At 63.3% G+C, this 461,373-nt stretch carries 403 protein-coding genes, 2 tRNA genes, 4 pseudogenes and 2 riboswitches (1 of these 411 only partly in view); of the genes and pseudogenes, 187 read left to right on the top strand and 222 right to left on the bottom strand.

The features are described from left to right. The 3 genes from thiE to GIB19_RS02015 form a co-directional block, all read left to right on the top strand. On the top strand, nt 1-490 hold the 3' portion of the coding sequence (thiE, locus tag GIB19_RS02025; RefSeq protein ID WP_027592630.1) for a thiamine phosphate synthase. The gene continues 134 nt to the left of window position 1, outside the view; only the last 490 of its 624 coding nucleotides appear in the window; its start codon lies beyond the left edge, outside the window; it ends in the stop codon at nt 488-490. Between the two features lie 17 nt (nt 491-507). Beyond that, complete coding sequence (gene hemL, locus GIB19_RS02020) at nt 508-1,791, top strand: glutamate-1-semialdehyde 2,1-aminomutase (RefSeq protein ID WP_085272346.1); 1,284 nt, start codon at nt 508-510, stop codon at nt 1,789-1,791. A 188-nt stretch (nt 1,792-1,979) separates the two neighbouring features. Further along, nucleotides 1,980-2,525 (top strand): tetratricopeptide repeat protein, encoded by a 546-nt coding sequence (locus GIB19_RS02015; RefSeq protein WP_027592628.1) that lies wholly within the window; start codon nt 1,980-1,982, stop codon nt 2,523-2,525. A 6-nt stretch (nt 2,526-2,531) separates the two neighbouring features. Here GIB19_RS02015 and GIB19_RS02010 read toward each other — a convergent pair whose 3' ends face one another. Beyond that, nucleotides 2,532-2,858: a DUF1820 family protein gene (locus tag GIB19_RS02010; protein WP_027592627.1), complete on the bottom strand. Its 327-nt coding sequence runs from the start codon at nt 2,856-2,858 to the stop codon at nt 2,532-2,534. A gap of 250 nt (nt 2,859-3,108) precedes the next feature. On the opposite strand from GIB19_RS02010, the gene GIB19_RS02005 reads away from it, so the two are divergent. The 4 genes from GIB19_RS02005 to lnt are packed head-to-tail and all read left to right on the top strand — an operon-like array spanning nt 3,109 to nt 6,964. After that, nucleotides 3,109-4,107 carry a PhoH family protein gene (locus tag GIB19_RS02005; protein ID WP_027592626.1) on the top strand — a complete coding sequence of 333 codons (999 nt, stop codon included), beginning with the start codon at nt 3,109-3,111 and terminating at the stop codon, nt 4,105-4,107. After that, the gene (gene ybeY, locus GIB19_RS02000) at nt 4,100-4,573 is read left to right on the top strand and encodes an rRNA maturation RNase YbeY (RefSeq protein ID WP_027592625.1); all 474 of its coding nucleotides are present in this window, start codon (nt 4,100-4,102) and stop codon (nt 4,571-4,573) included. Before GIB19_RS02005 ends, ybeY begins: the two co-directional genes overlap by 8 nt. Nucleotides 4,574-4,598: 25 nt before the next feature. After that, a complete protein-coding gene (locus GIB19_RS01995; protein ID WP_027592624.1) occupies nt 4,599-5,438 on the top strand; it encodes an HlyC/CorC family transporter in 840 nt (279 codons plus the stop codon). 8 nt (nt 5,439-5,446) lie between these two features. Then, nucleotides 5,447-6,964 carry an apolipoprotein N-acyltransferase gene (gene lnt, locus GIB19_RS01990; protein WP_274883153.1) on the top strand — a complete coding sequence of 506 codons (1,518 nt, stop codon included), beginning with the start codon at nt 5,447-5,449 and terminating at the stop codon, nt 6,962-6,964. A 126-nt stretch (nt 6,965-7,090) separates the two neighbouring features. Here lnt and GIB19_RS01985 read toward each other — a convergent pair whose 3' ends face one another. Further along, nucleotides 7,091-7,852 carry a YdcF family protein gene (locus tag GIB19_RS01985; RefSeq protein WP_027592622.1) on the bottom strand — a complete coding sequence of 254 codons (762 nt, stop codon included), beginning with the start codon at nt 7,850-7,852 and terminating at the stop codon, nt 7,091-7,093. A gap of 132 nt (nt 7,853-7,984) precedes the next feature. Then, entirely contained in the window at nt 7,985-8,299 is a 315-nt protein-coding gene (locus GIB19_RS01980) for a hypothetical protein (protein ID WP_027592621.1), read from the bottom strand. Between the two features lie 227 nt (nt 8,300-8,526). Between GIB19_RS01980 and leuS the strand changes: the two genes are divergently transcribed. From leuS to GIB19_RS01955, 5 genes are all read left to right on the top strand, one after another. After that, nucleotides 8,527-11,133 (top strand): leucine--tRNA ligase, encoded by a 2,607-nt coding sequence (gene leuS, locus GIB19_RS01975; protein WP_027592620.1) that lies wholly within the window; start codon nt 8,527-8,529, stop codon nt 11,131-11,133. A 60-nt stretch (nt 11,134-11,193) separates the two neighbouring features. Next, a complete protein-coding gene (locus GIB19_RS01970) occupies nt 11,194-11,799 on the top strand; it encodes an LPS-assembly lipoprotein LptE (protein WP_027592619.1) in 606 nt (201 codons plus the stop codon). A gap of 38 nt (nt 11,800-11,837) precedes the next feature. Then, on the top strand, nt 11,838-12,875 hold the full coding sequence (holA, locus tag GIB19_RS01965) for a DNA polymerase III subunit delta (protein WP_027592618.1): 1,038 nt from the start codon (nt 11,838-11,840) through the stop codon (nt 12,873-12,875). 193 nt (nt 12,876-13,068) lie between these two features. Beyond that, entirely contained in the window at nt 13,069-13,233 is a 165-nt protein-coding gene (gene arfA / locus GIB19_RS01960; RefSeq protein WP_016501800.1) for an alternative ribosome rescue factor ArfA, read from the top strand. 60 nt (nt 13,234-13,293) lie between these two features. Beyond that, nucleotides 13,294-14,613: a lytic murein transglycosylase gene (locus GIB19_RS01955; RefSeq protein ID WP_027592617.1), complete on the top strand. Its 1,320-nt coding sequence runs from the start codon at nt 13,294-13,296 to the stop codon at nt 14,611-14,613. Nucleotides 14,614-14,696: 83 nt separating this feature from the next. Here GIB19_RS01955 and GIB19_RS01950 read toward each other — a convergent pair whose 3' ends face one another. From GIB19_RS01950 to GIB19_RS01890, 13 genes are all read right to left on the bottom strand, one after another. After that, the gene (locus GIB19_RS01950) at nt 14,697-15,635 is read right to left on the bottom strand and encodes a S66 peptidase family protein (protein WP_274883141.1); all 939 of its coding nucleotides are present in this window, start codon (nt 15,633-15,635) and stop codon (nt 14,697-14,699) included. A gap of 86 nt (nt 15,636-15,721) precedes the next feature. After that, nucleotides 15,722-16,738, bottom strand: coding sequence for a lipoyl synthase (gene lipA / locus GIB19_RS01945; protein WP_027592615.1), 1,017 nt, complete (start codon nt 16,736-16,738; stop codon nt 15,722-15,724). A 2-nt stretch (nt 16,739-16,740) separates the two neighbouring features. Further along, the gene (gene lipB / locus GIB19_RS01940; protein ID WP_027592614.1) at nt 16,741-17,388 is read right to left on the bottom strand and encodes a lipoyl(octanoyl) transferase LipB; all 648 of its coding nucleotides are present in this window, start codon (nt 17,386-17,388) and stop codon (nt 16,741-16,743) included. Beyond that, a complete protein-coding gene (locus GIB19_RS01935; protein ID WP_012312556.1) occupies nt 17,388-17,663 on the bottom strand; it encodes a DUF493 domain-containing protein in 276 nt (91 codons plus the stop codon). Before GIB19_RS01935 ends, lipB begins: the two co-directional genes overlap by 1 nt. 75 nt (nt 17,664-17,738) lie before the next feature. Further along, nucleotides 17,739-18,899 carry a D-alanyl-D-alanine carboxypeptidase family protein gene (locus GIB19_RS01930; RefSeq protein ID WP_027592613.1) on the bottom strand — a complete coding sequence of 387 codons (1,161 nt, stop codon included), beginning with the start codon at nt 18,897-18,899 and terminating at the stop codon, nt 17,739-17,741. Nucleotides 18,900-19,093: 194 nt separating this feature from the next. After that, nucleotides 19,094-20,098 carry a septal ring lytic transglycosylase RlpA family protein gene (locus GIB19_RS01925; RefSeq protein ID WP_027592612.1) on the bottom strand — a complete coding sequence of 335 codons (1,005 nt, stop codon included), beginning with the start codon at nt 20,096-20,098 and terminating at the stop codon, nt 19,094-19,096. Beyond that, on the bottom strand, nt 20,098-21,108 hold the full coding sequence (gene mltB / locus GIB19_RS01920; RefSeq protein WP_085272343.1) for a lytic murein transglycosylase B: 1,011 nt from the start codon (nt 21,106-21,108) through the stop codon (nt 20,098-20,100). The genes GIB19_RS01925 and mltB overlap by 1 nt, the downstream gene beginning before the upstream one ends. 17 nt (nt 21,109-21,125) lie before the next feature. After that, complete coding sequence (gene rodA, locus GIB19_RS01915) at nt 21,126-22,229, bottom strand: rod shape-determining protein RodA (RefSeq protein ID WP_050580719.1); 1,104 nt, start codon at nt 22,227-22,229, stop codon at nt 21,126-21,128. A 38-nt stretch (nt 22,230-22,267) separates the two neighbouring features. Further along, nucleotides 22,268-24,157, bottom strand: a complete 1,890-nt coding sequence (gene mrdA / locus GIB19_RS01910; protein WP_027592609.1) for a penicillin-binding protein 2 — start codon at nt 24,155-24,157, stop codon at nt 22,268-22,270. A gap of 16 nt (nt 24,158-24,173) precedes the next feature. Continuing rightward, entirely contained in the window at nt 24,174-24,641 is a 468-nt protein-coding gene (rlmH, locus tag GIB19_RS01905) for a 23S rRNA (pseudouridine(1915)-N(3))-methyltransferase RlmH (protein WP_023382530.1), read from the bottom strand. Nucleotides 24,642-24,650: 9 nt separating this feature from the next. Next, nucleotides 24,651-25,070 (bottom strand): ribosome silencing factor, encoded by a 420-nt coding sequence (rsfS, locus tag GIB19_RS01900; RefSeq protein WP_274883124.1) that lies wholly within the window; start codon nt 25,068-25,070, stop codon nt 24,651-24,653. A gap of 42 nt (nt 25,071-25,112) precedes the next feature. Then, complete coding sequence (nadD, locus tag GIB19_RS01895) at nt 25,113-25,772, bottom strand: nicotinate-nucleotide adenylyltransferase (RefSeq protein WP_274883123.1); 660 nt, start codon at nt 25,770-25,772, stop codon at nt 25,113-25,115. Between the two features lies 1 nt (nt 25,773). Next, the gene (locus tag GIB19_RS01890) at nt 25,774-27,045 is read right to left on the bottom strand and encodes a glutamate-5-semialdehyde dehydrogenase (protein ID WP_085272342.1); all 1,272 of its coding nucleotides are present in this window, start codon (nt 27,043-27,045) and stop codon (nt 25,774-25,776) included. A gap of 296 nt (nt 27,046-27,341) precedes the next feature. Between GIB19_RS01890 and GIB19_RS01885 the strand changes: the two genes are divergently transcribed. Next, nucleotides 27,342-28,010, top strand: coding sequence for a DNA-3-methyladenine glycosylase (locus GIB19_RS01885; RefSeq protein WP_274883120.1), 669 nt, complete (start codon nt 27,342-27,344; stop codon nt 28,008-28,010). 3 nt (nt 28,011-28,013) lie between these two features. Next, complete coding sequence (locus GIB19_RS01880) at nt 28,014-29,330, top strand: bifunctional DedA family/phosphatase PAP2 family protein (RefSeq protein ID WP_099430540.1); 1,317 nt, start codon at nt 28,014-28,016, stop codon at nt 29,328-29,330. Nucleotides 29,331-29,449: 119 nt separating this feature from the next. Here the strand turns inward: GIB19_RS01880 and GIB19_RS01875 are convergent, their stop codons facing one another. From GIB19_RS01875 to GIB19_RS01865, 3 genes are read right to left on the bottom strand one after another with little or no spacing between them, the layout of a single operon-like run. After that, nucleotides 29,450-30,040 carry an LON peptidase substrate-binding domain-containing protein gene (locus GIB19_RS01875; protein WP_274883118.1) on the bottom strand — a complete coding sequence of 197 codons (591 nt, stop codon included), beginning with the start codon at nt 30,038-30,040 and terminating at the stop codon, nt 29,450-29,452. A gap of 9 nt (nt 30,041-30,049) precedes the next feature. Next, a complete protein-coding gene (locus GIB19_RS01870) occupies nt 30,050-30,766 on the bottom strand; it encodes an LrgB family protein (RefSeq protein ID WP_274883116.1) in 717 nt (238 codons plus the stop codon). Next, nucleotides 30,763-31,125, bottom strand: a complete 363-nt coding sequence (locus tag GIB19_RS01865; protein WP_027592601.1) for a CidA/LrgA family protein — start codon at nt 31,123-31,125, stop codon at nt 30,763-30,765. The genes GIB19_RS01870 and GIB19_RS01865 overlap by 4 nt, the downstream gene beginning before the upstream one ends. A 143-nt stretch (nt 31,126-31,268) precedes the next feature. On the opposite strand from GIB19_RS01865, the gene GIB19_RS01860 reads away from it, so the two are divergent. The 9 genes from GIB19_RS01860 (at nt 31,269) to GIB19_RS01820 (ending at nt 42,370) form a co-directional block, all read left to right on the top strand. After that, on the top strand, nt 31,269-31,724 hold the full coding sequence (locus GIB19_RS01860; RefSeq protein ID WP_027592600.1) for a MaoC family dehydratase: 456 nt from the start codon (nt 31,269-31,271) through the stop codon (nt 31,722-31,724). A gap of 134 nt (nt 31,725-31,858) precedes the next feature. After that, nucleotides 31,859-32,737 (top strand): 50S ribosomal protein L11 methyltransferase, encoded by an 879-nt coding sequence (gene prmA, locus GIB19_RS01855; RefSeq protein ID WP_027592599.1) that lies wholly within the window; start codon nt 31,859-31,861, stop codon nt 32,735-32,737. Nucleotides 32,738-32,776: 39 nt separating this feature from the next. Continuing rightward, on the top strand, nt 32,777-34,189 hold the full coding sequence (locus tag GIB19_RS01850; protein WP_274883112.1) for a DUF3426 domain-containing protein: 1,413 nt from the start codon (nt 32,777-32,779) through the stop codon (nt 34,187-34,189). A 174-nt stretch (nt 34,190-34,363) separates the two neighbouring features. Further along, nucleotides 34,364-35,377 (top strand): tRNA dihydrouridine synthase DusB, encoded by a 1,014-nt coding sequence (gene dusB, locus GIB19_RS01845; protein ID WP_027592597.1) that lies wholly within the window; start codon nt 34,364-34,366, stop codon nt 35,375-35,377. Then, entirely contained in the window at nt 35,374-35,694 is a 321-nt protein-coding gene (gene fis / locus GIB19_RS01840) for a DNA-binding transcriptional regulator Fis (RefSeq protein ID WP_012274390.1), read from the top strand. The genes dusB and fis overlap by 4 nt, the downstream gene beginning before the upstream one ends. An 80-nt stretch (nt 35,695-35,774) precedes the next feature. Continuing rightward, nucleotides 35,775-37,382 (top strand): bifunctional phosphoribosylaminoimidazolecarboxamide formyltransferase/IMP cyclohydrolase, encoded by a 1,608-nt coding sequence (gene purH, locus GIB19_RS01835; protein ID WP_085272339.1) that lies wholly within the window; start codon nt 35,775-35,777, stop codon nt 37,380-37,382. A gap of 135 nt (nt 37,383-37,517) precedes the next feature. Beyond that, nucleotides 37,518-38,813 carry a phosphoribosylamine--glycine ligase gene (purD, locus tag GIB19_RS01830; protein ID WP_186677431.1) on the top strand — a complete coding sequence of 432 codons (1,296 nt, stop codon included), beginning with the start codon at nt 37,518-37,520 and terminating at the stop codon, nt 38,811-38,813. Nucleotides 38,814-38,948: 135 nt separating this feature from the next. Next, nucleotides 38,949-41,720, top strand: coding sequence for a hybrid sensor histidine kinase/response regulator (locus GIB19_RS01825; RefSeq protein WP_274883096.1), 2,772 nt, complete (start codon nt 38,949-38,951; stop codon nt 41,718-41,720). Nucleotides 41,721-41,773: 53 nt separating this feature from the next. Beyond that, nucleotides 41,774-42,370 carry a MarC family protein gene (locus tag GIB19_RS01820; protein WP_099430545.1) on the top strand — a complete coding sequence of 199 codons (597 nt, stop codon included), beginning with the start codon at nt 41,774-41,776 and terminating at the stop codon, nt 42,368-42,370. On the opposite strand, the gene GIB19_RS01815 is transcribed toward GIB19_RS01820, so the two are convergent. From GIB19_RS01815 to cobG, 7 genes are all read right to left on the bottom strand, one after another. Beyond that, nucleotides 42,348-43,025, bottom strand: coding sequence for a hypothetical protein (locus tag GIB19_RS01815; protein WP_274883092.1), 678 nt, complete (start codon nt 43,023-43,025; stop codon nt 42,348-42,350). The genes GIB19_RS01820 and GIB19_RS01815 overlap by 23 nt on opposite strands. A gap of 15 nt (nt 43,026-43,040) precedes the next feature. Continuing rightward, nucleotides 43,041-43,703 (bottom strand): hypothetical protein, encoded by a 663-nt coding sequence (locus tag GIB19_RS01810; RefSeq protein WP_099430547.1) that lies wholly within the window; start codon nt 43,701-43,703, stop codon nt 43,041-43,043. Between the two features lie 49 nt (nt 43,704-43,752). Beyond that, nucleotides 43,753-44,451, bottom strand: coding sequence for a hypothetical protein (locus GIB19_RS01805; protein WP_099430548.1), 699 nt, complete (start codon nt 44,449-44,451; stop codon nt 43,753-43,755). 99 nt (nt 44,452-44,550) lie between these two features. Beyond that, nucleotides 44,551-46,248: a precorrin-3B C(17)-methyltransferase gene (cobJ, locus tag GIB19_RS01800; protein ID WP_274883087.1), complete on the bottom strand. Its 1,698-nt coding sequence runs from the start codon at nt 46,246-46,248 to the stop codon at nt 44,551-44,553. Then, nucleotides 46,236-46,970, bottom strand: coding sequence for a precorrin-2 C(20)-methyltransferase (locus GIB19_RS01795; RefSeq protein WP_446731366.1), 735 nt, complete (start codon nt 46,968-46,970; stop codon nt 46,236-46,238). Before GIB19_RS01795 ends, cobJ begins: the two co-directional genes overlap by 13 nt. Next, entirely contained in the window at nt 46,967-47,593 is a 627-nt protein-coding gene (locus tag GIB19_RS01790; protein WP_027592587.1) for a precorrin-8X methylmutase, read from the bottom strand. Before GIB19_RS01790 ends, GIB19_RS01795 begins: the two co-directional genes overlap by 4 nt. Continuing rightward, the gene (gene cobG, locus GIB19_RS01785; protein ID WP_027592586.1) at nt 47,586-48,917 is read right to left on the bottom strand and encodes a precorrin-3B synthase; all 1,332 of its coding nucleotides are present in this window, start codon (nt 48,915-48,917) and stop codon (nt 47,586-47,588) included. Before cobG ends, GIB19_RS01790 begins: the two co-directional genes overlap by 8 nt. Before the next feature lie 214 nt (nt 48,918-49,131). On the opposite strand from cobG, the gene cbiE reads away from it, so the two are divergent. The 19 genes from cbiE (at nt 49,132) to GIB19_RS01690 (ending at nt 67,495) form a co-directional block, all read left to right on the top strand. Further along, entirely contained in the window at nt 49,132-50,343 is a 1,212-nt protein-coding gene (gene cbiE / locus GIB19_RS01780; protein ID WP_274883083.1) for a precorrin-6y C5,15-methyltransferase (decarboxylating) subunit CbiE, read from the top strand. Beyond that, on the top strand, nt 50,336-51,430 hold the full coding sequence (locus tag GIB19_RS01775) for a cobalt-precorrin-5B (C(1))-methyltransferase (protein WP_099430552.1): 1,095 nt from the start codon (nt 50,336-50,338) through the stop codon (nt 51,428-51,430). Before cbiE ends, GIB19_RS01775 begins: the two co-directional genes overlap by 8 nt. Further along, the gene (locus GIB19_RS01770; RefSeq protein ID WP_274883080.1) at nt 51,427-52,146 is read left to right on the top strand and encodes a cobalt-precorrin-6A reductase; all 720 of its coding nucleotides are present in this window, start codon (nt 51,427-51,429) and stop codon (nt 52,144-52,146) included. Before GIB19_RS01775 ends, GIB19_RS01770 begins: the two co-directional genes overlap by 4 nt. Before the next feature lie 92 nt (nt 52,147-52,238). Then, the gene (vapB, locus tag GIB19_RS01765; RefSeq protein WP_085272331.1) at nt 52,239-52,469 is read left to right on the top strand and encodes a type II toxin-antitoxin system VapB family antitoxin; all 231 of its coding nucleotides are present in this window, start codon (nt 52,239-52,241) and stop codon (nt 52,467-52,469) included. Beyond that, nucleotides 52,469-52,876 carry a type II toxin-antitoxin system tRNA(fMet)-specific endonuclease VapC gene (gene vapC / locus GIB19_RS01760; protein WP_274883077.1) on the top strand — a complete coding sequence of 136 codons (408 nt, stop codon included), beginning with the start codon at nt 52,469-52,471 and terminating at the stop codon, nt 52,874-52,876. Before vapB ends, vapC begins: the two co-directional genes overlap by 1 nt. Nucleotides 52,877-53,010: 134 nt before the next feature. After that, nucleotides 53,011-53,448 (top strand): NfeD family protein, encoded by a 438-nt coding sequence (locus GIB19_RS01755; protein ID WP_274883076.1) that lies wholly within the window; start codon nt 53,011-53,013, stop codon nt 53,446-53,448. Nucleotides 53,449-53,474: 26 nt separating this feature from the next. After that, nucleotides 53,475-54,329, top strand: coding sequence for an SPFH domain-containing protein (locus GIB19_RS01750; protein WP_027592579.1), 855 nt, complete (start codon nt 53,475-53,477; stop codon nt 54,327-54,329). Nucleotides 54,330-54,524: 195 nt separating this feature from the next. Continuing rightward, a complete protein-coding gene (locus tag GIB19_RS01745) occupies nt 54,525-54,914 on the top strand; it encodes a DUF2946 domain-containing protein (RefSeq protein WP_085272329.1) in 390 nt (129 codons plus the stop codon). 46 nt (nt 54,915-54,960) lie between these two features. Continuing rightward, nucleotides 54,961-55,446 (top strand): copper chaperone PCu(A)C, encoded by a 486-nt coding sequence (locus GIB19_RS01740; RefSeq protein ID WP_027592577.1) that lies wholly within the window; start codon nt 54,961-54,963, stop codon nt 55,444-55,446. Between the two features lie 23 nt (nt 55,447-55,469). After that, on the top strand, nt 55,470-55,901 hold the full coding sequence (locus GIB19_RS01735) for a DUF2946 domain-containing protein (protein ID WP_274883073.1): 432 nt from the start codon (nt 55,470-55,472) through the stop codon (nt 55,899-55,901). 66 nt (nt 55,902-55,967) lie between these two features. After that, complete coding sequence (locus tag GIB19_RS01730; RefSeq protein ID WP_274883071.1) at nt 55,968-58,034, top strand: TonB-dependent copper receptor; 2,067 nt, start codon at nt 55,968-55,970, stop codon at nt 58,032-58,034. A 58-nt stretch (nt 58,035-58,092) separates the two neighbouring features. After that, nucleotides 58,093-59,460: a PepSY-associated TM helix domain-containing protein gene (locus GIB19_RS01725; protein WP_274883070.1), complete on the top strand. Its 1,368-nt coding sequence runs from the start codon at nt 58,093-58,095 to the stop codon at nt 59,458-59,460. A gap of 232 nt (nt 59,461-59,692) precedes the next feature. Beyond that, nucleotides 59,693-61,099, top strand: coding sequence for a D-serine/D-alanine/glycine transporter (gene cycA, locus GIB19_RS01720; RefSeq protein WP_027592573.1), 1,407 nt, complete (start codon nt 59,693-59,695; stop codon nt 61,097-61,099). Between the two features lie 187 nt (nt 61,100-61,286). Next, the gene (urtA, locus tag GIB19_RS01715) at nt 61,287-62,552 is read left to right on the top strand and encodes an urea ABC transporter substrate-binding protein (RefSeq protein WP_274883068.1); all 1,266 of its coding nucleotides are present in this window, start codon (nt 61,287-61,289) and stop codon (nt 62,550-62,552) included. Nucleotides 62,553-62,681: 129 nt separating this feature from the next. Further along, nucleotides 62,682-64,169, top strand: coding sequence for an urea ABC transporter permease subunit UrtB (gene urtB, locus GIB19_RS01710; RefSeq protein WP_274883067.1), 1,488 nt, complete (start codon nt 62,682-62,684; stop codon nt 64,167-64,169). Continuing rightward, the gene (gene urtC / locus GIB19_RS01705; RefSeq protein WP_027592570.1) at nt 64,169-65,248 is read left to right on the top strand and encodes an urea ABC transporter permease subunit UrtC; all 1,080 of its coding nucleotides are present in this window, start codon (nt 64,169-64,171) and stop codon (nt 65,246-65,248) included. The genes urtB and urtC overlap by 1 nt, the downstream gene beginning before the upstream one ends. Next, nucleotides 65,245-66,102: an urea ABC transporter ATP-binding protein UrtD gene (urtD, locus tag GIB19_RS01700; RefSeq protein WP_274883064.1), complete on the top strand. Its 858-nt coding sequence runs from the start codon at nt 65,245-65,247 to the stop codon at nt 66,100-66,102. The genes urtC and urtD overlap by 4 nt, the downstream gene beginning before the upstream one ends. A gap of 147 nt (nt 66,103-66,249) precedes the next feature. Beyond that, nucleotides 66,250-66,948, top strand: coding sequence for an urea ABC transporter ATP-binding subunit UrtE (gene urtE / locus GIB19_RS01695; protein ID WP_027592568.1), 699 nt, complete (start codon nt 66,250-66,252; stop codon nt 66,946-66,948). 31 nt (nt 66,949-66,979) lie between these two features. Beyond that, a complete protein-coding gene (locus tag GIB19_RS01690; protein ID WP_099430561.1) occupies nt 66,980-67,495 on the top strand; it encodes a GNAT family N-acetyltransferase in 516 nt (171 codons plus the stop codon). 126 nt (nt 67,496-67,621) lie between these two features. On the opposite strand, the gene GIB19_RS01685 is transcribed toward GIB19_RS01690, so the two are convergent. Next, nucleotides 67,622-67,927 carry a chaperone modulator CbpM gene (locus GIB19_RS01685; protein WP_027592566.1) on the bottom strand — a complete coding sequence of 102 codons (306 nt, stop codon included), beginning with the start codon at nt 67,925-67,927 and terminating at the stop codon, nt 67,622-67,624. A gap of 2 nt (nt 67,928-67,929) precedes the next feature. Then, nucleotides 67,930-68,886 carry a curved DNA-binding protein gene (cbpA, locus tag GIB19_RS01680; protein ID WP_099430563.1) on the bottom strand — a complete coding sequence of 319 codons (957 nt, stop codon included), beginning with the start codon at nt 68,884-68,886 and terminating at the stop codon, nt 67,930-67,932. A gap of 164 nt (nt 68,887-69,050) precedes the next feature. Between cbpA and GIB19_RS01675 the strand changes: the two genes are divergently transcribed. Continuing rightward, nucleotides 69,051-70,322, top strand: a complete 1,272-nt coding sequence (locus tag GIB19_RS01675; protein WP_085272321.1) for an Hsp70 family protein — start codon at nt 69,051-69,053, stop codon at nt 70,320-70,322. Nucleotides 70,323-70,446: 124 nt separating this feature from the next. Here GIB19_RS01675 and GIB19_RS01670 read toward each other — a convergent pair whose 3' ends face one another. The 3 genes from GIB19_RS01670 to GIB19_RS01660 form a co-directional block, all read right to left on the bottom strand. Continuing rightward, complete coding sequence (locus tag GIB19_RS01670; RefSeq protein WP_027592563.1) at nt 70,447-71,454, bottom strand: AI-2E family transporter; 1,008 nt, start codon at nt 71,452-71,454, stop codon at nt 70,447-70,449. Between the two features lie 71 nt (nt 71,455-71,525). Continuing rightward, nucleotides 71,526-71,810, bottom strand: a complete 285-nt coding sequence (locus GIB19_RS01665) for a PsiF family protein (protein ID WP_027592562.1) — start codon at nt 71,808-71,810, stop codon at nt 71,526-71,528. Between the two features lie 63 nt (nt 71,811-71,873). Further along, nucleotides 71,874-72,662 carry an AraC family transcriptional regulator gene (locus GIB19_RS01660; RefSeq protein ID WP_274883059.1) on the bottom strand — a complete coding sequence of 263 codons (789 nt, stop codon included), beginning with the start codon at nt 72,660-72,662 and terminating at the stop codon, nt 71,874-71,876. A gap of 189 nt (nt 72,663-72,851) precedes the next feature. Between GIB19_RS01660 and GIB19_RS01655 the strand changes: the two genes are divergently transcribed. Continuing rightward, a complete protein-coding gene (locus GIB19_RS01655; protein WP_274883057.1) occupies nt 72,852-73,745 on the top strand; it encodes a DMT family transporter in 894 nt (297 codons plus the stop codon). Here the strand turns inward: GIB19_RS01655 and GIB19_RS01650 are convergent. After that, a complete protein-coding gene (locus GIB19_RS01650; protein WP_274883056.1) occupies nt 73,726-74,616 on the bottom strand; it encodes an esterase/lipase family protein in 891 nt (296 codons plus the stop codon). The two genes, GIB19_RS01655 and GIB19_RS01650, sit on opposite strands and share 20 nt — an antisense overlap. Nucleotides 74,617-74,739: 123 nt before the next feature. On the opposite strand from GIB19_RS01650, the gene osmE reads away from it, so the two are divergent. Both osmE and GIB19_RS01640 read left to right on the top strand, forming a co-directional pair. Continuing rightward, nucleotides 74,740-75,081 (top strand): osmotically-inducible lipoprotein OsmE, encoded by a 342-nt coding sequence (osmE, locus tag GIB19_RS01645; RefSeq protein WP_027592558.1) that lies wholly within the window; start codon nt 74,740-74,742, stop codon nt 75,079-75,081. Nucleotides 75,082-75,129: 48 nt separating this feature from the next. Beyond that, the gene (locus GIB19_RS01640; protein ID WP_027592557.1) at nt 75,130-75,660 is read left to right on the top strand and encodes a ferritin-like domain-containing protein; all 531 of its coding nucleotides are present in this window, start codon (nt 75,130-75,132) and stop codon (nt 75,658-75,660) included. A 133-nt stretch (nt 75,661-75,793) separates the two neighbouring features. Here the strand turns inward: GIB19_RS01640 and GIB19_RS01635 are convergent, their stop codons facing one another. Further along, a complete protein-coding gene (locus GIB19_RS01635; RefSeq protein WP_265970196.1) occupies nt 75,794-77,860 on the bottom strand; it encodes an AsmA family protein in 2,067 nt (688 codons plus the stop codon). A 339-nt stretch (nt 77,861-78,199) separates the two neighbouring features. On the opposite strand from GIB19_RS01635, the gene GIB19_RS01630 reads away from it, so the two are divergent. From GIB19_RS01630 to GIB19_RS01615, 4 genes are all read left to right on the top strand, one after another. After that, on the top strand, nt 78,200-78,562 hold the full coding sequence (locus GIB19_RS01630; RefSeq protein ID WP_274883052.1) for a hypothetical protein: 363 nt from the start codon (nt 78,200-78,202) through the stop codon (nt 78,560-78,562). Nucleotides 78,563-78,686: 124 nt separating this feature from the next. Next, entirely contained in the window at nt 78,687-79,319 is a 633-nt protein-coding gene (locus GIB19_RS01625) for a TetR family transcriptional regulator (protein ID WP_027592554.1), read from the top strand. Nucleotides 79,320-79,449: 130 nt separating this feature from the next. Then, complete coding sequence (locus GIB19_RS01620) at nt 79,450-80,547, top strand: AGE family epimerase/isomerase (RefSeq protein WP_274883047.1); 1,098 nt, start codon at nt 79,450-79,452, stop codon at nt 80,545-80,547. Between the two features lie 73 nt (nt 80,548-80,620). After that, nucleotides 80,621-80,875 (top strand): hypothetical protein, encoded by a 255-nt coding sequence (locus GIB19_RS01615; RefSeq protein ID WP_274883045.1) that lies wholly within the window; start codon nt 80,621-80,623, stop codon nt 80,873-80,875. Between the two features lie 39 nt (nt 80,876-80,914). Here the strand turns inward: GIB19_RS01615 and GIB19_RS01610 are convergent, their stop codons facing one another. The 6 genes from GIB19_RS01610 to GIB19_RS01585 form a co-directional block, all read right to left on the bottom strand. Then, nucleotides 80,915-81,682, bottom strand: coding sequence for an SDR family oxidoreductase (locus GIB19_RS01610; RefSeq protein WP_099430977.1), 768 nt, complete (start codon nt 81,680-81,682; stop codon nt 80,915-80,917). A gap of 604 nt (nt 81,683-82,286) precedes the next feature. Then, a complete protein-coding gene (locus GIB19_RS01605; RefSeq protein ID WP_027592551.1) occupies nt 82,287-83,003 on the bottom strand; it encodes an ABC transporter ATP-binding protein in 717 nt (238 codons plus the stop codon). Then, nucleotides 83,000-83,875 carry an ABC transporter ATP-binding protein gene (locus GIB19_RS01600; RefSeq protein ID WP_027592550.1) on the bottom strand — a complete coding sequence of 292 codons (876 nt, stop codon included), beginning with the start codon at nt 83,873-83,875 and terminating at the stop codon, nt 83,000-83,002. Before GIB19_RS01600 ends, GIB19_RS01605 begins: the two co-directional genes overlap by 4 nt. After that, a complete protein-coding gene (livM, locus tag GIB19_RS01595; protein ID WP_027592549.1) occupies nt 83,872-85,173 on the bottom strand; it encodes a high-affinity branched-chain amino acid ABC transporter permease LivM in 1,302 nt (433 codons plus the stop codon). The genes GIB19_RS01600 and livM overlap by 4 nt, the downstream gene beginning before the upstream one ends. Before the next feature lie 2 nt (nt 85,174-85,175). Continuing rightward, nucleotides 85,176-86,090 (bottom strand): ABC transporter permease subunit, encoded by a 915-nt coding sequence (locus GIB19_RS01590; protein ID WP_016489422.1) that lies wholly within the window; start codon nt 86,088-86,090, stop codon nt 85,176-85,178. 157 nt (nt 86,091-86,247) lie between these two features. Next, nucleotides 86,248-87,384, bottom strand: a complete 1,137-nt coding sequence (locus tag GIB19_RS01585) for a branched-chain amino acid ABC transporter substrate-binding protein (protein ID WP_265970192.1) — start codon at nt 87,382-87,384, stop codon at nt 86,248-86,250. Between the two features lie 471 nt (nt 87,385-87,855). On the opposite strand from GIB19_RS01585, the gene pncB reads away from it, so the two are divergent. Next, nucleotides 87,856-89,061 carry a nicotinate phosphoribosyltransferase gene (gene pncB / locus GIB19_RS01580; protein ID WP_085272316.1) on the top strand — a complete coding sequence of 402 codons (1,206 nt, stop codon included), beginning with the start codon at nt 87,856-87,858 and terminating at the stop codon, nt 89,059-89,061. A gap of 3 nt (nt 89,062-89,064) precedes the next feature. Next, the gene (nadE, locus tag GIB19_RS01575; RefSeq protein ID WP_274883035.1) at nt 89,065-89,892 is read left to right on the top strand and encodes an ammonia-dependent NAD(+) synthetase; all 828 of its coding nucleotides are present in this window, start codon (nt 89,065-89,067) and stop codon (nt 89,890-89,892) included. A 119-nt stretch (nt 89,893-90,011) separates the two neighbouring features. On the opposite strand, the gene azu is transcribed toward nadE, so the two are convergent. Continuing rightward, complete coding sequence (azu, locus tag GIB19_RS01570) at nt 90,012-90,461, bottom strand: azurin (RefSeq protein WP_043198099.1); 450 nt, start codon at nt 90,459-90,461, stop codon at nt 90,012-90,014. 349 nt (nt 90,462-90,810) lie between these two features. On the opposite strand from azu, the gene GIB19_RS01565 reads away from it, so the two are divergent. Continuing rightward, nucleotides 90,811-91,398, top strand: a complete 588-nt coding sequence (locus tag GIB19_RS01565; protein ID WP_274883034.1) for an LOG family protein — start codon at nt 90,811-90,813, stop codon at nt 91,396-91,398. 134 nt (nt 91,399-91,532) lie between these two features. Here GIB19_RS01565 and GIB19_RS01560 read toward each other — a convergent pair whose 3' ends face one another. The 8 genes from GIB19_RS01560 to rnr form a co-directional block, all read right to left on the bottom strand. After that, complete coding sequence (locus GIB19_RS01560; protein WP_099430576.1) at nt 91,533-93,833, bottom strand: YgiQ family radical SAM protein; 2,301 nt, start codon at nt 93,831-93,833, stop codon at nt 91,533-91,535. 112 nt (nt 93,834-93,945) lie between these two features. Next, a complete protein-coding gene (gene dnaB / locus GIB19_RS01555) occupies nt 93,946-95,343 on the bottom strand; it encodes a replicative DNA helicase (RefSeq protein WP_027592542.1) in 1,398 nt (465 codons plus the stop codon). Nucleotides 95,344-95,456: 113 nt separating this feature from the next. Further along, a complete protein-coding gene (gene rplI / locus GIB19_RS01550; protein ID WP_012316464.1) occupies nt 95,457-95,903 on the bottom strand; it encodes a 50S ribosomal protein L9 in 447 nt (148 codons plus the stop codon). Between the two features lie 20 nt (nt 95,904-95,923). After that, on the bottom strand, nt 95,924-96,787 hold the full coding sequence (locus GIB19_RS01545) for a hypothetical protein (RefSeq protein ID WP_027592541.1): 864 nt from the start codon (nt 96,785-96,787) through the stop codon (nt 95,924-95,926). Nucleotides 96,788-96,820: 33 nt separating this feature from the next. After that, a complete protein-coding gene (gene rpsR / locus GIB19_RS01540; RefSeq protein ID WP_003249563.1) occupies nt 96,821-97,051 on the bottom strand; it encodes a 30S ribosomal protein S18 in 231 nt (76 codons plus the stop codon). 28 nt (nt 97,052-97,079) lie between these two features. Continuing rightward, a complete protein-coding gene (gene rpsF / locus GIB19_RS01535; protein ID WP_003249557.1) occupies nt 97,080-97,505 on the bottom strand; it encodes a 30S ribosomal protein S6 in 426 nt (141 codons plus the stop codon). Nucleotides 97,506-97,793: 288 nt separating this feature from the next. Continuing rightward, nucleotides 97,794-98,540: a 23S rRNA (guanosine(2251)-2'-O)-methyltransferase RlmB gene (rlmB, locus tag GIB19_RS01530; RefSeq protein ID WP_027592540.1), complete on the bottom strand. Its 747-nt coding sequence runs from the start codon at nt 98,538-98,540 to the stop codon at nt 97,794-97,796. Beyond that, a complete protein-coding gene (gene rnr / locus GIB19_RS01525) occupies nt 98,537-101,116 on the bottom strand; it encodes a ribonuclease R (protein WP_274883024.1) in 2,580 nt (859 codons plus the stop codon). Before rnr ends, rlmB begins: the two co-directional genes overlap by 4 nt. 275 nt (nt 101,117-101,391) lie before the next feature. Between rnr and GIB19_RS01520 the strand changes: the two genes are divergently transcribed. The 4 genes from GIB19_RS01520 (at nt 101,392) to GIB19_RS01505 (ending at nt 104,429) form a co-directional block, all read left to right on the top strand. Beyond that, a tRNA-Leu gene (locus GIB19_RS01520) sits at nt 101,392-101,478 on the top strand. An 88-nt stretch (nt 101,479-101,566) separates the two neighbouring features. Continuing rightward, nucleotides 101,567-101,653, top strand: a tRNA-Leu gene (locus GIB19_RS01515). Nucleotides 101,654-101,850: 197 nt separating this feature from the next. Next, the gene (locus GIB19_RS01510; protein WP_085272310.1) at nt 101,851-102,864 is read left to right on the top strand and encodes an extracellular solute-binding protein; all 1,014 of its coding nucleotides are present in this window, start codon (nt 101,851-101,853) and stop codon (nt 102,862-102,864) included. Then, on the top strand, nt 102,864-104,429 hold the full coding sequence (locus tag GIB19_RS01505; protein ID WP_274883021.1) for an ABC transporter permease: 1,566 nt from the start codon (nt 102,864-102,866) through the stop codon (nt 104,427-104,429). The genes GIB19_RS01510 and GIB19_RS01505 overlap by 1 nt, the downstream gene beginning before the upstream one ends. Before the next feature lie 33 nt (nt 104,430-104,462). On the opposite strand, the gene GIB19_RS28330 is transcribed toward GIB19_RS01505, so the two are convergent. The 13 genes and pseudogenes from GIB19_RS28330 to GIB19_RS01445 form a co-directional block, all read right to left on the bottom strand. Continuing rightward, nucleotides 104,463-105,167: a methyl-accepting chemotaxis protein gene (locus tag GIB19_RS28330; protein WP_371097102.1), complete on the bottom strand. Its 705-nt coding sequence runs from the start codon at nt 105,165-105,167 to the stop codon at nt 104,463-104,465. A 201-nt stretch (nt 105,168-105,368) separates the two neighbouring features. Next, nucleotides 105,369-105,581 (bottom strand): annotated as a pseudogene (locus GIB19_RS28325) (methyl-accepting chemotaxis protein); the annotation flags it as partial. Between the two features lie 1,106 nt (nt 105,582-106,687). Next, nucleotides 106,688-107,980 (bottom strand): adenylosuccinate synthase, encoded by a 1,293-nt coding sequence (locus tag GIB19_RS01495; protein ID WP_027592535.1) that lies wholly within the window; start codon nt 107,978-107,980, stop codon nt 106,688-106,690. A 56-nt stretch (nt 107,981-108,036) separates the two neighbouring features. Then, nucleotides 108,037-109,224 carry an ATP phosphoribosyltransferase regulatory subunit gene (locus tag GIB19_RS01490; RefSeq protein ID WP_027592534.1) on the bottom strand — a complete coding sequence of 396 codons (1,188 nt, stop codon included), beginning with the start codon at nt 109,222-109,224 and terminating at the stop codon, nt 108,037-108,039. Between the two features lie 300 nt (nt 109,225-109,524). After that, a complete protein-coding gene (gene hflC, locus GIB19_RS01485) occupies nt 109,525-110,394 on the bottom strand; it encodes a protease modulator HflC (protein ID WP_027592533.1) in 870 nt (289 codons plus the stop codon). Next, nucleotides 110,394-111,575, bottom strand: a complete 1,182-nt coding sequence (hflK, locus tag GIB19_RS01480) for an FtsH protease activity modulator HflK (protein WP_027592532.1) — start codon at nt 111,573-111,575, stop codon at nt 110,394-110,396. Before hflK ends, hflC begins: the two co-directional genes overlap by 1 nt. A gap of 96 nt (nt 111,576-111,671) precedes the next feature. Beyond that, on the bottom strand, nt 111,672-112,973 hold the full coding sequence (gene hflX, locus GIB19_RS01475) for a ribosome rescue GTPase HflX (RefSeq protein WP_265968228.1): 1,302 nt from the start codon (nt 112,971-112,973) through the stop codon (nt 111,672-111,674). 12 nt (nt 112,974-112,985) lie between these two features. Continuing rightward, nucleotides 112,986-113,246, bottom strand: coding sequence for an RNA chaperone Hfq (hfq, locus tag GIB19_RS01470; RefSeq protein WP_003258160.1), 261 nt, complete (start codon nt 113,244-113,246; stop codon nt 112,986-112,988). A gap of 94 nt (nt 113,247-113,340) precedes the next feature. Next, complete coding sequence (gene miaA, locus GIB19_RS01465) at nt 113,341-114,312, bottom strand: tRNA (adenosine(37)-N6)-dimethylallyltransferase MiaA (protein ID WP_099430581.1); 972 nt, start codon at nt 114,310-114,312, stop codon at nt 113,341-113,343. A 1-nt stretch (nt 114,313) separates the two neighbouring features. After that, nucleotides 114,314-116,212, bottom strand: coding sequence for a DNA mismatch repair endonuclease MutL (mutL, locus tag GIB19_RS01460; protein ID WP_027592529.1), 1,899 nt, complete (start codon nt 116,210-116,212; stop codon nt 114,314-114,316). Then, nucleotides 116,209-117,642 (bottom strand): N-acetylmuramoyl-L-alanine amidase, encoded by a 1,434-nt coding sequence (locus GIB19_RS01455; RefSeq protein WP_274883001.1) that lies wholly within the window; start codon nt 117,640-117,642, stop codon nt 116,209-116,211. Before GIB19_RS01455 ends, mutL begins: the two co-directional genes overlap by 4 nt. 19 nt (nt 117,643-117,661) lie before the next feature. Next, nucleotides 117,662-118,126, bottom strand: coding sequence for a tRNA (adenosine(37)-N6)-threonylcarbamoyltransferase complex ATPase subunit type 1 TsaE (gene tsaE / locus GIB19_RS01450; protein WP_265968230.1), 465 nt, complete (start codon nt 118,124-118,126; stop codon nt 117,662-117,664). Next, on the bottom strand, nt 118,114-118,974 hold the full coding sequence (locus GIB19_RS01445) for an NAD(P)H-hydrate dehydratase (RefSeq protein ID WP_027592526.1): 861 nt from the start codon (nt 118,972-118,974) through the stop codon (nt 118,114-118,116). The genes tsaE and GIB19_RS01445 overlap by 13 nt, the downstream gene beginning before the upstream one ends. Nucleotides 118,975-119,038: 64 nt before the next feature. Here GIB19_RS01445 and queG point away from each other — a divergent pair, with 64 nt between their 5' ends. Continuing rightward, on the top strand, nt 119,039-120,103 hold the full coding sequence (gene queG, locus GIB19_RS01440) for a tRNA epoxyqueuosine(34) reductase QueG (protein WP_274882998.1): 1,065 nt from the start codon (nt 119,039-119,041) through the stop codon (nt 120,101-120,103). 265 nt (nt 120,104-120,368) lie between these two features. Here queG and GIB19_RS01435 read toward each other — a convergent pair whose 3' ends face one another. Beyond that, nucleotides 120,369-120,980, bottom strand: coding sequence for a trimeric intracellular cation channel family protein (locus tag GIB19_RS01435; protein WP_027592524.1), 612 nt, complete (start codon nt 120,978-120,980; stop codon nt 120,369-120,371). 91 nt (nt 120,981-121,071) lie between these two features. Then, nucleotides 121,072-121,614: an oligoribonuclease gene (gene orn, locus GIB19_RS01430; RefSeq protein WP_085272301.1), complete on the bottom strand. Its 543-nt coding sequence runs from the start codon at nt 121,612-121,614 to the stop codon at nt 121,072-121,074. Nucleotides 121,615-121,762: 148 nt separating this feature from the next. Between orn and rsgA the strand changes: the two genes are divergently transcribed. Next, a complete protein-coding gene (gene rsgA, locus GIB19_RS01425; protein ID WP_099430585.1) occupies nt 121,763-122,794 on the top strand; it encodes a small ribosomal subunit biogenesis GTPase RsgA in 1,032 nt (343 codons plus the stop codon). A gap of 122 nt (nt 122,795-122,916) precedes the next feature. Beyond that, entirely contained in the window at nt 122,917-123,396 is a 480-nt protein-coding gene (locus GIB19_RS01420) for a molecular chaperone Tir (protein ID WP_085272300.1), read from the top strand. A 32-nt stretch (nt 123,397-123,428) separates the two neighbouring features. On the opposite strand, the gene motB is transcribed toward GIB19_RS01420, so the two are convergent. Both motB and motA read right to left on the bottom strand, forming a co-directional pair. Then, nucleotides 123,429-124,457, bottom strand: coding sequence for a flagellar motor protein MotB (gene motB / locus GIB19_RS01415; protein WP_027592520.1), 1,029 nt, complete (start codon nt 124,455-124,457; stop codon nt 123,429-123,431). Nucleotides 124,458-124,460: 3 nt separating this feature from the next. Next, nucleotides 124,461-125,312, bottom strand: a complete 852-nt coding sequence (motA, locus tag GIB19_RS01410; RefSeq protein WP_027592519.1) for a flagellar motor stator protein MotA — start codon at nt 125,310-125,312, stop codon at nt 124,461-124,463. Nucleotides 125,313-125,443: 131 nt separating this feature from the next. Here motA and GIB19_RS01405 point away from each other — a divergent pair, with 131 nt between their 5' ends. The 3 genes from GIB19_RS01405 to asd are packed head-to-tail and all read left to right on the top strand — an operon-like array spanning nt 125,444 to nt 128,706. Next, nucleotides 125,444-126,979, top strand: a complete 1,536-nt coding sequence (locus tag GIB19_RS01405; RefSeq protein ID WP_274882996.1) for an HDOD domain-containing protein — start codon at nt 125,444-125,446, stop codon at nt 126,977-126,979. 44 nt (nt 126,980-127,023) lie between these two features. Continuing rightward, the gene (locus tag GIB19_RS01400) at nt 127,024-127,833 is read left to right on the top strand and encodes a rhodanese-like domain-containing protein (RefSeq protein ID WP_027592517.1); all 810 of its coding nucleotides are present in this window, start codon (nt 127,024-127,026) and stop codon (nt 127,831-127,833) included. A gap of 9 nt (nt 127,834-127,842) precedes the next feature. After that, nucleotides 127,843-128,706, top strand: coding sequence for an archaetidylserine decarboxylase (gene asd, locus GIB19_RS01395; RefSeq protein WP_099430587.1), 864 nt, complete (start codon nt 127,843-127,845; stop codon nt 128,704-128,706). Nucleotides 128,707-128,858: 152 nt separating this feature from the next. Here the strand turns inward: asd and serB are convergent, their stop codons facing one another. Continuing rightward, complete coding sequence (gene serB, locus GIB19_RS01390) at nt 128,859-130,073, bottom strand: phosphoserine phosphatase SerB (RefSeq protein WP_027592515.1); 1,215 nt, start codon at nt 130,071-130,073, stop codon at nt 128,859-128,861. 135 nt (nt 130,074-130,208) lie between these two features. Here serB and GIB19_RS01385 point away from each other — a divergent pair, with 135 nt between their 5' ends. Further along, complete coding sequence (locus tag GIB19_RS01385) at nt 130,209-131,678, top strand: AhpA/YtjB family protein (protein WP_265968234.1); 1,470 nt, start codon at nt 130,209-130,211, stop codon at nt 131,676-131,678. 296 nt (nt 131,679-131,974) lie between these two features. On the opposite strand, the gene GIB19_RS01380 is transcribed toward GIB19_RS01385, so the two are convergent. From GIB19_RS01380 to GIB19_RS01340, 9 genes are all read right to left on the bottom strand, one after another. Then, nucleotides 131,975-132,685, bottom strand: coding sequence for a PqiC family protein (locus tag GIB19_RS01380; RefSeq protein WP_099430589.1), 711 nt, complete (start codon nt 132,683-132,685; stop codon nt 131,975-131,977). Between the two features lie 173 nt (nt 132,686-132,858). Further along, nucleotides 132,859-135,117 (bottom strand): DNA topoisomerase IV subunit A, encoded by a 2,259-nt coding sequence (parC, locus tag GIB19_RS01375; RefSeq protein ID WP_027592512.1) that lies wholly within the window; start codon nt 135,115-135,117, stop codon nt 132,859-132,861. Between the two features lie 10 nt (nt 135,118-135,127). After that, the gene (locus tag GIB19_RS01370; RefSeq protein WP_027592511.1) at nt 135,128-135,646 is read right to left on the bottom strand and encodes a retropepsin-like aspartic protease family protein; all 519 of its coding nucleotides are present in this window, start codon (nt 135,644-135,646) and stop codon (nt 135,128-135,130) included. Continuing rightward, on the bottom strand, nt 135,643-136,629 hold the full coding sequence (locus tag GIB19_RS01365; protein ID WP_099430590.1) for an esterase-like activity of phytase family protein: 987 nt from the start codon (nt 136,627-136,629) through the stop codon (nt 135,643-135,645). Before GIB19_RS01365 ends, GIB19_RS01370 begins: the two co-directional genes overlap by 4 nt. Then, nucleotides 136,626-138,530, bottom strand: coding sequence for a DNA topoisomerase IV subunit B (gene parE, locus GIB19_RS01360; RefSeq protein WP_027592509.1), 1,905 nt, complete (start codon nt 138,528-138,530; stop codon nt 136,626-136,628). Before parE ends, GIB19_RS01365 begins: the two co-directional genes overlap by 4 nt. 48 nt (nt 138,531-138,578) lie before the next feature. Then, nucleotides 138,579-139,187 carry a YqiA/YcfP family alpha/beta fold hydrolase gene (locus GIB19_RS01355; protein ID WP_027592508.1) on the bottom strand — a complete coding sequence of 203 codons (609 nt, stop codon included), beginning with the start codon at nt 139,185-139,187 and terminating at the stop codon, nt 138,579-138,581. Between the two features lie 262 nt (nt 139,188-139,449). Continuing rightward, entirely contained in the window at nt 139,450-140,250 is an 801-nt protein-coding gene (gene cpdA, locus GIB19_RS01350; RefSeq protein ID WP_274882994.1) for a 3',5'-cyclic-AMP phosphodiesterase, read from the bottom strand. Between the two features lie 85 nt (nt 140,251-140,335). After that, nucleotides 140,336-140,788 (bottom strand): DUF1249 domain-containing protein, encoded by a 453-nt coding sequence (locus GIB19_RS01345; RefSeq protein ID WP_027592506.1) that lies wholly within the window; start codon nt 140,786-140,788, stop codon nt 140,336-140,338. Further along, the gene (locus GIB19_RS01340) at nt 140,779-141,396 is read right to left on the bottom strand and encodes an NUDIX domain-containing protein (protein WP_274882990.1); all 618 of its coding nucleotides are present in this window, start codon (nt 141,394-141,396) and stop codon (nt 140,779-140,781) included. The genes GIB19_RS01345 and GIB19_RS01340 overlap by 10 nt, the downstream gene beginning before the upstream one ends. Before the next feature lie 185 nt (nt 141,397-141,581). Between GIB19_RS01340 and GIB19_RS01335 the strand changes: the two genes are divergently transcribed. Next, a complete protein-coding gene (locus GIB19_RS01335; RefSeq protein ID WP_099430592.1) occupies nt 141,582-142,328 on the top strand; it encodes an RsiV family protein in 747 nt (248 codons plus the stop codon). Here the strand turns inward: GIB19_RS01335 and cytX are convergent. Then, nucleotides 142,297-143,580, bottom strand: coding sequence for a putative hydroxymethylpyrimidine transporter CytX (cytX, locus tag GIB19_RS01330; RefSeq protein ID WP_027592503.1), 1,284 nt, complete (start codon nt 143,578-143,580; stop codon nt 142,297-142,299). The two genes, GIB19_RS01335 and cytX, sit on opposite strands and share 32 nt — an antisense overlap. 147 nt (nt 143,581-143,727) lie before the next feature. After that, on the bottom strand, nt 143,728-145,608 hold the full coding sequence (gene thiC / locus GIB19_RS01325) for a phosphomethylpyrimidine synthase ThiC (RefSeq protein ID WP_027592502.1): 1,881 nt from the start codon (nt 145,606-145,608) through the stop codon (nt 143,728-143,730). Nucleotides 145,609-145,768: 160 nt separating this feature from the next. Further along, a riboswitch (TPP riboswitch) is annotated at nt 145,769-145,875 on the bottom strand. Between the two features lie 161 nt (nt 145,876-146,036). Here thiC and GIB19_RS01320 point away from each other — a divergent pair. Further along, nucleotides 146,037-147,473 (top strand): TolC family outer membrane protein, encoded by a 1,437-nt coding sequence (locus tag GIB19_RS01320; RefSeq protein WP_274882988.1) that lies wholly within the window; start codon nt 146,037-146,039, stop codon nt 147,471-147,473. Nucleotides 147,474-147,587: 114 nt separating this feature from the next. On the opposite strand, the gene waaA is transcribed toward GIB19_RS01320, so the two are convergent. Both waaA and GIB19_RS01310 read right to left on the bottom strand, forming a co-directional pair. Then, complete coding sequence (waaA, locus tag GIB19_RS01315) at nt 147,588-148,859, bottom strand: lipid IV(A) 3-deoxy-D-manno-octulosonic acid transferase (protein ID WP_274882987.1); 1,272 nt, start codon at nt 148,857-148,859, stop codon at nt 147,588-147,590. An 11-nt stretch (nt 148,860-148,870) separates the two neighbouring features. Continuing rightward, complete coding sequence (locus GIB19_RS01310) at nt 148,871-149,761, bottom strand: LysR family transcriptional regulator (RefSeq protein WP_085272295.1); 891 nt, start codon at nt 149,759-149,761, stop codon at nt 148,871-148,873. Between the two features lie 85 nt (nt 149,762-149,846). Between GIB19_RS01310 and GIB19_RS01305 the strand changes: the two genes are divergently transcribed. The 4 genes from GIB19_RS01305 to GIB19_RS01290 are packed head-to-tail and all read left to right on the top strand — an operon-like array spanning nt 149,847 to nt 153,216. Continuing rightward, the gene (locus GIB19_RS01305; RefSeq protein ID WP_008095055.1) at nt 149,847-150,179 is read left to right on the top strand and encodes a DMT family transporter; all 333 of its coding nucleotides are present in this window, start codon (nt 149,847-149,849) and stop codon (nt 150,177-150,179) included. A gap of 46 nt (nt 150,180-150,225) precedes the next feature. After that, nucleotides 150,226-151,401 carry an NAD(P)/FAD-dependent oxidoreductase gene (locus GIB19_RS01300; RefSeq protein ID WP_027592498.1) on the top strand — a complete coding sequence of 392 codons (1,176 nt, stop codon included), beginning with the start codon at nt 150,226-150,228 and terminating at the stop codon, nt 151,399-151,401. After that, a complete protein-coding gene (locus tag GIB19_RS01295; protein ID WP_085272294.1) occupies nt 151,398-152,210 on the top strand; it encodes an aldo/keto reductase in 813 nt (270 codons plus the stop codon). The genes GIB19_RS01300 and GIB19_RS01295 overlap by 4 nt, the downstream gene beginning before the upstream one ends. A 37-nt stretch (nt 152,211-152,247) precedes the next feature. Beyond that, nucleotides 152,248-153,216, top strand: a complete 969-nt coding sequence (locus GIB19_RS01290; protein ID WP_027592496.1) for a hypothetical protein — start codon at nt 152,248-152,250, stop codon at nt 153,214-153,216. 107 nt (nt 153,217-153,323) lie between these two features. On the opposite strand, the gene GIB19_RS01285 is transcribed toward GIB19_RS01290, so the two are convergent. The 4 genes from GIB19_RS01285 to GIB19_RS01270 all read right to left on the bottom strand — a co-directional run bounded on the left by GIB19_RS01285 (nt 153,324) and on the right by GIB19_RS01270 (nt 158,072). Beyond that, nucleotides 153,324-153,521 (bottom strand): hypothetical protein, encoded by a 198-nt coding sequence (locus GIB19_RS01285; protein ID WP_099430598.1) that lies wholly within the window; start codon nt 153,519-153,521, stop codon nt 153,324-153,326. Beyond that, nucleotides 153,521-154,942: a bifunctional D-glycero-beta-D-manno-heptose-7-phosphate kinase/D-glycero-beta-D-manno-heptose 1-phosphate adenylyltransferase HldE gene (gene hldE / locus GIB19_RS01280; RefSeq protein WP_027592495.1), complete on the bottom strand. Its 1,422-nt coding sequence runs from the start codon at nt 154,940-154,942 to the stop codon at nt 153,521-153,523. Before hldE ends, GIB19_RS01285 begins: the two co-directional genes overlap by 1 nt. A 130-nt stretch (nt 154,943-155,072) precedes the next feature. Continuing rightward, entirely contained in the window at nt 155,073-156,881 is a 1,809-nt protein-coding gene (msbA, locus tag GIB19_RS01275) for a lipid A export permease/ATP-binding protein MsbA (protein ID WP_027592494.1), read from the bottom strand. Between the two features lie 15 nt (nt 156,882-156,896). Next, the gene (locus tag GIB19_RS01270; RefSeq protein ID WP_265969829.1) at nt 156,897-158,072 is read right to left on the bottom strand and encodes an O-antigen ligase family protein; all 1,176 of its coding nucleotides are present in this window, start codon (nt 158,070-158,072) and stop codon (nt 156,897-156,899) included. 100 nt (nt 158,073-158,172) lie between these two features. Here GIB19_RS01270 and GIB19_RS01265 point away from each other — a divergent pair, with 100 nt between their 5' ends. Next, the gene (locus GIB19_RS01265; protein WP_027592492.1) at nt 158,173-158,778 is read left to right on the top strand and encodes a hypothetical protein; all 606 of its coding nucleotides are present in this window, start codon (nt 158,173-158,175) and stop codon (nt 158,776-158,778) included. Between the two features lie 3 nt (nt 158,779-158,781). Here GIB19_RS01265 and GIB19_RS01260 read toward each other — a convergent pair whose 3' ends face one another. The 9 genes from GIB19_RS01260 to putP all read right to left on the bottom strand — a co-directional run bounded on the left by GIB19_RS01260 (nt 158,782) and on the right by putP (nt 169,587). After that, nucleotides 158,782-159,873, bottom strand: coding sequence for a glycosyltransferase (locus tag GIB19_RS01260; protein WP_265969828.1), 1,092 nt, complete (start codon nt 159,871-159,873; stop codon nt 158,782-158,784). Nucleotides 159,874-159,918: 45 nt separating this feature from the next. Next, nucleotides 159,919-160,692 carry a glycosyltransferase family 2 protein gene (locus tag GIB19_RS01255; RefSeq protein ID WP_027592490.1) on the bottom strand — a complete coding sequence of 258 codons (774 nt, stop codon included), beginning with the start codon at nt 160,690-160,692 and terminating at the stop codon, nt 159,919-159,921. Nucleotides 160,693-160,756: 64 nt separating this feature from the next. After that, nucleotides 160,757-161,713 carry a glycosyltransferase family protein gene (locus tag GIB19_RS01250; RefSeq protein WP_274882976.1) on the bottom strand — a complete coding sequence of 319 codons (957 nt, stop codon included), beginning with the start codon at nt 161,711-161,713 and terminating at the stop codon, nt 160,757-160,759. A 48-nt stretch (nt 161,714-161,761) separates the two neighbouring features. Continuing rightward, nucleotides 161,762-163,165: a PIG-L deacetylase family protein gene (locus GIB19_RS01245; RefSeq protein WP_274883343.1), complete on the bottom strand. Its 1,404-nt coding sequence runs from the start codon at nt 163,163-163,165 to the stop codon at nt 161,762-161,764. Further along, complete coding sequence (locus GIB19_RS01240) at nt 163,162-164,058, bottom strand: antimicrobial resistance protein Mig-14 (RefSeq protein WP_027592487.1); 897 nt, start codon at nt 164,056-164,058, stop codon at nt 163,162-163,164. The genes GIB19_RS01245 and GIB19_RS01240 overlap by 4 nt, the downstream gene beginning before the upstream one ends. Then, nucleotides 164,058-165,188, bottom strand: a complete 1,131-nt coding sequence (locus tag GIB19_RS01235) for a glycosyltransferase (RefSeq protein WP_085272290.1) — start codon at nt 165,186-165,188, stop codon at nt 164,058-164,060. The genes GIB19_RS01240 and GIB19_RS01235 overlap by 1 nt, the downstream gene beginning before the upstream one ends. Further along, nucleotides 165,172-166,929, bottom strand: a complete 1,758-nt coding sequence (locus GIB19_RS01230; protein WP_027592485.1) for a carbamoyltransferase family protein — start codon at nt 166,927-166,929, stop codon at nt 165,172-165,174. The genes GIB19_RS01235 and GIB19_RS01230 overlap by 17 nt, the downstream gene beginning before the upstream one ends. Nucleotides 166,930-167,165: 236 nt before the next feature. Beyond that, complete coding sequence (locus tag GIB19_RS01225; protein ID WP_027592484.1) at nt 167,166-168,002, bottom strand: 23S rRNA (adenine(2030)-N(6))-methyltransferase RlmJ; 837 nt, start codon at nt 168,000-168,002, stop codon at nt 167,166-167,168. Nucleotides 168,003-168,108: 106 nt separating this feature from the next. After that, a complete protein-coding gene (gene putP, locus GIB19_RS01220; RefSeq protein WP_099430603.1) occupies nt 168,109-169,587 on the bottom strand; it encodes a sodium/proline symporter PutP in 1,479 nt (492 codons plus the stop codon). A 356-nt stretch (nt 169,588-169,943) separates the two neighbouring features. Here putP and putA point away from each other — a divergent pair, with 356 nt between their 5' ends. From putA to GIB19_RS01200, 4 genes are all read left to right on the top strand, one after another. Beyond that, entirely contained in the window at nt 169,944-173,897 is a 3,954-nt protein-coding gene (putA, locus tag GIB19_RS01215) for a trifunctional transcriptional regulator/proline dehydrogenase/L-glutamate gamma-semialdehyde dehydrogenase (protein WP_274882975.1), read from the top strand. A 237-nt stretch (nt 173,898-174,134) separates the two neighbouring features. Further along, the gene (locus tag GIB19_RS01210) at nt 174,135-174,308 is read left to right on the top strand and encodes a hypothetical protein (protein ID WP_238215717.1); all 174 of its coding nucleotides are present in this window, start codon (nt 174,135-174,137) and stop codon (nt 174,306-174,308) included. Continuing rightward, nucleotides 174,309-174,911, top strand: coding sequence for a hypothetical protein (locus GIB19_RS01205; protein WP_274882973.1), 603 nt, complete (start codon nt 174,309-174,311; stop codon nt 174,909-174,911). Nucleotides 174,912-175,082: 171 nt separating this feature from the next. Continuing rightward, entirely contained in the window at nt 175,083-176,885 is a 1,803-nt protein-coding gene (locus tag GIB19_RS01200) for an acyl-CoA dehydrogenase (RefSeq protein ID WP_274882970.1), read from the top strand. Between the two features lie 30 nt (nt 176,886-176,915). Here the strand turns inward: GIB19_RS01200 and GIB19_RS01195 are convergent, their stop codons facing one another. The 3 genes from GIB19_RS01195 to GIB19_RS01185 are packed head-to-tail and all read right to left on the bottom strand — an operon-like array spanning nt 176,916 to nt 179,818. Continuing rightward, nucleotides 176,916-177,851 (bottom strand): DMT family transporter, encoded by a 936-nt coding sequence (locus GIB19_RS01195; protein WP_274882969.1) that lies wholly within the window; start codon nt 177,849-177,851, stop codon nt 176,916-176,918. A gap of 2 nt (nt 177,852-177,853) precedes the next feature. After that, nucleotides 177,854-178,813 (bottom strand): 2OG-Fe(II) oxygenase, encoded by a 960-nt coding sequence (locus GIB19_RS01190; protein WP_265969820.1) that lies wholly within the window; start codon nt 178,811-178,813, stop codon nt 177,854-177,856. A gap of 24 nt (nt 178,814-178,837) precedes the next feature. Next, the gene (locus GIB19_RS01185; RefSeq protein WP_238215707.1) at nt 178,838-179,818 is read right to left on the bottom strand and encodes a hypothetical protein; all 981 of its coding nucleotides are present in this window, start codon (nt 179,816-179,818) and stop codon (nt 178,838-178,840) included. 124 nt (nt 179,819-179,942) lie between these two features. Here GIB19_RS01185 and GIB19_RS01180 point away from each other — a divergent pair, with 124 nt between their 5' ends. The 8 genes and pseudogenes from GIB19_RS01180 to yccS all read left to right on the top strand — a co-directional run bounded on the left by GIB19_RS01180 (nt 179,943) and on the right by yccS (nt 190,339). After that, a complete protein-coding gene (locus tag GIB19_RS01180) occupies nt 179,943-180,833 on the top strand; it encodes a LysR substrate-binding domain-containing protein (protein ID WP_085272286.1) in 891 nt (296 codons plus the stop codon). Then, a pseudogene (locus GIB19_RS28320) lies at nt 180,830-180,943 on the top strand (hypothetical protein); the annotation flags it as partial. The gene GIB19_RS01180 and the pseudogene GIB19_RS28320, both read left to right, overlap by 4 nt. Before the next feature lie 31 nt (nt 180,944-180,974). After that, nucleotides 180,975-182,417, top strand: a complete 1,443-nt coding sequence (locus GIB19_RS01175) for a TldD/PmbA family protein (protein ID WP_099430609.1) — start codon at nt 180,975-180,977, stop codon at nt 182,415-182,417. Continuing rightward, entirely contained in the window at nt 182,417-183,748 is a 1,332-nt protein-coding gene (locus GIB19_RS01170; RefSeq protein WP_274882957.1) for a TldD/PmbA family protein, read from the top strand. The genes GIB19_RS01175 and GIB19_RS01170 overlap by 1 nt, the downstream gene beginning before the upstream one ends. A 129-nt stretch (nt 183,749-183,877) precedes the next feature. After that, a complete protein-coding gene (mdtD, locus tag GIB19_RS01165; RefSeq protein WP_274882955.1) occupies nt 183,878-185,305 on the top strand; it encodes a multidrug transporter subunit MdtD in 1,428 nt (475 codons plus the stop codon). Between the two features lie 112 nt (nt 185,306-185,417). Beyond that, nucleotides 185,418-186,755, top strand: coding sequence for an ATP-dependent RNA helicase DbpA (gene dbpA, locus GIB19_RS01160; protein ID WP_238348789.1), 1,338 nt, complete (start codon nt 185,418-185,420; stop codon nt 186,753-186,755). A 136-nt stretch (nt 186,756-186,891) separates the two neighbouring features. Continuing rightward, complete coding sequence (locus GIB19_RS01155; protein WP_274882954.1) at nt 186,892-188,073, top strand: NAD(P)/FAD-dependent oxidoreductase; 1,182 nt, start codon at nt 186,892-186,894, stop codon at nt 188,071-188,073. Nucleotides 188,074-188,155: 82 nt separating this feature from the next. After that, nucleotides 188,156-190,339, top strand: coding sequence for a YccS family putative transporter (gene yccS, locus GIB19_RS01150; protein WP_027592471.1), 2,184 nt, complete (start codon nt 188,156-188,158; stop codon nt 190,337-190,339). Between the two features lie 114 nt (nt 190,340-190,453). On the opposite strand, the gene GIB19_RS01145 is transcribed toward yccS, so the two are convergent. Then, a complete protein-coding gene (locus GIB19_RS01145; protein WP_274882949.1) occupies nt 190,454-191,191 on the bottom strand; it encodes a substrate-binding periplasmic protein in 738 nt (245 codons plus the stop codon). Between the two features lie 220 nt (nt 191,192-191,411). On the opposite strand from GIB19_RS01145, the gene GIB19_RS01140 reads away from it, so the two are divergent. Next, nucleotides 191,412-191,864: a GNAT family N-acetyltransferase gene (locus GIB19_RS01140; RefSeq protein WP_027592469.1), complete on the top strand. Its 453-nt coding sequence runs from the start codon at nt 191,412-191,414 to the stop codon at nt 191,862-191,864. A gap of 194 nt (nt 191,865-192,058) precedes the next feature. On the opposite strand, the gene GIB19_RS01135 is transcribed toward GIB19_RS01140, so the two are convergent. From GIB19_RS01135 to tkt, 9 genes are all read right to left on the bottom strand, one after another. Beyond that, nucleotides 192,059-192,355, bottom strand: coding sequence for a winged helix-turn-helix domain-containing protein (locus GIB19_RS01135; protein ID WP_003249396.1), 297 nt, complete (start codon nt 192,353-192,355; stop codon nt 192,059-192,061). Nucleotides 192,356-192,367: 12 nt separating this feature from the next. Beyond that, the gene (locus GIB19_RS01130) at nt 192,368-192,868 is read right to left on the bottom strand and encodes a M48 metallopeptidase family protein (protein ID WP_027592468.1); all 501 of its coding nucleotides are present in this window, start codon (nt 192,866-192,868) and stop codon (nt 192,368-192,370) included. A 39-nt stretch (nt 192,869-192,907) separates the two neighbouring features. Beyond that, nucleotides 192,908-195,037 (bottom strand): putative bifunctional diguanylate cyclase/phosphodiesterase, encoded by a 2,130-nt coding sequence (locus GIB19_RS01125; protein ID WP_265970337.1) that lies wholly within the window; start codon nt 195,035-195,037, stop codon nt 192,908-192,910. A 209-nt stretch (nt 195,038-195,246) separates the two neighbouring features. Beyond that, complete coding sequence (gene fba, locus GIB19_RS01120) at nt 195,247-196,311, bottom strand: class II fructose-bisphosphate aldolase (RefSeq protein WP_008093958.1); 1,065 nt, start codon at nt 196,309-196,311, stop codon at nt 195,247-195,249. Between the two features lie 100 nt (nt 196,312-196,411). Beyond that, nucleotides 196,412-196,741, bottom strand: a complete 330-nt coding sequence (locus GIB19_RS01115; RefSeq protein WP_027592466.1) for an MliC family protein — start codon at nt 196,739-196,741, stop codon at nt 196,412-196,414. A gap of 177 nt (nt 196,742-196,918) precedes the next feature. After that, nucleotides 196,919-197,170 (bottom strand): hypothetical protein, encoded by a 252-nt coding sequence (locus GIB19_RS01110; protein ID WP_099430618.1) that lies wholly within the window; start codon nt 197,168-197,170, stop codon nt 196,919-196,921. Continuing rightward, nucleotides 197,170-198,333, bottom strand: a complete 1,164-nt coding sequence (locus tag GIB19_RS01105) for a phosphoglycerate kinase (RefSeq protein WP_027592464.1) — start codon at nt 198,331-198,333, stop codon at nt 197,170-197,172. The genes GIB19_RS01110 and GIB19_RS01105 overlap by 1 nt, the downstream gene beginning before the upstream one ends. A gap of 12 nt (nt 198,334-198,345) precedes the next feature. Beyond that, nucleotides 198,346-199,407: an erythrose-4-phosphate dehydrogenase gene (gene epd / locus GIB19_RS01100; RefSeq protein ID WP_027592463.1), complete on the bottom strand. Its 1,062-nt coding sequence runs from the start codon at nt 199,405-199,407 to the stop codon at nt 198,346-198,348. 152 nt (nt 199,408-199,559) lie between these two features. Further along, complete coding sequence (gene tkt / locus GIB19_RS01095; protein ID WP_085272280.1) at nt 199,560-201,557, bottom strand: transketolase; 1,998 nt, start codon at nt 201,555-201,557, stop codon at nt 199,560-199,562. A 225-nt stretch (nt 201,558-201,782) separates the two neighbouring features. On the opposite strand from tkt, the gene GIB19_RS01090 reads away from it, so the two are divergent. From GIB19_RS01090 to GIB19_RS01075, 4 genes are all read left to right on the top strand, one after another. After that, nucleotides 201,783-202,775, top strand: a complete 993-nt coding sequence (locus tag GIB19_RS01090) for an ArsR/SmtB family transcription factor (RefSeq protein ID WP_027592461.1) — start codon at nt 201,783-201,785, stop codon at nt 202,773-202,775. 19 nt (nt 202,776-202,794) lie between these two features. After that, nucleotides 202,795-203,985: a methionine adenosyltransferase gene (metK, locus tag GIB19_RS01085; RefSeq protein ID WP_027592460.1), complete on the top strand. Its 1,191-nt coding sequence runs from the start codon at nt 202,795-202,797 to the stop codon at nt 203,983-203,985. Nucleotides 203,986-204,129: 144 nt separating this feature from the next. Next, nucleotides 204,130-205,830 (top strand): NAD-dependent DNA ligase LigB, encoded by a 1,701-nt coding sequence (gene ligB, locus GIB19_RS01080; protein ID WP_274882919.1) that lies wholly within the window; start codon nt 204,130-204,132, stop codon nt 205,828-205,830. Nucleotides 205,831-205,961: 131 nt separating this feature from the next. Further along, nucleotides 205,962-206,354, top strand: coding sequence for a DUF1090 domain-containing protein (locus GIB19_RS01075; RefSeq protein ID WP_099430622.1), 393 nt, complete (start codon nt 205,962-205,964; stop codon nt 206,352-206,354). A 122-nt stretch (nt 206,355-206,476) separates the two neighbouring features. Here the strand turns inward: GIB19_RS01075 and GIB19_RS01070 are convergent, their stop codons facing one another. After that, nucleotides 206,477-206,923, bottom strand: a complete 447-nt coding sequence (locus GIB19_RS01070) for a c-type cytochrome (RefSeq protein WP_099430623.1) — start codon at nt 206,921-206,923, stop codon at nt 206,477-206,479. 118 nt (nt 206,924-207,041) lie between these two features. On the opposite strand from GIB19_RS01070, the gene mltA reads away from it, so the two are divergent. Then, nucleotides 207,042-208,193 (top strand): murein transglycosylase A, encoded by a 1,152-nt coding sequence (gene mltA / locus GIB19_RS01065; protein WP_274882916.1) that lies wholly within the window; start codon nt 207,042-207,044, stop codon nt 208,191-208,193. Between the two features lie 113 nt (nt 208,194-208,306). Here the strand turns inward: mltA and GIB19_RS01060 are convergent, their stop codons facing one another. Then, nucleotides 208,307-208,693, bottom strand: coding sequence for an MAPEG family protein (locus tag GIB19_RS01060; RefSeq protein ID WP_099455537.1), 387 nt, complete (start codon nt 208,691-208,693; stop codon nt 208,307-208,309). A 28-nt stretch (nt 208,694-208,721) separates the two neighbouring features. Beyond that, complete coding sequence (locus tag GIB19_RS01055) at nt 208,722-209,555, bottom strand: EamA family transporter (RefSeq protein ID WP_274882913.1); 834 nt, start codon at nt 209,553-209,555, stop codon at nt 208,722-208,724. Between the two features lie 261 nt (nt 209,556-209,816). On the opposite strand from GIB19_RS01055, the gene GIB19_RS01050 reads away from it, so the two are divergent. After that, on the top strand, nt 209,817-211,052 hold the full coding sequence (locus tag GIB19_RS01050) for a cation:proton antiporter (RefSeq protein WP_027592454.1): 1,236 nt from the start codon (nt 209,817-209,819) through the stop codon (nt 211,050-211,052). Nucleotides 211,053-211,169: 117 nt separating this feature from the next. Here the strand turns inward: GIB19_RS01050 and GIB19_RS01045 are convergent, their stop codons facing one another. Next, entirely contained in the window at nt 211,170-211,571 is a 402-nt protein-coding gene (locus GIB19_RS01045) for an acyl-CoA thioesterase (RefSeq protein ID WP_027592453.1), read from the bottom strand. 179 nt (nt 211,572-211,750) lie between these two features. Then, a riboswitch (S-adenosyl-L-homocysteine riboswitch) is annotated at nt 211,751-211,847 on the top strand. A gap of 20 nt (nt 211,848-211,867) precedes the next feature. Between GIB19_RS01045 and ahcY the strand changes: the two genes are divergently transcribed. The 5 genes from ahcY (at nt 211,868) to GIB19_RS01020 (ending at nt 218,376) form a co-directional block, all read left to right on the top strand. Then, nucleotides 211,868-213,277 (top strand): adenosylhomocysteinase, encoded by a 1,410-nt coding sequence (gene ahcY, locus GIB19_RS01040; protein WP_027592452.1) that lies wholly within the window; start codon nt 211,868-211,870, stop codon nt 213,275-213,277. 137 nt (nt 213,278-213,414) lie between these two features. Next, a complete protein-coding gene (gene metF, locus GIB19_RS01035) occupies nt 213,415-214,260 on the top strand; it encodes a methylenetetrahydrofolate reductase [NAD(P)H] (RefSeq protein WP_027592451.1) in 846 nt (281 codons plus the stop codon). 93 nt (nt 214,261-214,353) lie between these two features. After that, nucleotides 214,354-215,430, top strand: a complete 1,077-nt coding sequence (locus GIB19_RS01030; RefSeq protein WP_274882910.1) for a hypothetical protein — start codon at nt 214,354-214,356, stop codon at nt 215,428-215,430. Between the two features lie 52 nt (nt 215,431-215,482). Continuing rightward, complete coding sequence (locus GIB19_RS01025) at nt 215,483-216,271, top strand: substrate-binding periplasmic protein (protein WP_274882909.1); 789 nt, start codon at nt 215,483-215,485, stop codon at nt 216,269-216,271. A 218-nt stretch (nt 216,272-216,489) separates the two neighbouring features. After that, nucleotides 216,490-218,376, top strand: a complete 1,887-nt coding sequence (locus tag GIB19_RS01020) for a DEAD/DEAH box helicase (protein ID WP_274882908.1) — start codon at nt 216,490-216,492, stop codon at nt 218,374-218,376. 138 nt (nt 218,377-218,514) lie between these two features. On the opposite strand, the gene GIB19_RS01015 is transcribed toward GIB19_RS01020, so the two are convergent. From GIB19_RS01015 to GIB19_RS01005, 3 genes are all read right to left on the bottom strand, one after another. Further along, the gene (locus GIB19_RS01015) at nt 218,515-219,093 is read right to left on the bottom strand and encodes a YceI family protein (RefSeq protein WP_027592446.1); all 579 of its coding nucleotides are present in this window, start codon (nt 219,091-219,093) and stop codon (nt 218,515-218,517) included. A gap of 31 nt (nt 219,094-219,124) precedes the next feature. Continuing rightward, on the bottom strand, nt 219,125-219,676 hold the full coding sequence (locus tag GIB19_RS01010; protein WP_099430628.1) for a cytochrome b: 552 nt from the start codon (nt 219,674-219,676) through the stop codon (nt 219,125-219,127). Between the two features lie 223 nt (nt 219,677-219,899). Beyond that, nucleotides 219,900-221,780, bottom strand: coding sequence for a flavin monoamine oxidase family protein (locus GIB19_RS01005; protein ID WP_099430629.1), 1,881 nt, complete (start codon nt 221,778-221,780; stop codon nt 219,900-219,902). Nucleotides 221,781-221,989: 209 nt separating this feature from the next. On the opposite strand from GIB19_RS01005, the gene GIB19_RS01000 reads away from it, so the two are divergent. From GIB19_RS01000 to GIB19_RS00990, 3 genes are all read left to right on the top strand, one after another. Next, the gene (locus tag GIB19_RS01000) at nt 221,990-222,481 is read left to right on the top strand and encodes a hypothetical protein (RefSeq protein WP_099430630.1); all 492 of its coding nucleotides are present in this window, start codon (nt 221,990-221,992) and stop codon (nt 222,479-222,481) included. A 79-nt stretch (nt 222,482-222,560) separates the two neighbouring features. After that, a complete protein-coding gene (locus GIB19_RS00995; RefSeq protein WP_027592442.1) occupies nt 222,561-223,967 on the top strand; it encodes an adenosylmethionine--8-amino-7-oxononanoate transaminase in 1,407 nt (468 codons plus the stop codon). 129 nt (nt 223,968-224,096) lie between these two features. After that, nucleotides 224,097-224,816 (top strand): 16S rRNA (uracil(1498)-N(3))-methyltransferase, encoded by a 720-nt coding sequence (locus GIB19_RS00990; RefSeq protein ID WP_274882903.1) that lies wholly within the window; start codon nt 224,097-224,099, stop codon nt 224,814-224,816. A gap of 8 nt (nt 224,817-224,824) precedes the next feature. On the opposite strand, the gene trhA is transcribed toward GIB19_RS00990, so the two are convergent. The 7 genes from trhA to GIB19_RS00955 form a co-directional block, all read right to left on the bottom strand. Further along, nucleotides 224,825-225,442 carry a PAQR family membrane homeostasis protein TrhA gene (gene trhA, locus GIB19_RS00985; RefSeq protein ID WP_027592440.1) on the bottom strand — a complete coding sequence of 206 codons (618 nt, stop codon included), beginning with the start codon at nt 225,440-225,442 and terminating at the stop codon, nt 224,825-224,827. A gap of 185 nt (nt 225,443-225,627) precedes the next feature. Next, a complete protein-coding gene (locus GIB19_RS00980) occupies nt 225,628-226,101 on the bottom strand; it encodes a chemotaxis protein CheW (RefSeq protein WP_274882900.1) in 474 nt (157 codons plus the stop codon). Further along, nucleotides 226,094-231,037, bottom strand: a complete 4,944-nt coding sequence (locus tag GIB19_RS00975) for a hybrid sensor histidine kinase/response regulator (protein ID WP_274882898.1) — start codon at nt 231,035-231,037, stop codon at nt 226,094-226,096. The genes GIB19_RS00980 and GIB19_RS00975 overlap by 8 nt, the downstream gene beginning before the upstream one ends. A gap of 9 nt (nt 231,038-231,046) precedes the next feature. Further along, nucleotides 231,047-233,071 (bottom strand): methyl-accepting chemotaxis protein, encoded by a 2,025-nt coding sequence (locus tag GIB19_RS00970; protein WP_189662490.1) that lies wholly within the window; start codon nt 233,069-233,071, stop codon nt 231,047-231,049. Between the two features lie 47 nt (nt 233,072-233,118). Beyond that, nucleotides 233,119-233,673: a chemotaxis protein CheW gene (locus GIB19_RS00965; protein WP_027592436.1), complete on the bottom strand. Its 555-nt coding sequence runs from the start codon at nt 233,671-233,673 to the stop codon at nt 233,119-233,121. Further along, entirely contained in the window at nt 233,670-234,035 is a 366-nt protein-coding gene (pilH, locus tag GIB19_RS00960; protein WP_099430634.1) for a twitching motility response regulator PilH, read from the bottom strand. Before pilH ends, GIB19_RS00965 begins: the two co-directional genes overlap by 4 nt. A gap of 46 nt (nt 234,036-234,081) precedes the next feature. Next, entirely contained in the window at nt 234,082-234,483 is a 402-nt protein-coding gene (locus GIB19_RS00955) for a response regulator (protein ID WP_027592434.1), read from the bottom strand. Nucleotides 234,484-234,715: 232 nt separating this feature from the next. Between GIB19_RS00955 and gshB the strand changes: the two genes are divergently transcribed. The 14 genes from gshB to GIB19_RS00885 all read left to right on the top strand — a co-directional run bounded on the left by gshB (nt 234,716) and on the right by GIB19_RS00885 (nt 248,835). Continuing rightward, complete coding sequence (gene gshB, locus GIB19_RS00950) at nt 234,716-235,669, top strand: glutathione synthase (RefSeq protein WP_027592433.1); 954 nt, start codon at nt 234,716-234,718, stop codon at nt 235,667-235,669. A 91-nt stretch (nt 235,670-235,760) separates the two neighbouring features. Beyond that, nucleotides 235,761-236,666 (top strand): energy transducer TonB, encoded by a 906-nt coding sequence (locus GIB19_RS00945; RefSeq protein ID WP_265968812.1) that lies wholly within the window; start codon nt 235,761-235,763, stop codon nt 236,664-236,666. A gap of 171 nt (nt 236,667-236,837) precedes the next feature. Then, nucleotides 236,838-237,407, top strand: a complete 570-nt coding sequence (locus GIB19_RS00940; RefSeq protein ID WP_027592431.1) for a YqgE/AlgH family protein — start codon at nt 236,838-236,840, stop codon at nt 237,405-237,407. Further along, complete coding sequence (gene ruvX, locus GIB19_RS00935) at nt 237,407-237,832, top strand: Holliday junction resolvase RuvX (protein ID WP_027592430.1); 426 nt, start codon at nt 237,407-237,409, stop codon at nt 237,830-237,832. Before GIB19_RS00940 ends, ruvX begins: the two co-directional genes overlap by 1 nt. Nucleotides 237,833-237,878: 46 nt before the next feature. Then, on the top strand, nt 237,879-238,397 hold the full coding sequence (gene pyrR / locus GIB19_RS00930) for a bifunctional pyr operon transcriptional regulator/uracil phosphoribosyltransferase PyrR (protein WP_027592429.1): 519 nt from the start codon (nt 237,879-237,881) through the stop codon (nt 238,395-238,397). 12 nt (nt 238,398-238,409) lie between these two features. Continuing rightward, a complete protein-coding gene (locus GIB19_RS00925) occupies nt 238,410-239,414 on the top strand; it encodes an aspartate carbamoyltransferase catalytic subunit (RefSeq protein WP_027592428.1) in 1,005 nt (334 codons plus the stop codon). Beyond that, nucleotides 239,411-240,682, top strand: coding sequence for a dihydroorotase (locus GIB19_RS00920; protein WP_099430636.1), 1,272 nt, complete (start codon nt 239,411-239,413; stop codon nt 240,680-240,682). Before GIB19_RS00925 ends, GIB19_RS00920 begins: the two co-directional genes overlap by 4 nt. Nucleotides 240,683-241,007: 325 nt before the next feature. Continuing rightward, on the top strand, nt 241,008-241,538 hold the full coding sequence (gene hslV, locus GIB19_RS00915) for an ATP-dependent protease subunit HslV (RefSeq protein ID WP_003249309.1): 531 nt from the start codon (nt 241,008-241,010) through the stop codon (nt 241,536-241,538). 73 nt (nt 241,539-241,611) lie between these two features. Beyond that, nucleotides 241,612-242,955, top strand: a complete 1,344-nt coding sequence (gene hslU, locus GIB19_RS00910) for an ATP-dependent protease ATPase subunit HslU (RefSeq protein WP_099430637.1) — start codon at nt 241,612-241,614, stop codon at nt 242,953-242,955. 182 nt (nt 242,956-243,137) lie between these two features. Beyond that, nucleotides 243,138-243,515, top strand: coding sequence for a gamma-butyrobetaine hydroxylase-like domain-containing protein (locus GIB19_RS00905; protein WP_099430638.1), 378 nt, complete (start codon nt 243,138-243,140; stop codon nt 243,513-243,515). A 353-nt stretch (nt 243,516-243,868) separates the two neighbouring features. Then, nucleotides 243,869-245,548 (top strand): class II poly(R)-hydroxyalkanoic acid synthase, encoded by a 1,680-nt coding sequence (phaC, locus tag GIB19_RS00900; protein WP_099430639.1) that lies wholly within the window; start codon nt 243,869-243,871, stop codon nt 245,546-245,548. A 63-nt stretch (nt 245,549-245,611) separates the two neighbouring features. Then, nucleotides 245,612-246,463, top strand: a complete 852-nt coding sequence (gene phaZ / locus GIB19_RS00895; protein WP_099430640.1) for a poly(3-hydroxyalkanoate) depolymerase — start codon at nt 245,612-245,614, stop codon at nt 246,461-246,463. A gap of 61 nt (nt 246,464-246,524) precedes the next feature. Continuing rightward, on the top strand, nt 246,525-248,207 hold the full coding sequence (gene phaC / locus GIB19_RS00890; protein ID WP_099430641.1) for a class II poly(R)-hydroxyalkanoic acid synthase: 1,683 nt from the start codon (nt 246,525-246,527) through the stop codon (nt 248,205-248,207). 13 nt (nt 248,208-248,220) lie between these two features. Further along, nucleotides 248,221-248,835 carry a TetR/AcrR family transcriptional regulator gene (locus tag GIB19_RS00885; protein WP_027592421.1) on the top strand — a complete coding sequence of 205 codons (615 nt, stop codon included), beginning with the start codon at nt 248,221-248,223 and terminating at the stop codon, nt 248,833-248,835. 120 nt (nt 248,836-248,955) lie between these two features. Here the strand turns inward: GIB19_RS00885 and GIB19_RS00880 are convergent, their stop codons facing one another. Both GIB19_RS00880 and GIB19_RS00875 read right to left on the bottom strand, forming a co-directional pair. Beyond that, entirely contained in the window at nt 248,956-249,759 is an 804-nt protein-coding gene (locus GIB19_RS00880; protein WP_274882871.1) for a phasin family protein, read from the bottom strand. 10 nt (nt 249,760-249,769) lie between these two features. Beyond that, nucleotides 249,770-250,189, bottom strand: coding sequence for a phasin family protein (locus GIB19_RS00875; RefSeq protein WP_027592419.1), 420 nt, complete (start codon nt 250,187-250,189; stop codon nt 249,770-249,772). 188 nt (nt 250,190-250,377) lie between these two features. On the opposite strand from GIB19_RS00875, the gene GIB19_RS00870 reads away from it, so the two are divergent. After that, nucleotides 250,378-255,135 carry a dermonecrotic toxin domain-containing protein gene (locus tag GIB19_RS00870; RefSeq protein WP_274882867.1) on the top strand — a complete coding sequence of 1,586 codons (4,758 nt, stop codon included), beginning with the start codon at nt 250,378-250,380 and terminating at the stop codon, nt 255,133-255,135. Between the two features lie 28 nt (nt 255,136-255,163). Here GIB19_RS00870 and GIB19_RS00865 read toward each other — a convergent pair whose 3' ends face one another. Next, nucleotides 255,164-255,439: a polyhydroxyalkanoic acid system family protein gene (locus GIB19_RS00865; protein ID WP_027592417.1), complete on the bottom strand. Its 276-nt coding sequence runs from the start codon at nt 255,437-255,439 to the stop codon at nt 255,164-255,166. Nucleotides 255,440-255,563: 124 nt separating this feature from the next. Here GIB19_RS00865 and ubiE point away from each other — a divergent pair, with 124 nt between their 5' ends. From ubiE to GIB19_RS28300, 13 genes and pseudogenes are all read left to right on the top strand, one after another. After that, nucleotides 255,564-256,334 (top strand): bifunctional demethylmenaquinone methyltransferase/2-methoxy-6-polyprenyl-1,4-benzoquinol methylase UbiE, encoded by a 771-nt coding sequence (gene ubiE, locus GIB19_RS00860; RefSeq protein ID WP_274882863.1) that lies wholly within the window; start codon nt 255,564-255,566, stop codon nt 256,332-256,334. Beyond that, entirely contained in the window at nt 256,334-256,957 is a 624-nt protein-coding gene (locus tag GIB19_RS00855; protein ID WP_274882862.1) for a ubiquinone biosynthesis accessory factor UbiJ, read from the top strand. Before ubiE ends, GIB19_RS00855 begins: the two co-directional genes overlap by 1 nt. After that, a complete protein-coding gene (gene ubiB, locus GIB19_RS00850; RefSeq protein ID WP_099430646.1) occupies nt 256,954-258,573 on the top strand; it encodes a ubiquinone biosynthesis regulatory protein kinase UbiB in 1,620 nt (539 codons plus the stop codon). The genes GIB19_RS00855 and ubiB overlap by 4 nt, the downstream gene beginning before the upstream one ends. Before the next feature lie 72 nt (nt 258,574-258,645). Then, a complete protein-coding gene (gene hisI, locus GIB19_RS00845) occupies nt 258,646-259,038 on the top strand; it encodes a phosphoribosyl-AMP cyclohydrolase (RefSeq protein WP_027592414.1) in 393 nt (130 codons plus the stop codon). Between the two features lies 1 nt (nt 259,039). Continuing rightward, nucleotides 259,040-259,375 (top strand): phosphoribosyl-ATP diphosphatase, encoded by a 336-nt coding sequence (locus GIB19_RS00840; RefSeq protein ID WP_274882851.1) that lies wholly within the window; start codon nt 259,040-259,042, stop codon nt 259,373-259,375. A 25-nt stretch (nt 259,376-259,400) separates the two neighbouring features. Beyond that, on the top strand, nt 259,401-259,673 hold the full coding sequence (locus GIB19_RS00835) for a twin-arginine translocase TatA/TatE family subunit (RefSeq protein WP_099430648.1): 273 nt from the start codon (nt 259,401-259,403) through the stop codon (nt 259,671-259,673). A gap of 3 nt (nt 259,674-259,676) precedes the next feature. Next, nucleotides 259,677-260,063 (top strand): Sec-independent protein translocase protein TatB, encoded by a 387-nt coding sequence (tatB, locus tag GIB19_RS00830; RefSeq protein WP_027592412.1) that lies wholly within the window; start codon nt 259,677-259,679, stop codon nt 260,061-260,063. Continuing rightward, nucleotides 260,060-260,848, top strand: a complete 789-nt coding sequence (gene tatC / locus GIB19_RS00825) for a twin-arginine translocase subunit TatC (protein WP_027592411.1) — start codon at nt 260,060-260,062, stop codon at nt 260,846-260,848. The genes tatB and tatC overlap by 4 nt, the downstream gene beginning before the upstream one ends. Next, complete coding sequence (locus GIB19_RS00820) at nt 260,845-261,552, top strand: 16S rRNA (uracil(1498)-N(3))-methyltransferase (protein WP_274882847.1); 708 nt, start codon at nt 260,845-260,847, stop codon at nt 261,550-261,552. The genes tatC and GIB19_RS00820 overlap by 4 nt, the downstream gene beginning before the upstream one ends. 48 nt (nt 261,553-261,600) lie before the next feature. After that, nucleotides 261,601-262,716: pseudogene (locus tag GIB19_RS28315) on the top strand (methyl-accepting chemotaxis protein); the annotation flags it as partial. Then, on the top strand, nt 262,699-263,571 hold the full coding sequence (locus GIB19_RS28310) for a methyl-accepting chemotaxis protein (RefSeq protein ID WP_446731368.1): 873 nt from the start codon (nt 262,699-262,701) through the stop codon (nt 263,569-263,571). The pseudogene GIB19_RS28315 and the gene GIB19_RS28310, both read left to right, overlap by 18 nt. 245 nt (nt 263,572-263,816) lie before the next feature. Then, nucleotides 263,817-264,857: pseudogene (locus GIB19_RS28305) on the top strand (methyl-accepting chemotaxis protein); the annotation flags it as partial. Nucleotides 264,858-264,866: 9 nt separating this feature from the next. Next, a complete protein-coding gene (locus tag GIB19_RS28300) occupies nt 264,867-265,760 on the top strand; it encodes a methyl-accepting chemotaxis protein (RefSeq protein WP_371097099.1) in 894 nt (297 codons plus the stop codon). Nucleotides 265,761-265,889: 129 nt separating this feature from the next. Here GIB19_RS28300 and GIB19_RS00805 read toward each other — a convergent pair whose 3' ends face one another. The 7 genes from GIB19_RS00805 to pip all read right to left on the bottom strand — a co-directional run bounded on the left by GIB19_RS00805 (nt 265,890) and on the right by pip (nt 274,688). Continuing rightward, entirely contained in the window at nt 265,890-266,624 is a 735-nt protein-coding gene (locus GIB19_RS00805; RefSeq protein ID WP_027592407.1) for an amino acid ABC transporter ATP-binding protein, read from the bottom strand. Next, a complete protein-coding gene (locus GIB19_RS00800) occupies nt 266,617-267,579 on the bottom strand; it encodes an amino acid ABC transporter permease (RefSeq protein WP_027592406.1) in 963 nt (320 codons plus the stop codon). Before GIB19_RS00800 ends, GIB19_RS00805 begins: the two co-directional genes overlap by 8 nt. A 78-nt stretch (nt 267,580-267,657) precedes the next feature. Beyond that, nucleotides 267,658-268,455 (bottom strand): transporter substrate-binding domain-containing protein, encoded by a 798-nt coding sequence (locus GIB19_RS00795; RefSeq protein ID WP_027592405.1) that lies wholly within the window; start codon nt 268,453-268,455, stop codon nt 267,658-267,660. 274 nt (nt 268,456-268,729) lie between these two features. Next, nucleotides 268,730-271,303, bottom strand: a complete 2,574-nt coding sequence (gene mdoH / locus GIB19_RS00790) for a glucans biosynthesis glucosyltransferase MdoH (protein WP_274882840.1) — start codon at nt 271,301-271,303, stop codon at nt 268,730-268,732. Next, nucleotides 271,296-273,020, bottom strand: a complete 1,725-nt coding sequence (locus GIB19_RS00785) for a glucan biosynthesis protein G (protein ID WP_216642083.1) — start codon at nt 273,018-273,020, stop codon at nt 271,296-271,298. Before GIB19_RS00785 ends, mdoH begins: the two co-directional genes overlap by 8 nt. A 262-nt stretch (nt 273,021-273,282) precedes the next feature. Then, a complete protein-coding gene (gene dtd / locus GIB19_RS00780; RefSeq protein WP_186677192.1) occupies nt 273,283-273,720 on the bottom strand; it encodes a D-aminoacyl-tRNA deacylase in 438 nt (145 codons plus the stop codon). Then, a complete protein-coding gene (gene pip / locus GIB19_RS00775) occupies nt 273,717-274,688 on the bottom strand; it encodes a prolyl aminopeptidase (RefSeq protein WP_099430655.1) in 972 nt (323 codons plus the stop codon). Before pip ends, dtd begins: the two co-directional genes overlap by 4 nt. Before the next feature lie 206 nt (nt 274,689-274,894). On the opposite strand from pip, the gene GIB19_RS00770 reads away from it, so the two are divergent. Together GIB19_RS00770 and GIB19_RS00765 are read left to right on the top strand one after the other, a co-directional pair. Then, nucleotides 274,895-280,459, top strand: coding sequence for a dermonecrotic toxin domain-containing protein (locus tag GIB19_RS00770; protein ID WP_274882834.1), 5,565 nt, complete (start codon nt 274,895-274,897; stop codon nt 280,457-280,459). Between the two features lie 83 nt (nt 280,460-280,542). Continuing rightward, a complete protein-coding gene (locus tag GIB19_RS00765) occupies nt 280,543-286,200 on the top strand; it encodes an NEL-type E3 ubiquitin ligase domain-containing protein (RefSeq protein ID WP_274882832.1) in 5,658 nt (1,885 codons plus the stop codon). Between the two features lie 39 nt (nt 286,201-286,239). Here the strand turns inward: GIB19_RS00765 and hutG are convergent, their stop codons facing one another. The 7 genes from hutG to hutC all read right to left on the bottom strand — a co-directional run bounded on the left by hutG (nt 286,240) and on the right by hutC (nt 294,796). Next, a complete protein-coding gene (gene hutG, locus GIB19_RS00760) occupies nt 286,240-287,043 on the bottom strand; it encodes an N-formylglutamate deformylase (RefSeq protein ID WP_099430658.1) in 804 nt (267 codons plus the stop codon). Between the two features lie 10 nt (nt 287,044-287,053). Beyond that, a complete protein-coding gene (hutI, locus tag GIB19_RS00755) occupies nt 287,054-288,259 on the bottom strand; it encodes an imidazolonepropionase (RefSeq protein ID WP_027592398.1) in 1,206 nt (401 codons plus the stop codon). 16 nt (nt 288,260-288,275) lie between these two features. Beyond that, nucleotides 288,276-289,679 (bottom strand): amino acid permease, encoded by a 1,404-nt coding sequence (locus GIB19_RS00750; RefSeq protein ID WP_027592397.1) that lies wholly within the window; start codon nt 289,677-289,679, stop codon nt 288,276-288,278. Between the two features lie 167 nt (nt 289,680-289,846). Further along, complete coding sequence (gene hutH / locus GIB19_RS00745; RefSeq protein WP_027592396.1) at nt 289,847-291,379, bottom strand: histidine ammonia-lyase; 1,533 nt, start codon at nt 291,377-291,379, stop codon at nt 289,847-289,849. Nucleotides 291,380-291,448: 69 nt separating this feature from the next. Beyond that, a complete protein-coding gene (gene hutU / locus GIB19_RS00740; RefSeq protein WP_027592395.1) occupies nt 291,449-293,122 on the bottom strand; it encodes a urocanate hydratase in 1,674 nt (557 codons plus the stop codon). 394 nt (nt 293,123-293,516) lie between these two features. Further along, nucleotides 293,517-294,089: a HutD/Ves family protein gene (locus GIB19_RS00735; RefSeq protein WP_099430660.1), complete on the bottom strand. Its 573-nt coding sequence runs from the start codon at nt 294,087-294,089 to the stop codon at nt 293,517-293,519. After that, nucleotides 294,086-294,796 (bottom strand): histidine utilization repressor, encoded by a 711-nt coding sequence (hutC, locus tag GIB19_RS00730; protein WP_172960436.1) that lies wholly within the window; start codon nt 294,794-294,796, stop codon nt 294,086-294,088. The genes GIB19_RS00735 and hutC overlap by 4 nt, the downstream gene beginning before the upstream one ends. A 143-nt stretch (nt 294,797-294,939) precedes the next feature. Between hutC and GIB19_RS00725 the strand changes: the two genes are divergently transcribed. Then, nucleotides 294,940-296,304, top strand: coding sequence for a formimidoylglutamate deiminase (locus tag GIB19_RS00725; protein WP_274882821.1), 1,365 nt, complete (start codon nt 294,940-294,942; stop codon nt 296,302-296,304). A 113-nt stretch (nt 296,305-296,417) separates the two neighbouring features. Here GIB19_RS00725 and GIB19_RS00720 read toward each other — a convergent pair whose 3' ends face one another. The 5 genes from GIB19_RS00720 to GIB19_RS00700 form a co-directional block, all read right to left on the bottom strand. Further along, nucleotides 296,418-296,990 carry a lipocalin family protein gene (locus GIB19_RS00720; protein WP_099430662.1) on the bottom strand — a complete coding sequence of 191 codons (573 nt, stop codon included), beginning with the start codon at nt 296,988-296,990 and terminating at the stop codon, nt 296,418-296,420. Continuing rightward, nucleotides 296,987-297,241, bottom strand: coding sequence for an outer membrane protein assembly factor BamE domain-containing protein (gene bamE / locus GIB19_RS00715; protein WP_079230016.1), 255 nt, complete (start codon nt 297,239-297,241; stop codon nt 296,987-296,989). Before bamE ends, GIB19_RS00720 begins: the two co-directional genes overlap by 4 nt. Before the next feature lie 203 nt (nt 297,242-297,444). Next, complete coding sequence (locus GIB19_RS00710; RefSeq protein ID WP_274882815.1) at nt 297,445-298,041, bottom strand: DUF924 family protein; 597 nt, start codon at nt 298,039-298,041, stop codon at nt 297,445-297,447. A gap of 3 nt (nt 298,042-298,044) precedes the next feature. Then, entirely contained in the window at nt 298,045-299,055 is a 1,011-nt protein-coding gene (locus tag GIB19_RS00705; protein ID WP_027592388.1) for a class 1 fructose-bisphosphatase, read from the bottom strand. 267 nt (nt 299,056-299,322) lie between these two features. Further along, nucleotides 299,323-301,773, bottom strand: a complete 2,451-nt coding sequence (locus GIB19_RS00700) for a glycogen/starch/alpha-glucan phosphorylase (protein ID WP_027592387.1) — start codon at nt 301,771-301,773, stop codon at nt 299,323-299,325. A 198-nt stretch (nt 301,774-301,971) separates the two neighbouring features. On the opposite strand from GIB19_RS00700, the gene GIB19_RS00695 reads away from it, so the two are divergent. Continuing rightward, nucleotides 301,972-302,376: a YkgJ family cysteine cluster protein gene (locus tag GIB19_RS00695; RefSeq protein WP_016712459.1), complete on the top strand. Its 405-nt coding sequence runs from the start codon at nt 301,972-301,974 to the stop codon at nt 302,374-302,376. A gap of 193 nt (nt 302,377-302,569) precedes the next feature. Here GIB19_RS00695 and typA read toward each other — a convergent pair whose 3' ends face one another. Further along, complete coding sequence (gene typA / locus GIB19_RS00690; protein ID WP_027592386.1) at nt 302,570-304,393, bottom strand: translational GTPase TypA; 1,824 nt, start codon at nt 304,391-304,393, stop codon at nt 302,570-302,572. Between the two features lie 128 nt (nt 304,394-304,521). Further along, nucleotides 304,522-305,976, bottom strand: a complete 1,455-nt coding sequence (gene thiI / locus GIB19_RS00685) for a tRNA uracil 4-sulfurtransferase ThiI (protein ID WP_027592385.1) — start codon at nt 305,974-305,976, stop codon at nt 304,522-304,524. A 491-nt stretch (nt 305,977-306,467) separates the two neighbouring features. Between thiI and glnA the strand changes: the two genes are divergently transcribed. From glnA to ntrC, 3 genes are all read left to right on the top strand, one after another. After that, on the top strand, nt 306,468-307,874 hold the full coding sequence (glnA, locus tag GIB19_RS00680; protein ID WP_008095432.1) for a type I glutamate--ammonia ligase: 1,407 nt from the start codon (nt 306,468-306,470) through the stop codon (nt 307,872-307,874). 342 nt (nt 307,875-308,216) lie between these two features. Continuing rightward, nucleotides 308,217-309,302: a nitrogen regulation protein NR(II) gene (gene glnL, locus GIB19_RS00675; protein ID WP_027592384.1), complete on the top strand. Its 1,086-nt coding sequence runs from the start codon at nt 308,217-308,219 to the stop codon at nt 309,300-309,302. After that, nucleotides 309,299-310,735, top strand: coding sequence for a nitrogen regulation protein NR(I) (ntrC, locus tag GIB19_RS00670; protein WP_027592383.1), 1,437 nt, complete (start codon nt 309,299-309,301; stop codon nt 310,733-310,735). Before glnL ends, ntrC begins: the two co-directional genes overlap by 4 nt. 398 nt (nt 310,736-311,133) lie before the next feature. Here ntrC and GIB19_RS00665 read toward each other — a convergent pair whose 3' ends face one another. Next, nucleotides 311,134-311,571, bottom strand: coding sequence for a hypothetical protein (locus tag GIB19_RS00665; protein WP_027592382.1), 438 nt, complete (start codon nt 311,569-311,571; stop codon nt 311,134-311,136). On the opposite strand from GIB19_RS00665, the gene trmL reads away from it, so the two are divergent. After that, nucleotides 311,570-312,031, top strand: coding sequence for a tRNA (uridine(34)/cytosine(34)/5-carboxymethylaminomethyluridine(34)-2'-O)-methyltransferase TrmL (gene trmL, locus GIB19_RS00660; RefSeq protein WP_027592381.1), 462 nt, complete (start codon nt 311,570-311,572; stop codon nt 312,029-312,031). The two genes, GIB19_RS00665 and trmL, sit on opposite strands and share 2 nt — an antisense overlap. Before the next feature lie 156 nt (nt 312,032-312,187). Here trmL and secB read toward each other — a convergent pair whose 3' ends face one another. The 3 genes from secB to GIB19_RS00645 are packed head-to-tail and all read right to left on the bottom strand — an operon-like array spanning nt 312,188 to nt 313,382. Next, complete coding sequence (gene secB / locus GIB19_RS00655; protein WP_027592380.1) at nt 312,188-312,673, bottom strand: protein-export chaperone SecB; 486 nt, start codon at nt 312,671-312,673, stop codon at nt 312,188-312,190. Nucleotides 312,674-312,712: 39 nt separating this feature from the next. After that, nucleotides 312,713-312,967 carry a glutaredoxin 3 gene (grxC, locus tag GIB19_RS00650; protein ID WP_003249204.1) on the bottom strand — a complete coding sequence of 85 codons (255 nt, stop codon included), beginning with the start codon at nt 312,965-312,967 and terminating at the stop codon, nt 312,713-312,715. A gap of 1 nt (nt 312,968) precedes the next feature. Then, a complete protein-coding gene (locus GIB19_RS00645; RefSeq protein WP_027592379.1) occupies nt 312,969-313,382 on the bottom strand; it encodes a rhodanese-like domain-containing protein in 414 nt (137 codons plus the stop codon). A gap of 206 nt (nt 313,383-313,588) precedes the next feature. Between GIB19_RS00645 and gpmI the strand changes: the two genes are divergently transcribed. The 4 genes from gpmI to GIB19_RS00625 all read left to right on the top strand — a co-directional run bounded on the left by gpmI (nt 313,589) and on the right by GIB19_RS00625 (nt 318,830). Then, nucleotides 313,589-315,124, top strand: a complete 1,536-nt coding sequence (gene gpmI / locus GIB19_RS00640) for a 2,3-bisphosphoglycerate-independent phosphoglycerate mutase (protein WP_274882781.1) — start codon at nt 313,589-313,591, stop codon at nt 315,122-315,124. A 206-nt stretch (nt 315,125-315,330) separates the two neighbouring features. Beyond that, nucleotides 315,331-316,635 (top strand): murein hydrolase activator EnvC family protein, encoded by a 1,305-nt coding sequence (locus GIB19_RS00635; RefSeq protein ID WP_027592377.1) that lies wholly within the window; start codon nt 315,331-315,333, stop codon nt 316,633-316,635. 102 nt (nt 316,636-316,737) lie between these two features. Then, on the top strand, nt 316,738-318,054 hold the full coding sequence (locus tag GIB19_RS00630) for a S41 family peptidase (RefSeq protein WP_027592376.1): 1,317 nt from the start codon (nt 316,738-316,740) through the stop codon (nt 318,052-318,054). A gap of 8 nt (nt 318,055-318,062) precedes the next feature. Beyond that, nucleotides 318,063-318,830 carry a divergent polysaccharide deacetylase family protein gene (locus GIB19_RS00625; protein ID WP_274882780.1) on the top strand — a complete coding sequence of 256 codons (768 nt, stop codon included), beginning with the start codon at nt 318,063-318,065 and terminating at the stop codon, nt 318,828-318,830. Between the two features lie 5 nt (nt 318,831-318,835). Here GIB19_RS00625 and GIB19_RS00620 read toward each other — a convergent pair whose 3' ends face one another. Next, nucleotides 318,836-322,759, bottom strand: coding sequence for a dermonecrotic toxin domain-containing protein (locus GIB19_RS00620; RefSeq protein ID WP_274882779.1), 3,924 nt, complete (start codon nt 322,757-322,759; stop codon nt 318,836-318,838). Nucleotides 322,760-322,897: 138 nt separating this feature from the next. On the opposite strand from GIB19_RS00620, the gene GIB19_RS00615 reads away from it, so the two are divergent. Beyond that, a complete protein-coding gene (locus GIB19_RS00615; protein ID WP_274882778.1) occupies nt 322,898-323,212 on the top strand; it encodes a hypothetical protein in 315 nt (104 codons plus the stop codon). Between the two features lie 745 nt (nt 323,213-323,957). On the opposite strand, the gene GIB19_RS00610 is transcribed toward GIB19_RS00615, so the two are convergent. Next, nucleotides 323,958-325,961: a BCCT family transporter gene (locus GIB19_RS00610; protein ID WP_446731365.1), complete on the bottom strand. Its 2,004-nt coding sequence runs from the start codon at nt 325,959-325,961 to the stop codon at nt 323,958-323,960. Nucleotides 325,962-326,439: 478 nt separating this feature from the next. Between GIB19_RS00610 and betI the strand changes: the two genes are divergently transcribed. The 6 genes from betI (at nt 326,440) to selO (ending at nt 337,325) form a co-directional block, all read left to right on the top strand. Continuing rightward, the gene (gene betI, locus GIB19_RS00605; protein WP_027592372.1) at nt 326,440-327,096 is read left to right on the top strand and encodes a transcriptional regulator BetI; all 657 of its coding nucleotides are present in this window, start codon (nt 326,440-326,442) and stop codon (nt 327,094-327,096) included. A 38-nt stretch (nt 327,097-327,134) separates the two neighbouring features. Next, a complete protein-coding gene (gene betB, locus GIB19_RS00600) occupies nt 327,135-328,607 on the top strand; it encodes a betaine-aldehyde dehydrogenase (protein ID WP_027592371.1) in 1,473 nt (490 codons plus the stop codon). Nucleotides 328,608-328,683: 76 nt separating this feature from the next. Then, entirely contained in the window at nt 328,684-330,381 is a 1,698-nt protein-coding gene (gene betA, locus GIB19_RS00595; protein ID WP_099430670.1) for a choline dehydrogenase, read from the top strand. Between the two features lie 239 nt (nt 330,382-330,620). After that, complete coding sequence (locus GIB19_RS00590; protein ID WP_027592369.1) at nt 330,621-332,363, top strand: potassium/proton antiporter; 1,743 nt, start codon at nt 330,621-330,623, stop codon at nt 332,361-332,363. A 36-nt stretch (nt 332,364-332,399) separates the two neighbouring features. After that, on the top strand, nt 332,400-335,717 hold the full coding sequence (gene mscK, locus GIB19_RS00585) for a mechanosensitive channel MscK (RefSeq protein WP_099430671.1): 3,318 nt from the start codon (nt 332,400-332,402) through the stop codon (nt 335,715-335,717). Nucleotides 335,718-335,864: 147 nt separating this feature from the next. Then, on the top strand, nt 335,865-337,325 hold the full coding sequence (selO, locus tag GIB19_RS00580) for a protein adenylyltransferase SelO (RefSeq protein ID WP_274882774.1): 1,461 nt from the start codon (nt 335,865-335,867) through the stop codon (nt 337,323-337,325). A 300-nt stretch (nt 337,326-337,625) separates the two neighbouring features. On the opposite strand, the gene GIB19_RS00575 is transcribed toward selO, so the two are convergent. Both GIB19_RS00575 and GIB19_RS00570 read right to left on the bottom strand, forming a co-directional pair. After that, on the bottom strand, nt 337,626-338,399 hold the full coding sequence (locus tag GIB19_RS00575; RefSeq protein ID WP_027592366.1) for a ParA family protein: 774 nt from the start codon (nt 338,397-338,399) through the stop codon (nt 337,626-337,628). 110 nt (nt 338,400-338,509) lie between these two features. Beyond that, on the bottom strand, nt 338,510-339,409 hold the full coding sequence (locus tag GIB19_RS00570) for a LysR family transcriptional regulator (RefSeq protein ID WP_027592365.1): 900 nt from the start codon (nt 339,407-339,409) through the stop codon (nt 338,510-338,512). Between the two features lie 165 nt (nt 339,410-339,574). On the opposite strand from GIB19_RS00570, the gene GIB19_RS00565 reads away from it, so the two are divergent. After that, the gene (locus tag GIB19_RS00565; protein ID WP_274883339.1) at nt 339,575-340,762 is read left to right on the top strand and encodes an MFS transporter; all 1,188 of its coding nucleotides are present in this window, start codon (nt 339,575-339,577) and stop codon (nt 340,760-340,762) included. A 99-nt stretch (nt 340,763-340,861) separates the two neighbouring features. On the opposite strand, the gene GIB19_RS00560 is transcribed toward GIB19_RS00565, so the two are convergent. The 11 genes from GIB19_RS00560 to pilM all read right to left on the bottom strand — a co-directional run bounded on the left by GIB19_RS00560 (nt 340,862) and on the right by pilM (nt 355,960). Continuing rightward, nucleotides 340,862-341,209, bottom strand: coding sequence for a YgiW/YdeI family stress tolerance OB fold protein (locus GIB19_RS00560; RefSeq protein ID WP_099430675.1), 348 nt, complete (start codon nt 341,207-341,209; stop codon nt 340,862-340,864). 115 nt (nt 341,210-341,324) lie between these two features. After that, a complete protein-coding gene (hemE, locus tag GIB19_RS00555) occupies nt 341,325-342,389 on the bottom strand; it encodes a uroporphyrinogen decarboxylase (protein ID WP_027592362.1) in 1,065 nt (354 codons plus the stop codon). Nucleotides 342,390-342,640: 251 nt separating this feature from the next. After that, complete coding sequence (locus tag GIB19_RS00550; protein WP_027592361.1) at nt 342,641-344,059, bottom strand: FAD-dependent oxidoreductase; 1,419 nt, start codon at nt 344,057-344,059, stop codon at nt 342,641-342,643. A 123-nt stretch (nt 344,060-344,182) separates the two neighbouring features. Beyond that, the gene (gltB, locus tag GIB19_RS00545; protein WP_099430677.1) at nt 344,183-348,628 is read right to left on the bottom strand and encodes a glutamate synthase large subunit; all 4,446 of its coding nucleotides are present in this window, start codon (nt 348,626-348,628) and stop codon (nt 344,183-344,185) included. Nucleotides 348,629-349,000: 372 nt separating this feature from the next. Beyond that, entirely contained in the window at nt 349,001-350,626 is a 1,626-nt protein-coding gene (locus GIB19_RS00540) for an SPOR domain-containing protein (RefSeq protein ID WP_274882766.1), read from the bottom strand. Nucleotides 350,627-350,641: 15 nt separating this feature from the next. After that, nucleotides 350,642-351,739: a 3-dehydroquinate synthase gene (gene aroB / locus GIB19_RS00535; RefSeq protein WP_027592358.1), complete on the bottom strand. Its 1,098-nt coding sequence runs from the start codon at nt 351,737-351,739 to the stop codon at nt 350,642-350,644. A 96-nt stretch (nt 351,740-351,835) separates the two neighbouring features. Further along, nucleotides 351,836-352,354, bottom strand: coding sequence for a shikimate kinase AroK (gene aroK, locus GIB19_RS00530; protein WP_027592357.1), 519 nt, complete (start codon nt 352,352-352,354; stop codon nt 351,836-351,838). A gap of 4 nt (nt 352,355-352,358) precedes the next feature. Continuing rightward, nucleotides 352,359-353,627: a type IV pilus secretin PilQ gene (locus GIB19_RS00525; protein ID WP_172960390.1), complete on the bottom strand. Its 1,269-nt coding sequence runs from the start codon at nt 353,625-353,627 to the stop codon at nt 352,359-352,361. Then, nucleotides 353,551-354,534, bottom strand: coding sequence for a pilus assembly protein PilP (locus GIB19_RS00520; protein WP_274882759.1), 984 nt, complete (start codon nt 354,532-354,534; stop codon nt 353,551-353,553). The genes GIB19_RS00525 and GIB19_RS00520 overlap by 77 nt, the downstream gene beginning before the upstream one ends. Before the next feature lie 29 nt (nt 354,535-354,563). Continuing rightward, entirely contained in the window at nt 354,564-355,100 is a 537-nt protein-coding gene (locus tag GIB19_RS00515) for a PilN domain-containing protein (RefSeq protein ID WP_274882757.1), read from the bottom strand. Then, nucleotides 355,097-355,960: a type IV pilus biogenesis protein PilM gene (gene pilM / locus GIB19_RS00510; protein WP_274882756.1), complete on the bottom strand. Its 864-nt coding sequence runs from the start codon at nt 355,958-355,960 to the stop codon at nt 355,097-355,099. The genes GIB19_RS00515 and pilM overlap by 4 nt, the downstream gene beginning before the upstream one ends. A gap of 181 nt (nt 355,961-356,141) precedes the next feature. On the opposite strand from pilM, the gene GIB19_RS00505 reads away from it, so the two are divergent. Next, entirely contained in the window at nt 356,142-358,592 is a 2,451-nt protein-coding gene (locus GIB19_RS00505) for a penicillin-binding protein 1A (protein ID WP_446731367.1), read from the top strand. Nucleotides 358,593-358,810: 218 nt separating this feature from the next. Here GIB19_RS00505 and GIB19_RS00500 read toward each other — a convergent pair whose 3' ends face one another. From GIB19_RS00500 to rpmE, 3 genes are all read right to left on the bottom strand, one after another. Continuing rightward, nucleotides 358,811-360,079, bottom strand: coding sequence for a malic enzyme-like NAD(P)-binding protein (locus tag GIB19_RS00500; RefSeq protein ID WP_027592351.1), 1,269 nt, complete (start codon nt 360,077-360,079; stop codon nt 358,811-358,813). A 178-nt stretch (nt 360,080-360,257) separates the two neighbouring features. Continuing rightward, nucleotides 360,258-361,079 carry a thermonuclease family protein gene (locus tag GIB19_RS00495; protein WP_274882752.1) on the bottom strand — a complete coding sequence of 274 codons (822 nt, stop codon included), beginning with the start codon at nt 361,077-361,079 and terminating at the stop codon, nt 360,258-360,260. Nucleotides 361,080-361,081: 2 nt separating this feature from the next. After that, nucleotides 361,082-361,297, bottom strand: coding sequence for a 50S ribosomal protein L31 (rpmE, locus tag GIB19_RS00490; protein WP_027592349.1), 216 nt, complete (start codon nt 361,295-361,297; stop codon nt 361,082-361,084). A gap of 168 nt (nt 361,298-361,465) precedes the next feature. Between rpmE and GIB19_RS00485 the strand changes: the two genes are divergently transcribed. From GIB19_RS00485 to GIB19_RS00475, 3 genes are all read left to right on the top strand, one after another. Continuing rightward, nucleotides 361,466-363,685 (top strand): primosomal protein N', encoded by a 2,220-nt coding sequence (locus GIB19_RS00485; RefSeq protein WP_274882749.1) that lies wholly within the window; start codon nt 361,466-361,468, stop codon nt 363,683-363,685. 113 nt (nt 363,686-363,798) lie between these two features. Further along, nucleotides 363,799-365,535, top strand: coding sequence for an arginine--tRNA ligase (argS, locus tag GIB19_RS00480; RefSeq protein WP_099430684.1), 1,737 nt, complete (start codon nt 363,799-363,801; stop codon nt 365,533-365,535). A gap of 1 nt (nt 365,536) precedes the next feature. Next, a complete protein-coding gene (locus GIB19_RS00475; RefSeq protein ID WP_027592346.1) occupies nt 365,537-366,235 on the top strand; it encodes an SPOR domain-containing protein in 699 nt (232 codons plus the stop codon). Between the two features lie 44 nt (nt 366,236-366,279). Here GIB19_RS00475 and GIB19_RS00470 read toward each other — a convergent pair whose 3' ends face one another. Further along, the gene (locus GIB19_RS00470; protein WP_085272247.1) at nt 366,280-366,699 is read right to left on the bottom strand and encodes an NINE protein; all 420 of its coding nucleotides are present in this window, start codon (nt 366,697-366,699) and stop codon (nt 366,280-366,282) included. Between the two features lie 167 nt (nt 366,700-366,866). Between GIB19_RS00470 and GIB19_RS00465 the strand changes: the two genes are divergently transcribed. Further along, nucleotides 366,867-367,493 carry a C40 family peptidase gene (locus GIB19_RS00465; protein WP_027592344.1) on the top strand — a complete coding sequence of 209 codons (627 nt, stop codon included), beginning with the start codon at nt 366,867-366,869 and terminating at the stop codon, nt 367,491-367,493. A gap of 112 nt (nt 367,494-367,605) precedes the next feature. Here the strand turns inward: GIB19_RS00465 and GIB19_RS00460 are convergent, their stop codons facing one another. Further along, nucleotides 367,606-368,595 carry a type IV pilus twitching motility protein PilT gene (locus GIB19_RS00460; protein ID WP_274882740.1) on the bottom strand — a complete coding sequence of 330 codons (990 nt, stop codon included), beginning with the start codon at nt 368,593-368,595 and terminating at the stop codon, nt 367,606-367,608. 65 nt (nt 368,596-368,660) lie between these two features. Here GIB19_RS00460 and GIB19_RS00455 point away from each other — a divergent pair, with 65 nt between their 5' ends. The 9 genes from GIB19_RS00455 to GIB19_RS00415 all read left to right on the top strand — a co-directional run bounded on the left by GIB19_RS00455 (nt 368,661) and on the right by GIB19_RS00415 (nt 375,245). Next, nucleotides 368,661-369,347, top strand: coding sequence for a YggS family pyridoxal phosphate-dependent enzyme (locus GIB19_RS00455; RefSeq protein ID WP_238215592.1), 687 nt, complete (start codon nt 368,661-368,663; stop codon nt 369,345-369,347). A 38-nt stretch (nt 369,348-369,385) separates the two neighbouring features. After that, entirely contained in the window at nt 369,386-370,204 is an 819-nt protein-coding gene (proC, locus tag GIB19_RS00450; RefSeq protein ID WP_274882736.1) for a pyrroline-5-carboxylate reductase, read from the top strand. Between the two features lie 10 nt (nt 370,205-370,214). Continuing rightward, complete coding sequence (locus GIB19_RS00445) at nt 370,215-370,805, top strand: YggT family protein (protein ID WP_027592340.1); 591 nt, start codon at nt 370,215-370,217, stop codon at nt 370,803-370,805. Between the two features lie 102 nt (nt 370,806-370,907). Continuing rightward, nucleotides 370,908-372,047: a homoserine O-succinyltransferase MetX gene (metX, locus tag GIB19_RS00440; RefSeq protein WP_274882734.1), complete on the top strand. Its 1,140-nt coding sequence runs from the start codon at nt 370,908-370,910 to the stop codon at nt 372,045-372,047. 7 nt (nt 372,048-372,054) lie between these two features. Continuing rightward, nucleotides 372,055-372,675 carry a methionine biosynthesis protein MetW gene (gene metW, locus GIB19_RS00435; RefSeq protein ID WP_008092977.1) on the top strand — a complete coding sequence of 207 codons (621 nt, stop codon included), beginning with the start codon at nt 372,055-372,057 and terminating at the stop codon, nt 372,673-372,675. 22 nt (nt 372,676-372,697) lie between these two features. Next, nucleotides 372,698-373,132 (top strand): DUF4426 domain-containing protein, encoded by a 435-nt coding sequence (locus GIB19_RS00430; protein ID WP_274882729.1) that lies wholly within the window; start codon nt 372,698-372,700, stop codon nt 373,130-373,132. Further along, nucleotides 373,129-373,725 carry an RdgB/HAM1 family non-canonical purine NTP pyrophosphatase gene (gene rdgB / locus GIB19_RS00425; protein ID WP_099430691.1) on the top strand — a complete coding sequence of 199 codons (597 nt, stop codon included), beginning with the start codon at nt 373,129-373,131 and terminating at the stop codon, nt 373,723-373,725. The genes GIB19_RS00430 and rdgB overlap by 4 nt, the downstream gene beginning before the upstream one ends. Then, a complete protein-coding gene (hemW, locus tag GIB19_RS00420; RefSeq protein ID WP_099430692.1) occupies nt 373,722-374,909 on the top strand; it encodes a radical SAM family heme chaperone HemW in 1,188 nt (395 codons plus the stop codon). The genes rdgB and hemW overlap by 4 nt, the downstream gene beginning before the upstream one ends. Before the next feature lie 9 nt (nt 374,910-374,918). Continuing rightward, nucleotides 374,919-375,245 carry a DUF3392 family protein gene (locus GIB19_RS00415; RefSeq protein ID WP_027592335.1) on the top strand — a complete coding sequence of 109 codons (327 nt, stop codon included), beginning with the start codon at nt 374,919-374,921 and terminating at the stop codon, nt 375,243-375,245. A 286-nt stretch (nt 375,246-375,531) separates the two neighbouring features. On the opposite strand, the gene trmB is transcribed toward GIB19_RS00415, so the two are convergent. From trmB to GIB19_RS00395, 4 genes are all read right to left on the bottom strand, one after another. Next, complete coding sequence (trmB, locus tag GIB19_RS00410; RefSeq protein ID WP_027592334.1) at nt 375,532-376,254, bottom strand: tRNA (guanosine(46)-N7)-methyltransferase TrmB; 723 nt, start codon at nt 376,252-376,254, stop codon at nt 375,532-375,534. Nucleotides 376,255-376,263: 9 nt separating this feature from the next. Beyond that, nucleotides 376,264-377,058, bottom strand: a complete 795-nt coding sequence (locus GIB19_RS00405) for a thiazole synthase (RefSeq protein WP_027592333.1) — start codon at nt 377,056-377,058, stop codon at nt 376,264-376,266. A 54-nt stretch (nt 377,059-377,112) separates the two neighbouring features. Continuing rightward, on the bottom strand, nt 377,113-377,313 hold the full coding sequence (thiS, locus tag GIB19_RS00400) for a sulfur carrier protein ThiS (protein WP_033693942.1): 201 nt from the start codon (nt 377,311-377,313) through the stop codon (nt 377,113-377,115). A 102-nt stretch (nt 377,314-377,415) separates the two neighbouring features. Next, nucleotides 377,416-377,787, bottom strand: coding sequence for a DUF423 domain-containing protein (locus tag GIB19_RS00395; RefSeq protein ID WP_027592331.1), 372 nt, complete (start codon nt 377,785-377,787; stop codon nt 377,416-377,418). 64 nt (nt 377,788-377,851) lie between these two features. Between GIB19_RS00395 and mtgA the strand changes: the two genes are divergently transcribed. Next, on the top strand, nt 377,852-378,562 hold the full coding sequence (gene mtgA, locus GIB19_RS00390) for a monofunctional biosynthetic peptidoglycan transglycosylase (RefSeq protein ID WP_027592330.1): 711 nt from the start codon (nt 377,852-377,854) through the stop codon (nt 378,560-378,562). Between the two features lie 171 nt (nt 378,563-378,733). Here the strand turns inward: mtgA and rpoH are convergent, their stop codons facing one another. The 4 genes from rpoH to ftsY form a co-directional block, all read right to left on the bottom strand. Continuing rightward, complete coding sequence (gene rpoH, locus GIB19_RS00385) at nt 378,734-379,588, bottom strand: RNA polymerase sigma factor RpoH (protein WP_023378197.1); 855 nt, start codon at nt 379,586-379,588, stop codon at nt 378,734-378,736. A 113-nt stretch (nt 379,589-379,701) separates the two neighbouring features. Then, nucleotides 379,702-380,724, bottom strand: a complete 1,023-nt coding sequence (gene ftsX / locus GIB19_RS00380; RefSeq protein ID WP_085272240.1) for a permease-like cell division protein FtsX — start codon at nt 380,722-380,724, stop codon at nt 379,702-379,704. Next, nucleotides 380,721-381,392 carry a cell division ATP-binding protein FtsE gene (ftsE, locus tag GIB19_RS00375; protein ID WP_027592328.1) on the bottom strand — a complete coding sequence of 224 codons (672 nt, stop codon included), beginning with the start codon at nt 381,390-381,392 and terminating at the stop codon, nt 380,721-380,723. The genes ftsX and ftsE overlap by 4 nt, the downstream gene beginning before the upstream one ends. Beyond that, nucleotides 381,389-382,987, bottom strand: coding sequence for a signal recognition particle-docking protein FtsY (gene ftsY, locus GIB19_RS00370; protein WP_274882708.1), 1,599 nt, complete (start codon nt 382,985-382,987; stop codon nt 381,389-381,391). Before ftsY ends, ftsE begins: the two co-directional genes overlap by 4 nt. Nucleotides 382,988-383,218: 231 nt before the next feature. Here ftsY and GIB19_RS00365 point away from each other — a divergent pair, with 231 nt between their 5' ends. The 6 genes from GIB19_RS00365 to GIB19_RS00340 all read left to right on the top strand — a co-directional run bounded on the left by GIB19_RS00365 (nt 383,219) and on the right by GIB19_RS00340 (nt 390,479). Continuing rightward, nucleotides 383,219-384,574, top strand: coding sequence for a M16 family metallopeptidase (locus tag GIB19_RS00365; protein ID WP_027592326.1), 1,356 nt, complete (start codon nt 383,219-383,221; stop codon nt 384,572-384,574). Then, complete coding sequence (locus tag GIB19_RS00360) at nt 384,567-386,057, top strand: M16 family metallopeptidase (RefSeq protein ID WP_099430695.1); 1,491 nt, start codon at nt 384,567-384,569, stop codon at nt 386,055-386,057. Before GIB19_RS00365 ends, GIB19_RS00360 begins: the two co-directional genes overlap by 8 nt. After that, nucleotides 386,057-386,659: a 16S rRNA (guanine(966)-N(2))-methyltransferase RsmD gene (rsmD, locus tag GIB19_RS00355; protein ID WP_027592324.1), complete on the top strand. Its 603-nt coding sequence runs from the start codon at nt 386,057-386,059 to the stop codon at nt 386,657-386,659. Before GIB19_RS00360 ends, rsmD begins: the two co-directional genes overlap by 1 nt. Nucleotides 386,660-386,779: 120 nt before the next feature. Further along, nucleotides 386,780-388,072, top strand: coding sequence for a M16 family metallopeptidase (locus GIB19_RS00350; protein WP_099430696.1), 1,293 nt, complete (start codon nt 386,780-386,782; stop codon nt 388,070-388,072). Further along, on the top strand, nt 388,065-389,426 hold the full coding sequence (locus GIB19_RS00345) for a M16 family metallopeptidase (RefSeq protein ID WP_274882705.1): 1,362 nt from the start codon (nt 388,065-388,067) through the stop codon (nt 389,424-389,426). Before GIB19_RS00350 ends, GIB19_RS00345 begins: the two co-directional genes overlap by 8 nt. 60 nt (nt 389,427-389,486) lie before the next feature. Beyond that, entirely contained in the window at nt 389,487-390,479 is a 993-nt protein-coding gene (locus GIB19_RS00340) for a hydrolase (protein ID WP_027592321.1), read from the top strand. A 12-nt stretch (nt 390,480-390,491) separates the two neighbouring features. Here GIB19_RS00340 and GIB19_RS00335 read toward each other — a convergent pair whose 3' ends face one another. After that, entirely contained in the window at nt 390,492-391,346 is an 855-nt protein-coding gene (locus GIB19_RS00335; RefSeq protein ID WP_274882701.1) for a sulfurtransferase, read from the bottom strand. A gap of 35 nt (nt 391,347-391,381) precedes the next feature. Next, nucleotides 391,382-392,047 (bottom strand): TetR/AcrR family transcriptional regulator, encoded by a 666-nt coding sequence (locus tag GIB19_RS00330; protein ID WP_027592319.1) that lies wholly within the window; start codon nt 392,045-392,047, stop codon nt 391,382-391,384. Nucleotides 392,048-392,197: 150 nt separating this feature from the next. On the opposite strand from GIB19_RS00330, the gene GIB19_RS00325 reads away from it, so the two are divergent. The 5 genes from GIB19_RS00325 to GIB19_RS00305 all read left to right on the top strand — a co-directional run bounded on the left by GIB19_RS00325 (nt 392,198) and on the right by GIB19_RS00305 (nt 396,694). Then, the gene (locus GIB19_RS00325) at nt 392,198-393,628 is read left to right on the top strand and encodes a coniferyl aldehyde dehydrogenase (RefSeq protein WP_274882698.1); all 1,431 of its coding nucleotides are present in this window, start codon (nt 392,198-392,200) and stop codon (nt 393,626-393,628) included. Between the two features lie 10 nt (nt 393,629-393,638). Then, nucleotides 393,639-394,124, top strand: coding sequence for a twin-arginine translocation pathway signal protein (locus tag GIB19_RS00320; protein WP_274882695.1), 486 nt, complete (start codon nt 393,639-393,641; stop codon nt 394,122-394,124). Nucleotides 394,125-394,144: 20 nt separating this feature from the next. Then, entirely contained in the window at nt 394,145-395,743 is a 1,599-nt protein-coding gene (locus GIB19_RS00315; RefSeq protein ID WP_274882693.1) for a GMC family oxidoreductase, read from the top strand. 111 nt (nt 395,744-395,854) lie between these two features. Next, nucleotides 395,855-396,334 carry a pantetheine-phosphate adenylyltransferase gene (gene coaD / locus GIB19_RS00310; RefSeq protein ID WP_016393341.1) on the top strand — a complete coding sequence of 160 codons (480 nt, stop codon included), beginning with the start codon at nt 395,855-395,857 and terminating at the stop codon, nt 396,332-396,334. Between the two features lie 108 nt (nt 396,335-396,442). Next, on the top strand, nt 396,443-396,694 hold the full coding sequence (locus tag GIB19_RS00305; protein ID WP_027592315.1) for a YfhL family 4Fe-4S dicluster ferredoxin: 252 nt from the start codon (nt 396,443-396,445) through the stop codon (nt 396,692-396,694). A 153-nt stretch (nt 396,695-396,847) separates the two neighbouring features. Here the strand turns inward: GIB19_RS00305 and mutM are convergent, their stop codons facing one another. After that, a complete protein-coding gene (mutM, locus tag GIB19_RS00300; RefSeq protein WP_027592314.1) occupies nt 396,848-397,660 on the bottom strand; it encodes a bifunctional DNA-formamidopyrimidine glycosylase/DNA-(apurinic or apyrimidinic site) lyase in 813 nt (270 codons plus the stop codon). A gap of 3 nt (nt 397,661-397,663) precedes the next feature. Beyond that, a complete protein-coding gene (locus GIB19_RS00295; protein ID WP_172960437.1) occupies nt 397,664-398,482 on the bottom strand; it encodes an HDOD domain-containing protein in 819 nt (272 codons plus the stop codon). A 191-nt stretch (nt 398,483-398,673) separates the two neighbouring features. Here GIB19_RS00295 and GIB19_RS00290 point away from each other — a divergent pair, with 191 nt between their 5' ends. Next, entirely contained in the window at nt 398,674-399,870 is a 1,197-nt protein-coding gene (locus GIB19_RS00290; RefSeq protein WP_027592312.1) for a class I SAM-dependent rRNA methyltransferase, read from the top strand. 143 nt (nt 399,871-400,013) lie between these two features. Here GIB19_RS00290 and mgtE read toward each other — a convergent pair whose 3' ends face one another. Continuing rightward, nucleotides 400,014-401,069 carry a magnesium transporter gene (gene mgtE / locus GIB19_RS00285; protein ID WP_274882685.1) on the bottom strand — a complete coding sequence of 352 codons (1,056 nt, stop codon included), beginning with the start codon at nt 401,067-401,069 and terminating at the stop codon, nt 400,014-400,016. Between the two features lie 478 nt (nt 401,070-401,547). Between mgtE and ilvD the strand changes: the two genes are divergently transcribed. Next, nucleotides 401,548-403,389 carry a dihydroxy-acid dehydratase gene (gene ilvD / locus GIB19_RS00280; protein WP_238217633.1) on the top strand — a complete coding sequence of 614 codons (1,842 nt, stop codon included), beginning with the start codon at nt 401,548-401,550 and terminating at the stop codon, nt 403,387-403,389. Between the two features lie 68 nt (nt 403,390-403,457). On the opposite strand, the gene GIB19_RS00275 is transcribed toward ilvD, so the two are convergent. Continuing rightward, the gene (locus tag GIB19_RS00275) at nt 403,458-404,312 is read right to left on the bottom strand and encodes a LysR family transcriptional regulator (RefSeq protein WP_274882680.1); all 855 of its coding nucleotides are present in this window, start codon (nt 404,310-404,312) and stop codon (nt 403,458-403,460) included. A 135-nt stretch (nt 404,313-404,447) separates the two neighbouring features. Between GIB19_RS00275 and GIB19_RS00270 the strand changes: the two genes are divergently transcribed. Further along, complete coding sequence (locus tag GIB19_RS00270) at nt 404,448-405,116, top strand: FMN-dependent NADH-azoreductase (RefSeq protein WP_274882678.1); 669 nt, start codon at nt 404,448-404,450, stop codon at nt 405,114-405,116. A gap of 11 nt (nt 405,117-405,127) precedes the next feature. On the opposite strand, the gene GIB19_RS00265 is transcribed toward GIB19_RS00270, so the two are convergent. Then, complete coding sequence (locus GIB19_RS00265; protein ID WP_252826155.1) at nt 405,128-406,183, bottom strand: haloacid dehalogenase-like hydrolase; 1,056 nt, start codon at nt 406,181-406,183, stop codon at nt 405,128-405,130. Between the two features lie 241 nt (nt 406,184-406,424). On the opposite strand from GIB19_RS00265, the gene GIB19_RS00260 reads away from it, so the two are divergent. Then, nucleotides 406,425-407,816, top strand: coding sequence for an L-cystine transporter (locus tag GIB19_RS00260; RefSeq protein WP_027592307.1), 1,392 nt, complete (start codon nt 406,425-406,427; stop codon nt 407,814-407,816). 90 nt (nt 407,817-407,906) lie between these two features. Here GIB19_RS00260 and GIB19_RS00255 read toward each other — a convergent pair whose 3' ends face one another. Further along, nucleotides 407,907-408,425: a dihydrofolate reductase gene (locus tag GIB19_RS00255; protein ID WP_027592306.1), complete on the bottom strand. Its 519-nt coding sequence runs from the start codon at nt 408,423-408,425 to the stop codon at nt 407,907-407,909. Between the two features lie 54 nt (nt 408,426-408,479). On the opposite strand from GIB19_RS00255, the gene GIB19_RS00250 reads away from it, so the two are divergent. After that, nucleotides 408,480-409,871 carry a DUF2868 domain-containing protein gene (locus GIB19_RS00250; protein WP_274882672.1) on the top strand — a complete coding sequence of 464 codons (1,392 nt, stop codon included), beginning with the start codon at nt 408,480-408,482 and terminating at the stop codon, nt 409,869-409,871. Next, the gene (locus GIB19_RS00245) at nt 409,864-411,228 is read left to right on the top strand and encodes a GTPase/DUF3482 domain-containing protein (RefSeq protein ID WP_099430711.1); all 1,365 of its coding nucleotides are present in this window, start codon (nt 409,864-409,866) and stop codon (nt 411,226-411,228) included. Before GIB19_RS00250 ends, GIB19_RS00245 begins: the two co-directional genes overlap by 8 nt. A 285-nt stretch (nt 411,229-411,513) precedes the next feature. On the opposite strand, the gene GIB19_RS00240 is transcribed toward GIB19_RS00245, so the two are convergent. The 5 genes from GIB19_RS00240 to GIB19_RS00220 form a co-directional block, all read right to left on the bottom strand. Beyond that, nucleotides 411,514-412,539, bottom strand: coding sequence for a putative 2-aminoethylphosphonate ABC transporter substrate-binding protein (locus GIB19_RS00240; protein ID WP_274882671.1), 1,026 nt, complete (start codon nt 412,537-412,539; stop codon nt 411,514-411,516). Nucleotides 412,540-412,557: 18 nt separating this feature from the next. Next, a complete protein-coding gene (locus tag GIB19_RS00235; protein ID WP_274882670.1) occupies nt 412,558-414,282 on the bottom strand; it encodes a putative 2-aminoethylphosphonate ABC transporter permease subunit in 1,725 nt (574 codons plus the stop codon). A 1-nt stretch (nt 414,283) separates the two neighbouring features. Next, nucleotides 414,284-415,342 carry a putative 2-aminoethylphosphonate ABC transporter ATP-binding protein gene (locus tag GIB19_RS00230; protein ID WP_085272221.1) on the bottom strand — a complete coding sequence of 353 codons (1,059 nt, stop codon included), beginning with the start codon at nt 415,340-415,342 and terminating at the stop codon, nt 414,284-414,286. Nucleotides 415,343-415,574: 232 nt separating this feature from the next. Continuing rightward, the gene (locus tag GIB19_RS00225; RefSeq protein ID WP_027592300.1) at nt 415,575-416,444 is read right to left on the bottom strand and encodes a LysR family transcriptional regulator; all 870 of its coding nucleotides are present in this window, start codon (nt 416,442-416,444) and stop codon (nt 415,575-415,577) included. A gap of 9 nt (nt 416,445-416,453) precedes the next feature. Further along, nucleotides 416,454-418,667 (bottom strand): heavy metal translocating P-type ATPase, encoded by a 2,214-nt coding sequence (locus GIB19_RS00220; protein WP_274882662.1) that lies wholly within the window; start codon nt 418,665-418,667, stop codon nt 416,454-416,456. Between the two features lie 82 nt (nt 418,668-418,749). On the opposite strand from GIB19_RS00220, the gene cadR reads away from it, so the two are divergent. Next, the gene (cadR, locus tag GIB19_RS00215; protein WP_099430714.1) at nt 418,750-419,193 is read left to right on the top strand and encodes a cadmium resistance transcriptional regulator CadR; all 444 of its coding nucleotides are present in this window, start codon (nt 418,750-418,752) and stop codon (nt 419,191-419,193) included. Nucleotides 419,194-419,235: 42 nt separating this feature from the next. On the opposite strand, the gene GIB19_RS00210 is transcribed toward cadR, so the two are convergent. The 3 genes from GIB19_RS00210 to GIB19_RS00200 are packed head-to-tail and all read right to left on the bottom strand — an operon-like array spanning nt 419,236 to nt 421,878. Beyond that, nucleotides 419,236-420,207, bottom strand: coding sequence for a thymidylate synthase (locus GIB19_RS00210; RefSeq protein ID WP_027592297.1), 972 nt, complete (start codon nt 420,205-420,207; stop codon nt 419,236-419,238). Nucleotides 420,208-420,256: 49 nt separating this feature from the next. Further along, a complete protein-coding gene (lgt, locus tag GIB19_RS00205) occupies nt 420,257-421,066 on the bottom strand; it encodes a prolipoprotein diacylglyceryl transferase (protein WP_027592296.1) in 810 nt (269 codons plus the stop codon). A 29-nt stretch (nt 421,067-421,095) separates the two neighbouring features. Beyond that, entirely contained in the window at nt 421,096-421,878 is a 783-nt protein-coding gene (locus GIB19_RS00200; protein ID WP_099430715.1) for a sulfite exporter TauE/SafE family protein, read from the bottom strand. A 130-nt stretch (nt 421,879-422,008) separates the two neighbouring features. Here GIB19_RS00200 and GIB19_RS00195 point away from each other — a divergent pair, with 130 nt between their 5' ends. Further along, nucleotides 422,009-422,755, top strand: a complete 747-nt coding sequence (locus GIB19_RS00195) for an NRDE family protein (RefSeq protein WP_274882657.1) — start codon at nt 422,009-422,011, stop codon at nt 422,753-422,755. A 107-nt stretch (nt 422,756-422,862) separates the two neighbouring features. Here the strand turns inward: GIB19_RS00195 and ptsP are convergent, their stop codons facing one another. Both ptsP and GIB19_RS00185 read right to left on the bottom strand, forming a co-directional pair. Then, nucleotides 422,863-425,142 (bottom strand): phosphoenolpyruvate--protein phosphotransferase, encoded by a 2,280-nt coding sequence (ptsP, locus tag GIB19_RS00190; RefSeq protein ID WP_099455649.1) that lies wholly within the window; start codon nt 425,140-425,142, stop codon nt 422,863-422,865. A 22-nt stretch (nt 425,143-425,164) separates the two neighbouring features. After that, nucleotides 425,165-425,644 carry an RNA pyrophosphohydrolase gene (locus GIB19_RS00185; RefSeq protein ID WP_003249017.1) on the bottom strand — a complete coding sequence of 160 codons (480 nt, stop codon included), beginning with the start codon at nt 425,642-425,644 and terminating at the stop codon, nt 425,165-425,167. A 141-nt stretch (nt 425,645-425,785) separates the two neighbouring features. Here GIB19_RS00185 and GIB19_RS00180 point away from each other — a divergent pair, with 141 nt between their 5' ends. Beyond that, nucleotides 425,786-426,442, top strand: a complete 657-nt coding sequence (locus GIB19_RS00180; RefSeq protein WP_027592292.1) for a histidinol-phosphatase — start codon at nt 425,786-425,788, stop codon at nt 426,440-426,442. Nucleotides 426,443-426,571: 129 nt separating this feature from the next. On the opposite strand, the gene GIB19_RS00175 is transcribed toward GIB19_RS00180, so the two are convergent. Together GIB19_RS00175 and ilvA are read right to left on the bottom strand one after the other, a co-directional pair. Next, on the bottom strand, nt 426,572-426,997 hold the full coding sequence (locus tag GIB19_RS00175; RefSeq protein ID WP_274882630.1) for a DUF2269 family protein: 426 nt from the start codon (nt 426,995-426,997) through the stop codon (nt 426,572-426,574). Nucleotides 426,998-427,035: 38 nt separating this feature from the next. Then, the gene (gene ilvA / locus GIB19_RS00170; RefSeq protein WP_027592290.1) at nt 427,036-428,550 is read right to left on the bottom strand and encodes a threonine ammonia-lyase, biosynthetic; all 1,515 of its coding nucleotides are present in this window, start codon (nt 428,548-428,550) and stop codon (nt 427,036-427,038) included. A gap of 149 nt (nt 428,551-428,699) precedes the next feature. Between ilvA and rpiA the strand changes: the two genes are divergently transcribed. Further along, nucleotides 428,700-429,374, top strand: coding sequence for a ribose-5-phosphate isomerase RpiA (gene rpiA, locus GIB19_RS00165; RefSeq protein WP_027592289.1), 675 nt, complete (start codon nt 428,700-428,702; stop codon nt 429,372-429,374). 155 nt (nt 429,375-429,529) lie between these two features. On the opposite strand, the gene GIB19_RS00160 is transcribed toward rpiA, so the two are convergent. The 4 genes from GIB19_RS00160 to GIB19_RS00145 all read right to left on the bottom strand — a co-directional run bounded on the left by GIB19_RS00160 (nt 429,530) and on the right by GIB19_RS00145 (nt 433,688). Further along, entirely contained in the window at nt 429,530-430,432 is a 903-nt protein-coding gene (locus GIB19_RS00160; RefSeq protein WP_099430718.1) for an SdiA-regulated domain-containing protein, read from the bottom strand. Nucleotides 430,433-430,524: 92 nt separating this feature from the next. Continuing rightward, nucleotides 430,525-431,445, bottom strand: coding sequence for an SdiA-regulated domain-containing protein (locus GIB19_RS00155; protein ID WP_099430719.1), 921 nt, complete (start codon nt 431,443-431,445; stop codon nt 430,525-430,527). A gap of 154 nt (nt 431,446-431,599) precedes the next feature. Beyond that, nucleotides 431,600-432,265 carry a fumarylacetoacetate hydrolase family protein gene (locus tag GIB19_RS00150; RefSeq protein WP_274882629.1) on the bottom strand — a complete coding sequence of 222 codons (666 nt, stop codon included), beginning with the start codon at nt 432,263-432,265 and terminating at the stop codon, nt 431,600-431,602. Nucleotides 432,266-432,290: 25 nt separating this feature from the next. After that, nucleotides 432,291-433,688, bottom strand: coding sequence for an FAD-binding oxidoreductase (locus GIB19_RS00145; protein ID WP_274882628.1), 1,398 nt, complete (start codon nt 433,686-433,688; stop codon nt 432,291-432,293). Nucleotides 433,689-433,859: 171 nt separating this feature from the next. Between GIB19_RS00145 and serA the strand changes: the two genes are divergently transcribed. Next, nucleotides 433,860-435,089: a phosphoglycerate dehydrogenase gene (gene serA / locus GIB19_RS00140; protein ID WP_027592284.1), complete on the top strand. Its 1,230-nt coding sequence runs from the start codon at nt 433,860-433,862 to the stop codon at nt 435,087-435,089. A gap of 53 nt (nt 435,090-435,142) precedes the next feature. Here the strand turns inward: serA and GIB19_RS00135 are convergent, their stop codons facing one another. Then, nucleotides 435,143-435,619: a DUF4399 domain-containing protein gene (locus GIB19_RS00135; RefSeq protein ID WP_099430722.1), complete on the bottom strand. Its 477-nt coding sequence runs from the start codon at nt 435,617-435,619 to the stop codon at nt 435,143-435,145. A 199-nt stretch (nt 435,620-435,818) separates the two neighbouring features. On the opposite strand from GIB19_RS00135, the gene GIB19_RS00130 reads away from it, so the two are divergent. Continuing rightward, on the top strand, nt 435,819-436,295 hold the full coding sequence (locus tag GIB19_RS00130) for a transporter substrate-binding domain-containing protein (protein WP_099430723.1): 477 nt from the start codon (nt 435,819-435,821) through the stop codon (nt 436,293-436,295). 99 nt (nt 436,296-436,394) lie between these two features. Here the strand turns inward: GIB19_RS00130 and GIB19_RS00125 are convergent, their stop codons facing one another. Next, entirely contained in the window at nt 436,395-436,892 is a 498-nt protein-coding gene (locus GIB19_RS00125) for a DUF523 domain-containing protein (protein ID WP_274882626.1), read from the bottom strand. Further along, nucleotides 436,879-437,511, bottom strand: a complete 633-nt coding sequence (locus tag GIB19_RS00120) for a 2OG-Fe(II) oxygenase (RefSeq protein WP_274883338.1) — start codon at nt 437,509-437,511, stop codon at nt 436,879-436,881. Before GIB19_RS00120 ends, GIB19_RS00125 begins: the two co-directional genes overlap by 14 nt. Before the next feature lie 113 nt (nt 437,512-437,624). Here GIB19_RS00120 and GIB19_RS00115 point away from each other — a divergent pair, with 113 nt between their 5' ends. Further along, the gene (locus GIB19_RS00115; protein WP_027592279.1) at nt 437,625-438,377 is read left to right on the top strand and encodes a DUF2059 domain-containing protein; all 753 of its coding nucleotides are present in this window, start codon (nt 437,625-437,627) and stop codon (nt 438,375-438,377) included. On the opposite strand, the gene GIB19_RS00110 is transcribed toward GIB19_RS00115, so the two are convergent. Beyond that, the gene (locus GIB19_RS00110; RefSeq protein WP_099430725.1) at nt 438,378-439,304 is read right to left on the bottom strand and encodes an alpha/beta hydrolase; all 927 of its coding nucleotides are present in this window, start codon (nt 439,302-439,304) and stop codon (nt 438,378-438,380) included. It abuts the gene before it with no gap. 252 nt (nt 439,305-439,556) lie between these two features. On the opposite strand from GIB19_RS00110, the gene GIB19_RS00105 reads away from it, so the two are divergent. Further along, nucleotides 439,557-440,126, top strand: coding sequence for a DUF6436 domain-containing protein (locus tag GIB19_RS00105; protein ID WP_274882624.1), 570 nt, complete (start codon nt 439,557-439,559; stop codon nt 440,124-440,126). Here GIB19_RS00105 and GIB19_RS00100 read toward each other — a convergent pair. Further along, nucleotides 440,105-440,671 (bottom strand): sugar O-acetyltransferase, encoded by a 567-nt coding sequence (locus GIB19_RS00100; protein ID WP_027592276.1) that lies wholly within the window; start codon nt 440,669-440,671, stop codon nt 440,105-440,107. The genes GIB19_RS00105 and GIB19_RS00100 overlap by 22 nt on opposite strands. An 86-nt stretch (nt 440,672-440,757) precedes the next feature. Between GIB19_RS00100 and GIB19_RS00095 the strand changes: the two genes are divergently transcribed. Further along, nucleotides 440,758-443,121, top strand: a complete 2,364-nt coding sequence (locus GIB19_RS00095) for a penicillin acylase family protein (protein WP_274882623.1) — start codon at nt 440,758-440,760, stop codon at nt 443,119-443,121. A gap of 139 nt (nt 443,122-443,260) precedes the next feature. Here GIB19_RS00095 and GIB19_RS00090 read toward each other — a convergent pair whose 3' ends face one another. From GIB19_RS00090 to GIB19_RS00005, 18 genes are all read right to left on the bottom strand, one after another. Then, entirely contained in the window at nt 443,261-444,133 is an 873-nt protein-coding gene (locus GIB19_RS00090) for a transporter substrate-binding domain-containing protein (RefSeq protein WP_274882621.1), read from the bottom strand. Continuing rightward, nucleotides 444,130-444,903: an amino acid ABC transporter ATP-binding protein gene (locus GIB19_RS00085; protein ID WP_274882620.1), complete on the bottom strand. Its 774-nt coding sequence runs from the start codon at nt 444,901-444,903 to the stop codon at nt 444,130-444,132. The genes GIB19_RS00090 and GIB19_RS00085 overlap by 4 nt, the downstream gene beginning before the upstream one ends. Continuing rightward, nucleotides 444,900-445,559 (bottom strand): amino acid ABC transporter permease, encoded by a 660-nt coding sequence (locus tag GIB19_RS00080; RefSeq protein WP_085272210.1) that lies wholly within the window; start codon nt 445,557-445,559, stop codon nt 444,900-444,902. Before GIB19_RS00080 ends, GIB19_RS00085 begins: the two co-directional genes overlap by 4 nt. Further along, on the bottom strand, nt 445,540-446,205 hold the full coding sequence (locus tag GIB19_RS00075) for an amino acid ABC transporter permease (RefSeq protein WP_027592271.1): 666 nt from the start codon (nt 446,203-446,205) through the stop codon (nt 445,540-445,542). The genes GIB19_RS00080 and GIB19_RS00075 overlap by 20 nt, the downstream gene beginning before the upstream one ends. Nucleotides 446,206-446,371: 166 nt before the next feature. Then, a complete protein-coding gene (locus GIB19_RS00070; RefSeq protein ID WP_099430729.1) occupies nt 446,372-447,157 on the bottom strand; it encodes a MetQ/NlpA family ABC transporter substrate-binding protein in 786 nt (261 codons plus the stop codon). A gap of 176 nt (nt 447,158-447,333) precedes the next feature. Next, nucleotides 447,334-448,164, bottom strand: coding sequence for a sigma 54-interacting transcriptional regulator (locus GIB19_RS00065; RefSeq protein ID WP_085272209.1), 831 nt, complete (start codon nt 448,162-448,164; stop codon nt 447,334-447,336). Between the two features lie 62 nt (nt 448,165-448,226). Next, a complete protein-coding gene (locus GIB19_RS00060) occupies nt 448,227-448,808 on the bottom strand; it encodes an alpha/beta hydrolase (protein ID WP_027592268.1) in 582 nt (193 codons plus the stop codon). Nucleotides 448,809-449,355: 547 nt separating this feature from the next. Beyond that, complete coding sequence (locus GIB19_RS00055; RefSeq protein ID WP_027592267.1) at nt 449,356-449,757, bottom strand: ExbD/TolR family protein; 402 nt, start codon at nt 449,755-449,757, stop codon at nt 449,356-449,358. A 1-nt stretch (nt 449,758) separates the two neighbouring features. Next, on the bottom strand, nt 449,759-450,481 hold the full coding sequence (locus GIB19_RS00050) for a MotA/TolQ/ExbB proton channel family protein (protein WP_099430730.1): 723 nt from the start codon (nt 450,479-450,481) through the stop codon (nt 449,759-449,761). A gap of 40 nt (nt 450,482-450,521) precedes the next feature. Further along, nucleotides 450,522-451,322 carry an energy transducer TonB gene (locus GIB19_RS00045; RefSeq protein ID WP_099430731.1) on the bottom strand — a complete coding sequence of 267 codons (801 nt, stop codon included), beginning with the start codon at nt 451,320-451,322 and terminating at the stop codon, nt 450,522-450,524. Nucleotides 451,323-451,692: 370 nt separating this feature from the next. Then, on the bottom strand, nt 451,693-452,682 hold the full coding sequence (locus GIB19_RS00040; RefSeq protein WP_027592264.1) for a sulfate/molybdate ABC transporter ATP-binding protein: 990 nt from the start codon (nt 452,680-452,682) through the stop codon (nt 451,693-451,695). A 3-nt stretch (nt 452,683-452,685) separates the two neighbouring features. Next, complete coding sequence (gene cysW, locus GIB19_RS00035; protein ID WP_027592263.1) at nt 452,686-453,558, bottom strand: sulfate ABC transporter permease subunit CysW; 873 nt, start codon at nt 453,556-453,558, stop codon at nt 452,686-452,688. A gap of 12 nt (nt 453,559-453,570) precedes the next feature. Beyond that, nucleotides 453,571-454,389 carry a sulfate ABC transporter permease subunit CysT gene (gene cysT, locus GIB19_RS00030; RefSeq protein WP_012274724.1) on the bottom strand — a complete coding sequence of 273 codons (819 nt, stop codon included), beginning with the start codon at nt 454,387-454,389 and terminating at the stop codon, nt 453,571-453,573. Nucleotides 454,390-454,575: 186 nt separating this feature from the next. Continuing rightward, a complete protein-coding gene (locus tag GIB19_RS00025; RefSeq protein ID WP_033702118.1) occupies nt 454,576-455,583 on the bottom strand; it encodes a sulfate ABC transporter substrate-binding protein in 1,008 nt (335 codons plus the stop codon). A gap of 48 nt (nt 455,584-455,631) precedes the next feature. Beyond that, entirely contained in the window at nt 455,632-455,814 is a 183-nt protein-coding gene (oscA, locus tag GIB19_RS00020; RefSeq protein WP_003258557.1) for a sulfur starvation response protein OscA, read from the bottom strand. Nucleotides 455,815-456,072: 258 nt separating this feature from the next. Beyond that, complete coding sequence (locus tag GIB19_RS00015; protein WP_099430732.1) at nt 456,073-459,126, bottom strand: efflux RND transporter permease subunit; 3,054 nt, start codon at nt 459,124-459,126, stop codon at nt 456,073-456,075. Beyond that, a complete protein-coding gene (locus GIB19_RS00010; RefSeq protein ID WP_085272205.1) occupies nt 459,123-460,190 on the bottom strand; it encodes an efflux RND transporter periplasmic adaptor subunit in 1,068 nt (355 codons plus the stop codon). The genes GIB19_RS00015 and GIB19_RS00010 overlap by 4 nt, the downstream gene beginning before the upstream one ends. Beyond that, nucleotides 460,187-461,275 (bottom strand): efflux RND transporter periplasmic adaptor subunit, encoded by a 1,089-nt coding sequence (locus GIB19_RS00005; protein ID WP_027592259.1) that lies wholly within the window; start codon nt 461,273-461,275, stop codon nt 460,187-460,189. Before GIB19_RS00005 ends, GIB19_RS00010 begins: the two co-directional genes overlap by 4 nt. Between the last annotated feature and the right edge of the window lie 98 nt (nt 461,276-461,373).

Below are 461,373 nucleotides of genomic sequence, written 5' to 3'. Positions count from 1 at the left end.
TCGCCTGCGCGAAGCCGAAGCCTTGAAGCAACTGTGCGAGCGCTACGACACCCAGCTGATCATCAACGACGACGCCGAACTGGCCGCACGCCTGGGTGTCGGCGTGCACCTGGGCCAGACCGACGGCCCGCTGACCCCGGCCCGTGCGTTGCTGGGCCGCGAGGCCATCATCGGCTCGACCTGCCACGCGCAGCTCGACCTGGCCCGCCAGGCCGCCAGCGAAGGCGCCAGCTACGTGGCCTTCGGTCGCTTTTTCAACTCCGTGACAAAGCCGGGCGCACCGGCCGCCAGCCTCGACCTGCTGGAACAGGCCCGCGCCCAGGTCAAGCTGCCGATCGCCGTGATCGGCGGCGTCACCCTCGACAACGCTGCCCCGTTGGTCGCCCATGGCGCCGACCTGCTGGCGGTGATCCACGGCCTGTTTGGTACCGATAGCGCGCAGGAAGTCACCCGCCGCGCCCGTGCCTTCAACGCCCTGTTCGCTTCCTGATTTCGAGAGAAGATCCCATGTCCCGTTCCGAAACCCTGTTCGCCCAAGCCCAGAAGCACATCCCGGGTGGCGTCAACTCGCCCGTCCGCGCGTTCAAGAGCGTTGGCGGCACGCCGTTGTTCTTCAAGCACGCCGAAGGCGCCTATGTCGTTGACGAAGACGACAAGCGCTACGTCGACTACGTGGGTTCCTGGGGCCCGATGATCCTCGGCCACGGCCACCCTGAAGTGCTCGATGCGGTGCGCAACCAACTGCAACACGGCCTGTCCTACGGCGCCCCGACCGCCATGGAAACCGAGATGGCCGACCTGGTCTGCTCGCTCGTGCCGTCGATGGAAATGGTCCGCATGGTCAGCTCGGGCACGGAAGCCACCATGAGCGCCATCCGCCTGGCCCGTGGCTACACCGGCCGCGACGCCATCATCAAGTTCGAAGGCTGCTACCACGGCCACTCCGACAGCCTGCTGGTGAAAGCCGGCTCGGGCCTTCTGACGCAAGGCGTGCCAAGCTCGGCGGGCGTGCCGGCTGACTTCGCCAAACACACCCTGACCCTGCCGTTCAACGACATTGCCGCGGTCGAAAAAACCCTGGCTGACGTCGGCCAGACCGTGGCGTGCATCATTGTCGAGCCGGTCGCCGGCAACATGAACTGCGTACCGCCAGCCCCGGGCTTCCTCGAAGGCCTGCGCGAGCAGTGCGACAAGCACGGCGTGGTGTTGATCTTCGACGAAGTGATGACCGGCTTCCGCGTCTCGCTGGGCGGCGCCCAAGGCTACTATGGCATCACCCCTGACCTGTCGACCTTCGGCAAGATCGTCGGCGGCGGCATGCCGGTCGGCTGCTTCGGCGGCAAGCGCGAGATCATGGGCTGCATCGCCCCGCTGGGCCCGGTCTACCAGGCCGGTACCCTGTCGGGCAACCCGCTGGCCATGGCCGCCGGCCTGACCACGCTGAAACTGATCAGCCGCCCAGGCTTCCACGCCGAACTGACCGATTTCACCAGCCGCATGCTCGACGGCCTGCAACAGCGTGCCGATGCCGCTGGCGTACCGTTCGTCACCACACAGGCGGGCGCCATGTTCGGCCTGTACTTCAGCGGCGCCGATGACATCGTCACCTTCGACGACGTGATGGCCAGCGATGCGGATCGCTTCAAGCGCTTCTTCCACCTGATGCTCGACGGTGGCGTGTACCTGGCGCCAAGCGCGTTCGAGGCGGGCTTCACCTCCATCGCCCATGGCGACAAGGAGCTGCAGATCACCCTGGATGCCGCTGAAAAGGCCTTTGCTGCACTGAAGTAAACCGCCACATCTGCCCCTGTAGGAGCGCCCTTACAGCCCTTTCGCGACGTAAGGCCGCTCCTACACAATCAGCTGACTTCCCCAACCCGACAGAATTTCGCGTAAAACTTTGTAAGGTTGGCGCTGCTTATCCCATAATGTGCCACCAGAGACATTGGCCGCAGCTTTGCAGAGGTAAGTCGATCCCCATGAACCGCACCGGCCGCGCCCTGACCCTGGGCTGCCTGTTGCTTCTTCAGCCCCTGCTGGCCCTGGCGGAGGGTGGTAACTCATTGCTGATTCCAGCGACGAGCCGCTGCACCCTGAATGTTCAGCCAGAAGACCTCGCCAATGCCCTCAAGGCCTGCGAGCAGACGGCGACGACGGGGGATGCCCAGGCGCAGTTCGAACTGGGCGAGTACTACTACACCCAGACGCCCAAAGACCTGAACAAGGCCCTGAACTGGTTTCAGCAGGCCTCGTTGCAAGGCCACGCCCAGGCCCAATACCGGCTTGGCGCCATGTTCTTCCGCGGCGAAGGGGTCAAGGCCAATAACGTGCAGGCCTACATTCTGCTGAAGATGGCGGCGGTCAACGGCGCCGAAGATGCGCTGGACATGGCCGACGAAGTGACCGAGCAGATGCCCCGCGACGAGCTGGAACACGCGACCCAGGTGCTCGGCCAGATCTTCCGCAAGTACCTGCTTGAACTGCAGAACGCCGAAGGGCGCTCGCCGTTCTCGCCACTTCCCTGAAACGCCCTACTTCTCTGGCATCGGCATGGGGAACGGCATCACATTGCCGCCGCCCTTGGCCTCGCTGATCTTCGCCGTGCCCAAGCGCTCGACCTCGTCGATGCGCACGATCGAATGCATCGGCACGAAGCTGCGGATCACGCCCTCGAACTGGCTCTTGAGCTTCTCTTCGCTGGGGTCGACCACCACCTGGGTGCGCTCGCCGAAGACGAACTCCTCGATTTCCAGGAAGCCCCACAGGTCGCTCTGGTAGATCTGCTTGGCATACATCTCGAAGACCTGCCCCTGGTTGAGGAAGATCACTTTATAGATGGCGGGTTCGCGTTTGCTCATGGTTGGCGGGATAACACATGCGTAAGAAAAGGTGCGCATCATAGCAGTGCCGGCCTCTTCGCGGGTAAACCCGCTCCCACAGGCGCTCCACCGGCCTTGAAACCTGCGCAGTACCTGTGGGAGCGGGTTCACCCGCGAAGAGGCCAGAACAGGCCCTACATACCGTTGAACGTTTCAGTGCTTTCGCCACTGCCATTCAAGGGTTATTCTTGAGCTCACACCCATTGCCGTCGGGCGGCTAAAAACGACCTTGAACGCACCCATAGAACCTCATCGTTTCATCCTCGAACCTTTCGAGGCCCACCGTTTCGCCAACTTGTGCGGCCAGTTCGACGAGCACCTGCGCCTCATCGAGCAACGCCTGGCCATCGAGATCCGCAACCGCGGCAATCAGTTCGAACTGATCGGCGAACCCAAGACCACCTCCGCTGCCGAGCAACTGCTGCGCCGCCTCTACCGCGAGGCCAAGGCCACCGACTTGTCGCCAGAAACGGTCCACCTGTACCTGCAGGAATCGACCGTCGAGAACATCGACAACCCGGCGGTCAACGAGGTCAGCGTCTCGTTGCGCACGCGCAAGGGCAACATTCGCCCGCGCGGTGTCAACCAGCAGCGGTACGTCAAGGAAATCCTGGCCAACGACATCAACTTCGGCATCGGCCCGGCCGGTACCGGCAAGACGTACCTGGCCGTGGCCTGTGCCGTAGATGCCCTGGAGCGCGAGCAAGTGCGCCGCATCCTGCTGGTACGCCCGGCAGTCGAAGCGGGCGAAAAGCTCGGCTTCCTGCCCGGTGACCTGGCACAGAAGATCGACCCGTACCTGCGCCCGCTGTACGACGCCCTGTACGAAATGCTGGGCTTCGAACACGTAGCCAAGCTGATCGAGCGCCAGGTGATCGAGATCGCCCCGCTGGCCTACATGCGTGGCCGTACCCTGAACAACAGCTTCATCATCCTCGACGAAAGCCAGAACACCACGCTCGAGCAGATGAAGATGTTCCTCACCCGCATCGGCTTCGGCTCGACGGCGGTGATCACCGGTGACATCACCCAGGTCGACCTGCCCCGTGGCACGAAGTCGGGCCTGGCGCACGTGATCGAGGTGCTCCGGGACGTTCCGGGTATCAGCTTTACCCATTTCCAACCCAAAGATGTGGTTCGTCACCCACTGGTGCAACGCATCGTCGAGGCCTACGACCGCTTCGAAGGCCGTCAGGCCAAGCCAGAGGCCCCCGGCAAAGATGCTTGAACTTGACTTGCAACGGGCCACGGACGCCGCCGCCCCTGACGATGCTGCCTTCCGCCGCTGGTGCGAGCTGGCCCTGCGCCAGCGCAGCGCCGACTCGGAGATGACCATCCGCCTGGTCGACGAAGCCGAAGGCCGCGAGCTGAACCACACCTACCGGCACAAGGACTACGCGACCAATGTGCTGTCGTTCCCGGCCGACGTGCCTGATGACCTGCTCGATATCCCCCTGCTAGGCGACCTGGTGATCTGCGTGGCGGTGGTCGAGCGCGAGGCCGCCGAACAGGGCAAAACCCTGGAAGCCCATTGGGCGCACCTGGTCATCCACGGCTGCCTGCACTTGCTCGGCTACGACCACATCGACGATGACGAAGCCGAGGAAATGGAAGCCCTGGAACGAGAATTGCTGGCAGAACTGGGTCACCCTGACCCGTATGCCGACGATGAAGACGAAACCATCACACACTGATACTGCAAGGATCACGAGAACCGCCATGAGCGAAGATCGATCGAGCAACGGGCAAAAGTCCTGGCTGGGTAAACTGACCCAGGCTTTTGCCCATGAGCCGAAAAACCGCCAGGAGCTCCTTGAGCTGCTGCGCGAAGCCCATCAGAACAAGCTGCTCGACAGCGAAGCGCTGACCATTGTCGAAGGCGCCATCCAGGTTGCTGACCTGCAGGTACGCGACATCATGGTGCCGCGCTCGCAAATGATCAGCATCAAGGCCAGCCAATCGCCTCGCGAGTTCCTGCCGGCGGTGATCGACGCCGCGCACTCGCGCTACCCGGTGATCGGCGAAAGCCACGATGATGTGCTGGGCATCCTGCTCGCCAAGGACCTGCTGCCGCTGATCCTCAAAGAGAACGGCGACAGCTTCAACATCAAGGACCTGCTGCGCCCGGCCACCTTCGTGCCGGAGTCCAAGCGCCTGAACGTGCTGCTGCGCGAGTTCCGCGCCAACCATAACCACATGGCCGTCGTCATCGACGAGTACGGCGGTGTGGCAGGCCTGGTGACCATCGAGGACGTGCTCGAACAGATCGTCGGTGACATCGAGGACGAACACGACGTCGAGGAAGACAGCTACATCAAGCCGCTGCCCAGCGGCGACTTCCTGGTCAAGGCGCTGACCCCGATCGAGAACTTTAACGAGTTCTTCGACAGCACCTTCTCCGATGACGAATTCGACACCGTGGGCGGCCTGGTGATGAGCGCGTTCGGGCACCTGCCCAAGCGCAACGAAACCACCGAGATCGGTGCCTACAAGTTCCGCATTCTCAATGCCGACAGCCGGCGGATTCACCTGCTGCGCCTGACACCGATCACCCGCTAAGGACAATCATGCGTTGGATCACCCGCCCCGGCTGGCCCGGTAACCTGCTGGCCATGGCGGCCGGCGCTTCCACCCTCCTGGCCCTGGCGCCGTTCAACATCTGGCCGCTGGCCCTGTTGTCCATCGCCCTGCTTTACCTTGGCCTGCGCGAGCTCAGCCCGCGCCAGGCCATGGGCCGCGGCTGGTGTTTCGGCTTTGGCCTGTACGGCGCCGGCACCTGGTGGATCTACGTCAGCATGAACACCTACGGCGGCGCTTCGCCGCTGCTGGCGATCCTGCTGCTGCTGGCGTTCTTCGCCGCCCTTGCCTGGTTCTTCGCCCTGCCCACGTGGCTGTGGGCGCGCTGGCTGCGGCGCAACGAGGCGCCGCTGGCCGATGCCTTGTGCTTCGCTGCCCTGTGGCTGTTGCAAGAGGCCTTCCGGGGCTGGTTCCTGACCGGCTTCCCCTGGCTTTATGCGGGCTACAGCCAGCTCGATGGCCCCTTGGCGGGCTTGGCGCCGCTAGGCGGCGTGTGGCTGATTTCCTTCACCCTGGCGCTTAGCGCTGCCTTGCTGTGCAACCTGCATCGGCTACGCGCCCGGCCCTCGTTCCTGGCCGTCGCCGGCGTGCTGTTGCTGGGCCCCTGGGTACTGGGCATGGCCCTCAAGGGGCACGCCTGGACCAAGCCTGCGGGTGATCCGCTCAAGGTGGCCGCCATCCAAGGCAACGTCGAGCAAGAGGTGAAATGGGACCCCGCGCACATCGACGCGCAGCTGGCGTTGTACCGCGACATGACCTTCACCTCGAAGCCCGTAGACCTGCTGATCTGGCCCGAAACCGCGGTGCCGGTGCTCAAGGACCAGGCCCAGGGCTATATCGACGTGATGGGCCGCTTTGCCGCCGAGCGGCATTCGGCGCTGATCACCGGCGTCCCCGTACGTGAGGTGGTGCACCACCAACGCCGCTATTACAACGGCATCACCGTGACCGGCGAAGGCGACGGCACCTACCTCAAGCAGAAACTGGTGCCGTTTGGCGAGTATGTGCCGCTGCAAGACATGCTGCGTGGCGCGATCGAGTTCTTCAACCTGCCCATGTCGGACTTTGCCCGGGGCCCCGAAGACCAGCCGCTGTTGCAGGCCAAGGGTTACCAGATCGCGCCGTACATCTGCTACGAAGTGGTCTACCCCGAGTTCGCGGCGAGCCTGGCGGCGCGTAGCGACCTGCTGCTGACCATCAGCAACGACACCTGGTTCGGCACCTCCATCGGCCCCCTGCAACACCTGCAGATGGCGCAGATGCGGGCACTGGAAGCCGGCCGCTGGATGATCCGCGCCACCAACAACGGCATAACCGCGCTGATCGACCCGTTCGGGCGCATTACCACGCAAATTCCGCAGTTCCAGCAGGCGGTGCTGTATGGCGAGGTGGTGCCGATGCAGCAATTGACGCCTTACCTGCAGTGGCGCTCGTGGCCGCTGGCGATCCTCTGTGTGCTGTTGCTGGGCTGGGCGTTGCTGGCCGGGCGCATCGCCAAGACCGTTTGAGTTCTCCTGCACCGGCCTCTTCGCGGGTAAACCCGCTCCCACAGGATCTCCACTGGCCTCGACGACAGTGGAGACCCTGTGGGAGCGGGTTTACCCGCGAAGAGGCCAGCACAAGCAATACAAGGCTCAATAGAACAACCGATACCCCAACAACCCAACGGCTTCATTGAGCAACTGCCCGCTTTGCCACATGGCCCGGCTCTCTGGCAGCAACCCACCGAACGGCCGTGCATGATCACGCCCGAGGAATCCCACCGGCGCCGGCACCACCTCGAACCCGGCCTGCTCGAAGCTCCAGCGCGAGCGCTGCATGTGCCACGCCTGGGTCACCACCACCACCCGGCGGATACCCAACGGCTGCAACACCTTGGCGCTCATCTGGGCATTTTCCCAGGTCGTGCGGCTGTCCTCTTCCTTCCACTTCACCTGCACCGCGAAATCCTCATGCAGGCGGTCCGCCATCAACCGCGCCTCGCTCGGCGGCGTACCGTAGTGCAAGCCACCGCTGGTCAGCACCGGCAACCCCGACGCCTTGGCCAGCCGCGCAGCAAAGCGCATGCGCTCAAGGGCCGTTGCCGTAGGCTGGTCATCCCCACCCCAAGCCGGGTCGCCGCGCTCACGCCCGGCACCTAGCACGACGATGGCATCCGCCCTGCCGGCAAGGCCCGCCCACTCGCTGACCTGCAAAGGCGGTTCGGTTTCCAGCAACCGTGCCGACTCCTGCACCACCAGGGGCAAACTCATCAGCCACAGGCCACCCAGCCCCACTGCAAAGCACAGCCCCGCCAGCCGCGGGCGGCGGGTACGCAGCCACCAGGCGGCCAGCAGCAGCAGGAACAGGACGCCCGGCGGCATCAGCCATTGCTTGATGAAGAATCGAATGGGCATCGGCTACACCTCCATGGAAGGCGTGCAGCCTAAGAGGATCGACGCCGGGCAACAAGTGTGCGGCCGGCGACGATCGTGAGAAGTGTATTGAAGAACCGGCGCGCGATGGCCTGCGCCTGGCGTCCTGAACGGCTAACGATGCGGCAGCGTCCTGGATCTCGCCGTGCTGGCGGGGCGTTTCTTGTCCTTGAGCCAGATGATCTTGGCCGATGTCGGCTCCGCTTGCGGGTAACTGCCGGCACAGGCATTTTGGCGCTCCGGAAGGGATTCCAGGTAGGCCTTGATCACTTCGAACTCTGCGTGGCTAAGGCCGCGCAACTCCAGCTCGGCTGGACTCTCGTCGCGCAATCGTACCGACGTCCGGGCAACTTCCAATGCCAGGCCAAGGCGGTCGATCAGGCGTTCGTAAAGCTCCGGTTTGATTGCGGGTAGCTGCGTCTCTCCCATCCGTTCACCTCATTGAAGATAAAAATATCTCCCCCCACACCTGAGCTTAGCGTCACTCTAAAAAGCAGCCGTTTGCCGCGACCAGCGGGCATTCGCAATCAAGGTTTCCCACGATGCGCAGCGCTGCTGTATGCTACGGCGTTCACTCTAAACGACACCGGAGTACCGGTTGCAGCGAGGTTCCGCTGCCTGGAACAAGGTCTCTTCTCTCTCAGCCAAAAGTAGCCATGCACGAACAATACACGCCCCGTGATATCGAAGCCGCCGCCCAGAACTTCTGGGACGAGCAACAATCGTTCGCTGTTACCGAACAGCCAGGCAAAGACACCTACTATTGCCTATCGATGTTCCCGTACCCGAGCGGCAAGCTACACATGGGCCACGTGCGCAACTACACCATCGGTGACGTGATTGCCCGCTACCAGCGCATGCTGGGCAAAAACGTCCTGCAGCCGATGGGCTGGGACGCTTTCGGCATGCCCGCGGAAAACGCGGCGATGAAAAACAACGTCGCCCCGGCCAAGTGGACGTACGAAAACATCGACTACATGAAGACCCAGCTCAAGAGCCTGGGCCTGGCCATCGATTGGGCACGTGAAGTCACCACCTGCAAGCCGGACTACTACCGCTGGGAACAGTGGCTGTTCACCCGCCTGTTCGAAAAGGGCGTCATCTACCGCAAGAACGGTACCGTGAACTGGGACCCGGCCGACCAGACCGTGCTCGCCAACGAGCAGGTCATCGACGGCCGTGGCTGGCGTTCGGGCGCGCTGATTGAGAAGCGCGAAATCCCGATGTACTACTTCCGCATCACCGACTACGCCGACGAGCTGCTCGAGAGCCTCGACGAGCTGCCGGGCTGGCCTGAACAGGTCAAGACCATGCAGCGCAACTGGATCGGCAAATCGCGTGGCATGGAAGTCCAGTTCCCGTTCGACCAGGCCAGCATCGGCCACGAAGGCGCCCTCAAGGTCTTCACCACCCGTCCTGACACGCTGATGGGCGCCACCTACGTCGCCGTCGCCGCCGAACACCCGCTGGCCACCCAGGCTGCCCAAGGCAACCCGGCGCTGCAGGCGTTCATTGACGAGTGCAAGAGCGGCAGCGTCGCCGAGGCCGATATGGCCACCCAGGAGAAGAAGGGCATGCCCACTTCCCTGCTGGTCGAACACCCGCTGACCGGCGAGAAGCTGCCGGTTTGGGTCGCCAACTACGTGCTGATGCACTACGGCGATGGCGCCGTGATGGCCGTGCCGGCCCACGACGAGCGCGACTTCGAGTTCGCCCACAAGTACAACCTGCCGGTCAAAGCCGTGGTGCGCACCAGCGCTGGCGATGAAGTCGGCAACGAGTGGCAGGCTGCCTACGGCGAGCATGGCCAACTGATCAATTCCGGCGAGTTCGACGGCCTGGACTTCGCCGGCGCTTTCGACGCCATCGAAGCCGCCCTGATCCGCAAGGAACTCGGCAAGTCGCGCACCCAGTTCCGCCTGCGCGACTGGGGCATCAGCCGTCAGCGTTACTGGGGCTGCCCGATCCCGATCATCCACTGCCCGTCCTGCGGCGACGTGCCGGTGCCGGAAGACCAGCTGCCGGTCACCCTGCCAGAAAACGTGGTACCGGACGGTGCCGGCTCGCCGCTGGCGCGCATGCCCGAGTTCTACGAATGCACCTGCCCGAAATGCGGCACGGCGGCCAAGCGCGAAACCGACACCATGGACACCTTCGTCGAGTCGTCCTGGTACTTCGCCCGCTACGCCTCGCCAAACTACGACCAAGGCCTGGTCGACCCTAAAGCCGCCAACCACTGGCTGCCGGTCGACCAGTACATCGGCGGTATCGAGCACGCGATCCTGCACCTGCTGTACGCGCGCTTCTTCCACAAGCTGATGCGTGACGAAGGCCTGGTCACCTCGAACGAGCCGTTCAAGAACCTGCTGACCCAGGGCATGGTAGTCGCCGAGACCTACTACCGCGTTGCCAGCAACGGCGGCAAGGACTGGTTCAACCCGGCCGATGTCGAGATCGAACGTGACGCCAAGGCCAAGATCATTGGCGCCCGCCTGAAGACCGACGGCCTGCCAGTGGAAATCGGCGGCACCGAGAAGATGTCGAAGTCGAAGAACAACGGCGTCGACCCGCAATCGATGATCGAAGCCTACGGCGCCGATACCTGCCGCCTGTTCATGATGTTCGCATCGCCGCCCGACATGAGCCTGGAGTGGTCCGATTCCGGCGTCGAAGGTGCCAGCCGCTTCCTGCGCCGTGTCTGGCGTCTGGCCCAAGGCCACGTCAGCCAGGGCCTGCCGGGCAAGCTGGATGTCGCCACGCTGGACGACGCGCAAAAGGTCATCCGCCGCGCCATCCACGCCGCGATCAAGCAGGCCAGCACCGACGTGGGCCAGTACCACAAGTTCAACACCGCCATCGCCCAGGTGATGACCGTGATGAACGTCCTGGAAAAGGCCCCGCAAGCCACCGAACAGGACCGTGCCCTGCTGCAGGAAGGCCTTGAAGCCGTCACCCTGCTGCTGGCGCCGATCACCCCGCACATCTCCCACGAACTGTGGAAGGCGCTGGGCCACGACCAGGCGGTCATCGATGCTGGCTGGCCAGCCGTCGACGAGAGCGCACTGGTACAGGACAGCATCGTCCTGGTGGTGCAGGTCAACGGCAAGCTGCGTGGCCAGGTCGAAATGCCGGCCGCCGCCAGCCGCGAGGAAATCGAAGCCGCCGCCCGCAGCAACGAGAATGTCCTGCGCTTCATCGATGGCCTGACCATCCGCAAGGTCATCGTGGTACCGGGCAAGCTGGTCAACATCGTCGCCAATTGATGGCACGCCCGCCCGCAGGTTCTGCGGGCGGGCGGTACAGGCCCAAGAGGGAGCAACAACATGATCAAACGCAATCTGCTGGTAATCGGCCTGGCCGTCGTGCTCAGCGCCTGCGGTTTCCAGCTGCGTGGCACCGGCACCACCGAGCTGAGCGTCAAAGAGATGGACGTCAGCGCGCGCAATGCCTATGGCGAAACCGTGACCCAGCTGCGTCAGGTTCTGGAGCGTAACGGCGTCAACGTGCACGCGGGCGCGCCTTACCGCCTGGTGCTGACCAACGAGCAGGAAAACGAACGCGCCGCGACCTACACCGGTGGCAGCCGCTCGGCCGAGTACGAGCTGACCACGGTACTGAACTACAGCATTCAGGGCCTGAACAACCTGGAACTGCTCAGCGACAAACTGGAAATGCGCAAGGTCTACGTGCGTGACGGTTCCAACATCACCGGTTCCGAGCAGGAAGCCAAACGGGCACGTGACGAAATGCGCCGCGACCTGGTCAACGCCATGGTCGTACGCCTGCAGATGCTGACCCCGACGCAACTCGACGAGCTGCAGCGTAAAGCCGACGAACGCGCCCAGGCTGAAGCCGCCGCGCTGGAAGCGGCACGCCGTCAGCAGGCGGAAACGCCTCAGCAGTCGCCAATGGAAGTTCCGGGCAACTGAGCCCGTGCGGGGCACCTTAGGTGCCCCGCCTGTTTCCGATGAAACTCGCCCCCGCCCAACTCAACAAGCACCTGCAAGGCGCCCTGGCACCGGTTTACGTGGTCAGCGGCGACGACCCATTGCTGTGCCAGGAAGCCGCTGACGCCATCCGCGGCGCCGCACGCCAGCAAGGTTTCGACGAACGCCAGGTGTTCAGCGCCGACGCCAATTTCGACTGGGGCACCTTGCTCCAGGCGGGCGCCAGCCTGTCGCTGTTCGCCCAGCGCCGCCTGCTGGAACTGCGCTTGCCCTCCGGCAAGCCCGGTGACAAGGGTGCTGCCGCCTTGATGGAATACTGCGCCAGGCCGGCCGAAGACACGCTGCTGCTGATCAGCCTGCCCAAGCTCGACGGCAGCGCGCAGAAGACCAAGTGGGGCAAGGCCCTGATCGAAGGCGCCCATTGCCAGTTCATCCAGATCTGGCCGGTGGATGCGCACCAGTTGCCGCAGTGGATCAACCAGCGGCTGTCGCAGGCAGGCCTTTCGGCTCAACGCGATGCCGTGGACCTGATCGCCGCCCGGGTCGAAGGCAACCTGCTGGCTGCCGCCCAGGAAATCGAAAAACTCAAGCTGCTGGCCGACGGCAACCAGATCACCGTCGAGACCGTACAGGCGGCGGTCGCCGACAGCGCCCGCTTCGATGTCTTCGGCCTGGTCGATGCCATTCTCAATGGCGAAGCCGCGCACGCCCTGCGCATGCTTGAAGGCCTGCGCGGCGAAGGCGTGGAGCCGCCGGTGATTCTGTGGGCACTGGCGCGCGAACTGCGCCAACTGGCCGGGCTCGCCCAACAGTTCAGCCAGGGCGTGCCGCTGGACAAGGCCTTCAGCCAGGCGCGACCACCGGTGTGGGATAAACGCCGCCCACTGGTCAGCAAAGCCCTGCAGCGCCTCTCGGCGCAACGCTGGGCCCAGCTGTTGCAAGATGCCCAGCGGATCGATGCGCAGATCAAGGGCCAGGCCGAGGGTTCGCCCTGGACCGGGCTGGCACGGCTGTCGCTGCTGATGGCCGGGCAGCGGCTAGCGCTCCCTTCCGAATAGCCGGGGCCGCTTCGCGCCCCATCGCGACACAAGGCCGCTCCTACAGCAATCGCGTACCCCTGTAGGAGCGGCCTTGTGTCGCGATGGGCTGCATAGCAGCCCTAAGTCCCCAACCATATACACAATCAATTGGCCCTCCCCCGCCCTGCGGCCTACAGTGCGCCCCGAAAGCCACCCATCGGGAATCCGCACCATGAGCAAAAAACCGAAGAAGCACGGCCCCAACAAGGCCAAGTCGATCGTCGCCCAGCCACTGTTCCGCTGCCGCCAGGAACAACCGGACAAGGGCAAAGGCAGCTACCGCCGCGAAGCCTTCCAATCGAGAGATTGGGAGGCTTCTTACTTTTTGGCGGCATGAAAGCATCGAAAGCGCAGGCATGGTATGGTCGTCACCTGACCTGAAATTCTGGATCTGTGCATGCTCCTCAGCCTTCTCCCCCGTTGGAAATCCCGCCAGCTGATCGCGGCCTCCAGCTTCATCCTGCTCGTCGCCTGCGCGGAAAAACCCACCGCCGCCGATGCCTTGCCGCTGGCACCTGCCCAGCCCGCCCCGGTGGTGAACGTGCCTGGTGCAACGCCCGACGCCAGCGCTACAGAGATCCAGCCCCTGCAAACCTTCGCGCAATGGCAGGCGGGCTTCCGCCAACAAGCCTTGCAGGCTGGCATTTCGCCAAACACCTTCGACCGTGCGTTCCTCGGTGTCACCCCCGACATGGACGTGATCAAGGCCGACCGCAGCCAGCCAGAATTCACCCGCCCGGTGTGGGAATACCTGGAAGGTGCACTGTCGCCACTGCGCGTGCGCAACGGCAAGAAGCTGATGGAGCAGAATGCAGAACTGTTGACCCGCATCGAGCAACGTTATGGCGTAGACCGCCAAGTGCTGGTTTCGGTCTGGGGCATGGAGAGCAACTTCGGCCAGTTCCAGGGCAGCAAGTCGGTCATTCGCTCACTGGCGACATTGGCCTACGAAGGCCGCCGCCCCCAATTCGCCCAAGACCAGCTGATTGCCGCCCTGCAAATCCTGCAGAACGGTGATATCCAGCCAGAGGCCATGCGTGGCTCGTGGGCTGGCGCCATGGGCCAGACCCAGTTCATCCCGACCACTTACAACACCCATGCAGTGGATTTCGACGGTGATGGCCGCCGGGATATCTGGAACAGCACCCCCGATGCTCTGGCCTCCACAGCGCACTACCTGCAGAGCTCTGGCTGGAAACGCGGCCAGCCTTGGGGCTTTGAAGTGCAAGTGCCGGCCGGTTTCGACTTCTGGCTGGCCGACGGGTCGCTGCGCAAGCCGGTGAGCGAGTGGCTGCAACTGGGCGTGAAGCTGCCAGCCGGTACCCAGCTGCCCGCCAACAGCAATCAGCTGTCTGCCGCCCTGCTGCTGCCTGCAGGTGCGCGCGGCCCGGCGTTCCTGGTGCTGGACAACTTCCGCGCCATCCTCAAGTACAACAACTCGTCGTCCTACGCACTGGCCGTAAGCCTGTTGGGTGACCGGTTCTCGGGCTGGGGCTTCATTGCCGGCAGCTGGCCGAAAGAGGACCTGCCTTTGAGCCGCAGCGAGCGCATGGAGCTGCAACACCTGCTCAACGCCAGCGGGCATGACGCGGGCAACGCCGATGGCATCATAGGCGCCAACACCCGCAAAGCCATTCGCAATGCCCAGCAGGGGTTGGGATGGCCGGCGGATGGGTATCCAACCCATAAGCTGCTCGAGAGCTTGCGCCAGCAGTAATACCCTTGCGGCCATTCGCGGGTGAACCCGCTCCTGTAGGAGCTGGCTTGCCTGCGATGGGCCGCAAAGCGGCCCCGACGCCCTCAGCCTCTGAACAAGTCCTGCTGCAACACCAGCCTCATCTCCCCACTGTCCAGCACCACCTCAGCCCCCAGCGGCAAGCACACGTTCGGATCACAATGCCCACTGCGCCACCCGGCCAGCACCGGCACGCCCAGGGGCCCGAAAATGTCCTGCAGCAGCGGCGTCAACGCCGCCACGGTGATCCCGGCAAAATCCCCCACCAGCACCCCCTTCACCCCCGCAAGCTTGCCCGCCAGGCGCAACTGGGTCAGCAAACGATCCACCCTGAACAACGGCTCGTTGACGTCTTCGATAAACAGAATGCAGCCCTGCGTATCGATCTCTGCCACCGTTCCCAGGGTCGCCCCCAGCATCGACAGGTTGCCCCCCAGCAAACGCCCGCGGGCAACCCCCGGCACCACGCAGCTCAACGCAAAGTCGGCCGGGTGCGCGATCGCATCGCCTGCACCCACCTGCCCAATCAGTTGCGCCAGCAGCGACGACTCGGTCGGCTCGAGTTTGGCGCCCAACAGGTCGGCATTCAGCATCGCCCCATGGAAGGTCAGTAACCCGGCTTTGCGCTGGATAGCAGTGTGCAGCGCCGTGATGTCGCTGTAGCCGATCAGCGGCTTGGGGTTGCAACGGATCAGGTCAAAGTCGAGGCTGTCGAGCAGGCGCATGCTGCCATAGCCGCCGCGCATACACAGAATGGCGTCGATGGCCGGGTCAGCAAAAGCATCGTGCAGGTCCTGCAGCCGCTGCTGATCGGACCCCGCCAGGTAGCCCTGCGCCTGTTCAACGCCCGGGTAGATACGGCAGCGGTAGCCACGCTCGGTGAACCACTGGCTGGCCTTTTGCGCATCCAGCCGCGCCGGCCCGGCCGGGGCGACGATGGCAAAGCAGGCATTCTCCCCCAGGGCAGCGGGCAGTCGGGATTCAACGGTTTCAGCGCAATTCATCGCAACTCCTTGCAGTGCAGGGCACACAAACAAAAATGCCGATGCCGCCTTTCGGCGCGCATCGGCACGGGTGCTTCAGACCAGGCTCAGAGCTTGATCTTGGCTTCGTGAGCCTGCTGGTCAGCGTGGTACGAAGAACGCACCAGCGGGCCGGAAGCCACGTTCTTGAAGCCCATCTTGTAGCCTTCTTCGGCGAACCAGGCGAAGGTGTCCGGGTGCACGAAACGCTGTACCGGCAAGTGGCTGCGCGACGGCTGCAGGTACTGGCCGAGGGTCAGCATGTCGATGTCATGCTCGCGCATGCGGTGCATCACTTCGATGACTTCTTCGTCGGTCTCGCCCAGGCCGAGCATCAGGCCCGATTTGGTCGGTACGTGCGGGACCATCTGCTTGAACTTCTGCAGCAGGTCCAGCGACCAGTCGTAGTCCGACCCGGGACGCGCGGCCTTGTACAGGCGCGGTACGGTTTCCAGGTTGTGGTTGAAGACATCCGGCGGCTCTTGCGCGGTAATCTCCAGGGCCACGTCCATACGGCCACGGTAGTCCGGGACCAGGGTTTCCAGCTGCACACCCGGCGACAAGGCGCGGATCTCGCGGATGCAGTCGGCAAAGTGCTGGGCACCGCCATCACGCAGGTCGTCGCGGTCCACCGAGGTAATCACCACGTACTTCAGGCGCAGGTCGGCGATGGCGACGGCGAGGTTCTTCGGCTCATCGAGGTCCAGTGGCTTCGGTCGGCCGTGGCCAACGTCGCAGAATGGGCAACGACGGGTGCAGATGTCACCCATGATCATGAAGGTCGCAGTACCGCCCGAGAAGCACTCGCCCAGGTTCGGGCAGGAGGCCTCTTCGCAGACGCTGTGCAGCTTGTGCTTGCGCAGCAGTTGCTTGATGCGGTCTACCTCGGGCGAGACCGGGATGCGCACGCGGATCCAGTCAGGCTTTTTCGGCAGTTCATCAGTAGGGATGATTTTTACCGGGATGCGCGCGACCTTGTCGGCACCACGCAGTTTGACCCCAGCTTCCACCTTCTTCGGCGCTGGGCGCGGGGTGGCATCCTGGGTAGGTATCAGGTTCGGCACGGCTTCTTGCACAGTTGTCATATTCAGTCGATTCCGCCCGTGAGGGTCGTCTGCTCAGCGTAGTCGAGGTGCTTGACCAGCTGTCCGCGCAGCCTTGTCCTGACCTCGTTGAGTTCGATCGGGCCTGCCAGATCGCGTAGCTGGGTCATGGCCAGCCCCGCATAACCGCAGGGGTTGATTCGGCGGAATGGCGCAAGGTCCATGTCCACGTTCAGGGCAAGGCCGTGGAACGAACGGCCGTTGCGGATTCGCAGGCCGAGGGAGGCGATTTTCGCTCCATCGACATAGACACCCGGGGCGTCGGGCTTGGCCGCCGCCTGGACATCGTAACTGGCAAGCAGGTCGATCAGGGTCTGCTCGATGCGGCTGACCAGCTCACGTACCCCAAAACCCAGCCGCCGCACATCCAGCAGCAGGTAGGCCACCAGTTGCCCGGGGCCATGGTAGGTCACCTGGCCACCGCGGTCGGTCTGCACCACCGGGATATCACCCGGAATCAGCAGGTGCTCGGCCTTGCCGGCCTGGCCCTGGGTGAAAACCGAAGGGTGTTCGACCAGCCAGATTTCATCCTGGCTGTCGGGCCCTCGCTGCTCGGTAAAGCGACGCATGGCTTCCAGCACCGGTTCATAGGGCTGCAGGCCAAGATCGCGAAAACCGAGACAGGCGGACATCAGAGCACCATTTTCACGATGCCGGTAGCGCGCAGGGCGCTGTTGATATCGTGCAGCTGGTTCTCGCTCTCGGCAACGATGTGCAGTTGCACAGTGGTGTACTTGCCTTCCTTGCTCTGGCGCTCGGCCAGCGTGGCGAGGTCGACCTTGGCGTGTTTGCTGAGGACTTCGATGACCATGTCCTTGAAACCGACAACGGTATCGCCGATGACCTTGATCGGGTAGTCGGCGCAGGGGAATTCGATTTTGTGCGACTTGACGTCAGGTTCGCTCATAGCGGAAACGGCCTCGTAAGCCGTGGCAACAACAACGCCCCCGCCTGAACAGCGGGAGCGTGGCAGGTCACGTTATCAGTTGAACAACCCGTAGAAGAATAGACGGATGCTATCCCACATACGGCGGAAGAAACCACCTTCCTCGACGCCATCGAGGGCGATCAGGTCGGCGCTGTGAACCACGTTCTCGTCCAGTTTGACTTCCACTTTGCCGATCACGTCACCTTTGGCGATCGGTGCGGTGAGCTGCGGGTTCATGGTCATCGAAGCCTGAAGGCGCTTCAATTGGCCTTTAGGCATAGTCATGGTCAGGTCGTTGGCCAGGCCAGCTTTAACCTGGCTGGTGGCGCCCTTCCAGACTGGAGCCTGGGTCAGCTCGGTGCCTTTCTGATAGAAGGTCTGAGTTTCGAAGAAGCGGAAGCCGTAGGTCAGCAGCTTCTGGGTCTCGGCAGCACGGGACTGCTCGCTGTTGGTGCCGAACACCACGGCGATCAGGCGCTGGCCGTCACGTACGGCCGAAGCCACCATGCAGTAACCGGCTTCGTCGGTGTGGCCAGTTTTCAGGCCGTCGACGGTCTTGTCACGCCACAGCAGCAGGTTGCGGTTCGGCTGCTTGATGTTGTTCCAGAAGAACTCTTTCTGCGAGTAAATCGCATAGTGGGCCGGGTCGACGTCGATGATCGCGCGCGCCAGCAGGGCCATGTCGTGCGCCGAGGAGTAGTGCTCGGGGTTCGGCAGGCCGGTCGGGTTCATGAAGTGGCTGTTGGACATGCCCAGGTCAGCGGCCGTCTTGTTCATCATGTCGGCGAAGGCGTCTTCGCTGCCGGCAATGTGCTCGGCCAGCGCAACGGACGCATCGTTACCCGACTGGATGATGATGCCGTGCAGCAGGTCGCTGACAGTCACCTGGCTGCCAACCTTGATGAACATGCGCGAACCACCGGTACGCCAGGCGTTTTCGCTGACGGTGACCGGGTCGTTTTCACCGATCTGGCCGCGGCGAATGTCCAGGGTGGCGATATAGGCAGTCATCAGCTTGGTCAAGCTGGCTGGCGGCAGGCGCTCGTCACCGTTGTTCTCGACCAGCACATTGCCGCTGGACGCGTCCATGAGTACGTAGGACTTGGCTGCCAGTTGCGGTGGTGCCGGCATCATTTGCTCTGCCGCGAAAGCAGCAGGCGTGATCATCAGCAGTACGGGCAGGCAAAGTCGTTTGGCAAGGTTGGTGATGTTCATCCGTCTCTCGAAAATCGCTAATGGTCTGAGATGTTGCCTGGGCCACATCGTGTGCCCAGCGCCAGTCAGTCTAGTTTTTAAGGCCTTGGGCCGAGCCCGCACACTGCGGCTTTATGTCGCTGCGGGCAAAAGCGGACATTGTACATGCCCGCGCCCGTCAATTCATGACAAAACCGACAGTTTGGCCGGTGCGGTCAGTCAGCTGTGACCAGCTTGGCCTGCCCCAAGTTCGCCAGGCGAATGCTGTTCTGCGCCTGCTGAATCTCGCCCTGGCTGCTGATCGGCCCCAAACGCACGCGGTGCAGGGTTTGCTGGTTACGCACGATGGAGCTGATGAACACCGGCGCGCTGACCATGGTGCTCAGTTTCGAACGCAGCAGTTCGGCGGCGTCCGGGTTGGCGAAGGCGCCCACCTGCAAGAAGCTGCCGCCGTTGCCTGCCGGCACATTGTTGCCGCCGACTTGAACGGGCACTACGGGTGCAGCGTGTTGCTGGGGTGGCGGCGTCCACTGCTCGACTCGGCCGGTGCTGGCCGGGATCGACTGGGTCTGGGCAACCTGGGGTTCCTTCAGCACCAACGGTGGCTGCTGGCCACGCTGGGCCCACCATTGTTGCGGGTCGATACCTTCGACGCGCACATGCGCGGTGCCGATTTCGGCGTAGCCGAGCTTCTTCGCCGCCGCGTAGGACAGGTCGATGATACGGTCGGAGTAGAACGGGCCACGGTCGTTGACCCGCAGGACCACGCTGCGGCCGTTGGCCAGGTTGGTCACCCGCACATAGGCCGGCAGCGGCAAGGTCTTGTGCGCCGCGCTCATGCCGTACAGGTCATAAAGCTCGCCGTTGGCCGTGTTCTGCCCGTGAAACTTGGTGCCATACCACGACGCGGTACCCTCGGCGCGGTAGTTGCGCGAGTCCTGCATCGGGTAGTAGGTCTTGCCCAGTACCGTGTAAGGGTTGGCCTTGTAGTTGCCGGTGTGCACGGTCGGCGTGGCGTCGGGGATCTTGTTCACGTCCACGTCCCACCACGGCGCACCGTCCTTATGGGCACGGTTGATGTCCAGGCCGGGCTGGGCGCGGACTGTATTACCGCTTTTCTGGGTGGTGGTCGGGCGGCTGGAAGAGCAGCTGACCAACAGCATGCCGACAGTCATGCAGGTCAGCAGCTTGAAGGTAGTGGCAGAGATGATTGCGCGCATTACTTGACGCCCCGTGCTTGGACCAGCTGTTCCGAAAGCTGATGCACCGCCATGGCGTACATCACGCTGCGGTTGTAGCGAGTGATCGCGTAGAAGTTCTTCAGGCCCATCCAGTACTCGGGGCCGTTTTCGCCCTCCAGGCGGAAGGCGGTGACCGGCAGATCATCGCGCAGCGCATCATGACTCGACCAGCCCAGCGCCCGCAACTCCCCGACAGTCTTCACCGGCTCGATACCCGTGGTCAGGCCTTCATCAACCCGCTCGCCCTGCACCCTGGCGCGGCTGACCACGCCTTCGCCGGCCACCCAGCCATGGCGCTTGAAGTAGCTGGCTACGCTGCCGATGGCATCGTCCGGGTTGTTCCAGATATTGATGTGGCCATCGCCGTCGAAGTCCACGGCATAGTTGCGGAAGCTGCTCGGCATGAACTGCGGCAAGCCCATGGCGCCTGCATAGGAGCCTTTGAGCGTGAGCGGGTCAAGCTGCTCGGCACGGGCCAGCAGCAGGAACTCGCGCAACTCCTTGCGGAAGAATTCGGCCCGCGGCGGGTAGTCGAAGCCCAGCGTAGAGAGGGCGTCGATGACCCGGTAATTGCCGGTATTGCGGCCGAAAAAGGTCTCTACGCCGATGATCGCGACGATGACTTGCGCCGGCACCCCGTATTCCTGCTCGGCCCGCGCCAACACCGCTTCGTGCTGGCGCCAGAAGTCCACACCGCGGGCGATGCGCGCGTCGGTGATGAACATCGGCCGGTAGTCCTTCCACGGCTTGACCCGTTCGGCCGGCCGCGAGATGGCATCGAGAATTGACTGTTTACGCTGGACCTCACGGAACACGCCCATCAGCTGCTCGCTGGCAAAGCCGTAGTCGCGGGTCATTTCGCCAACGAACTCGGCCACTTGGGGCGAGCCTTCGTAGTCGCCGGCATGGGCCAGCTGGACAGCGCCGAACAGGCCCACCGCGCCGATCCACGGCGCACAACGGGCAGCCCAGTTACGCACTGCTTGCATGAAATTCTTCACCTTATTCAAACCTGTGCGATCCATTTGCGGTGCGTATGGATCGACATCAGAACGCCAAACGCTGACAGCAGCGTCACCAACGAAGTTCCGCCATAGCTGATGAAGGGCAGCGGCACGCCCACCACGGGCAGAAGGCCGCTGACCATACCGATATTGACGAACACGTATACAAAGAAGGTCATCGTCAAGCTGCCCGCCAGCAGCTTGCCGAACAGGGTCTGCGCCTGGGCCGTGATCATCAGGCCGCGACCAATCAGCAGCAGGTAGACGATCAGCAGCAGGCAGATGCCGACCAGGCCGAACTCCTCACCGAGCACGGCGATGATGAAGTCGGTGTGGCTCTCGGGCAAAAAGTCAAGGTGCGACTGGGTGCCCAGCAGCCAGCCCTTACCAAATACCCCGCCCGAACCGATCGCAGCCTTGGACTGGATGATGTTCCAGCCGGTGCCCAAGGGGTCGCTTTCCGGGTCGAGGAAGGTCAGCACGCGCTGCTTCTGGTAGTCGTGCATGACGAAGAACCACATGGCCACCGCCACCGGCACCGCCGCCGCCACCACACTGACAATCCAGCGCCAGCGCAGCCCGCCCATGAACAGCACGAACGCACCGGAAGCCAGAATCAACAGCGCCGTGCCCAGGTCGGGCTGGCGAACGATGAGGATGAACGGCACGCCGATCAGCACCAGGCTGATCGCCACATGCTTGAGGTGTGGCGGCAAGGTGCGCTTGGACAGGTACCAGGCGATGGTCGCCGGCATGATGATCTTGAGAAATTCCGAGGGCTGGAAGCGAATCACCCCGGGGATGTTGATCCACCGGGTGGCGCCCATGGCGTTGTGGCCCATCACGTCCACCACCACCAGCAACAGTACCCCGGTGACGTAGGCCAATGGCACCCAGCGCGCCATGAACCGCGGCTCCAGTTGGGCGATGACGAACATCGACACCAGGCCGATGCCGAACGAAGTCGCCTGCTTGAGCAGCAGGTCCCAGTTCTTGCCACTGGCCGAATACAGCACGAACAGGCTGCCAGCCGCGAGGGTCAGGAGGATGACCAGCAACGGGCCATCGATATGGATGCGCTGCAGGAAGCTGGCGCGCCGACGCATCACATCCTCGCTGGAGAGCATGCGATCGAAATTATTCATCACAGGGCCGATTCCTGGGTAACGGTGGCGGGAGCGAACTCGGACTTGAGCCGGCCGTGCTCGTCGAGCAACCAGGCGTCCATGATCTGGCGCACCACGGGTGCGGCGACGCCAGAGCCGGATTCGCCGTTCTCGACCATCACCGACACCACGATCTTCGGGTCGTCGGCCGGGGCGAAGGCGACGAACAGGGCGTGGTCGCGGTGGCGTTCCTGAAGTTTGTTACGGTCGTATTTTTCGCCTTGCTTGATCGCCACCACCTGGGCAGTACCGCTCTTGCCGGCGATGCGGTACTGGGCGCCGGCAGCAGCCTTGCGCGCGGTACCACGGGCGTTGTGCATCACCTGCTCCATGCCGTGGGTCACCTTGGCCCAGTCCGACTTGTCACGCAGGATGATGTTTTCCATCGGGTTCTCGTCCACCGGCGGTTGGCCTTCGATGGTCTTGGCCAGGTGCGGGCGGTTCCACACGCCTTTGTTGGCGATCAACGCGGTGGCCTGGGCCAACTGCAGCGGCGTGGCCTGCATGTAGCCCTGGCCGATCCCGAGAATCAGGGTTTCGCCGGGGAACCAGGCCTGACGGCGGGTGGCACGCTTCCATTCGCGAGACGGCATCAGGCCGGCGGACTCTTCGAACATGTCGAGCGAAACCCGCTGGCCGATGCCGAACTTGTTCATGTAGCTGGACAAACGATCGATGCCCATCTTGTGGGCAAGGTCGTAAAAGTAGGTGTCGTTGGAGCGCATGATCGCGGTATCCAGGTCGACCCAGCCATCGCCAGAGCGGTTCCAGTTACGGTATTTGTGATCGTAGTTGGGCAGCTGGTAATAGCCTGGGTCGAACACCCGGCTGCCGGCATTGACCACGCCACTGTCCAAACCGGCGATGGCCACCGCAGGCTTGATGGTCGAGCCAGGTGGGTACAGCCCGCGCAGTACGCGGTTGAACAACGGCCGGTCGATCGAATCCCGCAGCTCGGCATAGGCCTTGAAGCTGATGCCGGTGACGAACAGGTTAGGGTCGAAGCTTGGCTGGCTGACCATCGCCAGCACTTCGCCGGTACGCGGGTCGAGCGCCACCACCGCGCCACGACGGCCACCCAAGGCGGCCTCGGCGGCTTCCTGCAGCTTGATGTCGAGGCTCAGGACGATGTCCTTGCCAGGCTTGGGGTCGGTACGCTTGAGCACCCGCAGCACGCGGCCTCGGGCGTTGGTCTCGACTTCCTCGTAACCGACCTGGCCGTGCAACGCATCTTCGTAGAAACGCTCGATACCGGTCTTACCGATATGGTGCGTACCGCTGTAGTTCACAGGGTCGAGGGTTTTCAGCTCTTTCTCGTTGATACGCCCGACATACCCCACCGAGTGCGCAAAATGCGCACCTTGCGGGTAATGCCGCACCAACTGCGCGACCACTTCCACGCCGGGCAGGCGGAACTGGTTCACCGCCACCCGGGCGATCTGCTCTTCGCTCAGCTCGAACAGGATGGGCACCGGCTCGAACGGCCGACGGCCCTGGCGCATGCGCTTCTCGAAGAGGGCGCGGTCGTCGTCAGTCAGTTCCAGCACTTCGACGATATTGTCCAGCACTTCCTGCCAGTTACCCGCACGTTCACGGGTCATGGACAGGCTGAAGCTGGGCCGGTTATCGGCGATGATCACCCCATTGCGGTCGAAGATCAGCCCACGGGTCGGCGGAATCGGCTGCACATGCACCCGGTTGTTCTCCGACAGCGTCGAGTGATAGTCGTACTGGATGATCTGCAGGTAATACAGCCGCGCGATCAAAACGCAGATAAGCAGCATGATCGCCACCGCGCCGACCACGACGCGGTTACGCACCAGGCGGGCGTCTTTCTCGTGGTCCTTGAGACGGATCGGCTGCGACATCGGACTGCTTACAGGCTCATTTGTGGTAAGGGTGCCCGGACAACACGGTCCAGGCGCGATAGATCTGCTCGCCGATGAGTATCCTTACCAACGGGTGCGGCAACGTCAGCGGCGACAGCGACCAGCGTTGCTCAGCGCGTGCGCAAACCTCAGGCGCCAGCCCTTCCGGGCCGCCCACCATCAAATTCACCGTGCGCGCATCCAGGCGCCAGCGGTCCAGCTCGGTCGCCAGCTGCTCGGTACTCCAGGGCTTGCCATGGACCTCGAGGGTAACGATGCGTTCCCCAGGCTGAACCTTGCTCAGCATGGCTTCGCCCTCCTGACGGATCAGGCGAGCGACGTCGGCATTCTTGCCACGGGTATTCAGCGGGATTTCCACCAGCTCAAGCGACAGCTCCGGGGGCAGGCGCTTGGCATATTCATGCCAACCGTCCTCGACCCACTTGGGCATGCGCGAGCCGACCGCGATCAGGCGCAGACGCACGACGCTTCCTTATTCCCGGTCTTTGAGCTTGTCGGAGTACTCGTGGGCGTGGTCCGGGCTGTGGTGCTTGCCGTCGGCGGCACGGCTTTGCTCGGCACCCTGCCACAGGCGCTCCAGGTCGTAGAACTGGCGGGCAGCGGCGGTCATCATGTGCACGATGACATCGTTCAGGTCCAGCAGCACCCAGTCGCTGTCGCCCTTGCCTTCTTCACCCAAGGGTTGGGCACCCTGCGCCTTGACGGCTTCACGGACCTTTTCGGCCATCGCGTTGATCTGGCGGTTGGACGTACCGGTGGCAATGATCATGTAGTCGGTCAGGCTGTGCTTTTCACGCACGTCGATGACCTGGATATCCTGGGCCTTGACGTCTTCCAGCGCTGCCTTGGTCACTTGGACCAGTTCTTCGCCGTAAATTTTCTGCTTGGTCATATAAAACTCGTTCAACTTGTTGGATGAGGTGCCGGAGCACCGTCAGTTAGGCACACGATACAGTTCGTGTGCCTCGATGTAGGCCAGTACGGCGTCCGGCACCAGGAACCTCACCGATTTGCCGCTGGCCAGCAGCTGTCGGATCTGTGTAGCCGACACCGCAAGCGGTGTCTGCCAGACGAACGAAATATTTCCCGCCGGGCCGGACATGGCGGTGGGATCGCTCTCGGAGCGCGCAGCCAACAGGTTGCGCAGCTCGTCAGGGGGTTCAACGTCGGCATCCGGGCGTTGCAGCACCAGGATGTGACAGTGTTGCAGCAGCTCTTCCCAGCGGTGCCAGGCGGGCAGGCCACAAAAGGCATCCCAACCCAACACCAGGAACAGCTGGTCGTCAGCGCCCAGTTCGGCGCGGATCGACTCCAGGGTGTCGATGGTGTACGACGGCTTGTCGCGGGCAAGCTCGCGGGCATCCACGCTCAGGCAAGCGACGCCCCGCACGGCGCTGCGCACCATGGCCAGGCGATCTTGCGCGGCCACTTGCGGGGTGTCGCGGTGCGGCGGCCGGGCATTGGGCAACAGGCGCAACTCGTCCAACGCCATCAACTCGGCCACTTCCAGCGCGCTGCGCAGGTGGCCGATGTGAACGGGGTCGAAGGTGCCGCCTAGAATGCCGATGCGCCGGACTGCCTGGGCCTTGCTCAACTCAGCAAGACTCCTGACCGCGTAGCTGGCCGTCGCCGATCACCACGTACTTCTCGCAGGTCAGGCCTTCCAGGCCAACCGGGCCGCGGGCATGCAACTTGTCGGTGGAGATACCGATCTCCGCGCCCAAGCCGTACTCGAAACCGTCGGCGAAGCAGGTTGGGGTATTGAGCATCACCGACGCCGAGTCGACCTCTGCCATGAACTGGCGGGCCTGGCCCTGGTGCTCGGTGATGATCGAATCGGTGTGGTGCGAGCCATAGTGGTTGATGTGTTCGATGGCCTGGTCCAGGTCATCGACTACACGAATCGACAGGATCGCATCCAGGTATTCGGTGTGCCAGTCGTCTTCGCTGGCCGGCTTGGCCTCGATGAGCGCACGCGTGCGCTCGCAGCCACGCAGCTCGACGCCCTTTTCCTGGAAACGGCGGGCCATTTCCGGCAGGAAGCGCTCGGCTACACGCTGGTCGACCAGCAGGGTTTCCATGGCGCCACAGATGCCGTAGCGGTAGGTCTTGGCGTTGAAAGCGACGCGCCAGGCCTTGTCCAGGTCGGCATGTTCGCTGACGTAGACATGGCAGATGCCGTCCAGGTGCTTGATGACCGGCACCCGCGCATCGCGGCTGATACGTTCGATCAGGCCACGGCCACCGCGCGGCACGATCACATCGACGTACTCGGGCATGCTGATCAGCGCGCCCACGGCTTCGCGATCAGTGGTCTCGACCACTTGCACTACCGCCGCCGGCAGGCCGGCCTCGGCCAGGCCACGCTGGATGCAGGTGGCGATGGCACGGTTGGAGTGAATGGCCTCGGAGCCGCCACGCAAGATGGTCGCATTGCCGGACTTCAGGCACAGGCTGGCGGCATCGATGGTCACGTTCGGGCGCGATTCGTAGATGATCCCGATCACCCCCAGGGGTGCACGCATCTTGCCGACCTGAATACCCGATGGGCGGTAGCTCATGTCGCGGATGGCACCGACCGGGTCCGGCAGGCTGGCCACCTGGCGCAGGCCCGTGATCATGCCGTCGATACGCGCCGGGGTCAGCGCCAGGCGGTCGAGCAGTGCGGGCTCCAGGCCATTGGCACGGCCTGCGGCGAGGTCCAGCGCGTTGGCGGCGGTCAACTCGGCGCGGGCAGCGTCCAGTGCATCGGCAGCCGCTTGCAGGGCGCGGTTCTTCTGCGCGGTGCTGGCACGGCCGATCACCCGGGAAGCCTGGCGAGCAGCGCGACCCAAACGGGTCATGTAGTCAAGAACGGACTCAGTCATGGGTTCGGTGTCTTGGCGAAGGGGAAATCGGCTGATTATAACTGTCGCGCAGGTATACGCCCAGCGGCGGGTGGCGGATGGTACAAAATGGCGGGCTTGGGTGGTTTTTTTTGGGGCTAAGGAGATCGGGCGCCGCGCGGGCGGTGCTCTATCTTCCAGGCACCAAATCCCCCAAGACGAACACCTCTCAACTCCCCAAAGAAACATGCAGATACCATTCAACCACCCACCCGGTTCAGCCTCGATTAAGCCATTCATTGCTATCATCCAGCCCATTGAAGCCACGAACCGCCAGCATGCCAGCCCTGCCCGACCGCTTTTTCGACCGTGACGCCCAGACCTTGGCCAAGGACTTGCTGGGCAAGGTCATCCGCCATCGCCAGGGCGACCTGTGGTTGGCCGCGCGCATCATCGAGACCGAGGCCTACTACCTGACCGACAAAGGCAGCCATGCCTCGCTCGGGTATACGGAAAAGCGCAAGGCCCTGTTCCTCGACGGCGGGCACATCTACATGTATTACGCCCGCGGTGGCGACTCGTTGAACTTCAGCGCCCATGGCCCGGGCAATGCGGTGCTGATCAAGTCCGCCTACCCTTGGCAGGATGACCTCTCGGACGCCAACAGCCTGGCGCAGATGCAACTGAACAACCCCGACGCCAGCGGCAACCTGCGCCCGGCCGAGCGGCTGTGCGCAGGCCAGACCCTGCTATGCCGTGCACTGGACCTGAAAGTGCCGCGCTGGGACGCGCAGCGGTTCGACCCTGAGCACTTGTACGTCGACGACTGCGGCATCGCCGTTCCGCGGGTGATCCAGGCTGCGCGCCTGGGTATCCCGCAGGGCCGCGACGAGCACCTGCCGTACCGCTTCGTCGACGCCGAATACGCCCGCTTCTGTACACGGAACCCGTTGCGACGCGGCCAAGTCGAAGGCCGAGACTTCTTCATTCATCAACAAGGAAACTGACACATGGGCCAATGGCTCGACAGCCTGACCGGCTGGCTAAGCGCCAACCCCCAGTGGCTTGGCCTGGCGATTTTCCTGGTGGCCTGCATCGAATGCCTGGCCATTGCCGGCATCATCGTGCCTGGCACCGTGCTGCTGTTCGCGGTCGCCGTGCTGGCCGGCAGCGGTACCTTCAGCCTGGGCGAAACGCTGTTGCTGGGTTTTCTCGGTGGCTTGCTGGGTGACGCACTGTCGTACACCGTCGGCAAGTATTTCCACCAGAACATCCGCCGCCTGCCACTGCTGCGCAATCACCCGGAATGGATCGGCAGCGCCGAAACCTACTTCCAGCGTTATGGCATCGCCAGCCTGCTGGTCGGGCGCTTCATCGGGCCGCTGCGGCCAATGCTGCCGATGGTCGCCGGCATGTTCGACATGCCACTGCCACGCTTCATCGCCGTCAGCCTGGTGGCAGGCGCCGGCTGGTCGGTTGCCTACCTGCTGCCTGGCTGGGCCACGGGCGCCGCCATGCGCCTGCCTTTACCGGAAGGCTTCTGGCTGGATGCGGGCATCCTTGCCGGTGCGTTGGCGGTGCTCATCGGACTGAGCCTGAACAGCAGCATCCGCGATCAACGCCACGGCACTCGGCTGATCGCCGCGTTGAGCTTCGCGGCCTTGGCCGGGGTATTCCTGGGCTGGCCGTACCTGCACGAATTCGATCAGGGCGTGATGACACTGGTGCAGGAACACCGCAGCCAAGTCATCGACGGTACCGTGGTACTCGTGACACGGCTGGGTGATTTTCGCACGCAGTTTTTCCTCGGCGGGCTACTGACCGGCCTGCTGCTGCTCGCCCAACAATGGCGCCATGCACTGTTTGCGGGCGGGGCATTGATGGGTACGGCGATTGCCAATGGCACGCTCAAGTGGCTGTTCGCCCGCGCGCGGCCCGAGGTGCTGACCGACCCACTGACCAGCTACAGCATGCCCAGCGGCCACAGCTCGGCGTCGTTTGCGTTCTTCTTGGTAATGGCGGTGTTGGCAGGGCGTGGTCAGCCGCCGCGGATGCGCCTGACCTGGGTGTTGCTGGGGTGCATTCCTGCCTTGGCGATTGCGTTGTCGCGGGTTTACCTGGGGGCGCACTGGCCGACCGATATTCTGGCCGGGGCCTTGCTGGCGTGCTGCGTCTGCGCGGTTAGCCTGACCGTGGTGCAGCATCGCCAGCCGCTTCCAGCGTTGCCGCTGCGGGTGTGGTGGTTGGTGCTGCCGGCGTGTGTCGCGCTGCTGGCGTTCTTTGCCATGCACGCGCTGCCGCAGGCTTTGGAACGGTATCAGTATTGATGTTGCCTGATGTGGCCTCTTCGCGGGGCAAGCCCGCTCCCACAGGCAGCCTGCAATGCACCACACCTGTGGGAGCGGGCTTGCCCCGCGAAGAGGCCACAACAAGCCACAGTGATCAGTCAGGCAAACAGCTCACCCTGAATCCGCTCCAACAGCCTTTGAATCTCTTCCAGCCGCAACTGCGGCGAGTCGATGCTCAGCAGGTCCAGCTTGTCCTCTTCCATGAACGGCAGCAGATACGCCAGCTGATTGGCCAACGCCTGCTGCCCATCCACCGGCCGCGGCATGTCCAGCGCCTCGACCATCGGGTGCTCACCCAGGGCAACCAGCAACGCCAGCAGGTCGTCGTCCGCCTCGCCCAGCTGGCTATCAGGAAGCTCCGGCAACCACTGCACCTGCCCGACCAGTAACTGGTCCTTCTGCACCTCGGTCTGCTCCAGGTTGAAACGCCGCACCCCTTCGACACGGATACCCAGCAAGCCGTTATCCTGCTGCACGAAGTCGCGGATCATCGCCTCGCAACCGATCGAAGCAACCGTCGGTGGCGCCTTGCCAACCTGCTCCCCTTCCAGGATGCACACCACCCCAAAGCCCTCGCCCTGCTTCATGCAGCGGCCAATCATGTCCAGGTAGCGCGCCTCGAAAATCTGCAAATCGAGGAAGCACCCCGGAAACAGCACGGTATTGAGGGGAAACAGCGGTAGCGTCATCACAACTCCTCAAGCCACCAGGCTGACCGCCAGCGGTAGGAACACCGCCGTGGCCACCCCCATCAGGCTCATCGCCAGCGCGGCGAAAGCGCCGCATTCATCACTTTCCTGCAGGGCCACCGAAGTGCCCACCGCATGCGCGGTCACGCCCAGCGACATGCCGCGTGCCTCAGGGCTGTACACACCAAGGCGGGTCAACAGCGCCGGGCCGAAGATCGCGCCGATGACCCCAGTGATCAGCACGAACACCGCGGCCAGCGCCGCCACACCACCAATCTGCTCGGCCACCAGCATGGCGATCGGCGATGTCACCGACTTCGGCGCCATGGTCATCAGGATCATGTGTTCGGCGCCGAACCACCAGCCCAGCAGCAGGCAGCAGACCGTAGCGAACAGGCCTCCGATTACCAGCGTAGTAAATGTCGGCCAGAACAGTTGGCGAATACGCCGCAGGTTGAGGTAGAGCGGCACGGCCAGGGCCACAGTGGCAGGCCCCAGGAGCGTGTTCATGATCTCGGTACGCTGGCGGTACTCGCTGTAGTCGATGCCGCACACCAGCAGCACGCCAATTACCAGCAGCATCGACACCAGCACCGGCTGCAGGAAGATCCATCGGGTCTTCTCATAGCCCGCAAGCACGACCTGATAGGCCCCCAGGGTAATGCCGATGCCAAACAAAGGATGGTGGATGACTGCATCGAGCGCGCCTTGCCAGTCGAGCATCATGGCTGCTCCTCGTGCTTGCCTTGGCGGTGGATGAGCTTCTGCATCAACACGCCGACGAACACCAGGGTCAGCAGGCATGAAATGAACAGTGCACCGGCAATCGCCCAGAAGTCGGCGGCGATGTCCTTGGCATACACCATCACCCCCACCGCCGGCGGCACCAGCAGCAGTGGCAGGTAGCGCAGCAAGCTGCTGGCAGCTTCATTGAGCGGCTTGCCGACCTCCCCCCTGGCCATCAGGAAGCACAGCAGCAGCAACAGGCCGATGATCGGCCCCGGCAAAAACGGCACAAACAGGTGATTGATCGCCGTACCCAGCAGTTGAAACAACACCAGCCAGGTCAAACCACGCAACAGCATAAGCACCTCCCTCGGGCATGGCGGCCATTATAAGCACGCTAAGGGTATAAGCCGATAATCGCCGAAAAACGCGCAACTTGACTGAAACGGTGGGGCGTGCTGATCTTGCACCTTCGTACCAACTCACAACCTGGAGAGTCGCGATGCCCTATGTACCGGTTACAGAGCTTTCGCAGTACGTTGGCAAGGAACTGGGCCGTTCTGCCTGGCTGAAAATCGACCAACAGCGCATCAACCTGTTTGCCGAAGCCACAGGCGATTTTCAGTTCATCCATGTCGACCCGGAGAAAGCGGCGAAAACACCGTTTGGCTGCACGATCGCCCATGGTTTCCTGACGCTGTCGCTGATCCCTACGCTGATGGAGGACATCCTGGTCCTGCCGCAAGGGTTGAAGATGGTCGTGAACTACGGGCTGGACAGCGTGCGGTTCATTCAACCGGTCAAGGTCGACAGCCAGGTGCGGCTTAAGATCGATCTCGCCGAAGTGCTCGAGAAAAAACCCGGCCAGTGGCTGCTCAAGGCAATCGCCACGCTGGAAATCGAAGGGGAAGAGAAGCCTGCTTATATAGCGGAGTCCCTGTCGCTCTGTTTTGTCTGAGTGATCGCCGGGGCGCTGTGCGCCCCATTCGCGACAGGCCCCCGATACAATCCACAAACTCCGCGCACTCGCGTAAACTGCGAGCCTTCGCGCAGCCTCGGGCTGCCCCTGTCGATTTACCAAAGGTGCCCGCCATGCCCTGGCTGCAAGTACGCCTGGCCATCAGCCCGGAACAAGCCGAAACCTACGAAGACGCCCTGCTTGAAGTAGGCGCTGTCTCGGTCACGTTCGTGGACGCAGAAGATCAGCCGATCTTCGAACCCGACCTCAACACCACCCCGCTGTGGTCGCACACTCACCTGCTGGCCCTGTTCGAGGCCGATGCCGAGCCCGAGCAGGTGTTCGCCCACGTCCGCCTGCTGACCGGCGCCGAACTGCCCGAGCACCAGGCTGAAGTGATCGAAGACCAGGACTGGGAGCGCAGCTGGATGGACAACTTCCAGCCGATGCGCTTCGGCCGCCGCCTGTGGATCGTGCCAAGCTGGCACGAAGCGCCGGACAAGGACGCGGTAAACCTGCTGCTCGACCCGGGCCTTGCGTTCGGCACCGGCACCCACCCGACCACCGCCCTGTGCCTGGAATGGCTCGACGGCCAGCAACTCGAAGGCACCCAGGTGCTGGACTTTGGCTGCGGCTCGGGGATTCTGGCCATCGCCGCCCTGCTGCTGGGCGCGCGCGAAGCGGTCGGTACCGACATCGACGTGCAGGCCATTGAAGCCTCGCGCGACAATGCCCAGCGCAATGGCATCGCCGACGAGAAGCTGGCGCTGTACCTGCCCGAGCACATGCCGGCCATGCAGGCTGACGTACTGGTCGCCAACATCCTGGCCGGCCCGCTGGTCTCGCTGGCGCCACAGTTGTCTGGCCTGGTCCGCCCTGGTGGCCTGCTGGCACTGTCGGGCATCCTTGCCGAACAAGGCGATGAAGTGGCTGCTGCCTACGCCGCCGACTTCGAGCTGGACCCGATCGCCGTACGCGATGGTTGGGTGCGCATCAGTGGTCGCCGCCGTTAAGCGCGCTAGAATAACTTTTGTACAACCCCGGATCGCCGCATGACCGACAGTTTCGTCACCCAGTGCCCGCATTGCCAGACCAGCTTTCGCGTCACCCATCACCAGTTGAGTGTGGCGCGCGGCGTGGTGCGGTGCGGCCATTGCCTGCAGGTGTTCAACGCCGCAAAGCAACTGCTGGAGCAGAACCGCGCCGGTGATGCCAGCGTGCCTGTGGAACCTAGGGTGCCCGTGGCGCCAGTGGTACCCGCCGCACCCGCAGCACCTGCCGAGCCGATTGCCGAGCCTGCGGTCACGCCCGATCCCCCCGCCAGCGAACGCCCAGCGCCCCCTGAGGACGACTGGGCACTCACGGCCCAGGCCCTGGATGAACTGGACCTGGACCAAGAGCTGGCCCGCCTTGAACGTCGTGGCGAACCTGCCGCCGCTCGCCCGCCCAGCGCGGACAACGGTTTGCAGGCCCGCCGTGAAGAACATCAGCCAGACGCTCATACCGATGAGCTGTTTGGCAACGCCACCGACGACCGCTTCGAGCCTGAACAGGCGCCTGAACCTGCACCCACGCTACTGACACAGCACGCGCTGGAACAGGAAGCGTTCGAGCAGGAGTCACTGGACCTGGAGCCCGCCCCAGGCGATCGCACCGAGCCGACCCTGGGCGGCCACCTGGACCTGGACATCGACGACGAGCCCCCCGTACGGCGCGACATCGAGGCCGACGAGCACCATGCGTTCGTCAGCGAGCACTTCGCTGCCAGCCACGACCCTGCCCCGGAAAAGGGCCTCAGCGCGCGCGACGATGACGAACTGGACCTGCACTTGTCGGCCCACGACGACGACCCTGTAGAGCCGTTGCCCGGTGAACGCCTGGAGCCTGGCCTGTCCAGCAAACCCGAGCGTGCGCCGCGCAAGGAACCGCTGGTCGACGTGGTCGACGACCCGCTGCAACTGGGCTGGGAAAAGCCCCAGCCCAACTGGGGCAAGCGCTTGCTGTGGGGCTTCCTGACGCTGCTGGCTGCAGGCCTGCTGGCGTTCCAGTACGTGTGGTTCCATTTCGATGAAATGGCCCGCCAGGACCAGTACCGGCCGATCTTCCAGCAGGTATGCCCGCTGTTCGGCTGCGAAGTGCCGACCCGCGTCGACATCGCCCGCATCAAGAGCAGCAACCTGGTGGTGCGCAGCCACCCTGACTTCAAGGGTGCGCTGATCGTCGATGCGATCATCTACAACCGCGCCCCCTTCGCCCAGCCGTTCCCGCTGCTCGAGCTGCGTTTCGCCGACCTCAATGGCCAACTGATCGCCAGCCGGCGCTTCAAGCCCAGCGAGTACCTTTCCGGCGAACTGGCCGGGCGCGGCGAGATGCCCAGCCAGACCCCGATCCACATCGCCCTGGACATCCTCGACCCAGGCCCCAAAGCCGTGAACTACAGCCTGAGCTTCCGCTCGCCGGAGTAATCGGCTGATCCTGGGGGCACTTTGTGCCCCCAGCCTCGCCTACCCACACCAAAAGTCATAAGCCGACAACTGTTCAGATTTTATCCAAATCCATCTTTATCCGGTCACCGAGAGCGGGTATCATGCCCACCCTTTTTCGAACTCCAAGATTCGGCCCCACAACAGGGATCACCTATGTCGGCGGTACGCATCGGCCCATACACACTGCGAAACAACCTGATCCTCGCCCCCATGGCCGGGGTCACGGACCAGCCTTTCCGAACACTTTGCAAGCGCCTGGGCGCAGGCATGGTGGTGTCGGAGATGGTGTCCAGCGACATGAGCCTGTGGAACAGCCGCAAGTCGAGCCTGCGCCGCATTCACGAAGGCGATCCCGAGCCGCGCTCGGTGCAGATCGCCGGCGGGGATGCCCAGATGATGGCAGCGGCGGCAAAGGCCAACGTCGAAGCGGGCGCCCAGATCATCGACATCAACATGGGCTGCCCGGCAAAAAAAGTCTGCAACAAAGCTGCAGGCTCTGCTTTATTGAGAGATGAAGCCTTGGTCAGCGAGATTCTCCACGCCGTGGTAGGCGCCGTGGACGTCCCGGTGACGCTGAAGATCCGCACGGGGTGGGATCGGGCGAACAAGAACGGCCTGAATGTGGCGAAGATCGCTGAACAGGCCGGCATCCAGGCGCTAGCGGTGCATGGCCGCACACGCGCCGACCTGTACACAGGCGAAGCCGAATACGACACCATCGCTGCCATCAAGCAGGCGGTGTCTATCCCGGTATTTGCCAACGGCGATATCACCTCGCCAGAAAAGGCCCGGGCGGTACTGGACGCCACCGGGGTCGATGGCCTGTTGATCGGCCGCGCTGCCCAAGGGCGGCCCTGGATCTTTCGCGAGATCGAGCATTACCTGCGGACCGGCGAACAGTTGCCGGCCCCGCAGCTGGACGAAGTGGAACGCATCCTGCTAGAGCACCTGGCCGCGCTGCATGCCTTCTATGGCGATGTGATGGGCGTACGTATCGCCCGCAAGCACGTTGGCTGGTACCTGGCAACACGACCCGGCGGCAAGGAGTTTCGCTCCCGGTTCAATGCTTTGGAAGACACACAAGCGCAGTGCGCCAACGTTCGCGCGTTTTTCAGTGAACGTCGACAGAGCCTTGAGACAGAGGACGGACAAGGGGTGGCCGCATGACGATGATGACCGAGACATTTGTGAGTGGAACAACGCCCGTGAGCGACAACGCCAACCTGAAACAGCACCTCAACACGCCGAGCGAAGAGGGCCAGACCCTTCGCGACAGCGTCGAGAAGGCGCTGCACAACTACTTCGCCCACCTGGAAGGCGCGACCGTCACGGACGTGTACAACCTGGTGCTCTCCGAAGTCGAGGCGCCCCTGCTTGAAAGCGTGATGAACTACGTGAAGGGCAACCAGACCAAGGCCAGCGAGATGCTCGGGCTCAACCGAGGCACCCTGCGCAAGAAGCTCAAGCAGTACGACTTGTTGTAAGCCAGAATCCCAATCAGAAAAGGCGGCTCCCTGAACAGAGGCGCCTTTTTTGCTGACTCCACCGCGTTATGGAATCCGAAATGACCGACCAGACTACCCGCCTGCCGATCCGCCGCGCCCTGATCAGCGTCTCCGACAAGACCGGTATCCTCGAATTCGCCCGTGAGCTGCAGCAGCTCGGTGTCGAGATCCTGTCCACTGGCGGCACCTACAAGCTGCTCAAGGATAACGGCGTGAACGCGGTGGAAGTGGCCGACTACACCGGCTTCGCCGAAATGATGGATGGCCGGGTCAAGACCCTGCACCCGAAAATCCACGGTGGCATTCTGGGCCGTCGCGGCATCGACGACGCCATCATGAACGAGCACGGCATCAAGCCGATCGACCTGGTCGCCGTCAACCTGTACCCCTTCGAAGCCACCATCTCCAAGCCAGGCTGTGACCTGCCGACCGCCATCGAGAACATCGACATCGGTGGCCCGACCATGGTCCGCTCCGCTGCCAAAAACCACAAAGACGTTGCCATCGTGGTCAATGCCAGCGACTACGCCAGCGTCCTCGACGGCCTGAAAGCCGGCGGCCTGACCTACGCCCAGCGCTTCGACCTGATGCTCAAGGCGTTCGAACACACCGCCGCCTACGACGGCATGATCGCCAACTACATGGGCACCATCGACCAGGCCAAGGACACCCTGAGCACTGAAGCACGCAGCGAATTCCCGCGCACCTTCAACAGCCAGTTCGTCAAAGCCCAGGAAATGCGCTACGGCGAGAACCCGCACCAGAGCGCGGCGTTCTACGTCGAAGCCAAGAAGGGTGAAGCCAGCATCTCCACCGCCATCCAGCTGCAAGGCAAGGAGCTGTCGTTCAACAACGTGGCGGACACTGACGCCGCGCTGGAGTGCGTGAAGAGCTTCGTCAAGCCTGCCTGCGTCATCGTCAAGCACGCCAACCCGTGCGGCGTGGCCGTGGTACCGGAAGACGAAGGCGGCATCCGCAAGGCCTACGACCTGGCCTACGCCACCGACACCGAGTCGGCCTTCGGCGGCATCATCGCCTTCAACCGCGAGCTCGATGGCGAAACCGCCAAGGCCATCGTCGAGCGCCAGTTCGTCGAAGTGATCATTGCCCCGAAAATCTCCCAGGCCGCCCGCGACGTGGTCGCCGCCAAGCAGAACGTTCGCCTGCTGGAATGCGGCGAATGGCCAGCTGAGCGTGCTGCCGGCTGGGACTTCAAGCGCGTCAACGGTGGTTTGCTGGTGCAGAGCCGCGATATCGGCATGATCACCGCCGATGACCTGAAAATCGTCACCAAGCGTGCCCCGACCGAGCAAGAAATCCACGACCTGGTGTTTGCCTGGAAAGTGGCCAAGTTCGTCAAGTCCAACGCCATCGTCTACGCCAAGCAGCGCCAGACCATCGGCGTCGGCGCCGGCCAGATGAGCCGCGTCAACTCCGCTCGCATTGCTGCAATCAAGGCCGAGCATGCTGGCCTGCAGGTTCAAGGTGCGGTCATGGCGTCGGATGCGTTCTTCCCGTTCCGTGACGGCATCGACAATGCGGCTAAAGTGGGTATCAGCGCCGTGATCCAGCCAGGTGGTTCGATGCGTGATGCCGAAGTCATCGCCGCAGCCGACGAAGCCGGCATCGCGATGGTGTTCACCGGTATGCGCCACTTCCGCCACTAATCAAGATGGCCGGCCGTACCTCGGCCCCTGTGGGAGCGGGTTCACCCGCGAATGCGGCGGTAAGCCCAGCATCGCATTCGCGGGTGAACCCGCTCCCACAGCGGGCGAAGTACGCCGCCAAACAGAGGTTTTGACATGAAAGTTTTGATCATCGGCAGCGGCGGCCGTGAGCACGCCCTGGCCTGGAAAGTCGCCCAAGACCCACGCGTCGAGAAAGTTTTCGTTGCCCCGGGCAACGCCGGCACCGCCACTGAAGCCAAGTGCGAAAACGTCGCCATCGACGTCAACGCCCTGGAGCAACTGGCCGACTTCGCCGAACAGAACGTACAACTGACCATCGTCGGCCCAGAAGCGCCGCTGGTCGCAGGTGTCGTCGACCTGTTCCGCAGCCGCAACCTGGACTGCTTCGGCCCCACCAAAGGCGCCGCACAGCTCGAAGGCTCCAAGGCTTTCACCAAGGATTTCCTGGCACGTCACAAGATCCCGACCGCCGACTACCAGAACTTCACCGAAATCGAGCCAGCCCTGGCCTACCTGCAGGAAAAGGGTGCGCCGATCGTGATCAAGGCCGACGGCCTGGCTGCGGGCAAAGGCGTGATCGTCGCCATGACCCTGCAAGAAGCCGAAGACGCCGTGCGTGACATGCTGGCCGGCAACGCCTTTGGCGATGCGGGTTCGCGTGTGGTCATCGAAGAGTTCCTGGACGGCGAAGAAGCCAGCTTCATCGTCATGGTCGACGGCCACAACGTGCTGCCAATGGCCACCAGCCAGGACCACAAGCGCGTCGGCGACGCCGACACCGGCCCGAACACCGGTGGCATGGGCGCCTACTCGCCTGCCCCAGTCGTGACCGCCGACGTGCACCAGCGCGTGATGGACCAAGTCATCTGGCCGACCGTGCGCGGCATGGCCGAGGAAGGCAACGTCTACACCGGCTTCCTTTATGCCGGCCTGATGATCGACAAAGCGGGCAACCCCAAGGTCATCGAGTTCAACTGCCGCTTCGGCGACCCGGAAACCCAACCGGTCATGCTGCGCCTGGAGTCGAGCCTGGTGCTGCTGATCGAAGCCGCCTTCGCCAAGGCGCTGGACAAGGTTGAAGCCCAGTGGGACCCACGGCCGAGCCTGGGCGTCGTGCTGGCTGCCGGTGGCTACCCGGGCGACTACGCCAAGGGTGACGCGATCAGCGGCCTGGACGCTGCCGCCAAGCTCGAAGGCAAGGTGTTCCATGCCGGTACCACCCTGAAAGACGGCCAAGTGGTTACCGCCGGCGGCCGTGTGCTCTGCGCCACCGCCCTGGGCCAAACCGTCGAAGCCGCTCAGCAGCAGGCCTACCGCCTGGCAGAGCAGGTCAAGTGGGACGGCAGCTTCTACCGTACCGACATCGGCTACCGGGCCATTGCCCGCGAGCGCGGTGAACACCAGCAGTAACCTTTACCGAAGCGCCGTGACGCCTTGCGCCCACGGCCTTCGGCTCGTCGACAGGGCCCTTTCTGGGCCTTGCCTTCGACTTGGCGCGCCGCGCATAGTTAGTATCCGGCACATCGGCTAAGAAGGGATTTCGTAGTGCGTCGGCTTCGGATTGCCACAGCTCTGATCGTCAGCTTGCTGACCCTGCTCTGCCTGCTCCCGGCCTCGGCCGAAGAAGGCGGAGGCTGGTCCGTTCTGCTCGACGAACAGGCCAACCTGCAATTAAGCGACGTGCGCTCCGATCGCTACCGCAACCAGTTCAGCCCGCTGCTGCTCAGCGACCTGGATGCCGCCCCTGCCGAACAAGCCCTGTGGCTGCACTATCGCCTGGAACCTGGCGATCAGGAGCAACTGCTACGGGTGTTTGCCCCAGACCTTTCAGGCCTGGACCTCTACGCCCTCGAGGGCGACAAATTACTGCGTCAGCTGCACCACGGGCGCCAGGCCGGCAATGCCAGCCCGACCCTGCGCGGCAGCGACCATGTGCTGCCATTGCCCAACAGCCGGCAGCCGCTGGACATCTACCTGCGCCTGGTGTCCGAGCACCAACTGCGCCCGGCCATCAGCCTTGAGCCCGCGGCCGTGGCCGCTTCCGACCAGACCCAACCGCTGCTGTTCGGCATGCTGTTCGGCGGCCTGGTGATGCTGATCCTGCACAACCTGATCCGCTTCCTCTATGGCCGCTCCACCACCACGTTGATTTTGGCGCTCTACCACGGCCTGATGCTGCTCAGCGGGTTGATCCTGCTCAACCTCAGCGGCCCCTGGTGGCACGTGTGGCACAGTGCGCAAACGCCAGCGGCCTACCTCACCCTGGTCCTTGCAGGCCTGGCTGGCCTGTATTTCACCCTGCATTTCTTCTCGCCATGCCATTCGCCGCGGCTCAACCGCCTGTTGCAGGGCGAGATGCTGGTGGCTGCGGTCAGCGGCCTGGTGCTGCTGTTCGTCGACACCTTGCCACTCAACCTGATGACCTATGCCCTGCTGGCCCTGGGCAGCGTCAGCATGCTGCTGGTCAGTGCCTATCACTCGTACAAGGGCTACGCACCCGCACGCCTGTTCACCCTCGCCATGGGGGTCTACAACCTTGGCGGCCTGGTGCTGTTGCCCGCGCTTCTGGGCCTGACCCGCACGTCGACGCCGTGGCTGCTGTGCGTGCTCATGGGCTTGACCGTCATTTGCGGCCTTTTGCTTAACCTGGCGGTCAGCGAACGCCTGCGACGCATGAGCGAAGAGCGCTTCAGCGCCAGCCGCGCCCTGGCCGCCAGCGATGCCGAGATCAACGCCAAGGCCGAGTTCCTGGCCAAGATCAGCCACGAAATCCGCACGCCCATGAACGGCGTGCTGGGCATGACCGAGCTGCTGCTCGGCACGCCGCTGTCGGTCAAGCAGCGCGACTACGTGCAGACCATCCACAGCGCCGGCAACGAGCTGCTGACGCTGATCAACGAGATTCTCGACATCTCGAAGCTTGAGTCCCGGCAGATCGAACTGGACGATGTGCAGTTCGACCTCAATGCATTGATCGAGGACTGCCTGAACATCTTCCGGGCCAAGGCCGAACAGCAGAACATCGAGCTGATCAGCTTCACCCAGCCTCAAGTGCCTCGCGTGATCAGTGGCGACCCAACGCGCCTGCGCCAGGCACTGTCGAGCCTGCTGGAAAATGCCCTGAAAAACACCGACCAGGGGGAGATCCTGCTGGTGGTGGCACTCGACCAACGTGGCGAAGCGCCGCGTTTGCGCATTGCCGTGCAGGACAGCGGCGAACCGTTGCCCGCCGCCGAGCGCGAAGCCTTGTTGCAAGCCGAGCTGCACAGCCATCACTTCCTCTCCAGCAACAAGCTCGGCGGCCACCTCGGGTTAGTCATCGCCAAGCAGTTGATCGGCCTGATGCAGGGTGAATTCGGCATCAAGAGCAGCAGCGGCATGGGCAACACCCTGTGGCTGACCCTGCCGCTGGACCCTTCGCGCCTGGAACAACCGCCCGCCGACCTCGATGGCCCATTGCGCGATGCGCGGGTACTGGTGGTGGACGACAACGACACCTGCCGCAAGGTGCTGGTGCAGCAGTGCAGCGCCTGGGGCATGAATGTCAGCGCGGTGCCTTCCGGCAAGGAAGCGCTGGCATTGCTGCGCACCAAGGCGCACCTGCGCGACTACTTCGATGCCGTGCTGTTGGACCAGAACATGCCCGGCATGACCGGCATGCAACTGGCGGCCAAGATCAAGGAAGACCCTAGCCTTAACCACGACATCCTGGTGGTAATGCTCACGGGCATCAGCAACGCGCCGAGCAAAGTCATCGCACGCAATGCCGGGGTCAAGCGGATACTCGCCAAACCGGTGGCAGGCTATACGCTGAAGACCACACTGGCCGAAGAGCTGGCCCAACGTGGCCGTGAGCAAGCGGTGCCGGCCACCCCTCCCGGTGTGCCGCAAGCACTGGACCTGCCCCGCGACTTCCGCGTGCTGGTCGCCGAGGACAACAGCATCTCGACCAAAGTGATCCGCGGCATGCTGGGCAAGCTCAACCTCGAGCCAGACACGGCATGCAATGGTGAAGAAGCGTTGCAAGCCATGAAGGCGCAGCGCTATGACCTGGTACTGATGGATTGCGAAATGCCAGTGCTGGATGGCTTCTCGGCCACCCAGCAACTGCGCGCATGGGAAGCCGCGCACCAGCGCCCACGTACGCCCGTGGTGGCGCTGACCGCGCACATCCTTGCCGAGCACAAGGAGCGCGCCAAGTTGGCGGGCATGGATGGGCACATGGCCAAGCCGGTGGAGCTGTCGCAATTGCGCGAGCTGATCCAATATTGGGCGAATCACCGGGAAGCCAAGACGGATCCGGCGCCTATCCCGTAAGCAATGCCGACGATGCATCGACAGGCACCCATCGCAGCCGAGGATCCCAACCCATGCTCCATGAGTTGTTCAGTGTCTACCTGAAGATGCTCGTGCTCTACAGCCCATTCTTTGTGCTGTCGTGCTTCATCAGCCTGACCCGCGGCCATTCCAGCAAGGAGCGCAAGCAACTGGCCTGGAAGGTTGCCTTCGCCGCCCTGGTCGCCAGCGTGCTGTTGTACCTGTTCGGCCGGGCGATCTTCGGCATTTTCGGCATCACCGCCGACGCCTTCCGCATCGGTGCCGGCAGCGTGCTGTTCATCTCGGCGTTGGGCATGGCGCAGGGCAAACCGGCGGTGCAGGCCGACAACGTTCAGCAGGACGTGACCATCGTGCCATTGACCATCCCCCTGACCGTCGGCCCCGGCACCATCGGTGCCCTGTTGGTGATGGGCGTGGGCCAGCCGCATTGGGACGACAAGTTGCTGGCCATCGCCAGTATCGCGCTGGCCAGCTTCACCGTGGGCCTGGTGCTGTACCTCTCGCACGGCATTGAGCGGATTCTCGGCGACCAAGGCCTGCAGATCGTCAGCCGTTTGATGGGATTGTTCGTCTGTGCCCTGGCGGCGCAGATCATCTTTACCGGGATCAAAGGCTATCTGAGCGCCTGAGTGGAATATTGTGTATCAGTGCCCGATTGTTTTTCTTCACGTTGGCCAGTTTCGCTTTGAACTCATTGCGAAATAGCCTGAGATTGAAACGAATCAACTCGGCGCTTTGTACTGCATTCTTGAACTGCAAGCCAAAAGGTAGAAAAAGAAAGCCATCTATTTTGAATTCCAGTGGCATGTCGAATTCCGAGTGAAATACCACCATGTCATAGAAATCACCTGAGTGACGAATGCACGGCAGCATCTGAAAGTGCAGCCGGTTCCCACTTATCGCATTCAGTTCAAATGCTTTCAAGGCATAATCATTACTCCTTAACACTTCCGAGGACTCCTGAGCGACCTCCGCAAGTGCCGTCGAACCCGCTGCTTCGATGGCTTTGACTGCCTCTGCTACCACACTGGCTCTGTCTCCCCCACTTCGTCGAATGTTGGGCGGCGGGGTAGCGTCCCAGCCGAGAAAACTCAGCTTACGTCGATAATTGGCAAACCAGTCCAGGTTCAACCCAGAGGCATATTCCTGACGTGTCGCTTGCTGTGCAAAAATATTTGCCAGCATAATGTCTTCCCGGTCTTCAACAAGGCAATTAGCACCAAAAGACATGACACTACCAGAAACAACACTGGCAGCTGATAGTTTTTCAGATGTATCAGTCATACGTTGTTCCTTATTTTAAACTGTCGGCATCTTCAAACTGTACGCTGCCCTCAGCGGAGCATACCGTTGATGGAGTTCATCCCGAATGCTGTTCAGCACGACATCATTAATTAAATATTGTGTGCATTGAATACTGATGTCACCCAGGGAGGCAGAGTCGAAGCGCTGCCTGGACCAGTCGACTTCAACTGAAACCTGGCTCTCGAACCTTAACTGAGCGCTCACGATAACCACCCCTGGCATAACCACACGTAGCTCAGTGACCAACGTCGAAGGTTTTCCAGATTGCGCTGGCCGCACGCATTCAACCCAGAGTGCTTTAAGGGCTGCATGCTCCGGCGGTAGGCAAAAAGCGTCCAGACAACGCATGGCGCCGTCCCGATATTGAACTGGCAACGCAGCAAGAACGGTTTCGCGCAAGCACTTGAAAGGCTGTGAAACTGCCTTGGGCCTCTCGGCCGGCTTTATTTCAACAAAACTGCAGCCAAAATCGCGTTGGCTTTCCCTGTATTCAGCGCACCAATCCCAATATTCGTGAAACATTGAGAATTCATGCTCCGCCTTGACGTACGCTGCCAATTGGACATCAAGTTGCGCATCAACTTCCGATGCCGCCCAAGCGCGAGGTAATAGCACCAACGCATTGCCGTTCAGCCACATGCAGAATTCATACGGCATAGCTCGTCTCCTCAAGGAAGGCCGGGAACGCTGGCTCCCGGCCCCTTATTCAGCCCTTGCGGCGCTTGAGTGGCGCAGACAGCAAGACCTTGCGAGACTCCCCGCCAAGACGGCTGACGAGCACGTCTTTGTTATCCTCGTACAAACTTCTATGGAGGCTTAGCTTGGCAGTCGAGGTGTAGACCGTGCCGCCGCTGCTGGTCCAGGTAAACAACAACGGGTTGGTTTTTTTGTTGGGGTCGGCATCCGTTTGTGCAGCACTCAGCAGCATGACAACTTCACCTTTTTCCGATTCATCACAAAAGGCCAGGCTCAGTGCAGTGCAGTCATCTTCTTCGGACGTTCGATCGAACAATTTAACTGTATCGGGGGACTCCGCCAACATCTGTACAGCAGCCTCCCCTACTTCTTTCGCCGCACCGAGGACACCCCCCGTAGCCGCACCCAATGCGATCTTCAGCCCTTGGCCAAGCAGGTTACTGAGTTCCAGCTTCATGGTGCTACTGGTGACCGTGTTCGTTTTATACAAATTGACAACCCAGCCAGTAGCCTGGACCATCTCGATATAACATTCGAACCATTGAACAGCTTGCTTGCTGGGATGAAACTGGGCAGAGGCTGCTTGTGAAGCAAACTGGTGGCAGTTTTTGACGGCTTCACAGCTGTCGATCTTCATGTGCTCGGGGAACACAAACACACTACCACCAGGGAGCACTTCTAAACGCTTGGCAACAAGTTCGTCGGTCATGGCTATTACTCTTCGTAAGTTGCTGGGGAGCCGTCTGGCTCCAGCCATCAACCTACCGAGCACGATGTACTCTGCCTTCCCTGAAACGCTTCCCAACCCTCAGGGTTTCATTCCGTACCACCGTGGGGTGTAGGACCACACCCCACCCGACAGGCGAGGAAACACGCAGGTTGTAGAAGAGCCGACCAAGACCATGGTGCGCATGTCGACCATTTCTGGCAGCAGTTCGGCCAAGGTGACTACCTTCAGCGTCTGCCCCGGCCTACCGATGTCACGGCCAAGGACTACAGGCGTGTTCCCCTCGCGGTGCCGACGCACCACCTCCAGCGCCCCCCCTAGCTGGTGCGGCCTGGACTTGGAAATCGGGTTGTAGAAGGCCAGCACCAGGTCAGCCTGGGCCGCCAGATCCAGACGTTTTTCGATGATCGACCAGGGCTTGAGGTTGTCCGACAGCGACATCACGCAGAAGTCGTGACCTAGCGGTGCACCTGCCTGGGCGGCCGTTGCAAGCGAGGCCGAAACGCCAGGGAGGATCTCGAGGTCCACGCGATGCCACGCTGGGTCACTGGACTCATGCAGCGCTTCAAGCACCGCAGCAGCCATGGCGAACACGCCCGGATCACCCGACGACACCACCACCACCGAACGGCCCTGGGCCGCCAGCTCGAAGGCATGCCGGGCGCGCTGCATCTCTTCACGGTTGTCGGTGCAGTGCAGCACCTGGTCGTCACGGAAGGGCCCGGCCATGCGCACGTAGGTTTCATAGCCAAGTACGTCTTCGGCACGCGCCAGCTCGGCCTTGACCGCCGGCACCATCAGTTCGGCAGCGCCCGGCCCCAAGCCGATGACGGCCAGACGACCACGACGGCGGCCAACCTGCGCTACCTCAACCGGGGCAGGCGCTACGGCAATGGCCGCCCCCTCAAGCTCGGTCAGCCGGGCATCGGGCAACGCCGCTGCAAGCATGCTGACTACACCGTCTGGATTGGCAGCGAAGCGCAAGGGCACACCCAAAGCCTGCGCGGCCTCTTGCAAGCCGCTGTCGGCCATGGCCTGCTCGTCCGCCAGCAGGCAGGCTACTGACGGCTCGGCGATGCCGGCCCGCTGCAGCGCAGCACGGATACCGTGCACGTTCCCGCCTGCAACACCCACGACCACCGAGCGCGGGTGAATCAGCAGTTCGTCGCGGTTGGCCGGGCGCAACTGATGCCCCACATGAATGGTACGCCGAGCCACCTCGCTGGCGGGTAACTGCGCCTGCTGCAGCCAGGGGGCATCACCTTCGATGCGCACCGACTCGCCGGCCAGCAGGTCAGAGACAAAGCGCTTGCCTTGCTCGATATCCGCCAAGGCATAGCCCGGCGGCGGGTTCAGCAAGCAGGTACCAAAACGCAGCTCGCCACTGGTGGTAATGGCTGCGGCAACACCCAGCGCCTCAGCCATTTCACGCGCCATCACGTTCACGCCGCTCAGACCACCGAGTAGCGGCACTACCGCGCTGCCATCTTCGGCCACGGCCAGCACCGGCGGCTCGACGCCCTTCTCGCTGAGCAGGCTGGCCAGGCTGCGGATGACGATACCCGCTGCGCACAGGGCAATGATCGGCGTGTCCTGCTGGTACAGCCCGCGCAAAGTATCGCCGAACGAGGTGTACGACTGGTCAGCACCCTCGACACGCCCCTCCAGGCCATGGATCGTGGCCTGTGGATAACAGTGCTGGATACGTTGCGCCGTCGCCAGGCTGCCCGGGCCAAGGATGACGATCGCCGGTGCCTTCTGCATGTTCAGCCCTGCCATTTTTCCCCCGGCACGATGATCAGCGAGAAATACGGTGACGACTGCGGGTCGACCTGGTCCAGCGGCACGATCTTCTGGTTGGCCATGGTCGCTCGCTCGACATACAGCGCACGCTCGTCCAGGCCCAGTTCGGCCAGCACGTCACGCACCTTGGGGAAGTTGCGGCCCAGCTTCATGATCACCGCCGCATCGGCATCGGCCAGGCGCCGCTTGAGCTCCTCGGCCGGCAGCACACCCGACAGCACTGACAGGCTCTGGTTGCGGTACACCAACGGCGCGCCGAGCACCGAGGCGCCTCCGAGCATCGAGCAGACGCCAGGAATCACTTCAGCCTCATAGCGCTGCGCCAGGCGGTCATGCAGGTACATGTAGGAGCCGTAGAAGAACGGGTCGCCCTCGCAGATCACCGCGACGTCGCGGCCGGCGTCCAGGTGCTCGGCAACCTGCACGCTGGCTTCATCGTAGAAGTCGCTGATGACCTGTTCATAGGACAGCGGTGCCGGCAGGGCCTCAGTGGTGACCGGGTAGACCAGCGGCAGCAAGGTCTGCTCTGGCTGCAAGTGCGCCTCGATGATGCCGAACGCATTGCCGCGCTTGCCCTTGGCCACGAAGTAGCCAACCACCGGCGCCTCGCGCAACAGGCGCAGCGCCTTGACGGTGATCAGTTCAGGGTCGCCGGGGCCTACGCCCAGGCCAAGCAGACGTCCACGTGGCGCCATCATTCCACCTCCGTGGCAAGGGCGTTGACTGCCGCGGCGGCCATCGCGCTACCGCCCAGGCGGCCTTGCATGATCACGAACGGCACGCCACGGCTGTCGGCGGCGAGCATCGCCTTGGATTCGGCCGCACCGACGAAGCCGACCGGGAAGCCGAGGATGAGCGCAGGCTTGGGTGCGCCGGCGTCGATCATCTCCAGCAGGTAGAACAGCGCGGTCGGGGCGTTGCCGATCACCACCACGCTGCCTTCCAGGTACGGCCGCCACAGCTCCAGGGCCACGGCGGAACGGGTATTGCCGGCGTCTTTGGCCAGGCCAGGCACGCTCGGGTCGCGCAATGTGCAGACCACTTTGTTGTCGGCGGGCAGGCGCGCGCGGGTGATGCCTTCGGCGACCATGTGCGCATCGCAGAGGATAGGTGCGCCCTTGGCCAGGGCTTCACGGCCGGCGCGGCCCGCCCCTTCGGAGAACTGCAGGCCGTCGATGGCTTCGACCATGCCGCAGGCATGGATCACGCGCACGGCGAGCTTTTCGAGGTCTGCGGGTATCCGCTCGAGTCGGGCTTCCTCACGGATGATCCGGAAGGAATTGCGATAGATCTCCTGACCATCGCGGATGTAGTCAATCATCAAGGTGCTCCGTCGGCAGGTCGAGCATGGCGCCTGCTTCGTTCAAGGTGAGGTCGATGGCACGCAGGGCGCCGAAGCCCGGCAGGCGCGCATCGCGCACATACAGGTCGTAACGGCCCGGTGAACGGGCCAGCAAGGTGGCCGGGGCAACATGGGCCACGGCGCAGGATCGGGGGCACCCGGACAGGTGCACGCTGCCCGGCACGCCAGGGCCCAGCAGCGCGGCCAAGGCCACGGCATCGGCCTTGGTTTCGCCCTGTGCCTTGGCGCAGCCACTGCTGCCGGTGCAGGCGCTGATGCGGGCCAGTGGCTCGTGGCTGTGGCACAGCAGGCCCAGCGTGGACAACTCGCCCTGGGCTTGCGTGATCTGGTCCGGGTCGAGATTGGTCAGCACCAGGCTCTGCCAAGGGCTCAGGCGCAGGCTGCCGTCACCCAGGTGCCGGGCGATGCGCGCGGCACCCCGCAGCATCTCGGGGGTCAAGCGGCCCTGCGGCGGAGCAACGCCTAGGGCGAGACCGTGGGCTTGTGGCAACACACCCAGCCACTCGGGTTGGCGTGTCGGGCGGCGCCATTCAAGCACGGCGGCATCGCGGCGGATGTCCAGGCCGAGCCCTTCGACGAACGCCGCGGGCGAACAGCATTCGAGCAACTGGCGCATGCGCGACTGGTCCACAGCGGCCAGGTCAAGAAAGCGCTCCAGCACCGCACGCACCAGGGCCAGGCCCTGCTCCACCGGCACCGCCCCGAGCACCTGGCCATCGGCGGGGCAGCCCGCCAGGCCAAACGCCAGCCACGTGCGCTGCTCGATAAGCAGCGCCGAGAGCCACAGGTCATGCGGGTGCTCAAGCATCGCCAGGCCTTCGCCGGCGTCCAGGAGCACAGCGAACTTCGCCGACAACTGGTGAAACCGCGGTGTGCCTTCCAGCAGGTCGAGGATCTGCCCCGCCAGCGGCCGGGCATCCAGCAACATGGCAGGGTCATGCCCGGCCAGCGGGCTGAGCATCAGGTTGCGCACATCGTCACCGGCGGCTTCGCGCGGGCCCAGGCCTGCCGCGAGCAGCCTGGCGATCAGGCCTTGGTGGTCGCTGCCAATACCGCGAATCTGCAGGTTGCCGCGGTTGGTTGCCTCGATCACGCCACCGGCAAAGCGCTCGGCGGCCTCGGCCACGGCATCGGCCTGGTCGGCCAGCAGCAGGCCACCCGGCAGCTTGATGCGGCAAATGCCGCCATCACGGGCACTGACGATGCGCCACAACCCCGGGCAGGCCGAGGGGCGAGGTGAAACGTCGGGGGCATGGGCCTGCTTCAAAGGGGTGTCCGGCAATCTGTGAAAGTGCGCTTGAGTGTAGAAGGCGCGGTATTATGCCTGCTTTGTCCGGCGGCATGAAAAGCCGGTGGTCGAGCTTATCGTTTACCCGGGGCCGCTTCGCGCCCCTTCGCGGGCAAGCCCGCTCCTACAGGGATCATGCTGTGTCTGTAGGAGCGGGCTTGCCCGCGAAGGGGCGCGAAGCGGCCCCAGAAATGGCGGATTGAAACACATGGCACCCTGGCTGACAGTAGTAGGCATCGGCGAAGACGGCTTCAATGGCCTTGGCAAGCAGGCCCGGCGTGCCCTGCTGGGCGCTTCGCGGATCTTCGGCAGCCCGCGCCAACTGGCTTTACTGCCACGCTGCGTGGTCGGCGAGCGGCTGCTTTGGCCAACCCCTTTCTCTTTGGCGCCCGTGCTCGCCCAGCGCGGCGAACCGGTCTGCGTGCTGGCCAGCGGCGACCCGATGTTCTTCGGCGTCGGCGCCAGCCTGGCGCGCCAGGTGCCCGCCAGCGAGATGCGGGTGCTGTCGATGCCGTCCTCCTGTGCACTGGCCGCCGCCCGCCTGGGCTGGCCGCTGCAGGACGTGCAGGTGGTGTCGGTGGTCGCCCGGCCGCTGGCAGCGCTCAATGCGCACCTGCACAGCGGCGCTCGCCTGCTGGTGCTGAGCAACGACGGCGACAGCCCTGCGGCAATCGCCGCACAACTGTGCGAGCGTGGCTTCGGGCCGAGCCGCCTACGCGTGTTCGAACACCTGGGTGGCACCGATGAACGCGAAGTGGCGGGCACCGCCCAGGACTGGCCTCACACCCAGGTTGCAGCGCTCAATTTGGTGGCCATCGAATGCCTCGCCGCGCCCGATGCCCCCCGCCTGCCGAGGGTCGCTGGGCTGCCGGACAGCGCCTTCCAGCATGACGGCCAGCTGACCAAGCGCGATGTCCGCGCCATCACCCTGGCCCGCCTCGCCCCCCTGCCCGGCGAGCTGCTGTGGGACGTGGGCGCCGGTTGCGGTTCGATCGGCATCGAGTGGATGCGCGCCCACCCCGCCTGCCGTGCGCTGGCCATCGAGGCCGACGCAGGGCGCCAGGGTTTTATCGAACACAATCGCGATGCGCTGGGCGTGCCCGGCCTGCAACTGGTCCGTGGCAAGGCGCCTGAAGCCTTGGCAGAGCTCGAGCAGCCCGACGCGGTCTTCATTGGCGGCGGGGTAACGCGTGAAGGCGTGCTCGACCTGTGCTGGCAGCGGCTGCGCCCCGGCGGGCGACTGGTGGCCAACGCGGTCACCCTGCAAAGCGAACTGGCCCTGGCGCACTTTCGCGAGCGACACGGGGGTGAACTGACCCGTATCCATGTTGCCCATGCGCAGCCGCTGGGCACGTTCGACACCTGGCGCCAGGCACTGCCAATCACCTTGCTCGATGTGGTGAAGCCCCTCGATGCGTGAAGAAACCCACGAGCAGCCCGCGCCCCTGCGCAGCGGCCTGACCACCGGCAGCTGCGCCACCGCCACCAGCCTCGCGGCGGCGCGCCTGCTGCTGACCGGCGTCTGCAGCGACGCCGTGAGCATCACCCTCCCCAAGGGCAAGGTCGTGCAGATGCGCCTGGAGTTCTGCCGCCGCGATGGCGAATATGCCGAAGCCGGCACGCTGAAGGACGCCGGCGACGACCCGGACGTGACCCATGGTGCCCTGCTGTTCAGCCAGGTCCGCCTGCTGGCAGAGCCCGGCATCCGCTTCGTCGCAGGCCAAGGCGTCGGCACCGTGACACGCCCGGGGCTGGTGCTGGCAGTGGGTGAACCGGCGATCAACCCAGTGCCCCGGCGCATGATGGGCGAACACCTGCAACGCCTGGCTGACGAGTGCGCCTACCGCGGCGGTTTCGAAGTCACGGTCAATGTTCAGGGCGGTGAACAGCTGGCACTGAAAACCATGAACCCGCGCCTGGGCATCCTCGGCGGGCTGTCGATTCTGGGTACCAGCGGCATCGTTCGGCCGTTTTCCTGCGCGGCCTACATCGCCTCGATCCATCAGGGCATCGACGTGGCCCACACCAACGGCTACACGCACATCGCCGCCTGCACCGGCAACGCCAGCGAAGACACCATGCGCCGGGTCTACGGCCTGCCGGAAATCGCCCTGATCGAGATGGGCGACTTCGTCGGCGCCGTGCTCAAGCACCTGCGCAAGGTGCCGGTACCACGCCTGAGCCTGTGCGGGGGGTTCGGCAAGATCAGCAAGCTGGCTGCCGGGCACATGGACCTGCACAGCCGCCACTCGAGCATCGACCTGCCGCAGTTGGCCGGCTGGGCGGCAGATATCGGCGCCGACGCAAACCTTCAGGCCGCGATCATCGCCGCCAACACCAGCCAGCAAGCCCTGGCACTGGCGCATGCCGCAGGCATCGCCCTGGGCGACGCCGTCTGCGCGCACGCGCTGGCCTTCGCCCGCAGCGTGGTGCCGCCGCAGGTGCAGGTAGAGGTGTTCGCCATCGACCGCCAAGGCGGCATCGTCGGCCAGGCAGGTGTGCAATGACCGCGCGCATCCTGCTGCTGGGCGGCGTCACCGAGGCCCTGGCCGTCGCCCGCCAGTTGGGCCCGCAGCACGTTTACAGCCTGGCGGGCATCGGCCGCGTACCGCAGGACCTGACCTGCCAGGTGCGCGTCGGCGGCTATGGCGGTGCTGAAGGCCTTGCCCAATACCTGCGCGAGGCGGGCATTACCCTGCTGATCGATGCCACCCACCCCTATGCCGCGCAGATCAGCCGCAACGCCGCCCTCGCTTCACGTCGTGCAGGTATCCCCTGCTGGGCGCTGCGCCGCCCCGCCTGGCAGGCACAGCCGGGTGACGATTGGCGTGAAGTGGACGACTGGGCGGGGCTGATCGAGGCGCTCGCGCCGTTCCGACGACCGCTGTTCACGCTGGGCCGCGAGCCGCTGCAACACCTGGCAGAGATCCCGCCGGATCAGTTCTGGACCTTGCGCGCACTGGAGGCCTGCCCCGGTAATGAACGTTGCGAGGTGATCGGCGCACGCGGGCCATTCAGAATCGAAGACGAACGTGTGTTGTTCGCGCGCCGCAAGATCGACGTACTGATCAGCAAGAACAGCGGCAGCGTGGCGACCGAGCCCAAGCTGGACGTGGCGCGGGAGCTAGGGGTGCCAGTATTGATCCTGCGGCGGCCGGAACTGCCGGTGGTCGATGACACATTCATTCACTCAGACGCATTGCTTGCCAGGCTGACGCTTTGACTGCTCGCCAGTCATGACGTATATCCCATTGACATATACGCCATGCAACCTAAACTTCTGTCACACATTGTCGCTACCCTAGGAGGCCCATCATGGAGCAAGGTGCTGTCTTCAAAAGCAACCGCAGCCAGGCCATCCGCTTGCCAAAATCCGTCGCACTTCCCGATGGCATCACCCGAGTGGATATTGTTGCAGTTGGGCGTACGCGCATCATCACACCTGCTGGTGAATCATGGGACAGCTGGTTCGAAAGTGAGCCTGCAAGCGCGGATTACATGGCCAGCCGTGACCAACCTGCAGACCAGGAACGTGAAGGTTTTTAATGATCAGGTACCTGCTCGACACCAATATCTGCATTTTCACGATCAAGAATAAACCGCAACGCGTCCGCGAAGCGTTCAATCGCCATCACGGCCAATTGGCGATCAGCACAATCACTTTGATGGAACTGATCTACGGCGCTGAGAAGTCGGATCATCCTGAGCGCAATCTTTCGGTGGTCGAGGGCTTTGCCGCGCGCCTTGAAGTACTCGATTACGATAGCCATGCGGCTGAGCACAGTGGCCAGCTTCGTGCGGAATTGGCCAGATCAGGGACCCCCATTGGTCCTTACGACCAACTGATTGCCGGGCATGCCCGAGCGCTTGGCTTAATTTTGGTAACTAACAATGTGCGCGAGTTTCAACGAGTACCCGGTCTAAGGGTTGAAGACTGGCTCGTTTCGCCCTGACAGCGTAACGGTTAGTACTGCTTTCCTACAGGTCCTATCGACTTTGCCACCGTTTCACGCGGTCGCACCCGAATGGCCTTTGTTCGCTCCGTTGCCTTAGACTTCAGCCCTCTCCCCCAGAAGGCTTCATTCATATGGACATGCAATGGTGGATCTGGCTGGTCTTCGGTATCGCGCTGATCCTGCTCGAACTGGTCCTGCCCACGTTCTTCATTCTCTGGTTCGGCATCGGCGCCGTGCTGGTTTCGCTCATCTCGCTCGCCGCGCCCAGCCTGCAACTGGATATGCAAATGCTGCTGTGGGTGCTGCTTTCTTCAGTCACCACTGGGCTGTGGTTCAAGGTGTTCCGGAACAAGAAGCCGGATGTGCGCTGGACAGCCGACAGCGTGATTGGCGAAGTCGGCCTGCTGACCGCCAGTGTTTCCGAGTTCCAGAAAGGCCGCGTGCGTTTCCAGAAGCCAATCCTCGGCAACGAGGAATGGACCTGCGTCGCCGACACTGACATCCCGTCTGGCGAGCGCGTGCGCCTTACCGCCATCGAAGGGAACACCGCCCGCGTCATCCGGGCCTGAATCCGTACTAAAAGGAAGTTCGTATCATGACCAGCCTTATCGTCGTGGGCGCCCTCGCCCTGTTCGTCCTGATCACCGTGTTCAAGGGGGTGCGTATCGTGCCTCAGGGCGAAGAGTGGATCGTCGAGCGCCTGGGCCGCTACAACAACACCCTCAAGCCCGGCCTGAACATCGTCATTCCTTACGTGGACGTGGTCGCCTATCGCCTGCCCACCAAAGACATCATCCTCGATGTGCAAGAGCAGGAAATCATCACCAAAGACAACGCGGTGATCGTCGCCAATGCCCTGTGCTTCGCCAAAGTGGTCGACCCACAGAAGGCCTCCTACGGCGTGCAGAACTTCTCCTTCGCCGTCACCAGCCTGACCATGACCTCGCTGCGCGCCATCGTCGGGGCCATGGACCTGGACGAGGCCCTGTCCAGCCGTGAGCAGATCAAGGCACGCCTGCGCGAAGCGATGTCCGAGCAGACCGAAGACTGGGGCGTGACTGTGCGTTCGGTAGAAATCCAGGACATCAAGCCGTCACAGAACATGCAACTGGCCATGGAGCGCCAGGCCGCCGCCGAGCGTGAACGTAAAGCTGACGTGACCCGTGCCGAAGGTGCCAAACAGGCCGCGATCCTTGAGGCAGAAGCGCGCCTGCAATCAGCCAAGCTGGACGCCGAGGCGCAAATCAACCTGGCCGAGGCTTCGGCGCGGGCGATTTCGCTGGTCAAGGACGCGGTGGGTAACGAGACCGTGCCGGCCATGTACTTGCTGGGCGAACGGTACATCGGCGCGATGGAGAACCTGGCCAGCAGCGACAATGCCAAAGTCGTGGTGCTGCCGGCCGACCTGCAAGAAACCGTGCGCGGCTTGATGGGCCGCAACAAGGTTTGAGAATGCCGGGGCCGCTCTGCGGCCCATTCGCGGGGCAAGCCCGCTCCCACACTCTATGGGAGCGGGCTTGCCCCGCGAATGGGCCGCAGAGCAGCCCCAAAAACCCCCGCCAACTGCGTCACTTCACCGCACCCCACCTTTTTTACCTATACTGCGCCTTACAATAGCCACCACGATTCCTGACCGGATCTCTCCATGCCCCCACGTCGGCACATTGCCTGGATAGCCTGCCTAGCAGTGCTGTTCAACCTGCTGGCCATGCCGCTGTCCTCTGCCGCGCCCAAGGGCCCGGCCGAGCAGTTGCTGTGGGGGGCGTTCTGTTCCAGCATGGCCAACAAGGCCAAGGTCGACGTCCAGGCCCTGGCCAAGATCGACCTCGGCCCGCAGAGCGATGACAGCGCCAGCATGATGAACTGCTGGTGTTGCTCCGGTGCCGCCCCGCTGCTGGCCTTGCCGGGCTACCCGCCGCAGTTGCATAACCCGCCGCCCCTGCACGCAGGGCACTCGCCGCAGCTTGCCGATTACCAACCCACGCCGCGCCAGCTATGGCCCGCGCTCAACCCCCGCGCCTCCCCTTTGGTCTGAGTTGCTCACGCTGTCTGCCTGAACCTGAACAGATCGGAGACTCACCATGCTCAAGCACGCTCTCGTCGTGGCTGCCCTGCTGCTGCCCAGCGCCTTCGCCACTGCCCATGAATACACCGTGGGCGACCTGCACATCGCGCACCCTTGGTCGCTGCAACTGCCACCGAATGCACCCAACGTCGCCGCCTATTTCGTCGTGCACAACAATGGCCAGGCGGATGATCGTCTGCTCAGTGTCGACAGCCCCATCAGCGACGACGCCCAATTGCACGAGCACGCCATGACGGCCAGCGGCACCATGAAGATGCAGCAGGTGCCCAACGTGGTAGTGCCCGCTGGCAAGGAGGTGACCTTCGCCCCCAGCGCCTACCACGTAATGCTGATGCAGCCTAAAGACCGCAGCCTGCTCACCGACGGCAAGCGTTTCCCGCTGACCCTGCATTTTGAAAAAGCCGGTGACGTCACCGTCGAAGTCGCCGTGCAAAAAGAGGCGCCCTCGGGAACGCCCCAGGCCCACGAACACGCGCACTGACCATTAGCTGACAGGCACTCGCCATGAGCCTGCCGCGCAACAGCCTCAGCCGTACCACCCGCCCTGAACGCAGGCGCGTCGGTGGCGGCTGGCTGAGCCTGTTCGCCATGTGGATGATCTTCATCGGCCCGCTGATTTCCCAGTCGATGCCGATGGATCACCACGCCGGCATGAACATGCCGATGGACATGTCGATGCCCACCGGGCATCAGCATGGCGCCGACTCGCATCACGGCCACGGTGACGATGGCCAATTGCATGTGATGTGGGAAAAGTGCGGGTACTGCAGCCTGCTGTTCAACTGCCCCGCACTGCCACAAACCCTCAGCCCGCTCAGTGCCAGCATCGTAGTACCCACCACCCACCTTAGTGCCTCCACGCACCAAGGGCATGCCCGGCAGGCTGTATTCCCTGGCGCGCGCAGCCGCGCACCGCCTTCCTCGATCAGCGTCTGAAAACCCATTGTTCGCACGGAGCCAGGAGGCTTCGCGCCCACCCATGACTGATCGACTGGAATCATTATGTCCGGCTGCACCCCTGTTTTTGCCCTGTCCCTGCGTGGGGCCATCGCCGCCGTGTGCGGTTCGCTGCTCGCGCCCGTGGCCCTGGCCAGCGACCTCGGCCACGCTGACCACGCGCACGACGCACCCGAGCTGAGCCCGACGGTGATCACTGCCGTGGCGCCCAGCTCGCCGCTGACCGTGGTCACCAACCCGAAAGACCCTCGCCAGCCGGTACCGGCCAGCGACGGGGCCGACTACCTCAAGACCATCCCCGGCTTCTCGGCCATCCGCTCCGGCGGCACCAACGGCGACCCGGTATTGCGCGGCATGTTCGGTTCACGCCTGAACATCCTCACCAATGGCGGCGTCATGCTGGGCGCCTGTCCCAACCGCATGGATGCCCCCACCTCGTACATCTCGCCGGAAACCTACGACCGCCTGACCGTGATCAAAGGCCCGCAAAGCGTGATCTGGGGGCCTGGCGGTTCGGCCGGCACCATCCTCTTCGAGCGTGAGCCCGAACAGTTCGGCACCCTCGGCAGCCGCGTCAACGCAAGCCTCCTGGCCGGCTCCAATGGCCGCTTCGACAAGGTGCTGGACGCCGCCGCAGGCAACAGCCAGGCCTACGCCCGCTTCGTCGGCAACCAGTCGCGCTCCGACGACTACCACGACGGCAACGATGACACCGTGCCCTCGCGCTGGGACAAGTGGAACGGCGATGTGACCCTGGGCTGGACCCCCGACCAGGACACCCTGCTGGAACTCACCGCCGGCAAGGGCGATGGCGAAGCACGCTATGCCGGGCGTGGCATGGACGGCTCGCAGTTCAAGCGTGAAAGCCTTGGGCTGCGCTTCGAGAAGTCCAACCTCGGCGAGGTGCTCGACAAGGTCGAGGCACAGGTCTACTACAACTACGCCGACCACGTGATGGACAACTACAGCCTGCGCACGCCCTCGGGCAGCGGCATGATGGGCATGCCGATGGTCAGCAACGTCGACCGCCGCACGATGGGCGCCAGGGTCAAGGCGACCTGGCGCTGGGCCGACGTGCAGCTGGTCAGCGGTATCGATGCGCAGACCAACGAGCACCGCCAGCGCGGCGGCATGGGCGTCGATGCGCACAAAGGCCAGGCCTGGACCAAGGATGCCGATTTCCACAACTACGGTGCCTTCAGTGAGCTGACCTGGTACGTCAGTGGCGAGGACCGGCTGATCACCGGCGCCCGCCTGGACCGCGCCTCGGCCCGCGACTTCCGCAAAGGCAGCGCCACCGAAGGCGACACCCGCGCAGACACCCTGCCCAGCGGTTTCGTCCGTTACGAACATGACCTGGCGGCCATCCCCGCCACCACCTACGTCGGCCTCGGCCACGCCCAGCGCTTCCCCGACTACTGGGAGCTGTTCTCGCCCAAGTTGGCGCCAGCCGGCGCAGCCAACGCCTTCGACGGCATCAAGCCAGAAAAGACCACCCAGCTCGACTTCGGCATCCAGTACCGCGACGCCCGCCTCGAAGCCTGGGCATCGGGTTATGTCGGGCAGATCCGTGACTACATCCTGTTCGACTACCGCACCGGCATGATGGGCATGAGCACGTCCCAGGCCCAGAACATCGACGCCCGCATCATGGGCGGCGAAGTGGGCGCGGCCTACAAGCTCAGCGAAAACTGGAAGGCCGACGCTACCCTGGCCTACGCTTGGGGCAAGAACAGCAGTGATGGCAAAGCGCTACCGCAAATGCCGCCCCTGGAAAGCCGCCTGGGCCTGACCTACAGCCGCGACGTCTGGAGTGTGGGTGCGCTGTGGCGGCTGGTGGCCGCGCAAAACCGCATCGCCGAGAACCAAGGCAACGTGGTCGGCAAGGACTACGAAAAGAGCGCGGGCTTTGGTGTGTTCTCGCTCAATGGTGCCTACAAGGTGAACAACAACCTCAAGCTCAGCGCAGGGGTCGACAACCTGTTCGACAAAGCCTACGCCGAGCACTTGAACCTGGCCGGGAACGCCGGGTTCGGCTACCCGGCCACAGATCCACAGCCGGTGAACGAGCCAGGCAGGACCTTCTGGACCAAGGTCGATTTCAGCTTCTGACAACAACAACGGGCGCGGCCACGGTCGCGCCCCTCACCTGGTCAAACAGGAGGTTCCCATGCGCGGAACACGCATCTCTTTCTACAACCTGGCCTGGCGTTGGCATTTTTACGCGGGGCTGTTCGTCGCCCCGTTCATGATCCTGCTGGCGATCACCGGGATCATCTACCTGTTCAAGCCGCAGCTCGACCCGCTGCTGTACCGCGACCTGATGGTGGTCGAAGCCGGCCATCACCGACAGGCCGCGGATGTGATGCTGGCCGAGGTCCGCCAGGCGTATCCGCAAGGCCATGTGGGGCAGTACCTGCCGCCCCTGAATGCCGAACGCAGCGCGCAGTTCGTGGTGCATGACGGCGGCCGTGAACTGAACGTGTTCGTCGACCCCTACAGCGGCAAGCTGCTCGGTGCGCAGGACGGCAAGCAGAACCTGCAAGCGATAGCCCGTGCCTTGCACGGCGAGTTGATGGTCGGCACGGTCGGTGACCGCCTGGTGGAGCTGGCAGCAGGCTGGGGCATCGTGCTGGTGGTGTCCGGCCTGTACCTCTGGTGGCCACGTGGGCGCAACAGCGCGGGCGTGCTGTGGCCGCGTTTTTCCGCACGCGGTCGGCTGCTGTGGCGTGATCTGCATGCGGTGACGGGGTTTTGGGGCTCGGCCCTGCTGCTGCTGATGCTGCTCAGTGGCATGACCTGGACGGGCCTGTGGGGCAAGCAATACGCCGATCTGTGGAACCGCTTCCCGGCCGCGATGTGGAACGACGTACCCAAGTCCGATCAGCAGGCAGGTGAGCTCAACAGCGCCCATCGCCAGACGGTGCCCTGGGCAATGGAAAACACCCCCATGCCGCAGTCCGGCGCCCATGCCGAACATGCCGCGCATCACATGATGTCGAATGCCCCGGCAGCGCCGCAGGTGAGCCTGCTGCAGGTCGAGGACATCGCCACTGCGCGCCAGGTCGAACCGGGCTACAGCATTACCTTGCCGACCACGGCCGACGGCGTGTTCACCGTTGCGGTATTCGCCGACGACCCGCGCAACGATGCCACCCTGCATGTCGACCAGTACACCGGCAAGGTGCTGGCCGACGTGCGCTGGCAGGACTACAGCCCGGTTGCGCGTGCCACCGAGCTGGGCGTGATGCTGCATGAGGGCAAGATGTTCGGGGCGTTCAACCAGGTCATCATTCTGCTGGTGTGTCTGATGATCTTGCTGGGTTCGGTCAGTGGCCTGGTGATGTGGTGGAAACGCCGGCCGGCTGGCGGGTTGGGAGTGCCGCCGCTGCGCCATGACCTGCCGCGCTGGAAGACGGCGGTTGCGGTGATGGTGGTGTTGGGGGTGTTGTTCCCGCTGGTGGGGGTGTCGATGGTGGTGATGTGGCTGGTCGATAACCTGGTGGTGCGCAAGCGCCGAGTGCTGGCCAGCGCCTGAGATTTGCTGCGCTGTTGCCGGCCTCTTCGCGGGCAAGCCCGCTCCCACAGGGTGACGTGCTTCTCAAGCGCAACACAATACCTGTGGGAGTGGGCTTGCCCGCGAAGAGGCCGGCAACAGGTACAACGCTGCACCGCAAAGGTCGTGTCGATCTGTCGCGCCCCGAATTGGGACGCCCGTGTTAGCCTACTCGGCTTTCACAAAAAGACTGACCCTCAATGGAATGCAGCCAATGACCCGGACCTCTTCCCCGCCCGCTGAAGAGCAGCATCTGCAGCGCAACCTGACCAACCGTCACATTCAGCTCATCGCCATCGGTGGCGCGATCGGCACCGGCCTGTTCATGGGCTCGGGCAAGACCATCAGCCTCGCCGGCCCGTCGATCATCTTCGTCTACATGATCATCGGCTTCATGCTGTTCTTCGTCATGCGCGCCATGGGCGAATTGCTGCTGTCGAACCTCAACTACAAGTCGTTCATCGACTTCTCGGCCGACCTGCTCGGCCCCTGGGCCGGCTACTTCACTGGCTGGACCTACTGGTTCTGCTGGGTAGTCACCGGTATCGCCGATGTGGTCGCGATTGCCGCCTACACGCAATTCTGGTTCCCCGACCTGCCGCAGTGGATACCCGCGCTGACCTGCGTGGCGGTGCTGTTGTCGCTGAACCTGGTTACCGTGAAGATGTTCGGCGAGCTCGAATTCTGGTTCGCGCTGATCAAGATCGTCGCCATCCTCGGCCTGGTCGCCACCGGCCTGTACATGGTCATCAGCGGCTTCGAATCGCCGAGCGGGCGCACCGCGCAACTGGCCAACCTGTGGAATGACGGCGGTATGTTCCCTAATGGCCTGATGGGCTTCTTCGCCGGGTTCCAGATTGCCGTGTTCGCCTTCGTCGGTATCGAGCTGGTCGGCACCACCGCCGCGGAAGCGAAGAACCCCGAGCGCACCTTGCCACGGGCGATCAACTCGATCCCGATCCGTATCATCGTGTTCTACGTGCTGGCGCTGATCGCGATCATGGCCGTGACCCCGTGGCGCGATGTGGTGCCAGGCAAGAGCCCATTCGTCGAACTGTTCGTGCTGGCCGGCCTGCCAGCGGCGGCCAGCATCATCAACTTCGTGGTGCTGACCTCGGCCGCCTCGTCGGCCAACAGTGGCGTGTTCTCTACCAGCCGCATGCTGTTCGGCCTCGCCCAGGAAGGCGATGCCCCCCGCGCGTTCGAGAAGCTGTCGCGGCGCGCCGTGCCGGCCAACGGCCTGTACTTCTCGTGCACCTGCCTGCTGTTGGGCGCGGTGCTGATCTACCTGGTGCCCGATGTGGTCGAGGCGTTCACCCTGGTCACCACGGTGTCGGCGGTGCTGTTCATGTTCGTCTGGACGCTGATCCTGCTGTCGTACCTCAGCTACCGCAAACGCCGCGCCGCACTGCACCAGGCGTCGAAGTACAAAATGCCCGGCGGGCGCTTCATGTGCTACGTGTGCCTGGTGTTCTTTGCCGGCATTCTGGTGCTGCTGAGCCTGGAAGACGACACCCGCGCAGCGCTGCTGGTGACGCCGATATGGTTCGTGCTGCTGGCAGTGACCTACCAAGGTGTGCGCAGCAAACGCCATCCGCGCACGGCGGTGCGTAACGGCTGATGCCGCATGGGGCTGCTTTGCAGCCCCAATCCTGTGCACACACATCTGCAAGGCACCAACCTGGACCTTGCAAACGCCCCAACACCTCGCACACCCCCTCTATTACGCACCTTCCGCCACTCGGCACACCCCTTGCAACGCCCCTCCCGCTTGGCCAACACCATAAAAATCTCAGCGGAGAGAGCACATGAAGCGTCGCAGTCTGATCAAGGCCTTTACCCTCAGCGCATCGATTGCGGCGATGGGTCTTAGCTGGAGCATCCAGGCCGCCGAGACCATCAAGGTCGGCATCCTGCATTCGCTGTCCGGGACCATGGCCATTTCCGAAACGTCGCTCAAGGACATGGCGCTGATGACCATCGACCAGATCAACGCCAAGGGCGGTGTGAACGGCAAGATGCTCGAAGCGGTGGTGGTCGACCCAGCGTCCAACTGGCCACTGTTCGCCGAAAAGAGCCGCCAGCTGCTGACCCAGGACAAGGTCGCCGTGGTGTTCGGCTGCTGGACGTCGGTGTCGCGCAAATCGGTGCTGCCAGTGTTCGAGGAGCTCAACGGCCTGCTGTTCTACCCGGTGCAGTACGAAGGCGAAGAGATGTCGCCGAACGTGTTCTACACCGGCGCCGCGCCTAACCAGCAGGCCATCCCCGCCGTGGAATACATGATGAGCGAAGAAGGCGGCAGCGCCAAGCGCTTCTTCCTGCTGGGCACCGACTACGTCTACCCGCGCACCACCAACAAGATCCTGCGCGCCTTCCTGCACAGCAAGGGCGTGGCCGACAAGGACATCGAAGAGGTCTACACCCCGTTCGGCCACGCCGATTACCAAACCATCGTCGCCAACATCAAGAAGTTCTCCGCGGGCGGCAAGACGGCGGTCATCTCCACCGTCAACGGCGACTCCAACGTGCCGTTCTACAAAGAGCTGGCCAACCAAGGCCTGAAAGCCACCGACGTGCCCGTGGTGGCGTTCTCGGTGGGTGAGGAAGAACTGCGCGGCATCGACACCAAGCCGCTGGTGGGCCACCTGGCCGCGTGGAACTACTTCGAGTCGGTGGATAACCCGGTCAACCAGAAGTTCGTCGCCGACTGGAAGGCCTACGCCAAGGCCAAGAACCTGCCGGGCGCCGACAAGGCGGTGACCAACGACCCAATGGAAGCCACTTATGTGGGCATTCACATGTGGGCGCAGGCGGCTGAAAAAGCCAAGTCCACCGATGTCGACAAGGTGCGCGAGGCACTGGCTGGCCAGAGCTTCCAGGCACCGTCCGGTTTCACCCTGACCATGGACAAGACCAACCACCACCTGCACAAGCCGGTGATGATCGGCGAGATCCAGGATGACGGGCAGTTCAGTGTGGTCTGGGAAACCGAGCAGCCGCTGCGGGCGCAGCCTTGGAGCCCGTTCATCCCAGGCAACGACAAACGCCCTGACTATGCGGTGAAAGGTAACTGAGTGCACGGGGCCGCTCTGCGGCCCATTCGCGGGGCAAGCCCGCTCCCACAGAGATCGCTTTACATAGGTTCACTGTGGGAGCGGGCTTGCCCCGCGAAGAATCCACCGCCGATTTCCAGGATTACCCGCATGCTCAGACTCCTGCTCACCCTGCTGCTCCTGCTGCCCCTGGCAACCCAGGCCAGCGAGGGCGAATTCTTCCTCACCGCCAAGCCTGCCGAGCAAGCCCGCCTGCTCGAAAGCTGGGCAGCCCAACCCGATGCCGCGCGCCTGCCGCTGCTGGAAAACCTGCGCCAAGGCCGCATCGCTGAGGGCGACACCCGCAAGGTGCGCCTGAACAACCGCCTGCGCAGCCTGATCGACAACGCCCTGGCCAGCCACCAGTTGCTCAGCGACAACAGCGACACTCGCCTGGCCGCTGCCCAGCAACTGCAAAAGAGCGCGCAACCCGCACAGATGGCCTTCCTCGACCGGCGCTTTGCCAGCGAACCGGACACAGCCGTACACGCAGCCCTGGGCTTGGCCTTGGCCAACCTGCAACTGGGTGCCAGCGAACCTGCCGTACGCCTGGCCGCCGTGCGCTTGCTGGGCGAGACCGGCGACCCGGTCGCCCGTACGCGCCTGGAAGCGCTGCTGCAGCCCGGCGTCGAAAGCGACGCCGCCGTGCGCACGGCCGCTGAAACCAGCCTGGCCCAGGTCAAACGCAAACTCATGGTCGGAGAACTGCTCGGCCAAGCCTTCAGCGGCCTGTCGCTGGGTTCTATCCTGCTGCTGGCAGCCCTGGGCCTGGCGATTACCTTCGGCCTGCTCGGGGTGATCAACATGGCCCATGGCGAGATGCTCATGCTCGGGGCCTACAGCACCTACATGGTTCAGGTGCTGCTGCAGCGTTACGCGCCCGGCGCGATCGAGTTCTACCCGCTGATCGCCCTGCCCGTCGCCTTCGCCGTCAGCGCCGGGGTCGGCATGGCGCTGGAGCGCACGGTGATCCGTCACCTTTACGGTCGCCCACTGGAAACCTTGCTGGCGACCTGGGGGATCAGCCTGATCCTGATCCAGGCCATCCGCCTGCTGTTCGGCGCGCAGAACGTCGAAGTCAGCAACCCGGCGTGGTTGTCCGGCGGTATCCAACTGCTGCCCAACCTGGTGCTGCCGTACAACCGGCTGGTGATCATCGGCTTCGCCCTCGCCGTGGTACTGCTCACCTGGCTGCTGCTCAACCGCACGCGGCTTGGCCTCAACGTGCGCGCAGTGACCCAGAACCGCAACATGGCCGCCTGCTGTGGCGTGTCCACCGGGCGCGTCGACATGCTCGCCTTTGGCCTGGGCTCGGGCATCGCCGGGCTGGGTGGCGTGGCCTTGAGCCAGGTCGGCAACGTTGGCCCGGACCTTGGCCAGAGCTACATCATCGACTCGTTCCTGGTGGTGGTGCTCGGCGGTGTCGGGCAACTGGCTGGGAGCCTCTGGGCCGCCTTCGGTCTCGGCATCGCCAACAAGCTGCTGGAGCCGCAGATCGGCGCGGTGCTTGGCAAGATCCTCATCCTTGCGTTGATCATTCTGTTCATTCAGAAGCGCCCGCAAGGCCTGTTCGCCCTCAAGGGACGGGTAATCGACTGATGAACCAGCCACTGCTTGTCACCGCTTCGCAAAAAGCCGGGCCGCGCCTGTCGCTGGCCATCGGCGCTGTCGTCGTCCTGCTGTTGCTGGCCCTGCCGCTGCTGTCGTTGTTGCCGGCGGACCATGCCCTGCAGGTTTCGGCCTACACCCTGACACTGGTCGGCAAGATCCTCTGCTATGCCATCGTCGCCCTGGCCCTGGACCTGGTCTGGGGCTATGCCGGGCTGCTGTCGCTGGGCCACGGCCTGTTCTTCGCCCTCGGCGGCTACGCCATGGGCATGTACCTGATGCGCCAGGCCGCCGGGGACGGGCTGCCGGGTTTCATGACCTTCCTGTCGTGGACCGAACTGCCTTGGTACTGGGCCGGTACTCAGCATTTTGCCTGGGCGCTGTGCCTGGTGGTGCTGGCGCCGGGCCTGCTGGCGCTGGTGTTCGGCTTTTTCGCCTTCCGTTCGCGGATCAAGGGCGTGTACTTCTCGATCATGACCCAGGCCCTGACCTTTGCCGGCATGCTGCTGTTCTTCCGCAACGAAACCGGGTTTGGCGGCAACAACGGCTTCACCAGCTTCCGCACCATCCTGGGCTTCGACATCGCCGCGCAAGGCACCCGTGCGGTGCTGTTCCTGCTCACTGTCGGCCTGCTGCTGGCCAGCCTGTACCTGTGTTGGCGCCTGACCCAAAGCAAATTCGGCCGCCTGCTCACCGCCGTGCGCGACGCCGAAAACCGCCTGATGTTCTGCGGCTACGACCCACGCGGTTTCAAGCTGCTGGTGTGGGTGCTGAGCGCCGTGCTGTGCGGCCTTGCCGGTGCGCTGTACGTGCCTCAGGTGGGCATCATCAACCCCAGCGAGATGTCGCCGACCAACTCCATCGAAGCCGCCGTGTGGGTCGCCCTTGGTGGGCGTGGCACGTTGATTGGCCCGCTGCTCGGCGCTGGCCTGGTCAACGGCATGAAGAGCTGGTTCACCGTGGCCTTCCCGGAGTTCTGGCTGTTCTTCCTCGGTGCGCTGTTCATTCTCGTCACCCTGTACCTGCCCAAGGGCGTGGTCGGTCTGTTGAAGAAAAGGAGCCAACCATGAGAGGCGTGCCCCCTGTGCATCCAGAATTCATGCTTGAACCGGTGTTCGACAACCTCGGCGCCGGCCGCGACGCCATCGGCCTGGGCAGCCGCCGTACAGCGGGCCTGGACACCCGCCATGGCACGGTGCTGAGCCTGGAAGACATCAGCGTCAGCTTCGATGGTTTCAAGGCCCTCAACGCGCTCAACCTGTACATCGGCGTCGGTGAACTGCGCTGCATCATTGGCCCCAACGGCGCTGGCAAGACCACGATGATGGACGTAATCACCGGCAAGACCCGCCCCGACACCGGCAGCGCCTTCTTTGGCGACACCCTCGACCTGACCCGCATGAGCGAATACCAGATCGCCCAGGCCGGCATCGGCCGCAAGTTCCAGAAGCCGACGGTGTTCGAAGCACTGACCGTGTTCGAGAACCTGGAACTGGCCCTGAAGACTGACAAGTCGGTGTGGGCCAGCCTGGCCGCGCGGTTGAGTGCAGAGCAACAGCAGCGCATCGACGAGGTGCTCGCCACCTTGCGCCTGCAATCCCTGGCGCAGCGCCAGGCGGGGCTGCTGTCTCACGGCCAGAAGCAGTTCCTGGAGATCGGCATGTTGCTGGTGCAAGAACCACAACTGCTGCTGCTCGATGAACCGGTGGCCGGCATGACCGACGCAGAGACCGAGTTCACCGCCGAACTGTTCAAGGGCCTGGCCGGCAAGCATTCGCTGATGGTGGTGGAGCACGACATGGGGTTTGTCGGGAGCATTGCCGACCATGTCACCGTGCTGCACCAAGGTAGCGTGCTGGCGGAGGGGTCGCTGGAGCAGGTGCAGGCGGATGAGCGCGTGGTCGAGGTGTATCTGGGCCGATGATTCAAACAGCCTGCACCGGCCTCTTCGCGGGGCAAGCCCGCTCCCACAGGGGAATCACTCCATCCGAAAACTGTGGTGAACCTGTGGGAGCGGGCTTGCCCCGCGAAGGGGCCGGTGCAGCCACAACAAAAAACTCAGGGACATGACATGCTCAAGATTGACACCCTGCACCAATACTACGGCGGCAGCCACATCCTGCGCGGCCTGTCCTTCGAGGCCAAGGTCGGCGAAGTCACCTGCCTGCTGGGCCGCAACGGCGTAGGCAAGACCACCCTGCTGCGCTGCCTGATGGGCTTGGTCGCCGCCCGCGAAGGCAGCGTCGAATGGGAAGGCAAGCCGATCACCACGCTCAAGCCCCAGCAACGGGTCCACGCCGGCATCGCCTACGTGCCCCAAGGCCGGGAAATCTTCCCGCGGCTGACCGTGGAAGAGAACCTGCTGATGGGCCTGTCGCGCTTTCCCGCCCGCGAGGCCCGCGAAGTGCCCGCCTTCATCTACGAGCTGTTCCCGGTACTGGAACAGATGAAACAACGCCGCGGCGGCGACTTGTCCGGGGGCCAACAGCAACAACTGGCCATTGGCCGTGCCCTGGCCAGCCGCCCGCGCCTGCTGATCCTCGACGAGCCCACCGAAGGCATCCAGCCCTCGGTGATCAAGGAAATCGGCGCGGTCATCCGGCGCCTGGCCGAGCGTGGCGACATGGCCATCCTGCTGGTCGAGCAGTTCTACGACTTTGCCGAGGAACTGGCCGACCAGTACTTGGTGATGGCGCGTGGCGAAATCATCCAGCGTGGGCGTGGTGAAAACATGCAAGCCGAGGGTGTACGCGGGCTGGTAACCATTTAATCTGCGCCCATCGACCTTGTGAGACGCTGCAATGAGCCACGAAATCCGCGACGCCTTGCCCGCCGACGTGCCGGGCATCCTCGACATCTACAACGACGCCGTGCGCAACACCACGGCGATTTGGAACGAGACCCCGGTGGACCTGGCCAACCGCCAGGCCTGGTTCGAGGCCAGGGCACAACAGGGCTACCCGATCCTGGTGGCGGTGGATGAGACCGGCGTGCTGGGGTATGCATCGTTCGGCGACTGGCGGCCGTTCGAGGGTTTTCGCCATACCGTCGAGCACTCGGTGTATATCCGTGGCGACCAGCGCGGCAAGGGTTTGGGGCCGGTGTTGATGGCCGCATTGATCGAGCGTGCGCGGGGCTGTGGCAAGCACGTGATGGTGGCAGCGATCGAAAGTGGCAATGCGGCGTCGGTACGCCTGCATGAGCGGCTGGGGTTCGTGGTGACCGGGCAGATGCCACAGGTGGGGGTGAAGTTTGGCCGCTGGCTGGACCTGACCTTCATGCAACTGGTGCTGAACCTGGGTGCCGATCCAACCTGAGATTGATGTTGGCTGTACTGGCCTTTTCGCGGGTGAACCCGCTCCCACAGGGACCATGCAGGGCCTGAGGCCAGTACCGTACTTGTGGGAGCGGGTTCACCCGCGAAGAGGCCGGGCCTGCAACCTTCACATCTGGATAAACCTGCCCAACCGCTGCTTCAGCATGCTGTTCTCACTGCGCAACTGCTGCACTTCCTGCAGCAGCTCCAGCGCCAGCGCCACGCCCTCCCACTCCAGCTCCAACTCTTGGTGCAGCTTCGCCGCACGCTTGGCCAACAGCGGCGCCTGATCGTCGAACAACCAATCCTCGGGCGTTCGCCCAGAGGGTTCGACGATGCCGTGTTCGACAATTTCGATCACGTAGTCGGCCGTAATATCGGCCTCCTGGCAGAGGGTGCGCATGTCCAGTTGAACGATCAAGGTGCTGCTCATGATCACTTACTCCATTGTGCCCTCGGGTTGAACGCGGCCTTCTCGGAAAGCTTGGCCCACAGTTCACGGGTAGACTCGTCGGATGCCGTCGGCATAACCACTTTGAGCTGCGCGTAGAGGTTGCCGCGCTCGCCGTGCTTGTTGGCCAGGCCCTTGCCCGGTACCCGCAGGCGTTGGCCGCTCTGGCTGTCGGGGCGGATGGTCAGGTTGATCTTGCCATCCAGGGTCGGCACCGCCACCTTGGTGCCCAGCGCAGCCTCCCACGGTGCCAACGGCACGGTGATGATCAGGTCATGACCTTCGACATCGAACAGCGGATGCGGTGCCATGCGGATGGTCAGGAACAGGTCGCCATTGGGCCCGCCGCCACTGCCCGGCGCACCCTGGCCCTTGAGGCGAATGCGCTCGCCGTCGGTCACCCCGGCAGGGATCTTGACGTTCAGGGTCTTGGTGGTGAACCCGGTGCGCTGCCCGGCGGCATTGGTTTGCGGCACCTGGAAGCTGATCTGCTTGGATTCCTTGCTCAGGGTCTCCTCAAGGAAAACCGCCAGTTCCAGCTCCACGTCCTGCCCTCGCCTGCCTGCACTGCGCTGTTGCCGGGCGCCACCAAAGGGGTTGCCCCCGCGCGCGCCAAAAATCGAGCTGAAGAAGTCGGAGAAGTCGCCGCCTTCAAAACCACCGCCCGCACCACCGCCCCGGTTTTCCCAGCCCGGCGGCGCCTGGAACGGCCGGCCATGCTGGCCGCCGTACTTGCGGATTTCGTCGAATTCGGCACGTTTCTGCGCGTCGCCCAGCACTTCGTAGGCCTCGTTGGCCTCTTTGAACTTGTCCTCGGCGTCGCGCTCCTTGCTGACATCGGGGTGATACTTGCGCGCCAGCTTGCGGTACGCGGCCTTGATCGCCTTGTCATCCGCCGTGGGCTCTACGCCGAGTATCTTGTAATAGTCTTTGAAGTCCATCTGTGGATCACCAATGTGAAATTGCGTGTTGCAACTGAAGATAGGGGTCAAGCATAGCCTTTCAAGGCCCACTTGGGATTGCTGCATGGCAGACGACTGGTCTTGATTCTCTTGCCAACTGGCATAAACTGCGCGGCCGTTTTGCCTCCGGAAGCCCTTTTCCCATGTCTGACGTATCCCCGGCCCGCGCCCTGGGCATCGACTTTGGCACCTCTAACTCCACGGTCGGCTGGCACCGCCCTGGTACTGAGTCGCTGATCGCCCTGGAAGACGGCAAGATCACCCTGCCTTCGGTGGTCTTCTTCAACATCGAGGAGCGTCGCCCGGTGTATGGTCGCCTGGCGTTGCACGAGTACCTGGAAGGCTACGAAGGCCGCCTGATGCGCTCGCTCAAGAGCCTGCTCGGCTCCAAGCTGATCAAGCATGACACCAGCGTGCTGGGCAGCGCCCTGCCGTTCAAGGACCTGCTAGGCATGTTTATCGGCGAGCTGAAAAAGCGCGCTGAAACCGCCGCCGAGCGCAGCTTCGACCAGGTGGTGCTAGGCCGCCCGGTGTTTTTCGTCGATGAAGACCCGGCCGCCGACCAGGAGGCCGAGGACACCTTGGCCGACGTGGCACGCAAGATCGGCTTCAAGGACGTGTCGTTCCAGTACGAACCGATTGCCGCAGCCTTCGACTACGAGTCGAGCATCAGCCGTGAAGAGCTGGTACTGATCGTCGATATCGGCGGTGGTACCTCCGACTTTACCCTGATCCGCCTGTCGCCCGAGCGCCACCTGGTGGCCGAACGCCAAAGCGACATTCTCGCCACCGGCGGCGTGCACATTGGTGGTACCGACTTCGACAAGCAACTGAGCCTGCAGGGCGTGATGCCGCTGTTCGGCTATGGCAGCCGGATGAAGAGCGGCGCGCTGATGCCGACCAGCTATCACCTCAACCTGGCCACCTGGCACACCATCAACGCCCTGTATTCGCAGAAGTCCCAGCTGGCCTTGGGCAACATGCGCTACGACATCGAAGACACCCTGGGCATCGACCGCCTGTTCAAGCTGATCGAACAGCGCGCCGGCCACTGGCTGGCGATGGAAGTGGAAGCCAGCAAGATCGAGCTGACCGAGCACGACAGCCGCCATATCGACCTGCGCCGGGTAGAGCCGGAGCTGACAGCGGAACTGACCCGTGCCGTGTTCGAAGCGGCGATCGAAGGCCTGCTGGAGCGCGTGCGCGGCAGCGTCAGCGAGCTGCTGAACAAGGCGGGCGTCAGCGAAGGGCAGGTGGATACCGTGTTCTTCACCGGGGGTTCGAGCGGGATCCCGGCGCTGCGTAACAGCGTGGCGGCGATGCTGCCCAATGCCCGGCATGTGGAAGGCAACATCTTCGGCAGCATTGGTAGCGGGTTGGCGATTGAGGCGCGTAAGCGGTACGGCTCGATCTGATAAACCTCTATAGCCTGCGCTGGCCTCTTCGCGGGACAAGCCCGCTCCCACAGGATCACCATTGCCGCTGTGCTGTAGGTAATCCTGTGGGAGCGGGCTCGCCCCGCGAAGAGGCCAGTACGGGTTAAACCAGCTCCACCCGCCGCAGCTCACTCTTCAGGTAGGCATAGTAGATCGGCCCCGCCACCACCCCCGGCAAGCCGAAGGCCGCCTCGAACACCAGCATCGCCAGCAACAGTTCCCACGACTTGGCACTGATCTGCCCGCCGACGATCCGCGCGTTGAGGAAATACTCGACCTTGTGGATGACGATCAGATAGCCCAACGCCGCCAGCGCCACCCAGATCGACAACGACAACCCGACAATGGTGATCAGGGTGTTGGACATCAGGTTGCCGATCACCGGCAGCAGCCCGAGCAGGAAGGTCAGCACGATCAGCGTCTTGGTCAGCGGCAGGTGCACGCCGAACAGCGGCAGCACCACGGCCAGGAAGATGCCGGTGAAGGTGGTGTTGAGCAGCGAAATCTTGATCTGCGCGAAGACAATGTTACGAAACGCCTGCACCAGCAGGTTCAGGCGTTCGAACAGCGCTGCCGCCAACGGCTTGCGCCGCGAGATGTCAGGGATGCGCTGCAGGGCAACGATGGCGCCGAGGATCATGCCGATCAGCAAGGTGACGAACATGTGCGCCATGCCCTTGCCCACCAGTTGCAGCTCACCCAGGTGGCTTTTGAGCCAGTCCCCGATGGCCACTTTGAACTCGGCGGCACTGGCCGGCAGGTAGCCTTCGATGAACGGCGGCAACTGCCCACGGGCTCGCTCGACCAGGGCCATGAACTTGTCCAGCGAAGCCCCGGGGTTTTCTGCCTCGTGCAGCAGGAAGCTGAACGCGCCGGCGATCAGCAGGGTCAGGGTGGTGACCACCAACGTGCCGAGCAGGGCCACGGCCAGCCAACGCGCACGTTGCCCGGCGATCAGCGGCTGCAACCGTGGCGTCAGCATGTTGACCAGTTCGAACACCAGCAAACCGGCTAACAGGCTCGGCAGCAACTTCAGGGGCAACGCCAGCAATAGGCCGGCAAACACGATGATCCAGCTGGCCAGGGTGACCTGGCGGGGGGTGAAAGTCATACAGCCTCAGGGGCAGACAACGGAAAAGACCCGCAGTCTGCCAGCCTTCGTCCTACAGGCATAGGCGCAGGTCATTTCTTCTTCAGGCAGTCGCTCATGAACGCTTTGCGCTCATCACCCTTGAGTGCCTTGGTGCTGGCGTCGGCGTTGCAGGTCTTCATCTTTTCCTGCTGGGTGGCAGGCACGCTCTTCTTCAGGCAGTTGCTCATGAACGCCTTGCGTTCGTCGCCCTTGAGCGCCTTGGCGGTGGCGTCGGCGTTGCACGAGGTCATCTTTTCCTGTTGCGCGGTGGCGGCGAACCCTTGCGCGCTGAACAACACAGCCAACACCAGCAGTGGCATTTGCAACAGCTTCATGGAGTGGTCTCCCTGTTTCCGCGCCCGATGCGCGGTGGTGCCACTGAGTGTAGACAAGAATTTTTACAGCTCAGCCCGCGACTGGCGCCGGTATTGCTCCGGCGTGCAGTGGGCCTGGCGCTGGAACATGGCGATGAAGGCCGAGCCGCTGCTGTAGCCAAGGTCGAAGGCAATGGCCTGAATCGGCAAGCCCGCTTCCAGCGCCTCGATGGCGCGTAAAAAGCGCAGGCGCAGGCGCCATTCACCGAAACTGATGCCCAGTTCGCGAAGAAACTGGCGGGCCAGGGTGCGTTCGCTGACATGCACCTGCGCGGCCCAGTCGGCCAGCGGGCGGTTGTCACCCGGGGCGAGGCTCAAAGCGTCGAGCACCTGGCCCAGGCCCTCGCTGCGGGCGAAGGGCAGGTAGCAGGTTTGGGTCGGGGCCAGCAGCAACTGGTCGAGCAGTACCTGCACCAGGCGCTGGTCGCGTTCATCTTGCGCCACCTTCAGGTCACGCCGGGCGAAGTCGCCAAGGATGGCCTTGAGGATGTCGCTGATGACCAGGCTGCACGGTTGTTGCGGCAGGTCGGCGCACAGGCTGCGCGCCAGGTAGACCGAGCGGTAGACGATGGCCTGGGGGTTGTAACAGCCATGCTCGGTGCCCGGCGGCACCCAGACGGCGTAGTGCGGCGGCGAGAGAAAGCGCTGCCCTTCGACGTCCAGGTGCATGACACCGTGGGCCGCGTAGTTCAGTTGGCCCCAGGCGTGGCGGTGTGGCGCGCTGTGGGTGTCGGCGCCAAATTCGTCATGGCGGAAGTACACCGGCGCCGGGAGTTGGTCGAAACCGGGGATGTCGAGGTATTTGCGCGGCATGCTGTCTGCTTCAAAGGGTGGGTTGTCTGGATACAAGTATAGGCTTGCGGACAGACAGCGGATAATAGCGGGCTATCGGGGCCTGTTGTGCAGGCCTTCGCGGGCAAGCCCGCTCCTACAGGTACAGCGCTGCCTGCAAACTGCGCGCTGCAAAGCAGGCCCAACCTTGCCAAACCGAGTAACCGCGACATGAACTACACCTTCCCCCTGCTCGCCATCCTCATCTGGGCTGGCAACACCGTCGTCACCAAGCTGTCGGCCGGTGCCATCCACCCTGCCGAGATCGGCTTCTATCGCTGGCTGCTGGCCGGCCTGCTGTTCACCCCCTTCCTGCTACCGGCCGTGTGGCGCAACCGCGCCGCCATCCGCCCGCACCTGGGCAAAGTCTTCGTTCTCGGCGTGCTGGGCATGGCCCTGTACCAGAGCCTGGCGTACTTCGCCGCCAGCATCACCAGCGCCACCAACATGGGCATCATCCTCTCGCTGATGCCGTTGATGTCGCTGGCCCTGTCCATCGCCTGGCTCGGCCAGCGCCTGACCTTCGGCGCCTTGATCGGCGCCCTGGTGTCGTTTTTCGGCGTGCTCGAGGTGGTCTCCGCCGGCCACCCCGGGGCGCTGCTGGAACAGGGCCTGAACAGCGGCGACCTGCTGATGCTGGTGGCCACCCTGGCCTACGCGCTGTACAGCTTCCTGCTGAAGAAATGGCAATTGCGCCTGCCGCCCTTGCAGCTGCTATACCTGCAGGTGCTGGTGGCTATCATCGTGCTGCTGCCGTTGTTCCTGCTGTCGGACAAGACCGGCCTGAACGCCCACAACGTCGGCCTGGTGCTGTACGCCTGCGTGCTGGCTTCGATGATCGCGCCGCTGGTATGGATGCAGGCCGTGCACCGCTTGGGGCCAAGCCGTACCACGCTGTTCTTCAACCTGCTGCCGCTGGTCACCGCGCTGATCGCCGCCGTGGTGCTGGATGAACAACTGGCCCGCTATCACCTGCTCGGCGGCCTGCTGACCCTGGCCGGGGTGATCCTTGCCGAACGCTGGACCACACCGGTGCGCCGCCGCGTCATAGCCCCGCAGCTTTGAGCCGGGCGGCGTGTTCGGTGAACAGCCGCACCGGTTCGGCGCCCTTGCCGACTGCCCCCAGCGACTGGTTGACGATGTCCAGGTGATCGAGCGGGTAGTCATCGCCGATCACCTGCCCCAGGTGCGAGCTGAAACGCCCGACCATGCCGTCGCAATGGCCCTTTTCCTTGACGAAGCTGCGGGCGAACAAGCGGCAGAAGCGGTTGCTGCCGTCAAAGCGGTTTCGCCCTTGGTCAGTCAGGCCAGGCTGCAAGGTGCCTGACCAGGAGTAGTAGCGCACGCCGTTGACCTGCGCGGGCCCTTCACCGCCCCAGGTGTCGGGCAGGCCCTGTGGATAAGCCTGGTTGAACAGCGCCACCCCGGCGCTGGTCAGCGACTGGTGCGAGGCGTGTACATCGATGGGCAGCGGGTCGCGCCGCCAGCCGGTTTCCAGCCACACCAGCAGCACGGCCACGCCATGCAGCACCGCCTTGAGCATGCGCCCTTGGGGTGAATCGCCAGGCGCTGTGCGTTCCAGGTGGTCAGCCAGTTCGGAGCCATGGTTGGGCCCCGCCACCGACGTCACCGAAGCTACCCGGTCGGGCCTTTTGGCGGCCGCATAGCGCGCATCCAAGGCGCCTTGGCTGTGTCCGATAAGGTTGACCTTGGCCGCGCCGCTGCGCTGGCAGATGCCTTCGATGATCGCCAGCAACTGCTCGCCGCGCACTTCGCTGGAATGCAACGGCGACACCTGCACGGCATGCACCTGCGCGCCGCCCTTGCGCAAGGCCGGCACGATCCCGAACCAGTAAGGATAAAGCAGTACCCGCACGAAGCCGAGCATGCCCGGCACCAGCACCACAGGGTATCGCGTAGCCAGTTCCTGCCCCATTGCCCTGCCCCTCTCCGTGGACGACGGCCCACACTACAGCGGCTTCGATGACCATCGCAATCGAACTCCTGGCGCGCCGTGCGGTTCCAAACCAGAACAGACCCTTGAGCAAGGAGCGGGACCATGTACAAGCAGACCCTGGCAATCCTTCTGGCCAGTGCAACCCTGGCCGCCTGCGGCAGCCGCCCGGAAAACCCGGTGGATTACGTCACCTACCGTGACGAACCGTTGGTCAAGCAGGTCGAGCACGGCATGACCATGCAGAAGGTCATTGCCATCGGCGGCAGCCCGTCGAACGTGATCGACCTGCCGCACGGGGGCACCTGCAACGACTACATCCTCAACCGCGACGGCAAGCAGCAGCCCTACTACGTGCGTTTCGACGCCACCGGGCATGTCGACGCCAAGGGCTTCAAGACGTGCAAACAACGACAAGAGGACAGCGACGCCGTCCACGGCGCGTGAGCCTTCGTTACCACTTGACCCCCCGTCCTGATTCGTTTGGAGATAACCATGAGCAACGTTGAACTGACCGATGTGAAAACCCTGCGCGAACGTGCCCGTCAGCACGTGGAGCAAGGCGCGGTGACCGAGGGTTACCACGCCGACCGTACCGAGATCCTGCGCCTGCTCAATGAGTCGCTGGCCACTGAACTGGTCTGCGTGCTGCGTTACAAGCGTCACTACTTCATGGCCAGCGGTATCAAGGCCAGCGTGGCAGCCGAAGAGTTTCTGGAGCATGCCAACCAGGAAGCCGAGCATGCCGACAAGTTGGCCGAGCGGATTGTCCAGCTGGGTGGCGAGCCGGACTTCAACCCGGACAACCTGACCAAGAATTCCCATGCCCAGTACGTGGCAGGTAGCAACTTGAAAGAAATGGTGCTGGAAGACCTGGTGGCCGAGCGCATTGCGATCGACAGCTACCGCGAGATCATTCAGTACATTGGTGATAGCGACCCGACCACGCGCCGTATTTTTGAAGACATCCTGGCGCAGGAAGAAGAGCACGCGGACGATATGTCCGATCTGTTGCAAGGGCTGTAATCGCACGGGCTGCGTTGCAGCCCGTTCGCGGCACAAGGCCGCTCCCACAGGTTCACCGCACAGTCCAGGCTTTGCGGAGCACTTGTGGGAGCGGCCTTGTGCCGCGAATGGGCCGCAAAGCGGCCCCCTTCACTCATTTCTTGCCTTTCACCTCAGTCGGCGCCTTGCCCGCCCTCATCTGCTGCAACAACGGTGTGCACTGATTAGGCTCATCCCCACTGCTCGGCGCGATCAATGCCAGCAACCCCGCCGCCGGCCCCGCGACCACTCCTAACGCCACCATCCCCGCGCCACGCAACGCCAATGGCACTGCCTGCACCCCGGCACTGGGCTTGGCAAACGGCCCGCGCACGTACAAAGGCGAACGCAGCGAGAACAGCCGCAGCCCTTTCGACTCTGGGGTGATTTTCAGGTCAAGCTGCTCGCTGGCAAAGTTCGCCGTGCCGTTGATGTAGATGATCGCGTTCTCGGTATCGAAGATGAACAGGCGTGTCGTCGCCAGCCCATCCTTGATGCCGACATCGGCCGCCGCGCAGTTGATCTGCACGTCCTCGTCACCGAACAACTTGCCAATCACGTAGTTGCCCACGTTCAGCCCGGCGATTTCCATCAGGCTGCGGCTCACTGCACCATCGTTGATCAACATGCGCAGGTCGCCATTGGCCGTGCCCAGCAGTGCCGCCACCGAGTTGCCGCGGCCGGTGATGTCGGCATCGCCGTTCAGCTCGCCAAAACTGGTCTGCATCGGTGCGAAGGTGGGGAACAGTTGCTTGAGCTTGAAGCCCCGCGCAGTCAGCTGTGCCCGGCCTTGCAAGGGTACGCTACGGCCATCCAGGCGGATCCTGGAAGCCAGGTTGCCGCCGGCCACGCCAAAGCGCAGCGGTGCCATGCGCAGCAGGCCGTCTTCGAGAATCACGTGGGCAGACAGGTCGTTGAACGGCAATTGCTCACTGTGGACGATGCGCTTGCCGGCAAATTCGACGTCGGCGTCCATGGCGCGCCAACGGTCGGTGCGAAATTCCTCCACCGGCAGCACTTTACCCGTCGGCTGCTTGCTGGCCCCGCCGCGGGCTTTCTGCTCCGCGTTGGAATCGGCACCGATCAGCGGCGCCAGGTCCTTGAACAACAGCTGGTTGGAAACCAGCTTGCCAGAGAGTTTGGGCCGTGGCTGGCTGGCCACGAAGGCCAAGTCGCCGTGGATGTCGCTGTCGCCGATCTTGCCATTGAACCCTTGGTAATTGAACGTGGCGCCTTGCTCGGCATGCAGGTTGGCGCTGAGGTGGCCGTCGGTGGCATAAGCCGGGGTGTCCGGCAGGGTCACGCCGGTCAACGGGTAAAGGTTGCCCAGGCTATTGCCGGACAGGCGCAGGCGCAGGTCGAGCGCGCCAAGGTTGCGCGGGTCGGTCAGGGTACCGGCAAGCACCACGTGGGTATCCGCAATGCGCACATCGGCCTGCAACGGGAACGGTTGGCTGGCGTCCTGCAGCGCCAGCAGGCCACCGATCTTGCCGGTGCCGGACACTGGCTGGCCCTTGTAGCGGCCTTGGGCCTTGAAGCCGAACGCATAGTCCTGAGCGCCGCCGGTTTTTTCGGCACGCGCCTTGCCGACGATGTCGCTGAACGGGATCGGCTTGCCCAGCGGGTCGACCTGCACCTTCATGCTGGTCTTCAGGGTCTGGTCATCAAGGCTGACGTTGCCTTGGTCAAAACCGATCGCCCCGATGTCCAACTGCCATTTCGAGGGTTCCGCGTTTTCGTCTTTGGGGCCGAAGTCAAAGGTCCAGTTAGCGCGTCCGTCGGCCAGGCGAGTGAGGCTGGCCGTCGGTTTGGTCAGGTTGATGCGGGGGATGACAATCTGCTGGAACACCAGCGGCAGCGGCGCCAGGCGGAACTCCACCCGCTCGAGGCCAACCATTTTCGGCTCCTTGAGCCAATCGGGGTTGCCCAAGGTCAGGTCCTCGGCAATGAAGTGCGGCCAGGGCACCCACGCGCGCCAACCACCTTCTTCAGGTTCGGTCCGCCACTGCACGGCAAGGTTGCCATTGATCGCGAACGGCCGGTGCAGGGCTTCGGATACCTTCTCGTTGAGCAACGGCTTGACGCGGTTCCAGTCGAAGGTGGCGATTACCACCACCAGTATCGCCACGAGGGTCAACAGGGTGGCAAGGGTCCAGACGAGGATTCTGGCGGGTCGCGTCATTGCGTGATTCTCCTGACGGCATGGCACAAAGCGGGCGCCGATGGCACTCATTAACTCGGACTGATGAAAACCCGCTGGGTTTTATCCGTGGCGCCATGATAGCGAAGTTTTTCCTGGCTTCTTGTTCAGCATTTGCGCTGGGCAAAGGCGTTACCCTGGCCCTAAAGCGTGAAGCCAAAAAGCCATCACTCAACTCAAGACACTTGCACTAGAGCCTTCACCAGCCTCTATCAATGCTGTCGATTGTTACCATTATCCTTATGAACTTTTCTCTGGCGTTCCCGGGCGTAGCATTGGCTCCGTACCCACTTTCCAGCCCCCCAGAGGAGCACCGAAATCATGAAACGCCACCTGCTGACCCTGACCTTGTCCCTGCTTGCTGCCAACGCGTTCGCCCTGCCGGCCGCTGAACAGCACCTGACCGCCGAATCGCGTTCCAGCGCCGCAGAAATCGCCCAGCCTCTGAAAACCGTTGCCGAAGGCGGTTCGGATCGCTTGATCGAACGCACTGGCCGCGTAGCCGAAGGTGGCTCCGACCGCCTGATCGAACGCACTGGCCGGGTTGCCGAAGGTGGCTCTGATCGCCTGATCGAGCGTGCTGGCCAAGTCGCCGAAGGCGGTGCCGACCGTTTGATCGAACGCAGTGGCCGCGTAGCTGAAGGTGGCTCGGATCGCCTGGTTGAACTCAGCCGTGTGAGCTGATCGCCATGGCCGAAAAGAACAACCTGCAGCACATTGCCTGCTCACCTCCAAGCCCGGTCCATTGACCGGGCTTCGTTTTTTTAACTAGAGTGCCCAGCCTCGACCGACACAGAATCCTGCCCCCATGCTGCCGCGCGCCGAACAGAAGCTACAGACCCGCCAGGCCCTGCTTGATGCCGCCTGCCAGCTCATGGAGAGTGGCCGTGGTTTCGGCAGCATCAGCCTGCGCGAAGTGGCGAAAACGGCGGGTATCGTACCGACCGGTTTCTACCGGCATTTCCCCGACATGGACGCACTGGGCCTGGCCTTGGTGGCCGAGGTCGATACCACCTTCCGCCAGACCATCCGCCTGGTGCGCCAGAACGAATTCGAGTTTGGTGGCATTACCGACGCCTCGGTACGCATCTTCCTCGACGTGGTCGCCGCCCACCGCGCCCAGTTCCTGTTCCTGGCCCGTGAGCAATACGGGGGCTCGCAGGCGGTCCGCCAGGCGATTGCCCGCCTGCGCCAGGACATCAGCGACGACCTGGCCACCGACCTGGCGCGCATGAAGCGCTGGCAGCACCTGGACGCTGCGGCACTGGCGGTGATGGCCGACCTGGTGGTGAAGACCGTGTTTGCTACCCTGCCGGAGCTGATCGACAGCCCCGACGCGGGTTATCCACAGGCCCTGACCGCGCAGGAAAAGATCACCCAGCAGCTACGCTTCATCTTCGTCGGCGCACGCCATTGGCAAGGCTTGGGTAACCCGAGCTGATCTGTTGGCTACACGGGCCTCTTCGCGGGCACCTGTGGGAGCGGGCTTGCCCGCGAAGAGGCCCGTCTAAACAACCCAAAACCCCAGTTCTGCTACCATGGCGCACTGCCCGATTGTGACGAGCGCTTTCATGTCCGACCCCCGCCCCACTCCGCCCGAACTGGCCCGCTTCAACCAGCACTTCGCCGAGCGTATCGTGCCGCTGTGGCAAGGCCCGGGCTGGAACGACGAAATGGCCCTGCCCTTCGAAGCCCTGGACGCCCAGCACCGGCCATTGCCCGTGCAACGCTACCGGGCGATGGCCTGCGCTCGCCAACTGTACCTGTTCAGCAGCCGCATCGAGCAACCCGGCGCGGCAGCGCGAGCGGCGGCGTTGTTCCGTTCGTTGCAGCGGCATTTTCACGATGCCGAGCACGGTGGCTGGTTCTACAGCATCGATGCCGAAGGCAAGCCGCTGGACCGCCGCAAAGACCTCTACACCCATGCGTTCATCGTGTTTGCCTGCGCCCATTACTGGGGCAAGGTTCGCGAGAGCCTGGTGGAGTCTGCACTGAACGCTGCGCTGGAAATCGTCAGCGAGCAGTTCGCCCGCGACGACGGCTTGTACGAGGCGAGCCTCGGTGAAGACTGGTCCGACCTGGGTAGCGGCCCGCTGCAGAATCCACAGATGCACCTGGCCGAAGCGTTCCTGCAGGTGCTTGCCGTGCGTGAGGATGAAGGCGTGCAGCAGGCCCTGCTGCACCTGTGCGAGGCCCTGCAGGCGCAGTTCATCGAACCGCAGCATGGCCTGATGCTGGAAAAGCCAAACGGCGCTGTGGATAACTGGTTCGAACCGGGTCATCAGTTCGAGTGGTTCTACCTGCTGGATACCTCGCCCCTGCTACGTGGCACGCCACTGCATGGCTCCATTGCCCGCGCCTTCGAATACGCCGAGCAGTACGGGGTTAAAGATTCGGCCGTGCTGGCGATGCTCGCGGTGGACGGCAAGGTGCTCGACGCCACCCAACGGATCTGGGCCCAGGCGGAGTACCTGCGGGCGCTGGCGTTGCGGTCAGGGAATGAGGCGAAACTGGCTGCGCAGTTGCAGGCGATGGAGCAGCGATTCCTGCATGACGGCGGCTGGTATGAGTGCCGAGATGGCGAGGGTGCGGTTAGCCGGCATGACATGCCTTCCACTACGCCTTATCACTTGGCAACTTGCCTGGAAGGCCTTCAGCGCTTGCAATGACCTGACATTTTTACCAGTTTCCGTTCTCGTGACTCGTTGATAGCGTAAGGACTCCATTGATAGGAGTTCGGCCATGAGCAATGAAACGCTGAAGGCTCACTTTGAAAAGCAAATTGCTGCTACCGAAAAGGATGTCGCGACCTCGAAGCTTGAGAAGAACAAGCTGCTCCACGAGCAAAAGCTGGGCCTGCTTTCAAGCCTGCTGAGGTATGCCGAGGGGCACCCGACCAGAGAAGATGCCATGCTCGCTGATGTCGTCAACGATATGCTGCAAGCCTTGCAGCTTCTCGATTCAGACAAAACCTTCCGCGACCACAGAAAGCCGTGAAGCAGCATGGGCAGGCTATTTACCCGCCCATGCTGCTGATCAGCCCTTGACCGACCGGTCGATCGAGAACCCCGCCCAGTCCTGGCTCACCGGCATCAGCTCCAGGCTGTTGATGTTGATGTGCGCCGGCTGGTTGAGAATCCAGAAGATGGTCTCGGCAATATCCTGCGGCTGGATCGGCTCGGCACCTGCGTAGGTGGCGTCGTACTTGGCCTGGTCGCCACCGAAACGCACCAGCGAGAACTCGCTCTCGCACAGCCCCGGCTCGATGTTGCTGACGCGCACGCCCGTGCCGCGCAGGTCGCAACGCAGGCTCAGCGAGAACTGCCCGACGAACGCCTTGGTGCCGCCATACACGTTGCTGCCCGGGTACGGATAATTGCCCGCCACCGAGCCGACGTTGAGGATTGACGCACCACGCCCGTGGGCGATCAACCGGGGCAGCAGCAAGCGCGTGGTGTACATCAGGCCCTTGATGTTGGTGTCGACCATGGTCTCCCAGTCGTCCAGGCTGCAGTTCTGCGCCGCATCCACACCCAGGGCCAGGCCAGCGTTGTTGACCAGGCCACGCAGTTTATCGAACCCAGGCGGCAGGTTACCGATGGCCGCCTCCATGGCTTTGCGGTCGCGCACATCGAGCACCAGCCCGTGCACCTCGGTCTGGGCTGACAGTTCTGCGCACAGCGCATCCAGGCGCTCCTTGCGGCGACCGGTGAGTATCAGCTTCCAGCCGGCCTGTGCAAAACGTCGGGCGGTGGCCTCGCCGAAACCGGAAGTCGCGCCAGTGATGAATACGGTGGACGTCATGCTGTGTTCCTCGCTGTGGATTATTTTCGGCAGGGTTTGCAGCATGCCTTCGTACCACGCAGGCAGCAAGCCATTGAAGCCATTGGTCAAAAAATGATCATACCTGCCAAAGCCGCGTAGCAGAGGGCTTCGCGCCAGCTATGCGCACGTTATCCACAAGGCTTTCCCCACGGATTGGGGGCAACTTATCGAGTTCGCGGAACCCTTTCAGCGATCCACCGTCGGTGGATATCTCTGAGGTGATGGCGCAAGGCTTTCAACCATGCCGCTTGCAGCGGTCTGTCCAAGGTTTTTGCACAGACTTACCCACAGGTTTTACAAGGCCTCGAATGCAGCAGCCTGTGAGTAAAAAACCGTGAAAAATCATCCACAAGGGCAAAGCGATCAAAAAATGATCAACACCCTGCAAGGCATGAATACAAAGGGCTGTAGCGAGGTGCACCCATGTTTTCCACAGGCGGCTCCACATTATCCGTGGGTAAAACAAGGCTGTGGAAACAATGGCTTGCGATGGGTTTTTGGAGAGGCTGAAGAAGGGTGTGCGACAAGTTGTCCACATTCGGCTTGAAGCACTGGGGCCACTATGCGGCCCCAGTGTTACCACTCAGTGCCCGCCCAAATAGGCGCTGCGCACTTCTTCGTTCACCAACAACTCCTGGCCGGTGCCCGTCATGCGGATCTGCCCGTTGACCATCACATACGCCCGGTCCGACAACTTCAGCGCATGGTTGGCGTTCTGCTCAACGAGGAAGATGGTCATCCCCGTCTTGGCCAACTCACGCAAGGTGGCGAAGATCTGCTTGACCACGATCGGCGCCAGCCCCAGCGAGGGCTCATCGAGCAGCAACAGCTTCGGCCGGCTCATCAACGCGCGGGCGATGGCGAGCATCTGCTGCTCGCCCCCCGACATGGTCATGGCCCGCTGGGTGCGCCGCTCCTTCAGCCGCGGGAACAGCTCGTACATCCGCTCCATGTCCTCCTTGGCGTATTTGTCGCCAATCGGGATGGTGCCCATCATCAGGTTTTCCTCGACGGTCATGTCGGGGAACACCCGCCGCCCCTCAGGTGATTGCGCAATACCGTTGGAAGCGATGTAGTGCGACGACTTGCGGGTGATGTCTGTCCCCCGGTAAACGATGTGCCCCGAAGACGCGCGCGGCTGGCCGAAAATCGACATTAGCAAGGTCGACTTGCCGGCACCGTTGGCACCGATCAGGCTCACCGTCTCGCCTTCGTTGATGTGCATCGACACCTTCTTCAGGGCCTGGATCGGCCCGTAGAACACATCCAGTTCCTTCAGCTCGAGAATGGGTGCACTCATACCAGTTCCTCTTCGTCTGCACCCAGGTAGGCGGCAATCACCGTCGGGTTGTTGCGGATTTCCTGTGGCGCGCCTTCGGCGATCACGTTGCCATGGTCAAGCACGACGATATGGTCGGAAATGCTCATGACCATGCCCATGTCGTGTTCGATCAGCACCACGGTGATGTCGTGCTCGTCACGCAGCACGCGGATCATGCCACTGAGCGCCTCGGTTTCCTGCGGGTTGAGGCCGGCAGCCGGTTCGTCCAGGCAGATGATCTTCGGCCGTGTGCACATGGCCCGGGCGATTTCCAGGCGACGCTGCTGGCCATAAGACAACTCACCGGCCAAGCGGTTGGCGCAATCGACCAGGTCGACCACCTCCAGCCAATAGAACGCATGGTCGAGGGCATCGCTCTCGGCCTTGCGGTAGGCCTTGGTGTTGAGCACCCCGGCCAGCAGGTTGCGGTTGACCCACATGTGCTGGGCCACCAACAGGTTTTCCACCACCGACATTTCCTTGAACAGGCGAATGTTCTGGAAGGTCCGGGCGAGGCCGGCGCGGTTCACCAGGTGGGTGCCGCCGAACATCTTGTAGTACAGGCGGTTGGCAAAGCGCGCGGGCGAAACGAAGTCCGTTGCCTGGAAGCGCTCGCCGAGCAACTGGATGACGTTGGTCTGGCTGCCGCGCACGTTCAGTTCGATACGCCCGCCGCTGGCTTTGTAGAAGCCGGTCAGGCAGTTGAACACCGTGGTCTTGCCCGCACCGTTGGGGCCGATCAGCGCGAAGATCTGGTTGCGCCGGACCTTGAGGCTTACGTCACTCAGCGCCTTGATGCCGCCAAACTGCATCATCAGGTTGTCGACCGACAGAATGATATCGTCGTTCATGGCGCCACTCCTTTACGCGGGACCACACCGGTACGGCTGATGCGGATCAGCCCACGCGGTCGCCAGATCATCATCAACACCATCAATACGCCAAACAGCAGCACGCGGTACTCGGAGAAGCTACGCAGCAGCTCTGGCGCAACGGTCAGCACGAACGCTGCGATCACCACACCGACGGTCGAGCCCATGCCACCCAATACGACGATGGCGAGGATCAAGGCCGACTCGAAGAAGGTGAACGACGACGGGTTGACGAAGCCCTGGTACGTGGCGAAGAACACGCCCGCCAGGCCCGCGGTGGAAGCCCCCAGGGTGAACGCAGAGAGCTTGACCAGCACGTGGTTCAGGCCCATCGAGCGGCAGGCGATCTCGTCTTCACGCAGGGCTTCCCAGGCGCGGCCGACCGGCATGCGGGTCAACCGGTGCTTGATGTACAGCACTGCCAGCACCACCAGGAACAGCACGGCGTAGATGAACACGAACTTCAGGTTGGCGTTGTAATCGATGCCAAGAAACTCATGGATCGGCACCCCACCGTCCTTGGCCCGGCGGCCGAATTCCAGGCCAAAGAAGGTCGGCGACGGTGCCGGCATGCCGTTCGGGCCACCGGTGAACGACAGCCAGTTGTTCAGCACCAGGCGGATGATCTCGCCAAAGCCCAGGGTCACGATCGCCAGGTAGTCACCGTGCATGCGTAACACCGGGAAGCCGAGTATGCACCCCGCCAGCGCCGCCGCGATCGCCGCCAGCGGCAGCACGCTCCAGAAGCCCAGGCCCAGGTACTGGTAGCCCAACGCCAGGCCGTAGGCGCCGATGGCGTAGAACGCCACGTAACCCAGGTCGAGCAGGCCCGCCAGGCCGACCACGATGTTCAGGCCAAGGCCCAGCAACACATAGATCAGGCCGAGGATGACCACGGTCAGCAGGTACTTGTTGGCAAAGATTGGGAAGACGATGGCAATCACCACCAGCGCCGGGATGATGTAGCGCAGCCGCGACTTGTAGTCCGGCGCGTTCACATGCACGCCCGAGCCACCGTTGTCGAAGCCTTGGAGCATGCGCCGCCCGGCGCCCGTCTGCAGGTACAGGCTGAGCAGGAAGCGTCCGACCATCACCCCGCCAACCAGCCACGCCACGCGGCGGGGTTCGGCATTGAAGCTGTAGCCGTCGAGCACCACGCCGACGACCGGGCCAAAGACAATGAGCGCCAGCAGGCCGGCGACGAAGGTCTCCAGCAGGCTGCGTTTGAGGTCGAAACCATGGGTTTCGGAAACAGGGGCAGTTTTGGCAGTGGACATGTTCACACCTTAGCCACGAGCGGGCGACCCAGCAGGCCTTGGGGACGGAAGATGAGGATCATCACCAGCAGCGAGAAGCTGAATACGTCCTTGTAGTCGGAGTTGATCAGGCCAGAGAACAGCGACTCGGAGATGCCGAGGATGATGCCGCCGAGCATGGCCCCCGGTAGCGAGCCGATGCCGCCCAATACCGCCGCCGTGAACGCCTTGATGCCGATGATGAAGCCGGCATAGAAGTCGAAGGTGCCGTAGTTCATGGTAATCAGCACACCCGCCAGTGCGGCCATGACTGCACCGATGACGAATACGTAGGAAATCACCCGATCGGTGTTGATGCCCAGGATCGAAGCCATCTTGCGATCTTGCTGCGTGGCGCGGCACATGCGGCCGAGCTTGGTGTACTTGATCACATAGGTAAGCAGGCCCATGCCGACGAATGCGGCAATCAGGATGAAGATCTTGGTGTAGGTCAATTGCACGAAGCCGGTGCCGACTTCTACCCGCAAGGCGCCTTCAAGCAGGGTTGGCACGCCTTGCTGGCGGGCGCCCTGGCTGATCTGTGCATAGTTTTGCAGGATCAGCGAGATGCCGATGGCACTGATCAGCGGTGCCAGACGGGTGGAGTTGCGCAGGGGTTTGTAGGCGATGCGTTCGATGGTGAAGCCATAGACGCCCGTGACGACGACGGTGAACAACAGCGTGCCCAGCATCAGAAGCGGGAACGATTCGACGCCGAAATAGGCCAGCAATGCCAGGCTGATCGCCGCGAGGTACGCGGAAATCATATACACCTCGCCGTGCGCGAAGTTGATCATGCCGATGATGCCATAGACCATTGTGTAGCCGATGGCGATCAGGCCATAGACCGACCCGAGGGTCAGGCCGTTGACCAGTTGCTGCAGAAAAATACCATCCATAACGCAATCTCACCTGATTGAGATTGCACGAGCGCCTACCACGGCGGGCCCTGAATGCAGCGGCCCTCGCAGCGCAGAACTGTGCAGATCTACGGATAAAGACAGGTACCGCGGGGCTGCAGCCCGGGGCAGTAAGCACCCGGGCCGGTAGCCGTTATTATTTTTGTTTTTCCAGCTGGTGGTATTTACCGTCTTTGTCCCACTGGTAGACCACGTAGTCGGAGACGGTCAGGTCGCCCTTGCTGTCCCACTTCTTCTCGCCCATGACGGTCTTGACCGGGTTGGCCTTGAGCCATTTGGCGGCGTCTTCGCCTTTGTTCGACTTGGCACCGTTGAACGCGGCGGCAAGCGCCTGCAACGAGGCATAGGCGTACAGGGTGTAGCCTTCAGGCTCGGTACCGCTCTTGCGGAACTCTTCCACCACGGCCTTGCTGTCCGGCAGCAGGCGCGGGTCGGCGCCGAAGGTCATGTACACGCCATCGACGTATTGTGCGCCACCCGCCGTGGACACCAGTTCGTCGGTGACGATGCCGTCATCGGACATGAACTTGACGTCTTTCAGGCCTTGCTCACGCAGCTGGCGTACCAGTGGGCCGGCCTCTGGGTGCAGGCCACCGAAATAGACCACGTCGGCGCCGGTGGCGCGGATCTTGGTAACCACGGCGCTAAAGTCTTTCTCGCCGCGGGTCAGGCCTTCGTACAGCACAGGTTTCACGCCACGCTTCTCGAGCTGCGCCTTGGTGGCATCGGCCAGGCCTTGACCGTAGGTGTCCTTGTCGTGCAGCACGGCCACCTTCTTGCCTTTGAGCACATCGACGATGTAGTCACCGGCAACGATGCCCTGCTGGTCGTCACGGCCACACATGCGGAACATGGCGGAAAGGCCGCGCTCGGTCACTGCTGGGTTGGTCGACCCCGGGGTAATGGCAATGATGCCCGCTTCGTCATACACCTCGGATGCCGGAATGGTGTTAGAGGAACAGAAGTGACCGACCACGCCGATCACCTTGTCCTGATCGGCCAGGCGGTTGGCCACGGCCACGGCTTGCTTCGGTTCGCAGGCGTCATCGCCTTTCACCAGGACGATCTTCTCGCCGTTGACCCCACCTTCGGCGTTGATCTTGTCGGCTGCCGCCTGGGCACCTTTCATGTACTGCTCGCCAAACGCTGCGTTGGCACCGGTCATCGGGCCTGCGACGCCGATCTTGATGTCGGCCTGAACATACGAAGAAATACCCAGTGCCGTAGCGACGGCCAGAGCCAGGAAACCTTTCTTGTAAAACGTCTGCGACATGAGGTGGTGCTCCTAGAGTTTTTTTTGGTTGGCACTACAACTTCTCAACCCTGTGCTCAGAGCAAGGGCCGTGCCATTGGTTTTGTATTCCGGGAAATCACACAGCAAGGGTGGCTGGCAGGCGACCGACGGCCTTTTCTTTATTGAGCGTGCAACCGTCTGCCACGCGGCAGGCGCCACCACACGTACAGACAAGGAGCAACCGTGGAGTGCCATCATTGCAACCCTGGCAAGTGTTTACGTGCAACCGCCCTGTAACAGCCGACGTCACCGAAGTGCACACCGCTGGTGCGCGACTGCTACAGGCAGCACTGTTTCAAGGCTAGCGGGTGCACGGAAAAACACCTCTGTTTTGGCCGTTATGCCGGCTAGATGGGAGCGGGCTTGCCCGCGAATGGGCCGCGACAGAAACATGAAAATGCAAAAGGCTGGCACAATGGCCGCCATTCGCCGCTTCCGGAGCCACCCTTGATGAGCGAGAGCGCATTCGCCGAGCGCATCGTGCACAACCTGCTCGACACCGACTTCTACAAACTCACCATGATGCAGGGTGTGCTGCACAACTACCCGGACGCCGACGTGGAATGGGAGTTTCGCTGCCGCAACGGCGAAGACCTGCGCCCTTACCTCGGCGAGATCCGCAACCAGCTCGAACTGCTCAGCGACCTGACCCTGGATGAAGGCCAACTGGGCTTTCTGGAACGTATCAGTTTTCTCAAGCCAGACTTCCTGCGGTTTCTGCGCCTGTTCCGCTTCAACCTGCGTTACGTGCGCATCGGCATCGAAAACGATCAACTGTTTCTACGCCTGCGTGGTCCCTGGCTGCACGTGATCCTGTTTGAAGTGCCCTTGTTGGCCATCATCAGCGAAGTGCGCAACCGCCACCTGCACCCGCACATGCGCCTGGCCGAAGCCCGCGACCAGCTGTACCGCAAGTTCGACTGGCTGCGCGCGCATGCCAGTGACGATGAGCTGGCCGACCTGCAAGTGGCCGATTTCGGCACCCGCCGGCGGTTTTCCAGCCGTGTTCAGGAAGAGGTGGTACGGGTGCTGCGTGATGACTTCCCGGCCCGTTTCGTGGGCACCAGCAACGTCGACCTGGCATGGAAACTGGATATCAAGCCGCTGGGCACCATGGCCCACGAATGGATCATGGCTCACCAACAGCTCGGCCCGCGCTTGATCGACAGCCAGAGCGCCGCGCTGGACTGCTGGGTACGCGAGTACCGCGGCCTGCTGGGCATCGCCCTGACCGACTGCATCACCATGGACGCCTTCCTCGGCGATTTCGATTTGTACTTCGCCAAGCTGTTCGACGGCCTGCGCCACGATTCGGGCGAGCCAGTGGCCTGGGCGGAAAAGGCCATTGTCCATTACCAGAAGCTGGGTATCGACCCGATGACCAAGACCCTGGTGTTTTCCGACGGCCTCAACCTGACCCGTTCGCTGGAAATTTTCCGTGCCCTGCGCGGCCGCATCAACGTCAGTTTCGGCATCGGCACCAACCTGACCTGCGACATACCGGGTGTGGCGCCGATGAACATCGTGCTTAAAATGACCGACTGCAATGGCTCGCCGGTGGCGAAAATCTCTGACGAGGCGGCCAAGACCCAGTGCCGCGACGAGAACTTCGTTGCCTACATGCGCCACGTTTTCAAAATCCCCAGCAAGGAGTAACCCATGCAAGCCGTTCAGCGAGAGATTGCCCAAGCGCTCAAGGTGCAGCCACCGTTCGCCGATGCCGCCGCGCTCGGCAACGAAGTGGCTCGGCGCGTGGCGTTCATCAAGGATTGCCTGGCCAATGCCCGGCTCAAGACGCTGGTATTGGGCATCAGTGGCGGTGTCGACTCACTGACCGCTGCCCTGCTTGCGCAGCGCGCGATCAACGAGCTGCGTGCCGAAACCGGTGATAATGCCTACACCTTCATTGCCGTGCGCTTGCCCTATCAGGTGCAGCATGACGAGCATGACGCCCAAGCGTGCCTTGACGTGATCAAGGCCGATGAAGTGCACACCGTCGACATTGCACCGGCAGTGAAAGCGTTGGCAGCTGAGGTGGTGGAACTGAAAAACGGCTCGCCGACGCTGGTGGACTTCGTTGTCGGCAACGTCAAGGCGCGTACCCGCATGGTCGCCCAATACACCATCGCCGGCGCCCGTGCAGGCCTGGTGATCGGCACTGACCATGCCGCCGAAGCGGTGATGGGCTTCTTTACCAAGTTTGGTGATGGTGCCTGCGACCTGGCCCCGCTGAGCGGGCTGGTGAAAAACCAGGTACGGGCCATTGCGCGCCGCTTTGGTGCGCCGGAATCGCTGGTGGAGAAGGTACCGACAGCCGACCTGGAAGACCTTGAGCCGGGCAAGCCGGACGAGGCGTCACATGGCGTGACGTATGAGCAGATCGATGCGTTCCTGCAGGGGCAGCCGGTTGATCAGGCAGCGTTCGACATCATCGTTGCGACCTACCGCAAGACCCAGCACAAGCGCGAACTGCCGTTCGCGCCTTGAGGGCCTGGGGCCGCTTTGCGGCCCATTCGCAGCACAAGGCTGCTCCTACAGACGCTTGCATTCCCCTGTAGGAGCAGCCTTGTGCTGCGAATGGAGGGCAAAGCCCTCCCCTTACTCAATTACTTGACGACAACCTTGCCCTTCATCATCGAGATGTGGCCCGGGAAGGTGCAGAAGAAGCTGTAGTCGCCACCGGCTTCAAGCTTGGACGTGTCGAACTTCACTTCGGTTTCTTTCTCCGGCGCACCGATCATCGCGGTGTGGGCGATGATGTTGGCGTTGTCTTCTTTCAGGTAGCCCTTCTCGATGCCCTGGCTCATGCCTTCAGTGGCAATACCCTGCATGTCAGCCGTCTTGCTGATCACCAGGTTATGGCCCATGACGTTCTTCGGCAGGTTGCCGGAGTGGGTCAGTTTGACGGTGAACTCCTTGCAGCTCTTGTCGACGGTGAATTCCTTGGTGGTATAGGACATCTGGTCCGTCGATTCGACAGTCACCGAGCATTCGGCTGCGAAGACAGAGGCGCTGGCGAGGGTCAGCAGGGATACCGCTACAGCTTTCGCAAACATCATGAATCTCCTTGGCAGGGTTTTATCAATTGCGAGACTGCCTGAAACCGTTCAGCCCCTTTCTGATATGGGTCAAGGGGGTGTCAAGTGGCCAGCCAGTAGAATTGTTCAATGGATTGTATACAACCAATCTAAGGGCACATCATGCCCTTTTATTGGAGGATGGGACAACCTCTCATTTAGGAGCAATACCAAATGCGCATTTCCAGCTTCATGAACAGCCTGCTTGCCGCCTATGCCCAGGGTGCCACGGGTGCTGTCTGCGAATTCTCCCGGCCGGAATGACACCGGCCTTGGAACGGCCAGGCATGCGCCGTACCCTGTCATTCTGAATGATTGGAGATGAGCAATGCTTGTACGTTCCGTGTGTGTCTTCTGCGGCGCCAGCATCGGCGCCAACCCTGCTTACCGTGACGCGGCCGTCGCACTTGGCCAGGCCATTGCCCGGCGCGGCCTGACCCTGGTTTATGGTGGCGGCGCTGTCGGCTTGATGGGCATCGTGGCCGATGCTGCCATGGCTGCGGGCGGCGAAGTGGTCGGGATCATCCCGCAAAGCCTGCTGGACGCCGAGGTGGGCCACAAGGGCCTGAGCCGCCTGGAGGTGGTCGATGGCATGCACGCGCGCAAGGCGCGCATGGCCGAACTCAGCGATGCCTTCATTGCGCTGCCGGGTGGGCTGGGTACGCTGGAGGAGTTGTTCGAGGTGTGGACCTGGGGGCAACTGGGCTATCACGCCAAGCCGCTGGGCCTGCTCGATGTGAATGGCTTTTATGAAAAGCTGGGCGGGTTCCTTGACCATATCGTCGAGGAAGGTTTCGTGCGGCCGCAGCATCGGGCGATGTTGCTGCTGGGGCAGCAGGCGGATGCATTGCTGGATGGGATGAGTGAATTCGTCGCGCCGGTAGCGCCGAAGTGGGTCGACAAGCAGCCGGATTGAAATGAAAGGGGCTGCTTTGCAGCCCATCGCAGGCAAGCCAGCGCCTACAGATACCATGCAGCATTCAAGGCCTGCGCTGTACCTGTAGGAGCTGGCTTGCCTGCGATGGGCCGCAAAGCGGCCCCCTTCAAGCCTCAGCGCGGAATAACGGGCTGACGCGGCTTCTTACCCTTGCCGCCACCCTTGGCCGCTTCCTTGCGCTCCTTGGCCGCCTGCTGGTTGCGGGCAAATGCCTCGGCCTTGGCCTTCTCACGCTTGTCCCACGGCTTGCTGCCATCGCTGCCACGCGGTGGCAGGCCGGTGTGCTGGGTCAGGATCTTCTGCTCCTTGGCCACCTTGTGGCTGCCAGCCGGCGTCGAGTTCTTGCGGCGGGCGCTCTGGTAGCTGTCGGACTGCGGCTGGTGCAGCGGAATCAGCTGGTGCTTGCCTGGCCCGATCAAATCGGCACGGCCCATGCGCTCCAGCGCCTCACGCAGCATCGGCCAGCCCTTCGGATCGTGATAACGCAAAAACGCCTTGTGCAGACGGCGCTGCTCCTCGCTCTTGACGATCTCTACGCCTTCGCTCTTGTAGGTCACCTTGCGCAGCGGGTTCTTGCCCGAGTGGTACATGGCCGTGGCCGACGCCATGGGCGACGGGTAGAAGGCCTGCACCTGGTCAGCGCGGAAGCCGTTGCCCTTGAGCCACAGGGCCAGGTTCATCATGTCTTCGTCGGTGGTGCCTGGGTGCGCGGCGATGAAGTACGGGATCAGGTACTGCTCCTTGCCCGCCTCTTTCGAGAACTTCTCGAACATGCGCTTGAAGCGGTCATAGGTGCCGATGCCCGGTTTCATCATCTTGTCCAGCGGGCCACGCTCGGTGTGCTCCGGGGCAATCTTCAGGTAGCCGCCAACGTGGTGGGTAACCAGCTCCTTGACGTACTCCGGCGACTCGACCGCCAGGTCGTAACGCAGGCCCGAGGCGATCAGGATCTTCTTCACACCCGGCAAGGCACGCGCCTTGCGGTACAACTCGATCAACGAGCTGTGGTCGGTGTTGAGGTTTTCACAGATACCCGGGAACACGCACGACGGCTTGCGGCAGTGCTTCTCGATCTCGTGGCTCTTGCAGGCGATGCGGTACATGTTGGCGGTCGGGCCGCCAAGGTCGGAAACCACGCCAGTGAAGCCCGGCACCTTGTCACGCATTTCCTCGATCTCGTGCAGGATCGATTCGTGGGAGCGGTTCTGGATGATCCGCCCTTCGTGCTCGGTGATCGAGCAGAAGGTGCAGCCACCGAAGCAGCCACGCATGATGTTCACCGAGAAGCGGATCATCTCGTACGCCGGGATGCGCTCTTTGCCATAGGCCGGGTGCGGAATACGTGCGTAAGGCATGCCGAACACGTAGTCCATTTCTTCGGTGGTCATGGGGATGGGTGGCGGGTTGAACCACACGTCCACTTCGCCGTGCTTCTGCACCAGGGCGCGGGCGTTGCCTGGGTTGGTTTCCAGGTGCAGCACGCGGTTGGCGTGGGCATACAGCACCGGGTCGTTACGCACCTTCTCGAACGACGGCAGGCGGATCACCGACTTGTCGCGGGTCATGCCCGGGCTGTCGAGAATCTGCACCACTTTGGCTTCGTTCGGGTCTTCCACGTCACCTTTGGCTTGCTCGATGGCACACGCCTGGGTGTCTTGGGTGTTGACGTAGGGGTTGATGATCTTGTCGACGCGGCCAGGGCGGTCGATGCGGGTGGAGTCGATCTCGAACCAGCCCTGCGGCGTGTCACGGCGCACGAACGCGGTGCCGCGCACGTCGGTGATGTGTTCGATGCTCTCACCCTGGGACAGGCGCTGGGCGACTTCGACAATGGCCCGCTCGGCGTTGCCGTACAGCAGGATGTCGGCGCTGGCGTCGATCAGGATCGAATGGCGGACCTTGTCCTGCCAGTAGTCATAATGGGCGATGCGGCGCAGCGAGGCCTCGATGCCACCGAGCACGATCGGCACGTGCTTGTAGGCTTCCTTGCAACGCTGGCTGTACACCAGGCTGGCGCGGTCCGGGCGCTTGCCGGCCATGCCGCCTGGGGTGTAGGCGTCGTCGGAACGGATCTTCTTGTCCGCGGTGTAGCGGTTGATCATCGAATCCATGTTGCCGGCCGCGACGCCGAAGAACAGGTTCGGCTCGCCCAGCTTCATGAAGTCGTCTTTGGACTGCCAGTTTGGCTGGGCGATGATGCCCACGCGGAAGCCCTGGGCTTCCAGCAGACGGCCGATGATGGCCATGCCGAACGACGCGTGGTCGACGTAGGCGTCCCCGGTCACGATGATGATGTCGCAGGAATCCCAGCCGAGCTGATCCATCTCCTCCCTGCTCATGGGCAGGAACGGTGCTGGCCCGAAGCATTCGGCCCAGTACTTGGGATAGTCGTAGAGTGGTTTGGCTGCTTGCATGTCAGTGACCGGTTCTGGTGTTCAGGGAAATCGCGGGCGCGGAATATAGCACAAATTTTGATCAAATCCGACGGCAGAGGTCGGATTCATCTGCAATACGCAAACCCTGCGTTTATTCGTCGTCGTCGAAGTTGTACATACCCGGCGCGAGGTTCTCGAAGCGGGTGTACTTGCCGATGAAGGCCAGGCGGATGAAGCCGATGGGGCCGTTACGCTGTTTACCGATGATGATCTCGGCAATGCCCTTGTGCTCGGTTTCCGGGTGATACACCTCGTCGCGGTAGACGAACATGATCACGTCGGCGTCCTGCTCGATTGCACCCGATTCACGCAAGTCGGAGTTCACCGGGCGCTTGTTCGGCCGCTGCTCCAGGGAGCGGTTCAACTGCGACAGGGCAATGACCGGGCAGTTGAATTCCTTGGCCAGGGCCTTGAGCGAGCGGGAGATCTCGGAAATCTCGTTGGTCCGGTTGTCACCGGCAGAACCCGGGATCTGCATCAGCTGCAGGTAGTCGACCATGATCATGCCAATTTCACCGTGCTCACGCGCCAGGCGGCGGGTGCGCGCACGCATTTCCGACGGGCTGATGCCGGCGGTATCGTCGATGAACAGCTTGCGGTCGTTGAGCAGGTTGACCGCCGAGGTCAGGCGCGGCCAGTCGTCGTCGTCCAGCTGGCCGGAACGGACCTTGGTCTGGTCGATGCGGCCGAGGGACGAGAGCATACGCATGATCAGCGATTCGCCTGGCATCTCGAGGGAGAACACCAGCACCGCCTTGTCGCTGCGCAGCACGGCGTTTTCCACCAGGTTCATGGCGAAGGTGGTCTTACCCATCGATGGACGGCCGGCGACGATGATCAGGTCGGCTGCCTGCAAGCCACTGGTCTTCTCGTCCAGGTCGGTATACCCGGTGGAGATACCGGTGATATCGCTGTCGGAGTTGAACAGCGTGTCGATCCGGTCGATGGCCTTGGTCAACAGCTCGTTGACCCCTACCGGGCCACCGGTCTTCGGCCGGGCCTCGGCGATCTGGAAGATCTGCCGTTCGGCGTCGTCGAGGATTTCTTCGGCGTTGCGCCCTTGCGGGTTGAACGCGTTGTCGGCGATGTCGGTGCTGATGCTGATCAGCTGACGCAACGTGGCCCGCTCGCGAATTATCGCGGCGTAGGCCTTGATGTTGGCCACCGACGGGGTGTTCTTGGCCAACTCCGCCAGGTAGGCCAGGCCGCCGACTTGCGACGACACGCCCTCCTTGTCCAACTGCTCGTGCAACGTGACCACATCGAACGGATGGTTCAGGTCGACCAGCTTGTGGATGGCGCGGAAGATCAGGCGGTGGTCATGCCGATAGAAATCGCCATCCGACACCTGATCCAGTACCCGCTCCCAGGCGTTGTTGTCCAGCATCAGGCCACCGAGCACAGCCTGTTCGGCCTCGATGGAATGCGGCGGCACCTTCAGGGATGCGGTTTGCAGGTCAAGCTGTTCGGAGGTGGTGATCTCGTTCATGGCCACGAATAAATTCTGGGGGACGAAAAAGACAAAGGGCACGGCCTGTGAAAGACAGGACCGTGCCCGATGTTAACCGGCTGGGCCGCGTGCGGCCAGCCAGTCAGCGCAGCTTAGGCAGCTACGACGACCACACGTACGGTGGCTTCAACGTCGCTGTGCAGGTGCACGGCTACGTCGTATTCGCCAACCTGACGGATGGTGCCGTTCGGCAGACGAACTTCAGCTTTGGCCACTTCAACGCCGGAGGCGGTCAGGGCGTCAGCGATGTCGTGGGTGCCGATCGAACCGAACAGCTTGCCTTCGTCGCCAGCGGTGGCAGTGATGGTCACTTCCAGCTCAGCCAGTTGGGCAGCGCGGCTTTCAGCCGACGATTTACGGTCAGCAGCTGCTTTTTCCAGCTCGGCGCGACGCTCTTCGAACGCAGCCAAGTTGGCGGCGTTGGCAACGGTGGCCTTGCCGAATGGCAGCAGGAAGTTACGGCCGTAACCAGCCTTAACTTTTACTTTGTCGCCCAGGTTGCCCAGGTTAGCGACTTTTTCCAGCAGGATCAGTTCCATTTGGTAAAACCTCTTAACTTTTAACCTTCACCGTTCGCGGAGTCATTCCCCTCAGGGGACTTGCGACCGCGAAAATCAATCAGGCTGTCGACAATGGCCAAAACCACGAGCAACGGATAAATCAGCTGCATGATCAGCGGCAGCGTCACGTACATGCCTACCAGCCAGAAACCGGCCAATCGGCCCTGTGCCACCAGCCCATGCATCAAGGCGATGCCGGCCAGGACGAGCACCAGGCTGGACGCAGAGGCCAGGACGATGAACTGCGGCCCGATGAACGGACCCAGCACCATCATGGCCACCAAAGCCAGCATGGCTACCCGCGGCAACTTCAAGGCGCGAAACTCGCGACCGAAGCCTCCAGGGTTGTACAACGCAGCCTGCCAATAACGCGCCAGCATCAAAGCCAGCACGCTGAACAGCTGCAGCATCACCGCCGTTGAAGCGACCAGCACAGGGCCGATCAGCTCACCGGGGATCACCGGCTTGCCTTCGATTTGTGGCAGGGCTTGTACAAGCGCCTTGGCCAACACCTCGAAGGTTTCACGCAGTACCGTGTCCAGGATGAGGCTGTAAACCAGCCCCAACACAACACTGAACATCAACACCCGGCTCCAGGAATGCCCGGCACGCAACAAGGCGGCCAGCCCCAGCGTCCCCAACAGCACCAGCAAGGTACTGGGGTCGCCAAAGGCCCAGATGGCCACCGCGGGCAAAAGCCCAAACGCGATGACCGTTGAAGCATCCTTGAACCCGCGCCGCAGAAGCACGAGGCTTCCGGCAGCGGCACTCAACCAGAACAACAGCGGTAACACTGCACTGATGACCACCACCAGGGTGGCCTGCACACGACCGCGCATGATGAAATCAGCTAACGCTCGCATGCTTATCCCTTACTGCTTGTCGACGACCCGGTCTCAGCGGCCGTGGCTGTCGGTGTAGGGCAGCAGGGCCAGGAAGCGGGCGCGCTTGATAGCGGTAGCCAGCTGACGCTGATAACGAGCTTTGGTACCGGTGATACGGCTTGGAACGATCTTGCCGGTTTCGGATACGTAAGCTTTCAGGGTGTTGAGATCTTTGAAGTCGATCTCTTTCACGTCTTCAGCAGTGAAGCGGCAGAATTTACGACGACGGAAGAAACGTGCCATGTAATAGGCTCCTCAAAAGGTCCGTGGATTACTCGTCAGCGTTATCGCTGGAGTCGCTGTCATTGCTGTCATCGCCTTCGGCGGAGTCAGCATGCTCAGGACGCTCACGACGCTCACGGCGCTCGCTGCGGTTCTCTTCTGCCTTCAGCATCTCGGACTGACCGGTTACGGCTTCGTCGCGACGGATGACCAGGTTACGGATCACGGCATCGTTGTAGCGGAAGTTGTCTTCCAGCTCGGCCAGGGCCTTGCCGGTGCACTCAACGTTCAGCATCACGTAGTGAGCCTTGTGAACATTGTTGATTGCGTAGGCCAGTTGACGACGGCCCCAGTCTTCCAGGCGGTGGATTTTGCCACCATCTTCTTCGATCAGCTTGGTGTAACGCTCAACCATGCCGCCGACTTGCTCGCTCTGGTCCGGGTGAACCAGAAAGATGATTTCGTAATGACGCATGAATGCTCCTTACGGGTTAGTAGTCTGCCAGAACGCTGGTCAGACAAGGAGTGAATGACACTGTATGTCTTGCCATGGAGGGGAGGCACATGAGCGCCTGCCAGCTCGGCAAGGGGCGCAATTGTAGAGAAGGCGGGGCGGACAAGCAAGGTAATTGGCGATTATTTGAACAGCCCGAAACACTTTAGCCTGCACTGGCCGCTTCGCGGGTAAACCCGCTCCTACAGGGATCTCACCGAACCCTGTGGGAGCGGGCTTGCCCCGCGAACAGGCCCGCGCAGGTATGAATCAGCGCTTGGCTTGACGCTGGCGCACGGCCTCGAACAAGCAAACGCCGGTCGCCACCGAAACGTTCAGGCTGCTGACGCTACCGCCCATCGGCAACTTGACCAGGAAATCGCAATGCTCACGGGTCAGGCGGCGCATGCCTTTGCCTTCTGCCCCCATGATCATCACCAGCGGCCCGGTCAGGTCCTGTTGGTAGATTTCCTGCTCGGCCTCACCGGCCGTGCCGACCACCCACAGGCCACGCTGCTGAAGCTTTTCAAGCGTGCGCGCCAGGTTGGTCACGGCCACCAACGGAATCACTTCCGCAGCGCCGCAGGCCACCTTGCGCACCACCGGCGTCAGGGTCGCTGACTTGTCCTTGGGCACCACCACCGCCGTGGCACCGGCGGCATCAGCGGTGCGCAGGCAGGCGCCGAGGTTGTGCGGGTCGGTGACGCCGTCCAGGACCAGGATCAGCGGTGGCGTTTCGGTGCGCTCGAGCAACTCCTCGAGCATCAACTCACCCCACACCTGGCTCGGGCTGACCTCGGCGACCACACCCTGGTGCACACCTTCAACCCAGGCATCCAGCTCGCGGCGCTCGGCCTGGCCGACCGCTACGCGGTTTTCTGCGGCCAGCTCCAGCAGCTTCTGCAGGCGCGGCTCACTGCGCCCTTCCGACAGCCAGACCTGCTTGACCCGCTTGGGGTGGTGCTGCAACAACGCCTGCACGGCGTGTACGCCGTAGATCTTTTCCAGCTGACTCATGACTTGCTCTTGCTCTTGCGGGGCGCACCGGACTTCGGCGGGCCTTTGCGATGCTTGGTCGGCTTGCCGGATGGCTTGCCACCCTTCTCCGACTTGCTGCCGGCACTGCTGCGAGCGTCGGTCATCAACGCCTTCTTCATCTCGCGGCTCTTGCGCACTTCAGCGTTGCGCTGCACGGCATCTTTAGGGAAGTAGGCCTCGGACGCCTCGCTCTTGCGGCTGCGCGGCTTGGGTGTGGCTTTCGCCTCGGTGGCCGGTTGCGGCTGCTCGGGCCTGCCGTCTGCGGACGCCGCGGCGCCGCGCTGCTTGCGACCGATCGGCCCGCTGAGGGTCTTCTCGGAGACTTCGAAGTCGATCTTGCGCTCGTCCAGGTCAACGCGCATGACCTTGACTTCGATCGTGTCGCCCAAGCGGAAGCTGCGCCCGGTACGCTCGCCGGACAGGCGATGATGAACCGGGTCAAAGTGGTAGTAGTCGCCCGGCAGCGCACTGACGTGCACCAGGCCTTCTACGTAGATGTCCGTCAGCTCGACGAACAAGCCGAAACCGGTCACCGCGGTAATCACACCCGGGAAGGTCTCGCCCACACGGTCCTTCATGAACTCGCACTTGAGCCAGTTGACCACATCGCGCGTCGCCTCGTCGGCACGGCGTTCGGTCATCGAGCACTGCTCGCCGAGCTGCTCGAGGGTGTTCTCGTCGTACGGGTAGATGCGCGCCTTGGGAATGCTCATGGCGCCAGCACGCTTGACGTGCGGGGTATCCACCTTGGAACGGATGATGCTGCGGATGGCACGGTGCACCAGCAGGTCCGGGTAACGACGAATCGGCGAGGTGAAGTGGGTGTAAGCCTCGTAATTCAGGCCGAAGTGGCCGTTGTTGTCGGTGCTGTACACCGCCTGGCTCAGCGAGCGCAGCATCACAGTCTGGATCAGGTGGAAGTCTGGGCGCTCGGAAATGCTCGCCAGCAGGGCCTGGTAATCCTTCGGCGACGGGTCCTTGCCTTTGTGCAGCGACAAGCCCAGTTCACCGAGGAAGGCGCGCAGTTTTTCCAGGCGCTCCGGCGGCGGGCCATCGTGCACGCGGTACAGGGCGGGCACGCCGTGCTTTTGCAGGAACTCGGCGGTGGCCACGTTGGCCGCCAGCATGCATTCCTCGATCAGCTTGTGGGCATCGTTGCGCACGGTCGGGCGGATCTCGGCGATCTTACGTTGATCGCCAAAGATGATGCGGGTTTCTTGGGTCTCGAAGTCGATCGCACCGCGGGTGTGACGCGCGTCCAGCAGCACCTTGTAGAGCGCGTAGAGGCTCTTCAGGTCCGGCAGGACTTCCTTGTACTCCTCGCGCAGCGCCTTCCCTTCACGGGTGCGGGCATGCTCGAGCATGCTGCTGACCTTGTTGTAGGTCAGGCGGGCATGGGAGTGGATCACGCCTTCGTAGAACTGGTAGTCGACCATCTGGCCGGCTTTGTTGATGGTCATTTCGCAGACCATGGCCAGGCGATCGACGTGCGGGTTCAGCGAGCACAGGCCGTTGGACAGCTCTTCGGGGAGCATCGGCACCACGCGCTCGGGGAAGTACACCGAGTTGCCACGCTGCTGGGCTTCGACGTCCAGGGCAGAACCCAGGCGCACGTAGCTGGAAACGTCGGCAATCGCCACGTACAGGCGCCAGCCACCGGAGAACAGGCGCAGCTTGCCCAGCGGCTCGCAATACACCGCATCGTCGAAGTCGCGGGCATCTTCGCCGTCGATGGTGACGAAAGGCAGGTGGCGCAGGTCGATGCGCTTTTCCTTGTCCTTCTCTTCCACTTCGGAGCGGAACTTGCGCGCTTCCTTGACCACGTCATCGGGCCAGACGTGCGGGATGTCGTAGCTGCGCAGGGCAACGTCGATTTCCATGCCCGGCGCCATGTAGTTGCCGATCACTTCGATCACATCGCCTTGCGGCTGGAAGCGCGGGGTGGGCCAGTGCGTGATCTTGATCTCGACGAACTGGCCAATCTTGGCGCCGCCATTGCGACCGGCGGTCACCAGCACTTCTTGCTGGATCTTCGGGTTGTCCGGCGTCACGTAGCCGATACCGCCCTCTTCGAAGTAACGCCCGACCACGCTTTCATGCGCGCGGGAGATGACTTCTACCAATACACCTTCACGGCGGCCACGGCGGTCGGTGCCGGATACACGCGCCAGGGCGCGGTCGCCATCGAATACCAGGCGCATCTGCGAAGGGCTGAGGAACAGGTCGTCGCTCTTGTCATCAGGGATGAGGAAGCCAAAACCGTCGCGGTGGCCGGAAATGCGGCCACAGATAAGGTCCAGCTTGTCTACCGGGGCATAGGTGCCACGCCGGGTATAGATAAGCTGGCCGTCGCGCTCCATGGCACGCAGGCGGCGGCGCAGGGCTTCAATCTGGTCTTCCTCGTACAGACCGAATTCTGCCGCCAGCTCCTCGCGGGCGGCCGGCTCGCCACGATCGGCAAGACGCTGGAGGATCAGCTCACGGCTGGGGATAGGGTTGTCGTATTTTTCCGCTTCGCGAGCGGCCTCGGGATCGAGGGATTGCCAATCGGCCATCAGAAGGGGTTCACCTTGGGGTATATAGATAGGAATTCTGGCATAGGCGTATTGAAACCGGAAATGACAGCCTTGGACAGCCCCCCGGCGATGAGCCGAGGAAGGTGTAATAGGGCTGAAGAATCAACAAGTTGAAAATTTTGAAATTTTTTTTGATCAGGGGGTTTACAGCCCTCAGGACCGTCCGTATAGTGCGCACCACAACGACGGACAGACGACGTTGTAGTTGAGATGAAACGCGATGTAAAGCATCATGTGACCTCGACGAAATGTGTGCCCAGGTGGCGGAATTGGTAGACGCGCTGGTTTCAGGTATCAGTGACTTAACGGTCGTGGAAGTTCGAGTCTTCTCCTGGGCACCAAGTATTATCAAGTAATAGATGACCAAGGATCTATTACTACTGTGTGAAAGCGAACGATAGTCGCCTTCATCAGCTGATGTAAAGCTTTGCCCAGGTGGCGGAATTGGTAGACGCGCTGGTTTCAGGTATCAGTGACTTAACGGTCGTGGAAGTTCGAGTCTTCTCCTGGGCACCATATAAAAACCCACTAGCTTGCTAGTGGGTTTTTTCTTGCCTGCGTTTTTTGCCCCCCGTTGCGCCCTCCCCTCCGGCCAACAAATTCAGCTGCCCGACGATGGTCTGCCCATGAATTTCTTGTCACACGGCCACTTGAGAAACGATTTCGTTTACCATTGTTTCCAAATATGTAGCCGTAAGCGAGGAAGTACCCGCATGACGATCCGTCCGCAACCGCTGATGCGCACCCTGGCCGCCGCTGTATTGAGCCTGGTGATCGGCGCCCCGGCCGCCATGGCAGACGCCCCGGTCACACTGACCATGTACAACGGCCAGCACAAGGAAATCGGCGAGGCCATCGCCAAGGCCTACGAGGCCAAGACTGGCATTCACATCAACATCCGCAAGGGCAGCAGTAATCAGCTGGCCAGCCAGATCATCGAAGAAGGCGAGCGCTCGCCGGCCGACATCATCTATACCGAAGAGTCGCCACCCCTGAACAACCTGGGTGAGCTGGGCTTGCTGGCGAAAATCGACGACGCCACCTTGAACATGCTGCCCAAGGAATACGTAGCCGCCAACGGCACGTGGATGGGCGTCACCGCGCGCACCCGCGTGGTAGTGTTCAACCCGAAGAAAATCGACGAGAAAGACCTGCCGCAATCGGTCATGGACTTCGCCGACCCTGAATGGGATGGCCGTGTCGGTTTCGTGCCGACCAGTGGCGCCTTCCAGGAACAGGCTGTAGCCATCCTCAAGATGCACGGGCGTGATGCGGCCGAAGAGTGGCTGACCGGCCTGAAGGCTTTCGGCAAGACCTACACCAACAACATGGTCGCCCTGAAGGCTGTGGAAAAAGGCGAAGTCGCCGCCGTGCTGGTGAACAACTACTACTGGTATGCCCTGGAGCGTGAGCGCGGCAAGCTGGACTCCAAGCTGTATTACCTGGCCGACGGCGATGCCGGTGGCCTGGTGACCATCTCCGGCGCCGCCGCGGTCAAGGCCAGCAAGCACCCGAAAGAAGCCCAGGCCCTGCTCAACTGGATGGCCAGCGAAGAAGGCCAGCGTGTGATCACCCAGACCACCGCCGAGTATCCGCTGCACAAGGGCATGGTTTCTGACCGTGGCCTAAAACCTTTCGAAGACCTGCGCCCACCGAAGATCTCCCCAGCCGACCTTGGCAATGCCGAAGAAGCCCTGGAACTTGAACGTGAGGTCGGTCTGCTCTGATGACTGCCGCCCTGTCCGAGCCGGCGCCGGTACGTTTCGTGCCGCGCCGCAAGCGCCCCTCGATCTGGGTGGTGCTGCCTGTGCTGTTCCTGGTGGCGATGAGTTTGCTGCCACTGGCGTATGTCGCCCTCAAAGCCTGGGAAGCAGGCTGGCGAGAAGCCCTGCACCTGCTGTGGCGCCCATTCGTTTGGGGCCTGATGCGCAACACTCTGATGCTGATGTTCGGGGTGACGCTGGTGTGCATGGTGGTCGGCCTGGCCCTGGCCTGGCTGCTCGAACGCAGCAACCTGGCGGGGCGTCGCCTGTGGGGCGTGGTGCTGTGCCTGCCGTTTGCGGTGCCGTCATTCGTCAGCAGCTTCACCTGGGTGTCGCTGAGCTCGGACTTCGAAGGCCTCGGCGGGGCCATTCTGGTCATGGCCTTGTCCAAGTATCCGCTGGTGTTCCTGCCGGTGGCAGCCACCCTGCGCAACGTCGACACCTCGCTTGAAGAGTCAGCGCGTACGCTGGGATGCAGCCGTTGGGGCGTGTTCATCAAGGTGACCCTGCCGTTGCTGTGGCCCTCGATGCTGGGCGGCGCGCTGCTGATTGCCCTGCACATGCTGGTGGAGTTTGGTGCTCTGTCGATCCTCGGCCTGCAAACCTTCACCACGGCGATCTACCAGCAGTTCGAACTGGAATTCAGCAACGCCAACGCGGCCATGCTCTCGGCCGTGCTGCTGGCGCTGTGCATGATCATGTTGTGGCTGGAACTGCGCGTGCGAGGCAAAGCCCGCCACGTTCGTATCGGCCAAGGCGTTGCGCGCCGCGCACAGCCTGTGCGCTTGCGCGGCTGGGCGCCCTTGGCGCAGCTGTTCTGCGTGGGCCTGGCGGTGCTGGGCAGCGGCATTCCGCTGGCCATGCTCGGTTACTGGCTGAGTGTTGGCTCGTCGGCGGCGTTCCCGGTCGCCGACATCTCCAAGGCGCTGCTCACGTCGTTGTCGGTGTCGCTTGGCGGCGCAGGGTTCTGTGTGTTGCTGGCATTGCCGATCAGCTTCCTGGTGGTGCGCTACAAGGGCCGCCTGGCGATCTGGGCTGAACGCCTGCCGTACCTGCTGCATGCCCTGCCGGGCCTGGTGATCGCGCTGACGCTGGTGTTCTTCGCGTTGCACTACGTGCCTGCGATGTACCAGACCACTGCCCTGTTGCTGCTGGCCTACGCACTGCTATTCCTGCCGCTGGCCCAGGCGCCGGTACGCACCGCCTTGAACAAGGCTTCGCCAACGCTCGAAGAGGCTGCCCGCACCCTGGGCGCGAGTAGCTTCACAGCGTTCTGCCGGGTAACCTTGCCGATCATCTTCCCGGCCCTGGCCGCGGCCTTCGCCCTGGTGTTCCTCGATGCCATGAAAGAGCTGACCGCCACACTGCTGCTGAGCCCGACCGGCATGACCACCCTGGCCACTGAGGTCTGGGCGCACACCGCCAACGTCGAGTTCGCGGCGGCAGCGCCTTACGCGGCACTGCTGATCGTGGTATCGGGATTGCCGGTGTACCTGCTGACCACACGGATGTACCTCAACAAGGCGTGAGCTTTGTAGGAGCGCCCCCTCAAAAGGGGGGCGTTACGCCCTGAACTGCCCCAGGCTGGCCCGCAGTTGCGCTGCCAGGTCATCCAGTACCTTGCTGCTGGCCGTGGTCTGCATCACCACTTCAGCCGAGCGTTCGGCCTGGGCGTGAATGGTCTCCACCCGGCCGCGCACCGCTTGCGCACCGTGCGCTTGCTGCTCGGCCGCGCGGGTAGCCAGCCCAATCGCTGCATGCACTTGCTCGACCGCCGCCTGCACCGACTGCTGGCGGCGCTCGTTCTCGCGCAACACCAACAACCCTTCGCTGGCCTTGAGCCCTGCCTGGCTGATGGTGGCCACAGCTTCTTTGGCGCCTTTCTGCAGCGCAGCAATATGCGCCTGGATATCCCCGGTAGAGCTTTGCGTCTTGCTCGCCAACGCGCGCACCTCATCAGCCACGACGGCAAAGCCGCGCCCCGTCTCGCCAGCACGCGCCGCCTCGATGGCCGCATTCAATGCCAGCAGGTTGGTCTGCTCGGCAATGCCGTGGATCACTGTCAGCACCACCTCGATCTGCTCACTCTGCTTGGCCAGCCGTTCGATTACATGCGAGCCGGTCTCCACCTGCCCTGCCAAGCTTTCGATCAGGCCGGCGAGCTGGGTCGAAGTCCGGCTGTTCTCATCCGTGGCCTGGCGAATATCCACCACCTGCTGCAAGGCGGACTGCATGGCATGGCTCTCGGCTTGGGCTTCGTCGGCCATGCTCGACAGGTCACGCAGGCTGGCGGCCACTTCATCGCGCTGCAGCGCAGCAGCGGCGTCGGCACCGGCATTGCGCTGGGCCATGGCGCCAATCTCGACACCCGTACGCTGCGCCACCTCACCGGCCTCGCGGACGATGGGCTGCAACTTGTCGACGAAACGGTTAACCGCCGAGGCCATGTCACCAATCTCGTCGCGACTGTCGAGGGTCACGCGTTTGGTCAGGTCACCCTCACCGGCAGCCAGGTCGTTCAGGGCGGTGATCAACAGGCGCAGCTTGCTGAGCACCCGTCGACCAAGCACCACCGCGACTACCAGCAACACGCCAAGGCCGACCAACACCAGGCCTAGACCAATACGCCAGCGCAGCTCGGCAGCAGCTTCACGCACCGTCTGCGCGGTATTGGCCTGCATCGCGGTGGCACTGCTCTGGGCAGTCTCCAGGCGTTCGCGCAGGGTCTTGCCGCTGTCGGCGGCGGCGGCCCCGAGGCTGTCACCCACCAGCTGCTCACCACTGGCGATCAAGGCGGCGAAGCGCTGGTCAAGGGCCGCGAGCTCCTGATCGACGCCAGCCGTGGAAACGCCCATCAACACCTTGCCGATCTCCGCACCATTGGGGTTGATCGACGCTTCGACAAAATACACCGCCGGGTCGCGGCGAGCCGCATCGATCACCTTGTCCAGCGCCCGCTCGCCCTGCCCCTTTTCCATCAACGCCTGGTTGATCGGGTTTTGCCGGTTGAGGTAGCGGGTCAGGTGCTGGCCCTGGGCGTCGTCGTAGACCACGAACAGCACGTTGGGGTTGCGCTGAGCGCGACGGGCGAAGTCAGAGAGCACCGGCACATCGTTGTCCCAGATAGCCCGCGGGGCGACCGAGGCCAGCAGTTCGGCCATGTCGTTGGCAGAATCCTTGAGGTTCTTTTCCAGCGTGGTGCGCAGTTGCTGCTGCTCGTTTTGCAGGCGTGTCGACAACCCTGCGCTCAGGCGCTGACGGGTGCTGCTGGACAGGCTATCGAGCCCCGAACGCACGTCCTGCCCAGCTTGCTCCAGCTCGCTGGCCAGCTTGCGGCTGTCATTGCCCAAGCGCTCGCCCAGATCGGCCTCCAGGGCGGTGACCGTGCTTCGGGTCAGCGCAACGGCAACCAGCACCTGCACCAAAAGAGCGATACCAAGGGCAACAAACACAGGCCGCAAAAGGCGGCTTCGTAACAGTGAGAGGATGGCAGACACGGTGTAACCCTCGTGTTTTCTGGCGCCACTATTTTGATGGCATCTACAGAAACTTCTTACAGCAAGGGTTATGCCGGGAACAGCAGGGATATGTGCCAAGGTCTAGCAGAGTGTTTGCTTGTGCCGGCCTCTTCGCGGGTAAACCCGCTCCCACAGGGCGGCACTGAACCTGAAGGCAGTAGAGATCTGGTGGGAGCGGGTTTACCCGCGAAGAGGCCGGTGCAGGCCTACAAATGAAAACGCCGCGGCCCCTTTCGGGACCGCGGCGTCAGATCAGCCGTAAAAGCGGATCAGGCGAACGGATGACGCAGCACGATGGTCTCGTTGCGGTCCGGGCCGGTGGAGATGATGTCGATCGGCGCGCCGACCAGCTCCTCGATGCGCTTGATGTAAGCGCGAGCAGCTTCTGGCAGCGCTTCCAGGGTCTTGGCACCCAAGGTCGACTCGCTCCAGCCTGGCATCTCTTCGTACACCGGCTCCAGGCCGATGTAGCTGTCGGCGTCGGAAGGGGCGTCGATGACAGCACCGTTCTCGTTCTTGTAGCCAACGCAGATGTTGATGGTTTCCAGGCCGTCCAGTACGTCCAGCTTGGTCAGGCAGATGCCCGAGATGCTGTTGACGTCGATGGCGCGACGCAGGATGACGGCATCGAACCAGCCGCAACGACGGGCACGGCCGGTGGTCGAACCGAACTCGTGGCCACGCTTGGCCAGGGTAGCGCCGGTTTCATCGAACAGTTCGGTCGGGAACGGGCCGGAACCTACGCGCGTGGTGTAGGCCTTGGTGATACCCAGGATGTAGTCCAGGTACATCGGGCCAACGCCGGAACCGGTGGAGATACCGCCGGCAGTGGTGTTGGAGCTGGTGACGTACGGGTAGGTACCGTGGTCGATGTCCAGCAGCGAGCCCTGGGCACCTTCGAACATGATGTCCTTGCCGGCGCGACGCAGGTTATGCAGCTCGGCGGTGACGTCGAGCATCATCGGCTTGAGCTGCTCGGCGTAGGCCATGCACTCGTCCAGGGTCTGCTGGAAGTCGATGGCCGGCTCTTTGTAATAGTTCACCAGCTGGAAGTTATGGTAGTCCAGCAGCTCACCGAGCTTGGCAGCGAAACGCTCACGGTGGAACAGGTCGCCAACGCGCAGGCCGCGGCGTGCGACTTTGTCTTCGTACGCTGGGCCGATACCACGGCCGGTGGTGCCGATCTTGGCTTCGCCACGGGCTTTCTCGCGGGCCTGGTCCAGGGCCACGTGGTACGACAGGATCAGCGGAGCAGCCGGGCTGATGCGCAGGCGCTCACGCACCGGTACGCCCTTCTCTTCCAGCTTGGTGATTTCACGCATCAGGGCATCTGGAGCAACGACCACGCCGTTGCCGATCAGGCACTGAACGCCTTCACGCAGGATGCCGGACGGAATCAGGTGCAGAACGGTTTTTTCACCGTTGATCACCAGGGTGTGGCCCGCGTTGTGGCCACCCTGGTAGCGCACTACGGCGGCAGCATGTTCGGTCAGCAGATCGACGATCTTGCCTTTGCCCTCATCACCCCATTGGGTGCCCAGGACGACGACATTCTTACCCATTACATTGGTCCTCATTCACGCAAACTTGGTTGCCGGCCTTTTGCCGACGCAGAAACTCAATGGGTCAGCGGCAGTACCTGCCAGCGCCCGTCTTGCTGAATCAATTGCCGATCACAATCCGCCTCGAGAGCAGCACTCAACGGCTGGCCAGGCAAAGCCTGAACCACACGCTGGCCCTCGCTGCGCAACTGGCAGACCTGCTGCCAGAGGGCCGCGTCACCACTGTCGGGCATCCAGATGCCGCCAGTTGGCAATACGACCTCCGCTCGCCCCAGTGTGACCAGGGTCTTCAAATCCGTGGAGAATCCAGTGGCCGGGCGTGCCCGGCCGAAATCAGCGCCGATATCGTCATAACGGCCGCCCTGGGCGATCGATTGACCTTCGCCCGGCACGAACACGGCGAACACCACACCGGTGTGGTAGTGGTAGCCACGCAGCTCGCCGAGGTCGAAGTACAACGGCAGGTCTGGGTAGCGCGACGCCAGGCGATCGGCGATCGCCAGCAGGTCGTCCAGCGCCGCCAGCACGCTGGCCGGGGCACGGCCCAGGCGCACGCGGGCTTCGGCCAGCACTTCACGGCCACCGCACAGCTCGACCAGGGCGCGCAGCATGTTGCCCAGGTCTTTCGGCAGGTCGGCGGTCAGTGCCTGCACTTCGTCGACCGACTTGCGCTGCAGGGCGTCGAACAGCTGCTGCTCGACCGCGCCCGACAGGCCCGCGGCACGCGCCAGGCCACGGTAGATGCCGACATGGCCGAGGTCCATGTGCACGTCCGCGACATCCGTCAGTTGCAGCGTGGCGAGCATCAGGCTGATGACTTCGACATCGCTGGTGGGGCTGGCATCGCCGTACAACTCGGCACCGAGCTGGATCGGGCTGCGCGAGGTGGACAGAGCACGCGGCTGGGCATGCAGCACGCTGCCGGCATAGCACAGGCGGCTCGGGCCTTCACGGCGCAAGGTGTGGGCGTCGATACGCGCCACCTGCGGGGTGAAGTCGGCACGGAAGCCCATCAGGCGACCGGACTGCGGGTCGACCACCTTGAAGGTGCGCTGATCCAGGTCCTGGCCGGCGCCGGTCAACAGCGACTCCAGGTACTCGATATGCGGGGTGACGACCAGTTCGTAGCCCCAACTCTGGAACAGGTCCAACACCTGGCGACGCGCGATCTCGATGCGCGCAGCCTCAGGTGGCAGTACTTCCTCGATGCCATCTGGCAGCAGCCAGCGGTCTACCGTTGCCATTACGCCATTTCCCCTCTGGTCCGGGCGGCCTGCCTGTGGCGAGCCGTCAGTAAAGCAGGTATCGCGCACAGCAGCGGGCAGCACTGATCCCAGCGCAGCCACCGTACCCAATACCCTCGAATTGCCTTGCGCGCTGACCAAACCGTCAACTGGCGGCTTGCCAATCAACCTTGCAGACGCAAAAAAGCCGGGAAATTTCCCGGCTGCCTCATCATACACCCCTTTTCATTCAGGATGCACCCCGCCTGGTGTTTTAGCTGCCAGGCGGGGCGTAGCCCCAATGAAAACGGGCTTAGAGCATCAAGGCTTGCTCTTGTCCAGGAAGCGGAAGAACTCGTTCTTCGGGTCCAGAACCAGCACGTCGCTCTTGTTCGAGAAGCTCTCGCGGTACGCCTGCAGGCTTCGGTTGAACGCATAGAAATCAGCGTCCTGGCTGTAGGCCTTGGCGTAGATGGCAGCCGCCTGAGCGTCGCCGTCACCGCGGGTTTCTTCAGCTTCACGATAGGCTTCGGCCAGCAGTACACGGCGCTGACGATCGGCATCCGCACGGATACCTTCGGCCAACTCGTTACCTTTGGCGCGATGCTCGCGGGCTTCACGCTCACGCTCAGTGCTCATACGATCGAACACGCTGCGGTTGACTTCCTTCGGCAGGTCGATGGCCTTGACGCGCACATCGATGACCTCGATACCCAGCTCTTTGTTAGCCATGCGGTTCAGCGAAGCGGTGATGTCAGCCATCAGCGCGTCACGTTCACCGGAAACCACCTCGTGCAGGGTACGCTTACCGAACTGGTCACGCAGGCCGCTTTCCAGACGACGCGACAGACGCTCATCGGCGATCTGCTTGAGGCCGGAAGTGGCGGTGTAGAAGCGCTCGGCATCCTTGACGCGCCACTTGGCGTAGGCGTCGACCATGACCGCTTTCTTCTCCAGGGTCAGGAACCGCTGGGTTGGCGCATCAAGGGTCATCAGGCGGGCGTCGAACTTGCGCACCTGGTTCACGTAAGGAACCTTCACATGCAGGCCCGGCTGAACATCAGCCTGAACCACACGGCCGAATTGCAGCAGTACGGCACGTTCGGTCTGCGACACGATGTAGAAGCAGTTCCAGGCCACGACGGCCAGCACCACAGCGGCGATCAGGGCGATCAGCGATCTATTGCTCATCAGCGGCTCTCCCTAGTGCGCGGCGGCTGTTGTTGCTGTTGCAGGTCCTGCGCCGCACGCGCGGCCGCATCGTTGGCCGACGCAGATACACCGCTGGCCGGTGCGGACGTGTTGCGGCTGCCTTCGACCATCTTGTCCAGTGGCAGGTAGAGCAGGTTGTTCTGCCCGTCCTTGGTGGCCACCATGACCTTGCTCGAATTGCTGTAGACCTCTTGCATGGTTTCCAGGTACAGACGCTGACGGGTGATGTCCGGCGCCTTGTGATACTCGGTCACCAGCTTGCTGAAGCGGTCGGCTTCACCCTTGGCGCGAGCGATCACTTCATCGCGGTAACCGTTGGCGTCCTCGATGATGCGCTGGGCCTGACCACGGGCTTCTGGCACCACGCCATTGGCGTAGGACTCGGCCTGGTTGCGGGCACGCTGTTCATCTTCACGCGCACGGATCACGTCGTCGAAGGCTTCCTGCACTTCACGCGGGGCTGCCGCGCTCTGTACGTTGACCTGGGTGACGGTGATACCGGTACGGTAGTTGTCGAGGAAGCGCTGCAGGCGTTCGCGGATATCCACGGCCATCTGCTCACGGCCTTCGGTCAGCACCTGGTCCATGGAGGTGGAACCCACCACATGGCGCAGGGCACTGTCGGTCGCATGCTGCAGGCTCACCTCTGGCTGGTCGACGTTGAGCACGAAGTCCTGCAGGTTGGTGATCTTGTACTGGACGGTCAGCGGGACCTCGACGATGTTCTCGTCTTCGGTCAGCATCTGCCCCTGCTTGGTGTAGGCACGCTCACGCGTGACGTTTTCCATGTACTTGCGATCGATGGGCGGGAAGTAGATGTTCAGGCCGGGACCGACCGTCTCATAGTACTTGCCGAAGCGCAGCACTACGGCCTGCTCCTGCTCGTCGACCACGTACACGGCGCTGTACAGCCAGATGGCAGCCAACACCGCCAGGCCGATGCCCAGCAGGCCGTAGCCGCCACCCTTGCCGACATTGCGGTCACCGCCGCCACGTTTCTTGCCGCTGCCGAACATGCCGTTCAGGCTGTCCTGCAGTTTGCGGAAGGCCTCGTCCAGATCCGGCGGGCCTTTTTTATCGCCACCACCGCCGCCGCCACCACGGCGACCGCCCCAGGGATCCTGATTGTTCGAGTTGCCACCCGGCTCGTTCCAAGCCATAGCGCTCTCCATCTGATAAAGCAAAGACGCGCCCACGGCGCGCCGTCCAATGCTACAGAATGCCTGTCACTGCTGCCCGGCGACCTCGTCGAGCATTTATTGCAAAGTGTGTTGCTCGACAAACACTTGCGGCTCCATGCCTTCGCGGCTGACCAGGCGATTCAACTCGACCATGGGCAGTCGCACGCTCAGCAGGCTGCGCCCTTCTTCATCATGCTCTTCACTCTGCACGGCACCCAGGGCAAAGAATTGCGCGCGCAAGCGGGCAAAACGCTGCTCCAGGCACAGGGTACCGACAAACAGATCATCCCCCAGCAACTCGGCAATCGCCTGGCCAACCAGCTCCAGGCCACGCCCATCGCGTGCCGATACCCAGACCCGCTCCGGCTTGCCATCGGCATCGCGCTGGATCTGCGGCTCGACATCTTCGAGCAGGTCGAGTTTGTTATAGACCTCAAGGATCGGCAAGCCTTCGGCACCGATCTCGCCCAATACCGCCAACACCTGCTCGATCTGCTCCATGCGGTCGGGCTCATGCGCGTCGATCACATGCAGCAGCAGGTCAGAGTTGCTCGACTCTTCGAGCGTAGCCCGAAAAGCCTCGACCAGCTTGTGCGGCAGGTGACGAATGAAGCCGACGGTGTCAGCCAGCACGATCGGCCCAAGGTCGTTCAACTCGAGCCGGCGCAAGGTCGGGTCGAGGGTGGCGAAGAGCTGGTCGGCGGCGTAGACCTCTGATTGGGTCAGGGCGTTGAACAGGGTGGACTTGCCGGCGTTGGTGTAACCCACCAGCGAAACCGACGGAATATCGGCGCGGCGCCGGCCGCGACGGGCCTGCTCGCGCTGGCTGCGCACCTTCTCAAGGCGTGCCTTGATCTGACGCAGGCGTACCCGCAGCAGGCGGCGGTCGGTTTCAAGCTGGGTTTCACCCGGGCCACGCAGGCCGATACCGCCTTTTTGCCGCTCAAGGTGAGTCCAGCCGCGTACCAGTCGCGTGCTCATGTGCTCGAGCTGGGCCAGTTCGACCTGCAGCTTGCCTTCATGGGTACGCGCCCGCTGGGCGAAAATATCGAGAATCAGCCCGGTGCGATCAAGCACGCGACACTCGAAGACACGTTCGAGGTTGCGTTCCTGGCTGGGCGTGAGGGTGTGATTGAAAATCACCAGATCGACCTCATCGGCTTTGACTTGGTCGCGTAGTTCTTCGACCTTGCCGCTGCCAATCAGGTATTTGGCCGTAGGCTGATGCCGTGTAATGGTCACCAGCGAGACGATGTCCGCCCCGGCCGACAATGCCAACTCCTGAAACTCCTGCGGGTCTTCGCGCGCCTCAGGGTTCTGACCTTCCAAGTGAACGAGCAACGCCCGTTCACCACCACCGTGGCGCTCAAAGAACAATGCAGGCTCCTATCAGGCGTTGCCTGGCTCGCTGTCACCGTGTTCGGAATCGGACGGGCTTGGCAGGCGAACCGGACGCGCAGGAACCACGGTCGAAATAGCGTGCTTGTAGACCATCTGGCTGACAGTGTTCTTCAGCAGCACAACGAACTGGTCGAAAGATTCGATCGAGCCCTGCAGCTTGATCCCGTTGACCAGGTAGATGGAAACCGGAACCTTTTCTTTTCTCAAAGTGTTCAAGTAAGGGTCTTGTAGCGAATGCCCTTTTGACATATGCCGCACTCCTGTAAGGATAAATAATAGAAAATCAAGAAAATCGATAAATTAGGCCGCCCCTTCGCAAGAATAGACGGCAATTAGCAGGGACTCAGCTCAATATGGAGACGCTTCCCAGGTATTTCAAGGTGCGGGACAGATTGTCGCAGGCGAGGCTGTCAAGCCAGTGCACGTCGGACCAACCGCGCAACCAGGTGAACTGCCGCTTGGCCAGCTGGCGAGTGGCAATGATACCGCGTTCTCGCATCTCATTCTCACTTAGCCTGCCGTCGAGGTAGTCCCAGACTTGCCTGTACCCCACTGCCCGTATAGACGGCAACCCGGCGTGCAAGTCACTTCTGGCTCGCAGCGATCGGACCTCGTCGATGAAGCCCTGTTCCAACATCTGCGAAAATCGTAACGCAATTCGCTGATGCAAAATGTGACGATCTGTAGGAGCGATCGCCAAACTCGCGACAGTATAGGGCAAATGTCCGCCAGCGCCTGCGTCTGCGCCGCGACTTTCCGCGAATTGACGCTGGCGATGAGCCGTCATGCTCTCGCCGCTCACCCGGTAAACCTCAAGCGCACGGATCAGCCGCTGAGGGTCATTCGGATGGATGCGCGCCGCCGACTCAGGGTCCACTTCGGCCAACTGGCGGTGCAGCTCGACCAGGCCTAGCGCGCGGGCCTGCGCTTCGAGTTCGGCACGCACGCTGGCGTCGGCCGGCGGCATGTCAGCCAAGCCATCGATCAAGGCCTTGTAATACAGCATGGTGCCACCCACCAGCAGCGGTATCTTGCCCCGTGCGGTGATTTCCGCCATGGCTTGCAAGGCATCGGTGCAAAAGTGCGCGGCAGAGTAGCTTTCGGCCGGGTCGAGAATGTCGATCAGCCGGTGCGGGTGCGCTGCCAGCAGTTCCTTGGAAGGCTTGGCGGTACCGATGTCCATGCCACGGTAGACCAGCGCCGAGTCGACACTGATCAACTCGCAGGGCAGGACCTTGGTCAGCTCGATGGCAAGGTCAGTCTTGCCGGCCGCCGTCGGGCCCATGAGAAATATTGCTGGGGGCTTGCCGCTCATGTCATCGACCGCGCAGGAAAAGTTTGTCCAGGTCGTCCAGGCCCATTTGGGTCCAGGTCGGTCGGCCGTGGTTGCACTGGCCGCTGCGCTCGGTGTTTTCCATGTCGCGCAGCAGTGCGTTCATTTCGGGGATGGCCAGGCGCCGGTTGGCGCGCACGGCGCCGTGGCAGGCCATGGTGCCGAGCAGTTCGTTGAGGTGCGCCTGTATGCGGTCGCTGGTGCCGTATTCCATCAGGTCGGCGAGCACATCCTGCACCAGGCGGTTGGCCTCGGCTTGCTTGAGCAACGCCGGGATCTGCCGGATCGCCAGGGTCTCGGGGCCCAGCCGCTGCAACTCGAAGCCCAGGCGCTGGAACCATTGGGCGTGCTCTTCGGCGCAGTCGGCTTCGCGCTGGCTCAAGGCCAACGACTCAGGCACCAGCAGCGGTTGACCGCTCAGGCCTTCGCTGGCCATGGCCACCTTGAGCCGCTCGTACATGATCCGCTCATGCGCGGCGTGCATGTCCACCAACACCAGGCCGACAGCATTCTCGGCCAAGATGTAGATGCCCTTGAGCTGAGCCAGTGCATAACCCAGCGGTGGAATGTCGCCCTGGCTTTCTGGCAGCGACGAAGGTGCAGCCGCGCCATCGCTCAGCGGCTTGTAGAACTCGCGATACACCGCCTGCGACTCGGCCGCCGGCAACGGCTGCGACGGACGCGGGCTGTACTGGGACTGATAGCCCGAGCCACTGCCACCATTGGAAATCGAAAACTGCGGCGCACGAGGCTGCTCAAGCACCGGCGAGGCCAGGCGCATCTCACCTTGAGGGCCGAACTCACCGGCCTGCTGGCCACTGGGGCGGACGATGTCGGCAGCCGCAGCGGGCGCAGCCAGTTGGTCCTCGGGGCGCACGTCGGCCAGGGCGCGGTGCAAGGTGCCATACAGGAAGTCATGCACCGAACGCCCTTCACGGAAGCGCACTTCGTGCTTGGTCGGGTGCACGTTGACGTCCACGCCGTTGGGCTCGAGTTCGAGGAACAGCACAAAGGTCGGGTGCCGGCCATTGAACAGCACGTCCCGGTACGCCTGGCGCACAGCGTGGGCGACCAGCTTGTCGCGCACTGCCCGGCCATTGACGAAGAAGTACTGCAGGTCGGCCTGGCTCCGCGAGAAGGTCGGCAGCCCCACCCAGCCCCACAAACGCAGGCCGTTGCGCTCGACATCGATGGGCAGCGCCTGCTCCATGAAGCCCGGCCCGCAGATGGCGCCTACGCGCCGCGCACGGGCGGTTTCATCGTGGGCCTCATGCAGGCTGAGGATGCTCTTGCCGTTATGGCGCAGGTGGAAGCCGACATCGAAGCGGGCCAGGGCCAGGCGACGGATGACTTCCTGCAGGTGATCGAATTCGGTTTTCTCGGCCTTGAGGAATTTGCGCCGGGCCGGGGTATTGAAGAACAGGTCACGCACTTCGACCGAGGTACCCACCGGGTGCGCTGCCGGTTGCACGCGCGGGGTCATGTCGCGGCCTTCGGTCTCGACCTGCCAGGCTTCGCTGGCATTGGCCGTGCGCGACGTCAGGGTCAGGCGCGCCACCGAGCTGATCGAGGCCAGGGCCTCGCCGCGGAAACCCAGGCTCAGTACACCTTCGAGGTCTTCCAGTTCACGGATCTTGCTGGTGGCGTGACGGGCCAGCGCCAGCGGCAGGTCATCGGCAGAAATCCCGCCGCCATCGTCACGTACCCGCAGCAGCTTGACGCCACCCTGCTCGACTTCAACATCGATGCGCCGGGCACCGGAGTCGAGGCTGTTTTCCAGCAACTCCTTGGCCACGGAGGCCGGGCGCTCGACCACCTCCCCCGCGGCAATCTGGTTAGCCAGCCGCGGGCTGAGCAGCTGGATGCGTGAACCACCACTCATTGCTGCGAAGCCAGGGTAGTGGCCGGCACGTCCAGACGCTGGCCGACTTTCAGCTCATCGGTCTTGAGGCTGTTAGTGCTGCGCAGGCTGGCCACGCTGACCTGATAGCGCACCGCGAGCATGGCCAGGGTCTCACCCGGGCGCACGGTGTGTTCACGTGGGCCGGCTGCGATCTTGCCGGTGTCGCGCAGCCAGGCAATGTAAGTGCCCGGCGGTGGGTTTTGCTGGAAGAACTGGCGCACGCCGGTATGGATCGAGCGGGCCAGGGCCTGCTGATGGCTGCGGGTAGCCAGCTTGGCGGCTTCGTTGGCGTTGGAGATAAACCCGGTTTCAACGAGGATCGACGGGATATCCGGCGACTTGAGCACCATAAAGCCTGCCTGCTCCACACGCTGCTTGTGCAGCGAGGTGATGCGGCCCATGTTGCCCAGTACCTTCTGGCCCACATTGAGGCTGGAGCTGAGCGTGGCGGTCATCGACAGGTCAAGCAACACGCCCGCGAGCATGCGGTCCTTGTCGTCGAGGCTGACGTTGCCGGCGCCGCCGATCAGGTCGGAGCGGTTTTCCGTGTCGGCCAGCCAGCGTGCGGTCTCGGACGTGGCGCCACGGTCGGACAATGCAAAGACCGAGGCACCAAAGGCGGCCTTGGACGGCGCGGCGTCGGCGTGGATCGAGACGAACAGGTCGGCACCCTTCTTACGGGCGATTTCGGTGCGTTTGCGCAGCGGGATGAAGTAGTCACCGGTGCGGGTCAGCTCGGCGCGGAAGCCTTTCTCGCTGTTGATCTGGCGCTGCAGCTCCTGAGCGATCTGCAGGACGATGTCTTTTTCATGCTGGCCGCGCGAGCCGGAAGCGCCCGGGTCCTCGCCGCCGTGGCCGGCGTCGATGGCGACCACGATGTCACGTTTGCCGCTGGGCACCGGTGGCAGCTTGATGGCCGGCTGGGCCGGGCTCACCGGCACCGCAGGCGTGGTCACCGGCGTTTGCACGGGCGTCGGCGGCGGGGGCGGTGTACTGGCAGCGACGGCGTCGGCTTCCTGGTCGTACAGGTCGACCACCAGGCGGTTGCCGTACTGGGCATTGGGCGCCAAGGCGAAGCTCTTGGGCGTGACCGACTTTTTCAGGTCGACCACCACGCGCAGGTCGGTAGGCGTACGCTGGGCCGAACGCACGCTGCTGATCGGCGTGTTGGACGTCGCTACGTTCAACGGCGCGGCCAGGGTCGCACCATTGATATCGATGACCAGGCGGTCTGGCGCGCTGAGGGTGAAGACGCTGTGCTGCACGGGGCCAGACAGGTCGAAGACCAGCCGCGTGTTGTCCGGCGCGCGCCACAGGCGCATGCTCTTGACTTGAGTGACGGCCAGAGCGTCAACGGTCACCGTTGTCAGCAGCAGCCCAACGATGGCGACCAGTGCGCGTATGCGCATACCTACCCCACTTACAGTTTTAGTGTTTGCCCAGTGCAACGCACCAAGCCTCGCCGCGAGCCCCCTGCGGCGAAAGGTTCAGCGAGCGTCCGCTCGCTTGGGGGCTTATGGTAATGGTCAGGTCAGGCTTTGGCAAAACGCCCGCACCCTTTTGTGGCCACTCGAACAGGCACAGCGCATCGCCCTCGAAGTAGTCACGTATGCCCATGTACTCCAGCTCCTCCGGATCGACCAGGCGATATAGGTCGAAATGGAACGCACGCACCTCACCAATTTCGTACGGTTCGACCACGGTAAAGGTCGGGCTCTTGACTGCACCAGTATGGCCCAAGCCACGGATCAGGCCACGCGAGAGCGTGGTCTTGCCCGCCCCCAGGTCACCTTCGAGAAAAATCACGCCATGACCGCCGGTCACTTCGGCAAGCCGCGCACCAAACGCGACCATGGCCGCTTCATCGGCCAGAAACAGGGTTAAGCCAGACACGCAGAATGCTCCTCCAACAACTCACGAATGACCGGCGCCAGATCACTGGCTGCCAGGCCTCTACCTTTGACGCCCAGGCGCTCGCCCGCACAGGCATGCAGCCACGCCCCCAAGCAGGCGGCCTCCCAGGCCCCCAAGCCTTGAGCCAGCAGCGCCGCCAGCACGCCGGTCAACACATCGCCCAGGCCGGCGCCGGCCATGGCCGGGTGCCCACGGTCACACCGCGCCAACTGCCCGCTCGGGTCGGCCACCAGGGTACCGGCACCCTTCAGCACGCAGACGCTGGCATAGCGGCGGGCAAGCTTGCGCGCAGCCCCTGGGCGGTCGGCTTGCACGGCCTCGGTGGAAATCCCCAGCAACCGCGCCGCCTCCCCCGGGTGCGGGGTGAGGATGCTGCCGCTGGGCAGGGCCAGGGGCGTGCGCGCCAGCAGGTTCAAGGCATCAGCATCCCAGACCTGCGGTTGCTCAGCATTGGCCACTGCCGACAACAGGCTACGGCCCCACGCCGCCTGCCCCAACCCCGGGCCGACCACCAGCACCGAGGCACGCTCCAGCACGCCCATCAGCTGATTGGCCGAACTCACGCCCAGGCACATGGCTTCCGGCAGGCGGGCCAGGCATGCGCCGACATGTTCAGGACGCGTCGCCACGCTGACCAACCCGGCACCACAGCGCAGCGCGGCTTCGGCACTCAGTAGCACCGCACCGCCCGTACCGAGGTCGCCGCCAACCACCAGCACATGGCCGAAGTCACTTTTATGGGCATGCGCAGGCCTCGCCGGCAGGTGCGCGACGGTCACGCTGCTGAGCAGTTGCGGGGCATGCGCGGGTTGTTTGGTCTGGGGCATGGGGTCAAAGGCTCCAATGTCTGGCAGAATTATACGCACCTGAGCCCGTATTGCCTGCCCATCCATGTCCGCTTGCACACTTGACCTCCCCGCCCTGGCCCAATCCATCAAAATCTGGGGCCAAGAACTCGGTTTTGCCCATGTCGGCATCGCCGGGGTGGACCTTGGCGAGCACGAAAAGCACCTGCAGCGCTGGCTAGAAGCCGGCTATCAGGGCGAGATGGAATACCTGGCCGCTCACGATGGCAAACGCGCACACCCCGACCAGTTGATCCCCGGCACGGTAAGGGTGGTCTCGCTGCGCATGGATTACTTGCCCGGCGACACGCAGATGGCGCAACGCCTGGCCCAGCCGGAAAAGGCCTACGTGTCGCGTTACGCCCTTGGCCGCGACTACCACAAGCTGGTGCGCAAGCGCGTGCAGCACCTGGCCGATCGCATCCAGGAAGCCATCGGCCCGTTCGGCTACCGGGCCTTCGTCGACAGCGCCCCGGTGCTGGAAAAGGCGATTGCCGAGCAAGCCGGGTTGGGCTGGATCGGCAAGAACACCCTGCTGCTCAACCGCAAGGCCGGCAGCTACTTCTTTTTGGCCGAGCTGTTCGTCGACCTGCCGTTGCCGGTGGACGACGCGCACACCAGCGAGCACTGCGGGCGTTGCGAGGCGTGCCTGGACATCTGCCCGACCAAAGCCTTCGTGGGGCCTTATGTGCTGGATGCCCGGCGCTGCATTTCCTACCTGACCATTGAGCTCAAGGGGGCGATCCCCGTCGAGTTGCGCTCGATGATGGGCAACCGGGTGTTTGGTTGCGACGACTGCCAGATCGTCTGCCCATGGAACCGCTTTGCCCGGCCCACGCAGGAGCATGACTTCCAGCCGCGTCATGGGTTGGAAAATGCCGAGCTGGCCGAGATGTTCTTGTGGGACGAGAAGACCTTCCTGCGCAAGACCGAAGGCGGGCCGTTGCGGCGCGCGGGTTATGAGCGCTGGTTGCGCAACCTGGCCGTGGGGTTGGGCAATGCGCCTTCGACGATCCCGGTGATCGAGGCCCTGAAGGCACGGCGCGAGGATGCCTCGGCACTGGTGCGCGAGCATGTGGAGTGGGCGCTGGCGCGACACGGGCAGGCATAGGCAGTGTTGAGGCTGGCAGGGTTCGCCGTGCGATGTTCAGCGCCTGTGAAATCGAGCGCCGCCCGCGCGGCGCTTCGCGGGGCAAGCCCGCTCCCACATTTATTTTCGGGTTTGTACAACACGATATTGAGGTGGGCACCAAGGGGGCGCGCGCCAATGCCTCAGGAATAACTGGCCCGAAACAAATGTGGGAGCGGGCTTGCCCCGCGAAGCGCCGCGCGGGCGGCGCTCGATCTCATAGGCGCAAAAAGGCCCGAGGCGAATACTACTGCTGGTCGTTGTAGTGGAACTTGGGCATTTCCCAGTGGAACCGGATTGCCAGCAAGCGCAGCAGAAACCCGCCGAACAAGGTCAGCAACATGGCCTGCTCCGCTGGCAACTGGAAGTGCACACACCCCAGATAGAACCACGCCGCCGCGAACGACACACTGGCATACAGCTCGCGACGGAACACCAGCGGGATGTCGTTACAGAAGATATCGCGCAAGATCCCCCCAAATACCCCGGTGATCACGCCGCTGATCGACGCCACCAGCATGCCCTGCCCCATCTCCAGCGCCGTCATGCAACCGATCAAGGTAAAGGCCACCAACCCCAGGGCGTCTAGCACCAGGAACATCGAGCGCAAGCGGCGCATCATGGGGGCGATGAAAATCGTCAGCAGTGCCGCGCAACTGGTCAGCACCAGGTACTCGGGGTGCTTGACCCAGGTCAGCGGGTAATGCCCGAGCAGCACGTCGCGCACCGAGCCGCCACCCAGGGCCGTGACACAGGCAATCAGCACCACGCCGAACCAGTCCATGCCGCGGCGGCCGGCAGACAACGCGCCGGTCATGGCTTCAGCGGTGATGGCAATGAGGTAGAGCATCAACAACATGGTGCGAGTCCGTGCGAGAAAGGCGCGCAGTCTAACCAGTTGCCCAGGGCACCAAAAGAGGGCACAGACACAATATCTGCGCCCTCACGCTTCACACCTTGATGAAGTGCTCGCGGTAATGGCGCAGTTCGGCAATCGACTCGCGGATATCGTCCAGCGCCAGGTGGGTGCCGCCCTTCTTGAAACTGTCGCGCACATTCGGCGCCCAGCGTGCGGCCAGCTCTTTAAGGGTCGAGACGTCGAGGTTGCGGTAGTGGAAGTAGTTTTCCAGGTTGCGCATGTGGCGATACAGGAACCGGCGGTCCTGGCAGATACTGTTGCCGCAGATCGGCGACTTGCCCTTGGGCACCCATTGCTCGAGGAAGGCGATGGTCTGGGCCTCGGCCTCGGCCATGCTGACCTTGCTCTCGCGCACGCGCTGGGTCAGGCCCGAGCCGCCGTGGGTACGGGTATTCCATTCGTCCATGCGCGCCAGCACTTCGTCACTGTGGTGAATGGCGATCACCGGGCCTTCGGCGAGGGTGTTCAGATCGCTGTCGGTGACAATCGTGGCCATCTCGATGATGACGTCGCTGTCCGGATCCAGGCCAGTCATTTCCAGGTCGATCCAGATCAGGTTCTGTGGGTTTTGCATGCAGGGGCTCCTCGTATAGGCCGTTATAGTAGCCTAGCGAGTGCGGCGGGCGCATGTGCGGCGCGCGGTGCAAAGGTAAGCAGAATGGTCGAGCGCCCGGCGTGCTAAACTGCCTGCCGTTTTCAATCTGTCCCAGCACGGAATCTTCATGGCCAAACGCCAGCTCAATCGTCGCCAAAACTGGCGTATCGAAAAAATCCAGAACGAGCGCGCCGCTCGCGCCGCCAAACGCGAGCAGCACACGCTGCAAGAGCTGGAAGGCGGCGACCTGGGGCCAGAGCAACTGGGCCTGGTGATCGCGCACTTTGGCGTGCAGGTCGAGGTCGAAGCCCAGGACGGCGACGTGGCTGGGCAGATCTTCCGCTGCCACCTGCGGGCCAACCTGCCTGCGCTGGTCACCGGCGACCGCGTGGTCTGGCGGGCGGGCAACCAGGGCATCGGCGTTATCGTCGCGCAGATGCCACGCAGCACCGAGCTGTGCCGGCCAAACAACCACGGCCAGCTCAAGCCGGTGGCGGCCAACGTCGACCTGATCGTGATCGTCTTCGCGCCAGCCCCCGAGCCCCACCCGAACCTGATCGACCGCTACCTGGTAGCCGCTGAACACGCCGGCATCCGCCCGTTGCTGCTGCTGAACAAGGCCGACCTGATCAACGACGAGAACGCCCCGGCGTTGCAGGCGCTACTCGAGGTCTACCGCGACCTCGGCTACCCGCTGCTGGAGGTTTCGGCCCACCAGGGTGACGGCATGCAACGCCTGCAGCAGATGCTGGACGGGCACATCAGCGTGTTCGTCGGCCAGTCGGGCGTGGGCAAGTCGTCGCTGGTCAACAGCCTGCTGCCCGCTGCCGACACCCGCGTCGGTGACCTGTCCGAATGGTCGGGCCAAGGCACGCACACCACCACCACCGCGCGCCTGTACCACTTCCCCAACGGCGGCGACTTGATCGACTCGCCGGGTATTCGCGAATTCGGCTTGGGCCATGTCAGCCGCGATGACGTGGAAGGGGGGTTCATCGAGTTCCGCGACCTGTTCGGCACCTGCCGCTTCCGCGACTGCAAGCATGACCGCGAGCCGGGCTGTGCGCTGCTCAAGGCACTGGAAGAAGGCCGGATCAAGCAGCAACGCATGAACAGCTACCGCTCGATCATCGCCAGCCTGCCGGAAGACAGCTACTAACCCGCCTGATTTGTAGGAAATATTACCGGAGCGCGTAAGACCGCTCCGGTTTTAGCGTCATCTATTGCCCCTTCTCCTGCTTTCGCTGATGGTCATGGCTTCTATCAGGGAGGGCAACCGCCATGCCGGTTCTTATCAGCTACCGCCACGAAGAGCGGCTCGACGCGTTCATCCTCAATGAGCGCCTGCTGCTCGAAGGCATCCCCACCCAGCTGGTGCAATACGACAGCGATGGGCAGACCCGCGATGACCTCTATGGCAGTTTTTGCCAGCAGATGAGCGATGCCACCCATTGGGTCGGCGTGTTGCCGGCCAGCGTCGGTGAACAATGGTGGACTGCCTGGCTGCTGGGGGCTGCGGCAATGGGCTGCCGCCGGGTGAGTTTCTATTGCAAAGTGCCAGGCACACTGCCTGAGTGCCTGGGCAGATGGCCGATCATGCGCGAGCGCCCGCACATCGACCTGTTCGTGCGTGCGTATCACGATGAACGCACGTTCGAGCGGGCCATGTCATTGCCGCCAGGGCGAGGATTGGGGGCTGACCGGGATAATGCCGACTACTTTCATGCCGACCTCAAGGCCAAGATCCGCCGGGGGTTTTGAATGCATTGGGGCCGCATAGCGGCCCCAGTCACTTACTGCTCCTTGGCTTCGTCCATCTTCAGCGTGCCATCCTCGAAGATGTTCAGCTTCTGGCGCAGCTCGCGTGGCTGCATCGGTGCTTGCTCAGCACCCGGTACAGCAGGGGCCGAAGAAGCCCCCGGCGCGGCGCCGGCAGGCGGTGCTGGCTGGGCCGGCGGCGTTTCGGGCGCGGCCTGCTCACCTTCGATATCACGCTGGGCCTTCTTGGTCAGCACGATGATGTCGATACGCCGGTTGACCGGGTTGAACGGGTTCTTGCGGTCGAACAACGACGACGACGCATAACCCACCACCCGGGCCACTTGCCCATCCGGATAGCCCCCGGCAACCAACGCACGCCGCGCCGCATTGGCACGGTTGGCCGACAACTCCCAGTTGCCGAACTCACCGGTGCCGGCGAACGGCTTGGCATCGGTGTGGCCGCTGACGCTGATCTTGTTCGGCACCGCCTTGATGGTGTCGGCCATGGCCAGCAGGATGTCTTCGAAATACGGCTGCAAACGCGCACTGCCGAGGTCGAACATCGGCCGGTTCTCGGCATCCATGATCTGGATACGCAAGCCGTCCTGGGTGATCTCGAACAGGATCTGGTCCTTGAACTTCTGCAGTTGCGGGTTTTCTTCGACCTTGTTCTGCAGCTCCTGCAGCAACAGCTCAAGGCGCTCGCGCTCGACCTGTTCGGCCATGGTCTCGACCTGGTCCTTGTTCAGCTGAACCGTGGACTCCTGCGTCGGCTCGGTCTTCACCTCAGGGTTGATGGTCTTTTCCGGCGCCATCTCGGGCGAGCCGCCCAGGTCGATCACGTAGGGCGTGCCACTCTCGGAGAAGCCGATCGGGTCCTGGAAGTAACCGGCAATGGCGATTTTCTGCTCGGGGGTGGCTGTGGATAACAGCCACAGCACCAGGAAAAACGCCATCATCGCCGTGGCGAAGTCGGCAAAGGCGATTTTCCAGGCGCCGCCATGATGGCCGCCGCCGAAGCGCTTGACGCGCTTGATGATGATCGGCTGATTGTTTTCCATGACTCAGCGACCGCGAACCGCTTGTTCCAGCTCGGCAAAACTTGGGCGGTGTTTCGGGTAGAGCACCTTGCGCCCGAATTCCACAGCCAGGGACGGCGGCATGCCCGAGGCCGACGCGACCAGCGAGGCCTTGATCGACTCATAAAGGTTGAGCTCTTCCTTGGCATCGTGCTCCAGGCACTTGGCCAAGGGGCCGAAGAAGCCATAGGCCGCCAAGATACCGAAGAACGTACCGACCAACGCCGCACCGACGTGCATGCCGATAGCCGCCTGGTCGCCGTCGCCGAGCGAAGCCATGGTCACCACGATACCCAGTACCGCCGCAACGATACCGAAGCCGGGCATGCCGTCGGCAATGCCGGTCACCGCATGGGAGGGGTGTTCGAGCTCTTCCTTCATGCTCAGCAGCTCCATGTCGAACAAGCCTTCGAGCTCGTGCGGGGCCATATTGCCGGTGGACATGATGCGCAAGTAGTCGCAGACGAACGCCGTCATGCGCTCATCCGCCAGCACGGTGGGGTACTTGGCGAAGATCGGGCTGGCTGCGGCGTCCTCGATATCACTCTCGATGGCCATCATGCCTTCACGACGGCTCTTGTTGAGGATCTCGTACACCAGGCCCAGCACTTCCAGGTAGAAGGCATGGGAGAAGCGCGAGCCGAACATCTTCATCGACTTCTTGATGACGTGCATGGTCATGTGGCCAGGGTTGGCCTGCAAGAATGCACCGAAGGCCGCACCGCCGATGATCAGTACTTCGAACGGCTGGATCAGCGCCGCAATCTTGCCGTGGGAGAGCACGTATCCGCCGAGCACGCTCGCGAATACGACGATGATGCCGATAATTTTAGCCATAGGTTCAAAGCACTTGCTGTCGTGGTCGGGGTATGAGACTGGGAGCTTTAAAACTCTTCTTCTACTTATCGGCAGAACTGCGCCAGACTATAGCCACTCAAAGCGAAAAGCCAGTTCGGACTGATGTCAAAATGCCAATTGAAACCAAGGTGCCCGCTCAGCCGCCGCGTACGTTAGAGGCTTGGGTAAAGCTGCTGGAGAGTGTCCGCATCCCCGTGCCGAAGCACAGTCACGACCGGGTAATCGCTGCCATCAATGACAGCCGCCGCTCGCTGCGCGACATCGCCGAACTGATGCAGGACAGCCCGGCATTGGTGCTTTCCGTGCTGCGTGAGGCCAATCACCCGACCAACGCCAGCCAGGCCGAGCCTGCCGAGAGCCTGGAAATCGCCCTTAACCGGCTGGGCCTGGCCCGCACCGAGCAGTTGCTCAAGCGCCTGCCCTCCGTGCCCGTCGAAGACATCCCGCCAGTGCTCAGCCAGTTCCAGCTGATCAGCCAGCACGCTTCGCAGCAGGCCAGCGGCCTGTTCGCCAGCCGCCTGGCACGGCTGTGGCAGGAAATTCACTGGGGCAGCCTGCTGTTCCTGTCACCCCTGTGGCCGCTGGCACTGGCCTACCCCAAGCTGCTCGACACCTGGGAGCTGCGGGTTATCCACAAGGGCGAGGACGCCGCCCAGGTAGAAGAAGAGCTGTTTGGCGTGCGCATCATGGCGCTGTGCCGGACCATGGCGGAGTACTGGCGCCTGCCGCAGTGGGTAACCCAGGGTTACCGCCTGTTGTTGGAAGAACGCGAACAACTGGCCCAGGTGCTGAGCATCGCCCGCGACGAAGACCTGCTCAGCCAGCAACACCGCCTGGATGCCGAGCCGGGCCTGCGCCGCTGGTTCAACCAGCCGGCCAACACCGTGCTGCTAGCCAACAACCTTGCGCTGGCGGCGCAGGTGGGCTGGGACAACCCGCACCTGCTACGTTGGCAACTGCTGACTGCGCTCTACCTGCAAACCTCGCTGGAAGACGTGCAGCAGCAAGTGCACCAGCAGGCCGCGGCCAGCGCCCGCCGCCACGCCAGGCATGCCCTGTTCCACCCGGCGGAAGCACTGATCTGGCCCTGGCACCAGCGCCGCCCGCACCCGGACATGCTGGCCCCACCACCGCCCAATAGCGACGACCTGGCGCGCTGGCGCAAGCTGTGCCAGGACCTGTTGGCCCAGCCCAGCCCGTTCACCAATACCGTGCACCTGGCCACCCAGGCCCGCGAAGCCCTGCTGGCCTGCGGCATGCAACGCATCCTGCTGCTGAGCCTGGACAAGGCCAGCGACTACCTGCGCGTGCAACAGACCGCCGGCTTGCCCAAAGAGGCCGGAGCCCTGGCCCTGCAGGTGTCGCAAAACAAACTGCTGCAAAAGCTGATGGCCCAGGCCGGACAGTTGCGCATCACCCCGGAAAACCACAGCCAGTTCTCGGCCCTGCTGCCCGCCCCGCTGCGTGCCCTGTTCCGCAGCGAGCACGTGCTGCTGCGCTCGCTGGCAGTAAACGATCAGGTGCTGATGCTGATGGTGGCCGACCAGGGCTGCCGGCCATTGGCTGATATCAGCGTGCAAGCCTTTGGTAAAACCGCGCAATGCATCGAGCGCGCGCTGTCGGTGTTTGCCAACCGCAAGGGCTGAGCCTTGCGCTACAATCGCCCCTCTTTCCACACTGGAGACCGTGGATGACTGACTTTTCCGGCCTGCCCCTGGTGATCGAAGCCGCAGACCTGCTGCCGCGCCTGGATTCGCCACAGCTGATCCTGGTCGACCTGAGCAGCGCCAACCGCTATGTCAGCGGCCATATCCCCGGCGCACGCTTCGTCGAGGGCAAGCGCACCCAGCTGGGCCAGCCTCCTGCGCCCGGCCTGCTGCCGGCCTTGGGCGATCTGGAAAAACTGTTCAGCGAACTCGGCCACCGCGACGACGCCGTGTACGTGGTGTATGACGATGAAGGCGGCGGCTGGGCCGGGCGCTTCATCTGGTTGCTCGACGTGATCGGCCACAAGGCTTACCACTACCTCAATGGTGGTATCCAGGCCTGGCCGGCAGACACGCTGGTGACCGACGTACCGGCGCCGGCCAACACGCCCGTACGCTTGCACGTGCATGGCGAACCAACCGCCACCCGCGAATACCTGCAAAGCCGCCTGGGCGCCGATGACCTGGTCATCTGGGACGCCCGCGGCCCGCAGGAATACAGCGGCGAGAAGGTTCTGGCGGCCAAAGGTGGTCATATCCCCGGCGCGATCAACTTCGAGTGGACCGCCGGCATGGACCTCAATGACCACCTGCGCATCCGCCAGGACATCGCCGACGTCCTCGAAAAGCTGGGCATCACCCCCGACAAGGAAGTGATCACCCACTGCCAGACCCACCGCCGCTCCGGTTTCACCTACCTGGTGGCCAAATCCCTCGGCTACCCACGCGTCAAGGCCTACGCCGGCTCGTGGAGCGAATGGGGCAACCACCCGGACACGCCTGTAGAAGTCTAAGGAACCTGCATGAAATCCCGTTTGTTCATCATCAGCCAGTACCTGCTGCCGCACCACCTGCTGTCGCGGCTGGCCGGCTGCATTGCCGAGTGCCGTGCACGCTGGTTCAAAAACGCCTTCACCGCCTGGTTTGCCAAGCGCTACCAGGTGAACATGTCCGAGGCCCTGGTCGAAGACCTGAGCGCTTACGAACACTTCAACGCCTTCTTCACCCGTGCCCTGAAGCCCGGCGCCCGTCCGCTGGACGAAACGCCGGGTGCCATCCTGTGCCCGGCCGACGGCGCGGTCAGCCAGCTTGGCCCGATCGAACACGGCCGTATCTTCCAGGCCAAGGGCCACGGTTTCAGCGCGCAAGAGCTGTTGGGCGGCGATCCGGCAATGGCTGCGCCATTCATGGGCGGTGAGTTTGCCACCATCTACCTGTCGCCGAAGGACTACCACCGTGTGCACATGCCGCTGGCCGGCACCCTGCGCGAGATGGTGTATGTGCCGGGCCGCCTGTTCTCGGTGAACCAGACCACTGCAGAAAACGTCCCCGAGCTGTTTGCCCGTAACGAGCGTGTGGTGTGCCTGTTCGACACCGAGCGTGGGCCGATGGCCGTGGTGCTGGTGGGTGCGATGATCGTCGCCTCGATCGAGACGGTCTGGGCCGGCTTGGTAACCCCGCCCAAGCGTGAGCTGAAGACCTTCCGTTACGACGAAGGCAGCCGCGCGCCGATCCACTTGGAAAAAGGCGCCGAACTGGGCCGCTTCAAACTGGGTTCGACCGCCATCGTGCTGTTCGGGCCAGAGCAGGTGAAATGGGCAGAAAGCCTGGGTGCCGGTTCGGCGGTGCGCATGGGGCAGCTACTGGCAGCGCCTGCCGAAGCCTGAGGCCAGCAGGTACACATGCCCCTGTAGGAGCAGCCTTGTGCTGCGAAGAGGCCAGCGAAGACAGCTAAATCTTCGCCGCTTCACCGGCCTCTTCGCAGCGCAAGGCTGCTCCTACAGAGATCAGGGCTGCAAACCAGCCCCAAAATCTCGAATCAGCCGCGCGCGTCGCGGTCTCGCAGCCCCAGCAGGTACAGCACACCGTCCAGCCCCAGGGTCGAAATCGCCTGCTTGGCCGATTGACGTACCAGCGGCTTGGCACGGAACGCCACGCCCAGGCCCGCCAGCGACAGCATCGGCAGGTCATTGGCGCCATCACCCACGGCGATGGTCTGGTCCAGTTGCAAGCCCTCTTCGCGGGCCAACTGCTGCAGCAGCTCAGCTTTGCGCTGCGCATCGACGATAGGCTCGACAGCCACGCCAGTCACCTTGCCGTCGACCACTTCCAGCTCGTTGGCGAACACGTAATCGATGCCAAGGCGCGCCTGCACCTGACGGGCGAAATACGTAAAGCCACCCGACAGAATCGCAGTCTTGTAGCCCAGGCGCTTGAGCTCGGCGAACAGGTTCTCGGCACCTTCGGTCAGGCGCAGCGAGGCACCGATCTCATCCAGCACGCCCACGTCCAGGCCCTTGAGCAACGCCATGCGCTCTTTGAAGCTGGCGCGGAAGTCCAGCTCGCCGCGCATGGCCCGCTCGGTGATCGCAGCCACTTGCTCGCCGACGCCGGCAGCCTTGGCCAGTTCGTCGATGACCTCGGCCTCGATCAGCGTCGAGTCCATGTCGAACACCGCCAGGCGGCGGTTGCGACGGAACAGGTCGTCCTTCTGGAAGGCGATGTCGATGCTCAGCGCTTCGGCCAGGGCAAAGAAGTCTGCACGCAAGGCCTGGGCATCGCTCGGCTCGCCGCGCACGGAAATCTCGACGGCCGCCTTGCCCTTCTCGGTGTCGGCATCCAGGCCCACACGGGCAGACAGGCGCTCGATGCGCTCGATGGTCAGGCCGTACTGGCTGATGACCGCGCTAACCCGTTGCAGCTGCTCTGGGGTGATCTTGCGGCTGAGCAGGGTGACGATATGACGCGCCTCACCGTGGCCATCGGCCCAATGCTGGTAATCGGCCTCGGAAATCGGCGTGTAACGTGCCTGCAGATTGAGCTCATGGGCCTTGGCCTGCACGCTTTGCAGCAGGTTGGTGGCCACTTCGTTGTCCGGGATATCGACCAAAATGCCGAACGACAAGGTGCCGTGCATGACCGCCAGGCCGATGTCGAGGATGTTCACACCACCCTGCAGCAGGACGCCGGTGATGGCCGCGGTGAGACCGGGACGGTCTTCACCTGTGATGTTGATCAGGACGATTTCGCGCAAGACCGGACTCCGACTTCGATGAAAAATGCGCATTCTACCGATTTTCCGTGACCATCGGGCACGAACGATACTTTGCCGAAAAAACCGGGGTCGCTATACTGCCCCTCACTTTTATGCCATTAAGAGCCGAGCTCTGTGAACCGGCCCACCCCCGTCAAGCCAGACAACTTCTTCCTGATGATCTATCGTGCCCTGAGTCAACGTCGCGTCCCTCTGGCGCTGCGCATCGCCTTCACCAACATTTTCCTGGTGGCGCTGGCGCTGGTCATCTATGCCTGCGTGATGGGCCTGCAGTTCAAGCAGGCCATGCACGAGCAGGCGGATGCGCTCGGCCAGAGCCTGACCACGCAGACGGCCACGTCGGCCACGGAGCTGTTGGTGTCCAACGACATCCTCAGCCTCAACGTGCTGCTGGGTAACCTGGTGAAAAACCCATTGGTGGCCCATGCGGCGATCTACAGCGTGGACAACCGCATCCTCGCCGAAGCTGGCCAGCGCCCGCGCAACAGCCTGCTGGGCGAGGCCGAAGGCCTGTATCAGACCAAGATCACCTTCCAGGACGTCACCGCCGGGCAGCTGCGCATCAGCCTGGACATGGGCCAGTTCCAGCAGCCGATGCTGATCAGCCTGCAAAGCATGGGCATTCTCGCCGCCATCCTGCTGGCCCTGGCACTGAGCCTGAGCCTGCGCCAGGCCCGCCATATCACCCTGCCGCTGCTGCAACTGCGTGTCTGGCTGCGCGACCCGCACCCCTACACCCCGGCCACCGACCGTCAGGACGAGATCGGTGACATCGCCCGCCAGTTGCACACTCGCCTGGCCCCGCCGCCACCGCCTGAACCCGAGCCAGAGCCGGAAGACGAGGACGACGAAGACACCTTCGAGCACCTGCACGAAGCCCCACCGGCCCCCAAGGCTGCACCGCGCGCCAAGGTTGTCGCCCAGGCAGACGACGAGGACGATGAAGCCTTCGCCGGGTTGCTCGACAACGAGGACAGCGCGCCGAAGGCGGTGCCGTTCGAGTCTGACGAGCCGCAAAACAGTGCTGTGCTGGCCGTGCAGCTCGGCTCGCAAGAGCAACTGCGCCGCCTGCCGCGCACGCGCCTGACCGAGTTGCTGGAGCGCTACCGCGACTGCCTGGAGCATGCCGCCTCGCTGTATGAGGGCGAAACCCACACGCTCAACGACGGCAGTACTCTGGTGCTGTTCCACAGCCGCGACTGTGGCGAGGACTACCTGACCAATGCGATCTGCTGTGGCGAGCTGCTGCGTGCACTGGGCCATGCCTTGCAGATCGAAGTCGCGGACAGCGGCATTACCCTGCAACTGCAGCTGGGCCTGGCCCTGGGTAACGACCTGCACGGGCTGGAGCTGGTCGACCTGCTGATGGCTGAAAAAGCCCAGGATGCCCTGGCGCTGTCGCAGCACAGCCGCAACCTGTTGCTGGTGGAGCGCCAGATCAGCGACGACGCACTGATTCGTCAGCGCGCGCGGATCCGCCCGATTGCCAGCCCCGAAGGCGCGTGCTGCGTGGAACGGCTGATGGAGCCTTACCCGTCGATGCTGGAACGGCAACTGGCGCGGATGCACGAGCGCCGAGCCTGATTGCAGGAGCAGCCTTGTGCTGCGAAGAGGCCGGTTGTAGGAGCAGCCTTGTGCTGCGAAGAGGCCAGTTGTAGGAGCAGCCTTGTGCTGCGAAGAGGCCAGTTGTAGGAGCAGCCTTGTGCTGCGAAGAGGCCAGTTGTAGGAGCAGCCTTGTGCTGCGAAGGGGCCGGGGCTGGCAATGTATCTCTGTTGCCAGGACTGGCCTCTTCGCAGCGCAAGGCTGCTCCTACAGCGATCACGTAGCAGATACGAAAAAGCCCGCACATGTGCGGGCTTTTTCGTATCTGGCGGAACCATCAGAACCGATAGACTTCCATATCGGTACGGATCGGCGAAGCCATCGGGATCTTGGATTTCTCCGGCGCCTTCTTCACCTGTACCGGTGCAGCTGGCTTTTTCGGCGTTTCTTCGGCAATGGCAGGCTGATTGGCCAACGGTTTGACCGCTGTGCTCAATTGTTCAGCCAGCTTTTGCAGCAATTGCCCTTGCGCCTGCACCTGCGACGCCTCGCTACCCTCGTGCTGCTGCTCGAGGTGAACGATGCGGTTGTCGCGCACATGGCCACGACGGTCGAGCAGACGCCATTGGGCATCGAGAATCGCCGGCTGGTCCTTGCCAGAATCCAGGCGGGTAATCGACAGCAAGACTTGCACGTCCGGGCTGAAACCAGCGGTTGCCGGTGCCAGGACCACGCGCTGGCTGTCCAGGCGCCAGGCCAGCTGGCGAACCAGCAACTGGTCAATGTCCGACGAGAGGCTGCCCGCCCAACGACCGTCGGTCGCCGAACTCAGGCTGCCATCGGCCTGACGCTGCAGGAACGTCTCGCGTTGCAGGTAATCGGCAACCGAAACCGGGCCGAGCACCACGGCCATGCCCGCGCTTTGCGACGGCTGGCCAGGATCACCGCTGTCGAGCTGGTACAAGGCAACCGGCTGATGCATGCTGCATCCGCCCAGCCCCAAAAGGCCCGTCATCAACAGCGCAAATGGAAGGCGCAGAAGTTTCATCATCCCATCCAGGCGGTCGCCACAGGCAGACCGCAGTGATACTCATGTAGATTCAATCGGGCACACGGCTACGCCGGCACCGCAGGGGCCATATCATCCGCGAAATAGCTGTCCGACTCCAGCATTTCTGCCTGGAACGGCGCTGAAATTGCCGTTCCAGACATTTCACCGGGTTACGCCGGACCTTCCACCTGCAACCCATCGACACGCTGGAAGCCGCGTGGCAGCTTGCTGCCGCGCCGGCCCCGTTCGCCCTTGTAGTGCTCCAGGTCGTCCGCTTTCAGAGATAGCGTACGCTTGCCGGCTTGCAATACAAGGGTCGCCCCTTCGGCCATCACCGCCAGGTCGGTGACAAATTCTTCACGGCTGGCCACCCGATCACCGGGCACGCCGATGATCTTGTTGCCCTTGCCTTTACCCAGTTGCGGCAAGTCGCTGACCTTGAACACCAGCAGCCGGCCCTCGGTGGTCACCGCCGCCAGCCAATCCTGCTCGCGGTTGGCCACCGGGCGTGGCGTCATCACTTTTGCCCCGTTGGGCAGGCTGAGCAGGCCCTTGCCGGCCTTATTCTTGGCCTGCAGGTCTTCACCCTTGACCACAAACCCGTAGCCCGCGTCCGACGCCACCACATACAGGGCGTCATCGTCAGGCAACAGCACACACTCGAAGGTTGCCCCAGGTGGCGGTGTCAGGCGACCGGTCAGCGGCTCGCCCTGCCCCCGCGCCGACGGCAGGGTATGCGCGGCCACCGAATAGCTGCGGCCCGTGGAGTCGATCAGCACGGCAAACTGGTTGGAGCGCCCGGCAGCGGCGGCCTTGAAGCCATCGCCCGCCTTGTACGAGAGGCCGGTGGCATCGATGTCGTGGCCCTTGGCGCAACGCACCCAGCCCTTTTCCGAAAGCACGACGGTGACCGGTTCGGTCGGCATCAGCTCGTTTTCCGACAGCGCCTTGGCCTCGGCACGCTCGACGATTGGCGAACGGCGGTCATCGCCATAGGTTTCGGCATCCTTGATCAGCTCGGTGCGCACCAGCTTGCGCAGCTTGGCGTCGCTGCCGAGCAAGGCCAGCAGCTTGGCCTGCTCTTTGAGCAGTTCGTCCTGCTCGCCGCGAATCTTCATTTCTTCAAGGCGCGCCAGCTGCCGCAGGCGGGTCTCGAGGATGTAGTCGGCCTGGATTTCAGTCAGTTGGAAGCGGTCGATCAACGCCTGCTTGGGATGCTCCTCGGTGCGGATGATGTGAATCACTTCATCCAGGTTGAGGAAGGCCGTCAACAAGCCCTCAAGCAGGTGCAGGCGACGCTCAACCTTGTCTAGACGGTGTTGCAGCCGGCGACGGACGGTAGTGGTACGGAACTCCAGCCACTCCAGCAACAGGGCGCGCAGGTTCTTCAGCTGCGGCCGGCCGTCGAGGCCAATGATGTTGACGTTGACCCGGTAGCTGCTTTCCAGGTCGGTGGTGGCGAACAAATGCTGCATCAGTTCGTCGGCATCCACCCGGTTGGAGCGCGGGATGATGACAATGCGGCACGGGTTCTCGTGGTCCGACTCGTCACGCAGGTCGGCCACCATCGGCAGCTTCTTGGCCTGCATCTGGGCGGCGATCTGCTCCAGTACCTTGGCCCCGGAGACCTGGTGCGGCAGTGCGGTGACCACCACATCGCCATCTTCGACACGATAAACGGCGCGCATGCGGATCGAGCCGCGGCCGGTTTCGTAGATCTTCAGGATCTCGGCGCGCGGGGTGATGATCTCTGCTTCGGTCGGGTAGTCCGGGCCCTGAATGTGCTCGCACAGCTGCTCGATCGTGGCCTTGGGCTCGTCGAGCAAACGGACGCAGGCACTGGCCACTTCACGCAGGTTGTGCGGCGGCACGTCGGTGGCCATGCCCACGGCGATACCGGTGGTGCCGTTGAGCAGGATGTTGGGCAGGCGCGCTGGCAATACCGCGGGTTCCTGCAGGGTACCGTCGAAGTTCGGCACCCAGTCCACGGTGCCTTGGCCCACTTCGTTGAGCAGCACTTCGGCGTAGCGCGACAGCCGTGCTTCAGTATAACGCATGGCGGCGAACGACTTCGGATCGTCGGGCGCACCCCAGTTGCCCTGGCCATCGACCAGGGTGTAGCGGTAGCTGAACGGCTGCGCCATCAACACCATGGCTTCGTAGCAGGCCGAGTCGCCGTGGGGGTGGAACTTGCCGAGCACGTCGCCGACGGTACGCGCCGACTTCTTGTGCTTGGCATCGGCATCGAGCCCCAACTCGCTCATGGCGTAGACGATGCGTCGCTGCACCGGCTTCAGGCCGTCGCCGATGTGCGGCAGGGCCCGGTCCATGATCACGTACATGGAGTAGTTGAGGTAGGCCTGTTCGGTGAAGTCCGCCAGCGAGCGGCGTTCGACGCCGTCGAGGCTGAGTTCCAGTGAGTCGCTCATGCGGGCCTCGTCATTTCAGGTTCTGGCGCAGCAGCATGGTGCCGCCGCGCTGGGTAAATTCAAGTTGTTTCAGGGCGCTCATGCCGAGCAGCACGGTCTGCCCGTCCAGGCCTGGCACCACGGTGGCTCGCACGTCCTGCAGGCGGATATCACCCAGCTGCAGGGTATTCAGCCGCGTGCGGTAGCCTTCGGTGCGGCCGTTTGCGGTACTGAGCAGCACCGGGCTGCCGCGCGCAAGCGCCAGCGTGTGGGCCAAGGCCTCAGGTATCGCCACGTCGGTCGCCCCGGTGTCGAGCATGAAATGCACGGCCTGGCCATTGATCGCGCCATCCACCACGAAGTGCCCCTGGCCATTGCTCAGCAGGCGCACCTCGATAAAGCCTTCGCCACGTGAAGACTGCACCTGGGCATTAGGGTTGCGCTGGCTGTCTTCCCATTGGCCGAAGAAACGCGTGGCAAGGAACAACGCCGCCGCCCAGGCGACGATCATCAGTAGCTTGCCGGCACGCTTGCCCGGAGCCTGGCTCATGGCTTGGCGCTCCAGCCGCCGGCAGGTGCGTCAAAGCGCCAGACGATCGGGCGTGCCTCGCCATCGGCGCGCACGCCATTGTTGTTGTCCAGGCCAATCCAGGCGCCTTTGGCATCGATTACCAGGGCTTCTGCCAGGCCGTACGGCTGATCGTACCGGCGCGATTCCACCAACGCATCGGCGGCGAACGACCAGCAACGCTCGACCACGCCGCTGTCTGCGTCGCGGCGACAAATGCGGTAGGCGTTACGCTCAAGGGTGTACAGCTTGCCCTCGAACCAGGCCAGGTCGGCAAAATCACGCGACAGCGCCCGGGGGTTGGGCATCTGCGGCGGCTGCATCTCGACGCCAGCCTCGCTCAGCAGCACGCAACTGCGCCCGCAGGTCCACACCGACTGCTGACGCTCGATCGCCACCAACCCCCGGCGCTCGCGCTCGGCGGCCAGCCAGATGCGGTCACCCGCCGGGTTGATCGCCAGGCCTTCGAACAAGGCATTGAAGTTAAGCAGCATGCCACTGGCCCGCGCCTGCCGAACCATGGCCGGGTCGATCTTCAACCAGTCCGGCTCACCCTTGAGCGGGATGCGCAACACGCCGGCATGCGCCTCGCTGACCAGGTAGAGGCTACCGGCCTGGTCACAGGTGATGCCTTCAAAATCCAGCTCGCCACCGCGCACATAGGACGCCGCCCAGTTGCGCGACTTCAGCCCCCACGGCAAGCCGCTCTCGGGTACGGGTGGCGGGGTGAAGGTCAGCGGTTGTGCACGCCACACCGCGTTTTGCTGATCGAAACGATAGACCCGGTCATCGTCACGGTCGGATACTCCCCACAACGCACCCCGGCACTGCACCAACCCAGACAAGTTGCCGCCGCGCATACCCTCGACGGGGTATTCGGCAGTCATCTTCAACTGCGGCCAGTCGCCCGCCACACTCGGCAAGGCAACCAGGGCAAGGCAAGCGGCGAGAAACAGCCGAATCAAACCATGACCTCGGCAAGGTTACCTTTGGTTTCCAGCCAGCTCTTGCGGTCGCCAGCGCGCTTCTTGGCCAGCAGTTTGTCCATCAACTCGCAGGTGGCTTGTACATCGTCCAGCGTCAGCTGCACCAGGCGCCGGGTGTTCGGGTCCATGGTGGTTTCACGCAGCTGTGGCGGGTTCATTTCACCCAGCCCCTTGAATCGCGTGACTTGCGGCTTGCCGCGCTTCTTCTCGGCCACCAGGCGATCGAGGATGCCGTCGCGCTCGGCTTCGTCCAGGGCGTAGTAAATTTCCTTGCCGAGGTCGATGCGGTACAGCGGCGGCATGGCCACGTAGACATGGCCGGCCTCCACCAGTGGGCGGAAATGCTGCACGAACAGTGCGCACAGCAACGTGGCAATGTGCAAGCCGTCGGAGTCGGCGTCGGCGAGAATGCAGATTTTGCCGTAGCGCAGCTGCGACAGGTCGGCAGCCCCCGGGTCGACGCCGATGGCCACGGCAATGTTGTGCACTTCCTGGCTGGCCAGGACTTCGCCACCGTCCACTTCCCAGGTGTTGAGGATCTTCCCGCGCAGCGGCAGGATCGCCTGGAACTCTTTGTCTCGCGCCTGCTTGGCCGAACCACCGGCAGAGTCACCCTCGACCAGGAACAGCTCGGCGCGCATCGGGTCCTGGCCTGCGCAATCCGCCAGTTTGCCCGGCAGCGCCGGGCCTTGGGTGATGCGCTTGCGTTCGACCTTCTTGCTGGCCTTGAGACGACGGCCGGCGTTGCTGATGGCCAGCTCAGCCAGTTGCATGCCCAGCTCGGGGTGGGCGTTGAGCCACAGGCTGAATGCGTCCTTGACCACGCCGGAAACGAAGGCGGCCGCCTCACGGGACGACAGGCGCTCTTTGGTCTGCCCGGAGAACTGTGGCTCCTGCATCTTCATCGACAGCACGAAAGTGATGCGTTCCCAGACGTCTTCAGGCGCCAGCTTGACCCCGCGGGGCAGCAAGTTGCGGAACTCGCAGAACTCGCGCATGGCATCCAGCAGGCCTTGGCGCAGGCCGTTGACATGGGTGCCGCCCTGGGCGGTGGGGATCAGGTTGACGTAGCTTTCCTGAACGCTGTCGCCGCCTTCAGGCAGCCACAGCAAGGCCCAGTCCACGGCCTCCTTGTTACCGGCCAGGCTGCCGCAGAACGGCTCGTCGGGCAGGCGCAGGTACTCGCTGACCGAGTCGACCAGGTAGGAACGCAGGCCATCCTCGTAGTGCCACTCGACCTTCTCGCCGCTGCCTTTGTCCTCGAAGCTGACCAGCAGGCCCGGGCACAGCACGGCCTTGGCCTTGAGCACGTGCTTGAGGCGGCTGATGGAGAATTTTGGCGAATCGAAGTACTTCGGGTCGGGGCTGAAGTACACGCTGGTGCCGGTGTTGCGCTTGCCGACCGAGCCCACCACTTCCAGCTCGCTGGCCTTGAAGCCATCGGCGAAAGTCATCTGGTACTCGTTGCCGTCACGCTTGACGCGCACGCGCACCTGGGTCGACAGGGCGTTGACCACCGAAATACCCACGCCGTGCAGGCCACCGGAGAACTGGTAGTTCTTGTTGGAGAACTTGCCGCCGGCGTGCAGCTTGGTCAGGATCAGCTCGACCCCGGACACGCCTTCTTCGGGGTGGATGTCCACCGGCATGCCGCGGCCATCGTCGCTGACTTCCAGCGAGTGGTCGGCGTGAAGGATGACCTGCACCGAACGGGCGTGACCGGCCAGGGCTTCGTCGACACTGTTGTCGATGACTTCCTGGGCCAAGTGGTTCGGTCGGCTGGTGTCGGTGTACATGCCCGGTCGCTTGCGGACCGGATCAAGGCCCGAGAGGACTTCGATGGCGTCTGCGTTATAGGCGCTAGCGCTGGGATTGGCCATGGGGTCTCGTCGTCAGTCAGGTGAATGCAAAAGTGCTGGGTACAAAGCTCAGAGCACGGAAAAGTCGAGCGCCGCATACGCGCCCGGGGCAATCCCGGCAAAGGCCAGCAGTGCCGGCAGGCGCTCGACAAAGCCCTGGAAGCTGTGGTCGCCGCCGGCCTGGATGCGCAATGCACACGCTCGGTAATAGCGCTCGGCGTGGCGATAATCCAGGGTTTCGTCAGCGGTCTGCAACCACACTTGGTAGCGGTTGGCATCCTCGGGGGCTGGCACTTCCAGCTCGGCCAGGGCCTGCACGTGATCGTGGGTCAGCTCCCAGGCCTCATCGGTGTAGAGGTTGCGCTGGGTGCCCAGGTAGCCATCGAACAACCGGTGGGGTGCCACCGCTGGGTTGATCAGCAAGGCCTTGAGGCCGTGGCGCTCTGCCAGATAGGTGGCATAGTAGCCGCCGAGCGAACTGCCGACCAGCAAGGGCGCACCCAGTTCGGCGATGGCGCCCTGCAATTGGGCGATGGCCTGGCGTGGGTGATGGTGCAACGCCGGCACACGCAATTGGTCGGACAAGCCCAACTGCTGCATGACTGCCTCGAGCTGGCGCGCCTTCTTGGACAGCGGCGAGCTGTTGAAGCCATGGATATAGAGGATGGAACCCGACATGCTGCCCCCGGAATCTGCGGCTTCGCGCCCTTGTTGCGGGCGCAGGGACGCGCAGTGTAGCGCGTTCGCCGGGTTTTGACGCAGTGAGGGGGATTTCGCAACACTTTCTTCAGGCACTTCCGGGCATTCAAGGGGCGCTTTCCGTGTAGGAGCAGCCTTGTGCTGCGAAGAGGCCGGTGGCAAGACCCAAGATCGGTGTTTTTGCAGCTGGCCTCTTCGCAGCACAAGGCTGCTCCTACAAGGAAGATGTATTGCCTGAAGTTCAATACCCCGGGCTGTCGAAGTCCAGTTTCACCTCGAAGTCCCGTGCCCGCTCCACCCCGGTTTCCAACCGCCCGTCGGCATGCAAGCGCAACCAGCGATAGCCAGGCTGCTCTTCGCTCACCTTGAAATCCTCACTTTGCGCCGCGAACTGAATGCAGGTCGACGGCGTGGCCATCAAGCGCAGCCCATCGCGCAGTTCATCCCACGTCTGGTGGATATGCCCCCAGAGCAACGCCCGCACCTGTGGATAACGTTCAACGATGGCGAACAGTGCCTGGGCATTGCGCAGCCCGATGGGCGCGATCCAGGCGCAGCCGATGTCCACCGGCTGATGGTGGAAGCACACCAGGCAATGGCGCTCACCGGCCTGTTTCAAGGCAGATTCCAGCGCGGCCAGTTGGTCGTCTTCCAGAAAACCGTGGGTAGCACCGTGCACGGCCGTGTTGAGCATGACGACGCGCCATGCGCCAATGTCGGTTACCGCCTGCACCAGCTCCGGCGCCACGTGCGCCATTACCTGCGCCTCGTCATGGTTACCCGGCAACCAGCGGGTGGGCACGGCAAACGGTGCGGTCAGCTCACGGAACGCCTCATAGGAGGCCACGCTGGCATCCTGGGACAGATCGCCGGTGCACAGCAGCAAATCGATGGGCGGCTGCTCGCGGCGCACTTGGGCGACCACATGGCGCAGGCTGTCACGGGTGTTCAGGCCAAGCAGGGTACCGGCCGGGTCAGCGAACAAGTGGGCATCGGTGAGTTGCACCACATGCACGGGGCGGGTTGGGTCTAGGTGCGGCAACGGCCGTCTCCTCGAACGGATTCAGCACGAATTATGGCTGCGCAACGGTTGCGAGCAAACACCCGAAACCGACGCACATCACATTTCAGCGAACACTTGCCAGTTCATGACCGCAGGCCAGGCAATGGCTCAGCCATTCACCGAGGAACAGGTTGAGCTGCGCTTTTTCGTCCGGCTGGTGCATACCCGCATTCGGATAAGGGTAAATGCTGCGCAAGCGCCGGGCATGCTCGGCGCTGACCACCTCGGCCATGCGTGCATCGTGGTACACCTGCACCTCAAGGTGCGGCACCGGCAGCCACGGCAAGCTGTGTTCCTGGCGCACGTGCAGGGTGGTGGTATAAGGGCAGGCCAGCACCACATCGAGCACCAGCACACCGAGCATCTGGTCGCCCTGGGTCATGCCGATGCGACGCGAGCTCTGGGTAGTGCGCATGTCTGGTAACAAACGCATCAGCCGGGCGTAATTGGCCTCGCAGGCTGCTTGCAGCCCGACCAGGTCCACCCGATATCGCTCGCGCAGCAGGTTCACTTCCACATACCTCGAACTTCGTCTCTGTTAAGCGCCAGCCATTGCAGGCCGATGATCGTCGCGGCGTTGCAGATACGGCCATCACGCACGGCCTGCAAGGCATCCTCGAACGACCACACACGCACGCGAATGTCTTCGCCCTCTTCTTCCAGGCCATGCAGGCCGCCCGCGCCCTCGCTGGTGCAGCGCCCCAGGAACAAGTGGACGAATTCGTCACTGCCACCGGGCGATGGGAAGTAGCGGGTCATTGGCCACAAAGCGCTGAACGTAAGCCCGGCCTCTTCTTCGGCCTCGCGGTGTGCGACCTCTTCAGGTTGCTCGTCCTTGTCGATCAGCCCGGCGACCATCTCGATCAGCCAAGGGTTGGCGATCTTGTCGAGCGCACCGACACGAAACTGCTCGATCAGCACCACCTCGTCACGCAGTGGATCGTAGGGCAATACACAAACCGCATCGTGGCGCACGAACAGTTCGCGGCTGATCTCGCGGCCCATGCCCCCGGCGAACAGTTCATGGCGCAGGCGAAGCTTGTCGAGCTTATAAAAGCCCTGGAAGCAATTGGCCCGCTCGATGATCTCGAAGCCCTTGGGCACTGAATTCAACGCGTCTGACATGGAAATCCTCATGGCCTCAAATACTGCATCGCGCCATCCTACTCCGCACTTTGGCGCGTTTCACCCCTTTCCGGCAACCGTTCGCGCAGTCGGGACAGCGCGCCTTCTGTCTGTTAGCTTAGTGGCGAACTGACGGTCGCGCCGACGGTCAAAGGCCGACTTTTCCCTGTTCTGCAAGGATCATCATGACACTTGTCAAACTGACTTCCGTGGCTGTGCTGGCACTGGCCCTGGGTGCCTGCCAGAGCCTGTTCACGCCCAACTACCGGGCCCCGCTCGAGGTCAAGCGTGACGCCTGGGAGCACGTCAAACCCGGCTGCAGCGAAAGCGACTGCCCGCTGGTGAACATCGACACCATTCACTTCCCGGCCCAGCCCAAGCTCGACGCCATCGTCGAACAGCGCCTGCTGCAGCTGACCGAAGACAACCAGCACGGCGCCGCGCCAACCACCCTGCAGGCGTATGAGCAGCAGTACCTGGCCAGCGCCGACAAGCGCAACAGCAGCTATTTGCAAGCCAAGGTACGCGAACAGCATGACGGGCTGGTGATCATCGAACTGTCCAGCTACCTGGACAGCGGTGGCGCCCATGGCATGCCAGGGCGCGGCTTCATCAACTATTCGCGCAAGCTGGACAAGGTACTGACCCTGCAGGACATGCTGGTGCCCGGCCAGGAAGAGACCTTCTGGAAAACCGTCGAAGAGTCGCACCGCGCGTGGATGATCAGCGTCGGCATGGACAAGGACGCCGACTTCGTCAAGACCTGGCCCTTCAAGCGGTCGCCGCACATCGCCCTGACGTACGGCGCGGTGGTGGTCAAGTATGAGGTCTATGCCATCGCGCCTTACTCCATGGGCCACGTCGAGCTGAAGATCCCCTACCCGCGCCTGAACGGCGTGATCAAGCCCGAGCTGTTTCCCGGCCGCGGCTGAAGCTCAGTAGCGCATGCAGCACACCTGCCAGCACCAGTGCCGGCAGGGTTGCGCCCAGGTCCGGTGCTTGCGCGGCAATCAGGTGATAAGCCGCCACACCCACGGCCCAGGCCAGCAACGCCTGCCAATGCAAGCCATCGACCTGTGACGGCAGGCGGCGGTGACGGATCACGTAGTGGTCCATCAGCACCACGCCGAACAGCGGCGCAAATACCGAACCGATCAGCAGCAAGAAGTTTTCGTACTGGGCCAGTGGCGCGAACAGCGCGATCAGGGTGCACAGCACACCAATGGCCAGCGCCAGGTGCTCGACTTTCAGGCGTACCAACACGCCGGTGGAAACGGCGGCCGAATGGATGTCGGCAAAGGCTTTTTCCGACTCGTCCAGCAGAATCAACAGCAACGGGATACCCAGCCCAGCACCTGCCAGGGCCAGCAGCAAGGCATTGGCTTCGCCGCTGGGGGCAAAGGCCAAGGTGTAAGCGACGCCCAGGCTCATCAGCCAGGTATTGCCGATGAAGTAGCCCAGCACGGTACCGCCGAACACACGCTTGCCGCTGCGGGCGAACCGCGAGTAGTCGGCGATCAGCGGCAACCACGACAGCGGCATGGCGATAACGATGTCGAAGCCGACGGCCAGCGACATCGAGCCGTCACCGGCGCGTTGCCACAGGTCGGCCAGGTCGGCTTTGGCGAACAGGTTCCAGGTCAGCCACAGGCACGCGCCCAACAGCACCCAGATGCCCCACGTGCGCAACACCTTGCGCACGAACGCCAGCGGCCCACTGACTGCAAGCAGGGTCGCCAGGGCGCCGAAGCACAGGGTCCAGAGCATAGGGCTGTTCCACGCACTGCCTTCACCGAAGGTACGCGCGCCGAGCAGGCTGGCCGCGTCGCGCATGACGATGATCTCGAACGCCCCCCAACCCACCAGTTGCAGCAGGTTGAGCACTGCCGGCAAGCGGGCGCCATGGCTGCCCAGGCTGAGCCGCAGGGTGCCCATGGCCGACAGGCCAGTGTCGCTGCCGATGACACCCGCCGCCCCGAGTAACAGCACGCCCACACCGGTGCCAAGGGCGATGGCCAGCACCGCGCTGGCAAGGCCCATGCCTGGAGCAAGCATGGCGCCGACCTGCAGCACCATCAAGCCGATGCCGAGGGAGAACCACAGTGAGAACAGGTCGCCGAAGCCGAAAATGCGTTGGCTGGTGGGGACCGGGTGGTCCGGGGAAAAATGGCTGGGGGTGGTCATTGTTGTGATCGCCGCAAAGATTGGGATGAACAGGCATCCAACGGTGGGAGCGGGCTTGCCCCGCGAAGGCGTCTGGCCTGCCAATCGCGCTGGCCCAGCTGACGCTTTCGCGGGGCAAGCCCGCTCCCACGGTGGTGACGGATTGCCTTACACTTTTTTGTACAACTGGCTGCCTTCCTGGCGGAACCGCTCGGCCTGCTCACGCATGCCTTCTTCAACCGTCACGTCCACGGCTTCGATCTTGGCGGCGTACTCACGCACTTCCTGGGTGATTTTCATCGAGCAGAACTTCGGCCCACACATCGAGCAGAAGTGCGCGACCTTGGCCGATTCCTTAGGCAAGGTTTCGTCGTGGTACGCGCGGGCGGTGTCCGGGTCGAGGCCAAGGTTGAACTGGTCTTCCCAGCGGAACTCGAAACGCGCCTTGGACAAGGCGTTGTCACGAATCTGCGCGCCCGGGTGGCCTTTGGCAAGGTCGGCGGCATGAGCGGCGATCTTGTAGGTGATGATGCCGGTCTTGACGTCATCCTTGTTCGGCAGGCCCAGGTGTTCCTTGGGCGTCACGTAGCACAGCATGGCGCACCCGAACCAGCCGATCATCGCCGCGCCGATACCGGAGGTGATGTGGTCGTAACCCGGCGCAATGTCGGTGGTCAGCGGGCCAAGGGTGTAGAACGGCGCCTCGTCGCAGCATTCGAGCTGCTTGTCCATGTTCTCCTTGATCAACTGCATCGGCACGTGGCCCGGGCCTTCGATCATGCACTGCACGTCGTGCTTCCAGGCGATCTTGGTCAGCTCGCCGAGGGTTTCCAGCTCACCGAACTGCGCAGCATCGTTGGCGTCGGCAATCGAGCCCGGACGCAGGCCGTCGCCCAGCGAGAAGCTGACGTCGTAGGCCTTCATGATTTCGCAGATTTCGTCGAAGTGGGTGTACAGGAAGTTTTCCTGGTGATGCGCCAGGCACCACTTGGCCATGATCGAACCGCCCCGGCTGACGATGCCGGTAACGCGCTTGGCGGTCAGCGGCACATAGCGCAGCAGCACACCGGCGTGGATGGTGAAGTAGTCCACGCCCTGCTCGGCCTGCTCGATCAGGGTGTCGCGGAACAGCTCCCAGGTCAGGTCTTCAGCGACACCGCCGACTTTTTCCAGGGCCTGGTAGATCGGCACGGTACCGATCGGCACGGGCGAGTTACGGATGATCCACTCGCGGGTTTCGTGAATGTGCTTGCCGGTGGACAGGTCCATGACCGTGTCCGAACCCCAGCGAATCCCCCAGGTCAGCTTGGCCACTTCTTCCTCGATCGAGGAGCCCAGGGCGCTGTTGCCGATGTTGCCGTTGATCTTCACCAGGAAGTTGCGGCCGATGATCATCGGCTCCAACTCGGTGTGGTTGATGTTGGCCGGGATGATCGCGCGGCCGCGGGCGATTTCTTCGCGGACGAACTCGGGGGTGATTTCTTTCGGGATGTTGGCGCCGAAGCTGTGGCCCGCGTGCTGCTGGTCAAGCAGGCCGGCGGCGCGGGCTTCCTGCAGCTTCATGTTCTCGCGGATGGCAACGTATTCCATCTCGGCGGTGATGATGCCCTGGCGGGCATAGTGCATCTGCGAGACGTTGACGCCCGCCTTGGCGCGGCGCGGGTTGCGCACGTGGTTGAAGCGCAGCTTGGCCAGCTCTGCATCGTTCAGGCGCTGTTGGCCGAAGTCGGAACTCAAGCCGCCCAGGCGCTCGGTGTCGCCACGCGCGTCGATCCAGGCCGAACGCACGTCGGCCAGGCCTTTGCGCACGTCGATGATGACGTTAGGGTCGGTGTAGGGGCCGGAAGTGTCGTAGACCAGCACCGGGGCGTTGGTCTCGCCGCCGAAATCGGTAGGGGTGTCGTGCAGGCTGATTTCGCGCATGGGCACGCGGATGTCCGGGCGGGAGCCTTCGACATAGACCTTGCGCGAACGGGGAAACGGTTGCACGGACTGCTGATCGACTTGTGCCGATTCGCTGAGGTTGATCGTTTTTTCTTGTTTGCTCATCACGGGCTCTCCAGACAGCTTCCTAGCGGATGGAATGTCGGGGAGAACCTGAAAGACGCGGACGCACCCCTTTACGGGTGTGCAGTGCCGGATACATGGGGGTGCCGTAAGCTGCTTGCAGCTGAGACATTCCCGGACCTGGCACAAGAGGCTCCCCGGGAAGGCGAGCAATCTTGTTCCCTACGCAGGCGCTAACCTGATCAGGTTCAACGGGATCCGCAACTTTGCGATCTCAGCCTTTGCTTCAAGGCACCCCGACAAGAACATGCGCAGTCTAGACTGGAGTGGTCGGCAAAGCCAAGCGGGTAAATACGGGTGATGATGAAAGGCGCACTGGGCGATTGTTGCCGGGGGCGCATGGCACTACACTGGCCCATCGCTCGATACTCAATAGTTCAGTAATTATATTTCGTACAAGGATTGCCTCTATGCTGCGCAAACTCTCACTGGCGATAGCCGTGTCTTGTGCGTCCAACGGAATGGCCTGGGCAGCAGAAATGCCCATGACGGTTAAAACCGACCTGGTCAGCGTCTACCAGGAAGCGGTCGACAACAACGCCGATCTTGCGGCAGCCCGCGCCGATTATGGCGCCCGCCGCGAAGTCGTCCCACAGGCCCGCGCCGGCCTGCTGCCGAACCTGTCGGCCGGTGCCGAGATGATGAACACCCGCACCAAGCTCGACGAGCCGTCCCTCACCGCCAACCGCAGCGGCAACTCCTGGAGCGCCACCCTGGCGCAGCCGGTGTTCCGTGCCGACCGCTGGTTCCAGTTGCAGGCGGCCGAGGCGGTCAACGAACAGGCGGCGCTGGAATTGTCTGCCACTGAGCAGAACCTGATCCTGCAGACCGCGCAAAGCTACTTTGCGGTGCTCCGGGCCCAGGACAACCTGGCCGCGACCAAGGCCGAGGAATCCGCCTTCAAGCGCCAGCTCGATCAGTCCAACGAACGTTTCGACGTAGGCCTTTCCGACAAGACCGACGTCTTGCAGTCCCAGGCCAGCTACGACACGGCCCGGGCCAACCGGATCATCGCCGAACGCCAGGTGCAGGATGCCTTCGAGGCGCTGGTGACGTTGACCAACCGCGAGTACTCGTCGATCCAGGGTGTGGTCCACACCTTGCCGATCCAGGTGCCTACGCCCAATGACGCCAAGTCCTGGGTAGAAACCGCCGCCCGCCAGAACCTCAACCTGCTGGCGACCAACTACGCCGTCGATGCCGCCGAAGAAACCCTGCGCCAGCGCAAGGCCGGCCATGCCCCAACCGTGGATGCGGTCGCCAAATACCAGAAAGGCGATAACGACAGCTTGGGCTTCACCAACTCGCCCGCGCAGCCAAACGTGCGTTATGGCAGCGATGTGGAACAGACCAGTATCGGTCTGCAACTGAACATCCCGATCTACAGTGGCGGCCTGACCAGCTCGCAAGTGCGCGAGGCCTACCAGCGCCTGAGCCAGAGCGAGCAACAGCGCGAAAGCCTGCGCCGCCAGGTGGTGGAAAACACCCGCAACCTGCACCGCGCGGTGAACACCGATGTGGAACAGGTGCAGGCACGCAAACAGTCGATCATTTCCAACCAGAGCGCGCTCGAAGCCACCGAAATCGGCTACCAGGTCGGTACCCGCAACATCGTCGACGTGCTCGACGCCCAGCGCCAGCTGTACACCTCGGTGCGTGATTACAACAACAGCCGCTATGACTACATTCTCGACAACCTGAGCCTGAAGCAGGCGGCGGGAACCTTGAGCCCGCAAGACCTGCAAGACCTGGGGCGCTACCTGAAGCCGGACTACAACCCGGACAAGGACTTCCTGCCACCGGACCTGGCGGCGGCGGCAGCGAAGAACTTCGAGCGCAGGCCCTGAGATAGATGTCGCGCCATTCGCGGGTAAACCCGCTCCCACAGGTTTCGTGCAGCTCGCAAGGAAAGCACCAACCCTGTGGGAGCGGGTTTACCCGCGAAAAAGCAATCGCCTATCTCAGCGGATAATCGCAGCAAGACCATCCAGCAACCGCTGCAAGGCGCCCTGGTTTGCCCGCATCACCGCCCTGCCCGCCTCGCCCATGCGCTGGCGATCCTGCGGCAACTCGATCAACCGCCGCACCGCCTCGGCCAGCCCGTCGGCATCTTCAATCTGCTGCAACGCCCCAGCGTCCTTCAGCATCGCGCTGATCTCCAGGAAGTTGAACACATGCGGCCCCATGATCACCGGCAAAGCCAGTGCTGCGGGCTCGAGCGGGTTGTGGCCGCCAGTGGCGACCAGGCTGCCGCCGACGAAGGCGATGTCGGCCAGGGCGTAGAGGAACAGCAACTCGCCCATGGTATCGCCAAGCAGCACGCGGGCCTGGTCATCGACCGGGGTGCCGGCAGAGCGGCGCACGGTGGTGAACTGTTCGCTGCACAGGGCATGCACTGCATCGAACCGCTCGGGGTGGCGTGGTACCAGGATCAGCAGCGCATCGCCGTGCACCTGCAGCAGCTTCTGATGTGCCTGCAGGATCAGCGCGTCTTCACCTTCATGGGTGCTGGCGGCAATCCATACCGGGCGCAGGCTGGCGCCCCATTGCTCGCGCAGCGCCTTGGCGCGCGGCAGCAACTGGTCATCGACCTTCAGGTCGAACTTGATCGAACCGGTCACCTGCACGCATTCAGGGCGCGCGCCCAGGTCGCGAAAGCGCTGCGCTTCGGTTTCGGTCTGTACCGCGATCAGGTTCATCTCGGCGAGCATCGGCCGGGTCAACTTGGCAAAACGCCCATAACCACGGGCCGAGCGCTCGGACAACCGCGCATTGGCCAGCGCCACCGGGATGCCACGCTTGGCACACTGGTGAATGTGGTTAGGCCACAGTTCGGTTTCCATGATGATGCCCAGCTTCGGCTGCACATGGTCGAGAAAACGCCCAGCCGCCCACGGCAGGTCGTAGGGCAGGTAGCAATGCTGCACGCGCGGTTCATCGGCGAACATCGCACGAATGCGCTCCGACCCGGTCGGGGTCATGCAGGTAAGCGTGATCGGCAGGCCTGGGTAGGCCTTCAGCAGCGCCCGCACCATGGGCGCGGCGGCAATGCTTTCGCCCACCGACACCGCATGCACCCAGATGCCGCCCTGGCGCATGGGCGGCAGGCCGAAGGCAAAGCGCTCGCCGATGCGCTGGCCGTAGGCCGGTGCCTTGCGCGCCCGCAGGAACAGGCGCAGCGCAACCAGTGGCAGGCCCAGGTGAAACAGCAAGGTATAAAGAGTTCTGTTCATGGCGGCGAAGTTTACCCGATCGCGCGCAGGTGCACCGCAAAGCGCTCGGCCAGCCATTGCGCGGCAGGCCCCAATGGCTCGTCACGGCGCCAAGCCAGTTCTACGACCAGTGCCGGTGGCCGCCACTCGCTGGCGAGCTCGACCATGTGCGCCTGGTAAGTGGGGTACTGCACCACGTGCCGGGGCAACCACGCCCAGCCCAGGCCACGCATCAGCAGCTCGGCCATGGCGTAGAAGCTGTCGGCACGCCAGATCTGCGGGCTGATCGCCTCGCCGCCGGGGTAGCCACTCTGTTGCGGGGTGATCAATAGCTGGCGATGGCGCGCCAACTGCTGGCGGTTGACCTTGGCCTGCTGCGCCAGTGGATGGCCGACCGCGCACACCGTGACCATTTCCACACTGCCCAAGGCACGACGCTCCAGCGATGCCGGCATGCTTTCGTGATGAAAGAACAGGCCAAGGTCAGCACGCCGCTCCACCAGCTTGCGCGCCACATCGCCCTGGGCGCCGCTGGCCAGTTGCACTTCCAGGTACGGGTAGCGGCTGGCCAGTTCATCGAGGCTGTCGATCACCGGTTGATAGGGCATGGCCTCGTCCTGGGCGACACGCAGCAGGGCTTCCTGCCCACGCATCAGGGCCAGGGCACGGCCGTCGAGGCGCTCGCATTGGCGCAGCAGCTCGCGGGCGTCCTCCAACAGCGCGGTACCGTTTTCGGTCAACTTAGGCTGGCGGCCGCTGCTGCGGTCGAACAGGGTCACGCCCAGGTCGGCTTCAAGCATGGCGATTGCAGTGCTGATTGCCGACTGCGCCTTGCGCTGCTCACGGGCAACGGCGGAGAACGAGCGCAGCTCGACGACGCGGACGAAGGTGCGCAGTTGGTCGAGGTTCCAGTGTTCCGCCATCAACCTATCTCCCATGGTGATAGGTAATGACTTTACCGCATCCAGGCGGCGTCTAGAATGCCCGACTAGTCACCGGAGAATTGCCATGAACGCCTACACCTACCTCGCTATTGCCATCTGCGCCGAAGTCATCGCCACTGCCTCCATGAAAGCAGTGAAGGGCCTGAGCACGCCGTTGCCATTGCTGTTGATGGTGGTCGGTTATGGCATTGCCTTCTGGATGCTGACCCTGGTGGTGCGCAGCATTCCGGTGGGTATCGCTTATGCCATCTGGTCGGGGCTGGGGATTGTGCTGATCAGCGTGGCAGCGCTGGTGATCTACGGGCAGAAGCTGGATGTGCCCGCAATGCTGGGCATGGCGATGATCGTTGGCGGGGTGGTTGTGATTCAGCTGTTTTCGAAAACTGCCGGGCATTGATGCGGGCTGTATACTTGCCAGCTGTCCCAGTCTTCGAGGTACCGCCATGCCAACCGCCATTTCCACTGACGTGCTGATCGTCGGCGCCGGGGTCGCAGGCCTCTGGCTCAATGCCCGGTTGCGCCGCCAGGGCTATTCGACCGTGCTGGTGGAACGCGCCAGCCTGGGTGGCGAGCAGACCATCAAGTCCCAGGGCATCATCCACGGCGGCACCAAGTACGCCCTGCACGGCGCCCTGACCGGCGCCTCGGAAGCGATCGCCGACATGCCGCGACGCTGGCGCGAGGCCTTGGCGGGCGATGGCGAGCTGCCGCTGGGCAAGACGCGCCTGCTGTCCGACGCGCACTACCTCTGGTCCCCCGGCACCCTGGCCGGCAACCTCACCAGCTTCTTTGCCAGCAAGGCCGTGCGCGGCCGCGTCGATCAGGTCAAGGGTGAGCAACTGCCGCCTGCCCTGCAGGACCGTGACTTCAAGGGCAAGGTCTATCGCCTGGCCGAGCTGGTCATCGACGTGCCCAGCCTGCTGGCCAACCTGGCCGAGCTGGCCGGCGACAGCCTGCTCGCCGGCGAACGTATCGAACCCCTGCGTGATGGCGACGAGCTGGTTGGCCTGCGCGTGGACGACCGTGAAATCCGTGCGCAACGTATCGTGCTCAGCGCCGGCGCCGGCACCGAAGACGTGCTGCACGCCTTGGGCCTGAGCCAGCCGGCCATGCAACGTCGCCCGTTGCACATGGTCATGGCCAAGGGGCCGAACCTCAAGCCACTGTATGCACACTGCCTGGGCGGCGGGCCCAAGCCACGGGTCACCATTACCACCCACCCGGCGGCGGATGGCCAGTGGGTCTGGTACCTCGGCGGCGACCTGGCCGAGGCCGATGGCGTAGCGCGTGAGCCTGCCGCGCAGATTGCCGCGGCGCAAAAGGAAATCGGCAACCTGCTGCCGTGGGTCGACCAAAGCCAGATTCGCTGGGCGACATTGCGCGTCGACCGCGCCGAACCGGCACAGTCGGGCCTGGTACGCCCGGACAACGCGTTTATTGCCGACCAGCAACGCCTGCTGGTGGGCTGGCCGACCAAGTTGGCGCTGGCCCCGGACTTCAGCGACCGGGTAATCGCCAAGCTTGAGCGCGATGGCATACGCCCCAGTGCCCAAGCCGATCTCTCTGGCCTGCCACGCCCTGCGCTGGGCGTACCTGCTTGGGAGCAACTGCTGCCATGAGCCTGCCGACCCTGCACGACTTCCATCGCCCCCTGGGCAGCACCGGCCTCACCGTTTCGCCCCTGGGCCTGGGCACGGTCAAGTTGGGCCGCGACCAAGGCGTGAAGTACCCGACCGGTTTCACCATCCCCGGCGATGACGAGGCCCGCATGCTGCTGGCCCAGGCGCGCGAACTGGGGATCAACCTGATCGACACCGCCCCGGCCTATGGCCGCAGCGAAGAGCGCCTTGGCCCGCTGCTGCGCGGCCAGCGTGATGAGTGGGTGATCGTCAGCAAGGTCGGCGAAGAATTCGACAACGGGCTCTCCCACTTCGACTTCAGCGCCGCCCATACCCGCCGCTCGGTCGAACGCAGCCTGCGCCTGCTGGAAACCGACCACATCGAACTGGTGTTGGTGCATTCCGACGGCAATGACTTGGCCATCCTCGAACAGCAAGAGGTCTACCAGACACTGGCCGCCCTCAAGCAGGAAGGCAAGATCCTCGGCTACGGGCTGTCCGGCAAGACCGTCGCTGGCGGCCTCAAAGCCCTGGAACAGGGCGACTGCGCCATGGTCACCTACAACCTGAACGAGCAGGCAGAACGCCCGGTGCTGGACTACGCTGCCGAGCACGGCAAGGCGATTCTGGTTAAAAAAGCCTTGGCCAGCGGGCACATCTGCCTGGCGCCTGGGGTTGACCCGGTGCAGGCCAGTTTCGAGCTGCTGTTCTCCCACCCGGGGGTCAGCAGTGCTATCGTCGGCACCATCAATCCCTTGCACCTGGCCCATAACGTGGCCACCGTGGCCCGAATTCTGGGCCAGCATTGAGCCGCCCTCGCGGGCGTCCGACAGGAGGAGGAACCTCGTGCCGCGTACGCTGATCCGCAAGAACCCGAGCAACTTCAAGACACTGCCGCTGCATGTCGAGGCAACTGCCGAAGGCCTGGTCTACCAGAGCATCGGCATGCCGCTGAACTTCGCCCAGACCCAACAGCGGCGCAGGGCCATCCAATTGCCCGACACTCAGCGTTTCGTGGCCGAGCTGGCCAACCTGGGCGTTTCGGTACGCCTGACCCTGCATTGGCAAAACCGTGATTACTGGGTACTGGTGCGCCAGCGGCGCCAGGACCGTGGCGACGTGGTGCTGAAGCTGATTTCAGGCTACGTCCCCGCTCAAGAGCTCAACTTGCCGCTGCACACCGCCGTCCAGGAAGTGGCCGAGGAGTGTTTGCTGGAAACACCGGAAGGCTGGCTGGGCGGGCGCTTCAACGACACCTGGCTACCGGCGCCCTACGCCGCCGCACTGCACTACCGCGAAGCGCTGCCTTTTGTGCTGACGCCGGAGTCTGGCGCGGCACGGCCGGTGCATTGCGGCAAGCTGATGCTGCTGGAGCGGCCACGGGCCTACGTGCACTTGCCGACCGCCTCGTTGCAGCTGATCTATGACATGCGCCTGCAGGTACCCAAGGACGCCAAAAAGCTCAGCTTGTTCCATGTCGACGAACGCCTGGAAGGTGACCAATTGGTGGCCCGACTGAATCGCAAGCGCCCAGACCTGTACCTGATGCCACTGGAAGAAGGCCGACCGTTGGCCGAGCTCTATACGCTGAAAAAGGACGAGCTGGTGCCGGCGAGCACACGCGGGCTTTACCTGGCAGAGAGCTTTGCCCGGCAAGAAGGCTGGGTGGTCACCGATGAGCGGATTCGCTGGCGGGATTGGGTGAAGCAGCAGGGCTTGGTGGAGGCCAAGCCAGGGCGGGCTTCACACCTGCAGCGGTTTGGCGACAAGGCACGGGCGCTGCTAGCGCGGGCGCGGACGTCGCTGAACAAATAAATTCACGCGCGCGCCCTGTAGGAGCAGCCTTGTGCTGCGAAGAGGCCGGTGAAATCACCCTCAATCTATGGTGCTTTCACCGGCCTCTTCGCAGCACAAGGCTGCTCCTACAATGACCACGCATTGCACAGGTACAACGACCGCGCATTGTGCAGGTACAACAAACGCGCATTGCGCAGGTACAAGGACCGCGCGTTGTACGGGTACAACAAACGCGCAGTGCGCAGGTACAACGACCGCGCGTTGTACGGGTACAACAAACGCGCAGTGCGCAGGTACAACGACCGCGCAGTGCGCAGGCACATCAATGCTTGCGGATCTTCTCGACAATCGCCGTGGTCGAGCTGTTTTCAACCAGCCCGAGCACCTTCACGGTCCCGCCATAGGCCTTGACGATATCGGCGCCGACCACCTGGTCGATACCATAGTCGCCGCCTTTGACCAGCACATCCGGCTTCACCTGGCTCAGCAGGTTTTCCGGCGTACCTTCCGGGAAGCTGATCACCCAATCCACCGCCCCTAGCCCCGCCAGTACCGCCATGCGGCGGTCGACGCTGTTGATCGGGCGGCCTGGGCCTTTAAGGCGGCTGACCGACGCATCGTCGTTGACCGCGACGATCAGCCGATCGCCCTGGGCCCGCGCCTGCTCCAGGTAGGTGACGTGGCCGGCATGCAGAATATCGAAGCAGCCGTTGGTGAAGACGATTTTCTCGTTGTGCGCACGCGCATCATCAATCGCCAGCAGCAGTTGTTCCAGGCCCAGCACACCGCGCTCGGAACCTTCTTCGCGCTGGATCGCCCGGCGCAGCTCAGGCGCGCTGATTGCCGCCGTGCCCAGTTTGCCTACCACGATGCCCGCAGCCAGATTGGCCAAGGCAACCGCGTGTGGCAGTTCTTCACCGGCCGCGATGGCTGCCGCCAGGGTAGAGATCACGGTATCGCCGGCACCGGTCACATCGAACACTTCGCGCGCCCGGGCCGGCAAGTGCAATGCAGGTTGGCCGGTACGCAGCAGGGTCATGCCATGCTCGCCACGGGTGACCAGCAAGGCGCCCAGGTCGAGGTCCAGCAGCAGCTGCAGGCCCTTGGCGACCAGCTCCGCCTCATCGGCGCAACGGCCGACGATGGCTTCGAACTCGCTGAGGTTCGGGGTAATCAGGCTGGCACCGCGGTAGATGGAAAAATCCTTGCCCTTGGGGTCGGCCAACACCGGAATGCCCTTGGCGCGTGCGGCCTGGATCAGGCTCTGGTGGTTTTTCAACGCACCTTTGCCGTAGTCGGACAACACCAGCACCTTGACGCCATCGAGCAGGCTGTCGACCTCCGCGCCCAACGACAGCGGGTCGGTGGCGAACGGTTCTTCGAAGTCGATACGCAGCAGTTGCTGGTGGCGGCTCATGACCCGCAACTTGACGATGGTCGGCTGGTGCGCGATGCGTTGGAACACCGAGCGCACGCCCGCAGCTTGCAGGCTGTTGGCCAGGCTGTCGGCGGCCTCGTCCTGGCCGGTGACACCGATCAGCGACGCCGGTGCGCCCAGGGCGGCGATGTTCAAGGCAACGTTGGCCGCGCCGCCGGGGCGATCCTCGATCTGATCGACCTTGACCACCGGGACTGGCGCTTCAGGCGAGATACGCGAAGTACCGCCATGCCAGTAGCGGTCGAGCATGACATCGCCGACCACCAGTACCGGGGCTTGATCGAAACGCGGCATGGACAACTTCATGGGCAACCCATATGAAAATAATGAACAGGGGCAGGATATTAGCACAGGGTAAGCGACGGCTTTATGGCCAGATCGGGCCCATGAAAATTCCGGTGACAATCGGGGCCGGCGAGGCCCCGATCAACGAGGTTCAGGTGATATCGGCCTTGGCCGGCTCATCCAGGCCCATCGCATGCAGGCGGGCATAATGGCCATTCGCCTGAAGCAACTCGGCATGGGTACCGCGCTCTACTAAGCGGCCCTGGTCCATGACCAGAATCAGGTCGGCCTTCTCGATGGTCGACAGGCGGTGGGCGATGACCAAGGTGGTCCGCCCTTCCATCACGTGATCCAGTGCGGCCTGGATATGCCGCTCGGACTCGGTATCCAGCGCCGAGGTCGCCTCGTCGAGGATCAGCAGTGGCGCGTCCTTGAGCAACGCGCGGGCAATCGCCAGGCGCTGGCGCTGGCCGCCGGACAGCAACACGCCGTTCTCGCCAACCTCGGTATCGAAGCCTTTCGGCAGCTTGTCGACGAACTCCTTGGCATAGGCATCGGCAGCCGCCGCCTCGATGTCCTCGCGCGGTGCACCGGCCAGGTCGCCGTAGGCGATGTTGTTGGCGACCGTGTCATTGAACAAGGTGACGTGCTGGGTGACCTGGGACACATGGCGACGCAAATTGCGCAGGCGATAGTTCTCGATCTCCTCGCCATCGAGCAGAATCTGCCCTTTGTCGTGGTGATAGAAGCGCGGAATCAACGCCGCCAGGGTCGACTTGCCGCTGCCGGAGCGGCCTACCAAGGCAATCATCTGCCCCGGTTCAGCGACAAAGCTGATATCGCTCAGCACCTCACGGTCGGTGCCGGGGTAGGTGAAGCTGAGGTTACGCACTTCCAGACGGCCTTCTACCTGCGCCTTCTCAAGGGTGCCCGTGTCTACCTCGGGCTCTTCGTCGAGCTGTTCGAAGATGCTTTCTGCACCGGCGAGGCCCTTCTGGATGGTCGAGCTGACTTCGGACAGCTGGCGGATCGGTTTCGGCAGCAGGCCAGCCGCGGTGATGTAGGCCACCAGGTCACCGGCGGTCGAGTCACCACGGAGGTACAGCACCAGGAACATCAAGGCCGCCATGGCGGTGTAGATCACCAACTGCAGCATCGGCGTGTACAGCGAGCCGGTCTTGGTCATGCGCAGTTGCTTGTCGGTGTTGCTTTGGCTCGCGCGGCCAAAACGCTGCTGTTCGTAAGCCTCGCCGCCGAAGCTGCGCACCACGCGATAGCCCTGGATGGTCTCGGAGGCGACGTGGGTCACGTCGCCCATGGCCACCTGGATCTTCTTGCTCTGCTTGCGGAATTTCTTGCTGGCAACGCTGACCATCACTGCAATCACCGGCAGGATGGCAACCATCACCAAGGTCAGGTGCCAGTTCATCCACAGCAGGTAGGCGAACAGGAAGACCACCGTCAGGCCTTCGCGGATCACGACCTTGATCGCGTCGGTCGCAGCGCCGGTGACCATGGTCACGTTGAAGGTGATGCGCGAGATCAGGTGCCCCGAGTTGTGGTTGTCGAAATAGCGGTTGGGCAACACCAGCAACTTGTTGAACAACTCCACACGCAGGTCATGCACCAGGCACAGGGAAACCTTGGCCAGGAAGTAGTTGCCCAGAAACGAGCCCAACCCCTGCCAGGCCGCGATCAGGATGATCAGCAGCGGCACCGCCTGCAGCAGCTGCAGGTCGCGCAGGTAAGGCACGGTAGGGAACAACACCGCTTGCGGATTGCTCAGGCCATCGACGAAATACTTGAGGATCCCGGCCAGCATCGGCTGGGTCGAGGCGAAGATCACGAAACCGACGATGCTCAGCAGGAAAATGCCGGCATAGGGTTTCACGTAGCTCAGCAGCCGGAAGTAGATCTTCAGGCTGGAGGTATGCTCCGCGGTTCGCGGTGTTTCGGCCATCATCGAGCTCGCTGTTCAGGTTGAACCGGAAATTTTACCACAGGCGTCATTTTCGGCACGCCCCCAAGGCAACATCATGGCCAGGCCGACCGGCAGCCAGCTGATGAACCACTCTGCACGCGGCGTACCAGTGAGGCTGGCGGCATCGAACTGCATGGCCAGGGTCGAGTAAACCCAGAAGCACAGCAGGATCTTGCCGAACAGCGTGCCGCGTGCCCGGACAATTTCAGCCAGGGTGTACAGCCACACGGCCACCCACAGCAGCATGCCGGGCAGGCCCATTTCCACGGCAACGTGGGTGAACATGTTGTGGGTATGGTCGAAGTGCAGGCCAACGGCGTTCACATCGTACGCCGCGCCCAGCCCCAGCCCAGTCCAAGGGTGGGCGGCGATCATGTTCAGCACCGCATGGAAAATCTCCGGGCGGTACGATGAGCCGCGCTCGGCGATCAGGCTGAACAGGGTGTAGAAGGCCGCAGCGGTGGCGATCATGGCGAGGATGGCGAACAGCCGGCTGTGGCGGTCGCGGAACCACAGCGGCGCCAGCACCACAGTGATGACCAGGGCCAGCACCGCGCCACGGCTCTGACTAAGCACCGCGAAGGCCCCCAGGCAGGCCAGCGCCACCAGCCAGGCCAACTGCAGGCCGCGATGACGCGGCGGTTGGTAAAGCAGCAGCAGCGCGGCAGCGCCAATCACATAAGCGCCCAGGATCGGGTGCGAAATCTCGCCGATCCCCCCCAGCCGTACCGGCAGCGGGTTGCCCTGCACACCATAGAAGTTGATGATCGAGATCAGCGCGGCGAGGCCCAGCAAGCCGCTGCCAAACGCCAACAAGTGGCGAATTCGCCGCTGACCACGCTGCGCCAACAGCGGGAATGCCATCAGAAACACCAGGATATAAATCAGCCGCTTGATTTCGCGCCCGGGTTCCTCTGACGGCGACCAGGCCAAACTGATCCCGCTCCACGCCAGCAACAGCAGCACGCTCGCCCACAACGCCGGCTGGCGCCGGCAAGCCTCAGCCAGCACCTGCCGGGCAGACCACGCCAACAGCAACGTCGGCAACCACAAGAACAGCACCAGCCCTTGCTGGTACAGCTTATTGCTGGGCGCCAGCGCAATCGCCGCCAAGAACCAGACCAGACCCAATCCTAACCAGGCGCGCGCCCAGTTTTTTTCATACAACATCCTTTCCCCCGATGAATCAAAGACACCATCCATGGTGCTACCGCATTATTTTCGGCATTATTGCCGGTCATTTTGCTCGCCAGACGACAAGGCCCTATTCATGCAATGCTCCCGGCTCACCCAGGTCGAATTCGATCAGCTGACACTAGGCGCACAGGTGCTAGAGGCAGACAGCCATGGCGCCAAAGTCTACCTGCTCGAGAATGGTAATTTCCTCAAGGTTTTTCGTCGCAAGCGACTGATTTCATCTGCGCTGCTGCGCCCCTATTCCCAGCGCTTCGTCGACAACGCCGCGCGCCTGGCGCAATTGGGCATTCCTACCCTCGAGGTGATCAGCCAGCACAAGCTTGACCTGCCCGGCAGAACGGCGGTGCTGTACCGCCCGCTGCCTGGGCGTACGCTGCTGCAAATGTCGCGCGACGCTGACTTCAGCTGGGACACTTACCTGCCGCGGTTGATCGAGTTGATCCGCCAACTGCACCGCAGCGGTGTCTACTTCCGCTCGTTGCACCTGGGCAATGTCGTGGTCACCCCCGACCAGCGCCTGGGCTTGATCGACGTGGCCGACATGCGCTTCCTGCGCCCGCCGCTGTCTGCACGCATGATTCGGCGCAACGTGCAGCACATGGTGAACTACATTCAGCGGGAGAACCTGGGTGACCGGTTCCCCCTCGCCGACTTCGAGGCCGCCCTGCTGGCCCGCTGACACTCAACCGCGCAGCAGGCTTTGCGAACCGTTCTGGAAAGCCTGCCAGGCCTGCTCCGGCGCCAATGCCTGGCGTTGCCGGGCAGCCAGCGCCGTGGCGCCGGGCACGCTGCAGCGCTCTATCGCCGCGGCCCAGGCTGATTGGTCAGCAATTGGCAGGTAGCCACCGGTGTCCAGCAACTGCTCACGGAAGACCAACAGGTCGCTGCAGACCACCGGCACATCGGCCATCACCGCCTCTTGCACGACCAACCCCAAGCCTTCTGACCGCGAAGGCACCAGTAGCCAGTCAAACGCGCGGTAGAGCTGCTGTAGGTCTTCACGGTGACCGCACAGGTGCACACGCCCGGCCAGGCCCAACGCGTCGATGCGCGCTTGCAGCACGGCATGCAAGGGGCCTTCACCGATGATTGCGAGTTGCAGATCAGGCTTGTGGATAGCGGCCTTGGCAAACGCCTCGATCAGCATTTCAAAGCCTTTGCTTTCGACCAGCCGCCCCACTGCACCCAACACCTGCCCATTGCCAGGCTGCAACGCCAGCGCTTGCCGGGCCTGCTCGCGGCTCAACAGCGGCTCGACGAACGCCCGTGGGTCCAGCGCCATGCGCAGGGTCTGTACGGGCCTGCCGAGATCACGTTCAAGGGCTTCGGCAAGCGTATGGGAAACCGCCGCAATGCTCAGGCGCTCGGCGGGCAGCGTGCGCAACAAGCGGATGTCGCTTGCCGTCAGCCGTGTCTTGCCATGGAACAGCACCTTGGCGCGTACGTTGGGAATCTGCTGCAACAGCGGCAGCACCAGCCGGGCGACGCCGACACCATCGAGCAGCACGATTTCGGCCTGAGCCTCGGCCAGCGCCTTGCGCAGCCGCATGCGCAGCCACGGGCGCAGCAGGCGCCACAGGTGCCGGCCCTTGAGCGCACGCGGTGGCATGTGCCACTCCCGGGTCGAACCGAGCCCACAGCAAAGCCCGCTGCCTAATAGCAGCCAGTTGCTGATCCTGGCATCGGGGCCCGCATGAGACAGCACCTGTCGATGAACCTTGTGGATGGACATGTACGGCGAACCGCCTGCCCACATCATATTGACGATGTTCATGGGGTTAGCGCCCCTCTCCCGCTCAAGTCAGGTGGGACTGCGACTTCATTGAACAAAAATGGTGATACCCATGCCGATTACGGCACCCGCCACCAGCGTCAATGCCAGCTTTATTCGATCACGTTGACGACGTTTGGCCTTGCGCTCTACTTCTACCGGCAAGGTCACGTGATTACCAAATCCTGTGTGCAATACTGCATCACCCTCCAAGGTGACCGCTGTCAGATTTAACTCTGAATAGCGACGGGAAAGCGCCTTTTCTCCAGCATAGGCGGCAAATGGCGCACAGCGCTGATAATCGCTCAGTCGACGCAGGCCGGGGTTGAGCGAAAACGCTTGCCAGTCGGCCTTCTCGGACAGCAATGGGTAGCACGGCACGCCCGCGATCACCTGGCGATCGCCCAGGTGGATGTAGGGGCTGTGCACGGCCAAGTCGTGGGCATGGCTGCGCAGCCAGACCTGCAGCAGGTTGGGGCTGACCTCCAGGATGGCCCGGGAGTCTTCGACAAAGCCCTGCCGATAGAAATGCCAGTCATCCTCGCAGTGGAAGATGTAGGGCGTCTTGACGTGGCTATAAGCCAGGTCGATCGACGGCAGCTGGCCCAGTTTTGGCCGGTTGACGAACACCGTGCAGTGCGGTTTCCAGTGCTCCGGCACTGCCCCATGCACGGCCTCGTCACCTGAATCTTCGGTGATGAAGACTTCGCGAATGGGCGCGGTGTTGTAGCGATCGAAACTCTCAAGGGTATCTTTGAGCAGATCGAACCGCCCACAACTTGTCACGACCAGCGTGACGTCACTCTCATTTGAAAAGCGCACCGGACTCCCTCCGCATTGCGACAATCGACTTCCAGCGCCCGCTCCGTAGGCACGAAAGCTCTTTTTAAATACCCAGCTTCAGGCGTAGCCGCTGCCAGGCAGACAACGGCGGTTGAGGCCTGAGCGCAGGGCGCATGTGGTCGACGATGCTACGTCCAACTTCACCGAAACTGAAACGGGAAACCGCCAGATGGCGGCCATTTTCTGCAATCCGCTGTGCCAGCGCAGGGTCGGCCCGCAAACGGCCGAGCTTTTCCTGGAGGGTCGGAATGCTGTCGTAGAACACCACGTTGTGCATGTCTTGCAGGCCCAGGGCGCGGTTTTCTTCCGCGCCCTGGTCGAACGCCAGCAACACACAGCCACAGGCCATGGCTTCGAAGTTCTTGATCATGTATTCGCCCATGCCGACGTCGGCACTGACGAAGAAACGAATACGGTTGAGCGTGTTGCAGTAGTCCTCGCCCGACTTGGTACGGGTCACTACCAGGTTCTCGACCCGCCCCAGCTCGTCCAGCAGCGCCTTGCGCCCACTGTAGGCAACGCTGTTGGTGCTGCCCACGAACGCCAGTTCGATGTCGCGCTCACGCCCTTGGTCGGTCAGCAGGTGCTCATCGTAGCCTTTGGGCACGAATACCGCGTCGAAGCCTTCCTGGCGCAGGCGCTCACTGACCATGTAGCCCGAACTGATCACCCGCGCCCACGGCAGCTTGCGGTAATGCGCGCTGAACTTGCCGGTGTACTTGCAGGGGATGTAGTTCTGGTAGGCGTCGTGCTCGAGGATGACCAGGTTAGGCACCGTCTGGATGAACGCCACCTGGCGGATCTCCTGCTTGAAGCGCAGGAAGAACACGATGCGGTCATAACGCTCCACCTGCACTTCACGCTTGAAGTAGCGGCGCAGGTTACGTTGGTCTTCACTGGTCAGCCAGCGCAGGTCACATTCGCAGTTGGCCGCGACGCCATCGTACAGGCGGTCGAGGATCGCCCGCTGTTCCTTCTGCACCAGAAATAAGACTTTCATTGCGTTCCTTGGGCGCTCAGCGCCATCGCGGTCAACCAGGGGGCGCGCCTACAGCTCACGCCGCCAGAACAGTTCATGTCGGCGCACGGCCTTGCGGAAGAATTCGTTCTCGCCATAGGGCGACGGCCGGCGCCCGGCCAGCCAGCGTTGCAACAGGCGGCGCAGGCGGCGCTTGAACGGCGCCGGGGGCTGCAGGTCGTGCATCATGCCCAGGGCCATGGCCTTGTCGTGTTGGGTCGGCAGCCCCAGCACCAGCGCGCACGGTGCCCACGGCTGGTCGGCACTCAGTTGCGGCGGCAAGGCCACACCGTCGCCGCTGTCACCCATTGGCCAGCGGTCGTTGTCATGCAGGTGGTTGGCATAGCACAGCAGCGTTTGCGGCTGCCACTCCTGGCCCTGCAAGGCTTCCAGCACGGCCGCCTGGGCACAGATATGGTCAGGGTGCGGGTCGAGTTGCGGGTGCGGCATGACCAGCACTTCGGGCTTGGCCATGGCCAGCAACGCGCGCAGGTCAGCCAGCAGGTTGTGCCAGGTCGGCGCACCATCACTGTCGGCGGGCAGCGCGAATGGGTTGAACTGGCGGAACGGGCGGATATCGGCCATGTCGGCTTCGCGTGAAGCGGCCGGCACATCCGGCGCGGCCTGCATGGCCGGCAGTTGCAGGCAGAAGTAGCCCAACTGCACACAGCGCGATTCCGGCACGCCCGCCCAGCGCGGCACGGCAATGCTGTCCCAGGCACGCAAACGGCCTTTGAGGCGCGCCGCCTCGGCTTTGCCCAAGCCCATCTGTTGATAGTGCTCGGCTTCGATTTCGCCGGCAGTCAGGGTGACCACCCAGGTTTCGTCGGCTTGGCTGTACAGGCCATAAGCTGCCAGCTCAGCGTCATCGGCATGGGGCGCAATGACCATCACGCGACGGCGCTGCAACTCGACGCTGGGGGTAATCCACAGGCGCGGTTCGCCCTGCAGCCGGCAATGGCGGCCACGCATACGCAGCGTACCGGCCTGGAGCGGCGCGGCCAGGCCGGTCAGGTTGAGGAAGCGAACCCCGTCGACACCGCGCTCGAACGCCTGCCGATCCGTCAGCTCATCCGCCAACAGCTCCACCCGCGGGTCGAGAAACCGCCCCAACCAGGTGCTCTTTACCCGCAGCTCCAGGACCAGGGTTTCGTCGCCTTGCAGCGCTGCGTCGGCCTTCAACAGGCCGTTTTGCAGGCTGGCCGAGGCTGCGCGGGCCTGCTCACCGAAGTTGTAGGCATAGTCCTCGGTGGGCGCGTAGAACAGGTGGTCCGCGAACCAGGCCTCGTGGGCGGCCCACACCAGCGGCAGCAACAACAGCGGCAGCCACCACCAGGTGAATACACCCAGCCCGATCAGCACGAGCAGGCCTGCAAGCAGGCCCAGGCGCTTGTTGCGCCGGTGGCGCTTGAGCAACTGCTGCTTGCGGCTCACGCCTGGAACACCGGCACGGGGTTGCACCAGCGGTCCTTGTACTCGCGGTCGGCGCGACCGAACGAGAACCGCAGGGGTTTGTTACGCGCCCGGGCGTCTTCCCAGGCCGCCTGGGTATTCAGGAAGCTCAGCACGCTACCGGGGCTGAACGCCTTGGTTTCCGGGTCGACACCGCCATTGACGTACTCGACGCTGATCCACTCGGGCGCCTCGACGCGATACACCAACTGAATCGCGATGGGCTTGTCGTCGAGCAACAGCACCGAACCGATCAACAACTCGCGCAAACGCTCGAGCACCTCGTCAATGCGCTCGGCACCGGTGGCCGGGAAGCCCCAGCGACGCTGGAACAGGTCACGGTACATGGCGGCAATCTGGCCGGCGTCAAAGTCACTGATCGGCCGCACCACCCCGCCCGCCTCTTCCAGCAAACGCAACTCGCGGCGCTGGTTGTAGCGAAACTTTTTCGACAGGTCCTCGTGGGCACGGGCCATGGCCAACTGCTCGGTCTGCGCCTTGAGCCCGGTGAAGCGGCCCTGGTTCAGCTCGGACAGGTAACGCGCGGCATGGCGCAGTGGCGCGCCAGCATCGGCGGCGGCCGGCAGGATGATCTCGGCGTTGCCGAGGTCGAACAGGCCTTTCTTGCCCGCACGCTTGAGCACGTCCTTGGACAGCGCCAGGTGGCGCCCCCACGTGGGGATCGCTGCCTTCAGCTCGCCGCCTTGCAGCCAACCCAAGTAGCGCACGGGAATTTGCGCCAGCTCGGCCAACTGCTCGACCACCAGCGGGTGCGTGGCCACGCTGCCGCCAAAACGTGCCCAGGCTTCGGCATACGCGTTGGCGTCGATGACTTGCCAGCCGCGTTCGCGGAAGGCTTGGATATGATTGAGCATCACGCCTGCGCCACCAGGGCACGCACCTGCGGCAACTGCCAGAAGGCCTCGCGCACCGCCGGGTCAGAAAAGCGCTGGTGCAGGCGTTGCAGCATGTGCTCGGCGCACGCTTCGCGCTGCTGCTCATCCAGCGTGGCCATGTGCTTCAGGCCTTGGGCCAGCTGCCCAGCGTCACCGAGCGGGAACAGCACACCCACACCTTCGACCACTTCGCGGGCACCGCCGCAGGCCGTGGCCAGCACCGGTACGCCCGCCACCATGGCTTCAAGCAGGACCATGCCGAACGGCTCGTGGTCCGAACTCAAGGCGAACACATCGAACGCGGTGAAATAACGGCGGGCATCCGGCACCTGGCCGAGGAAGTCCACTTGCGCGGCGATACCCAGCTCGGCAGCCAGCGCCTTGAGCTCGGCTTCCAGGCGGCCTTTGCCCAGTATCGCCAGGCGCGCGCCAGCAGGCAGCCCCGGCAGCGCTTGGGCAAAACCGCGCAACAGCGTGGCCTGGTCCTTGTCCGGGTGCAGGCGGCCGACGTTGCCGACGATCCACGCCTGAGGGTCGAGGCCAAGTGCCTCGCGCGCTGCGTCCCGAGGCACCAATGCTGCCTGCAGGGCCTCGATGTCGATACGGTTGTACAGGGTCTGGATACGTTCAGCCGGCCATGCGGGCAGGCAGCGGCGCATGTCGTCCCGCACCGCATCGGAAACGCCGAGCAGGCTCAGGCGCTTGCTGAACAGGTTGGCAAACAGCCGCCGCCCTTTGCGCTGATAGTCGCCAAAGGCGTGGTGCACACCGATCACCGGCAGACCAGTGCCCAACAAGGCGACATAGATCGGCTTGAACCGGTGGGCGATGCAGAAACTGAAATGGCGCTCAGCCGCAATCCGCCGCAAAGCACGGATGGCGCCAAGCTTCAGCCCACGCACGGCCTTGGAGCTGAACTCCAGGAACAGCACCTCGTCCGACGCGCAGCCGGCCGCGACCTGCGGGTCGGCGGCACCGGTGAGAAACACCGTGGTGACCTGGTAGCCACGCCCTTGAAACAGGCTGGCGTACTGACGGGCACAGTCCAGAAACGGCCCGTCATAGCCATGGCAGAACTGCAGGATGCGCGGCTCAGAGCGGCTGGTCATACGCGGCCGCGCCGTCCTTCACTACCAGGATGTCTTCCATGATCAGGTACTGCAGGTCCGAGCCGAAGAACATGTTCAGGGCATCGGTCGGCGAGCAGATCATCGGTTCACCCCGGCGGTTCAGCGAGGTGTTCAGCGACACGCCGTTGCCGGTCAGGTTTTCCAGCGCCTTCATCATGTCGTAGTAACGCGGGTTGTATTCGCGCTTGAGCACCTGGGCACGCGAAGTGCCGTCCTCGTGGACCACCTCCGGTACGCGGGTTTTCCACTCTTCAGCCACTTCGAAGGTGAAGGTCATGAACGGCGCCGGGTGATCGACCTTGATCATCTGCGGGGCGACGGTGTCGAGCATCGACGGGCAGAAAGGTCTCCAGCGCTCGCGGAACTTGATCTGGTGGTTGATGCGGTCAGCCACGCCTTCTACGCTCGGGCAGCCGATGATCGAACGACCACCCAGGGCGCGCGGGCCGAATTCCATGCGGCCCTGGAACCAGGCCACCGGGTTGCCGTCGACCATGATCTTGGCGATCTGCTCGGGCATGTTGTCGAGCTTGCGCCACTTCGGCTGGTCCGGATGACGGGCACAGGCGGCGATCACGTCCTCGTTGGAGTACGACGGGCCGAGGTAGACGTGTTCCATCTTCTCGACCGGCACGCCGCGGGCATGGGACACATAGGCCGCGGCACCCACCGCAGTACCGGCATCACCGGAAGCAGGCTGAACGAACAGCTCCTTCACATCCGGGCGAGCGATGATCTTCTGGTTGAGCTTGACGTTCAGCGCGCAGCCGCCGGCGAAGGCCAGCTTGCCGGTCTGCTTCAAGGTATCGCCCAGGTAATGGTCGATCATCTGCAGGGCCAGCTTCTCGAACAGCGCCTGCATGCTGGCGGCGTAGTGGATGTACGGCTCGTCGGCGATGTCGCCTTCGCGCTTGGGACCCAGCCACTCGATCAGCTTCGGCGAGAAGTAGAAACCCTTGCCCTTCTCTTTATAGCGGCGCAGGCCGATGACGTTGGCGTATTCGGTGTTGATCACCAGTTCGCCGTTCTCGAAGCTGGCCAGGCGCGAGAAGTCATATTTGCTGGCGTCGCCATACGGCGCCATGCCCATGACCTTGAACTCGCCGTCGAGCATTTCGAAACCAAGGAACTCGGTGATCGCGCCATACAGGCCGCCCAGGGAGTCCGGGTCGAAGAATTCCTTGATCTTGTGGATCTTGCCGTTTTCGCCATAGCCGAAGAAGGTCGTGGCGTACTCGCCCTTACCGTCAATACCCAGGATCGCGGTCTTTTCCTTGAAACCCGAGCAGTGGTAGGCGCTGGAGGCGTGGGCCAGGTGGTGCTCGACCGGTTCGATCTTGACCTTTTTCGGGTCGAAGCCCAGTTGCTCCAGGCACCAGACGATCTTCTTGCGGTAGCGCTTGTAGCGACGGTTGCCCATCAGGATCGCGTCGAGGGCGCGGTCCGGGGCATACCAGTAGCGCTTGGCATAGTGCCAGCGGGCCTTGCCGAACAGGCTGATCGGGGCGAACGGAATGGCTACCACGTCGACGTCGGATGGCTTGATGCCTGCCTGCTCCAGGCAGAACTTCGCCGACTCGTAGGGCATGCGGTTCTTCGCATGCTTGTCACGCACGAAGCGCTCTTCTTCGGCGGCGGCAATCAGCTTGCCGTCAATGTACAGGGCCGCGGAAGGGTCATGGCTAAGGGCGCCGGACAGGCCAAGAATCGTCAATGCCAAGGGATTAGCCTCTTCTTTCGGTAGAGATGCGCCAACGGCCTCGTGGGCGGATGGCGGCTAAAGGGCGAGATTATAACGCAAACGTCACCGACTGCGCGGTAGATGTGGGAGCGGCCTTGCGTCGCGAAAGGGCTGCGCAGCAGCCCCCGATTTCGGCATTTCTACACGATTACCGGGGCCGCTGTGCGGCCCTTTCGCGACACAAGGCCGCTCCCACAGGGCCGCACAGAATCTGCTTATTCGGCGATCAGCCAGTCCATCCGGTAGCTACCCGCCGTCTGCGCCAGCTCTTTGGCGAGCCAGGGCAGCAGTTCCTTCAGCTCTTCCTCCAGCCCCCACGGTGGGTTGGCAATGGCCAGGCCAGAGCCGTTGAGCCCCTGCGGGCTGTCCTGGTGGTGCACATACAACTCCACGCGCAGCAACTTGGGCGCGCCAGTGCTGGTGAGGTCCTGATAGAAGCGGGTCAGCGAGCGCTGGTCCTTGATCGGGTACCAGATGGCCGCGACGGTTTGGCGCATGCGGCCGATCGCCTCTTTCATCGAGGTGGTACAGCGTTTGAGCTCATCGGCCTGCTCGAACGGCGGGTCGATCAGCATGATCGCGCGCTTTTCCTGCACCGGCAGCAGGGCGCGCGGCACATGCCAGCCCTCGCCGAGGTGAACGAAGACGCGTGGGTCTTTCTTCATGTTCTCTTTGAGCAGCGGCCCGTCTTCGGGGTGCTTCTCGTTGAGCAGGGCGCGGTCTTGCTGACGCATCAGGCGGCGGGCCAGCTCTGGCGAACCTGGGTAATAACGCAACTCGCCATCAGCATTGAGACGTTTGATGATGCGCAGGTAATCGCCTGCCATGGCCGGCAGGTCGTCGCGGTTCCACAACCGGGCAACGCCTTCGAGGTATTCACCGGTGCGGGTCGCCTGGTCGCCCTGCAAGTCATACAGGCCAAGGCCTGCGTGGGTATCGATATAGGCGAACGGCTGCTCCTTGCGCGACATCAGGGCGATGAGGCGGGTCAGCACGATGTGCTTGAGGACGTCGGCGTGGTTGCCGGCGTGGAAGGCGTGACGATAGTTCATGGCAACTCCTGCGGGGGTGGCAAGTTTACCTTGCCTTGCAGGCGGAGTCAGGCCTGGCTGTCGATCGGCGGCGCCTGCTTCGCGGGCGCCGCCTGTTCAACGGGTATTACTTGTCAGCGTGATACGCGGCATCAGCCGTTTCGAAGCGCTGAACCATCGCCGTCGACGGGCTACCCAGCTTGCTCACCACGACGATGGCGATGCTGGCGAAGAGGAAGCCTGGAATGATTTCGTACAGCCCAAGGGTGTCGAATTGCTTCCACAGGATCACGGTCAACGCACCCACCACGATACCGGCAAGGGCACCGTTACGGGTCATGCCTTTCCACAGTACCGAGATCAGCACCACCGGACCAAAGGCCGCACCGAAGCCCGCCCAGGCGTAGGCCACCAGGCCCAACACGCGGTTTTCCGGGTTGGCTGCCATGGCGATGGCAATCAGGGCAACCGCCAGCACCATCAGGCGGCCGACCCACACCAGTTCACGCTGGGAAGCACCCTTGCGCAGGAAGGCTTTGTAGAAGTCTTCGGTCAGGGCGCTGGAGCACACCAGCAGCTGGCAGCTCAAGGTGCTCATCACCGCCGCCAGGATGGCCGACAGCAACACGCCCGCGATCCATGGGTTGAACAGGATCTTCGCCAGTTCGATGAACACACGCTCGTGGTTCTCGGTAACCGGGCCCGCAAGATCAGGGTTGGCCGAGAAGTAGGCGATGCCGAAGAAGCCCACGGCACAGGTACCGGCCAGGCACAGGATCATCCACGTCATGGAAATGCGACGGGCCTTGGCGATCGACTTGACCGAGTCAGCGGCCATGAAGCGCGCCAGGATGTGCGGCTGGCCGAAGTAGCCCAGGCCCCAACCCATCAGCGAGATGATGCCGATGAAGGTGGCACCTTTGAACATGTCGAAGTTGGCCGGGTTCTGCGCTTCGATGGCCAGGAAGGTGGTGTCGAAGCCACCGGTCGAGATCAGCACGATCACCGGGGTGAGGATCAGCGCGAAAATCATCAGCGAAGCCTGCACGGTGTCGGTCCAGCTCACCGCCAGGAAGCCACCGACGAAGGTGTAGGCGATGGTGGCGGCAGCGCCAGCCCACAGGGCCGTCTCGTACGGCATGCCGAAGGTGCTTTCGAACAGACGCGCACCGGCGACGATGCCCGACGCGCAATAAATGGTGAAGAACACCAGGATGACGATGGCCGAGATGATCCGCAGCAGGCCGCTCTGGTCTTCGAAGCGGCTGGAGAAGTAGTCCGGCAGCGTCAAGGCATCGCCGTTGTGCTCGGTCTGCACCCGCAGCCGACCCGCAACGAACAGCCAGTTCAGGTAGGCGCCGACGGTCAGGCCGATGGCGATCCAGGCTTCGGACAGGCCGGAGAAGTAGATGGCGCCCGGCAGGCCCATCAACAGCCAGCCGCTCATGTCGGACGCACCGGCAGAGAGCGCAGTGACCACGCTGCCCAGGCTTCGACCGCCCAGGATGTAGTCGGAAAGGTTATTGGTGGCGCGATACGCGGCGAAGCCGATCAGTACCATCGCAGCGATATAGATCACAAAGGTGATCGTTAGTGGATTGCCCATGCGTGTGCCCTGGCGTTTGTTGTTATTTCATGCACAACCACAACGTGGCGGTTGCACCCAGGTGGCGAATGCTATGCAACATCGCAAACAGGGTGCAACCCTTTTTCCGTTTCAAGTTGCACCTACTCATGCATTTTCAGTTAAAGCCTCGTTCTTGCTCCTTTTTGGAGCAAAAACGGGATTTTTCAGACTAAATCGCCCCAGAAACAACCTTTAATTAAGTGTAGGAATGTTCGCCGGACGAGTTGCACCTTTTCCGTAAAAAAATCGGGTTGCACCTGGTTGCACCTGAATTGCCCTACAGCTACTCTTGGCGTCAGCTTAGGCCACAGCCGTGGCAATAATGAGGATAAGAAATGGCGACGACCACCCTTGGGGTCAAACTCGATGACCCTACCCGTGAGCGACTCAAAGCAGCTGCGCAGTCCATCGACCGCACGCCGCATTGGTTGATCAAGCAAGCGATCTTCAATTACCTGGAGAAGCTCGAGGGTGGTGCCACCCTGACCGAACTCAACGGTCATGCCAGCAACCTGGTCGACGATGCTGGCGAAGTCCAGCCAGACCATGCTCACCAATGCTTCCTCGAATTCGCCGAGAGCATCCTGCCGCAATCGGTACTGCGCTCGGCCATCACCGCCGCTTACCGCCGCCCCGAGCAGGAAGTCATTCCGATGCTGCTGGAGCAAGCTCGCCTGAGCGCGCCACTGGCAGAGGCCACCAACAAACTGGCGGCCGGAATCGCCGAAAAACTGCGCAACCAGAAGAGCGCTGGCGGCCGCGCAGGCATCGTCCAGGGCCTGCTGCAAGAGTTCTCGCTGTCGTCCCAGGAAGGCGTGGCGCTGATGTGCCTGGCAGAAGCCTTGCTGCGCATCCCAGACAAGGGCACCCGCGATGCGCTGATCCGCGACAAGATCAGCACCGGCAACTGGCAGCCGCACCTGGGCAACAGCCCATCGCTGTTCGTCAACGCCGCCACCTGGGGCCTGCTGCTGACCGGCAAGCTGGTGTCCACCCATAACGAATCCGGCCTCACCTCGTCGCTCACCCGTATCATCGGCAAAAGCGGCGAGCCGATGATCCGCAAGGGCGTCGACATGGCCATGCGCCTGATGGGCGAGCAGTTCGTCACCGGTGAAACCATCGCCGAAGCCCTGGCCAACGCCAGCCGTTTCGAGGCCAAGGGTTTCCGTTATTCCTACGACATGCTCGGCGAAGCCGCACTGACCGAGCACGACGCACAGAAGTACCTGGCATCCTACGAGCAAGCCATCCACTCGATCGGCAAAGCCTCGCATGGCCGCGGCATCTATGAAGGCCCGGGCATCTCGATCAAGCTGTCGGCCCTGCACCCGCGCTACAGCCGCGCCCAGTATGAGCGCGTGATGGAAGAGCTGTACCCGCGCCTGCTGTCGCTGACCCTGCTGGCCAAGCAATACGATATCGGCCTGAACATCGACGCCGAAGAAGCCGACCGCCTGGAGCTGTCGCTCGACCTGCTCGAGCGCCTGTGCTTCGAACCCTCGCTGGCAGGCTGGAACGGTATTGGCTTCGTCATCCAGGCCTACCAGAAGCGCTGCCCGTATGTGATCGACTATGTCATCGACCTGGCCAAGCGCAGCCGCCATCGCCTGATGATCCGCCTGGTGAAAGGCGCCTACTGGGACAGCGAAATCAAGCGCGCCCAGGTCGAAGGCCTGGAAGGCTACCCGGTCTACACCCGCAAGGTGTACACCGATGTGTCCTACGTTGCCTGCGCACGCAAACTGCTGGCCGTGCCCGAAGCCATCTACCCGCAGTTCGCCACCCACAACGCCCACACCCTGTCGGCCATCTACCACATCGCCGGCCAGAACTATTACCCCGGCCAGTACGAGTTCCAGTGCCTGCACGGCATGGGTGAGCCGCTGTACGAGCAAGTGGTCGGCAAGATTTCCGAAGGCAAGCTGAACCGTCCGTGCCGCGTCTATGCCCCGGTCGGCACCCACGAGACCCTGCTTGCGTACCTGGTTCGTCGCCTGCTGGAAAACGGTGCCAACACCTCGTTCGTCAACCGCATCGCCGACCACTCGATCTCCATCCAGGAACTGGTTGCCGACCCGGTCGCCAGCATCGAGCGCATGGCCACCCAGGAAGGCGGCATCGGCCTGCCACACCCGCGCATCCCGTTGCCGCGTGACCTGTACGGCACTGAGCGGGCCAACTCGGCCGGTATCGACATGGCCAACGAACACCGCCTGGCGTCGCTGTCCTGCGCCATGCTGGCCACTGCCCACAACGACTGGAAAGCCACCCCGCTGCTGGCCTGCGCCGCCAGCGAATCGGCTGCTGTGCCGGTGCTGAACCCAGCGGACCACCGCGATGTGGTCGGCCACGTCCAGGAAGCCACGGTTGCCGACGTCGACAACGCCATCCAATGCGCCCTCAACGCCGCACCGATCTGGCAGGCCACCCCACCCGCCGAGCGCGCTGCGATCCTTGAGCGCACCGCCGACCTGATGGAAGCCGAGATTCAGCCGCTGATGGGCTTGCTCATCCGCGAGGCCGGTAAAGCCTTCGCCAACGCCATCGCCGAAGTGCGCGAGGCCGTGGACTTCCTGCGCTACTACGCGGTGCAAGCCCGCAACGACTTCAGCAACGACGCCCACCGCCCATTGGGGCCAGTGGTGTGCATCAGCCCGTGGAACTTCCCGTTGGCAATCTTCAGCGGCCAGGTCGCCGCTGCACTCGCCGCGGGCAACCCAGTACTGGCCAAGCCCGCCGAGCAAACCCCGCTGATTGCCGCCCAGGCCGTGCGCCTGCTGCTGGAAGCCGGCATTCCGGAAGGCGTCCTGCAACTGCTGCCAGGCCGCGGCGAGACTGTCGGTGCCGGCCTGGTCGGTGATGAGCGCGTCAAAGGCGTGATGTTCACCGGTTCCACCGAAGTGGCCCGCCTGCTGCAACGTAACGTCGCCGGCCGCCTGGACAACCAGGGCCGCCCGATCCCGCTGATCGCCGAAACCGGCGGCCAGAACGCGATGATCGTCGACTCCTCGGCCCTGACCGAGCAGGTGGTGATCGATGTGGTGTCCTCGGCCTTCGACAGCGCCGGCCAGCGCTGCTCGGCACTGCGCGTGCTGTGCCTGCAGGAAGACTCCGCCGACCGTGTGATCGAGATGCTCAAGGGTGCCATGGCCGAAAGCCGCCTGGGCAACCCGGACCGCCTGGCCGTGGACATCGGCCCGGTGATCGACGCCGAAGCCAAGGCCGGCATCGAGAAGCACATCCAGGGCATGCGTGAAAAAGGCCGCTCGGTCTACCAGGTTGCCATCGCCGATGCGGCCGAGGTCAAACGCGGCACCTTCGTCATGCCAACCCTGATCGAGCTGGACAGCTTCGACGAACTCAAGCGCGAGATCTTCGGCCCAGTGCTGCACGTGGTGCGCTACAACCGCCGCAACCTCGACCAACTGATCGAGCAGATCAACAACTCCGGTTACGGCCTGACCCTCGGCGTGCACACCCGCATCGACGAGACCATCGCCAAAGTGGTGGAAACCGCCAACGCCGGCAACATGTACGTCAACCGCAACATCGTTGGCGCAGTGGTCGGCGTGCAACCGTTCGGCGGTGAAGGCCTGTCCGGTACCGGCCCGAAAGCCGGCGGCCCGCTGTACCTGTACCGCCTGCTGTCGACCCGCCCGGCCGACGCCATTGGCCGTCACTTCCAGCAGCAGGATGGCGAAGGCAAGCCTGACCGCACCCTGCACGAGCAGCTGATCAAGCCGCTGCACAGCCTCAAGGCCTGGGCCGAGAGCAACCAGCAGGCCGACCTGGCTGCGCTGTGCACCCAGTTTGCCGGCCAGTCGCAGAGCGGCATCGCCCGCCTGCTGCCAGGCCCGACCGGCGAGCGCAACAGCTACACCATCCTGCCGCGCGAGCACGTGCTGTGCCTGGCGGACAACGAAGCCGACCTGCTGGCGCAGTTTGCTGCCGTCTTGGCGGTTGGCAGCTCGGCGGTATGGGCTGACGGCGAACCGGGCAAAGCCCTGCGCGCCCGCCTGCCGAAAGAGCTGCAGGCCAAGGTCAAGCTGGTAGCGGATTGGAACAAAGATGAAGTGGCGTTCGACGCCGTGATCCACCATGGCGATTCGGACCAGCTGCGTAGCGTGTGCCAGCAAGTGGCCAAGCGTGCCGGGGCGATCGTCGGTGTGCACGGGCTGTCCAGCGGCGACCACCAGATTGCGCTGGAGCGGCTGGTGATCGAGCGGGCGGTGAGTGTGAATACTGCTGCTGCGGGGGGTAATGCGAGCCTGATGACCATCGGTTGATGGCTGCAGGTTGCTGAAGAAGAAGGAGAGCTTAGGCTCTCCTTTTTCAATTCTAAAGGTTTGAATTGGAATCGATTGCAGCCAATGGCAAGAGCTGGGTTGAGGGTATGTTTGCGAAATGGACTACAGAATAGGATGAAAATCTGAGAACTTGCCGGCTTGAGCTGACAAATCCCTCCCTTGACGGTAGAGTGGCTCAAGCACCTTTCAGCCAATACCGCCTCAATGGAGGTCGACATGACTGCCAAAGCCCCTACAAAGCCCAAGGCTGATAATCCGCACGTTGAAGCTGCCCAGCGCATCCTTCAGCTCGCACAGATTCTTGCTGGCAACCCTGCAGAGGCGAAAGCTTTCCGTGCCAGGACAGGTGTCTTCACTACCAAGGGCGAGCTCAAGGCGAACTACAGGTAGATGTATCAGCAGCTTCCCTCATTTGTCCTCGGGTTCCACGGATGTGATCGCAAGATCGGAGAGGCAGTCTTGGCTGGCGATCAGATTTCGCCAAGCATGAATGAATACGATTGGCTCGGTGAGGGTGCGTACTTTTGGGAGAGCAGCCCCGAGCGCGCTCTTAGCTATGCTCGCCTCATCAAACAATACAAACGTGGCCAAGGATCAATTAAAGAACCCTACGTGGTCGGGGCTGTTATTGACTTGGGGCTTTGCCTGAATCTTACGGAAGAAGGGGCGTTACATGAGCTTGGAGCGGCTTATCACTTGTTGGCAGCCAGTACTGACGTACTGCCTGAAAACAAGCCTGGCTTTCCTGGCGATACAGACAACCTGAAGCGATTCCTGGATTGCGCAGTTTTCCAGTCGCTGCATTCGGCGCGGGAAATGGTAGGTTTGAAACCCTATCATTCAGTTCGCTCCCCCTTCCTTGAAGGGCACGCGCTTTATCCAGGCACTTCATTTCGACAGGAAACACACATTCAACTTTGTGTGCGTGAAATTAATTGCATTAAGGGGTACTTCCGCCCTCTGAACGTCGACGGCACCCTATTCCAACCTTGAACCAGGGTTATGCTCTGCCTCCCCAAACGCACTGTGCGAGCCGCAGGACTTAAAGCGATCATTGTTCATTTAAGTCTCTGCCTGTTCCATACCATCAATTGAATCAATCATGGTAGCCACCCCTTCGAGCCAATCCTAGACTCGCCCCAAGCCCGCTCAAGGACCGCCCCCATGCCCGAGACCCTGCTCAGCCCTCGCAACCTCGCCTTCGAGCTCTACGAAGTCCTAAACGCCGAAGCCCTCACCCAGCGCCCGCGCTTCGCCGAGCACAGCCGCGAAACCTTCGACGCGGCGCTGACCACCGCCCGTACCATCGCCGAAAAGTACTTTGCGCCGCACAACCGCAAGGCCGATGAAAACGAGCCGCGCTACGTGGACGGCCGCGCCGAGTTGATCCCCGAGGTGAAGCCGGCCGTGTACGCCTTCCTCGAAGCGGGCTTTCTCAACGCCAACCGCGACTTCGAAGTCGGCGGCATGCAGTTGCCCAGCCTGGTCTCGCAGGCCTGCTTCGCACACTTCCAGGCCGCCAACGCTGGCACCACGGCCTACCCGTTCCTGACCATGGGCGCGGCCAACCTGATCGAAAGCTTCGGCACCGACGAACAAAAACGCCTGTTCCTGCAGCCGATGATCGAAGGCCGCTACTTCGGCACCATGGCGTTGACCGAGCCGCATGCGGGCTCGTCCCTGGCCGATATCCGCACCCGCGCCGAACCCGCAGGCGATGGCAGCTACCGGCTCAAGGGCAACAAGATCTTCATCTCTGGCGGCGACCACGAGCTGTCGGAAAACATCGTGCACATGGTGCTGGCCAAGCTGCCGGATGCGCCTCCCGGGGTGAAGGGCATCTCGCTGTTCATCGTGCCCAAGTACCGGGTGAACCCGGATGGCAGCCGTGGCGAGCGTAACGATGTGCTGCTGGCTGGCCTGTTCCACAAGATGGGTTGGCGCGGCACCACCTCGACGGCGTTGAACTTCGGCGACAACGGCCAGTGCATCGGCTACCTGGTCGGCCAGCCGCACCAGGGCCTGGCCTGCATGTTCCAGATGATGAACGAGGCGCGCATCGGCGTTGGCATGGGCGCGGTGATGCTCGGATATGCCGGCTACCTGTACTCGCTGGACTACGCGCGCCAGCGGCCGCAAGGACGGTTGCCAGACAACAAGGACCCGCACAGCCCTGCCGTGCCGATCATCGGGCATACCGACGTCAAGCGCATGCTGCTGACGCAGAAGGCTTACGTTGAAGGCGCCTTCGACCTTGGCCTGTACGCCGCACGCCTGTTCGACGACACCCAGACAGCCGACGACGAGAGCACTCGGCAACACGCCCAGGCACTGCTCGACCTGTTGACCCCGATCGTCAAATCCTGGCCATCGGCCTTCTGCCTCAAAGCCAACGAGTTAGCGATCCAAGTCCTCGGCGGCCATGGCTACACCCGCGAGTACCCCGTTGAGCAGTATTACCGCGACAACCGCCTGAACCCGATTCACGAGGGCACTGAAGGCATCCAGTCGCTCGACCTGCTCGGCCGCAAGCTTGCGCAAAACGGCGGCGCCGGGCTCAAGCACCTGATCCGCCTGATCGCCAGCACAGCCGAGCGCGCCAGCCACCACCCTGGCCTCGACCCCCTGCGCCAGCCGCTGGAGCAGTTGGTCAATCGCCTGCAGGCCGTCACCCTTGCCCTGCTGGGTGACATGGCCCAGGGCAACGTCAGCACCGCCCTGGGCAACTCGGCCCTGTACCTCAAGGCCTTCGGCCACTGCGTGGTCGGCTGGCGCTGGCTGGAACAGGCGATCCACGCCGAACTCGGCCTGCTCAAAGGCAACGCCGACGACCGTGACTTCTACCTCGGCAAGCTCCAGGCCGCGCGCTACTTCCTGACCTGGGAAGTACCGGGCTGCCACAATGAGCTGGCATTGCTCGAGGTACGCGACGACACCTGCATCACCATGCAAGACGGGCGGTTCTAGCCACCAGCGCAGTGCCGCGCTCACGAGCCTCTATCTGTCACCCGTGTCGCTCAGCGCATTGGCAGGCGTGGCCGACCTGCGCGGCTGGCGGGTGATGGCGATACCTGCCGCGACCACCGCAATGCCCACGTAGGTTGTCCAATGGATCACGTCCCCGAACATCAACGCCGCCCATAACAACGTCACCGGTGGCTCGAGGTAGACCAGTGCCGAGACGCGGGTCGCCGAGAGCTTTGTCAGCAATATCCACAGGCTCAGGTAGGCAATGAACGTGGAGAACAGGGTCAGCCATGCGACCGCCGCCCAGACCTGTGTGCTGGCAGGCACTTCGATCAACCCCAGTGGCAAGCCTGTAGCCGTGAGCAGCAGCAGTGTCGCAGTCGATTGCAGAAAGAACGGCATCAGCAGACCGTCCTTGCTGTGGTCCGTCGCCATGATCGATTGCCGACGCTGATACAGCGTGGCAATGGACAACGTGATGGCGGCGATCAGCGGCAGGGCGTAAAGCCAGAGGCTAAGCTGGCTCGCAGACAGGCTGTACTCTGCAAAAATGATCATGCTGACGCCGGCGAACCCCACCCCAAGCCCGAGCCATTCCTGCCGACCACTGCGCTCATGCTGGTTGTTGTTGCTCATCGATGCCGTGATCAATGGCTGCAGCGCACAAATGATGGCGGCAATCCCCGCCGGTAGCCCGCCCCGGATGGCGATGTAGACACTGACCAGATAGGCAAACTGCGCCAGGAAACCAATGACGGCGTTGTAACGTATCTGCGCCCACGTAAGCGCACGCAGCCGATGCACGACAAAAGGCAGCAGGCAGATGCTGACCAGCAGAAACCGCCAGAACAGCAGATTGATGGCACCCGCGTCCTCCGTGCCCAGCCGGGCACCAATAAAGCCCGAACTCCAGGAAAGGACAAAGATGACTTGCAGCAGGATCAGGTACGGCGCACTGCTTGGCATGTTCACGCCCCTGTGTGATGCAATTGCGCGAACGTAATCGGCTCGATGCCTATTCTTGAAAACTGGCGGGCTGCTGATCGCTGCAAGGCCCAGCGCAACCCCAACCATTTAGGGATCGTCGCAGGGATGCCATCGTCGGAGGCCAAGTGCCAAAACCGGTTGGAGTCGTCACCAAAGTAGGGACAATGAAAGGACAGCACCAACGACATGCGTCGCCCGCTGACCACCGGGCGCACACCGTGGAACAATCGGCTGCCATAGATGAACAAGGCATCGCCAGGTGCGTCCAGGCGCGCATTTTCGAAGGTACGGTGATCCAGCGCATCAAAGCTGTCGACAGTGCCGTTATGGAACAGGAATTCGCCCCCGCTGTATTCGCAGGCCCCCGACAGCACGATGTTCAGCACGTAATTGGTGCCGTCTGTGTGCCACATGCCGAGTTGCTGCTGTTGCTCGACAGGCTTGGGGTAGAAATAGTTGACCTGCGAGCGCGCATTGACCATGGGGTAAGGCACCAGCGGCACGCCTGCAATGCGCGAGACAGCTAACAGGAATGAGCGGCTGCACATCATGTCGTTGATGAACGATGATAAAGCCGTCACCCCTCGCGTACGCCGCGAAATGATCCAGTCGCTGTCACTCGCCCCCTCCTCCAGACGGCTGCAGATGCCTTGCAAGGCCGCAACGCCCTCGGGCGTGAACAGCCGATGCACAACCGCCACCCCGGTGATGCTGTCCGCTGCGATTTTGGCGTGCGGGCTGTCGGCATACCCAAGCTGCCCAAGTGTTCGGGTGTCGCTGAGGACGGGCCCGTGCTGGCAAAGCAAATCGTCCGACCAGGGCAACTGCTCACTGAGGCAGATAGGCGATGGCCGCGGCGTGCGCTTCAATGTCGACTTGAGCGCCAGCTTCACGCGCCCTACGCCGCGTTCGAACAGGGGTAAGGTGTCTGAAGGATTCATGATGTGTCTGTCCCCGTAGAGTCACTACTGAAGGTACTTCGCGATCTGGTAGCGCACCGAGCCATCACCACTGGCGAACTCGTCCACCACACTGCAGTTGCAATGCCGGGCCCTGATGCGACGGAACTGTTCGGGCGTGTACTTGAGGCAGATGTTGGTCAGCAGGTACCCACGTTGCTGCAGACGCTGCACAGGTTGCAGGGTTACCGCGACATGGATGGGTTCATCCTGAATGCGTAGCGGTACGAGCATGGCTTCATGCTCGCCCGAGGGGATGAAGCCTTGTTGAAGCGCGACCATTTGGGAGAACTGGAGCATGCAGGGGTTGGCGTAGAACTTGAGGATGGTACTTTCCAGGCCTTCGTCGTAGACCTGCATTTCCGAAAGGATGTAGGTGGTGTTACCTGCAAGGCTACGAATCAGCCGCCCAGTGCTCACGGGCAGCTCGTTACCCTCCTGAAACCCAAGCAGGGTGATGAGTGTGAGCTCCTGATCGTGACGCAAATCCTCATGGGTTACGGTGCGGTAATCAGCGGCGATGTAATTGAAACTGCCATCCTCGCGCACGATGGGCCCCACGGCATCGCTCATCGCGGCTTGCGAGGTCTGGTTGATATCGATGGCGGTGTAGCGGATGGAGCTGGACGTCTCGACCATTCGCTTCAGCAAGCAGGCGCTCTTGATCGGCTCCGGGCCCAGCTCCACATAGTGCACGCGGCGCCCACTGCTCAGCGCTGCCAACCGCTCGGCAACGTCGCCGATGACGGCCTTGAGCGCCCCCTGCCCCTCTGCATCAGCACAGAGCCCGCTCTGACCTACGCCTTGCTCATTCAAGGCGCGCATAAGCAGAAATATCTCGTGGTTGAAACGGTGGTCGCTTTCAGGTCCCGGCTCAGGCTGGGCCAATGTCGAGTACTTCTCGTGGTTCTCGACAGTCCATAGTCGTGCGTGCTGGTAAGCGGGGTTGCGCACGAGTGCATCTACCACGAAGTCGTTCAGGCTCATCCGTATCATTCCATTGCAATTCAGGGGGCATGCGGGCTTCGACCCCACAGTAAGAGTGGGTATAAAGGCTGTACAGTTGATTAAATCGAAGCGCTGGTTCGATCCGACCAAATCAGGTGGCTCCATGGGCAAAGGCCTCGACATCGATGTACTGAGAACCTTCCAGGCAGTGGCCCGGCTAGGCCGTTTCAAGGCGGCGGCCGACTACGTCCACCGCAGCCCATCGGCGGTGACGACGCAGATCCAGAAGCTGGAGGGAAAGATCGGGCAACAATTGTTCACACGCAGTAACCAGTCGGTGGAGCTAACCCCTGCGGGCCGTCAGCTGATGGGCGAAGCGACACGTTTCTTGATGGCTCACGACAGGCTACTGGCTACGCTGTCGCCACAGCAGATGACCGGCAAGGTGCGCATAGGCGTACCCGACGGTTATGCCGCCAACCTCATGAGCGACTTTCTACCGGTGTTCGTGGCCAACAACCCGAAGCTGGAGTTGGAGGCTGTAGCGCGATCCAGCGCAGAGCTCATCGACCTGTTTGCGCGACAGCGGCTGGACCTGGCTGTAGCGGTCAGCAGTGACGACTGGCAGCAAGGCGAGTGGCTTCGCTCGACGCAGCCGCGCTGGGCCGCAGCGCCTGGATTCAGCCATGACCCCAATCGCCCCTTGCCGCTGGCACTGCAGTTGAAGGGTTGCCCGTACCGGGAGGCGGCCTTGCAGGCACTGAAAGCCCACGGCATTGCGTACCGTGTGCTGCTGGAAAGCGCCAACTGGCACGCGGTACTGGCCTGCATGAGAAGTGGCCTGGCCGTGGGCATTGTCGAAGGGCTGGATAGCACGGATACCTCACTCGCGTACGTGGAAGGGCTGGGCTTGCCCGACCTCGAAAAGCACCACGTCTACTTGCTGACGGACACCTCGCACCATGTCGCAGCGCATCTGAATGCTATGTTGAAGGCCGCCATCCAGAAAGTGGGCGTAACAACGCCGCCCCATTGCTGGGAGGGCGGTGGTTGAACGGCCCGCGTTATTTCCTGACCAGGGAAGTACCTGGCTGCCATAATGAGCTGGCATTGCTCGTGGCCCGTGACGATACAGGCCTGAGCATGCGAGTGGCGTGGTTCTAGGGGGAGCCACCACTGACTCGGAGGTTCCCGCATGTTCGATTCCAGCGCCCTGTTGCGCCAGCGCTTTGCTGGGCTGCGCAGCACGGCCGAGTTGTTTTCCCTGCGTCATGTGAAGCAGTCGTACCAGGCATTGTCTGTGCGTCGCAATGTGGCCGAGCCGCCGTTCTTCAGCCAGGACGAGGGCGCCATGCTCACCGTGCGGGTCAACGGCGTTGAGGCCTATGCGGCCACCGCCGACCTGTCCCAACAAGGCTTGCAGCAGGCGCTCGAACGCGCCGAAGCGCTGGCCCGGCAGATCGCCAGGCATAGCCTGCTGGACCTGCGCGACCAACCGGTGACCAGCGCACGCCACGACCATGTCTCGCCCAACTTCGACCAGCCACTGCCCAACCTCGCCGATTGCCTGAGCCTGCTCGCCGCCGAGTCGGCCAGCGTGCCCCAGGACAGCCGCCTGGTGGATTGGCAAGCCGGCCTGGACATCACCCTGGTCGAACAAACCTACCTCAACTCCGCCGGCGCCGAGCTGCGCCACGCCCAGCGCTTCCTGTTCCCAGGCCTGAGCGTGACGGCCAGTGACGGCCAAGACAGCCAGAGCCGCAGCCTGGGCCGGGACAACTTTGGCCAGCAGGGTGGCTTCGAGGTCATCGAGCGCTGTGGCCTGGTCGGCGCCGCCCGGCGGGTCGCCGACGAGGCGCTGCAACTGCTGTTGGCGCCCAATACGCCCAGCGGCCCGCGTGACCTGCTGCTGATGCCCGACCAGATGATGCTGCAGATTCACGAGTCCATCGGCCACCCGCTGGAGATGGACCGCATTCTCGGCGACGAGCGCAACTACGCCGGCACCAGTTTCGTCAACGCCAGTGACTTCGGCCACCTGCAATACGGCTCGAAGCTGCTCAACGTGACCTTCGACCCGACCATCGGCGAAGAACTCGCCAGCTACAGCTACGACGATGACGGCACCCAGGCCAGCAAGCAGTTCCTGATCCGCGATGGCGTGCTACTGCGCCCGTTGGGCGGCGCCCTGTCGCAGTTCCGCTCCGACCTGGACGGCGTGGCCAACAGCCGTGCCTGTGGCTGGAACCGCGCACCGATCGACCGCATGGCCAACCTCAACATCGAGCCGGGCGACCGCTCGCTGGCGCAGCTGGTCAAGGGCATCGAGCACGGCATCCTGATGCGCACCAACCGCTCCTGGTCCATCGACGATGCCCGCAACAAGTTCCAGTTCGGCTGCGAGTGGGGCCAACTGATCGAAAACGGCGAGCTCAAGGGCATCGTCAAGAACCCTAACTACCGCGGCATCTCGGCGCAGTTCTGGCGCAACTTGTCCGCGGTCGGCGACGCCAGCACCTTCCAGGTGCTCGGTACGCCCAATTGCGGCAAAGGCGAGCCCAACCAGGTGGTGCGGGTTGGCCATGCTTCGCCGGCCTGCGTGTTCAGCCAGATCGATGTCTTCGGAGGCGACGCCTGATGAGCGCCACACCCCAACACCGCTTCGAAAGCCTGCTTGGCGCCCTGCGCGATGCCCTGCAGCCGGGCGAACAGTTCACCTTTGGCTACAGCGCCGAGCAGTCACAGTTCGTGCGCTTCAACCATGCCAAGGTGCGCCAGGCCGGCGAGGTGAGCCAGGCCAGTGTGCAACTGCGCCTGATCTGTGATGGCCGCCAGGCCGAGCAGTTGATCACCCTGGGCGATGATGCCGTGCAGGACCGCGCGCGCCTGGCCGATGCCCTGGGCCAACTGCGCCAGACCCTGCCCCTGCTGGCCGTCGACCCCTACCTGCGCCTGGACGAAACCCCGTGGAAGAGCCACAGCCAGCAAGACCACACGCTGCCGGAACTGGATGAAGTGCTGGCCTTGATCGAACAGGAAGCCGGCGACCTGGACCTGGTCGGCATCTACGCCGCCGGGCCGATCTGTCGCGGCTTCGCCAGCTCGTTCGGGGCCTTTGGCTGGCACCAGGCCAACAGTTTCAACATGGACTGGAGCCTGTTCCACAGCAACGGCCAGGCCGTGAAAGCCAACTATGCCGGGCAGGCCTGGAGCGCTGACGAGTTCGTCGCGCGCCTGCGCCTGGCCCGCGAGCAACTGGCGTTCCTGGGCCGCCCCGCCATCACCTTGAAACCGGGCAGTTACCGCGCCTACCTGGCGCCAGCGGCCATGGACGAGATCGCCGGCATGCTGTGCTGGGGCGGGTTTTCTGCGCAGGCCCTGGCCACTGGCAACAGCGCCCTGCAGCGCCTGTATAACGGCGATGCCCAGCTGAGCCCGCTGGTCAGCTTCGACGAGCAGGTCAGCGGTTCGCTGAGCCCGGCGTTTTCGGATGAGGGGTCACCCCGCGTCGATGTGTCGCTGATCCAGCAAGGCCAAGCCGTACAGCGCCTGATCAGCGCACGCAGTGCGGCCGAGTTCGCGTTGGTGGCGAATGGCGCCGACAGCTACGAGTCGCCCTGCGCCTTGAGCCTGGCGGCGGGCAACCTGGCCAGTGAAGCAATCCTCGAACGGCTGGGCACCGGGCTGTATATCAGCAACTTGTGGTACCTGAACTACTCGGACCTGCCAGCAGCACGCATGACCGGCCTGACCCGTTTTGCCACCTTCTGGGTGGAGAATGGCCAGATTCAGGGGCCGGTAAGCACCATGCGCTTCGATGACAGCCTGTACAGTTTGCTGGGCAGCCAGCTGGAGGACCTGACGCGCGAGCGCGAGATGATCTTGTCTACCAGTACCTATGGACAGCGCAGTACTGGGTCGAGTCATTTGCCAGGGGCGCTGGTCAAAGGCCTGACCCTGACATTGTGATAGGCATTACCGGCCCTTTCGCGGGGCAAGCCCGCTCCCACAGCGATGTCACCCCATTCGAGGGCAGTGGAGATCCTGTGGGAGCGGGCTTGCCCCGCGAAGAGGCCGGCACAGACAAAAGAGGACGTCATGCCTGATCGTGCACCGCTGGACCCCGTCACCGCCCGCTGGATCCCCTGGGTCGTGGCCATCGCTTTCTTCATGCAGTCCCTGGACGGCACCATTCTCAACACCGCGCTGCCGGCCATGGCCCGCTCGCTGGAAGAGGACCCGCTGCGCATGCAAGGCGTGATCATCGCCTACATGCTCACCGTGGCCTTGCTGATTCCCGCCTCCGGCTGGATCGCCGACCGCTTTGGCACCAAACGCATCTTCTTCAGCGCAATCCTGTTGTTCAGCTTCGGCTCGCTGTTGTGCGCCGCCGCCAACAGCCTGGGCTTTCTGATCCTGGCACGCGTCGTTCAAGGCCTGGGCGGTGCGCTGATGCTGCCGGTCGGGCGGCTGGTGGTGCTGCGCGCCTACCCCCGCACCGAGCTGGTGCGGATCATGAGCTTCATCACCATCCCCGGCCTGCTCGGCCCCCTGCTCGGCCCAACGGTCGGTGGCTGGCTGGTGGAAATCCTCAGCTGGCACTGGATCTTCCTGCTCAACCTGCCGGTCGGTGCCATCGGCTGTTATGCCGTGTGGAAGTTCATCCCTGACCTGCGCGGCGCCGAGCGCACCAGCTTCGATGGCCCGGGCTTCCTCTTGTTCGGCGCGGCGATGGTGCTGATCACCATCGCCATGGAAGGCTTGGGCGAGTTGCACTTGCCGCACTTGCGGGTGATGTTGCTGCTGTTCGCTGGCATGGCCTGCCTGGCCGCCTACTGGCTACGGGCCGGGCGCGATCCCGAGCCGTTGTTCTCGCCCAGCCTGTTCCGCGTGCGCACCTTTGCCATCGGCATCCTCGGCAACCTGTTCGCGCGCCTGGGCAGCGGCGCCCTGCCCTTCCTCGTGCCCTTGCTGTTGCAGGTGGCACTGGGCTATTCACCAGCCCAGGCAGGCATGAGCATGATCCCGCTGGCTGCAGCGGCGATGCTGGCCAAGTCCATCGCCCGGCCGCTGATCGAGCGCTTCGGCTACCGCATCATCCTCACCGGCAATACCCTGCTGCTGGGCCTGCTGCTGGCCAGCCTCGGCCTGGTCGACGAGCAGACGCCCTACGCCGTGCTGCTGATACAGCTGGGCCTGCTCGGCGCCGTGAACTCCATGCAGTTCACGGCCATGAACACGGTAACCCTGATCGACCTCGACGATGCCAGCGCCAGCAGCGGCAACAGCCTGCTGTCGGTGGTCGCGCAACTGGCGCTGAGCCTGGGTGTGGCCTGCGCCGGGGCATTGCTGGGCGGCTTCACGGCAGCGGGCAGTGCCGAAGGGGTGGAAAGCACCTTGGGCGCCTTCCAGCTGACCTTCGTGACCATCGGCATCATGGCCATGCTGGCCGCAGCGATCTTCCTGCAACTGGCGCCGACAGACGGAAGGCGTGCCCGTCGTCCGGAACAACACATGGAGTCGTAGGGCGAATGGCCATGAGGCTGGTAGACTGTGCGGCATTTTTCGCTTCGCCACACAGGCCCGCCTCGTGACCACCGAATCCACCGCCTTTGCCACCCTGCCGCTGTCCGCCGCCATGCTGGCCAACCTGGACGCCCTCGGCTATGCCTCGATGACGCCGATCCAGGCCCAGAGCCTGCCGGTCATCCTCAAGGGCCAGGACCTGATCGCCCAGGCCAAGACCGGCAGCGGCAAGACCGCTGCGTTCGGCATCGGCCTGCTGAACCCGATCAACCCGCGCTACTTCGGTTGCCAGGCGCTGGTCCTGTGCCCGACCCGCGAACTCGCCGACCAGGTCGCCAAAGAGTTGCGCCGGCTGGCCCGCGCCGAAGACAACATCAAGATCCTGACCCTCTGCGGCGGCGTTTCGCTCGGCCCGCAGATCGCGTCGCTGGAGCACGGTGCGCACATCATCGTCGGCACCCCGGGGCGCATCCAGCAGCACCTGGACAAAGGCACCCTGGTACTCGACGGGCTCAATACGCTGATCCTCGACGAAGCTGACCGCATGCTCGACATGGGCTTCTTCGATGCCATCGCCAGCATCATCGGCAAGACCCCAGCCCGCCGCCAGACCCTGCTGTTCTCGGCCACCTACCCGTCCGGCATCAAGCAGCTTGCCGCAGACTTCATGCGCAACCCGCAGCAGGTCAAGGTCGAAAGCCTGCACACTGACAACCAGATCGAACAACGCTTCATCGAAATCGACGCGCAACAGCGCCTCGAAGCGGTGACCCGCGTGCTCGGCCACTATCGCCCGCAATCGTGCGTGGCGTTCTGCTTCACCAAGCAGCAGTGCGAAGACGTGGTCGCCCACCTGACGGCCAAAGGCATCGTCGCCCAGGCCCTGCACGGTGACCTCGAACAGCGCGACCGCGACCAAGTGCTGGCCATGTTCGCCAACCGCAGCAGCTCGGTGCTGGTGGCGACCGACGTGGCCGCGCGCGGCCTGGACATCGACGGCCTGGACATGGTGCTCAACGTCGAGCTGGCGCGTGACGCCGAGATCCACGTGCACCGTGTCGGCCGTACCGGCCGTGCCGGCGAGAAGGGCGTTGCGGTCAGCCTGGTGGCCCCGGCCGAAGGCCACCGCGCCCAGGCCATCGAAGCGCTGCAGAAGAGCCCGCTGCGCTGGGACCAGCTGGACAGCCTGAAAAATAAAGGTGGCGAGCCGCTGCTGCCGGTGATGAGCACCTTGTGCATCGCTGCCGGGCGCAAGGACAAACTGCGCCCGGGTGACATCCTCGGCGCATTGACCGGCGATGCCGGCATCCCGGGCAAGCAGGTGGGCAAGATCGCCATCTTCGATTTCCAGGCCTTCGTGGCAGTGGAACGGGCACTGGCCAAGCAGGCGATGCAGCGCCTGAACAGCGGCAAGATCAAGGGCCGCGCCCTGAAAGTCCGCATCATTTAAAAAACTTTTGGGGCCGCTTTGCGGCCCTTTCGCGACACAAGGCCGCTCCTACACGGGTTACGCGATCCCCTGTAGGAGCGGCCTTGTGTCGCGAAAGGGCTGCAAGGCAGCCCCAGCAATCTTCAAGAGGTAACCCGTGCACACCACCGACGTGATCATCCTCGGCGCCGGCGCCGCCGGCCTGATGTGCGCCCAGCTCAGCGCCCGCCGTGGCCGCCGGGTACTGCTGCTCGACCACGCCAACAAGCCAGGCAAGAAAATCTTGATGTCCGGCGGCGGGCGCTGCAACTTCACCAACATGTACACCGAGCCTGCCAACTTCCTTTCGCACAACGCGCACTTCTGCAAGTCGGCGCTGGCCCGCTACACCCAGTGGGACTTCATCGAGCTGGTGGCCAAGCATGGCGTGCCGTATCACGAGAAGAAGCTCGGGCAGCTGTTCTGCGACAACAAGGCCAGCGACATCCTCAACATGCTCCTGGCCGAGTGCGACGAGGCCGGTGCCGAGTTGCGCATGGACACCAGCATCTCGCACATCGAGAAAACCGAAAGCGGCTACCTGCTGCAAACCAGTGCCGGGCAGTTCGCCTGCCAGTCACTGGTGATCGCCACCGGCGGCCTGTCGATCCCGACCCTGGGTGCTACCGGTTTCGGCTACCAGGTGGCGCGCCAGTTCGGCCACACCCTGCTGCCGACCCGCGCCGGGCTGGTGCCTTTCACCATCACCGAGCCCCAACTCAAGGCACTGTGCACTGAACTGTCGGGCACCTCGCTGGACTGCACGGCCAGCTGCAACGGCACCAGCTTCCGCGAGAACCTGCTGTTTACCCACCGCGGCCTGAGCGGCCCGGCGATTCTGCAGATCTCCTCGTTCTGGGAGGCCGGCGACACGGTGGAGATCAACCTGCTGCCGGACCGCGATGCACTGACCTGGCTGCAACAGCAGCAGGCCGAGCGCGCCAACGCAGAACTGAAGACGGTGCTTGGCGAGGTGTTCACCCGCAAGCTGGCCAACCTGTTGGCCGAGCAGTGGTTCGAATCGAAGCCGATGAAGCAGTACACCCCGGCAGAACTGGCCCAGATCGCCGAAAAACTGGCAGCCTGGCAGGTGGTACCGGCTGGCACCGAGGGCTATCGCACCGCCGAAGTGACGCTGGGCGGCGTGGACACCCGCGAGGTGTCGTCCAAGACCATGGAGTCGCTCAAAGCCCCGGGGCTGTACTTCATTGGCGAGGTGCTGGATGTCACCGGCCACCTGGGCGGTTTCAATTTCCAGTGGGCATGGGCATCGGCTAACGCTGCGGCGCAGTTCGTGTAGAGTAGAATCCATTCAGCAGCACGGAACGCTTCTTGCTGGTCCGTGCGGCATTGTATTCATTCGATCACAGCCCAAGGCCATCATGTCATCGAGCTCGTTCCGTCAGTCACTGCGTCGCCTGTGGGGCCAAGACAAGTTCAGCTACAGCATCAGGGTTACGGTCGCCCTTACCGGCAGCATGGCCTTGTGCTGGTACCAGGATGAAATGGCCCTGCTGATCCCCTTGTTCCTGGGCATCATCGCCAGCGCCCTGGCCGAAACCGACGACAGCTGGCAAGGCCGGCTCAGCGCGCTGGCGGTAACCCTGGTGTGTTTTGCCATCGCCGCGCTGTCGGTCGAGTTACTGTTCCCCTACCCCTGGATCTTCGCCGGCGCCCTGGCCCTGGCGGCCTTTGGCCTGACCATGCTCGGTGCACTGGGCGAGCGCTATGGTGCGATCGCTTCAGCCACGCTGATTCTGTCGGTGTACACCATGATCGGCGTGGACCAACGCGGCGGCCAGGTGAATGACTTCTGGCACGAGCCGATGCTGCTGGTGGCGGGCGCGGCCTGGTACGGCCTACTGTCGGTGCTGTGGCAAGCGTTGTTCTCCAATCAGCCGGTGCAGCAAAGCCTGGCCAAACTGTTTTTCGAGCTGGGGCGCTACCTCAAGCTCAAGGCCAACCTGTTCGAACCCATCCGCAACCTCGACCTGGAGGCGCGCCGCCTGGAGCTGGCCCAGCAGAATGGCAAGGTGGTCGCGGCGCTCAACGCTGCCAAGGAAATCATCCTGCACCGGGTCGGCAACAGCCAGCCAAATTCCAAGGTCAGCCGTTACCTGAAACTGTACTTTCTGGCCCAGGATATTCACGAGCGCGTCAGCGCCTCGCATTACCCGTACAACGCCCTGGCCGAAGCGTTCTTCCACAGCGACGTGATGTTCCGCTGCCAGCGCCTGCTGCGTCATCAAGGCTCCGCCTGCCAAGACCTGGCGCGCTCGATCCGCTTGCGCCAGCCGTTCGTGCTTGACAGCCGGTTTGCCGACACCCTGGAGGACCTCAACGCCTCTCTGGAGCACTTGCGCAATCAAAACAACCCCGCCTGGCGTAGCCTGCTGCGGTCGTTGCGGGCACTGGCGGCGAACCTTGCCACCCTCGACCGCCTGCTGGGCGCCGCCAGCAACCCGGACAGCCTGGCCGATGCCAGTGACAGCAGCTTGCTCGACCGTTCGCCACGCTCGCTGAAGGATGTCTTGAGCCGCCTGCGCACCCAGCTCACGCCGACCTCGCTGCTGTTCCGCCACGCCCTGCGCCTGTCGCTGGCACTGTCGATCGGCTACGGCATGGTGCATTTGATTCACCCGACCCAGGGCTACTGGATCATCCTCACCACGCTGTTCGTCTGCCAGCCCAACTATGGCGCAACCCGGCGCAAGCTGGTGCAGCGGGTGTTCGGCACGGCCATCGGCTTGACGGTCGGCTGGGCCCTGTTCGACCTGTTCCCCAGCCCGATCGTCCAGTCGATGTTCGCCGTGGTCGCCGGGGTGGTGTTCTTCGTCAACCGCACCACCCGGTACACCTTGGCAACCGCAGCGATCACCTTGATGGTGCTGTTCTGCTTCAACCAGATCGGCGACGGCTACGGCCTGTTCCTGCCGCGCCTGTTCGATACCCTGGTGGGCAGCCTGATCGCCATTCTGGCGGTGTTCCTGTTCCTGCCCGACTGGCAAGGCCGGCGCTTGAACAAGGCGCTGGCCAACACCTTGGCCTGCGCCAGCGTGTACCTGCGCCAGATCATGCAGCAGTATGCCCACGGCAAACGCGACGACCTCGCCTACCGCCTGGCCCGCCGCAATGCCCACAACGCCGATGCGGCGCTGTCGACCACGCTGGCCAACATGCTCATGGAACCGGGGCACTTCCGCAAGGAAGCGGACGTTGGCTTCCGTTTCCTGGTGTTGTCGCACACGCTGCTCAGCTACCTCTCCGGGCTTGGCGCGCACCGCGACACCGCCTTGCCGGCGGAGGTGCAGGAGCAGTTGATCGAGGGCGCGGGGCAAAGCCTGGCCAACAGCCTGGATGAAATCGCCAATGGCCTGGCGGCGCGGCTACCGGTGGCGATCCACAGTGATGCCGAAGAAGCGCTGGCCAACGACCTGGAGCAGATGCCGGAAGAGCTGGATGAGCACCAGCGGTTGGTGCAGACCCAGCTGGCACTGATTTGCAGGCAGTTGGGGCCATTGCGCACGTTGGCGGCGCACCTGGTCAAGGAAAGCGCGCCGGCCTAAATGTTATGTGGCCTGTGGCGGCCTCTTCGCGGGTGAACCCGCTCCCACAGGGGGTGTGTATCGCTTGTGTGGGAGCGGGTTTACCCGCGAAGAGGCCAGCACGGGTATTAGAGATCAAAAGCCATGCTGGCGTAACAAGCGCGCATAACTGCCATCAGCTTTCATCGCCGCAATCGCCTGCTCGAACCGTTCGACAATCTGCTGGTGTTGCGGGTGTTTCAGGCTGACCAGAATATGCAGGCTGTTCTGCGCCAGTGGCGGGTCGATCAGTTCCACACCCTCACGCACCGCCTGCGGCTCGCGCTGCAGGTTGTAACGGGCCACGTATTCATCTTCTACCGCCAGGTTCACCCGGCCTGCCGCCAACATGCGCACGGCTGACGAGAAGTTGCGCACAGGCACCTTGTGCAAGCGGGTGTCGCCGTCGAAATCGGGTGAGTAGGCATAGTCGCGCACCACGGCAATGCTGTACGGGTACAAATCGGCAGCATGCTGATAGTCAAACGCCTCACCCTTGCGCTTGAGCAAGCGGATGCGGTTAGTCAGGTAGGCGTCGGAAAACTGCCCGATGCGCGCACGCGCGTCGTTGCGCCAGGCATTGATCAGCACGTCGTAACGCCCTTCGCTGACGCCCATCAACGCCCGCGCCCAGGGCACTTCTTCGAACGCGCTGGTGTATCCGGCCCGGGCCAGCGCAGTGGTGACGATGCTGGTCGCCAAACCGCCGCCGGGCATGCTGGTGTCGGTAAACGGTGGCCAGTTGTCCGCCACAAGCCGCAGCTTGCCGTGACCCTGGGCGGGCGAGGCCAGCATCACTGCCAGCAACCCCAGAACACAAAGCAGTGGCCGCATGCTCAAGTCCTTTCGCAATGGAGGGCACACACTGTGTAGGCGGTCTTCACCACAACTGCCGCTGAGCGTACACAAAGCTGCAGCCGAAGGCAGCGGACAATAGTGTCATTTTGCCTCTATTTTGGCCGAAGGCTGCATGACACCGCCTGCAGCAATCAGCCACTCGTCGGTAGCCTTGGGATTTGCGATGATCGACGGATCATTCAAGGAGTTCCTGCCCATGTCCATCGACTGGCTTTGCAAGCACCACACTGATCTCGGCAAGGAGCAGCTCTATGCCATCCTGCAATTGCGCACTGAAGTGTTCGTGGTCGAGCAACGCTGCAGCTACCAGGAAGTCGATGGCCAGGACCTGACCGGCGACACCCTGCACCTGATGGCCTGGCAAGACGACAAGCTGGTGGCTTACCTGCGCCTGCTCGACCCGCAATCCCAAGGGGGCGATGTGGTCATCGGCCGCGTGGTCACGTCACCTGCGGCGCGCGGGCTCAAGCTGGGGCATGCGTTGCTGCTCAAAGGGCTGGAGGCGGCCGAGCATTGCTGGCCGGGTACGCCGGTGTACCTGTCGGCGCAGGCACACCTGCAAGGGTTTTATGCCGGGCATGGGTTTAAGGCGGTGGGTGAGGAATACCTTGAGGATGACATTGCGCATATCGGTATGCGTAAAGGCTGAGAAGGCCCAGGGCGCTGTGGGAGCGGGCTTGCCCCGCGAACACCGGCGAAGCCGGTGCCATGCACCGCGTAGCCCCATGCACCGCGTAGCCCCATTCGCGGGACAAGCCCGCTCCCACAATGACCATTGGTCTCTGCGCGGCAGCGCAACGCCAAGAAGCTGGGCAATCTCCCACAGGACGACTTTAGAGCAGGTCAGGGATACCCCAGCACTTCGCGGATCTGGCGCAAATGCCGAATGATCCACTGCTTGTCGATCGCGCCCCAGTCATGAATGCGGTAATGCCCGGCATGATTGCGCGCGCCTTCCTGCTGCTCGAACTCACAGACGATGTCCAGGTCGGCCAGGGCGGCGATGGTGTCCTGGGCCGTGCGGCGTGGCATGCCGGTGGCCTCCATCAGCGCCGGCACGCTGGTCGCGGTCTGGCTGTCGATCAGCCAGGCCACGTATAGGCGGCGGTAGAAGCTGCTCTTGGTCTTGCTCACTTCCATGCTGCGTGGTCCTTAACAGTTGCCCGGCAGCTCCCGATAGGTCAGGTAGACGCGCAGGTCGAATTCCAGTTGATGGTAGTCCGGCTCCATGTGCTGACAGAGCTGGTAAAACGCTTTGTTATGGTCGCGCTCACGCAGGTGCGCCAACTCGTGCACCACGATCATGCGCAAAAACTGCGGCGCGGCCTCCTTGAACAAAGCGGCGATGCGGATTTCCTTCTTCGCCTTGAGCTTGCCACCCTGCACCCGGGATACCGCCGTGTTCAGCCCCAACGCTCGGTGGGTCAGGTCCAGGCGGTTGTCGAACAGCACCTTGTCCAGGTTAGGCGCACTGCGCAGGTACTGCTGCCGCAACTCTTGGGCATAACCGTACAGCGCCTTGTCGCTCTGCACGTCATGGCGGTCCGGGTAACGGCGCTGCAGGTACTCGCCCAGGCGGTCGCTGTCGATCATCTGCCGCACCTGCTCTTGCAGGTGCGGCGGGTAGGCTTGCAGGTAACGTAATACGGTCATGGCAGTGCATTCGGCGTGACGAAGGGCGATTCTAGCCAATCATGGCCGAGGCCAGGAGAAAATCGCCGGGAAGCCGCTGGCATCCGCTGCGGTCATGGGGTGCGCTACCAGAAAACCCTGCACGTAGGCGCAACCGTTTGCCTTCAACCACGCAGCCTGGGCCGGGGTTTCCACGCCCTCGGCGATCACTGTGATGCGGTAGTCGGCGCACAGGCCCACCACGCTGCGTACCAGCGCGGCGTCCACGGCAGAGTCCGGCAGGCGTGCCACCAGGTGGCGGTCCAGCTTCAGGGTATCGATCGGCAAGTCCCGCAGCATGCGCAACGAGCAGTCACCTGCGCCAAAATCATCCAGCGCCACCCGCACCCCCAGCTCACGCAGGCGGTGTATCTGCTTCACCGCCGCGTCGATGTTGTACATCAGCGACGTCTCCGCCACCTCGACTTCAAGCTGCGCGGGATCAAGCTGGTAATCCAGGATCACCCGCTGCAGCTCCTCGACCAGGCCCGGCATGACGAACTGGGCACGGCTCAGGCTGATACCCAGCACCAGGTCGCGAGGGAAGCGATCGCACCAGGCCTGGCGCTGCGCTGCCCCCTGGCGGTAGATCCAGCTGGCCAGGCGGTTGATCAGCCGGGCCTCTTCCAGCAAAGGTATGAACAGCCCTGGCGGCACATCGCCAACGCTGGGGTGCTGCCAGCGCAACAACGCCTCGAAACCGCGCAAGTGGCCGTCGGCGAAGCCCACCTGGGGTTGATACACCAGGCTGAAGTCCTGCTGTTCGATTGCTGCCCGTACACCGTCTTCAAGCATCAGCCGCGAACGTGCGCGGCCATTGAGCTCGTGGTCATAGAAGCGGTATTGCTGGCGGCCAGCCTGCTTGGCCGCGTACATCGCCGCATCGGCTGCGCGCAGCAGGCCCTCGACGGTGGCACCGCAGTCGGGGTAGGTGGCGATACCAATGCTGACCCCAAGGCACACATCCAGCCCTTCTACCTGCTGGCTGATGGCGATGCGCTCGAGCAAGCGCTCGGCGTAACGCCCGGCCTGCTCGGGGTAAGGCAAGCTGTCGAACAACGCCGTGAACTCATCACCGCCCATTCGTGCCAGCAGCGCCTCGCTGCCCAGGCAGTCCTTGATCTGCTCGGCGACCCAGCGCAGCACGCGATCACCCGCTTCATGGCCCAACGAGTCGTTGATCCGCTTGAAGCCATCCAGGTCCATGTACATCAGCGCCTGCGCCTTGTCCGAGCGCTCGTTGCGCAGCAGCACGCCCTCGGCGGCCTGGTAGAAACCGCGGCGGTTGAGCAGGCCGGTCAGCGGATCGGTCACCGCCTGGTACTCGAGCTGTTGGTGCAGGTTGCGCACCACCGACATGTCCAGCACTGTCACCACCATTGCCTGCTGATCGGCCGGCAAGGGTGCACACGACAGCGCGACCGGTACCAGTTCGCCCCCCAGGGTGCGTAACTGGGCATCGTGCACGCGGAAGATCCGCCGCCCCAAGTAGGCCTGGTAGAAGTCCGACTCGCTCCACAGGTTGGCGTTGGCCATTTGCACCAGGTCAAGCAACTGGGCGCCCTGCAACTGCTCCACTGGCGCTGCCAGCAAGCGTGAAATGGCTGGGTTGGCGAAACTGATGGTGCCGGCGGCATCTACCACCAGAATCCCTTCGGCGGCGTTTTCCAGAATCGAAGCGTTGAACGCCCTGGCTGTTTCCAGCTCGCGGGTCAGTTGCTGCAACATGCGCCGGTTGCGTTGCTGATCGAGCAGGGCCTGGACCTTGGGCTTGAGAATCTGCGGGTCGAACGGCTTGAACATGTAGTCCACCGCGCCACTGGCGTACCCCTTCAGCACGGCGGCATCGGACTGTTCGTTAGCGGTAAGGAAGATGATCGGGGTCAGCCGCGTGCGCTGGCTGCCGCGCATCAGCCGGGCGACTTCGAAGCCGTCCATTTCTGGCATCTGTACATCCAGCAAGACCAGGTCGACGTCGTGTTCGAGCAAGGCACTCAGGGCTTCCACCCCCGAACTTGCGGTCAATACTTGCCAATCCTGCCGGGCCAGCAAGGCCCGCATACTGATGAGGTTCTCGGGGTAATCATCTACCACCAGTAGAACCGAGCTGCCACCATCCCGTGGCTGTGGTTGAAGGTGAGCGCCATCCATGCTGCTTCTCTATTGTGTGACCGACTTCAAATCACGATTGGATCCGATAAGTACTCTAGACCCGGGCCTGTAACTCGCAATGCAATCAGAACGCTATCAGTGCATAAACTGTACGGTAGCCGACTAACGGTTGCTCTGCCGTGAATACGGGTTATCGCAGGCATAAAAAAACCCGCATCTCTGCGGGTTTTTTCAGTACTACCAGCGCATCAATTGACCTTGGCGGCCAATTCACCTTTCAGGTAACGCTGGAACATGCCCTCCAGGGAGATCGGTTTGATCTTGGAGGCATTGCCGGCGGTGCCGAAGGCTTCGTAACGGGCGATGCACACGTCACGCATGGCTTTGACGGTTTCACCGAAGAACTTGCGCGGGTCGAACTCGCTTGGGTTCTGGGCCATCAGGCGACGCATGGCACCGGTGGAGGCCAGGCGCAGGTCGGTGTCGATGTTAACCTTGCGCACGCCGTGCTTGATGCCTTCGACGATTTCTTCAACCGGTACGCCGTAGGTTTCTTTGATGTCGCCGCCGTACTGGTTGATGATCGCCAGCCACTCTTGCGGTACCGAAGAGGAACCGTGCATCACCAGGTGGGTGTTAGGGATGCGCTTGTGGATTTCCTTGATGCGGTCGATCGCCAGCACGTCACCGGTCGGTGGCTTGGTGAACTTGTAGGCGCCATGGCTGGTGCCGATGGCGATGGCCAGGGCGTCGACCTGGGTCTTCTTGACGAAGTCGGCGGCTTCTTCCGGGTCGGTCAGCATTTGGCTGTGATCCAGCACGCCTTCAGCACCGATACCGTCTTCTTCACCGGCCATGCCGGTTTCCAGCGAACCCAGGCAGCCCAGCTCGCCTTCTACCGAAACGCCGCAGGCGTGCGCCATGGCAACGGTCTGCTGAGTAACGCGGACGTTGTACTCGTAGTCGGTTGGGGTTTTGCCGTCTTCACCCAGCGAGCCGTCCATCATGACCGAGCTGAAGCCCAGCTGGATCGAGCGCTGGCACACGTCAGGGCTGGTGCCGTGGTCCTGGTGCATGCACACCGGGATGTGCGGGAACTCTTCGATCGCGGCCAGGATCAGGTGGCGCAGGAAGGGCGCACCGGCGTATTTACGGGCACCCGCCGAAGCCTGCACGATGACCGGAGAGTCGGTCTTGTCGGCGGCTTCCATGATTGCGCGCATTTGCTCGAGGTTGTTGACGTTGAAAGCTGGAACGCCGTAACCGAACTCGGCGGCGTGGTCCAGCATCTGGCGCATGCTAATGAGTGCCATTGTGTATCTCTCTCCCGACAAGCGTCGTTTGTTTCGTGCAAGCCTGCCGCAGGGGCGGTTGCTGTTCAAGTAGTGTGGGCCACCTGGGCGGCCCGGCCAGTCACGGTGCCTTGCAGCCCCGCCCTATCAGATCGTTGGTTGCCACCCAGTACACCAGGCCTTCTTCGCCTTTGGTGTGGAAGGCCAGCACGCCATCGCTGTACATCGCGCCCGACGCGCTCGGCTCGGATTTGAGCCGGTAGACCTGGTCGCCGCCGCCAAGGCGTACGTCGACCGAATCTTGTTGTGCATCCGCGAAGCGCCACAGCACTTCGGTCTGGGTGTCACAGACCCAACGGGTCCAGTTGTCTGCCGGGGCGGGTTGCGCCGGCTGCAGCAGTGAGCATCCTGCCAGTGTCGCCAGGGCCGCGATGGCCATAAGCGCTTTCATCTCATTACTCCGCTAAGGGCTGCTTTGCAGCCCATCGCCGGCAAGCCGGCTCCCACAGGTACTGCACCCCCCTAAGGCATGTGCAAGGCCTGTGGGAGCTGGCTTGCCGGCGATGGGCCGCACAGCGGCCCCAGTGTTGAAGACCTTCAAACCCAGCTTAGGTGCCCGAGAACCCGATCAAGGGCAACCAGGCGCCTTGTGCTGGTGGTCTTCGTCGTACTTTTCCAGGCCATCCGGACCCAGGCGCTTGTTGATGACCGGTACGGTCTCAGCCTGCCACTCGGACTGGTAGCAGCCGCCCTTGGGCGACCGCGACGCGGCTTCATCCGAAGACGGGCTGCTGGAGCACGCACTCAGCATCCCGGCCAGAATCATCACAGGCAATTGCTTGACCATCAGGTCGCTCCCTTTGCCAAGCGCCAACGTCATCAGGCCTTGGCCCGCTCTTCCAGAATTGCCACAGCCGGCAGGACTTTGCCCTCGACGAACTCGAGGAACGCGCCACCACCGGTAGAAATGTAGGAGATATCGGCGCCAACGCCATATTTGTCGATCGCCGCCAGGGTGTCACCACCGCCCGCGATGGAGAACGCGGCGCTTTCGGCGATGGCTTTGGCCAGCACTTTGGTGCCGTTGCCGAACTGGTCGAACTCGAACACGCCAACCGGGCCATTCCACAGAATGGTCTGCGACGACTTCAGCAGCTCGGCGAAGTTGGCAGCGGTTTGCGGGCCGATGTCCAAGATCATGTCGTCAGCGGCAACGTCGGCAATGGCCTTGACGGTCGCTTCGGCGCTTTCAGCGAATTCCTTGGCAACCACCACGTCGACCGGCAGCGGCACGTTGACCTTGGCAGCGATGGCCTTGGCGGTATCGACCAGGTCAGGCTCGTACAGCGACTTGCCGACGGGGTGGCCAGCAGCCGCCAGGAAGGTGTTGGCGATGCCACCACCGACGATCAGCAGGTCGCAAACGGTGCTCAGGCTGTTCAGCACGTCGAGTTTGGTCGACACCTTGGAGCCAGCGACGATGGCCGCCATTGGCTTGGCCGGGGCTTTCAGCGCCTTGCCCAGGGCATCCAGCTCGGCGGCCAGCAGTGGGCCGGCAGCGGCGACTTTGGCGAACTTGGCCACGCCATGGGTCGAACCTTCGGCGCGGTGGGCAGTGCCGAACGCGTCCATCACGAACACGTCGCACAGGGCAGCGTATTTCTGCGCCAGCTCGTCGGCGTTCTTTTTCTCGCCCTTGTTGAAGCGCACGTTCTCGAACAGCACCAGGTCACCGGCCTTGACCTCGACACCTTCCAGGTAGTCGGCGATCAGCGGCACGTCACGGCCCAGGGCCTTGCTCAAGTAGTCGGCGACCGGCTTGAGGCTGTTCTCGGCAGAGAATTCACCTTCGGTCGGGCGGCCCAGGTGCGAGCAGACCATTACCGCTGCACCCTTTTCCAGGGCCAGCTTGATGGTCGGCAGCGCTGCCAGGATACGCGCGTCGCTGGCTACCACACCGTCCTTCACAGGCACGTTGAGGTCTTCGCGGATCAGTACGCGTTTACCTTGCAGGTCGAGGTCGGTCATCTTCAACACGGTCATGAATGCAGTCCTTCAGGGCTGTTTGTTGCGGGTTGGTTGAACGACGTGCAGATAGTGTTCGGCAACGTCGAGCATACGGTTGGCGAACCCCCATTCGTTGTCGAACCAAGCCAGCAGGTTTACCAGGCGGGGGCCGGAAACACGGGTCTGGCTGGCATCGACGATCGCCGAATGCGGGTCGTGGTTGAAATCACAGCTGGCGTGGGGCAGCTCGGTATAGGCCAGCAATCCTTTGAGCGGGCCCTCCAGCGCTGCCTCGCGCAGCACCCGGTTGACCTCGGCGGCGCTGGTGTCGCGGGCGGTCTGCAGCGTGATGTCCAGGCATGAGACGTTGACGGTCGGCACGCGTACCGCTTTGGCCTGAATTCGCCCGGCAAGTTCCGGCAGCAGCCGCTCGATGCCGCGCGCAAGGCCCGTGGACACCGGGATCACCGACTGGAACGCAGAGCGCGTACGGCGCAGGTCTTCGTGGTGGTAAGCGTCGATCACCGGCTGGTCGTTCATCGCCGAGTGGATGGTGGTGATCTGCACGTATTCGATGCCGAACGCCTGGTCCAGCACGCGCAACAGCGGCACGCCGCAGTTGGTGGTGCAGGACGCGTTGGACACCAGGCGCTCGCTGCCCGTCAGGCATGCCTGGTTGATGCCGTAGACCACCGTGGCGTCCACGTCCGCCTCGCTGGCCATGGGCTGCGAGAACAGCACCCGTGGCGCGCCGGCATCAAGAAAACGCTGGCCATCGGCGCGGGTGTTGTAGGCGCCGGAGCACTCCAGCACCAGGTCGATGTCCAGGGCGGCCCAGTCGATGCCTTCCGGGGTGGCGCTGCGCATGACCTTCACGCAGTCGCCGTTAATATGCAGACAGTCGCCGTCGACCCTCACTTCACCGGGGAAACGCCCGTGGGTGGAGTCGAAGCGTGTCAGGTACTCGAGGCTGGCCTGATCGGCCAGGTCGTTCAGCGCAACAATCTCGAAACCGGCCTTCGCCCCCCGCTCGAACAACGCGCGCAGGACACAGCGGCCGATGCGGCCATAACCGTTGAGTGCAACTTTGTAGGGACGCGGGTGGGGCATAGGTGGCTCTTGAAATCCGTCGGTTGAAAGGGGCCGCCTTACGGCCCATTCGCGGCACAAGGCCGCTCCCACAGGGTACTGCGGCGTATGCAGATCCTGTGGGAGCGGCCTTGTGCCGCGAACGAGGGCCAAAGGCCCTCGCTTTGCCTGTATCAGTCTTCCAGCAGCTCTTCGGCGGTGCCCAGGATGTTCTCCAGGGTGAAGCCGAATTCTTCGAACAATGCAGAGGCCGGGGCCGACTCACCGTAGGTGGTCATGCCGATGATACGGCCTTCCAGGCCGACGTACTTGTACCAGAAGTCGGCGTGGGCAGCTTCGATGGCGATGCGCGCACCCACTTCCAGTGGCAGTACAGACTGCTTGTAGCCAGCGTCCTGGGCGTCGAACACGCTGGTGCACGGCATGGAAACCACGCGGACCTTGCGGCCTTGCTCGCTCAGCTTGTCGAAGGCCTGAACCGCCAGGCCCACTTCGGAACCGGTGGCGATCAGGATCAGCTCTGGCTCGCCAGCGCAGTCCTTGAGGATGTAGCCACCACGGCTGATGTCAGCGATCTGCTGGGCGTTACGGTCCTGATGCTGCAGGTTCTGACGCGAGAAGATCAGCGCCGATGGGCCGTCTTTGCGCTCCAGGGCGTTTTTCCAGGACACGGCCGATTCGACCGCGTCAGCTGGGCGCCAGGTGTCCAGGTTCGGCGTGCTGCGCAGGCTGGTCAGCTGCTCGATCGGCTGGTGAGTCGGGCCGTCTTCGCCCAGGCCGATGGAGTCGTGGGTGTAGACGTGGATCACGCGCTGCTTCATCAGGGCCGACATGCGCACTGCGTTGCGGGCGTATTCCATGAACATCAGGAAGGTCGCGCCGTAAGGCACCAGGCCGCCGTGCAGGGCAACGCCGTTCATGATCGCGGTCATGCCGAACTCGCGCACACCGTAGTACACGTAGTTGCCGCTAGCGTCATGGGCGTCGACGCCTTTGCAACCTTTCCACAGGGTCAGGTTGGAACCGGCCAGGTCAGCCGAACCGCCGAGGAACTCGGGCAGCAGCGGGCCGAAGGCGTTCAGGGCATTCTGGCTGGCCTTGCGGCTGGCAATGGTCTCGCCTTTGGCAGCGACTTCGTTGATGTAGGCCTGGGCCTTCTCGGAGAAGTCGGCCGGCAGCTCGCCGCTGTCACGGCGCTTGAACTCGGCAGCCAGCTCTGGGAAAGCCGCGGCGTAGGCGTCGAAGCGCTGGTTCCACTCGGCTTCAGCCTTGGCACCGGCGGCCTTGGCGTCCCACTCGGCATAGATGTCGGCCGGGATTTCGAACGGGCCGTGGTTCCAGTTCAGTTCTTTGCGGGCCAGGGCGATTTCGTCGTTGCCCAGCGGTGCGCCGTGGCAGTCTTCCTTGCCCTGCTTGTTCGGCGAACCGAAGCCGATGATGGTCTTGCAGCAGATCAGGGTCGGCTGCTCGCTTTTGCGTGCAGTCTCGATCGCGGTCTTGATCTCGTCGGCGTCATGGCCGTCGACGTTGCGGATCACCTGCCAGTTGTAGGCTTCGAAACGCTTCGGCGTGTCGTCGGTGAACCAGCCTTCGACTTCGCCGTCGATGGAGATGCCGTTGTCGTCATAGAAGGCAATCAGCTTGCCCAGGCCCAGGGTGCCGGCCAAAGCGGCGACTTCGTGGGAGATACCTTCCATCATGCAGCCGTCGCCGAGGAACACGTAGGTGTTGTGGTCGACGATGTTGTGGCCTTCACGGTTGAACTGTGCGCCCAGGACTTTTTCCGCCAGGGCGAAGCCCACGGCGTTGGCCAGGCCTTGGCCCAGGGGGCCGGTGGTGGTCTCTACGCCTGGGGTGTAGCCGTATTCCGGGTGGCCCGGGGTACGGCTGTGCAGCTGGCGGAAGGCCTTGAGGTCGTCGATCGACAGGTCGTAGCCGGTCAGGTGCAGCAGCGAGTAGATCAGCATCGAGCCGTGGCCGTTGGACAGCACGAAGCGGTCACGGTCGGCGAAGCTTGGGTTGCTCGGGTTGTGCTTCAGGTAGTCACGCCAAAGCACTTCGGCGATATCCGCCATGCCCATAGGGGCACCTGGGTGGCCGCTGTTAGCCTTTTGCACGGCATCCATGCTGAGGGCACGAATGGCGTTGGCACGTTCACGACGGCTGGGCATCGCTGATCTCCTGGGGCTGAAAGGTTGTGATACGAAAAAAGGCGGCCATTTTCGCCCACTGGGGGGCTGGGGGCAAACATTTAAGCGTCAAGCGGCACGCTTTAAGCGGCAAGGTGCATGCAACCATGGGCTGGGGCCGCTCTATCCTTGCAGCTCATCGCCAATATCAAAACTTTTTGATATTGGCCTTGCGGGTGCCACGATGCCTGTCTAGACTGCCGCCCCATGAACCTCCGTGCGCAATCGATCCCTCAGCGAAGCGACACCCTGGCCGCCCTGTGCAAAGCCAGCGGCGATGCGCTGCGCCTGAATGTTTTGCGCGCACTGGCCAGCGATTCGTTTGGCGTGCTCGAGCTGGCGCAAATCTTCGACATCGGCCAGTCCGGCATGAGCCATCACCTGAAGGTGCTGGCCCAGGCCGAGCTGGTGGCTACCCGGCGCGAGGGCAACGCGATTTTCTACCGCCGCGCCCTGCCCGACAGCCTACGCCTGGGCGGGCGTCTGCACACGGCGTTGCTCGAAGAAGTCGACGACCTGACCTTGCCACCCGCGGTGCAGGCGCGCATCGCCCAGGTACAGCAACGCCGCGCAGCCACCAGCCAGGACTTTTTCCTGCGCGTGGAAGAAAAATTCCGCGCCCAGCAAGACCTGATCGCCGGCCTGCCGCAGTACCGCGAAAGCCTGCTGGCGCTGCTCGACAAGCTGAACTTCGCGCCCACTGCCAGCGCGCTGGAAGTAGGCCCCGGCGACGGCGGCTTCCTGCCGGACCTGGCACGGCGCTTCGCCACGGTGACCGCCCTGGACAACAGCCCGACCATGCTCGAGCTGGCCCGCCAGGTCTGCCAGCGTGAGCGCCTGGACAACGTGAACCTGCAGTTGGCCGATGCACTGAATGCAACGGATGTGGCAGCCGACTGCGTTGTGCTGAACATGGTGCTGCACCATTTCAGCGACCCGGCCCTGGCCCTGCGCCAGCTGGCCAAACGGGTGAAAGCGGGCGGCAGCCTGCTGGTCACCGAACTGTGCAGCCATGACCAGGGGTGGGCGCGCGATGCCTGCGGCGACCTCTGGCTGGGCTTCGAGCAGGACGACCTGGCCCGTTGGGCCAATAGTGCCGGGCTGGTCCCCGGGGACAGCCTCTATGTGGGCTTGCGCAACGGTTTCCAGATACAGGTCCGCCATTTTCAGCGGGCGACTGGCGACATACACCATCGGTAAATTTTAGGAACCCTTCGAGATGAGCGAATACTCCCTTTTCACCTCCGAGTCCGTGTCCGAAGGGCATCCGGACAAGATCGCCGACCAGATTTCGGACGCTGTCCTTGATGCCATCATCGCTCAGGACAAATACGCCCGCGTGGCCTGCGAAACCTTGGTCAAGACCGGTGTCGCGATAATCGCTGGCGAAGTGTCCACGTCCGCCTGGGTCGACCTCGAAGAACTGGTACGTAAAGTCATCATCGACATCGGCTACAACAGCTCCGACGTCGGCTTCGACGGCGCCACCTGCGCGGTGATGAACATCATCGGCAAGCAGTCCGTGGACATCGCCCAGGGCGTCGACCGCTCCAAGCCGGAAGACCAGGGCGCTGGCGACCAGGGCCTGATGTTCGGCTACGCCAGCAACGAAACCGACGTGCTGATGCCAGCACCGATCTGCTTCTCGCACCGTCTGGTCGAGCGCCAGGCCGAAGCGCGCAAGTCGCGCCTGCTGCCGTGGCTGCGCCCGGACGCCAAGTCGCAGGTCACCTGCCGTTACGAAAATGGCAAGGTAGTCGGCATCGACGCGGTGGTCCTGTCGACCCAGCACAACCCTGAGGTCTCGCAAAAAGACCTGCAGGAAGCGGTGATGGAGCTGATCGTCAAGCACACCCTGCCGGCCGAACTGCTGCACAAAGATACCCAGTACCACATCAACCCGACCGGCAACTTCATCATCGGTGGCCCGGTGGGTGACTGTGGCCTGACCGGCCGCAAGATCATCGTCGACTCCTACGGCGGCATGGCCCGCCACGGTGGTGGCGCGTTCTCCGGCAAGGACCCGTCCAAGGTCGACCGTTCCGCCGCCTACGCCGGTCGCTACGTGGCCAAGAACATCGTCGCCGCCGGCCTGGCCGAGCGTTGCGAGATCCAGGTCTCCTACGCCATTGGCGTAGCTCAGCCAACCTCCATCTCGATCAACACCTTCGGTACCGGCAAGGTCTCCGACGACAAGATCGTCCAACTGGTGCGCGAGTGCTTCGACCTGCGTCCATACGCAATCACCAAGATGCTCGACCTGCTCCACCCGATGTACCAGGAAACCGCGGCCTACGGCCACTTCGGCCGCACCCCGCAGCAGAAGACGGTCGGCGACGACACCTTCACCACCTTCACCTGGGAACGCACCGACCGCGCCCAGTCGCTGCGTGACGCTGCCGGCCTGTAAGTTTCCTACAGCGCTGGACGAAAGCCCCTGCCGAGCAATCGGCAGGGGCTTTTTTGTGACATATCGGCTGACAACTGTTCACGGCAATCGGCACCCAGCCTGCCTAGGCTGAGGGTTCCCACCCGCCATGCAAGGATGCTGGCCATGCCGTTCATGCTGTTGTTCGCACTGCTGCTATCGCTACATGCCTCGCTGGCGCACGCCAGCCCCTGCCCCGGCTGGGACGTCAAACAAGCCAACGCCGAGGTAACCCACCTTCGCAACACGATTGCCCAATGGGACGACGACTACCATCGCCTGGGCATCACCCAGGTGGCAGACGAACTGTATGACCAGAGCCGGCAACGCCTGGAACACTGGCAGCAATGCTTCGGCCTGCAAGCGCAACCCGCGCCACTGGCCACGGCGCGCGGCCCGATTACCCACCCCGTCCCGCATACAGGCGTCGACAAGCTGGGTGACGAGCAGGCCGTCAGCCGCTGGATGGCCGGCAAGGCTGGCCTGTGGGTGCAGCCGAAGGTCGATGGGGTGGCGGTGTCCTTGCGCTACCGACAGGGGCAACTCGTACAGTTGCTGAGCCGGGGTGACGGGGCCCAGGGGCACGACTGGAGCCGCCACATCCCGCGCCTCGACTCCATTACCCGGCAACTGCCCCAGGCCTTTGACCTGGTGTTGCAGGGTGAACTGTATCTGCGCCTGGACCAGCACGTGCAAGCCCAGGCGGGCAGCGCCAAGGCACGGGGCACCGTGGCAGGGCTGCTCGCCCGCAAGCAGCTCAGCGCTGAACAAGGCGCCAGCATCGGCCTGTTCGTCTGGGATTGGCCACACGGCCCCAGCAGCCAGGCCGAACGCCTGTCGCAGCTGGCACAACTGGGCTTCCCTGACAGCCAGCGCTACAGCGTTGCCATCGACTCCACCGCCGATGCCGCACACTGGCGCCAGCACTGGTACCGCTCACCCCTGCCCTTCGCCACCGATGGCGTCATCCTGCGCCAGAGCAGTCGGCCACCCGCCGAGCGTTGGCAGGCCAAGCCGCCCTACTGGCTGGCAGCCTGGAAATACCCCTACGCCCAAGCCTTGGCCCAGGTGCGTGAGGTACGCTTCCGGGTCGGTCGCACAGGCAGAGTCACGCCGGTGCTGCGCCTGCACCCGGTCACACTGGACGACCGGCTGATCACACAGGTCAGCCTGGGCTCACTGGCACGCTGGCAGCGCCTCGACATTGCGCCCGGTGATCAGGTAGCAATCAGCCTGGCCGGCCTGACCATTCCGCGTTTCGAGCACGTGGTGCACCGCGCGGTCCAACGCCAGCCGGTTGCAGCGCCGCAACCGGGGCGCTACCACCCCCATAGCTGCTGGCACGCAGACGACGGTTGCGACGATCAGTTCATTGCGCGGCTTACGTGGCTCAGTGGCAAGCAGGGGCTGGCAATGCCGCGCACCGGGCCAGGTACGTGGCAACGCCTGGTCGGGGCTGGGTTGGTCACTTCGATGACGGATTGGCTGCAACTCGATGCTCAGCGCCTGGGCCAGGTACCGGGCATCAGCGACGCCACCGCCACGCAGCTGCTGCACGCCTTCGAGGGCGCCCGATCACAGCCCTTCTCCCGCTGGCTGCGCGCGCTCGGCGCACCCGCACCGGGTGGCATGCAGCTCGACGGTGACTGGGCGCAGCTGTCCTCGCGCTCGGCCGATGATTGGCACACCATGCCGGGTATCGGCGCAGCGCGCGCGCGTCAGCTTGAAGCGTTTTTTACGGCCAACGAAACTCAAGCCATTGCGGCGCAGTTAAACGAGGCCGGCGTAAACGCGTTCCAAATCAGCAACAAACCGCTCGCGCAATGATTTTTTACCAATTCCCACGCAGGGAAAGTCTGAGTTTCGGCCATAAAAAACCAACAAGGGTTTCTAAATAGGAAAAACCAAGGCAGGATTTCCCCCAACTTTTCTGCCCCGCCCCGTTCAGGAGGCTTTTCATGAAACGTATTTCGACTCTTTTCTTGCTCGCAACACTGGGCCTGGCTGCTGGCGCCGTGCAGGCTGCCGAGCCGGATGCCGGCCTGACTGGCTGCGCGGCCAAACGCAGCGCCATCGAGAACCAACTGAAGATTGCCCGCGAACACGGCAACAGTGACCAGGTTGCGGGGCTCGAGCAGGCACTGGAAGGTGCAAGAAACTGTACAGAAACCAGCCTGCGCAAAGAGCGTGAACAAAAGGTGCTCGATGCGCGCCATGAAGTCGCGCAACGCGAAAAAGACCTGAAGAAAGCCGAAAAGAAAGGCGATGCTGAAAAGATAAACAAGCGTAAAGACAAACTCGCCGAGTCGCGCAAAGAACTGCAGGAAGCGGTCGACGAACTCGACCGCTGAGGTGCAGCGTCCGTGAGCGCCTTATCGCCGGCAAGCCGGCTCCCACAGGTACTCCACTGCTCTCAAGGGCTGTGTGTTTCCTGTGGGAGTTGGCTTGCCGGTGATAAGGCCCTCACAGGCGATCAATGATTGCGGAATTCGGTATGGCAAGCCTTGCACGCAGCCTCTACCCTGTCCATCGGTCCCTTCAACTGCGCCGCCTCCAGCGGCTGGCCCCGGGTCGCATCGACCAATTCACCGGTCACGCCCTCCAGTTGCCGGGCAAGGTCATGGAACCGCGCCTGACGCTCCCACACCTCCGCTCGCGCGCTGCTGTCACCGCCATCGCGCGCTTGGGGGAAGTGCTGCCACGGCAGGTGCGACAGGCTGTCGAGCTTCACGGCCCCTTCGGAGAACTTCACCCCGTCGAACGGCAAGCGGCCGCGCAGCATGCCACCCAGGTCCTCGCTGGTCTTGAGCATGTCCTTGAAGATCGCCTTGCGCTGGCCCAGCGGCGAGTTCGGGTCCACACGGTCACAGGCACTCAGGGCAAGGGCTGCGAGCAGAACAACGGTCAATCGCTTGAACATCACGGTCACTACGGCCTACGAAAATGGGCGGCCAGTATCGCTGGCCAAGGGCCAAAGACCAATAGCCACATAAAACACAGGGGCGAATCTTCATGTTCGCCCTGACAGGAATTTCCCTATGAAATCTGCCCTGCGCCACCTGGCCTGGACACTCCCGGCGCTGGCCCTGCTGGCCGGCTGCAACGGCGGCGAGAACGCCAAACCTGAGCCCCATGCCATTGCCACCTATGCCAACGCCACCTGGCAGGACTTGCCCAGCGTCAGCGACACCGACCTGGTTGCCGGCTTCCATGCGTGGCGCAATGGCTGTGAAAAACTCAAGCGCGACGCCGCCTGGGCCACCACCTGCGAGGCCGCAGCCAGCGTGCCGGACGATGCCCTGCAAATACGCGCCTTCCTGCAGCAAAACCTGCAGGTCTATGGCCTGCGCTCGGCCGAGAACAACGCCAACGGCCTGATCACCGGCTATTACGAGCCGGTCTACCCCGGCAGCCTGAAACCGACCGAAACCAACCACGTAGCGGTGTACGGCGTGCCCGACGACATGATCGTGGTCGACCTCGCCAGCGTGTACCCAGAGCTCAAGGGCAAGCGCCTGCGCGGGCGACTCGATGGCCGGGTGCTCAAGCCTTACGACACGGCCGAAGTCATCAACCGTGAGGGCGTAAAAGCCCCGGTGCTGGCCTGGCTGACGGACCCGATGGACCTGCAGTTCCTGCAGATACAGGGTTCGGGCCGGGTTCAACTGGAAGATGGCCGCCAGCTGCGCCTGGGCTACGCCGACCAAAATGGCCACCCCTACCGGCCGATCGGGCGTTGGCTGGTGGAACAGGGCCAGTTGAAGAAGGAAGACGTGAGCATGGGCAGCATTCATGCCTGGGCCCAGGCCAACCCGCAGCGGGTACCAGAGCTACTGGCCAGCAACCCCAGCTACGTGTTTTTCAGCACCCGCCCCGACAGTAACGAAGGCCCGCGCGGCTCGCTCAACGTGCCACTGACGGCCGGCTACAGCGTGGCGATCGACCGCAAGGTGATTCCGTTGGGCAGCCTGCTCTGGTTATCCACTACACGCCCGGATGGTACCCCGGTGGTGCGGCCGGTAGGCGCTCAGGATACCGGGGGGGCCATTGCCGGTGAGGTACGTGCAGACCTGTTCTGGGGGACTGGGCCAGAAGCAGGTGAGCTGGCCGGGAACATGAAGCAGCAAGGGCAGATCTGGATGCTGTGGCCTAAAGGCAAACCGCTGCCTGAAGTACCGAAAGTGCCTTGAACGGGGCTGGGCTCTTCGCGGGGCAAGCCCGCTCCCACAGTAATCGTGCTAACCCTGAAGAATGCACGATCCCCTGTGGGAGCGGGTTTACCCGCGAAGAGGGCAACTCGGTTTCAGACGGAAACCACAAAAAACGCCACGATCAACGCCAACCCGGCAAACCACACCACTGACCGCAATGCCGCCCAGTCCGCCAGGTAGCAGATGATGTAGAGCAACCGGCTGGTGATGTACATCACGCCCAGCACGTCCTGCGTCACTTGCTCGGCATTGCCGACGATATCTGCCACCAGCACGGCCGCCGCAAACGCGGGAAACGCTTCGTAGCTATTCTGCTGCGCCGCATGAGCTCGGCGTGGCAGGCCCGATAGCGTGTCCAGGAAGGCACGCGGATCGTGATTGTCCTTGAGGCCGAAGCGGCCACTGCTCACTTTGGCGATCAATGCACAAAGCGGCGGCAATACCAGGGCAATCAGGATGCACCACAGGGCAACGGTCATGGACAGCACTCCTTGTTCAATCGAAAGGTTAGAGCTTCATTACCAGCATGCCTGCCAGCACCAGCCCGCAAGCTAGGAGTCTTGGCCCGCCAAAAGGTTCTTTGAGGTAGCGCATACCCAACAGCACCACCAGGATCACGCTCAATTCCCGCAGCGCCGCCGCCTCGGCCACCGACCCCAGGTGCATGGCCCACAGCACCAGGGCATAACTGAACAGCACGCAAAGCCCTACGGCCAACCCCAGCCGCCATTGGGTTCGCCAAAACAGCACAAACGGTGCCCGGCGCGCCACACTGGCCAGCAGCGGGAAGGGCCAGGCACTGAGCAAGGTCAGCCATACCAGGTAGTCCCAAGGCTTGCCCCACAGCCGCACCGCCTGGCCGTCGAACCAGGTGTAGCAACCGATGCACAGGCCAATCAGCGCCACCACGGGCAACATCGACCAAGGCAGCCGATCACCACCGCCCCCCTGCCACAGCAGGCACGCCATGCCACACGGAATGAGCAGGATGCCGATGATCTGCTGCTGGCTCAGCGATTCCCCGGCAAAGGCCAGGGTCAAGCCCAGCACCACCAGCGGCGACAGCCCGCGCATCAGAGGATAGACCAGCCCCAGGTCGCCAACCCGATAGGCCTGGATCAGCAAATAGCGGTACAACTGTTCGGCCAGCGCCGAGGCGATCAACCAGGGCCAGATTTCAGCGGGAGGCACCTCGACAAAGGCCACGGCCAGCGCAGCAAAAGCCAGCGCGACCGTGTCCATGCTGGCAATCACCAACAAGCGCTCGCCGCTGAATTTGATCAGGGTGTTCCAGGTCGCATGCAGGAGGGCGGCGACCAGTACCAGGGAAGTTGCCAACACGCCTTCAAGTCCTTGTGACGTTATTGAGGCACGAATATATCGTCTTCAGTCTGGTGTGCGTATGTCGGAAGATTTTCAGCGTTTACGAAATCGGGCGCCGCGCGGGCGGCGCATCTCAAAACCATCGTACAACTCAAGCCCTACACATGAACGATTCCAACAATTCCGGTCAAAGGTGTGCCCCGAAGCCCTCGCCAGGTCATCAAAGAACTGCCCGAGTCATTCGGGTACGACTTGGAAGCCACTGTTACAGGATTTGGGATGCTTGAATTAGTTGCCGCGTTTATCTGCCTCACCACCCTTCTCACCTACGTCAACTACCGCTTCATCGGCCTGCCACCCGCCATTGGCGTGATGGTCACGGCACTGCTGTTCTCGTTGATGCTGCAAGGGCTTAGCCTGATTGGCTTCCCTGGCCTCGAAGAGCGCGTCGAAGGCCTGATGAACCAGATCGACTTCAACGATTTGCTGATGCACTGGATGCTGGCATTCCTGCTGTTCGCCGGCGCCTTGCACGTCAACCTCTCAGACCTGCGCAGCTATCGCTGGCCGATCGGCCTGCTGGCGACCATCGGCGTGCTGATCGCCACCGTGGTGATCGGCTACCTGTCGCACTGGGTGTTCGCGATGTTCGGCTGGCAGGTTCCGCTGATCTACTGCCTGCTGTTCGGCGCACTGATCTCGCCCACCGACCCGATTGCCGTGCTCGGCGCATTGCGGACCGCCAATGCCTCCAAGCCGCTGAAAACCACCATCGTCGGCGAGTCGCTGTTCAACGACGGCACCGCGGTCGTGGTGTTCACCGTGCTGCTGGGCATCATCCAGCTCGGCGAAACCCCCAGTGCCTATGACACAGCGGTGCTGTTCGCCCGCGAGGCCATTGGCGGCGTGGTGTTCGGCGGCGTGATCGGCTACGCCACCTACCGCATGATCAAGAGCGTCGAGCAGTACCAGGTCGAGGTCATGCTGACCCTGGCGCTGGTCATCGGTGGCTCGGCAATGTGCTACGAACTGCACGTTTCTGCACCGATCGCCATGGTGGTCGCCGGCCTGATCATCGGCAACATGGGGCGCAACCTGGCGATGAACGACATGACCCGTCGCTACATGGACGGTTTCTGGGAGTTGATCGATGACATGCTCAACGCCTTGCTGTTCGCGCTGATCGGCCTCGAGCTTCTGCTGCTGCCGTTCAACTGGATGCACCTGGCGGCCGGCGGTGTGCTGGCACTGGCGGTCCTGCTGTCGCGGCTGCTTACCGTGGCCCCGGCAATCTTGCTGCTGCGCCGCTGGCGGAGTGTGCCGAAAGGCACCGTGCGGGTACTGACCTGGGGCGGCCTGCGCGGCGGCGTGTCGGTAGCGCTGGCACTGTCGCTGCCGCTGGGTGAGGAACGTGACCTGCTGCTGTCGATCACCTACATCGTGGTGTTGTCGTCGATCCTGGTGCAGGGGCTGAGCATCGGGCGGGTGGTGCGCAAGGTTAGCGCCCAGCCCTGAATACAAGGGGGCCGCTTTGCGGCCCATCGCGACACAAGGCCGCTCCTACACGGGATTCGCATTCTCCTGTAGGAGCGGCCTTGTGTCGCGATGGGCTGCAAGGCAGCCCCAAAATGCCTACTCGACTGCCGAGTCCGGGAACTGGTCCTGGACGTACTTGATCTCGGTGCGCCCGTGAGCCGCCGGCATGCCATCTTCGCCGAGGTTGACGAACACCATCTTGTCGACGGTCAGGATGCTCTTGCGGGTGATCTTGTTGCGCACTTCGCACTTGAGGGTGATCGAGGTGCGGCCGAATTCAGTGGCGGTGATGCCCAGTTCGATGATGTCGCCCTGGCGTGAGGCACTGACGAAGTTGATCTCCGACATGTACTTGGTCACCACACGCTGGTTGCCCAGCTGGACGATGGCGTAAATCGCCGCTTCTTCGTCGATCCAGCGCAACAGGCTGCCACCGAACAGGGTGCCATTGGGGTTGAGGTCTTCGGGTTTTACCCATTTGCGGGTGTGAAAGTTCATCGGTACTCCTAACCTGCTTGGCTAACGTGCATTCATGATGGCAGAGCGGCCGTCGCCGCTCCATTGAACATCGACTATCGTCTCGATTAATCGACAGAAAACCTTGGGCGAAGGTCCCTGTCGCGGCTATAATCCTGCCGCTTCACTTGGCCACCCGCAGCGGCGGCCATGCCCGCCACCTGTCCGAGGGGCGCTGCAGCAGGCTAGGCCTGTCAGGCTCGGATGGGGCGTTGTCCGCTCCTGCGGACGCTCAACGCACAACGGCGCCCATTCGCACACTACGAATGGAGGCTCTCATGAGCGCTGTAAACACGCCTGCTGGTTTTACCGATTTCAAAGTCGCTGACATCTCCCTGGCTGCCTGGGGCCGTCGCGAAACCATCATCGCCGAATCGGAAATGCCTGCACTGATGGGCCTGCGTCGCAAGTACCTCGCCGAGCAACCGCTCAAGGGTGCGAAGATTCTGGGCTGCATCCACATGACCATTCAGACTGCCGTGCTGATCGAAACCCTGGTTGCCCTGGGTGCCGAAGTGCGCTGGTCGTCCTGCAACATCTTCTCCACCCAGGACCAGGCCGCTGCCTCCATCGCCGCCGCCGGTATCCCGGTGTTCGCCTGGAAAGGCGAAACCGAGGAAGAGTACGAGTGGTGCCTGGAGCAGACCATCCTCAAGGATGGCCAGCCATGGGACGCCAACATGATCCTCGACGACGGCGGCGACCTGACCGAACTGCTGCACAAGAAGTACCCAGCCGTTCTGGACCGCGTCCACGGTGTCACCGAAGAGACCACCACCGGCGTGCACCGCCTGCTGGACATGCTGGCCAAGGGCGAGCTGAAAGTCCCGGCGATCAACGTCAACGACTCGGTCACCAAGAGCAAGAACGACAACAAGTACGGCTGCCGCCACAGCCTGAACGACGCCATCAAGCGTGGCACCGACCACCTGCTGTCGGGCAAGCAAGCCCTGGTGATCGGCTACGGTGACGTGGGCAAGGGCTCGGCCCAGTCCCTGCGTCAAGAAGGCATGATCGTCAAGGTCACCGAAGTTGACCCGATCTGCGCCATGCAAGCCTGCATGGACGGCTTCGAGCTGGTTTCGCCGTTCATCGACGGCATCAACAACGGCACCGAGGCCAGCATCGACAAAGCGCTGCTGGGCAAGATCGACCTGATCGTCACCACCACCGGTAACGTCAACGTCTGCGACGCCAACATGCTCAAGGCCCTGAAGAAGCGTGCCGTGGTCTGCAACATCGGCCACTTCGACAACGAGATCGACACCGCCTTCATGCGCAAGAACTGGGCCTGGGAAGAGGTCAAGCCGCAGGTGCACAAGATCCACCGCACCGGCGCTGGCAGCTTCGACCCGCAAAACGACGACTACCTGATCCTGCTGGCTGAAGGCCGTCTGGTGAACCTGGGCAACGCCACCGGTCACCCAAGCCGCATCATGGACGGTTCGTTCGCCAACCAGGTGCTGGCACAGATCTTCCTGTTCGAGCAGAAGTACGCCGACCTGTCGGCCGAGAAGAAAGCCGAACGCCTGACCGTAGAAGTGCTGCCCAAGAAGCTCGACGAAGAAGTGGCCCTGGAAATGGTCCGCGGCTTCGGCGGCGTGGTCACCCAGCTGACCCAGCAGCAAGCCGACTACATCGGCGTGACTGTCGAAGGCCCGTTCAAGCCACACGCATACCGCTACTAAGCGGCAAGCGCCCGGCGGCATGCCGGCGGGCGCTTGTAGTCGTTTAATCTTGATCGATGCCCAAGCCAGGCCGGCCCCCACCGCCCTGGCTTTTACTTGCAGCGTGCGGCTCATGGCCTGCAGCTGAGGAAACAGAGATGTCACAAGAACGCCGCTACAGTTTCGAATTCTTCCCGACCAAGACCGATGCCGGTCACGAAAAGCTGATGGGCGTTGCCCGCCAGCTGGCCACCTACAACCCCGATTTCTTCTCCTGCACCTACGGTGCCGGCGGCTCTACCCGCGACCGCACACTGAACACCGTGCTGCAGCTGGAGAGCGAAGTGAAAGTACCTGCCGCACCGCACCTGTCGTGCGTCGGCGACACCAAAGAAGAGCTGCGCGCCCTGCTTGCCGAGTACAAGGCTGCTGGCATCAAGCGCATCGTCGCCCTGCGCGGCGACCTGCCTTCCGGCATGGGCATGGCCAGCGGCGAGCTGCGCTACGCCAGCGACCTGGTCGAATTCATCCGCCAGGAAACCGGTGATCACTTCCACCTGGAAGTGGCGGCCTACCCCGAGATGCACCCCCAGGCCCGCAACTTCGAGATCGACCTGGCCAACTTCGTGCACAAGGTCAAGGCCGGTGCCGACAGCGCCATCACCCAGTACTTCTTCAACGCCGACAGCTATTTCTATTTTGTCGAGCGTGCGCAGAAACTGGGCGTCGATATCCCGGTGGTGCCCGGCATCATGCCAATCACCAACTACAGCAAGCTGGCCCGGTTCTCCGACGCCTGCGGCGCAGAGATCCCGCGCTGGATCCGCAAGCAGCTAGAGGCCTATGGTGACGACACCGCCAGCATCCAGGCCTTCGGCGAAGAAGTGATCACCCGCATGTGTGAACAACTGCTGCAAGGCGGCGCACCGGGCCTGCACTTCTATACGCTGAACCAGGCCGAAGCGAGCCTGGCGATCTGGAACAACCTGAAGCTGCCTCGCTGAAACTTTTTGGCAATATCTGATTAAGAAATGATTAAGGCTTTGGTCATAGACTAAGGCCTTATTTATTTTCGGGTTAAACAGGTCTTGCCTGACATGCAGCATCCTCAGCCATCGCGCCCTCAGCTCGTCTACCTGGCTTTCGGCCCGGCCACCTACCATCAGGAAGCCTGCTTCAGCATCGTCAGTGCCCTTGCCCACCTGGACGTGTCGGCAGGCGAGGCGCTGGATATTCAGGTCTACACCGACAACCCGGCGCCCTATGCCAAGCTGCCGGTCACGCTGCACCTGCTCGACGACGCCACGCGCGCGGCGTGGAATGCCCCGCATGGTTATCACTTTCGCAGCAAGCATGTGCTGCTGCGCCAGGTGCTGACGCAGCATGCAATGGCGGTGCTGATCGATACCGACACCTTCTTCCGTCAGTCACCGATGCGGCTGTTCCAGCGGGTCGCGCCTGGCCATCTGCTGTGCAACGCCATCGGCGGACGCTACGGCGCCAACCAGAAATGCCTGCTGTACAAGAACCTGCTGTCCGTCCTCCAGGCCCAAGGCCTGGCCGATTGCCAGATGCCGCTGATCAACTCGGGCGTGATCGGCCTCACCGCCGCAGACGCGCAGGCACTGGACCACTCCATCGCCATGATGGACCAGTTCTACCCACTGGCCCGCGAGGCCTACACCCTCGAAGAGTTCTGCCTGGCCGTGGCCGCCTACCGCAAACTGCAGTTGGCCGAGTGCACCGACGTCATCCACCACTACTGGAGCCGCAAGGCCCAGTTCCGCGCCAAGATCCAGGCCTGGCTGCGCAAACACGGCGACGCTCCGTTGAGCGAAGCTGCACTGGCCGATGTCGCACGGGTCAACGATCAACTGCCGCGGCCGCCGACCCTGCATCGGCTGGGCTACAAGGCGTTGAGCCTGACCCTGCCCAGCCACGAGCGGCAATTTGCCCGCGAATTGCTGTATGGCAGCTACCCCTACCCCAACGAGTTCGACCGGGCCTGTGCATCGGCCTGGTGGGACAAAGCCCTGGAGAACTTCAATGCACGCAACGGCCGCATCCAGCCCGAACAGCTGCGCCAGTGCCTGCGTCACCCGGGCCTGCGCCTGTCACTCGGGGCACAGCGCAAGGCTATCGAAGCGCACCTGCTCAAGTCGGCGCAGGCCTGAACAGCCGCCGCTTCACTGGCCTTGAGCAGGCCGAGCGCGTAATCTGCGGGCCATGTTCGCCACCACCCGATTGTTCTGGATCCTGCTGCTCGCCTGCCTGAGCCCGTTGGCTCTGGCCGAACGCCTGCGCCTGGTGTCCGACGACTGGGCACCGTATGTGTACCAGCAAGATGGCCAACCTCGGGGCATCGACTACGAAGTGACCACCCAGGTATTCAAGCGCCTGGGGGTAGAGGTGGAATGGCAGTTCCTGCCCTGGAAGCGCTGCCTGGCAATGATCGAGCAAGGGCTGGCCGACGGTATTGTGGATATCTTCCAGTTCGACACGCGCAAGCCCTACCTGGTCTACCCAACGGAGCCCATGTCGGATGTCGAGTTCGTGCTGTTCCAGGCCCGCAGCCGCCGTCATGCCGTCACCGGCCTGGACGATCTTGCGGGCCTGTCCGTCGGCACATCGCCCGGCTACACCTACGGCGCCGCATTCAACGATTCGCCGCGTTTTCGCCGCGAAGCAGCCCCTACCCATGAAGCCAACTTCGGCAAACTGCTGCTGGGCCGTATCGATTTGCTGATTACCGACCGCAGGGTTGGGCGCTACCTGATGCGCCAGCTGGGCCTTGAACAACGCATCGAAGAGCTGCCCTGGGTGGTCAGCCGACAGACGCAATACCTGGGGCTGACCCGCAAACCCGGGCGCGAGGCACTGGCCCAGGCGTTCTCCGAAGAGTTGCAACGCTTCAAGCAGGAACCCGCCTACGCCGCCATCAGCCACCGCTACATAGGCGACATCGGAAACATTCTCAACGCCGTTGAGCAGCAGGAAAGCAGCACGTCGCGATAGCTCTGTTATACTCGGGCCTTCCCGCCAGGCTTACGCCCGGACGCTCGGCCTAGCAACAGGCATCCCGATCGGCAACGACGCACCATAGCGTCAGCCCTCCGCTTCCTGGATGTGCAGTGAAAGCCAAGCTGGACCGGACGCGATCGCATCTCACCGATGCCCGTCGCGCCAGGCAGAACATCCCAACGGGCCCAGCCCACACGAGAACAGGATTGCCCATGTCCTTTGCTTCCCTCGGTCTCTCCGAGGCTCTTGTCCGCGCTATCGAGGCTGCGGGCTATACCCAGCCGACTCCGGTGCAACAGCGGGCTGTTCCCGCCGTGTTGCAAGGCCGTGATCTGATGGTCGCCGCCCAGACAGGTACTGGTAAAACCGGCGGTTTCGCCTTGCCGATCCTCGAGCGCCTGTTCCCGGGTGGCCACCCTGACAAGTCGCAGCGCCATGGCCCACGCCAGCCTCGCGTACTGGTCCTGACTCCGACCCGCGAGCTGGCCGCCCAGGTGCATGACAGCTTCAAGGTCTATGCCCGTGATCTGCCGCTGGTCAGCGCCTGTATCTTCGGCGGTGTCGGCATGAACCCACAAATCCAGGCCATCGCCAAAGGTGTCGATGTTCTGGTCGCGTGCCCTGGCCGCCTGCTCGACCTGGCTGGCCAAGGCAAGGTCGACCTGGCCCACGTCGAAATCCTGGTCCTCGACGAAGCCGACCGCATGCTCGACATGGGCTTCATCCATGACGTGAAGAAGGTCCTTGCCCGCCTGCCGGCCAAACGCCAGAACCTGCTGTTCTCGGCCACCTTCTCCAAGGACATCACCGACCTGGCAGACAAGCTCCTGCATAACCCGGAGCGCATCGAGGTCACCCCACCGAACACCACGGTCGAGCGCATCGAGCAGCGCATCTACCGCCTGCCCGCCAGCCACAAGCGTGCGCTGCTGGCACACCTGATCACCCAGGGTGCCTGGGAACAGGTGCTGGTCTTCACCCGTACCAAGCATGGCGCCAACCGCCTGGCCGAATACCTGGAAAAGCACGGCCTGACCGCCGCCGCGATCCACGGCAACAAGAGCCAGAACGCCCGCACCAAAGCCCTGGCCGACTTCAAGGCCAACGCGGTACGGGTACTGGTTGCCACCGACATCGCCGCCCGCGGCCTGGACATCGACCAGTTGCCCCACGTGGTCAACTTCGAGCTGCCCAATGTCGAGGAGGACTATGTCCACCGTATCGGCCGTACGGGCCGTGCCGGCCGTTCGGGTGAGGCCATTTCCCTGGTCGCGCCTGATGAAGAGAAGCTGCTCAAGAGCATCGAGCGGGTCACCAAGCAGAAGATTGCTGACGGCGACCTGATGGGCTTCGACGCAAGCCAGGTCGAGGCCGAGAAGCCAGAAGTGCGCGAACGCCCGCAAAACGCCGGCCGTGGCGGTCGCAGCCAGCCACGCGGCGAAGGCGGCAAAGACGCCAACGGCGGCCGCAAAGACAAAGGCAAGGACAAGGGCAAGACCCGGCAGCACGCTGCCGAGAAGCCTGCCGAGAAGGAAAAGGCGGGCGACAAGCCGCAACAGCGCAAGCCGCGTGACAACAAGCCACGCCAGCAGCAAGCCAGCCAGAACAGCACACCGAAAGCACCGGCCGACCGTGCCCCGGACGAGTTCCTGGATGACGAAGTCGACAACTTCGGCAACCGCGCTGACTACGTCAGCCCGTACCAGGGCAAAAACCAGGGGCGTAACCGTCGTCCTGGCGGTGGCACTGGCGCAGGTCAAAACCAAGGCCAAGGTGCGGCGGCTCCACGCAACAACAACGGCGGCCAACCTCGCACGGGTGGCCAGCCACGCAGCGCCAGCGGCGAGAAGCGCCCACCGCGCAACAACGCGGGCGGCGGTGCACGCCGTGACAACAACGGCGGTGGTCGCGGTCGCCCGGCGCGCGATGATGCTGCGCGCCAGGAACCTGCAGTCCGCAGCTCGCGTGAGCCGCAGAACCAGCCAGTGATCATCCGCAAGGAATCCAAGCTCGATCGTTACCCAACGCCTGAGCAACTGGACGATCTGCCAAGCCGCCCACGCGGCGAGCGACCTGCGCTGCTGACGCGCAATCGCTGATTGTAAAAAACTGGGGCCGCTGCGCGGCCCTTTCGCAACACAAGGCCGCTCCTACAGAAGAATGCGTTTCTCTGTAGCAGCGGCCTTGTGTCGCGAAAGGGCTGCGTAGCGGCCCCAGCGGTTTCAGCTATAACGCAATTACTTCTGCTTCACGCCTTCAAGGCTGATATCCAGGTCCAGAGTCTGCGAAGTCGCGCCTGGGCCTTTGATGCCGAAGTCGTTCAGGTTCAGCGTGGTGGTGGCGTTGAAGCCAGCACGTTCGCCGCCCCATGGGTCTTTGCCTTCACCGTTGAAGGTGGCCTTGAAGGTGACCGGCTTGGTCACGCCGTGCAGGGTCAGGTCACCGGTCACGTCGGCAGTCTTCTCACCGGTCGATTTGACGGCGGTCGACACGAACTTGGCGTCCGGGTACTTCTTCACGTCCAGGAAGTCTTTGCTGGCGATGTGCTTGTCACGCTCGGCGTGGTTCGACCACAGGCTGGCAGTCTTCAGGTCGACGTTGATCTTGCTCGCTTCAGGCTTGGCGCTGTCCCAGCTGAAGTTGCCGTCGAAGTCCTTGAAGGTACCGTGAATGAAGCTGTAGCCCAGGTGGCTGATCTTCCAGTCGACGAACGCGTGCTGGCCTTCCTTGTCGATCTTGTAGTCAGCGGCCATGGCCTGGCCAGCGGAGAACAGTGCAGTACCGAGCGCCAGAGCGGCAAAAGTCTTTTTCAACATCCTTTCTATTCCTTGCAATTGAGGTTGAGAGTCAAGCTTTGCGGCCCAGCATACGGATCAGGGTCGCGTCACGGTCTATGAAGTGGTGTTTCAGTGCTGCCAGGCCATGCAGCACGGCAAAAATCACCAGGCCCCAGGCTAGCCAGAGATGGATCACCCCAGCCAGGTCCGCCTGATCGGGCAGGTCGCTGACCAGAGCCGGTACTTCGAACAAGCCGAATACCGGAATACCAACGCCGTCGGCGGTGGAGATCAAATAACCGGCGATCATCACCGCGAACAGCCCCACATACAGTGCCAGATGGCCCAGCTTGGCGGCCACGCGGGTGAGTGCTCCGTGGTTGGCCGGTGCCGGCGGTGGCGGGCTGATGAAACGCCAGAGTACGCGCAGCAGCATCACTGCCAGCAGCACCAGGCCGATGCTCTTGTGCAGGTCAGGGCCCGACTTGCGCCAAGGGTCGTAGTAATCCAGGCCGACCATCCACAGCCCCAGGCCAAACAGGCCGAAGACTGCCAGCGCGACACCCCAGTGCAGGATGATGCTGACCACGCCGTAGCGAGAAGGTGAATTGCGCAGTTGCATGTTGGCGTGTTTCCCCGTGAAAGCTGTGCACAGACTAACGCGTAACGTATCGAATAAAAGCGGAAAAAATTGCTTCGGATTATCGAAAAACCCGATGGATATTGTGAAAGCTTCCTATTAAGGAAACATTAACGATAGTCGGTGAGTTCAGGGTTGCCAGTGCCGGCCCCTTCGCAGCACAAGGCTGCTCCTACAGGAGGAAGAGGCCGGCACTGTCGATCAATCAACCCGCCTTGGCCTGGGTATTGGCCACTGGCTTCTTCGCGGGCTCTGATTTGACCGTAGCCTTTTTCGCTTCAACAGGCTTGTGCGCCTGTTTTGCCGCCGGCTTGTGCGCCGGGGCATGCTTGGCAGGGGCGGTTTTAGGCGCGGCAGGCTTGGCAGCAGCAGGTTTGGCCGCGGCTTCCTTGGCCACAGGCGCCGGCGCAACCGGCTCTGGAGCGGCCTGTGGCGCCGGGGCCACTTCGTCGGCCTTGGCAATCGGCTGGGCTTTCACCTCAGGCTTGTCAGCCCCACCAAACAGGCGCTTGAAGAAACCTGGCTTGTCCTGCTTGGCCTCTTCTTTCACCGGCTCGGCCTTGGCCGGGGCTTTTTCCACCTTGTCGCCCTTTTCAGCCTTGTCGGAAGCACCACCGAACAGGTTGGAGAAGAACCCGCCCTTGTCTTTGGCCGCCGCGGCGCCTGCTGCTGCCGCCGCCACCGGTACGGCCTTGGCCGGGTCGAACGACTTGCCGGCCAGCAGGTCCTGCACCTGGCCCGCCGCGCGTTGACCGCTGCGCAGGGCGCCTTCCAAGGTGCCTGGGTAGAGGGCGTCAGTGTGCTCACCGGCGAAGCTGATGCGCTGCACCGGGCGCTCCCACAGGCGCCAGTACTTGCTGATCTGCCCTGGGCCGTAGGCCAGGTAGGCGCCACCGGTGCCAGCGTCAGTGCTGTAGCGTTTGACTTCGTAGCCGGTGAACGAACCGCGGGCCTGTGGATAAAACGCATGCAGGCGGATAAGCACCTGGTCGACCATCTGCTTGTCGCCAAATGCCTGCAGCAGGCGGGCGTTGTCGCCGGACAGGTTGATCACCACGTTGGCCCCGCCCTTCAGCGCCGGCTCGATCCACAGCATGCCCAGGCCTGCGTTACTGAAGATTTCGCCGGACATACGGGCCCGGCTTTCCCACACCGGCTTGTTGAACTTGAGCATCAGCTGGTCGCGCCAGCCATAGTTGGTGCCCTTGAGCGCGGCCAGGTGCTGGCTGTCCAGGCCCGGGGTCATCTGGATCTTGGCCAGGGCGCGCAGCGGCACGGCCATGACCAGGTAATCGGCCTGGTAGCCCACGCTACCAACCTTGACGGTGACGCCGTCCTTGTCCTGCACGATGGCAGTGACCGGCGAGCTGGTCTTGATGGTCTTCAGCTGTTTGACGAACGCCTGGGCCAACACCGGGCTGCCACCGGGCAGGCGCGCGGCACGCAGATCGCGGTCGCTGACACCACGGTAAACGCGGTTCTGCTGAGCGAAATACAGCAGCGACAGGCGCGACGGCTCATCGTAACGGCTACGGATCTGCTGGTTGACCAGCTGACGCGCGGTGGCCGGCAGTTGCAGCTTGTCGAGCCAGGAAGACACGTTGATCTGATCGAGGGCGAACAGCGTGCTGGTCGCCTGCGGGTTCAGCGGGTCGTCGATCGAACGGGCCAGGTCGTCGAGGGTTTTCTCGTAGCGTTTGAGCGCCTCGGCAGTGGCGGGCTGCTTGGTGGCAAGGTCCGTCGCACTGAAGTACTCACCGTCGATCAGGTAGCCCGGCGTACGCACGAACTCTGGCGCCGGCAGTGTTTCAAGTTTGAAACGGTCGAGGTACTGGTTGAGTACCGGCTGTGCCTTGGCGTTGCCGATCCACTCACTGGTGGCCAGGCCCGAGCGACCGCCCATGCCCGACTTGGCCTCCAGCAGCGTCACCTGCCAGCCCTTGCTCTGCAGTTCATAGGCTGCAGTGAGGCCCGCAAGGCCCCCACCCACCACGATAGCCGTAGGTGTTTTGTCCTTTGCCAGCGCGGCACCGCTGGACACACCAATCAATACCAACGCGCACAGGCGCACCCAAGCAGCAGCCATGTCGGCGAACTCCGAGTCAGACGTTACAGAAAAATAGGGAGGCAGGAATGCCCCGAGGCGATGCGTTAAGAATACGTCAGCTCTGCCAACCCTGCCAGCACGGCGACATCAAGTCCTTTTGGCAACTGACATTTTTGCCAGTAGCCGTGTCACACGTGGGTAGGCGATGCTGACGAGAATGGCCAAGAGCCCGCCAGGAGGGCCTGCGCATGATCTTCGAGGAGCGTTTCATTCATGTCGAACGACAGTTTCTGTGGCACAAGCAGACACTGTGCACGGCATCTGGCCTGAGCATTCGCTCCAACAGCACGTCCTGGACGGGCTTTCACGAAGCGTTCAAAGGCGAAGACGGCACGGAGCTGGTCATTGGCGAACACAGCGATGTAGAGATCACCTTCTCCCAGGAGGTCGAGTGTTTACGGCTGGAATACTACGTGGTCAGCGACTATCTCTGTGACGACCTGCACATGCTGTTCGATGTCGAGAACTACGACTACGACCTGGTGGCGCCAGCCCCACGCAACTTCTACTGGCTCACCATCGACGGCAGCGGCTTCACCGACCTGATGCCCGGTCCGATCTCCACGCTGCCCTATCACCAGGTCATCGACGGCCCCTTCCGCCGCCTGACCATCTCCACCTCGCAGGCCGGCACGGTGCACATTCGCAAGCTCGAATGGACCGGTACCCGACGACATTGACCGCCAGCGGTTGTGGTGCCCTCCAGCTTTGCTTAGGCTTACGCGGTCCAAGCCAGCAGCAAAGCCAGGAGAAGTACCCATGGGCCTCAACGATCAGTGGATGCAACGTGACCTCAAGGTCCTGTGGCACCCCTGCACCCAGATGAAAGACCACGAGCAACTGCCGCTGATCCCGATCAAGCGTGGTGAAGGCGTGTGGCTGGAGGACTTCGAAGGCAAGCGCTACCTGGACGCCGTGAGCAGTTGGTGGGTCAACGTGTTCGGCCATGCCAACCCCCGCATCAACCAGCGCATCAAGGACCAGGTCGACCAGCTGGAGCACGTGATCCTGGCCGGTTTCAGCCACCAGCCGGTGATCGAGCTGTCCGAGCGCCTCGTCGCCATGACCCCAGCCGGGCTGGACCGGGTGTTCTACGCCGACAACGGCTCATCCTGCATCGAAGTCGCGTTGAAGATGAGCTTCCATTACTGGCAGAACATCGGCAAACCCGAGAAGAAGCGCTTCGTCACGCTGACCAACAGCTACCATGGCGAAACCATTGCCGCGATGTCGGTGGGCGACGTGCCGCTGTTCACCGAAACCTACAAGGCGCTGCTGCTCGACACCATCAAGGTGCCCAGCCCCGATTGCTACCTGCGCCCTGAGGGCATGGGCTGGGAAGAACACTCGCGCAACCTGTTCCAGGCCATGGAACAAACCCTGGCCGAGCACCACGCCACCATCAGCGCGGTGATCATCGAGCCGCTGATCCAGGGCGCAGGCGGCATGCGCATGTACCACCCGGTTTACCTGAAACTGCTGCGCGAAGCGTGTGACCGCTACGGCGTGCACCTGATCCACGACGAAATCGCCGTGGGCTTCGGCCGCACCGGGACGATGTTCGCCTGTGAACAGGCCGGCATCCGCCCAGACTTCCTGTGCCTGTCCAAGGCCCTGACCGGGGGCTACCTGCCGCTGGCCGCGTGCCTGACCACCGATACCGTGTACCAGGCCTTCTACGACGACTACCCGACCCTGCGCGCGTTCCTCCACTCGCACAGCTACACCGGCAACCCGCTGGCCTGCGCCGCAGCGCTGGCGACCCTGGATATCTTCGAACAAGACAACGTGATCGAGGCCAACAAGGCCTTGTCCGTGCGCATGGCCACGGCCACCGCGCACCTGGCCGACCATGCGCATGTCGCCGAAATCCGCCAGACCGGCATGGCCCTGGCCATCGAGATGGTCCAGGACAAGGCCGGCAAGGTCGCCTACCCCTGGCAGGAGCGCCGCGGCCTGAAGGTCTTTGAGCACGCCCTGACCCGCGGCGCACTGCTGCGCCCGCTGGGCAGCGTGGTGTACTTCCTGCCGCCGTATGTGATCACGCCCGAGCAGATCGACTTCCTCGCCGAGGTGGCCAGCGAAGGCATCGACATCGCCACCCGCGACAGCGTCAGCGTTGCCGTACCGGCCAACTTCCACCCCGACTTCCGCGACCCGGGCTAGGCCCATAAGCCCACTGCCGACCCTGTGGGAGCGGGTTTACCCGCGAATGCGATAATGCCCCCACCTTCGCATTCGCGGGTGAACCCGCTCCCACAGGCTCACATGATCCCTTTTCGTCCGAGCTGAACCATGAGACTGTCCCGCTTCTTCATCGACGCCCCCCTGAGCCTCGGCGAGCATGACCTGCCCGAAGCCCAGGCCCATTACATCGGCCGCGTGCTGCGCATGGCACCCGGTGACGCCGTGCAACTGTTCGACGGCAGCGGCCAGGAATACCGTGGCCAGTTGCTCGAAGTCGGCAAGAAAACCGTGCGCGTGACACTGGACCAGGCCCTGACTGGCCAAGCCGAATCGGCGCTGCACATCCACCTTGGCCAGGGCCTGTCCCGTGGTGAGCGCATGGATTGGGCCATTCAAAAGGCCACCGAACTGGGCGCCAATGAAATCACCCCGATCGTCAGTGAGCGCTGTGAAGTGCGCCTCAAGGACGAACGCGCCGACAAGCGCCTGGCCCACTGGCGCCAGGTGGCTATCAGTGCCTGTGAACAGTGCGGCCGGTCGAGCCTGCCCGTGATCCACCCGCCGGTGACACTGGCCGAATGGATCAGAACTACCGAAGCCGACCTGAAACTGGTCCTGCACCCGGTGGCCGAACCACTGACCAGCCACGACACACCGTCACGCCTGGCCTTCCTGATCGGCCCCGAAGGCGGCCTTAACGACGCGGAAGTCGACCAGGCCAAGGCCGCCGGCTTCCACGCCGCGCGCCTCGGCCCACGCGTGCTGCGGACCGAAACCGCGCCAGTGGTGGCGCTGTCGGTGGCACAGCAGTTGTGGGGCGATTTTTAACCCTGCGCCTAAAGTACGTAGAACGACACGGCGATGAAGTGCAGCAGGCTGCCGGCGATCACGAACAGGTGCCAGATGCCGTGCCAGTGGCGAAAGCGGCTGTCGAAGGCAAAGAAAATGATGCCCACCGTGTAGAACACCCCGCCGGCCGCCAACCAGGCGAAACCGGCGGTACCGAGGCTGCGCAGCAGCGGGTTGACCGCCACCAGGACAATCCAGCCCATCACCGCATAGATGATGATCGACAGCACCCGCGCCTCGGAGCGGGGCTTGATCTCCTGCAGCATGCCGATCACCGCCAGCCCCCAGACCACCCCGAACAAACTCCAGCCCCAAGGCCCGCGCAAGCTGACCAGGCAGAACGGGGTGTAGCTGCCGGCAATCAGCAGGTAGATCGACAGGTGATCGAGCTTGCGCATGATCACCTTCGCCCGCCCACGCGTGCTGTGGTAGAGGGTGGAAATGCTGTAGAGCAGCAACAGCGTGCCGCCGTAGATGGAGAAACTGACGATCTTCCAGGGGTCGCCCTGCAGGCCCGCGACGACGATCAGCCAAATGGCACCGATGCAGGCCAGGATGGCGCCGACCAAGTGGGTCCAGGCGTTGAAGCGTTCACCGTAATACATGCAAACACAGACCTCCTGTGAGGGGCTGGGTTCCAAAAACCTGCGCGGTCCTCTGGTAATCCAACCCTTTGTAGGAGCAGCCTTGTGCTGCGAAGAGGCCAGTGATTACACAGTAGATCTGCGCAGCGTTTTGCGGCCTCTTCGCAGCGCAAGGCTGCTCCTACAGGGACCGCGCTATCCGCAGCCTATCCTGCGACAGGTTGCAGATCCGCGTCACGCACCAGCCGTTCCAAGGCCACCAGGTCCGGCACCCGCGCCACCTGCTCGCCCACCTGCACCGCCGCCAGCTCCAGGCTGCCCAGCGCCACATCCACATAATTGAGCTGGCTGTCGAGCTTGCACGAGCGTGGGATGTCCTGCAGCAGCACCGCCAGGTAACGCAGCCCGGTATCGCCCAGGGCATTGAGCACCACGATGCGCGCGCGCTCGCCACACGGGGTTTCGCCGCCGCATGCCGCCTCGAAGCCGATCAGTGGCAAACGCTGCTTGCGCCAGTCGATCCAGCCCAGGTGCCAGGCGGGCTCGCCACGCTGGCACACCAGGTTGCGCTGGCCGAACAGTTCGGCCACGGCGACATTGGGCAAGACCAAGGTACGGTCGCCCAAGGGCAACAACAGGCCGGTAAGGCTGCTGCGCTGGCCCGAGATCAGTTCAAGCATGGGCTTGGCTCCAGTGGGCGATGCTCTGCAGCAATACAGACTCCTGGTAAGGCTTGCCCAGGTATTCATTGACACCAATGGCCATGGCCCGGTCGCGGTGCTTCTGCCCGGTGCGCGAGGTGATCATGATGATTGGCAAATCCTTCAGGCGCTCGTCGCGTCGAATGCGCGTGGCCACCTCGAAACCGTCCATGCGGGGCATCTCGATGTCCAGCAGCAACACATCCGGCCGATGCTCTTCCAACTGCGCCATGGCATCGACCCCGTCCTTGGCAGTGAGCACGCTCATGCCATGACGCTCCAGCAGCCGGCTGGTGACCTTGCGCACGGTGACCGAATCGTCCACTACCATCACCAGCAGTGACCGGCGCGGCGCCGGGCCGAACAATTGCCGCTGGGCATCGCCGCCGCCCGGCAAGCGCGCCAGGCGCCGTTGCTGGCCACGCAATTGGCCCAGCAGGTCGAGAATCAACACGACCCGGCCGTCGCCCAACAAGGTCGCGCCCGACAACCCAGCGACCGCAGCGAATTGCGGGCCGAGGCTCTTCACCACGATCTCCCGGCTGGGTGACAGGCTGTCAGCCTGGATGGCGAACGACTGCTCCTGGGAATGCACCAGCAGCACCGGCAGCGGCACGCTTTGCCCAAGCAGGCTGGGCCGTGGCTGGCCTTGCAGCAATTCACCCAGGTAACGCAGGTCGTAGGTGTGGCCTGCGTAGACGTAACGCGGGGCATCCAGCTGGTAGCACGCCGCCAGCTCCGCAGGCGGCACGCGGACAATGCCTTCGATGGTATTGAGCGGGATCGCGTATTGGTCCTCGCCCAGGTGCACCATCAGCGCGCGGTTGATCGACACCGTGAACGGCAGGCGGATCAGAAAGCGTGCGCCCTTGCCCTGGGCCGACTCGATGGTCATCGAGCCCCCCAGTTGCTTGACCTCTTCGTGCACCACATCCATGCCCAGGCCACGCCCGGAAATCTGAGTGATCTTCTCGGCGGTGGAAAAACCGGGGCGCAGGATGAACTGCAAGACCTCGTGATCGCTCAAGTGGGCCTGCGGGTCCAGCAGGCCACGCTTGATCGCCTTGCGCCGCACGGCCTCCAAGGGTACGCCGGCGCCATCGTCGGTCATCTCGATGACGATGTCGGCGCCTTCGTGCAACAGGTTCAGGTGAATCGTGCCGTGCTCCGGTTTGCCGGCAGCCAGGCGCGCTTCGCGGCTTTCCAGGCCATGGTCGACGGCATTGCGCAGCATGTGCTCCAGGGGCGCCACCATGCGTTCGAGCACGCTGCGGTCCAACTCACCTTCGGCGTTGCCGACCACCAGTTCAACCTGCTTGCCCAGTTCGCTGGCCACCTGCCGCACCACGCGTTGCAAGCGCGGCACCAAGCGTTCGAAGGGCACCATCAGGGTCGCGGTCAGGCCTTCCTGCAACTGGCTGTTCACCCGCGCCTGCTGCTGCAACAGGCCGTAGGCTTCCTGAGCACGCTGGGCCAAGGTTTCCTTCAGGTCGAGCAGGTCGGAGGCCGACTCGAACAGGGCCCGCGACAGCTGCTGCAGCTGCGAGTGGCGGTCCATTTCAAGGGGGTCGAAATCGTCGTAGGCGTCGCTCTCGAACGGCTGCCGGCTGGAAATCCGCCCCTGGGTCTCGACATCCAGGCGCAGCAGCTGGTCACGCATGCGCTCCAGGGTGGTTTCCATTTCGTTGAGGGTGAACTGGGCGTCGTTGACCTGCTGCTCGATGCGGCCACGGATCACCGAATGCTCACCGGCCAGGTTGCCCAGGTCGTCGAGCAGTTCGGCATCGACCTTGACCATGTCGCCGGCTGCCCGCTCCGGCGCGGCAGCAGGCACTTCGAGGGCCGAAGCCTCGACAGCACCTTGGCCCGCCGCGCTGTCGGTCAGGGCCGCACTGCTGAAGTTGCGGATGTAGTCGATCAGCGCCGTGGCGGCATGCAGCGGCTGCCCCAGGCGCACCGCATCGAGCATGTGCGCCAGGCGGTCATGGCAATTCTGCAACAAAGCGAACAACGGCGGGCTCGGCGGCAGGCGGCCAGCGGCGAGCAGTTCGTAAAGAAATTCCAGCTCGTGGGCCAGGTCGCCGATGGCGGCGATCTCGACCATGCGGGCACCGCCTTTGAGGGTATGCAGGTCACGCAGCAGGTTATCCACCTCGACACTGCTGCGCGGGTCGGCCTGCCAGCGCGCCAGGGCCGCAGCGGCGCTTTCGACGATGTCCGAGCTTTCTTCCAGGAAGACTTCCAGCAGCTCCTTGTCGCCTGGGCTTTCAGGCTCTTCAGTCAACGGCTCGCTCGCTGGCGGCAGTGCCAGGTTGCGCGACAGCCCCAGGCCAAGGTCCATGTCGGGGTGCAACGGGGTGACCGTATCGATGCCCACAAGGCCCGTGGCCTCAGGTGCCAAGGCCTGCGCCAAGAGGCTGCGCAAGCTGTCGATCAGCGCCGGCCTGGGCGAAATCTCCTGCCCGGCAGCCACCTCGTCGAGCATGTCCAGCAGCGCTTCATGGCCTGCCTGCGCCTGGGCGAAAAAGCGTGCGTCGGCGGCCAGGCTGCCCTCTTCCACGGCACCATAGACGTCGAGCAGGGCCTCGCAGACATCGTCCATCTGCCACAGGTCAGCCAGGTGCGCCGCGTGGCCCAGGCTGGTCAGCTCATCGAGCAGGGTGTCCAACGCCTGGCGCTGCCCCGGCTGCTCTTGCCAGCGCGACAGCAACGACTCGGCGTCGAGCAGAATGTCCATGGCCTGGGCCAGGAAGCTGGCGGTCAATTGCGGGTCGCGCTTGTTGCGGCGCGCATGCTGCGGGTCTTCATGCAGGGTGGCCAGGCGCACATCCACCGCCTGGCCCACTTGTTCGATCAACTCTGCGGCACCCGGGATGGCCGCCAGCGGCGTGCTGTCCAGCTGTGCCAGGCCCAGGTGGAACAATGAACGCCCGGCCTCCAGCCATTCGATCTCCGCCACTTGCAGGGGCAACTGGTGGCCCTTGTATTCACGCGCCAGGCGGTCGAAGGCGGTGGCCAGCTCGGCGACGGGCATCACGCCTGCCATGGCGGCGCTGCCCTTGAGCGTGTGCAAGGCGCGTTGCAGGCTGTCGCTGACCGGGGTGTCGTGGCCGTCGGCGCCCTGCAAGAATGCCTCGAGGCTGGCCAGGTGGCCGTGCGCCTCGCTGCGGAAGATGTCCAGCAGGTGCGGATCGAGGCCATCCACCTCAGCAGCGGGTGGCGCATCGTTTTCGGCCAGGGCATGCAGATGCCCGGCCAGTTGCTCGATTTCGGTCAGCTGCGGTAACTGCCCGGCGGCAAAGTCGGCCAACAGGTCAGGCAGGTGCACGAACACTTGCTGCAAGGCGACCACCCCTTCCGGGGTGAGCACGCTTCGGCCTTCGAGCATTCGATTGAGCAGGTGCTCCGCGCCCCAGGCCAGCTCGGCCACCGCCTCGGCATGCACCATGCGCCCGCTGCCCTTGAGCGTATGCAGCGCACGGCGCACTTCCAGCAGTGCCTCGCGCTGCTGGTTGTCGGCGCGCCAACGCAGCCAGTGGCGCTCGATTTCCGGCAGCAGTTCACCGGCCTCGTCGAGGAACACCTCGCGCAGCTCGTCGTCGATGCCATCGCCGTAGTCTTGTTGGCCGAAGCCCGTTTCGCTGACCGCGCAGGCCACGCCCAGTGCCGCCAGGCTGGCGCGCGCCATTTCGATGAAGGGCTGAGCATCGGCAAGCGGGTCGGCCACCCGCCATTGCAGGTAGCATTCGGCTGCGCTCAGGGCATCGGCCAGGTGCGCCAGCTCATCGGCTGGCGGCTCGATGTCCAGGTGCTGCAACCAGCGTTGCACGTAGCTGGCGCAACCGGCGACCACGTCGGCAGGGCCCGGCAGCATCAGCATTGCCAGCGCCCCGCGCACTTGCTGCAGCAGCCCTGGCAGCGGCTGCAGACGCTGCCGGGGCCAGTCGGACTCCAGGCAATCACCAATCAAGTCCTTGGCCTGCTGCAGTACGGCCAGCGACTCGCTCAGCACCAACTGGCGGATCTCGGTGAGGTCCGAGCCCGGCATCCCGCCCTGCCCGCTTTCTTCCAGCGGGCCGACCATGCCATTGAGGGTCGCCTCCACATACAACAGGGCGCCCGCCACATCCATCAAGACCGCGTCATCCACCGAGCCCTCGCCGGGGGCCAAGGCCTGCAGCGCCAGCACCTGGTCGATGATCACCCGCCGCGGCTGCTGGAAGCCCAGCACTGCCAGGGTGTCGGCGACATGGCGCAACGGTGCGAGCAGGGCTTCGGACTGTTCGCTGTGCTGGCGGTCGCCGCGCACGAACTGGTCCAGGCGTTCCTTGATGCGCATCAGGTCGTCGCACAGCGCGCTCACCACCGAGCGCAGGGCATCGCGGCCGGGCCCGGCCTGCATCTGTTCCCGCCAGTTGCCCAGCGACAGGTCAAGGTTGGCCAGGTCATCGGAGCCGGCAAAGCGCTGGGCAGTGCCACTGATGAGGCTGGCCTGGGCCAGGGGCTCCACGCCGCGGCAGGCACGCAGCTGGTTGAGCAACGGCAGCATCACCAAGGGCAGGTCGTGGCGCGCGCCGCGCAGCCGTTCCAGGTACGACGGCAGTTGCTCCAGGCCACGGAACAGCGCCCCCAGGCAGTCGCCGCGCGGGCTGACCTGGCCGTCGGCCAAGGCCCGGGCGAACAGCTCCAGCTCTTCAGCCAGGCGCGTCGCACCGCGCAACTCGAGCATGCGCAGGCAACCGTGCACCTGGTGCAGGTTGTCGACCACGAACGCCAGCATGGACAAATCGCCCGGCTCGCCAGCAAAACGCTCCAGGGCCTGTCGCGCCTGGCCCAGGCAGTCGAGGATGGCGGCCTTGGTCCAGGCCAGCGCTACCGTTTCGTGGCGCTCGGGGCTTACAGCGGCAGAAGCCATGGGCATTCCTCAGCGCGGCTCGGCAGGTGCCGGCAGGGTGAAACCAGAAACAGACCGGCGCATCTCGCTGGCCATGCGTGCCAGGTGGCGGATGCTGTCGGCAGTGGCGCCGGACCCGGCAGACGTCTGCGCGGTGATCTGCTGGATGACGGCCATGGTGTGGGAGATCTGCCCGGCAGAAGACGTCTGCAACTGGGCCGCGTCGGAAATACTGTGGATCAGCTCGGCCAGGTTCTGCGACACCCCTTCGATCTCCGCCAGCGCCACCCCGGCATCCTGGGCCAGGCGCGCGCCGCGCACCACTTCGGCGGTGGTCTGCTCCATGGAGATCACCGCCTCGTTGGTATCGGCCTGAATGGTGCGCACCAGCGCCTCGATCTGCCGCGTGGCCGACGACGAACGCTCGGCCAGGCGCTGCACTTCGTCGGCAACCACCGCAAAGCCCCGCCCGGCTTCACCGGCCAGCGAGGCCTGGATCGCGGCGTTGAGAGCCAGGATGTTGGTTTGGTCGGCAATGTCGTCGATCAAGCTCACGATGTCGCCGATCTCCTGTGACGACTCACCCAGGCGCTTGATCCGCTTGGCGGTGTCCTGGATCTGTTCGCGAATGTTGTCCATGCCGTTGATGGTGTTGTGCACCACCTCGTTGCCCTTGTTGGCGATCGCCACTGAGCGCTCGGCCACCTTGGCCGACTCATAGGCATGCGCCGACACCCGGTCGATCGATTCGACCATGTCGCCCACCGCCTCGGACGCCTCGCTGATTTGCGCGGCCTGGTGCTCGGACGCTTTGGCCAGCTGACGCGCGGTGTTCTGCGTGTCCTGCACGGCAGCGGCTACCTGCACGGCGCTGTGGTTGATGGTAGCGACCAGGTCGCGCAGTTGGTCGACGGAGTAGTTGATCGAGTCGGCGATGGCGCCGGTAAAGTCTTCGGTGACCGACACGGTGACGGTCAGGTCGCCATCGGCCAGCTCTTCGATCTCGTCGAGCAGGCGCATGATCGCCTGCTGGTTGCGTTCGTTCTTCTCCGCGGTCTCGCGCAGTTGCCGGTTGGTGGTGCGCACCATGACCAGGCCAATGAGGATGATCGAGGCCAGCGCCAGCAGGCCCAGGACGTAGCCGCCGACGGTGTCCAGGGTACGCCCGCCGGCCAGGTTCTCGAAGCCGTTGGCCAGGTGCGAGGCCTCGTCGAGCAGGGTTTGCGACAGGCTGAAGATGTTGCCTGCGGCTTCACGCACGCGGAACAGTTCGGGCGATGTTTCGAGGATTTCGTCCACCGAGCCGGCCACGAACTGGAACAGCTCGGCGATTTCAGCCAACCGCGCCCGGGCATCGGCGTCCTCGACGCGGGTCACCTGCAGCGCGGGGTTGCCGTTGAGCATGCCTTCCAGCACCTGGCCAAAACGCCCGGCATCGCGGCCGAAGGCATCGGCGGCCTGGGCCGCGGTGTCGTCACCGGCCAGCACCGTGTTGACCGAACCGAGGATGCGCTCGGCCAGCAGCAACTGGCGCTGGGCGACGACCACCTGGTTGGCCGGGGCACCGCTCTGCAGCAGGATTTCGACCACCTTTTCGTATTCGACCTGCAACTGCGGCACGGTCTCGGCAAGCGTTGCCGCCACCTGGTGCAGTGACAACACCGTCTGCTCGCTGGCCAGGATGGTATCGGTGTTCTTGCGCAGGTTCTCCCAGTCCTGGCGGACGGCTTCCATCTCATCGCGCACCGTGGCCGGTGCCGCTGGCAGGCCGGTGGACGTGTCACCTTCGCGCAGGTAGCTCCAGCGCCGCTCGAAATCGTTGCGCGCATCCGATAGCAGCTTGAACGCCAAGGCCTTGCCCGTCGCCGCCTCGGTGGCGTTCTTGGCAATCCGCTGGGACAGCACGCGAAGCTCACCGGCATGGCCGATGTACTGTTTGTCGTAGTTGGACTGGGTGCTCAGGTAGGCGAAATTGGCGAACAACAGGATGATCGACAGGATCAGCACCAAAAACAGCACGGTGATCTGCGCGATGCTGCGCGTACGCGGAGCCATGGGCGTTGCAGTAGCGCTGGTGGCAGGCTTGTTCACGTTCGCAGGTCCTATAACGCCACATCAAGAAAGCCCGGCGCCTGGGCCAGGGCGAAGGGGCTGAAAATTGCCCAATTGCGTTCACGCGGGAAGTGCCCCTGCACAAAGCGGGCAGCCGCGCGGATCAATGGCTGCGGGGGCGACAGCTCCAGGCTGCTCAGGGCAAAGTGCTGCAGCCCCAGTACTTCGTCCACCAGCAGGCCGACGAACAGGTCCTCATGGTCCAGCACCAGCACCCGCCGCTGCTTGCCGGGGGCGGCCGGGCCAAGCCCGAAGAAGCTGCTAAGGTCCATTACCGGCAGCAACCGCCCGCGCAAGTTGGCAACCCCGCAGACCCAGGGCTGAACCCCAGGAACACGGCTGCTGCGCGGTTCGCGCAGCACTTCGGCCACCTCGCCCATGGGCGCGACGAACCACTGCCCGGCAATCCGAAAGCCGATCCCGCTCCACTGTTGCAGGCGGGTGTCCTGCGGTGGCTGGTCCGCCACCAGCAGGCGGCAGCGCCGGTCGATGTCCAACAGCAACTCGAAGGCGGTCAGCGACGCGCCATGAGGGCGGGTGGTCAAGTGCCCAGCACTTCTTTGAGCTTGGCGATCAGTGCGTCTTCTTCGACCGGTTTGGTCAGGAAGTCGCGGGCGCCCTGGCGCGTCGCCCAGATACGGTCGGTTTCCTGGTCCTTGGTGGTTACCACGATCACCGGAATGGCGCTGGTTTCCTCGTCCTTGCTCAGCTGGCGAGTGGCCTGGAAGCCGTTCATGCCGGGCATGACGATGTCCATCAGCACCGCGTCGGGCTTTTCCTGACGGGCCAGGGCCACGCCATCGCCACCGTTGTTGGCCTTGAGCACCTCGTAGCCGTGCTTTTCCAGCCATTCGGTCAATCTGTACATCTCTGTCGGCGAGTCGTCGACAATCAGAACTCGGGCCATGCTGTTTCCCCATCAGGAAAGTAAGACCGCGCCATGGCGGACGCGGTCAGGGTGCGTGTTGTTGGTGTTCGGCAAAACCAGGCACATGGGCCCTGATCGCTTCGAGCAGTTCTTCTTTGCTGAACGGCTTGGTGAGGAACTGGTCGGAGCCCACCACCCGCCCGCGGGCCTTGTCGAACAGGCCGTCGCGCGACGACAGGAGGATCACCGGTATGTCCTTGAAAGCGCTGTTGTGCTTGATCACGGCGCAGGTCTGGTAACCGTCCAGGCGCGGCATCAACACATCGACGAAGATGATGCGTGGCTGGTGATCGACGATCTTGGCCAGGGCATCGAAACCATCGCTGGCGGTAATCACCTCGCAACCCGCTTCGCCGAGCAACATCTGCGCGGTACGGCGGATCGTGCGTGAGTCGTCGATCACCATGACCTTCAGGGGTTGTTCCATCACTTGGGCTACCGTCGCTGCTCAGGCCAGAATTGCTGGGGCCGCGTTGCGACCCTTTCGCGACACAAGGCCGCTCCTACAGGTTTGCGCAGCATTGTGCCTCGCATTTTTAGCACACTCCGGGTAGCCATTCCATCTGCTGCGCCCCTTGACCATCGGCGCTCCCGGCGCCACCCTGAGCCACTTTTCTTTCGATCCATCGCGGCTGCGCGCCGCCAAGAGGAACCACCCCATGAGCGTTCGCCTCGGCATTGTCATGGACCCCATCGCGTCCATCTCCTACAAGAAGGACAGCTCGCTGGCCATGCTGCTGGCCGCCCAGGCACGCGGCTGGAGCCTGTTCTACATGGAACAGCGCGACCTGTACCAGGGCGAAGGCAAGGCCCGTGCACGCATGCGCCCGCTAAACGTGTTCGCCGACCCGGCGCGCTGGTTCGAGCTGGGCGACGAGCAGGACAGCCCCCTGGCCGAGCTGGACGTGATCCTGATGCGCAAGGACCCGCCGTTCGACATGGAATTCGTCTACAGCACCTACCTGCTGGAGCAGGCCGAGGCCGAAGGCGTGCTGGTGGTCAACCGCCCGCAGAGCCTGCGCGACTGCAACGAAAAACTGTTCGCCACGTTGTTCCCGCAGTGCACGCCACCGACCCTGGTCAGCCGCCGCCCGGACATCATTCGCGAATTCGCGGCCAAGCATGGCGACGTGATCCTCAAGCCGCTGGACGGCATGGGCGGCACTTCGATCTTCCGCCACCGGGTCGGCGACCCCAACCTGTCGGTGATCCTCGAAACCCTGACCGCCCTGGGCGCGCAGCAGATCATGGCGCAGGCCTACCTGCCAGCGATCAAGGACGGCGACAAGCGCATCCTGATGATCGACGGCGAGCCGGTCGACTACTGCCTGGCGCGCATCCCGGCCAGTGGCGAAACCCGTGGCAACCTGGCCGCCGGTGGCCGTGGCGAAGCGCGCCCGCTGACCGAACGTGACCGCTGGATCGCCGCCCAGGTCGGCCCGACCCTGCGCGCGAAAGGGCTGCTGTTCGTTGGCCTGGACGTGATTGGCGAGCACCTCACCGAAATCAACGTCACCAGCCCGACCTGTATTCGCGAGATCGACAACGCCTTCAACACCGACATCGGCGGGCAATTGATGGACGCCATTGATCGCCAGCTGAAGGCGCGCTGACCGGCAACGCGCGGCACAATCGCGGAGTGGGGTATGATACGGGTCCTTTTTACTTGGCCTGCTGCCCCGCCCCGCGGTTGCTGGATACCTGATGACGCTGCCCGCTGACATCCCCTCCGACCTGCTGCCACCGCGCGTTCGCCCGGTGGACCGGCTCGGCTTTACCCTGTTCCTGGCTGCCCTGGTGCACCTGGCGCTGATCCTTGGCGTCGGTTTTACCGTGGTCAAGCCGGCTGAAATCCGCCATACCATGGACATCACCCTCGCCACTTTCAAAAGCGAGAAAGCGCCCGAGAAGGCCGATTTCCAGGCTCAGGACAACCAGCAAGGCAGCGGCACCCTGGAGAAGAAGGCGGTGCCCAAGACCACCGAACTCGCCCCCTTCCAGGACAGCAAGATCAACAAGGTCACGCCCCCGCCTGCGGCCAAGCCCGAGGTCGCACCGCCGCCCACGCCTGAGAAGTCGGCCGTGGTGACCCAGGCCGCCAAGCCTCACAAAGTCGAGCCCAAGCCCAAGGAAAGCAAGGCGCAACCAAAGCCTGCAACGCCCACGCCTGATTTTGACAGCTCGCAGCTGTCCAGCCAGATCGCCAGCCTTGAGGCAGAGCTGTCCAATGAACAGCAGCTGTATGCCAAACGCCCGCGCATCCACCGCCTCAACGCCGCCTCGACCATGCGCGACAAGGGCGCCTGGTACAAGGAAGAATGGCGCAAGAAGGTCGAGCGGGTGGGCAACCTCAATTACCCTGACGAAGCGCGGCGCCAGCAGATCTACGGCAACTTGCGCATGATGGTCTCGATCAACCGCGATGGTTCGCTTTACGAAGTGCTGGTGCTGGAATCGTCCGGGCAACCGGTGCTGGACCAGGCGGCGCAACGTATTGTCAGGCTGGCGGCGCCGTTTGCGCCGTTTACCGGGGACTTGGCGGAATTCGATCGGCTGGAGATCATCCGTACCTGGCGCTTTGCCCGTGGGGACCGGTTGTCCAGTAACTGATTTGCTGGCTGTACTGGCCTCTGTGGGAGCGGGTTTACCCGCGAAAGCGTTCGACAAGGCAACATAATTGCCTGATCTGACGCATTCGCGGGTAAACCCGCTCCCACAGGGATCAAGTAAGCCCTGCAGAGCACCTTGTCAGCCTCGCCACCTGGCGCCACACTATCCCCCATGAAAACCCTCGCCCCGAGCTACCTCAAGCATCAGTTCCTGATCGCCATGCCGCACATGGCCGATCCGAACTTTGCCCAGACCCTCACGTACATCGTCGAGCACAACGCCAATGGCGCCATGGGCCTGGTGGTCAACCGACCGCAGGAGCTCAGCCTGGCCGACATCCTCGAACAGTTGCGCCCGGACGATGAACCCCCGGCCAGTACGCTGCACGTGCCGATCTACCAGGGCGGCCCGGTGCAAACCGACCGCGGCTTCGTGCTGCACTCCAGCGAGTGCACCTACCAGGCCACCGTCGAACTGCAGGGCCTGTCGCTGTCCACCTCGCAGGACGTGTTGTTTGCCATTGCCGAGGGCGTGGGGCCGCAAAACAGCCTGATTACCCTGGGCTACGCAGGCTGGGAAGCCGGCCAACTGGAAGCCGAGCTGGCCGACAATGCCTGGCTCAACTGCCCGTTCGACCCCGAGATCATCTTCGGCCTCGCCAGCGACCAGCGCCTGAACGCCGCCGCCGCCAGCCTGGGCATCAACCTCAGCCTGCTGACCAGCCAGGCGGGCCACGCCTGATGGCCGAGCTACGCCTGCTGCTGGGCTTTGACTACGGCACCAAACAGATCGGGGTGGCGGTTGGCCAGGTCATCACTGGCCAGGCCCGCGAGCTGTGCACCCTGAAAGCGCAGAACGGCGTGCCGGACTGGGCCCAGGTGGAAAAACTGGTCGCTGAATGGAAGCCCGACGCCATCGTCGTCGGCCTGCCGCTGAACATGGACGGCACCCCCAGCGAGATGAGCGCGCGCGCCGAGAAATTCGCCCGGCGCCTGAACGGCCGCTTCAACCTGCCCGTGCACACCCACGACGAACGCCTGACCACCTTCGAGGCTAAAGGCGAACGCCTGACCCGCGGTGGCCAGCGCGGCAGCTACCGCGACAACCCGGTCGACGCCATTGCCGCCGCCCTGCTGCTGCAAGGCTGGCTGGAGGCCAATACCTGATCATCTTTGCCGCCGGGCAGAGCCGGCGGCCCCCGAGGAGCACGCAATGAGCCTACCCAATCCCGCCGATCTGATCCGGCAGATGGCTGTCGACCTTCGCGCCCACCTGGCCCGCCGTGCTATCACCGAGCCGCGCTTCATCGGCATCCGCACGGGCGGCGTCTGGGTCGCCCAGGCCCTGCAGGAAGAAATGGGCGATACCAGCCCCATGGGCACCCTGGACGTGTCGTTCTACCGCGATGACTTCAGCCAGAACGGCCTGCACCCGCAAGTACGCCCGTCCGAGCTGCCGTTCGAAATCGAAGGCCAGCACCTGGTCCTGATCGACGACGTCCTGATGAGCGGTCGCACCATCCGTGCCGCGCTCAACGAGCTGTTCGATTACGGCCGCCCGGCCAGCGTCACCTTGGTCTGCCTGCTCGACCTGGACGCCGGCGAGCTGCCAATTCGCCCCAATGTGCTGGGTGCCACCCTGTCGCTGGCAGCCCATGAACGGGTAAAATTGACCGGACCCGCACCGCTCGCCCTCGAGCGCCAGGACCTCGCCTCCGCTTCCGCCCTTTAAGAGTCCCCCGCGATGACGCCAATCGACGCCAAGCGCCCGCTGCAGCTCAATGATCAGGGCCAGCTGCGCCACTTTCTCTCGCTCGACGGTTTGCCCCGCGAACTGCTGACCGAGATCCTCGACACCGCCGACTCCTTCCTGGAAGTCGGTGCCCGGGCCGTGAAAAAAGTCCCGTTGCTGCGCGGCAAGACCGTCTGCAACGTGTTCTTCGAGAACTCAACCCGTACCCGCACCACTTTCGAACTGGCCGCGCAGCGCCTGTCTGCCGACGTGATCAGCCTCAACGTGTCGACTTCCTCGACCAGCAAGGGCGAAACCCTGTTCGACACCCTGCGCAACCTGGAAGCCATGGCTGCCGACATGTTCGTCGTGCGCCACTCCGACTCGGGCGCCGCGCACTTCATCGCTGAACACGTGTGCCCCGATGTGGCCGTGATCAACGGTGGCGATGGCCGCCATGCGCACCCGACCCAAGGCATGCTCGACATGCTGACCATCCGTCGGCACAAGGGCAGCTTCGAGAACCTGTCTGTCGCCATCGTCGGCGATATCCTGCATTCGCGCGTGGCGCGTTCCGACATGCTCGCGCTCAAGGCGCTGGGCTGCCCGGACATCCGCGTGATCGGCCCGAAAACCCTGATCCCGATCGGCATCGAGCAATACGGCGTAAAGGTCTACACCGACCTCGCCGAAGGCCTGAAAGACGTCGACGTAGTAATCATGCTGCGCCTGCAGCGTGAGCGCATGGCCGGTGGCCTGCTGCCGAGCGAGGGCGAGTTCTACCGCCTGTTCGGCCTGACCACCGCACGCCTGGCCGGTGCCAAGCCCGATGCCATCGTCATGCACCCTGGCCCGATCAACCGCGGTGTAGAGATCGAATCAGCAGTGGCCGACGGCAAGCACTCGGTGATCCTCAACCAGGTGACGTACGGCATCGCCGTGCGCATGGCCGTGCTGTCCATGGCCATGAGCGGGCAAAACGCGCAACGCCAACTCGACCAGGAGAACGCCCTGTGAGCATCAGTATTCTTGGCGCCCGGGTTATCGACCCCAACAGCGGCCTGGACCAGATCACCGACCTGCACCTGGACGGCGGCCGCATTGCCGCCATCGGCGCAGCACCGGCCGGCTTCAGCGCCAGCCGCACGATCCAGGCAGATGGCCTGATTGCAGCGCCTGGCTTGGTCGACCTCGACGTCTCTCTGCGCGAGCCGGGCTACAGCCGCAAAGGCAACATCGCCAGCGAAACCCGCGCCGCCGTGGCCGGCGGTGTGACCAGCCTGTGCTGCCCGCCGCAGACCAAGCCGGTGCTGGACACCTCGGCCGTGGCCGAGCTGATCCTCGACCGTGCCCGCGAAGCCGGCAACAGCAAGGTCTACCCGATCGGCGCCCTGACCAAGGGCCTGGAAGGCGAGCAACTGGCCGAGCTGGTGGCCCTGCGCGACACCGGTTGCGTGGCCTTCGGCAATGGCCTGCAGCAAATCCCCAACAACCGTACCCTGGCCCGTGCCCTGGAGTACGCCGCCACCTTCGACCTGACCGTGGTGTTCCACTCCCAGGACCGCGACCTGTCCCAAGGTGGCCTGGCCCATGAAGGCGCCATGGCCAGCTTCCTCGGCCTTCCGGGCATCCCGGAGACTGCCGAGACCGTGGCCTTGGCGCGCAACCTGCTGCTGGTCGAACAGAGCGGCGTGCGGGCGCACTTCACCCAGATCACCAGCGCCCGCGGCGCGCGCTTGATCGCCCAGGCCCAGGAACTGGGCCTGCCAGTGACCGCCGACGTGGCGCTGTACCAGCTGATTCTCACCGATGAGTCGCTGCGCGAGTTTTCCAGCCTGTACCACGTGCAGCCACCGCTGCGCACCGCCGCCGACCGCGACGGCCTGCGCGCAGCCGTCAAGTCGGGGGTGATCCAGGCGATCTCCAGCCATCACCAGCCGCACGAGCGCGATGCCAAGCTGGCGCCGTTCGGTGCCACGGAGCCGGGTATCAGCAGTGTCGAAGTGCTGCTGCCACTGGCCATGACCCTGGTCGAAGACGGCCTGCTCGACCTGCCGACCTTGCTCGCACGCTTGACCAGCGGCCCGGCTACCGCCATGCGCCTGCCGGCGGGTGAACTGAAGGTAGGTGGCGCGGCGGACCTGGTGCTGTTCGACCCGAAAGCCTCGACCGTTGCCGGCGAGCAGTGGCTGTCCCGTGGCGAGAACTGCCCGTTCATCGGCCACTGCCTGCCTGGCGCCGTGCGTTATACCTTGGTCGATGGGCACGTCTGCCACGAGGCCTGAGTAACCCCAGGGGCCGCTCTGCGGCCCATTCGCGGGGCAAGCCCGCTCCCACAGGATCTTCGCATCATCAAGGTAAGCGCAGAACCTGTGGGAGCGGGCTTGCCCCGCGAATGGGCCAGCACAAATGTGCATGCCAGCCCCCACAGGATCTTCGCATCATCAAGGCAAGCGGAGAACCTGTGGGAGCGGGCTTGCCCCGCGAATGAGCCAGCACAAATGTGCCCGCCAAGCTCAACCATTCATCCCCCCAGGTTGAAATCCTTCCCCCCACCCCCATATGAGTCTGCATCAGGCACTTTCGCCCCGCTGCGTGGAGACTCTCCCCTTGACCACCATCGTTTCTGTCCGCCGTAACGGCAAAGTCGTCATGGGCGGCGACGGCCAGGTTTCCCTCGGCAACACCGTGATGAAAGGCAACGCCAAAAAGGTCCGTCGCCTGTACCACGGCCAGGTCATTGCAGGCTTCGCCGGTGCCACCGCCGATGCCTTCACCCTGTTCGAACGCTTTGAAGGCCAACTGGAGAAACACCAGGGCCACCTGGTCCGTGCCGCCGTCGAGCTGGCCAAGGAATGGCGTACCGACCGCTCCCTGAGCCGCCTGGAGGCCATGCTGGCCGTGGCCAACAAGGATGCATCCTTGATCATTACCGGTAACGGCGATGTGGTCGAACCCGAAGACGGCCTGATCGCCATGGGTTCCGGTGGCGCCTACGCCCAGGCCGCCGCCCGCGCCCTGCTGAACAAGACCGACCTCTCGGCCCGCGAAATTGCCGAGACCGCGCTGAACATCGCCGGTGACATCTGCGTATTCACCAACCACAACCTGACCATCGAGGAGCAGGACCTGGCCGACTGATCAGTTGTTTTGGCGTCCCGCCCAGGGCGGGACTTTTCCACACTGATTGCTCTGCTTGAGGACCATTTTCATCATGTCCATGACCCCCCGCGAAATCGTTCACGAACTCAACCGCCATATCATCGGCCAGGACGACGCCAAGCGCGCCGTGGCCATCGCCCTGCGCAACCGCTGGCGGCGCATGCAGCTGCCGACCGAGCTGCGCGCCGAGGTGACCCCGAAAAACATCCTGATGATCGGCCCGACCGGTGTCGGCAAGACCGAAATCGCTCGCCGCCTGGCCAAGCTGGCCAACGCGCCGTTCATCAAGGTCGAAGCGACCAAGTTCACCGAAGTCGGCTACGTCGGCCGTGATGTCGAATCGATCATCCGCGACCTGGCCGATGCCGCGCTGAAGATGCTCCGCGAGCAGGAAATCATCCGCGTGCGCCACCGCGCCGAAGACGCCGCTGAAGACCGCATCCTCGATGCCCTGCTGCCGCAGGCGCGGGTCACCAGCTTCAGCGAAGAAGCCGCGCAGACCAGCAGCGATTCCAACACCCGCCAGCTGTTCCGCAAGCGCCTGCGCGAAGGCCAGCTGGACGACAAGGAAATCGAGATCGAAGTGGCTGACGCCGTAGGTGTCGAAATCGCCGCGCCGCCTGGTATGGAAGAGATGACCAACCAGCTGCAGAGCCTGTTCGCCAACATGGGCAAGGGCAAGCGCAAGGCGCGCAAGCTCAAGGTCAAAGAAGCGCTGAAGATGGTCCGCGAAGAAGAAGCGGGCCGCCTGGTCAACGAAGAAGAACTCAAGGCCAAGGCCCTGGAAGCTGTTGAACAGCACGGTATCGTGTTCATCGACGAAATCGACAAAGTGGCCAAGCGTGGCAATGTCGGCGGCGCCGATGTGTCCCGCGAAGGTGTCCAGCGCGACCTGCTGCCGTTGATCGAAGGCTGCACCGTCAACACCAAGCTGGGCATGGTCAAGACCGACCACATCCTGTTCATTGCCTCGGGTGCGTTCCACCTGAGCAAGCCGAGCGACCTGGTGCCTGAGCTGCAGGGCCGCCTGCCGATCCGTGTCGAACTCAAGGCACTGACCCCAGAAGACTTCGAGCGCATCCTGCAGGAGCCGCACGCTTCGCTGACCGAGCAGTACCAGGCACTGCTGAAAACCGAAGGGCTGAACATCGAGTTCCTCACCGACGGTATCAAGCGCCTGGCCGAGATCGCCTACCAGGTCAACGAGAAAACCGAGAACATCGGTGCCCGCCGCCTGCACACCCTGCTCGAGCGCCTGCTCGAAGAGGTGTCGTTCAGTGCCGGTGACCTGGCCAGCACCCACGATGAAACGCCGATCCAGATCGATGCGGGTTATGTGAACAGCCACCTGGGTGAGCTGGCGCAGAACGAAGACCTGTCGCGCTATATCCTGTAAGACCGTATGGGGCCGCTTTGCGGCCCATTCGCGGCACAAGGCCGCTCCTACACTGAATGCAGCGGTGTACCTGTAGGAGCGGCCTTGTGCCGCGAATGGGCTGCAAAGCAGCCCCAATCAAGCTTGAATCCCTCCCTCAGAAGCTGGAAGCTTGCAGCATCAGCTCCCGAGAGATTCAGCCCATGGCCCGCCTGCCCACCGCCATCAACCTGCACAAAGCCTCCAAGACCTTGAGCCTTACCTACGGCCCCAACGAGGTCTACCACCTGCCCGCCGAATTCCTGCGCGTGCACTCCCCTTCCGCCGAGGTCCAGGGCCACGGCAACCCCATCCTGCAAGTTGGCAAGGTCAACGTCGGCCTCGCTGGCCTCGAACCCGCCGGCCAATATGCACTGAAATTGACCTTCGACGACGGCCATGACAGCGGCCTGTTCACCTGGGAGTACCTCGAGCAACTGTGCCTGCGCCAGGAACAGCTGTGGGCCGAGTACCTCGACGAGCTGCACAAGGCCGGAAAATCCCGCGATCCGGCCGAATCGGTCGTGAAACTCATGCTCTAGCGCAAGCCCTCGAACGTTTAGAGCGCATTTTCTAATCTCATCTGCTTGAATGCCCCTACAGGCAGCTCAGTGACGGGCTGTCTTGCGCATTACATGAAAGTCGGGTAACCAATGGAGCTGGCAAGTTCCCTGCATCGCCTTGAAGGCAATCAGGGCCTGGCCGGTATGTAGAGGTCGCGAGCGAAAGCAGGCTGTCTTCACACGCAGAATTCCCCGCAGCTCATCGCCGAATGCATCCGGCCCGCAGCACCGCTGTTCCTTATCACTGGTCACCCGAGTAGCAGTACCGGGCTCTGGACTGTGCAAGCGCCACAGGCAACCGGTACTCGTCTCTGGACAACGGAGCGTCGCAGATGAGTAACAAGAACAACGATGAGTTGCAGCGGCAGGCCTCGGAGAACACCCTGGGGCTGAACCCGGTCATCGGCATCCGCCGCAAGGACCTGTTGAGCTCGGCACGCACCGTGCTGCGCCAGGCCGTGCGCCAACCTTTGCACAGCGCCAAGCACGTGGCGCACTTCGGCCTGGAGCTGAAGAACGTGCTGCTGGGCAAATCCAGCCTCACCCCCGAAAGCGACGACCGCCGCTTCAACGATCCGGCCTGGAGCAACAACCCCCTTTACCGCCGCTACCTGCAAACCTACCTGGCCTGGCGCAAGGAGCTGCAGGAGTGGATCGGCAACAGCGACCTGTCACCACAGGACATCAGCCGCGGGCAGTTCGTCATCAACCTGATGACCGAGGCCATGGCGCCGACCAACACCCTGTCCAACCCGGCAGCGGTCAAGCGCTTCTTCGAAACCGGTGGCAAAAGCCTGCTCGATGGCCTGTCCAACCTGGCCAAGGACGTGGTCAACAACGGTGGCATGCCCAGCCAGGTGAACATGGACGCCTTCGAAGTGGGCAAGAACCTGGGCACCAGCGACGGCGCCGTGGTGTTCCGCAACGACGTGCTGGAGCTGATCCAGTACAGCCCCATCACCGAACAGGTGCATGCGCGGCCACTGCTGGTGGTGCCGCCGCAGATCAACAAGTTCTACGTGTTCGACCTGAGCCCGGAAAAAAGCCTGGCGCGCTTCTGCCTGCGCTCACAACAGCAGACCTTCATCATCAGTTGGCGCAACCCGACCAAGGCCCAGCGCGAGTGGGGCCTGTCGACCTACATCGATGCGCTCAAGGAAGCGGTCGATGCCGTGCTGGCGATTACCGGCAGCAAAGACCTGAACATGCTCGGCGCCTGCTCTGGCGGCATCACCTGCACCGCACTGGTGGGCCATTACGCCGCCCTGGGCGAAAACAAGGTCAATGCCCTGACCCTGCTGGTCAGCGTGCTGGACACCACCATGGACACCCAGGTCGCGCTGTTCGTCGATGAACAGACCCTCGAAGCCGCCAAGCGCCACTCCTACCAGGCCGGCGTGCTCGAAGGCAGCGAGATGGCCAAGGTGTTCGCCTGGATGCGCCCCAATGACCTGATCTGGAACTACTGGGTCAACAACTACCTGCTCGGCAACGAGCCGCCGGTGTTCGACATCCTGTTCTGGAACAACGACACCACGCGCCTGCCGGCTGGTTTCCATGGCGACCTGATCGAGATGTTCAAAAGCAACCCACTGACCCGCCCCGGTGCACTGGAAGTGTGCGGCACGCCGATCGACCTGAAGCAGGTCACCTGCGACATCTACAGCCTCGCCGGCACCAACGACCACATCACCCCGTGGCCGTCCTGCTACCGCTCAGCGCACCTGTTTGGCGGCAAGATCGAGTTCGTGCTGTCCAACAGCGGCCACATCCAGAGCATCCTCAACCCACCGGGCAACCCCAAGGCGCGCTTCATGACCGGCGCCGATCGCCCGGGCGACCCCGTGGCCTGGCAGGAAAACGCGACCAAGCATGCCGACTCCTGGTGGCTGCATTGGCAAAACTGGCTGGGCGAACGTGCCGGCGACCTGAAAAAAGCGCCAACCCGGCTGGGCAACCGCGCCTATGCCGCTGGCGAGGCATCTCCGGGCACCTACGTTCACGAACGTTGAGTTGCAGCGCCGTGGCCACCTGCGGGTGGGCCACGGTGTTCACTTCACCACAGAGCCACGCGCATGCCGTCACCCTATATCTTCAGGACCGTCGAACTGGACAACCAGTCCATCCGCACTGCCGTGCGCCCGGGCAAGCCGCACCTGACGCCGCTGCTGATCTTCAACGGCATTGGCGCCAACCTGGAGCTGGTGTTTCCGTTCATCGAAGCGCTGGACCCAGACCTGGAAGTCATCGCCTTCGACGTACCGGGCGTAGGCGGCTCGTCGACGCCACGCCAGCCCTATCGCTTTCCGGGGCTGGCCAAGCTCACGGCACGCATGCTCGACTACCTCGACTACGGCCAGGTGAATGTGATCGGCGTGTCGTGGGGCGGCGCCCTGGCGCAGCAGTTTGCCCACGACTACCCCGAGCGCTGCAAGAAGCTGGTGCTGGCGGCCACGGCTGCCGGCGCGGTGATGGTGCCGGGCAAGCCCAAGGTGCTGTGGATGATGGCCAGCCCCCGGCGCTACATCCAGCCTTCGCATGTAATCCGCATCGCCCCGCTGATCTACGGCGGTGGCTTTCGCCGCGACCCGGACCTGGCCATGCGACACGCAGCCAAGGTGCGCTCCGGCGGCAAGCTGGGCTATTACTGGCAACTGTTCGCCGGGCTTGGCTGGACCAGCATTCACTGGTTGCACAAGATCCAGCAGCCCACCCTGGTACTGGCTGGCGACGACGACCCGTTGATCCCGCTGATCAACATGCGCCTGCTGGCCTGGCGGATTCCCAATGCCCAGCTACACATTATCGACGACGGCCATCTGTTTCTGATCACCCGGGCCGAGGCCGTCGCCCCGATCATCATGAAGTTCCTCCAGCAAGAGCGTCAGCGCGCGGTCATGCATCCGCGCCCGGCTTCGGGCGTGTAGGGGCGGGTTCGCCCGCGACGGGGCCAGCAGGCGCCAAGGGTCAAGACGAGGGAGTGTTGCCATGAAAGACAAACCGGCCAAAGGAACGCCAACGCTTCCCGCCACCAGCATGAACGTGCAGAACGCCATCCTCGGCCTGCGCGGGCGCGACCTGATTTCCACGTTGCGCAGTGTCGGCCGTCATGGCTTGCGCAACCCGCTGCATACCGCCCGCCACCTGCTGGCCCTGAGCGGCCAGCTGGGCCGCGTGATGCTTGGCGACACCCCTTACCAGCCGAGCCCGCGAGACACCCGTTTCAGCGACCCGACCTGGAGCCAGAACCCGTTCTACCGGCGCGGCCTGCAAGCCTACCTGGCCTGGCAGAAGCAGACCCGCCTGTGGATCGATGAAAGCCACCTGGACGACGACGACCGCGCCCGCGCGCAGTTTCTGTTCACGCTGATCAACGATGCCCTGGCGCCCAGCAATTCGCTGCTCAACCCACTGGCCGTGAAGGAGCTGCTCAACACCGGCGGGCAAAGCCTGGTGCGTGGCGTGGCGCACTTGCTTGACGACTTGCGCCACAACGATGGCTTGCCTCGCCAGGTGGACGAACGCGCCTTCGAGGTGGGTGGCAACGTCGCGGCAACCCCCGGCGCCGTGGTGTTTCGCAACGAACTGCTGGAGTTGATCCAGTACCAGCCGATGAGCGAAAAACAGCACGCCCGCCCACTGCTGGTGGTGCCGCCGCAGATCAACAAGTTCTATATCTTCGACCTCAGCTCGACCAACAGCTTTGTCCAGTACATGCTCAAGAACGGCCTGCAGGTGTTCATGGTCAGTTGGCGCAACCCCGACCCTCGGCACCGCGAGTGGGGGCTGTCGAGCTACGTTCAGGCCCTGGAAGAGGCGCTCAACGCGTGCCGCAGCATCAGTGGCAACCGCGACCCCAACCTGATGGGCGCCTGCGCTGGCGGCCTGACCATGGCAGCGCTGCAAGGCCACCTGCAAGCCAAGCACCAGTTGCGCCGAGTGCGCAGCGCCACGTACCTGGTCAGCCTGCTGGACAGCAAGTTCGAAAGCCCCGCCAGCCTGTTCGCCGACGAGCAGACGATCGAGGCGGCCAAGCGCCGCTCGTACCAGCGCGGCGTGCTGGACGGCGCCGAGGTGGCGCGGATCTTCGCCTGGATGCGGCCCAATGACTTGATCTGGAACTACTGGGTCAACAACTACCTGCTCGGCAAGACCCCGCCCGCCTTCGACATCCTCTACTGGAACGCCGACAGCACACGCCTGCCGGCGGCGCTGCACGGCGACCTGCTGGACTTCTTCAAGCACAACCCGCTGACCCACCCGGCAGGCCTTGAGGTGTGTGGCACGCCCATCGACCTCAAGCAGGTCGACCTCGACAGTTTCACCGTGGCCGGCAGCAACGACCACATCACCCCGTGGGATGCCGTGTACCGCTCAGCCATGCTGCTGGGCGGCGACCGACGCTTCGTGCTGGCCAACAGCGGGCATATCCAGAGCATCATCAACCCACCTGGCAACCCCAAGGCCTACTACCTGGCCAACCCGAAGCTGTCCAGCGACCCGCGTGCCTGGTTCCACGACGCGCAGCGCAGCGAAGGCAGTTGGTGGCCTTTGTGGCTGGAGTGGGTCACCCCGCGCTCCGGCCCGCTGAAAGCGCCACGCACCACGCTTGGCAATGCCACCTATCCGCCGCTGGGCCCTGCGCCAGGCACCTATGTCCTGACCCGATGAGCACACCGCCCGGATGAAGACCCGCGACCGTATCCTTGAATGCGCCCTGCAGCTGTTCAACCAGCAAGGCGAACCGAATGTCTCGACGTTGGAGATCGCCAACGAACTGGGCATCAGCCCTGGCAACCTGTACTACCACTTCCATGGCAAGGAACCGGTGGTGCTGGGCCTGTTCGAGCGTTTCGAAGAAGCGCTGATGCCGCTGCTCGATCCACCGCTTGAAGTGCGCCTGGAGGCCGAGGACTACTGGTTGTTCCTGCACCTGATCGTCGAGCGCATGGCCCAGTACCGCTTCCTGTTTCAGGACCTGTCTAACCTGACCGGGCGCCTGCCGAAGCTGGCCCGCGGCATGCGCAGCCTGATCAACGCACTGAAGCGAACCCTTGCCGCGTTGCTGGCCAGCCTCAAGGGCCAGGGGCAAGTGGTGAGCGAAACCCAGGCGCTGGGGCAGTTGGTGGAGCAAATCACCCTGACACTGATGTTCTCGCTGGATTACCAGCGCGTGCTGGGGCGGGAGGGGGATGTGGGGATCGTGGTGTACCAGGTGATGATGCTGGTGGCGCCGCATCTGCAGGCCCAGGCCCGGGCGGCGGCGGAGCAGTTGGCGGTGCGGTATCTGGAGGGGTAGTGCCGCATCGGCGGTGCCCTCTTCGCGGGGCAAGCCCGCTCCCACAGAGACCCAGCTCAGGGTTTGCAAGCTGAGCTGAATCTGTGGGAGCGGGCTTGCCCCGCGAAGAAGGCGACGCGGTTAGATCAGGGTACCGGTACCGGTCGCTGCCGACGGTGTGCTGCTGGCCGGTGCCGCGCTTGGCGCTGGCGCTGCAGCTGTAGCAGTCGGAGCCGGTGCCGCACTGGCCGCAGGTGCTGCCGGTTTGGCGGCGGCCGGTTTGGCGGCGGCCGGTTTGGCCGGGGCCTTCTTCACTGCCGGTTTCTTCGCCGCTGCAGGCTTGGCCGCAACAGGCTTGGCAGCAGGTTTGGCCGCAGGCTTGGCAGCAGCGGTTTTCGCAGCAGGTTTAGCCGCAGGTTTTGCCGCAGCCGCTTTGGCCGCCGGCTTGGCTGCTGCGGTTTTCGCAGCAGGTTTGGCAGGCGCCTTGGCCAGTGGCTTGGCAGCGGCTTTGCTCGCAGCCGCCTTGGAGATCGGTGTGACCGAGGCACCGGTCAGTTTCTCGATCTGCTTGGTCAGGCTGTCCACTTGCTGGTGCAGCGCCTTGATCTCATTGCGGCTTGGTACGCCCAGGCGCGAGATGGCGCTGTTCAGGCGCTTGTCGAAGGCTTCTTCTAGCTCGCTCCACTTACCCAGCGCGCGATCTTTCACGCCGGACACGCGCGACGTGGTCGAAGCCTTGGCGCTATCAGCCACGTCTTCGGCGGTCTTCTTCGCCTGCTTCTCGGCCTTCTCGCCGTCCTTCACCAGCGTATCGAACAGCTTCGGGCCGTCCTGGTCGATCTTCGAATAGATCCCCAGGCCCGCCAGCCAGATCTTGCGGGAGTACTTCTCGATCCCGCCGACCCAGGAGCTGCTTTCTTTGTCGGAATTCTTCTTGCCAGCCATCCTGCTCTCCTTATGGTTTGTGCGCGACGCGCTCAAGCAGCTCGTGCAGCTGTTCAAGCTTGATGGACAACGCCTCAACGTCATGTTTAGACGGAATGCCAAGGCGATTCAAGGCGCGACCAACCCGTGCGTCGAAAGCTTTTTCGATCTTGTCGAGTTGAACTTCGACCTTGCCGCGTACGCGGCTGACTTCCTGGGTCGCTTCATCCAGCTGGTTGTTGGCCGCATCGAGCTCTTTGTCGATGCGCTTCTTGCCACGTTTTTCAACGCCTTCGCCGGCTTTGACCAGCTCGTTGAAGTACTCGGAACCTTCCTGGCCGACGCGGGCATAGGCGCCGATACCTGCCAGCCAGATCTTGCGCGCGTAACCGCGCACTTCGCCCAGGGTGCCTGGAGCGTCGTCCTTTTTCTTCACATTCACTTTGGCCATGCTCTGTACCTCATGCTCATGAGTGGAGAGGAACTGCCCATGGAGGTTGGGCTTGAGCATAAGGTAGGGAAGAAAATTAGAAACCTCACCCTAAGCTCACGCGGCATAAGGGGGCCAAACATGTACCGCCGCCGCCGCAGGCATCGGCGCTAGCGTGCGAGCATTCCCGCCACCGGAGCTCACACCTCATGCCTGCGTCCCCACCCTTGCAGCCCACCACGTTCAAGCAACGGGTAGCCAGCCAATTCGCCCAACGCCCCACGCTGCGCGAGGTGGTTGCCAAGGCCGGCTTGACGATCTTGGCCAACCGCTACCCCTGGATCACCCGCAACCACCCGCAGTTGCAGTCCCTCGAGCCCTTCACGCTGATCCACGGCGCAGGCAAGCAACCGGCACAGGTCTCCCTGGTAACCACGCTGCTCGACCATTTTCTGACGGGCAAAGGCATGGCCCTCACGCGCACAGACGTGCTCAGCATCGCGCCGCCCCTGCCCTTTCTGCCGCAGGCGGCAGGTGTCGGCCCGAACGCCCAGCCCGAAGTCAGCCTGAACATGGACAACCTCAACCGCGACTTCGATGAACTGCTGGCGGCCCTGACCGAAGCCTTTCAGCAGGCGCAGATTGGTTTCTGGGCTGCAAGCGACGCCACATCGGGCCTGTCCCATGTGCACAGTTTGGCGCAGACCTTGAAAGCCGCCCTGCTGCTAGGCGTGGAACGGCAGGGCTTGTCCGAACCGGCGAAAGCCGTGCTGTATGGTGTGATCAACGGCACGGCCAGCGCGCTGGCGATCAACCGGCTGCAGGTCACCCTCGATGAGCATCCACCCCAGGCCTTACCGGACCTGTTGATCATCGCCGAGGCCGGGATGGTGCTGTGGTGTAAACCTTCAGGCGCGGTGCGCAGCTACGTTGACCTTACGGCCTTCGCCGAGGCCCTTCGCGACGCACTGGCGCAGCAGTATCAATTCGACACGCTGCGCTGGGCACAGCAACCACTGAACACAGACCCGTTCGCGTTCCAGTCCACTGAACTACTCAATGGCATCCTCGATAGGGTCGGCCGCCTGCGGTTGTCCACGCTCACCAGCGTCCACGCGCTTGAGGAGGCCTTCAGCACCTTGAGCGACCCTTCGTCCCATTTCCTCGACCTGCCCCTGCCAAGCACCGAGCAGCCACTGCTAAGCCTGCCCACCTGGCTGAATCAAGCAGACAGCACCGGCCACCTGCTGTACGCCGAAGCCCTGCTGGAGCTCGCCGCCAGCCAGGCGCACGCCCAGGGCAGGACGTCGTTCGACGCTATAGAAACCCTGGGCCGCTATGCCGCTCGCCGGCTGCGCGAGCAGATGCGCGCGGACTTCCCAGCCGAAACACCACAGGACCCCGACCAGCTGCTCGTGCAGATCTCGGTGGTGGTACCGCTGTCGTCGTCCGGCCCCGCGCAATTGAACTACCTGAAAAGCATGACCCTGACGGAACTGGCCATTGCACGCCTGCACACGGGCAGCGACGAAGTGGCGTCCGGCCTGCTCGACACCCACGCACGGCCTCTGGGCAGCTGGCTGAACCTGGATTACGTCAACCGCTTGATCTCGACCGTGGATGTCGGCGGGCGTTACCCCGCTTATGTCGCCCACCAACTGCAAGACGCCACGCTCAAGGCCAGCCGCCTCCAGCGCCATGCCACGGAATGGCGCAGCACCCTGCAGTTCGCCGCGCTCAGGGCCAGGATCGAAGCCAAGCTCAGCGCACAGGCCTGCCAGGCAATCGTCGATTTCTGCCGTGCCAATCAAGCGTCACCTGATGCGCTCAGCATTGCGCCACTGGCGTTTCTGCCTGCACCGGGTGCCTCCGAAGGCAACACGGTGCACGGCATGTTCCTGATCAAGGTAAAGGCCAACCAGCGCTGGGTCCTGTATCGCCCCCTGTTCGCGGATGACGCCGTGGCAGAGTTTGCCAGCCTGGACAGCCTGATGGCGCAGATACGGGCTGATCAGGCGTTGCAGCAACAGCTGCTGGCCTGGATGGATGACGACGCCAGGGGCATCTACCAGCACGGCGGATTCGAACGTCCGCACCTGCATAGCCGCCTGTCGGCCCTGGCGCACTTGATTGGCACGCAATCGGCGTTGGTGGACACCCTGGTGGAACGCCTCAGGGTCCCTGTTACAGCCGTTCACACTCCTTGGCTGGAAGATTTGGACAACCACCTCTACAACGCACGCATTCAGACAATGCTACTGCTGGCTTCCCGGCAGAGCCGCTCGAATGCGCAACAGCGCTGGGCCTTGATCGTGCAGTGCGGCTGGGTTCTGTTCAACACGGTCACGCCCCTGCTGCGTGGCCCTGCGGCCATGCTGGCTTGGCTGGTCGCTGCCGTGGCAACACTCAAGGATGACCTGCCCGCGCTGTCCGATGGCAGCGCGGAAGAACAGGCCTTGGCAGCGGCAGATGTGCTGACCAACCTGGCCCTGTTGTTGATGCAGGGCCCCACAGCCGCAACGCATGCGGGGGTCAGCTCGGCAGCGGCGGACGCCATGGCCCTGGAAGGCCCCGCCCGCAGGGCACCCTCCACGCCGGTTACCGTTGAGGCACCCAAGACAGCGGACTGGGTCGAGCCCCACCAGGCGCAACGCCCCGGCCACGTCAGTGTGAGCCGTTGGCACAACAGCCAGCGGGTGGGCAATTTGCCCTCCCACGCCCGCCAGCGCCTGGGTGAACTGCGCGCAGGCGTTTCCCTGCAAGGCCATGCGGCTGAAACACAAGGCCGCCTACGCGGGTTGTACAAGGTGCAAGAGCGGCTCTACGTGAACCTGCAGGACGTGGCCTACGAGGTGCAGGAAACCTGGGGCGGAATCCAGATCATCGGCCCGGACACCAGCCAGGGCGAATGGCACACACGTTGGGGCGGCGCGCCCGACGGCTACTACATTGTCGGGCGCGAACGCAGCAAAGGCCCTTGGCTGCGGCGCTGGAATGACGAATGGGTCCTGGACCTGCACTTGGCCGGCGGCATGCCAAAAACCCGGGAAGCCATCACCGCGCAGAATCGTCAGCACTACGATGCACTGCAAGCGACCGGTCAAGCCAACCAGGACAAATTGACCCAGCTCGAACCCTTCATGGAGCGCAACCGCATCGAGCTTGAAGCGTTTGACGACGAGGCGGCCGCGTTCAGCCTGGCGTTCAATGCGTTGCCCAAACCCGACGTCAAGGCACTTCCACCGGCGCTTCGGGTGCAGCGCCAGGCAGTGCTGGAAATGCGCAGGCAGCACCTACCGCAGATCGCCGCGGGGTCGCTGTACCTGGAGAAGCAGGCCAGCTTGCTGCATGCCAACGCCGACCTCTACCGGCAGATGCTCGAGCCTCGCTACCTGAAGTACGACCGTTCGGGCGCCACTGCACGCCGGCTCAGCAACTGGACAGAAGCCGCCATCGACAATGACATGCTGCTGGTGCGGCGCCTGCTCGAACTGGTCGACCACGAACACTTGCAGGAGCAATCCGTGGGCTTGCGTGGGGTGCCTGACAGTGACGAGCAGAGGGGCCGACACGCCGTATTTCGCGAATCGACCCGAGACGCGCTGAAGGTCAGCCGCCGCCTGCTCGTGGTCAGCGAGCGGCTGGATAAAACGCTTTCCGACGTGCTCAGCGATACCCGGGTCGCCTATCCAGACAAGAAAGCCAAGATCGAACGCGCCATCAAGCTGCGCCCTTACTCGTCGTTGATCGTCCGCGCACAGATTGTCAGCGACCTGGCTTACCTGACACTGGACAAGACCCTGCTCACTGCCGAAGCGGCCATTGACCTGCTGCCCTTGCAAAACAGCCTGAGCGACACGGACCTGTCAGCAGCGCTGTGGAGCCACGATGGCGTTGCCTCTGCCAACCTGCCTGCCGACCAACAAGCGGAGGTGCTGGGCAACGCCCTGCGCGTTTACCGGGCCGTCATCGGCAGGGCCAGGTACATGCAATCCTTCACTGCACCCGCCGTGGACACCACGATGCTGCAGGCCTACATCGAGGCGATGACGGGCCTGGAACGCCTGGCAGAAACCGACTTGAGCACCGCCTTGATGAATGCCGAACAGGGCACATCGTCCCCTGCGCGACAGCTGACCCACCGTGTCAGGGCCGGCAAACGCACCCTGATCCGAACCTCCCGAGGGCGCTCGGTGCTGGTCGAGCGGGACCTGGAAGGCGATCATGCCGTTCAGCGCAACCCGGCCACCGAGCAACCTGGGGGCGCCTATGAGCGGCGCAATGGCCAATGGTTCGAAGTCCCAGGCGAGGAGCGCCCCGCCGCGCAAGACACCGCCCAGCTGCGCAGTCGCGCGCAACACCTGCTGGCGCAAGTGAGTGACCGGGTCGCGCTGGCAGCGCGCTACGCGAACGAGCCGAACAGCCTGGCCGACCTCATGGATTGGCAGATCGAGGACATGCGCAAGGTCGAGCAGCACGTAAGCGCCGCCGATGACCGGGCGTCCGAAGGCCTGGCTAGCCAACTGCGCGATGCCATCGCCTCGCTGAACACCGAAAAACGCCGACTGCTCACCGACGCCTACCTCAACACCCGCCACCCGGACAGCAGTGCGTTACGTTACCTGTATCAGCAACAGCGGATCGAGATCGCCCTGAGCACATCGCGAAAGCCGCTGCGCACCGCCAACGACTACCTGGACGTCTACCAGATCAAGGACGTGCAGGTGCCCAATGCGGTGCTGTGGGAAGCTCACTTCCACTACCGCAGCGCCGACGCGGCGCCCCGCACCTTCGTCAAAGGCCACCTGAAGCACTGGGAGCCGCGCCCCGCGCGTGCCAGCAGGGCCGAAAAGGCGCGCGAGGTCAGGCTAGAGCACGCCCATACAGCGGCTGAACGGATCAACATCTACCGCGGCGACCTGCGCCTGGACCAGATAGAGGGCATCATCCCCTTTCCGGCCCACTGACGGGCCGGTCAACAGCACAGCCCTGGTGTCAGGCCAGGGCTTTGTCCAGCGCCCGCTCGATCTCGCTCTTGATGCTAGCGCCCATGATCGACAGCATCATGCCGAGCTTGAGTTCGACGCGGATGGTGTCTTCGCCAATCTGCACGCTGCCGTTGGCGCCGCTGCGCGCGACGTCGACGCGGTCGCCGTTCCAGGTGGCCTTGAGGTCATATTCGCGGCTGAGCTTTTCTACCAGCGCCTCGGCCTTGGCGCGGGCAGCCTCGCGGCCGAGGGAATGTTTGCGTTCGACGCTGATCTGGGTCATGCGGGTGATCCTGGGTATGAAGACATAATCAGCATTATGCCCGCCCCTGCCCCCTGGCACACCCCGCCAAGACAAATCCGCCCATTCGCCCTAGAATGGCGGTAATTTTTTCCGGTGAAGCGATATGAACGACCAGCGCAAAGGCGAACACGCCGAACCCACCACCCATTTTGGCTACACGGACGTACCGGAGAGCCAGAAAGCGAAGAAAGTCGCCGAGGTGTTCCACTCCGTGGCCGCCAAGTACGACCTGATGAACGACGTACTTTCCGGCGGCATGCACCGCCTGTGGAAGCGCTTCACCATCGAGCTGTCGGGCGTGCGCAGCGGCAACCGCGTGCTGGACATCGCCGGCGGTACCGGGGACCTGGCCGCCAAGTTCTCGCGCCTTGTAGGCCCGACCGGGCAGGTAGTGCTCGCCGACATCAACGATTCGATGCTCAAGGTCGGCCGTGACCGCCTGCTCGACCGTGGCGTGGCCGGCAACATCGAGTTCGTCCAGGCCGACGCCGAGAAGCTGCCGTTCCCGGACAACCACTTCGACTGCGTGACCATCGCCTTCGGCCTGCGCAACGTCACCCACAAAGACGAAGCCATTCGCTCGATGCTGCGCGTGCTCAAGCCCGGCGGCCGCCTGTTGATCCTGGAATTCTCCAAGCCGACCAACAAGCTGATGTCCAAGGCCTATGACGCCTACTCGTTCGCCTTCATGCCACTGGCCGGCAAGCTGATCACCAACGACTCGGAAAGCTACCGCTACCTGGCCGAATCGATCCGCATGCACCCCGACCAGGAAACCCTCAAGGCCATGATGGTCGACGCCGGCTTCGACCGCGTCACCTACCACAACATGACCAGCGGTATCGTCGCCGTGCACCGGGGAATCAAGCCCTGATGCTGCTGGCCGGGCTGCTCGCCAGCGTCGAACATGGCCTGAACCGCGTCCTGCGCATGGACAGCACGGCGCTGCCGCGGCTGGCCGCGCTCGAAGGCAAGGTCATCGAGATCGATTGCCGTCAGCCGGCCCTGCAGGTGTTCATCCTGCCCGATGAAGACGGCCTGATGCTGGCCGCGCACTGGGAGGGCGAGGTCGACTGCAGCCTGCGCGCCCCTGCCGGCAGCCTGGCGCAACTGGCCCTGGCCAAGGACAAGACCGCCGTGCTGCACAGCCCGCAGGTCGAACTGCATGGCGACAGCGCTGTGTTGCTCGACCTGTTCGGCGTGTTGCAAGACCTCGAACTGGACTGGGAGCACGAGCTGCAGCGCTGGCTCGGCCCGGTGGCCACGGCGTTGCTGGCCGGCCACATTCGCCTGCGCGCGCGCTGGACCCGCCAAGGCCTGACGCGCTTCAGCCAAAACCTCTCCGAGTACCTGGCCGAAGAGTCGCGCACCCTGGTGGGCAAACGCGAAGCCGAAGCCGCCTTCAGCGAGCTCGATGCCCTGAAGGTGGATATAGAACGCCTCGAGGCGCGCCTGCAGCGCCTCTCCCGATCCCTTGATACCAGCGATAACGCATGAAGCTGCTCGCCGTCCGCCGTCTCTTTCGCATCCAGCGTGTGGTGATCCGCTACCGTCTCGATGACCTGTTGTTCGACCTGCCCCTGCCCTGGTGGCTGATGAGCCTGCGCCTGCTGATGCCTTGGCGCTGGCTGCCGCGCAAGCCCTCCGCGCTCAGCCGCGGTGCGCGCCTGCGCCTGGCGCTGCAGGACCTGGGGCCGATTTTCATCAAGTTCGGTCAACTGCTGTCCACCCGCCGCGACCTGCTGCCCACCGACATCGCCGACGAACTGATGGGGCTGCAAGACCGCGTGCCGCCGTTCGACCCGAAACAGGCCGTGGCGTTGATCGAAGAACAGCTCGGCGCCAAGGTTGGCGAGGTGTTCAGCCGTTTCGACGTCGAGCCACTGGCCTCGGCCTCGGTGGCCCAGGTACACGCCGCCCGCCTGAAAAGCGGCGAAGAAGTCGTGGTCAAAGTGGTCCGCCCGGGCCTCAAGCCGGTCATCGCTCAAGACCTGGCCTGGTTGTTCCTGATCGCCAAGGGCGCCGAGCGGGTGTCTGCCGACGCCCGCCGCCTGCACCCGGTGGAGGTGGTCAACGACTACGAAAAGACCATCTACGACGAACTCGACCTGCTTCGCGAGGCGGCCAACGCCAGCCAGCTGCGGCGCAACTTCGAAGGCTCCGAGCTGATGTACGTGCCCCAGGTGTACTGGGACCTGTGCCGGCCCAAGGTGCTAGTGATGGAGCGTATCTACGGCGTGCCGGTCACCGACATGGCGACCCTGGCTGACCAACGCACCGACATGAAGCTGCTGGCCGAACGCGGTGTGGAGGTGTTCTTCACCCAGGTGTTCCGCGACAGCTTCTTCCATGCCGACATGCACCCCGGCAACATCTTCGTCAGCACGGTCAAGCCGTGGAGCCCGCAGTACATCGCCATCGACTGCGGCATCGTCGGCAGCCTCACGTCGGAAGACCAGGACTACCTGGCGCGCAACCTGTTTGCCTTCTTCAAGCGTGACTACCGCCGCGTTGCGCAACTGCACATCGATTCGGGTTGGGTGCCGGCGCACACCAAGGTCAACGAATTCGAGGCGGCGATCCGTACGGTGTGCGAGCCGATCTTCGAAAAACCGTTGAAAGATATTTCCTTCGGCCAGGTGCTGATGCGCCTGTTCCAGACTGCCCGGCGCTTCAACATGGAAGTCCAGCCTCAGCTGGTGCTGCTGCAGAAGACCTTGCTCAACATCGAAGGCCTGGGCCGTCAGCTCTACCCGGACCTGGACCTGTGGAGCACCGCCAAGCCGTTCCTGGAGCGCTGGATGCGCGAGCGCTACAGCCCCAAGGCCATGGTCGGCAACCTATACAGCCAGGCCGAGCAGCTGCCGCACCTGGCCGGCATGACCCGCGACCTGCTCGAACGCCTGTCGCAACCGCACCTGCACGACCCGCAGATGCCCGAGCGCCGCCGCCAAGGTGACCGCTGGGCGCTGCGCCTGCTGGGCGCCGGCTTGCTGGGTGGTGGCGCGGTGCTGGCCGCCGGCGCCGCCGAGGCCGCCAGCCTGGCCGCCCCAGCCGCTTGGCCAGCCTGGCTGATGCTGGCCGCCGGCCTTTACCTGATCGTGCGCCAATAGCCAGCCGGCCCGCTGGCTGGCACACTAGCGCAAAGGGCCTGGCACAGGAGCGGGCCCGTTTTGGAGTGGACGATGAAAGACTGGCTGGACGAGATCAAGTGGAACAGCGATGGCCTGGTACCGGCCATTGCCCAGGACCACAAGACCGGACGCGTGCTGATGATGGCCTGGATGAACCGCGAGTCCCTGGCCCTGACCGCCGCCGAGCAACGCGCCATCTACTGGTCGCGCTCGCGTGGCAAGCTGTGGCGCAAGGGCGAGGAATCTGGCCATGTGCAAAAACTGCACGAAATGCGCCTGGACTGTGATGCCGACGTGATCATCCTGATGGTCGAGCAACTGGGCCATATCGCCTGCCATACCGGCCGCGAAAGCTGCTTCTACCGCGTCTTCGAAGACGGCCAGTGGAAAACCGTCGACCCGGTCCTGAAGGACCCGGACGCCATTTATAGCGCAGGACACTGACATGAGCGACACCCTCAACCGCCTGGCCGAAGTGCTGGAACAACGCAAGCACGCGGCACCCGACAGCTCCTACGTGGCAAGCCTGCATCACAAGGGCTTGAACAAGATCCTCGAAAAGCTCGGCGAAGAGTCTATCGAAACGATCATCGCCGCCAAGGACGCCGCTGTCAGCAAGGATTACAGCGATGTCATCTATGAAACCGCCGACCTGTGGTTTCATAGCTTGGTCATGCTCAGCGCGTTGGGGCAACACCCACAGGCCGTGCTCGATGAACTGGAGCGCCGTTTCGGGCTTTCCGGGCATGACGAGAAGGCTGCGCGTCAACCTTCCGTCTGACTGTATAGAATTCTAGGAGAGCAACATGGGTATCTTTGACTGGAAACATTGGATTGTCCTGCTGGTCGTCGTCGTTTTGGTGTTCGGCACCAAGAAGCTGAAAAACCTCGGCAGCGACCTCGGCGAGTCGATCAAAGGCTTCCGCAAGGCCATGAACGACGAAGAAAACAAGCCGGCCGAGCAGACCCCGCCGCCTGCCCAGCCTGTGCCACCGGTGCAGAACACTGCACAACAGCCTCAGGGCCACACCATCGAAGGCCAGGCCCAGCCGGTCCAAGAGCCGCAGCGGAAAGACTGACCCATGTTCGGCATCAGTTTCAGTGAGTTGCTGCTAGTAGGCCTCGTCGCCTTGCTGGTGCTCGGCCCCGAGCGCCTGCCCGGCGCCGCGCGCACGGCAGGGCTGTGGATCGGCCGCCTCAAGCGCAGCTTCAACAGCATCAAGATGGAAGTCGAGCGCGAGATCGGTGCCGACGATATCCGTCGCCAGCTGCACAACGAGCACATCCTGCAAATGGAAGAGCAAGCCCGGCGCATCCTCAACCCGCAGACGCCACCGGTGCAGCCCCCTGTCACCACGGCCACGGTGCAGCCGCCTGCTGGGCTCGAAGCCACGCCAGACGCTACGCCGGCCGCCCCAACAGCGCCGGCCGCCCCCTCTGAACCGCCACAACCGCCGCGAGCCCCATGAGCGAAAATCCGGAACACGACCAGCCCATGCCGCTGGTCTCGCACCTGACTGAACTGCGCACCCGCCTGTTGCGCTGTGTCGCCGTCATCTTCCTGATCTTTGCCGGGTTGTTCTCTTTCGCCCAGCAGATCTACACCTTGGTGTCCGCGCCGCTGCGCGACCACCTGCCGGCCAATGCAACGATGATCGCCACCGACGTGGCCTCGCCGTTCCTCACGCCGTTCAAGCTGACCATGATCGTTTCGCTGTTCCTGGCGATCCCGTTCATCCTTCAGCAGATCTGGGGCTTTATCGCACCTGGGCTGTATCGCCACGAAAAACGCATCGCCATACCGCTGCTGGTGTCGAGCATCTTCCTGTTCTACGCCGGCATGGCCTTCGCCTATTTCCTGGTGTTCCCGCTGATTTTCGGCTTCTTCGCCAGCGCCACGCCCGAGGGTGTGTCGATGATGACCGACATCGCCAGCTACCTCGACTTCGTCATGACCCTGTTCTTCGCCTTTGGCGTCGCCTTCGAGATCCCGGTCGCCGTGGTGCTGCTGGTGTGGATCGGCGTGGTCGACGTGAAGTACCTGAAGAAGGTCCGCCCCTACGTGATCATCGGCTGCTTCGTGGTCGGCATGGTCCTGACCCCGCCAGACATCTTCTCGCAGACCCTGCTGGCCGTGCCCATGTGGCTGTTGTTCGAGGTCGGCGTGCTGTGTGGCAGCCTGATCCGCAAGCGCGGTGCGCACGATGAAGCGGCCAACGACCACAACGACCAGCCGCCAGCGACGCAACCGTGAACCTGCTGCTACTCGAAGAAGCCGATTTCATCGCGGCCGACCGCGTGGTGCTGGCCGACCGGCGTTTCACCCACATGCAGGAGATCCACAAGGTCGCGGTGGGCGATAGCCTGCGCGTCGGCGAGGTCAACGGTTTGATGGGCCGCGCCACCGTGGTGCGCCTGGAAGGCCATGAGGCAGAACTGCACGTCGGCTTCGACCAGCCACCGCCCGCCAAGCTGCCGCTGACCCTGGTGCTGGCCGTGCCGCGGCCAAAAATGCTGCGCCGGCTGTTCCAGACCATCGCCACGCTGGGTGTACCGCGCCTGATCCTGGTGAACAGCTACAAGGTCGAGAAGAGCTTCTGGCAAACGCCATTTCTGAACCCCGACAGCATTCGTGAAAACCTCATCCTGGGCCTGGAGCAGGCACGCGACACCGTGCTGCCCGAGGTGATCATCGAGAAGCGCTTCAAGCCCTTCGTCGAAGACCGCCTGCCCGCCATTGCCGAAGGCACGCTGGGCCTGGTGGGCCACCCGGGCCCCTACCCCGCCTGCCCGCGCGCCGTCGAACAAACGGTGACCTTGGCCATTGGCCCCGAGGGCGGCTGGATCCCCTACGAGGTCGAGCTGCTGGGCAAGGCTGGCCTGGCACCGGTGCAACTGGGCGAACGCATCCTGCGCGTGGAGACTGCCGTTACCGCGCTGCTGTCGCGCATTTTCTGACGCATCAGTCAGTCTTTTCCCCCCATCAAGTTTCTCTCTCCCAGGCCGATGCCTTGGCAACACAATAATTATCCGTGCTGCCAAGTTACCGGAGAGTCGAACATGTACCGATGGTTAGCCCACTCGCTGGGGAACGTAAGCGTCAATCGCAAGCTAGGGCTGGGCTTTGGCCTGGTATTGCTCCTGACCCTGGCCATTACCCTGACCGGCTGGCACGGCCTGGACAGCGTCATCGACCGCGGTGACAAGCTGGGCAATATTTCGGTGATCCAGCAGTACACCCAGGAACTGCGCATCGCGCGCCAGCATTACCAGCGCAACCGCGATGACGCCGCTGTCGCCGAGCTGGAAAAGGCCCTGGTCAACCTCGATCGCCAGGTGACGTTGATGCTGGGCCAGATCGACCACCCTGCCGACCGTCAGCACCTCGAACAACAACGCGAGGCGGTGCGCATCTACCAACAAGCGTTCAACGACCTGAAGCAGGCCGGCCAGCGCCGCGAGGCCAGCCGCAGTGTGCTCGGCGACAGTGCCGACAAGGCCGTCGAGCTGGTCGGCCGCGTGCAGCAGGGCCTGCTGAAGGGGGGCGATATCGCCCAATACCAGCATGCGGTGGAGGTAAGCGCGCTGCTGCAACAGGCGCGCTTCCAGGTCCGCGGTTACACCTACAGCGGCAACGCCGAGTTCCAGCAGACCGCACTGAAGGCCATCGACGCAGCCCTGGCCGAACTCAAGGCACTGCCCGCCAAGGTGCCGGCAGAGCATGCCGCCAGCCTCGACAACGCCGCTACCGCCATGGCCGGCTACCGTGATGCGGTCAACCAGTTCAGCAACGCGCAGACGGCCAGCGAGCAAGCGCTGCAACACATGGCCGACCAAGGCACGGTGTTGCTGCAAGCCAGCCAGGCGATGACCACGTCGCAAACCGCAGTGCGCGACGCTAGCGCTACCCAGGCCAAAACCCTGCTCGCCGCCGCCACCGCCTTGGCCTTGGCCCTGGGCCTGCTGGCGGCCTGGGCGATCACCCGGCAGATCATCATCCCGCTGCGCCAGACCCTGAGTGCTGCCGAGCGCGTGGCCAATGGCGACCTGAGCCAAGACCTGCAGGTGCAGCGCCGCGACGAGCTGGGCCAACTGCAGGCCAGCATGCACCGCATGACCCAAGGCTTGCGCGAACTGATCGGCGGCATCGGCGACGGCGTCACGCAGATCGCCAGCGCTGCCGAAGAGCTGTCGGCGGTAACCGAGCAGACCAGCGCCGGGGTCAACAACCAGAAGGTCGAGACCGACCAGGTGGCGACGGCCATGAACCAAATGACCGCCACCGTGCACGAGGTGGCGCGTAGCGCCGAGCAGGCCTCGGAAGCGGCCCTGATGGCCGACCAGCAGGCCCGCGAGGGCGACCGGGTGGTGGGCGAAGCGGTGGCGCAGATCGAACGCCTGGCCTGCGAAGTGGCCAACTCCAGCGAAGCGATGAACCAGCTCAAGGCTGAGAGCGACAAGATCGGCAGCGTCCTCGATGTGATCAAGTCGGTGGCCCAGCAAACCAACCTGCTGGCCCTTAACGCGGCAATCGAAGCGGCACGCGCAGGTGAAGCCGGGCGGGGCTTTGCCGTAGTGGCCGACGAAGTGCGCAGCCTGGCCCAGCGCACGCAGCAGTCGACCGAAGAAATCGAAGAGTTGATTGCCGGCCTGCAAAGCGGCACCCAGCGCGTGGCCAGCGTGATGGACAACAGCCGCCAGCTGACCGACAGCAGCGTTGAGCTGACCCGCCGCGCGGGCGGCTCGCTGGAGACCATCACCCGTACCGTGTCGTCGATCCAGGCGATGAACCAGCAAATTGCCACGGCGGCTGAGGAACAAACCGCTGTGGCCGAGGAGATCAACCGCAGCGTGATGAATGTGCGGGACATCTCTGACCAGACGTCGGCGGCCAGTGAAGAGACGGCCAGTTCCAGTGTCGAGTTGGCGCGGTTGGGTACGCACCTCCAGGGGTTGGTCGGACGGTTCCGGCTCTGATCAGCGATTTTCGGCGCGTGTGCTGGCCTCTTCGCGGGTAAACCCGCTCCTACAGGTAAAGCGCTACCCCTGTGGGAGCGGGTTCACCCGCGAAGAGGCCGGCACAGGCAGAGCCTTCCTACCAGTTACAGCGAAATTTCCTACCTGATTTTCAGGTCAAGTCCTACACCTCCGCTGCCGATGGGCAGGAGTGTCATGCCGGCATTGTGCCCGCACGACCTCTCTCAAATGGACGGAGAATCACCATGCTCGGTTACCTTAACCGCAGGCTCGGCAACATCGGTGTCGGCGCCAAGCTCGCCCTCGGCTTCGCCGTGGTCTTGCTGCTTACCCTGGCCACCACCCTCAGCGGTTGGCGCGCGCTGGATGGCGCCATCAGCCGTTCGGAGCAACTCAGCGAAATCGGCCTGATCAACGACCTGGTCAAAGACCTTCGCGCAGAGCGCATCACCTACCGCGTGCTCAGTGATGACGCCAGCAAGTCGCGTATCGTGCGCATCCTCGATCAGCTGGAAGGCATGCTGACTACCCTGCAGCAGCGCAGCAACGTCGATGACTCACGCCAGATGCTCACCCAGAAACTGCAGCTGCTGCAGCGTGTGCGCGACGACTTCGCTGAACTGCAACGCCGGGTCGGCCAACGCCAAGCGCGGCGCGATGCGATGCAGGCACAGGAACAGAAACTCAACGACGTCATCGATGAGCTGCAGACCCAGGCTTTGCTGAAGATGCCCGACGATAGCCGGCAAAGCGGCCTATTGGGCCTGATGGACACCCTTAGCCGTCACGTCGACGTTGCCAACCAGCAGAGCCTGGTGCCGGCGTATACCTTCTCGCCCGTCGAAGACTTCGCCAAGGTCGGTGATGCTGCCTTGAATGCCGCCGACAGCAGCCTGGGGCAGTTGCTCAAGGACCTTGCGCCCTTGGGCCTGTCGCGCACATTGACCGAACAACCCGGCACCGAACTGGCCAACTACCGCGCCAGCCTGGACCAGTACCGCAGCGTCGCCATACGGGTCGAGCAGTTGCAAGGCAACATGGAAAAGATGGGCGATGAACTCAGCGCCGTCAGCGTGGAGCTGGGCGAGCGCAAAGTCGAACAACGCGACAGCGAAGCCCTGGCCGCCCGCTCGTTGCTGACCAGCGTGGCCGTACTGGCGCTGCTGGTCGGCGTGCTCGCCGCCTGGCTGATCACCTTGCAGATCACCCAACCGCTGCGCCAGACGCTGACCTTGGCCGCCCGTATCGCCAAGGGTGACCTGAGCCAGGTCGAGCCGGTGCTGCGCCGCGATGAGATGGGCCAGTTGCAGTCCAGCATGCGCGACATGACCGTGAGCCTGCGCGAGCTGATCGGCGGCATCGACCAGGGCGTCGGCCACCTGTCGCAGGCGGCCTCACAGCTGGCGGCCAGCAGCGAAGACACCAAGCTGCGCATCAGCCAGCAACGCGAAGAAACCGACCAGGTCGCCACCGCCATGAACCAGATGAGCGCGACCGTGCAGGAAGTCGCGCAAAATGCCGAGCAGGCCTCCATGGCCGCGACCAACGCCGACCAGCAGGCGCAGATGGGCGATCAGGTGGTGGCCGAAGCCATCGGCCGCATCGAGCAACTGGCCGGGCAGATGGACCATTGCCTGGCGGCCATGCAGCACCTGGCGGGCGAGAGCCAACGCATTGGCAGCATCCTCGATGTGATCAAGTCGGTGTCCGAACAGACCAACCTGCTTGCCTTGAACGCGGCGATCGAAGCGGCACGGGCTGGTGAAGCCGGGCGTGGCTTTGCCGTGGTGGCCGATGAGGTGCGGGGTTTGGCCCAGCGTACCTCTACGGCAACCGAAGAGATTGGGCAGCTGATCGACAGCCTGCACAGCGGTACTGACGAAGTGAACCGATTACTGGACAGCAGCAAGAGCCTGACCGAGCAGAGCGTGGAGCTGAGCCGCAAGGCCGGGCATGCGCTGGGGCAGATCACCGACACGGTGTCGAGTATTCAGGGCATGAACCAGCAGATTGCCACGGCCAGTGAAGAGCAAAGCGTGGTGGCCGAACAGATCAACCGCAGTGTGCTGAATGTGCGCGATGTGTCGGACCAGACCAGCGCGGCCAGCGAACAGACGGCGGCGTCGAGCGGGGAGCTGGAGCAGTTGGGGCGGCAGTTGCGGGGGATGGTGGGGCGGTTCAGCCTTTAATACTGCTTGTGTTCATGCGCCTCCCTGTAGGAGCAGCCTTGTGCTGCGAAGAGGCCGGTAGACTACCCGTGATCTTCGCAGCGCTTACCGGCCTCTTCGCAGCACAAGGCTGCTCCTACAGGGCTGTCGTTACAGTACCTGACGCAGAAACGCCTGCGCCCGCGGGTCCTTCGGTGCATCGAAGAACTGCGCCGGCGAGGCATCTTCCAGCAATTTGCCGTGATCGAAGAACAGCACCCGGTCCGCCACTTCGCGGGCAAAGCCCATTTCGTGGGTCACGCAAACCATGGTCATGCCTTCCTGGGCCAGGGTCTTCATCACGTCCAGCACTTCACCGACCATTTCCGGGTCGAGCGCCGAGGTAGGCTCGTCGAACAGCATCACCTTCGGCTCCATCGCCAGGGCGCGGGCGATCGCCACCCGCTGCTGCTGGCCGCCAGAGAGGCGCGACGGGTACTCGTTGGCTTTCTGCGAAATACCCACTTTTTCCAGCAGCGCACGGGCCTTGGCCTCGCGCTCGGCCTTGCCGCGCTTGCGCACGACTTTTTGCGCCAGGCACAGGTTTTCCAGCACGGTCATGTGCGGGAACAGGTTGAAATGCTGGAACACCATGCCGACTTCGCGGCGGTAGGCGTTGATGTCGGTCTTCGGGTCGGCCAGTTGCAAGCCGTCGATGGCGACAACGCCTTCGTCGAAATGCTCCAGGCCGTTGAGGCAGCGCAGGAAGGTCGACTTGCCCGACCCCGATGGGCCAAGCACCACCACCACTTCGGCCTTGGCCACGCGCGTGGTGACGTTGTCCACCGCACGCACGACGTGGCCGCGGGTGTCGAAGACTTTTACCAGATCACGGACTTCAATCACTTTGCGCAAGCCTCCGCTCGAGCCGGCTGGCCAAATGCGACAGCGGCAGGTTGATCAGCAGGTACAAGCCTGCCACGCAGAACCAGATCTCGAACGTCGAGAACGAGGTGGTGATGGCCTCGCGGCCGCTCTTGGTCAGTTCGGTAATGGCAATTACCGACACCAGCGAGGTGTCCTTGACCAGGCTGATGAACTGGCCAGCCAAGGGCGGCAGCACACGCTTGAAGGCCTGGGGCAGGATCACGTGGCGCATCGACTGGCTGGCGTTCAAGCCCAGCGAACGGGCCGCCTCGTTCTGGCCGCGGGCAATGGACTGCACGCCGGCACGCACAATCTCGGCGACATAGGCGCCGGTGAACAGCGCCAGCGCAGCCACCCCGGCGAACTCGCGGGACAGGTTGAGCACAGTGCCGATGAAGAAGTAGAAGATGAAGATCTGTACCAGCAGCGGTGTGCCGCGCACCAGTTCGACGTAAACGGTCGACAGGTCACGCAGGGTCGGGTTGTTCGACAGCCGGCACAGGCCCGCGAACAGGCCGATCACCAGGCCCAGGGCACCGGACACCACCGACAGCCACAACGTGGTCCACAGGCCCCACGCCAACGGGCCTGCCGCCCAGTGGCGGGTTACGCCGATCTGGTCGCCCTCAGCAACATCATCGCCACGGCTCAGCAGCAGGCTGTTGCTGTCGACGTCGAGCACCTGCTCGGCGCCCCCTTCTTCTTTCAGCGTTACGCGGGCAGTGTCACCGGAAACGACGATGTCCTGCACGGTGCCGTAGCCGGCCGCGCGCTGGGCTTCTTCGGCCTGGTAGGCAAAGTACTGCGGGACGCGGTTCCAGCGCCACTCGTAAGACATCATCGAGGTGGCCAGGTACAGGCTGACCGCCAGGCCCACCAACACCAGCGCGGTCAGCGCGTGCCAGGGCCACTGGGCTTTTTTGTGTTTGATCACGTGGGGTACTTCCGTAAATGCGAACGCGCAGGGTTTGCCTGCGCGTTGGGGTCAAAGGCTGGGCTTGTGGCCTGGGCCTTATTCCATTTCCTTCAGCCAGTCCTTGTTCTTGAACCACTTGTCGTGGATACGATCGTAGGTCCCGTCATGCTTGATCTGGTGCAGGAAGTTGTTGATGAAGTTGATGCTGTCGTAATCGCCCTTTTTCAGGCCGAACGCCAGTGGCTCGTAGGTGAAGGGTTCTTCGAGGAACAGCAGCTTGCCAGCGCCGGCCTTTTCCACCGCCACCACGTTGTACGGCGCATCGTAGACGAAGGCATCGGCCTTGCCGTTGACCACGTCCATCACCGCTTCCTGCTCGTTGTCATAGCCGTGGTACTTGGCTTTGCCGATCAGCTTCTTGGAAACCATCTCGCCGGTGGTGCCGAGCTTGGAGGTGATGCGGTACTTCTCGTTGTTCAGGTCTTTGTAGGTCTTGATCTCGCCTGCCAGCTCCTTGCGGATCAGCAGGGTCTGGCCGACCACGATGAAGGGTTCGCTGAAGTTCAGGCGCAGGTTGCGTTCCTGGGTCAGGGTCATGCCGCTGCCGATCATGTCGAACTTGTTGGTCAGCAGGGCTGGGATGATGCCGTCATAGGCGGTGGAGACCGTCTCCAGCTTGACGCCCATGGACTTGGCCATGGCCTTGAGGATATCGACTTCGAAGCCGATGATCTCGCCACGCTTGTTGGTCATCTGGAACGGCATGTAGGTAGGGTCCATGCCCACTTTCAGGGTGCCGCGCTTGACCGCGTCTTCGATGGCGCCAGCCTGGGCTGCCGAGACCGCGACCAGGGCGGTGACACCGACCAGCAGTCGCGAAAGGTATTTCTTGATCATCACCAAGTCCCCTAGCAAGAAAAGAAGCAAATCTTATTGTTGGCACGGCCGTACGGCCGAAGCGTTCTATCGGAGAGGGATGCTAACGCATGGCGGCCCGGGGACCTAGAGCTGGGGGGGACTTTGTTGGCCAAAATCGAGTAGCGGGGGATATTGCTGGCGAGGGCTGCGCCCTCGTTTCGCGGCACAAGGCCGCTCCTACAGGATATACATGCCTCTGTAGGAGCGGCCTTGTGCCGCGAATGGGCCGCAAAGCGGCCCCCGGGGTCTATCAGACGCCGACGAGTGCCGGTTGGCCTTCATTCTCCGGATGCAACGGCAACAACGGCGAGTGCGGGTCGTTGTCGATCGACGCACGCCACACATCGATCCACGCCGCATTTTGCCCGGCCCAGACCTGCTCATGCAGGCGCGACAAGGCAACCGGGTCGCTGAGCAAGGCCAGGCGGGTGCTGAGGTCGAGCCCTTGCGGCCCCACTTCCAGCGCCTTGGCCACACGCTCGGCACGCAGCGCTTCGATTGGCGCTGCGTGGCCATGGCGAGCCGTCGCCATGGCACAGGCCAGGGCGTTCTGCCGTGGGTCAACCACCGCCCGCACGAAGCCGTCATGCAGGGCATGCCAGCGGTTTTCGTGGGTGTACTGGTCGGTTGCCAGCAGCTCTTGCGGCGTGGCGTATTCCTCAGGGATCAGGAACAGCTTCTCATCCTTGGCCGCCAGGCCCAGGCGGGTACGGCTGGAAATCACCGACACCGGGATCGACAGCACCAGCGAACCCACGATCGGCGCCAGCCACCACAGGAAGCTCGGGTTCAGCCAGGCCACCAGCGCTGCCCAGGCAAAGCCCAGCAGGGTTTGCGGGCCATGGCGGCGCACAGCCTCGCTCCACGGCGTGGAGTCGTCGTCACGCTGCGGCGAGTTCCAGGTCGCGGCCCAGCCGAGGAACGCGGCCAGCACGAAGCGGGTGTGGAAGATCATGCGCACCGGCGCCAGCAGCATGGAGAACAGCATCTCCATCAGCATCGACAGGGTCACCTTGATGCGCCCGCCAAACTCGACCGCGCCCTTGGCCCAGATCAGGATGATGCTGAGCAGCTTGGGCAGGAACAGCAGCACGATGGTGGTGGAGAACAGCGCGACGGCCTTCTCCGGGTGCCATTGCGGCCACAGCGGGTAAAGCTGGTACGGCTCGATGAAGTACTGCGGCTCCATCAAGGTGTTGGTCGCCAGCAGCGCCGTCGACAGCACCAGGAAGAAGAACCACAACGGCGCCGACAAGTACGACATCACGCCGGTGAGGAACACCGCACGGTGCACCGGGTGCATGCCCTTGACCAGGAACAGGCGGAAGTTCATCAGGTTGCCGTGGCACCAGCGGCGGTCGCGCTTGAGCTCGTCGAGCAGGTTCGGCGGCAGCTCTTCGTAACTGCCCGGCAGGTCATAGGCAATCCACACGCCCCAGCCGGCACGGCGCATCAGCGCGGCTTCGACGAAGTCGTGGGAGAGGATCGCACCGGCGAACGCACCCTTGCCCGGCAACGGCGCCAAGGCGCAGTGCTCGATGAACGGCTTCATGCGGATGATCGCGTTGTGGCCCCAGTAGTGCGACTCGCCCAGCTGCCAGAAGTGCAGGCCGGCGGTGAACAGCGGGCCATACACGCGGGTGGCGAACTGCTGCATGCGCGCATACAGGGTGTCCATGCCCGACGCCTTGGGCGCGGTCTGGATGATGCCGGCGTCCGGGTTGGCCTCCATCAGGCGCACCAGGCTGCTCAGGCACTCGCCGCTCATGACGCTGTCGGCGTCGAGCACGACCATGTACTTGTACTCGCCACCCCAGCGACGGCAGAAGTCGTCGAGGTTGCCGCTCTTGCGCTTCACCCGGCGCCGACGGCGGCGGTAGAAGATGCGGCCAAAGCCTTTGGTCTCACGGCACACGTCCAGCCAGGCCTGTTGCTCGGCCACGGCAATGTCGGTGTCGTTGGTGTCGCTGAGCACGAAAAAGTCGAAACGGTCGAGGTTGCCGCTGGCGGCCACCGACTCGAACGTTGCCCGCAGGCCGGCGAACACGCGCGGCACATCTTCGTTGCAAATCGGCATGACCAGCGCGGTGCGGGCCTCGGGCGCGATCGGCTCATTGCCGGCACTGCTGCCGGAAATGCGGTATTTGTCGCGCCCGGTGAGCAGCTCGAGGAAGCCCATCAACGCGGTCCAGAAGCCCGCCGACACCCAGCAGAACAGGATGCCGAACAGAATCAGGATGGACGTCTGCAAGGCATACGGCCAGACCTGCACGACGGTATCCCACAGCGGCTGGTTGACCACCTCGTCGAGGTCGACGAACGACCAGCCCTGGTACGGCAGGATACCCTTCATGTACCAGCCGGCAACGATGGTCTGGCCGATCATCAGGGTCAGCAGGATATACCGGCGGATCGAGCCGACCGTGCGCCAGCGGGCCTTGGGCAGCTCGCGCTGCTCTGGCTGCGGCGCGTTGGTGCGCCCGGTCATGCGGCGCCACATGCGGATCAGCACGTTGGTGCGCCAAGGCTCGGGCACGACACGGGTGCGCTTGATCGGCGGTGCGATTTTCAGGCACAGCCGGCCGCTGCCGTCGACGCCGAGCATTTCGGCGTCTTCGAGTTCGGCGGCGCTGCCCACGGTCAACCGCGGGCCCACCGAGGCCTGCACGGCCTCGGCGGCGTTGGCGGCCGGGTTGGCCGCCAGGCGTTGGTGCAGCTCACTGAACGAGGTGCAGCTGGCGAGTTCCGCGCGCTGCTCATCGCTCAGTGGGAGGTGGGCCAGGTATTCGCCAAGCGATACCGGCCTTGCGCTTGAGTTACTCATCGGCAGGCAACTGATAGGTCCAGGTCTCGGTCAGCACTTTTTCGGTGGTGGCCGGGGTACCGTTGGTGGACGCCGCATCGGCGGCAGGTTGTTCGGCCTTGGCGTCTTTCTCGGCCTTGGCATGCTTGGCAGCGGCCTTGTCCTGCTTGGCGTCCTTGGCAGCAGGCTTGGCAGGCTCGACAGGCACGTCGCGCACCAGCGCAGCGCGCATTTCCGTCGATTTGTTGGCTTCCTTGACCTTCAACCGCAGGGTCAGGCGCCAGCCTTTGCTCTCTGGGTTATAGCGCAGGTTGTTCTCGACCACCTCGGCGTTGTCGCCGACGCTGACCTGGCTACGTACCGCGGCGTCTTCCGGCAGGGCTGCCAGGTTGGCACCGGCGAAGTCGACGATGAACGCCACGCTGCCGTCAGGCTGACGGATCAGGTTGGACTGTTTGACGTCGCCCGTGGAACGCAGGGTCTGGGTGACCGAGGCCAGGTCCTGGGCCTGGAACTGGGCTTCCTGGATGGTCCAGTGCAGGCGGTAGTCGTACTCGAACGGCTTGCCTGGCTCCGGCAGGGTCTCTGGGCTCCAGAAGGCCACGATGTTGTCGTTGGTCTCGTCGGCAGTCGGGATTTCGACCAGGTCGACGGTGCCCTTGCCCCAGTCACCTTTTGGCTCGATCCAGGCGCTTGGGCGCTTCTGGTAGTTGTCATCGAGGTCTTCATAGTCCTTGAAGTCGCGATGACGCTGCATCAGGCCGAAACCACGCGGGTTCTCGACACTGAAGTTGCTCACGGCCAGGTGTTTCGGGTTGTTCAGCGGGCGCCACAGCCACTCGCCGTTGCCGGCATGGATCGACAGGCCTTCGGAGTCGTGCAGCGCCGGGCGGTAGTTCATGACCCGGGAAGGCTGGTTAGGGCCGAACAGGTACATGCTGGTGAGCGGCGCGATGCCCAGGCGGCTGACGTGGTCACGCAGGTAGACCCGCGACTTGACGTCGACCACGGTGTCGCTGCCCGGACGCAGGGTCAGTTTGTAGGCACCGGTGGAGCGCGGCGAGTCCAGCAGGGCGTAGATCACCAGGTGCTTGTCGGTAGCCTTCGGCTTCTCGACCCAGAACTCGGTGAACCGCGGGAACTCCTCGCCCGACGGCAGCGCGGTGTCGATGGCCAGGCCACGGGCCGACAGGCCGTACACATGGCCCTTGCCGACCACGCGGAAATAGCTGGCGCCAAGCAGGGTCATGATCTCGTCTTGCTTGTCGGCCTTGTTGATCGGGTAAAGCACGCGGAAACCGGCATAGCCCAGGTTCTTGGTGGTTTCCGGGTCGTGCGGCACGTCACCGAACTCGAAGCGGCTCGGGTCGTACTTGATTTCTTCGACCTTGGTGGCGGTGACTTCGTTGATTTTCACCGGGGTGTCGAAGTGCATGCCCTGGTGGTAGAACGACAGCTTGAAGGGGGTCTTGTCCTTGGCCCACTCGGCCTTTTCCTGCAGGAAGTGAATCTTCTGGTAGTCGGCGAACTTCATGTCGCGGAACACCGCAGGCAGATTGCTCTTCGGTGCTTCGTACTTCTGGCCGGCCAGATCCTTTGCCTTGGCTGCAACATCGTCAAGATTGAATGCCCACAGCTGGCCCGCGTTCATCAGGCCGACCAGTGCCACACTGGCCATCAGGGCCTTACGTAGCCGAATGCCGGGGATTCTTGATGCTTTATGGGGACTAACAATCACGAGCAACCCTCGCCGAAAACAGATCATGAAACCAACGGCCAGCGACTAATGCCGGGTTGGCGAGCACTGTTCGGACCCCGTGAGGGCGTAATGATTCCCCAAACGGATCCAGACAATGCTCGAGTCAGAGTGAAACGAACCTGCGAACGCAGGTCCATGCAGCGCGCGATTATCCAGCAGGTCGCGTGACAACGCATCAGGCTGGACTAACTATTTATCGTACAAAACCCCTTGTTCTCCTACAAACAAGGGGTTTTTGACCTCATATTTGTAACATAAATGTTACGGGGCCATCATTGACCAGGTGCACCTGCATGTCCGCACCGAAGCGCCCACTGGCCACCTCGGCGTGCTGGCCCTTCGCTTGCGCTAAAAGATAGTCGAACAACTCGGCACCGAGGGCAGGCGGTGCCGCCGTCGAGAAGCCCGGCCGCATGCCGCTGCGCGTGTCCGCCGCCAAGGTGAACTGCGACACCAGCAGCAAACCGCCCCCGACATCCTTGAGCGACAGGTTCATCTTGCCCTGCTCGTCGCTGAACACGCGATAGTTAAGCAGCTTGTGCAACAGCTTATCGGCATGTTCCCGGGTATCTTCAGGTTCGACGGCCACCAGCACCAGCAGGCCCTGGTCGACGGCGCCGACGATCTCGCCGGCCACCTCTACCCGCGCGCCACGCACGCGTTGCAACAGCCCCTTCATGCTTCTTCCAGGGGCAGGTCGAGCAAACGCCGGGCCATCTGGTCGGCGGCGCGCACCAGGGCATCGGTGATGCCGGGTTCGGAGGCCGCATGGCCGGCATCGCGAATGACTTTCAGCTCACTGTTGGGCCAGGCCTGGTGCAGCGCCCAAGCGTTGTCCAGCGGGCAGATCACGTCGTAGCGGCCGTGCACGATCACCGCCGGCAGGTGGGCGATCTTGGGCATGTCGCGGATCAACTGGTCCGGCTTGAGGAAGGCATTGTTCATGAAATAGTGGCATTCGATGCGGGCAATCGACAGCGCCCGCTGAGGCTCGGAGAAGCGGTCGACCACCAGCGGGTTGGGGCGCAGCGTGGCCGTACGGCCTTCCCAGGTGGACCAGGCCTTGGCGGCGTGCATCTGGGCGATCTGGTCGTTGCCGGTCAGGCGCTTGTGGAAGGCCTTGACCAGGTCGCCGCGCTCTTCTGGCGGGATCGGCGCAATGTAGTCCTGCCAGTAGTCGGGGAACAGGCGGCTGGCGCCTTCCTGGTAGAACCATTGGATTTCCTGCGGGCGGCACAGGAAGATGCCGCGCAGGATCAGGCCGTGCACCCGCTCGGGGTGGGTCTGGGCGTAGGCCAGGGCCAGGGTCGAGCCCCACGAGCCGCCAAACAGCACCCACTTTTCGATGCCCAGGTGCTTGCGAATGCGTTCCAGGTCTTCGACCAGGTGCCAGGTGGTGTTGTTCTCCAGGCTCGCGTGGGGCGTGGAGCGGCCACAGCCGCGCTGGTCGAAGGTGATGATGCGGTACAGGTTGGGGTCGAAGTAGCAACGGCTCTGCGCGTCGCAACCGGCGCCCGGGCCACCGTGGATGAATACCACGGGCAAACCTTCCGGCGAGCCACTTTCGTCGACATACAGCACATGCGGCGCTTCCACGGCCAGATCGTGCCGGGCGTAGGGTTTGATCTGCGGGTAGAGGGTCTGCATTGCGCACTCCGTGTGAGGATTAAGTCTGCCGTTGGGCATCATAAACCTGAATTGCGCTTTGAGCATGTCCTGTTGCCATCCTTGGCCCTATCACGCTTGCGAGGCGGATGGCGGCGCCCGTCAGCCCGGCAAAAACACATAACTACCTCAGTGGCCCCGGCCTGCTGAACATACTTGCGAGCCCACCCAAGCTTGGAGGCTCTTGTATGACCCCGTCTTCCCCTACCCCCTCGCGCAACACGCCTTTGCACGCCGCACGGATAGGCCACGCCACCCCACAATGGCTGAAGGCTGCCTCCAGCGAGGCATACCAGTCGCTACGCGACGCGCAGGGCAAGGTACCGCCGTGGTTTGCAGCAGCGCTGCAGGATCAACCAGACATCGCACGCGCGCTGGCTCAAGAACATGCCCAGCACCGCAGCCACGCAGCGCAGGTCCAGGCGCTGTTCGCCTCGCTGCCAGACCTGCACACCTTTGCCAGCGAGCAACTCACGCAGGCCATCAAGGCACGCTTCGACCTGGATGTTGAGGTGTCCAGCACCTACCTGGTCGATGCCAGGCTGATCCAGACCGAACACGCAATCGATGCCCGACAAGCCGTCGACCGGGCAACCCGGTCGCTCCTGCAATGGGCATTGCACAACTTTGATGCTGACGCGTGCGCAGCGGATGGCATGGATGCGCCGCAGGCCTTGCTGAAAAAGTCGGTGGTGCTGGACCACCGGCGCTTCATGGGCACCGTGCCCTTGACCAATACCGTGGCGATTCCCGCCCACGCCTTCGCCGAGCTGTGCCGTACCTTGGATATCGGCGGGCGCTATCACCAGCAGGTCTATGACATTTACTACCCGGCCCCGACCGGCGACCAAGGGCCCCATGAGGCGGCCCTGCAGGTGTACGAAACACTCGCCCGTGCCGAGCAATCCGCGTTCAGGCAAAGCCTGCACAGCGCCTGGTTGCAGGGGCATATCAGCCAGGGCTTTTATGACGCGGCGCTGGCCGCCCCGCTGGACGCGCCGCTGCCGCACACGGGCAGCTCACTCACGTTCAGCCTGCTGACATTGTGGGAGGTCGAAATTGTCGGCATGGCAGTGCTGCAGTTGCAGCCCGACAGTGGCTCACAAAACGCCAGGGTCGCACTGTACAACCCCGACGACCCGCACACCCCGCTGAAGGAATACTCCTCTTTCGACGCACTGGAAGCCGCGCTGCGCGACGCGCTCCGACTGGACATCCATTACCTGGACAACTGCCTGGCGGCCCGGGACAAACCGTCGATCCAGCAAAAGCTCCAGGACCGGTTGACCCCCATGGGCTGGAGCACCCGCGGCCTGCATGAGCGGGTCACAGACCCGCAGGCAACGCTCGAACCGATACCGCACAAGGCCAGGTACTCGTTTCTAGGCACCTTGGTGACACAAAAGGTGGCCCGTCATGAAAAGGACGCCCTCTTCCATGCCGTCCCCACCTGGGCTGTCGACCTACTGTCTGCCAAGCGTCACCGAGAGGCCATCGCCGGGAAAGTACTGACCACGCTGAACATCGCGGGCTTTTTCGTCCCCGGCCTTGGCGAAGCGATGCTCGCGGTGTGCATCGCGCAGCTGGGTTACGAAGTCTATGAGGGCATCGAAAGCTGGAGCAACGACGACAGAGCGCAAGCCCACCGCTACCTGATCGATGTGATGGAAAACACCGCTACCCTGGCTGCCTGGGCGGCGGCGGGCTATGTCGTGAAGGAAGGGATCGGTGCTGTGCTGGCAGGTAAGCCAGAGGCCCCCGTGCTTGAAATCCCCGAAGTGGATACCCCTTCTTACATCGAGGAACTCGAAGAAGTCGATTTGCCGGATGGCGACACCCGGTTGTGGAAACCCGACCTTGCGCCCTTCGCCCACGATACGCCCTTGCCAGCGGGCCTTGAGCCGGATGAAACCGGGCTGTACAGCCATGCCGGCAAGCGTTGGCTGATGCTGGAGGGCCAGCTGTATGCCGTGAAGCAAACCCCGCCGAGCAATGCCTACCGGATCGAACACCCGCGCAGGCCCCAGGCCTACACACCTGCCTTGCAGCACAACGGCGCCGGCGCCTGGCTGCATGAGCTGGACAGGCCCCTGGCGTGGCAAGGCATGGCGCTGTTCCGGCGGGCCGGGCACCTTTCTGCGGCGTTCGATGAAGCCACAGCGACACGAATCCTGCAGGCCTGCGGTATTGACGAAGCGGTGTTGCGCCGGTCGGTCGCTGACAGCCAGCGCCTGCCCGCGCTGCTGGAAGATACCTTGACCCGCTTCAACCTGGACCAGCAGATCGGGCAATTGCCTGCGGACGCTGAGCCTGGCCTGCCAGGTGCCGAGTTCGAGGCCCGCTATCGTCAGCTACCTGCCACCCAGGCCCCTGGCGCCAGTGTGATTCAGCACATTTATCCACAGCTTCCCGACGCCATCACCCAGGAGTTGTTGCGCAACGCCAACCCGCTTGAGCTGCAACAGTTGGTGGCCGGGCGAGTGCCCCTGCGCATTGGGCAAGAGATCCACCTTTATCAGGCGAAGGTCCGGCTAACGCGTGCGTATGAAGGGGTGTATCTGCAGAGCCTGCGCAACTGGGACACCGATCAACTGGTGGTGCAGACGCTCGGGCAACTGCCCGGCTGGCCAGCCGATATCAGCGTCGTGCTTGAACAACGCCAGCACTCGCCCATCCAGCTCACGCGTCTCGGGCCGCCGGACGGGCCAGGCCGCACCAGGATTGTCAGCGCCAGAGCAGGCTATATCGTGCTCGGCAATGACCAACCGGATGCACAGGTTGTCGCGCACAATTCCCTGTATGGCGCGCTGTTCGAGGTACTGACTGCCGCTCAACGCGAAGCACTGGGTATCGTCGACGAGCAAGGCCTCAGGCACTTGGTTCAACAGGTGCCGCCGATGCCACGTTCGGTCCTGCGCAAGGTGCTCGGCATGCAACTCGTGCGCCCAGGCTTTCGCTCGCCACTGCGCTTGGCCGATGGCCGCCTTGGCTATCCCCTTGGCGGCATGCGCCACCGCGCCGCAAGCATTTCACGGCACACCTTACTCAGCTCGATTCGGCAGATAGGCCAACACGCCCCCAACCCCCGGCCTGCCGAGCAGATTCTCACCGCGCTGGAGCACAGGGCCCTCACCCGCGCCGACATCGAAGAAAGGCTCAGCACCTTGCTGGAACAACGTGATGAACTGCACAGCCGGCTGGACGACTGGCGACAGATAGCGGCGCTGGCGCCTAGTCAATCCCCGGATGACTTCGAGCGGGTGTTGAATGCAATCGCTCAGCATTGGTACGAACGTGCATTTATGACGCCCACCGACATCGCGCCCCCCCTTCGCCTGGAACGCCTGTCGCTGCACGATTTCCCGCTCAACCTGCCGGAATTCTTCACGGCCAACGTCACTGACCTGCAATTGATCGAAACAGCGCCCGAAGATTTCGCCGGCTGGAGCCATCACGCCCCCCACCTCAATGGTCTGCTGCGACAGTTCGCAAACCTGCGGTCGCTGGAGATCAGCCGCGCCTACCGGCCTGGGGCCTTGCCTTCGCCGTTTCAGTTCAGCCTGCCGGTGATTGCCCAGCACCTGCCCGCGCTCGAATCGCTGAGCCTGACCCATCAAAACCTCTCGCTGTCCTCGACCGACATCGACAGCCTGGCGGGGCTCACTCACCTGCGCCGGCTGGACCTGAGCGGCAACCGCTTGTCCGAGCAGTACCCCCCGCGTTTCAACGAACTGTCACTCGACTACCTGGGCCTGGACAACCTGGCGCTGGACCACTGGCCAGAGGGGGTTGGGTTCAACGCCGTGACCCAAATACGTCACATTGGGCTGCGCAATAATCAGATCACGATGCTGCCACGCTTCCTGCTGGACAACCGAATCAACCTTACTGATCACGCCGTGCTCTCATTGCAGGGCAATCACCTGTTCGAGGACGACCTGCTGCGCGTGATGATGAGCGAAGATGGCCGCGCCTCCCGCTTCGAGGTAGACCGCAGCGAAGCCTTCAGCGCCCGCCTGGCCCTGCAGCTGCAACGTCGCCAGCAGCTACGCAACGCCATCGACGACTATGTGAACGCCTCCAGCTCCAACGCGCCGGTCAGCCAGGCCGTGATGGCCACCAGGACCCGTGTGGCAACGGCGTTGAACGAGTTCTGGCATTACCAGGAGATCGGGCTGACGCGTGCAGCCCTGCGCCTGAACGACATTGCGCTCGAGCATTTCCCCAGGCTGTTGCCGGCATTTTTCACCGAACAGGTGCATAACCTTGCACTTGAGCGGGTAAGTGGCTCTACCGCCCAGCTCGACGGGCTGTTCCGCCAGTTCCCGCAGGTGACGCGCCTGTCTGTCGATGCTTATCAGCAGGCAGAGCAGACACTGCCTTCGGCCCTGCTGCGCCTGCCCGGGCTGACCGACATTGCCTTGCGCAACGCTGGCCTGGTGATCGACCAGCAGGTGATCAATACGCTCGGTCGCCTGCCCACGCTTAATTCGTTGGACCTCACAGGCAACCGCATGGGGCTGATCACACAGGCGCCTGAAGCGCTGCAAACGCTGCGCCGCCTCGACCTGAACGCCATGGGCCTGGAACAGTGGCCAAGCTGGGTGGACAGCCTGCTGCCGCTGGAGCTTTTGGACCTCAGCGAGAACCGCCTCACCGAATTGCCTGCGCACATCCTGGCCAACCTCGACAACAACTTCCCCATCAGCTCGATCTTGCTGTTCAGCAACCCGCTCAGCGACGAAGCCGTCATGCGCGCTCGCGCGTCCTCGGATAGCCAGCACAGCTTTACCTTTGGCATCGACCTCTCGGACAGCATGAGTGAGTCCTCGACAGAAGGCGCGATGGCCGGCCACTTCCACTTACCCTTCCTGGACCCCGCTGCCGATGCGCCCAACCTGCAGGACTGGCTGCTCGCCTCGGACGTCGAAAACGAAGCCCTGAAAGATTGCTGGGACGCCCTCCAAGCATCGGGCAATGCCGGGAACCTTCTGGCGCTGGTAGGCCGCCTGCGCAATGCCGCCCCTTACCAGAATGGCAAAAGCCGTGTGGCGTTCTGCGCACGGGTGCGCAAGGTGTTGGTGAGTGCGGTGGTCAACCCGGACGACCTTGTGCTGTTCAACCATCAGGCCAGTGAGGCATTGCTGCAGGAAAACGGCGACCAGACCTGCCACGACGGCGCCTTGCTGGTGTTCCAGAATATTGAGCTGTACATCGCCAACCAGCGTTTGCAGTTCGATACGGCAGATACCGAAGGCAACCTCTATCGGGAACTGCGCCGTTTGTATCGCCTGCAGGCACTGGATGAAATCGCCAAAAGCGAGACTGCCCGCCGGGATGAAGCAGAGGTGCGCCTCACCTACCGACGCGAGCTGAACACCCCGCTTGACCTGGGCCAACCCGAAGACACGCTGCGTTACGCGATCAGTGCCAGCATCGATGAGTTGGCGCATGCCGAGCTGCAGGTCCAGCGCGGTGAGCTTGGCGAGGATTTCCTGAATTTTGCGGCCGCCAACGCTCGGTGGGTCCAACATTTGCGCCAGGCCTACGCCGGTCGTTTTGCTGAAATCGAGCAAAGCTACCAGGCTCAGGTAGCGGACCTGCCGGATCAGTTTCCGGACAGGCCCCTCGATACCCTTACCGAGGAATTCACGGCCCTGGAGCGAAGCAAGCAAGCGCGCGAGGCACGCCTGATCCGCGAACTCACGTCGTTCGCCAATCCAGACCGCAGGCCACGTTCCTCGACGGAGTGACACCCCACAGCAGGTAACTAACTACCACTCGCCAATAAAACCCCCATGCAAACTCCGACACTGACTAATCAATCGGAGTTTGTATGCCTGCCATCCCCGCCGCTGCCGCAAACGTCAGCGATGACCCTGTCCACCCAGCCTACCCACTGATCACGAGCCTGATCCCCGACTGGTTCAAGGCATTGCCCAGGCAACAGTATGCCGCGCTGCGCAGTGCCACGAAGCACCCCATGGACTGGTATGAACAGGCATGCCTTGAGGTGCCGGAAACCGTCGCGGCTTTACATGCCGAACATGCCCATTTCCAGTGGCTCGAGTCACAGAAGCGAAAAGCCCTGGAGCAGCTGGCCACACTTGAAGGCTTCGCTGAACCGCTGCTCAAAGCCGCAATCAAACAGCGCTTCAAGCTTGAGGTGGACGTTCGTCGGGCCGTTCTCTTTCACCCTCGGCTTGCGGACACTTCCTGGTCATTCATGAACCTGTCCAAGGACCCGCTGGTGGAGGCCGCCGCCGCTGTGCGAAGGGCCACCCAGCCCTTGCTGACGGCCGCTCTGCAGAATTTTGTGGCGTCCGACACGCAGGCCGGGGGTATGGACCTTAGGCGCATGGAAGCCATCATCTATGACCCTGTCGATCAGGACCAAACGCTAGCGATCGCCCCCCACGAATTCGCCGCGCTGTGCCGAGAACTGGACCTGGGCGGGCAATACCAGAAAACCCTCGACGACGTATTCAACCCCACCTCTTCGGCCGACCAGGCACCTGATGCAGCAGCCTTCAATCAGCTGGGCCTGCTCAAGCGTTGTGAAAGCTCAATACTGAAGCTACATGCCTATACGGCCTACATGAAGAAAGAGATCAGTGAACGCACGTTGCGGTCGCTGCTGTCGTTCTCAGACAACAAGCGCGTCTTGCAAAACGGCAGCCATCTGGTCAGCCGTCACCTGAAGATGCGGGACATCGACCTGACCGGCATCGCGGTCATCGGCACACCGGACGACCAGGGCGGCCTGAACGGCCCCGTCATTGTCTATATCCCAGAAGACCCGGTGTGCCCGCTCAAGGAATATGTCACCACGCTCAACTTCGTCAGCGACCTGCGCGACCGAATGTTCGGCCCAGGCTACCTGGATTTCTTCCGTGGGCTGGTCGCCGACGAGCACGCCAGCGCACTGTTCGCCACCCTCACCGATCGCCTCTATCCGCTGGTCTGGGCCGACGGTGGGCAGCTGAAGGTAAGGCGCCCAGACAAACAAGCCGAGCTGCACGTGCGCATGCACGACTACAGCCAGTCATTCCTGACCGAGTTCACCCTGCGCAAGGTTCGAAAACTGCAAACGGATGCGCTTTACCATGGCGTGCCCACTGCGGTGATGGACGAAAAGGCACTGGAAGCGCGCCTCGCGTATTTCGCTGGCGGGGTGCTGCAGGCACTGAACATCGGCGCCTTCTTCGTACCCGTGCTGGGCCAGGTGATGATGGTTGTCACCACCTTTCAGCTGGCCTATGAAAGTTACGAGGGTATCGAAAGCTGGAGCCGTGGCGAGCGCGAGCAGGCCTTGGGCTACCTCATGGACGTGGTCGAGAACGTTGCCTTGTTCGCCGCACTCGGCGCCGCTGGTGCCGGTGCTGGCACCACGCCCGCCCTCGAGCGGATACCGGTCGAAACCCCATCGTTCATCGAAGAGCTGCAAAGCGTTACCTTGGCCAATGGCAAGACACGCCTGATCAAGCCCGATATCACGCCCTTTGCCCATGACATCCTGTTGCCTGCTGGGCTAAAGCCTGACGAATTCGGCCTCTATCACTACCAGGGCAAGACTTGGCTGGCGCTGGAAGACCGCGTCTATTCAGTCAAGACCTCGCCAGGCAATCCACCCCAACAGCGCATTGAGCACCCAACCAAAGCCATCAGCTACGAGCCCTTGCTGCGCCATAACGAAGCCGGTGCCTGGCAGCATGAGTTCGAGCGCCCGCGCCAATGGCAGGGCCACACGCTGTTCCGACGCTTGGGGCCTTCGGCCAGCGGGTTCTCTGAAGAAACCGCCCGACGCATCCTCGCCGTCAGCGATACCCATGAATCCGTCCTGCGCCAGGTCCTGACCGAAAACCAGCGCCCGCCAGCACTGCTGGAAGACACCCTGCGCCGCTTCAGGCTGGATCAGGAGGTGTCACAGGACTTGGCCGGCACAGACGCGAACACACGTATCACTGCCTTTCAAGCACGCTACCAGACACCGCCCGTCGATCAGGCCCCCAGCACCCATACCATTACCCGCCGCTACCCGGCGCTGCCCGTTGGTATCGCGGATGAGTTGGCGCGCCATGCCAGCCCAGCGGAGCTGGAGCAGTTGCTGGCGGGCAAGGTCCCGTTGCGTCTGGCTCAAGAAATCCATACCTACCAACAGCAGGTACGCCTGGCGCGCGCCTACGAGGGGCTCTACCTCGACAATGTGAACAACCCGGACACCGACAGGCTTGTTTTGCACAGTGTGGCGCGCTTGCCTGGCTGGGCTGACGAAATCCGCATCGAGCTACGCCAAGGCAGGTTCACCGGCCCCTTGATCGATCAGGTAGGCGCGCCAGACGGGCCTGTTCGCAAAGTGCTGGCTCAACACGCCGATGGCTACCAGACCTACGATGGCGAAGGGCACGAACTGCATGGGCGCGACACGCTCTACTCGGCCATCTTGCATGCTTTGCCCGACGCGAACCGGGCAGCGTTGGGCTTCCCCAATACCTGGGAAGGCCCCGCGCTCAAGCAGCACGTGCAGCAGTTACCGTTACTGCCACGGCCCGAGTTGCGCAAGGTGCTCCACATGCAACCGGCCAAACCAGGCGCAAACTCGCCCATGCGCCTTGCCGACGGACGAGTGGGCTACCCATTGAGCGGCCGCGGCACGCTCGCCAGCACGGTCTTGAGGGAAGACCTGCTGTATCTGATTCGGCTGCTGGCGCTTGAGCAAGACACGCAGAGCGCCGAAGCGGTACTGGCCGCCCTGGAAGGCGCAGGGCTGTCACGCGTGCAGATCAGCGACCGCTTGAATGAGCTGATGGCCGAACGTGATGCCCTGGACCAGAGCCTGACCGCCTGGAGCGACGCAGCCCTTGATCTGCCTGACCTGCACAGGCGTCTGGACAGCCGAACCCGCATTCAGGACGCGCTATGGCAGCATTGGCAGGCCACCCTCCTACCGGAAATTGGGCGGGGCGCTGCCACGCTGCGCCTGGAGCGCATCCTGCTGATCGACTATCCCGCACAGCTGCCCGCCTTTTTCGAGCAACGCATCGTGCGCTTGCAGCTGGTTGATTACCAAGGCACTGGCCTGCTGACCTCGCAAACCCTGGGCGCGAACATCGGCCCGGAACTGCAGGCGGTAGACAACTTCCTGCAGCGCTTCCGGCACCTCACATCCCTGGAAGTCAGCAGCCCTCAAGGGCTCACCTACAGCACCTTGAACCTGCAACCCCGGCAGGCGTTTGCGACACTGCGCGAGCTGCGGCTGCACGACACGCGCCTGGGCTTGAGTGGCGGTTACATCGCAGGGTTGAGTGACCGATTCCCAAACCTGGAGGTGCTCGACCTGAGTGGCAGCCCGATCAACTACTTCGAGGACACGCCGAACATCGGTAATGTCCGCTTACGTTATCTCGGGCTAGACCGCACGGGCCTGGTGGATTGGCCTGTCTGGCTCAACAGCCAGTCGCTCACCACGATCGATCACCTCTCCCTACGTGACAACGCGCTGACTAGCGTGCCCGACGAACTCGCCCTTGCACCACGAACTGCGCAGCCACGTGGGCGCATATCCTTGCAAGGCAACCTGCTCTCGCGTCGAGCCATCCTGACGCTGTTGGCAGATCAGACCCCCGAGGCCAGACAGTTCGACATGGCATTCGACACTCCTCCCAGCATTCAGCAAAGTGCTCAGGCCTACCGGCGAGATCAACAGGAGGTGCTGGCCATCTTCGACAATTGGGCCAATGCCTCAAGCTCGTCCAACCCCCTGAGCGAACAGGCAAGCGCCGCCAGAAGGCAAATCGGCGAGGCATGGCTTGCGTTCATGCACACTGACTTCTTGGGGACCACGGGCCCGTTGCAGTTAGTCGACATCTCGCTGAGTAACGTCCCAGCGCAATTTCCGCCGCACCTGTACGCCCGCGTGCGCGAACTACAGCTGCTGCGCATGACCGCTACCCGCGAGCAGCTCGACAGGCTCCTGGGGCACTTCACACAGCTGGAGGCACTCACCCTCGACGGCCAGGTTGCACCGACTGGCGCGCTTCCCAACTTGCTAGCGTCCTTACCCAACCTACACCACCTGACAATACGCATAGAGGGTGGTCAGATTGATGACGACGCCATGGCAATGTTCGCGCGCATGCCCCAGTTAGAATCGCTCAATCTGGAAGGCAACCGCCTGGCCGCCTCTTTCGACAATGAGAATCTGCGCACGCTGGGCCATCACCTGACCCGGCTCACCTTGGCCAACACCGGCCTGCACACGTGGCCAGCGTGGGTGGAGACCCTTCTGCCCCTGGACATTCTGGACCTCGACGACAACCAGATCGTGAACCTGCCGGACCACATCCTGTACAACCCTCGCAATGACCATGCGCACACGGAAATATCCCTGCGTGGCAACCCGCTGAGCGATTTCACGATGTCCCGCGCCCATGGCTCTGAAGCGCGTAACAGGTCGTACAGTTTTCTGATGGACCTGCCCGACGAAATTCTTCAGGAGCATTGGCGCGAGCGTCACGACTCGGACAGCGAGTCCGATGACAGCGACGATGATGACAGCGTCGGTTCCGGCGACCATGGCCATGCCCACAGCCCCGCCCTGGAACCTGAAATGGATGCCCCCGACGTCGACGACTGGCTCATGGCGAGCGTGGAGGAAAACGAAGCGCACCGTACGGTGTGGGAGACGCTGCAGCAGGGCGGCGAAGCGCCGGCATTGCTCGAACTGGTAGGCCGCCTGGCGCACACGGCCTCATACCGTACGCTAGGCACCCGCGCCGATTTCGTCGCGCGCGTCTGGCGCATTCTGGAGGTCGCCGGCAACAGCGCCGAGGAACGTGCACTGTTCAACGGCATGGCCCACGCGGGCGTCGAGCGCAATGGTCAAGGGCTATACCAGACCTGCCACGACGGCGCCTGGCTGGTGTTCAACCAAATGGAAATCAAGGTCTTCACCGAGCAGGCGCTCAGGGCGCTGCCCGAGCAGTCTCGCGGCCAGGCACTGTATAGGCTGGTACTGCGCCTCTATCGGCTGGAGGCCGTCGAAACCATCGCCCGCGAACGGGCCGGTACAAGGGACGAGGCCGAAGTGCGCATGGCCTACAAGCTGAACCTGGCGGAGGCCCTGGAGCTGCCACTGGCACCGAAGAAGATGCTCTACCAGGCCTGCGCCAACGTCAGCCCCGCAGAGCTGGATGCTGCTAGGGCGCAGGTACTTGCCGATGAAAGTGGCGACCCGTTCCTGCTATTCGCCGCCCGGCAAGATGCCTGGGTCGACTACCTGCGGGAAACCTATGCGGAGCGTTTCGCCGTATTGGAGCAAGACTACCAACAGCGCGTGCTGGATGCGCCAGATGAAACACGGGAGCCCGGCGGTGCCAGCCCGACCCTGGAAGCACTGGCGCCGCTGTTCGAACGCCTGAAGCTCGAATACGAACAGAAGGTCGCCCACCTGATACGCGAACTGACCATCGCCGAAAGCTACAGGTACGCTTGACGCCCCGTTGAGCGGCGCGCTGCGCCGCTCGACATCCGCTTACCTTCCGTAGCGCTCCTGGCCCCAGGCCAGCAGTGTCTCAAGCAGCGCGCGCAGCACCGCTTGAGTCGGCTGCGCCAGGTCTTCGCGGTACGCGAAGGGCTCCACTTCTTCCATGTAGGTGCTCTGCGCCAGTTCCAGCTGCACAGCATGAATGTGCTCGGCCGGGTTACCGTAATGCCGGGTGATATGCCCGCCTTTGAAGCGCCCGTTCAGCACATGACTGTAACCCTGTACCTCAGCGCACGCCCCCTGCAGCCGCTCGGCCAGCTCGGCATCGCAACTGGCGCCGTTGAAGGTGCCCAGGTTGAAGTCCGGCAGCTTGCCGTCGAACAGGTGCGGGATCAGCGAGCGGATAGAGTGGGCATCCCACAGCAAGGCGTAGCCAAATTCCTCGCGCAGGCGCGCCAGCTCGCGCTGGATCGTCTCGTGATACGGCCGCCAGATCTGTTCCAGGTAGGCCTTGCGCTCGTCAGCGGAGGGTTCCTTGCCGTGTTTGAACAGTGGCTCACCCTCGAACAGCGTGGCCGGGTACAGCCCCGTGGTGGCCCCGGCGTACAGCGGCTTGTCGTCATCCGGGCGGTTCAGGTCGATGACGAAGCGTGAATACTCCGCCGCCACCACGCTGGCACCCAGCTCACGCGCGAACGCGTAAAGGCGCGGGATGTGCCAGTCGGTGTCGGGCAGGCTCTGCGCCTGGTCGACCAAGCCCTCGCGCACGGCCTGGGTCAGGCCCAGCCCGGCGTGGGGCATGCTGATCAGCAGGGGCAGGCGGCCCTGGTGAAAACTCAGTACCTTGTCCATTGCGCCTCGCTCAATTGGATATTTCATGGCCCCGGCGCACCACGCGCTTGGGCAGGTCGCCGCCGAGCCAGTAGGCCAGGTCGGCGGGGCGTTCGATTTGCCAGGCGACGAAGTCGGCCACCTTGCCCACTTCAAGCGAGCCGTGGCTGTCGCCCAGGCCGAGCGCCGTGGCGGCATGGGTGGTCACGCCAGCCAGCGCTTCTTCCGGGGTCATGCGGAACAGCGTGCAGCCCATGTTCAGCATCAGGCGCAGCGACAACCCTGGCGAGGTGCCGGGGTTGAGGTCACTGGCCAGGGCAATGTTCACCCCGTGGCGGCGCAAGGCCTCCATCGGGGGCAGCTGCGTTTCGCGCAGGAAGTAGAAGGCGCCCGGCAGCAGCACGGCGACAGTGCCGGCCGCGGCCATGGCAATGGCGTCTTCCTCGGTCATGAACTCCAGGTGGTCGGCCGACAGCGCCTGGTAGCGCGCAGCCAAACTGGAGCCGTGCAGCGACGACAACTGTTCGGCATGCAGTTTGACCGGCAGGCCCAGCTCATGCGCCTTGATGAATACCCGCTCGACCTGGGCCGGGGAGAACGCCAGGTGTTCGCAGAAGGCATCCACGGCATCCACCAGGCCCTCTGCGGCCAAGGCCGGCAGCATCTCGTCGCAGATATGGGTGATGTAGTCGTCGGCCCGGCCAGCGTACTCCGGCGGCAGGGCGTGGGCCGCCAGGCAGGTGGCGCGCACCGCCAGCGGCAATTCGTCGGCCAGGCGCCGGGCCACGCGCAGCATCTTGCGCTCGTTGGCCAGGTCCAGGCCGTAGCCGGACTTGACCTCAAGCGTGGTCACGCCATCGCGCATCAATGCCTGAACCCGCTGGCGAGCACTGGCGAACAGCTCATCCTCGCTGGCCGCGCGGGTGGCCCGCACGGTGCTGGCGATGCCGCCGCCTTGCGCCGCGATTTCGGCATAGCTCACGCCTTGCAGGCGCTGCTCGAACTCGCCGCTGCGGTTGCCACCGAACACGGCGTGGGTGTGGCAGTCGATCAGGCCAGGGGTGACCCAGGCATAGCCTAGGTCCACCGTACGCTCAGCCTCGACCGGCCGCAGCTCGCTGCGGGGGCCGATCCATTCGATCAGCCCGGCGCAGGTGACGATCGCCGCGTCCTCGATGATCGCGTAACGGCCGTCCACCATGGTTGCCGCATGGCAGTGCTGCCAGAGGGTTCTCATTTGCAAATCTCCTGTACTAGCGGTGCAGCTCGGCCGGCGCCTGGGCCGCCTTGCCCTGCCCTGCCCGCGGCTTGCACCACAGCAGGTAGGACGCGACCAGGAACACCACCCAGACGACACCGACCAGCAACGCGGCCTGGGTATCCGGGAAGTAACCGAGCACGCCAAAGATGAACACCATGAACGCGATGGCCATGGCGGGGCCATAGGGCCAGAACGGTACCGGGAACGCGAGCTGCGCGGCTTCTTCGCGGCTCATGCTGCGGCGCATGGCGACCTGGGTGACCAGGATCATCAGCCACACCCACACGGTGGCGAAGGTGGCGATCGAAGCGATCAGCAGGAACACGTTCTCGGGGATCAGGTAGTTGAGCAACACCCCAACCAGCAGCGCCGCGCCCATGACCACCACGGTCATCCACGGCACGCCGTGCTTGGACAGCTTGCTGAAACCACGCGGAGCATGGCCTTGCTGGGCCAGGCCATACATCATGCGGCCGGCGCCGAAGATGTCGCTGTTGATGGCCGAAATCGCAGCGGAAATCACCACCACGTTGAGCACTGCCGCTGCCGAACCGATCCCCAGGTTGCTGAAGATCTGCACGAACGGGCTGCCTTCGCTGCCGATCTGCGGCCACGGGTACAGGCACATCAGCACGAACAGGGTCAGCACGTAGAACAGCAGGATGCGCAGTGGCACGGCATTGATGGCCTTGGGGATGACCCGTTGTGGGTCCTTGGCCTCACCGGCGGTCACGCCGATGATTTCGATACCGCCAAAGGCAAACATGACCACCGCGAAGGAGGCGATCAGGCCGCCGACACCGTTAGGCATGAAGCCGCCATGCTCGACCAGGTTGCTCAAGCCGACGGCATGCCCGGTGCCCACCTGGCTGAAGCCGAAGGCCATGATGCCGAGGCCGGCGAGGATCATCGCGACGATGGCGCCGACCTTGAGCAGCGACAGCCAGAATTCCATTTCGCCGAACACTTTGACGTTGCACAGGTTCAGGCCGCCAATCAGGAAGACGATGCCCAGCACCCAGATCCAGCGGGCCACTTCAGGGAACCAGAAGCCCATGTAGATACCGAAGGCGGTCACGTCGGCGATGGCGACGATGACCATTTCGAAGGCGTAGGTCCAGCCGAGGATGAAGCCGGCCATAGGGCCGAGGTAGGTCGTGGCGTAGTGGCCGAAGGAGCCGGCGACCGGGTTGTGCACGGCCATCTCGCCGAGGGCGCGCATGACCATGAACACGGCGGCGCCGCCGATCAGGTAGGCCAGCAGCACGGCGGGGCCGGCCATCTGGATGGCAGAGGCGGAACCGTAGAAAAGCCCGGTACCGATAGCGGAGCCGAGCGCCATGAAACGGATGTGCCGGGCCGATAGCCCGCGCTTGAGACCTTGAGCTTGTTGCATGTCACGTCCTAATTTTGTTTTTGTGGTCGTGAGATCGAGGGGGCTGCGTTGCAGCCCATTCGCGGGGCAAGCCCGCTCCCACAGGAACGACACAGGTCTGAAATCTGCGGGGCTGCTGTGGGAGCGGGCTTGCCCCGCGAATGGGCCGCAACGCGGCCCCAAAGGCATTACAGGCTAGGCAGAACCCCAGCCGGCAGCAGCCCGGTCAGGCTGCCCTTGGCCAGCAGTTCGACGGCCTTCTCGATATCCGGCGCAAAGAACCGGTCGCGGTCGTAGTGCGGCACTTCGCTGCGCAGCGCCTGACGCGCCTGCTCCAGCTTGGCGGAGGTCTTCAGCCCTTTGCGCAGGTCCAGGCCCTGGCAGGCGCCCAGCCATTCGATGGCCAGCACGCCACGGGTGTTCTCGGCCATTTCCCACAGGCGCTTGCCCGCCGCCGGGGCCATCGACACGTGGTCTTCCTGGTTGGCCGAGGTGGGCAGGCTGTCGACGCTGTGCGGGTGCGACAGCGCTTTGTTCTCGCTGGCCAGCGCAGCAGCAGTGACCTGGGCGATCATGAAGCCGGAGTTGACCCCACCGTTTTCCACCAGGAACGGCGGCAGTTGGGACATGTGCTTGTCCATCATCAGCGAAATGCGGCGCTCGCTCAGCGAGCCGATTTCGGCGATGGCCAGGGCCAGGTTGTCAGCAGCCATGGCCACCGGCTCTGCGTGGAAGTTACCGCCCGAGATCACGTCACCTTCAGCCGCGAACACCAGCGGGTTGTCGGACACGGCGTTGGCTTCGATGCCCAGCACTTCGGCAGCCTGGCGCAGCTGGGTCAGGCAAGCGCCCATGACCTGTGGCTGGCAGCGCAGCGAGTACGGGTCTTGGACCTTGTCGCAGTTCTTGTGCGATTGCGAGACTTCGCTGGTTTCACCCAGCAGGTCGCGGAAGCACGCGGCGGTGTCGATCTGGCCACGCTGGCCACGCACGGCATGCACCCGTGCATCGAACGGCGAACGCGAGCCCAGCGCCGCTTCCACGGTCAGGCCACCGCAGGCAATGGCGGCGGCGTACAGGTCTTCGGCGTAGAACAGCCCGCGCAAGGCGTAGGCCGAGGACGCCTGGGTGCCGTTGAGCAGGGCCAAGCCCTCTTTGGCGGCCAGGGTCAGAGGTTCCAGGCCAGCAACGGCCAGGGCTTCGGTGGCCGACAGCCACTGGCCCTTGTAGCGCGCCTTGCCTTCGCCGAGCAGCACCAGCGACATGTGCGCCAGCGGTGCCAGGTCGCCGGAAGCACCGACCGAGCCTTTGAGCGGGATGTGTGGATAGACTTCGGCGTTGACCAGGGCGATCAGTGCATCGATCACCTTGCGGCGGATGCCGGAGAAACCACGGCTGAGGCTGTTGATCTTGAGCACCATGATCAAGCGCACCAGGTCGTCATCCAGCGGCGCGCCGATGCCGGCGGCGTGGGACAGCACCAGCGAGCGCTGCAGGTTTTCCAGGTCATGGCTGGCAATGCGGGTCGAGGCCAGCAGGCCGAAACCGGTGTTGATGCCGTAGGCGGTGCGGTCTTCGGCAAGAATCTGTTCGACGCAGGCAACGCTGTCGTTGATCGGCTGGTCGGCGCTGGCATCCAGGCGCAGGCGCACGGGTGCGGCGTGGATCGCGCGCAGCTGGGCCAGGGTCAGGGTGCCAGGCTTGAGGGTCAGTTCGGTCACTTCGCTACTCCATTCTGTCGGGGCCCGCAGGCCCCTTCTTGTTGTTCAGTATCTCTCAAAGTGCAGCGATCAGCCCGTGATCATTGGCAGGTCGAGGCCTTGCTCTTTGGCGCAATCGACGGCGATGTCGTAGCCGGCGTCGGCATGGCGCATAACGCCGGTGCCTGGGTCGTTGGTCAGCACGCGGGCGATGCGCTCGGCGGCTTCATCGGTACCGTCGCAGACGATGACCATGCCCGAGTGCTGCGAGAAGCCCATGCCTACGCCGCCGCCGTGGTGCAGCGACACCCAGGTGGCGCCGCTGGCGGTGTTGAGCAGGGCATTGAGCAACGGCCAGTCGGAGACGGCGTCGGAGCCGTCACGCATGGCTTCGGTTTCGCGGTTAGGGCTCGATACCGAACCGGAGTCCAAGTGGTCGCGGCCAATCACGATCGGCGCCGACAGCTCGCCGCTGCGGACCATTTCGTTGAACGCCAGGCCCAGCTTGGCGCGCAGGCCCAGGCCGACCCAGCAGATACGCGCTGGCAGGCCTTGGAAGCTGATGCGCTCGCGGGCCATGTCCAGCCAGCGGTGCAGGTGGGCGTCGTCGGGGATCAGTTCTTTGACCTTGGCGTCGGTCTTGTAGATGTCATCGGCTTCGCCAGACAGCGCGGCCCAGCGGAACGGACCTACGCCGCGGCAGAACAGCGGGCGAATGTAGGCCGGTACGAAGCCTGGGAAGTCAAAGGCGTTGGCTACGCCCTCTTCCTTGGCCATCTGGCGAATGTTGTTGCCGTAGTCGAAGGTCGGGATGCCTTGCTTCTGGAAGTCGAGCATGGCCTGTACGTGCACAGCCATGGACTGCTTGGCAGCCTTGACCACCGCAGCCGGTTCGGTCTGCGCGCGGTCGCGGTACTGCTCCCAGGTCCAGCCGGCCGGCAGGTAGCCGTTGAGCGGGTCGTGGGCGCTGGTCTGGTCGGTGACCATGTCCGGACGCACGCCACGCTTGACCAGCTCAGGCAGGATTTCAGCGGCGTTACCGTGCAAGGCGATAGAGATGGCCTTGCCTTCGGCGGTGTACTTGGCGATGCGCGCCAGGGCGTCGTCGAGGTCGTTGGCCTGCTCGTCGACGTAGCGGGTTTCCAGACGGAAATCGATACGGCTCTGCTGGCATTCGATGTTCAGCGAGCACGCACCGGCCAGGGTCGCGGCCAGTGGCTGGGCGCCGCCCATGCCGCCGAGGCCTGCGGTCAGTACCCACTTGCCTTTGAGGCTGCCACCGTAGTGCTGGCGGCCGGCCTCGACGAAGGTTTCATAGGTGCCCTGGACGATGCCCTGGCTGCCGATGTAGATCCAGCTGCCGGCGGTCATCTGGCCGTACATGGCCAGGCCCTTGGCATCCAGTTCGTTGAAGTGTTCCCAGTTAGCCCAGTGCGGCACCAGGTTGGAGTTGGCGATCAGTACGCGGGGAGCGTTGCTGTGGGTCTTGAACACGCCGACCGGCTTGCCCGACTGCACCAGCAGGGTTTCGTCGTCTTCCAGGCGGGTCAGGGTCTCGACGATCTTGTCGTAGCAGGCCCAGTTGCGGGCAGCGCGACCAATACCACCGTAGACCACCAGTTCTTTCGGGTTTTCGGCGACCTGCGGATCGAGGTTGTTCATCAGCATGCGCAGTGGCGCTTCGGTCAGCCAGCTTTTGGCGGTCAGCTTGTTGCCACGTGGGGCACGGATTTCAACGTCACGGTATTTGTTGTTGTCGGTCACGGGAAGGGTCCTCTGCGGTCGTCCGCGGGCAGGTGTGTCGTGGTCAATATACAAACACACCTTTACTTGTATGTACAAGCATGGACAACCAAAATATTTGGACCTGTTCGCTCCTGGCTTGAGTTGTGCGGTGGTGCATAGACCGAGCGCCGCCCGCGCGGCGCATCGCGAGCAACGCTCGCTCCTACGCTTGTTTCGGGCCAATTATTCCTGGGGTAAACGCGCGCGACCGCCTTGTTTGTTCGACGCGATATCGCGCCATGCGCAAAGGCGATCGCGTGCGTCTGTTACAGGTGTTATTGGCCAAAAACAAACGTAGGAGCGAGCGTTGCTCGCGATGCGCCGCGCGGGCGGCGCTCGGTCTCACAGGCGCCAAAAATCTACTGGCGAGCCCTCAGCGCGCTGTCAGCTCGATCAGGCAAATACGCCCCTGAACCTCCAGCCCCAGCAACTCATCGTTACCCTCCAGCCGCAGGCAGTCATACAACCCCAGCCGCTGCATCTCACGCCCCGCCATGGCCACCTCGACCTGGCTACTGGCCGCAAACAACAACAGCGTCGACGCCGAACTGAACAGCCGGTGGGTCCCATCGAACCACTGCAACCGCGCCCGATAACGCTGCGGCGAATAGATCAGGTTGAAATCACGAATCGCCCCACCCAGCAGCTTGCAACTGACTTGGCTCTCGCCGGCAAACGCAAAGGCATCGAACGGCAACAGTGGCCGACTGGCCTGGCCATCGACCAACAGGCGCATGCCATCGCCCTGCAGCACGGTGATGATCCGCTGGTAACCGGCGAACGACGAGAACCCGCCTGACTCTTCGATATCGGCAATCGACAAACGCCAGCCGAACCCGTCGAGGCCCTCGCCACTGTCGCGGGTGATTTCCTCGGTGAAGCCCCCGCCGTTCTTCCACGGCATGCGCGGGTAACCCTGCGCACGCAACACCTGTATCTGGCTCATTTGCTGAAACGTCCTTCAAGGCGATGACGGGAACCGGGGTGGATCAACCGCGCAGCGGTGACCGGCTGGCGACCGGACCAGGTGCGGCGGCGAATCAGCAGGCATGGCTCGCCCCGCTCGATCTGCAGCAACTGGCACTCGTGCGGCTCGGCCAGGATCGCCTCGACCACGTGCTCACCCTCGGTCAACGGCGCAACCTGGGACAAGTAGGCGTAAGGCGTCTGCCGGGTGAAATCCTGCTTGAGGTAATCAGGGGCGATCGCTGCGTTGACGTAGCGGTCCTCGATTTGCACCGGGATACCATTTTCGTAGTGCACGATCAGCGAATGGAACACCCGCTGGCCTTCGCGCATGTCCAGCGCCAGGGCGCGCTCGGAGCCGGCCGCTTCTTCGGTAAGGGTGATCACCTGGCAGCTATGCTGGTGGCCACGCCCGGCAATTTCATCGGCGATGTTGTTGACCTCGAACAGCGCCGAGCGGCTCTTGGGCTCGGCGACGAACGTGCCGACCCCTTGCATGCGCACCAGCAAACCTTCGGCCGTGAGCTCACGCAGGGCGCGGTTGATGGTCATGCGGCTGAAGCCCAGTTGGCTGACCAGTTCGCTTTCCGAAGGGACCCGGTGATGAGGCGGCCAGCTGCCGTTGTCGATGTGCTGGATGATCATCTGTTTGACCCGCGCGTACAGCGGCGCCGGGCCCTCGCCCATCTGGGCAACCAGCGCGGAGACAGGAGGTGTCGGCACGGCGTTGGATCCTTGTGCGATTGAATGAGCGGTAGCTTGCCGCAGTTTACCCGGCAGGCAAACGCCTGTATATGTATATACAAGTTAACAATAACAGGATTTCACCGATGTCCGCCTACTTCGCCGAACGTGCCCTGCTGCCCAATGGGTGGGCCAGCAATGTCCGAATCGAGGTCGCCAGTGATGGCAACGTGGCCCGTATCGAGCCCGATGCTTCGGCCGAAGGCGCCGAACGGCTGGCCGGCCCGCTGCTGCCGGGCATGCCCAACCTGCATTCCCATGCGTTTCAACGCGCCATGGCGGGGCTGGCGGAAGTGGCGGGCAACCCCAACGACAGCTTCTGGACCTGGCGTGACCTGATGTACCGCCTGGTGGGCCAGATCACCCCGGAACAACTGCAGGTCATCGCGCACCAGCTGTATATCGAGATGCTCAAGGCCGGCTACACCTCGGTGGCCGAGTTCCACTACGTGCACCACGACCAGGCCGGCAAGGCCTACGCTGACCCTGCCGAACTGTCCCGGCGCATCAGCGCGGCGGCAGCCAGCAGCGGCATCGGCCTGACCCTGCTGCCGGTGCTCTACAGCCACGCCGGCTTCGGCGGCCAGTCTCCGAACGAAGGGCAACGGCGGTTCATCAATTCCACCGAGCAGTACCTGCGCCTGCAGGCACAACTCGCCCCCCTGCTGGCCGCGCAGCCGGCACAGCAACTGGGCCTGTGCTTCCACTCGCTGCGGGCGGTCACGCCAGGGCAGATCGCCCATGTGCTGGAGGCTGGCAGCCCGCACAGCCCGGTGCATATCCACATTGCCGAACAACAGAAGGAAGTCGACGACTGCCTGGCCTGGAGCGGCCGCCGCCCGCTGCAGTGGCTGTACGAACATGTCGACGTGAACGCGCGCTGGTGCCTGGTGCATGCCACCCATGCCGAAGCCGATGAAGTCACCGCCATGGCCCGCAGTGGCGCGGTGGCAGGCCTGTGCCTGACCACCGAGGCCAACCTGGGCGACGGTATCTTCCCGGCAGTGGATTACCTGGCACAAGGTGGGCGCATGGGCATTGGCTCGGACAGCCATGTGTCGCTCAGCGTGGTGGAGGAGCTGCGTTGGCTGGAGTATGGCCAGCGGCTACGCGATCAACGGCGCAACCGGTTGTACCGCGGCGACCAACCGATGGTCGGCCGCACGCTGTATGACGCTGCCTTGAGCGGCGGTGCACAGGCGCTTGGGCAAGCGGTCGGCAAGTTGGCAGTGGGCAAGCGAGCCGACTGGCTGGTGCTCGACGGGCAGGACCCGTACATCGCCACGGCAAAGGGCGATGCAATTCTCAACCGCTGGCTGTTCGCGGGCGGCGATCGCCAGGTGCGCGATGTGATGGTCAACGGGCAATGGGTAGTGCGCCAGGGGCGCCATGCGCAGGAAGAGGAAAGCGCGCGGGCGTTCGTCGAGGTTCTGCGTCAACTGCTGAACTGAGGGTAGATGCAGCCTTGTGCTGCGAAGAGGCCGGTATTACCCCAGCATTTGCTGAATGCATACGGGCCTCTTCGCAGCACAAGGCTGCTCCTACACGCACAGCGTGAATGGCATCAATGAGACTTGACGATCTGCTGGTCAGCCGTGCGCCAGATCAGCCGGCTGGTGTCATACCCCTGCTGCCGTGCCTTGGCCAGCAAGCTTTCGCGCTGCCAGGCTGGCAGGCTCGGTGTGCGGGACAGGATCCACAGGTATTTGCGGTCCGGGCTGCCGACGATCGCCGTGTGGTAGCGGTCGTCCACGTACAGAATCCAGTACTCGCCTCTCGCCACGCCCGGCACCAGGCGCGTAAACCAGTTATCGAACTCGACCCACAGTCTGTCGGTATGCCCCGGTTCCTGGATGTTGGCATGCCCCTCGGCGCGCAGCCATTCGTCACCGATCGTGCGGCAGCGATTGAGCACGCCAAACGTGCCGTCCTGCTTGAGGTTGTAATGCGCCTCGGACTGCTCGCAGCCCTCTTGGTAGCGCATCGGCAGGCGCGCCAGTTCGTACCATTTGCCCTGGTAGCGCTTGAGGTCGACATTGCCGGCGGTTTTCGGCGCCAGCGGGTCATGCGCAGACGTGGCGCAGCCGCCCAGCAGCATCACCAGGCACAACCCCAGTAGCAGGTGGACACGCCTCATTTGAGGCCCTGCCCTGAATACATCAGCACCTTGTCGGCCGCGTATTGCACGCTGATAAAGCTCTTCTCGTCCCCCCAGGTACAGCTGCTCATGCCCAGTGCGCCAGAGCACTCGGTGGGCGTGCCGAGCAATTGCTCGACCTCGGCCTTGTTCATACCGGCCTTGAGCTTGGAATAGTTTTCCTGGTTGATCTTGCTGCACGCGGTCAGAACGACGCACAGGGACAACAGGGCGAGGGAACGCAACGACATGAAGGACACTCCTGAACAGGGGATACAGGCGAGTGGCCTGCAGTGACCTTCGACGGGAAAATCCCTCCCTGGTTCCCTGCCCTCCCCCCTTTTCACCTACACCATTGGTCGGCTGGCCAATGGCAGGCACAAAAAAACCGCGCCTGCAGAAGCACGCGCGGTTTTTGTGTCACGACAGGCCTGCGCAGCAGGCCCAGTGGCAATCAGAACCTGGAGCCAGGCTCCAGCAAAAAGTCCATCTCTTCGCTGGTGCTCGGCCGCTCCAGCATCAGGTTGCGGTGCGGGAAGCGCCCGAACCGGGCAATCACCCGCTGGTGCTGCTCGGCGTAGTCGAGGAACCCCTCGAACAACCGGCGATTGGCCTCAGGTTGCTCGTCCAGCAGCATCTGGTAACGTTCGACGCACAGGTTTTGCCAGTCCAGCACCTCGGCATGCTCCAGCACCAGCAGCACGAACACCCGCTGGATCGGCAGCAACTGGTAATCCCAGCCTTTTTGCAGGCCCTGCATGGCCACCACCTGCGCACGCCGGTCGCCCTCGAAGGCGCGCGGCGTGTCGCGGTAAATCATGCGAGGCAGCTGATCCAGCAGGATCAGCAGGCCGAGCCAGCCTTGCGGGCTCTGCTGCCACTCTTCGAGCCCGCCTGCCAGGGCGTGTTCGACCACGTCGCCAAACAGCGCCTGGGCCTCGGCATCGTGATGCTTGCCGAACCACAGCGTGCTCTTCTCGTCAGCCACGGCCTGGGGACTGGTGCCCCAACCGAACCACCACTCCAGCAACGGCTGCCAAGGTGCGAGCATGACTTACTCCTTGTGATACGCGGTGACGCGCTCGACCTCTTCCTTCGAGCCGAGGATGACCGACACGCGCTGGTGCAGGCTCTCTGGCTTGATGTCGAGGATACGATCGTAACCATTGGTGGATGCGCCGCCAGCCTGCTCGATGATGAACGACATCGGGTTGGCTTCGTACATCAGGCGCAGCTTGCCCGGCTTGCTCGGGTCGCGAGCGTCACGCGGGTACATGAACAGGCCGCCACGGGTCAGGATGCGGTGCACGTCGGCGACCATCGAGGCGATCCAACGCATGTTGTAGTTCTTTTTCAGCGGACCGGTTTCACCGGCCAGCAGTTCGTCCACGTAACGCTGTACCGGGGCTTCCCAGTGGCGCTGGTTGGACATGTTGATGGCGAATTCGGCGGTGGTGGCCGGTACCTGGATGTTTTCGTGGGTCAGGACGAAGCTGCCCAGTTCGCGGTCCAGGGTAAAGCCTTTGACGCCATTGCCCAGGGTCAGGATCAGCATGGTCTGCGGGCCGTAGATGGCATAACCGGCAGCAACCTGCTCGGTGCCTGGCTGCAGGAACGCTTCTTCGTTGAGGCTTTCGTTCTGGCTCAGGTACTGGTTAGGGCAACGCAGTACCGAGAAGATGGTGCCGACCGAAACGTTGACGTCGATGTTCGACGAGCCGTCCAGCGGGTCGAAGACCAGCAGGTAGGCGCCTTTCGGGTATTTGCCCGGGATCTGGTAGGCGTTGTCCATTTCTTCGGACGCCATACCGGCCAGGTGGCCGCCCCACTCGTTGGCCTCCAGCAGGATGTCGTTGGAGATAACGTCCAGCTTCTTCTGTACTTCGCCTTGCACGTTTTCGGTGCCCATGCTGCCCAGTACGCCGCCCAGGGCGCCTTTGGACACGTGGTGGCTGATCTCTTTGCACGCGCGCGCCACCACTTCGATCAGGAAGCGCAGATCGGCAGGGGTATTGTTGCTGCGGGTCTGCTCAATCAGATAGCGACTCAGGGTAACGCGGGACATGTATGGCTCCGAAATGGAAAGGGGGAGAAAAACCCCCGCAGTTTACAGGGAGAGTGCGATGCTAGCGAGTGATGAGACTCGCCTGGGCTGTCTGACGGCACAATAGGTCGGTAGTTCAGCCTTTGCCAGGCCGGCTGTCGACTGGGGCTGGTGTGCGCCCCATTCGCGGGCAAGCCCGCTCCCACAGGTTTTGCGCAGCCTTCAAGGCAACGCAGATCCTGTGGGAGCGGGCTTGCCCCGCGAATGGGCCGCACCGCGGCCCCATGCTCAATCCAGTGCCTTCCAGATCTCCCCCGCATACTCCCGGATGGTCCGGTCCGACGAGAACCAGCCCATCTTTGCCGTGTTCAGCACCGCCATCCGCCACCATTCCTGCGGCGTATGCCACAGCTCCTCAACCCGCCGCTGAGCATCCCAGTAAGCATCGAAATCGGCGCACACCAGGAAGCGGTCATACGCCACCAGCCCATCGATCAACCCGGTATAGCGCGAGGGATCATCAGGCGAGAACACCCCGCTGCGAATCGATTGAAGCACGTCGTTCAAGCGGCTCGACTCGGCAATCGCCACACTGGCGCCAAAGTCTCCCGCTCGCCGCCGCGCCTCGACCTGCTGCGCCGTCAGGCCAAAGATGAACATGTTGTCGGCCCCCACGTGCTCGCACATCTCGACGTTGGCACCGTCCAGCGTGCCGATGGTCAGCGCGCCATTGAGGCCGAACTTCATGTTGCTGGTACCCGATGCTTCATAGCCGGCGGTAGAAATCTGCTCGGACAGGTCCGCCGCCGGGATGATGCTCTCGGCCAGGCTGACGTTGTAATTGGGCAGGAACACCACCTTGAGCAGGCCGCGCACGGTCGGATCGTTGTTCACCACCCGAGCGATGTCGTTGGCCAGTTTGATGATCAGCTTGGCCTGGTGATAGCTGGCCGCAGCCTTGCCGGCGAAAATCTTCACCCTCGGCACCCAGTTGGTGCCCGGGTCGTTGCGTATGGCCTGGTACAAGGCCACGGTGTGCAACAGGTTGAGCAGTTGGCGCTTGTATTCGTGGATGCGCTTGACCTGCACATCGAACAGCGCCTCCGGGTTGACCGTCACGCCGATACGGTCCTGGATGATGCTGGCCAGGGCGCGCTTGCTGTGCAGGCGCTGGGCGGCGAATTGCTTGCGGAAACTGCTCTTGTCGGCAAACGGCACCAGGTTGGCGAGCAACCCTTCCGGGTCATCCTTGAGCTCCGGGCCCAGCGCCTCGACCAGCATTTCGGTCAATTGCGGGTTGGACTGGTACAGCCAACGCCGGAACGTGATGCCGTTGGTCTTGTTGTTGATCCGCTGCGGGTAGAGCTTGTGCAGCTCGGCGAACACCGTGCTCTTCATCAACTTGCTGTGCAGTGCCGACACGCCGTTGACGCTGTGCGACCCCAGAAACGCCAGGTTGCCCATGCGTACCCGGCGGCCGTTTTCTTCCTCGATCAACGACACCGCCCGCAGCACGTCGAAGTCGTGCAGGCCTTTCGCGCGCAGGGCGTCGATATGGTAGGCGTTGATCAAGTAGATGATCTGCATGTGCCGCGGCAGCATGCGCTCCATCAGCGCCACCGGCCAGGTTTCCAGAGCCTCGGGCAGCAGGGTGTGGTTGGTATAGGCCAGGGTGCCGACGGTCAGCTCCCAGGCCTTTTCCCACGGGATTTCATGCTGGTCGACCAGCAGGCGCATCAACTCGGCCACGGCAATCGACGGGTGCGTGTCGTTGAGCTGGATGGCCGCCGCATCGGGCAGGTTGAGCAAGTCCTTGTGCATGTTCAGGTGGCGCCGCAGCAGGTCCTGCAGCGAGGCCGAAACGAAGAAGTATTCCTGGCGCAGGCGCAGTTCCTGGCCAGCTTCGGTGCTGTCGGCCGGGTAGAGAACGCGTGAGATGCTCTCGGCACGGGCCACTTCAGCGACCGCACCCAGGTGGTCACCGGCGTTGAAGCGCTCCAGGTGCAACTCTTCCAGCGCCCGGGCACGCCACAGGCGCAAGGTGTTGACGCTGGCGCCACGCCAGCCGACCACCGGCGTATCATAAGCCACCGCGCGCACCGTCTCGCCAGGCCACCACACTTGCCGTTGCTGGCCGTGGGTGTCTTGCACCGTTTCGACGCTGCCGCCGAAACTGATCGGGTAGATCACCTCGGCGCGCTCAAACTCCCAGGGGTTGCCAAAGTCCAGCCAGTTTTCGGTCTGCTCCTGCTGCCAGCCATCGACCACCGCCTGGCGAAACAGGCCGTGCTCGTAGCGGATGCCGTAGCCGTGGGCGGCGATGCCCAGGGTCGACATGCTTTCCATGAAGCAGGCGGCGAGCCGCCCCAGGCCACCGTTGCCCAGCGCCGCATCCGGCTCGAGCAGGCGGATACGCTCCAGGTCGACATCCAGGCCATCGAGGGCTTCACGGGCGATGTCCAGCAAGCCCAGGTTGCTCAGGCTGTCGTACAGCAGCCGCCCGATGAGAAATTCCAGAGAAAGGTAATACACCCGCTTTTGACTGCGCCGGTAGGCCTGACGGGTGTGGTCCATCCAGTGATCGACCATGTGATCACGCGCGGCCAGGGCAATGGCTTCGAACCAGTCATGGTCGAAGGCATGCTCGGGGTCCTTGCCGACCGCGTAGGTCAGCTTATCCAGTACAGCGGCGCGAAAATCGGCCACCTCGGCGTCACGTGCTTTGGGTTCCTGGGACATGCGGCATCCTCGGGCAAGTTGACGAATACGGAGGGAGAGTGAAGAGACTAGACCCTTCGACAGGGACTTACCGTTCCTGTTCGCAGTTTTCATGCCTGAACACTGAATCAACACCGTGAATCGGGCAAAAGGTTGTTCACAAATTGAACAACTCCGGTATCATCGCGCGCCCCAAGCCCGTGATTCACCCCCATAACGATGAAAACGACCCTGATCGCCGCCGCCGAAGTCGACCGCCTGGAGACTTGGCAGCGCTATGCCAGCCACATGTGCGGTGGCTGCCACTCGACCTGTTGCACCCTGCCGGTGGAGGTGAAGATCAAGGATCTGATCCGCATTGGCGTGGTAGACGAGTTCGAAAAAGACGAACCGCCCAAAAACGTGGCCAAACGCCTGCAGAAGGAAGGCATCATCGAACGCTTCAACCAGAAGTCAGGCATTTTCACCCTGACCCGGATGAGCAACGATGACTGCATGTACCTGGATCGTAAGAGCCGGCTGTGCACCATTTATGACAAGCGCCCGGACACCTGCCGCAACCACCCCAAGGTCGGGCCGCGGCCGGGGTATTGTGCCTACAAGCCCAAGGTGGTTGGTCGCTGACCGATAGCCTGCTCCGGCCTCTTCGCGGGTAAACCCGCTCCCACAGGATTTGCGCAATCTTCAATAGCTGCGCAGTACCTGTGGGAGCGGGTTTACCCGCGAAGAGGCCAGCACAGACAGTACAAAATCTGCAGACAAACAAAAACGCCCCCGGCCTTTCGACCGGGGGCGTTTTCATTCAGCCACAGCTAAATCAGCTGTTCTTGGCTTTCTTGGCAGCGCGGGTACGCTCGCTTTCGTCCAGGATCTTCTTGCGAAGACGGATGGACTTCGGCGTGACTTCGCACAGCTCGTCTTCCTGGATGTATTCCAGAGCCTGTTCCAGGGTGAAGCGAACAGGCGGAACCAGGGCGATGACTTCGTCTTTACCCGAAGCACGCATGTTGTCGAGCTTCTTGCCCTTGGTAGGGTTGACGCCCAGGTCGTTGTCGCGGCTGTTCTGGCCGATGATCTGACCGTTGTAGATCTCTTGACCGTGCTCGACAAACAGCTTGCCACGCGCCTGGAGGGTTTCCAGCGAGTAGGTCAGCGCCTTGCCGGTTTCGACCGAAACCAGTACGCCGTTCTGACGGCCGGACATGTGGCCGGACTTCACGGTGTCGTAGCGATCGAAGATCGAAGTCAGGATGCCTGCACCGTTGGTCAGGGTCAGGAACTGGTTACGGAAACCGATCAGACCACGCGCCGGGATGTTGTATTCCAGGCGTACACGGCCCTTGCCATCCGGGACCATGTTGGTCAGGTCGCCTTTACGCAGACCCATCTCTTCCATGACCTTGCCCTGGGCTTCTTCAGGGATGTCGATGGTGACGTTTTCGAACGGTTCCTGCTTCACGCCGTCCACTTCGCGGATGATCACTTCTGGGCGGCCCAGGGCCAGCTCGAAGCCTTCGCGACGCATGGTTTCGATCAGTACCGAGAGGTGCAGCTCACCACGGCCCGAGACTTTGAACTTGTCTGGGGAGTCGGTTTCTTCAACGCGCAGGGCAACGTTGTACAGCAGCTCTTTGTCCAGACGGTCCTTGATGTTACGGCTGGTGACGAACTTGCCTTCCTTGCCGCAGAACGGCGAGTCGTTGACCTGGAAGGTCATCGAAACGGTAGGCTCGTCAACGGTCAGCGGCTTCATCGCCTCAACGGCAGTCGGGTCGCACAGGGTGTCGGAGATGAACAGCTCGTCGAAACCGCTGATGCAGACGATGTCGCCAGCTTGGGCTTCTTCGACATCGACGCGGTGCAGGCCGTGGTGGCCCATCAGCTTGAGGATACGGCCGTTACGCTTCTTGCCGTCGGCGTCGATGGCGACAACCGGGGTGTTCGGCTTGATGCGACCACGGGCAATACGGCCAACACCGATAACACCCAGGAAGCTGTTGTAGTCCAGAGCGGAGATCTGCATCTGGAACGGGCCGTCACGGTCAACAGCTGGCGCTGGAACGTGGTCGATGACCGCCTGGTACAGGGCAGTCATGTCTTCGCCCATTTCGGTGTGGTCCAGACCGGCGATGCCGTTCAGGGCCGAGGCGTAGACGACTTTGAAGTCCAGCTGTTCGTCGGTGGCACCGAGGTTGTCGAACAGGTCGAAGATCTGGTCCAGAACCCAGTCAGGACGCGCGCCCGGGCGGTCAACCTTGTTGATGACAACGATTGGCTTCAGGCCCGCTTCGAAAGCCTTTTTGGTCACGAAGCGGGTTTGCGGCATCGGGCCGTCTTGAGCGTCGACCAGCAGCAGCACGGAGTCGACCATCGACATTACACGCTCAACCTCGCCACCGAAGTCGGCGTGGCCGGGGGTGTCGACGATGTTGATGTGGTAGCCGTTCCAGTTGATGGCGGTGTTTTTCGCCAGAATGGTAATACCGCGCTCTTTTTCCTGGTCGTTGGAGTCCATGACGCGCTCGTCGTTGAGCTCGTTACGCTCCAGAGTGCCGGACTGACGCAGGAGTTTGTCGACCAACGTGGTTTTACCATGGTCAACGTGGGCGATGATGGCGATGTTACGCAGATTTTCGATCACAAGTGTATCTCGATCAGAGGATTCGGTTGCCGCCTAGTCTAGGCGACCAATATGTAAGGTATAAGGCTCAGCAGGCCCGGTGGTCGGGAGGGCGATGGCGGATGCTGCCGCCATACAGCCCTGGCGTCTTATGCCGGACGATAAACACGCACATTGGCATGTCCCTCACTGAGCAGGTGGTGTGCGTGCAGTCGGCTCATCACACCCTTGTCGCAATACAGCAGGTACTGGCGTGTTTCATCCAGCTGCTTGAAGCGACTATTAATTGCATAAAATGGCATCACCTGGACTTCGATGCCCTCGATCACCAGGGGTTCGTCTTCCTGGGCATCGGGGTGACGGATGTCGATGACGATCTGGCCAGGCAGCGCTTCGCGCACTTCTTCCACCTCGACGTCCTTGCCCAGCTCATCGATCACGTGGTCGATCGAGATGAACTTGGCGCGTTCGAGGGCGCGCTCCAGCACGGCCATGTCGAATTGCTTCTCTTCATGCTCCATGCGGTGACGCTTGGCGTGGGTGGTCGGGTTTACCGAGATCACGCCGCAGTATTCAGGCATGTGCTTGGCGAAGTCGGCGGTGCCGATTTCGGTGGCCTGGTCGATGATGTCCTGCTTGTGGCTGGCCAGCAGCGGGCGCAGCACCAGCTTATCGGTCGCCGAGTCGATGATCGACAGGTTCGGCAGGGTCTGGCTGGAGACCTGGGAAATCGCCTCGCCGGTGACCAGCGCGTCGATCTGCAGGCGGTCGGCCATATGGGCGGCGCCGCGCAACATCATGCGCTTGAGGGTCACGCCCATGTAGCTGTTGTCGACCTTGTTGAGGATCTCGCCGACCACTTCTTCGAACGGTACGCTGATGAACAGCACGCGCTGGCTGCTGCCGTACTTTTTCCACAGGTAGTGGGCAACTTCCATCACCCCCAGTTCGTGGGCACGGCCGCCGAGGTTGAAGAAGCAGAAGTGGGTCATCAGGCCACGGCGCATCATCTGGTAGGCCGCCACGGTGGAGTCGAAGCCACCGGACATCAATACCAGGGTTTGCTCCAGAGCGCCCAGCGGATAGCCGCCGATGCCCTGGTGCTGGTTGTGGATCACGTACAGGCGCTGGTTGCGAATTTCGATGCGCACCAGGACTTCCGGGTTCTTCAGCTCGATGCCGGCGGCGCCGCACTGCTGACGCAGCTGGCTGCCGACGTAGCGGTCGACGTCCATCGACGTGAAGTCATGGTGGCCGCCGCGCTTGCAGCGTACGGCGAAATGCTTGCCCGCCAGCAGGTGACCGAAGTGCTGCTTGCACTTCTCGACGATGTCGTCGAAGTCGCCGAGCGGGTATTCCTCGACCTGCAGGAAGTGGGTGATACCCGGCGTGCAGGTGAGGCGCTCGATCATCTCGCGCTGGACCTTCTCGTCTTCGACGCGGGTGACCACTTCGAGATTGTCCCAGACACCATCGACCGCGAGCTCAGGATCCAGATCCTTGAGCACGTTGCGGATGTTCTTGCCGAGCTGACGGATGAAGCGCTTGCGCACCGGCCGGCTCTTGATGGTGATTTCTGGGAAGACTTTGACGATAAGTTTCATTGGTTAACAGCGCGCGCAGGGCCTGCCGAAAATGAGGGGCGCGAATTATATCGGAAATTGCTCAGGATTTGACCAACTTTTGATCAGAAGCTTTGAGATAAATGCAAGGCCGGGGTTTTGGGGTGCCTGTTCCGGCCCTTTCGCGGGTAAACCCGCTCCTACAGGGGATTGCACAATCTTCGAAATCCCTGCGGTCCCTGTGGGAGCGGGTTCACCCGCGAAGAGGCCCTCAAAGAAAGCACAACACCAAGCACGTGCACCTTATTGGTGCACTGATACTAAAAACCGCATCTTAAGGGTGCACTTTTCCCCGCCACCCTGTCGCCAGATGCCCGCAAACGCCCTCTTTTATCCCGCCCTCGCCATTTTCGGGCACTGGCATGCAATTTGCTCCCTTGTGAGGCAGGTAAGCTTGGCCGACTATCCGCGCCCGGCAACACCCTTTTTCCAGGGCAGCGGCCCACCGCGCTCTAGACCATCCGGAGGACAACATGTCGAAGTCGGTTCAACTCATCAAAGATCATGACGTCAAGTGGATTGATCTGCGTTTCACGGACACCAAAGGCATTCAGCACCACGTGACCATGCCGGCGCGTGATGGCCTGGACGAAGATTTCTTCGAAGTCGGCAAGATGTTCGACGGTTCCTCCATCGCTGGCTGGAAAGGCATCGAAGCCTCCGACATGATCCTGATGCCGGTCGATGACACCGCCGTGCTGGACCCGTTCACCGAAGAGCCGACCCTGATCATCACCTGCGACATCGTCGACCCGTCGAGCATGCAGGGCTACGATCGCGACCCACGCGGCATCGCCAAGCGCGCCGAAGAGTACCTGAAGAGCACCGGCATCGGTGACACCGTATTCGCTGGCCCAGAGCCTGAGTTCTTCATCTTCGACGAAGTGAAGTTCCAGTCGGACATCTCCGGCTCGATGTTCAAGATCTTCTCCGAGCAAGGCTCGTGGATGACTGGCGCTGACGTGGAAGGCGGCAACAAAGGCCACCGTCCTGGCGTCAAAGGCGGCTACTTCCCAGTTCCGCCGTTCGACCACGACCACGAAATCCGTACCGCCATGTGCAACGCACTGGAAGAAATGGGTCAGACCGTTGAAGTTCACCACCACGAAGTGGCGACTGCCGGCCAGAACGAAATCGGCGTCAAGTTCAACACCCTGGTGAAGAAAGCTGACGAAGTACAGGCCCTGAAGTACGTCGTGCACAACGTTGCCGACGCCTACGGCCGTACCGCCACCTTCATGCCGAAGCCACTGTACGGCGACAACGGCTCGGGCATGCACGTGCACATGTCGATCTGGAAAGACGGCAAGAACACCTTCTCGGGTGAAGGCTATGCCGGCCTGTCCGACACCGCCCTGTACTTCATCGGCGGTATCATCAAGCACGGTAAGGCCCTGAACGGCTTCACCAACCCGTCGACCAACTCCTACAAGCGTCTGGTCCCAGGCTTCGAAGCCCCGGTCATGCTGGCCTACTCGGCGCGCAACCGTTCCGCCTCGATCCGTATTCCGTACGTCGGCAGCCCGAAAGCCCGCCGTATCGAAGCGCGCTTCCCGGACCCATCGGCCAACCCGTACCTGGCCTTCGCGGCCCTGCTGATGGCTGGCCTGGACGGCATCCAGAACAAGATCCACCCAGGCGATGCTGCCGACAAGAACCTGTACGACCTGCCGCCTGAAGAGGCGAAAGACATCCCGCAAGTCTGCGGCAGCCTGAAAGAGGCCCTGGAAGAGCTGGATAAAGGCCGTGCGTTCCTGACCAAGGGCGGCGTGTTCTCCGACGACTTCATCGATGCCTTCATCGAGCTGAAGAGCGAAGAAGAGATCAAGGTCCGTACCTTCGTGCACCCGCTGGAATACGAGCTGTACTACAGCTGCTGATCTGATCGGCGCCTGGCGCCGATGACGTGATCAAGACGGCCTCCTTCGGGAGGCCGTTTTTGTTTCTGCCCACGCAGAACCCTCGCCACTCCCGCTATGCTCTATCTTGGTGCACAACTGCCAGCCGTGCCCCTATTTGCTCCCCAATCTGGGTCAAGTGAAACGTTTCATCCAGAGTTTCTGATCCGAAAGTGCGCAGATACAGGCCTTTATGGGCAAATCTCGCTTCTTTTCGGAGCTTTGGTTTGTTTCTTGCATTTTCCTGGCATCAGCGGATCCACAGCGCGCCCGGCTCTGGCCACCCAGTGCCAGGCAAGCGCCAAAAGAGGTCAACGACGCCTTATGACCATCAGCGATGCACAGCACCGTCTGCTTCTGGACAACCTGACCACCGCCACGCTCCTGCTGAACGCCGAGCTGCGCCTGGAATACATGAACCCGGCGGCAGAAATGCTGTTGGCCGTCAGTGGCCAGCGCAGCCATGGGCAGTTCATCAGCGAGCTGTTCACCGAGTCGACCGAAGCGCTCAGCTCGCTGCGCCAGGCGGTGGAACAGGCGCACCCGTTCACCAAGCGCGAGGCGCAGCTGACCTCGCTGACTGGGCAGACCATCACCGTCGACTACGCTGTCACGCCGATTCTGCACCAGGGCCAGACCCTCCTGCTGCTCGAGGTGCACCCGCGCGATCGGCTGCTGCGCATCACCAAGGAAGAAGCCCAGCTGAGCAAGCAGGAAACCACCAAGATGCTGGTGCGGGGCCTGGCCCACGAGATCAAGAACCCGCTCGGTGGCATCCGCGGCGCGGCGCAACTGTTGGCCCGCGAGCTGCCTGAAGAGGGCCTGCGCGACTACACCAACGTGATCATCGAAGAGGCCGACCGCCTGCGCAATCTGGTCGACCGCATGCTGGGCTCGAACAAACTGCCCTCGCTGGCCATGACCAACATCCACGAAGTGCTGGAGCGGGTCTGCAGCCTGGTGGACGCCGAAAGCCAGGGCTGCATCACGTTGGTGCGCGACTACGACCCGAGCCTGCCGGATGTGCTGATCGACCGTGAGCAGATGATCCAGGCGGTGCTGAACATCGTGCGCAACGCCATGCAGGCGATCAGCTCGCAGAACGAATTGCGCCTGGGCCGCATCACCCTGCGCAGCCGTGCGCTGCGCCAGTTCACCATCGGCCATGTGCGCCACCGCCTGGTGGCACGCGTCGAGATCATCGACAACGGCCCGGGCATCCCGTCGGAACTGCAAGACACCCTTTTCTATCCCATGGTCAGCGGGCGCCCGGACGGTACCGGGCTGGGCCTGGCCATCACCCAGAACATCATCAGCCAGCACCAGGGCCTGATCGAGTGTGAAAGCCACGCGGGCCATACCGCCTTCTCGATTTACCTGCCTCTGGAACAAGGAGCCACCGCCTCATGAGCCGAAGTGAAACCGTATGGATCGTCGACGATGATCGCTCCATCCGCTGGGTCCTGGAAAAAGCCCTGCAACAGGAAGGCATGACCACCCAGAGCTTCGACAGCGCTGATGGCGTGATGGGCCGCCTGGCCCGCCAGCAACCGGATGTGATCATTTCCGACATCCGCATGCCGGGCACCAGCGGCCTTGACCTGCTGGCCCAGATCCGCGAACAGCACCCGCGCCTGCCGGTCATCATCATGACCGCTCACTCCGACCTCGACAGTGCCGTGGCGTCCTACCAGGGCGGCGCCTTCGAGTACCTGCCCAAGCCGTTCGACGTGGACGAGGCGGTGTCGCTGGTCAAGCGCGCCAACCAGCATGCCCAGGAGCAGCAAGGCCTCGATGTGCCACAAGCTTTGGCCCGTACGCCAGAGATCATCGGCGAAGCGCCGGCGATGCAGGAGGTGTTCCGCGCCATCGGTCGCCTGAGCCACTCCAACATCACGGTACTGATCAACGGTGAGTCCGGCACCGGCAAAGAGCTGGTGGCGCATGCGTTGCACCGCCACAGCCCGCGTGCGGCGTCACCGTTCATTGCCCTGAACATGGCAGCCATCCCCAAAGACCTGATGGAGTCCGAGCTGTTCGGCCACGAGAAAGGCGCCTTTACCGGTGCGGCCAACCTGCGCCGCGGCCGCTTCGAGCAGGCCGACGGCGGTACGTTGTTCCTCGACGAGATCGGCGACATGCCCGCCGACACCCAGACCCGCCTGCTGCGGGTGCTGGCCGATGGCGAGTTCTACCGGGTGGGTGGCCACGTGCCGGTCAAGGTGGATGTGCGCATCATTGCCGCCACCCACCAGAACCTGGAGTCGTTGGTGCAGGCTGGCAAGTTCCGCGAGGACTTGTTCCACCGGCTCAATGTGATCCGCATCCACATCCCGCGCCTGGCCGACCGCCGCGAAGATATCCCTGCGCTCGCCCGCCACTTCCTCGCTCGCGCCGCGCAGGAGCTGGCGGTGGAGCCAAAACTGCTGAAGCCGGAAACCGAAGAGTTCATCCGCAACCTGCCGTGGCCGGGAAACGTGCGGCAGATGGAAAACACCTGCCGCTGGATCACCGTGATGGCGTCCAGCCGTGAAGTGCTGATCGGTGACTTGCCACCCGAGTTGCTCAACCTGCCGCAGGACGCGGCCCCCGTGACCAACTGGGAACAGGCGCTGCGCCAGTGGGCGGACCAGGCGCTGGCCCGTGGCCAATCGAACCTGCTCGACAGTGCGGTGCCCAGTTTCGAACGGATCATGATCGAGACCGCCCTCAAGCACACGGCCGGCCGGCGTCGGGATGCGGCGTTGTTGCTGGGCTGGGGGCGCAATACCTTGACGCGCAAGATCAAGGAGCTGGGGATGAATGTCGCTGGCGGCGATGAGGATGACAGCGAAGACCATTGAGTCATACACAGGCCATTCAATACTGGGGCTGCTTTGCAGCCCTTTCGCGACACAAGGCCGCTCCTACAGGGCCGCGCTTACCTTGAATCCAGCGCGGACCTGTAGGAGCGGCCTTGTGTCGCGAAAGGGCCGCAAAGCGGCCCCAATCATTTCTGCCGCAATGCACCGATCCTGTGCCCTCTGCACCGCACGAAGGCACAAAAACCCTCAAAACCTGGCAAAAAAGCCCTGAAAGCCAATGTTTCCGGGTTTTGCAAAACTGGCACGCCCCCTGCAATAAGTCCTGTATCTCCCGTTTCGGGGTCCTCGGTACAGGCAGGCCGGGAAAACCCCTCTTTTATTTGCAGTAGCGCAAGTTTTGGGGACCCTGGTACAGGCAGGCCGGGACATCCCCTCTTTTATTCGTGCAGCCTCACCTGCACACGCCAACGCCCAGCGTCCTCTGCACCGGCCCACTCGCCGTGCAGAGGGCGCGCGGCCACCACCGTCAGCAACAGCCCTTCCTCGCTTTTCTGCACACGCCAGCCCACCGGTTTGCCCTGCAGGCTCAATTGCCCCCGCTGGGCCTTGCCCTGGGCCTCGAACAGCACGGCAACCGTCCCCTCGACGTTCTCGCCATGCAGCTTCGGCTCTTCGTTGAACCATAGGTCGAGCCCGTCTTGTACCACCTCAACCTGCTCCAGCACCCGCTCATCGGGGGTGGTCAGGCGGCCGATCATCAAGCCCACCATCAGGCCGACAATGGCCAGCGATAGCATCACCCGTGGGAAGGCCTTCGAACGCAGGTCCGGTTCAGGGGTAGAATGCTCGTCATCTTCACGCCTGGAGCCGTGCATGTTTCACGTCATCCTTTTTCAACCAGAAATTCCGCCGAATACCGGCAACATCATTCGCCTCTGCGCCAACAGCGGCTGCCACCTGCACCTGATCGAGCCCATCAGCTTCGAACTGGATGACAAGCGCCTGCGCAGGGCGGGGCTGGACTACCACGAGTATGCCACGCTCAAGCGCCACGAGAGCCTGGCCGGATGCCTGGAAAGCCTGGGTAACCCACGGCTGTTCGCCTTCACCACCAAGGGCTCGCACCCCTTCCATGAAGTGGCTTACCAGCCGGGCGACGCCTTCCTGTTTGGCCCCGAAAGCCGCGGTTTGCCAGCCGACGTGCTGGACAGCCTGCCGCCCGAGCAGCGCTTGCGCCTGCCGATGCGGCCGGGGTGCCGCAGCCTTAACCTGTCCAATACCGTGGCGGTGACGGTGTATGAGGCTTGGCGGCAGAACGGGTTTGCCGGAAGCTGACCCATTGCCTGCTCTGGCCTCTTCGCGGGCAAGCCCGCTCCCACAGGTTTTAGTAGTACCCCTGTAGGAGCGGGCTTGCCCGCGAAGAGGCCGGGCCAGGCAACAGAGCAATAAAAAGGCGACCCCGTAGGTCGCCTTTTTACTAACCGCCCGTCATCACTGAACGGTCGGCGTCTCGCCCGCTTCCTGCATACGCTGCAGCTCTTGCGCGTACAGGGCGTCGAAGTTGACCGGCGACAGCATCAGCGCTGGGAACGAACCGCGGGTCACCAGGCTGTCCAGGGTCTCACGGGCGTACGGGAACAGGATGTTCGGGCAAAACGCGCCGAGGGTGTGGCTCATCGACGAAGCGTCGAGGTTGGCGATCAGGAAGATGCCGGCCTGCTGCACTTCAGCGATGAAGGCCACTTCGTCACCGTTCTTGACGGTCACCGACAGGGTCAGCACCACTTCATGGAAGTCGCCTTCCAGGGCTTTCTGCTTGGTGTTCAGGTCCAAGGCAACGCTCGGCTCCCACTGCTGGCGGAAGATCTGCGGGCTTTTCGGGGCCTCGAACGACAGGTCACGCACGTAGATGCGCTGCAGGGAGAACTGAGGGCTGTTGTCTTCGGCAGCTGCGCCGTTGGTCTGTTGGTCAGTCATGGCAGATCCTTATCCTAATGTTTTTGAATGCAGTGCAAATCAGGCCGCCAGCAGCGCGTCGAGCTTGCCGGCGCGCTCCAGGGCATAGAGGTCATCGCATCCACCGACATGGGTGCTGCCGATCCAGATCTGTGGCACCGACGTACGGCCGGCCTTCTGGCTCATTTCGGCGCGAACCTGCGGTTTGCCGTCGACCTTGATTTCCTCGAACGCAACGCCCTTGCTCTCGAGCAGGTATTTGGCGCGCATGCAGTAGGGGCAGTAGTCGCTGGAATAAACGATGACGGGCTTCATATCACTTCACCAGGGGCAGGTTATCGGCTTTCCAGCTGGAAACGCCACCGCTCAACTTGGCGGCGTTGTAACCAGCTTTGAGCAGCTCGCGGCAGAGCGTGCCGGACTGCTGGCCCATCGCATCGACGATGATCAGGGTCTTCTCTTTGTGCTTTTCCAGCTCGGCCATACGGCTGACCAGCTTGTCCTGCGGGATGTTCACGGCACCCACGATGTGGCCCGCGGAATATTCCTTGGCGGTGCGGATGTCGATGACCAGGGCCTTGTCAGCGTTGACCAGGGCAGTCAACTGGCCATTGCTCAGGCTCTGGCCGCCACGGCGGACTTCATTGATGAGCAGCAGGACCAGCAGAACAACGAAGATCGCAACCAGGATGTAGTGATCTGTCGCGAATTGAATCAGGTGAGCAACCATCAGCGGTGTTCCAGGCGATTGAAAATGCCGGCCAGTATACACAGCCCCCCATGACCACCAAAGCCCGACTGGCCGGCCAGAAAAGCAGCTTTGCCCTGGCACGCTGGATGCGCCGGTCGGGGGATGGGACGAATATTCGCCGTTGATGGCGCATTTGCCCTAAAATGCGTGTCTTTATCATCTTTGAACAACCGTGAGTTTGATTGATGACGAGTACGCCCAAACCCCTGGTCCTGATCATCCTGGATGGCTTCGGCCACAGCGAAAGCCCCGAATACAATGCCATCTATGCCGCCAACACACCGGTCTATGACCGCCTGCGCGCCAGTCAGCCGCATGGCTTGATCTCCGGTTCAGGCATGGATGTCGGCCTGCCAGACGGGCAGATGGGCAACTCCGAAGTCGGCCACATGAACCTCGGTGCCGGCCGCGTCGTCTACCAGGACTTCACCCGGGTCACCAAGGCTATTCGTGATGGCGAGTTCTTCAGCAACCCGGTGCTCACCGGCGCGGTAGACAAGGCTGTCGGTGCCGGCAAGGCCGTGCACATCCTCGGTTTGCTGTCCGACGGCGGCGTGCACAGCCACCAGGACCACCTGATCGCGATGGCCGAACTGGCCGCACAGCGTGGCGCCGAAAAAATCTACCTGCACGCCTTCCTCGACGGCCGCGACACGCCGCCGCGCAGCGCCGAGTCGTCCATCGAGCTGCTCGACAAGACCTTCGCCAAGCTGGGCAAGGGCCGCATCGCCAGCCTCATCGGCCGCTACTTCGCCATGGACCGCGACAACCGTTGGGACCGCGTTGCCGCGGCCTACAACCTGATCGTCGACAGCGTTGCCGACTACACCGCAGACACCGCCCTGGCCGGCCTTGAAGCCGCCTACGCCCGTGAAGAAAACGACGAGTTCGTCAAAGCCACGCGCATTGGCGAGGCGGTCAAGGTCGAAGACGGCGACGCGGTGATCTTCATGAACTTCCGCGCCGACCGCGCCCGCGAACTGTCGCGTGCCTTCGTCGAGCCGGACTTCAACGAATTCCCGCGTGCGCGCCTGCCGAAGATGGCGGCCTACATCGGCCTGACCCAGTATTCGGCAAAAATCCCGGCGCCAGCAGCCTTTGCACCGTCCAGCCTGGACAACGTGCTGGGCGAATACCTGGCCAAGAACGGCAAGACCCAGCTGCGCATCGCCGAGACCGAAAAGTACGCGCACGTCACGTTCTTCTTCTCGGGCGGCCGTGAAGAGCCGTTCGAAGGCGAAGAGCGCATCCTGATCCCGTCGCCGAAGGTCGCCACCTACGACCTGCAACCGGAAATGAACGCGCCGGAAGTCACCGACCGCATCGTCGAAGCCATCGAGCAACAGCGTTTCGACGTGATCATCGTCAACTACGCCAACGGCGACATGGTCGGCCACACGGGCGTGTTCGAGGCCGCGGTCAAGGCCGTCGAAGCGCTGGATACCTGTGTTGGGCGTATCGTCAAGGCGCTGGATAAAGTCGACGGTGAAGCGCTGATCACCGCCGACCACGGCAACGTCGAGCAAATGGAAGACGCCTGCACCGGCCAAGCGCACACCGCGCACACCACCGAGCCAGTGCCGTTCATCTATGTGGGCAAGCGCAAGGTCAAGGTCCGCGAAGGCGGCGTGCTGGCCGACGTGGCGCCGACCATGCTGAAACTGCTGGGGCTGGAAAAGCCTGTGGAAATGACCGGGACGTCGATCCTGATCGACGCCTGAGTTGCCTTCATTCGCAGCACAAGGCTGCTCCTACAATGGCCTGCGCACCGCCTGTAGGAGCAGCCTTGCGCTGCGAATGGGCCGCAAAGCGGCCCCAGATTCAAGGTTTCCAGACAAACGCCTCGCCGCATCTGCCGCGAGGCGTTTTTTTTGCAGGCTCGCGCGGGCATACTAGGCCAGTCTCCATCCCTGGTACGCCCAACCCCATGCTCCGCGCCCTGATCCTACTCGCCCTGTCTTGCCTGCTCAGCCCGGCATTTGCCGATGAGCGCGCACAGACCCAGCAACAACTGGACGCCACCCGCCAGGACATCGCCGAGCTCAAAAAGATGCTGGGCAAGCTCCAGGAAGAGAAATCCGGCGTGCAGAAAGACCTCAAGTCCACCGAGACCGACATCGGCAACCTCGAGAAACAGGTGGAGGCCCTGCAACAAGAACTAAAAAAGACCGAGGGCGAGCTGGAGCGCCTTGATACCGAGAAAAAAAAACTCCAGAGCGCCCGCGTTGAACAACAACGGCTGATTGCCATCCAGGCCCGTTCCGCCTACCAGAACGGCCGCGAGGAATACCTCAAGCTGCTGCTCAACCAGCAGAACCCCGAGAAATTCGCCCGCACCCTCACCTATTACGATTACCTGAGCAAGGCGCGCCTGGAGCAACTGCGCACCTTCAACGAGACCCTGCGCCAGTTGGCCAACGTCGAGCAGGACATCGCCCGCCAGCAGGAGCAACTGCTGGCCCAGCGCGCCGACCTCGACAGCCGCCGCCAGGCCCTCGAGACCGAGCGCAGCAAGCGCCAGCAAGTACTGGCCAAGCTCAACAACGACATGAAAGACCGCGACCAGAAGCTGCAGGCCCGCGAGCAGGACCAGGCCGACCTTGGCAAAGTACTCAAGACCATCGAGGAAACCCTGGCACGCCAGGCCCGCGAGGCAGAGGAAGCGCGCAAGAAAGCCCTGTTGGCCCAGCAAGAGGCGGAAAAACGCCGCCAGCAGGAAGCCCTGGCCGCCGCCGCTGCGCGCGAAGAAGCCCGCGAGCCGGTCGAGCCGCCGAAAAAGGCCCGCACCACCCTGGGCCCGATGGTTTCCAGCGATGGCGCCAACTACGGCGGCGCTTTTTCTGCTGCACGGGGCAAACTTCCGTGGCCCGTCAATGGTCGATTGCTGGCACGCTTCGGCGATGCACGCGGCAGTGACGCCCGGGCCAAATGGGACGGGGTGATGATCAGCGCCAACCCAGGCACGCAAGTACGCGCCGTACACGGCGGCCGTGTGGTGTTTGCCGACTGGTTGCGCGGTGCTGGACTTCTGGTCATTCTCGACCATGGTAATGGTTACCTGAGCCTGTACGGCCACAACCAGAGCCTGCTCAAGAGCGCCGGTGACATCGTCAAAGCCGGCGAAGCCATCTCCACCGTGGGTGACAGCGGTGGCCAGGACAGCGCAGGCTTGTACTTCGCCATCCGCCAGCAGGGCCGGCCTACCGACCCGTCGCAGTGGTGCAGAGGCTAGGGTTTGTCCGAAAAACAACCCCGTTCACATTTTTACGGCGTAGCCTGAATGCTGCGCCGATGCTCCTCACGGAGCGCCTTCAGGATCAGGAGTTCGTTCGACATGCTGCACTCGCCTCGTCTCACCCAGCTGGCCCTGTCCATCGCCCTGGCGGTCGGCGCGCCCCTGGCCATTGCCGCAGAGCCGGCCAAGCCAGCAGCGGTGCCAGCTACCGAGGTGACGGCCAAGGCGCCGCTGCCGCTGGAGGAGCTGCGCACCTTCGCCGAGGTCATGGACCGCATCAAGGCCGCTTACGTTGAGCCGGTGGACGACAAGACCCTGCTGGAAAACGCCATCAAGGGCATGCTCAGCAACCTTGACCCGCACTCGGCCTACCTCGGCCCCGAGGACTTCCAGGAGCTGCAAGAGAGCACCAGCGGAGAATTTGGTGGCCTGGGTATCGAAGTGGGCCAGGAAGACGGCTTCATCAAGGTGGTTTCGCCCATCGATGACACCCCCGCCTCCCGGGCTGGCGTGCAGGCCGGTGACTTGATCGTCAAGATCAACGGCGCCCCGACCCGCGGCCAGACCATGACCGAAGCCGTGGACAAGATGCGCGGCAAGGTCGGCGAAAAAATCACCCTGACCCTGGTCCGCGATGGCGGCAACCCGTTCGACGTGACCCTCGCCCGCGCGGTGATCCAGGTCAAGAGCGTGAAAAGCCAGCTGCTGGAAAACGACTACGGCTACATCCGCATCACCCAGTTCCAGGTCAAGACCGGCGACGAGGTGGGCAAGGCCCTGGCCAAGCTGCGCAAGGACAATGGCAAGAAGCTGCGCGGGGTGGTGCTCGACCTGCGTAACAACCCCGGCGGCGTGCTGCAGTCGGCGGTCGAAGTGGCCGATCACTTCCTGACCAAGGGCCTGATCGTCTACACCAAGGGCCGTATCGCCAACTCCGAGCTGCGCTTCTCTGCCGACCCGGCCGACGCCAGCGAAGGCGTGCCATTGGTGGTGCTGATCAACGGCGGCAGCGCCTCGGCGTCTGAAATCGTCGCTGGCGCCCTGCAAGACCAGAAGCGCGCCGTGCTGATGGGCACCGACAGTTTCGGCAAGGGCTCGGTGCAAACCGTGCTGCCGCTGGCCAACGACCGCGCCCTGAAGCTCACCACTGCGCTGTACTACACCCCCAACGGCCGCTCGATCCAAGCCCAGGGCATCGTGCCGGACATCGAAGTGCGCCCGGCCAAACTCACTGCCGAAATCGATACCGACAACTTCAAGGAAGCCGACCTGCAGGGCCACCTGGGCAACGGCAACGGCGGCGCCGAGCGCCCGACCGGCAGCAGCAAGCGCAAGGAACGCCCGCAGGACGATGACTTCCAGCTGAGCCAGGCCCTGAGCCTGCTCAAGGGCTTGAACATCACCTCGGGTAAATGATTGCGCCCATGCGGTATCTGCTGTGTCTGCTGTGCTGCCTGTTAGTCGGCGTCGCCCAAGCGGCGCCGGCCAGCAAGGCCTACATGAGCATCATCATCGACGACCTGGGCCAGAGCACCGAGCGTGACAGCCGCACGCTCGCCCTGCCCGGCCCGGTCACAATGGCAATCATGCCCGACACCCCGCACGCCAGCGATTTCGCCCGCCAGGCACACAAAGCCCACAAGACGGTGATCCTGCACATGCCCATGGACCCGGCTACCGGCCCCTATGCCTGGCACCCCGGGCTACCGCTGCCCGAACTGGCCAGCCGGCTCGACGCGGCCTTGGCCAAGGTGCCGTACGCGGCCGGCATCAACAACCACATGGGCAGCCGCATGACCGCCCAACGTGAAGCCATGACCTGGCTGATGGGCGAACTGCAGCGCCGCCACCTGTTCTTCGTCGACAGCCGCACCAGTGCCGCCACGGTGGCCGCCGCCGAAGCTCAGGCGCAGGATGTGGCACACGTGTCGCGGGATGTGTTTCTGGATGACGTGCGCACCCCCGAAGCCATTGCCGGGCAACTGCAACTGGGTGTCGCGATGGCCCGCAAGCAAGGCTCGGCCGTGTTGATCGGCCACCCCTACCCGCAAACCCTCGAGGTACTGGCACGGGAAATCCCGCGCCTGAGAAGCCAGGGCGTTGAGCTGATCGGGCTCAAACAGATGATTGCCGAACGCGGCAACCAGGCCATGCCTGCCCACGGCAAACATGGCCGGTACAGCAACCGCTGAACGCCTCAATCGAACGGGATGATGCCGCGCGCCTGTTCCAGGGTGAGTTTGCCTCTATGCACCCGCTGGGTTGAGCCTTCCTCGCGCCCACTCATGCGACGCTGGCTCCAGGTTTTCAAATGGCCCAAGGTGAAGTCACGCGCCAGCGCATCGGCGGCAGGCATGTGGAAGTGCGCGGCCCACAACGGCCGGCCTGATGCGGCACCCGGCTGCGCCAGACGCATGATCTTGTACTCGTCGAAGGTGCTGCCATTGGCCATGACCTTACGCGGGAAGTCGTACTCGACCTTGATCAGCTTCTGTTCATGCAGGAAAAGTAACGCTGCGGCGCTGGGGTAGCGCGTGTCGGTGTACAGCATGGTCAGCTTGAGGTTTTTTTGCGACCGCATATTGTCCGAGGCAACCTCCAGTTGCCTTATGAGGGTGGCGTTAGCGCCCTCCCTGCCCAATAACGTCGCCGCCTGCCCGAGCTTGTCTATCTGAAGATCGAACAGGCGCGCAAGCAGCGTTGCTTTAAGGTCATTCAGCACGTATTCGTCGGCCTTCAGGAGAAGCTGTTCGTTCTCGACCAGCAGCGCCTGCACCCGAAACGCCGTATCAGTTTCGGCAATCTCGGGTTCGGCCGGCGCTGGCGCACGGCTTCGCTCATGCCATTGGCCGTCCCTCCAGTCAAAGGTGGCCAACACCGAGTTATTGAACGGATCACGCACCTGATACACCGTCTGACCATCGGCATCGAGCTCTTTCTTGCCGATCAGTATCTGCCCTTCCCCGTTACGCACCGCCCGCTGCGGCTCGCCTGAGATGATGTAGGGCAAGCGCGCGTCAGGCGCACGGGCACCCTCCTGCTCCTTGATCAACGCGACCAACCGACTCCCTGCATCACGCTTGAGCTTCTCCAACTCCGTCCGGTAGCGGTCCAGCATCAAAGCGTCGATCAACGCCCCACCCGTTTCGCGAATTCGCAAGCTGTTGACCAGCGCAGCTGCGTATTCGTCCCATGCCTCCTGCAAGATGGTGATACGGTCCTCGAGCGGCAGGTTGGCGAAGTCGAGCTCACCATGGGCACCCCCCGCGTTACGCAATGACAGCCCCGACAGCTCCTCCCGGAATACATTGATTTTGCGCTGACCATCGATGCTATCCAGGTGTAAAGCCAAATCGGCAAGGTTCAACACCTGATGGAAGCGGAACTGAACCGTGCTGAACGTACGCTTGGCAATAAATGCATCAACGGTGAGGCTTTGCGGTTCGGGGGCATTGCTGATGATCACCTCCCCTGGCACATCGACCAATAGCTCGTCGAGATGTTCGAATGCAGCCAGCATGCGATCCTGAAACGCCACGACGCCTTCGAGCTGGCGGCGATAAGCCTTATACGCTTCAAGCACCTGTTGCACAGGCCGCCCATGAAGGCGCTGTTGCATACTGGTCAGCTCCTGGTAATCCGCCAATTCCCAGAGCTCATTGAAGATGAAATCGCTGTTGCGGATCAGGCTGAGCTGAACCTCACGCCGCTGCTCTGTCAGACCTGCCTCCACACCCGGTAGCCGTTCGCGGGCATATTTGGGTTCAAACATGGTATTGATCGTGCGAAGAATCTCCTGGCAGTCCCGAACGATCCCTTCAACCAGCTCAACCGCTTCATTGCGCTTGCTAGGGATTTGCGCGTTCCATTTGGCTTGACGCGTTTCGTACGTGGTAATTATTTCCCTGGACGCGGCCTGCTCCCTGGCTGTGACGGCCACCGTCAGCCTGCCTCGCTCCCTTTCCAGTAGCGCCTCCAGCCTTGTGACTTTTTCTCCCAAATCCGTGATGCTGGCGCCGACCTGGGTAAAGCGCTGCGACGCAGCTGTGACCTGTTCATTAAGTTTCACAACAGTAGTGTGGTACTTGCGGAAGCTATCGGCGAGGTTCTTGCGTGTACTCTGCTTCATCCCACCTAAAAGACGAAGCGAACCGTCGACACGCCAAACGCCTTGTGCATGGCTCAACCATGGGCCGTAGCCACCCTTGCCATCGACCACCCGCACACTGCCGTCGACCACTTCCACCCGATAAGCATCGGCGTCCATGGCCGCGTACAGGCGCCCGTCGACCTGATACAGCCCTGCTGCCTCACCCGTGACCTGCAATGCCGAGTCGGGTAGCAATACACCCGTACGCAGGGTGCGAAGCGCCTGCCGCTGCTCAGGCGCAAGCCAGTTGAATCCTTGATTGCCGCGCCACGAGAAATCCAATTGGCGTTGCGGCAGCGCTGCCAACTCACCGATTGCCGCTGCCCTTCCGCCAAAGGGGGCCACCGAGACCTCGGTAAAAGCCCCTCGCTGTGGGGCGGGCCCATCGAACGCTGAAACGTCGGGTGCTGTACCGGCCGTTCCAGGGTGCGAAGCCGGTTGCCGCGCATGCAGCAATACCATGCTCAAGTTCAGCAACAGATCTGAAACGGCGGCGGGCCGGTCGAACTCGCCGCCCTGCTCAAGCGCCAGCAGGTCATTCTCCAAAGAGCTGATCAGTTGCACCAGCCACGCCACGCTGGCCACCGGGCCACGCAGCGCCAACGACACCACATCGAACAGCAGCCAAGCGCCTTGGGACAGGGTTGCCCACCGCCGCTCGGCATTCGAGGTGGATTGCATACCCGCTAGTTCGATAAGCAGATCACGGTTGGCGTTGTACAACTTTTCATCGATAGCGGTGGCCCAGAACACCGGCTCGATGACGGGCGGCTCAGGGCGCTCGGGTAAACTGGACGGGTCAATGCCAATGCTGGTGATGTGCGGCTCAAGGAACCCGCCATGGTCGTAAATATGGCGGACCTGCGGGTTCAGCCAGTCCAAAATGCTCGCTTGCAGTAGCGTGGACTCTTGGATGTGAGCGAGCAATGCCGCCAGGGTTGAATATTCACGAAGGGTGTCCTGCAGGTATATAGGCCGGTACAGCAACACCAGCTCAGGCTTGGCACAGAACAGCACATACATGCCGCGAACGAGGTCCTGTTGGCGGGAATGCGGCTGGCGTCGCAAGGTCAGCGGCATCAGCGTCATGCGGGGTGTTTGCGGGTCGAAATGGCCTGCACAAAAATCAATGACGCATTGCAGCCCAGCTTCCGTGATCTTGCCATCGAGCTTGGCGCCCAATGCGCTGAAGCGCAGGGCATCGCGCCACTCTCGGCAGAACCGCTTGATGCGCTGCGCACGTTGCAACGGGTCATCAAGCAGACGTGCGACGTAGGCGGGATAGTTTCCACCCACATCGATCTGGCTCACCAAGCGATTGGCGGCATTGGCATCCAGCCATGCCGGTGCAGCGGTACCATCAGCGCGCCGTATGCGACGGATAGAGGCGCCACTGAGCGTTCCGAGGTTGCCAATGGCGAACTCGGTCAGGGTCTTGCTGCCTTCGAACGCAACCGGCTCGCCACCGCCTGCGCCCGTGCCTGCACCTCCCGGAATACCCAGCGCGACGAAGAACTCGATCAGCAGGTCATCCGGGGAGATAGCCTGCGCGTGAGCGGTTTGCATCTGTTCAGTCAACCGCTGGCGGGTGTAATCATTGAGGCTCAGGATGCCGTCCATGGCGCCAACCCCTTCCGCGTCGAGCTGATCGACCGCCAGCTGCAACAGACCCGCACGGAAGGCCACGCTATCGCTGCCAGAGCTGGTCCACAACGCCGGCGGGGTCTTGACCGCGGGGGTATCGTCCGGGTAGCTGTCGAACCACTGCGCGGGGTCACTGATCTGGGCGAACAGTTGCTCCAGCGCGGCGACATCTTTCAGGCGGCGGTAGCTCACCCTGTCCACCTGAGTGAACAGCGTTTCCAGCAACGCCGACACCTGCTGTGCGAATACATTGCCCTCAACCGGATAAAGCTGCCAGGACATGGCATCGAAGCTGTAGCGCTGCGCCAGATCATCACGCAGGGCCAAGGCGAAAGCGGCCAGCGAGGCAAAGCCGCGCACCTCGCCAGACGGCGCGCACCAGAGCACCACCTGCCGCTCATCCCACTCACCTGTCACCAGCAAATGGCTAAGCAATTGTTCCGATTCACGCAAACCCTGGGTTAGTTGAACCTGCACGAAGCTCGCCGTGGGCTGGTCGGCACCGCCGCGGATCAGGCCGCGAATGCAGGCCTGCTCCTGGGCATCCAAGCCTTGCAAGGGCAGGCCGCGCAACAGGGCCGTGCTCAACAGCAACTGCAGCCAATGATCACGGCTTGCACCGGTACTCCCGGCACTCGCCCAAAAGCCGAGCTGCGCCTCGCAAAAAAGCTGCGGCAGTTGCTCGATCAGGTCATTGAGCGGTTCGCTCAGGCCGCTGAGCTGGCGGGTGTCGAAGGCGCTGTGGGAGCCGGCGAACCGGTAGGGTTCGAGCACACCTAGATTGTAATGGCGGCCCTCGACAGGCTCTAGGTCGAGAAACCGCGACTCGAGCATGGCCTGCAGTACACAGTCCACCAGTGGCTGAGTGGACCAGTAGGGCGTGGAAGGGTCGGGACTATCCAGCATGAGCGCATCGGCTGACGGCAATGCAGGCTGCACATAGGCCAGCCATGGCAGCTCTGTCCGCAATAATGTGAGCAGTTGGTCGCTGACGACCTGGCGTAGCGTGGGACGGGCGGCGAACTGCCGGGCAGCGGCTCGCTTGAAATCGAATGTCGATGCGTCCGAGGGGGTCATACGAAGGCACTCCAGGTAAATGAGCTGGAAGCCTGTCGCGCAAGCTCTGCCACCTGGTGCTACTTATTGCATGGCAAAAAAAGGTTCTTCACGTGATGTTGGGGAAGTGTGGCTGCCAAGTGCTTGGCTTGGGTTTTGTGGTGGTGCGCAAATCGAGCGCCGCCCGCGCGGCGCTTCGCAGCACAAGGCTGCTCCTACATCTGTTTCGGGCCAGTTACGCCTGTACCTACGCGCGCGACCGCCTTGTTTGTTCCGCACGATATCGAGGTGGACGCCAAAGGGCCGCGCGCCTCTGCCTCAGGTATAATTGGCCCGAAACAGATGTAGGAGCAGCCTTGTGCTGCGAAGCGCCGCGCGGGCGGCGCTCGATCTCAAAGGCGCATAAGATCCAGCGACAAGCACAACCAAAAAAAAGCCCTGCTGTTCAGCAGGGCCCTTTTCACAACGATCAGCTGTACACACGCCCCAGCAGCTGGCGATGGCTCTCGAACTGGTCGAGCACATCACGCACGATTTGCTCCGGCGCGAAGCCCATCAGGTCGTACTCCTGGCTGCCATCGTGCAGGTACACCTCGGCGCGGTAGAAGCGCTGTTGCACTTCCGGCTCGCCCTCGACTGGCGCCTCGCTTGGCGCGGCCAGGTAGCCGTCCAGGCTCACTTCATAGACGAAGGGGTTGCCCTCATCCATCATTACCCGCAGGCCCATCATGTTGCGCGACTGGCCCACACGGGTTTCAACCTCGAAGCCCAGGGTGCGCAACTGCTCGGCCGCTTCTTTCAGGGCCGGGCTGACCTGCTTGTCCATGAAGCGCTGCACCACGGCCTGGGTCGGCTGCAGTTCCAGCTGGGTCAGGCGCTCGCTGAAGCCGCGGCGGCCACGGGCGGCCAGTTCGGCACGCTCCTGCTCCACCGCAACGTCCTGCTTCATGGCTTTGTACAAGCCGAACATGAACAGCACCAGCACCACCGAGAACGGCAGGCCCGCCAGCACCACCATGGTCTGCATGGCTTCGAAGTTGCCAGCGAACAGCAGGCCGATGGTGACCAGGGTGATGATCACCGACCAGAACACCACCATCCAGTGCGGGGCATCTTCATCAACCTTGCCGCCTTTGCACGACAGGTTGGCCATCATCACCGCGCCGGAGTCAGCCGGGGTGAGGAACAGCACGAAGCCGACGAACACCGCCACACCGATCACGATCTTGGCGGCCGGGAAGTATTCCAGCAGCTGGTAGATCGACATCGACGGCTGCTCAAGGGCCGTCTTGCCCAGCTCCACGGCACCCTGGTTGATCACCAGGTCCAGCGCGGTGTTGCCGAAGATCGACAGCCAGGCCAGGGTGAAGCCCAGCGGGATCAGCAGCACGCCCATGACCAGCTGGCGCACGGTACGGCCCTTGGAGATACGGGCAATGAACATGCCGACGAACGGGCCCCAGGAAATCCACCAGGCCCAGTAGAACACGGTCCACAGGCCCAACCAGCGCTCGGACTTGCCCGCCTCGCCTTCGTAGACGTACAGGTCGAAGGTCTTCAGCACGATGCCATTGAGGTAGTCGCCAACGTTCTGCACGAAGCCATTGAGCAGGTGCAGGGTCTCGCCGCCCAGCAGCACGAAAATCAGCAGGCCGCTGAACAGGATGATGTTCAGGTTGGACAGACGGCGGATGCCGTTTTCCACGCCCGACACTGCGGCCACGGTAGCAACGCCGGCCATGACCAGGATGACCACCAGCAGGTTGGTCTTGCTGTGGTCCATGCCGAACAGGTACTCAAGGCCCGAAGACACCTGCATCGAGCCGATCCCCAGGTTGGTGACCAGGCCCAGCAGGGTGACGAACATGCCGAAGATGTCCACGGCATTGCCGGCAGCGCCCTTGACCCAACGCTCACCCACCAGCGGATACAGCGCCGAGCGCAGTGCCAGCGGCTGGTTGTGGCGGTAGGCGAAGTAACCCACGGCCAGGCCGACCAGGGCGTAGATCGCCCAGCCGTGCAGGCCCCAGTGCAGGAAGGTCAGCTGCAGGCCCTGGCGCGCGGCTTCGAGGCTGGCGGGCGTGCCTTCCGGTGGGTTGAAATAGTGGTCCAGCGGCTCGGAAGCGCCGAAGTACAGCAGCGAAATACCGATACCGGACGAGAACAGCATGCCGGCCCAAGCGCCGTAGCTGAAGTCGGGCTGGTCATCCTTGCCACCCAGCTTGAGCTTGCCGTAGTCGGAGAAGGCCAGGTAAACGACGAACATCAGGTATCCGCAGATCACCAGCATGTAGTACCAGCCGAAAGTGCGCGTCAGCCACTTCTGGGCCACGCCCAGCACTTGGCCTGCAGTTTCGGGTACAGCGATAAGCAAGGCAGTCAACGCAAGGATCAGCAGCGCCGAGGTGTAGAACACGACGCTATTGACCCGGACCCTCTCGGCGGGGGGTTTGGTAAGGGAGGCAGAACTCATTGCACGAATGCTCCGGGCAGTACGGCTGTGGAGGCTAATCAGTCTTTTCCCGAGCAATTGGTGGAATACCCCCACTGCGTCAGGTGTTATAAAAGCACCCTGGAAACCGTGATCCCGAATCGATACGTTGCAAAAAAACAGACAGGTGGTCTGCAAAAAACGCCGCATCCAACACCGTGGTGCGCACATTCGTCACAGAGCACCCTGCCCGCTCCAAGGGCCTGCCGCAGGTCGATGACCGTTCGGCAGAATCTGCATTTCGCATCGCACATGCCCGTCAACGCCTTGTATTCCGGGGGTTACGCGATTTCCTGGGGTGTCAATCCGTGCGCTCGAAACAGCCTGAAAAACTGTCAATGGCACAAATTGTCGCAGAGCTTATTCTTTATTGATTGAACGTTCAATCAAAACAAAATAGACTGGCCTTCGCCGAGTCAGCCGCTTGTCGTCTGCTTGTCAGGCCTGAGGAGAATGCAAGATGCCCAAGGTCGGTATGCAACCCATCCGCCGCCAGCAATTGATCGAAGCCACCCTGCTAGCGGTCGATCAGGTGGGGCTGGGAGATGCCAGCATTGCGCTCATTGCCCGTTTGGCCGGCGTGTCGAACGGCATCATCAGTCACTACTTTCGGGACAAGAACGGCCTGATTGCAGCGACGATGGGTTACATCATGAACATGCTCAACGAAGGCGTTGCAGCACGGCGCCAGGCACTGACGGACGACAGCCCGCGTGCCCACCTGAAAGTGATCATCGAGGGCAACTTCGATGCCAGCCAGGTGAACGGCCCGGCAATGAAAACCTGGTTGGCCTTCTGGGCGTCCAGCATGCACCAGCCCGATTTGCACAGGTTGCAGCGGATCAACGATCACCGCTTGTACTCCAACCTATGCTGTCAGTTCCGCCGCGTCCTGCCGCTTTACCATGCGCGCAAGGCAGCCCGCGGGCTGGCGGCCCTGATCGACGGCCTATGGCTGCGTGGCGCGTTGTCGGGAGATGCTTTCGACACCGACCAGGCGATACGAATCGCTTACGAATACATGGATCTACAACTGGCTAAACAGCAGTCCCTGGGCACAACCGACCAGGCTTCTGAACCACCGCGCACGGCCGTTGCCAACCCGGCAGGAGCGTGACGCGCTAGCCAACCACACACTGCACTTGCGAGGACACTATGGCCCGTTTCGGAACGCAAAAACTCTACATTGATGGTGGTTATGTCGACGCTGGCAGCGATGCCACCTTCGAGGCCATCAACCCGGCCAACGGCGAAGTCCTCGCGCACGTGCAACGTGCCACTCAGGCCGACGTCGAAAAAGCCGTCGAAAGCGCCGAGCGTGGCCAGAAAGTCTGGGCTGCGATGACCGCCATGCAGCGTTCGCGCATCCTGCGCCGCGCCGTCGACATCCTGCGCGAGCGCAACGATGAGCTGGCTCAGCTGGAAACCCTGGACACCGGCAAGTCGTACTCCGAAACCCGCTACGTCGACATCGTCACCGGCGCCGACGTGCTGGAGTACTACGCAGGCCTGGTACCGGCCATCGAAGGCGAGCAGATCCCGCTGCGTGAAAGCTCCTTCGTCTACACCCGCCGCGAGCCGCTGGGCGTGACTGTCGGTATCGGCGCGTGGAACTACCCGATCCAGATCGCCCTGTGGAAATCCGCCCCAGCCCTGGCCGCTGGCAACGCGATGATCTTCAAGCCGTCGGAAGTCACTTCGCTGACCACCCTGAAACTGGCTGAGATCTACACCGAAGCCGGCCTTCCTGATGGCGTGTTCAACGTGCTGACCGGCAGCGGCCGCGAAGTCGGTACCTGGCTGACCGAGCACCCGCGCATCGAAAAAGTCTCCTTCACCGGCGGCACCACCACCGGCAAGAAAGTCATGGCCAGCGCCTCGAGCTCCTCGCTCAAGGAAGTGACCATGGAACTGGGCGGCAAGTCGCCACTGATCATCTGCGCCGACGCCGACCTGGACAAGGCCGCCGACATCGCGATGATGGCCAACTTCTACAGCTCCGGCCAGGTGTGCACCAACGGCACCCGCGTGTTCATCCCTGCCGAGCTGAAAGCCGCCTTCGAAGCCAAGATCGCCGAGCGCGTTGCCCGCATCCGTGCCGGCAACCCGGAAGACGAAAACACCAACTTCGGCCCACTGGTCAGCTTCCAGCACATGGAAAGCGTGCTGGGTTACATCGCCAAGGGTAAAGAAGAAGGTGCCCGCGTACTGTGCGGTGGCGAGCGTCTGACCGAAGGTGACTTCGCCAAGGGTGCCTTCGTGGCCCCGACCGTGTTCACCGACTGCACCGACGACATGACCATCGTCAAGGAAGAAATCTTCGGCCCGGTGATGAGCATCCTCAGCTACGAGACCGAAGAAGAAGTCATCCGCCGCGCCAACGACACCGAATACGGCCTGGCCGCGGGCGTGTGCACCAACGACATCACCCGTGCCCACCGCATCATCCACAAGCTCGAAGCCGGCATCTGCTGGATCAACGCCTGGGGTGAATCGCCGGCCGAAATGCCGGTCGGTGGCTACAAGCAGTCGGGCGTTGGCCGTGAAAACGGTATCAGCTCGCTGGCTCAATACACGCGCATCAAGTCGGTCCAGGTCGAGCTGGGCGGCTACTCCTCGGTTTTCTAAACCGCGTGTAGTCACGCCCGTGCCAACGCGCACGGGCGTTCCCGCTCCCTGATCACCGCCAAACGAGGGTACTTAAATGTCCCAAGAATTCGATTACATCATCGTCGGCGCAGGTTCCGCCGGTAACACCCTGGCCACTCGCCTGACCGAAGACGCCAGCGTCACCGTACTGCTGCTGGAAGCCGGTGGCCCCGACTACCGCTTCGACTTCCGCACCCAGATGCCAGCCGCCCTGGCCTTCCCGCTGCAGGGCCGCCGCTACAACTGGGCCTACGAGACCGACCCAGAGCCGCACATGGATGGCCGCCGCATGGAATGTGGCCGCGGCAAGGGCCTGGGTGGCTCTTCGCTGATCAACGGCATGTGCTACATCCGCGGTAACGCCATGGACTTCGACGGCTGGGCAGAACTGCCAGGCCTGGAAGACTGGACCTACCTGGACTGCCTGCCGTACTTCCGCAAAGCGGAAACCCGCGACATCGGCCCTAACGACTACCACGGTGGCGAAGGCCCGGTCAGCGTCGCCACGCCCAAGGCTGGCAACAACCCGCTGTTCCACGCCATGGTCGAGGCCGGCGTGCAAGCCGGTTACCCGCGCACCGAAGACCTCAACGGCTACCAGCAGGAAGGCTTCGGCCCGATGGACCGTTCGGTGACCAAGAACGGCCGCCGTTCCAGCACCGCGCGCGGCTACCTGGACCAGGCCAAGAAGCGCCCGAACCTGACCATCGTCACCCATGCCCTGAGCGACCGCGTGCTGTTCGACGGCAAGCGTGCCGTGGGCGTGACCTACCTGGTCGGCGACAGCGAAGAGCGCGTCGAAGCCCGTGCTCGCAAGGAAGTCATCGTCAGCTCCGGCGCCATCGCTTCGCCGCAATTGCTGCAGCGCTCCGGCGTCGGCCCACGCGCCCTGCTGGAAAGCCTCGACATCCCGGTCGTGCATGACCTGCCGGGCGTTGGCGAAAACCTGCAGGACCACCTCGAGCTGTACCTGCAGTACGCGTGCACCCAGCCGGTGTCGCTGTACCCGTCGCTGCTGTGGTGGAACCAACCGGCCATCGGCGCCGAGTGGCTGTTCAATGGCACCGGCATCGGCGCCAGCAACCAGTTCGAGGCCGGTGGTTTCATCCGCACCCGCCCTGAATTCGAGTGGCCGAACATCCAGTACCACTTCCTGCCGGTCGCGATTAACTACAACGGCTCCAATGGCGTGAAGGAACATGGCTTCCAGGCGCACATGGGTTCGATGCGTTCGCCAAGCCGTGGGCGCATCCAGGCCAAGTCGAAAGACCCACGCCAGCACCCGAGCATCCTGTTCAACTACATGGCCACCGAGCAGGACTGGCAGGAATTCCGCGACGGCATCCGCCTGACCCGCGAAATCATGGCCCAGCCGGCGCTGGACCCGTACCGTGGTCGCGAGATCAGCCCGGGCGCCGACGTACAAACCGACGAGCAACTGGACAAGTTCATCCGCGAGCACGCCGAAACCGCCTTCCACCCGTCCTGCTCGTGCAAGATGGGCACCGACGACATGGCAGTGGTCGATGGTGAAGGCCGCGTGCATGGCATGCAGGGCCTGCGTGTGGTCGATGCGTCGATCATGCCGATCATCATCACGGGCAACCTCAACGCCACCACGATCATGATCGCCGAGAAAATCTCGGACAAGATCCGCAACCGCAAGCCACTGCCGCGCAGCACGGCCAAGTACTACGTGGCCAACGGTGCGCCGGTCAAAGGCAAGCCGATGCGTGAAGTGAAGCAAGGCTGATTGCTTTGCGGCCCATTCGCAGCACAAGGCTGCTCCTACCGGGGAACGCGCTCCCTTGTAGGAGCAGCCTTGCGCTGCGAAGAGGCCCACCCAGGCAACACAAAAGAAGGCACCCCTCGCGGTGCCTTTTTTTCATCTGCAGAAACGCTTTACATGCTGCCAATTCATCAGGTTAGAATCAGTTGGCACGCGACTTGCCAGTCAAGCCCCCTTCCCGCGATATCCCGGAGTACCTGCCTTTGGATGCCAGCACCATCAACAGCCTGTTTCTGATCGGCGCATTGCTGGTGGGTGCAAGTATCCTGGTCAGTTCGCTGTCCTCTCGCCTGGGCATCCCTATTCTGGTCATCATTCTCGCCGTCGGCATGGTCGCCGGCGTGGACGGTGGCGGCATCATCTTCAACAACTACCCGACCGCCTACCTGGTGGGCAACCTGGCACTGGCGGTGATCCTCCTCGACGGCGGCCTGCGCACCCGCGTGGCGAGCTTCCGCGTGGCGTTGTGGCCGGCGTTGTCGCTGGCCACGGTCGGGGTGATGATCACCACCGCCCTCACCGGCCTGGTAGCGGCGTGGCTGTTCAACTTGAGCCTGATCCAGGGCCTGCTGATCGGCGCCATCGTCGGCTCCACCGACGCCGCGGCGGTGTTCTCGCTGCTGGGCGGCAAGGGCTTGAACGAGCGGGTCACCGCTACGCTGGAGATCGAGTCGGGCAGCAACGACCCAATGGCAGTGTTCCTCACCGTCACCCTGATCGACATGATCGCCAGCGGCCAGACCGGCCTGCACTGGAGCCTGCTGACCCACCTGCTGCGCGAATTCGGCATCGGTGGCCTGCTGGGCCTGGGCGGCGGCTGGCTGATGCTGCAACTGGTCAACCGCATCAACCTGGCCGGTGGCCTGTACCCGATCCTGGTGGTGGCGGGCGGCCTGGTGGTGTTTTCGCTGACCAACGCCCTGCATGGCAGCGGCTTCCTCGCCGTGTACCTGTGCGGCCTGGTATTGGGCAACAAGCCGATCCGCAGCCGCCACGGCATCCTGCACATGCTCGACGGCATGGCCTGGCTGGCGCAGATCGGCATGTTCCTGGTGCTGGGCCTGCTGGTCACGCCGCATGACCTGCTGCCGATCGCCCTGCCGGCCCTGGGCCTGGCACTGTGGATGATCCTTATTGCACGCCCGCTGTCGGTGGTCGCCGCGCTGCTGCCGTTCAAGGCCTTCCATGGCCGCGAGAAGGGCTTTATTTCCTGGGTCGGCCTGCGCGGGGCGGTACCGATCATTCTGGCGGTGTTCCCGCTGATGGCCGGGCTGCCCGATGCGCAGCTGTTCTTCAACCTGGCGTTCTTCATCGTGCTGGTGTCGCTGCTGGTGCAGGGCACCAGCCTGCCGTGGATGGCCAAGCTGCTGAAGGTCACGGTGCCGCCAGACCCGGCGCCGATCTCCCGCTCGGCGCTGGAAGTGCACATCACCAGCGAGTGGGAGCTGTTCGTCTACCGCCTGGGCGCCGAAAAATGGTGCATCGGCGCGGCCCTGCGCGAGCTGAAGATGCCCGAAGGCACACGGATTGCCGCACTGTTCCGTGGCGAACAACTGCTGCACCCGTCGGGCAGTACGGTGCTTGAGGTGGGCGACATGCTCTGCGTGATCGGCCACGAACATAACCTGCCCGCGCTGGGCAAGCTGTTCAGCCAGGCGCCGCAACGTGGCCTGGACCTGCGTTTCTTCGGCGACTTCGTGCTCGAAGGCGATGCCGAACTGGGCGCCGTGGCCGCACTTTATGGCCTGAAACTCGACGGCCTGGACGCGAAAATGCCGCTGGCGCAGTTCATCCGACAGAAGGTCGGAGGCGCTCCAGTAGTAGGCGACCAGGTCGAATGGCATGGCACGATCTGGACCGTGGCGACCATGGACGGGAACAATGTCCAGAAAGTGGGCGTCAGATTCCCCGAAGGAACGCGACCCGGACCAGGATTGTTCCTCTAAACTCCGTTTCTGCCTGATCCACAATGTAGTCTGCCTATGTCCCTGCGCGTGTACCTTCGCACAGCCCTGCTCGGGCTGTGCTTGTCCCTCTCGTTCGCGGCCACCGCGAACGCCGCGGCCGAAGCGCCGACCACCGCCAGCATCCAGCACAGCCTCGACAAGATCGCCGAGCGCAAGCTGCCCGAGGCCGATCAGAAGGCCCTGCAGCAGGTGCTCGAACAAACCCTGAGCCTGCTGGCCACCAAGGAAGACAACGAGCGCAAGCTCGCCGCGCTGAAGCAACAGCTGGCCGGCGCACCGAAAGAAACCAGCGACAGCCAAAAAGAATTGGCCCGGCTCAAGGAAAGCAAGCCGCAGCCCGTCGCCCAGCGCTATGCCACCCTCTCGGTGCCCCAGCTGGAGCAACTGCTCAGCGAGCGCAGCACCCTGCAAGGCGAGCTGCAAAAGGCGCTGTCCGAAGCCAACAGCCTGATCATCAATTCCCAGACCCGCCCAGAGCGCGCCCAGGCCGAGATCAGCAACAGCCAGGCCCGCTCCCAGCAAATCAACAATGCCCTCAAATCTGGCAAGGACAACGGCAAGGCGCTCAACGCCGACCAGCGCAACCAGCTCAGTGCCGAGCTCGCTTCGCTCAACGCGCTGACCCTGCTGCGCCGCCAGGAGCTGGCCGGCAACAGCCTGCTGCAAGACCTTGGCAATGCCCGCCACGACTTGCTGATCGAGCGCGCCGCACGCCTGGAGCAGGAGATCCAGGACCTGCAGACGCTGATCAACGACAAGCGCCTGGCCCAATCCCAGGAAGCGGTCACCCAGCAGTCGATCGAAGCCCAGAAGGCCGGCGGCAGCAGCCTGTTGGCCACCGAAAGCACGATCAACCTCAAGCTCTCCGATTACCTGCTCAAAAGCACCGACCGGCTCAACGAGCTGACCCAGCAGAACCTGCGCACCAAACAGCAGCTCGACAGCCTGACCCAGGCCGACCAGGCCCTGGACGAGCAGATCAACGTGCTCAAGGGCAGCCTGCTGCTGTCCAAGATCCTCTACAAGCAGAAGCAGACCCTGCCGCACCTGAAGGTCGACCGCGACCTCGCCGACCAGATCGCCGACACCCGCCTTTACCAGTTCGAGATCAACCAGCAGCGCGAGCAGATGAGCAGCCCGGTCACCTACGTCGACAAGCTGCTGGCCAACCAGCCGCCGGAAGACGTCACGCCGCAACTGCGCAAGGCCCTGCTGGAAGTGGCGATCACCCGCACCGACCTGCTGGAGCGCCTGAACCGCGAGCTGTCGGCGCTGCTCAACGAATCGATCACCTTGCAGCTCAACCAGAAGCAGTTGCTGGGCACGGCCCAAGGCCTGCGCACCACCCTCGACGAGCAGATGTTCTGGATCCCCAGCAACAAGCCGCTGGACTGGGACTGGCTGCGCTATGTGCCAGAGCGCTTTGCCAGCCAGGTCGCCGACCTGCCCTGGGGTTCCGGCCTCAAGGAGCTGGCCGATGGCTTGAGCCAGCGCCCGCTGCTGTTCCTGCCGCTGCTACTGGTGATTGGCGCCCTGTTGTGGCGGCGCAAATACCTCTACCTGCGCTTGAGCAAGGTCCACCAGGACATCGGCCACTTCCGCCGTGACAGCCAGTGGCACACGCCCCAGGCCATCCTGATCAACATTCTGTTGGCGATGCCGGTGAGCCTGGGCCTGGCCCTGTGCAGCTATGCCCTGCAGATCGACGCCCGCGGGCAAAACGCCAACCTCGGCGCGGCGCTGTGGCAGTTGGCCCAGGCCTGGCTGGTGTTCTACACCGCCTACCGCATCCTCGCCCCTGGCGGCGTGGCAGAAGTGCACTTCCGTTGGCACAAGCCGCAGGTCGAATTCCTCCGGGGCTGGGTGCGCAGGCTGGGTACCGTGGTGCTGGCACTGGTCGGCGTGGTGGCGGTTGCCGAGCACCAGCCTTCGGCACTGGCCGATGATGTACTCGGCATCGGCGTGGTGCTGACCTGCTACGCGCTGATGGCCTGGCTGCTCAGCCGCCTGCTGCTGAGCAGCCCGGCGCACCGCGACACGTCGCTGTTCCGCAAGGCCGTCGGCGTGGCGTTCACCGCCCTGCCGATCGCCTTGTTCGTCGCAGTGTGCTTCGGCTACTACTACACCGCGCTGAAGCTGACCGACCGGCTGATCTACACCCTGTACCTGCTGCTGTTCTGGCTGGTGATCGAAGCGGCATTCGTGCGGGGCCTGTCGGTGGCCGCACGGCGCCTGGCCTATCAGCGCGCCCTGAGCAAACGTGCAGCGGCCAAAGAAGGGCTGGATGGCGAAGTCATCACCGAAGAGCCGACGCTGGACATCGAGCAAGTCAACCAACAGTCGCTGCGCCTGATCCGCCTGGCCTTGCTGGGTGGTTTCATTGCCGGCCTGTACTGGGTGTGGTCGGACCTGATCTCGGTGTTCGCCTACCTCAACAACTTCACCCTGTACGAATACACCAGTGGCACCGGCACTGCCGCCAGCATGGTGCCCATCAGCCTGGGCGACCTGCTCGGCGCGCTGGTGATCGTCGGCATCACCTTCGCCCTGGCCGGCAACTTGCCGGGCTTGCTCGAGGTGCTGGTGCTGTCACGCCTGAACCTGGCCCAAGGCAGCGCCTACGCCACCACCACGCTGCTCTCGTACACCATCGTCGGTATCGGCATCGTCAGTACCCTGTCGACCCTCGGCGTGAGCTGGGACAAGCTGCAGTGGCTGGTAGCGGCCTTGTCGGTTGGCCTGGGCTTCGGCATGCAGGAGATTTTCGCCAACTTCATCTCCGGCATCATGATCCTGTTCGAGCGCCCGGTGCGCATCGGCGACACCATCACCATTGGCAACCTGTCCGGCACGGTGAGCAAGATCCGCATCCGCGCCACCACCATCACCGACTTCGACCGCAAGGACATCATCGTCCCCAACAAGACCTTCATCACCGGCCAGTTGATCAACTGGTCGCTGACTGACACGGTCACCCGGGTGACCTTGAAGCTGGGCATCGACTACGGCTCCGACCTCGACCTGGTGCGCGACCTGCTGCTCAAGGGTGCCCATGAGAACCCGCGGGTGCTCAAGGACCCGGAGCCGATCGTGTACTTCCTCAACTTCGGCGAAAGCTCGCTGGACCACGAACTGCGCATGCACGTGCGTGACCTGGGCGACCGTAACCCGACGCTGGACGAGATCAACCGGTACATCAATCGCGAGTTCAAGGCGCATAACATCAAGATCTCGGTACGCCAGGTCGAGGTGTTCCTGATGGATCAGAAGGGTGGCAAGCAGCAGTTGATTCCGCTGGAGCAGCCGAAATCGGATGGCACTGAAGCGGTATAAAGGGGCTCGAATACCGTATTCTGTTCTGAATCCTTGCGAGGGCTGCGCCCTCGATCGCAGGCAAGCCAGCTCCTACAGGGGCTGCGCTAGCCATCAGGCGATGGGCCGCGAAGCGGCCCCCTTGGCACCGATTTCCAGGAGCAACCCGTGAAAGCCCTCGACCAACTCAGCTTCGACAACCGCTTCGCCCGCCTGGGCGATGCGTTCTCCACCCAGGTCCTGCCCGAACCCATCGCAGACCCGCGCCTGGTGGTGGCAAGCGAGTCGGCCATGGCCCTGCTCGACCTCGACCCCGCGCAAGCCGACTTGCCGGTGTTCGCCGAGTTGTTCAGCGGCCACAAGCTCTGGGAAGAGGCCGACCCACGCGCGATGGTCTACTCCGGCCACCAGTTTGGCTCGTACAACCCGCGCCTGGGCGACGGCCGTGGCCTGTTGCTGGCCGAAGTGCTGAACGATGCGGGCGAACATTGGGACCTGCACCTCAAAGGCGCTGGCCAGACCCCGTATTCGCGCATGGGCGACGGCCGCGCCGTGCTGCGCTCGTCGATCCGCGAGTTTCTCGCCTCCGAAGCCCTGCACGCCCTGGGCATCCCGACCAGCCGGGCGTTGTGCGTGATCGGTTCGAGCACCGCGGTTTGGCGCGAAAGCCGCGAAAGCGCGGCCATGCTCACGCGCCTGGCACAGAGCCATGTGCGCTTCGGCCATTTCGAGTACTTCTACTACACCCGCCAGCCCGAGCAACAGCGCGTGCTGATCGACCATGTGCTGGAACAGCACTACCCCGAGTGCCGCGAGGCCGAACAGCCCTACCTGGCCATGTTCCGCACGATCGTCGAGCGCAACGCCGAGCTGATTGCCCGCTGGCAAGCCTATGGTTTCTGCCACGGGGTGATGAACACCGACAACATGTCGATCCTCGGCATCACCTTCGATTTCGGCCCTTTTGCCTTCCTCGACGACTTCGACGCCAATTTCATTTGCAACCACTCCGACGACCGTGGCCGCTACAGCTACAGCAACCAGGTGCCTATCGCCCACTGGAACCTCAGTGCGCTGGCCCAGGCACTGACCACGGTGATCGAAGTGGAACCGCTCAAAGAGGCGCTGGGGCTGTTCTTGCCGTTGTACCAGGCGCATTACCTGGACCTCATGCGCCGGCGCCTGGGCCTGACGACCGCCGAGGATGAAGACCTCGCCCTGGTCGAGCGCCTGCTGCAATGCATGCAAAAGGGCGGCGTGGACTACACCCTGTTCTTCCGCAAGCTGGGTGAACAGCCGGTCGCCGAGGCGCTGAAGGTCGTCCGCGACGACTTCATCGACCTGCTGGCCTTCGATGCCTGGGGCACAGACTACCTTGCCCGCTGCGCGCGTGAGGACGGCAACGGCGAAGGGCGGCGTGAACGCATGCATGCGGTGAACCCGCTGTACGTGCTGCGCAACTACCTGGCGCAGAAGGCCATCGAAGCGGCCGAGGCCGGGGATTACAGTGAAGTGCGCCGGCTGCACCAGGTGCTGAGCCGGCCGTTCGAGGAGCAGCCCGGGATGCAGGCATACGCCCAGCGGCCGCCGGAGTGGGGCAAGCACCTGGAAATCAGCTGTTCATCGTGATGCCTGGAAGGTGTTTGCCTTGAGGTTTTCTGTGCCTGTAAGACCGAGCGCCGCCCGCGCGGCGCTTCGCAGCACAAGTCTGCTCCTACATCTGTTTCGGGCCAATAATGCCTGAGGCATGGGAGCGCGGCCCCTTACCGCCCCCCAATATCGAGTGGGACCAACAAGGCGGGCGCGCGCCAATATCACAGGCCTCACTGGCCCGAAACAAACGTAGGAGCGAGCGTTGCTCGCGATGCGCCGCGCGGGCGGCGCTCGGTCTCTGCCCCACCACAACGCTCACGCCCTACCCTTGAACCCCTAAGCGTTTTCTTCCAACAACGAATGCAACGCCACAAACTGCTGGGTCAGCTTGTGCCGTGGTTCCAGGTGAATCAGCGGCAAGCTGGCGTGGTGCGACTCGCGCATCTTCACCGAACTGCCCAGGTACACCGGTAGCACTGGCAGGCCTTCGGCCAGCAGTTCGTCGAGCATCTGCTGGGGCAGGCTGGCGCGGGACTGAAACTGGTTGACCACGATGCCCTCGACCAGCAGGTCCTCATTGTGGTCATCTTTGAGCTCTTCGATTTCCGCCAGCAGGCCGTACAGGGCCTGGCGCGAGAAGCTGTCGCAATCGAAGGGGATGAGCACGCGATCGGCCGCGATAAGCGCAGAAACCGCATAAAAATTCAGCGCCGGCGGCGTGTCGATGTAGATCCGCTCGTAATCCTCGTCCAACTCGTCGAGCAACTTACGCAGCTTGTTGATCTTGTGCTTGGCCTCAAGCTTGGGCTGCAGGTCAGCCAGCTCGGCGGTGGCCGTCACCACGTGCAGGTTGTCGAACGGCGTTTCGTAGATATCGACCTTGTTCTTCTTGCTGAAAGGCCCGCTGGACAGGCTTTGCTTGAAGAAATCGGCGATCCCCATGGGGATATCTTCACCCGTCAGGCCGGTGAGGTACTGAGTCGAGTTTGCCTGGGCATCCAAGTCGATCAACAAGGTCCGGTAACCTTCGCTGGCACTGACCGCCGCCAGGTTACAAGCGATGCTCGACTTGCCCACGCCACCTTTCTGATTGAACACCACGCGCCGCATGAGAGACCTCCGTGTATCAACGAATGCCCGAGTATGTGGTGGCTCGCCAGCTAAGGCCAGCGGCAATTGTCGGGTGATGATGGCGAACTGATCGCGATGCCCGAGCGTGCCTACGAAGGCTTCGTGACCTGCCCGGTCAACAGCTCGGCAAACGCCTTGGCCATCGCTGAACTGCCGTGTTCGCGCTGCACCAGCCATACTGCGGTCATCGCGCCTTCATCCAGCAAGGTCCGGTACACCACACCCTCGATGCGCATGCGCTGGAACGAGGCCGGCAATACCGAAACCCCTAGCCCCGCCGACACCAGGCCGATGATGGTCATCGCCTCCCCCGCCTCCTGGGCGAAATGCGGGCTGAACCCGGCGTGCCGCGCCAGGCTGAGCAATTGCGCATGCAGCCCACTGCCATAGCTGCGCGGAAAGAACACGAACGGCTCATGCGCCAGGGAGGCCATGTGCACCCCCTGCTCCGTGCCCACGGCCAAGGGGTGCGAGGCATTGATCACGGCCACCAGCGGCTCGCGAAACAGCTCGGTCGCCACCAGCCCCTCCGGCAACGGCATGGGCCGCATCAGCCCCACCTCGATGGACTCGTCAAACACCGCTTCAGCCACATCACGGCTGCTCAACTCCTTGAGGTTCAGGTGCACGGCCGGGAAGCGCTGGCGGAAAGCATGGATGGCCTTGGGGATTTTCGACGTGAACGGTGCCGATGACGTGAAGCCGATCTTCATCTCGCCGAGCTCCCCCAACTGGGCGCGCCGGGCCACATCGGCCGCTTTCTCGACCTGCGCGAGCACCTGACGCGCTTCTTCCAGAAACAACCGCCCGGCCTCGCTCAGTTCGACCCGACGATTGGTACGGTCGAACAGACGGGCACCCAGCTCTTGCTCCAGCGCCTGGATTTGCTGGCTCAAGGGGGGCTGCGAAATACCCAGTTGCTGGGCCGCGCGGCCAAAGTGCAGCTCTTCTGCCACAGCAATGAAGTAACGCAGATGGCGCAGTTCCATGATCGGCTCCAAACAAGTCGCTAGACGTCTTAAATAGGTCGAACAATATATTGGATCTAATCATTAGCCAGCTATATGCTTTTTTCATTGCGCCAGAGGTACCCGCCCGTGAAAACTGCTGTAGCTCCCCTTCCCGTCGACCCAGAACCTGCCCCCCTTAACGAAATGTGGATCGAGAAAGGCACCCCCGCCTTCATGAAGACCGTGCTGGCCCTGTTCAGCGGCGGCTTTGCCACCTTCGCCCTGCTGTACTGCGTGCAGCCGATGATGCCCCTGCTGTCGCAGGAGTTTTCCATCAACGCGGCACAGAGCAGCCTGGTGTTGTCGGTGTCGACTGCCATGCTGGCGTTCGGCCTGTTGATCACCGGGCCGATCTCCGACCGCATCGGGCGCAAGCCGGTGATGGTGTTTGCGCTGGTCTGCGCGGCCCTGTCGACCCTGGCCAGCGCGGTGATGCCGACCTGGGAAGCGGTGTTGGCGACACGTGCACTGGTCGGCCTGTCGTTGAGCGGCCTGGCGGCGGTGGCCATGACTTACCTGAGCGAAGAAATCCACCCGCAGCACATCGGCCTGGCCATGGGCCTGTACATCGGCGGCAATGCCATCGGCGGCATGTGCGGGCGCCTCATCACCGGGGTACTGATCGACTTCGTCAGCTGGCACACAGCCATGCTGACCATCGGCGGCCTGGCACTGGTCGCGGCGCTGGTGTTCTGGAAGGTCCTGCCCGAATCACGCAACTTCCGCCCGCAGGCCGTGAACCCGCGCAGCCTGCTGGACGGCTTCGTCATGCACTTCAAGGACGCCGGGCTGCCTTGGCTGTTCCTCGAGGCATTCCTGTTGATGGGCGCCTTCGTCACGCTGTTCAACTACATCGGCTACCGCCTGCTGGCTGGGCCTTATCACATGAACCAGGCGTTGGTCGGCTTGTTGTCGGTGGTGTACCTGTCGGGTATCTACAGCTCTGCGCAGGTCGGCGCACTGGCGGACAAGCTGGGGCGGCGCAAGGTGTTCTGGGTCAGTATCGTGGTGATGGCGAGCGGCTTGCTGATGACCTTGGCCAGCCCGCTGTTGATGGTGATTCTCGGCATGCTGGTGTTCACCTTTGGCTTCTTCGGTGCCCACTCGGTGGCCAGCAGCTGGATCGGGCGGAGGGCGTTGAAGGCCAAGGGGCAGGCTTCGTCGCTGTACCTGTTCTGCTATTACGCGGGGTCGAGTGTGGCCGGGACGGCAGGTGGGGTGTTCTGGCATGCATGGGGGTGGAATGGCATCGGGCTGTTCATCGGCAGCCTGTTGGCCGTGGCGTTGCTGGTGGCGTTGCGCTTGAGCAAGCTTCAGCCGAAAACGGCTTGAGGGCCATTCGCGGGTAAACCCGCTCCCACAGGTATGGCGCTGGCCTCAAGGGTAGTGCAATCCTGTGGGAGCGGGTTTACCCGCGAAAGGGGCCTCGGATCAGTTGATGATCTCGACGATATCCACATCCACTTCACGGCTCATCAGGTGCTTCTCCACCTCACCGGTGAGCTTGACCTTGGTCTTGTCGTTGAACGGGGTCGGTGGCAGGTCCTCATCGTCGATCTCGACGGTGATGGTGCCGGTGTTGTCCTTGAATTCGTACTTGTCGTCGTTGTTGATCTTCTTGGTCACATAACCCTGCAGCACCACCGGGGTGTCATCGGCTGCGTCGTTGGCGGCGGCGACAGTAGTGACCGACTGGGCACCTGGGCCGGTATAACCAGCGGCCAGTGCAGCGGTGCTGAACAAAGGGGCGAGGATCAGGGCGAGGTAACGAGCTTTCATGGGGATCAGGTCCTGTTTCGGTTTCGATGGGACCAGATTAACGACGATCGCTGAATCTAAACTTAATCCAACAAAAAACCGGCACTGAGGCCGGTTTCCTGTTTGCTGCATCACATCACTGGTGATACTGCGCCGACAACTCGTGCACGGCGTTGATGAACGCACCCGCGTGCTCTGGGTCGACTTCCGGGGTAATACCGTGGCCGAGGTTGAACACATGGCCGGTGCCCTTGCCATAGCTGGCCAGAATACGCGCCACTTCCTTGCGGATGGCTTCGGGCTTGGCGTACAGCACGGTTGGGTCCATGTTGCCTTGCAGCGCAACTTTGTCACCGACACGACGGCGGGCATCGCCGATCTCGCAGGTCCAGTCCAGGCCCAGCGCATCGGCACCGGCTTCGGCGATGCTTTCCAGCCACATGCCGCCGTTTTTGGTGAACAGAATGACCGGCACCTTGCGCCCGTCGTGCTCGCGGATCAGCCCGCTGACGATCTTGCGCATGTAGGCCAGGGAGAACTCCTGGTAGGCCGCCGCCGACAGGTTGCCGCCCCAGGTGTCGAAGATCTGCACAGCCTGGGCACCGGCCAGGATCTGGCCGTTGAGGTAGCTGGTGACCGACTGGGCCAGCTTGTCCAGCAACAGGTGCAGGGCTTGCGGGTTGTCGTAGGCCATGGCCTTGGTCTTGCGGAAGTCCTTGGACGAACCGCCTTCGACCATGTAAGTGGCCAGGGTCCATGGGCTGCCCGAGAAGCCAATCAGCGGGACACGGCCGTTGAGCTCGCGACGGATGGTGCTGACGGCGTCCATCACGTAGCCCAGGTCCTTCTGCGGATCAGGGATCGGCAGTGCCTCGATGTCGGCCGGGGTGCTGATGACTTTCTTGAAGCGCGGGCCTTCGCCGGTTTCGAAGTACAGGCCAAGGCCCATGGCATCGGGGATGGTGAGGATGTCCGAGAACAGGATCGCCGCGTCCAGTGGGTAGCGGTCCAGCGGCTGCAGGGTGACCTCGCAGGCGAACTGCGGGTTCATGCACAGGCTCATGAAGTCACCGGCCTTGGCACGGCTGGCGCGGTACTCCGGCAGGTAACGGCCAGCCTGGCGCATCATCCAGACCGGGGTGACGTCTACGGGTTGCTTGAGCAGTGCACGCAGGAAACGATCGTTCTTCAGGGCAGTCATGTCGGCATCCGGCAAAAAAGTGCGGGCATTTTCTCAGACGCCAGCACAAAAGGCACGGCCAAGGCCATGCGTTTTGTCTATTGGGTGCCTTGGATCAAGCAATTTTGTATACAAAACGCTACTGCCTGGTAGAACCAGGGGCCGCTTCGCGGCCCTTTCGCGACACAAGGCCGCTCCTACACCAGAAACGCGATTCCCCGTAGGAGCGGCCTTGCGTCGCGAAAGGGCTGCGAAGCAGCCCCAGCATTCAATCAGACTTCCAGGTAATCCAGGATACCTTCGGCAGCCGTGCGGCCTTCGAAAATGGCCGTTACCACCAGGTCCGAACCGCGCACCATGTCGCCGCCGGCGAAGATTTTCGGGTTGCTGGTCTGGTGCTTGAACTTGCCTTTTTCCGGTGCCACCACGCGGCCCTGGGTGTCCATCTGGATACCATGCTGCTCGAACCACGGCGCCGGGCTCGGGCGGAAACCGAAGGCGATCACCACGGCATCGGCCGGCAGGATCTCTTCAGAACCCGGGATCGGCTCAGGGCTGCGGCGGCCACGAGCGTCCGGCTCGCCGAGACGGGTCTCGACCACCTTCACGCCTTCGACCTTGTCTTCACCGACAATGGCGATCGGCTGGCGGTTGTAGAGGAACTTCACGCCCTCTTCCTTGGCGTTCTTCACCTCTTTGCGCGAACCCGGCATGTTGGCCTCGTCACGACGATAAGCACAGGTCACCGACTTGGCGCCCTGGCGGATCGAGGTGCGGTTGCAGTCCATCGCGGTGTCACCACCGCCCAGCACCACGACCTTCTTGCCCTGCATGTCGACGAAGTCTTCCGGCGACTTCTCGAAGCCCAGGTTGCGGTTGACGTTGGCGATCAGGAAGTCCAGCGCGTCATGCACGCCCGGCAGGTCCTCGCCCGGGAAGCCGCCCTTCATGTAGGTGTAGGTACCCATGCCCATGAACACCGCGTCGTACTCGGCCAGCAGCTGCTCCATGGTGATGTCGGTGCCCACCTCGGTGTTCAGGCGGAACTCGATGCCCATGCCGGTGAAGACTTCGCGGCGGTTGCTCAGCACGGTCTTTTCCAGCTTGAACTCGGGGATACCGAAGGTCAGCAGGCCGCCGATTTCCGGGTTCTTGTCGAACACCACCGGGGTCACGCCGGCGCGCACCAGCACGTCGGCACAGCCCAGGCCCGCCGGGCCGGCACCGATGATGGCGACACGCTTGCCAGTCGGCTTGACCTTGGACATGTCTGGGCGCCAGCCCATGGCGAAAGCGGTGTCGGTGATGTACTTCTCCACCGAGCCGATGGTCACCGCGCCAAAACCGTCGTTCAGGGTGCAGGCACCCTCGCACAGGCGGTCCTGCGGGCAAACACGGCCGCACACTTCAGGCAGGGTGTTGGTTTGGTGCGACAGTTCTGCCGCTGCCAGAATGTTGCCCTCGGACACCAGCTTCAACCAGTTGGGGATGAAGTTGTGCACCGGGCACTTCCATTCGCAATACGGGTTACCGCAGCCCAGGCAACGGTGCGCCTGCTCCACGGACTGCTGCGGCTTGAAGGGTTCGTAGATCTCGACGAACTCTTTCTTGCGCTGGCGCAGCAGCTTTTTCTTTGGGTCTTTACGCCCCACTTCGATGAACTGGAAGTCGTTGCTCAGACGTTCAGCCATTTTTCAAAACCTCTTTACCGCAGTCGCAAGCTACAAGCCGCAAGCTGCAAGTCGATCACTTGGGTCCGGCAAACCTCGCACTGCGTTTACTCGCAGCTTGAGGCTTGCCACTTGCAGCTGTTGTTACTGCGGGTTGGCACGGGTGCTGGACAGCAGTTGCTTGAGGTTGGCCGCCTTCGGCTTGACCAGCCAGAAGCGCCGCACGTAGTCGTCCAGGTTCTCGAAGAGCTCACGCCCCCACTCGCTGCCGGTCTCGTCCACGTATTCGCCAAGGACGCGCGCCAGGTGGCTGCGGTACGCCTCCATCGCTTCACCACTGATGCGCTGGATTTCCACCAGTTCATGGTTGAGCTTGTCGACGAAGCTGTTGTCCATGTCGAGCACGTAGGCGAAGCCGCCGGTCATGCCAGAGCCGAAGTTGTAACCGGTCTTGCCCAGGACGCAGACAAAGCCGCCGGTCATGTATTCACAGCAGTGATCGCCAGTGCCCTCGACAACAGCGTGGGCGCCAGAGTTACGCACAGCGAAGCGCTCGCCCGCGGTACCGGCGGCGAACAGCTTGCCGCCAGTGGCACCGTACAGGCAGGTGTTGCCGACGATGGCGCTGTGCTGGGTTTCGAACGGGCTGCCGGCAGGTGGCACGATGGTGACCTTGCCACCGGTCATGCCTTTGCCGACGTAGTCGTTGGCGTCGCCTTCCAGGTGCAGGTTCAGGCCACCGGCGTTCCACACGCCGAAGCTCTGGCCCGCAGTGCCCTTGAAGCGGAAGGTGATCGGCGCAGCGGCCATGCCCTGGTTGCCGTGCAAGCGGGCGATCTCACCCGAGATGCGCGCACCGATGGAGCGGTCGCAGTTGCAGATGTCGAGGCTGAACTCGCCACCGGACTGGTCGCGGATCGCCGGCATGGCCATTTCGACCATCTTCTCGGCCAGCTCGCCCTTGTCGAACGGCGGGTTCTTGTCGACTTCGCAGAACTGCGGCTTGTCCGCCGGAATGTGCGAACTGCCCAGCAGCGGCGACAGGTCCAGGTACTGCTGGCGCTCGGTGTCGCCTGGCAGGATGTCGAGCAGGTCGGTGCGGCCGATCAGCTCGCCCAGGCTACGCACACCCAGTTTGGCCAGCCACTCGCGGGTCTCTTCGGCGACGAAGGTGAAGAAGTTGATCACCATGTCGACGGTGCCGATGTAGTGGTCCTTGCGCAGCTTGTCGTTCTGGGTGGCGACGCCGGTGGCGCAGTTGTTCAGGTGGCAAATACGCAGGTATTTGCAGCCCAGGGCGATCATCGGCGCGGTGCCGAAGCCGAAGCTCTCGGCGCCGAGGATGGCCGCCTTGATCACGTCGAGGCCGGTTTTCAGGCCACCGTCGGTCTGCACCCGCACTTTGCCGCGCAGGTCGTTGCCGCGCAGGGTCTGGTGGGTTTCGGCAAGGCCGAGCTCCCACGGTGCGCCCGCGTACTTGATGGAGGTCAGTGGCGAAGCACCGGTACCGCCGTCGTAGCCCGAGATGGTAATCAGGTCGGCGTAGGCCTTGGCCACGCCGGCGGCGATGGTACCCACGCCTGCTTCGGCGACAAGTTTGACCGAGACCAGCGCCTGCGGGTTGACCTGCTTGAGGTCGTAGATCAGCTGGGCCAGGTCTTCGATCGAGTAGATGTCGTGGTGCGGCGGTGGCGAGATCAGGGTCACGCCTGGTACCGCGTAGCGCAGCTTGGCGATCAGGCCGTTGACCTTGCCGCCTGGCAGCTGGCCGCCCTCACCCGGCTTGGCGCCCTGGGCTACCTTGATCTGCAGCACTTCGGCGTTGACCAGGTATTCCGGGGTCACGCCAAAGCGGCCGGTGGCCACCTGCTTGATCTTGGAGCTGCGCACGGTGCCGTAGCGCGACGGGTCTTCACCGCCCTCGCCCGAGTTGGAACGCGCGCCCAGGCGGTTCATGGCCTCGGCCAGCGCCTCATGGGCTTCTGGCGACAAAGCGCCGAGCGAGATACCGGCGGAATCGAAGCGCTTGAGGATGGCCTCCAACGGTTCGATCTGCTCGATCGCCAGCGGCTGGTCAGCCACTTTGACCTTGAGCAGGTCGCGGATCATCGACACCGGGCGCTGGTCGACCAGCGAGGTGTATTCCTTGAACTTGGCGTAGTCGCCCTGCTGCACAGCCGCCTGCAGGGTGTTGACCACATCCGGGTTGTAGGCGTGGTATTCGCCACCGTGGACGAATTTGAGCAGGCCACCTTGCTGGATCGGCTTGCGTGCACTCCAGGCTTCGGCGGCGAGAAGCTTCTGGTCGCTTTCCAGGTCTTCGAAACGCGCACCCTTGATGCGGCTCGACACGCCCTTGAAGCTCAGGCCGACCACGTCCTCGGCCAGGCCGATGGCTTCGAACAGCTGCGCACCCCGGTACGAAGCGATGGTGGAGATGCCCATCTTCGACAGGATCTTCAGCAGGCCCTTGGAGATGCCTTTGCGGTAATACTTGAACACCTCGTCCAGATCGCCCAGCACTTCGCCGGTACGGATCAGGTCGGCCAGCACTTCGTACGCCAGGTACGGGTAGACGGCCGAGGCACCGAAGCCCAGCAGCACAGCGAAGTGGTGCGGGTCACGGGCGGTCGCGGTTTCGACCAGGATGTTGCTGTCGCACCGCAGGCCCTGCTCGGTCAGGCGGTGGTGTACGGCACCCACGGCGAGCGAAGCGTGCACCGGCAACTTGCCCGGGGCGATGTAACGGTCGCTCAGCACCAGTTGAGTCTTGCCACTGCGCACCGCTTCTTCGGCTTGGTCGGCGATGTTGCGGATGGCCGCTTCCAGGCCGACGCCTTGCTCGTAGTTGAGGTCGATCAGTTGGCGGTCGAAGCCTTCGCGCTCCAGGTTCATCAGCGAGCGCCACTTGGCAGGCGAGATGACCGGCGAGCTGAGGATGACCCGCGAGGCGTGCTCCGGGGATTCCTGGAAGATGTTGCGCTCGGCGCCCAGGCAGATCTCCAGCGACATGACGATCGCTTCGCGTAGCGGGTCGATCGGCGGGTTGGTGACCTGCGCGAACTGCTGGCGGAAGAAGTCATACGGCGAACGCACGCGCTGCGACAGCACAGCCATCGGCGTGTCGTCACCCATCGAGCCGACCGCTTCCTGGCCCTGCTCACCCAGCGGGCGCAGCACCTGGTCACGCTCTTCGAAGGTGACCTGGAACATCTTCATGTATTGCTTGAGCTGGTCAGCATCGTAGCTGGCCGCGCCCTGGTCGTCGGTCAAGGTCGCCTGGATACGCGTGGCGTGCTGACGCAGCCAGCGCTTGTACGGGTGGCGCGACTTCAGACGGTTGTCGATGGCGTCGGTGTCGAGGATCTGGCCGGTTTCGGTGTCCACGGCGAAGATCTGGCCCGGGCCGACACGGCCCTTGGCGATGACGTCTTCAGGCTTGTAGTCCCATACGCCGATTTCCGACGCGATGGTGATGTAGCCATTGGTGGTGGTCACCCAACGCGCCGGGCGCAGGCCGTTACGGTCTAGCAGGCACACCGCGTGGCGGCCTTCGGTCATGACGATACCGGCCGGGCCATCCCACGGCTCCATGTGCATGGAGTTGTATTCGTAGAAGGCGCGCAGGTCGGCGTCCATGGTCTCGACGTTCTGCCAGGCCGGCGGTACCAACATGCGCACGCCGCGGAACAGGTCGATGCCACCGGTGACCATCAGCTCGAGCATGTTGTCCATGCTCGACGAGTCGGAGCCCACGCGGTTGACCAGCGGGCCGAGCTCTTCGAGGTCAGGGATCTGGTCATTGGCGAACTTGGTGCGACGGGCCATGGCCCAGTTGCGGTTGCCAGTGATGGTGTTGATCTCGCCGTTGTGGGCGAGGAAGCGGAACGGCTGCGCCAGCGGCCATTTCGGCAGGGTGTTGGTGGAGAAACGCTGGTGGAACACGCAAATCGCGGTCTGCAGGCGCTCGTCACCCAGGTCTGGATAAAACGCCGCGAGATCGCGCGGCATCATCAGGCCTTTGTAGATGATGGTCTTGTGCGAGAAGCTGCAGATGTAGTGGTCGGTGTCGTGGGCGTTGGCCACGGACGAACGACGACGGGCACTGAACAGCTTGATGGCGAATTCCTGATCGCTCAGGCCTTCACCACCGATGAACACCTGCTCGATCTGCGGCAGGCGCTCCAGCGCCAGGCGGCCCAGCACGCTGGTGTCGATCGGGACCTTGCGCCAGCCGACCAGCTTCAGGCCAGCGGCGAGGATCTCGCGGTCCATGTTAGCGCGGGCGGCTTCTGCTTTGACCGGGTCCTGGTTGAAGAACACCATGCCGACGGCGTACTGCTTGGGCAGCTCGACGGCAAACTGTTCCTGGGCCACGGCCCGCAGGAATTGATCGGGCTTCTGCATGAGCAGACCGCAACCGTCTCCGGTTTTGCCGTCGGCGTTGATACCGCCGCGGTGGGTCATGCACGTCAGTGCCTGCATGGCGGTTTGCAGAAGGTGGTGACTTGGCTCGCCCGTCATATGGGCGATCAGGCCAAAACCACAGTTGTCCTTGAATTCTTCGGGATGGTACAGACCTGTTTTCATAGACACTTTCTCACCAGGTTCACCTCTCAACGGAGGCAAATCTCTTTTTTAACAACCACTTACCATCCACGCCGATCAAACGCCAGCTTTTTTGCGGTGGTCATGGAAAACCATTGTTGCACAGCGACAGCGATGCCCACAAATTTTCATGTCTCACCATTGAAAATTTATGTCGCAAATTTGAATGTTTTTGCGCCATGCGCCGTGATAGCGGCTTGGCTCGAGTCTGAAGCGTTTCAGCCATGACTGCAAGAGAGGCTTGTGGCCGGCAGCCTGGGACAGAAAAGCCTGCCGCGCTCGGGCGCAGCAGGCTAGTCGAAAGCTAGAATTCGCTCAGCAACTGGGCGGCGGGGTGGTGCCGCCCGGCAGGTATCAGCGGGCCGTGGCCAGCTCTTGTTGGACGCTGGCGACGGTACGTGGCCAAGGTTTACCAGCCTGGACCTTCGCTGGCAAGTTCTTGATTGCCGCAACCGCTGCGTCACGGTTGGCGAAGCTGCCGTAAGTCACGACATACAGCGGCTTGCCCTGCAGGTTTTTCTTGAAGTAGCGATAGTCGCCACCCTGGGCTTTGACGAAGGCCTGGGCCGACGCTTCGGAGCTGGTGCCGAGGATCTGCACCACGTAATTGCCCGGTTTCTGGCCTGCATACCAGCCACCACCGCTGCTGCCGGTAGCCGCAGGCTTCTCGACAGGCTTGGCAACTGGCTTGGCTGTGGCGACCTGGGTTGGCGCAGGCGCAGGCTTAGCAGGTGCAACCGGTTTTGCAGGCTGGGTTGCGACGGGCTTTGGCGCAGGCGCAACCGGCTGAACCGGTGCACTGCCAGTCGGCTTGGACAGCGTCGGTGCCGGGCCGGCAGGCACGCCTTGCGGCGGTGCGATGGTAGTCACGGTCGGCGGGTTGCCAGGCTGCAGCGCGGTATTGCCGGCCGGGCTGCCCTCTTCTCCATCCCCCATGCCAGCGGCCTGGGCCAATGGTTCGCGCATCACCGGCTGCGACTGCCCTACCAGCGGCAGTGGCATCGGCTGCGACGAGCCGGAGAACTCGATGGCCGGGTTGCCATTATTGGCCTGGGCGGCGCCCGGCTGGCCTTCACCTAATGGCAATTGAGCCTGGGCAGCCGGCACCTCGGCAGGTGCCTTGTCGCCTTTCTTGGGCATGAGAACCGCGGCAGCAACGGCGACCACGACCACAGCGGACAGCGCGAGCACATGTTTCTTAGGCATTTTCAACCCCATGGATGGTCGCTTGGCCGTCGAACGGCTGGCGATCATGGCTTCGATCAAAGTGTCACGGGCGACCTGGTTGATTGTGCCAGGCCAACCGTCGGAGTGTTCATGGATATCGACGATCTGTTCGCGGGTGAACACCTCGATGCCCCGGCCGGCGCCATCCAGACGCTGCTCCAGGTACTCGCGGGTCTCCTCTTCGCTGTAGGGGGCGAGCTCGATAACGTGGAAACGCTCTTCCTCGATACTCAGCTCATCCAGCCCGGCAATCAGCGACGGTTCGCCGAACAGGAACACGTGCGGGCGCCCTTCCGGAACACCCGCCGCCAGCTCCAGCAACGCTTGGAGTGCCGACTCGTCGAGTTGTTCCGCATCGTCCACCAGCAAATAGACTTCCTGCCCGGTCAGCGCCAGTTGCACCACCTTCGACAGTATGGCTTGGACCTCAGGCTGGGCGACCTCAAGCGACTGCGCGACCTGGGCGAGCACGCTGGCCGCATCGCTGGCGCCACGGGCAGAAACCACCACGCTCTGCACCGATTGCTTGTTGGTACTGGCCACCAGGGCCTGGCGCAGCAAGGTCTTGCCGCTGCCCAGGGGGCCGGTGACCACCAGCATCAGCTGGCTGTAACGGGCCAGGTGATGCAGCTGGCCCAGCACAGGCTTGCGCTGTGCCGGGAAGAATTTGAAGCCGGGCACGCGGGGCGCGAACGGATCGTGGCTCAACTGGTAATGGTCGAGAAAGGCCTCATCGGCATGCAAACTGGTCATTGCGCTGTCACAACCTCAAAGCTGGGCCACGATCGCGCGGTAATCCGCCGACAGCGTGGCCTGAAGAATCTCTTTCGGATAGTCGTCGGTGATCACGGCCTCGCCCATCTGGCGCAACAGCACCAGACGCAGACGCCCGTCGAGCACCTTCTTGTCGACCGCCATGTGCTCCATGAAATGCGCCGGGGTCATTTCCTGTGGTGGCACCACCGGCAAACCTGCATCCTGCAACAGGCGGATTCCGCGATCGCGCTCGGCCTGGTCGATCCAGCCGAGCCGCATGGACATTTCCAGGGCCATCACCGTGCCCGCCGACACGGCTTCGCCGTGCAGCCAGACGCCGTAGCCCATATGAGTTTCGATGGCATGGCCGAAGGTATGCCCAAGGTTCAGGGTCGCCCGCACGCCGGATTCGCGCTCATCGGCACCGACCACCGCAGCCTTGGCTGCGCAGGAACGGCGGATGGCTTCGGTCAGGGCCGTGGAGTCCAGGGCACGCAGGGCCTTCATATTGTCCTCGAGCCAACCAAGGAACGGCTTGTCGCAGATCAGGCCGTACTTGATCACTTCGGCCAGGCCTGCGGACAGCTCACGCGCCGGCAGGGTCTTGAGGCTGGTGGTGTCGATCAGCACCGCGTTGGGCTGATAGAAGGCACCGACCATGTTCTTGCCCAGCGGGTGGTTGATGCCGGTCTTGCCGCCGACCGAAGAGTCGACCTGGGACAACAGGGTGGTCGGCACCTGGATGAAATCGACGCCGCGCTGGTAACAGGCAGCGGCAAAGCCGGCCATGTCGCCGATCACACCGCCGCCAAGGGCCACCACGGTGGTGCGACGGTCGTGCCGGGCAGTGAGCAGGCCATCGAAGATCAGTTGCAGCGTTTCCCAGTTCTTGTGGGCTTCGCCGTCAGGCAATACCACGGGCAGCACCGAATAGGCACCCAGGGTCTTGGCCAGGCGTTCGAGGTACAGAGGCGCGACGGTTTCGTTGGAAACGATGGCGACCTGCCGCCCGGCAATGTGCGGCGCCAGCAACTCGGGCTGGTCCAGCAGGCCTTCGCCAATGTAGATCGGGTAGCTACGCTCGCCCAGGTCGACCTTTAGTGTCTGCATGTATCCCCACAATGTACTTGGGCGCGGCGCCGCTTGGGCGACGCACGCGGTAAGTTGAACCTCGCCTCGGCGCTGGTGGCCGAGAATAGTCCCGGCTTATCGGGGCGGCAACTGCTGCAAGCGTTCGAGAATATCGATCACCACCATGCGCGGTGGCCGCTCGTCGGTTTCAACGACCAGGTCGGCGATCTCGCGGTAGAGCGGATCACGCGCTTCGAGCAGGGCGCGAAGGGTCGCTTCCGGGTTGGCGGTACGCAACAGGGGGCGATTGCGATCACGTGCGGTGCGACCGACCTGCTGCTCCACCGAAGCATGCAGGTAGATCACCCGGCCGCCCTGGCGCAACGCCTGGCGGTTGGCATCGCGCATTACCGCGCCGCCGCCGGTGGCCAGGACCACGCCATCGAGCCCGCAGAGCTCGGCGATCATCGCCTGTTCACGGTCACGGAAGCCCGGCTCGCCTTCCTTGTCGAAGATCCACGGGATGTTGGCGCCGCATCGCAGTTCGATTTCCTTGTCGGAATCTTTGAACAGCAGGCGCAGCTCTTTGGCCAATAGGCGTCCAATGGTGCTTTTACCAGCGCCCATTGGCCCCACAAGTATCAAATTTCGCACAGAATCAACGACTCACAGCAATCGCCTGGTCACTCATGATACGCGGAGTCAGGAAGACCAGCAGCTCGGATTTTTTCTCTTGTAATACATCGCGTCGAAACAGCCGCCCAACATACGGCAGATCGCCGAAAAATGGCACCTTGTCGACCACATTGTTTTGCGTGGTCGAGTAGACGCCACCGATCACGATGGTCTCGCCGTCCGCCACGCGAACCTTGGCATTGACCTCGTTCTTGCGGATCGGCGGTACGTTGTTCAAGGCATTGACGTAATCAGGCTCGTCCTTGGTCACCCTGACCGTCATGATGACCTTGTTGTCCGGGGTAATCTGCGGGGTGACTTCAAGCGACAGGGACGCTTCGCGAAACGACACGGACGTGGCGCCGCTCTTGCTGGTTTCCTGGTAAGGCACCTCGGTACCTTTGAGGATCCTGGCCGTTTCCTTGTCGGCCGTGACCACCTTGGGCTGCGAGATGATTTCGCCATTGCCGCTCTTTTCCATGGCGCTGAGCTCAAGGTCCAGCAGGATGCCGCCACGCAGCAGGCCCAGACCGACACTGGAGCCGGCACGCTCCACCCCAAGGTCGACGAACAGCTCCTTGCCTGGCCTTACATTCTCACCGTACAAGGGCCCACCCCAACGCACCCCAAGGCTCTTTTCGTAATCGACATTGGCCTCGACGATGCGTGCCTCGATCGCCACCTGACGCACCGGCACATCCAGCTGCGCCACCAGGTGGCGCAGCTCGGCAAGGCGGTCAGCGGGCTGGTAGGCCACCAGGGTATTGGTGCGCGCATCCACGCTCAAACTGCCTCGCCCAGTGAGGATGCCGTCGTCTGCCAGGGTTGCCAGCAACAGCTCTGCGAGCTCGGAGGCTACGGCATGGTGGATCGGCATCAGTTCACGCTGCAGCGGTTGCAATTGCGCATCCAGCGCCTGGCCTAGTCGGGCGTCGAGCGATTGCCCAGCAAGCTCCGCCGCCGGCGCCACCAGCAGTACATTGCCCTCTTCACGCCGGGCCAGGCCCTTGCTGCGCAGCACCAAATCCAGCGCCTGCTCCCAGGGCACATCCTGAAGCCGCAAGGTGATATTGCCCTGCACCGAATCGCTGGCAACCAGGTTCACGCCGGCATGGTCTGCCAGCACCTGCAATACGGCGCGCACCTGCACATCCTGAAAGTTCAGCGACAGTGGCTCACCCCGTGTGGGCGCTGCCGTCGCTAGCGGGATCGACAAGACGAACGCCGCCGCTCCCATCCATAGCCTTTTCATCCTTGTCCATGACCTCCTTGTCCAGGGGTTTTCGGAGGGTGAGTACGGCTGTGCGCTCATGCCACTCACGCGCCACGAACCACCGCTCGCGCACGTCGACCCGCTGCTCGTCGATGTGCACCACAACACCCTCATCGCGCCCGAGCCGGTCGCCCAGGCGCACGCGATACAACTGGCCTGCAGACAACAACAGCGCTTCATGCGCGCCGCCTTGCGCCAGGCTCCCGACCATTTCCAGCTGCGCCAAGGGCACACGGCCCAATTCGCCAGGTGCCACTTTCGCCGGGGCTGCGGAGAACGGATCGACCAACGGCGGCACGGCCGCTGCCCGAGCGGGCAAATCTGCCAACGACGCAACGGCCGGCGACGTAGCATCAGCATGATGGGCGTGAACCCTCAGGCGAACGCGCAACAATCCAGGCCGCCCATCGACTTCGTTGATGCTCAGGTCACTCACGCGCAGCAGCCGCAGCTGCCCAAGCCATTCATCCAACCACAGGCGCAGTGCTGCATACCGGCCCACCACCTGAACATCGAGGGGAATGGTTCGGTAGTGCGCCTGCTCCACCGCCTCATGCACATCGAGCCGCTCGAACAGCAGGCCAAATTCATGCCCTGAGGCGGCAAGCGAATCGAGCAGGTCACTCATGCCCTCGCCAGCGGCGAGACGCCACCGGGCAACGTGCAGCGCCTGCTGTGCGGCGGCCAGCGCAGCGCGCATACGTGCCAGCTCTCGCACCTGCGCTGCCTTGGCCGAATGCTCCTCGCTCAACCGCTCATGCTGCGCATTCACTTGCCCATGGGCGTGCCGCAACTCCGGCAGGCGTAGCCCACACCCCAGCGCCAGTACCAACACACCCAGACCGACCGAAGCGCCCCACCTGAAGCGAGCGGAACGTTCGGCCATGCCCTGCCAGCTCACCCACCAGGCTGCATTCACGACCAAAACGCCGACACACGCGCTGTCAGGACAAACTCATCGCCCGAAGGCAGGTGCTTCACATGCTTGAGCTCCAGGCCTTGCAGTACAGCGGACCGCTCGAGGTCGCGCATGAACTGAGCGACCACAGCACCGGACGCGGCCTGGCCGGTCACCTGCAAACGGCCGCCCGCCAACGTGAGCTCAGTGAGCTGCAGACCAGCAGGCAACGCGGCCTCCAGGTCGCTAAGCAACGCGGGGAATACACCTTGATCGGCGCGCAGGCTGGCCAACACCGCGGCCTGTACCTGGGCAGCATCGTGGGCGGCACGGACATCGGCATGCTGCTCCAATTGTTCATCCAGCAGCGCAATGGCGGATTGACGGCTAACAGTGCTCAACCCTTGCTGCTGCGCACGTTGGCGTGCCAGTTGATCGATCAGCATCACGGCGCACAGGGCCAGCGCCGCACTGCCAAGCAACATCCACTGAAAGCGCCGAAGCATCGACCGGCGCTGCCGCTCGCGCCAGGGCAAAAGGTTCAGACGCATCATGGCTGCATGCCTCCGAGCGCCAAGGCGCATGCCAAGAGCATCTCGCCCCCACCAGGCTCCAACCCCACAATAGAAGGCAGGGGCCGACAGGGCAGCTTCACCTCTGCACTCAGGTTATCCAGCCACGCTTGCTCGATCGGTGAACTGCCGGCGACCAGCACGCATTCCAGTTGACTGTCGTCGCCCAGAAGCGCCGGCCATTGGCCAAGTGCTTGGCCAAGGTGCACTTCGCGGCGCTGCGCGGGCATGCCCTGCCGCCAACAATGCAGCGTCGCGCCTTGCGCTTCGATGCGCAGCAATGCCGAACCCGCAAGCGCGCCCTGCGGCAGCATCCGCTGCAACGCGATACTGTCGACCTCCATCGCCTCGGCCTGCAGCCCGGCTGCATCAAGCAGGGCTTCAACGGGCTCCAGCGCACGCTGGCGACAGGCAGCCACCATGACCTCCTGGCAATCGGCCTGGGCCTCGGAGGCCCCGAGCAACTGAAAGTCCAGCGCCAGATCATCAAGCGGAAATGGAAACAGGCGATCCGCATCAGCCAGCAACTGGGCCTCGATATCGGCTTCACTCAGGCCCGCTGGCAGTTGGCACACCTTGCAGATCACCTGATTTGCCGGCAGCGCCACCGCAACGCGCCGCTGCCGACTGCCGCTGCGCCTGCAGGCACGGCGCAACGCAGCCACTAGCCGGGCAGGGTCGCTCGCCCAATCAGCCCCACTGTACGGTTCATACGGCTCGTGCGCCCAGGCCGCGACCTGGCAACGCCCCTTGCGTCGCTGCAGCTGCACAATCCGAACGGAGTCGGGGGCGATTTCCACCCCCAAGAGTGAACCGGCATCCATGCCGAAACGTCCAAGCATCGCTGTTCCTTTGCTGTATGCCGCAAACCCGCGTCAGCGCTAGGCCTCAGCGGCCAAACGGTTCGACGGGCCACCTGGCCGGTCACCCGGCAAGGCGAAAAAATGCTTATAATGCCCAGCGTTTTTGGTCCGCCGGACCCGTACGCAATTCACTTATCAACCTGGACGCCCAAAAGCCTTGATACGTCTGCTGAAGTTCTTCTGGTGGTCTTCCGTCGCAGTCATTAGCGCGCTCGTACTCGGTGTGAGCGGTGCGTTTCTGTATCTTAGCCCTAGCCTGCCCTCGGTCGAGTCCCTCAGAAGCATCCAGTTGCAGATCCCCCTCAGGGTGTACAGCAGCGACGGCAAGCTGATTGCCGAGTTCGGCGAAATGCGCCGCTCGCCGATCCGTTTCGCGGAAATCCCCCCACAATTTATCCAGGCGCTTCTGTCAGCCGAGGACGACAATTTCCTCAACCACTACGGCGTTGACCCCAGCAGCCTGATGCGCGCCGCGACTCAGCTGGTAAAAACCGGCCATATCCAGACGGGCGGCAGCACCATCACCATGCAGGTGGCGAAGAACTTCTTCCTCACCAGCGAGCGCAGTTTTTCGCGCAAGACCAACGAGATTCTGCTGGCCCTGCAGATCGAGCGTGAGCTGACCAAGGACGAAATCCTTGAGCTGTACGTGAACAAGATCTACCTGGGCAACCGGGCGTACGGCATCGATGCCGCCGCACAGGTCTATTACGGCAAGTCGATCCGCGACGTGAGCCTGGCGCAAATGGCGATGATCGCCGGCCTGCCCAAGGCACCTTCGCGCTTCAACCCCCTGGCCAACCCGGTGCGCGCCAAAGAGCGTCGCGACTGGATTCTTGGCCGCATGTACAAGCTCGGCAAGATTGACCAGGCCAGCTACCAGGCCGCCCTGGCCGAGCCGCTCAACGCCAGCTACCACGTGCCGACACCTGAGGTGAATGCCCCGTACGTCGCCGAGATGGCCCGCGCCGAGATGGTCGGCCGTTATGGCAGCGATGCCTACACCGAGGGCTTCCGCGTCACCACCACGGTGCCGAGCGACATGCAGGAGATGGCCAACAAAGCCATTCTCACGGGTCTTTCCGATTACGATGAACGCCACGGTTACCGCGGCCCCGAGGCACGCTTCCCAGGCAAGACCCACGCGGCCTGGCTGCTGGAACTGAGCAAGCAGCGCACCCTGGGCGGCCTTGAGCCGGCCATCGTCACCCAGGTCGACAAGACCGACCTCAAGGTGCTGACCCGCAGCGGCCAGGAAGAAACCGTCGCCTGGGACACCATGAAGTGGGCGCGCCCGTTCCTCAATAGCAATTCCCAGGGCCGCGCACCGCAAAGCCCCGCCGATGTTGCCCAGGTAGGTGACCTGGTGCGCCTGCAGCGCCTGGACGACGGCAAGCTCAAGTTCAGCCAGGTGCCGGGCGCACAAAGCGCGCTGGTCACCCTCGACCCATACAACGGCGCCATTCGTGCCCTGGTAGGCGGCTTCTCGTTCGAGCAAAGCAACTACAACCGTGCCATGCAGGCCAAGCGCCAACCTGGCTCGAGCTTCAAGCCCTTCATCTATAGCGCGGCGCTCGACAGCGGCTACACCGCTGCCAGCCTGGTCAACGATGCACCGATCGTGTTCGTCGACGAGTACCTGGACAAGGTCTGGCGGCCGAAGAACGACACCAACACCTTCCTCGGCCCGATCCGCATGCGCGAGGCGCTGTACAAGTCGCGCAACCTGGTATCGATCCGCCTGCTGCAGGCCATGGGCGTCGACCGCACCATCGACTACATCGCCAAGTTCGGCTTCAACAAGCAGGACTTGCCGCGCAACCTGTCGCTGGCACTGGGCACCGCAACCCTCACGCCGATGGAAATCGCCACGGGCTGGAGCACCTTTGCCAACGGCGGTTACAAGATCAGCCCGTACCTGATCGACCGCATCGAGAGCCGCAGCGGCGAGACCCTGTTCACCGCCAACCCACCCCGCGTGCCGCAAGGCGCCCAGGACCAGGCAGGCCTTGCCGCGCCAGAGCAGCCGATCAGCACCGCAGCCATGCCGGGCGAGGCGCCGGCCGCCTTTGGCCAAGTCACGCCAGCACCGCAAACGCCGGCAGTGGCGGAACAGATCATCGACGGCCGCACCACGTACATCCTCACCAGCATGTTGCAGGATGTAATCAAACGGGGCACTGGCCGCCGTGCGCTGGCCCTGGGCCGCACCGACCTGGCCGGCAAGACCGGTACCACCAACGAGTCCAAGGATGCCTGGTTCTCCGGCTACAACGCCGATTACGTGACCACGGTATGGGTCGGCTTCGACCAGCCCGAGACCCTGGGCCGCCGCGAGTACGGTGGCACTGCGGCACTGCCGATCTGGATGAGTTTCATGGGTGCTGCGCTGAAGGACAAACCCAACCACGTACCGGCTGAGCCGGAAGGCATCCTCAGCCTGCGTGTCGACCCGGTCAGCGGCCGTGCGGCCTCGCCGGGCACACCGAACGCCTACTTCGAGCTGTTCAAGGCCGAAGACTCGCCACCGTCAGGGGATGAACTGGGCAACGGCGCGGCACCGGGAAGCCCGCTGCCAGCAGACGAAGCAGCGCCGATGGACCTGTTCTGACCCCTGACAGGCTAGCGCCGCCTGTGTAGGAGCGGCCTTGTGTCGCGATGGGCTGCGCAGCAGCCCCTTGCGAGACCTTCTGCTTTCGAGATCCTGGGGCCGCTGCGCAGCCCATCGCGACACAAGGCCGCTCCTACAGGGATCTACGCTGCCGACAAACGCACAATAAAAAGCCCCGGCTCATACGAGCCGGGGCTTTTTTGTGTCACTTACGGCAATCAGCCGTTGAACACTTCATCCACGCTGTTCAGCGGGTAGTGCTTCGGATACGGCAGGGTCGCCACACCGGACTCGATAGCAGCCTTGGCGACAGCATCGGAAACAACGGTGATCAGACGGGCATCCAGAGGCTTCGGAATGATGTACTCACGGCCGAATTCCAGGCCTTCGACGCCGTAGGCTTCGCAAACTTCCTTAGGAACCGGCAGCTTGGCCAGGTCTTTCAGGGCGATGGCGGCGGCAATCTTCATTTCTTCGTTGATGCGCTTGGCACGTACGTCCAGGGCGCCACGGAAGATGAAGGGGAAGCCCAGTACGTTGTTGACCTGGTTCGGGTAGTCGGAACGACCGGTGGCCATGATCACGTCGTTACGGGTGGCGTGAGCCAGCTCTGGGGAGATTTCCGGATCGGGGTTCGAGCACGCGAACACGATCGGGTTGGCCGCCATCGACTTCAGGCCTTCTGCGCTCAGCAGGTTCGGGCCGGACAGGCCAACGAACACGTCGGCACCGTTCAAGGCGTCAGCCAGGGTGCGCTTGTCGGTCGCGTGGGCGAACTGCGCCTTGTACTGGTTCAGGTCGTCGCGGCCAGCGTGGATCACGCCGCTGCGGTCGATCATGTAGATGTTCTCGACCTTGGCACCCATGCTGACCAGCAGCTTCATGCACGAGATGGCGGCAGCGCCGGCACCCAGGCAGACGATCTTGGCTTCTTCCAGCTTCTTGCCGGCGATTTCCAGGGCGTTGATCATGCCGGCCGCGGTGACGATCGCGGTGCCGTGCTGGTCATCGTGGAAGACCGGGATGTCGCACTGCTCGATCAGGGTGCGCTCGATTTCGAAGCACTCTGGAGCTTTGATGTCTTCGAGGTTGATGCCACCGAAGGTGATCGAAATGCGGCGAACGGTGTCGATGAAAGCTTGCGGGCTTTCCGACTCGACTTCGATGTCGAATACGTCGATGCCAGCGAAACGCTTGAACAGAACACCCTTGCCTTCCATGACCGGCTTCGAGGCCAGTGGGCCGAGGTCGCCCAGACCGAGGATGGCAGTACCATCCGAAATCACCGCAACCAGGTTGCCTTTACCGGTGTATTTGTAGGCCAGCTCTGGATCACGGCCGATTTCGCGCACGGGTTCTGCAACACCTGGGCTGTAGGCCAGGGCGAGGTCACGGGCGGTGGCGGTGGGCTTCGAGAGCTCGACGCTCAGTTTCCCCGGACGAGGTTGAGCGTGGTATTCGAGAGCGGCGGTTTTCAGGTCTGACATGGTGGGCATTCCGCTATTTACTGTTCTGACGGACCGCCGAGGATACGCAAAGAGCCGGGGAGTCACAAGACTGGTCGGTCACTTGTGTCAAGGCCTTTAGCCTACGACTTTACGCTATAACCCACGGGGCATACGAATCACAGTGTGTACAATCTAATACCGAAATGTCTACATCTTTTCAGCCTGAAATGCGTTCTAACATGCTCGGATCGGTCAATGGCAACACCCAGCGTCGCTGACCAGGCTTCAGGCCGCCCTTGCGGGAACGATCCAGCACCCAGCCACGCGCCTCGACTTGGCGCCCTTTGAGATTATCGAAGAAGCTGGCCGGGAAGTTGCGTTGCAGACGAGCGGGAACCTGCAGCACCACGGTGCTATCCAGGGTCAGCCAGACGCCGCCGCGGTTACGTTCGACCGCCTCGATTCGGCCACCGATGACAGCGAACCCAGACTGCCGGACATCCCGTGCGCGCAGCACCGGCGAGCTGCGCCACAGCCCGACACGCGCCTTGCGCGCCGCTTGCTCGGCCAGTTGCTGGCACCCCACCAGGCGCACATTGGGGGCAACGGCAACGCGGTAGCCGAGCCCCTCGCTGAGCAGTTGTGCTTCCAGATTGTTGCCAGTGCGGCCGTAGATGTGCGCCAGTGTGCGGCCGTATTTGTCTTTGCCCTCAACGCCCGTCACCAGCCCTACACGCCCGTCACTGGCTTTGACCAAGGCTTGCAAGCGCCGCTTGGCCGCCTCGGCATAGGGCTCGCTGGTCCGCCCTTTGCGACCGATCTCCGGGGCGTTGATGCCGATCATGCGCACGCTGCGGCCGTCGGTCAGGCGCAAGGTATCGCCATCTACCACCTGCCGCACTGCCACCGGTTGAGGGTTGGCCGGCAGCGGGCAGAACGCCTGGGCAGGAAGATGCCAAATCGCGCCCACAAAAAAAGCGCCCACAAGGGGCGCTTTTTTTTGCAACAACGCGAAACCCGAGGGATTCGCCATGCGCATTATTACTTCTTGGCACCGAACATGCCGAAGCGATCGGCAAACTTCTGTACGCGACCACCGGTGTCCAGGACTTTCTGCTTACCGGTGTAGAACGGGTGGCACAGGTTGCAAACGTCGATCGACAGGGTGCTACCCAGGGTCGAACGGCTTTCAAACTTGTTGCCGCAGCTGCAGGTGACTGCAACTACTTCGTAGTTCGGATGAATATTTGCTTTCATGGTCACTTCCTCGAGCTGCGTGCCGCCACCCAACACCAATTGTTGAATACCGCACGTAATTAGGCGGCGAATAATACCAGAGCCCAGCCTCAGCGCAAGTTGTCGCTTGCACCGACTGTCGTCTGCTAGGCTCGCCAGTCTTTGAAATGCCCTTGCGAGACCTTCCGCGTGTCCGACGTCATCCTGCGCCTTGCCCTACCCTCCCCGCTGCGTCGCCTGTTCGACTACAGGGCGCCGGCGAGCATGGCGCGCCAGCCCCTCACACCGGGCATGCGCATTCGTGTGCCATTCGGGCGCCGCGAGATGATCGGCGTGCTGGTGGAGGTGTGCGACCAAAGCGAAGTGCCCGCCGACAAGCTCAAGCCGGCCATTGCGCTGCTGGACCCGGTATCGCCGCTGCCGCCGGCCCTGCTCAAGCTGTGCCTGTGGACGGCCCAGTACTACCAGCACAGCCTGGGCGATACCCTGAGCTGGGCCCTGCCGACCCTGCTGCGCCAGGGCGAACTGGCCGAGATGCGCCAGGAACGCTTCTGGCACGTCGCCGCCGATGCCCGCCACGATGACCCCCGCATCGCCCGCGCACCGCGCCAGCGCGATGCCCTGAAAACCCTGGCGCAGCACCCACACGGCGTGGCCCACAGCCTGCTGGGCAAGCTCAACCTGAACAAGGACAGCCTCGACCTGCTGCTGGCCAAGGAACTGGTCACCGTCGAAGTACGCCGCCACCTGCCGACGCCGCGCCACGAGCACTGGCTGGCGCAGCCCGAACTGCCCCTCAACGAAGAGCAGCGCAACGCCTTCGATGCCGTGTGCCTGGGCCTTGGCAGTTTCAACGCGTTTCTGCTGGCCGGGGTTACCGGCAGCGGCAAGACCGAGGTCTACCTGCAGTTGATCCGCGAAACACTGGAGGCCGGTAAGCAGGCGCTGGTGCTGATCCCGGAAATCAACCTCGGCCCGCAGACACTGGCGCGCTTCGAGCAACGCTTCAACGCCCGCATCGCCTTGCTGCACTCGGCGGTCGGCGACCGCGAGCGGCTGGACGCCTGGCTGGCAGCCCGCGATGGCGAGGCCGACATCATCATCGGCACCCGCTCGGCGCTGTTCACGCCGATGAAAAACCCCGGCCTGATCATCATCGACGAAGAGCACGACGGCTCTTATAAACAGCAGGAAGGCCTGCGTTACCACGCCCGCGACCTGGCCCTGGTGCGCGCCCACCAGGAGAACATCCCGATCCTGCTCGGCTCGGCCACGCCGTCGCTGGAAACCCTGCACAACGCCCAGACCGGCCGCTACACCTTGCTGCGCATGAACCAGCGCGCCGGCGGTGCGCGCCCGCCGCGCATGCTGCGCCTGGACGTGAAAAGCCTGCCGCTGGACAGTGGCATCAGCGGCCCACTGCAGCAGGCCATCCGCCAGACCCTGGAAGCAGGCCAGCAAGTGCTGGTGTTCCTCAACCGCCGCGGCTTTGCCCCGACGTTGCTGTGCCACGATTGCGGCTGGTTGTCCGAATGCCCTCGCTGTGATGCGCGCATGACCGTGCACCAGCGTTCCGGCGTGCTGCGTTGCCACCACTGCGGTTATGACGAACGCCTGCCGCACCAGTGTCCGCAGTGCAACCATGTCGACTTGCGGCCGGTGGGCGCAGGCACCGAGCGCGCCGAAGAGCGCCTTAAGGTGCTGTTCCCGGACTACCCGACCCTGCGCGTGGACCGCGACAGCACGGCGCGCAAAGACGCCATGCACAACCTGTTCGGCACCATCCAGCGTGGCCAGCCGAGCATCCTGGTGGGCACCCAGATGCTCGCCAAGGGGCACCACTTCCCACGCGTGACCCTGGTGGCCATCCTCGACGCCGACGGCGGGCTGTTCTCCGGCGACTTCCGTGCCAGCGAGCGCATGGCGCAATTGATCGTGCAGGTTGCCGGGCGTGCCGGGCGCGCCGAAGAGCCCGGCAAGGTGATCATCCAGACCCACCTGGCCGACCACCCCTTGCTGGTTCAGCTGACCGAACAAGGCTATTTCGCCTTCGCCGAGCAAGCCCTGGACGAGCGCCGTGCCGCCGGCCTGCCGCCTTTTTCGCACCTGGCCTTGTTGCGCGCCGAAGCGCACAAACCGGGCCAGGCCGAAGGCTTCCTCGACGAAGCCTGCAGCGCAGCAGAGCGCCTGGTGGCCGAACAGCGCCTGCCGGGCATTGAACTGTTGGGCCCGGTACCGGCTCCCATGGAGCGCCGAGCAGGCCGCTTCCGCGCCCAATTATTGATACAGGCCAACACCCGGGCACCCCTGCATCGACTGATCAGCGCCTGGTTGCTAGTGTTGGAGCAAATGCCGAGCGGCCGACAGGTTCGCTGGTCGCTGGACGTGGACCCGGTAGACCTCTACTGACACCCTGAGCCTTGGCAAAGGTTGGCAACCCGCTCCCGGCAACGGATAATGCCCAGTTTTTCCACCTGCGCATCGAAGCGCTCCACCGCGCTTGCGGTCGAAAAGAGAACCCCATGAAAGACACCATTCGCCAGCTGATCCAGCAAGCCCTCACCCAACTCGTCACCGACGGTGTGCTGCCTGAAGGGCTATCGCCGGCGATCCAGGTGGAAAACGCCCGGGACAAGACCCACGGCGACTTCGCCAGCAACATCGCGATGATGCTGGCCAAGCCTGCCGGCATGAAGCCGCGCGACCTGGCCGAAAAACTGATCAACGCGCTGCCCGCCAGCGACGACATCAGCAAGGTCGAGATTGCCGGCCCAGGCTTCCTCAACTTCTTCCAGAACACCAGCGCCCTGGCCGACCGCCTGGACGCCGCCCTGGCCGACGGCCACCTGGGCGTGCGCAAGGCAGGCGCCGCCGAGAAGGTGGTGATCGACCTGTCGGCGCCGAACCTGGCCAAGGAAATGCACGTTGGTCACCTGCGCTCGACCATCATCGGCGACAGCGTCGCCCGTGTGCTGGAGTTTCTCGGCGACCAGGTCATCCGCCAGAACCACGTGGGCGACTGGGGCACTCAGTTCGGCATGTTGATGGCCTACCTGCAGGAAAACCCGATCACCAGCGACGAGCTGTCGGACCTGGAGAACTTCTACCGCGCCGCGAAGAAACGCTTCGACGAGTCCGAAGAATTCGCCACCCGCGCCCGCGGCCTGGTGGTCAAGCTGCAGGCCGGCGACCCTGAGTGCCTGGCCCTGTGGACGCGTTTCAAGGACATTTCCCTGTCCCACTGCCAGAAAACCTACGAGCTGCTCAACGTCAAGCTGACCATGGCCGACGTCATGGGCGAAAGCGCCTACAACGACGACCTGGCCAACGTAGTCAGCGACCTCAAGGCCAAGGGCCTGCTGGTCGAGGACCAGGGCGCGCAGTGCGTGTTCCTCGAAGAATTCAAGAACAGCGAAGGCGAACCCCTGCCGGTGATCGTGCAGAAGGCCGACGGTGGCTACCTGTACGCCACCACCGACCTGGCCGCCGTGCGCTACCGCAGCAATGTGCTCAAGGCCGACCGTGCCCTGTACTTCGTCGACCAGCGCCAGGCGCTGCACTTCAACCAGGTGTTCGAAGTGGCGCGCCGTGCAGGCTTCGTCGGCCACCCGATGCAAATGGAACACATGGGCTTCGGCACCATGAACGGCGCCGACGGCCGCCCGTTCAAGACCCGTGACGGCGGCACCGTGAAGCTGATCGACCTGCTCACCGAGGCCAAGGAGCGTGCCTACGCCCTGGTCAAGGAGAAGAACCCGAGCCTGGCCGAAGACGATCTGCGCCACATCGGTGAAGTGGTCGGGATCGGCGCAGTGAAGTACGCCGACCTGTCCAAGCACCGCACCAGCGACTACAGCTTCAACTTCGAGCTGATGCTCAACTTCGAAGGCAACACCGCGCCGTACCTGCTGTATGCCTACACCCGCGTGGCGGGCGTGTTCCGCAAGCTGGGCAAGGGCTTCGACGAGGTCGACGGCAAGATCGTGCTGCAGGCCGAGAAGGAGCTGGACCTCGCCGCGCGCCTGGCGCAATTCGGCGAAGTGCTTAACAGCGTGGCCGACAAGGGTACGCCGCACGTGCTGTGCAGCTACCTGTACGACCTGGCTGGCCTGTTCTCGAGCTTCTACGAGAACTGCCCGATCCTCGCCGCCGAAACCCCGGAGCAGCAACAGAGCCGCCTGCGCCTGGCTGCCCTGACCGGTCGCACCCTCAAGCAAGGTCTGGAACTGCTCGGCCTGGAAACCCTGGAGCGCATGTAAGTTGGCTGCCAAGAAAAAACCTGCTCCAAAACGCGGCGCCAGCCGCCAACAGGCGCCGGCCAAGCAGCCGATCCCGGGTTGGGTATGGCTGGCAGTCGGGTTGACCGTGGGCGCTTTCATCGTCTTTTTGATGAAGCTCGAGCCAGGCGGTGCGGACATCAAGCGCACCAAGCCTGAACAACAAAAACCGGAAAAGGTGGCCGAAGCCAGCAAGACCACCCCGGCCACCCCGCAGCAGCCGGTGAAGCCGAAGTATGACTTCTACACCCTGCTGCCGGAGTCCGAGGTCATCGTGCCGCCGGAAGCCGTGCCAGAGAAGACGCCACCGGTGCCTGCCCAGCCAGTGACCCCGGTCACCCCGGCAGAGGCAGCGAAGATCGACACGGCACGCGCCCAGGCCGCCTTGCTGGGCCAGACGCCACCACCGGCACCGCCGGTGATCAAGCCTGCGGCCACTACGCAGTTCTTCCTGCAGGCCGGCTCGTTCCGCAAGCAAGCGGATGCCGACAAGGTCCGCGCGCAGATCATCCTGCTCGGCCAGTCGGTGAAGGTGGAGTCGGGGACGGTCAAGGATGAAACCTGGTACCGCGTACTGGTCGGCCCGTTCAGCAACCGCGAACAACTGACCGGGGCGCAGAAACAGCTTGCTGGCGCAGGCTTCAGCAACCTGCTGCTGCAACAGCGCCAGACCCGCCAGTAAAACTCGGTAGGCGCAGCCTTGTGCTGCTCCTACACGATCTGCAATCAGCGACGATCGCTGTTGGCTTCGGAAATCTGACTGTTCAGGGTCCAGAAGTCGTACAGCACGCCGACCAGGAACAGGCCGCCCGTGAAGAAGTAGATGATCGCGGTGATCCACTTGCCCTGGTACAGGCGATGCAGGCCAAAAATGCCCAGGAAGGTCAGCAGAATCCAGGCGATGTTGTAGTCGATCCGACCGGACCGGAAGCGCAAGTCCGCCTCCTTGTCCATCGCCGGGATCAGAAACAGGTCGATCAGCCAGCCGATGCCCAGCAGGCCCAGGGTAAAGAACCAGATCGTCCCAGTGATCGGCTTGCCGTAGTAGAAACGGTGCGAGCCGGTGAAGCCGAAAATCCACAACAAGTAGCCGATGACCTTGCTGTGGGTGTCGTGAAGCGGCTCACCCTGTTGATAACTGTTCATTCATAGCCCTCGTGGGTTATCCGAAAATTTTCTAAGAAAAAATGTGACTTTCTCGTCGCAGGCCGACGTATGGCACCCTGCCAATCGACCAACGGATCAGAAATTGATCAAAAAGCTGTTATAAAGTTGCGCGCCTAACACATAACTATTCATAAAGAGCTTCATCTATGCCGCCTTTACTCAAGACATGGCTGACCCTCTGTCTATTATTGCCCCTGGCCGCCCACGCCACCAATCGTGAGCAACGTCTTCCCAATGGTTTCACCGGCTATACCACCAATGCCTCGGTGAAACACGCGCCTGCCAAGCACACCACGCTGCGCGCACGCCCAAGCAACGCGGCCAGCAGCCGTGGGCTGCCGGTTGCCTCCATGTCGCCGAAGCAGAGCAGCGATGTGCTCAGCCGTGCGGTGAATGTGCTCGGTACGCCCTATGTCTGGGGCGGCAGCAGCCCGAAAAAGGGCTTCGACTGCAGCGGCCTGGTGAAATACGCCTTCAATGATGTGGCCGATGTCGACCTGCCACGCACCTCCAATGCCATGGCCCAGGGCCACGGTGTGAAGGTGGCGAAGGGCGACCTCAAGCCTGGCGACCTGATCTTCTTCAACATCAAGAGCCGACGGGTCAACCACGTTGCCATCTACCTGGGCAACGACCGCTTCATCCATGCCCCGCGTCGCGGCAAGCGGGTGAGCATCGACACCCTCAGCAAGCCTTACTGGCAGAAGCACTATGTCGTGGCCAAGCGGGTGTTGCCGAAAGAACAGCAGCAGCTGGCCCTGGCCAAGCGCTGATCGAGCCTCGACCACGGCTCTGGTAGGAGCAGCCTTGTGCTGCGAAGAGGCCAGTGAAAACACAGCGGATCGTCGCTGACGTCACCGGCCTCTTCGCAGCACAAGGCTGCTCCTACACACATCCCATTACTTTCAGCCTTTGCATCGCCCCTTCCATCGTTCGCATCCCCTCCGCCGCCCCCGTCTGCATCACCGAACTCAGCTGCGCCATCCGCCCTTCGCGAATCAGGTTACGCACTGCCGTGTTAGCCACCAACACCTCCCGCGCCGCTACCCGCCCGCCGCCCCCGCGCTTGACCAGCACTTGCGCCACCACCAGGCGCAGCGACTCGGCCAGCATCGCCCGCACCAGCGGTTTTTCCTCGGCGGCGAACACCTCCACCAGCCGATCGATGCTGCCTGCAGCCGAGCGCGTGTGCACGGTTGCCAGTACCAGGTGCCCCGTTTCTGCCGCCCGCAATGCCAGGCGAATCGTCTCCAGATCGCGCAACTCGCCGATCATGATCACATCCGGGTCCTGACGCAGCGCACTGCGCAACCCTTGGGCAAACCCGCGGCAATCGCGACCCATCTCGCGCTGGTTGATAAGGCTCCGTTGGCTGCTGTGGATAACTTCCACAGGGTCTTCCAGGGTGATGATATGCAGTGACCGCTCGCGGTTGAGCTGATCGAGCAGCGCCGCCAAGGTGCTGGACTTGCCACTGCCAGTGGGCCCGCCCACCAGAATCAGGCCATCGGAACACTGCGCAACAGCTTGAAACACTTCCACAAGGTCGAGCTCGTCCAGTGTCGCAATGCGTCTAGGTATCAGGCGAAAGGTCGCCGCAACCCCATTCAACTGGCGGAACAGGTTCAGGCGAAAACGGCCTAACGCTGGCAGCGCCAACGCAAGGTCCAGCTCATCCCCCTGCGCCCATTGCCGGCAAGCGTCATCGCCCAGCAAGGGCGCCATGGCATCACTCAACGCCGCTGCCGTCAGCGGCGGCAGGTCCATGCGTTGCAGCTCGCCATCCAGGCGCAGCATCGGTACCTGGCCCGCGGCCAGGTGCAGGTCCGAAGCCCGCGCATCCACAGCACGGGCCAACAGGTCGGTCACATCCATGAGACTCCCCAAAGGCGATCAAGCAGGTAGAATGCCGCAGCCCCTTTCGCCGCCGGCATCGATCCATGTCCACCATAGCAGACAACCTATCCGCCCTTGCCGCCCGCATCGCCAGCGCCGCCCAGGCCGCTGGGCGAGACCCGGCCAGCATCCAGTTGCTGGCTGTGAGCAAGACCAAGCCCGCCAGCGCCATCCGTGAAATCTACGCCGCTGGCGTGCGCGATGTCGGCGAAAACTACCTGCAGGAAGCCCTGACCAAGCAGGAAGCGTTGCGCGACCTGCCCTTGATCTGGCACTTCATCGGCCCCATTCAGTCGAACAAGACCAAAGCCATTGCCGAGCATTTCGACTGGGTACATTCCGTGGACCGCCTGAAGATCGCCCAACGCCTCTCGGAGCAACGCCCTGCTGCACTGGCACCGCTGAACATCTGCCTGCAGGTGAATGTCAGTGGCGAAGACAGCAAGTCCGGCTGCGCACCGGCCGACCTGCCAGCGCTGGCCGAGGCCGTCGCGAAACTGCCCAATCTGCGCCTGCGCGGGTTGATGGCCATCCCGGAGCCCAGCGATGACCGCGCCGCCCAAGAGGCCGCTTTTGCCAGCCTGCGCACCTTGCAGCAGCGCCTGGGCCTTGGCCTGGACACCTTGTCCATGGGCATGAGCCACGACCTGGAGGCGGCGATTGCCCAGGGAGCGACCTGGGTACGTATCGGCACCGCCCTGTTCGGTGCCCGCGACTACGGGCCCGTCTGATTCCATGCTTTACTCACTCTTTCCCACAAGGACCTGACATGAGCAAGACACGTATTGCCTTTATCGGCGCCGGCAACATGGCCGCCAGCCTGATCGGCGGCCTGCGTGCCCAGGGCCTGGAGGCTTCGCAGATCCGCGCCAGCGACCCGGGCGCCGAGACCCGTACCCGCATCCAGGCCGAGCACGGCATCGAAACCTTCGAAGACAATGCCCAGGCAATCGCTGGCGCCGACGTGATCGTGCTGGCGGTCAAGCCGCAGGTCATGAAGGCCGTTTGCCAATCCCTGCAAGCCCACCTGCAGGAAGGCCAGCTGATTGTTTCCATCGCCGCCGGTATCACCTGCGCCAGCCTGCAGAGCTGGGTAGGCCCACGCCCGGTGGTGCGCTGCATGCCCAACACGCCAGCGCTGCTGCGCCAAGGCGTCAGCGGCCTGTACGCCACCCAGGAAGTCAACGCAGAACAGCGGCAACAGGCCGAACAGCTGCTGTCTGCCGTGGGCACTGCCCTGTGGCTGGACCAAGAGCAGCAACTGGACGCAGTGACCGCCGTCTCCGGCAGCGGGCCGGCGTACTTCTTCCTGCTGATCGAGGCGATGACCGCCGCAGGCGAAAAGCTCGGCCTGCCTCGCGAAACCGCCTCCCAGCTGACCCTGCAGACCGCGCTGGGCGCGGCGCGCATGGCCGTGGCCAGCGATGTCGACGCTGCCGAACTGCGCCGCCGCGTCACCTCGCCAGCCGGCACCACCGAAGCTGCGATCACGTCGTTCCAGGCCAACGGCTTCGAAGCCATCGTCGAGCAAGCGCTGCAGGCTGCAGCGACGCGCTCCGCCGAGCTGGCCGAACAACTGGGCAAATAAGGAGCTTTAGATGAATGCACTGTCTGGCGCCGCGATCTTCGTGGTGCAAACCCTGGTCAGCCTGTATTTGGTGATCGTCCTGCTGCGCTTCGTGCTGCAACTGGTCAAGGCCAACTTCTACAACCCACTGTGCCAGTTCGCGGTACGCGCCACCCAGCCGCTGCTCAAGCCGATCCGCCGGGTCATCCCCAGCGTTGGCGGCCTGGACACCTCGTCGCTGCTGCTGGCAGTGGTCATCCAGGCGCTGCTGATGGGCTTCGTGCTGATGGTCACCTACGGCACCTTCGGTGACGTGCTGCACCTGCTGATGTGGGCCATCATCGGCATCACCTCGCTGTTCCTGAAGATCTTCTGGGTGGCGATGATCGTCATGGTGATCGTCTCCTGGGTCGCGCCCAACAGCCACAACCCGGCGGCGGAGCTGGCCTACCAGATCAGCGAACCGGTGCTGGCACCGTTCCGCCGCCTCGTGCCTAACCTGGGCGGCATGGACATCTCGCCCATCTTCGCCTTCCTGGCGATCCAGGTGATCCAGTCGTTCGTCATGCCGCCGCTGGCTGCCTATGCCGGCATGCCTCAAGAACTGTGGCGGATGATCTGATCCAACGCCCTTGAACATCGACGCCCCCTGCGGCAAGCCTTTGCTTGCCGCAGGGGGTAGCGCTCTTTAGACTTACGCCTCCGTCAAGCGTGAGCAGGGTCGATGTCCACTGTCCTTCCCGAAGATTCCGTCGGTCTGGTTACACCGCAAACAGCCCGGTTCGAAGAACCGCTGGCCCTGGCCTGTGGCCGCTCGCTGGCCAGCTACGAGCTGGTCTACGAGACCTATGGCACCCTGAACGCCAGCGCCAGCAATGCCGTGCTGATCTGCCATGCCTTGTCCGGCCACCACCATGCCGCCGGCTACCATGCCACCACCGACCGCAAGCCGGGCTGGTGGGACAGCTGCATCGGCCCCGGCAAGCCAATCGACACCAACCGTTTCTTCGTGGTCAGCCTGAACAACCTCGGCGGCTGCAATGGCAGTACTGGCCCGAGCAGCCTCAACCCGGCTACCGGCAAGCCCTATGGCGCCGACTTCCCGGTGCTGACCGTGGAAGACTGGGTGCACAGCCAGGCACGCCTGGCTGACCGCCTGGGCATTGGCCAGTGGGCGGCCATCGTGGGCGGCAGCCTTGGTGGCATGCAGGCGCTGCAATGGACCATCACCTACCCCGACCGCGTGCGGCACTGCGTCGATATCGCCTCGGCGCCCAAGCTCTCGGCACAGAACATTGCCTTCAACGAAGTAGCGCGCCAGGCCATCCTCACCGACCCGGAGTTCCACGGCGGTTCGTTCCAGGACCAGGGCGTGATCCCCAAGCGCGGGCTGATGCTGGCGCGCATGGTGGGCCATATCACCTACCTGTCCGATGATTCGATGGGTGAAAAATTCGGCCGTGAGCTCAAGAGCGACAAGCTCAACTACGACTTCCACAGCGTCGAATTCCAGGTCGAAAGCTACCTGCGCTATCAGGGCGAGGAGTTTTCCGGCCGTTTCGACGCCAACACCTACCTGCTGATGACCAAGGCCCTGGACTACTTCGACCCGGCCGCAGCCCACGGTGGCGACCTTGCCGCCACCCTGGCCTCGGTCACGGCAGACTATTGCATCATGTCGTTCACCACCGACTGGCGCTTCTCGCCTGCCCGTTCACGCGAGATCGTCGATGCGTTGATGGCCGCGCGCAAGAACGTGTGTTACCTGGAGATCGATTCACCTTATGGGCACGATGCCTTCCTGATCCCCACACCTCGCTACATGCAGGGTTTCTCGAACTACATGAACCGCATCGCCATCTGAGGACAGCATGAGAGCCGATCTGGAAATCATCCACGACTGGATTCCCGCCGGCAGCCGGGTACTCGACCTGGGCTGCGGCAGTGGCGAACTGCTGGCCTCGCTGCGTGACCGCAAGCAGGTCACCGGTTACGGCCTGGAGATCGACGCCGACAATATCGCCGCGTGCGTGGCCAAGGGCGTCAACGTCATCGAACAGGACCTGGACAAGGGCCTGGGCAACTTTGCCAGCAACAGTTTCGATGTGGTGATCATGACCCAGGCCCTGCAGGCCGTGGAGTACCCCGACCGCATCCTCGACGAGATGCTGCGCGTGGGCCGTCAGTGCATCATCACCTTCCCCAACTTCGGCCACTGGCGCTGCCGCTGGTACCTGGCGACCAAAGGCCGCATGCCGGTTTCGGACTTCATGCCGTATACCTGGTACAACACGCCGAACATCCACTTCTGCACCTTCGCTGACTTTGAAGAGCTGTGCCACGAGCGCCACGCCAAGGTCCTCGACCGCCTGGCCGTCGACCACTTGCACCGTAATGGGTGGGGCGGCCGGCTATGGCCTAATCTTCTAGGTGAGATCGGCATCTATCGCGTCAGCAGCCCTGGCCTGCAGGAGCACCAGCTCGCGGTCTGACGCCCACCGGAGGAATCGCACCATGCGTCGCCTAGCCCTGTTCCTGATCAGCCTGTGCCTGGCCCTGCCTGTACTGGCTGCCGATGCCGCCCGTCCCGAGCGCAAGGAAGTGTTTGGCGACGTGACGGTACACTACAGCGCGTTCACCTCAAGCATGCTGACGCCGGAGGTGGCCGCGGCCACGGGCCTGGTGCGCAGCAAGAACCAGGGCGTGCTCAACATTGCCGTGATCAAGGCCAACAAGCCGGCCATGGCGGTCGTCAGCGGCACGGTGAAAGACCTGACCGGGCGCAGCAGCCCGTTGTCCTTCAAGCAGATCACCGAACCGGGCGCGATTTACTACATCGCCCAGTTCAAGATCGAACAGCCAGAAACCGTGACCTTCGACATCAATGTCGAAACCGGCGGCATCAGTAACTCTCTCAGCTTCAACCAGGAAGTGTTCCCAGGCGAATGATGAATTTCCAGCAACTCGTATTGGCCAGCCACAATGCCGGCAAACTCAAGGAACTCCAGGCCATGCTTGGCGCGTCCGTACAGCTGCGCTCGATCGGTGAATTCAGCCAGGTCGAGCCAGAGGAAACCGGCCTGTCGTTCGTCGAGAACGCCATTCTCAAGGCACGCAATGCCGCGCGCATCTCTGGCCTGCCAGCACTGGCCGATGACTCGGGCCTGGCCGTGGACTACCTCGGCGGCGCGCCGGGTATCTATTCTGCTCGCTATGCCGATGGCAAGGGTGACGCGGCAAACAACGCCAAGCTGCTGGACGCCTTGAAAGACGTGCCCGAGGCCGAGCGCGGCGCTCAGTTCGTCTGCGTGCTGGCGCTGGTACGTCACGCCGACGACCCGCTGCCGATCCTGTGCGAAGGCCTGTGGCACGGGCGCATCATGTTTGAGGCCAGCGGTGAGCACGGCTTTGGCTACGACCCGCTGTTCTGGGTGCCAGAGCGCAATTGCTCGAGTGCGGACCTCGCCCCTGTCGACAAGAACCAGCTCAGCCACCGCGCCCGCGCCATGGTCCTGCTGCGTCAACGCCTGGGCCTGGCATGATCGAAACGTTGTCCATCCAACCGCACCCGGCGGGTGCGGCTGGTTTCGCCGTGCTGCCGCCTTTGGCGTTGTACATCCACATCCCGTGGTGCGTACGCAAATGCCCTTATTGCGACTTCAATTCCCACGCGGCGGGCCCAGAGCTGCCTGAAGAGGCTTATGTCGACGCCCTGCTGACCGACCTCGATCAAGAGCTGGCAGCCGTACAAGGCCGCCCGATCAGCTCGATCTTCTTCGGTGGCGGTACGCCGAGCTTGTTCAGTGCCAACGCCCTTGGGCGGCTGCTGCGTGGCGTTGAACAACGCATCCCGTTCGCGCCGGACATCGAAATCACCCTGGAGGCCAACCCCGGTACGTTCGAGCAAGAGAAGTTCAAGGCGTACCGGCAGACGGGCATCAATCGCCTGTCCATCGGCGTGCAGAGCTTCCAGCCCGCCAAGCTGGAGGCGCTCGGGCGCATCCACAATGGTGACGAAGCGATCCGTGCCGCCGACATGGCGCGCGCCGCCGGGTTCGACAACTTCAACATGGACTTGATGCACGGCCTGCCCGACCAGTCGCTGGACGACGCGCTGGGTGACGTGCGCCAGGCCATCGCGCTAGGGCCGACCCACTTGTCGTGGTACCAGCTGACCGTAGAGCCGAACACGGTGTTCTGGAACCAGCCGCCCGAGCTGCCCGAAGACGACATCCTGTGGGATATCCAGGAGGCCGGCCAAAGCCTGATGGCCGAGCACGGCTACCGCCAGTACGAAGTGTCGGCCTATGCCCAGCCAGGCCGTGCTGCCAAGCACAACCTCAATTACTGGCGCTTCGGTGATTTCATCGGCATCGGCGCGGGCGCCCACGGCAAGCTGACCTTCGCTGACGGGCGCATCCTGCGCACCTGGAAAACCCGCCTGCCCAAGGACTACCTGAACCTGGCCAAACCGTTCAAGGCTGGCGAAAAGCGGCTGCCGGCGGACGAGCTGCCCTTCGAGTTCCTGATGAACGCCTTGCGCCTGACCGATGGCGTCGAAGCCGAACTGTTCACCCAGCGTACCGGCCTGCCGCTGGCGCAACTGGCCGAGGCCCGTCGCGCGGCCGAACAAAAGGGCCTTTTGCAGGTCGAACCGGATCGATTGGTGGCCACGCCGCGCGGCCAGTTGTTCCTCAATGACCTGCTGCAGTATTTCTTGACCTAAGGATGACCCATGGACCTGGTACTTGATCTGCTTGCAACGGCTTCCCGCTGGAGCCGCAGCAACCTGTCGGAGATTTCGCTGGCCTTGGTAGGCTGCCTGCTGGTGCTGTTCGGCACCGATATCAAAGCCACGGTGGAACAACGCCTAGGCAGCCTGGCCGGCGCCCTGCGCGTGCCGTTCATGGCCCTGCTGGTGATGATCGGCAGCGGTGCAGCGCTGATCTATGCCACGCCGTGGGTGGTGAAGGGGCTGGGCCAGTTCAATAATTATGCGTTGGCACCCGTGCTGCTGGTGGTGCTGGTGTTGATCGGCGTGGTGGCTGATCGGCGGGGGTAAGGCACGACTACAGCATTTCACTTTCCCTGTGGGAGCGGGTTTACCCGCGAACACGGGCGAAGCCCGTGCCATGTACCGCGTCGCATTCTTCGCGGGTAAACCCGCTCCCACAGAATCTCTCGCGGTCTTGAGTACAAACAAGATCCGGATGAGTACGGGGTCTTTCAGTGAAAGCCCGAAGCGAAGGATCCTCAGTCTGATCGTTTCAATAAAAAAACCGCCCTTCTCAGGCGGTTTTTTTGTTGGTCACTTCAGCAGGCTGAGCTCGAAAGGTTCAAGCGCCCAATCAATCCACCTTCTCGAACTTCAAATCCCAAACCCCATGCCCCAAGCGCTCACCACGGCGCTCGAACTTGGTGATCGGCCGCTCTTGCGGACGTGGCACATATGCGCCATCCGCCGCCTGGTTACGGTAACCGGGCGCAGCGCTCATCACTTCCAGCATGTACTCGGCATACGGTTCCCAGTCGGTCGCCATGTGGAACACGCCACCCGGCTTGAGCTTGCGGCGTACCAGCTCTGCGAATTCCAGCTGCACGATGCGGCGCTTGTGATGGCGCGCTTTGTGCCAAGGGTCTGGGAAGAACAGCATCAAACGGTCGAGGCTGTTGTCGGCCACGCAGCGATTGAGCACTTCGATGGCATCGCAGTCATACACCCGCAGGTTCTTCAGCCCTTGGGTCAGCACGCCATTGAGCAGCGCGCCAACGCCCGGACGGTGCACTTCGACACCGATGAAATCCTGCTCAGGCGCGGCAGCGGCCATCTCCAGCAGGGAGTGGCCCATGCCGAAACCGATCTCCAGGGTGCGCGGCGCCGAACGGCCGAACACCTGATCGTAGTCCACCGGGCTGTCGGCCAGGGGCAGGATGAACAGGGGGCCACCCTGGTCCAGGCCGCGTTGCTGACCTTCGGTCATGCGCCCGGCGCGCATCACGAAGCTCTTGATACGGCGGTGTGGGCGCTCTTCGCCTTCGGCGGTGATCGGCGTTTCTTGCGATTCAGTCATCAGGAGCTCTTACTTGATCAGACCATCCAGCGGCGAAGAGGCGCTGGCATAGAGTTTCTTCGGCATGCGGCCGGCCAGGTAGGCCAGGCGACCGGCCACGATGGCGTGCTTCATGGCTTCAGCCATCAACACCGGTTGCTGGGCATGGGCGATGGCCGAGTTCATCAGCACCGCCTCGCAGCCCATCTCCATGGCGATGGTGGCGTCGGAGGCAGTACCCACGCCGGCATCGACCAGCACCGGCACCTTGGATTCTTCGAGGATGATCTGCAGGTTGTAAGGGTTGCAGATGCCCAGGCCGGTACCGATCAGGCCAGCCAGCGGCATGACCGCAATACAGCCCGCTTCGGCCAGCTGACGGGCGATGATCGGGTCGTCGCTGGTGTAGACCATCACGTCGAAACCGTCCTTGACCAACACTTCGGCGGCCTTGAGGGTTTCGATCACGTTGGGGAACAAGGTTTTCTGGTCGGCCAGCACTTCCAGCTTGACCAGGTTGTGGCCATCCAGCAGTTCACGGGCCAGGCGGCAAGTGCGCACGGCTTCGACAGCGTCGTAGCAGCCCGCAGTGTTCGGCAAGATGGTGTAACGGTCGGGTGGCAGCACGTCGAGCAGGTTCGGCTCGCCCGGGTTCTGACCGATGTTGGTACGGCGCACAGCGACGGTGACGATCTCGGCACCCGAGGCCTCGATGGCCAGACGGGTTTCTTCCATGTCACGGTATTTGCCGGTGCCGACCAGCAGGCGCGACTGGAAAGTGCGCCCGGCCAGGGTAAAGGGCTTGTCGCTACGAACGTTGCTCATCGTTGTTCCTCGGGAAAAGGTTACTGGGCTTGCGTGTGAACCGCCGAGCCGCTATCAGCCGCCGCCGATGGCGTGGACCACTTCAACCTGGTCGCCTTCGTTCAGCGCAGTGCTGTCGTGCTGGCTACGCGGCACGATATCCAGGTTGAGTTCCACTGCTACCCGGCGCCCGGTGAGGTCCAGGCGCGTCAGCAGGGCCGCGACGCTTTCGCCAGCGGGCAGTTCGTAAGGTTCACCGTTCAGTTGAATGCGCATGCGCACGGCCACCATTGTGCTTTGGGGCACGCATTCTAGCGCCGAACACCCCGTTTACCCAAGGCCGGTGCACGCCATTAGTCGCGATTGTGGACCACTCGGTCAGCCCAGCCGCCAGGCTGCCAGGCCCAGGCACAGCCACCCTGCGAGGAAGCACAGGCCGCCAAAGGGCGTGATGATGCCGAGCTTGCTCACGCCTGTCAGGGTCAGCAGGTACAGGCTACCGGAGAACAGCAGGATACCCAGCGCGAACAGACCGCCGGCCCAGCCCACCAGGCGCCCCGGCAAATGCGCTGCCAGCACGGCGACACCGAAAATCGCCAAGGCATGCACCAGCTGGTAGGTCACGCCGGTGTGGAAGATGGCCAGGTAGTCTGGCGTCAGGCGGTTTTTCAGCCCATGCGCGGCGAAAGCGCCCAGGGCCACACCGGTAAAGCCGAAAAAGGCGGCAAGCATGAGGAAGCTGCGAAGCATGGGACGACTCCTTGTATCGGGTCTGTATAATGGCCCGTTCCACCCGCCCGGCCAAGCCATCGACATGCTGCCATCCCTTATCCGCCGCCTCACTCGCGCCCTGCTCTGGTTCGCTGCCGGCAGTATCGTATTGGTGCTGGTGTTTCGCTGGGTGCCGCCCCCCGGCACGGCGTTGATGGCCGAGCGCAAGGTCGAGTCCTGGCTGAATGGCGAGCCCATTGACCTGCAGCGCGACTGGGAACCGTGGGAGAACATCTCCGATGAGCTCAAGGTCGCGGTCATTGCCGGTGAAGACCAGAAGTTCGCCACCCATTGGGGTTTTGACATCCCGGCCATTCAGGCAGCGCTGGCCTACAACGAACGCGGCGGCAACATTCGCGGGGCCAGCACGCTGACCCAGCAGGTGGCCAAGAACCTGTTCCTGTGGTCGGGCCGCAGTTGGTTCCGCAAGGGCCTGGAAGCCTGGTTCACGGCGCTGATCGAGCTGTTCTGGTCGAAGGAGCGCATCCTCGAGGTCTACCTGAACAGCGCCGAATGGGGCAATGGCGTGTTTGGCGCCCAGGCGGCGGCGCGCTACCACTTCGGGGTCGACGCCAGCCGGCTCAATCGGCAACAGGCCGCGCAACTGGCTGCGGTATTGCCCAGCCCGATCAAGTGGAGCGCCAGCCGGCCCAGCGCCTATGTGGCCAGTCGGGCCGGGTGGATTCGGCGGCAGATGAGCCAGTTGGGTGGGCCTAGCTACCTGATGCAGCTGGATGCTTCGCGCAGGCTTTGAATCATCGACGGGCTTTACCGGCCCTTTCGCAGCACAAGGCTGCGCCTACAGGTCCGGCGCTATACCTGTAGGAGCAGCCTTGTGCTGCGAAAGGGCCCGCAAAGCCAACACAAACAAAAAAGCCGCCAACCCTCTTCAGGCCAGCGGCTTTTTGATACAGCCAAGCGTGAATCACACCGTGATCAACGCCTTGACCTTGTTCATCGCATTCTTCTCCAGCTGACGAATACGCTCAGCCGACACGCTGTACTTGTCTGCCAACTCATGCAACGTCGCCTTCTCTTCCGCCAACCAGCGCTGGTAGAGAATGTCACGGCTGCGCTCGTCCAGGCCTTGCAGCGCTTCATGCAGGTTGCTGGTGGAGTTGTCGCTCCAGTCGGCATCCTCAAGCTGTACGGCCGGGTCGTAGCGGTGGTCCTCCAGGTAATGCGCAGGCGACTGGAACGCGCTGTCATCATCGGCTTCCGCCGCTGGGTCAAAGGCCATGTCCTGACCACTCAGGCGGCTTTCCATCTCGCGCACTTCGCGCGGTTCGACGCCCAGGCTCTCTGCCACGCGATGAACTTCATCGTTGTTCAGCCAGGCCAGGCGCTTCTTCTGGCTGCGCAGATTGAAGAACAGTTTGCGCTGGGCCTTGGTGGTCGCCACCTTGACGATGCGCCAGTTGCGCAGGATGAATTCGTGGATTTCGGCCTTGATCCAGTGCACGGCAAAGGACACCAGGCGCACGCCCATCTCTGGGTTGAAGCGTTTGACGGCCTTCATCAGGCCGACGTTGCCTTCCTGGATCAGGTCAGCCTGGGCCAGGCCGTAGCCTGCATAGCTACGGGCGATATGTACGACGAAACGCAGGTGGGCCATCACCATTTGCCGAGCGGCCTCAAGATCCTGCTCGTAATAGAGACGCTCGGCCAGATCACGCTCCTGCTCGACCGTCAGCAGCGGGATGCTGTTGACCGTGTGCACATAGGCTTCCAGGTTTGCACCGGGCACCAGGGCATAGGCAGGTTGCAACGATGTGGTCATTCAAGAACCTCCGACTTACTAGACTCGCGCCTTGTGGGCACTGCCAACATTGACCGGAAACCGGTAAACAAGTTCCCAAAACGGTAATAAAGTCAATGCTGGCACGGGAAAAACTATCGTGGCGCCAGCTCGTTCAAATGGCGAGCGACCGCGATCCATGCACCGATATACCCCAACAGTACCGCTCCGATCAAGAGCGACAGACCATCGGACGCCGGCACCCCACCCAGGGCGAAGTCACTGCCATACAGCCCGGAGAGCCCGACGACCGCCTGGTTCAGCCAGTTCAGGCCGAATGCCAGGATGCCCCAGGCCAACAGCCCCGCGCCCAGGCCATACAAGGCGCCCATGTACAGGAACGGCCGGCGTACATAGCTATCGGTGCCGCCGACCAGCTTGATCACTTCGATCTCGGTACGACGGTTTTCAATATGTAGACGAATTGTGTTACCGATTACTAACAGCAGCGCAGAAATCAGCATGACGGCCAGGCCGAAGACAAAGCGATCGCCCAGCTTCAAGATTGCCGCCAGGCGCTCGACCCAGACCAGGTCCAGCTGTGCCACTTCGACCTTTGGCAGCTCCGACAGCCGCTGACGCAAGGCTTCAAGTGCTGGCTTGTCGACCTCGGTCGGGGTCACCACCACCACGCCAGGCAGCGGGTTCTCGGGGAGCTCGCGCAACGCCTCACCCAGGCCGGACTGCTGCTGGAACTCTTCCAGCGCTTGATCGCGGCTGACATACAGCGCGTCGGCCACCCCAGGCATGTGCTTGATCTCATCGCGCAGCGCTTCACCTTCCTTGCTGCCAGCGTCGAGCTTGAGGTACAGCGAAATCTGCGCGGCGCGCTGCCAGGAGCCGCCGAGCTTTTCGACGTTCTTCAGCAGCAACGACAGGCCCATGGGCATGCTCAACGCCACTGCCATTACCAGGCAGGTGAAGAAGCTGCCGATCGGCTGCTTGCCGAGGCGACGCAAGCTGTCGGCCATGCTCGCGCGATGGCTTTCCAGCCAGGCGTGCAGCAGTGTGCGGAAATCTGGGCCGTCATCGTCGTCGCGCTTTTTCTTCGCCGGTTGCGGGTCGGCGGGTTTCGGCGCAACCCGTTCGGAAACCTTCGGCGTACGTGTAGTGCTCATTGCCCGGCCTCCCCATCGCCGATCAAACGGCCGCGCTGCAGGGTCAGCATGCGATGCCGCATGCGCGCGATCAATGCCAGGTCGTGGCTGGCGATCAATACCGTGGTGCCCAGGCGGTTGATGTCTTCGAACACGCCCATGATCTCTGCGGCCAGGCGCGGGTCAAGGTTGCCGGTGGGTTCGTCGGCCAGCAACAGGGCCGGCTGATGGACGATGGCACGTGCGATACCGACCCGTTGTTGCTGCCCCGTGGACAAATCGGCCGGGAACAGTTCGCCTTTGTCGGCCAGCGAGACACGCTCCAAGGCCGAGTCGACGCGTTTGGTGATCTCGGCCTTGGACAGGCCGAGGATCTGCAGCGGCAAGGCGATGTTGTTGAACACCGTGCGGTCGAACAGCAGCTGGTGGTTCTGGAACACCACACCGATCTGCCGGCGCAGGAACGGGATCTGCGCATTGCTGATCTGGCCCAGGTCCTGCCCTGCCAGCAGCAGCTTGCCGCTGGTCGGGCGCTCCATGGCCAGCAGCAGGCGCAGCAAGGTGCTCTTACCGGCACCCGAGTGCCCGGTGACGAACAGGAATTCGCCCCGGCGCGCCCGGAAACTCAGCTCATGCAAGCCTACATGGCCATTGGGATAGCGCTTGGCAACCTGTTCGAATCGGATCATGGATGCTCTCGCTCGGCGAACAGCGCTTTGACGAACGGCTCGGCTTCGAAGGTGCGCAGGTCGTCGATACCTTCACCCACACCGATGAAACGGATCGGAATACTGAACTGCTTGGCCAGGGCGAAGATAACGCCGCCTTTGGCGGTGCCGTCCAGCTTGGTCAGGGCCAGGCCGGTCAGCTCGACGCTCTGGTTGAAGTACTTGGCCTGGCTGATGGCGTTTTGGCCGGTGCCGGCGTCGAGCACCAGCAGCACCTCGTGCGGCGCCTCGGCGTCGAGCTTGCCGATCACTCGGCGCACCTTCTTCAGCTCTTCCATCAGGTTGTCTTTGGTGTGCAGACGGCCGGCGGTATCAGCGATCAGCACGTCGACCCCACGGGCCTTGGCGGCCTGCACGGCGTCGAAGATCACCGAGGCCGAGTCGGCACCGGTGTGCTGGGCGATTACCGGGATCTGGTTACGCTCACCCCAAACCTGCAACTGCTCGACCGCCGCGGCGCGGAAGGTGTCGCCCGCAGCCAGCATGACCTTCTTGCCTTCCAGCTGCAGCTTCTTGGCCAGCTTGCCAATGGTAGTGGTCTTGCCGGCGCCGTTCACGCCGACCACCAGGATCACGTAGGGCTTGTTTTGCGCCTGGATCTTCAACGGCTGCTCGACCGGACGCAGCAGCGCGGCCAGCTCTTCCTGCAGCGACTTGTACAGCGCATCGGCATCGGCCAACTGCTTGCGGGCGACCTTCTGGGTCAGGTTCTGGACGATGGCCGAAGTCGCTTCCACGCCAACGTCGGCGGTCAGCAGGCGGGTCTCGATCTCGTCGAGCAGGTCGTCATCGATGACTTTTTTGCCCAGGAACAGGCTGGCCATGCCTTCGCCGATACTGGCGCTGGTCTTGGACAGGCCCTGCTTGAGGCGGGCGAAGAAGCCGGGTTTGGACTGTTCAGTGGCGACCGGCGCGGCAACGGGCTCGGGTTCGACCGGGGTCGGGGCTGGAGCTGCTGGAGCTTCTGGAGCTTCTGGAGCTGGAGCTGGAGCAGGCGCCACGACCGGGGCGGGCTCGGCAACCACCGGCGCTGGCTGGGGTGCGGCTGCCACCGGCGCGGCGGGCTCGACCGATGGTCGCTCAGGAATTGCAGGCGGGGCCGTGGGCTCAAGGTCCGGCACCAGGGCCACAGGCTCTTCGGCAACTGGCAATACCAGATTGCTGACAGGCGGCTCGACGGCACGAATTACCGGGGCTTCGGGGGCGGTCACCACCGGCGCTTGGAGTTCGACCTGCGGCGCGCTGGCTTGCGCGTTCGCGGGCATGCTCGCCGCCACTGGGGGCTGGGCAGGCTGAGAAGGCTCAGGATCAGCCAGGGCCGGTACAGGTTGAGGCGGCTCGGGCGCAACAGGGGCTTGTGCGGCCACCGGCTCGGCCGGCGCCACAGCAGGCTGCTCGACGGCAGGCTGCGCTGCTACCGGCTCTTCAGCCTGTGGCTCGGGGGTTTGCGGCTGTTCGGCGACAGGTTGCTGCGGCTTCTTGCGAAACCAGCTGAACAGGCCTTTCTTTTCGCCAGACTCGGCCGGCGCTTTTTTGTCGTCGTTGGAACCAAACATGGAGGACGGCTATCTCAGGGTAGCGATGCGCCAGCAATGACGCATCGGGAATTCTCTATACGCAGAACAGACTATCTTGAAGCCGGCTGGTTCATGCGCAACGTTTTGTCTTAGTGTCCTGTGGGCCAGAACGGCGACAGGCATGGTCGCCAGGCAACCGGATCAGTATCCTAGCACCTCCTGGCCCGCCGACGCTAAACCCTGCGGGCCGCCGAACAGGTTAAACACCGTATGAATGCTCTAGCCCGCCGCGCCGCTGGCCTGTTGCTCGGCACGCTCTGCCTGCCGCTCGCGGCCTTCGCCGCCGATGTGCAACCGACCCACGAATTCATCCTCGACAACGGCCTCAAGGTGGTCGTGCGTGAAGACCACCGCGCGCCGGTGGTGGTCTCGCAGATCTGGTACAAGGTGGGCTCCAGCTACGAGACCCCGGGCCAGACCGGCCTGTCCCACGCCCTTGAACACATGATGTTCAAGGGTAGCGCCAAAGTCGGCCCCGGCGAGGCCTCGCGCATCCTGCGCGACCTGGGTGCGGAAGAGAACGCCTTCACCAGCGACGACTACACAGCCTATTACCAAGTGCTGGCCCGCGACCGCCTGCCGGTGGCCCTTGAGCTGGAGGCCGATCGCCTGGCCAGCCTGCGCCTGCCCGCCGACGAGTTCAGCCGCGAAATAGAAGTGATCAAAGAGGAGCGCCGCCTGCGCACCGACGATCAGCCCAATGCCAAGGCGTTCGAGCTGTTCCGCGCGATGGCCTACCCGGCCAGTGGCTACCACACCCCGACCATTGGCTGGATGGCCGACCTCGACCGCATGAAGGTCGAAGAGCTGCGCCATTGGTACGAATCCTGGTATGCGCCCAACAATGCCACCCTGGTGGTGGTCGGCGATGTCACCGTCGATGAGGTCAAGGGCCTGGCGCAAAAGTACTTCGCCGGCATTCCCAAGCGTGCGGTGCCGCCCGCCAAGCTGCCGCTTGAGCTGGCCGAGCCCGGCCAACGCCAGTTGACCTTGCACGTGCGCACCCAGTTGCCGAGCCTGATCTACGGCTTCAACGTACCTGGCCTGCCGACCGCCAAGGACCCGCGCACGGTGCATGCCCTGCGCCTGATCTCGGCCCTGCTCGATGGCGGCTACAGCGCACGGATGCCAGCCCGCCTGGAGCGCGGCCAGGAACTGGTGGCCGGTGCGTCGTCCAGCTACAACGCCTTCACCCGTGGCGATAGCCTGTTCCTGATCTCGGCCACGCCGAACGTGCAAAAGCAAAAAACCATGGACGACGTGGAAAAGGGCATCTGGCAGTTGCTGGAAGAGCTCAAGACCACGCCACCCAGCGCCGAAGAACTCGAACGCGTGCGCGCCCAGGTGATCGCCGGCCTGGTCTACGACCGCGACTCCATCAGCAGCCAGGCCACCACCATCGGCCAGCTGGAGACCGTGGGCCTGTCCTGGAAGCTGATCGACAGCGAACTGGACGAGCTCAAGCGCGTGACCCCGCAAGACATCCAGAACGCTGCGCGCACCTATTTCACCCGCGAACGCCTGAGCGTTGCCCATGTATTGCCCGAGGAGTCCGCTCATGAGTGATCGCAGCGTACCACGCCATACCCTGCTGGCCACGGGCATCCGCGCCCTGGCGCTGGCGGCGGTATTGACGGCCCCGGCCCTGGCCGACAACGCGGCCAAGGCTGACAGCACCGCGGCCCGCCCAGCCAATACCCTGCAGTCGCTGGCCGAGCTGGACGGCAAGGCCCCCAGCCGACGTCAGCTGAACATCCAGCACTGGAACACCGCCGAAGGCGCCCGGGTACTGTTCGTCGAAGCCCGCGAACTGCCGATGTTCGACCTGCGCGTCACCTTCGCCGCCGGTAGCAGCCAGGACGGCGGCACGCCAGGCCTGGCCGCCTTGACCAACGCCATGCTCAACGAGGGCGTGGCCGGCAAGGACGTGACCGCCATTGCCGAAGGCTTCGAGGGCCTGGGCGCAGACTTCGGCAACGGCTCGTACCGCGACATGGCCGTGGCATCGCTGCGCAGCCTGAGCACCAAGGACAAGCGCGAACCGGCGCTCAAGCTGTTCGCTGAAGTGGCAGGCAAGCCGACCTTCCCCGAGGACGCCCTCAAGCGCATCAAGAACCAGATGCTGGCCGGCTTCGAATACGACAAGCAGAACCCCGGCAAGCTCGCGGGCAAGGCCCTGTTCGGCAAGCTGTACGGCGACCACCCGTACGCCCACCCGAGCGACGGCAGCGCCGAGAGCATCAACGGCATCACCCTGGCACAGTTGCGCGCCTTCCACGCCAAGGCCTACTCGGCCGGCAACGCGGTCATCGCCCTGGTCGGCGACCTCAGCCGCGCCGAAGCCGAAGCCATTGCCGCCCAGGTATCCGCCGGCCTGCCGAAAGGCCCGGCGCTGGTCGCACCGGCACAACCGACCGACCCCAAGGCGGGCCTGACCCACATCGACTTCCCGTCCAAGCAGACCCACCTGATGCTGGCCGAGCTGGGTATCGACCGCCAGGACCCGGACTGGCCGGCCCTGTCGCTGGGTAACCAGATCCTCGGCGGTGGCGCGTTCGGCACCCGCCTGATGAGCGAAGTGCGTGAAAAACGCGGGCTCACTTACGGCGTCTACTCGGTGTTCAGCCCGATGCAGGTACGTGGCCCGTTCATGATCAACCTGCAAACCCGCGCCGAACTCAGCGAAGGCACCCTCAAGCTGGTCCAGGACATCCTGGCCGATTACCTCAAGAGCGGCCCGACCCAGCAAGAGCTGGACGATGCCAAGCGCGAGCTGGCCGGCAGCTTCCCGCTGTCCAATGCCAGCAACGCCAGTATCGTTGGCCAACTGGGGGCCATTGGCTTCTACAACCTGCCGCTGACCTGGCTGGAGGACTTCATGCAGCAGTCCCAGGCGCTCACCGTCGAGCAGGTCAAGGCCGCCATGAACAAACACCTGTCAGCCGATAAACTGGTGATCGTCACCGCGGGCCCCAAGGTGCCGCAAAAACCGCTGCCAGCCCCCACTGACAAGCCTTCCGAGCAACCGCTCGGCGTACCGGAGCACTAATGCCAAGATCCACCCCTCCCGCCCGCCCTCAGCCGGGCCACAGCAAGGGCCAGGGCCACCTGCGCATCATCGCCGGCGAGTGGCGCAGCCGCCGCCTGGCGGTGCCTGAAGGCGACGGCCTGCGGCCAACGCCTGATCGCGTACGCGAAACCGTGTTCAACTGGCTCGCGCCTTACATCGAAGGCGCCCGCGTGCTGGACGCCTTCACCGGCAGCGGCGCGCTGGTGCTGGAAGCCTTGTCGCGCGGTGCCGAAGACGCCGTGGCACTGGACAGCAACCCCGCCGCCATCAGCAACCTCAAAGACAACCTCGAGCTGCTGCGCTGCCCTCGCGGGCAAATTCTGCAAACCGACGCGCTGCGCTACCTGCAGAACCCGGCCAAGCAGCAGTTCGACGTAGTGTTCCTCGACCCACCGTTCCACCAGGACCTGCTGGCCAACACCTGCAACCTGCTGGAACAGAACCAGTGGCTGCGGGAACAGGCGTGGATCTACACCGAGAGCGAGACCGCACCCTCGGCCTTGCAACTGCCGGGCAACTGGCGCCTGCACCGGGAGAAAAAGACCGGCCAGGTGCATTACGCGCTCTGGCAGCGGGGCTGACGGTCTGACACCTGGCGGGCGTACATAGTCCGCGTCCTGCGTTGACGTATATAGCTACCCCACCGCCACCGGCCCCATGGCTGAAGCTGCTCCTTCGTTAATAGCAGGAGCACTTCAGCCATGACGGAACACCCAAAGCCGGCACCTTCGGTACAGTTCTTCTCACTTGCCAATGGCCTGCGCGTTTACCTGCGTGAAGATCGTCGCGCCCCGCTGGTCAGCGTGCAGCTGTGGTACCACGTAGGTTCAAGCTACGAGCCTGACGGCCATACCGGCCTATCACATGCCTTGGAACACCTGCTGTTCGAGGGCAGCAGCAAACTGCCCAGTGGGCAATATTCGACCTTGATGACCCGCCTCGGCGGTGACCCGAATGCGTTCACGCTGCAGGAGGCCACGGTCTTTCCATTGACCTTGCCCGTCAGCCGGCTGGAGATCGCGCTGGAAGCCATGGCCGACACCATGGCCACTGCGACACTCAGCGATGCGCCTTTCGCCCGCGAGCTTGCCGTGGTCATGGCCGAGCGGCGTGCCGATGTCGACAACAATCCCTTGGCGCTCGCATTGGAACATCACCAATTGCTGGCCCATGGCAACAGCCGCTATGCAACACCGGTGATCGGCTACAAGACCGACCTCGCCCTCATGACCCCAGCCGCGGCCCGCACCTGGTATCAAACCTGGTATCACCCAAACAACGCCACCCTGTCAGTCGCCGGCGCCATTGATCTGCAAAAACTGCAGACACTGGTAGCAAGGCATTTCGCTGCAATCCCCGCCCACCGTCTGCCGCCCGAACAAACACCCGTCGCAGTTTCGGAGCTGGCTCGACGCTCGCAAACATTGCACCTGCAAGGCCTGAGACCTGGGGTGATCCTCAGCTTCAATCTGCCCAGTCAACGTACGGCCAAGAACCGCACGCAAGCCCTTGCTTTACAACTGCTGCCCGATCTCCTGAGCGAAGGCCAGGCCGCCACACTCCACAGTCGCCTGCTGATAACCGAACAGGTCCTGCAAGGGCTGAAGTCGACGTACGAGCCGTACCGACGCGGTGACAGCCTGCTGACCTTTTATGCCTACTGCAGCGAGCACGTCACGCCCGAGGCGGCCGCTGACAGGCTGATGGCCGAGATCGCTGACTTTCGCCAGCGATTGCCCAGCATTCAAGACCTACAGCGAGCCAAGGCACGCTGGCTGGCCAGGCAAGTGTTTGCCCAAGACGACATCGCGGAGCAGGCACGTGTCATCGGCATGCAGGCGGTCTGTGGGCTGGCCCCCGGCGCGCTGGACGATGAGAGAGCAACCCTCGAAGCAGTGACGGCCGAGCAGATACACCAAGCTGCAGTCGACTACCTGACAGAGCCTCGTGCCGCGATCACCCTCATGCACAGCAAGGAGAGCACCGATGAATGACCGGATACTGGCACCCCTGGCGACACCTGGCATTTACGGCGGCCTGCTCAGCGCGCAAGGGCTGGACCTGCTGCGTTTCGAATCCATCCAGACCCAGGCATACACCTGGAGAACCGACGCTGGCACAGCAGTGACCTTCGTTGAAGCACGCGGTTTGCCGATCGTCGATGTGGAGCTGCGCTTCAAGGCAGGCACTGCTCAGGCTGACCAACCCAGCCTGGCGGCGCTGACGCTGTACATGCTCGACGAAGGCAGCCAGCATTTGGACGCCGTCGAGCATGCCAGGCGTATCGAACAGCTCGGGGCTATCGTCGAAAAAGAGATACGCCTCGAGTACACGACCCTGAGCCTGCGCAGCTTGAGCAACAGCGCCCTGCTCGAACCCGCCATCGAGCTGTTCACCAGCCTCGTTGCACAGCCAGCCTTTCCCGCACCCGCGCTGGACAAGGTCAAACGCCAGCTAGCGCTGCATGACACATACCAGGCCAGGCAACCAGTGCTCAGAGCACGCAACGAAGCGTATCGCCACCTGTTCAGCGGTCATCCCTACAGCAGCCTTCGGGGCGGTACTGCACAAGGGCTTGCAGCCGTCACGCCGGAACACCTGAAAGCGTTTCACAGACGCGCCTATTGCGCCACCAATCTGGACATGGTCATTGTCGGGGACCTTTCCCGGATAGAGGCACAGGACATTGCACAGCGCCTCAGCCAGGCATTGCCTCAAGACTGGGCTGCCGCCGAGCTGCCAGCCACGCCTGACACCCGCGGCGCAACGATCGACATCGAACAGGCCGGAGCGAGCACTACAGTCTTAATGGCGCTACCGATGAACGTACCGGCCAACGAGCCCGAGAGCCTGGCGCTGGTGTTGGCCTGCGAAGTACTGGGGGTGGGTACAGATTCCCGCCTGATGAAAGCGTTACGCCAACGTCGAGGGCTGACCTACGACATTCGCAGCCATTGGGTTCCCATGCGTGCAGGAGGCCTGTTCGCGATCGAATGGGAAATTGCCCCGCAACATGTAAACGGCTCACAGAACCTGGTAGACACTGTGCTGCGTGACTTTATCCAGAACGGGCCCACAGAAGCCGAGCTGCAACTGGCCCGCCAGCGGCTCGCAGGGCAGCTGCTGCGCGACGTTGCCCAGAACAAGCGCCTGGCAGCGCGGCTCATGAAAGCGGCCCAACAACGCCTGCCTGCCGATCATCTGAACCTGTACGTCGAGCGCATGGCCGCCCTGACCCCAGGGGCGATTCGTGAAGTCATGCAGCGCCGATTCGACCTGACGCGCAAAGTGCTGGTCAGTGTCGGCCCGGCTGCCGATCAGCAACCGCTACCGGCCTCCGACCAATAGCGCAAGTACAGCGGCAGCGTTTCATGGCACTCTAGGCAGGCACATCACGAGTTGCCCAGCATGCCCAGTTTCACTGCCACGTTCCGCCCGGCCGTCGGCCTGTCCAACCCCCATCTGCAAACCCTGTGGGGGCCGCTCTGGCGCAAGCTGCCCGAACTGCAACGCGACCGCGAGCGGCTGTGGCTGGCCGATGGCGATTTCATCGACCTCGACTGGCACGGCCCGCACCAACCGGATGCACCGTTGGTGCTGGTCCTGCATGGCCTTACCGGTTCCTCCCACTCGCCCTATGTCAAAGGCTTGCAGCAAGCCCTGCAGGGCCGCGGCTGGGCCAGTGTGGCGGTGAACTGGCGAGGTTGCTCGGGCGAGCCGAACCTGCTGCCGCGCAGCTACCACTCCGGCGCCAGCGAAGACCTGGCAGAAATCGTCGCCCACCTGCGCGCCCAGCGCCCATTGGCGCCGCTTTACGCGGTGGGTTATTCGTTGGGTGGCAATGTGTTGCTCAAGTACCTGGGCGAAAGCGGACCGGCCAGCCAGCTGGAAGCGGCGGTTGCGGTCTCGGTGCCGTTTCGTCTGGACCAGTGTGCCGACCGCATCGGCCAAGGCTTTTCGAAGGTCTACCAGGCGCACTTCATGCGCGAGATGCTGGCCTATGTGCAACTGAAGCAGCGGCATTTTCATGAGAAGGGCCAGCATGAGCGGCTGGCGGCGCTGCAACGGCTGGGGCCGCTGACCAACCTGCGTACCTTCTGGGACTTCGACGGCAAGGTCACCGCGCCGCTGAACGGGTTCAACGATGCACACGACTACTACCGGCGCTCATCGAGCCGCTTCTTCCTGGGGGAGAATCGCACCCCAACCCTGATCATCCACGCCAGCGACGACCCGTTCGTCTCTAGCCACAGCTTGCCCCTGGCCAGCGAACTGGCGCCGCAGACGCACTTTGAACTGCACAACCGCGGCGGCCATGTGGGCTTTGTCGATGGCAGCCTGCGCAACCCGGGGTATTACCTGGAGCGGCGGATTCCGCAGTGGCTGGTAGAGGGCGCTTAGCGGCGGCCCGGGTCAATCCCCGGTAGCCACCCCGTGCGCCGGGTTGTTGATCCATTCGCTCCACGACCCCGCATACAGCCGCCCCAGCGGATAGCCCGCCAGTGCCAAGGCAAACAGGTTGTGGCAAGCGGTCACGCCCGACCCGCAGTAGGCCACCAGGTGCTCCGGCGAGCGCCCGGCCAGTTTTTCTGCGAACCGTTGCTTGAGCGCTTCGGCCGGCAGAAAACGCCCGTCGGCCCCCAAGTTGTCGGTGAACGCCGCGCACTGCGCGCCAGGGATGTGCCCGGCGACCGGGTCGATCGGCTCGACTTCACCCCGGAAGCGCGGCAGCGCGCGGGCGTCGATCAGCGTCAGCTCGGCATCGCCCAGGTGCTTGGCCAAGTGCGCGGCATCAATCAGCAGCTTGCTGTCCGGTTCGCCCTTGAAGGTCCCTTCGCGCTTGAGCGGTGGGTCCAGGCTCAGCGGCAGGTGCGCCGCATGCCATGCCTTGAGCCCGCCATCGAGAATCGACACGCCGCTGCGCTTGCCCAACCAGGCCAGCAACCACCAGGCACGAGCAGCAAACGCACCCGGGCCGTCGTCGTACAGCACCACCTCGCTGTCATTGTCCACGCCCCACTCACGCAGACGCTCGACCAGCCGCGCCGCATCGGGCAACGGGTGGCGCCCCGTACGCCCCTTGCTTATCGGGCCGCTGAGGTCGCGCTCCAGGTCAGCGAAGTGGGCCCCGGCAATATGCCCCTCGGCATAGCTGCGTTGGCCATAATCCACATCCTCGAGGGCAAAGCGGCAGTCGAGGATCACCAAATCGGGCGAGCCCAGACGCTCGGCCAACTTTTCCGGGGTGATCAATTGCGCAAGGGGCATGACAATCTCCTGATCGATAGCACTCGAGCCCTGGTTTACAGTTCCAAGGCCTGGTTGAAGGGTACGTGGAATTCCTGGCACAGCGCGTCCACGGCGCTGCGGGCATCGGCGGTGACAAAGCCGAGCTCCAGCACCAATACCTGATAGACGCCCCGCTTGAAGGCTTCTTCACCCAGGTGCGCGGAATGCTCGCGCGTGGTGCTGAGAAAGCGCACCCACGAGGTCAGGACGATCCAGGCGTTGATGGTCAGCGACTCGATCTGCGCCGGCGCCATGGCCAGGATTCCGGCGTCGACGAAGCCACGGTAAATCGCCTGGCCCTGACGCAGGCAGCGTTCGGAAAACCGCCGGTAACGGGCGGCCAGCTCGGGGTCGCTGTCCAGCAGGTGCTCCAGGTCGCGGTGCAGGAAGCGGTAGTTCCACATCGCCGCGAGCAGGGCCTTGAGGTAGAAACGTTTGTCTTCCACGGTGGCGCAGCGCCCTTGAGGCGGGCGCAAAAAGCTGTCCACCAGCTCTTCGTACTGGCTGAACAACAGGGCGATGATCGCCTGCTTGTTGGGGAAGTGGTAATACAGGTTGCCGGGCGAAATTTCCATGTGCGCGGCAATGTGGTTGGTACTGACGCTACGTTCGCCCTGCTGGTTGAACAGCTCCAGGCTGTTCTGCACGATGCGCTCTCGGGTCTTCATGCGCGGGGCCATGCTCAGCTCCCAGTCTGCGGGCCTTGATCAAAGGGCCATCTTAAGGCGTATCCGGTGTGGAATACACCGCTCGACGCCAACGAAAAATTCGCACGATCGTTCGGATTAGAGTATAGGCTCTAGGGATTTCCTGCCCGGATTCGAGCCGATATGACCTCGCCCGTTGACGTGCCTCCTGTGCATTCCGACCTCGACCTGACGGCGAGGTTCGCCGCCCAACGCCTGGCCTTTGCGGGTAACCCCGCCCCCCCGGCAGCCCAGCGCCGGCAATGGCTGAAGAGCCTGCGCGAGGCACTGCTGGCCGAGCAAACGCAGCTGATCGAAGCCATCGATCAAGACTTTGACGGGCGCAGCGCCGATGAAACCTTGCTGGCTGAATTGCTGCCCTCGGTCCAGGGCCTGCGCCACGCCGAAAAGCACCTGCGACGCTGGATGCGCGCCAGCCGGCGCCGCGTCGGCCTGGCCTTTCAGCCCGCCAGCGCGCAGGTGCGCTATCAACCGCTGGGCGTGGTCGGCATCATCGTGCCGTGGAATTACCCGCTGTTTCTCGCCATTGGCCCGCTGACCTGTGCCCTGGCCGCCGGCAACCGGGTCATGCTCAAGCTCAGCGAAGCAACGCCCGCCAGCGCCCTGGCCCTCCAGCAGTTGCTGGCGCGCGTGTTCCCCGAAGACCTGGTCAGCGTGGTGTTGGGTGAGGTCGAGGTTGCCCAGGCCTTTGCCCGCCTGCCGTTCGATCACCTGCTGTTCACTGGTGCAACCAGCGTCGGCCGCCAGGTGATGCTGGCCGCGGCGCACAACCTGACCCCGGTCACCCTGGAGCTGGGCGGCAAATCCCCGGCCATCGTCTCGGCCAGCGTGCCCCTGGACAGCGCGGCCGAGCGCATCGCCTTCGGCAAAACCCTGAACGCTGGCCAAACCTGCGTGGCCCCCGACTACGTGCTGGTACCGCGCGAGCGGCTGGGGGCCTTCAGTGACGCTTACCAGTCGGCCGTCCACCGCATGTTCGCGCGTATCGCCGACAACCCCGACTACACCGCCATCATCAACCCGCGGCAGTTGCAGCGCCTGCAGCACCTGCTGGACGACGCCCGTGACCAAGGCGCCCAGGTGCTCGACCTGTACCCAGGCGAGCCGCGCCAGGGCCGACGCCTGCCCCCTCACCTGCTGCTGGACGTGAACGACGAGATGCAGGTGATGCAGGACGAAATCTTCGGCCCGCTGCTGCCGCTGGTGCCCTACGACAGCCTCGACCAGGCATTGGCCTACATCAACCAGCGCCCTCGCCCACTGGCTCTTTACTACTTCGGCTACGACCGCAGCGAGCAGGAACACGTGCTGCGTCACAGCCACTCCGGCGGTGTTTGCCTGAACGACACCCTGCTGCATGTGGCTCAGGACGACCTGCCCTTTGGCGGCATCGGGCCTTCCGGCATGGGCCACTACCACGGCCACGAGGGTTTTCTGACCTTCAGCAAGGCCAAGGCCGTGCTGGCCAAACAGCGCCTGAACGCTGCCCGCCTGATTTACCCACCGTATGGCAAGGCCTTGCAGCGCCTGGTCTACAAGCTGTTCATCCGTTGAGCCCAAGCCCATGCAGCGTCGCGACTTGCTCCGCTTCAGCCTGGGCGCCAGCGCCTTCCTCGCCACCACCAGCCTGGTCGGCTGCACGGCACAGTCGGCCGCGCCCGGTTTCAACGTGCTGCGTGATGACGACCTGCCCCTATTGAGCGCGCTGATCCCGGTGGTACTGGCCGGCACCCAGGCCGTCGAGGCGCTGGTGCTGCACAGCCTCGATCACAAACTGGCGGCGCTGTCGCCAGAAATGCTCAAGCTCACCCGGCAACTGTTCGACGTGCTCAGCCTGCCGCTGACCCGTGGCCCGCTGACTGGCGTGTGGGGCGCCTGGCAGCAGGCCAGCAGCGAGCAGATCAACGCGTTTCTGCAACGCTGGCAGGACAGTTCGCTGAACCTGCTGCGCATGGGCCACGCCTCGTTGCTGCAATTGCTGCAGATGGCCTGGTATGAACGGCCGGAAGCCTGGGCCGCCTGCGGCTACCCAGGGCCACCGAAAATCTGACGACCACAAGAGCCTTGCCAATGCCTGTAATCGACCCGTTTCGCCAAGGCCTCGAACGCGGCTGGATCACCCACGACGGCTCGCGCCTGGCGCATGACCTGGCCCTGCAGGCCGATATCGCCGTAATCGGCAGCGGCGCTGGCGGCGCCACCAGCGCGCAGTTGCTCAGCGCCGCGGGGTTCAAGGTGCTGCTAATCGAAGAAGGCCCCCTGAAGACCAGCAGCGACTTCCACCTGCTGGAGAGCGAGGCCTACGCCAGCCTCTACCAGGAAGGCCTCGGCCGCATGAGCAAGGACGGCGCCATCACCATTCTGCAGGGCCGCGCCGTGGGCGGCACCACGCTGGTAAATTGGACCTCGAGCTTTCGCACGCCGCCACAGACCCTGGCCCATTGGGCCCGGGAGCACCAGGTCAATGGCTTGGACAATGAGGCGCTAGGCCCCTGGTTCGAGCGCATCGAACAGCAGCTGGGCATCAACCCTTGGGCCTTGCCACCCAACGCCAACAACGAGGTCCTGCGCCGTGGCTGCGAACAACTCGGCTACCGCTGGGCGGTAATCCCGCGCAACGTGCGGGGTTGCTGGAACCTTGGCTATTGCGGCATGGGCTGCCCGGTCAACGCCAAGCAATCGATGCTGGTGACGACTATTCCAGCCACCCTCGACCAGGGCGGCGAGCTGCTCTATCTTGCGCGTGCCGAGCGCTTCGAGCACAACGGCGAGCGCATTACCCAGTTGCAGTGCACGGCCCTGGATGCCCAAGGGATAAACCCCACCGGCCGGCAGATCAGCGTGCGCGCCCGCCACTACATCCTCGCCGGGGGCGGTATCAACAGCCCAGCCCTGCTGCTGCGCTCCAACGCTCCCGACCCACACGCCCGCCTGGGCAAACGCACCTTCCTGCACCTGGTCAACTTCAGCGCGGCACGGTTCAAGGCGCGCATCGCCCCCTATTACGGTGCTCCGCAGTCCATCTACAGCGATCACTTCCAATGGCTGGGCGGCAGCGGCGGCCCGGTCGGCTACAAACTGGAAGTGCCTCCGCTGCACCCGGCCCTGGCCAGCACCCTGCTGGTCGGACATGGCAGCGAAAATGCCCAGCGCATGGCCGAGCTGCCGCATACCCACGTGATGCTGGCGTTGCTGCGCGATGGCTTTCACCCAGAAAGCCAGGGTGGCACGGTCGAGCTGCGTGGCGATGGCTCGCCCGTGCTGGATTACCCGGTCAATGACTACCTGCGCGACGGTTTGCGCCGCGCCTACCGCAGCATGGCGCAGATCCAGTTTGCCGCCGGGGCCGAGCAGGTGATGCCGGTGCACAGTGATGCCCGCTACACCAACAACCTTGGCGAAGCCCTGGCGATGATCGACGGCCTGCCACTGGCGCCGTTCCGCACACGCCTGGGCAGCGCCCACGTGATGGGCGGCTGTGCCCTGGGTGAAGACCCTCGACACGCGGTGTGCAACAGCCTGGGCCAGCACCATCAGCTGGAAAACCTGTCGATTCACGACGGCTCACTGTTCCCCACCAGCATCGGCGCCAACCCGCAATTGTCGGTGTACGCCATCAGCGCCAAGCTCACCGAGGCCCTGATCGCCCGCCTGGCACACAACGCATGACAACGAATGCACCCACTGTCTATAGTGCCATCAGCCGGCCGCATGACTTGGCCGGGCGCTATCGCTGCGCTACCATCCGACTCCCCAACGCACTCCAGCCAGGATGACGCGATGAACCGAGTGTTGTACCCGGGTACTTTCGACCCCATTACCAAAGGCCATGGCGACTTGGTCGAGCGCGCCTCGCGGCTCTTCGACCACGTGATTATCGCAGTGGCGGCCAGCCCGAAGAAAAACCCCCTGTTCCCGCTGGAACAACGGGTTGCGCTGGCCCGTGAGGTCACCAAGCACCTGCCCAATGTCGAAGTCATCGGCTTCTCTTCCCTGTTGGCGCATTTTGCCAAGGAACAGGGCGCCAACGTCTTCCTGCGTGGCCTGCGCGCGGTCTCCGACTTCGAGTACGAGTTCCAGCTGGCGAACATGAACCGGCAACTGGCACCCGATGTCGAGAGCCTGTTCCTGACGCCGTCGGAGCGTTATTCGTTCATCTCCTCGACATTGGTCCGGGAAATCGCGGCATTGGGGGGTGATATCAGCAAATTCGTCCACCCCATTGTGGCTGAGGCGCTGACCGAACGGTTCAAGAAGTAAGCCTGCACGCCTGATCATCGCGCCCGCGTGCACTGCGGGCGCGAATGCGGCACAATTGTGCCCACAGCGTTGAACATGCCCGGGCTGAGAGCCCCGGCCGGAGTCCCCATGTCCCTGATCATCACCGACGATTGCATCAACTGCGACGTCTGCGAACCCGAGTGCCCGAACGAGGCCATCTCCCAAGGCGAAGAGATCTACGTGATCGACCCTAATCTGTGCACCCAGTGCGTGGGTCATTACGACGAGCCCCAGTGCCAGCAGGTCTGCCCGGTCGACTGCATCCCCCTGGATGAAGCGCACCCAGAGACCGAAGAGCAGCTGATGGCCAAGTACCGCCTGATTACGGGCAAGGCCTGATAAGCGCCGACCTCAGGGCATGCACGCTCCTCTGTAGGAGCAGCCTTGCGCTGCGAAGAGGCCGGTGAAAACGCTGCAAAACGTCGCTGCTTTCACCGGCCTCTTCGCAGCGCAAGGCTGCTCCTACAGGGCGCGCTTACATCCCACAGTGGTTCAGCGCTGGCAGCGTGGGCAGAACACGCTTGCCCGCTGGCCGAGCTTCACCTCGCGCAAGGTCGTGCCACACAGCTTGCACGGCATCCCGCCTCGCCCGTAGACGAACAGTTCCTGCTGGAAGTAACCCGGCTGCCCATCCCCGCCGATGAAATCACGCAAGGTCGTGCCGCCCTGCTCGATGGCCGCTGCCAGCACGCGTTTGATCTCGATGGCCAGCTTCAGGTACCGCGCCCGCGAAATACCGCCCGCCTCGCGGCGTGGGTCGATGCCCGCAGCAAACAACGCTTCGGTGGCGTAGATGTTGCCCACCCCCACGACGATGGCGTTATCCATGATGAACGGCTTGACCGCCATCGAGCGCCCACGGGACAGCTGGAACAAACGCTCGCCATCGAACAGGTCGGTCAACGGCTCTGGCCCCAGACGCAGCAGCAGTTCGTGGTTGAGCGGGTCGAGGCTCCAGAGCATGGCGCCGAAACGGCGCGGGTCGGTGTAGCGCAGCATCAGCCCCGACTCCAGCTCGATATCCACGTGCTCGTGCTTGGCCGCCGGCAGGCCAAGCTCGACCAGGCGCAAATTGCCCGACATGCCCAAATGGCTGATCAACGTACCGACCTCGGCATTGATCAACAGGTACTTGGCCCGCCGCTCGACGCTGACGATACGCTGCCCCGACAAGCGCACATCCAGGTCTTCGGGGATCGGCCAGCGCAGGCGCCGGTCACGCACCACCACCCGGCTGACCCGCTGGCCTTCCAGATGAGGCGCAATGCCGCGCCGGGTGGTTTCTACTTCGGGTAGTTCCGGCATGTGTCAGTGCCCGCCCAGCTCTCGAATATTCTGTTTGAGGTTTTCGAAGTCGTAGTCCGACAAGCCAATGTAGTCGAGCACCAGTGGCCCGACCACTTCCCATTCGTGGTCGACGCTCTGGCTGCCCAGTACCCGGTAGGACGCGCAGATGTGCTCGGCCATCTTCAGCACCGCCAGCAGGTTCTTCAGCTGGCTCTGGGTATTGCGCGAAGACTCGTCGCGGAACACGGCCAAGGCGTTGTGGTGGTTGGCGATGGCCGCCGTGAGGTGCTCGGGCAGGCGCCAGGACTTGGCGGTGAAGTACCCCACCACCGAGTGGTTGGTGTTGAACGCGCGGTTTTCCGTATCGACCACCCGCGTTTCGCCGCTGGCCTTGGCATAGGCCTCTTCCAGCACGTCCATGTAGTTGGGGAAGCGCTTGAGCATCAGCGGCACACCGCAATCATGGAACAGCCCGAGGGTGTAGGCCTCGTCAGCCGTCTGCATGCCGGTGCGCTTGGCCAAGGTCAGGCAGGTCATGGCCACATCCTGCGCGGTGTCCCAGAAGCGGTTCAGCGTGACGATGGTCTCGTCGCTCATTTCGCCTTTGATCGACTGGGCGTTGATCAGGTTGATGATCGAACGGCTGCCCAGCAGGTTCACCGCCCGCTGGATCGAGCCAATCTTGTTGGAGAGGCCGAAATGTGGGGAGTTGACCAACTTGAGCAACGCGCCGGACAAGCCCGGGTCTTGGGAAATCAGCTTGGCGATGGTTTCCAGGTCTGGGTCGGGCATGTACTGCTCGAACTGCAGGTCGACCATGATCTGCGGTTGCGGCGGGATGGTGATGCCTTGCAAGGCTTGCTGGATCTGTTCGGCGCTGAGTTCTTGGGACATGCGTACACACTCGTTGAGGACGGCGAATTCTAACACCGGATCGGCTGGCTTTAGCCCTGGCCAGCACTTTGTCGCGCCTGACCCCGAAGCGAAGGCCAACACGGTATACTCCCGCTCTTTTTTCCCGGAGCGACGTCATGTCCCTGCCCAGCCTACGCCTCAAAGCCAATGCCGACCGCCGCCTGCGCGCCGGCCACCTGTGGGTCTACAGCAATGAAGTCGACGTCGCCGCGACCCCGCTGCAAGGCTTTCAGGCCGGCCAGCAAGCGATCCTCGAGGCTGCCAACGGCAAGCCGCTGGGCATCGTGGCGCTGAGCCCGAACAACCTGATCTGCGCGCGCCTGCTGTCGCGCGACATCAAGCTGCCGCTGGACAAGTCGCTGCTGGTACACCGCCTCAACGTCGCCCTGTCGCTGCGTGAGCGCCTGTTCGACAAGCCGTGCTACCGCCTGGTCTATGGCGACTCCGACCTGCTGCCAGGCCTGGTGGTCGACCGTTTCTTCGACATCCTCGTGGTCCAGCTGGCGTCGGCCACCATGGAACTGCACAAGGACGACGTGATCGCCGCCCTGGTGCAAGTGCTCAAGCCAAGCGGCATCTTGTTCAAGAACGATTCCGCCGCGCGTGATGCCGAAGGCCTGCAGCGCTACGTCGAAACCGTCTACGGCGAAGTGCCGGACTGGGTCCCGCTGGAAGAAAACGGCGTCAAGTTCGAAGCACCGGTACGTGAAGGCCAGAAGACCGGCTGGTTCTACGACCACCGCATGAACCGCGCACGCCTGGCGCCCTACGTCAAAGGCAAGCGCGTGCTCGACCTGTTCAGCTACATCGGTGGCTGGGGTGTGCAAGCCGGCGCGTTTGGCGCCAGCGAAGTGTTCTGTGTCGATGCGTCGGCTTTTGCCCTGGACGGCGTCGAGCGCAATGCCGCGCTCAACGGCATCAGCGAGAAGCTGACCTGCATCGAAGGTGACGTATTTGAAGCGCTGCGCGAGCTGAAGGCCGCCGAAGAACGCTTCGACGTGATCATTGCCGACCCACCCGCCTTCATCAAGCGCAAGAAAGACCTGAAAAACGGCGAAGCGGCCTACCGTCGCCTCAACGAACAGGCCATGCGCATGCTCAACAAGGACGGCATTCTGGTCAGCGCCTCGTGCTCGATGCACCTGCCCGAGGATGACCTGAACAACATCCTGCTGACCAGCGCCCGCCACCTGGACCGCAACATGCAACTGCTCGAGCGCGGCGGCCAAGGCCCGGACCACCCGGTGCACCCGGCCATTGCCGAAACCCGCTACATCAAGAGCATTACCTGCCGGTTGCTGCCTAACAGCTGATTGGGCAATCACTGAAGCGTGCATTACCTCCACCCCCTGTGGGAGCGGGTTTACCCGCGAAAGCGTCGGTGCATTCACCCTCGCATTCGCGGGTAAACCCGCTCCCACAGGGGTCGAGCTTGGGCTCTAAGGGATGCGCTCTGTCAGATATCCAGCACGTACGACGCGATCCCAAAGTACACCAGCACCCCCGCCGCATCGGCAATCGAGGTCACCAGCGGGCCACTGGCCGTCGCCGGGTCGAGCTTCAGCTTGGTGAACATGAACGGCAGGCTCATGCCGATCAGGCTGCCCAGCAACACGATCACCAGCATGCTGCTGGCAACGATCAGGGCAATGTCCATCCCACCGCGCAGCGCGCCCAGCGATGCCACCGCCACGGCCATGGTCGCTCCCAGCGCCAGCGCAACCCCGCACTCGCGCCCGAGCATGCGCAGCCAATCACGCATGTACACTTCGCCCGTCGCCAGGCCCCGCACCATCAAGGTCGCCGACTGCGCCCCGGCATTGCCCCCGCTGTCCACCAGCAGCGGCAGGAAGAACACCAGCACGATGTGCGCGGCAATGGTTTCCTCGAACGCCGCAATCCCCGCCCCCGAGAACAGGTTGCCAAAGACCAGCAACACCAGCCACAGCACCCGTTTGCGGTACAGCAGGCTGACGGTGGCATCGCGCAGATTGCCCACGTGGTTGGTGATGGAGGCGCCTTTGTGGAAGTCCTCGGTGGCCTCATCGACCACCACATCAAGTGCGTCGTCGCAGGTCACCAGGCCCACCAGCCGCCCGGCTTCGTCCAGCACCGGCACAGCCAGCAGGTCGTGCTCGCGGATCAAGCGGGCCACGTCTTCCTGACGGGTCGTGGTACAGACGCAAATGACCTTGTGCACCATGATGTGATCAATCAGCGCCTCAGGCGCCGCGAGGATCAACTCGCGCAAGGACAAGGTCCCGAGCAGGTTGCGCTGCCCGTCGAGCACATAGGACTGGTAGATGGTTTCGGCATCGGCGGCCTCGCGGCGCAGCATGTCGATGGCCTGGCTGGCGCTGAGGCCAGCATCCAGGCACGAGTACTCACTGGTCATCAGGTAACCGGCCGTGCCTTCGGGGTAGCCTTGCGGGTGAAGCAGGTCGTCACGACGGGCCTGGGCGGCCTGGCGCAGGTCAAGGGGTGAAACGAGCGTATCGGAGGTGTGCTGCATGAGGTTCTCCAGGCGCCGACGCAGGCACCCGCTCACCTCAGCCACACGGGCTCAAGCCTTCGGAAGCCCTGGCGACGACGCGCTCAGTGCCAATTTGCGAGTTCGGTATGAACTGAAACTGGGAAGGTCCATTGAGGGTGTATCTCGTGAAGCCGCACATGCGGCGGGCGGATCATAGTCAGCTTGGGCGGGCAGGTCAGCCCCTGAACCGGCGTTTCGGAAGCGTCCTACAAGCGACCGGTCATGAGGCCAAAGCCACCGCCCAGACACATCGCCATTCCCTCACAGCGCCAGCGGTGTAGAATCGGCCTATTCATCGCCAGTCATCCCCGGCGGGTTTATGAGCTCTGGTCGAGCACGCGGCGATCCCGTGGTGTCTTCGGCCCCATCCGTGCCAGTGGCAACCGGCCTAAGGCGCATAGGACAAGAGAAGCTCACTCCCCTTTTTGTGACCTGATTAAGCCGCCAGGAGTGCTTCATGCCTGATTATCGTTCCAAGACTTCCACCCAAGGCCGCAACATGGCTGGCGCCCGAGCCCTGTGGCGCGCCACCGGGATGAAGGACGAAGATTTCAAGAAACCGATCATCGCCATCGCCAACTCGTTCACCCAGTTCGTCCCGGGCCACGTGCACCTGAAGGACCTGGGCCAGCTGGTTGCCCGTGAGATCGAGCGCGCCGGTGGCGTGGCCAAGGAATTCAACACCATCGCGGTCGACGACGGCATCGCCATGGGCCACGACGGCATGCTGTATTCGCTGCCAAGCCGCGAGATCATCGCCGACGCCGTGGAGTACATGGTCAACGCCCACTGTGCCGACGCCATTGTCTGCATCTCCAACTGCGACAAGATCACCCCCGGCATGCTGATGGCCGCCCTGCGCCTGAACATCCCGGTGATCTTCGTCTCCGGCGGCCCGATGGAAGCCGGCAAGACCAAGCTGGCCAGCCACGGCCTGGACCTGGTCGACGCGATGGTCATCGCGGCTGACTCCACGGCCTCCGACGAGAAGGTTGCCGAATACGAGCGCAGCGCCTGCCCGACCTGCGGTTCGTGCTCTGGCATGTTCACCGCCAACTCGATGAACTGCCTGACCGAAGCCCTGGGCCTGGCCCTGCCGGGCAACGGCTCGACCCTGGCCACCCACTCCGACCGCGAGCAGCTGTTCCTCACTGCCGGCCGCACCATCGTCGAGCTGTGCAAGCGCTACTACGGCGAGAACGACGAGTCGGTCCTGCCGCGCAGCATCGCCAACTTCAAGGCCTTCGAAAACGCCATGATGCTGGACATCGCCATGGGCGGTTCGACCAACACCATCCTGCACCTGCTGGCCGCGGCCCAGGAAGGCGAGGTGGCGTTCGACCTGCGGGACATCGACCGCTTGTCGCGCACAGTGCCGCAGCTGTGCAAGGTGGCGCCGAACATCCAGAAGTACCACATGGAAGACGTGCACCGCGCCGGCGGCATCTTCAGCATCCTCGGCTCGCTCGCCCGTGGCGGCCTGCTGCACACCGACCTGCCGACCGTGCACAGCCGCAGCATGGAAGAAGCCATCGCCAAGTGGGACATCACCCAGACCGACGACGAAGCGGTGCACACCTTCTTCAAAGCCGGCCCGGCGGGCATCCCGACCCAAACCGCGTTCAGCCAGTCGACCCGTTGGGAAACCCTCGACGACGACCGTGAAAACGGCTGCATCCGCAGCTTCGAACACGCCTACTCGCAAGAGGGTGGCCTGGCGGTGCTGTACGGCAACATCGCCCTCGACGGTTGTGTGGTGAAGACCGCCGGTGTCGACGAGTCGATCCATGTGTTCGAAGGCAGCGCGAAGATCTTCGAAAGCCAGGACAGCGCCGTGCGCGGCATCCTCGCCGACGAAGTGAAGGCCGGTGACATCGTCATCATCCGTTACGAAGGCCCGAAGGGCGGCCCGGGCATGCAAGAGATGCTCTACCCGACCTCGTACTTGAAATCCAAAGGCCTGGGCAAGGCCTGCGCCCTGCTCACCGACGGCCGCTTCTCGGGCGGTACCTCGGGCCTGTCGATCGGCCACGCCTCGCCGGAAGCCGCTGCAGGCGGCGCCATTGGCCTGGTGCGCGACGGCGACAAGGTGTTGATCGACATCCCCAACCGTTCGATCAACCTGCTGGTCAGCGACGAAGAGCTGGCCGAGCGCCGGGTCGAGCAGGACAAGAAAGGCTGGAAGCCCGCCGAAGTGCGTCCGCGTAAGGTGACCACCGCGCTCAAGGCCTACGCCCTGCTGGCGACCAGTGCCGACAAAGGTGCGGTACGTAACAAGGCGATGCTCGACGGGCTGTAAGGCTTTCTAGCGTTCGAACAACCGGCGCCCTGTGCGCCGGTTTTTCATGCCTGTGGATAAGTTCTGAATCAAAGCTCCCCACGCGAAGCGCAGTGGCGCAACTGCGCCAGCAGCAGGGCCGCCGAGCGCTTTGGCTTCGCCGTCGAGGTCAGCATGAACTGCGCGTGAGGCAGTGCGGGCAGTGTCGTCACTTCCTGCAGGCCTGCGGCCAGTGCGCATGAGCGGGTGACCGGGGTTACCCCAAGCCCGCCGCTTACGGCAGTCATCAGCCCCCCGGCACTGGGGCTCTGGCAAACGATCCGCCATTGTCGCCCTGCACGCGCCAACGCTTCGATGGCCGCCGCACGGTAGGGGCATTGATCGGAAAACACCGCCAAAGGTACAGGTGAGGTCGCATCATCGGTGGCCAGCGCCAGCGGCCCTCTCGCCCAGACCAACGGCTCGGACCAGAGCACCTCGCCACGCTCATCACCGCCGCAGCGGCTCCCCAGCACGATATCCAGCCCACCCGCGTGCATGAGCGCGAGCAACTCGCCGGTCAAGCCGACCTGCAGGGCAACCTCGGCATCGGGGTGCGCCACGGAAAACCGACGCAGGCAATCGATGATCGGGGCTTTGACCATCTCCTCGCTCAACCCCACGGACACCGTGCCGCAAACCCGCCTGCCGACGCCAAGGCTCGCGCGGGCATCGTCATGCAGTGCCAGGATGGTGCGGGCATAGCCTGCCAGCCGCGTGCCTGCCGGAGTCAGGCTGACCGAGCGCGTGGTGCGTTCCAGCAGCTTGTGCCCGGCTTCAGCCTCGAGCCGCCGAATGTGTGCGCTGATTGCCGATTGCGTGAGGTGCAGGCGCTCTGCCGCACGCGTGAAACCCCCGCTGTCGGCCACGGCCAGCAAGCTACGCAGAAGGACGCTATCGAACACGGATTGATCACCTATCGGACTGAATGAGGCGAGCATACGTGATTTCTATAATGGATCGTCCTCAATCAGACTTTGCGCTCCCCCTGTGCCGTATATCGCCAGGGAAATGCCATCGACGCTGACAGGAGTAGCCCCGTGGTTGAACGTGTTCTTTATGTGTGTGCATCGCCGAGAGGCGAACGCTCGGTTTCCGCTCAAATTGCCGAAGTGTTCCTGGCCGCGTTGGCCGAGCGCAAAAGCGTGGAGGTTGACCGCCTGGACCCTTGGGAATGCGAGCTGCCCGAAGTGGATGGCGACCTGCTGGCGGCCAAGTACGCCGGGCTTGCCGATGCGCCGCTTTCCCGCGCGCAAAACGCCGCGTGGGCACAGATCAAAACCCTCGCCAAACGCTTCCACCGGGCAGATACAGTGGTGTTCAGCGTCCCGCTGTGGAATTTCGGCATCCCCTACAAACTCAAGCACTTGATCGACGCCATTTCGCACAAGGGCGTGTTGTTCACCTTCGATGAACAGGGGTTGAACGGCATGCTGGGTGGGCGCCGGGCGGTGGCCATCTACACCCGCGGGCTGGGTTATGGCCCCGACTCCCAGACGCCTGACCAGGCGTTCGGCCTGGAAAAACCCTTCCTCGATGCGTGGTTCCGCTTCGTCGGGATCAACCAGGTGCACAGCATCGTGGCCGAACAGACGCTTGGCGCCGAGGGCGCCAGCGTCCGCTCAAGCGCCATGGAAGCCGTGGCCATGCTGGCGCAGAACTTCGACCAACAACAAGCCAGAACGCTCATTGTCGGCCGAAGCGGCTGACCTGCACCGGGTTACTGGATCTGCTCAGGCGTGACGATCACCCAGTTCTTGTCCGCCGTCACCGGTAGCCCTTCCTTGGCCTGCGCGGCCGCGTGCTTGGCGATCATGCCGTTGAGCTGGTCCATGTACTTGGCCTTGCGGTTTATCCACAGGTGGATGCCCCCTTTGCCCACGTCCACCCCGTGGAACTGCATGTAGCCATCGCTGGTGGGCGTATCGCCGCCCACCAGCACCGGCCGCTTCCACTCGTCGATGTAGGTGAGGATCGCCGCCTGCTTGCCCGCCATCCAGGTCGCGGGGGTCCACAGGTAAGGCGTCAGTTCCAGGCCTTCGTTGGCCTTGGGGTCATAGCTGCCGGCGCTGATCTGCTTGCGCGCCGTGGTCAGTTGGCCGTTGCTGCGGTCCTTCAGTAGCAGGCTGACGCCAATCACGTTCTGCGGTTTGACGTTGTAGCCGTACTTGGGGTCGGACGCGACCATGCGCACCAGTTCTTCGGACGCGGCAGAAATGACATACACCTCGATGCCGTTTTCCATCAGTTTGTTGAACAGCTCGGCCTGGCCGGCAAAAACCTTGGGCGGCTGCACCTCGATGGCCTTGACCTGGTCACCCTCGAAGTAGGTGCTGGGCACGGGTTTGCCGGAGGCCATCAAGGCGTCAACCTGGGCCTTCAGTTCCTTCAGGGTGAAGCCCGAGAACACCTGCGCCACCCAGGGGTAGCAGACCATGTCGTCGATTTCGCACAGGCGGTAGTAGTAACTGAACAGGCTTTCCTTGTGCTCAGCCGTGTCTTTGAAGGGGATCAGCTTCAACGAAGGGTCGAGCTTGTCGCGGCTCAGCAGCCCCTGGTTCTCCATGAACGGCAGCAGCGCCTCTTCAAGGTCGTAGCGGTAGCTGGTGTTGTCCATGTCGAACACCGCGTAGTTACCTTTGTTGGCATTGGCGGCGATCATGCTGTCGAGCTGTTTGGCGGCCTCGGCAGGCCAATGCTTGAGTTCGGTGGCCCAGGTTTGGGCCCCGAACAGCAGGGACAGACCCAGGGCGAGGGCTTTCGGAGCGAACTTCATGTGCGAATCTCCTGAAATGACCGGGAAACGCTAGTCCAACCTACCGGCCCAGCAAGCCCTGACAACGACGTTCAAGCAGCTTGAAACGCCCTGTTCATTGCTATCTGCGACATTCCGTTATTCCATAAACGACTATGCACATTCCATTTGGGTATAAATTCGTTTGTTTTCAGGCTGTTAGCATTTCCGTTCGCAATCGCTCACAGAGGCGATGCCTCTTCTGTTTTTTGTTGGAGCTTCAATGAACCTGCCGCTGTCTCTCAACCTGCTGGCGTTCCTGGCCTTGCTGCTGGGCCTGGCACAAACTCGCCGCACCGACTGGAGCCTGGCCAAGAAGGTCTTGCTGGGCCTGGTGCTGGGCGTGGTGTTCGGCCTGGTCCTGCACACGATCTATGGCGCTGGCCACCCGGTATTGAAAGCCACCATCGCCTGGCTCGACCTGGTCGGCAACGGCTATGTCGGCTTGCTGCAGATGATCGTCATGCCGCTGATCTTCGCCTCGATCCTCAGCGCCGTGGCACGCTTGCACAATGCCTCCTCGCTTGGCCGCATCAGCGTGCTAAGCATTGGCACCCTGCTGCTGACCACTGCCATCGCCGCATTGATCGGCATCGTCTTGACCAACCTGTTCGGCCTGACCGCCGACGGCCTGGTGGCTGGCGTGCAGGAAAGCGCGCGGCTGCAAGCGATCCACAGCGACTACGCGGGCAAGGTCGCCGACCTCAACATCCCGCAACTGCTGCTGTCGTTCATCCCCAGCAACCCAGTAGGCGACCTGGCGCGGGCCAAGCCAACCTCGATCATCAGCGTGGTGATCTTCGCCGTGTTCGTCGGCCTGGCCGCCCTGCAACTGATCAAGGACGACGCCGAGAAAGGCGCGCGCGCCCTGTCGGCCATCGACACCCTGCAAGCCTGGGTCATGCGCCTGGTGCGCGTGGTGATGAAGCTCACCCCTTATGGTGTGCTGGCCCTGATGACCAAGGTGGTCGCCAGCTCCAACCTGGACGACATCCTCAAGCTGGGCAGCTTCGTCGTCGTTTCGTACATCGGCCTGGGGCTGATGTTCGTGGTGCATGCCGTCATTCTGGCGGCGACCGGCGTCAGCCCGCTGCGCTTCTTCCGCAAGGTGTGGCCAGTGCTGACCTTCGCCTTCACCAGCCGCTCCAGCGCCGCCAGCATCCCGCTGAATATCGAAGCGCAAACCCGTCGCCTGGGTGTGCCGCAGTCGATCGCCAGCTTCAGCGCCTCGTTCGGCACGACAATTGGTCAGAACGGTTGCGCCGGCCTGTATCCGGCCATGCTGGCCGTGATGGTTGCCCCGGCAGTGGGCATCGACACCTTCGACCCGCTGTGGATCGCGACCCTGGTCGCCATCGTCACCCTGAGCTCGGCTGGGGTAGCCGGGGTGGGCGGTGGTGCGACCTTCGCCGCGTTGATCGTGCTGCCGGCCATGGGCTTGCCGGTTGAACTGGTAGCACTGCTGATTTCGGTAGAGCCGTTGATCGACATGGGCCGCACGGCACTGAACGTGAATGGCTCGATGACGGCCGGGGTGGTGACCAGCCAGCTGTTGAAAGAGACTGACCAGGACGTGTTAGCAGATGACCAGCATGCAACGCTGAGTCATAGCTGATACGGCAAGGCCGCCCCTACAGAGAAGACGTGGTCTTTTTGTAGGGGCGGCCTTGCGTTTCGATAGGGGCGCAAAGCGCCCCCAACAATCTCAAACCTTGTCCCAGACATCGAAGTGATACGCCGGCCCCGCCCCTTCAGGCGCTTGCGGCTCACTGCTCACCCGGCGCCACTGCGCCTCGTCGAACGCCGGGAACCACGCATCGCCCTCAGGCGACAGCTCGACCCGGGTCAGGTACATGCGGCTCACCAGCCCCTTCTCCAGCGCCTGCCCATACAGCTGCGCCCCGCCAATCAGCATCAGCTCATCGACGCCCTGCTCACGCGCCCACTGTTCGGCGCGCACCAGCGCAGCTTCCAGCGAGGCGAACACCTCGGCACCGGCCAGCGCCAGCCCCGGCTGGCGGCTGACCACGATATTCAGCCGCCCCGGCAAAGGCCGGCCCAGCGAGTCCCAGGTCTTGCGCCCCATGATGATCGGCTTGCCCAGGGTCGTGGCCTTGAAGTACTTGAAATCCCCCGGCAGGTGCCAGGGCATGGAATTGTCGATACCGATCACGCGGTTCTCGGCGAGGGCCGCGATCAGGCTGAGGGGGAGTGTGCTAGTCATGCCAGCGAGGATAGCAAACCCGCCGTGGGTTATGCTTCTGCCCTGACCTGTGCAATGGAAGACCTTGTGACTGGACCGACGCCACTGGACAAACGCTGGCTCACCGAAGCAGTACGCCTGCGCGAGGAACATGCCGGCCCCCTGGAAGACCAGGAAGCCAACCGCCACGCCCGCCAGGCCGGCGGCGACCTGGCGACCCGTATTGAAACGCGCGCGCTGTTCCTGGCCGAACGCGACGGCATGACAGCCGCCCTGCGCCACTGGAAGCAGGGCGCGCGCCTGGCACTGCTGGCCCTGTTGATCATGGCCGCCTTCAGCGGCGCGGGCCTGGCCTTCGCGGCGCTGGGCGATGGCCAACGCCCGGTGAATGTGTTCTGGGCACTGGGCAGCCTGCTGGGGTTGAACCTGGTGATGCTGCTGAGCTGGGCGATCGGCTTCAGCCTGAGCGGCGAACACGGCGCTGGGCTGGGCCGGCTTTGGTTGTGGCTGAGCGAACGCTTTGCCCGCGATGCCAAGGCCGCGCACCTTGCGCCCGCGTTGCTGGTGCTGCTGCAGCGCCAGCGCCTGAATCGCTGGCTGCTTGGCGTGCTGGTGCACGGGCTGTGGCTGCTGGCGATGATGACCGCGCTGGCGATGCTCTTGGCGTTGCTGGCCACACGGCGCTATGGCTTTGTCTGGGAAACCACCCTGCTTGCCGCCGAGCCGTTCATCCACATGACCCAGGCGCTCGGCGCCCTGCCTTCGCTGCTGGGCTTTGCCGTGCCGGACGAAGCCATGATCCGCGCCAGCGGCGACACGCTGCCGGCCCTGGACCTGGCCCGCCAGGCCTGGGCCAGCTGGTTGCTCGGTGTGGTGCTGGTCTATGGCCTGCTACCACGCCTGCTTTTGGCCGCACTGTGCCTGTGGCGCTGGCGCCAGGGCCAAACACACCTGGGGCTGGACCTCAGCCTGCCAGGCTACGCGGCATTGCGCGAAAGCCTTATGCCACGCAGCGAGCGCATCGGTGTGCAGGACGCCGCGCCCGACACCTTGCCCCACTTCGCTGCCGGGCAACTGGAAAGCGGCAGCAGCGGTGCCTTGCTGGTCGGCCTGGAGCTGGATGACCAGCGCCCCTGGCCGCCCGCCCTGCCCAAAAGCGTGACCGATGCCGGCGTGCTCGATAGCCGTGAATCACGCAACCGGCTGCTCGAACAACTCAGCCGCTTCCCCCCGGCGCGCCTGGCTATCGCCTGCGACCCACGCCGTTCGCCCGATCGCGGCAGCCTGGCGTTGCTGGCCGAACTGGCACGCAACGCCGGCGCCACCCGTATCTGGCTGCTGCAGGCGGCCCCAGGCCAGGCCCTGGACGCCGAGCGCCTGGGCGACTGGCACGAAGCGCTGGACCGCCTCGGCCTGCCCCACGCCGACACCTCGCCCTTGACCTGGTTGGAGCATGGCCATGACTGAGCCGCTTAAACTGGCCGTGGTCGGCCACACCAACGTCGGCAAGACTTCGCTGCTGCGTACCTTGACCCGCGACGTGAGCTTTGGCGAGGTGTCCCATCGCCCCAGCACCACCCGCCATGTGGAGGGCGCACGCCTGTCGGTGGACGGCGAGCCCTTGCTGGAGCTGTATGACACCCCAGGCCTGGAAGACGCCATTGCCCTGCTCGACTACCTCGAGCGGCTGGAGCGCCCGGGTGAGCGCCTGGACGGCCCGGCCCGGCTGGCACGCTTCCTCCAGGGCAGTGAGGCACGCCAACGCTTCGAGCAGGAAGCCAAGGTGCTGCGCCAGTTGCAGGCCAGCAATGCCGGCCTGTACGTGATCGACGCCCGCGAACCGCTGCTGGCCAAGTACCGCGACGAACTGGAGGTGCTGGCCAGTTGCGGCAAGCCGCTGCTACCCGTGCTCAACTTCGTTGCCAGCAGCCAGCACCGCGAGCCCGAATGGCGTGAAGCCCTTGCCCGGCTTGGCCTTCACGCCTTGGTGCGGTTCGACAGCGTGGCCCCGCCGGAAGACGGCGAGCGCCGCCTGTACGAAAGCCTGGCCCTGCTGCTGGAAGACGCCCGCCCTGCCCTGCAACGGCTGATCGACGACCAGCAGGCGCAACGCCAAGCCCGCCATCAAAGCGGTAAACGCCTGATCGCCGAGCTGCTGCTCGACTGCGCCGCCTGCCGGCGCAGCGTGGTGGCCGAGCCCGCCGCCGAAGCCAAGGCCATCGAAGCGCTGCGCCAGGATGTGCGGCAACGCGAACAGCGCTGTGTCGAAGCGCTGCTCAAGCTGTATGCCTTCCGCCGCGAAGACGCCCATGCCAGTGATTTGCCGTTGCTGGACGGTCGTTGGGGCGATGACCTGTTCAACCCCGAGACCTTGAAGCTGCTGGGCGTACGCCTGGGCAGTGGCGTGGCGGCGGGCGCTGCGGCCGGGGCCGGGGTCGATCTGTTGGTCGGAGGCCTGACCCTGGGCGCGGCGGCCTTGGCGGGTGCGATCGCAGGCGGCGCGCTACAGACGGCACGCAATTACGGGTCGCGGTTGATGGGCAAGCTCAAAGGGCAGCGTGAGCTGACGGTGGACGATACGGTGTTGCGGCTGTTGGCGTTGCGCCAGCAGCAGTTGATGGTGGCCCTGGATAACCGCGGGCATGCCGCGCAAGACAGCATTCGCCTGGGCGAGCTGGACGAGAAGACCTGGCGCGAGGGCAAGTTGCCTGAGGCGTTGGTCAAGGCGCGGGCGCATCCGCAGTGGTCGACGCTCAACCCCGGGGCGCGGGTGAATCAGGCGGAGCGGCAGGAGCAGTTGGAGGCCTTGGTGTTGCAGATTTGAGTTTGTGTGGGGACTGGTAGGTGTTCGCCTTTAGGGGGGCGGCGCCTGGGAGACCGAGCGCCGCCCGCGCGGCGCTTCGCAGCACAAGGCTGCTCCTACATTTTTCGGGCCAATTATTCCTGAGGCGGTCGCGCGCCAATATCACAGGACTCACTGGCCCGAAACAGATGTAGGAGCAGCCTTGTGCTGCGAAGCGCCGCGCGGGCGGCGCTCGATCTGCCAGGCGCCACACCCCTCAAGGCATGCACCTCTCAACCCCAAACCCAACCCCAGCCCCGCCCCCCTTCACTGCTGCGCCACCTTCTCCGACTTACCGTCATACCGCTTGCGCCACTCGGCCAGAATCTCGTCACGGTGCTTCGAGGCCCAGGCAAAGTCGTTCTTGATCAACCGCTGCTCATAATCAGCCGGCAACTCGGTCTGCGGCTTGGCAATACCCGGCGCGGCAAGCACCGCGAAGTTTTCCTTGTACAACGCCATGGCCGCAGGGCTGGCCGAAAAGTCTGCCAAGCGCTTGGCCGCATCGGCCTTTGGCGTGCCTTTGATCACCGCCGTCGCCTCGATCTCCCAGCCCAGGCCCTCCTTGGGCAGCACGATGTCCAGCGGCGCGCCTTGGCGCTTGAGCTGCACAGCGGGGTATTCGAACGAGATACCAATCGGGAACTCGCCCGCCGCCGCCAGCTTGCACGGCTTGGAGCCGGAGTGAACGTACTGGCCGATGTTCTGGTGCAAGGCGTCCATGTAGGCCCAGCCCTGAGGCTCGCCAAAGGTCTGCAGCCAGGCACTGACATCCAGGAAGCCCGTGCCGGACGAGGCCGGGTTGGGCATGACGATCTTGCCCTTGTACTCAGGCTTGGCCAGGTCTTGCCAGCTTACCGGCTTGCTCAGGCCCTGCTTCTCGGCCTCGATGGTGTTGAAGCAAATGGTCGCGGCCCAGACGTCCATGCCCACCCAAGCCGGTGGGTTGGCTGCGTCACGGTAGTTTGCCGAGATCTTGCCCAGGTCCTTGGGCGCATAGGCTTCGAGCATGCCGTGCTGGTCAAGCACGGCCAGGCTGGAGGCCGCCAACCCCCACACCGCATCGGCTTGCGGGCGGTCTTTTTCAGCCAGCAGTTTGGCGGTAATGATGCCCGTGGAATCGCGCACCCACTTGATCTCGACGTCTGGGTTGGCCTTTTCGAAGGCCTGCTTGTAGGTCTTGAGCTGTTCGGCTTCCAGCGCGGTGTAAACCGTCAGCTGAGTGCCGGCGGCCGAAGCCTGCAGGCTGAACACGGCAGAAACGGCAGCAGCAAGTGCAAGGTGCTTGAACATGGTGGGGTTCCTTACAGGTCAGGCAGCCGCGGCGCGTTGGCGCCAGGCTTGGGAGCGGCGCAACAGGCCGCGTGAGGCTGCAGCCAGCAGCAATGAGGCGCTGGCGCTGGTCAGCAGAATCAAAGTCGACATGGCGGCGGCACCGCCAACGTTGCCCGCGTCGTCCATGTTCAGCACGGCAACGGCGGCGAGGATGGTGTCGGGGCTGTAGAGGAAGATCGCCGCCGACACGGTGGTCATCGCCGAGACGAACAGGTAGCGGATGATGTCCATCAGCGCCGGCAAGCAGATCGGCACGGTTACCCGTAGGAAGTGCCGATACAGCGGCGCCTTGAGCGACAAAGCGGCGGCCTCGAACTCGCCGTCGAGCTGGCGCAGTGCGGTGGTGGCGGTCATCTGCGCAGTGGTCAGGTAATGGGCAATGGTGCAGATGACCAACAAGCCCATGCTGCCGTACAGCACATGCAAGGGGTTGCCGTTGAGGTTGAAGAAGAACACATAGCCCAGGCCCAGCACGAGGCCCGGCACCGCCATGGGGATGAAGCTGAGCAGGCGCAGCGACTGGTTGAGCAGGCGTTGGCCCTGGGTCTTTTCCATCAGGTAGGCACCGCAGAAAATCACCACGCTGCCGATCAGCGCCGTGCCAATCGCCATGGTCACGCTATTGCGGTACGCCAGCCAGCCTCCGCCGGCGGTGTCCTCGAACAGGTAGTGCTTGAGCGACAGCGACAGGTTGTAGGGCCAGAAGGTGACCAGTGACGAATACACGGCCATGCCGATCACCAGCAACAGCACCGCGCAGACCACCGACACGACCGCCAGGAAGCAGGCATCGCGACGGCGCGAGGGCTTGGGCTCGAACACCTGCGCTCGCCCACTCATGGCCTCGCCCTGGCGGCGACGCAACCAGGCATCGACAGCAAAACTCAGCAGTGCCGGCACCAGTAAGACCATGCCAATCAGGGCGCCGCGGCCAAATTGCTGCTGGCCAACGACGGCCTTGTAAGCCTCCAGGGCCAGCACCTGATAATCCCCCCCGACCACAACCGGGACGCCGAAGTCAGTGATGGTCAGGGTAAACACCAGGCAAAAGGCGGCGAATACTGCCTGGCGCGTGGCGGGCCAGGTAATGCTGGAGAACGCCCGCCACGGCCCAGCGCCCATGCTCGACGCAGCATCGAACAGGCGCGCATCGGCCAGCGACAGGGCCGACAGCAGAATCATCAATGCATGCGGGAAGGTGTAAATGGCCTCGCCGAGCACGATCCCCCAAAAGCCGTAGATGTTGTCGCTCAGCAGCCCGCGCAGCAGGCCCTGGTTACCGAACAGGTAGACCAGCGCGATCGCCGGCAGCATCGACGGCGCCAGCAGGGGCAGCAACGAGATGCCCCGCCACAGGCCCTTGGCCGGGATCAGCGTGCGTTGCAACGCATAGGCGAACAGGTAAGCCAGTGGGATGACGATGGCCGCGACGGTGAACGCCACCGACAAGCTATTGCCCAGCAGCCAGTGGAAGTTCTCGCTGGCGAACAGCGCCCGGGCAGCCGCCAGGCCGCCGCCCTGGCCGGCGTCACCGCTGAAACCACGCCAGAAGATCGCCAGCAGCGGCATCAGCACCGCCATTACCAGCAGCATCAACAGCAACCACTTCCCACCGACGACAAACAGCCGGTCACCCAAGGCAACGCCGTGGCGCGACGCGGCCTTGGCCGGGTTCAGCGGCAGGGACATTGGCGCGGCCATCTTAGGCGAACACCTGCAGGCTCTGCGGTGGCAGCGCCACCCAGATGTCCTGCGAGCCCAGCCGCGGCATGGCCTCGGGGGCCAGTTCGGCCAGCAAGGCATGGCCCGGCAAGGCTTTGAACTCGAAGCTCATGCGGCAGCGGTTGCCGAGGAAGGTGATCTCGCGGACCTTGGCCGGAAACAGGTTTTCTTCATGCACCGGCGGGTTGACCGTGATCGCCTCGGGGCGGCAGAACAGGCGGCCGCTGCTGGCCCGCGCCGAGCCAGGCGACAAACGCATGCTCATGCCGCCGACCTGGGCCTGGCTGTCACCGCTGCGCTGGAACGGCAGCCAGTTACCCTGGCCAACGAACTCGGCAACGAAGGGCGTGGCTGGCTGGTCGTAGATAGCCTGCGGCGTGGCGTACTGCTCGACCTGGCCGTTGTTCATCACGGCAATGCGGTCGGCCATCAGCATGGCCTCGTCCTGGTTGTGGGTAACCATCAAGGTGGTGATACCCAGCTGGCGTTGCAGCTGGCGCAGTTCAGTGCACAGGTGCTCGCGAACCCGCGCGTCCAGCGCCGACATCGGCTCGTCGAGCAACAGCAGCGAAGGCGCCGGCGCCAGCGCGCGGGCCAGGGCCACACGCTGCTGCTGGCCGCCGGAAAGCTGCCCGGGGTATTTTTTTTCGCTACCGGACAAGCCGACCAGCTGGAGCATTTCGGCCACCCGCTGGCGGGCCTGTTCGCGGCCGCTGCCGGTCAGGCCATAGGCGATGTTGGCTTCGACGGTCAGGTTGGGGAACAGCGCGTAGGACTGGAACAGAATGCCGTAGTCGCGGGCCTGGGGTGGCAGCTCCGAGACGTCGCGCTCGCCGATATACAACTCACCGCGGTCCTGGCGTTCGAGGCCGGCGATGCAGCGCAACAGCGTGGTCTTGCCGCACCCGGACGGGCCGAGCAAGCACACCAGCTCGCCGGCGGCGATGTCCAGGGAGACATCGTTGAGCGCTGTGAAGGCGCCGAAGCGTTTGTGGATGTTGCGCACTTTCATCTGTGCGCCTGGGGTGGCGTTGTTCATGGCAAGGCCTCATCGAAGAGATGGGGCCATGCTAGGAAGGCTGTGCGACGGTTCTGTGGCTTTCAGGCAAAAGCGCGCGATAGTGGTATAGGCAGATTTTGTAGTGGCCCACCTGCCGCCACGGTTCTTGGTAGGAGCAGCCTTGTGCTGCGAAGAGGCCCTGCTCGGCGATGCACATGTATGGGGTGCACCGGCCTCTTCGCAGCACAAGGCTGCTCCTACAAGGGATGATTCAGAACTGTGAGCCGGCCACTTCCTGCGCAACCCCCAGAAACGCCGCCGGCAAACGCGCCTGGCGCCGCTCCTTCAGGCAATACAGGTACTCATGCATCACCGGCGCATCCTCCAGCGCCAGCACCCGTAATTCGGGGTTATGCGGCACTTCATGGCGGGCAATCACACTGATGCCAATGTTGCGCAGGACCGCTTCGCGAATCGACTCACGGCTACCAATCTCCAGCAACGTGCCGGCCTTCACACCGGCCTCCTGCAGCATCTGCTCGGTCAGCTTGCGTGTGGTCGACCCCGGCTCGCGCATCAACAGGCAATGCCCGGCCACCACGTCGATGGACACCACCTGACGATGCGCCAAGGGATGGTTGCGGTGCACGGCCACCACCAACGGGTCGGTGCCCAAAACCCGGCGCACCAACCGGGCATCCTCCACCAGTTGCGACGAAGCGGCGATATCGACCCGGTAGTCCTCGAGCATTTCCAGCACCTGCTGCGAGTTGCCGATCTCCACTGCAACGTCTACCTGGGGCAGGCGCTCGCGGAAGACCTTCACCAGATCGAGGATGTAGTAAGGCGCCGTGGCCGCAATGCGCAGGCTGCCCTGGGCCTGGCCACTGTTGCGCAGTTCGAACTCGATGTCGGCCTCCTGCTGCAGCAGCGCCTTGACCCTCGGCAGCAGGCGCACGCCCTCCTCGCTCAACACCAGGCGCCGCCCGCCACGGTAGAACAGCTCTACTGCGTACTGGCTTTCCAGGTTGCGGATCTGCGTGGTCACGGTGGGCTGGCTGAGCCCGAGCTTCTTCGCCGCCAGGGTGATGCTGCCCAGGCGGGCCACCATGTAGAAGGCTTTGAGCTCGGAACTCAGCATGCACGTCCTCTATTTGCGCAAAAGGCGCAAGCCGTTGAACACCACCAGCAGGCTCACGCCCATGTCGGCGAACACCGCCATCCACATGGTCGCCATGCCGGCAAAGGTGATCGCCAGGAATATCGCCTTGATGCCCAGGGCCAGAATGATGTTCTGCCTGAGAATCGCCGCACTTTGGCGCGACAGCCTGACGAAGGCGGGGATTTTGCGCAAGTCGTCGTCCATCAACGCGACGTCGGCCGTCTCGATGGCCGTGTCGGTGCCCGCGGCCGCCATGGCAAAGCCGATCTCGGCACGGGCAAGGGCCGGTGCGTCGTTGATACCGTCGCCAACCATGCCCACCCGATGGCCTTGGGCATACAGGGCCTCAATGGTCTTCAGCTTGTCGGCCGGCAGCAGGTTGCCTTCGGCGCGATCGATGCCGACCTGGGCGGCGATGGCCTCGGCGGTATGGGGATTGTCGCCGGTAAGCATGACCGTCTTGATACCCAGTTCATGCAATTCGGCAATCGCCTGGCGGCTGCTCTGCTTGAGCGTGTCGGCCACGGCGAACAGGGCCAGCGGGCCACTGCGGTCGAGCAGCAGGACCACGGTTTTGCCTTGACGCTCCAGCGCATCCAGTTGCGCCTCCAACTCGGGCGAGCACAGGCCCAGTTCCTCGACCAGGCGGTGATTGCCCAGGTGGTAAAGCTCACCCTCGATCACCCCACGCACACCGCGACCGGCCAATGCGGCGAAGTCGTCGACTGCGCTCAAGGCCAAACCTTGCGCCTTGCCGAACTGGGCGATGGCACATGAGACCGGGTGGTCCGAGCGCTCGGCCAAGCTGGCAGCCAACGCCTGGGCCCGGCCTTCGAACAGGGGGTCCAAGGCCTTCGCATCGGTCTGCACTGGCTTGCCGTGGGTCAGGGTGCCGGTCTTGTCGAGGGCCAGGAAGTCCAGCTTGCGCCCGCCTTCCAGGTACACCCCACCCTTGATCAGGATGCCCTTGCGCGCGGCTGCAGCCAGGCCACTGACGATGGTCACCGGGGTTGAAATGACCAAGGCGCACGGGCAGGCCACCACCAACAGCACCAAGGCGCGATAGACCCAGTCGAACCAGGCGCCTGCCATGAACAGCGGCGGGATGACCGCCACCGCCAAGGCCACGGCGAACACCACGGGTGTGTAGATGCGCGAGAATCGGTCGACAAAACGCTGGGTCGGCGCCCGGGCACCTTGGGCTTCTTCGACGGCCTTGATGATGCGCGCCAGCGTCGATTGCCCGGCGCCGGCAGTGACGCGAAACTCCAGCGCACCGGCCTGGTTGATGGTGCCGGCGAACAGCTTGTCGCCCACGGCTTTTTCCACTGGCAGACTTTCACCGGTGATCGGCGCCTGATCGACGCTGGATTGGCCACTGGTCACTTCGCCATCCAGGCCGATGCGCTCGCCCGGCCGTACCCGCACCAAGGCACCGATGGCCACCTCGCGCACTTCCACTTCACGCCACTGGCCATCGGCTTGCAGCACTGTCGCCCTATCAGGGGTGAGCTGCATCAGGCCGCTGATGGCATTGCGAGCGCGGTCCAGGGAGCGCGCTTCGATCAGCTCGGCGACCGTGAACAACACCATCACCATGGCCGCTTCCGGCCACTGGCCGATCAGCACAGCGCCAGTCACGGCAATGCTCATCAGCGCGTTGATGTTGAGGTTGCGGTTTTTCAGGGCAATCCAGCCCTTCTTGTAGGTGCCCAGGCCGCAACCCAGGATCGCCGCCAAGGCCAGCGCCGCCACCAGCCATTCAGGTGCAAGCCCGGTGAAATGCACGATTTCGGCGGCGATGGCCGCGACACCGGATAACGCCAGCGGCCACCAGCGGGTTTTGCTGGGCGGGGCAGCGTTCGCGGCGGCCTCGTCCCCTTCGATGAGGGGCTCGGCCTTCATGCCCAGGCTGTCGATAGCCCGCTCGATCTCGGCGGTACCCGCCAGCGTGTGGCGCACGCCAAGCACGCGGTTGATCAGGTTGAACTCCAACTGCTCGATGCCCGCCAGCTTGCCCAGCTTGTCCTGGATCAGCGTTTGCTCGGTGGGGCAGTCCATGGCCTCGATACGGAAGCGGCTGAGCTGTGCGTCGCCGCTGGCTTTTGCGCTCAACTGCACCAACGCCGGAGCGGCCGCGCTGCCGCAGCAGCTGTGGGCGTGGTGGTCATGCTTGTGGCGGGGGCTGGCAGGCTGGTTCATTGGGTCATCCTTAAAGTGAGCCTGTTGCCAAGTGAACACCCTGTAGCCACTATAGGGTCAAGCCATCCGCTGGAGATTTGCGATGAAGATTGGAGAACTGGCAAAAGCCACCGATTGCGCCGTGGAGACCATCCGCTATTACGAGCGCGAGCAACTGTTGCCGGAGCCGGCGCGCACCGACGGCAACTACCGGCTCTACACCCAGGCCCACGTCGAGCGGCTGACCTTCATCCGCAACTGCCGGACCCTGGACATGACCCTGGACGAAATCCGCAGCCTGCTACGCCTGCGCGACAGCCCCGAAGGGTCGTGCGGCAGCGTCAATGCGTTGATCGACGAGCATATCGTCCATGTACAGGCGCGTATCGATGGTTTGGTGGCGTTGCAGGAGCAGTTGGTGGAGCTGCGACAGAGGTGCAGCGCGCCGGGGAGTGAATGCGCGATCTTGCAGCAACTGGAGGTGAACGGGGCGGTATCTGTACCGGAAGGCGATCATTCGCATGTGGGGCGAAGCCACGGGCATTGAGATTGCTGGGGGGCTGCAAGGCAGCCCCGGCAACCTAGAAAATCACACCGCCATCGGCGCCGTCATCGGCGCATGATGCTCATACCCTTCCAGGCTGAAATCACTCGGCTCGATCTTCTCCAGCCACTCCGGCTCATACTTGCCGGTGTCGGCAAACGCCGGCACGCGATCGCTGATCACCAGCTTCGGCGCCTCGAGCGGTTCGCGCTTGAGCTGCTCGTTGAGCATGTCCAGGTGGTTTTCGTACACATGGGCATCACCAATGAAATACGTGAACCAGCGCGGGGTGTAGCCGGTCAGGCGGCCGAACAGCGACAGCAAGGCCGCGCCCTCGGTGAGGTTGAACGGCGTGCCCAAGCCCAGGTCGTTGGAGCGAATGTACAAGGTCAGGGAAATTTCCCGAGTCTCGGCATTCGGGTGGAACTGGTACAGCAGGTGGCACGGCGGCAGGGCCATTTCATCCAACTGGGCGCAGTTCCAGCCATGGAACAGGATGCGCCGGCTGCCCGGGTCATTGGCGATGGTGTCCAGGCACTGGCGCACCTGGTCGATGGCCTTGTACAGGACGACAAAGGCCTGGCCGTCTTCTTGGTCCTGGGCAATCTTGCGGAAACCCTGTTTCTCGGCCATCTCAATGGCCGCCGGGTTGCTCAGCGGGATGCGTTTGTAGCCCGGCCATTGGCGCCACTGAACGCCGTAGATCTCGCCCAGGTCGTCATGCCCCTGGCGGAACGGGTTGGCCAACCATTGGGCGTTTTCGTTGGCGTTCTGGTCCCAGACCTTGCAGCCCAGCTCACGGAATTCACCCGCGTTTTTCACGCCCCGCAGAAAACCGACCATCTCGCCGATGGCCGACTTGAAGGCCAGCTTGCGCGTGGTGATGGCCGGAAAGCCCTTCTGCAGGTCGAAACGCAGCATGGCGCCCGGCAGGCTGATGGTGCGGATGCCGGTACGGTTTTCCTGAAGGGTGCCGTTTTCGATGACGTCACGGACCAGGTCCAGATACTGTTTCATGGCTTACCTGTAGCAAGAACGGCAGAGGGATCACCCCTGCCGTTGGGAGTCAGATGGCGGGTTTCGCCGTAGGTTTGCGATTATAAGCCCACCAGATCAATCCGAGGCCGGCCAGAATCATCGGGATGCAGAGTATCTGACCCATGGTCAGCCAACCCCAGGCAATGTAGCCCAGCTGGGCATCCGGCACGCGGACGAACTCGACGATGAAGCGGAAGATCCCGTAGAACAGCGCGAACATGCCGGATACCGCCATGGTCGGGCGTGGCTTGCGCGAATACAGCCACAGGATCAGGAACAGCGCCACGCCTTCCAGGGCGAACTGATACAGCTGCGAGGGGTGGCGCGGCAGCTGGGCGGGGTCGCTGAACGGTGGGAACACCATCGCCCACGGCACGTCGGTCGCCTTGCCCCACAGCTCGGCATTGATGAAGTTGCCGATACGCCCGGCACCCAGGCCGATCGGCACCATTGGCGCGACGAAGTCCATCAGCTCGAAGAACGACTTGTTGTTGCGCTTGCCGAACCATACCGCCGCCAACATCACGCCGATGAAGCCGCCGTGGAACGACATGCCGCCCTTCCACACCTCGAAGATCAGCGTCGGGTTCGCCAGATAGGCGTGCAGGTCGTAAAACAGCACGTAACCCAGGCGGCCCCCGACGATCACCCCCATCGATAGCCAGAACACCAGGTCGGACAATTTTTCACGGGACCAGGTGGGGTCGAAGCGGTTCAGCCGACGCGAGGCGAGCAGCCAGGCGCCGCCGATGCCGACCAAGTACATCAGGCCGTACCAGTGGATTTTCAGCGGCCCGAGGGCCACGGCCACGGGGTCTATCTGCGGGTAAGGCAGCATGGATATTCCTCTAGTTTCAAATCAGCGAGCTAAATCAAAAAGCTGAGGCCGACGCAGAACAGCAGCGCGGCGAACAAACGCTTGAGCAGGCGTGGCGACAGTTTGTGCGCCAGGCGCGCGCCGAAGCGGGCGAAAAACATGCTGGTCACGGCAATGCCGACCAGCGCAGGCAAGTACACGTAGCCCAGGCTGTGGGCCGGCAAGTGTTCTTCGTGCCAGCCAAGCCACATGAAGCTCAGGGCACTGGCCACGGCAATGGGTAGGCCACAGGCCGAGGACGTTGCCACCGCCTGCTGCATGGGCAGGCTGCGCCAGGTCAGGAACGGCACGGTCAGCGAGCCGCCACCAATACCGAATATCGCCGAAGCCCAGCCAATCACCCCACCTGCTGCGGTCAGCGCGGGCTTGCCAGGGATGCCGCGGCTGGCCTTGGGTTTGAAGTCCAGGGCCATTTGCGCAGCAATGATCAGGGCGAACACACCGATGATCTTCTGCAGCAGTGGGCCCTGGATCAAGGAGGCGGTCTTGGCGCCGATACCAGCGCCAATCAGGATGCCCAGGGTCATCCAGGCGAAGATCGGCCACTGCACCGCACCCCTGCGATGGTGTTCGAGCACCGCGTTGATCGAGGTGAAGATGATGGTTGCCAACGACGTGCCGACAGCCAGGTGGGTCAATACCGAAGGGTCGAAGCCCTGCAAGGTGAAGCTGAACACCAGCACCGGCACGATGATGATGCCACCACCAACGCCGAACAGCCCGGCCAGCACACCGGCACATGCACCTAACAGCAGATAGAGTACGAACTCCATTCGTTGCCCCTGAGAAAATCAATCCGGCATGGTAACGGAAGCCGGCCCTGAGGCTCTAGTGAACTTCGTGACAGGATGGATCAGCACCGCCGCAGTGGGTAGAGTGGCAAAAAACACAGAGGCCCAACCGATGTGCCTGATCGTATTCGCCTGGCGGCCGGGGCATGCCCTGCCGCTGATCGTGGCGGCCAACCGCGACGAGTTCTATGCCCGGCCCACGCAGGCCCTGACCGCCTGGGAGGATGCCCCTGGCGTCTACGCCGGGCGTGACCTGGAGGCTGGCGGTACCTGGCTGGGCGTGGGGCCGCAGGGGCGCTTTGCCGCGCTGACCAACATCCGCGGCCCTGGGCAAGCCTTGGGCGTGCGCTCGCGCGGGGAGCTGGTGGCGGGGTTTCTGCAGGGTGAGCTTGGCGTGGAAGCCTATCTTGACCAGGTGGCCAGCCGCAGTCGCCAGTATTCGGGGTTTAACTTGCTGGTGGGTGATGGGGCGCAGTTAGGCTTTCTGCACGCCCGAGACGCCGCGCCGCGCTTGCTGGAGCCTGGGGTCTATGGGTTATCCAATGCCGGGTTGGATACGCCGTGGCCGAAGCTGGTGAAGGCGCGCAGCGGGCTGGAGGGGTTGCTTGAGTCAGCAGACCCGCAGCGCTTGCTAGGGTTGCTGGCCGATGGTGAACCGGCAGCCGAAAGCGAGTTACCGGAAACGGGCGTGGGGTTGGCGACCGAGAAGCTGCTGTCGAGTGTGTTTATTGCCAGCCAGAATTATGGGACGCGGGCGAGTACTGTGCTGATCGTGGATGATCAGGGGAGAAGACGGCTGGTTGAGCGCAGTTTCGGGCCGTTTGGGGGGAATTTGGGAGAAGTTGAGATTATGGCTTGAGGGCCAGGGGGCTGCTTTGCAGCCCTTCGCAGCACAAGGCTGCTCCTACAAAGTGACGCGATCGCCTGTAGGAGCAGCCTTGTGCTGCGAAGAGGCCGGTATAGGTATCACAGGGTCTTGTTCGCCCCAGGCCCGATCATCCGCGCCAACCCTAGGTTCTTCAGCGCCAATTGCAGCGAGCTGTGGATAACCTGCGGGTTGTCATGGCTCATGGCTTCGGCCAGCAGCTCCTTGGCCTTGCTCATGTTGATCTGGCGCAGCATCCACTTCACCTTGGGCAGGTTGGTGGCGTTCATCGACAAGCTGTCGAAGCCCATCGCCATCAACAGCACCGCTGCCGCCGGGTCACCGGCCATCTCGCCGCAAATGCTGACCGGCTTGCCCTCGCCATGGGCATCGCGCACCACCGTGTTCAAAGCTTGCAGCACGGCCGGGTGCAGGTAATCGTATAGGTCGGCGACCCGTGGGTTGTTGCGGTCGACCGCCAGCAGGTACTGGGTCAGGTCGTTGGAACCGACCGACAGGAAGTCCACCTGCCGCGCCAGCTCTTTGGTCTGGTACACCGCCGCAGGGATCTCGACCATCACGCCAACCGGCGGCATCGGCACATCGGTGCCTTCGTCACGCACCTCGCCCCACGCGCGGTGGATCAGGTGCAGTGCCTCTTCCAGCTCGTGAATGCCAGAAATCATCGGCAGCAGGATGCGCAGGTTGTTCAGGCCTTCGCTGGCCTTGAGCATGGCGCGGGTCTGGACCAGGAAGATTTCTGGGTGGTCGAGGGTAACGCGAATGCCGCGCCAACCCAGGAAGGGGTTTTCTTCCTTGATCGGGAAGTACGACAGCGCCTTGTCCCCGCCGATATCCAGGGTACGCATGGTCACTGGCAGCGGGTGGAAGGCCGCCAGCTGTTCGCGGTAGATCGCCAGCTGCTCTTTCTCGCTGGGGAAGCGCTGGTTGATCATGAACGGCACTTCGGTGCGGTACAGGCCTACCCCTTCGGCGCCACGCTGCTGGGCACGGGCGACGTCGGCCAGCAGGCCGGTGTTGACCCACAGCGGCATGCGGTGGCCATCCGGGGTGACGCAGGGCAGCTCGCGCAGCGCATCCAGGCCTTGCGCCAGCTGGCGCTCCTCCTCGACCACTTCGCTGTACTGCTTGCGCAACACGTCGCTGGGGTTGGTGAACACCTCGCCCTTGTAGCCGTCGACGATCAGCTCGATGCCATCGACCTTGGAATACGGCAGGTCGACCAGGCCCATCACCGTCGGAATACCCATGGCGCGGGCCAGGATCGCGACGTGGGAGTTGCCCGAACCCAATACCGACACCAGGCCGACCAGCTTGCCCTCCGGCACTTCGCCCAGCATCGCTGGCGTCAGTTCTTCGCTGACCAGGATGGTATTGTCGGCGTACACCAGCGATTGCGAGCGAGCCTCCTGCAGGTAGGCGAGCAGCCGGCGGCCAAGGTCCTTGACGTCCGAAGCGCGCTCGCGCAGGTAGTCATCGTCCATCAGCTCGAAGCGGTTGACGTGCTCGCCGACCACTTGGCGCAAAGCGCCCTGGGCCCACTGGCCGGTCTTGATGACCTCGGTCACCTCGCCGCCCAAGGCGGCGTCTTCGAGCATCATCAGGTACACGTCGAACAACGCGCGCTCTTCGGGCCGCAGCTGGGTGGCCAGCTTGGCCGACAGCTTGCGCATGTCGGCGCGCACGCCTTCAAGGGCGTTCTGGAACAGTTTGAGTTCGGCGTCGATGTCTTCGACAGTCTTGTCCGGCACCACTTCGAGGTCGGCCGGCGGCAACATCACCACTGCGCGGCCAACGGCGGCGCCTGGCGAGCCCGGCACGCCGACGAAGCGAGCCTCCTGGATACCCTTGCCCTGGCGGCCCAGGCCACGGATCGAGCCGGTCGCCTCGGCGTGGGCGATAACCCCGGCGAGCTGGGCACTCATGGTGACCAGGAAGGCTTCTTCGCCCTCATCGAACTGGCGGCGTTCCTTCTGCTGGATGACCAGCACCCCGACCACTCGACGGTGGTGAATGATCGGCGCACCCAGGAAGGAGGCGAATTTTTCTTCACCGGTTTCGGCAAAGTAGCGATAACGCGGGTGATCGGCGGCGTTTTCCAGGTTCAGCGGCTCTTCCCGGGTACCGACCAGGCCGACCAGGCCCTCGTTGGGGGCCATGCTGACCTTGCCGATCGAACGCTTGTTCAGGCCCTCGGTGGCCATCAGCACGAAGCGGTTGGTTTCCGGGTCAAGCAGGTAGACGGAGCAGACCTGGCTGCCCATGGCCTCCTTGACGCGCAAGACAATGATCCCCAACGCCGTCTTGAGATCTTTGGCGGAGTTCACTTCCTGGACGATCTTGCGCAGCGTATTGAGCATGGCTCGGGGTCGAACTCCGTCGTCAGTCGCGCGTCAGAAGACGCGGTGCTAGCTCTTTCAGGGCGCGACGGTAGACCTCGCGCTTGAATGTCACAACCTGGCCCAGCGGGTACCAATAGCTGACCCAGCGCCAGCCGTCGAACTCCGGCTTGCCCGTCAGGTCCATCCGCACCCTTTGTTCGTTGCTTACCAGACGCAGCAGGAACCACTTCTGCTTCTGGCCAATGCACAGCGGCTGACTGTGCGTACGCACCAGACGCTGGGGTAAACGATAACGCAACCAGCCACGCGTGCAGGCAAGAATTTCCACATCGTCGCGTTCAAGGCCAACTTCTTCGTTCAGCTCGCGGTACAGGGCATCTTCCGGCGTCTCGTCAGGGTTGATGCCACCCTGGGGAAATTGCCAGGCATCCTGGTTGATCCGTCGAGCCCATAGCACCTGCCCGGCATCATTCGTGAGAATGATCCCGACATTGGGGCGAAAACCATCCGGGTCGATCACGGCAGCAACCTCGCAAACGCATGTCACCGCATTGTTCCACAAAGCCTGCGAGCGCAGCAACGCGCCCGCCAAGCTTATGTGCAGCGAGGTGAAAACTCCGTATTCTGCGGGCCTACCTTGTAGCTGATGCGAGTGAACGCGATGCGCCTGGCTTTATTCGACCTGGACAATACCCTCCTCGGTGGCGACAGCGACCATGCCTGGGGTGACTATCTGTGCGAGCGCGGCATCCTCGACCCGGTCGCTTACAAACAACGCAACGATGCCTTCTACCAGCACTACCTGAACGGCACCCTGGACTTGCAGGCCTACCTGGCCTTTTCCATGGAGATTCTGGCGGCAACGCCTATGGCCCAGCTCGACGCGTGGCACCGCGATTTCATGCGGGACTGCATCGAACCGATCATCCTGCCCAAGGCCCTGGCGTTGCTGCAGCAGCACCGCGAGGCGGGCGACAAACTGGTGATCATCACCGCCACCAACCGTTTCGTGACCGCGCCAATCGCCCGCCGTTTGGGCGTGCGTACCCTGCTGGCGACCGAATGCGAGACCGAAGATGGCCGCTACACCGGGCGTAGTACCGATATAGCGTGTTTCCGTGAAGGGAAAGTGACGAGGTTGCAGCGCTGGATGCTGGAAAACGGCTACGACCTTGAAGACAGCTATTTCTACAGCGATTCGATGAATGACCTGCCGTTGCTGCAGCAGGTGACGCATGCGGTGGCGGTGGACCCGGATCCGAACCTGCGGGCGGAAGCCGAACAGCGTGGGTGGCCGGTGATTTCGCTGAGGGATTGAGGTTGTCCTGTGCCGGCCCTTTCGCGGGTAAACCCGCTCCCACAGGGATTGCATCAGGCCCGAGGGCTGTGCAGTCCTGTGGGAGCGGGCTTGCCCCGCGAAGAGGCCGGCATGGACAGCACAAGGCCGTCAGACTGGCTTGGCACCCATCAGGCCGGCAATGGACAAGAAGCAAACCCCGCTGAACACCGCCAAGGCCAAGGTAAACCGCAGCCCCACCACCTGCGCCTTGCGCAGCCGGTTCAAGCGCACCAGCAGCCACCACACGGCAAACGCACCCAGCGTATAGATGACGCTGGACGCCAGCACCCAGGTCTGCCCCAGTGGCCAGCCGACCAGGTGCACCAGCCACCAGCCGGTGAACGGCATGCTCACCAGGCACACGCCCATGACCAACCAGACGAACACCAGCGGCCGGCGCAGCAATTTGCCGTAGGCCTCGGCATCGCCCAGCCGGCGGGCGCGAACTGTCCAGATCACCAAGCCCAGCGCGCCCAGAAGCAGCAGCGCAGTGGCGGTGATGTGCAAGGCCTTGAGCGTCGTCAGGTGTTCCATGTCTTCATATCCATGCGCGATGAGCCAAGCTTAGTCGCTCAACCCAAAAACAACCGGTAAGCCGGGTTATCGGTCTCGTCCCAGTACGGGTAACCGATCTTGGCCAGCGCCGCTGGCACCAGGTGGCGTTCGTCTTCCGGTACCTGCAAGCCCGCCACCACGCGCCCGTCGGCAGCGCCGTGGTTGCGGTAGTGGAACATCGAAATATTCCAGCGCCCGCCCAGCTTGTTGAGGAAGTTGAACAACGCACCCGGCCGCTCGGGGAACTCGAAGCGCAGCACGATCTCATCACTGGCGCCGGCCGAATGGCCACCCACCATGTGACGAATGTGCAGCTTGGCCAGTTCGTTGTCGGTCAGGTCGGTAACCGGGAAGCCCTGCTCGGTCAGTTGCTGCACCAACACCGCACGCGGGTCGTTCTCTGGGTGGGTCTGCACGCCGACGAAGATGTGCGCCTCGTCGGAGGTGTGCTTGCGGTAGTTGAATTCGGTGATCTGGCGCTTGCCGATCGCCTCGCAGAACGCCTTGAAGCTGCCCGGGCGCTCGGGGATGGTGACGGCGATGATGGCTTCGCGTTTTTCACCCAGTTCGGCACGCTCGGCCACATGGCGCAGGCGATCGAAGTTGACGTTGGCGCCCGAATCGATGGCAACCAGGGTCTGGCCGGTCACGCCATACAGCTCGACATACTTCTTGATGCCGGCAACCCCCAGCGCGCCAGCAGGTTCGGTGATCGAGCGGGTATCGTCGTAGATATCCTTGATGGCTGCACAGATCTCGTCAGTACTGACAGTGATCACCTCATCCACATGCAGGCGGCAGATGTCGAAGGTGTGCTGGCCAATCTGCGCCACCGCCACACCGTCGGCGAACAGCCCGACTTGTGGCAACACCACGCGCTCACCCGCGGCCATGGCGGCCTGCAGGCAGTTGGAGTCGTCCGGCTCGACGCCGATGACTTTGATTTCCGGGCGCAGGTACTTCACGTAGGCCGCGATGCCGGCGATCAGGCCGCCGCCGCCGACCGGCACGAAAATCGCGTCCAGCCGGCCCGGGTGCTGACGCAGGATCTCCATGGCCACCGTGCCTTGCCCAGCGATGGTGTGCGGGTCGTCATAGGGGTGGATATAGACGAAGCCCTTCTCATCGACCAGCTTGAGCGAGTAGGCCAGCGCCTCGGGGAAGGTGTCGCCGTGCAATACCACCTTGCCGCCCCGCGAACGCACGCCTTCGATCTTGATCTCCGGGGTGGTCTTGGGCATCACGATGGTTGCCTTTATCCCCAGCTCACGCGCTGCCAGGGCCAGGCCCTGGGCATGGTTGCCGGCCGAGGCGGTGACCACGCCGCGGGCCAGCTCTTCTGGGGTCAGTTGCGCCAGCTTGTTGTACGCCCCGCGAATCTTGAACGAGAACACCGGCTGCAGGTCTTCGCGCTTGAGCAAGATCTGGTTGCCGAGGCGTTTGCTCAACTGCCCGGCGCTCTGCAGCGGCGTTTCGACGGCGACGTCATAGACGCGCGAGGTGAGGATCTTCTTGACGTACTGTTCGAGCATCGGGAAAGCATCACTGGCCGCGGGACAAGGGCTGCGAGTCTACCCCAGCGCTACGTCGGGCGACCACAGCAAAGCCGCGCAAGCCGCTATACTAAGCCCCTTTGAAACCCAGCCCCTTTGAAAACCTCCCCGCCCCTCTCGGAGCCCGCATGACCCAGGACCAACTCAAACAGGCCGTCGCCCAGGCCGCTGTCGACTTCATTCTGCCCAAGCTGGATGAAAAGAGCGTCGTCGGCGTCGGTACCGGTTCGACCGCCAACTTCTTCATCGACGCCCTGGCTCAGCACAAGACCGCCTTCGATGGCGCGGTCGCCAGCTCCGAGGCCACCGCCCAGCGTCTGAAGGGTCATGGCATCCCGGTCTACGAGCTGAACAGCGTCAGCGAGCTGGAGTTCTATGTGGACGGTGCTGACGAGAGCGACGCGCACCTGAACCTGATCAAGGGCGGTGGCGCGGCCCTGACCCGCGAGAAGATCGTCGCGGCCGTGGCCAAGACCTTCATCTGCATCGCCGATGCCAGCAAGCTGGTACCGGTGCTGGGCGCCTTCCCGCTGCCCGTCGAAGTGATCCCGATGGCCCGCAGCCACGTGGCGCGCCAGCTGGTCAAGCTGGGCGGTGACCCGGTGTACCGCGAGGGTGTGCTGACCGACAACGGTAACGTGATCCTGGACGTGTACAACCTGCAGATCACCAACCCGGTCGAGCTCGAAGCGCAGATCAATGCGATCGTGGGCGTGGTGACCAACGGCCTGTTCGCGGCACGCCCGGCGGACTTGCTGCTGCTCGGTACCGCTGAAGGTGTGAAAACCCTCAAGGCCGAGTAACCCAAGCCTATAAGCGTTGTTCTAGCCCTGCGCGATCCAGGTAGGAGCAGCCTTGTGCTGCGAAGAGGCCGGTGACTACACAGTGAATCTGCGCTGCTGTTACCGACCTCTTCGCAGCACAAGGCTGCTCCTACCTGGATCGCGCAGGGCCGCATTTAATCTGCCGGCTGTTTGAACACGTAAAACAGGTTCGGCTCACTGACCAGGTAAATGGTCCCTGCCTCATCCATCGCAATCCCTTCCGCCTGCGGCACCGTCGCCTTCAACCCCTGGTACCCCTTGCGCAGCGACAAGGTACTGAGCGGCTTGCCCTTCACATCCAGTTCCAGCACCAGCCGCGATTCATCCGACAGCGCCAACAAATGGCCGCTGCGCTCGTCGAACTGCAAACTCGACAGGTCCCGCACAAACAAACGCGAGTCACGCTTGCGGTCCTGCACCACATGCACGGCATAAGGCTGCTCGGGGTTGTCATGCGGGAAGCCATGCACCTCGTAGATCAGCATCGGGTCGCGCTCCTTGGCCACGAACAGGCGCTTGCCGGCCGAGTCGTACGCCAGCCCCTCGAATCCCTTGTTGCCGTTCAGGCCAATGCCCAGGGTCAACTGCTCGGCATCGCCGGCATCGAGGAACAGCGTATCGTCGTCCAGGCGCACACGAATCAGCCGTTGCTGGCGCTCATCGGTGATCACATAGCTGTTGGGGCCCACGTATTCCACCGCCTCCGGGTCGCCAAAGCCGGTCAGCGGCACGCGCCGCAGGATGCGCCCGTCCAGCGACAGCTCGATCAGCTCCGAACGTGCATTGGTCACGGTGAACAGTGTCTTGCGGTCTGGGTCGTAGGTCAGCGCCGAAATGTCATCGTCCAGCCCCTCGACAGGCTGCGCCTCGACCACCACCCGATAACGGTCCAGGCCGATGCCCTGCTCGGCTGGCTGCCACCAGGTTTTCAGGTTGAACCAGCCGCGCTCGAACAGGCGAAACTCCTGCCCGGCCCAGCCGAGCAAGAGCAGGCCAATAAAGGCCGGAATCAGTGACAGACGAAGATAGCGACGCATTTGGGGACAGACTCGACGTAAGGGTGGCGAATCTAACCATGAACAACTGAATCAAAGCTTAATGCCAGCATCCGACAAGTCTGATGTTGCTGTCAGTTTTTCTTGAACCGATAGAAAAGCGCCGGCTCGCTGACCATGTACAGGTTGCCCTGGTCGTCCATGGCCACGCCTTCTGCACGCGGGATGGTGTGCTCAAGGCCGTTGAAACCGCCCAGCAAGGTCATGAAGCTGACTTGCTGGCCCTGCTCATCCAGCTCCAGCAGCATGTTGGAGTCCGCCGACAGCACCAGGAGGTGCCCCGTGCGCGGGTCGACGCCGAGGGCCGACAGATTGCGCAGGTCGAGTTCATCACTGGGCAGCAGCTGTTTGTCGCCCTTCAGCGGGCTACGGCCATCGGTGCTCCAGGTGTACAGCTTGGGCGGGCGCTCTTCGCCGATCACCAGGCGTTGACGCATCGGGTCCCAAGCCACGGCCTCGAAGCCCTTGTTGCTCTTCACCGACTTGCCCAGGTCGTAGCTCGGGAAGTCGCCATGGTTAAGCGACGTGGTGTGCGCATCCACCTTGACCACGGTCAGGTCGTGCAGCCGTTCGTCGACGATTGCCAGGTGCCCGTCCTCCATCACGGCCAGCCCTTCCGGGTTGTTCCAGCCATTCAATGGAATCTGGCGCAGCACGTTGCCGTCCAGGCTGAGCTCGACCAGGAACGGGTTCTTGCCCATGACGGCGAACAAGGTGCGGGTTTGCGGGTTGAAGGCCACGTCCGAGGCTTCGTCATCGTCCATGCCGGGCAGCGGTTTGGCGTCGATATCGGCCTGATAGGCCGGCAGCCAGACGCTCTCGCTTTGCTCGGCGGTGCTTTCAAAGCTTTCCTTCACCCACAGTGCCCCGCGGTCATCCCAGTGCATGGCCACGGATACGCCATAGCCGATCACCGCTGCAACTGCCAGGCCGAACGGCCAGCGCAGGTAAAAGCGACGCTTGGGAGTTGCCGGGGCGCTGGAGCGAGATGGCATACGTGGATCCTGGGAAAATGGGCGTAGGTCCGCGCATTATCCAGATAAGGTGTGAAAAATCGGTAAACAGTGCCGGCCTCTTCGCGGGCAAGCCCGCTCCCACAGGCATTTCACAATGTTCAAGTCTTGTGCAGACCCTGTGGGAGGGTTTACCTCAGAGCACCCGGCTCTCGAAGCGGCTCACACCCGGCAACTCAATCACCAGCTCATCACCCACATTGAACGGCCCTACGCCCGCCGGGGTACCGGTCAAGATCACATCGCCCGCCTGCAACGAGAAATGCGCCGCCATGTACTGGATCATCGGCACGATCGGGTTGAGCATCAACGCGCTGTTGCCGTCCTGCACCACTTGGCCGTTGAGGGTCAGGCGCACCGGGATGTCGGTCACATCCTCGAAACTGGCCGCCGAAACGAACGGCGGCAGCACGCAGGCGCCGTCAAAGCTCTTGCACAGCTCCCAGGGCAGGCTCTTTTCCTTGAGCTTGGCCTGCACGTCGCGCAGGGTCAGGTCGAGCGCCGGGGCGTAACCGGAGATGGCGTCCAGCACCTCTTCTTCGGTTGGCTTGGTGGACAACGGCTTGCCCAGCAGCACAGCAATCTCGGCCTCGTAATGCACAACGCCACGGTCGGTCGGGATCTTGAAACCACCTTCCAGCGGCACCACGCAACTGCCCGGTTTGATGAACAGCAACGGCTCGCTGGGGATCGGGTTGTCCAGTTCCTTGGCATGCTCGGCATAGTTACGGCCGATGCACACCACCTTGCCCAACGGGAAGTGGATGCGCGTGCCGTCTACGTACTGGTGCTGGTAACTCATGGCCGACTCCTCTGCATACTGCTTATTATTCAGGAGCGAAGATCTTACCCGGATTCATGACGCCGTTAGGGTCGAAGACGGCCTTTATTGCCTTCATGCAGGCGATTTCTTCGGCCGAGCGGCTGTAGCCGAGGTAGTCACGCTTGGTCATGCCCACGCCATGCTCGGCCGAGATCGAGCCGTTGTAGCGCTGGACGATTTCGAACACCCACTTGTTGACCTTGGCGCAGGAGGCAAAGAAGTCATCTTTGCTCATGGCGTCGGGCTTGAGGATGTTCAGGTGCAGGTTGCCATCGCCGATATGGCCGTACCAGACCACCTCGTAGTCCGGGTAATGCTCGCCGACGATGGCATCGATGTCGCGCAAAAACGCCGGCACCTTGGAGACGGTGACAGAAATGTCGTTTTTGTACGGGGACCAGTGGGAGATGGTTTCGGACAGGTACTCACGCAGCTTCCACAGGTTTTTCAGCTGGGTTTCGCTCTGGCTCATCACCCCGTCCAGCACCCAGCCCTGCTCGACACAGTGCTCGAAAGTGGCCAAGGCTTCGTTGGCGACCTCTTCGGTGCTGGCCTCGAACTCCAGCAGGGCATAGAACGGGCAATCGGTCTCGAAAGGCGCCGGCACATCGCCACGGCCCATGATCTTGGCCAGGCCCTTGTCGGAAAAGAACTCGAAGGCCGTCAGGTCGAGCTTGGCCTGGAAGGCATGCAGCACCGGCATGATCGAGTCGAAGTCCGGCGTGCCCAGCACCATCGCGGTGAGGTTGCGCGGGGCGCGGTCCAGGCGCATGGTCGCTTCGACCACAAAGCCCAGCGTGCCCTCGGCACCAATGAACAGCTGCCGCAGATCGTAACCGGTGGCGTTCTTGATCAGGTCTTTGTTCAGCTCCAGCAGCTCGCCCTTGCCGGTGACCACTTTCAGCCCGGCAACCCAGTTGCGGGTCATACCGTAGCGAATCACCTTGATGCCGCCGGCGTTGGTGCCGATGTTACCGCCAATCTGGCTGGAGCCGCTGGAGGCGAAGTCCACCGGGTAATACAGGCCTTGCTCCTCGGCATACGCCTGCAATTGCCGGGTAATCACCCCCGGCTGGCACACCACCGTACGGTCGAACGCGTTGAAATCGAGAATCTGGTTCATGTAGTCGAACGCGACCACAACCTCGCCATTGGCCGCCACGGCACCGCCCGACAGCCCGGTACGCCCACCGGACGGCACCAGCGCGACCTGATGGCGGTTGGCCCAGGCAACGATGGCCTGCACCTGCGCGATGCTCTTGGGGAACACGATGGCCGTGGGCGCTGGCGGGTAATGCTTGGTCCAGTCCTTGCCGTAGGCTTCGAGGGAAACGGCGTCAGTCAGGACCTTGCCAGGGTCGACAAGGGTCATCAGTTCATCAATAACAGCGGGGTGGGTCATCGCTGGAACTCTCGACTTATTCATAGTCACCCTGAGCACTCTTCACCTGTCGGGATAAGCTCAGATTGTGTCGCGTATGCTAGCATAGCCCTCCCGCTGTTCATGCTAAGGCCGACGCCGCGCCTAGCATCACCCCTCGCCATTTTTTCTCCGGGATACAGGTTTACGCAGATGAGCAAGACTTCTCTCGACAAGAGCAAGATCAGGTTCCTTCTTCTTGAAGGTGTGCACCAGAACGCGGTCGATACCCTCAAGGCTGCCGGCTACACCAACATCGAATACCTCACTGGTTCGTTGCCGGAAGCCGAGCTGAAGGAAAAGATCGCCGATGCCCACTTCATCGGCATCCGCTCGCGCACGCAACTGACTGAAGAGATCTTCGACTGCGCGAAGAAGCTGGTTGCGGTCGGCTGCTTCTGCATCGGTACCAACCAGGTCGACCTGGAAGCGGCCCGCGAGCGCGGTATCGCCGTGTTCAACGCCCCGTACTCGAACACCCGTTCGGTTGCCGAACTGGTGCTGGCCGAAGCCATCCTGCTGCTGCGCGGCATCCCCGAGAAGAACGCTTCGTGCCACCGTGGTGGCTGGATCAAGAGCGCGGCCAACTCCTTCGAGATCCGTGGCAAGAAGCTGGGCATCGTCGGCTACGGCTCGATCGGCACCCAACTGTCGGTGCTGGCTGAAAACTTAGGCATGCAGGTGTACTTCTTCGACCCGCTGACCAAGCTGCCATTGGGCAACGCTGTACAGGTCGCCAGCCTGCACGAGCTGCTGGGCCTGGCCGACATCGTCTCGCTGCATGTGCCTGAGCTGCCATCCACCCAGTGGATGATCGGCGAGAAGGAAATCCGTGCGATGAAGAAGGGCTCGATCCTGATCAACGCCGCCCGCGGTACCGTGGTCGAGCTGGATCACCTGGCTGCCGCGATCAAGGACAAGCACCTGATCGGCGCCGCCATCGACGTGTTCCCGGTCGAGCCGCGCTCCAACGACGAAGAGTTCGAAAGCCCGCTGCGCGGCCTGGACAACGTCATCCTGACCCCGCACATCGGTGGTTCCACCGCCGAGGCCCAGGCCAACATCGGCCTGGAAGTTGCCGAGAAGTTGGTCAAGTACAGCGACAACGGTACCTCGGTGTCTTCGGTCAACTTCCCGGAAGTTGCCCTGCCGGCGCACCCAGGCAAACACCGCCTGCTGCACATCCACGAAAACATCCCTGGCGTGCTCAGCGAAATCAACAAGGTCTTCGCCGAGAACGGCATCAACATCTCCGGTCAGTTCCTGCAGACCAACGAGAAAGTGGGTTACGTGGTGATCGACGTTGACGCCGAGTACTCGGACCTGGCGCAAGAGAAACTGCAGCACGTGAAGGGCACTATCCGCTCCCGCGTTCTGTTCTAAGTTTCAGGGCATGAAAAAGGGAGGCCCTGGTGGCCTCCCTTTTTCGTGGGTGCTTACTTCACCTCGACGGTGATCTTTTTCGATTCGACGCTCGGTTTGAACGGCACGTGGTACTTGTCGCCCAATACCAACTGCAAGGTGTGCTTGCCTGGAGTCAGGGTAATGGTCGCCTCGGTTTGTGCCTTGCCGAAGTGCAGCACTTGCGGGCCGGCCGGCAGCGGCACGTTGTTCTCAGGCATCAGGCTGGTTGGCAGGGGCATGTCGGCCACCGGCTCTTTGTCGACGTCCACCAGCAGGTGGTGATGCCCGCTATGCGGGGTCTGATCACCCGCAGGCTTGAGCTCCATGCCCTCGATGCCGAACTTGACGGTGAAGGTCTTGTCGACCGTTGCGCCATCGGCGGGGGAAACGATGACGACCTTGGCATCCTTGGGCGGCTCCTGGCTCTTCAGGGCATCCGCGGCACTGGCGAACACCGAGGCCCCCATCAGCAGACCGGCTACGGCAGCACGCGAAAATAGGCTGTTCATTCACTTCTCCTGTGATTCACTTAAAGACCACTGCCGTTAAAACGTGCGACAGCGGTAGATCACCATAGCCCACAAAGAGAAATATTTCAGTTAGGGTTAAACCTCGCCAAGGCTTCAAGGTCATAGGCTGCGCTCGACCACGACGAGGAAGAAAGCCGTGGCGAATGAAATTCATCTGCCGAATAAAAAAGGGGCATTCATGCGTTCGACCCTAGGCGTACTGCTTGCAGTACTGATCAGTCCATTGGCCCAAGCCGAGCTGATAGACGACATCAACGACCGCGGCGAACTGCGCATTGCCGTGCAGTCCGATACACCGCCCTATGTATTCAGGGAAAACGACCACCTCACGGGTTTCGAGATCGAGTTCGGGCAAATCCTGGCCAAGGAACTGGACCTGCGTGCCGAATTCATCGAAACGCCGGCTGAAGAAGTTCTGCCGGGCGTGGAGAGTGGCAAGTACGACATCACCTTGAATGAACAGAACACCAGTAAACAGTTGGACGTGAGCCAGCCTTATGGTGAGAAGAAACAGGTCATTCCGTTCCAGAAAGACAACCCGGCGTTCGAGAGCGCGGTGAACAATGCCCTGCAACGGATCAAGGACGATGGGCGCATGGCAGAGCTGGAGCAGAAGTGGTTCAAAGGTACCCAGGAGACGGCTGCAGACCAGTGAATGACCGGCTCTTTGTAGGAGCAGCCTTGCGCTGCGAAAGGGCCGGCAAGGCAGGAACGGGTGTTGCAGGTGCGGCCTCTTCGCAGCACAAGGCTGCTCCTACAGGTTCGCCAACGCTTGTTGTGCTTCATCCAGCTCAAGCTCGCTGAACACCAGCACCCCTTCCCGACGCAGCAGCGCCGTGGTCACGCCCTCCCCCGGCACCTTCACCCCGCTGAAGGTGCCATCGTAGGTCAGGCGATTACCACACGAAGGGCTGCCAGACTTGAGCACCGCGACGCGAATCCCGTGCCGGCGCACCAGCGCCAACGCCAGCTGAGCACCGGCCAGAAACGCGTCGCTGACGTCCTCACCCGTCACCGTCAGCACCTGTGCCTGGCCATCGAGCACCGCGCTGCCCTGCCCGCCTGGGATCTCCGCAGGCGGTCGCGGTGTAGGCAAGCCACCGGCCACTTCCGGGCACAAGGGCACTACCCGCCCTGCCGCCTGCCAGGCTTGCAACACATCCGGATGGCCACTGGCGCGGCCGTCATAGCGCACCGGCTGCCCCAGCAGGCACGCGCTGACCAGCACCTTGGGCAACTCAGAACAGGTCATTGCCACGGCGCCGGAACCAGCCAGTCAACGACAGGCGCTCACGCCCGGCCGGCAATACCTCATGGGGCACATCGCCCGACAGGAACACCACCAGGCATCCGGCCACGGGCTGCACATCGTGCTCGACACCCTGCGCCAGGAACATGCGCAGCTGGCCGCCATCGTGTGGCTGCCAGTCTTCGTTCAAATAGAGCACTGCCGAGACCATGCGCCGGTCATCGTCACGAAAGCGGTCCAGATGGCGGCGATAGAACGCGCCCGGCGGGTACAGGGCAAAATGGCATTCGAAATCTTCAAGGCCCAGGAACAGCCCCTGGTTGATGGCCAGGCGCAGCTGGTCCATGGCCGCCAGGTACTGGTCGCAGGCAGCGGCCTGGCCGGGGTCGATCCACTGGATCTGATCACCGCGGATCGCCTCGCGGATCTCCTGTGAAGCCCCGCGTCCAACCCCTGCCGGGTTGAGCTCGCCTTCGGCGTCACGGCGCCGGCACTCGGCCGCCAGCGCGCGCACCAGGTCGGCAGGCAAAAAGAGCGCCTGCTGGGACCAGCCATGGGTGGCCAGATCGTCAACGACGGCCGCAAGCATCGGGTGTTCAGGGGAGATGTGCATGGCGCGCATCATATCCATTAGCCTTGCACTCGCACAGCGCCACTTGGCCGAGAAGCGCGCTGATATCTCGACAAACCGACGCTGGGCCAAGGACAATGGCAGCCTGCCGACAGGAGTCCTGAATGCGCCGTCTGTTTTCCCTGATTCTGCTGATGATCTGCACCATGCCTGTCTGGGCAGACAGCCTGGATCAACTGTACAAGGCCGCCGGCTGGCCCGACCAGCGCGCCCACTTCAACGATGCCCTGAGCGCCGCCCAGGAACGCTATCGCAACAGCCTGCCGCCTGCCGTCTACCAAGCGCTGGTCAACAACAGCAATCAGCGCTTCCAGGCCCAGGCCGTGGACCGTCGTGCCCAGGCGAAACTGCGCGCAACCCTGAGCAACCCTGCGCCAGCGCTGGCCTTCTTCCAGTCGCCGCTGGGCCGCAAGGTGGTGGCTGCCGAACTGCAGGCCACGCGCAAGGACCAGTTGGCCAAAAACGCCAAAGGCCTGCCGAAGGTCCAGGCCAGTGACGACCGCCTGTTGCTTATCGGCCACTTGGCCCAGGCGTTGCCCGCCCGCGAGGCCGGTGCAGAGGTCAGCCTGGCGATTGCCGGCGTCGCCGCCGACAGCCTCAGTTCGATGATCCCCGGCCTGTTCGGCGGCGGCCAGGCCCAGAGCCTGCTCGATGGCCAGCGCCAACGCCTGATGGGCCAGATCGGCGAGGACCTCAACAATACGCTGCTGTACGTGTACCGCGACTTGTCCGACGCCGAGCTGGAACAATTCGCCAACTTCGCCGAATCACCTGAGGGCAAGGCGTATTACCAGGCGGCACTGGCTGCCGTGCGCGCCGGCCTGGCGGTCGGCCAGAGTGCTGCCGACCTCAAGTGATCAGCCCAGGCGCTGGTCGATGAAGGTGAAGTAGCGCTGGCGAATGCCGGGCAGTTCATTGGCCAGGTGGTGCCGCGCCTCGGGCAGCATGAGTATTTGCGGCTCAGTGAACTTGGCCTTGAGCACCTCGAGGTTGTAGGGCCAGTCCACCGTGCCGTCCGCCTCACCTTGCACGATCAAGGGCCGCCGTGTGCTGCGTGGCGCGGCTTCTATGCGCTTGACCCAGGCGATCAGTGCGCCGACCCAGGCCGTGGGTAAACGACGCGGTTGCAGGGGGTCGGCCTCCAGAAACGCTAGGAAGGCCGGGTCGTTGGTGTTTTCGCTGAAGCGCCGTTCGATGCCGTTGACGAAATGGCGCAGCACGCAATAGCTGAGCTTCGACCAACGCCACGAGCTGGGCCGCACCAGCGGTGCGAGCAGGATCACCTGCCCATCGGCTGGGCTTTGCTCGCCCCGGTGCAACAGGTGGTCGACCACGATGGCGCCGCCCGTGCTTTGCCCGCACAAATGCCAAGGCCGCGGCAGGTCCAGCCTGCGCGCTTGCTCGAAGAGTGCATCGAGCACCTGCTGATACAGCGAAAAGTCGCTGATGCTGGCCCGCTCACCGCTGGAAAGGCCATGGCCGGGCAGGTCACAGCTGATCACTGCATAACCCTGGCCCAGTGCCCACTCGATCACATGCCGGTAAAGGCCCATGTGGTCGTAATAGCCATGCAGCAGGAACACCGTGGCCACCGGCTGCGGCGGCAGCCAGACTTGCCCGACCAACTCGAACCCGGCCGCTTGAAAACCACCCAGCCAACTGTGCACGGGCAGGTCCAGGCCATAAAAATGCTGGTAATCGCGCCCCTGCGCCGACAACGGCTGGCGATCGGTCAAGGGCGCGAGGCTGGCACGCAGAAGGTCGGGGAGCAAAGCGGCGGGCATCGGGTACATCCAGAGCGAAGCGAGTATTGATCTGTGATATTCAGCTCTCATCGGCATCATGGCAAGCTTGGACACCTTAACGCGGCTTAACGCAGAACGCTGTGGGAGCGGGCTTGCCCGCGAAGAAGGCGACTCAGAGTATGGCACCGGCTCCGCCGGTGTTCGCGGGCAAGCCCGCTCCCACAGGTCCCTGCCAACTCAATACGTTATGTGTTGCTCTTGCAGAGCGGCACCAAGACCTGCGGACAGTTCATGCATAAGCACATCATAAAGCGCGGGTTGGCAGTGCTTGCCCTGCTGCTCTGCACCCTTACCCTCTGGCAGGCCTACACCACCTTCCAGTCCCGCTACCTGCGCCCGTTCGACAACCAGGCCACCCTGTTCGACGGCAGCCAACTGCGCCTGCCCGCAGAACTGGCCGGCCCCGGCCCGATCCGTGTGGTGCACTTCTGGGACCCGGCCTGCCCGTGCAATGTCGGCAACCAGCAGCACCTGGCCGACCTGGTCGGCCACTTCGCAGGCGACGGCGTCAGCTTCCATGTGCTGCAAAAACCCGGCAGCCACGGCCAGTTGCCCGCGAACCTCAGCGCCCTCAAGCCCCTCGCCAGCCTGCCCGGCAGCGAACACCTACCCGCCTCTCCGGCCGTGGCCATCTGGGACCGACAAGGCCACCTCGCCTACTTCGGGCCTTACAGTGAGGGGGCGGTGTGCAACGCCAGCAACAGTTTCATCGAACCGATCCTCAAGGCGTTGATCGACAACCGCCAGGTGACCGCCTCCAACACCTTGGCGGTGGGTTGCTACTGCCCTTGGGCCGGCTGACGCACCCGCGCCGGGTTACCGACCACCACCGCACCCGCCGGCACATCGCGGGTGACCACACTGCCCGCGCCGACCACCGCGTTGTCACCAAGGGTCACCCCCGGCAGGATGATCGCCCCGCCACCAATCCACACATTGTTGCCAATACTCACCGGCCGGCCGCTTTCCAGCCCGGTGCGCCGCAGCTCAGGGTCGAGTGGGTGGTCGGCGGTGTAGATCTGCACCGCCGGGCCAATCTGGCAATCGTCGCCGATGCGCACCGGCAGCACGTCGAGGATCACGCAGTTGAAGTTGATGAAGGTGTTGCGGCCAATGCTGATGTTGTAGCCATAGTCGCAATAGAACGGCGGGCGGATCACCGTGCCTTCGCCTGCCTGGCCGAAATGCTCGGCGAGCAGGCCGTGACGTGCGTCGTTGAGCAGCTCAAAACTGCTGTTGTAGCGCTGCATCCAGTGCTTGTTGGCAATTTGCTCGGCCTGCAGCTCGGGGCAGCCGGCATGGTACAGCTGGCCTGCGAGCATTTTCTGTTTTTCGCTGAGGGACATGGAAACTCCTTTCGAGGGCTATGCTCTGTGCGCGAATCCGTCGATGATCGGACCACAGTTTCCGTTCGAATGCACAAGGAGTCTCGATGAAGCGCAGCCTGACCCTGTTGGCCGTGGTAATCGCCGTGGCCGCTGGCGCCGGATACGGGTACGTGCACGGCAAGCTGCCGCAACGCGAGGGCGAAGTGGCGATCGCCGGCCTGCAGGCGCCGGTCAGCGTGCGCTATGACAGCCGCGGCGTTCCGCACCTGCAGGCACAGAACGAACAGGACCTGTACCGCGCCCTCGGCTATGTGCACGCCCAGGACCGGTTGTTCCAGATGGAGATCATGCGCCGCCTGGCGCGCGGTGAGTTGGCCGAAGTGCTGGGCGAAAAACTCGTGCCCACCGACACCCTGTTCCGCAGCTTGCGTATTCGCGACCAAGCGGCGCTGATGGTGCAGCGGCTGGACCGCCAATCACCCGCCTGGCAGGCCCTGCAAGCCTACCTGGAGGGCATCAACAGCTGGCAGGCCAGCCACCCCAAGCCGATCGAGTTCGACCTGCTGGGCATCACCCCCCGCCCGTTCACCGCTGAAGACACCCTGAGCATCGCCGGTTACCTGGCCTACAGCTTCGCCGCCGCGTTCCGCACCGAGCCCGCGCTCACCTATATTCGCGACCAGCTCGGCCCGCAGTACCTGAACATCTTCGACCTTGGCTGGCAACCCGAAGGCGCCCTGGCCGCGCCGTTGGCGGCCGCCGACTGGCGCAGCCTGGAGGCACTTGCCCGGCTCAGCCACGACGCGTTGGGCGACGCGGGTATCCCGCAATTCGAAGGCAGCAACGCCTGGGCCGTCGCCGGCAGCCGCACCCGCAGCGGCAAGCCACTGCTGGCCGGTGACCCACACATCAGCTTCGCGGTACCGGCGGTGTGGTACGAGGCCGAATTGTCGGCTCCTGGGTTCAACTTGTATGGCTACTTCCAGGCGCTGAACCCCTTCGCGCTGCTCGGCCACAACCGCGACTTCGGCTGGAGCCTGACAATGTTCCAGAACGATGACGTCGACCTGATCGCCGAACGGACCAACCCCGAAAACACCGACCAGGTGATGATCGACGGCACCTGGCAAACCTTGGAAAAGACCGAGCAAACCCTCGCCGTCAAAGGCGAGGCGCCCGTCACCCTCAGCCTGCGCCGCTCGCCCCACGGCCCGATCGTCAACGAGGTATTGGGCGCTACCGCCGGGACCACGCCGGTGGCCATGTGGTGGGCGTTTCTGGAAACCGAAAACCCGATCCTCGACGGGTTTTACCAGCTCAACCGCGCCGACACCCTGGGCAAGATGCGCGAGGCGGCCGCCAAGGTTCAGGCGCCTGGGCTGAACTTCGTCTGGGCCAATGCCCGTGGTGATATCGGCTGGTGGGCTGCGGCACAACTGCCGATCCGCCCGGCGGGGGTCAACCCGACATTCATCCTCGATGGCGCCAGCCCACAGGCAGACAAGCTCGGTTTTTACCCCTTCAGCGCCAACCCGCAGCAAGAAAACCCCGCACGCGGCTACATCGTGTCGGCCAACTACCAGCCGCCCTCGGCCGTGCCGGTGCCGGGTTACTACAACCTGCCGGACCGTGGCCGCCAGCTCGACCGCCACCTGGCCAACCCTGACGTGAAATGGGATACCCAGAACAGCCAGGCCCTGCAGCTGGACACCGCCAGCGACCATGGCCCACGCACCCTTGCACCGCTGCTAGCGACGCTGCGCTCAGTGGCCGAGGGGGACGAGGAAAAGGAGCTGGTCGAACAACTGGCAGCCTGGAGCGGTGACTACCCCCTGGACTCGATCAGCGCCACGCTGTTCAACCAGTTCCTGTATGAACTGGCGTTCGCGGCCCTGCATGACGAACTGGGCGACACCTGGTTCCCGGTGCTGATCAGCACCCGCGCCATCGATGCCGCGTTGCCTCGTTTGGCCGCCGATGCCGAGTCGCCATGGTGGAGCACGCGGGGGGCGAACACACGCACCGACCGCACTGCGATCGTGCGCATCGCCTGGCAAAAAAGCGTGAAGCACCTGCGAGACACCCTGGGCAGCGACCCGGCCAGTTGGCAATGGGGCAAAGCCCATACCCTGACCCATAACCATCCGCTTGGCGTGAAGAAGCCGCTGAACCTGCTGTTCAACGTCGGCCCGTTCGCGGCGCCTGGCACGCATGAGGTGCCCAACAACCTGTCGGCGAAGATCGGACCGGCACCTTGGCCGGTGACATATGGCCCTTCGACACGCAGGCTGATCGACTTCGCCGATGCCGGGCAGGCCTTGACCAGTAACCCGGTCGGGCAAAGCGGGGTGCCGTTTGATAAGCACTATTCGGATCAGGCTGCGGGGTACAGCGAAGGGCAGTACCAGCGGGCGCAGATGGGGGTGATTCCGGCGCAGAGTACGCTCAGGCTGATTCCTGGAGAGTAGGAGCAGCCTTGCGCTGCGAAGAGGCCGGTGAAAACACTGTGAATTTCGGTGCAGTCACGGGCCTCTTCGCAGCACAAGGCTGCTCCTACCGGGGGCGGGTTTGCCGCGAATGGGCCGCATAGCGGCCCTCGTTACACGATCAACCCTGCCACTTGCCCCCTTCGACAATCACGCTCTCAGGCTTGGTGTCATCGCTCAGTTCCTTGCGCACATACTGGTCATACAGCTTGAGCAGGAACTTCTCTTCACCCAGCTTGGCCAGCTCGGCATTCACCCAGTCGCGCAACTCGGTGTTGCCCTTCTTCACCGCCGGTGCAATCGGTGCCTCGTCGCCCAGCAGCTCAGGCAACACGCGGTAGCCTGGGTTCTGCTTGGCCCAGCTGAACAGAATCAGGTTGTCCTGGGCATAGGCATCGCCGCGGCCAGTGGCCAGGGCTTGCAGCGACTCGCTGTTTTTCTCGAACTTGAGCAGCTTCCAGTCCGGGTGGGTTTTGGTCAGCCAGATATCGGCCGTGGTGCCAGTGGTAACGATGATGGTCTTGTCGGCCAAGTCGTCGAGCTTCTGCACCGCGCTGCCGTCAGCAACGATGGCTTGCACGGCGACGCGCAGGTTGGGGTTGGTGAAGTCCACCGCTTCCTTGCGCTCTGGCGTTACGGTCATGTTGGCCAGGATAAGGTCGACCTTGTCACTCTGCAGGAACGGAATGCGGCTGGCCGGCTCCACGGCAACGAACTCGACTTTGTTCTCGTCGCCCAGCAGGTCCTTGGCCAGGCGGCGACCGATGTCGGTATCGAACCCGACATAGCGCCCCTTTTCATCGACGAAACCGAAGGGTGGCTTGTCGGTGAATACGCCGACGATCAGTTTGTCGCGGGCCTTGATGGTTTCCAGGTAGCTGGTGGCCGGCGAGGCCGCTGCGGATTTGGTGGGTTCTTCGGCCTTGTTGCAGCCGGCCAGCAGGGCCAGGCCGAACAGCGGCGCCAGCAGTTTGGTGAGGTTGGCAGTTTTCATGACAGTTCCTTGTGCAGTGTCTTCGGCAGGCTTTCTACAAAGGAGAATTTCTCCAGGAACTGCTGCGCGCGTGCGGTCTGCGGTCGGGTGAAGAAGCTCTCGGGCTCGCTCTGTTCAAGGACCCTGCCGGCCTCCATGAACACGATGCGGTCGGCCACCGCGCGGGCGAAGGCCATTTCGTGGGTAACGATGAGCAGGGTCATGCCGTCGCGGGCCAGGCCCTGGATCACCTGCAGCACCTCCTTGACCATTTCCGGGTCGAGGGCCGCCGTGACTTCATCGAACAGCATCACCTCGGGGTTCATGCACAGCGACCGGACGATCGCGATGCGTTGCTGCTGGCCGCCGGACAACTGCCGCGGGTAGGCATCGCGCTTGTCCAGCAGCCCCACCCGCGCCAGCAGCGCCTCGGCCTGGGCCTGGGCTTCGGCGCGCTCGCGCTTTTGCACCTTGAGCGGGCCAAGCAACAGGTTGTCGATCACACTCATGTGGCCGAACAGGTGGTAACTCTGGAACACCATGCCTACCCGCTGGCGCACCTGGCGCCAGTCGGTGCGTGGGTCGAGCAGCTCTTGGCCGTCCAGGCGCAGGTGGCCACTGTGGGCTTGTTCCAGGCCATTCAAGCAGCGCAGCAAGGTGCTCTTGCCGCAACCGCTGGGCCCCAGCACTACCAGCACCTCGCCGGCTTGCACCTTGAGGTCGACGTCCTTGAGCACCTGCTGCTCACCAAAAAACTTGTTGAAACCCTGGAATTCGATCAATGCGCTCATGAGTGTGCCCAACGGCGTTCCAGCACGCGCGAAGCGGCGGACAGCGGATAACAGATGATGAAGAAGAACAGGAACAACGCGCCGTAGATCAGCACCGACTCGTAGGTACGCTCGATGATCTGCTGGCCTGCCTTGATCACCTCGACAACGCCGATCAATACCGCCAACGAGCTGGTCTTGATGATCCGCGTATAGAGGTTGATGGTCGGCGGGGTCATGCGCTTGAGTGCCTGGGGCAGCAGCACATAGCCATACAGCTGCCAGCCGGACAGGCCGATCGACAGCCCGGCCTCACGCTGGCCACGTGGCAGCGAACGCAACGCGCCGCGCACCACCTCACCGATTTCGCTGGCACCCCACAGGCCCAGCACCAGCACCGCGCACCAGAAACTGGGGATGCTCACGCCAAAGAAGATCGGCAGGCCGAAAAACACCAGGTACAGCCAGACCAGTACGGGGATGGCACGGAACAGCTCCAGATACACCTGCAGAACGATGTTCAGGCCACGGTTGCCAAGGGTGGCCAACACGCCATACAGCACGCCGCCCAAGGTGGCGAAGAGCATGCCCAACGCCGAAATGGCCAAGGTCTGTGCTGCGCCGCTGGCCAGTTGCGGCAGCGACACCCACAGCAGTTCAGGCGCCGAACTGGCCATGCTGCAGCCTCCTTTCCAGGTACCGCAGCAGCAACGACAGCGGCAGGAACAGCAGCACGCAAAGTAGGGTCAGCACAGCGAGCATTTCGTAGGTTTTGTAGTACAGCGCGATGTAGTTCTTGGTGGTGTAGAGGATCTCGGGAACGGCCACGGCCGAAACGACGGTGGTTTCCTTGAGCAGGAAAATGAAGTTGGCGAACAGCGCTGGCAGGCTGAGGATGCTGGCCTGAGGCAGGATCACATGGCGCAGCAGTTGGCCCTCGGACAGACCGATGGAGCGCCCGGACTCCAGTTGAGCGCGCGGCACTGCTTCGACACCGGCGCGCAGTACCTCGGTCAGGTAAGCGCCGCCCATGAACGTCATGGTGATGATCGCTGCAGTGAAGCCGGAGATCTTCAGGCCCACGCTGGGCAAGGCGAAGTACACGAAGAACAGCTGGATCAACAGCGGGGTATTGCGCGCCAGCTCGACGTAGCCTTTGACCAGGCGCGACAGGTAGGGCGTACGCAGCACCAGTAGCGTGGCGTTGACCAGGGCTACCAGCAACGAGGTGGCGATGGCGATCAGGCCCACCTGCAAGGTCACGCCCACGGCGTTGAGAAACGCCGGCAGGGTGCTGAGGATGAAAGGGATATCGAAAGTCATGGGTAGAACAGTCATGCGGGGTGCGAGGAGCACGATAACTAGACTTTAAAGCTATAAAAAACTTTCAATAAATATCTTTATTGCATATCAATAGTACGGACTAACGCACCAACAAAAACGCCGACGCAATGGCGTCGGCGTTTTCAGGCGCGGGGCTACGAACGGATCAGAACGCCGGCAGCACGGCACCACTGTATTTCTTGGCGATGAACGCTTTCACTTCCGGGCTGGTCAGGGCTTTGGCCAGTTTCTGGATAGCGTCGCTGTCCTTGTTGTCCGGGCGGGCAACCAGGAAGTTGACGTACGGGGAGTCGGCGCCTTCGATCACCAGCGCGTCCTTGGCCGGGTTCAGGCCAGCTTCCAGGGCATAGTTGGTGTTGATCATGTCCAGGTCAACCTGATCCAGCACACGCGGCAGCATGGCCGATTCCAGCTCGCGGAACTTCAGTTTCTTCGGGTTCTCGGCGATGTCTTTCGGGGTGGCCAGGGCGTTTTTCGGGTCTTTCAGGGTAATCAGGCCAGCCTTCTGCAACAGCAGCAGGGCGCGGCCGCTGTTGCTGCCTTCGTTAGGGATGGCAACGGTAGCGCCTTCTTTGAGCTCGCTCAGGTTCTTGACCTTCTTCGAGTAGCCACCGAACGGTTCGACGTGTACACCGACCACGGTTTCCAGGTGGGTGCCCTTGCCTTCGTTGAAGTTTTGCAGGTACGGCAGGGTCTGGAAGTAGTTGGCGTCCAGGCGTTTCTGGTCAACCTGCACGTTCGGCTGCACGTAGTCGGTGAAGACCTTGATCTGCAGGTCCACACCTTCTTTGGCGAGGGTCGGCTTGATCAGCTCGAGGATCTCGGCATGCGGCACCGGGGTGGCGGCAACCACCAGTTTCTCGGCGGCGTTGGCCAGGCCGGCGAACGACAGGGCAGCGGCCAGGGCGGTGGTCAGCAGGGTCTTCTTCATGGTGGTCCTTATTCTGAATCTGGGCCATCGGCGATGGCGAAGTCGTGTGCCCTGCCCCGTGTCGGGTGAGCGTGAAGCGGACAATACCGAGATTTCTTATGCCGCAACAATATCTTTTAATTCGCTGCTTATTCCAAAAACAAACTGCCATCACCGCCTTTGCTTATGAGCACTGTCTAGCGCGCAGGGTTGGCCAGGTCGAGGTCTTCCGGCTGGATCTCTTCGCTGTCATTCACCAGCAAGGCGAAGTGGATGACGTTCTCCAGCTCGCGGGTGTTGCCGGGCCAGGCATGGGCTTCCAGCACCTGCTGGGCGGCGTCGCTGATCAGCGGCACCGAGCGCTGCAGGCGGGCGGTGTAGATACCCACGAAGTACTCGGCCAGCGGCAGGATATCGCCACGTCGCTCGCGCAACGGCGGCAGCTCCAGCGCGCCCTCACGCAGGTACTGGTACAAGCGCTCATTGAACCTGCCGGCTTTCACCACCCGCGCCAGGTCGATGCTGGTCGCCGCCACCAGACGTACATCCACAGGCTGAGGCTGCTGCGCGCCGACGCGTGTCACTTCACGGTTTTCCAGCGCGGCCAGCAACTTGCCCTGAATCTCCAGCGGCAAGTCGGCAATCTCGTCCAGGTACAGCGTGCCGCCGTTGGCCGAGCCGAACCAGCCGGCGCGGCTGCTGGCAGTGCCGCCGTGGGTGCCGGCGCTGTAGCCGAACAACTCGGCGTCGGCGTAGGTCGGGCTGATGGCCGCGCAGTTGACCGAGACGAACAGCCCGGCGCGGTCACTGGCGCGGTGAATCTGCCGTGCCAGCAACTCCTTGCCGGTGCCGGTTTCGCCACGAATCAACACCGGCAAGGGCTGCGGCGCCAGGCGTTCGAGGTCTTCGCGCAGCTGTTGCGAGCGCGGGTCGATGAACACCAGGGCCTTGGCACGAATGCTCAGTGGGCTCTTGTCCAGCTCGGGAAAGGTCAGCAGCGGCTGGCCAAACGGGTTTTGAAAAGTCATGAAAAACTCCCGCCCCAGGCCTTCGGTGGCCGGGCGTCAGGCAAACGGTAATCAGTAGGCGATCAGGCGCGGCGCAGTGCACGTTGCTCCACCCGGCTCTGCAAGCGGTACAGGTAGGCGAAGCCTTGTTCCCAACGCTCGTGGCCGGACTTGACGTTGATGTGCCCGGCGTTGGTCAGCAAGCCCGCTTCGGCCCCCCAGGCCTGGGCCAGGTGCAGCGCGCGCGGCACGCTTACCGCCGGGTCGTTGTCGGAGCTGACCACCTGGCTTGGGAACGGCAACGCCTGCATCGGAATCGGCGCGAAGTTGCGCAGGGCTGGCGCGCAGGTCGGCCGCTCGACATCCGCCGGCGCCACCAGCAATGCGCCACGTACCTGACGCAGCAACGCCGGGCTGGCCTCGGCGGCCCAGTGGGCGACCGTGACGCAGCCCAGGCTGTGTGCGATGAGAATCACCGGCGAGCGTTCGGCGGCAATCGCCTGCTCCAGGGCCTGCACCCAATCGCGCCGCTGCGGGGTCAGCCAGTCGTGCTGCTCGACCCGGGCGCTGTTGGGCAGGGTGCGCTGCCAGTGACTCTGCCAATGGTTGTCTGGCGATCCTTGCCAGCCCGGCACAATCAGGTAACGAATCGACTCATTGCGCATGGGGACGCCTCCAGTAAGTTTGCGTGCTTGGAGACCAGTATAGGGAGGGAGTTATATTCGTAAAGGAATAAGAAGCTATTTGTTAATAACCTAAAGGAATTTTTGTTGGGGGGTGCGAAGCGATTGTTGCGAGGATGGGGGATGGCCACGGGGGGCCTGGCTTGGGGGGGCGGTGGGGCGCAGATCGAGCGCCGCCCGCGCGGCGCATCGCGAGCAACGCTCGCTCCTACGTTTGTTTCGGGCCAGTTATTCCTGGGGCAAACGCGCGCGACCGCCTTGTTTGTTCGACGCGATAACCCGCCATGCGCCAAGGCGGTCGCGCGCGCCTGTCACAGGCGTTACTGGCCAAAAACAAACGTAGGAGCGAGCGTTGCTCGCGATGCGCCGCGCGGGCGGCGCTCGATCTACCAGGCGCTAAACATTCACCGGCAAACACCTTGTAGCCCAATACCTATCCATCAGGCCCAAAAAAAAGGGCCAACCCCTGCCAAGAGATGTGGCCCATAAGCTCTCAAAGAGAGTCACTTGCCTGAAGAGGATTGCCGAATCAGCGCGCGGTGATCACCGCCAGTTTGCTGATCCCCGCACGTTCAATCGCCGCCATGGCCCGCGCCACTTCGCCGTAGTTCACGCCATCATCGGCCTGCAACTGCACACGGACTTCCGCGTCCTTGGCCTTGGCCGCCTTGAGGTTGGTCTCCAGCAGGTCCGGCTGGATCTCGTCCTTGTTGATGAACAACTTGCCAGCCCCGTCGATGCTCACCACCAGCGGGTCTTTCTGCTCCACCGGTGCCACCGCCTCGGTCTTGGGCAAGTTGATGGGGATGGCATTGGTCAGCAGCGGCGCAGTGACGATGAACACCACCAGCAGCACCAGCATGACGTCCACCAACGGCGTGACGTTGATTTCACTGAGGACTTCGTCGCTGTCCTGGGTCGAAAAGGCCATATCAGGACGCCTCCTTCACCGGCTGAGTGAAACCGGCCTGGGCTTTGTGCACGGCAGGGTGCACCAGTACCCGGAAGGCACTCTTCTGCGCCAGGCTGTAGAAGTCATGGGCGAAGTCGTCCAGGTCCGCTGCGGTCAGCTTGAGGCGGCGCAGGAAGTAGTTGTAAACCAGTACCGCTGGCACCGCGACGGCGATACCCACCCCCGTGGCCACCAGTGCCGCGCCGATCGGCCCGGCCACGGTCTCGAGGCTGGCGGAACCTGCCGCACTGATGCCCTTGAGCGCTTCCATGATGCCCCACACGGTGCCAAACAAGCCGATGAAGGGCGAGGTACTGCCGATACTGGCGACCACCGCCAGGCCGGTTTCCAGCGAACGGCGCTCGCGGACGATCTGCTGGCGCAGGGCGCGTTCGAGGCGGTCCTGGTGGTTGATGGCGTGGCTCAGGTCGTTGGCCTGGGTGGTATCGCCGACGGCAATAGCGGCATAACCGGACTGCGCAACGCGGGCGGCCGGGCCAGGCAGCTCATGGCTGATTTCGGCGGCCGAGTCCAGGCTGGAGGCTGCCCAGAATTGCTGGTGGAAGCGTTTGTCCTGGTTCTTCAGCCGCACAAACTGCACGACCTTGACCAGGGCCAGGCCCCAGGTGACGACAGAGAAACCAACCAGCAGCCAGATGACTGCGCTTTCAACGGATTCGAGGGGGGATGCCAACAGGCTCATGATGATGTCTTCCTATGTTCTGCTGATTCTGTGAAATGCGTTAGCGAAGCTTGAAGTCGATTGGCACGCTGACCCAGCCGGTCTGGGCCACGTCGCCTTGCTTGGCGGGGACGAAGCTCCAGCGCTTGACGGCGGCCAGCGCAGCGGCGTCCAAGGCATCGCGGCCACTGCTCTTCTGCACCTGGATCTGCCCCGGCTTGCCACTGGGCAACACCTCGACGCGCAACAGCACGGTGCCTTCCCAGCCGCGGCGCTGGGCCATCTGCGGGTACTCCGGCGCCGGGTTCTTGAGGTACGCGGCGTTGGCTGAAGCCGGTGTCACCGGCGCCGGCGCGGGTGGCGCAGGGGCTGGCGGTGCCGGGGCTGCAACGGGTGCCGGTGGCGGTGCCTCGACCGGTTTCGGCTGCGGCTTGGGCGCCTGCTTGACCACCGGTTTAGGGATCGGTTTTGGCTTCGGTTTGGGCTTGGCGGCCAGCTCGTCGACTACCGGTGGCGGCGGCGGTGGCTCGACTACCGGCGGCGCGGGTGCCGGGGGTGGCGGCTCGACCACGGGCGGCGCAGGGGCGGCGAACTCGATGGTCATGGGTGGCACCTGCGGCGGCACCACGGGGAGCTCAGGCGTCGGTGCCTGGCTGACCCAGTAGGCGGCGGCGCCGTGCAGCGCCAGTACCAGCAGCGCCAACGCCAGCTTGTCGCGGCGCTTGAGGCCGCTGGCAGGCGTGCGTTGCAGGCGCTGCTGGCCAAGCGGAAGACGAAGCGTGCGTCCAAGCTCGACCAGGTCGCCCGGTGCCGGGCGCCATGGCTGGTCGTAGGCTCTGACGGCCGTCTGGACATTACCCATTGATCAAACTCCTGGGGTCTCGATTCAGGTGTGTGGCTGAATCATCGGGGCCAGAGGCTTATCTCTTAAAGTAATGTTTAAAATTATGGTTAGAACTTAATTGAATATTGTTTTTGAGCGATCGTGTGAAGGCCACGGATTTCGCGGGCTGTGAGCTGGAGGGCGATTCGCGATGCTTTTTGGGCATGCAAAATATTCGCGTAAGGCATGAGATTGCTGCGAGGGCTGCGCCCTCGATTCGCAGCACAAGGCTGCTCCTACAGGGAATCGCGCTGCAGCATTGTGCGGCGAAGGGGTGGGAAGCAGCCTCAGCAATCCACCAGGCAATAAAAACCCGGGACAGAGCCCGGGTTCCATACGCTGGGGTAGCTTAGATATCCGCCACCTTCTGCCACACCTTCGGCCTGAAGAACAGCGTCTCGCCGCGCGCCAGGCCGGTCAGGCTGTCGTGGTCCTTGACCACTTCGGCCTCGATCAGCTCGCTCTGCCCTTCCACCTTCAAGGTCACCCGGGTGGTCGCGCCCAGCGGGCGGATATCGCGCACCTCGGCGGCATGGTGGCCTTCGGTTTCATGGCGCGACAGCGACACTTCATGCGGGCGGAACAGCACGTGGTGGCCTTCGCTCAAGGCCAGGCGGTTGGAGTCGCCGAGGAAGTGGTAGACGAAGTCGTTGGCCGGCTGCTCGTACACTTCACCCGGCGAGCCGATCTGCTCGATCACACCCTTGTTCATCACCACGATGCGGTCTGCGACTTCCATGGCCTCTTCCTGGTCATGGGTGACGAACACCGACGTCAGGTTGATGTCTTCGTGCAGGCGCGCCAGCCAGCGGCGCAGCTCTTTACGCACCTTGGCATCCAGGGCACCGAACGGCTCGTCGAGCAACAGCACCTTAGGCTCTACCGCCAAGGCGCGGGCCAGGGCGATACGCTGGCGCTGGCCACCGGAAAGCTGCTCGGGGTAGCGGTCGGAGAGCCAGTCGAGCTGGACCATGTTCAGCAGCTCATGCACCTTTTCGGCAATCTTGCTTTCGCTCGGGCGCTCGCCCTTTGGCTTCATGCGCAGGCCGAAGGCGACGTTGTCGAACACGCTCATGTGGCGGAACAACGCGTAGTGCTGGAACACGAAGCCGACGTTGCGATCACGCACGTCGTGGCCAGACACATCCTCGCCATGGAACACGATGCTGCCGTCATCCGGCGTTTCCAGGCCGGCAATGATGCGCAGCAGGGTGGTCTTGCCGCAGCCGGACGGGCCGAGCAAGGCCACCAGCTCACCGCTGTGGATATCCAGGTTGATGTTGTCCAGGGCCTGGAAGCTGTTGAAGCGCTTGCTGACATTACGAACTTCGATCGACATGAATTATTCCTCCGCAGCGCTATGGCGCAGGCGGTTAATACGGTTCTCGCTCCACTGCTTGAGCAGCAGGATGAAGAGCGCCAGGATCAGCAACAGGCTGGCCACGCTGAAGGCCGCGACGTGGTTGTACTCGTTGTAGAGGATCTCCACGTGCAGCGGCAAGGTGTTGGTAACGCCGCGGATATGGCCGGACACCACCGACACCGCGCCGAACTCACCCATCGCCCGCGCCGTACACAGCACCACGCCGTAGATCAGGCCCCATTTGATGTTGGGCAGGGTCACATGCCAGAACATCTGCCAGCCATTGGCGCCCAGCAGGCGCGCGGCCTCTTCTTCCTGGGTGCCCTGCTCTTGCATCAGCGGGATCAGTTCACGGGCAACGAATGGCACGGTAACGAAGATCGTCGCCAGGACGATGCCCGGCAGCGCGAACACAATCTGGATGTCATGGTCCTGCAGCCAGGGGCCGAACAGGCCCTGCGCGCCGAACATCAGCACGTAGACCAGGCCCGCGATCACCGGCGAGACCGAGAATGGCAGGTCGATCAGGGTCACCAGCACGCTCTTGCCACGGAAGGTGTACTTGCTCACGCACCACGCCGCGCTGACGCCAAACACCAGGTTCAGCGGCACCGAGATGGCCACGGCAAACAGGGTGAGCTTGAGCGCCGACAAGGCGTCGGGCTCGAAGATCGCCTCGAAGAAAGTGCCGAAACCGTTTTTCAGCGCCTGCGATACCACGATCACCAGCGGCAGCAGCAAGAACAGCGCGAACACTAGCCAGCCAAGGCCGATCAGGATGCGCCGCGAGGTGGCGCTGCCACGGCGGGCGGCATTGGCGGCGGCGGTAGCGCTCAGGGATGAACTAGACATAGCCGGCCTCCTTCAAGGGGTTTCGATGCGGCGCTGCAGCAGGTTGATCAGCAGCAGCAGGATGAAGGAAACCACCAGCATCAGCACGCCGATGGCAGTCGCGCCGGTGTAGTCGTATTGGTCGAGCTTGACCATGATCAGCAGCGGCAGGATCTCGGTCTTCATCGGCATGTTGCCGGCAATGAAGATCACCGAACCATACTCACCCACCCCACGGGCGAAGGCCAGGGCAAAGCCGGTCAGCCAGGCAGGCAGCAGTGCCGGAGCCAGGATGTGGCGGAACACCTGCAGCGGTTTTGCGCCCAGGCAGGCGGCGGCTTCTTCGACTTCACGCGGGATGTCGGCCAACACCGGCTGCACAGTGCGCACCACGAACGGCAGGGTCACGAAGGTCAGCGCCAAGGTGATGCCAAGCGGTGTGTAGGCGATCTTGAAGCCCAGGTCGGTGGCGAACTGGCCAACCCAGCCCGCCGGGGCGTACAGGGCCGTCAGGGCGATACCGGCCACGGCGGTAGGCAGGGCGAACGGCAGGTCGATCATCGCGTCGATGATCTTGCGCCCGGGGAAGGTGTAGCGCACCAGTACCCAGGCCAGCAGCGTACCGATTACACCGTTGATGATGGCGGCGAACAGGGCGGTGCCGAAACTCAGCTTGAGCGCGGCGATGACCCGCGGCGCGCTGATGATGTTCCAGAACTGCTCCCAGGTCAGCTGCGAGGCATGGATGAACATGGCCGCCAGCGGAATCAGCACAATCAGGCTGAGGTACACCAAGGTGTAACCCAGCGTCAGCCCGAAGCCGGGTATGACGGGGGAAATACGACGTGACATAAGTATCCCTGGTTGAACGCACGAAGCCCGGAATCAATCCCGGGCCAGTGCAGGCTTCTGAATCTTGGGGCTGCTGTGCAGCCCATTCGCGGCACAAGGCCGCTCCCACAGGGGAGCGCGGTTCCTTGTGGGAGCGGCCTTGTGCCGCGAATGGGCCGCACAGCGGCCCCGTTTTTCCATAACCGCTTACTGTGCCTGATAGATCTGGTCGAACACACCGCCATCATTGAAGAATTTGGGTTGTGCAGTCTTCCAGCCACCGAAGTCCTTGTCGATGGTGACCAGGTCCAGTTTCGGGAATTGCTTGCCAAATTCAGCAGCGACCTTCTCGTCACGTGGGCGGTAGAAGTTCTCGGCGGCGATCTTCTGGCCAGCCGGGCTGTACAGGTGCTTGAGGTATTCGGTGGCAATCGCAGTATTGCCCTTCTTCTCGGCGTTCTTGTCGACCACGGCCACCGGTGGCTCGGCCAGGATCGACAGCGACGGCACGACGATTTCGAACTTGTCTGCGCCACCGTCTTCCTTCAGCGCCAGGAAGGCTTCGTTTTCCCAGGCCAGCAGGACGTCGCCCTGGCCGTTGTTGACGAAGGTGATGGTCGAGCCACGGGCGCCGGTATCGAGCACCGGCACGTGCTTGAACAGCTCCTGCACGTAAGCCTTGGCCTTGTCTTCGCTACCGCCGGTCTTCAGGCCATAGGCCCAGGCGGCGAGGAAGTTCCAGCGGGCGCCGCCAGAGGTTTTCGGGTTCGGGGTGATGACCGAGACGTCTTTCTTGATCAGGTCGCCCCAGTCCTTGATGCCTTTCGGGTTGCCCTTGCGCACCAGGAACACGATGGTCGAGGTGTACGGGGTACTGGCGTCCGGCAGGCGGGTCTGCCAGTTGTCCGGCAGGGTCTTGCCGAGCTTGGCGATTTCGTCGATGTCGCCGGCCAGGGCCAGGGTCACCACGTCGGCACGCAGGCCATCGATCACGGCGCGGCCCTGTTTACCCGAGCCACCGTGGGATTGCTGGATCTTCACCTTGTCGTCCGGGTGGGACTGCTGCCAGTGCTTGATGAATTCGGCGTTGTACTGTTGGTACAACTCACGGGTCGGGTCATAGGACACGTTCAGCAGTTCGTAGTCCTTGGCGATTGCGGAACCGGCAAAAACAGCACTGGCCAGGGCGGCGAGCGCATAACGGCGGATGGACATGGTGAAGCTCCCGATTGGCATTTTTCTAGTTTTAGAGGTGTGGCGCGATCAGCCGGTCTTGTTGCCGGGCTGTTGCAGGCGGAACTTCTCCTTGCGCTCGATCTGGACGACCTGAGCGTTGTGCACGGTAATCTCCACCGCACCGAAACGCAGATCGCGCAGGGCGCTCTGGATCTCACGCAGAATGGTGGCTTCGTCCTGACCGTCGATGCTACGCAGAGATGCACTCATGCTCGTTCTCCTTGGAGTGAGGGTGCCGGGCAGAGGTTTGAAGGGGATTTGCGCCTGGCTTGAGGGCAATAGTAGTGAGGCGGGGATATTCTTAAAAATACTGTTTAAGAATGTTTATATAACCATTTTCACAAGCCTCACATTTCCCCTGTAGGAGCAGCCTTGTGCTGCGAAGAGGCCGGTACATTCACCCTCAAACACGGATGGCTGTACCGGCCTCTTCGCAGCACAAGGCTGCTCCTACAACGGAAGGTGTTGTCAGGATGATTGTTTTTCTGGCTCGCGGATTTTGTACCAGGCCACATACAGCGCCGGCAAAAACAGCAGCGTCAGCAAGGTGGCCACGATGATCCCGCCAATCATGGCGTAGGCCATCGGCCCCCAGAACACCTCGCGGGCAATCGGGATCATGCCCAAGCTGGCCGCGGCCGCCGTCAGCAAGATCGGCCGCCGCCGGTGGTTGGTGGCCTCCACCACCGCATCCCACGGTGACAACCCCTGCGCCTCGAACTCATCGATCTGGGTCACCAGGATCACCGAGTTACGAATGATGATACCGGCCAGGGCCAGAATCCCGAGAATGGCCACAAAGCCCATCGGCGTACCCGTAGGCACCAACGCCAGCACCACCCCGATCAAGCCCAACGGCGCCACGCTGACCACCAGGAACAGCTTCTGCACGCTGTGCAGCTGGATCATCAGGAAGGTCGCCATGAGGAACAGCATCAACGGAATGACCTTGCGGATCGGCCCTTGCGCCTTGGCGCTCTCCTCCACCGTACCGCCGGTCGCCACCTCGAAGCCGACCGGCAGTTTGCTGGCGAACTCGTCGATCTTGGGCTTGAGCTGAGCCACCAGGTCGGTGGGCTGGATGTCACCATTGACCGACGCCTTGATGGTGATGGTCGGCTTGCGATCACGCCGCCAGACCAACGGCTGTTCCAGCTCGTAACGCACCGTGGCGAAGGACAGCAGCGGAATCGAGGTGCCATTGGGGGTCAGGATCTGCAGGTTCTGCAAGGTATCGGGCGAGCCACGCTCGCTGTCTTCGGCGCGGGCAACCACGTTGACCAGGTAGATGTTGTCGTTGACCTGGGTAATCGGCACGCCGGTGACGATGCTGTTCATCACGTTGGCCACGTCTTCGGACGACAGCCCCAGCTGACGCGCTTTGTCTTGGGCAATCTCGATGCGCAGCACTTTGCCCGGCTCGTTCCAGTCGTAGATCATCTCGCCGATGTGCTCGTTGGCATCGAGCAAGGTGGCGAGCTCGATGGCGTGCTTGCGCACCTGGTCGATGTCCTGGCCGCTGACCCGGTACTGGATCGGCCGGCCCACCGGCGGGCCCATCTCCAGCGATTGCACGTTGGTGCCGATGCCGACGAACTCTTCACGCAGCAGTTTCTGCAGGCGATCCATCATGCCCTGGCGCTCTTCGAAGCCTTTGCTGACGATCACCAACTGCGCGTAGTAGGGGTTCTGCAATTGTTGGTCGAGGGGCAGGTAGAAGCGAATCGCGCCCTGGCCAATGTAGGTGCTCCAGCGCACCAGGTCCGGGTCGTCCTTGATCCTGGCCTCCAGCCGGTCGACGACTTTACGGGTCTCTTCGATCGAGGCGTTTTGCGGCAGGTTGAGGTCGACCAGGATTTCGGGGCGGTCGGATGATGGGAAGAACTGGTTCTGCACGAAGCGCTCGCAGAATATCGCCAGCGCGAACAGCAGCACGGTGCCAATGATGGTCAGCCAGCGGTTGCGCATGCACCACAGCAGGCCGCCCTCGAATGCCCGGCCCACGCGCCCGGGTTCGGCCTCGTGGGCTTTGACCTTGCTGCTGAGGATATGCACGCCCAGCACCGGGGCGAAGAACACCGCCACCACCCACGACACGATCAACGCCACGGCGATCACCGCGAACAGTGTGTAGGTGTACTCACCTGCCGAACTGGCGTTGAGCCCGATCGGCACGAAGCCGGCCACCGTCACCAGGGTACCGGTCAGCATCGGGAACGCCGTCGAGGTGTAGGCAAAGGTCGCGGCCTGCTCTTTGCTCTCGCCCATTTCCAGGCGTGTGACCATCACCTCCACGGTGATCATCGCATCGTCCACCAGCAGGCCCAGGGCGATGATCAAGGCGCCCAGCGAGATCCGTTGCATGGTGATGCCGCTGTACTCCATGAACACGAAGACCATGGCCAGCACCAGCGGGATCGAGCAGGCCACCACCAGCCCGGCGCGCACGCCGAGGCTGACGAAGCTCACCGCCAGCACGATCACCACGGCCTCGAAGAGTGCGCTGGTAAAGCCACCCACCGCCTGTTTGACCACCACGGCCTGGTCGGACACGGTGTGCACACCCACCCCCACCGGCAAGTCGGCGATCACGCTGTCCATCTTCTTCTTCAGCGCGGCGCCGAACACCTGGATGTTACCGCCCGCCTTCATGCCGATGGCCAGGCCAATGGCGGTCTGGCCGTTGTAGCGGAACATCGGTGACGGCGGGTCGACGTAGCCGCGCTCGATATCGGCAATGTCGGCAAGGCGGAAGAAGCGGTCATTGATCCTCAGGTTGACCGTTTCCAGGTCCTTTTCAGAGGCGAACTGGCCGGTGGTGCGCACCGAAATACGTTCGGGGCCCGCCTCGATCACCCCTGCCGGGGTCACCGCGTTCTGCGATTGCAGCGCCTGCATGACCTGGCGCTGGTCGATACCCAAGGCTGCCAGTTTGCGGGTGGAGAAGTTCAGGTACAGCACTTCGTCCTGGGTGCCGACCAGCTCGATCTTGCCGATGTTGGGCACTTCGCGCACTTCGGCGCGGGCCTGCTCCACGTAGTCCCGCAGTTGCCGCAAGGTCAGGCCATCGGAGGTGAAGGCGTAGATCGAACCGAACACATCACCGAATTCATCGTTGAACGCCGGGCCCTGGATGCCCTCGGGGAACTGGCCGCGGATGTCCTGGATCTTCTTGCGCACCTGGTACCAGATGTCCGGGATGTCCTTGGCCTTGGTGGTGTCGCGCAGGTACACGTAGACCGTTGACTCGCCCGGGCGGGTGTAGCTTTTGGTGTAGTCGAGCGAGTCCAGTTCTTCGAGCTTCTTCTCGATGCGGTCGGTGACCTGGTACAGGGTTTCGTCCTGGGTCGCACCGGGCCAGCGGGTCTGGATGACCATGGTCTTGATGGTGAACGACGGGTCTTCCTCACGGCCCAGGTTGAAGTAGGAAAAAATCCCCATCAGCAAGCCGACGAACATCAGGTACCAGACGAACGATTGATGCTTGAGCGCCCATTCGGACAGGTTGAAGCTTCCTTTCATTGCGCATCCTCGTCGAAGGTGACCTTCTGGCCAGGCTTGAGGCTGTTGACGCCGGCAGTCACCACGCGCTCGCCTGGCTGTACGCCGGAGGCGATGACGATGTGTTCGCGGGTGCGGTCGATCAAGGCGACATCCCGGGTCGCCACGGTTTTCTGCTGCGTGTCGATCACCCACACCTGGGTCTTGCCGTCACGCTCGAGCAAGGCGCTCAGGGGCAGCTCACTGCGCGGCGTGACCGCAGAGCTCAGGCTCACGCTGATCGCGGTGCCAAGGTGGAAGGCGGCCGGTGTGCTGGCCAGGGTCAGGCGTGCACGCCGGGTGCGCGTGGTGGCGTCGGCTTGCGGTTCCAGCTCGCGCAACGAGGCCGTGGTGTTGATGCTGGGGTCGAGCTGCGAGGCCACGGTGAAGGTGAGGCCCTTGTCGAGTTGCTCGCCCACGCCGATCGGCAGGTCGATCACGGCTTCCTTGACGTCTGGCCGGGCCAGGGTCACGACAGCCTGGCCCGCCGTTACCGTTTGCCCAGCTTCGGCCTGCCAGGCAGTGATCACCGCCGCGTGGTCGGTGCGCAGGGTGCTGTAATCAAGCTGGTCACGCGCCTGGCTAACCGCCGAGCGTGCCTGCTCCAGCGCCGCACCGGTGGTTTTCAGGTTGGTCTGGGCAATGTCCAGCTGGGCCTGGGCGCCGACACCGCGGTCGTACAGCTGCTGCTGACGGCGCGCATCGGCCTGGGCGTTTATCCACTGCGCCTGGACCTTGGCCAAGTCGCCTTCGGCGGCACGCAACTGGTTCTGCTGGTCGGTGGGGTCGAGGGTAGCCAGTGTGTCCCCAGGCTTCACCTGCGCCCCCACATCAAGCCAACGCCGGGCAATACGCCCGGACACGCGAAAGCCCAAGGTGCTCTCGAAGCGCGCCTGAATGCTGCCGGCAAAGCGCCCAAGTTGCGCTTGCACCTGCGGTTCGACCTTCACCGAAAGCACCGGCCGAACGGGCTCGACCGCTTCTTCCTCAGAGCTGCAAGCAACCAGCAACAGCCCGACCGGGAGCAATAACAGCAAGCGCTTCATGGCGCATCCCCCGCAGCCTTTTCATCGATTTTTTCCACCTGCATGCCGGGGTGCAGCAACTGCCCGCCATTGACCACCACGGTCTCGCCGCCTTTGAGGCCGTTGGCGACCACGACCTTGCCGGTGAGGTAGCGCGCTACTTCAACCTTGCGCAGTTCGACCTTGTCGCCCTCGCCCACCACCCAGACGGCAGGCTCATGCAAGGCCTTGGTCAAGGCCGACCAGGGCAGCTCGATGCTGGAACGCCCCTGGGTATTGGCAGTGGCCGTCACCGGTGAGCCCAGCTGCATCCCGGGCGGCACGTTGCGCAGGCCGACCTTGACCTGCACCGTGCCACTTTGGGCTGAAACGGTTGGCGTCACTTCGCGAACGAAGCCTTGCGCCTGGACGTTGGGGTCATCGAGCAGCTTCACAATCACCCCCTCATCGCTTGGCGGTGCCACCAGCAACGATTCATACACGTTGAACACTGCATCACGGTCGCCATCGCGGGCGAAGCCGAAGATCGGCATGGTGGCCTGCACCACTTGGCCGACCTCGGCCTGGCGCTCGGTGATCACGCCGGCGGCTTCGGACACCAGCGCGGTGTAGCTCAGCTGTTCATTGGCATTGGCCAGCTGCGCCTGGGCGGCCTTGAGCGCGCTCTGGTTGCTGCGCAGCGCGGCTTCGGCGGAGTCGTACTCGCTCTGGCTGGTATAGCCTTTGGGCAGCAGCTTTTGCTGACGCACGAAAGCCGCGGCCGTCTGCGTCACGCGCGCTTGGGCGGCGAACACCTCGGCCTTGGCCGAGTCGACGTTGTTCTGCAGGTCTTTCGGGTCTAGCCGTGCCAGTACCTGGTTGGCCTTGACGTGATCGCCCACATCGACGCTGCGCGAAATAATCTTGCCGCCCACACGGAACGACAAGTCGGTTTGCACCCGCGCTTGTACGTCGCCGGTCAGGGTCACCCTGGCAGCGAAATCGGTAGGCTGGACCTGTTGCACACCGACCCGAGGCAGCGTCTCGGGGGTTTCTTCCTTGCTACAGCCGGTGAGCATGTACAGCACACTCAGGCCTGCCAGCACCAGTGGACGCGTCACCCTCATGCAGGCTCCTAGCTTGCGCACAAATGATTTGTGAGATGCGACTGTCAGCGTAGTTCAGGGTTCAGCAAACATCACTGATGGAGATCACTCGAGTATTT

This window comes from Pseudomonas sp. ITEM 17296, from assembly GCF_028895205.1.
Lineage (GTDB): Bacteria > Pseudomonadota > Gammaproteobacteria > Pseudomonadales > Pseudomonadaceae > Aquipseudomonas > Aquipseudomonas kermanshahensis.
The sequence above is the reverse complement of the archived record's forward strand: the minus strand, read 5'-3'. Positions and strand labels throughout refer to the sequence as shown.

Bases quoted from the DNA above. Each gene is read 5' to 3' on its own strand.
- GIB19_RS01310 (WP_085272295.1), bottom strand. From the start codon at position 149,761: ATGGCGGAACACTGGAACCTCGACCAACTGCGCACCTTCGTCCGCGTC.
- hflC (WP_027592533.1), bottom strand. From the start codon at position 110,394: ATGAGCAATAGATCGCTGATCGCCCTGATCGCCGCTGTGGTGCTGGCC.
- GIB19_RS00260 (WP_027592307.1), top strand. From the start codon at position 406,425: ATGAACCTGCCGCTGTCTCTCAACCTGCTGGCGTTCCTGGCCTTGCTG.
- rsfS (WP_274883124.1), bottom strand. From the start codon at position 25,070: ATGACCAAGCAGAAAATTTACGGCGAAGAACTGGTCCAAGTGACCAAG.
- rlmB (WP_027592540.1), bottom strand. From the start codon at position 98,540: ATGAGTCAGCTGGAAAAGATCTACGGCGTACACGCCGTGCAGGCGTTG.
- GIB19_RS00625 (WP_274882780.1), top strand. From the start codon at position 318,063: ATGCGGTATCTGCTGTGTCTGCTGTGCTGCCTGTTAGTCGGCGTCGCC.
- GIB19_RS01755 (WP_274883076.1), top strand. From the start codon at position 53,011: ATGGACATGCAATGGTGGATCTGGCTGGTCTTCGGTATCGCGCTGATC.
- GIB19_RS01970 (WP_027592619.1), top strand. From the start codon at position 11,194: ATGATCAAACGCAATCTGCTGGTAATCGGCCTGGCCGTCGTGCTCAGC.
- secB (WP_027592380.1), bottom strand. From the start codon at position 312,673: ATGACTGACCAACAGACCAACGGCGCAGCTGCCGAAGACAACAGCCCT.
- rpsF (WP_003249557.1), bottom strand. From the start codon at position 97,505: ATGCGTCATTACGAAATCATCTTTCTGGTTCACCCGGACCAGAGCGAG.
- hslU (WP_099430637.1), top strand. From the start codon at position 241,612: ATGTCCATGACCCCCCGCGAAATCGTTCACGAACTCAACCGCCATATC.
- GIB19_RS01820 (WP_099430545.1), top strand. From the start codon at position 41,774: ATGCTCCATGAGTTGTTCAGTGTCTACCTGAAGATGCTCGTGCTCTAC.
- GIB19_RS01020 (WP_274882908.1), top strand. From the start codon at position 216,490: ATGTCCTTTGCTTCCCTCGGTCTCTCCGAGGCTCTTGTCCGCGCTATC.
- purD (WP_186677431.1), top strand. From the start codon at position 37,518: ATGAAAGTTTTGATCATCGGCAGCGGCGGCCGTGAGCACGCCCTGGCC.
- orn (WP_085272301.1), bottom strand. From the start codon at position 121,614: ATGCAAAACCCACAGAACCTGATCTGGATCGACCTGGAAATGACTGGC.
- bamE (WP_079230016.1), bottom strand. From the start codon at position 297,241: ATGTCGTTGCGTTCCCTCGCCCTGTTGTCCCTGTGCGTCGTTCTGACC.
- pyrR (WP_027592429.1), top strand. From the start codon at position 237,879: ATGAGCCTACCCAATCCCGCCGATCTGATCCGGCAGATGGCTGTCGAC.
- pilM (WP_274882756.1), bottom strand. From the start codon at position 355,960: ATGCTTGGACGTTTCGGCATGGATGCCGGTTCACTCTTGGGGGTGGAA.
- putA (WP_274882975.1), top strand. From the start codon at position 169,944: ATGGCGACGACCACCCTTGGGGTCAAACTCGATGACCCTACCCGTGAG.
- betI (WP_027592372.1), top strand. From the start codon at position 326,440: ATGCCCAAGGTCGGTATGCAACCCATCCGCCGCCAGCAATTGATCGAA.
- GIB19_RS01190 (WP_265969820.1), bottom strand. From the start codon at position 178,813: ATGAATCCTTCAGACACCTTACCCCTGTTCGAACGCGGCGTAGGGCGC.
- GIB19_RS00540 (WP_274882766.1), bottom strand. From the start codon at position 350,626: ATGACCAGTTTGCATGCCGATGAGGCCTTTCTCGACCATTACCAGTTG.
- rpmE (WP_027592349.1), bottom strand. From the start codon at position 361,297: ATGAAAGCAAATATTCATCCGAACTACGAAGTAGTTGCAGTCACCTGC.
- GIB19_RS01590 (WP_016489422.1), bottom strand. From the start codon at position 86,090: ATGGATGGTATTTTTCTGCAGCAACTGGTCAACGGCCTGACCCTCGGG.
- GIB19_RS01250 (WP_274882976.1), bottom strand. From the start codon at position 161,713: ATGAAAGTCTTATTTCTGGTGCAGAAGGAACAGCGGGCGATCCTCGAC.
- GIB19_RS01925 (WP_027592612.1), bottom strand. From the start codon at position 20,098: ATGCGCGCAATCATCTCTGCCACTACCTTCAAGCTGCTGACCTGCATG.
- rpiA (WP_027592289.1), top strand. From the start codon at position 428,700: ATGACCCAGGACCAACTCAAACAGGCCGTCGCCCAGGCCGCTGTCGAC.
- metK (WP_027592460.1), top strand. From the start codon at position 202,795: ATGAGCGAATACTCCCTTTTCACCTCCGAGTCCGTGTCCGAAGGGCAT.
- GIB19_RS01985 (WP_027592622.1), bottom strand. From the start codon at position 7,852: ATGCCCATTCGATTCTTCATCAAGCAATGGCTGATGCCGCCGGGCGTC.
- GIB19_RS01420 (WP_085272300.1), top strand. From the start codon at position 122,917: ATGCCGGTTCTTATCAGCTACCGCCACGAAGAGCGGCTCGACGCGTTC.
- GIB19_RS00945 (WP_265968812.1), top strand. From the start codon at position 235,761: ATGACGCTGCCCGCTGACATCCCCTCCGACCTGCTGCCACCGCGCGTT.
- metX (WP_274882734.1), top strand. From the start codon at position 370,908: ATGTCCACTGTCCTTCCCGAAGATTCCGTCGGTCTGGTTACACCGCAA.
- GIB19_RS01935 (WP_012312556.1), bottom strand. From the start codon at position 17,663: ATGAGCGAACCTGACGTCAAGTCGCACAAAATCGAATTCCCCTGCGCC.
- GIB19_RS01980 (WP_027592621.1), bottom strand. From the start codon at position 8,299: ATGGGAGAGACGCAGCTACCCGCAATCAAACCGGAGCTTTACGAACGC.
- GIB19_RS00840 (WP_274882851.1), top strand. From the start codon at position 259,040: ATGAGCGACACCCTCAACCGCCTGGCCGAAGTGCTGGAACAACGCAAG.
- GIB19_RS01790 (WP_027592587.1), bottom strand. From the start codon at position 47,593: ATGATTGACTACATCCGCGATGGTCAGGAGATCTATCGCAATTCCTTC.
- GIB19_RS00255 (WP_027592306.1), bottom strand. From the start codon at position 408,425: ATGACTAGCACACTCCCCCTCAGCCTGATCGCGGCCCTCGCCGAGAAC.
- motB (WP_027592520.1), bottom strand. From the start codon at position 124,457: ATGGAAAACAATCAGCCGATCATCATCAAGCGCGTCAAGCGCTTCGGC.
- hflK (WP_027592532.1), bottom strand. From the start codon at position 111,575: ATGGCTTGGAACGAGCCGGGTGGCAACTCGAACAATCAGGATCCCTGG.
- GIB19_RS00940 (WP_027592431.1), top strand. From the start codon at position 236,838: ATGAAAACCCTCGCCCCGAGCTACCTCAAGCATCAGTTCCTGATCGCC.
- GIB19_RS01795 (WP_446731366.1), bottom strand. From the start codon at position 46,970: ATGATGGCGCCACGTGGACGTCTGCTTGGCCTGGGCGTAGGCCCCGGC.
- GIB19_RS00110 (WP_099430725.1), bottom strand. From the start codon at position 439,304: ATGCCCGCCGCTTTGCTCCCCGACCTTCTGCGTGCCAGCCTCGCGCCC.
- motA (WP_027592519.1), bottom strand. From the start codon at position 125,312: ATGGCTAAAATTATCGGCATCATCGTCGTATTCGCGAGCGTGCTCGGC.
- mtgA (WP_027592330.1), top strand. From the start codon at position 377,852: ATGCTGCCATCCCTTATCCGCCGCCTCACTCGCGCCCTGCTCTGGTTC.
- GIB19_RS01610 (WP_099430977.1), bottom strand. From the start codon at position 81,682: ATGACGTCCACCGTATTCATCACTGGCGCGACTTCCGGTTTCGGCGAG.
- GIB19_RS01775 (WP_099430552.1), top strand. From the start codon at position 50,336: ATGCGTGAAGAAACCCACGAGCAGCCCGCGCCCCTGCGCAGCGGCCTG.
- GIB19_RS01505 (WP_274883021.1), top strand. From the start codon at position 102,864: ATGACTGCCGCCCTGTCCGAGCCGGCGCCGGTACGTTTCGTGCCGCGC.
- GIB19_RS00325 (WP_274882698.1), top strand. From the start codon at position 392,198: ATGACCTCGCCCGTTGACGTGCCTCCTGTGCATTCCGACCTCGACCTG.
- GIB19_RS00520 (WP_274882759.1), bottom strand. From the start codon at position 354,534: ATGGCCGAACGTTCCGCTCGCTTCAGGTGGGGCGCTTCGGTCGGTCTG.
- GIB19_RS01285 (WP_099430598.1), bottom strand. From the start codon at position 153,521: ATGTGCCTGCGCACTGCGCGGTCGTTGTACCTGCGCACTGCGCGTTTG.
- hutG (WP_099430658.1), bottom strand. From the start codon at position 287,043: ATGGACAAGGTACTGAGTTTTCACCAGGGCCGCCTGCCCCTGCTGATC.
- dusB (WP_027592597.1), top strand. From the start codon at position 34,364: ATGTCGGCGGTACGCATCGGCCCATACACACTGCGAAACAACCTGATC.
- GIB19_RS00560 (WP_099430675.1), bottom strand. From the start codon at position 341,209: ATGAAAGCTCGTTACCTCGCCCTGATCCTCGCCCCTTTGTTCAGCACC.
- GIB19_RS00990 (WP_274882903.1), top strand. From the start codon at position 224,097: ATGAGACTGTCCCGCTTCTTCATCGACGCCCCCCTGAGCCTCGGCGAG.
- phaC (WP_099430641.1), top strand. From the start codon at position 246,525: ATGAAAGACAAACCGGCCAAAGGAACGCCAACGCTTCCCGCCACCAGC.
- GIB19_RS00770 (WP_274882834.1), top strand. From the start codon at position 274,895: ATGACCCCGTCTTCCCCTACCCCCTCGCGCAACACGCCTTTGCACGCC.
- argS (WP_099430684.1), top strand. From the start codon at position 363,799: ATGAAAGACACCATTCGCCAGCTGATCCAGCAAGCCCTCACCCAACTC.
- livM (WP_027592549.1), bottom strand. From the start codon at position 85,173: ATGTCCACTGCCAAAACTGCCCCTGTTTCCGAAACCCATGGTTTCGAC.
- GIB19_RS00395 (WP_027592331.1), bottom strand. From the start codon at position 377,787: ATGCTTCGCAGCTTCCTCATGCTTGCCGCCTTTTTCGGCTTTACCGGT.
- fis (WP_012274390.1), top strand. From the start codon at position 35,374: ATGACGATGATGACCGAGACATTTGTGAGTGGAACAACGCCCGTGAGC.
- GIB19_RS00970 (WP_189662490.1), bottom strand. From the start codon at position 233,071: ATGGCTCCGCGTACGCGCAGCATCGCGCAGATCACCGTGCTGTTTTTG.
- GIB19_RS01950 (WP_274883141.1), bottom strand. From the start codon at position 15,635: ATGAATTGCGCTGAAACCGTTGAATCCCGACTGCCCGCTGCCCTGGGG.
- mutM (WP_027592314.1), bottom strand. From the start codon at position 397,660: ATGCCGGAACTACCCGAAGTAGAAACCACCCGGCGCGGCATTGCGCCT.
- GIB19_RS00230 (WP_085272221.1), bottom strand. From the start codon at position 415,342: ATGAACAACGCCACCCCAGGCGCACAGATGAAAGTGCGCAACATCCAC.
- GIB19_RS01170 (WP_274882957.1), top strand. From the start codon at position 182,417: ATGAGCGCCACACCCCAACACCGCTTCGAAAGCCTGCTTGGCGCCCTG.
- GIB19_RS01815 (WP_274883092.1), bottom strand. From the start codon at position 43,025: ATGACTGATACATCTGAAAAACTATCAGCTGCCAGTGTTGTTTCTGGT.
- GIB19_RS01490 (WP_027592534.1), bottom strand. From the start codon at position 109,224: ATGGCAACGGTAGACCGCTGGCTGCTGCCAGATGGCATCGAGGAAGTA.
- GIB19_RS00495 (WP_274882752.1), bottom strand. From the start codon at position 361,079: ATGCGCATGGCGAATCCCTCGGGTTTCGCGTTGTTGCAAAAAAAAGCG.
- cysT (WP_012274724.1), bottom strand. From the start codon at position 454,389: ATGTCACGTCGTATTTCCCCCGTCATACCCGGCTTCGGGCTGACGCTG.
- hutI (WP_027592398.1), bottom strand. From the start codon at position 288,259: ATGAGAACCCTCTGGCAGCACTGCCATGCGGCAACCATGGTGGACGGC.
- azu (WP_043198099.1), bottom strand. From the start codon at position 90,461: ATGTTTGCGAAAGCTGTAGCGGTATCCCTGCTGACCCTCGCCAGCGCC.
- rsmD (WP_027592324.1), top strand. From the start codon at position 386,057: ATGCCAAGATCCACCCCTCCCGCCCGCCCTCAGCCGGGCCACAGCAAG.
- ahcY (WP_027592452.1), top strand. From the start codon at position 211,868: ATGAGCGCTGTAAACACGCCTGCTGGTTTTACCGATTTCAAAGTCGCT.
- GIB19_RS01750 (WP_027592579.1), top strand. From the start codon at position 53,475: ATGACCAGCCTTATCGTCGTGGGCGCCCTCGCCCTGTTCGTCCTGATC.
- oscA (WP_003258557.1), bottom strand. From the start codon at position 455,814: ATGAGTGCATCTCTGCGTAGCATCGACGGTCAGGACGAAGCCACCATT.
- cycA (WP_027592573.1), top strand. From the start codon at position 59,693: ATGACCCGGACCTCTTCCCCGCCCGCTGAAGAGCAGCATCTGCAGCGC.
- GIB19_RS00225 (WP_027592300.1), bottom strand. From the start codon at position 416,444: ATGCTGAGTTCCGAGCTCAAAGCCTTCTACATGGTGGCCCGCCTGGGC.
- GIB19_RS01130 (WP_027592468.1), bottom strand. From the start codon at position 192,868: ATGACCGTATTACGTTACCTGCAAGCCTACCCGCCGCACCTGCAAGAG.
- GIB19_RS01685 (WP_027592566.1), bottom strand. From the start codon at position 67,927: ATGAGCAGCACCTTGATCGTTCAACTGGACATGCGCACCCTCTGCCAG.
- pip (WP_099430655.1), bottom strand. From the start codon at position 274,688: ATGCAGACCCTCTACCCGCAGATCAAACCCTACGCCCGGCACGATCTG.
- lnt (WP_274883153.1), top strand. From the start codon at position 5,447: ATGCGTTGGATCACCCGCCCCGGCTGGCCCGGTAACCTGCTGGCCATG.
- GIB19_RS00575 (WP_027592366.1), bottom strand. From the start codon at position 338,399: ATGCGGCGCGTGGTGTTCAATCAGAAAGGTGGCGTGGGCAAGTCGAGC.
- fba (WP_008093958.1), bottom strand. From the start codon at position 196,311: ATGGCACTCATTAGCATGCGCCAGATGCTGGACCACGCCGCCGAGTTC.
- nadE (WP_274883035.1), top strand. From the start codon at position 89,065: ATGCAAGCCGTTCAGCGAGAGATTGCCCAAGCGCTCAAGGTGCAGCCA.
- GIB19_RS00015 (WP_099430732.1), bottom strand. From the start codon at position 459,126: ATGAAAGGAAGCTTCAACCTGTCCGAATGGGCGCTCAAGCATCAATCG.
- lipB (WP_027592614.1), bottom strand. From the start codon at position 17,388: ATGTCCGCCTGTCTCGGTTTTCGCGATCTTGGCCTGCAGCCCTATGAA.
- GIB19_RS01865 (WP_027592601.1), bottom strand. From the start codon at position 31,125: ATGCTGTTGCGTGGTTTGACCTGGCTGGTGTTGTTTCAACTGCTGGGT.
- GIB19_RS01125 (WP_265970337.1), bottom strand. From the start codon at position 195,037: ATGGATGGCGCTCACCTTCAACCACAGCCACGGGATGGTGGCAGCTCG.
- urtC (WP_027592570.1), top strand. From the start codon at position 64,169: ATGAACCAGCCACTGCTTGTCACCGCTTCGCAAAAAGCCGGGCCGCGC.
- GIB19_RS01185 (WP_238215707.1), bottom strand. From the start codon at position 179,818: ATGAGCCTGAACGACTTCGTGGTAGATGCACTCGTGCGCAACCCCGCT.
- phaZ (WP_099430640.1), top strand. From the start codon at position 245,612: ATGCCGTCACCCTATATCTTCAGGACCGTCGAACTGGACAACCAGTCC.
- metW (WP_008092977.1), top strand. From the start codon at position 372,055: ATGAGAGCCGATCTGGAAATCATCCACGACTGGATTCCCGCCGGCAGC.
- GIB19_RS00040 (WP_027592264.1), bottom strand. From the start codon at position 452,682: ATGTCGATCGAAGTTCGTAATGTCAGCAAGCGCTTCAACAGCTTCCAG.
- GIB19_RS28310 (WP_446731368.1), top strand. From the start codon at position 262,699: ATGCACCGCATGACCCAAGGCTTGCGCGAACTGATCGGCGGCATCGGC.
- GIB19_RS00610 (WP_446731365.1), bottom strand. From the start codon at position 325,961: ATGAGTTCTGCCTCCCTTACCAAACCCCCCGCCGAGAGGGTCCGGGTC.
- betB (WP_027592371.1), top strand. From the start codon at position 327,135: ATGGCCCGTTTCGGAACGCAAAAACTCTACATTGATGGTGGTTATGTC.
- mltB (WP_085272343.1), bottom strand. From the start codon at position 21,108: ATGCAAGCAGTGCGTAACTGGGCTGCCCGTTGTGCGCCGTGGATCGGC.
- GIB19_RS00630 (WP_027592376.1), top strand. From the start codon at position 316,738: ATGCTGCACTCGCCTCGTCTCACCCAGCTGGCCCTGTCCATCGCCCTG.
- GIB19_RS00875 (WP_027592419.1), bottom strand. From the start codon at position 250,189: ATGGCCAAAGTGAATGTGAAGAAAAAGGACGACGCTCCAGGCACCCTG.
- GIB19_RS01135 (WP_003249396.1), bottom strand. From the start codon at position 192,355: ATGGAAGTGAGCAAGACCAAGAGCAGCTTCTACCGCCGCCTATACGTG.
- coaD (WP_016393341.1), top strand. From the start codon at position 395,855: ATGAACCGAGTGTTGTACCCGGGTACTTTCGACCCCATTACCAAAGGC.
- GIB19_RS00470 (WP_085272247.1), bottom strand. From the start codon at position 366,699: ATGAACAGTTATCAACAGGGTGAGCCGCTTCACGACACCCACAGCAAG.
- GIB19_RS01660 (WP_274883059.1), bottom strand. From the start codon at position 72,662: ATGCCGCGCAAATACCTCGACATCCCCGGTTTCGACCAACTCCCGGCG.
- GIB19_RS01115 (WP_027592466.1), bottom strand. From the start codon at position 196,741: ATGAAAGCGCTTATGGCCATCGCGGCCCTGGCGACACTGGCAGGATGC.
- GIB19_RS00550 (WP_027592361.1), bottom strand. From the start codon at position 344,059: ATGGCTGAACGTCTGAGCAACGACTTCCAGTTCATCGAAGTGGGGCGT.
- hldE (WP_027592495.1), bottom strand. From the start codon at position 154,942: ATGAAGTTGTCCATGCCGCGTTTCGATCAAGCCCCGGTACTGGTGGTC.
- GIB19_RS01195 (WP_274882969.1), bottom strand. From the start codon at position 177,851: ATGCCAAGCAGTGCGCCGTACCTGATCCTGCTGCAAGTCATCTTTGTC.
- GIB19_RS01300 (WP_027592498.1), top strand. From the start codon at position 150,226: ATGCCAACCGCCATTTCCACTGACGTGCTGATCGTCGGCGCCGGGGTC.
- GIB19_RS01380 (WP_099430589.1), bottom strand. From the start codon at position 132,685: ATGAAACTTCTGCGCCTTCCATTTGCGCTGTTGATGACGGGCCTTTTG.
- GIB19_RS00695 (WP_016712459.1), top strand. From the start codon at position 301,972: ATGAAAACGACCCTGATCGCCGCCGCCGAAGTCGACCGCCTGGAGACT.
- GIB19_RS01335 (WP_099430592.1), top strand. From the start codon at position 141,582: ATGACACTTGTCAAACTGACTTCCGTGGCTGTGCTGGCACTGGCCCTG.
- GIB19_RS01995 (WP_027592624.1), top strand. From the start codon at position 4,599: ATGAGCGAAGATCGATCGAGCAACGGGCAAAAGTCCTGGCTGGGTAAA.
- ptsP (WP_099455649.1), bottom strand. From the start codon at position 425,142: ATGCTCAATACGCTGCGCAAGATCGTCCAGGAAGTGAACTCCGCCAAA.
- GIB19_RS01445 (WP_027592526.1), bottom strand. From the start codon at position 118,974: ATGCCCCAGACCAAACAACCCGCGCATGCCCCGCAACTGCTCAGCAGC.
- GIB19_RS00925 (WP_027592428.1), top strand. From the start codon at position 238,410: ATGACGCCAATCGACGCCAAGCGCCCGCTGCAGCTCAATGATCAGGGC.
- GIB19_RS00135 (WP_099430722.1), bottom strand. From the start codon at position 435,619: ATGAACAGCCTATTTTCGCGTGCTGCCGTAGCCGGTCTGCTGATGGGG.
- hutC (WP_172960436.1), bottom strand. From the start codon at position 294,796: ATGGGCGAGGGCCCGGCGCCGCTGTACGCGCGGGTCAAACAGATGATC.
- GIB19_RS01560 (WP_099430576.1), bottom strand. From the start codon at position 93,833: ATGCAAGCAGCCAAACCACTCTACGACTATCCCAAGTACTGGGCCGAA.
- GIB19_RS01295 (WP_085272294.1), top strand. From the start codon at position 151,398: ATGAGCCTGCCGACCCTGCACGACTTCCATCGCCCCCTGGGCAGCACC.
- pilH (WP_099430634.1), bottom strand. From the start codon at position 234,035: ATGGCCCGAGTTCTGATTGTCGACGACTCGCCGACAGAGATGTACAGA.
- GIB19_RS01670 (WP_027592563.1), bottom strand. From the start codon at position 71,454: ATGACTTTCACCCCCCGCCAGGTCACCCTGGCCAGCTGGATCATCGTG.
- GIB19_RS00955 (WP_027592434.1), bottom strand. From the start codon at position 234,483: ATGGAACAACCCCTGAAGGTCATGGTGATCGACGACTCACGCACGATC.
- GIB19_RS00835 (WP_099430648.1), top strand. From the start codon at position 259,401: ATGGGTATCTTTGACTGGAAACATTGGATTGTCCTGCTGGTCGTCGTC.
- GIB19_RS01675 (WP_085272321.1), top strand. From the start codon at position 69,051: ATGTCTGACGTATCCCCGGCCCGCGCCCTGGGCATCGACTTTGGCACC.
- GIB19_RS00995 (WP_027592442.1), top strand. From the start codon at position 222,561: ATGGGCCTCAACGATCAGTGGATGCAACGTGACCTCAAGGTCCTGTGG.
- trhA (WP_027592440.1), bottom strand. From the start codon at position 225,442: ATGTATTACGGTGAACGCTTCAACGCCTGGACCCACTTGGTCGGCGCC.
- GIB19_RS01635 (WP_265970196.1), bottom strand. From the start codon at position 77,860: ATGACGCGACCCGCCAGAATCCTCGTCTGGACCCTTGCCACCCTGTTG.
- mltA (WP_274882916.1), top strand. From the start codon at position 207,042: ATGAAATCTGCCCTGCGCCACCTGGCCTGGACACTCCCGGCGCTGGCC.
- GIB19_RS00980 (WP_274882900.1), bottom strand. From the start codon at position 226,101: ATGCTTGAACTGATCTCGGGCCAGCGCAGCAGCCTTACCGGCCTGTTG.
- GIB19_RS01070 (WP_099430623.1), bottom strand. From the start codon at position 206,923: ATGTTCAAGCGATTGACCGTTGTTCTGCTCGCAGCCCTTGCCCTGAGT.
- GIB19_RS00010 (WP_085272205.1), bottom strand. From the start codon at position 460,190: ATGAAGCGCTTGCTGTTATTGCTCCCGGTCGGGCTGTTGCTGGTTGCT.
- GIB19_RS00210 (WP_027592297.1), bottom strand. From the start codon at position 420,207: ATGAAACAGTATCTGGACCTGGTCCGTGACGTCATCGAAAACGGCACC.
- lgt (WP_027592296.1), bottom strand. From the start codon at position 421,066: ATGCTGCCTTACCCGCAGATAGACCCCGTGGCCGTGGCCCTCGGGCCG.
- GIB19_RS01880 (WP_099430540.1), top strand. From the start codon at position 28,014: ATGGGCCAATGGCTCGACAGCCTGACCGGCTGGCTAAGCGCCAACCCC.
- GIB19_RS01495 (WP_027592535.1), bottom strand. From the start codon at position 107,980: ATGGGTAAGAATGTCGTCGTCCTGGGCACCCAATGGGGTGATGAGGGC.
- GIB19_RS00465 (WP_027592344.1), top strand. From the start codon at position 366,867: ATGCCGCCTTTACTCAAGACATGGCTGACCCTCTGTCTATTATTGCCC.
- GIB19_RS02015 (WP_027592628.1), top strand. From the start codon at position 1,980: ATGAACCGCACCGGCCGCGCCCTGACCCTGGGCTGCCTGTTGCTTCTT.
- GIB19_RS00665 (WP_027592382.1), bottom strand. From the start codon at position 311,571: ATGCACGGCTCCAGGCGTGAAGATGACGAGCATTCTACCCCTGAACCG.
- rpoH (WP_023378197.1), bottom strand. From the start codon at position 379,588: ATGACCACATCGTTGCAACCTGCCTATGCCCTGGTGCCCGGTGCAAAC.
- GIB19_RS00130 (WP_099430723.1), top strand. From the start codon at position 435,819: ATGCGTTCGACCCTAGGCGTACTGCTTGCAGTACTGATCAGTCCATTG.
- GIB19_RS00645 (WP_027592379.1), bottom strand. From the start codon at position 313,382: ATGGTTGCTCACCTGATTCAATTCGCGACAGATCACTACATCCTGGTT.
- epd (WP_027592463.1), bottom strand. From the start codon at position 199,407: ATGCCCCACCCGCGTCCCTACAAAGTTGCACTCAACGGTTATGGCCGC.
- urtD (WP_274883064.1), top strand. From the start codon at position 65,245: ATGAGAGGCGTGCCCCCTGTGCATCCAGAATTCATGCTTGAACCGGTG.
- GIB19_RS01625 (WP_027592554.1), top strand. From the start codon at position 78,687: ATGCTGCCGCGCGCCGAACAGAAGCTACAGACCCGCCAGGCCCTGCTT.
- GIB19_RS00430 (WP_274882729.1), top strand. From the start codon at position 372,698: ATGCGTCGCCTAGCCCTGTTCCTGATCAGCCTGTGCCTGGCCCTGCCT.
- GIB19_RS01400 (WP_027592517.1), top strand. From the start codon at position 127,024: ATGACTGACTTTTCCGGCCTGCCCCTGGTGATCGAAGCCGCAGACCTG.
- GIB19_RS01060 (WP_099455537.1), bottom strand. From the start codon at position 208,693: ATGACCGTTGCCCTGTGGTGCATCCTGATTGCCCTGGTATTGCCGCCG.
- GIB19_RS01730 (WP_274883071.1), top strand. From the start codon at position 55,968: ATGTCCGGCTGCACCCCTGTTTTTGCCCTGTCCCTGCGTGGGGCCATC.
- serA (WP_027592284.1), top strand. From the start codon at position 433,860: ATGAGCAAGACTTCTCTCGACAAGAGCAAGATCAGGTTCCTTCTTCTT.
- GIB19_RS01690 (WP_099430561.1), top strand. From the start codon at position 66,980: ATGAGCCACGAAATCCGCGACGCCTTGCCCGCCGACGTGCCGGGCATC.
- GIB19_RS00415 (WP_027592335.1), top strand. From the start codon at position 374,919: ATGGACCTGGTACTTGATCTGCTTGCAACGGCTTCCCGCTGGAGCCGC.
- GIB19_RS01615 (WP_274883045.1), top strand. From the start codon at position 80,621: ATGAGCAATGAAACGCTGAAGGCTCACTTTGAAAAGCAAATTGCTGCT.
- GIB19_RS00340 (WP_027592321.1), top strand. From the start codon at position 389,487: ATGCCCAGTTTCACTGCCACGTTCCGCCCGGCCGTCGGCCTGTCCAAC.
- GIB19_RS28330 (WP_371097102.1), bottom strand. From the start codon at position 105,167: ATGGCCGACGAAGCCCAAGCCGAGAGCCATGCCATGCAGTCCGCCTTG.
- GIB19_RS01015 (WP_027592446.1), bottom strand. From the start codon at position 219,093: ATGTTGAAAAAGACTTTTGCCGCTCTGGCGCTCGGTACTGCACTGTTC.
- tatC (WP_027592411.1), top strand. From the start codon at position 260,060: ATGAGCGAAAATCCGGAACACGACCAGCCCATGCCGCTGGTCTCGCAC.
- ubiE (WP_274882863.1), top strand. From the start codon at position 255,564: ATGAACGACCAGCGCAAAGGCGAACACGCCGAACCCACCACCCATTTT.
- GIB19_RS01030 (WP_274882910.1), top strand. From the start codon at position 214,354: ATGCAGCATCCTCAGCCATCGCGCCCTCAGCTCGTCTACCTGGCTTTC.
- cobJ (WP_274883087.1), bottom strand. From the start codon at position 46,248: ATGGCAGGGCTGAACATGCAGAAGGCACCGGCGATCGTCATCCTTGGC.
- GIB19_RS01955 (WP_027592617.1), top strand. From the start codon at position 13,294: ATGCTCCTCAGCCTTCTCCCCCGTTGGAAATCCCGCCAGCTGATCGCG.
- GIB19_RS01890 (WP_085272342.1), bottom strand. From the start codon at position 27,045: ATGACTGAGTCCGTTCTTGACTACATGACCCGTTTGGGTCGCGCTGCT.
- putP (WP_099430603.1), bottom strand. From the start codon at position 169,587: ATGGGCAATCCACTAACGATCACCTTTGTGATCTATATCGCTGCGATG.
- dtd (WP_186677192.1), bottom strand. From the start codon at position 273,720: ATGAAGGGGCTGTTGCAACGCGTGCGTGGCGCGCGGGTAGAGGTGGCC.
- GIB19_RS01930 (WP_027592613.1), bottom strand. From the start codon at position 18,899: ATGAACATCACCAACCTTGCCAAACGACTTTGCCTGCCCGTACTGCTG.
- ligB (WP_274882919.1), top strand. From the start codon at position 204,130: ATGCCGTTCATGCTGTTGTTCGCACTGCTGCTATCGCTACATGCCTCG.
- GIB19_RS00265 (WP_252826155.1), bottom strand. From the start codon at position 406,183: ATGAAGTTCGCTCCGAAAGCCCTCGCCCTGGGTCTGTCCCTGCTGTTC.
- glnA (WP_008095432.1), top strand. From the start codon at position 306,468: ATGTCGAAGTCGGTTCAACTCATCAAAGATCATGACGTCAAGTGGATT.
- GIB19_RS01175 (WP_099430609.1), top strand. From the start codon at position 180,975: ATGTTCGATTCCAGCGCCCTGTTGCGCCAGCGCTTTGCTGGGCTGCGC.
- vapC (WP_274883077.1), top strand. From the start codon at position 52,469: ATGATCAGGTACCTGCTCGACACCAATATCTGCATTTTCACGATCAAG.
- hfq (WP_003258160.1), bottom strand. From the start codon at position 113,246: ATGTCAAAAGGGCATTCGCTACAAGACCCTTACTTGAACACTTTGAGA.
- GIB19_RS00885 (WP_027592421.1), top strand. From the start codon at position 248,221: ATGAAGACCCGCGACCGTATCCTTGAATGCGCCCTGCAGCTGTTCAAC.
- GIB19_RS00855 (WP_274882862.1), top strand. From the start codon at position 256,334: ATGCTGCTGGCCGGGCTGCTCGCCAGCGTCGAACATGGCCTGAACCGC.
- cysW (WP_027592263.1), bottom strand. From the start codon at position 453,558: ATGTCTAGTTCATCCCTGAGCGCTACCGCCGCCGCCAATGCCGCCCGC.
- ilvD (WP_238217633.1), top strand. From the start codon at position 401,548: ATGCCTGATTATCGTTCCAAGACTTCCACCCAAGGCCGCAACATGGCT.
- GIB19_RS00320 (WP_274882695.1), top strand. From the start codon at position 393,639: ATGCAGCGTCGCGACTTGCTCCGCTTCAGCCTGGGCGCCAGCGCCTTC.
- GIB19_RS01455 (WP_274883001.1), bottom strand. From the start codon at position 117,642: ATGCGCATACGCGCACTGGTCGCCATCGTTGGGCTGCTGCTGACAACG.
- GIB19_RS00720 (WP_099430662.1), bottom strand. From the start codon at position 296,990: ATGAGGCGTGTCCACCTGCTACTGGGGTTGTGCCTGGTGATGCTGCTG.
- GIB19_RS00525 (WP_172960390.1), bottom strand. From the start codon at position 353,627: ATGAAAAGGCTATGGATGGGAGCGGCGGCGTTCGTCTTGTCGATCCCG.
- GIB19_RS00150 (WP_274882629.1), bottom strand. From the start codon at position 432,265: ATGAGTTACCAGCACCAGTACGTAGACGGCACGCGCATCCACTTCCCG.
- GIB19_RS00880 (WP_274882871.1), bottom strand. From the start codon at position 249,759: ATGGCTGGCAAGAAGAATTCCGACAAAGAAAGCAGCTCCTGGGTCGGC.
- gpmI (WP_274882781.1), top strand. From the start codon at position 313,589: ATGACGAGTACGCCCAAACCCCTGGTCCTGATCATCCTGGATGGCTTC.
- GIB19_RS00240 (WP_274882671.1), bottom strand. From the start codon at position 412,539: ATGTTCAAGCACCTTGCACTTGCTGCTGCCGTTTCTGCCGTGTTCAGC.
- asd (WP_099430587.1), top strand. From the start codon at position 127,843: ATGAAATCCCGTTTGTTCATCATCAGCCAGTACCTGCTGCCGCACCAC.
- vapB (WP_085272331.1), top strand. From the start codon at position 52,239: ATGGAGCAAGGTGCTGTCTTCAAAAGCAACCGCAGCCAGGCCATCCGC.
- GIB19_RS00705 (WP_027592388.1), bottom strand. From the start codon at position 299,055: ATGTCCCGCGTTACCCTGAGTCGCTATCTGATTGAGCAGACCCGCAGC.
- GIB19_RS00515 (WP_274882757.1), bottom strand. From the start codon at position 355,100: ATGATGCGTCTGAACCTTTTGCCCTGGCGCGAGCGGCAGCGCCGGTCG.
- GIB19_RS00070 (WP_099430729.1), bottom strand. From the start codon at position 447,157: ATGAAGAAGACCCTGCTGACCACCGCCCTGGCCGCTGCCCTGTCGTTC.
- GIB19_RS00565 (WP_274883339.1), top strand. From the start codon at position 339,575: ATGTGGATCGAGAAAGGCACCCCCGCCTTCATGAAGACCGTGCTGGCC.
- GIB19_RS00060 (WP_027592268.1), bottom strand. From the start codon at position 448,808: ATGCGCAATGAGTCGATTCGTTACCTGATTGTGCCGGGCTGGCAAGGA.
- GIB19_RS01620 (WP_274883047.1), top strand. From the start codon at position 79,450: ATGTCCGACCCCCGCCCCACTCCGCCCGAACTGGCCCGCTTCAACCAG.
- GIB19_RS00330 (WP_027592319.1), bottom strand. From the start codon at position 392,047: ATGGCCCCGCGCATGAAGACCCGAGAGCGCATCGTGCAGAACAGCCTG.
- tkt (WP_085272280.1), bottom strand. From the start codon at position 201,557: ATGCCCAGCCGTCGTGAACGTGCCAACGCCATTCGTGCCCTCAGCATG.
- ntrC (WP_027592383.1), top strand. From the start codon at position 309,299: ATGAGCCGAAGTGAAACCGTATGGATCGTCGACGATGATCGCTCCATC.
- phaC (WP_099430639.1), top strand. From the start codon at position 243,869: ATGAGTAACAAGAACAACGATGAGTTGCAGCGGCAGGCCTCGGAGAAC.
- GIB19_RS00115 (WP_027592279.1), top strand. From the start codon at position 437,625: ATGCGCCGTCTGTTTTCCCTGATTCTGCTGATGATCTGCACCATGCCT.
- GIB19_RS00090 (WP_274882621.1), bottom strand. From the start codon at position 444,133: ATGAAAACTGCCAACCTCACCAAACTGCTGGCGCCGCTGTTCGGCCTG.
- gltB (WP_099430677.1), bottom strand. From the start codon at position 348,628: ATGAAAACAGGTCTGTACCATCCCGAAGAATTCAAGGACAACTGTGGT.
- GIB19_RS01140 (WP_027592469.1), top strand. From the start codon at position 191,412: ATGTCCATCGACTGGCTTTGCAAGCACCACACTGATCTCGGCAAGGAG.
- mscK (WP_099430671.1), top strand. From the start codon at position 332,400: ATGTCCCTGCGCGTGTACCTTCGCACAGCCCTGCTCGGGCTGTGCTTG.
- GIB19_RS00360 (WP_099430695.1), top strand. From the start codon at position 384,567: ATGAGTGATCGCAGCGTACCACGCCATACCCTGCTGGCCACGGGCATC.
- cytX (WP_027592503.1), bottom strand. From the start codon at position 143,580: ATGACCACCCCCAGCCATTTTTCCCCGGACCACCCGGTCCCCACCAGC.
- GIB19_RS01805 (WP_099430548.1), bottom strand. From the start codon at position 44,451: ATGACCGACGAACTTGTTGCCAAGCGTTTAGAAGTGCTCCCTGGTGGT.
- yccS (WP_027592471.1), top strand. From the start codon at position 188,156: ATGTCATCGAGCTCGTTCCGTCAGTCACTGCGTCGCCTGTGGGGCCAA.
- GIB19_RS01650 (WP_274883056.1), bottom strand. From the start codon at position 74,616: ATGGGGCAGGAACTGGCTACGCGATACCCTGTGGTGCTGGTGCCGGGC.
- mrdA (WP_027592609.1), bottom strand. From the start codon at position 24,157: ATGTCGCAGCCGATCCGTCTCAAGGACCACGAGAAAGACGCCCGCCTG.
- hemW (WP_099430692.1), top strand. From the start codon at position 373,722: ATGATCGAAACGTTGTCCATCCAACCGCACCCGGCGGGTGCGGCTGGT.
- tatB (WP_027592412.1), top strand. From the start codon at position 259,677: ATGTTCGGCATCAGTTTCAGTGAGTTGCTGCTAGTAGGCCTCGTCGCC.
- GIB19_RS00180 (WP_027592292.1), top strand. From the start codon at position 425,786: ATGCGCCTGGCTTTATTCGACCTGGACAATACCCTCCTCGGTGGCGAC.
- GIB19_RS01745 (WP_085272329.1), top strand. From the start codon at position 54,525: ATGCCCCCACGTCGGCACATTGCCTGGATAGCCTGCCTAGCAGTGCTG.
- GIB19_RS00365 (WP_027592326.1), top strand. From the start codon at position 383,219: ATGAATGCTCTAGCCCGCCGCGCCGCTGGCCTGTTGCTCGGCACGCTC.
- msbA (WP_027592494.1), bottom strand. From the start codon at position 156,881: ATGGCCGAAACACCGCGAACCGCGGAGCATACCTCCAGCCTGAAGATC.
- rdgB (WP_099430691.1), top strand. From the start codon at position 373,129: ATGATGAATTTCCAGCAACTCGTATTGGCCAGCCACAATGCCGGCAAA.
- GIB19_RS01210 (WP_238215717.1), top strand. From the start codon at position 174,135: ATGACTGCCAAAGCCCCTACAAAGCCCAAGGCTGATAATCCGCACGTT.
- miaA (WP_099430581.1), bottom strand. From the start codon at position 114,312: ATGAGCGGCAAGCCCCCAGCAATATTTCTCATGGGCCCGACGGCGGCC.
- dnaB (WP_027592542.1), bottom strand. From the start codon at position 95,343: ATGAACGAGATCACCACCTCCGAACAGCTTGACCTGCAAACCGCATCC.
- GIB19_RS00865 (WP_027592417.1), bottom strand. From the start codon at position 255,439: ATGACCCAGATCAGCGTCGAACGCAAACATTCCCTCGGCCGCGAGGCT.
- GIB19_RS00220 (WP_274882662.1), bottom strand. From the start codon at position 418,667: ATGAACCAGCCTGCCAGCCCCCGCCACAAGCATGACCACCACGCCCAC.
- metF (WP_027592451.1), top strand. From the start codon at position 213,415: ATGTCACAAGAACGCCGCTACAGTTTCGAATTCTTCCCGACCAAGACC.
- GIB19_RS01600 (WP_027592550.1), bottom strand. From the start codon at position 83,875: ATGAACGACGATATCATTCTGTCGGTCGACAACCTGATGATGCAGTTT.
- rpsR (WP_003249563.1), bottom strand. From the start codon at position 97,051: ATGGCACGTTTCTTCCGTCGTCGTAAATTCTGCCGCTTCACTGCTGAA.
- cadR (WP_099430714.1), top strand. From the start codon at position 418,750: ATGAAGATTGGAGAACTGGCAAAAGCCACCGATTGCGCCGTGGAGACC.
- GIB19_RS00635 (WP_027592377.1), top strand. From the start codon at position 315,331: ATGCTCCGCGCCCTGATCCTACTCGCCCTGTCTTGCCTGCTCAGCCCG.
- GIB19_RS01510 (WP_085272310.1), top strand. From the start codon at position 101,851: ATGACGATCCGTCCGCAACCGCTGATGCGCACCCTGGCCGCCGCTGTA.
- GIB19_RS00005 (WP_027592259.1), bottom strand. From the start codon at position 461,275: ATGAGGGTGACGCGTCCACTGGTGCTGGCAGGCCTGAGTGTGCTGTAC.
- GIB19_RS00045 (WP_099430731.1), bottom strand. From the start codon at position 451,322: ATGGGTAATGTCCAGACGGCCGTCAGAGCCTACGACCAGCCATGGCGC.
- ftsX (WP_085272240.1), bottom strand. From the start codon at position 380,724: ATGAGCACTACACGTACGCCGAAGGTTTCCGAACGGGTTGCGCCGAAA.
- GIB19_RS00335 (WP_274882701.1), bottom strand. From the start codon at position 391,346: ATGCCCCTTGCGCAATTGATCACCCCGGAAAAGTTGGCCGAGCGTCTG.
- GIB19_RS00975 (WP_274882898.1), bottom strand. From the start codon at position 231,037: ATGGCTTCTGCCGCTGTAAGCCCCGAGCGCCACGAAACGGTAGCGCTG.
- GIB19_RS01355 (WP_027592508.1), bottom strand. From the start codon at position 139,187: ATGTCGGGTTCCATCCTCTATATCCATGGCTTCAACAGCTCGCCGCTG.
- GIB19_RS00080 (WP_085272210.1), bottom strand. From the start codon at position 445,559: ATGGCCAGTTCGGCGCCTGAACTGCTGTGGGTGTCGCTGCCGCAACTG.
- GIB19_RS01235 (WP_085272290.1), bottom strand. From the start codon at position 165,188: ATGACCAGCCGCTCTGAGCCGCGCATCCTGCAGTTCTGCCATGGCTAT.
- GIB19_RS00700 (WP_027592387.1), bottom strand. From the start codon at position 301,773: ATGTCCCAGGAACCCAAAGCACGTGACGCCGAGGTGGCCGATTTTCGC.
- dbpA (WP_238348789.1), top strand. From the start codon at position 185,418: ATGCTGGCCAACCTGGACGCCCTCGGCTATGCCTCGATGACGCCGATC.
- GIB19_RS01605 (WP_027592551.1), bottom strand. From the start codon at position 83,003: ATGAGTGCACCCATTCTCGAGCTGAAGGAACTGGATGTGTTCTACGGG.
- proC (WP_274882736.1), top strand. From the start codon at position 369,386: ATGAGCAAGACACGTATTGCCTTTATCGGCGCCGGCAACATGGCCGCC.
- prmA (WP_027592599.1), top strand. From the start codon at position 31,859: ATGCCCTGGCTGCAAGTACGCCTGGCCATCAGCCCGGAACAAGCCGAA.
- aroB (WP_027592358.1), bottom strand. From the start codon at position 351,739: ATGCAGACACTAAAGGTCGACCTGGGCGAGCGTAGCTACCCGATCTAC.
- GIB19_RS00100 (WP_027592276.1), bottom strand. From the start codon at position 440,671: ATGTCCCTCAGCGAAAAACAGAAAATGCTCGCAGGCCAGCTGTACCAT.
- GIB19_RS00235 (WP_274882670.1), bottom strand. From the start codon at position 414,282: ATGGCCGCGCCAATGTCCCTGCCGCTGAACCCGGCCAAGGCCGCGTCG.
- urtE (WP_027592568.1), top strand. From the start codon at position 66,250: ATGCTCAAGATTGACACCCTGCACCAATACTACGGCGGCAGCCACATC.
- GIB19_RS00315 (WP_274882693.1), top strand. From the start codon at position 394,145: ATGCCTGTAATCGACCCGTTTCGCCAAGGCCTCGAACGCGGCTGGATC.
- GIB19_RS00735 (WP_099430660.1), bottom strand. From the start codon at position 294,089: ATGAGCCAGATACAGGTGTTGCGTGCGCAGGGTTACCCGCGCATGCCG.
- GIB19_RS01770 (WP_274883080.1), top strand. From the start codon at position 51,427: ATGACCGCGCGCATCCTGCTGCTGGGCGGCGTCACCGAGGCCCTGGCC.
- thiC (WP_027592502.1), bottom strand. From the start codon at position 145,608: ATGAGCAAACAAGAAAAAACGATCAACCTCAGCGAATCGGCACAAGTC.
- GIB19_RS01205 (WP_274882973.1), top strand. From the start codon at position 174,309: ATGTATCAGCAGCTTCCCTCATTTGTCCTCGGGTTCCACGGATGTGAT.
- GIB19_RS01075 (WP_099430622.1), top strand. From the start codon at position 205,962: ATGAAACGTATTTCGACTCTTTTCTTGCTCGCAACACTGGGCCTGGCT.
- GIB19_RS00095 (WP_274882623.1), top strand. From the start codon at position 440,758: ATGAAGCGCAGCCTGACCCTGTTGGCCGTGGTAATCGCCGTGGCCGCT.
- GIB19_RS00160 (WP_099430718.1), bottom strand. From the start codon at position 430,432: ATGCGTCGCTATCTTCGTCTGTCACTGATTCCGGCCTTTATTGGCCTG.
- GIB19_RS01725 (WP_274883070.1), top strand. From the start codon at position 58,093: ATGCGCGGAACACGCATCTCTTTCTACAACCTGGCCTGGCGTTGGCAT.
- GIB19_RS01860 (WP_027592600.1), top strand. From the start codon at position 31,269: ATGCCCTATGTACCGGTTACAGAGCTTTCGCAGTACGTTGGCAAGGAA.
- GIB19_RS01260 (WP_265969828.1), bottom strand. From the start codon at position 159,873: ATGAACATCGTCAATATGATGTGGGCAGGCGGTTCGCCGTACATGTCC.
- queG (WP_274882998.1), top strand. From the start codon at position 119,039: ATGTCCGCTTGCACACTTGACCTCCCCGCCCTGGCCCAATCCATCAAA.
- urtA (WP_274883068.1), top strand. From the start codon at position 61,287: ATGAAGCGTCGCAGTCTGATCAAGGCCTTTACCCTCAGCGCATCGATT.
- GIB19_RS00195 (WP_274882657.1), top strand. From the start codon at position 422,009: ATGTGCCTGATCGTATTCGCCTGGCGGCCGGGGCATGCCCTGCCGCTG.
- thiI (WP_027592385.1), bottom strand. From the start codon at position 305,976: ATGAAACTTATCGTCAAAGTCTTCCCAGAAATCACCATCAAGAGCCGG.
- GIB19_RS01265 (WP_027592492.1), top strand. From the start codon at position 158,173: ATGCAATGCTCCCGGCTCACCCAGGTCGAATTCGATCAGCTGACACTA.
- GIB19_RS01025 (WP_274882909.1), top strand. From the start codon at position 215,483: ATGTTCGCCACCACCCGATTGTTCTGGATCCTGCTGCTCGCCTGCCTG.
- GIB19_RS00290 (WP_027592312.1), top strand. From the start codon at position 398,674: ATGTCCCTGCCCAGCCTACGCCTCAAAGCCAATGCCGACCGCCGCCTG.
- pncB (WP_085272316.1), top strand. From the start codon at position 87,856: ATGAGCGAGAGCGCATTCGCCGAGCGCATCGTGCACAACCTGCTCGAC.
- GIB19_RS01640 (WP_027592557.1), top strand. From the start codon at position 75,130: ATGAGCAACGTTGAACTGACCGATGTGAAAACCCTGCGCGAACGTGCC.
- GIB19_RS00445 (WP_027592340.1), top strand. From the start codon at position 370,215: ATGAATGCACTGTCTGGCGCCGCGATCTTCGTGGTGCAAACCCTGGTC.
- hemL (WP_085272346.1), top strand. From the start codon at position 508: ATGTCCCGTTCCGAAACCCTGTTCGCCCAAGCCCAGAAGCACATCCCG.
- GIB19_RS00055 (WP_027592267.1), bottom strand. From the start codon at position 449,757: ATGGCCTTTTCGACCCAGGACAGCGACGAAGTCCTCAGTGAAATCAAC.
- GIB19_RS00405 (WP_027592333.1), bottom strand. From the start codon at position 377,058: ATGAGCAACGTTCGTAGCGACAAGCCCTTTACCCTGGCCGGGCGCACT.
- GIB19_RS00105 (WP_274882624.1), top strand. From the start codon at position 439,557: ATGCATAAGCACATCATAAAGCGCGGGTTGGCAGTGCTTGCCCTGCTG.
- GIB19_RS00050 (WP_099430730.1), bottom strand. From the start codon at position 450,481: ATGAGCCTGTTGGCATCCCCCCTCGAATCCGTTGAAAGCGCAGTCATC.
- GIB19_RS00025 (WP_033702118.1), bottom strand. From the start codon at position 455,583: ATGTCCATCCGCCGTTATGCGCTCGCCGCCCTGGCCAGTGCTGTTTTT.
- GIB19_RS00905 (WP_099430638.1), top strand. From the start codon at position 243,138: ATGGCCCGCCTGCCCACCGCCATCAACCTGCACAAAGCCTCCAAGACC.
- GIB19_RS01885 (WP_274883120.1), top strand. From the start codon at position 27,342: ATGCCAGCCCTGCCCGACCGCTTTTTCGACCGTGACGCCCAGACCTTG.
- GIB19_RS00120 (WP_274883338.1), bottom strand. From the start codon at position 437,511: ATGCGCGCCATGCACATCTCCCCTGAACACCCGATGCTTGCGGCCGTC.
- trmB (WP_027592334.1), bottom strand. From the start codon at position 376,254: ATGACTGAATCGCAAGAAACGCCGATCACCGCCGAAGGCGAAGAGCGC.
- holA (WP_027592618.1), top strand. From the start codon at position 11,838: ATGAAACTCGCCCCCGCCCAACTCAACAAGCACCTGCAAGGCGCCCTG.
- GIB19_RS01435 (WP_027592524.1), bottom strand. From the start codon at position 120,980: ATGTTGTTGATGCTCTACCTCATTGCCATCACCGCTGAAGCCATGACC.
- arfA (WP_016501800.1), top strand. From the start codon at position 13,069: ATGAGCAAAAAACCGAAGAAGCACGGCCCCAACAAGGCCAAGTCGATC.
- parE (WP_027592509.1), bottom strand. From the start codon at position 138,530: ATGGCCAATCCCAGCGCTAGCGCCTATAACGCAGACGCCATCGAAGTC.
- GIB19_RS00155 (WP_099430719.1), bottom strand. From the start codon at position 431,445: ATGCCATCTCGCTCCAGCGCCCCGGCAACTCCCAAGCGTCGCTTTTAC.
- mdoH (WP_274882840.1), bottom strand. From the start codon at position 271,303: ATGAGTAACTCAAGCGCAAGGCCGGTATCGCTTGGCGAATACCTGGCC.
- rodA (WP_050580719.1), bottom strand. From the start codon at position 22,229: ATGCGTCGGCGCGCCAGCTTCCTGCAGCGCATCCATATCGATGGCCCG.
- GIB19_RS01305 (WP_008095055.1), top strand. From the start codon at position 149,847: ATGAACGCCTACACCTACCTCGCTATTGCCATCTGCGCCGAAGTCATC.
- waaA (WP_274882987.1), bottom strand. From the start codon at position 148,859: ATGAACAGAACTCTTTATACCTTGCTGTTTCACCTGGGCCTGCCACTG.
- cbpA (WP_099430563.1), bottom strand. From the start codon at position 68,886: ATGGACTTCAAAGACTATTACAAGATACTCGGCGTAGAGCCCACGGCG.
- GIB19_RS01270 (WP_265969829.1), bottom strand. From the start codon at position 158,072: ATGTTGTATGAAAAAAACTGGGCGCGCGCCTGGTTAGGATTGGGTCTG.
- GIB19_RS01370 (WP_027592511.1), bottom strand. From the start codon at position 135,646: ATGAGCCAGGCTCCGGGCAAGCGTGCCGGCAAGCTACTGATGATCGTC.
- GIB19_RS01180 (WP_085272286.1), top strand. From the start codon at position 179,943: ATGGGCAAAGGCCTCGACATCGATGTACTGAGAACCTTCCAGGCAGTG.
- GIB19_RS00075 (WP_027592271.1), bottom strand. From the start codon at position 446,205: ATGACTTTCGATATCCCTTTCATCCTCAGCACCCTGCCGGCGTTTCTC.
- ubiB (WP_099430646.1), top strand. From the start codon at position 256,954: ATGAAGCTGCTCGCCGTCCGCCGTCTCTTTCGCATCCAGCGTGTGGTG.
- parC (WP_027592512.1), bottom strand. From the start codon at position 135,117: ATGAGCGACTCACTGGAACTCAGCCTCGACGGCGTCGAACGCCGCTCG.
- GIB19_RS00870 (WP_274882867.1), top strand. From the start codon at position 250,378: ATGCCTGCGTCCCCACCCTTGCAGCCCACCACGTTCAAGCAACGGGTA.
- glnL (WP_027592384.1), top strand. From the start codon at position 308,217: ATGACCATCAGCGATGCACAGCACCGTCTGCTTCTGGACAACCTGACC.
- GIB19_RS01225 (WP_027592484.1), bottom strand. From the start codon at position 168,002: ATGAACTATCGTCACGCCTTCCACGCCGGCAACCACGCCGACGTCCTC.
- GIB19_RS01565 (WP_274883034.1), top strand. From the start codon at position 90,811: ATGCTTGTACGTTCCGTGTGTGTCTTCTGCGGCGCCAGCATCGGCGCC.
- purH (WP_085272339.1), top strand. From the start codon at position 35,775: ATGACCGACCAGACTACCCGCCTGCCGATCCGCCGCGCCCTGATCAGC.
- ilvA (WP_027592290.1), bottom strand. From the start codon at position 428,550: ATGCTCGAACAGTACGTCAAGAAGATCCTCACCTCGCGCGTCTATGAC.
- gshB (WP_027592433.1), top strand. From the start codon at position 234,716: ATGAGCGTTCGCCTCGGCATTGTCATGGACCCCATCGCGTCCATCTCC.
- GIB19_RS01045 (WP_027592453.1), bottom strand. From the start codon at position 211,571: ATGAACTTTCACACCCGCAAATGGGTAAAACCCGAAGACCTCAACCCC.
- GIB19_RS00710 (WP_274882815.1), bottom strand. From the start codon at position 298,041: ATGCTCGCACCTTGGCAGCCGTTGCTGGAGTGGTGGTTCGGTTGGGGC.
- GIB19_RS00750 (WP_027592397.1), bottom strand. From the start codon at position 289,679: ATGCAACAAGCTCAAGGTCTCAAGCGCGGGCTATCGGCCCGGCACATC.
- rplI (WP_012316464.1), bottom strand. From the start codon at position 95,903: ATGGAACTGATCCTGCTGGAAAAAGTCGCTAACCTGGGCAACCTGGGC.
- GIB19_RS00725 (WP_274882821.1), top strand. From the start codon at position 294,940: ATGTCCGCCTACTTCGCCGAACGTGCCCTGCTGCCCAATGGGTGGGCC.
- ftsY (WP_274882708.1), bottom strand. From the start codon at position 382,987: ATGTTTGGTTCCAACGACGACAAAAAAGCGCCGGCCGAGTCTGGCGAA.
- GIB19_RS01145 (WP_274882949.1), bottom strand. From the start codon at position 191,191: ATGCGGCCACTGCTTTGTGTTCTGGGGTTGCTGGCAGTGATGCTGGCC.
- GIB19_RS00350 (WP_099430696.1), top strand. From the start codon at position 386,780: ATGACGGAACACCCAAAGCCGGCACCTTCGGTACAGTTCTTCTCACTT.
- GIB19_RS01585 (WP_265970192.1), bottom strand. From the start codon at position 87,384: ATGTCGCAGACGTTTTACAAGAAAGGTTTCCTGGCTCTGGCCGTCGCT.
- GIB19_RS01740 (WP_027592577.1), top strand. From the start codon at position 54,961: ATGCTCAAGCACGCTCTCGTCGTGGCTGCCCTGCTGCTGCCCAGCGCC.
- GIB19_RS01665 (WP_027592562.1), bottom strand. From the start codon at position 71,810: ATGAAGCTGTTGCAAATGCCACTGCTGGTGTTGGCTGTGTTGTTCAGC.
- GIB19_RS00085 (WP_274882620.1), bottom strand. From the start codon at position 444,903: ATGAGCGCATTGATCGAATTCCAGGGTTTCAACAAGTTTTTTGGTGAG.
- lipA (WP_027592615.1), bottom strand. From the start codon at position 16,738: ATGACAACTGTGCAAGAAGCCGTGCCGAACCTGATACCTACCCAGGAT.
- leuS (WP_027592620.1), top strand. From the start codon at position 8,527: ATGCACGAACAATACACGCCCCGTGATATCGAAGCCGCCGCCCAGAAC.
- GIB19_RS00765 (WP_274882832.1), top strand. From the start codon at position 280,543: ATGCCTGCCATCCCCGCCGCTGCCGCAAACGTCAGCGATGACCCTGTC.
- GIB19_RS00460 (WP_274882740.1), bottom strand. From the start codon at position 368,595: ATGGATGTGACCGACCTGTTGGCCCGTGCTGTGGATGCGCGGGCTTCG.
- grxC (WP_003249204.1), bottom strand. From the start codon at position 312,967: ATGAAGCCCGTCATCGTTTATTCCAGCGACTACTGCCCCTACTGCATG.
- GIB19_RS01050 (WP_027592454.1), top strand. From the start codon at position 209,817: ATGCTTGAATTAGTTGCCGCGTTTATCTGCCTCACCACCCTTCTCACC.
- GIB19_RS01405 (WP_274882996.1), top strand. From the start codon at position 125,444: ATGCCAATTGAAACCAAGGTGCCCGCTCAGCCGCCGCGTACGTTAGAG.
- GIB19_RS00250 (WP_274882672.1), top strand. From the start codon at position 408,480: ATGGAAGACCTTGTGACTGGACCGACGCCACTGGACAAACGCTGGCTC.
- GIB19_RS01655 (WP_274883057.1), top strand. From the start codon at position 72,852: ATGAACTACACCTTCCCCCTGCTCGCCATCCTCATCTGGGCTGGCAAC.
- mdtD (WP_274882955.1), top strand. From the start codon at position 183,878: ATGCCTGATCGTGCACCGCTGGACCCCGTCACCGCCCGCTGGATCCCC.
- GIB19_RS00125 (WP_274882626.1), bottom strand. From the start codon at position 436,892: ATGACCTGTTCTGAGTTGCCCAAGGTGCTGGTCAGCGCGTGCCTGCTG.
- thiS (WP_033693942.1), bottom strand. From the start codon at position 377,313: ATGCGCATTCAACTGAACGGTGAACCTTACGAACTGCCCGCTGGCGAA.
- GIB19_RS00065 (WP_085272209.1), bottom strand. From the start codon at position 448,164: ATGACTTTTCAAAACCCGTTTGGCCAGCCGCTGCTGACCTTTCCCGAG.
- GIB19_RS01090 (WP_027592461.1), top strand. From the start codon at position 201,783: ATGAACCTCCGTGCGCAATCGATCCCTCAGCGAAGCGACACCCTGGCC.
- GIB19_RS00345 (WP_274882705.1), top strand. From the start codon at position 388,065: ATGAATGACCGGATACTGGCACCCCTGGCGACACCTGGCATTTACGGC.
- GIB19_RS00200 (WP_099430715.1), bottom strand. From the start codon at position 421,878: ATGGAGTTCGTACTCTATCTGCTGTTAGGTGCATGTGCCGGTGTGCTG.
- GIB19_RS28300 (WP_371097099.1), top strand. From the start codon at position 264,867: ATGGGCCAGTTGCAGTCCAGCATGCGCGACATGACCGTGAGCCTGCGC.
- mutL (WP_027592529.1), bottom strand. From the start codon at position 116,212: ATGAGTGGTGGTTCACGCATCCAGCTGCTCAGCCCGCGGCTGGCTAAC.
- GIB19_RS00570 (WP_027592365.1), bottom strand. From the start codon at position 339,409: ATGGAACTGCGCCATCTGCGTTACTTCATTGCTGTGGCAGAAGAGCTG.
- betA (WP_099430670.1), top strand. From the start codon at position 328,684: ATGTCCCAAGAATTCGATTACATCATCGTCGGCGCAGGTTCCGCCGGT.
- hemE (WP_027592362.1), bottom strand. From the start codon at position 342,389: ATGACTGCCCTGAAGAACGATCGTTTCCTGCGTGCACTGCTCAAGCAA.
- GIB19_RS01810 (WP_099430547.1), bottom strand. From the start codon at position 43,703: ATGCCGTATGAATTCTGCATGTGGCTGAACGGCAATGCGTTGGTGCTA.
- ftsE (WP_027592328.1), bottom strand. From the start codon at position 381,392: ATGATCCGATTCGAACAGGTTGCCAAGCGCTATCCCAATGGCCATGTA.
- GIB19_RS01105 (WP_027592464.1), bottom strand. From the start codon at position 198,333: ATGACCGTGTTGAAGATGACCGACCTCGACCTGCAAGGTAAACGCGTA.
- GIB19_RS00145 (WP_274882628.1), bottom strand. From the start codon at position 433,688: ATGACCCACCCCGCTGTTATTGATGAACTGATGACCCTTGTCGACCCT.
- GIB19_RS01005 (WP_099430629.1), bottom strand. From the start codon at position 221,780: ATGGCTGCTGCTTGGGTGCGCCTGTGCGCGTTGGTATTGATTGGTGTG.
- ruvX (WP_027592430.1), top strand. From the start codon at position 237,407: ATGGCCGAGCTACGCCTGCTGCTGGGCTTTGACTACGGCACCAAACAG.
- GIB19_RS01630 (WP_274883052.1), top strand. From the start codon at position 78,200: ATGAAACGCCACCTGCTGACCCTGACCTTGTCCCTGCTTGCTGCCAAC.
- GIB19_RS01320 (WP_274882988.1), top strand. From the start codon at position 146,037: ATGCTGCGCAAACTCTCACTGGCGATAGCCGTGTCTTGTGCGTCCAAC.
- GIB19_RS01240 (WP_027592487.1), bottom strand. From the start codon at position 164,058: ATGCTCAATCATATCCAAGCCTTCCGCGAACGCGGCTGGCAAGTCATC.
- GIB19_RS00500 (WP_027592351.1), bottom strand. From the start codon at position 360,079: ATGTCAGACCTGAAAACCGCCGCTCTCGAATACCACGCTCAACCTCGT.
- rsgA (WP_099430585.1), top strand. From the start codon at position 121,763: ATGGCCAAACGCCAGCTCAATCGTCGCCAAAACTGGCGTATCGAAAAA.
- osmE (WP_027592558.1), top strand. From the start codon at position 74,740: ATGTACAAGCAGACCCTGGCAATCCTTCTGGCCAGTGCAACCCTGGCC.
- GIB19_RS00455 (WP_238215592.1), top strand. From the start codon at position 368,661: ATGTCCACCATAGCAGACAACCTATCCGCCCTTGCCGCCCGCATCGCC.
- hisI (WP_027592414.1), top strand. From the start codon at position 258,646: ATGAAAGACTGGCTGGACGAGATCAAGTGGAACAGCGATGGCCTGGTA.
- GIB19_RS01870 (WP_274883116.1), bottom strand. From the start codon at position 30,766: ATGATGCTCGACTGGCAAGGCGCGCTCGATGCAGTCATCCACCATCCT.
- GIB19_RS01545 (WP_027592541.1), bottom strand. From the start codon at position 96,787: ATGCGAGCGTTAGCTGATTTCATCATGCGCGGTCGTGTGCAGGCCACC.
- GIB19_RS02010 (WP_027592627.1), bottom strand. From the start codon at position 2,858: ATGAGCAAACGCGAACCCGCCATCTATAAAGTGATCTTCCTCAACCAG.
- GIB19_RS00175 (WP_274882630.1), bottom strand. From the start codon at position 426,997: ATGGAACACCTGACGACGCTCAAGGCCTTGCACATCACCGCCACTGCG.
- GIB19_RS01010 (WP_099430628.1), bottom strand. From the start codon at position 219,676: ATGCAACTGCGCAATTCACCTTCTCGCTACGGCGTGGTCAGCATCATC.
- trmL (WP_027592381.1), top strand. From the start codon at position 311,570: ATGTTTCACGTCATCCTTTTTCAACCAGAAATTCCGCCGAATACCGGC.
- GIB19_RS01850 (WP_274883112.1), top strand. From the start codon at position 32,777: ATGACCGACAGTTTCGTCACCCAGTGCCCGCATTGCCAGACCAGCTTT.
- GIB19_RS01340 (WP_274882990.1), bottom strand. From the start codon at position 141,396: ATGTCAGACGCGTTGAATTCAGTGCCCAAGGGCTTCGAGATCATCGAG.
- mgtE (WP_274882685.1), bottom strand. From the start codon at position 401,069: ATGCAGCACACCTCCGATACGCTCGTTTCACCCCTTGACCTGCGCCAG.
- GIB19_RS01000 (WP_099430630.1), top strand. From the start codon at position 221,990: ATGATCTTCGAGGAGCGTTTCATTCATGTCGAACGACAGTTTCTGTGG.
- GIB19_RS01735 (WP_274883073.1), top strand. From the start codon at position 55,470: ATGAGCCTGCCGCGCAACAGCCTCAGCCGTACCACCCGCCCTGAACGC.
- GIB19_RS01110 (WP_099430618.1), bottom strand. From the start codon at position 197,170: ATGACGTTGGCGCTTGGCAAAGGGAGCGACCTGATGGTCAAGCAATTG.
- GIB19_RS00305 (WP_027592315.1), top strand. From the start codon at position 396,443: ATGTCCCTGATCATCACCGACGATTGCATCAACTGCGACGTCTGCGAA.
- urtB (WP_274883067.1), top strand. From the start codon at position 62,682: ATGCTCAGACTCCTGCTCACCCTGCTGCTCCTGCTGCCCCTGGCAACC.
- GIB19_RS01200 (WP_274882970.1), top strand. From the start codon at position 175,083: ATGCCCGAGACCCTGCTCAGCCCTCGCAACCTCGCCTTCGAGCTCTAC.
- ybeY (WP_027592625.1), top strand. From the start codon at position 4,100: ATGCTTGAACTTGACTTGCAACGGGCCACGGACGCCGCCGCCCCTGAC.
- cbiE (WP_274883083.1), top strand. From the start codon at position 49,132: ATGGCACCCTGGCTGACAGTAGTAGGCATCGGCGAAGACGGCTTCAAT.
- GIB19_RS00245 (WP_099430711.1), top strand. From the start codon at position 409,864: ATGACTGAGCCGCTTAAACTGGCCGTGGTCGGCCACACCAACGTCGGC.
- GIB19_RS01875 (WP_274883118.1), bottom strand. From the start codon at position 30,040: ATGACGCTACCGCTGTTTCCCCTCAATACCGTGCTGTTTCCGGGGTGC.
- rnr (WP_274883024.1), bottom strand. From the start codon at position 101,116: ATGGCCGATTGGCAATCCCTCGATCCCGAGGCCGCTCGCGAAGCGGAA.